We start from the raw sequence: 449231 nt of genomic DNA, 5'->3' as shown, positions 1-449231 counted from the left end.
TGATGGCTTCGCCTTGCTTTTCGTCCGGCACGCCGACGGCCGCGCATTCGACCACCCCCGGGCACAGCGAGATCACGTTCTCCAGCTCGTTGGGGAACACGTTGAAACCGCTCACGAGGATCATGTCCTTCTTGCGATCGACGATGCGGCTGTAGCCGTCTTCCTGCATCACGGCGATGTCGCCGGTACGCATGAAGCCGTCGGCCGTGAAGGCGGCGGCCGTCTCGGCGGGCTGGTTGTAGTAGCCGGTCATCACGTTCGGCCCCTTGATGCAGAGCTCGCCCGCCTGACCGATCGGCAGCGATTGGCCTTCATCGTCCTTGATCGCGATCTCAATGCTCGGCAACGGCAGGCCGATGGTGCCCGTGAACTTCGTATTCGACACCGGGTTGTTGGTGCCGATCGCGCAGGTCTCGCTCATGCCCCAGCCTTCGATCATCGGGCAGCCTGTGGCTTCGAACCACTTGCGCGCCGTGCCTTCGGACGCGGCCATGCCGCCAGCCTGCGACACGAACAGCGTGGAGAAGTCGACCGTCTTGAACTCCGGGTGCATCAGCAGCGCATTGAACAAGGTGTTCACCGCCGGCAGCATGTGGAAGGGCCGCTTCTTCAGCACCGCGACGAACTTGTTGAAGTCGCGCGGGTTCGGAATCAGCGTCATGTGCGAGCCCTGGCGGATCACCAGCAGGCACAGCGTCAGCGCGAAGATGTGATACAGCGGCAGCGCCGCGATGCTGTTGACCTTCGCCAGGTCGCCTGCCCGCGACAGCGCCGGTGTGAACCAGGCTTCGGCCTGCAGCGTGGCGGCCACGATGTTGCGATGGGTCAGCACCGCGCCCTTCGACAGCCCGGTGGTGCCGCCCGTGTACTGCAGGAAGGCGATGGAATCGAGCGTGCTCTGGTCGGGCCCGAGCGTGCGTCCGCGGCCTTCGGCAATCGCCTGCTTGAACGGCGTGACCGTGCGGCCTTCGCTCAAGGGCAGCTTGTAAGGCGGCACCATCTTGGCCAGGTGGCGCACGGCCACCGTGATCCACGTGCCGTACAGCCCGCCGAGCAGATCGCCCATCGCGGTCATCACCACGTGCTTGATCGGTGTGCGCTCGATCACCTGCTCGAGCGTGGCAGCAAAGTTTTCGAGGATGACGATGGCCGTGGCGCCGGAGTCCTTGAGCTGATGCTCTAGTTCGCGCGCCGTGTACAGCGGATTGACGTTGACGCAGGTGTAGCCCGCGCGCAGCACGGCACACATCGTGACCGCGAACTGCGGCACGTTGGGCAGCATGATCGCCACCCGTGCACCTGGCTCGAGGCCCCGCGACTGCAGCCAGGCGCCCATCGCTTTCGAGAGCGTGTCGAGTTCGCCGTACGACATCCACCGCTCCATGCAGACGGAGAACGGCCGGTCTTTGTAGCGGCCGAAAGCCTCGTCGAACATGTGAGGCAGGGAGCGGTACTGCTCCGGGTGAATCTCGTGCGGCACGCCGGCCGGATAGTTCTGTTGCGCGGATGTCTGCATGCAAGCTCCTTTGGCGCGGATTGTGGGAGCCAATGCCTCCCACCCGCCAGCGGGCTTGTCCTAGGGGCGCATGCCGGGTGTCGCGCAGGCGATAGCCGCCGTGCGCGCCCGGGTCACGCAGATGCGATCAGGCGTTGCCCGATTCGCCCGGCAGCAGCACGCCGGCCGGGATGTCGGGCTCCACTTCGAGTGCGCGGTACAGCGGCGTGAAGTCGGGTGCCGTGAGATCGAAGAGCTGCGCGAAGTTCTCGATCACGAAGTAGTTGGCCTGGTACGTGTCGATCTTGTATTGCGTGCGCATGGTGCGCAGCAGGTCGAGCGGGAGGCGGTGCGGCTCGGGGCTGCGCACCGCGTGCTGCAGCTCGCCGACCGAACTCAGGATGCCGGCGCCGTACGCGCGCAGGCCCTCGGGCTGGCGGATCAGGCCGAACTCGACCGTGTACCAGTACAGCCGCGCCAGCTTCTCGCCGGCGCCCAGCTCGTGCGCCTTCATGCCGCCTTGACCGTAGCGCTGCACATAGTCGGCGAAGGTCGGGTCGAACAGCATCGGCACGTGGCCGAACAGGTCGTGGAACACGTCGGGCTCGACGATGTAGTCGAACTCTTCGGGCTTGCGGATCCAGTCGGTCACCGGGAACTTGCGGTTCGCCAGCAGCGTGAAGAAGGGCAGTTCAGGTATCAGCCCCGGCACCGCGACGATCTCCCAGCCGGTGGCGCGGTGCAGGCGCTCGTTGAGTTCGTCGAAGCGCGGGATGCGGTCCTTCACGCCGAGCAGCGGCAGCGCCTGGATGAAGGCGTCGCAGGCCAGGCCCGGCAGCTGCGCGGCCTGGCGTTCGTACAGCCGCTTGTAGGTGTCGTGGTCGGCCGCCGTGTAGCTGGCCCAGTCCTGCGGGCAGGTGTAGTCGGCTTGCACCGAACCGCCGCGCGAGTAGTCGCCGCGCGGCGGGCGATCGGATGCGCCATAGACGGCGGGAGTGACAACGGCGGCGGGGGTATCCATGGGGCGTTCGGTTTCTCGGGTTATTTGAGCCAGCGGTCCATCACGCGCTGGAAGTCGCCGCCGGCTTGCTGCAGGTGCAGCCATTGGTCGACATACGATTTGAAAGCCACGTCGTCGCGCGGCAGCATCCAGGCCATCTCGCCGTACTGCAGCGGCTTGTCGGGGTTCACCGCGCACAGCCCGGGCTTGAGCTTCTGCTGCGTGATGGCCTCGGCCGATTCGGTGACGAACACGTCGGCGCGGTTGGCCAGGATCTCGTCGAAGATCGTGACGTTCTCGCCGTGCAGCGTGAGCTTGGCTTGCTTGAAATTGGTGCGGGCGAAGCGTTCATTGCTGCCGCCCGGGTTGAAGATCACGCGGGTCGACGGCTGGTCGATGGCCGCCACGCTCTGGTACTTGGCCACGTCGGCGCAGCGCGCGATGGGCGTCTTGCCATTGACCATGTACGGCGCGCTGAAGAAGGCACGCTTCTGGCGGTCGGTGGTCACCGACACGCCGCCCACGGCGATGTCGCATTTGCCCGCGGCCAGGTCGGGCAGCAGGTTGGCCCAGGTCGTCTTGACCCACTCGGGCTTGGCGCCGAGGCTGGCGCTGAAGCCCGCCATCAGGTCGACGTCGATGCCTTCGAACGAGGCGTCAGCCTTCTGGAAGCTGAAGGGCCGGTAGTCGCCCGGCGTGCAGATGCGCAGCACCGCCGCCTTTTGCACCGTGTCCAGGTGCGAGGCGCCCGGGCCGGCCGCGGGCGGCGCCGAGGCGCAGCCCGAGAGCACGACCGCAGCGGCGGCTGCCGCGACAAAGGAAGTGACGACAGTCGAAGAAGACGCGTGGCGCATGCCGGGCTCCAGGGCAGTGGTGAAGCGCCTTATTTTGCGGCGCTCAGCACGCCGCGGCGCATCTGGTCGAGCTCGATGCTCTCGAACAGCGCCTTGAAGTTGCCGTTGCCGAAGCCGTCGTCGCCCTTGCGCTGGATGAACTCGAAGAAGATCGGGCCCAGCTGGTTCTCACTGAAGATCTGCAGCAGCAGTGCGTCCTTCTTGCCGTCGATCAGGATCTTGCGTTTCTTCAGCTCGGCCACGCTTTCGCCGTGCTCGGGAATGCGCTTGTCGATCAGCTCGTAGTACGTGTCGATGGTGTCCAGCAGCGTCACGCCGTTGGCGCGCAGCGCGTCGACGCTCTCGTACAGATTGTCCGAGCCCATGGCGATGTGCTGGATGCCCTCGCCCTTGTACATGTCCAGGTACTCCTGGATCTGGCCGGCCTGTTCCTTGCCTTCTTCGTTGATCGGGATGCGGATCTTGCCGCAGGGGCTGGTCATCGCCTTGCTCTTCACGCCCGTGACCTGGCCTTCGATGTCGAAGTACTTCACTTCGCGGAAGTTGAAGAGCTTCTCGTAGAAGTTGGCCCACACGTCCATGCGGCCGCGGTACACGTTGTGCGTCAGGTGGTCGATGTAGGTCAGGCCGTTGCCCTTGCGCGTGAGTGCGTCCTGCGACGACACGCCCGGCAGCGCCTCGAAGTCCACGTCGTAGAAGCCGATGTTGCCGATGTCGCCCGGCTGCGCGCCGTTCTTGCCGGGCCAGCGGTCCACCAGGTAGATCAGGCTGTCGCCGATGCCCTTGATGGCGGGAATGTTCAGCTCGCCCGGGCCGGCCTTGTCGGCAAAGCCCCAGGCGCCCAGCGCGGTGGCGCGCTCGTAGGCCTGCTTGGCGTCCTGCACGCGGAAGGCGATGGCGCACACGCTCGGGCCGTGCTCACGCGCGAAACGCTGGGCGAACGAATCGGGCTCGGCGTTCAGGATGAAGTTGATCGTGCCCTGGCGGTACAACAGCACGTTCTTGTGGCGGTGCTTGGCGATGGCCACGAAGCCCATGCGCTCGAACACCTGGCCCATCGCGACCGGATCGGGTGCCGCGTATTCGATGAATTCGAAACCGTCGGTGCCCATCGGGTTCTCCCAGGGCGTGAAGGCGGGGGCGTCGGTGTGGCTCATGGGTGCTGTCTCCGAAAAGTGGGGAAAGTTGTGCTGAAAGGAAAACAAAGGCCCGGATTCGGGGCGTGCTGCACTGTAGGTCGGAAGGCTTTCAGGTTTTCTGCGTTTCTGGGCGCCTTTGATGGCCATGGCGCAGTAAAACTGCAAAAATGGCGAAATGGAAGCACTCGACAAGATTGATCGACTCATTTTGCGCATGCTGCAAGCAGACGGCCGCGCCACCTACGACCAGATCGCCGAGCAGGTCAGCCTGTCGCCCAGCGCCGTGCTGCGGCGGGTCAAGCGGCTCGAAGAGCACAAGGTCATCGACCGCTACGTGGCCCTGGTCCAGCCTGAGGCGGTCGGCCTGGGCCTTACCGCCTACCTGAACGTGCGGCTCGAAAAGCACACCGAAAGCCACAAGCGCAACCCCATGGACCTGTTCCGCGCCAGCGTACAGACCTGGCCCGAGGTGGTCGAGTGCGCCGCGCTCACCGGCGACATGGACTACCTGCTGCGCGTCGTGGTGGCCGACATGGCGCACTACAGCCGCTTCATCATGGACACCCTGCTGAAGCACCCCAGCGTCCAAGACTGCAAGACCAGCTTTGTGCTCGATCGTGTCAAAGCCACAACATCTGTGCCCGTTTAACCACAATTTGGTTGCGTAAAGACCACGGACTCTGGTATCGAGTCACGAATGCGTCCAGAAAGTGTCCTGACGGGCTTGGTAATTAAGGGAAAACCCTTACATTCGAACCATGCTTACCGCCAAGACCCTCCTCAAAGCGTCTCTCGGCCTCGGCTCTTTCCTGAAGGCGCCGATGGTTGAAGCGCAGCCGCGCGCCGTCAGCGCGCCACCGCCCGTCATGGTGCCGATCCGCTCGATCGGCCCGCGCGAACGCGAACGCATCGCGCGCCACCTGCTCGACCTGACCCCGCACGACCGCTACCTGCGCTTCGGCTACGCCGCGGCCGACGAGCAGGTCCTGCGCTATGTCGAAGGGCTGGACTTCGACCGCGACGAACTGTTCGGCATCTACAACCGCCGCCTCGACCTGATCGCGATGGCGCACGTGGCCTACGCGCCCGACGACCAGCACAGCGACTGCGCCGAGTTCGGCGTGTCCGTGTCGGCGCACGCCCGCGGCCGTGGCTACGGGGCGCGCCTGTTCGAGCGTGCCGTGGTGGCCGCGCGCAACGAAGGCGTGGGCATGCTCTTCATTCATGCGCTGAGCGAAAACGCGGCCATGCTCAAGATCGCCCGCAACGCCGGCGCCACCGTGGTGCGCAGCGGCTCGGAGTCGGAAGCGCATCTGCAGCTGCCCACCGCCACCTTCGACAGCCGCATGAGCGAGATCGCGCTGGAGCACTACGCCGCCGTCGATTTCGCACTCAAGAGCCGCGCCAAGCAGTTCTGGGCCTTCCTCGCGAGCGTGCAGGAAGTGCGCAGCGGCATGCGCGACGCGCGCAGCAAATCTGCACCATAACTGTTGGCCCCCCGGCTTTTCACTTCGCTTCGCTGCGTGTAATTCGCCACCCCCCGAGGGGGAGGCGCGGCTCGCCTTGGGGCGGCCCGGCGGCGGCCGCCTGGGCGGTGTTCTTGCCTTGGCAAACGTCAAGGTAGAGCCTGTCATGCGCAATCCGTTATCCTTGCCTTTCTTCAACTTCGCCCTCCCGCAGTGGCCGACCCTCACCCTGAACGCGCTCCCGTTGAACGGGAAGACAAGCGTGGCTTTCTCCAGAAGCTCGCCGAATTCATCCACCCCGGCCCCGATTCACGCGACGAGCTGATCGAAACCCTCGCCGATGCCGAGGACAACGAGGTGATCGGCGCCGAATCGCGCGTGATGCTCGAAGGCGTGCTGCGCATGGCCGACATGACCGCCGGTGACGTGATGGTCGCCGCCCCGCGCATGGACCTCGTGAACATCGACGCGCCCTTCGACGCGTTGCTGCACTCGGTGATCCAGACCGCGCACTCGCGCTTTCCGGTCTACGAGGGTGAAAAAGAAAACATCATCGGCATCCTGCTCGCGAAAGACCTGCTCAAGCTGCAGCGCGCGCCGGGCCTGAACATTCGCGCCTTGCTGCGTCCGGCCACCTTCGTGCCCGAGAGCAAGGGCCTGAACGACCTGCTGCGCGAGTTCCGCGGCAACCGCAACCACCTGGCCATCGTCATCGACGAGTTCGGCCGCGTGGCGGGCCTCATCACCATCGAAGACGTGCTCGAGCAGATCGTCGGCGAGATCGAAGACGAGTTCGACATCGCCGAAGACGAGGGCGACATCTTCGGCCTGGCCGACCACACCTACCGCGTCTCGGGCGACACGCCCATCGAGCGCGTGGCCGAGGCCTTCGGCATCGTCTTCAACGAAGAACAGCTGAGCGAAGACTTCGACACCATCGGCGGGCTCATCGCGCACGAGATGGGCCACGTGCCCAAGCGCGGCGAGCACCACGCCATCGGCGGCTTCGACTTCGTCGTGCTGCACACCAAGGGCGGCGCGGTGCGCTGGTTCCGGGTGTCGCCGGCGCGCGGCGGCGACGCGGCCGACTGATGCCGGCGCCCGCAGCAGCGGCCCCGGCCCGCGTCTCGCCTTCTTCTTCCCCTTCCTCCGCCGCCAGCGGTTTCTTGCGCCTGCTCGGCTTCGGCTTGGCGGGCGTCGCGCAGGCCCTGTCCATCGCATGGCCGGGCGACGGCCGCCCGCTGTGGTGGCTGCAGCTGCTGTCGCTGGCCGGGCTGGTCTGGTTGCTCGACGGCCTGCGTGCGCAGGGCGCGGGCTGGCGCCGCGCCGGCCTGCACGGCTGGGTGTTCGCGACCGCGTGGCTCACCGGCAGCTTCTGGTGGCTCTTCATCTCGATGCACACCTACGGCGGGCTGCCGGCGCCGCTGGCGGTGATCGCCGTGCTCGCGCTGGCCGCGGCGCTGGCGCTCTATTACGCCGTGGCCTGTGCCTGGTTCGTGGTGCGCGGGCCGGCGGGGCGCATCGCGGGCGCTTTCGTGTTCGCGGCGCTGTGGACGCTGGCCGAGCTCGTGCGCGGCAGCTGGTTCACCGGCTTTCCCTGGGGCGCGGGCGGCTATGCCCATGTCGATGGCCCGCTGGCCGCGCTGGCGCCGTGGGTTGGCGTGTACGGCATCGGCGCGGCGGCGGCACTGGCCGTGGCGCTGGTCGCGCGGCGCCTGCCGCTGCGTGGCGTGGTGCCGACGGCGCTGGCAGCGGTGCTGCTCGCCGCGGTCTTTGTGCTGCCCAACCTGGTCTCGCCGCTCCCCGCCGACGCGCGCGGTGCGCAGGGTAGCGCCGGCACGCTGCAGGTCGCGCTGCTGCAGGGCAACATCCCGCAGGACGAAAAATTCATTCCGGGCGGCGGCATCGAAACCGCGCTGCGCTGGTACGCCGAACAGCTGCGTGATGCCAAGGCCCAGCTCGTGGTCACGCCCGAAACGGCGCTGCCGCTGCTGCCGCGCCAGCTGCCCGCCGGCTACCTCGACGCGATCCAGGAACGCTACGGGCAGCCGGGCACGCAGCAAGCCGCCATCGTCGGCCTGCCGCTCGGCGACGGGCCGGGCACGTACCGCAATGCCGTGCTGGGTTTCCAGCCCGGCGCGACGCAGCCCTTCACCTACAGCAAGCACCACCTCGTGCCCTTCGGCGAGTTCATTCCGCCGGGCTTTCGCTGGTTCATCCGCATGATGAGCATCCCGCTCGGCGACTTCGAGCGCGGCGGGCTCGCGCAGGCGCCTTTCGTCTGGCTGGGCCAGCGCATCGCGCCCAACATCTGCTACGAAGACTTGTTCGGCGACGAGATCGGCGCGAACTTCCGCGACGAGGCCACGGCGCCGACCATCCTGCTCAACGTCAGCAACATCGCCTGGTTCGGGGATTCGATCGCCATCGACCAGCACCTGGCCATCTCGCGCATGCGCGCGCTCGAGTTCGCGCGGCCGATGGTGCGCTCGACCAACACCGGCGCGACCGTGGTGATCGACGCCGCAGGCCGCGTCACGCACCAGCTGCCGCGCCTCACGCGCGGCGTGCTCGAGGCGCCAGTCGAAGGCCGTCGCGGGCTCACGCCCTTCGCGCGCTGGGTGGCGCCGTTCGGCCTGTGGCCGCTGTGGATCGCAGCGCTCGCGATCGTCGCGCTGGGCGCGGTCTTCTTCCGGCCTGGTCGGCGCTGAGTCGCACCGGCGGATGCGCGTTCGGAGTCGTCGTCCATGAAGCACCACCACCGCCTCAAGCCTGCCGCACCACCCGCTGTTGAGGGCGCCGGCGCCCTCCGTGCCAGAGGCCCGGTGCTCGAAGTCTTCCTCGCCTTCCTCGCGCTCGGCCTGACCTCCTTCGGCGGACCGGTGGCGCACCTCGGCTACTTCCGCGCGGAGTTCGTGGAGCGCCGCAAGTGGCTCGACGACAAGAGCTATTCCGACCTCGTGGCGCTGTGCCAGTTCTTGCCCGGGCCCGCGAGCAGCCAGGTCGGCATCGCGCTGGGGCTCGGCCGCGCGGGCTGGGGCGGGGCGCTGGCGGCGTGGCTCGGGTTCACGCTGCCTTCTGCCGTGGCGCTCATCCTTTTCGCGGCCGGTGTCACGCATTGGGCGGCCTTGGCGCAATCGGGCGCGGTGCACGGATTGAAGGTCGTCGCAGTGGCCGTCGTCGCGCAGGCGGTGTGGGGCATGGCGAAGTCGCTGTGCCCCGACCGGTTGCGCGCGGGCGTGGCCATCGTCGCGGCGCTGTTGGTGCTCGCGGTGCCCTCGGCCATCGGGCAGATCGTCGCCATCGTCGCCGGGGGCGTCGTCGGCCGGTGGGCGCTGCAGCTGGGACCCCTTCCCGCGGCGCAGCACCGTGACCACGGCGTGAGCAAGTCGACGGGTGCCGCGCTGCTGGGCTTGTTCGCCGTCCTGCTCGTCGCACTGCCGATGCTGGCCGCGGCGACGGAGTGGCCGGCGCTGTCCGTCATCGCGTCCTTCTACCGGTCGGGCGCGCTGGTGTTCGGCGGCGGGCACGTCGTGCTGCCGTTGCTGCAGGCGGGCGTGGTGCCGACGGGACTGGTCTCGAACGACGTGTTCCTGGCCGGCTACGGCGCAGCCCAGGCCGTGCCGGGGCCCTTGTTCACGTTCGCGGCTTTCCTCGGCGCTGCCATGCCGGGGCCGTTCGGTGGCTGGGTGGGCGGCGTGGCGCTGCTGCTGGCCATCTTCCTGCCGGCCTTCCTGCTGGTGGCCGGTGCGCTGCCGTTCTGGGAGACGCTGCGCCAGCGCGACGGCGTCCAGCGCGCGATGGCGGGCGTGAACGCGGCGGTCGTCGGCGTGCTGCTCGCTGCGCTCTACGACCCGGTGTGGACGAGCGCGATCCACTTCAAGGCCGATTTCGGGCTGGCGCTGGCCGCATTTGGCTTGCTGGTCTACGCGCGCTTGTCGCCGGTGTGGGTCGTCGGGCTGGCGGCGTTCGCCGGCTGGCTGCTGGCCCTCTAAGGGCGGCGCATGACCGCATGCCATGCCGGCATGCAGCGGCATGGCATGCGGGCATGGTTCATGTATCTTCCTCGCCGCCTCGAGAAATCATCCTCAAACCAAGGAGTCCGTATGTACTTTTCTACCCATTTCCGTGCCTTCGCGGCCGGTGCCGCGTTGCTCGCGGCCAGCGCGCTCGCGCAGGCCCAGCAGGCACTGCCCAACGTGGTGATCCTGGCGACCGGCGGCACCATCGCCGGTGCCGGCGCATCGGCCGTCAACAGCGCAACCTACGCGGCCGCCAAGGTCGGCGTCGAGAAGCTGATCGCCGGCCTGCCCGAGCTGGCCAAGGTCGCGAACGTGCGCGGCGAGCAGGTGTTCCAGGTGGCCTCGGAAAGCCTCACCAACGACAACCTGATGACGCTGGCCAAGCGCGTCTCGGCGCTGTCCAAGCAGTCGGACGTCGATGGCATCGTCATCACCCACGGCACCGACACGCTGGAAGAAACCGCCTACTTCCTGACGCTCACCGTGCACACCAACAAGCCGATCGTGGTGGTCGGTTCGATGCGTCCGGGTACGGCCCTGTCGGCCGACGGTGCACTCAACCTGTACGACGCGGTGAACGTGGCGGGCAGCAAGGACGCGATGGGCAAGGGCGTGCTCGTGACGATGGGCGACAACATCGACACCGGCCGCGACGTGAGCAAGAACGTCAACATCAAGACCAGCGCGTTCTCCAGCCAGTGGGGCCCGCTGGGCATGATCGTCGAGGGCAAGAACTACTGGTTCCGCGCGCCTGTGAAGCGCCACACCACGAACTCGGAGTTCAACATCGACACCATCACCGCGCTGCCGCCGGTCGAGATCGCCATGGGCTACGAAGGCGTGTCGTCGGTGGCCATCGACGCGATCGCCAAGAGCGGCGCCAAGGCGCTGATCCACGGCGGCACGGGCAATGGCTCGGTGGCCGACCGCATCGTGCCGAACCTGCAGAAGGCGCGCACCGACGGCGTGATCGTCATTCGCAGCTCGCGCGTGCCCGACGGCTTCGTGATCCGCAATGCCGAGCAGCCCGACGACAAGTACGACTGGGTGGTGGCGCACGACCTGCGCCCGCAGAAGGCGCGCATCCTGGCGATGGTCGCTCTGACCAAGACCAACAACACCAAAGAGCTTCAGCGCATCTTCTGGGAATACTGATCGACGGTCAGCGCGCGGTGCGGCGTTTGCGGTGCCGCGCGTACTCCAGGCTGCTCACGCACACGAGCAGCCAGCCCAGGCCGGTCAGCAGGCCGGCCGCGACATCGCTCGCGAAGTGCACCTGCAGGAAGATCCGGCTGCAGGCGATGGTGACGATGGCCGCCACCGCGGCCATGGAGGCCGGCACATGCCAGCGCGCCGGCAGCAGCCGCAGCGCCAGATACAGCAGCATCCCGTAGCTCACGATCGCGCCCGCGCTGTGGCCGCTCGGAAAGCTGAAGCTCGTCTCCAGCGCCAGCCCGTGGTCATGCACCGGCCGGGCCCGCGCAAAGATGTGCTTGAGCGCGGGGTTCAGCACCACGATGCCGCCGAGCGCGATCACCCAGCCCAGTGCCAGCCCGCGGTGCGCGTTGCGCCACAGCAGCAGCGCGACCACCCCGCACACGGGCGCGAGCAGTTGCGCATCGCCCAGGTGCGTGAGCCAGCTGAAGCTCACGAGCGCACCCCAGGGCACGTGGGTGCCGATGGCGTCGGCGAGCGCCTGGTCGGCGCGGCCCATGGTGCGGCCGTCGCCGAGGTGCGAGGCGATCCAGGCGACCAGCACCGCCGCCGCGAGGATCAGCACGAAGCCCAGGCCCAAACCGAGCGCCAGGCGCGATTCATCGGGCTCGCCGGTGTCAGGCAAAGGATGGCGCCGCTGCAGCATCCGGCACGTGAGGCCGGCGCCGAGCACCGACACGGCCAGTGCAAGCGCGAACCAGGCCAGGGCGTGTTCGCCCAGCTGTTGTGCGAGAAGAACCAAGGGGGAAGAAGAAAGAAGAAGAGTGTCCGCAGGAGGCATGCGGCGCAACCCTAAGGGCCCGCCGCGCGGCTGGCAAGCGGAAGCCGTAACAGGTCAACGGGCATGAAGGCCTTGTCGACCGCCGAGTGGTCCCAGCGTTCGACCACGCAGACGCGCTGTGCGCCGTCGCCGGACGCTTCCGTGCGCAGCACGTTCACCGAATTCGGCGCGTCCCAGCGCACGCGCGTCGACACCGCGGTGCCGGCCTGCACCGCCCAGGCCGTCGGCGGGCAGCCCTGAAAGTGCTCGTCCAGCGGGCGCACGAAAGGCAGGTGGATGTGGCCGCCGACGATCAGGTCGGCGCCCGCTACCGTCCAGCGCGCGACCGCCGCCTCGCGCCCGTGCAGCCGGTTCTGCCGGTCTTCAGGCCGCGTCACCAGCACCGGCTGGTGCGTCACGACCACGCGCACCTGCCGGGGCGTGGCGCTCGCCAGCCGGGCCACGACGCGCTCGACCTGCGCGAGCGACACCTCGCCGTCCTCGTGCCGGTACCAGCGCGTCGTGTTGACCGTGACCACCAGCCAGTCGTCGCAGGCGAACACCGGTTCCAGGTCGGTGCCGAAGGCTTCTGTGTAGCGGCCGTAGGGCGAGAAGACGCGTGCCGCCAGCTGGAACAGCGGGATGTCGTGGTTGCCCGGAATGGCGACCACCGGCGCCGCGAGCCGGTCGGCAAAAGCGCGCGCCGCCGCGAACTGGCGGCGCGTGGCGCGCTGCGTGATGTCGCCCGACAACAGCACCGCCTGCGGTGCCAGCGCGTGCGCGAGGCGCTCGAGCGCCTGCAGCACCTCGGGCTGCTCGGTGCCGAAGTGCGGGTCGGACACTTGCAGCAGGCAGCTCATGGCCGCGCCGCCTCCAGCTCGGGCGCGCTGTCGGGCCGCACCAGCCACAGCGGGTCGGGCGCCACGCGGAACAGCAAGGGCATGTCGACCCAGTCGATCTCGCCGTCGGTGGCGATCTTCGCGCGGCGCGGCGTGCGCAGCCGGCCGGCCTTCACCGTCATCGACTCGAAGGGGAAGCTCAGCACCTCGTCGGCGTCGCCCAGCCGCCCGAGCGCGCCGCGCACCAGCAGCCCCGGCATCGCCAGCAGGCCGACCGGCTTGAGCGCCACCGCGGTCAGCTGGCCCTGCTCGGGCGCCTCGGCGTGGTCGACGCCCGCCTGCATCAGCTGCAGCGGGTTGTTGCCCACGAACAGCGTGGGCGTGCGGATGTCGCGCTCGTGGCCATGCGAGGCGATGCGCAACTGCCAGTGGCGATGGCGCCCGCGCAGCACGGTCAGCAGGCCCGAGTAGAAGGCGATCCAGCGGTGGCGGCCGAAGCGTGCCTTGTGGGTTTCGCGCTCCTCCAGCAGGTCGGCATACAGGCCCATGCTGGCGTTGACCAGGAACACGCGGTCGTTCACCAGCCCCACCTGCACGGGCCGCGGCTGTTGTGTCAGCAATACCTGCAGCGCCTGCGCCGTGTCGCGCGGGATGCCGTGGGTGCGGCTGAAATAGTTGAAGGTGCCCTGCGGCAGCACGCCGAAGGGGCAGCCGCTGCCGAGCGTGGCCTGGGCCACCGCGTTGATGGTGCCGTCGCCGCCCGCGGCCACCACCACGCCGCCCACGGCCCGGGCGCGCTCGACCGCTTCGCGCGCCAGCGCCTGCACGCGGCCGGGGCCGTCCACGAGGAACACGCGGTGCCGGCGGCCGTCGGCGGCAAAGGCCTCGTCGATGACCTGCCGGGCCTGCGCGGCGCTCTCGCTGCCGGAGCCGGCGTTGAGCACGATGAAAAAAGGAGTGTCGGGGCCGATGTGGGGCGGTGCCATGCAGTGAGAGAGGGGGAAAGCGCAGGAAAGTGCCGAAAGCGGCGGGAAACGCAAAAAAGCGCGCGGAGCCGGGCTTTGTCCCACGCCCGCGCGGGCTGTTGCGGCAGCCGGCATCCCGAGCGGCTGTGGGAGAGTTGCCCTCCCACGAACGTAAAATCGTCCGCTTTCGCGGCCTGTGCCGCGCCACCGTCCCGTCCAATGTCCGGCCCCCGACGCCGGCCAGCTTCATGTTGACCTTCCAGCAAATCATTCTCAAACTGCAGTCGTACTGGGCCGACAAGGGCTGTGCGCTCCTGCAACCGTACGACATGGAAGTGGGCGCAGGCACCTCGCACACCGCCACCTTCCTGCGCGCGCTCGGCCCCGAGCCCTGGAAGGCCGCCTACGTGCAGCCCAGCCGCCGCCCCAAGGACGGCCGCTACGGCGAGAACCCCAACCGCCTGCAGCACTACTACCAGTACCAGGTCGTGCTCAAGCCCGCGCCCAGCAACATCCTCGAGCTCTACCTCGGCAGCCTCGAGGCCCTGGGCTTCGACCTGAAGAAGAACGACATCCGCTTCGTCGAGGACGACTGGGAGAACCCCACGCTCGGCGCCTGGGGCCTGGGTTGGGAGGTGTGGCTCAACGGCATGGAGGTGACCCAGTTCACCTACTTCCAGCAGGTCGGCGGCATCGACTGCAAGCCCATCACCGGCGAGATCACCTACGGCCTGGAGCGCCTGGCCATGTACCTGCAGGGCGTGGACAACGTCTACAACCTCACCTGGACCGACGGCCTGAGCTACGGCGACGTCTACAAGCAGAACGAGGTCGAGCAGTCGACCTACAACTTCGAGCACAGCGACGCCGAGTTCCTCTTCACCGCCTTCGCCGCGCACGAAAAGCAGGCCAAGCACCTCATGACCGAGCAGCTCGCGCTGCCGGCCTACGAGCAGGTGCTCAAGGCTGCCCACAGTTTCAACCTGCTCGACGCGCGCGGTGCCATCAGCGTGACCGAGCGCGCGGCCTACATCGGCCGCATCCGCAACCTCGCGCGCAGCGTGGCGCAGAGCTACTACGACAGCCGCGAGCGCCTGGGCTTCCCGATGGCCCCGCGCGAATGGGTTGCGCAGATGCCCCCGAAGAAAGCCGCCTGAGCGATGACGACCCCCATGAACAAGAACTCCCTCCTGGTCGAACTGTTTGTCGAAGAGCTGCCGCCCAAGGCGCTGAAGAAGCTCGGCGAAGCCTTTGCCGGCGTGCTGCGCGACCAGCTCGTGGCGCAAGGCCTGGCCGAAGCCGGCTCGGTGCTCACGCCCTACGCGTCACCGCGCCGCCTGGCTGCGCACCTCACGCACGTGGCCGAGCGCGCCGCCGACAAGGCCGTGTCGCAAAAGCTCATGCCCGTGGCCGTGGGGCTCGATGCCTCGGGCCAGCCCACGCCCGCGCTGCTCAAGCGCCTGGCCGCCCTCGGCGCCGACGCCTCGGCCGTGCCGGGCCTCAAGCGCGCCATGGACGGCAAGGCCGAAGCCCTGTTCTACGAAAGCACCGCCAAGGGCGCGACGCTGGCCGAAGGCCTGCAGAAGGCGCTGGCCGAAGCCATCGCCAAGCTGCCGATCCCGAAGGTCATGAGCTACCAGCTCGAAAGCGGCTGCGAAATGCCGGGCTGGAGCAGCGTGAGCTTCGTGCGCCCCGCGCACGGCCTCGTGGCGCTGCATGCCGACACCGTGGTGCCCATCGAGGCGCTGGGCCTGAAGGCCGGCCGCGAAACGCACGGCCACCGCTTTGAAGCAGCGATCGACCCCGTGGTGCTGCGCGATGCCAACAGCTACGCGCTGCAACTGCAGGACGACGGCGCCGTCATCGCGAGTTTTGAAGCGCGCCGCGCCGAAATCGCACGCCAGCTCGCAGCGGCTGCGGTCAAGGTCGGCGGCGGCTCGGTGCCGATCCACGACGACGCGCTGCTCGACGAAGTCACGGCGCTGGTCGAACGCCCCAACGTGCTGGTCTGCAGCTTCGAGCCGGAGTTTCTCGAAGTGCCGCAGGAGTGCCTCATCCTCACGATGAAGGCCAACCAGAAGTACTTTCCGCTGCTCGACGCGTCGAGCAAACTCACGAACAAGTTCCTCGTCGTCAGCAACATCACGCCCGACGATGCGAGCGCGGTCATCCAGGGCAACGAGCGCGTCGTGCGCCCGCGCCTGGCCGACGCCAAGTTCTTCTTCGACCAGGACCGCAAGAAATCGCTGGCCTCGCGCGTCGAGTCGCTTGGCAAGGTGGTCTATCACAACAAGCTTGGCACGCAGGGCGAACGCGTGCAGCGCGTGATGCACATCGCGCGCGGCATTGCCGAAAAGCTCGGCGACGCCACGTTGGCCGCGCAAGCAACCCAGGCCGCTCAGTTGGCCAAGGCCGACCTCGTGACCGACATGGTCGGCGAGTTCCCCGAGCTGCAGGGCACCATGGGCCGCTACTACGCGCTGCACGACGGGCTCGACGCCGCGGTGGCCGATGCCATCGAAGACCACTACAAGCCGCGCTTCGCCGGCGACGAGCTGCCGCGCAACAGCGTGGGCCTCGCGGTCGCGCTGGCCGACAAGCTCGAGACGCTGGTCGGCATGTTCGGCATCGGCAACCTGCCCACCGGCGACCGCGACCCGTTCGCGCTGCGCCGCCACGCGCTGGGCGTGATCCGCATGCTGATCGAGAAAGACCTCGCGCTGGGGCTCGACGCCCTGCTGCAGGACGCCGCCGCGCAGTTCAGCGCCATCGACGGTTTCGACAGCAGCAAGGCCACGGTCGAGCTGCGCGACTTCATCCTCGACCGCCTTGCCGGCAGCCTGCGCGAGCAGGGCGCCAGCGCCCAGGAAGTCGATGCCGTGCTGGCCCCGCTGCCGCAGCGCCTGGGCGAAGTGCCCAAGCTGCTGGCGGCCGTGCGCGCCTTCGCCGCACTGCCCGCAGCCGCCGCGCTGGCCGCCGCCAACAAGCGCATCGGCAACATCCTGAAGAAGGCGCCCGAAGCCGACGCCCACGTCAGCGAGCTGCTGCTGCAGGAGCCCGCCGAGAAGGCGCTGCACGCTGCCATGGCGCAGGTCGTGCCCGCTGCCAACGCCCAGTTCGACGCGGGCGACTACACCGGCTCGCTGCAGACGCTGGCCGCGCTGCGCGAACCGGTCGATGCGTTCTTCACGGACGTGATGGTGAATGCCGAGCAGGCCGACCTGCGGCTGAACCGCCTGGGCCTGCTGATGTCACTGCACGCCGCGATGAACCGCGTCGCGCAGCTCGAGCGGCTGGCTGTCTGAGCAGGGCCATTCGATAATCAGCCATGAACCGCCAGCAGCAACTCGACCAGTTTTCGCTCGCCCTGCATCGGCGCGCGATGGCGGCGTTGCACCTGGACCCGGCGCAGCGCGAGCGCGCCCGTCAGACGTTGGCGCGTTGGCGCCAGCAGTCGGGCGAGACGCGCTCTGATGTTCTGTGGAACGAATGGGAGCAGTTGCTGGCCTCAGACCTCGAGGTGCTGACGCGCGCCGCGCTCGACGACTCCGAGCACGGCCAGCTGATGCGCAGCGTGTCGCCGCTCGGCGTGCTCGTTTCGCAGGCCGAGCGGATGACCTTGCTGCAGCAGGCGCGCGAAGAGGTCGCCGTCCCATGAAGCTGGAAGAACTGCAGCACGTGCTGCGCGCTTCGGCGGCGATTGCCGAGGAGAACTCCTTCGTGGTCGTGGGCAGCCAGGCGGTGCTGCTGCTGCTGGAGCAGCCGCCTGAAGCCTTGCTCGTGTCCCGCGAGATCGATCTCTACCCGGCGCTTCATCCGGAGCGTGCCGACCTGATCGACGGCGCCATCGGCATGCATTCGAGCTTTCACGAGACCTTCGGCTACTTCGCCGACGGTGTCGGTCCCGAAACCGCCGTGATGCCGGCCGACTGGATGACCCGCGCCAGCCTGCACTACATCGGCGACGTCACGGCCATCTGCCCGGACCTGCACGACCTCGTCGTCTCGAAGTGCGTGGCGGGCCGTGAGAAAGACGCCGACTTCGTGCGCGAACTGCTGAAGCACCAGCTGGTGTCGGCGACGACGCTGGCAGAACGCATCGCCATGCTCGATGCCTCGAAGTACCCGCTGCCCACGCTGGTCGCATGGGTGGAGCGGCGCAAGCTCGAGTCTGAAAGGCCGACCCCATGAAGCTCGTCATCCTCGACCGCAACGGCACGATCAACGTGCACCGCGAAGATTTCGTCAAGAGCGACATCGAGTGGACGCCGCTGCCCGGTGCGCTCGAGGCCGTGGCGCGGCTCAACCATGCGGGCTGGCACGTGGTGGTCGCGTCGAACCAGTCGGGCCTGGGCCGCGGGCTGTTCGACATGGCTTCGCTCAACGCCATGCACGCCAAGATGCACAAGATGCTCGCGGCCGTGGGCGGCAAGGTGGATGCGGTGTTCTATTGCCCGCACAGCCCCGACGAGGGTTGCGACTGCCGCAAGCCCAAGGACGGGCTGTTCCTTCAGATCGGCGACCGCTTCGGCATCGACCTGAAGGGCGTGCCGACCGCGGGCGACAGCCTGCGCGACCTGCAGGCCGGCGCGTCCGCCGGCTGCGAACCGCACCTGCTGCTCACGGGCATGGGCGCGGCCTGCCGCGGGGTTCACCCGCTGCCTCCCGAATATCCGGCGGACACGAGGGTGCATGACGACCTCGCCGCCTTTGTCGATTTCTTGCTTGCGCGCGAAGCGCGGGCTGCACTGCAGGTGGCTGTCTGATGGCGTTTATCCGTTCCGTTCTCCACGCCCTGTGGATGCTTGTCACCGTGGTGCCTTGGGGCATCATCATGTGCGTCTGTTCGCTCTGGAAGCGTGGCATTCCGCTGTACTGGATGGCCGAGCGATGGCTCAGCTGGGCCATCGGTGGTGCGCGCGTGCTGCTGGGCATCAAGACCCGCGTGACCGGCATGGAAAACCTGCCGACCGACCAACTCGCCGGCGCGGTGCTGCTGGTGAAGCACCAGTCCACGCTCGAGACTTTCCTCATGCCCACGCTGATGCCTCACCCGCTGGCCTTCGTTTTCAAGAAGGAGCTCATCTACGTGCCGTTCTTCGGCTGGGCGATGGCGCGGCTGGACATGATCCACATCGACCGCAGCCAGCGCGCGCAGGCGTTCAACAAGGTGGTGAACCAGGGCCGCAAGCTGCTCGCGCAGGGCATCTGGATCATCATGTTCCCAGAAGGCACGCGCATTCCGCGCGGCCAGAAGGGCACCTACAAGAGCGGCGGCACGCGCCTGGCCTGCGAAACCGGCGTGCCCGTGATCCCGATCGCGGTGACCTCGGCCAAGGTCTGGCCACGCAAGGCCTTCGTGAAGTGCCCCGGCGTGGTCGACGTGTCGATCGGGCCGGCGATCTCGAGCGTGGGTCGCAAGCCCGACGAGTTGATGCGCGAAGTCGAAGCCTGGATCGAGGCCGAGATGCGTCGTCTCGATCCTGAGGCGTACAGCGACGGCGCGGTGCAGCCGCAGCAGACGTTGCCGAGCGAGGCGGGCTGACACGCCTGCCTCAGAGCGAGCCCGACATGCAGGGGATGCTGCAATTCACGATGGACCTCTTCGAGGGGCTGGGGAGCACGCCGGCGCCTGCTGCTGCTGCTCCGCCGCGGCGGTCGCGGAAGAAGGCACCAGCGCCTGTGCCGCCTGCTGCTCCCGTGTCGGTGGTGGCTGCCACGCCTTTGTCCATCGAGCCCGTTGATTCGCGTCCTGCGGTGCCGTTGGCCGACACGTTGACGCTGGCGAATTTCGCGCATCCACAAGCGACGCGTGAAGTGGTGCTGGGGTCGGCGCGTGTGGCCTACGAGTTCAAGCGGGGGCAGCGCAAGACCATCGGTTTTCTTGTGGGCGCCGAAGGCTTGTCGGTGCGTGCGCCGCGGTGGGTCACGCTGCGCGATGTCGATGCGGCAGTGCGGGAGAAGGCCGACTGGATTCTGCGCAAGCTGGCGGAGACGCAGCAGCGCAATGCGCGTGTCGAGGCGACGCGGATCGCTTGGGAAGACGGGGCGGAGTTTCCTTTTCTTGGCGAGCTGGTGGTGATCCGGCTCGATCCGAAGCACGGTTTCGCGAGCGTTGGCGGCACGCTCGACCCCGCTGTCGAAGGCGGTGGGCCGCGCACTTTGCGGTTGGCTGTGGCGCAGAACGCGGCGCCTTCGCAGATTCGGGATGCGGCGCAGGCCTGGTTGATGCGGCAGGCAAGGAAGCTGTTCATTGAACGGCTGGATCACTTTGCGCCGCTGCTTGGGGTGTCATGGCAGAAGCTGTCGCTGTCCAATGCTGCTACGCGGTGGGGGAGTGCGAGTGCGGATGGGTCGATTCGGTTGAACTGGCGATTGATTCACTTCCGCCTGCCTGTGATCGACTACGTTGTGGCGCATGAGCTGGCGCATCTGCGGGTGATGGATCACTCGCATCGGTTTTGGGAGACCGTGGAGAGTGTTGTGCCTGACTATGGGGTGCTGCGGCAGCAGTTGAAGGATGAGGCTGTGCCTCGGTGGGGCTGATCTTTCTTGTTTGCTTCCCGAGGCCGGGAGTTCCGCCCGGCGGCGGACTTACTTTCTTTTGCTTCGCCAAAAGAAAGTAAGCAAAGAAAAGGCGACCCCACTGTCTGCGACCCTTCGCTTCGCTACGGGCAACCTGCGGTGCTCGCGTTTCGCGGGGTCTCGCAGAACTCGCTTCGCTCAAACAGCTGCGAGCCCTGATCCGCGAAACGCTGCGCTCCTCGGCGCATACAGAGGGGCTTCGATACCGAGCGGGCCTTTGCTTCGCTCGGCCTGGGAACTTCTAATAGCAGGAGGCCACCGCGAGCTCTCGCTCTCGCTCTCGCTCTCGCACCTGCACCTGCACCTGCACCTGCACTTCTGTCCGTGCTTGTGCTCATGCCCAGGCCAATGCCACTCCCAATGCCAAGCCGCCGCAGGCGCGAAGCGCCTGCGGCGGCTTGGTGGCCGAGCGAAGTGATGGCCCGTCGGTATCCCAACCCCTTCTGTATGCGCCGAGGAGCGCAGCGTTTCGCGGATCAGGGCTCGCCCTTGTTTGAGCGAAGCGAGTTTGGGCGAGACCCCGCGAAACGTGAGCACCGCAGGTTGCCCGTAGCGAAGCGAAGGGACGCAGACAGCAGGGTCGCCTTTCTTTTGTCTACGTTTCTTTGGCGAAGCAAAGAAAAGTAGGTCGGCCGCCGGGCCGAGACCCGGCCTCGGAACTCAAGAAGATCAGCGAGCGTGCGTGACGCCGCCGTCCACCACCAGCGTCGAGCCCATCACATAGTCCCCAGCCCGCGATGCCAGAAAAATAGCCGCCCCAGCCATGTCCTCAGGCGTACCAATGCGGCCAGCGGGAATGCGGCCTTTGACCTCATCGCCGTGGTCGCGCGCATCCTTGTTCATGTCCGAAGCAAACGCCCCCGGCGCAATTGCGCTGACCACGATGCGATCCTGCGCGAGGCGCAGCGCCATGCGGCGCGTCAGCTGGATCAACCCCGCCTTGCTAGCCGCATACGAATAAGTCTCCTGCGGATTCACAGAAATCCCGTCAATAGAAGCAATGTTGATCACCTTAGACAAATGATCCGTAGCAGCCTTCTTGAGCATCGGCGTCAACGCCTTCGTCAGGAAGAACGGCGTCTTCAGGTTCAGATCAACCACCTTGTCCCACCCACTCTCAGGAAACTCCTCATACGGCGCCCCCCAAGCAGCCCCAGCGTTGTTGACCAGAATATCCAGCGACCCTTCATGCTTCGCATAAGCATCGACCAACGCCTGCGCCCCCTCGAGCGTAGACACATCCGCCGGCAACGAAACGCAATGCCCAAACGCCGACAGCTCCTTCGCCGTCTGATCGCAAGCCGCAGCCTTGCGCGCCGAGATGTACACGCGAGCGCCCTGCGCCAGAAAGCCCTCCGCAATCATGCGACCGATGCCGCGCGAGCCGCCGGTGATCAAGGCGCTGCGGCCCTTCAACGAGAAGAGTTGGGTGGTGTCCATGTGCGTTTGTCTCCTGAGTGGTGGAAGAGAGGAAGTTCAATTCCCGTCAGGAGAAAGCTTAGTGCGCGATCCGCCCGCGCTGCGTCACCTAGGCGGCAGGCAGCGCCAGCCGGCGAGGGCTCTCGAAGGTGCGCAAGGCGCCGCTCAGCGGGTCGATGAAGGCCAGCGACCGGGCCAGCAGCTGCAGCGGCTTGTCGAAGTCGTCGTTCCCCGCGGGCTGCAGCGTGGGATAGAACGGGTCGTTCACGATCGGCAGGCCCAGCGCCTGGCAATGCACGCGCAGCTGGTGCTTGCGGCCGGTGACGGGTGAAAGCTCCAGCAGCGCATGGCCGTCGCGGGCCTCGCGCAGCACGATGCGGGTCTCGGAGTTCGGCTCGCCGGGCGCTTCGCGCATGCGCATGAAATGGTCGTCGTCCACCAGCCGGCTGCGGTACACGGCGGGCACCGACGACACGCCCTCGTGCCACGGCACGACCGCCTCGTAGTGCTTGTCGATGCGCCGCTCGGGGAACATCGCCTGGTAGATGCCGCGCGTCTCGGGGCGCACCGAGAACAGCACCAGCCCCGAGGTGTTGCGGTCGATGCGGTGCAGCGGCACGAGGTCGTCCAGGCCGAGCTTGCGCTTCAGGCGCACCAGCAGGCTCTGCTGCACGTACTTGCCGGTGGGCGTGACGGGCACGAAGGGCGGCTTGTCGACCACCACGAGGTCGTCGTCCTGGTGCAGCACCTGCTCTTCAAAAGGGATGGGCGTCTCGGCGTCGAGCGCGCGGTAGTAGTACACGCGCAGCGGCGATTCATAACGGCGCGTGGCGGTGACGGGCACACCGTGCTCGTCGCACACGTCGTTCGCCTCAATGCGCGAGAGCCAGGCCTCGCGCGAGATGGCGGGAAAGCGCTCGGCGAGAAAGTCGGCGATGGTGGGCCAGGGGCCGTACGGCAGCGAGACACAACTCGGGCTCACGCCGTCGCGCGTGGGCATCGGGACGACGAAGCGGGGGCGCGTCATGGTGCGGCGGCGTCCAGCACCGACAGCAGCTCGGCGAACGACGGCCGTGCCGCCACCTCCGGCTGCAGGCAGCGCGCCGCGAGCGTGGTCAAGGGCGAAGAAGAAGCCGCATCGTCACAGCGCTCGGCCAGCTCTTCGAGCAAGCAGCCGAAGGCGCGCATCTCCACGCCTTGCAGCGCCTTCGCATGCGCAGGGTCGAGCGCGCCGGTCATCCAGGCTGCGCCGAAGTCGCCGAGCCGCCCGCCGTCCTCCGCGTGCCACAGGATGTTGTGGGCGTACAGGTCGCCATGCAGCAGGCCGCGCGCGTGCAGGTGCGCCATGGCCGCCGCGATGTCGCGCGCGATGCGCAGTGCGGTGCCGGCGGACCAGTGCGCATCGTCGGCATAGACGTCGCGGGTGCACGAGGCCAGGCTCGGCGGCCCGGCCAGGGTGATGAACGACGGCGGCACCAGTGCCATCACCAGACCTTCGGTGCCGTCGGGGTGGCCGTCGATGCGGCCTTGCGCGGCGATCAGCGTCGGGTGTGCGCCGGCCGCGATGCTGGCCGCCATCTCGCTGTGCGGCCAGCCATCGCTGGTGACGGCGCCCTTGAACAGCTTCACCGCCACGGGCAGGGCGGTGTCGTCCGGTGTGGCCAGCGTGGCGCGGTGGATCACGCCCGAGGCGCCTTCACCGAGCTTCGGGCCGAGCGTGAGGTCGCGCCAGTCGACGTGCGGCACGGTGGGCGCGTCGATGGCCGCGTCTTCGGTCGGTGCGTCGAACGGGTTGCCCGCGCAGGCCAGCCAGGCCAGGCGCGGCAACGTGTGCAGCCACTCGGGCAGCGCCTCGAAGCGGTTGGCCGACAGGCGCAGCAGCTCGATCTGCCGGCAGCGGGCCACCGATGGCGGCAGCGCGCGCAGGCGGTTGCCGGCCAGCATCAGCTTCTGCATGCGGGTGCAGTCGCCGAGCGTGTCGGGCAATGCCTCGATGGCGTTGTCGGTCAGGATCAGCCAGCGCAGCGAGGGCGGCAGCGCCTCGGCCGGCACATGGGCGATGCGGTTGGCCTTGAAGCCCACGATGTCGAGCTGGCGGCACTGGCCGAGGGAGGCCGGCAGTTCGGTGAAGCGGTTGTCGGAGCAGAACAGCACGCGCAGCTTGTGCAGGCGGCCGAGGTCATCGGGCAATGTGCTGAGCGCATTGCCCGTGAGGTTCAGCGTTTCGAGGGTATCGGCGAGCGCAAAAATCTCGCGCGGGAACTCGGTGAGTCCGCACGAGAGGTCCAGTCGTCGTGCGCCAGCCAGCCGGCCGGCGCGCAGCTCAGCCAGCGTGTCCATGCGGGAAGTCTACCCAGCCGAAGCTACCTGGCGCCGAAGCGGTAGATGCCGTCGGCATCGAGCGTGCGCTTCACCTGCCCCGAGAACCACAGCAGGTGCAGGTGGGCCACGGTCTCGCCCATGGCGAAGGTGATCTGGTGCAGGTCGAGCTCGCGCTTGAACAGGATCGGCAGGCCCTCCGACGCCGTGATCGGGCGCGCGAGGCAGGCTTCGAGCAGCTCGGCCAGGCGGTCGCGGTGGTGCTCCTGCAGCTGGTCGACGCGGCGGTGGATGCCGGTGAAGGGCTTGCCGTGCGAGGGCAGGCCCAGCGTGTCGGCCGGCAGGGCCTTGAACTTGTCGATGCTGTCCAGGAACAGGCGCAGCGAATTGGCCTCGGGCTCGCCCGCGTGCACGCTCACGTTGGTCGAGATGCGCGGCAGCATCATGTCCCCGCCCAGCAGCAGCTTCGGCTCGGCGCAGTACAGCGCGATGTGCTCGGGCGCGTGGCCGTAGCCGCTGATGCAGCGCCACTCGCGCCCGCCGATGGTGACGATGTCGCCGTCCATCATGCGCACGTAGCGGTCGGGCACAGCGGGCACCATGTTCGTGTAGTAGCTGCTGCGCGCGCGGATCTTGGCGATCGACTCGGGATTGCTCAGCCCGTGCGAGACGAAGAAGTCGGCCGCCGCATCGCCGCCCGCGAGCGTGTCGCCGGCGCTGCACAGCACGCGTGCCACGTGGTAGTCGGTGGCGCTGATCCACAGCGGCACGTTCCAGCGCTTGCACAGCCAGTCGGCCAGGCCGATGTGGTCGGGGTGCATGTGGGTCACGATCACGCGCAGGATTGGCAGGCCCTGCAGCTGGGTCTCGAAGATCTGCTCCCACTGCGCGCGGGCCTCGTCGTGCGCAATGCAGCAGTCGACCACCGTCCAGCCCTCGACGCCGTCGATCGTGTCGCGCAGCAGCCAGAGGTTGATGTGGTCCAGCGCAAAGGGCAGCCGCATGCGGATCCAGCGCACGCCGGGCGCCACTTCCAGTGCTTCGCCGGCGGCGGGCAGGGTGTCGCCCAGGGGGTAGTGGAGTTCGCGTTCGAGGAGGTTCATGTATGATTGACGTTTACGTAAACGTCATGGGTTGAGGCTTCATTGTAAAGAATGCGCCACCAACCTGCTGTCGCCCCCGCAACCCTTGCCGCCCATGCCCGCGCAGACCTTCACCATCAGCCAGCTCGCCAAGGAGTTCGACCTCACGACGCGCGCCATCCGCTTCTATGAAGACATGGGCCTGCTGTCGCCGGAGCGGGCCGGCCTGCAGCGCGTGTACAGCGCGCGCGACCGGGCACGGCTCACGCTCACCCTGCGCGCCAAGCGCCTGGGCCTGACGCTGGTCGAGGCGAAAGACATCCTGGACATGTACGACAGCCCGCGCGACACCGTGCCGCAGCTGGAAAAATTTCTCGGCGTGCTCGGCTCGCACCGCGCACAGCTCGAGGCGCAGCTGGCCGAGCTGCAGGCCAACCTCGCCGAAGTGCGAGAGCACGAAAAAAAGGGCCGCGCCACGCTGGTCAAGGCGCAGAAGGCCGTCAAGGCCAGCAAGGACGCCCCCGGCGGCGAATGCACGCCCGACACAACGACTCACTGACAAAATAGCCCACCATGTCCTCAGACAACCTCGACGACCTCTTTGCCCACAACCGTGCCTGGTCCGCCCAGATGGAGCGTGACCGGCCCGGCTTCTTCACCGGCCTCGTCAAGCAGCAGACGCCGCGCTACATGTGGATCGGCTGTTCCGACAGCCGCGTGCCCGCCAACCAGATCACCGGCCTGGAGCCGGGTGAAGTGTTCGTGCACCGCAACGTCGCCAACATCGTGGTGCACTCCGACCTCAACGCGCTCTCGGCGATCCAGTTCGCGGTCGAGCACCTGAAGGTCGAGCACATCATGGTCGTGGGCCACTACGGCTGCGCCGGCGTCAAGGCTGCGCTCAGCGGCAAGCGCATCGGCCTGGCCGACAACTGGATCCGCCACATCCAGGACGTGCGCGACCGCCACAGCGTCATGCTCGACAGCCTGCCCGAAGACGTGCGCGTCGATGCGCTGTGCGAACTGAACGTGGCCGAGCAGGTGGTCAACGTGGCCGTCAGCACCGTCATGGTCGATGCCTGGGCGCGCGGCCAGAAGGTGCGCATCCACGGCTGGACCTTCGGCGTGCATGACGGCCTCTTGCAAGACCTCGGCCTGAGTGTCGAGGGCGACAAGCCGCTCGACGCCATCTACAAGGCCGCCGTGCAGCGCATTCGCTACAAGTGGAGCAAGCCGGCAGGCGCCTCGCCGTCGGCGCTGGCCGGTGCCGATGGCACCGAAAGCGTAAAGAGCGCAGAGACCCCGCCCGTCGCCTGAGCGAACTTACCGCCGCCACCACCGTCGGTACCGTCGCCATGTTCCCGCAGCGCCTCGATTCGCCGCTGGCCTACGACATCGCGAAGGCGATGATCGACGGGTTCAACCGGCACTACCGGCTGTTCCGCGCCGAATCGGCGCGCGCCAAGCACCGCTTTGAAACGGCTGACTGGCACGGCCAGCAGCGCGCGCAGCGCGAGCGCATCGAGTTCTACGACCTGCGCGTGAACGAGGCCGTGGCCCGGCTCGAAAAAGAGTTCAAGGCCGGCGACCAGCCCATGGAGGTCTGGCACCAGGTCAAGCTGCACTTCATCGGCTTGCTGGTGAACCACCACCAGCCCGAGCTGGCCGAGAGTTTCTTCAACTCGGTCACCACGAAGATCCTGCACCGCGCGTACTTCCAGAACGACTTCATCTTCGTGCGCCCGGCCATCAGCACCGAGTACATCGAGCCGCGCGGCGCACCGACCTACCGGCCGTACTACCCGTCGCAGGCCACGCTGCCCGACATCATCGAGCAGATGCTCGACGACTTCGCGCTGCAGGGCAGCTACGCCAACAAGCGGCGCGATGCCGAGCGCGTGGCGCACGTCATCCTGAACCGCTTTCACCAGGTCAAGCTGCGCGCCAACTTCCAGCTGCAGGTGCTGTCGGGGCTGTTCTACCGGAACAAGGGCGCGTACGTGGTCGGCAAGATCATGAACGGCTTCACCGAGATTCCGTTCTCGCTGCCCCTCCTGCACGACGCCCACGGCAAGTTCTACATCGATGCGGCGCTGTTCGGCGAAGACGACCTGCAGATGTTGTTCAGCTTTGCGCGCGCCTACTTCATGGTCGACATGGAAGTGCCCTCGGCCTGGGTGCAATTTTTGCGCTCGCTCATGCCGCGCAAGCCGCGCGCCGAAATCTACAACGCGCTCGGCCTGGCCAAGCAGGGCAAGACGCTGTTCTACCGCGACTTCCTTTCGCACCTGAACTACTCGAGCGACCGCTTCCGCATCGCGCCCGGCATCAAGGGCATGGTCATGCTGGTGTTCGACCTGCCGTCGTTCCCGTTCGTGTTCAAGGTCATCAAAGACTTTTATCCGCCGCAGAAGGACACCACGCGCGAGCAGATCAAGGGCAAGTACATGCTTGTGAAGCAGCACGACCGCGTGGGCCGCATGGCCGACACGCTCGAGTACAGCAATGTGGGTTTTCCGCTCGACCGCTTCGAGCCCGAGCTCATCGAAGAGATTCGCAAGTTCGCGCCCAGCCAGCTCGAGATCGGCGACCGCGACGGCAACGGGGAGATGGAGGTCGTGCTCAAGCACGTCTACATCGAGCGCCGCATGATCCCGCTGAACATCTACCTGCAGGAAGCCTTCGACACGCTGGCCCACCCCGAGAGCCCGGCCCATGCCAAGCGCGCCAAAGACCAGCTGGAGCACGCGGTCATCGAGTACGGCAACGCGATCAAGGACATGGTCGCCGCCAACATCTTCCCGGGCGACATGCTGTGGAAGAACTTCGGCGTCACGCGCGGCGGCAAGGTCGTGTTCTACGACTACGACGAAATCGAATACGTCACCGACTGCAAGTTTCGCAAGGTGCCCACGCCGCGCAACGAAGAAGAAGAGATGAGCGGCGAGGTCTGGTACTCGGTCGGCCCGAAAGACGTGTTCCCCGAAACCTTCGAGCCCTTTCTGCTCGGCAACAGCGACGTGCGCGCCGCCTTCATGGCGCACCACGCCGACCTGCTCGACGCCGCCTTCTGGCAGCACCACAAGGAACGCATCCAGGCCGGCCAGATGCTCGATGTGTTCCCTTACGAAGAGTCGCAACGCTTCCAGCACGAAGGCCACGCGACGCATTTCTGACCGCCCGTTCCCCGATTCCGTTTTCGTTTTGTTTTTGACTTCACTTTCACATTCCTGAAGGAGACCTCCATGTCCGAATCCATCGTCATCGTCGGCGCCGCACGCACCCCCATGGGCGGCTTCCAGGGCGACTTTTCGTCCCTCTCCGCGCACGACCTGGGCGGCGCCGCCATCAAGGCCGCCGTCGAGCGCGCGGGCATCGCGCCCGAGAGCGTGGGTGAAGTGCTGTTCGGCAACTGCCTCATGGCCGGCCAGGGCCAGGCTCCGGCGCGCCAGGCGGCCTACAAGGGCGGGCTGCCCGACAGCGCGGGCGCCGTCACGCTCAGCAAGATGTGCGGCTCGGCCATGAAGGCCGCGATGCTCGCGCATGACCTGCTGCTGGCCGGCACGCACGACGTCATCGTGGCGGGCGGCATGGAAAGCATGACCAATGCGCCCTACCTCATGCTCAAGGGCCGCGGCGGCTACCGCATGGGCCACGACAAGATCTATGACCACATGATGCTCGACGGCCTCGAAGACGCCTACCAGCCGGGCCGCTCCATGGGCACCTTCGGCGAAGACTGCGCCGCCAAGTACAACTTCACGCGCGAGCAGCAAGACGCCTTCGCCATCGCCAGCGTGCAGCGCGCCAAGGCCGCCACCGAATCGGGCGCCTTCAAGGACGAGATCACGCCCGTCACCGTGAAGGGCCGCGGCGGCGACACCGTCATCTCCATCGACGAAGGCCCGGGCAAGGTCAAGCTCGACAAGATCCCCACGCTCAAGCCCGCGTTCAAGAAAGAAAACGGCACCATCACCGCCGCATCGAGCTCGTCGATCAACGACGGCGCGGCCGCGTTGGTCATGATGACCGAGTCGCACGCCAAGAAGATCGGCGCCAAGCCGCTGGCGCGCATCGTCGGCCACGCCACGCACGCGCAGCAGCCCGAGTGGTTCGCCACCGCGCCGGTCGGTGCCGTGCAGAAGCTGTTCGCCAAGACCGGTTGGACCGTGAAGGACGTCGACCTGTGGGAAGTGAACGAAGCCTTCGCCGTCGTGCCCATGGCCCTCATGCACGAGCTCGACGTGTCGCACGACATCGTCAACGTGAACGGCGGCGCCTGCGCGCTGGGCCACCCCATCGGCGCCAGCGGCGCGCGCATCATGGTCACGCTGCTGCACGCGCTGAAGGCGCGCGGCAAGAAGCGCGGCGTCGCCACGCTGTGCATCGGCGGCGGCGAAGGCACCGCGGTCGCGCTCGAATTGCTATAACGCCAGGAGCCGCCGGCGCCCGGGAGAGGGCGCCGGCCGGTTTCCACCCCGGACATTTCAAACAGAACCATGCGTAGAGCAGGAGATTTCATGCGCCCATCCCTTCACCGTACCGCCGTTGCCGCCGTGCTCGCTACCGCCTTCGTGGCGGGTGGCGCCTGGGCCCAGAAGCGCGACAACGTGCTGTTCCAGGCCGCCACCGATGAGCAGCCGGCGGTGATCAAGACGCTCGAGAAGCTCGTCAACATCGAGACCGGCACCGGTGACGCCGAAGGCATGGCCGCCGCCGGCGCGTACCTCGAAGGCGAGCTGAAGAACCTCGGCTTCACCGTCACGCGCAGCAAGTCGGCCGGCCTCGTGGTCGGCGACAACATCGTCGGCAAGCTCAAGGGCCGCGGCGGCAAGAACCTGCTGCTCATGTCGCACATGGACACCGTGTACACCAAGGGCACGCTCGCCAAGGCGCCGTTCCGTGTCGAAGGCGACAAGGCCTACGGCCCCGGCATCGCCGACGACAAGGGCGGCAACGCCGTCATCCTGCACACGCTCAAGCTGCTGAAAGACTACGGCGTGCGCGACTACGGCACCCTCACCGTGCTGTTCAACACCGACGAAGAAAAAGGCTCCTTCGGCTCGCGCGACCTGATCCAGGAAGAAGCCAAGCTGGCCGACTACGTGCTCTCGTTCGAGCCCACCAGCGCTGGCGACGAAAAGATGTCGCTCGGCACCTCGGGCATCGCCTACGTGCAGGTCAACATCACCGGCAAGGCCTCGCATGCGGGCGCCGCCCCCGAGCTGGGCGTGAACGCATTGGTCGAAGCATCCGACCTCGTGCTGCGCACCATGAGCATCGACGACAAGTCGAAGAACCTGCGCTTCAACTGGACCATCGCCAAGGCCGGCAACGTGTCGAACATCATTCCGGCCAGCGCCACGCTGAACGCCGACGTGCGCTACGCACGCAACGAAGACTTCGATGCCGCCATGAAGACCCTCGAAGAAAAGGCGCAGCAGAAAAAGCTGCCCGAGGCCGACGTCAAGGTGCTCGTCACGCGCGGCCGTCCGGCCTTCAACGCGGGCGAGGGCGGCAAGAAGCTGGTCGACAAGGCCGTGGTCTTCTACAAGGAAGCCGGCGGCAGCGTGGGCGTCGAAGAGCGCACCGGCGGTGGCACCGACGCAGCCTACGCAGCGCTCTCGGGCAAGCCCGTGATCGAAAGCCTGGGCCTGCCCGGCTTCGGCTACCACAGCGACAAGGCCGAGTACGTCGACATCAGCGCCATTCCGCGCCGCCTGTACATGGCCGCGCGCTTGATCATGGACCTGGGCGCCGGCAAGTAAGCCGCGCACCCACCGACAACAAAGAACCGGAGACAACGCCATGCTGCTCAGCGCAGACCAGGAAGCCATCCGCGACGCCGTGCGCGATTTTTCGCAGGCCGAGATCTGGCCCCACGCCCCGAAGTGGGACCGCGACCACAGCTTTCCGAAGGAAGTGCACCAGGGCCTGGCCGCGCTGGGCGCCTACGGCATCTGCGTGCCCGAGGAGCATGGCGGAGCCGGCCTCGACTACCTCACGCTCGCGCTCGTGCTCGAAGAAATCGCCGCCGGCGACGGCGGCACCAGCACCGCCATCAGCGTCACCAACTGCCCTGTCAACGCCATCCTCATGCGTTACGGCAACGCGCAGCAGAAAAAGAAGTGGCTCGAGCCGCTGGCCCAGGGCCAGATGCTCGGCGCCTTCTGCCTCACCGAGCCGCAGGCCGGCAGCGATGCCTCGAGCCTGCGCACCACCGCGCGCAAGGACGGCGACGGCTACGTGATCGACGGCGTCAAGCAGTTCATCACCAGCGGCAAGAACGGCCAGGTCGCCATCGTCATCGCGGTGACCGACAAGGGCGCGGGCAAGCGCGGCATGAGCGCGTTCATCGTGCCCACCGACGCGCCGGGCTACAACGTCGCGCGCCTCGAAGACAAGCTCGGCCAGCACAGCAGCGACACCGCGCAGATCAACTTCGACAGCTGCCGCATCCCGGCCGAGAACCTCATCGGCGCCGAAGGCGAGGGCTACAAGATCGCGCTCGGCGCACTCGAAGGCGGCCGCATCGGCATCGCCGCGCAAAGCGTGGGCATGGCCCGCAGCGCGTTCGACGTGGCCGTGGCCTACGCCAAGGAACGCCAGGCCTTCGGCGGCGCCATCTTCGACCAGCAGGCCGTGGGCTTTCGTCTCGCCGACTGCGCCACGCAGATCGAAGCCGCGCGCCAGCTCATCTGGCACGCCGCCAGCCTGCGCGACGCCGGCCGGCCCTGCCTGAAAGAAGCCGCCATGGCCAAGCTCTTCGCCAGCGAGATGGCCGAGCGCGTGTGCAGCGCCGCCATCCAGACCCTGGGCGGCTACGGCTACGTGAACGACTTTCCGCTGGAGCGCATCTACCGCGACGTGCGCGTGTGCCAGATCTACGAAGGCACGTCGGACATCCAGAAGCTGCTGATTCAACGCGCGCTGGCGTGATTGCCTGATCACGTGAGCCGGCGCCGCGGCCGACCCTGGGGCTCGATCGCCGCGGCACTCGTGCTCGCGGCGCTGGCCGCCTGGAGCTTCGTCATCGAGCCGCGCTGGGTGGCCGCGCGTGTCGAGCCCTTGGGCTCGGCGCAGTGGCAACCGCCGGCCGGCCTGAAGGTCGCCGTGGCGAGCGACTGGCACCTCAGCACGCGCTCGCTGTGGCGCGTGACCAGCGCCGACCGCGCCGCGACCATCGTCGACCAGATCAACGCAGCGCAGCCCGACGTGATCCTGCTGCCCGGCGACTTTCTTGCGGGCTCCGGCGACGACGAAGACTTTTCCATCGAAGCCATGGCCGCCGTGCTCGGCCGCCTGAAGGCGCCGCAGGGCGTGTACGCGGTGCTCGGCAACCACGACTGGTGGCACGACGGCGAACGCACCGCCAAGGCCTTGTCCGCGCAGGGCATCCGCGTGCTGGAGAACGCCTCGGTGCGCCTGCCCGGGCACGACCTCTGGGTGGTCGGCATCGGCGACGACTCCACCGGCCATTCACAACCCGACAAGGCCCTGGCCGGCGTGCCACCCGGCGCCGCCACGCTGGTCATGATGCACGACCCCTTCAGCTTCGCCGGCATGCCGCGCACGCGAGGCCTCGTGGTGGCGGGGCACACGCACGGCGGGCAGATCAGCGTGCCGGGCTACGGTGCGCTCGTGGTGCCCGGGCGTGCGCCGCGGGAGTGGGCCTATGGCTGGATCGCGCACAAGGACAACAAGCGGATGTACGTGACCAGCGGGCTCGGCGTGAGCATCCTGCCGGTGCGGTTCAACATGCGGCCTGAGTGGGTGATGTTTCGGTAGGGTGGTGCCAATCGCTGGAGCTTGACGGGCCTCTTCGAGACCGCTTAAATTGCCGTCGCCTTGTGATGTGCAGGGCCGGGTTTAGCAGCCCGCTGACATCCTGCGCAGCAATCCTTGGAGGCCTATGGCCAATGCTTCAAGCGCAGTCACCGACGCCAGTTGTTCCTGTGCGTCTTCCCGTTCCACCGCCCAGTTCAAACCCTTCGAATGGGTGCAAGGCGAACGGTTACCTCCTTCACTGCAAAGCCACGCTGCTTTCCTCAACGATGCGCGCGACGTGGTGCAGGGCGCTCAGACGTTGGTGCAGTTGCTCGACTGGGACGAAGATCGGTGTGACGCCGCTTCTTCTGAGGCAGACGCCGCTCCGCTTTTCGATGCATGTCAGCGCAGTTCGCTGCAGCGGTTTCTTGCGGTCTCGCTGGGGCTTCTGCATGCGCGGATTGAAGCGCAGTGCGAAGCGTTGGACGAGTAGGAACACTTCGCAGGGGCTTGCGTCCTGCGCAACTCTGGGCATCAAACAACGGTTGCCGAACTGGCATGAACCGAGCGATCGGAACGATCGTGAGCGTAACTTTTCCCTCGTAAGATTTGGACTACACAACAAGTGAGGAGAGAGTTTGATGAGTGGAGTTAAAAGTCTTACAGCAGTCATGCTCGGCGTGGTCGTGATGCTTGCCGCATGCGGTGGAGGGGGAGGCGGGGGAGGAGGCGGCGGGGGGCTGCCTTTGCTGCCAGTGGCACCTCCGCCCTCAAGCGGGGGCAATCCACCAGCGCCGCCTCCTGGTCCACCCGTCTCCCCGCCCGCTCCGGAGGCGCCCACTGCCGCCGCGTGCACCAACGAAGCAGATTTCCATGAGGGAACCGTTCTGGAAGCGGAGTTCAATCGGAACCTTATCCTTGAGCCAGCGCTTGGTGCCGACAAGGTTTACTACAAGCTTGAGGGACGTCAGCCATTCGCTGGTGTGACTCCAATCGCCATCACGTCCAAATCAGATGGACTCATCGTTGAGCGGGTTGCGTTCAGCGATACCGAGTTCACGGACTTGATCGATGGGAACGTCGTGCACTACGGCCGCCGCTTCACCTACAGCGACTCTTCCGGCTCCCGGACCGACACCATCGTTTACGACCCGCCCCTCACGCGTCCCTTGAACATGAAGAAGGATGAGGTAGTTACTCGGAAATACCGGATGAAGGGGGTTTCCGTCTTCACGCCGAAAGGTGGTGTACCCGCTACGCCAGACCCCGAGCAGATCTACGATCTGACGACAGAATTTACCTACGGCGGAAGGCATACGCTCTCGACTTTGCTCGGCGCCTACGAGACCTGCATGCTCTACGAAAATACGAAGACCACGACGCCGGGCAAGTCTTACGACCGGCGGCTCAAGTTCGAGATTCCAGCGGAAGGCCCACTTCGCGGCCAAGCAGTAGGCAGGCAATCCCTGGGCGGCTTCTCGTGGCAGGATTACCCGGTCAAGATGACGTACACCCCAAAGTAGCAGACGGGGGGCGCAGCACGAGCGCTTGGGGGAGTTTCAAAGTCCAAGGCCCGCTTCGGGCCGCAGGCGCTCCCTCGGCAGCCCTTCACCCAATGCCATGCTGCCTTAGCACCTCAGCTTCATCGCCAGTGATCCACCCGAACACCTTCGCGCTGGAACCTTCAAGCCGCACCAGATAGACATTGGTGAAGTCGATCACTTTCTGCGAGCCGTTGACTTCGTAGATCGCTCGCCATTCCACGCGCGCGAGCCCGTGGAGTTCGTCGATCACCGAGACATCGAGGCTGCGCACGTTCATCCGTTGCACCCCAGTCTCGCGGTAGTGCTTGAAACCCCGCACGGACACCTTCCTGAGTTCGTCGTCGTTCTTGCCTGCGAAGACACCGGCGGGTGAGGCGGCAATGAAAGCCTCCGCGTACAGCGCCGCGACAGCCTCCACGTGGGCTTCGCCCGTCAGTCCCGTATTGAACTCGCGCTCATAGCGGTCGAACAGCTCTCGCGCTGCGGATTGAATCTGGTGGGTTCCGGTTTCGTTCGTCATGGTGGTGCACTCCTTCTCGACAACCGCTTGCGACCGACTGCGGTCTTGCTAGTTCTGAACCGTGATCCACACCGCCCGCGGATCGCACTGCTGCGCGCACGCAAATACATAGACCTCATTGCCCAGAAAAAGCACGTAGCTCTTTGCCGAGGAACTGTCCGGCTGCTCCGGTGCGTCGGGCAGCTTGGGAAACTCGAAGCCGTCGCTGACCTGGCACACGAATGCCATCGCCGAGCCGCAAGCGCAGGTGAAGCTCTCGTCGTCCTGCACCCAGTCGGGCGCACCGCCGACCGCGATCCGGTAGTCCTCGTCGGCGGGCGCATCGGCAAGCACGAGCTCCGCCGGCTGGAGGGTGGGCGTGCCCGTCACGCGATGCATCGCCTGCGACTTTTCCAGCGACGCGTACCAGTGGCCTTCACCTTGTTCCCAATAGGCTGGCGGGAGCGGGCGCGCATCGAACGATTCGAAGCTTGGAATCTCGTTGTGCTCGGGGCACATGAGCACCGACAGCCTGCTGCCTTCGGCAAAGGGGAGTTGGGCCGCAACGGGGAGCGTGAACTGCAGGAAGGGAATCATCTGCTGGTCGCATTGGGTGCAGCACGGCAGGCCTTGACCCTCCGGCGCCAGATACGCCCCACCCACAGAGTCTTGCGAAGGCGCGCTGTCAAAGCGCAAGTTGAAGAACTTTTTCGGCATGCTTCATCTCCCTGGTCTGTCATGACTGATTGCGTCGCGCGAAGTCCGGAGCACAGCCAGCGTCTGGGTCTGCCCGCAACAGCGAAGGCCGGATCTTGGCGCTCAAGCCTCGTGGTCGTCGATCTCGATGATGAGGCCCGCGCTGTCCGACGCGACCCAGTCGAATCGACTGTCGATGTGGTGATGTCCGGCCTCGCCCTCGAACGGAAACACAAAGCGCTCGGCCCAACGGGAAAGGTTTTGTGCAGAGCCGGCGACACATATCTCTCCTTCGTGGCTCAACTGCATTGAGACCGCACCGCCTGACCTCGATATCCTGATGCCCTTCAAGAGGGATGTGTAGGGCGTTGGGCTGCCGTGAATATCCGCCGGCAAGACAAGACTCTCGCCACTGCCAGCAAGGAACTCTTGAACTTTGGCAGCCGTCGCCCTGTGCTCGGACGCAGTGCCCGTCACCATTGGGTCCGAATCGCCACTGAAATAAATACGCATCGAGTTAGATGGAAGAGGGTCCAGTTGAAAGTCTGCAGTTGGCTGCTCCCAGTCTCACGGCTTCGACATGAAGCACGCCGAGTGCTCATGATTCCAACTGCCTCCGCGATCCAAGCAGCTATCGATCGACAGCTCACGGCCCAGCCAAAGGCCAGCGGAGATGAATGCAGCCGTCAGCAGCAACGTGCTTCCAATGCGTGATCGCGTGCTCATGATGAAAGGCTACTCCTGGCTGGCTGCGGGCAGAAAGAGCTATTGCGCGTGGACTCTAAATCCCAAGTAGAGAAAAAGCGCCACAACCGCGCCGACGATGGCCAGCCCAATCGACCACGGAATGTCCGTGTCACTGTGGCCGCGACGCGATACGCCATCCAGACTGGTCAGCATCGCGCGTCGCTGTTCCGTCGTTTTGATGAGGAACCTGACGATGCCTGCAATGCCGCAAAGAGCAACAGCGCCCCCGATGATCATCAATCCCCAAACTCCCATACTGAACGTGATGGGAAATGCCCCATCGGCGCTTGCGACAAAGGGTTCGCGTCCCCTTCGCGTGACAACGATTTGTCCGGCACGCCATGCATTGAATCCGTGCAGAAAGGTGAAGGCTCCCAAGGACAGGGTCGCGGCGAGCATGAAGAACAGCTTGAGGAATCGCAAAAGCATGCTTTGGTGTTCGGCTTGTGGAAACGAAACGCCGGACGACTGTAGCTGCACGAGCCATTGGCGCAAGAGGCCCCGGCGCCTTTAACCCCGGCCCGCGCCAAGCACCAGCGCACGAATCTGCAGCCAGCCCCGGCAGATCCACGCCAGGCGGACATGCCTCAAAGCCACCCCACACCCCACCTTCAGCCCCCGCCGCGCCAAGTGTTCCAATAGAGCCCTTCATGAGCGCCACCGACCCCACTCCCGGCCCCTGCCCCTGCGGCCGCACCGACCGTCGCGACAAGCCCATCGGCTACGCCCTGTGCTGTGGGCGCTACCTCGACGATTTCGAGAACACGCCCGCGCCCGACGCCGAATCGCTGATGCGTTCGCGTTACTCGGCCTTCGTGCTGGCCCGCGCCGACTACCTGCTCGCCACCTGGCATGCGTCGAAGCGGCCGGCTTCGGTCGAGTTCGAGCCGGGCGTCAAATGGCTGGGGCTGGACATCCGCTCGCGCTCGGTGCTCGACGCCGACCATGCCGAGGTCGAGTTCGTCGCCCGCCAGCGCAGCGCGACGGGCGTGGCGTTCCGCCTGCACGAGCGCAGCCGCTTCGTGCGCGAAGACGAGCGCTGGTATTACGTCGACGGCGATCTGCACCAGCCGCCGCCGGCCTGACGGGTTGACGGCACCGGGCTTCGGCCCGCACAATCGGCCCCGCTCCGGGGTGCACACACGTGGTGTGCTGAGATGGCAAAGCTGCCGACCCGCGAACTTGATCCGGGTCATACCGGCGTAAGAAGAGCTGCACTCCCTGACTTCGGTCCGTCACTCCCTTTTCTGGTGGCGGGCCTCCCGAGGTCCACTGAGCGATTGCGGAGCACCCTTTCCCTCAACAAGGAGTGCCTCCCGATGAATGCCCCCGATAAATTCACCTCGCTGCTGTCGCTGACGCGCGAACCCTTTCCCGCGTCGCACAAGTGCGTCATTCCGGGCAGCCGGCCCGACCTGTTCGTGCCCGTGCGCGACGTGGCGCTGACCAACGGCGAAACCGTTTCCCTGTACGACACCTCGGGCCCCTACACCGACCCGAAGGTCGAGATCGATGTGCGCCGCGGCCTGCCCGACGTGCGCAGCGCCTGGGTCATCGAGCGCGGCGACACCGAAAGTTATGAAGGCCGCACGCACCACGCGCTGGACGACGGCGCCAAGAACGAAGACCGCGACGCGCAGCGCCTGGCCGAGCTGCGCGCCGGTGCCTCGGCACTGCAGCGCACGCCGCGCCGCGCCAAGTCGGGCGCCAACGTCACCCAAATGCATTACGCGCGCCGCGGCATCGTCACGCCCGAAATGGAATACGTGGCCCTGCGCGAGAACGGCAAGCGCGAGTGGATGGCCGAGTACCTGGCCAACGAGGAGCGCGCCAAGCGCGTGGCGGGCAACCCGATGGGCGCGAGCATTCCGCGCATCATCACGCCCGAGTTCGTGCGCGACGAAGTGGCCCGTGGCCGCGCGATCATTCCCGCGAACATCAACCACCCCGAGGTCGAGCCGATGGCGATCGGGCGCAACTTCAAGGTGAAGATCAACGCCAACATCGGCAACTCGGCCGTCACCTCGAGCATCGAGGAAGAGGTCGAAAAGCTGGTGTGGGCCATTCGCTGGGGCGCCGACAACGTGATGGACCTGTCGACCGGCAAGAACATTCACACGACGCGCGACTGGATCGTGCGCAACTCGCCGGTGCCCATCGGCACGGTGCCGATCTACCAGGCGCTCGAAAAGGTGGGCGGCGTGGCCGAAGACCTCACCTGGGAAATCTACCGCGACACGCTCATCGAGCAGGCGGAGCAGGGCGTCGACTACTTCACCATCCACGCGGGCCTGCGCCTGCCGTTCATTCACCTCACGGCCGACCGCATGACGGGCATCGTGTCGCGCGGCGGCTCGATCATGGCCAAGTGGTGCATCGCACACCACAAGGAGAGCTTTCTCTACACGCACTTCGAGGACATCTGCGACATCATGAAGGCCTACGACGTGAGCTTCTCGCTCGGCGACGGCCTGCGCCCCGGCAGCGGTGCTGATGCGAACGACGAGGCGCAGTTTGCAGAGCTGCGCACGCTGGGCGAGCTCACGCAGATCGCCTGGAAGCACGACGTGCAGACCATGATCGAAGGCCCGGGCCACGTGCCGATGCACATGATCCAGGCCAACATGGACGAGCAGATCAAGCACTGCCACGAGGCGCCGTTCTACACGCTCGGTCCGCTGACCATCGACATCGCGCCGGGCTACGACCACATCTCCAGCGCCATCGGCGCCGCGATGATCGGCTGGGCCGGCACGGCGATGCTCTGCTACGTGACGCCCAAGGAGCACCTGGGCCTGCCCGACCGCGACGACGTGAAGCAGGGGATCATTGCCTACAAGATCGCCGCGCACGCGGCCGACGTGGCCAAGGGCCACCCGGGTGCGCGCTCGCGCGACGACGCGCTGAGCAAGGCACGCTTCGAGTTCCGCTGGCAAGACCAGTTCAACCTGGGCCTGGACCCCGACACGGCGCGCGAATTCCACGACGAGACGCTGCCCAAAGACTCGAGCAAGGTGGCGCACTTCTGCTCGATGTGCGGCCCCAAGTTCTGCTCGATGAAGATCACGCAGGAAGTGCGCGAGTACGCGGCCAAGAAGGGCGTGGCAGAGCGCGAGGCCATGGCCGAGGGCATGGAAGAGAAGTCGAAAGAATTCATGGCCGGCGGCGGCGAGTTCTACATCCCGATCCGCCCCGTCGCTTGAGATGGCCTGAGAGGGCCCGATAGCCTGAGTCTCCCCGTGCGGAAAGGGGGCGTTGCTACCATGGGGCCAGACCCCTGAACTCCTGCCTCGCAATGACCCCTTTCCCTTTTTCCGCCGTTCTCTTCGATTGCGACGGCGTGCTCGTCGATTCCGAGCCCATCACCAACCGCGTGCTCGCCGACATGCTCGGCGAGCTCGGCTGGCAGCTCACGGCCGAGGAATCGATGAACATCTTCACCGGCAAGGCCGTGAAGGACGAGACGGCGCTCATCGAGGCGAAGACCGGCGTGCGGATCACCGACGACTGGCTGCGCGGCTTCCGCGCCCGCCGCAACGAGGCGCTCGACCGCGACCTCGTCGCCATTCCCCATGCGCCCGCCGCCATCCGCGAGATTCACACGCGGCTCAAGGGCCGCATCGCCTGCGCCTCGGGCGCCGATCGCCACAAGGTCGAGCTGCAGCTGGCCAAGGTCGGCCTGCTCGACTGCTTCGAGGGCCGCATCTTCAGCGGCCACGAAATGCCGCGTTCCAAGCCGTATCCCGACGTGTACCTGGCCGCAGCGGAAGCGCTCGGTGTCGATCCGAAGCGCTGCGCGGTGGTCGAAGACACGGTCACCGGCGCCACGGCCGGCGTGGCCGCGGGTGCCACGGTGTTCGGCTACAGCACCGGCGAATCGGGCCACAGCGGCCCCGGCGCGTTGCGCGCCGCAGGTGCCGTGGCCGTGTTCAGCGACATGACCGAGCTGCCTGCATTGCTGGCCAGCTACGGCCTGCAGGCGGCCTGAGTTTCTGGTGCAATGACGCCCGTCGTCAGCGTGTCGCGCGCCCGCCGCGCACACGCGTTCCTCTTCACGCTTTCTCACGTTTCGCAAGGACTTCGCCCATGACCTCCGAATACCAGACCGAGCAACCCGACCGCAGCGAGATCGACGCGCTCCAGGGCCCGGCCGTGGTGGAGTTCGGCACCAACTGGTGCGGCATCTGCAAGGCCGCGCAGCCGAACATTGCCGAGGCCTTTGCCAAGTACCCGAACGTGCGCCGCATCAAGGTGGAAGACGGCAGCGGCCGCCCGCTGGGCCGCTCGTTCAATGTGCGGCTGTGGCCCACGCTGGTGTTCATGCGCGACGGGCAACAGGTCGCGAAAATCGTGCGGCCGGAAGACAGCCAGTCGATCGTCGATGCGCTGGCGTTGATCGATTCGCCGGCCTGAGTTACGGGTGGCGGGGCACGCGCCCTGAACGGGGTCGCTACAACCCCAGCTGCCGAAAATCCCGAGGCGCGTGCCCCGTCCACTGCAGGAACGCACGCGAAAAACTCTTCTCGTTGCGAAAGCCCACCGCCAGCGCCACCTGCTTGATCGGCCGCGTGGTCCGGCGCAGTTGCTCCACCGCGAGTTCGTGCCGCACCTCGTTCTTCAGCACCTGCAGCGAGGTGCCCTCTTCATGCAGCTGCCGATGCAGCGTGCGCCCCGACACGTTCAGCAGCCCAGCCAGTGCCTCCGCCGTGGTGGCCTCGCCGGCGCGCGCGCGCAGCAGCTCGCGCACGCGCTGGCCCAGCAGGCGGTCGCGGCGGTACTGCAGCACCGTGAGCGGCAGGGCGCGCTTGAGCATGGTGCGCAGCGCGCGCTCGTCGCGCAGCAGCGGCAGCGCGAGGTAGCGCTCGTCGAAGCTGATGCTGGCCTGCGGCGCGTCGAAGTGCACGTCGGGCGTGAACATCAGCGGGTAGGCGTCGTGGTGCGGCGGTGCCGCGAACGGAAAGGTGGCCTGGCGCAGCGAGATGCGTGAGTCGATGGCCCAGCACACGTAGCCGTGCATGAAGCGCAGGCTCGTCACGAGGCAGAACTCGCGGAACGCGGGGTCGAGCGGGCGGTTCTCGGTGATGCGCAGCGTGGCCACGCCGCCGGTCACTTCGAGCGCGAGCGTGATGTCTTCGGTCAGCAGGCGGTGGTGACGGCACCAGCGCTTGATGGCCACGCCCAGGTCGGGCGAGGTGAGCGAGGCGCGGCACAGCATGCCGTAGCTGCCCCAGGGCAGGCGTCGCGAGAACCAGCCCAGGGCCTCGTCGTCCAGCTCCTGCATCGCGTGGCCCGACAGCGCCTCGAACTGCGCGGCCGTTACCCGCGCGCCGGGGCGGCTCAGTTCGCGCGGCGCGATCTGTGCCGCCTGCAGGGCCTGCGCCGGGTCCTTGCCGTAGCGGGCATACCCTTGCACGATGGCTCGCACGAAGGCCATCGGCGTGACGGCGCGGGCGGGTTGCAGGAAGGCGGGAGACGACAAGGTTGAGTGCATCGGTCGTGGCGCAATTTGCAACCATTGTGGCGCCAATTGCGGCGCGACGAGGCGTAAGCTGCGACCTTTCAAGCGCCATTCCGCGCGGGCAGCCCTGCGCGCCGACCCCCTCAGAGGAGACAAGACTCATGCACGATTTCGGCCTCAACTTCGACCTGGGCGAGGACATCGACGCGCTGCGCAGCGCGATCCAGGACTTCGCCGCCAACGAAATCGCGCCCCGCGCCGCCGAGATCGACCGCGACAACCTGTTCCCGCACGACCTGTGGCAAAAGCTCGGCGAGCTGGGCCTGCACGGCATGACGGTGAAGGAAGAATTCGGCGGCACCGAGCTGGGTTACCTGGCCCACATCGTGGCCATGGAAGAAGTCTCGCGCGCCTCGGCCTCGGTGGGCCTGTCGTACGGTGCGCACTCCAACCTGTGCGTGAACCAGATCCACCGCAACGGCAGCGACGCGCAGAAGAAGAAGTACCTGCCCAAGCTGGTGAGCGGCGAGCACGTGGGCGCGCTGGCCATGAGCGAGCCCAACGCCGGCTCCGACGTGGTGAGCATGAAGCTCAAGGCCGACAAGAAAGACGGCTACTACGTGCTCAACGGCGGCAAGATGTGGATCACCAACGGCGGCGACGCCGACACGCTGGTCATCTACGCCAAGACCGAACCCGAAATGGGCGCGCGCGGCATGACCGCCTTCATCGTCGAAAAGAACTTCAAGGGCTTCTCGGCGGGCACCAAGCTCGACAAGCTCGGCATGCGCGGCTCCAACACCTACCCGCTGTTCTTCGACAACTGCGAAGTGCCCGAAGAGAACGTGCTCGGCGGCGAAGGCATGGGCGCCAAGGTGCTGATGAGCGGCCTCGACTACGAGCGCGCCGTGCTCTCGGGCGGCCCGCTGGGCATCATGGCCGCCTGCATGGACGCCGTGATTCCGTACATCCACGAGCGCCAGCAGTTCGGCCAGAGCATCGGCGAGTTCCAGCTGATGCAGGGCAAGATCGCCGACATGTACTCGACCTGGCAGGCCACCCGCGCCTACGTGTACGCCGTGGGCAAGGCCTGCGACCGCAACGACCACGCGCGCACCTTCCGCAAGGACGCGGCCGGCGCCATCCTGTACTCGGCCGAGAAGGCAACCTGGATGGCCGGCGAGGCGGTCCAGACGCTGGGCGGCGTGGGCTACACCAAGGACTTCCCGGTCGAGCGGCTGTGGCGCGACGCCAAGCTGTACGAGATCGGCGCGGGCACGAGCGAAGTGCGCCGCATGCTGATTGGCCGCGAGCTGTTCGCTGAAACGGCCTAAGCTGTTTTTCTCCCTCCCCTTCCGGGGGAGGGCAGGGGTGGGGGCAAGCGGCGTTCGATGAAGCACAGCGCCGAACAATCGCCGCTTGCCCCCATCCCAACCTTCCCCCGGAAGGGGAAGGAGCAAGTCAAGGAGACAAGGAACATGAGCATGACTGCTGCGTTGACCGAGAGCTACGGCAAGGGCGCCACCAACGTCCCCCTCATCGAACACCCCATCGGCGACTTCTTCGACGACATGGTCGACAAGCAGCCCGAGCGCGAAGCCCTCGTCAGCCGCCACGAAGGCCGGCGCTTCACCTACCGTGAGCTGCAGACCGCATCGAACCGCCTCGCGAGCGCGCTGCTGAACCTGGGGCTCGTGCCCGGCGACCGCGTGGGCATCTGGTCGCACAACAACGTGCCCTGGGTGCTGATGCAGATCGCGACCGCCAAGGTCGGCCTGATCCTCGTGAACATCAACCCCGCCTACCGCACCTCGGAGCTCGAGTACGCGCTCAACAAGGTCGGCTGCAAGGCGCTGGTGACGATGGCGCAGTTCAAGACCAGCGACTACCTGGGCATGCTGCGCGAGCTGGGCCCGGCGAAGCTGCCGCAGCTGCTGCACACCTTCTGGATCGACGCCAAGCCTGGCCAGGGCGACGAACAGCCCGGCATGCGCCGCTTCAGCGAGCTGCTGGCCAGCGGCGATGCGGCCGATGCGCGCGTGGCCGCCACGCAGAAGACGTTGAAGGCCACCGACCCGATCAACATCCAGTTCACCAGCGGCACCACGGGCTTCCCCAAGGGCGCGACGCTCACGCACCGCAACATCCTGAACAACGGCTTCTTCATCGGCGAGTGCATGAAGCTCACGCCGGACGACCGCCTGTGCATTCCGGTGCCGCTGTACCACTGCTTCGGCATGGTGCTGGGCAACCTGGCCTGCCTCACGCACGGCTCGGCCATCGTGTACCCGAACGACGGCTTCGATCCGCTCACGGTGCTCGAAACGGTACAGGCCGAGAAGTGCACGGGCCTGCACGGCGTGCCCACGATGTTCATCGCCGAGCTGGACCATCCGCGCTTCAAGGAGTTCGACTTGTCGACCTTGCGCACCGGCATCATGGCCGGCTCGCCGTGCCCGACCGAGGTGATGAAGCGCGTGGTCGACCAGATGCATCTGAACGAGATCACCATCGCCTACGGCATGACCGAGACCAGCCCCGTGAGCTGCCAGAGCAGCACCGACACGCCGCTGGACAAGCGCGTGTCGACCGTGGGCACGGTGCAACCGCACCTCGAAGTGAAGATCATCGACCCCGAGACCGGTGCGGTCATGCCCATCGGCAAGTCGGGCGAGCTGTGCACGCGCGGCTACTCGGTGATGCACGGCTACTGGGAAGACGAACCCCGAACGCGCGAAGCCATCGATGCCGAGCACTGGATGCACACCGGCGACCTCGCCACGATGGACGCCGAGGGCTACGTGAACATCGTCGGCCGCATCAAGGACCTGGTGATCCGCGGCGGCGAAAACATCTACCCGCGCGAGATCGAAGAGTTCTTGTACCGCCATCCGAAGGTGCAGGACGTGCAGGTGGTCGGCCTGCCCGACAAGAAGTACGGCGAAGAGCTGTGCGCCTGGATCATCGTCAAGCCCGGCCAGACGGCCACGGACACCGAGATCCGCGATTTCTGCAAAGGGCAGATCGCGCACTACAAGGTGCCGAAGTACATCCAGTTCGTCTCCGAGTTCCCGATGACGGTGACCGGCAAGATCCAGAAATTCAAGATCCGCGATGCCATGACCGAACAGCTCGGTCTCACGCAAGAAAAGACAGCATGAGCAAACTCGAAACCAAACTGAATGCGCGTTCGGCCGACTTCCAGGCCAATGCGGCCGCGATGCGTGCGCTGGTCGACGACCTGCAAAAGCAGTTCGCGAAAGTGGAGCAGGGCGGCGGCGAAGCCGCGCGCGCCAAGCACACGGCGCGCGGCAAGCTGCTGCCGCGCGATCGCGTGGCCGAGCTGCTCGACCCGGGCACGCCCTTCCTCGAAATCGCGCCGCTGGCCGCGCATGCGATGTACCTCGACGGCAAGGGCGCCGAGTCGGCACCGGGCGCCGGCATCATCACCGGCATCGGCCGCGTGAACGGGGTCGACTGCATGATCGTGTGCAACGACGCCACCGTGAAGGGCGGCACCTACTACCCGCTGACCGTCAAGAAGCACCTGCGCGCGCAGGAGATCGCCGAGCAGAACCGCCTGCCCTGCATCTACCTGGTCGACTCGGGCGGTGCCAACCTGCCGAACCAGGACGAGGTGTTTCCGGACCGCGATCACTTCGGCCGCATCTTCTACAACCAGGCCAACATGAGCGCCCAGGGCATTCCGCAGATCGCGGTGGTCATGGGCTCGTGCACGGCCGGCGGCGCGTACGTGCCGGCGATGAGCGACGAATCGATCATCGTGAAGAACCAGGGCACCATCTTCCTGGGCGGCCCGCCGCTCGTGAAGGCCGCCACCGGCGAGGTCGTGTCGGCCGAAGACCTGGGCGGCGGCGACGTGCACACGCGCCTGTCGGGCGTGGTCGATCACCTGGCGCAGAACGACCTGCACGCGCTGGCGCTCGCGCGCTCGGCGGTCGCCAACCTGAATGCGAAGTCGGCAGAGAAGCCGGACGGTGCCGCGGTGCGTGCGCCCGAGTTCCCGCGCGAAGAGCTGTACGGCGTGATTCCCACCGACACGCGCAAGCCCTTCGACGTGCGCGAGATCATTGCGCGCATCGTCGACGGCAGCGAGTTCCACGAGTTCAAGGCCCGCTTCGGCGCCACGCTGGTCTGCGGCTTTGCCGAGATCGAGGGCATGCCGGTCGGCATCATCGCGAACAACGGCATTTTGTTCAGCGAGTCGGCGCAGAAGGGCGCGCACTTCATCGAGCTGTGCTGCCAGCGCAAGATCCCGCTGGTGTTCTTGCAGAACATCACCGGCTTCATGGTGGGCCGCAAGTACGAGAACGAAGGCATCGCGCGCCACGGCGCCAAGATGGTGACGGCCGTGGCCACGGCCAACGTGCCCAAGTTCACGATCATCATCGGCGGCAGCTTCGGCGCCGGCAACTACGGCATGTGCGGCCGCGCGTACAGCCCGCGCTTCCTCTGGATGTGGCCCAACGCGCGCATCAGCGTGATGGGCGGCGAGCAGGCCGCGAGCGTGCTGGCCACCGTGAAGCGCGACGGCATCGAACTGAAGGGCGGCAGCTGGAGCGCCGACGAAGAAGAAGCCTTCAAGGCGCCGATCCGCCAGCAGTATGAAGACCAGGGCCACCCCTACTACGCCACCGCGCGCCTGTGGGACGACGGCATCATCGATCCGGCCGACACGCGCCGCGTGCTGGCACTGGGCCTGGCCGCATCGCGCAACGCGCCCATTCCAGAGCCGAAGTTCGGCATCTTCCGCATGTGACGAGGGCCACCGCATGAGCAGCACCTTCACCAAGCTGAACCTCGCCATCGACGGCGCGGTGGCACGCATCTGGCTCGACCAGCCCGACGCGCGCAACGCCTTCGACGACGTCGTGATCGCCGAGCTGACGCAGGCGTTCCTTGAAGCCGGCGGCGCGCCGCAGGTCAAGGCCGTCGTGCTCGGCGCGAACGGCCCGGCCTTCTGCGCGGGCGCCAACCTCAACTGGATGCGCCGCATGGCCGACTACACCCGCGACGAGAACCTCGCCGACGCGGGCAAGCTGGCCGACATGCTGCGCACCATCGCCGAGTGCCCCAAGCCCACCATCGCGCGCGTGCAGGGCGATGTGTATGCGGGCGGCATGGGGCTCGTGGCCGCGTGCGACATGGCCGTGAGCGTCGACACCGCGTGGTACTGCCTCAGCGAAGTGAAGATCGGCCTCGTGCCCGCGACCATCAGCCCGTACGTGCTGCGCGCCATGGGCCCGCGCGCGTCGCAGCGCTACTTCCTCACGGCCGAACGCTTCACCGCCGCCGAGGCGCACCGCATCGGCTTCGTGCATGAAGTGGTGGCCGCCGACGCGCTCGACGCCAAGGTCGACGAGCTGCTGAAGGCGCTCACCGGCGCCAGCCCCGCCGCCGTGCGTGCCTGCAAGCAGCTGATCGCCGACGTGGCCGGCCGCGAGATCGACGGCGCGCTCATCGCCAAGACCGTCGAAGGCATCGCCGACATCCGTTCGAGCGACGAAGGCCGCGAGGGCGTGCAGGCTTTCCTGCAGAAGCGCAAGCCGTCCTGGCTCGCCGGCTGACAGCCAAGCAAGGACCGCCATGAACGCACTCGACATGCCGCAACTGCTCGCACTGGCCGCCGCCATCGGCTGGGCCAGCGGCGTGCGTTTGTACCTCGTCGTGCTGCTGACCGGCCTGGTCGGCTACTTCGGCTGGGTGCCGCTGCCCTCGGGGCTGCAGATGCTCGCGCATCCAATCGTGCTCGCGGTCAGCGGCTTCATGGTGTTGGTCGAGTTCTTCGCCGACAAGATCCCCGGCCTCGACTCGCTGTGGGACGTGGTGCACACGGCGATCCGCATCCCCGCCGGTGCGGCGCTCGCGGCCAGTGTGTTCGGTGCTGACCATGGCGCCATGGCCGTCGTGGCGGCGCTGCTGGGCGGCGGCTTCGCGGCCACGGCGCATGCGGCCAAGGCCACCACGCGCGCGGCCATCAACACCTCGCCCGAACCGTTCTCGAACGTCGGTGCGTCGCTGGTCGAAGACTCGATGGTGCCGGCCGGGCTGTGGCTCGCGGTGGCGCATCCGTTGGTCTTTCTGGTGCTGTTCGTCTTCGTGCTCGTGCTCAGCGTGTGGCTGATCCGCAAGAGCTGGCGCTTTCTGCGCGCGCTGTTCAGCCGCGTGGCACGCATCTTCAGCGGCCGGCCCGATCCGGGCGTCACGTCCGCTTTTCAACTGAAAAAGAATCCTCCGGGAGACACTCCGAATGTTTAAGAAGATCCTGATTGCCAATCGTGGCGAGATTGCCTGCCGCGTCGCGGCCACTGCGCGCCGCATGGCCATCCGCACGGTCGCCGTGTACTCCGATGCCGACGCGCATGCCAACCACGTGCGCGCCTGCGACGAGTCGGTGTACCTCGGCGGCAGCGCCCCGAAGGACAGCTACCTGCGCTGGGAAAAGATCCTCGAAGCCGCCAAGGCCACGGGCGCCGAAGCCGTGCACCCGGGCTACGGCTTCCTGAGCGAGAACGAAGAGTTCGCACAGGCCTGCGCCGACGCCGGCCTGGCCTTCATCGGCCCGCCGCCCTCGGCGATCAAGGCCATGGGCCTGAAGGCCGAGTCGAAGCAACTGATGGAAAAGGCCGGCGTGCCGCTGGTGCCCGGCTACCACGGCAGCGACCAGGACCCGGCGCTGCTGCAGCGCGAAGCCGACCGCATCGGCTACCCGGTGCTCATCAAGGCCAGCGCCGGCGGCGGTGGCAAGGGCATGCGTGCGGTCGACAAGGCCGCCGACTTCGAGGCCGCGCTGGCCTCGTGCAAGCGCGAAGCCATCAACAGCTTCGGCGACGACGCGGTGCTGATCGAGAAGTACGTGCAGCGCCCGCGCCACATCGAGATCCAGGTGTTCGGCGACACGCAAGGCAACTACGTCTACCTGTTCGAGCGCGACTGCTCGGTGCAGCGCCGCCACCAGAAGGTGCTCGAAGAGGCGCCCGCGCCCGGCATGACCGAGGCGATGCGCAAGGAAATGGGCGATGCGGCCGTGGCCGCGGCACGCGCCGTGAACTACGTGGGTGCGGGCACCGTCGAGTTCATCGTCGAGCAGCGCGAAGGCGGCGAGATGAACTTCTTCTTCATGGAGATGAACACGCGCCTGCAGGTGGAGCATCCGGTGACGGAAGCGATCACCGGCCTCGACCTCGTCGAATGGCAGCTGCGCGTGGCCTCGGGCGAGCCGTTGCCTGCCAAGCAATCGGAACTGCAGATTCACGGCCACGCCATCGAGGCGCGCATCTGCGCCGAGAACCCCGACAACAACTTCCTGCCTGCCACCGGCACGCTGCGCGTGTACCGCAAGCCGCAAGCCACGGCGTTCCAGCGCAGCCGCGTGCGCATCGACGACGGTGTGCGCGAGGGTGGCGAGATCTCGCCCTTCTACGACTCGATGATCGCCAAGCTCATCGTGCACGGCAGCACGCGCGCCGAAGCGCTGGCCCGGCTCGACGCCGCGCTGGCCCAGGTGCAGATCGTGGGCGTGTCGACCAACGTGCAGTTCCTGCGCGGCATCCTGGCGACCGAGTCGTTCTCGAAGGCCAACCTCGACACCGCGCTCATCGAGCGCGAACGCGCCGTGCTGTTCGACCGCGAGCCGCTGGGCCTGCCGCTGGCCGCGGCCGCCGCCATCACGCGCACGTTGGTCACCGAAGCACCGGTCGGCGTGCCCGACCCCTTCGAGCGCCGCGACGGCTGGCGTGCGCACGGCGAGTACAAGCGCCGCTTCGACTTCGAGTTCCGCGGCGCCGAGCACAGCGCGCTGCTGACCTACCGCCGCGACGGCGGCCTGAACCTGGAAGTGGGCGGCGTGAATGGCCCGCTGACGGTCGGCCGCTTTCCCACGGGCGAGTTCGAGCTCGAATTCGCGGGCACGCGCCAGACCCTCGACGTGCACCTGGACGGCGCCACCGCCCACGTGTTCGCGTCGAAGGGCGCCACGCGCCTCACGGCCATCGACCGCCTCGCCCACGCGGGCGACACCCACGCCGAAGGTGGCCGCCTCACGGCGCCGATGCCCGGCAAGGTCGTGTCCTTCGCGGTCAAGGCCGGCGACAAGGTCAGCCGAGGCCAGCCGCTGGCCGTGATGGAAGCCATGAAGATGGAACACACCATCGCCGCGCCGGCCGACGGCACGGTGGAAGAACTGATGTTCTCGCCGGGCGAGCAGGTGGCGGAAGGCGACGAATTGTTGCGAATGGCTGCGGCAGCCGCTTAACCCCGATCCGGGCGCTCGCCCGTATCAGCGGTGGTAGTCATTCTTTTCAAGGAGTCCTGATGATCCGCCGCACCCTTTCCGTGTCGACACCTCGCGCCGCCGTGCGCCATCGCGCGGGCGCTGTCCTGCTGGCCCTGGCGGCCGCCCTGTCGCTGGCCGGCTGCGACCGCCAGCGCAGTGCCGAGTCGGCCGCGCCGGCCTCCGCGCCCATGCCGGCACCGCCGATGGGCTATGGCGGCGGCATGGCCATGAAAGAACAGAGGGCGCGCGCGCCGCAGGCCGAGATCGCCGCGTCGCAGTCCGATGAGGCGCGGCAGGGCAGCGGCGAGACCGCGCTGCAGCGCTTCCTGGCCGTGCGGCAGGACCTGAACGTCGAGGTGCCGGCCGAACAGCTCGCCGATGCCTGGGGCAAGGTGCGCGACCTGTGCGGCACGCTGAAGTGCGAACTGCTGTCGTCGTCGCTGCTGCGCGAGACGCCGCAGCAGCCGGGCAACGCGCTGCTTGAAATGCGCGTGGAACCTGCCGACGTCGACAAGCTGCTCGGCGGCCTGGCCGGTGTGGCGAATGTGGTCTCGCACACCACCACCAGCGAGGACAAGACCTCCGAGGTGATCGACGTCGAGGCCCGCATCAAGAACCGCACCGAGTTTCGCGACAGCCTGCGCGTGATGCTGCGCGACACCGTCACCAAGCGCACCATGGCCGACCTGCTGGCGATCCAGCGCACGCTGTCGGACACGCAAGCCGAGCTCGACGCCATCGCCACCCAGCGCAAGGTGCTCGCGCAGCAGACCAGCAAGCAGCACATCCAGATCCAGTTCACGCCCAAGCGCGCGCTGGTGCAGGGCGGCGACAGCTACAGCCCGATGGCGCACGCGCTGCGCAACGCAGGCGACGTGCTGGCCGAAAGCGTGGGCGCGCTCATCACCTTCGTGGCCGCGGCGCTGCCGTGGCTGCTGCTGGTGGTGCTGCCCGTGGGATGGCTGGTGCGGGTGCTGTGGCGTCGCCGCCGGACCGGCAAGGCCTGAGTCCGCTCAGAAGCGAAGTGGGGCGTCAGCCCACCACCACTTCACTGATCTGCATCACCGGCACGATGTCGGTGTAGTTCTTGATGTCGCCCTGGATCTCCTTCATGTGCGGGCCGAAGGCCTTCTGGAAGGACTCGACCGATTCGGCGAACACGTGGGACATGCCGACATACGTGGGCGGCGTGCCCGGTGCGCCGCCGCCCAGGCCCTTGTCGATGGTGTACGAGAGGCAGGCGTCGCCCATGCGGGCCTTGAGCATCGGCATGTGCTGGTCGCGGTAGTAGTCGTGGTCGAACCGCGCGCCGGGGGTGTGGGGGTACATCACGCTGACTTTGATCATTTGAGGTGTCTCCTGGGTGGCTGAATGCGGTCGAGCATAGGAGATGGGGCCCGACGCAACAAGCCGGTGCCTTCTAAGATGGCGGCCATGCGAATCTCCGTCTACCTCACCGACAACCGTCCCGATCCCTGGATCGATGGCCTCAAGGCCGAACTCCCCGAAGCCACCATCGAAGCCTGGGCGCCCGGCGCGCCGCAGGCCGACCACGGCGTGGTGTGGGCACCGCCCCAGCAGTTTCTCGACGAGCAGCCCGACCTGCGCGGCCTGTTCAACATCGGCGCGGGCGTCGATGCGCTGCTCAAGCTCAAGGTGCCGGCGCACACGCGCATCGTGCGGCTCGACGACGCGGGCATGTCGGTGCAGATGGCCGAGTACGTGTGCCACACGCTCATTCGCCACTTTCGCGAGTTCGACGTGTACGAGGCCGATGCGCGCGAAGGCAAGTGGAGCTACCGCAAGCCGAAGCTGCGGCGCGATTTTCCGGTTGGCATCATGGGCCTGGGCGTGCTCGGCGAGCGCGTGGCCAAGGCCGTGGCGCAGTTTGAATTTCCGGTGCTCGGCTGGAGCCGTTCGCCCAAGGCGCTCGACGGCGTGCAGGTGTTCAGCGGCGACGAGCAGTTCGACGAGTTCCTGGCCTCCACGCGCGTGCTGGTCAACCTGCTGCCGCTGACCGAGTCCACGCGCGGCATCCTCAACCGCACGACGCTGGGCAAGCTCAAGCCCGAGGGCTACCTCATCAGCATCGCGCGCGGCGGCCACCTGGTCGAAGACGACCTGATCCCGATGCTCGACGCCGGCCAGCTCGCGGGCGCGACGCTCGACGTGTTCCAGGTCGAGCCGCTGCCGGCCGACCACGCCTTCTGGCGCCACCCGAAGATCACCGTGACGCCGCACGGCTCGGCGCGCACGCTGCGCGAGGAGTCCATTGCCCAGATCGCCGGAAAGATCCGCGCGATGGAGCAGGGCCTGCCGATCGCCGGCATCGTCGATCCCGTCCGGGGCTACTGACGCCCCTGCGCCGACGACGAACCGGCTGAAACGCGGCCGGCGGGGGAAAACCCCGACGCATTTGTTTTTCACATACGAGAAAATTTCTTCATGGTTGTGAAAACTGCGTTTCGCGTGATCGAGATCGTCGAGCTCTTTGCCCGGGAGAAGCAGCCGCTGGCCCTGTCCGAGATGGCGCGGCTGCTCGAGATGCCGGTGTCCAGCTGCCTGGGCCTGATCCGCACGCTCGAAGAGCAGGGCTACATGTACGAGACCGGCCGCCGCCAGGGCTACTACCCGACGGGCCGGCTGCTGGCGATGGCACAGGTCATCGCCGCGCACGACCCGGTGCTCGACCGGGTGAAGGCCACGCTCGAAGAACTGCGCGACGCCGCGGGCGAGACCGTGGTGTTCGGCAAGTTCCGCGATGCGGAAAACGTCGTCTATCTCGACGTGCTGAGCGCGCCGCAGCGCATCCGCTACACGGCCGAGTCGGGCGAAACGCGGCCCGCGTATGCCAATTCGATGGGCCGCGCGCTGCTGTCCACGCTCACGCCCGAAGCGCGTCGCAAGCGGCTCGACGGCATGACGCTCACGCCCCTGACCGACGCCACGCTCACCACCGCCGACGCCATCGAGGCCGAGCTGCAGCGCGGCGCCGCGCGCGGCTGGTACGGCAACCTCGGCGAAAGCATTCCCGACCTGATAGGCCTGGCCTGGCCGCTGCGCATCGGCGGCGAGGCCTACGCGATCTCGGTGGCCGGCCCGCGCTACCGCATGGAATCGCGCATCGACGACATCGCCGCGATGCTGCGCGCGGCCTGCCTCGCCATCGAACCCAAGACGGAGAACCCCCGATGACTGCAACCGCCACCGCTGCTGCGCGCTACTTCGTCCGCGAGGACGAGATCACGGGCTACCACCCGGCCAACCACACCGGCACGCTGAACAAGCGCCTCATCGGCCCCGAGACCGTGGGTGCTAAGCAGCTCGAGGTGCTGGTGGGCCACATCCAGAAGGGCAAGGGCGCGCTGCCGCATGCGCACCCGGGCATCGAACAGGTCTGCTACATGCTCGAAGGCCGCGCGGTCGCCGAGGTGGGCGGCCAGCGGCAGGAGCTGCATCCTGGCGACAGCTGTTTTTTTCCGGCCGACGCGATGCACACCTTCACGGTGGTGAGCGACGAGCCGGTGCGCGTGCTGGTGATCTACAGCCCGCCGTACGAGGAATCGCCGGAGCGCGTGATCCGGCCCTGAACGACAACCCCCGGAGACACAACCATGCAGACGAAGAACGCGACAGAAACAGTCGCGGTGGAAAGCCGCCGCCGCTTCATTGCCCTCGGTGCCGCCGCGGGCCTCGCGGGCACCGCGCCCTGGGCCTTTGCGCAGGACGGCGGTTACCCGAAGCAGCCGATCAAGCTGATCGTTCCTTTCGCCGCCGGCAGCGGCACCGACGCGGTGGCGCGCATCACCGCGCAGATGCTGGGCGAGGCGCTCAAAGGCTCGGTGATCGTCGACAACCGCGCCGGCGCCAGCGGCGTGATCGCGGCCGAGCTGGTGGCCAAGGCACCGCCCGACGGCTACACGCTCTTCATGACGACCAACACCACGCACTCGGCCAACCCGAGCCTGATGAAGTCGCTGCCCTACGACCCGGTGAAAGACTTCGCGCCCGTGAGCCGCATGGGCAACCTGCCGTTCATGCTGGTGGTGAACAATGACCTGCCCGTGAAGAGCGTGGCCGAGCTGCTGGCCTGGGGTCGTGCGCATCCCGGCAAGCTGACCTACGCCAGTGGCAACAGCACCGGCATCGTGAGCGGCGCCACGCTGTCGCGCATGAGCGGCATCCCGATGCTGCACGTACCCTACAAGAGCACGCCGCCGGCCATCGCCGACCTCATCGGCGGACAGGTGTCGATGATGGTGGTCGACCTCGCCGCGGGGCTTGCCACGGTCAAGGCCGGCAAGATGCGTGCGATTGCGGTCACCACGCAGGAGCGCACCAAGCTCTTTCCCGAACTGCCGCCGCTGGCCGACACACCCGAGCTCAAGGGCTTCGACATCACCTCGTGGAACGGCGTGTTCGCCCCGGCCGGCACGCCGCGCGACGTCGTGCTGAAGCTCAACAAGGCGCTGTCGGAGATGGCGAACGGTGCGGTGTTTCGCGAGCGCGTGAGCAGGCTGGGCTTCGATGCGTTCGGCAGCACGCCGGAAGAACTCGGGGCGTTCACTGTGTCCGAGCTGGCGAAGTGGAAGAAGCTGATTCAGGCTGCGGGCATTCAACCGGAATGAGCTTCGCATCGTCGAACTTGAATTTCTCCCTCCCCTCCCGGGGGAGGGCCGGGGTGGGGGCAAGCGGCGCTCATTGCGGGCGCTCTGCCCGCCCCCATCCCAGCCTTCCCCCGGAAGGGGAAGGAGCAAAGACATGAACACCTTCGGACCTCTTCAGGGCATCCGCATCCTCGACCTCACGGCCGTGGTGATGGGCCCGTACGCCACGCAGACCCTCGGCGACCTCGGCGCCGACATCATCAAGGTCGAGCCGCCCTCCGGCGACAACCTGCGCGCCGTCGGCCCGATGCGCCATGCGGGCATGGGCGCGATGGCGATGCACCTGAACCGCAACAAGCGCTCCATCGTGCTCGACCTCAAGCAGCCCGAAGGCCGCGAGGCGTGCCTCCGGCTCGCGGCGGGTTGCGATGCGCTCATCTACAACACGCGCCCGCAGGCGATGGCGCGGCTGGGGCTCGGCTACGACGCCGTCGCCGCGGTCAATCCGAAGATCGTCTACCTCGGCGCCTTCGGCTACGGCGAAGAAGGCCCGTATGCCGGCAAGCCCGCGTACGACGACCTGATCCAGGGCGCGGCCGGCGTTGCTTCGCTCTTTGCGCAGCAAAGCGGCGGTGCGCCGCGCTACGCGCCCGTCACGCTGGCCGACCGCGCCGTGGGCCTGCAGGCCGCCATCGCGCTGCTCGCCGCCGTGCTCAGCGCGCAGCGCACCGGCCAGGGCCAGTCGGTGGAGGTGCCGATGTTCGAGGCGCTCTCGCAGTTCGTCATGGGCGACCACCTCGGCGGCCACAGCTTCGAGCCGCCGCTCGGGCCCACCGGCTACGCGCGCCTGCTCGCGGAGCACCGCAAGCCCTACGCCACGGCCGACGGTTATCTCGGCGTGCTCATCTACAACGACAAGCACTGGCAGGCCTTCTTCGACGTGATCGGCCGGCCCGAGCTGCGCGCCTCGCCGATGTTCGGCACGCACACGGCGCGCGCCGCGAACATCGGCGCGGTCTATGCGTTCGTCGCCGAGGTGATGGCCAAGCGCGGCAGCGACGAATGGATGGCGCTGCTGGAGGCGGCCGACATTCCCGTCGCACGCCTGCACACGACCGAGAGCCTGCTCGACGACCCGCACCTGCGCGCCGTCGATTTCTTCCCCGAGTTCGACCACCCGACCGAAGGCCGCATCCGCACGCTCGCGCCCGTCGGCCGCTACAGCGCCACGCCTGCGGCCATCCGCCGGCCTGCGCCGCGCATCGGTGAGCAGAGCGTCGAGCTGCTGCGCGAAGCGGGCTACGCGGACGAAGCCATCGACCGGATGCTCGCGCGCGGCGTCACGCTGCAGCCGGGCCCCATGAAAGACAACAGCGAATGAATTTCTCCCTGAACGAAGACCAGCGCTCGCTCGTCGCGGCCATCGAGCGCCTGTGCGAAGACTTCCCCATCGACTACTGGCGTGACCACGACGACCGCGCCGTGTTCCCGCACGAGTTCCACCGCGCCGTCGCCGACAGCGGCTGGCTCGGCATCGCCATGCCCGAGGCGCAGGGCGGTGCGGGGCTCGGCATCACCGAGGCGGCGCTGATGATGCGTGCCGTCAGCGCCTCGGGCGCGGGCATGTCGGGCGCGTCGTCGGTGCACATGAACATCTTCGGCCTCAACCCGGTGGTGGTGTTCGGCACCGAGGCGCAGCGCCAGCGCTTTTTGCCTCCGCTCATCGCGGGCACCGAGAAAGCCTGCTTCGCCGTGACCGAGCCCGATGCGGGGCTCGACACCACCAGCCTCAAGACGCAGGCGGTGCGCCAGCCGAACGGCAGTTACCTGCTGCACGGACGCAAGATCTGGATTTCGACCGCGCAGGTGGCCGATCGCATGCTGATCCTCACGCGCACCACGCCGCTCGATCAGGTGAAGAAGCCCACGCAGGGCCTCACGCTGTTCTACACGGCGCTGGACCGCAGCAAGGTCGAGGTGCGCGAGATCCACAAGCTGGGGCGCGCGGCGGTCGACTCCAACATGCTCTTCATCGACGGCCTCGAGGTGCCCGAAGAAGACCGCATCGGCGAGGAAGGCCGCGGCTTCGAGTACATCCTGCACGGCCTGAACCCCGAGCGCATCCTGATCGCGGCCGAAGCCATCGGCATCGGCCGCGCCGCGCTGCGCATCGCGGCGCAGTACGCACAGGAGCGCGTCGTTTTCGGCCGGCCCATCGGCCAGAACCAGGGCGTGGCGCATCCGCTCGCGCGTGCCTGGGCCAACCTGGAAGCGGCCGACCTGATGGTCTTCAAGGCCGCCACGCTGTACGACACGGGCGAGCCCTGCGGCATCGAGGCCAACGCCGCCAAGTACCTCGCGGCCGAAGCGGCGCACGACGCCTGCCAGAACGCCGTGCTCACGCTCGGTGGCATGGGGTACGCGAAGGAATACCACGTTGAGCGTTTGCTGCGCGAGAGCTACATTCCGCGCATTGCACCTGTGAGCCCGCAGATGATCCTGAACTTCATCGCCGAGAAGGCACTGGGGCTGCCGAAGTCGTACTGACCACTGCTCATGAACCCACACGCCACCGTCACCCGCCACCTCGTCGTCCACGGCCTCGTGCAGGGCGTGGGCTATCGCTGGTCGATGGTGCAGGCCGCGCAGCGGCTCGGCGTGCGCGGCTGGGTGCGCAACCGGCGCGACGGCAACGTGGAAGCGCTGGTGGCCGGCGAAGCCGATGCGGTCGAAGCGCTGGTGCACTGGGCGCGCCAGGGGCCTGCCGGTGCGCGCGTGGATGCGGTCGATGTGAACGAGGCCGACGCTACGGACGATCTGCCCGACGGTTTCGGGCAGCGCGAAACCGTCTAGCGGCGGTTTTCCTGCGGAGCCACCGGTTGGCACCATTTGCAACCCCACAGGCGCGCATTGCTACCTTCTGCGACTTGTGTACCAAGCAGCGCAAGCCCATGTGTCAGACAATCGAAGCCGGTTTTTCAGCATCCTCCCGCGACAGCGACACAAGAGACATCCCATGAAACTCCCCGCCCAGGTCAAGCTCGTCGACGTCGGTCCGCGCGACGGCCTCCAGAACGAAAAGCAACCCGTGTCCGCCGAGGTCAAGATCGGCCTCGTGCACCGCCTGCAGGACGCCGGCCTGAAGGAGATCGAGGTCACCAGCTTCGTCTCGCCCAAGTGGGTGCCGCAGATGGCCGACAACGCCGAGGTGATGCACGGCATCACGCGCAAGCCGGGCGTTCTCTACTCGGTGCTCACGCCCAACTTGAAGGGCTTCGAGGCCGCCATTGCCGCGCCGCGCGAAGAATGGCCCGACGAGATCGTGGTGTTCGGCGCCGCGAGCGAGGCCTTCAGCCAGAAGAACATCAACTGCTCGATCGCCGAGAGCATCGAGCGCTTCGCGCCCGTGGTCGAGGCGGCACGCGCGAAGGGCATCGCCGTGCGCGGCGCGATGTCGTGCACGGTGGGCTGCCCCTACGAAGGCGAGATCGATCCGTCCAAGGTCGGCTACCTCGCGCAACTGATGAAGGGCATCGGCGTGCAGCGCGTGGACGTGGCCGACACCATCGGCGTGGGCACGCCGCGCAAGGTGCAGGCGGCCATGGAGGCCACGCTGGCGCACTTCGATGTCGACGCCATCTCCGGCCACTTCCACGACACCTATGGGCAGGCGCTGGTCAACACGCTGGCGGCGCTCGAACTGGGCGTGTGGAACTTCCAGTCGTCGTCGGCCGGCCTGGGTGGCTGTCCCTATGCCAAGGGCGCGACGGGCAACGTCGCGACGGAAGACGTGGTCTACATGCTGCACGGCATGGGCATCGCGACCGGCATCGACCTGGACAAGCTGATCGACGCGGGCGTGTACATCAGCGAAGCACTGGGCCGCGAACCGAACTCGCGCGCCTCGAAGGCCATCCGCACCAAGCGCGCGGGCTGAGCCCTCTTTCGTCTCAGCGTCCGAAGGCGCGCAGCCCCAGCAGCACGACCACCGCCGCGGCCAGCAGCACGGTGGTGCACTGCCAGAAGAGCACGGGGCGGCGCTCGATCAGCGGTGGCATGCGCGCGCTGAGGAATTCCGGGCCCGGCGTGCGCAGGTCGTGCACGAACTCCGACACCGCCTGCTGCCGCTTCGCGGCCTGCGGATGCAGCGCCTTCTGCAATACGGCATCGACCCACGCGGGCAGCTCGGGCCGCAGGTGGCGCACCGGCACGTAGCGCAGGCGCCCCACATCGGCCGGCGTGCGGATGCGTGACACCTGCAGGCCGTAGGGCAGCTGGCCGCACAGCATCTGGTAGACGATCGCGGCCAGCGAGAACAGGTCGGAGCGCGCGCTGCCGCCGTGGCCGGTGAAGTATTCGGGCGCGGTGTACTGCAGCGTGCCTTCGATGGCGAGCGCGCGGGCTTCGCCGCTGCCGTCGGCCAGGCCCGCTACGTGGGTCGAGGCCAGGTCGATGATCTTCACGGTGCCGGTGCGGTCGATCATCACGTTCTCGGGCCGCAGGTCCTGGTGCAGCATCTCCTTGCCGTGCAGCGCCTGCAGCCCGCGCGCGAGCTGCGCGACGATGCCGCGCACGCTGTCCAGGTCGGGCCGGGGGTGGTCGACCATCCACTGCGCAAGCGTGTGGCCGTCGACGTACTCCATGGCCACGTACAGGTGCGCGCGCGGGCGCTCGACGGCGCTGGCCTTGAGCACGTGCGGGCTGTCGATGCGCCGCGCCACCCACTCCTCGAGCACGAAGCGGTCGAGGTAGTCGGGGTCGTCGCGCAGGTCGACCGAGGGCAGCTTCAGCACGGTGGGCTGGCCGGTGGCGTCGTCGGTGGCCAGGTAGACGTGGCTGCGCGAACTCATGTGGATTTCGCGCACGAGGCTGAAGCCCTCGAAGCGGGCGCGCGGCGCGAGCGCCGGCGGCATCGCCAGGCCTTCGCGCTGCAATTGCGCGGGCGGCGCGGCGGCGTCGGGCAGCTCGTCGATGCGCAGCAGCTGCACCGTGATGTCATCGGTGCTGCCCCGGGTGCGCGCAGCCTCCGTGAGCCAGCGCGCTGCGTCGTCGAAGTCGTCCGCGTGCAGCGCCAGCGCCTCGTGCACGGCGGCGGCGTCCAGGTGCGTGTAGGCGCCGTCGGTGGCCAGCAGGTAGACCTCGCCCACCTCCGCTTCCCAGCATCGATGGTCGATCTCGACATGCGCGCCCGCGCCCAGCGCGCGCCCGAGGTACGACTCGACCGACGACACGCGCACGCGGTGGTCCTCGGTGAGCTGTTCGAGCGCGCCGGCGTGCAGCCGGTGGATGCGCGCATCGCCCACATGCAGCAGGTGCGCGTCGCGGCCCTTGAGGATCAGCGCGCTGAAGGTGCAGACGTAGCCGCTGTCCTTGTCGAAGCGCGCGTCGCTGCGCTGGGTCTGCGCATGCAGCCAGGCGTTGGTGGCGCCGAGCACGCGCTGTGCGGCGCGCTGCACCGACCACGTGTCGGAGGTCGCGTAGTAGTCGTCGAGAAAGCCGCGCACGGCCGCCGCGCTCGCCACCTGGCTCACGCGGCTGGAGCCGATGCCGTCGGCCAGCGCCACGGCGATGCCCTTGGACGCGCGCAGCGTGCCCTCGGGCAGCATGGCGCCGTGGAAGTCCTGGTTGACCGGCGCGTGGCTCCCCGCCAGCGAGTGCTGGCCGAGCGTCACGCGCAGCTGCTTGCGCGGCGGCGCGGGCATGCGAACGATGATGTTGCTGCTGCTGCGGTTCAGCCGATCACGCGCTTGGCGGCCGTCTTGTAGTGCGTGGCGTACAGCGTGAGGCCCACGAAGGTCAGGCCGCCGACGAGGTTGCCGACCACGGTGGGCAGTTCGTTCCAGATCAGGTAGTCCATGAAGGTGAACTTGCCGCCCAGCATCAGGCCGGCGGGGAACAGGAACATGTTGACGATCGAGTGTTCGAAGCCCATGTAGAAGAAGATCATCACGGGCATCCACATGCCGATGGCCTTGCCCGACACGGTGGTCGACATCATGGCCGCGACCACGCCGGTCGAGACCATCCAGTTGCACATCACGCCGCGAATGAACAGCGTGAGCATGCCGGCGGCGCCGTGCGCGGAGTAGCCCAGCGTGCGGCCTTCGCCGATGTGGCCGAGCTTCTCGCCGATGGCGTTGGGCGCTTCGCTGAAGCCGAAGGTGAAGATGATCGCCATGAACACCGCGACCGTCAGCGCGCCGGCGAAGTTGCCGACGAACACCAGGCTCCAGTTGCGCATCACGCCGCCCCAGGTGGCGCCGGGGCGCTTGTCGAGCACGGCCAGCGGCGCCAGCGTGAACACGCCGGTGAGCAGGTCGAAGCCCATCAGGTACAGCATGATGAAACCGACCGGGAACAGCATCGCGCCCACCAGCGCATTGCCGGTGTTCACGGTGATGCTCACGGCGAAGGCCGCGGCCAGCGCGAGGATGGCACCGGCCATGTACGAGCGGATCAGCGTGTCGCGCGTGGACATCAGCAGCTTGGATTCACCGGCATCGACCATCTTGGTCACGAATTCGGCAGGAGCGAGGTAGGCCATTCGGAGTCCTTGGAGAGAGGCTGAAAAAAAGGAAGAGGGGACGGTCGTCAGGCGAGCGCGACCAGCACGCGGCCGTCTTCGACGCGCACTGCATGCGCGCGCACCGAGTGCTCGGGCGCCTCGAGGCATTCGCCGCTGCGCAGGTCGAAGTGGTTCTTGTAGAGCGGCGAGGCCACGACGATGCGGTCGCCCAGGCTGCCGACCAGCCCGCGCGAGAGCACGCTGGCGCCGGCCTTGGGGTCGACGTTGTCGATGGCGAAGAGCGAGGGCTCCTGGCCGACGCGGAAGATCGCCACGTGCACGCCGTCGACCAGCGCGCACACGCCGGTGTCGGGGAGGATGTCGCCGGCGGCGCACACGGCGGTCCAGGTCAGGGTGTCTGTGGTCATGGGGTTTCCTTCGTTGTCGGTCGCTCAGGCGGCGCTGGTTTCGCGGCGCTCTTCGGGGCGTGCGGGGCGGTTCTGGCCGCGCTCCTGCACGAAGACGATGTGCTCGTCGGGCTTCTCGCTGTTCACGAAGGAGCGGAAGCGCTGGCGCGTGGCGGGGTCGGTCACGGCGGTCTTCCATTCGCACTGGTAGGTGTCGACCACGTGCTGCATCTGCGTCTCGAGTTCGGCGCCCAGGCCCAGCGTGTCCTGCAGCAGCACGCCCTTGAGGTAGTCGAGGCCGCCTTCGAGGTTCTCGCGCCAGGTGCTGGTGCGCTGCAGGCGGTCGGCCGTGCGCACGTAGAACATCAGGAAGCGGTCGATCATGCGGATCAGGTCGGCCTTGGTGAGGTCGCTCGCCAGCAGCTCGGCGTGGCGCGGCTTCATGCCGCCGTTGCCACACACGTAGAGGTTCCAGCCCTTGTCGGTGGCGATGATGCCGACGTCCTTGCCCTGCGCCTCGGCGCATTCGCGGGTGCAGCCCGACACGCCGAACTTGATCTTGTGCGGCGCGCGCAGGCCTTTGTAGCGGTTCTCCAGTTCGACGGCCAGGCCGACGCTGTCGTCCACGCCGTAGCGGCACCAGGTGGAGCCCACGCAGCTCTTCACCGTGCGCAGCGACTTGCCGTAGGCATGGCCCGACTCGAAGCCGGCGGCGATGAGTTCTTCCCAGATGGACGGCAACTGCTCGACGCGCGCGCCGAACATGTCCACGCGCGCACCGCCGGTGATCTTGGTGTACAGGCCGTACTTCTTGGCCACCTGGCCCACGGCGATCAGCCCGTCGGGCGTGACCTCGCCGCCGGGCATGCGCGGCACCACGGAGTAGGTGCCGTCCTTCTGGATGTTGCCCAGGAAGTAGTCGTTGCTGTCCTGCAGGCCGGCCAGGTCTTTCTTGAGCACGAACTCGTTCCAGCACGAGGCGAAGATGCTCGCGGCGGTCGGCTTGCAGATGTCGCAGCCCAGGCCCTTGCCGTGCTTCGTGAGCAGGTCGGCGAAGCTGCGGATCTCGCCCACGCGGATGAGGTGGTACAGCTCCTGGCGCGAGTAGGGGAAGTGCTCGCACAGGTGGTTGTTCACGGCCATGCCGCGCTTGGCCATTTCCATCTTCATGACCTGCGTGACCAGCGGCACGCAGCCGCCGCAGGTGGCGCCGGCCTGGGTGCAGGCCTTCATCTCGGCGGGCGTGCACGCGCCCTGGCCCACGGCCTCGCAGATCTGGCCTTTGGTGACGCTGTTGCACGAGCAGATCTGCGCGCTGTCGGGCAGGGCCTCGACGCCCAGGCCCGGCTTGGCCTTGCCGTCGCTGGACGGCAGGATGAGGAACTCGGGCTCGTCGGGCAGCGCGATGCCGTTGAGCGCCAGCTGCAGCAGCGTGCCGTACTCGCTGGCGTCGCCGACCAGCACCGCGCCCAAGAGCTGCTTGCCGTCTTCGCTGACGACGATCTTCTTGTAGACCTGCTTGCGCTCGTCGATGTATTGGTAGGCGCGCGACTTCGGTGTCTTGCCGTGCGCGTCGCCGATGCTGGCGACGTCGACGCCCATCAGCTTGAGCTTGGTGCTCAGGTCGGCGCCGGTGAAGGCGGCGTCGTCCTGGCCGGCGATGTGGCGGGCGGCCACGCGGGCCATGTCGTAGCCCGGCGCGACGAGGCCGAAGGTCTGTTCGTTCCACGAGGCGCATTCGCCGATGGCGTAGACGTTGCGGTCGCTGGTGCGGCAGTGGCTGTCGATCGCCACGCCGCCGCGCGGGCCCACGGCCAGCAGGCTCTGGCGCGCCAGTTCGTCGCGCGGGCGGATGCCGGCGGAGAACACGATCATGTCGGTCTCCAGGTGCGTGCCGTCGGCGAACACCATGCGGTGCCGTGCGCTCGCGCCGTCGACGATCTCCACCGTGTTGCGGCCGGTGTGCACATGAAGGCCCAGCGCTTCGATGCTGCCGCGCAATGCACGGCCGCCGCCTTCGTCGACCTGCACGGCCATGAGGCGCGGCGCGAACTCGACCACGTGTGTTTCCAGGCCCATGTCGCGCAGCGCCTTGGCGCATTCCAGGCCCAGCAGGCCGCCGCCCACCACCACGCCGCTGCGCGACTTGGCGCCGCAGGCCTTCATGGCGTCCAGGTCCTCGATGGTGCGGTAGACAAAGCAGTTCGGCCGGTCGCGGCCCGGCACGGCCGGCACGAAGGGGTTGGAGCCGGTGGCCAGCACCAGCTTGTCGTAGGCGATCACCTCGCCGTCGGCCGTGGTGACGGTGTTGTTGCGCCGCTCGATGGCCGCCGCGCGGGCCGCCAGGCGCAGCGTGAAGCCGCTGCGCTCGAAGAAGCCGGACTCGACCAGCGACAGGTCGTCGGCCGTCTTGCCGGAGAAATATTCGGACAGGTGCACCCGGTCGTAAGCCGGGCGCGGCTCTTCGCACAGCACGGTGACCTGTGCGCCGGGAAGGCCGAGCGTGTGGAGTTGCTCGAGGAATTTGTGGCCGACCATGCCGTGGCCGATGACTGCGATCTTCATTGGGGGTCCTGCACGCAACCGGCCCTGGAAGGCGCCCCCTCAGCCGCTGTCGAACAGACAGCGTCGTTGGGGCCCCCGCGACGGAACGGATGCGAAATGGGTTGGAGCAGACGAACCGGCGGCGGGCGGCCATCGGTGCGCTTGAACCCCGCCGTCGTTAGCGGAGGCACTGCGAACCCGCCGCAGAGGCCGGTGGGTCGCAACCGTGTTCAGCAATAAGCGTGCCGCGCTCGAAAGCCCGTGTGGCGGGCCTCATCGGCCGATGGCGCACCGAAAGCGGACCGGGCGCGGCGCGGAACGCACGGGCGTCGTGCGCCGGCGCTCTCCGCATTGGTGCGCCGGGCTTGAAGGGTGAGCGGAGGCGGTGGCGTCGGTGCGCGGGGCTTTTCCGTATGCTCGGGGCCTTGCAACGCAGGGCGAACGCCCCCACGAACCTCGAAGAACTCTTGCCATGTGCGGCTCCGAACTCCATTCCCTCCCTGAAGGTGTCCAGCGCGTCTCCCGCGTGCTGCAGGACGCCGGCCACCCCCATGCGCCCCGCATGCTCGACGACGCCTGCCGCACCGCGCAGCAGGCTGCCGACGCGCTCGGCATCTCGGTCGGGCAGATCGCCAAGAGCATCATCTTCCGCCGCAAGAGCGACGAAGCGGCGGTGCTGGTCATCACCTCGGGCGACAAGCGCGTCGACGAGAAAAAGGTCGATGCCATCGTCGGCAAGACCGGCCGCGCCGACGCCGACTTCGTGAAGGCGCGCACCGGCTTCACCATCGGCGGCGTGTCGCCGGTGGGCCATGTGACGAAACCCGTGGTGCTGATCGACCGCGAGCTGTTCCGCTTCGAGGAAATCTGGGCCGCTGCGGGCCACCCGCATGCCGTGTTCCAGCTGCACCCGAACGATTTAGAGAAGCTCACCGGCGCGCCGGTGGCCGACGTGGTGTGAACTTCGACGAAGCGCACGCGCTCGCCGACCGCGCCACCGCCGTGCAGCGCATGGAGGGCGAGGTGCCGTCGCCGTGCTCGTCGGTGTGCCGCATGGACCGCCTGAGCGGCTTCTGCGAAGGGTGCCTGCGCACCATTCCCGAGATCGCCGGCTGGAGCAAGATGGAAGACGACACGCGGCGCCAGGTGTGGCGCGCGATCGAACTGCGCGCCCAGGCGGGCATCTGGCGCGTGCCCGAAACCACCCCCGGAGACACCGACGCATGAAGCACATCGACTTTTATCTCGACTTCATTTCGCCCTACGCGCACCTCGCGTTCGAGCACCTGCCCGAGGCGCTCGAAGGCCTGAGCGTGAGCGTGGCCTACAAGCCCGTGCTGCTGGGCGCGCTGCTCAAGCACCACGGCCAGCTCGGCCCGGCCGAGATTCCTTCCAAGCGCAGCTGGACCTACCGCCACGTGCTGTGGCTGGGCCAGGCGCACGGCATCCCCATCGAGATGCCGGCCTCGCATCCTTACAACCCGCTGCCGCACCTGCGCCTGGCCGTGGCCACGGGCGACGACGGCAGCATCAACCGCCTGGCGGCCGAGACCCTCTTTCGCCACGTGTGGCGCGGCGGTGAAGAAGCGGGCGACGCCACGCGGCTGGCCGCGCTCACCGCGCAGCTGCAACCGAAGCGCGATGTGAACGGCGACGAGAACAAGGCCTTGCTCAAGCGCAACACCGACGAGGCCGTGGCGCAGGGTGTGTTCGGCGTGCCGTGCTACGTGGTCGACGGTCGCCTGTTCTGGGGCTTCGACGGCCTCGCGATGCTGCGCGCCTACCTGCAGGGCGACGCCTGGTTCGACGGTCCGCAATGGACCGGCGCCGACCAGCGGCCCTCCTTGCTGCGCAGCAGCAAGGGCTGAAAAGCCCGGATGAGGACAAACCCGCGCAGGGTCTTTGTTTCTTACAAGCTGAAACGTGCAGCGCGGGTTTCACCCTAAACCGTAAGCGCCGGTTCAGTTTCGCGAAAGCCTCGGGTCAGTCGCGCCTCCAAGAATGCCTCACGGTCCCGAATGCCGGGCACCGATGAACGCATACATACACACCAGGAGACGACGATGGCAGCCACGCTAGATTCAAGGGGAATGCCGCATCCGGCCCCCCGGCCCATGTCCGCGGAGGAGAAGAAGGTCATCTTCGCCTCCTCGCTCGGCACCGTGTTCGAGTGGTACGACTTCTATCTGTACGGTTCGCTCGCCGCGATCATCGCGAAGCAGTTCTTCAGCGGCCTGGATGCGGGCGCGGCCTTCATCTTCGCGCTGCTGGCGTTTGCCGCCGGCTTCCTGGTGCGTCCGTTCGGCGCCATCGTGTTCGGCCGCCTGGGCGACATGATCGGCCGCAAGTACACCTTCCTGGTGACGATTCTGATCATGGGCCTGTCGACGTTCATCGTCGGCCTGTTGCCCAGCTACGCGACCATCGGCGTCGCGGCGCCGGTGATCCTGATCGCGCTGCGCATGCTGCAAGGCCTGGCGCTCGGCGGCGAGTACGGCGGTGCTGCCACCTATGTGGCCGAGCACTCGCCGCACGGCAAGCGCGGTGCCTACACCTCGTGGATTCAGACGACGGCCACGCTCGGCCTGTTCCTGAGCCTGATCGTCATTCTGGGCGTGCGCACCTGGCTCGGTGAGCAGGCATTCGGCGACTGGGGCTGGCGCATTCCGTTCCTGGTGTCGATCCTGCTGCTGGGCGTCTCGGTGTGGATCCGCCTGTCGCTGAGTGAATCGCCGGCCTTCCAGAAAATGAAGGCCGAGGGCAAGACCTCGAAGGCGCCGCTGTCCGAATCGTTCGGTGAGTGGAAGAACCTGAAGATCGTGATCCTGGCGCTGGTGGGCCTCACGGCCGGTCAGGCCGTGGTCTGGTACTCGGGCCAGTTCTATGCGCTGTTCTTCCTGACGCAGCAGCTCAAGGTCGATGCGACCACGGCCAACCTGATGATCGCCGCCGCACTGCTGCTGGGCACGCCCTTCTTCGTGGTGTTCGGCACGCTGTCCGACAAGATCGGCCGCAAGCCGATCATCATGGCCGGCTGCCTGCTGGCCGTGGTCACCTACTTCCCGGTCTTCAAGATGCTGACCGAAGCCGCCAACCCTGACCTGGCCCGCGCGCAAGCCACGGCCGGCGTCACCGTGACGGCCGACCCGAAGACCTGCTCGTTCCAGGGCAACCCGGTGGCCCGCGAGATCGACTTCAAGAGCTCGTGCGACATCGCCAAGCGCTACCTCGTGCAGAACTCGGTGAGCTACGAAAACGTGGCCGGCGCGCCCGGCTCTGCCGCCGTCGTGAAGATCGGCGACAAGACCGTCGAGGCACCCACCGGCGTGGTCGCGAACTCCAAGTTCGACGAAGGCAGCGTCAAGGCCATTGCCGCCTTCAAGAAGGGCGTGGCCGAAGACCTGAAGATCGCCGGCTACCCGGCCAAGGCCGACCCCGCCAAGATCAACAAGGTGCTGACCATCGTGTTGCTGTTCTGGCTGGTGCTGCTGGTGACCATGGTCTACGGTCCGATCGCCGCGATGCTGGTCGAGATGTTCCCCACGCGCATCCGCTACACCTCGATGAGCCTGCCGTACCACATCGGCAACGGCTGGTTCGGCGGCCTGCTGCCGACCACCGCCTTCGCCATCGTGGCCTCGACCGGCAACATGTACAACGGCCTGTGGTACCCGATCATCATCGCGGGCATCACGCTGGTGATCGGCACGCTGTTCATCCGCGAGACCAAGGACGTGGACATCTACGCCAACGACTGATCTGCAATGCAGCGGGAGGGGGCCGCGCGGCGGCCGCCCTCCGTTCAACAAAGAGGCTTCATGCCCACGGCATGAGGCCTTTTTCTTGAACCCTTCTTAGCCTCTTCCTCACCCTTTCAGGAGACAGTACCCATGTGGAAAATCGTTGTCGGCTTCGTCATCTTCGCCGCCATTGCCCTGTATGTGATTTCGATGGGTGGCGACAAGATCGACATGTCCGGCGAGAAGCACGGCGGCGACGCGACGCACGCGACCACGCCAGCGCCTGGCGCCTCGGCACCGGCTGCCGCGGCTTCCGCCGCGAAGTAACGAGCCCCGTCAGCGCTTGAAGCGCCCCTCGCTGATGATCGCGAGGTCCGCGAAGTCGATGCCGCTGTGGTCCTGCGGCGAGTAGCTCACCTCGAGCCCGCCGCCCAGGTCGTAGCCCTTGAGGGTTTCGAGCGCCGCGAGCACCTTGGCGCGCGTGGGCTTGGGGCCTGCGCGGCGCAAGGCCTCCACCAGCACCTTGGCCGAGGCGAAGCCTTCGAGCGCGGCCGGTGACAGCTCGCCCTGGCCCTTGGCGCGGGCGAGCGTCAGCGCCTCCTTCACCATCGGCTGGCCCATCGAGCGTTCGTTGGGGAACACCTGCGTCACGATCACGCCGCGGCTGGCGTCGCCCAGTTGCTTGATGAAGCCCGACGAGGCGTTGTTCGACAGCGTGACCACCTGCGCCGCCGAGCCCGCGGCGCGCAGCGCCTTGATGCCGTCGACCACCGCCACGCCCGAGCCGATCCACACCACCGCCTGCGCGTCGGCCTTCATGATGGCCGGCACGATGACCTTGTAGTCGGGCTTCTCGCGGTCGGCCGGCACGGTGGAGATCGGCTGGGCCTTGCCCTTGGTGAAGCCGTTCATCGCGCCCTGGAGCGCGTCGGCGCCGAACGAGTCGGTCACGTGGACCACGGCGATGCGCGTGAGGCCGATGGTCAGCAGGTGCTGCACCGCCTTCTCGGCCTCGCGCTGGTAGGTGGCGCGCACGTTGAACACGTGCTTTTGCAGCGGCTTGTGCAGCACCATCGCGCCGGTCGAAGGGCCGATGAGCGCCACCTCGTTCTTGTCCAGGTACGGAATGATGGCCTGCGAGTGCGGCGTGCCGCGGCTCATGAAGAGCGCGAGCACCTTCTTGTCTTCGATGAGTGCGCGTGCGTTCTCGCCGGCGCGCTTGACGTCGAAGGCGTCGTCCATGCGGATCACCTCGATCTTCTCGCCGTGGATGCCGCCCTGGGCATTGGCCGCGTCGATCACCAGCTGCGCGCCGCCGATGGTCTCGTTCACGCTGGCGGCCACCGAGCCGGTCATGCCGGCGGTCTGGCCGATCACGATCTGGGCGGAGGCACCCATCGCGCACAGCGCGAGCAGGGCGGCCACGCTGAGCGCGTGCCGTGAACCTGCCACTTTCTTCTTCGTCATGAAAGCCTTTCGGAGCCTTCGGGAGACTCGCTGAACAATTGTGAAAACAAATGTCGCATTTGTTTCATAAAGTGTCTTGGGGCGAATCCGGACAAACCCCTGCGCGGGCGCCGCCCATGCGCCGGCGTGGGCCGGAGCGTCACGAAGCTCTCCCTAGAATGTTTGCCCCACCCCTCAAGGCACTCATGACACAGGGCTCCATCCGGATTCGCGGCGCGCGCCAGCACAACCTCCAGAACCTCGACCTCGACATCCGCACCGGCGAGATGACCGTGGTGACCGGGCCCAGCGGCTCGGGCAAGTCGAGCCTGGTGTTCGACACCCTCTACGCCGAAGGCCAGCGCCGCTACGTGGAGACCTTTTCCGCCTATGCGCGCCAGTTCCTGGACCGCATGGACAAGCCCGCCGTCGACAAGGTGGAGGGCGTGCCGCCCGCCATTGCCATCGACCAGACCAACCCGGTGCGCTCCTCGCGCTCCACGGTCGGCACGATGACCGAGCTGAACGACCACCTGAAGCTGCTCTACGCGCGCGCGGCCCAGCTGTTCGACCGCGAGACCGCGCTGCCGGTGCGCCACGACTCGCCCGACAGCATCTATGCGCAGATCGCCGAGCGGGCGGCTGCGGCGGGCGACCCGCGCATCGTCATCACCTTTCCGGTCGAGCTGCCCGCCGGTACGTCGGCTGAAGAAGTGACGCAATGGCTGTCGGCCAGCGGCTTCACGCGCGTGCAGGCCGAGCGCGAGGTGGCCACGCCCACGGGCCCGCGCAAGGTGCTCGACGTGGTGGCCGACCGTTTCCGCATCTCGAGCGCCGAGCGGGCGCGTGTGGTCGAAGCCATCGAGGTGGCACTCAAGCGCGGCAGCGGGCGCGTCACCGTGCATGCGACTGGCGCGGAAGAGAACGCACCCACCGACGTGTGGAAGTTCTCGACCGGCCTGCATTGCCCCGAAAGCGACATCCGCTACACCGACCCGATCCCGTCGATGTTCTCGTTCAACTCGGCGGTGGGCGCCTGCGACACCTGCCGCGGCTTCGGCCGGGTGATCGGTGTCGACCTGGGGCTCGTGATCCCGAACGACAAGCTCACGCTGCGCGCCGGCGCCATCAAGACCATCCAGACGCCCGCGTGGAAAGAAGCGCAGGACGACCTCATGCGCCACGCCGAGGCGGCCGGCATTCCGCGCGACACGCCGTGGAACAAGCTCACCGAGGAGCAGAAGCACTGGGTGATCGAGGGCACGCCCAACTACAAGGACGGCAACTGGAACAAGCAGTGGTACGGCGTGCGCCGTTTCTTCGGCTACCTGGAGAGCAAGGCCTACAAGATGCACATCCGCGTGCTCTTGTCGAAGTACCGCAGCTACACGCCGTGCCCCGTCTGCAGCGGCGCGCGCCTGAAGCTCGATCCGCTGCTGTGGCGCATCGGCAGCAAGGACGACGCCGACGCGGTGCTGCCGCCTGAAAAGCGCTTCCTGCCCACCGGCGCGAAGTGGAGCCGCGCCCAGCTCGAGGCGCTGCCCGGCCTGTGCCTGCACGACCTGATGCTGTTGCCCATCGAGCGGCTGCGCAGGTTTTTCGACCGCGTGGAGCACCATGGCAACGGCAGCCCCGCGAGCGAAGGCGAGGCGCAAGCGCTGAAGCTGCTGTTCGAGGAAATCACCACGCGCCTGCGTTACCTGCACGACGTCGGCATCGGCTACCTCACGCTCGACCGCCAGAGCCGCACGCTCAGCGGCGGCGAGGTGCAGCGCATCAACCTCACCACCGCACTGGGCACCTCGCTGGTGAACACGCTCTTCGTGCTCGACGAGCCCAGCATCGGCCTGCACCCGCGCGACATGAACCGCATCACCGAGGCCATGCTGCGCCTGCGCGATGCGGGCAACACGCTGGTGGTGGTCGAGCACGACCCGGCCGTGATGCTCGCCGCCGACCGCGTGATCGACATGGGCCCCGGCCCCGGTGTGCGCGGCGGACAGATCGTGTTCGACGGCACCACCGACATGCTGCGCGACGCCGACACGCTCACCGGCCAGTACCTGGGCGGGCGCAAGAAGATCGGCATGGGCTTCAAGCGGATCGTGAGCGAGAACACGCACCGGCTCATTCTCGAAGGCGTGCGCGAGCACAACCTGAAGAACATCACGGTCGACTTTCCGCTCGCGCGGCTGGTGTGTGTCACCGGCGTGAGCGGCTCGGGCAAGTCGACGCTGATCCAGGACGTGCTGGCACCCGCGCTCATGCGCCACTTCGGCAAGGCCACCGAAACGCCGGGCGCGCACGACCGCATGCTCGGCGCCGATCACCTGGGCGACGTGGTGTTCGTCGACCAGTCGCCCATCGGCAAGACCGCGCGTTCCAACCCCGCGAGCTACGTGGGCGCGTGGGACGCCATCCGCGAAATCTTCGCCACCGCGGCGCTGTCGCGCCAGCGCGGCTACACCGCGAGCAAGTTCAGCTTCAACTCCGGCGACGGGCGTTGCCCGACCTGCGGCGGCTCGGGCTTCGAGCACGTCGAGATGCAGTTCCTGTCGGACGTGTACCTGCGCTGCCCCGACTGCGACGGCAAGCGCTACCGGCCCGAGATTCTCGAAGTGAAGATCGAGCGCAAGGGCAAGGGCTACAACGTGGCCGATATTCTGGAGCTCACCGTGGCCGAGGCCGCGGCGCTGTTCGACACCGACCGCGACGTGCTGCGCGTGCTGCAACCCATCGTCGATGTGGGCCTGGACTACGTGAAGCTCGGCCAGCCCGTGCCCACGCTGTCGGGCGGCGAGGCCCAGCGCCTGAAGCTCGCGGGCTTCCTGGCCGAAGCGGCCAAGAGCGCGACCGCGAGCCGCCAGATGGTGGCGCGCAAGGGCACGCTGTTTTTGTTCGACGAGCCGACCACCGGCCTGCACTTCGACGACATCGCGCGGCTCATGCGCGCGCTGCGCAAGCTGCTCGACGCCGGCCATTCGCTGATCATCATCGAGCACAACCTGGACGTGATCCGCGCCAGCGACTGGCTCATCGACCTCGGCCCCGAAGGCGGCGAGGGCGGCGGCGAGGTGGTGGCCGAGGGCACGCCCGAGCAGCTACGCGAAAACCGCGCCTCGCTCACCGGCGCGGCGCTGGCCGACTACGAACTGGCCATCGGCCCCGGCGCCTACAAGGTGGCCGAACGCGCCGCGCGGCGCTACATCGCCAACGCGAAGACGGCGCCGGGCAGCAACGCCATCGAGATCGTCAACGCGCGCGAGCACAACCTGAAGAACCTCAGCGTCGACATTCCGCGCGGCAAGTTCAGCGTGGTGACGGGCGTGAGCGGCTCCGGCAAGTCGACGCTCGCGTTCGACATTCTGTTCAACGAAGGCCAGCGTCGCTACCTCGAATCGCTCAACGCCTACGCGCGCAGCATCGTGCAGCCCGCGGGCCGGCCCGAGGTGGACGCGGTGTACGGCATTCCGCCGACCGTGGCCATCGAGCAGCGCCTGTCGCGCGGCGGCCGCAAGAGCACGGTGGGCACCACCACCGAGGTCTGGCACTTCCTGCGCCTGCTGTACGTGAAGCTGGGCATCCAGCACTGCGTGCACGACGGCGCGGCCGTGCAGCCGCAGACGCCCGACAGCATCGCCGCGCAGCTCATGCGCAACTTCAAGGGCCAGCACATCGGCCTGCTCGCGCCGCTGGTGAGCAACCGCAAGGGCGTGTACACCGAGCTGGCCGACTGGGCGCGCCCGCGCGGCTTCACGCACCTGCGCGTGGACGGCGACTTTCTGCCGACCACGGGCTTCCCGCGCATCGACCGCTTCAAGGAACACAGCATCGAGCTGCCCGTGGCCAGCCTCGACGTGCTGCCCTCGCAGGAGAACGAACTGCGCGCGGCGCTCACCAAGGCACTCGAGCATGGCAAGGGCGTGGTGCATGTGCTGAGCGAACTCGACGGCCTGCGCGCCGCGATGATGGCCGGCGTGTCCGCCGTGGGCATCGGCCGCGTGCAGGTGTTCTCCACGCTGCGCGCCTGCCCGGTGTGCAGCACCAGCTATGCCGAGCTCGATCCGCGCCTGTTCAGCTACAACAGCAAGCACGGCTGGTGCCCCGACTGCGTGGGCACGGGCGTCAAGCTCAGCAAGGACCAGCGCAAGGTCTTCGACGATTCGATCCGCGACGACGACAGCAAGGGCCGCGAACAGACCTTCGCCGAACCCGAGGTGGAAGACCTCGCCGACGTGGCGTGCCCGACCTGCGAAGGCACGCGCCTGAACGCCACCGCGCGCGCCGTGGGCTTCGGCACCGCGGCCGACGGCTCGGGCGGCATCGGCATCACGCAGCTCGCGCGCATGAGCGTGACCGAGGTGCGCCAGTGGTTCGAAGGGCTGGTGCTCACCGGCCGCGAAGCCGAGATTGCGCGCGACCTCGTGCCCGAGATCAAGAGCCGCCTCGAATTCCTCGAAGAAGTGGGCCTGGGCTACCTCACGCTCGACCGTGGCGCGCCCACGCTCTCGGGCGGCGAGGCGCAGCGCATCCGCTTGGCGGCGCAGCTGGGCAGCAACCTGCAGGGCGTGTGCTATGTGCTCGACGAGCCGACCATCGGCCTGCATGCGCGCGACAACCAGATTTTGCTGAACGCGCTGCACAAGCTCGGCGAAAAGGGCAACACGCTGGTGGTGGTGGAGCACGACGAAGACACCATCCGCCGCGCCGACCACATCATCGACATCGGCCCCAGCGCCGGCAAGCGCGGCGGCCGCCTCGTGGCCGAGGGCACGGTGGCCGACATCCAGAAGGCGAGCGATTCGCAGACCGGCCGCTACCTGCGCGATTCCATCAAGCACCCGCTGCAGGCGCGCCGCCTGATTCCCTCGCCCGATCCGAAGGCGGAAGACAGCGGCAACTGGCTCACCGTGCACGGCGCCGACCTGCACAACCTGCAGGACGTGACCGCCACGCTGCCGCTGCACCGCCTCGTGGTGGTCACGGGCGTCAGCGGCTCGGGCAAGTCGACGCTCGCGCGCGACGTGCTGCTGGCCAGCGTGCAGGGCATCGTCGTGCAGCGCATGACCAAGGCCGGCCGCGACGCCGATGCCGCGGGTAAGCGACCGGCGTGGGTCGGTTGCCGCGGCGTCGACGGCTACGCGGTCATCGACCGCGTGCTCGAGGTCGACCAGACGCCCATCGGCAAGACGCCGCGCAGCTGCCCCGCCACCTACATCGGCTTCTGGGACACCATCCGCAAGCTCTTTGCCGACACGCTCGAAGCCAAGGCGCGCGGCTACGGCCCGGCGCGCTTCAGCTTCAACACCGGCGAAGGCCGCTGCCCGGGCTGCGACGGCGCGGGCGTGCGCACCATCGAGATGAGCTTTTTGCCCGACGTGAAGGTGCCGTGCGAGGTCTGCCACGGCGCGCGCTTCAACCCCGAGACGCTGGCCGTGAGCTGGCGTGGCAAGAGCATCGGCGACGTGCTGAAGATGGAGGTCGACGAAGCGGTGGAATTCTTCGCCAGCATGCCCAACATCGCGCATCCGCTGCAGCTGCTGAAGGACGTGGGCCTGGGCTACCTCACGCTGGGGCAACCGTCGCCCACGCTGTCGGGCGGCGAGGCGCAGCGCATCAAGCTGGTGACCGAACTGAGCAAGGTGCGCGACGACATCACCCGCCGCGGCCAGAAACCGCCGCACACGCTGTACGTGCTCGACGAGCCGACCGTGGGCCTGCACATGGCCGACGTCGAGAAGCTGATCCATGTGCTGCACCGGCTGGTGAACGGCGGCCACAGCGTGGTGGTGATCGAGCACGACCTCGACGTGATCGCCGAAGCCGACTGGATCATCGACCTCGGCCCCGAGGGCGGAAACGCCGGCGGACGCATCGTCGCGGCGGCGCCGCCGGAGGAGGTGGTGCGATTGGGTACGCACACTGGCGTAGCTCTTAAGGCCGTGTTGGCACGTTGACGCGCGCAGGCGCACAATGGCTTGAACCCTTGGCGCAGGCGCATCCTGAATCAGCCATGGTGGAGACCGTGTGAACGGATGAAGCGCCGTGTCAGGGCTACGCAAGGAGCCGCGCCATGACCCGCTTCATCGATGTTCACAGCCTGGTTCGCCTGGTGGATGAGACCGGCGTCCCGGAATTCCTCATCACCCTGGCCGACGCGCTGCGCGACGACTTCCTGCGCTGGCGCGAGTTCGACAAGAAGGCGCGCGTGGCCAGCCATTCGCACCTGGGCGTGATCGAACTCATGCCCGTGGCCGACGACGGCGCCTACGCCTTCAAGTACGTCAACGGCCATCCGCACAACACGCAGGTCGGCCTGCCCACGGTCATGGCTTTCGGCGTGCTGGCCGAGGTCGACACGGGCTACCCCGTGCTGCTGTCCGAACTCACGCTCACCACCGCGCTGCGCACGGCCGCCACCTCGGCCATGGCCGCCAAGGCCCTGGCGCGGCCCGACGCGCGCAGCCTCGCCATCATCGGCAACGGCTCGCAGAGCGAGTTCCAGGCGCTGGCCTTCCATGCGCTGCTGGGCATCGAGCAGGTGCGCGTGTTCGACACCGACCCGCACGCCACCGACAAGCTGGTGCGCCACCTCGCGGCCTGCACGCCGATGGAGATCGTGCGCGCCGGCTCCACCGCCGAGGCGGTGCGCGGCGCCGACATCGTGACCACCATCACCGCCTACCAGGGCCACGCGACCGTGCTCACGCCCGAGATGATCGAGCCCGGCATGCACATCAATGCCGTGGGTGGCGATTCGCCCGGCAAGACCGAGCTGCACCCCGACGTGTTGCGCGGCGCGCGCGTGTTCGTCGAGTACGAGCCGCAGACCCGCATCGAGGGCGAGATCCAGCAGCTGCCGCCCGACTTCCCGGTGCACGAGCTGTGGCGCGTGCTGGTGGGCGAAGTGCCCGGGCGCGAGCGGCCGGATCAGGTGACGGTGTTCGACTCGGTCGGCTTCGCGCTGGAGGACTACACGGCGCTGCGCTGCATCCAGCAGCTGGCGCTGGAGCGCGGTGTGGGCCGGCAGATCGCGCTGGTGCCCGAGCTCGACGATCCGAAGGACCTGTTCGGCCTCACCGCCTCGGGACGGCGCCGGGCGGTGCTGCGGCGTGCGGCATGATGGCAGGCCCTGTCGTCACGCTTCTCGCTGCTTCATGCTCACCATCTACAACGACCAGCACGCACTGCACCAAGGCAAAGTCGAAATGTTCCGGGGCGAGCTGGTGCCCTGCTTCGAGGTGCCCGCCCGCGTCGACCATGTGAGGCACGAGCTGGAACGGCGTGGCCTTGGCCCGCTGCAGGCACCCGACGCGTTCGATGAAGCACTGCTGGCAAAGGTGCACGCACCGCGTTACCTCGACTTCATCGCCCATGCCTGGGACGAGTGGGTGGCGCTCGACGCCGCCAACGCCACGCGCGACGCGCTGCCCTCGTACTGGCCCACGCGCGGCATGCGCACCGACGTGCTGCCGAAGAGCTTTCCCGCGCGCCTGGGCCTCTTCTCGTTCGACGCCGGCACGCCGCTCATGGCGGGCAGCTGGACCGCCGCACGCCACGGCGCCGCCTGTGCGTGGACCGCGGCGCAACGCGTCATCGCCGGCGGCCAGCGCAGCGCCTTCGCACTCACGCGCCCACCGGGCCACCATGCGGGCGCAGATTTCTTCGGCGGCTACTGCTTCGTCAACAACGCCGCCGTCGCCGCGCAGGCGCTGCGCGATGCGGGCGTCGAACGCGTGGCCGTGCTCGATGTCGACTACCACCACGGCAACGGCACGCAGGCCATCTTCTACGAGCGCAGCGACGTGCACTTCGCCAGCCTGCACGGCGACCCGCTCACCGACTACCCGTACTACCTCGGTCATGCCGACGAGCGCGGCGCCGGCAGGGGCGAGGGCTTCAACCACAACCTGCCGCTGCCGCGCGGCACCGATTTCACGGCCTGGCGCGCGGCGCTGAAGACCGCGCTCGACGGCATCGCGAAGGTCAAGGCCGGCGCGCTCGTGGTCTCGCTCGGCGTCGACACCTTCGAGGGCGACCCGATCTCGGGCTTCAAGCTGAAGAGCGACGACTACCTGCGCATGGGCGAAGACCTTGCGCGTGCGGGCCTGCCCACCGTGTTCGTGTTCGAGGGCGGCTACGCGGTCGCCGAGGTGGGTGTGAACGCCGTCAACGTTCTCGAAGGCTTCGCGCAGAAATAAGTAAGCGAAGCTGCGGGAGCGCAGTCAGGCGCCGCTGCTGACGCGCAGGCGACTGCGCTGCCTGAATAGGCCCTGGTTTCCCCGGGAAATCAGGGGAGCCCCGATTGCCTTCGACCACCGGGCCGGGCCCAATCGGCGCTTTCCCAAGTTTCAGGAACCTGTCAGCCATGCTCCGCCGCTCTTCGCTCCTCTGTGCCGCCACGCTTGCCGCGTGCGGCCTCGTCTCCCCGCTGGCGGCCTTTGCGCAGCAGGCCTTTCCCTCCAAGCCCATCAAGCTGGTCATCGCATTCCCCGCCGGTGGCCCGACCGACATCACCATGCGCCAGCTGGCCGACAACGCCAGCAAGATCCTGGGCCAGCCCGTGATCATCGACAACAAGCCCGGCGCCGGCGGCACGCTGCCCGCGCAGGCGCTGCAGACCGCACAGCCCGACGGCTACACCGTCGCGCAGATTCCGCTGGGCGTGTTCCGCCTGGGCTACACCACCAAGATCAACTGGGACCCGCTCAAGGACATCACGTACGTGCTGAACGTCACCGGCTATGCCTTCGGCATCGTCGTGCCGGCCGACAGCCCGTTCAAGACCTGGGCCGACTTCGTCGCCTACGCCAAGGCCAACCCCGGCAAGCTCACCTACGGCTCGACCGGCAACCTGACCAGCCCGCATCTCACGACCGAGATCATTGCGCAGAAGGCCGGCATCACGCTGCAGCACGTGCCCTACAAAGGCAGCGCCGACCTGATGCTGGCCGTGGTCAGCGGCCAGCTCATGGCCGCGGCCGACAGCACCGGCTTCGCGCCGCAGGTCGAGGCCGGCAAGCTGCGTGTGCTCAACACCTGGGGCGACAAGCGCCTGGCCAAGTTCCCCGACGCGCCCACGCTGAAGGAGCTGGGCTACGACGTGGTGCAGAACTCCCCCTTCGGCATCGGCGCGCCCAAGGGCACCTCGCCCGAAGTCGTGAGGAAGCTGCACGACGCCTTCAAGCAGGCGATGGAAGAACCGAGCTACGTGGCCTCGCTCGGCCGCTACGACATGCTGCCCAACTACATGAGCTCGGCCACGTACACCAAGTTCGCGCAGGACACGGTGGTGCGCGAGAAGGTGATCATCGACAAGCTGGGGTTGGCGAAGGAGAAGTGAGGCGGGGGAACACGGCAGCGGCCACGGTCGCTGCTGAACATGGATTCCGTCCATTTCTCATTTCTATGCATGTCGTCGACGACGTGCATAGAAATTCGATTTTTCTATGCACGTTTCGGCCTGCGCCATGCAGCGCCTACCCCGATCCCCGATCGGTGTCCCAAACTCACCCCCTAAAACCCTCAGTAATTTAGGCGTTAACCCTATGTAATCCCTTTGTCTTCCAGTGAAGGAAAACTCGGACCCAGTCTCGCGGCGGCATCGCCCGGACGTCCCACTGTCGCGCCCGATGTCGGCGCAGCGACTTTCCCATCCTGGAGTGACACGAATGAAAAAATCCCTGCTTGTTCTGGCTGCCCTCGCAGCCTGCGGCGCCGCGTCGGCGCAATCGACCGTGACCCTGTTCGGCGTGGTCGATGCCGCCTACCGCAACGTAGCGAACAAGAGCGTTTCGACCAACCCCTTCGGCCCCGCCTACAGCGTGAAGGCCAGCCGCACGGAGCTGGCGAATTCGGGCCTGAGCTCGAGCCGCCTCGGCTTTCGCGGCGTGGAGGACCTGGGCGGCGGCCTGTCGGCCAGCTTCTGGCTCGAAGCCCCGATCACCAACGACGACGGCGCCACCGGCGTGTCGAGCTTCACCCGCCGTTCGACGGTGAGCCTGGCAGGCAGCTTCGGCGAACTGCGCCTGGGCCGCGACAAGACCGCGACGGTGATGAACGAAGAGCAGTTCGATCCGTTCGGCGACACCGGCATCGGCGGCTCGCTGATCATCGACGCCAACGAAGCGAGCGTGTCGGGCAGCGGCTACGGCAGCAACAGCACCTACAAGCGCGCCAGCAACATGGTGCAGTACTTCCTGCCGCGCCTGGGTGGCTTCTACGGCAATGTGGCCTATGGCCTGGCCGAGCAGACGCGCCTGTCGCCCGACACCGCCGCCAGCACCAGCACCGGCCGCCACATCGGCGGGCGCCTGGGCTACACGACGGGTCCGTTCGACATCGCCGCCAGCTACGCGCAGAACGACACCAGCTTCACGTCCGGCAGCGGTGCCGCCGCCGTGGCGCGCCCGGGCAAGATCAAGACCTTCAACCTCGGCGCGACCTACGACTTCGGCGTGGCCAAGCTGTTCGGCGAAGTTTCGCGTTCGAAGGACGAGCGCAACGCGCTGAACATCTTCTCGACCGGCCAGGACGTGGACCTCACGGGCTACCTGCTGGGCGTGACCGTGCCGGTCGGCCCGGGCGTGATCCGCGCGTCGTACTCGCAGGTCAAGTACGACTTCAACCGCGTGCCGGTCTTCGGCGTGAACAACGCCGACCCGAAGGCCAGCAAGCTCGCGCTGGGCTACGTGCACAACCTGTCCAAGCGCACCGCGCTGTACGGCACGGTCGCGCGCGTCAGCAACAAGAACGGCGCAGGCCTCACGGTGGGTGCAGGCCCCTCGTTCGCCACCACGTTCAACCGCACGGCGTTGCAGGCCAAGAGCTCGATGGGCTACGAGTTCGGCATCCGCCACACGTTCTGATGGTTTGATTGTTTGAGCGGTCGCGTGCTGCGCGACCGCACCCCTGCAAGTTTCTCCAAGGGTCGTTCAACCGGTCCATTCGGCCCGCCCTGTGCGGGCCTTTTTTTCGTCTGCGACCTTGGAAGAAGGCGCTGCTCAGCGCGCCGACAGCACCGCGTGCGCAGCCTCGGCGAACCCCGCGCCGCGCTCGCCCTGCGTCACATAGCGCGGCAGGTGCTCCAGCTGCGGCACGAAGCGCGCGACGTTCGCCACCCCGATGCTGTGCGCGAAGCTGCGGAACATCAGCTGGTCGTTGGTGGAGTCGCCCACGTAGGCCCAGCGGTCCATTTCGTCGTCGAGCGTGCGGCCCCAGAGCTCGCGCACGATCCAGCGCGCGCCTTCGAGCTTGTCGTTGTCGCCGTACCAGCCGTTGATGTGGATGCTGCTCACGGTGGCGTGCATGCCTTCGCCGCGCATCAGCGCGACCACGCGCGCGATGGTGTCGTCGTCGAGCGTCACGAACTCGCTGTGGTCGATCGCGATGTCGGTCTCGCGCCCGGGCGAGTCGGTGGCGCGGCCGGCGCCGGGAATCTCGCGCTCGATGCGCGCCAGCACGGCCTGCATGCGCGCGAAGTTGGCGGCGCGCGTGGCGGCGTCCTGCTGGTAGCGCTTCTCGACGCCGCCGTCGGCCGCAGGCCGCAGCGCCACCGCACCGTTCTCGGCCACGATGGCATCGACCGGCCAGCTGTTCACGAAAGGCAGGCTCCAGCCCACGGGCCGGCCGGTGATGGCCACCACCGCGAGGCCCGCGGCCTTCAGGTCGGCCAGCGCCTTCAGCGCGTCGGGCGTGATCGCGCCGTCGGTGGTGAGCGTGTCGTCGATGTCGGTGAACACGCCGGTCAGCGCCGCGCGCGCGTCGGCGGGCCAGCGTGCGAGCGGCAGCAGGTGGTGGGGCGAGGCGGGCAGGGGAGGCGAAGACATCGAAGACATGGGGCTGGATTCTCGGGAGGGCCCGTGATCGTACCGGCGCTTTCGTGTAGCATCCCGCCCCCGCCGCGCTTTCAGGGCCGGCGCGGCGCTCCGCTTCTTTCTCTCACCATGCCTCACATCCTCGTCGACCACCTCCGCAAGACCTACAAGGTGTCCGAGCGCGACCCCGGTCTGCGCGGGGCGCTGCGCGGTCTGCTGCAGCGCCGCCATCGCACGGTGGAGGCGCTGTCGGACGTGTCGTTCGCGCTGGAGCGCGGCGAGCTGCTGGGCTTCATCGGGCCGAACGGTGCGGGCAAGTCGACCACCATCAAGATCCTCTCGGGCATCCTGCGGCCCGACGGCGGGCGCGTGGAAGTCGACGGCCGCGACCCCTTTGCCGACCGCGAGCGGCACGTGGCGCGCATCGGCGTGGTCTTCGGCCAGCGCACGCAGCTGTGGTGGGACCTGCCCGTGGGCGACGGTTTCGACCTGCTGCGCGACATCTACCGCGTCGATCCGCAGCGCTACCGCCGCACACGCGACGAGCTGGTCGCGCTGCTGCACCTGGAGCGCGTGCTCGACCAGCCGGTGCGCCAGCTTTCGCTGGGCCAGCGCATGCGCGCCGAGATTGCGGCGGCGCTGCTGCACGAGCCCGACATCCTGTTTCTCGATGAACCGACCATCGGCCTCGATGCGCCCTCGAAGCTCGCCGTGCGCGACTTCGTGCGGCGCGCCAACCGCGAGCGCGGCACCACCGTGCTGCTGACCACGCACGACATGCACGACATCGAGGCCCTGGCCCAGCGCGTGATCGTCATCGGCCACGGCCGCGTGCTGGCCGACAGCCCCGTCGAGGCGCTGCGCGCGCAGGTGCTGGCCGAGCGCCGGCTGGTGGTCGATTTCGCACAAGACGCCACGCTGCCCGCGCACGTCGACGGCGCCACCGTGCACTCGCGCGACGGCCAGACGCTGGTGCTCGACTTCGACCCCAAGCAGACCCCCGCGCCCGCGCTCATCGCCCGCATCGCCGGCGCGCACGCCGTGGAAGACATCCGCCTCGAAGGCCTCGCGATCGAAGCCGTCATCGCGCGCTTCTACGCCATGCACGGAGCGGCCGAGGCGTGAGGCCGGCCATGGGCCCGCGCGACCTCGCCCGGCCGTATGTCGCGGCGTTCGTCTCGCGCTTCTTGCAGATGCTGCAGTACCGCACGGCGGCGCTTGCGGGCTTCGCCACGCAGTGCTGGTGGGGCGGCATCAAGGTGATGGTGTTCGCCGCGTTCTACAGCGGCAGCGCCATCGCGGGCGCGGCCTCGTCGATGTCGCTGGCCCAGGCCATCACCTACACCTGGCTCGCGCAAGGCCTGCTCGTGCTGATGCCGTGGCTCGGCGACCCCGAAGTGGCGCAGGCTGCGCGCACCGGCGCGGTGGCCTACGACCGGCTGCGCCCGGTGGACGCCTACGCGCTGTGGTTCGCGCGCACCGCAGGATGGATCGCTGCGCGCCTGCTGCCGCGCGTGGCGCTGATGGCGGCCTTCGCGGCGGTCGCGCTGCCGCTGATGGGGCTGGGCGACTGGGCCTGGCAGCTGCCTGCGAGCGCGTTGGCCGGCGCGGCGTTCCTGCTGTCGGTGGTGCTCGGCCTGTTGCTCTCGACCGCGATGGTGATGCTGCTCAACGTGGCGACCACGGCAGCGCTCAACGAGCGCGGCATCCAGGCGGTGGCGACGCCCGTGGTCATCGTGTTCTCGGGCAACCTGCTGCCGCTGGCGCTGCTGCCCGACGCCTGGCAGACCGCGCTGCTGGTGCAGCCGCTGGCCGGGCTGATCGACATTCCGGCGCGGCTGTACTTCGGGCAGCTGAGCGGCTGGCATGCGCTGGTCGGCCTGGGGCTGCAGTGCTTCTGGATCGTCGCGCTGGTCGCGTTCGGGCGGCTGACGATGGGGCGCACGATGCGCAGTCTGCAGGTGCAAGGTGGCTAGGGTGACGGGCGTGCGCAGGGGACCGCTTCAACCAGCAGAGGCAGCGCTGTCGTATGGTGGCGGCTGCGACAACCCCGCTCCTGCCATGCGCCCCGTCATTCCCGTTGAAGCCGACGCGCAAACGTCCCTCGTTACGCGGACCGTGACCTGCGCGATCGACCAGATCGCCGTCGCCGACCTGCCGCGCAGCGCGAGCTCCCCGCTCTTCGAGCGCCTTCGCCGGTCCGTGCGCGGGGTGACCCTTCGCACGCCGCCGTCGAACGAGGCCGCGCGCTGGCACACACACACGATCGGCGGCATTGAGCGACGCTTTGCGTTGCCCATTACGTTCACGCCGTATGCATCCGTGAAGCCTTGTTCGGCACGCTGCGGCTTCTGCTCGGAAAACCTGCGCAAGAACGAGGGCGGAACGTCGGCGTCCCGACTGCGTCCGGCGCCCGATTACTTCGACGGCCTCTCGCGCGCGCTGCGTGCGCTGCGCGGCGTGCCGCTGTCGTGGTCGCTCTCGGGCCTGGAAACGAGCGACGACGCCGACTGGATGCTTCGGCTGTTCCACACGCTGGCCGCGAGCGAAGGCGAGGGCCCGGTGGTCGAAGACCGCGTGCTCTATACCAACGGCGCCGGCTTCGCCGGACCGCAGGGCGACGTGCTGCGGCGCGCGCTGACACGCTTCGGCATGAGCTGGCTGGAGCTGTCCCGCCATCACCACGAGGGCGCGGTCAACCAGGCCATCATGCGATTCAGGCCCGAGGTGGCCATCGGCGACCAGACGGTGTTCGAACGCACCGCGCGCCAGCTCGCCGATGCGGTGGCGCTGCGGTTCGTGTGCATCCTCCAGCGCGGCGGTGTCGCGCAGCCGCCGGACGTGGCTGCGTACCTCGCGTGGGCACGGCAATGCGGCGCCGGCACCGTCGTCTTCCGCGAGTTCTCGCGGCTCGACGACGGCTATCGCGACAACGCCACCGCGCGCTATCTGCGCGCGCAGCGGGTCTCGATGGACGCGCTGCTGACGGCCTGCCTCGACGACCCCGACATCTCGCGCGGGTGGGCCCTCGAAAGCCTCACCGAGGGCTACTACTTCTGGAACCTGCGCCTGCGCACCGACAACGGCCTGACGGTCGTCTTCGAAAGCGCCGACTACGGGGCCATGCACGCGCGCCACGCGACCGGCGACGTCTACAAGCTCGTCTACTTTGCCGACGGCCAGCTCTGCGCCGGCTGGGAGCCGGGGCACGACGTGTTGCTCGACACGCGCACCGCACAGGCTGGCCCATGACCAGTCACAGCTGGCTGAAGCTCGACCATGAATCGCTGCACTACCGGCTGCCGGACGACCTGCGCGCGCGCGACCCGATGGGCGGGCGCGATTGCGGGTGGGTCGAGCAGATGCTGCCCTTCGTGCGCCGGTTCTCGCAGCCGGGCGACACGGTGTTCGACCCCTTCGCCGGCTTCGGCACGACGCTGCTCGCGGCGCGCCTCGAAGACCGACAGGCCCTGGGTTGCGAAGTCGATGCCGGCCGCATCGACCTCGTCCGCGAGCGGCTGGCACGCCACGGCGTCGCACACGGCACGACGCTCCTGCACGCCTCGTGCGATGCGCTCGAAGACGCCGCGCTCCCGCTCTTCGACCTGTGCCTGACGAACGTGCCCTACTTCGGTTGCCGCTGGACCGGCGCGCAGGCAGCGTCCCAGCTCTACGGCAGCCCGAGCTATGCGCAGCACCTCGATGGCCTGCGCAACGTCTTCCACCGCGTCCGCGCCGGATTGCGCGAGGGCGGCGCCTGCATCGCGATGGTGGAGAACCTCCGGATCGGCGATCGCGTGCTGCCGCTGGCCTTCGATCTCGCGCGCATCCTGGGTTCGCTCTTCGCGATGGAAGAAGAGCGCGTGCTGGTCTATCCGCACGACACGGAAGACAACGACGCCGATGCCCGCACCGACCGGCGCCACGAACACGCGCTGGTCTTTCGCAAGCAGCGCGAGCGCATCGACCTGCCAGCCACCGCCGCGCTGCTCGATGCCATGCGCGCAGAAGGCCACGCCTTCACGCTGTTCGGCAGCTTCGCGCGCTGGCAGCAGGACCCGCAAGGCCCGCCGCCCGCAGACGCCGACATCCGCGTCGACGCCGACCCGCAGCGCCTGGACACCTTGCTGCGATGGCTGCGCGCGCAGGGCTTCTCGGTGACGAGCTGGGGCGACCCGGTCACCGTGCCTCTTCACCTCGACAGCTACTGCGGCCGCTTCTACTTCCGAGCCGATCGCATCGATGCCCGCGGCGCATTGATCCGGCTGGACATCTGCTACGAGCAATGAGTGGCATGACGCAATCCGCACAGCGGTGGATCGACCGGCACCACGACCGCACTCAGTGTGCGCAGGACACTGGGTGCTTCCCGCAGCGAAATCAAGGAGGAGGGCGAAGCCCGGGGGACATTCGCGGAGGGAAGTACCCGGTGGCCTGTGCACGCGCCCTGAACAGCGGCGAAGGCAACTGAAGATGGGCGCACTTCCCCTTTTCTTCCGCCTCATGGCCGCCTCCATCAGCGGCCAGGCCAGATACCCCGCATCGGCTTTGCTGCTCACCATCGGCCAGTTCCTCGGCACCGGCATCGAGGTGGTCGCCGTCTGGGCGCTGTTCCATCGCTTCGGCGAAGTGCAAGGCTGGGGCATCGGCGAGGTCGCGCTGTTCTATGGCCTCGTGAACTGCATGTTCGCCCTCGCCGACGCGCTGGGTCGTGGCTTCGACGTGCTGGGCACCGAGTTCCTGCGCACCGGCACCTTCGACCGGTTGCTGCTGCGCCCACGCCCGCTCGCATTGCAGCTCATGGGCCACGACGTGCGCATCAGCCGCCTCGGCCGCCTGCTGCAGGGCGTGCTCGTGCTGGCCTTCGCGACCGTGCAGGCCGACATCGCGTGGACCCCAAGTGCCGTGGCCGTCGCGCTGTTCGCGATGGCCGGCGGCATCGCGCTGTTCCTCGGCATCCTGGTGTTGCAGGGCACGCTGTCGTTCTGGACCGTCGAGAGCCTGGAGATTGCCAACGTGCTCACCTACGGCGGCGTGCAGGCGGCGCAGTACCCGCTGGCGCTCTATGCGCAGTGGTTCCGCCGTGTGCTGACTTTCATCGTGCCGCTGGCCTGCGTGGCGTACTACCCGGTGCTGGCGATCCTGGGCAAACCCGACCCGCTGGGCGCGCCGGCCTGGGTGGGGTGGGTGTCGCCGCTCGCGGGCTTCGTGTTCCTCGCGGCGGCGTTCGGTGCGTGGCGCATCGGGCTGCGCCACTACACCTCGTCGGGCAGCTGACGCGCCCGACGATCGATCCGATCAATCGATCAGCCCGCGCTCTGCAGCGCCAGCCCCGCGTGCTCGCGCAGCGGATGGAAGTGGATCTTCGGAAAACGCTCCTGCGCCAGCCGCACGTCGTAGGGCGAGGTGCACAGGAAGGCCAGCGTGTCGGCCGCGTCCTTGGCCATGCGCACCGGGTACGCGTGGACGAACTCGCGCAGCTCGGCCGGGGTGTCGGCCGTGATCCAGCGCGCGCCCGTGTACTGGCAACCTTCGAGCCGCACATCGGCGTCGTACTCGGCCTTCAGGCGGTGCTGCACCACTTCGAACTGCAGCTGGCCGACCGCGCCCAGCAGCATCGGGCCGCCGACCTCGGGGCGGAAGACCTGGATCGCGCCTTCTTCGCCGAGCTGGGCCAGGCCCTGCTGCAGCTGCTTGGTGCGCAGCGGGTTCTTCAGGATCACGGTCATGAACAGCTCGGGCGCGAAGAAGGGCAGCCCGGTGAATTGCAGGTTCGCACCGTCGGTGATGGTGTCGCCCAGCTGCACGCCGCCGTGCGTGGTGAAGCCCACGATGTCGCCGGCGTAGGCCTCTTCGACCGCTTCGCGGCGCTGGCTCATGAAGGTCACGACGCTGGTGGGGCGCAGCTCCTTCGACGTGCGCTGCACCTTGAGCTTCATGCCCGGCGTGTACTTGCCCGAGGCCATGCGCACGAAGGCGATGCGGTCGCGGTGGTTGGCGTCCATGTTGGCCTGCACCTTGAAGACCACGCCTGCGAAGTCCTTGTCCTCGGGCTGGATCTCTTTCACCACCGGCTGGCGGTTGACCAGCGTGGTGCTGGTGCGCGACTGCGGTTGCGGCGCCAGGTCGACCAGCGCGTCGAGCACTTCCATCACGCCAAAGTTGTTCACGCCCGAGCCGAAGAACACGGGCGTCTGCTTGCCCGCCAGGAAGGCCTCGCGGTCCCAGGTGGGGGAGGCGCCGGTGGCGAGCTCCATGCTTTCCATGGCGTGCTCGAAGTCGGCGCCGAAGCGCTTCGTCAGCGTGTCGCGCTCGCTCAGCGGGATGGTCTCGAAGTCGTGCGGCAGCCGCTCGCTGCCCGACTCGAACACCGTCATCGCCTGCGTGCGCAGGTTCATGATGCCGCGGAAGCTCTTGCCCTGGCCCACGGGCCAGGTCATGGGCACGCAGGGCATGCCGAGTTCGCGCTCCACCTCGTCCAGGATGTCCAGCGGCTCGCGCACTTCCCGGTCCATCTTGTTGACGAAGGTGATGATGGGCGTGTCGCGCTGGCGGCAGACCTCGATCAGCCGGCGCGTCTGCGCTTCCACGCCGTTGGCCGCGTCGATCACCATCAGCGCCGAGTCGACGGCGGTGAGCACGCGGTAGGTGTCTTCCGAGAAGTCCTTGTGGCCAGGGGTGTCGAGCAGGTTGATCACGTGCTCGCGGTACACCATCTGCATCACCGACGAGGCCACCGAGATGCCGCGCTGCTTCTCGATTTCCATCCAGTCGGAGGTGGCGTGGCGCGAGGCCTTGCGGGCCTTCACCGAGCCGGCGATCTGGATCGCGCCCGAGAACAGCAGCAGTTTTTCGGTCAGCGTGGTCTTGCCGGCGTCAGGGTGGGAAATGATCGCGAAGGTGCGACGGCGGCGGGTTTCGGCAAGAAAAGACAAGGTGGGCAATCTGCAGGGGAATCCCCCGATTTTAGGAGGCCGCCCCGCCAACCCCCTCAATCCCCCGCCGATGGGCCTAAAACGCCTCCGTCACCCCGTACGCCCGCATCTGCGCCTCGACCTGCGCCGCGTCCTGGCTCAGCACCACGAGGTCGTGCGCCTTGCCCTCGCGATCTTTCACGTGCCGCGTCAGCAGGGCCTCGGGCCGGAAGCCCAGGGCCTGGAAGACGGCGATGGCGCCGCGCTGGTCGACGGTCATCTGGGCGACGATCTTTTCGTGTCCGTGCGCAAAGGCCAGCGCGCAGCCTTCCTGCGCCAGCTGCTGGCCCAGGCCGCCGCCGCGCAGCGTGGGTGAGGCCAGCACGCGCAGCTCGGCGACGTGGCCCGACCACGAGTGCGGGTCGCGGATGACGGCGGCGCAGCCCAGCACGGCGCCGTCGCGCACGGCGAGCACGCTGTCGATGTCGCCGCGCTCGATGGCGCGGACCCAGGCGGCCATCACCTTGGGCTCGGTGATGTCGCGCGGCAGAAAGAGCAGGTCGTGCGCCGGCAGCGCCTGCGCGAAGGCCAGCACGGCGGGCGCGTCGGCGCCGGTCATGAGGCGCAGGGCGATGTCGCCGTCCGCGTGGGCGACGGTGCGCGGGTAGGTGCGGGAAGAAGAGGCGGTCATGGGCATGAGGTGAGGGTTGTGTTCGTCAGATGGAGCGCACGCCCAGCCACTCGTCGAGCTTGGGCCACAGCCGCCGCACGGCGTTGGTGCCGGCCGCCAGGCTGACGTGGCCGCCCTTGAGCACCACCTCTTCCTTGTCGGTGGAGCCGATGCCGGCGATCAGCGGCTGCCCCGCCTCGTAGGGCACGATGTGGTCGTGCTGCGCCAGCGCGTGCAGCACCGGCACGGTGATGTTCTTCAGCAGCACCTTGCGCCCGCCGAGCACCAGCTCGCCCTTGTGCAGCTTGTTGTCCCACATGAGCTCTTTCACGGTCTGGCGGAAGTACTCGCCGGCCAGCGGCAGCATCTCGGCGCCCCAGCGGTCGAACATGCGGTACGACTTGACGAACTCGTCGTTGGCCATGTTGTCCCACAGCTGCACCAGCCCGGCGCCGCGCCCGGCGGGGCGCAGCATGTCGAAGGAGGCGAACAGCATCTCGGGCGGCACGTTGCCGACGGTGTCGATGAGGCGGTCGACGTCGAAGTACCGCCGATCGGACCACGCATGGAACAGCGTCATGCGGCTGAAGTCGATCGGCGTGGTGAAGAGCGCCAGGTTCTTCATCGGACCATCGGGATGCAGCGCCGCGTACAGCGTGGAAAGCACGCCGCCCATGCAGTAGCCGGCGAGGGTGACGTCTTCTTCGCCCGAGTCTTCCTGCACGCGGCGGATCGAGTCGGGAATGAAGTCGAGCACGTAGTCTTCGATGCGCAGGCGCTTCTCGTCGGGGCGCGGCGCGTTCCAGTCCATCACGTAGACGTCGTAGCCCTTGAGCAGCAGGTACTCGACCATGCTCTGGCCCGGCGCGAGGTCGAAGATGTAGGCGCGGTTGGTGGTGGCCATCACCATCAGCACCGGCACGCGGTAGATCTCGTCGACCATCGGGCGGTAGTGGTACAGGCTCAGCGTGCCGCGCCGGTGGATCTCGTCCTTGGGCGTGAGGCCGACGGCGGGCGCGGTCGAGGTGAGGAAGTCCAGCCCCTTGATGTTGCGCTGGATCGTGCGCTCGATCTCGCCGCGGATGTCGGGCAGCGCGCTCATGGGCGGCGCTTTCCGGCGGGGCGTTTTTTCGGGGCGGCAGCTTTAACAGGTGTGACCGGCGCCGCCGCGGGCGGCTGCTTGGTGCGACGTGGCCGGGGCGGTGCAGTGGCGGCATCGGCGGTCCGCGCTGCGGGGCCGGCCCCGCCTTCCAGCGCGCGGCGGATGCCCGCCAGGTGGTCGTCGATGCGGTGCAGCTGCTCGCCCAATGCCTGCAGGTCGCCGCGCGTCGGCAGGTTCAGCAGCGTCAGGTAGCGCGCCATCAGGTCGCCCAGCGCCTTCTGCGCGGTGAGCGAGGCGTTCATGCCGCCGTGCATGCCCTGTCGGAACGGGTCCGACGCCATGGTTTCGTTGGCGAATTCGTTGGTGCTTTTTTCCCACTGCGCCGTGAGCTCGCGCCACATCGCCATGGGATCGAGGGACGGAAATTGGCTCATGAAAAACACCTCCGTCTGGGTTTGTCGTTGTCTCTTTTTCTTCAGTGATCGTCGCGTCGCGCCGCCTGCGCGGTGTGCGCCACGATGGCCTCGGTGATCTGCGGCCACATCGACATCGGCAGCGCGTGCCCCATGCGCGGAATGCGCAGCAGCTTCGCGCCGGGAATGGCCTCGGCCACGTCGATGCCGCAGGCCACGGGCACCAGCGGATCGACGTCGCCGTGGATCACCAGCGTGGGCACCTGCACCGCGCGCAGCGCCGGCTTGCGGTTGCCCGACGCGAACACCGCCGCCAACTGCCGCGCCACGCCGCCCGGGTTGAGGCCGCGCAGAAAGGCGAGCTGCGCACGCCCGGCATCGCGTGCCTCGTCGAGCGGAAAAGCGTCGGGCCCGCGCAGCACGCGCCACACCTTGGCGTGGTGCGGCAGGTAGGCCTCGAAGCTGGTGGGCGTGGGCGCGAACAGCACCGCCAGCGCCTCGGGCGTGGGCGGCGGCAGGGCCGGGTCGCCGGTGCTCGACATGATGCTGGTGAGCGAACGCATCCGCTCCGGGTGGTGGATGGCCATCTCCTGCCCGATGGCGCCGCCCATCGACGCACCCACGATGTGGGCGCGCGCGATGCCCAGCGCGTCGAGCAGCCCGGCGCAGTCGTCGGCCATGTCGCGCAGCGTGTAGGGCACCTGCAGCGGCCGGCCCGCCATGGCCTGCAGCATCAGCGCCTGGATGTCGGGCACGCCGGCGTGCGGCAGGTGCGTGGAGTGGCCGATGTCGCGGTTGTCGAAGCGGATCACGTGGTGGCCGCCGGCCTGCGCCAGGCCGGCGCAGAACGCGTCGTCCCAGGCGACCATCTGGGCGCCGAGGCCCATGACCAGCAGCAGCGGCGGCGCCTCGGGGTCGCCGAAGCTGTCCCAGGCCAGGTCGATGCCGTTGGCGCGGGTGCGCCGTTCGGTGCGGGGTGGGACGGCGGTCATGTGGCCCGCGGTTTTCGTTGCGTTACTTGCGCTGCAGCAGCTTCGTGACCTCGTCCACGTTGGCCTGGATGCGCTGGCGCACCACGTCGAAGGCATCGGCCTGCGACTTGGCGGCCAGGGTGGCCAGTTCCTTGATGTCGTCGACGGCGCGCTGGAACGACTGGCGGCCCAGCTCGTCGAGCTTGGCCAGGTTTTCCTTCGGGTCCTTGCCCGGCATCGCCTTGGCGGCGGTCTGCCATTCGCCGATGGCCGTCTTGATCATCTCGGTCTGTCGCTGCACCACGGTCTGCAGGCCCTGGTAGGACTTCTCGTTGGCCTGCATCAGCGCCTGCAGGTCCTTGCGGCCGCTGTCGAGCAGCTTGCCGGCGCCGCCGGTGAGGTTCAGGTTCTGCAGGCGCTCGGCCATGCCCTTGAGGTTCTTCATCGGATCGAGCATGTCCGCGGCGGACGGCGCCGCCTGCTTTGCGCCGGCGCTGCTGGCGGTGGTTTTGTTCGCGGCGGCTTTCTTGGCAGTGGCCATGGTGCGGAATCTCCTGTGTCGGGTGATGAAAACAATCGAACGGGTGGATGCAGGCAGCGGCCGGGCGGCCGGGGCCCGCCGCCACGATACGCCGGGCCGGCGCGGCCGAGGGCGGTCGAAGCGCGGATTTGCCTGCGGAGTTTCCCGAGGTGGCCCATGCGACGCTGAAGCCGCCCGCGCTTTCCGTGATGTGGGATGCCCCGGTCGATTGGCGGGCGGAACGGCCGCGACTACAATCCGGCGCTCCGAGGAGCGTTGCAGCGCCGTCAGGCGTGAGGCTCGGACCACATCGCAACCACGCTCATCCGCTGTTCTCGCGGTGAGTTTTTCTTCCCCGTACGCAGTGGCATCTTTCAAACCAGTTTTGGAGTTCTCATGAGCGCTGTACTCAAGCCCACCCCCGTCTCGACCGCCGACCAGGCGATTGCCGACCTGTCCCTTGCCGCCTGGGGCCGCAAGGAAATCCGCATCGCCGAAACCGAGATGCCCGGCCTCATGGCCATCCGTGAAGAGTTCTCGAAGGGCCAGGCGCTCAAGGGCGCGCGCATCACGGGCTCGCTGCACATGACCATCCAGACGGCCGTGCTCATCGAGACGCTGCAAGCCCTGGGCGCCGAAGTGCGCTGGGCCTCGTGCAACATCTTCTCGACGCAGGACCACGCCGCCGCCGCCATTGCCGCCGCCGGCACGCCGGTGTTCGCCATCAAGGGCGAGTCGCTGACCGACTACTGGGACTACACCCACGCCATCTTCGACTTCGGCCCCAAGGGTTCGAAGGGCGAAGGCCCGAACATGATCCTGGACGACGGCGGCGACGCCACGTTGCTCATGCACCTGGGCCAGCGCGCCGAGAAGGATCTGGGCGTGCTCGCCAATCCGACCAGCGAAGAAGAACGCATTCTTTACGCCGCCATCAAGGCCAAGCTGGCCGTGGACGACACCTGGTACACCCGCAAGTCCGCTGAAATCATCGGCGTGACCGAAGAGACGACCACCGGCGTGCACCGCCTGAACGAGATGAGCGCCAAGGGCACGCTGCTGTTCCGCGCCATCAACGTGAACGACTCGGTCACCAAGAGCAAGTTCGACAACCTGTACGGTTGCCGCGAATCGCTGGTCGACGGCATCAAGCGCGCGACCGACGTGATGATCGCCGGCAAGGTGGCCTGCGTGGCCGGCTACGGCGACGTGGGCAAGGGCTCGGCCCAGGCCCTGCGCGCCCTGAGCGCCCAGGTGTGGGTGACTGAAATCGACCCGATCAACGCCCTGCAGGCCGCGATGGAAGGCTACAAGGTCGTGACCATGGAGTACGCCGCCGACAAGGCCGACATCTTCGTGACCACCACCGGCAACAAGGACGTCATCACGCACGACACGATGGCGAAGATGAAGGACCAGGCCATCGTCTGCAACATCGGCCACTTCGACAACGAGATCGATGTCGCGTCGATCGAGAAGTACGAGTGGGAAGAAATCAAGCCGCAGGTCGACCACATCACCTTTCCGGACGGCAAGAAGATCATCCTGCTGGCCAAGGGCCGCCTCGTGAACCTGGGCTGCGGCACGGGCCACCCGAGCTTCGTGATGTCGTCGTCGTTCGCCAACCAGACCATCGCCCAGATCGAGCTGTTCACCAAGCCCGACGCGTACCAGGTGGGCAAGGTCTACGTGCTGCCCAAGCACCTGGACGAGAAGGTCGCGCGCCTGCACCTGAAGAAGGTCGGCGCCATGCTCACCGAGCTGACCGACGCGCAAGCCGCCTACATCGGCGTGAGCAAGAACGGCCCGTACAAGCCCGACACGTACCGCTATTAAGCGTCCATGCGCGCTGATCAACTGTTGGTAGAACGCGGCATGGCCGCGTCGCGTTCGCAAGCCGTCCGGCTCATCGCCGGCGGCATGCGCTGGCGTGATGCGGGCACGAGCGACGCGTGGCGAAATGTCGTCAAGAACAAGGACGAAGTGCCCGAGTCGGCCGAGCTCGAGCTCGCCGACGCCGCCGAGGCACGCTACGTGTCGCGCGGCGGCCTCAAGCTCGAAGGTGCGCTGGCGGTCAGCGGCGTGGACCCGACGGGCAAGCTGTGCCTGGACGTGGGCCAGTCGACCGGCGGCTTCACCGACTGCCTGTTGCAGCACGGTGCCGCCAAGGTGGTGGGCATCGATGTGGGCCACGGGCAGCTGCATCCGCGCATGCGCGAAGACGAACGCGTGGTCGCCATCGAAGGCGTCAATGCGCGGGCGTTGTCGCCGGCCGATCTGCAGGTGGACGAGGGCGATGACGAAGACGCCGAAGTGGGCGAGGTCGCCGAAGTGGTCGAAGCCCCGCCCGAGCCGCGCTTCGACCTCATCGTCGGCGACCTGTCGTTCATCTCGCTCACGCTGGTGCTGCCGGCCGTGGTGCAGTTCCTGTCCGACGACGGCCAGTTGCTGATGCTGGTCAAGCCGCAGTTCGAACTGCAGCCCGGCCAGGTTGGCAAGGGCGGCATCGTGCGCGACGAAGCGATGTACGCGGTGGTCGAGAAGCGCCTGCACGACGCCTGCGCGGCGCTCGATCTGAAGGTGCTGCGCTGGTTCGAGAGCCCGATCGCCGGGGGCGACGGCAACCGCGAGTTTTTCATTCACGCCGTTCGTGCTGCCAAGGCCGGCGACGGTTCCTAAGGAGACGCAGGTGCGCCTTCCGCTGAGTTTCGAATTCTTCCCGACCAAGACGCCCGAAGGCGCGGTCAAGCTGCGCGCCGTGCGCCAGCAGCTCTATGTGCGCAAGCCGCAGTTCTGCTCGGTCACCTACGGCGCGGGCGGCTCCACGCACCAGGGCACCTTCGGTGCGGTGCAGGAGATCCTGGCCGAGGGCGTGGATGCCGCCAGCCACTTCTCGTGCATCGGCGCCACGCGCGCCACGGTGCGCGAGCAGCTGGCCGAGCTGAAGGCCATGGGCGTGAAGCGCCTCGTCGCACTGCGCGGCGACCTGCCCAGCGGCTACGGCATCGGTGGCGAGTTCCAGTACGCGAGCGACCTGGTCGCCTTCATCCGCGAAGAGACCGGCCGCGACTTCCACATCGAGGTGGCCTGCTACCCCGAGATTCATCCGCAGGCGCGCTCGCCCGAAGCCGACCTGCAGGCCTTCGCCACCAAGATGAAGGCGGGGGCCGACTCGGCCATCACGCAGTATTTCTTCAGCCCCGAGGCCTACTTCCGCTTCGTCGACGACGCGCGCAAGCTGGGGCTCGACACGCCGATCGTGCCGGGCATCATGCCCATCACGAGTTCGACGCAGCTCATGCGTTTCTCGGACGCCTGCGGCGCCGAGATTCCGCGCTGGATTCGCCTGCGGCTGCAGGGCTTCGGCGACGACACGGCCTCGATCAAGGCCTTCGGCCTGGACGTGGTGACCGACCTGTGCGCGCGCCTGCAAGAGGGTGGCGCACCCGCGATCCACTTCTACACGATGAACCAGTCGGCGGCCACGCTGGCCATCCTGGAGCGCCTGGATTGAGAGGGCTGCGCGCGGTCGCCGTCGCGGTCTCCTGCGTGCTCGCAGGTTGCACCATGCCGCCTGCCACGCAGGACAAGGATGCGGACACCGCCGTCACACCGGCGGCGTCCGGCAAGCGGCTGCAGCCGCTCGGACGCGGCCTGGCCGTGCCGCCCGGTGCCGCCCCGCGCTCGGCCGTGCCGTCGGTGCGCTACGACCTCGCGGTGTCGGGCACCGGCGAGTCGCTCGACGATGGCGTGCCCGGCGATGAGCCGCGCGAGATCTTCGAGCGCGGCGGCGCCTCGTGGTACGGGATCCAGTTTCATCAGCGCAAGACCGCCAACGGCGAGCGCTTCGACATGGGCGCCATGACAGCGGCCCACAAGACGCTGCCCTTCAACACGCGCGTGTGCGTGCGCAGCCTGGTCAACGGCAGCGAGGTGCTGGTGCGCGTCAACGACCGCGGGCCCTTCACGCCGGGCCGCATCATCGACCTGAGCCGCGCCGCGGCCGACCGCATCGGCCTCACGAGCATGGGCATCAAGCAGGTGGCGCTGTCGGTCATCGACCGCGAAGGCATGCGCTGCGGTGGCGAAGCCGTGGCGGCCGACGACCTGCAGGCTGCACCGGAGGCGCCGACCGCACGCGTTCGTGCGCCGGCACCTGCGCGCAAGCGGGCGGTCGTGCCGCCGCGCAAGCGCCGCTGAGCGGCCTGCCTTAGCCGCCGCTCTCGAGCGAGTAGGCGGCGTTGCGGTCTTGGGCCAGGCGTTCGGCCAGCTGCGGCAGCGCCTCGGCCAGCAGCGGCTTCAGCGTGTAGGGCGGGTTGATCAGGAACATCCCGCTCGCCGGCAGACCTGGGCGCTGTGTTTCGCCCGAGGCGGCGTCCTTCGTGATCTTGCTCGACTTGACGGTCAGCGTGGCGTGCAGCCACGGCTTGCCGGCCTTGGTTGCCATCGTCTTGAGGCGGCGCGGCAGGTCGTGCGCCTCGGGGCGCGGAATGATCGGGTACCAGACGGCATAGGTGCCCGTGGCGAAGCGCTTGAGCGCCTCGGCCGCGAAGTCGAGCACGCGGCCGTAGTCGGTCTTCATTTCGTAGCTCGGGTCCATCAGCACCAGCGCGCGGCGCGAAGGCGGCGGCAGGAACTTGGTGGCGCTGCCGAAGCCGTCTTCGGTCAACACGGCGATCTGCCGGCCGGCTTCGAGCTGCGCGATGTTGGCGCCGAGCGTGCGCGAATCGGTCGGGTGCAGCTCGAACAGCTTGAGCTTGTCGTGGTCGCGCAGCAGGTGCTGCACGATGAACGGCGAGCCGGGGTAGACGCGGGCGCCGCCCTTGGGGTTGAAGTCGTGGATCACGCTGAGGTAGCGCGCGATGGCTTCGGCGACCGGCTTTTCTTCAGCGGGCGCTGCCGCTTTCTTGCCAGCCGATTTCGCGGCCGGAGCGCCTGGCGCAGGCGTGGCGGCCGCTTTGGTCGCCTCGGGGAAGAAGCGCAGCACGCCGTCGGCCGCTTCGCCGCTGGTGCCGGCGTAGTCGCCGTCGAGCCGGTACAGGCCGGCGCCGGCGTGGGTGTCGACGACGGTCAGCGCGGCGTCTTTTTCAAGCAGGTGGTCGAGGGTGGCAATCAGGACCGTGTGCTTGAGCACGTCGGCGTGGTTGCCGGCATGGAACGCGTGGCGGTAACTGAACATGGAATGAGGCCTGAAAAAGTGAAAAGGGGAGCGCTAGACTCGCGCGGCGCTACATTGATTTACAAAACACAACGAGGGGCAGCAAATGCGAGGAGCCGGATGGCGATTTTGGGGCCTGTGCGTCGGCGCGGGCGTTTTGTCTATTTTGACGGGCTGCGCCTCGGTCACGCACGGGACGACCCAGAACGTGAAGTTCGAGACCCTGTCGCCCGAGGGCAAGGTCGTCGACGGCGCCCGCTGCCAGGTCTCCAACGACCGCAATGATGCCGTGGTGCGCTCCGGCCAGACCCTGCCGGTGCGGCGCTCGGGCGAGAACCTGAGCATCGAATGCACCCAGGCCGGCCTGCCGCCGGCCCGCGGCCAGGCGATTTCGCGCGTCAACGTGGGCCTGGTCGGCAACGTGATGATCGGCGGCCTGATCGGCGTGGCGATCGACACCGGCACCGGGGCGGGCTTCAACTACCCGAGCTGGATCCGGCTGATCTTCGGCGAGGTGCGCAGTTTCGACCGCACCGCGCAGACCGGCGACGAGGCGACGGTCGGCATGAAGATCGGCACGACTGAGCTGGCGGCCGCGCCGGCGCCGAAGACGGCCGCGGCGCCTGTGCCCGGGCCCGCTCCCGCGCCGGCCGCGGTGGCGCCTCCGCCTCCTCCTCCCGTGGCGGTCGCACCGGCCGCTCCAGCGCGTCCCGCGCCAGCCGCGCCGTCCGCTGCGCCCGACGCCCGGGTCTCGATGGACGACCTGCGCGGCCTGCTGCCTGCCAAGCCGTGAAGCCGATCTGGACGAACCCCGCGCCGTGGCTGTGTGCCGCGGGTGCCTTGCTGGCCGCCGGCCACGCCGCCGCGCTGGAGCCCGACGCCCTGTTCGCCAAGCTGTCGGGCAGCGTCTGGGCCGTGCGCACCTTCGACGCGCAGGAGCGCCCGCTGCGCGCCGGCAGCGCCGTGGTGATCGCACCCGGTCGCCTCGTCACCAACTGCCACGTGCTGGCCAAGGCCAGCAATTTCGTGGTCAAGCGCGACAACGTCACCTACGGCGCCACGCTCGAGTACCCGGACCCGGGGCGCGACCTGTGCCAGATCAAGGTCGCCAACTTCACGGCCCCGCCGGTGGCGATGGCGCCAGCGGGCGGTGCGCGCGTCGGCCAGCGCGTGTACGCCATCGGCAACCCGCGCGGGCTGGAAAACACGCTGAGCGAAGGCCTGTTGTCGGGCTTGCGCGGCGGCGACGGCGAGGCCCGGCTGCTGCAGACCACGGCCGCCATCGCCCCCGGGTCGAGCGGCGGCGGGCTGTTCGACAGTGAAGGTCGCCTGCTGGGCATCACCACTTTTGCCGCCCGCGACGGCGGCAACCTGAATTTCGCGATGCCGGCCGAGTTCCTGGCGGAACTGCCGGCCCGCGCCCAGGCGCAGCTGGCGGCACGGGCCAACGAACCCGAAGGCGCTGCCCGCCGCCGCGTCGGCGTGGCGCTGGCGGAGCCGCTGCGCGCCGGTGACGCGCTCGAATACGTGCGCACCGACCGGCTGACGGGCAATCGCACGCCGGTGATCTACCGGGTGGACCGGGTCCAGGGCGACGAGGTGTCGTTCAACGCCGGCAGCCGGGTCGAGAAGGCCAATGGGCAGGTGGTGACCCTCACGTCGGCGGCCGGCGGTTTGTTCGACAGCGCATCACCGCCGGGCGGCTGGGCGCCGAAGGATGACCTCCAGCCGGGGATGCGCTGGCACCTGGACTATGTGGCCACCACAGACGATCGGCTGCGGCATGAACTCAACGCCTCGGTGGGCGCCGAACACACGGCGCGCGTGGATGGTGTGGAGCTCAATGTGGTACGTATCAGCTATGACGGCTGGATCTACGTCTCTTATGGCACCGGCGCTTCACCCGTGGGCACGCCGTTCAAGGCAACCGTCTTGTATAGCCCCGACCTGAGGCGGATCGTCAACTTCGAGGCCATGTACCGACGCGGTTATGCCGCCGTGACCAGCGAGACCCTGGAACTCGTCCGCATCCAGCGTTGAGGCCTCCCGAAGCCCGGAAATTGGCCGTTTGCCCATTTCTTCATATAATCGCGGGCTTCGCAGCGTTTTTGTAGCCCCGCGGCGAAGGCATGTTTACCTGCTCATCACTGGGCGGGCAGGCGTGCAAACCCACCTAAGAGATTCCCATCAGAGGAACGCCGACCGTGGAAAAGGGCTCGCCAAACCCTCTTTTGAAGAGAAAAACTCATGACCAAAACGTTCAGCGCCAAGCCCGCTGACGTGACGCACGAGTGGTTTGTGATTGACGCGACCGACAAGGTCCTCGGACGAGTAGCCAGCGAAGTTGCTCTCCGTTTGCGCGGCAAACACAAGGCCATTTACACGCCTCACGTCGATACCGGTGACTACATCGTCATCATCAACGCCGCGCAACTGCGCGTCACCGGCGCCAAGTCGATCGACAAGGTGTACTACCGTCACTCGGGCTACCCGGGCGGTATCACGGCGACGAACTTCCGCGACATGCAGAACAAGTTCCCGGGCCGTGCCCTGGAAAAGGCTGTCAAGGGCATGCTGCCCAAGGGCCCGCTTGGTTACGCGATGATCAAGAAACTCAAGGTGTACGGTGGCGCTGAGCACCCGCATACCGCCCAACAGCCCAAAGTGCTGGAACTGTAAGGAGCCTTGAGAATGATTGGTGAATGGAACAATGGCACCGGCCGTCGCAAATCCAGCGTCGCCCGTGTGTTTCTGAAAAAAGGCACCGGCAAGATCACGGTCAACGGCAAGGACATCCAAGCGTTCTTCGGCCGTGAAACCTCGATCATGATCGCCAAGCAGCCCCTGGCGCTGACCAACAACCTCGAAGCTTTCGATGTGATGGTCAACGTGAATGGCGGCGGCGAATCGGGTCAAGCCGGCGCCACGCGCCACGGCATCACCCGTGCCCTGATCGACTACGACGCAACGCTCAAGCCCGTCCTGAGCCAAGCCGGCTTCGTGACGCGTGACGCGCGTGAAGTCGAGCGTAAGAAGGTCGGTCTGCACTCCGCCCGTCGCCGCAAGCAGTTCAGCAAGCGCTGATCCCCTGCTCGTTGCGAGACAAGAAGCCGCCCTCGGGCGGCTTTTTCGTGGCCGCGTTCCCCAGGTGCCCTTGGCGGATGCGGCGTTCGACCCCACTTTCGATGGGTGCTCGCCACAGTCGGCCTGCCGAAAATGCGGCATTGCAGTAGCATTCGTCCCATTGGCCGCCACAGCGGCCCCCCAAGGAGTTTCACCCCATGAGCGCTGTTGCCGAAAACATCCAGACCCAGATGCCCGAGCCGATCGTCTTCACGGACAGCGCGGCCGCCAAGGTCGCCGATCTGATCGCCGAAGAAGGCAATCCCGACCTGAAGCTGCGCGTGTTCGTGCAGGGTGGCGGGTGCTCGGGCTTCCAGTACGGTTTCACCTTCGACGAGATCACCAACGAAGACGACACCACCATGACCAAGAACGGTGTGTCGCTGCTGATCGACGCCATGAGCTACCAGTACCTGCTCGGCGCCGAGATCGACTACAAGGAAGACCTGCAGGGCGCCCAGTTCGTCATCAAGAACCCGAACGCCACCAGCACCTGCGGCTGCGGCTCCAGCTTCTCGGCCTGATGCCTGGATGCTGCTGACCAGCCCCCTCGAAAAAGCCGCCTCCGGGCGGCTTTTTGCTGCCTGTCGCTTTTCCATCTGAATCCGCGCCTTCACGATGAGCTCTGAAACTGCCGTCCCCGTCGACCCGTCCCGCAAGAGCCTGCTGTGGCTCGTGGCCGTCGGCTTTTTCATGCAGACGCTCGACGCCACCATCATCAACACCGCGCTGCCCGCGATGGCCGCCAGCCTGGGCGAGAGCCCGCTGCGCATGCAGTCGGTGGTGGTGGCCTACGCGCTCACGATGGCGATGCTGATCCCGGCCTCGGGCTGGATCGCCGACCGCTTCGGCACGCGGCGCATCTTCTTCTGCGCCATCGTGCTGTTCGCGGCCGGTTCGGTGCTGTGCGCGCTCTCGCAGGGGCTGGGGCAGCTCGTGGCGGCGCGGGTGGTGCAGGGCCTGGGCGGGGCGTTGCTGCTGCCTGTGGGGCGCCTGGCGCTGCTGCGCACGGTGCCGCGCGGCGAGTTCCTGCAGGCGATGAGCTTCGTGGCGATTCCGGGGCTCATCGGGCCGCTGCTGGGCCCCACGCTGGGCGGCTGGCTGGTGCAGTACGCCTCCTGGCACTGGATCTTCCTGATCAACGTGCCGGTGGGGCTGGCGGGCTGCATCGCCACACTGCGCTACATGCCCGACCTGCGCGGCGCCATCCAGAAGCGCTTCGACAGCGTGGGCTACGCGCTGCTGGCCTTCGGCATGGTGGCGATCTCGCTGGCGGTCGACGGCGTGTCGGGGCTCGGGCTGCGCCAGGGCGGGGTGATGGCCGTGCTGATCTTCGGCTTCGCCGCCGTGGTCGCCTACTGGCTGCGCGCGGCGCGCACGCCCGAACCGCTGTTCTCGCCCGCCCTGTTCGGCATTCCGACGCTGAGCATCGGCCTGCTCGGCAACCTGTTCTCGCGCCTGGGCAGCAGCTGCATGCCCTTCCTGGTGCCGCTGCTGCTGCAGGTGTCGATGGGCTACTCGCCGGTGCGCGCCGGGCTGATGATGCTGCCGGTCGCGCTGGCCGGCATGGCGATGAAGCGCTTTGCCACGCCGCTGATCACGCGCCATGGCTACCGCCGCGTGCTGGTGGCCAACACGGTGCTGGTCGGCTGCACCATGGCCAGCTTCGGCCTCACGGCGCCGGGGCAGCCGGTGGCGCTGCACCTGCTGCAGCTGCTGGTGTTCGGCGCGGTCAACTCGCTGCAGTTCACGGCCATGAACACGATCACCCTGAAGGACCTCGACGGCGGCATGGCCAGCAGCGGCAACAGCCTGCTGTCGATGGTGCAGATGCTGGCGATGAGCCTGGGTGTGGCCGCGGCCGGCGCGGTGCTGGCGGGCTACAACGGCGTGTTCGGCACCACGACGCCGGTGCAGACGCTCGATGCGTTCCAGGCCACGTTCGCGACGATGGGGCTCATCACGGTGGCTTCGGCGTTGATCTTCTGGCATTTGCCCGCGGAAGTGCGGGCGGCGCAGCCTGCGCAGCCGGAAGTTTCCGGCCAGGGCTGACGCAATTCAGGCGGGGTAGATCGCGCCGAGCACCCGCGCCCCGCGCGCGCCGGTCACGCTCGCGAGGTTGCCGGGTTCGCGCCGGACGGTGCGCCGGGCCAGCCACGCGAAGGCGGCCGCCTCGACCTGCTGGGGCGGCAGGCCGTGTTCGGACGACGCCTGCACCTGCACGCCGGGCAGCAGGGCGCGCAGGCGAGCCATGAGGTGGTCGTTGAGTGCGCCGCCGCCGCAGACGATCAGCAAGGCGCTCTCTTTTTGATAGCTGTTCAGGGCCACCGCGCAGGTGCTCGCGGTCAGCTCGGCCAGCGTGGCTTGCACGTCGGCAGGCGCCCACGCGGCCGTGCCCAGATGGCCGGCCAGCCAGTCCGGATGGAATAAATCGCGCCCCGTGCTCTTCGGCGGTGCCTTGGCGAAATACGGTTCGGCCTGCAGCCGGGCGAGCAGCTCGGGCAGCACGCGCCCGCTGGCCGCCCACTGGCCGCCCCGGTCGAAGGGCTGGCCGAGGTGGCGCTGGCACCAGTGGTCCATCAGCGCGTTGGCGGGGCCGCAATCGAAGCCCAGCAGGGGCGCAGTGCCCGCCGGCGCGTTCGTGGCGGGCAGCAGGCTCAGGTTGGAGATGCCGCCGAGGTTCAGCACCGCGACGGGCGCGTCGGGCCGGGCGAACAGCGCCTGGTGAAAGGCCGGCACCAGCGGGGCGCCCTGGCCGCCGGCCGCGAGGTCGCGGCTGCGGAAGTCGGCGACCACGTCGATGCCGCTCAGTTCGGCCAGCAGCGAGGGGTTGTTGATCTGCAGCGTGTAGCCGGTGCCGTCGAAGTCGAGCGGCCGGTGGCGCACGGTCTGGCCGTGGGCGCCGATGGCGGTGACGGCTTTCGGGGCGGTGCCGGTGCTGGCCAGCAGCTGCGCGACCACGTCGGCATACACCCGCGCCAGGCCGTTGCCGGCCAGGGCGGCGCGGTGCAGTTCGTTGTCGCCGGGGGTGTTGAGCGCCATTAGCTCGGCGCGCAGCGGGGCGGGAAAGTCGGCGCTGGCATGGCCGATCACCGCGAGGTGGCCGTCGTCGGAAAAATCGGCAATGACGCCGTCGACCCCGTCGAGCGAGGTGCCCGACATCAGGCCGATGAAGCGTTGCTGCGGCTGCTGCGGTGCGGCGGCCATGCCCTGGGGAGCGAGGCTCAGTCGGCGCTGGCCTGGATCACCGAGAAGGCGGCTGCCAGCTCGGTGCGGGCGCCCACGGCGATGCGTTCGAAGGCCGGACGCAGGGCGGTGGTGATCGGCGCGCCGCCTTCTTGCGCGATCGTGGTCGGGTCCTGGTAGGCCCCGCCGACGCGGTATTCGAAGTGCAGGTGCGGGCCCGTGGCCCAGCCGGTCGAGCCGACGGCGCCGATGGTCTGGCCCTGGCTCACGCTCTCGCCGGCTTTTACGTTGATGCGGCTCAGGTGGGCGTAGGCCGTCTGCTGGTTGTTGCGGTGGTTGATGATGACGATGTTGCCGTAGCCGCTTTGCGTGCCGGCGAAATCGACCGTGCCATCGCCGACCGTGCGCACCGCGGTGCCCGTGGGCGCCGCGTAGTCGATGCCGTTGTGCTGGCGCCAGCTGTTCAAGATCGGGTGCATGCGCATCGCGAAGCCGCTGGACACGCGCGAGAACTCGACCGGCGTGGCCAAGTAGGCCTTGCGCAGGCTGTCGCCGTTCGGACGGTAGTAGCTGCCCTTCTGGCCCGCGCCCGGGGGCTGGAACCAGACCGCCTGATGAATCTTGCCGTTGTTCTCGAACTCGGCCGAGAGCACGCGGCCGCTGCGCAGCGCCTGGCCGTCGGCTTCGAAGGTCTCGTAGACCACGGCGAAGCGGTCGCCCTTGCGCAGCGAGCGCACGTCGACGTCGCCCGCGAAGATGTCGGCCAGCTGGCTCGCCACGGCGTCGGGAATGCGCGAGTCGTCGGTGGCGGCGAACAGCGAGCTGCGGATGATGCCGCTGGCCAGGCGCGTGCCCGGCGTCAGCATGTCGCGCTCGGTGCGGGCGACAAAACCGGTGGGCGTGCGCTCGACGACAAAACGCTTGAAGCCGCCGTCAGCATCAGGAATCCAGCGGGCGCTGAGCTTCTCGAGCTGGTTTTCCTGCGTGGCTTCGGCCGTCACGGTGCGGCCCACGCGCGCGAACAGCGCCATGCGCGCTTCGGCGTTGCCGCGCACGAAGGCGGTGGCGGCGGGGTCGGAAATGCCCAGGCGCTTCATCAGCCCCTCGGCCGTGTCGCTCGAACGCGAGACGTCGGTGCGGAACAGCGTGAAGCTGAAGTTCTCGAGCGACGCCGACTGGTCGGCGAAAGACACCGGCGCGGTGGCTTCGAGCACTTGCTGGATGGGGAGGTCGGACGCGTCGGGACCGAGCGAGGCGACCGCGAGGGTGCCGGCGCTGAGCAGCATCGCAGCGATCGCCGCGGTGATCTGCTTGGGGTACGTCCGGAATGTATAGGCCACGCGAGAAGCGAGAAGCTCCTCGGCGGCAAGAATGCCGTTGATCAAACTGTGGATTCCAACTCAGGTTCTGCAGGTCCGTGCTGCAAGGCCCAGTGCGTTCAGGGCGGCAGGAGACGGTGCGGAAAAAAGCGCCGCTTAGAATCCGGCGCTTGAAAGTCGGGCTGAGTATAGCTTCGGCCACCGGAAAAACCGCCAAAAAAGCCCATGAACGCCGAATCTGTTACATCCACCAGCCTCTCGGATGGTGTAAGACAAGCCCTCGAAATATCCCTCCGTGGCGCTGACGAGCTGCTGCCGCAGGACGAGTGGGTGAAGAAGCTCCAGAAGGCGGAAGCCTCCGGCAAGCCGCTGCGCATCAAGCTGGGCCTGGACCCGACCGCACCGGATATTCATATCGGACACACGGTGGTGCTCAACAAGATGCGCCAGCTCCAGGACCTGGGGCACCGCGTGATCTTCCTGATCGGCGACTTCACCTCCCTGATCGGCGACCCCTCGGGCCGCAACAGCACCCGCCCGCCGCTCACGGCCGAGCAGATCCGCGCCAACGCCGAAACCTACTTCGCCCAGGCCAAGCTGGTGCTGGACGAGTCGAAGACCGAGATCCGCTACAACTCCGAGTGGAGCGATCCGCTGGGCGCGCGCGGCATGATCCAGCTGGCGGCCAAGTACACGGTGGCGCGCATGATGGAGCGTGACGACTTCAACAAGCGCTTCAAGGCCGGCCAGTCGATCTCGGTGCACGAGTTCCTGTACCCGCTGATGCAGGGCTACGACTCGGTGGCGCTCGAAAGCGACCTCGAGCTGGGCGGCACGGACCAGAAGTTCAACCTGCTCGTCGGCCGTCATCTCCAGCAGGAATACGGCCAGGAGCCGCAGTGCATACTCACTATGCCGCTGCTCGAAGGGCTCGACGGCGTCGAGAAGATGTCCAAGAGCAAGGGCAACTACATCGGCATCAGCGAAGACGCCAACAGCATGTTCGCCAAGGTGCTGTCGATCTCCGACACGCTGATGTGGCGCTGGTACACGCTGCTGAGCTTCCAGTCGGTGGCGCAGATCGAGGCGCTGAAGGCCGAGATCGCCGGTGGCCGCAACCCAAAGGACGCCAAGGTCGCGCTGGCCAAGGAAATCACCGCGCGCTTCCACAGCGCCGCGGCGGCCGATGCGGCGGAGCAGGACTTCATCAACCGCAGCAAGGGCGGCGTGCCCGACGAGATTCCCGAGGTGGCGCTGAGCGGTGCCCCGCTGGGCATCGGCCAGCTGCTCAAGCAGGCCAACCTGGCGGCGTCGTCGGGCGAGGGCAATCGCCTGATCGACGGCGGCGGCGTGCGGGTCGATTCGGTCGTGGTGTCCGACAAGGGCCTGAAACTGCCCGCGGGCAGTTACGTGGTGCAGGTCGGCAAGCGCAAGTTTGCGCGGGTGACCCTGAGCTGATCGACAAAAAAGGCCCCTCGGGGCCTTTTTCAATGGGGGTCAGCAGCGTGGGGTCAGCGGACCTCGATGGTCACGCGCCGGTTGCGCGGCTCGTCCACGTCGTCGGCGGTCGGCACGGCCAGGTCGCGTTCGCCGCGGCCCACGGCCTCGATGCGGGCGGCCGGGAACTGGCGCTCCACGAACAGCTGCACCACTTCCTGCGCGCGGCGGCGCGACAGCTGGTCGTTCTGCTCGCCGGCACCCTTGGTGTCGGTGTGGCCGGTCACGACGATGTCGCCGCCGCTGCGGGCCAGCGCGGCGGTCAACGCCTCGGTCATGATCTGCTGCGACGCCGCCGTCAGCGTGGCCGTGCCCACCTCGAAGAACACCGTGTAGCGCTGCGGAGGCGGCGGGCGCATGTCGAACAGGGGCTTGTTCTCGGCCTGGACCTTGGCTGCATCGGCCTGGTCGACCACCGGTGCGCCGCTCTTGCCCACGGCGGCCGTGGCGCGCTGGTAGGGCTTGGAAAGCACTTCTTCGCCGTCCTTGGCGCGCACCACCACGGCGGAGGGCGTGCCGTCAGCCTGGGGCAGCAGCACCACGCGCGTGCCCGGCGTGGAGCAGGCGGCTAGAAACAGGGCGACCGTGGTCGCAAGAAGAAGGGAGGAGCGGCGTAACAGTGTCTGCATCTTTTCAGGGTTGGCCGTCGGTCTGCACGATGAAGTCCGTGCCCCGAATGCCGATGGTGGCGGTCTGGGTTTCGACGCGCACGGCGTCGGGGTTGGTCTTGCCGATGAGGCCGGTGATCATGCGCATCGAGCCGCGCAGCAGCGACACGAGCATGCCGCCGTCGCGGGTGGTGCCGTCGAAGTGGAATTCCTTCAGGTCCATGCGCGAGGACGGGCCGACCATCAGCGTGGTGTTGTCGCGCAGCACGACGGCCGCCGACGAATCCGGGCCGGTCACGATGCGATCGACCGCGCCCAGCGCGTCGCCGGGGGCTGCGTTGCGCGTGGCGCCGGCGCCGTCGAGCAGCTGGACGCTGCCGCGCACCGACTTCACGAACCCGGCCTGCTGGGGCGTTGCTGCGGCTGCGGGCGCCGCAGCGGGTGCCTGGGCCTGGGCCTGGGCCAGGGTGGCTGCGCCGACGATGGCGAGCCCGAGGGCTGCGGTCAAAAAGTTCTTCATCATTTGCCTCTCTGTGACTGATTGCTTCGCAATGAGCGCAAATATTAAGGCGAAGGCGTTACATATGGTCACGCGGCTGATAATTCAGCCGATTCCTGCGACGTAATGCCCGCCCGCACAGGCCCTTTTTACCTGATCTTGTTCTTTCTGCATGACGTTGACCCCTAAAACGCTGCTTCGCGTCTCTGTCGCGGTGGCCCTGCTCACCATCCTCCTGAAGGGCTGGGCCGGCTACCTGACGAATTCGATGGGCCTCATTTCGGACGCCATGGAGTCGTGCGTCAACCTCGCGAGCGCCATGTTCGCGCTGGCCATGGTGACCATCGCCGAGCGCCCGGCCGACGAGGACCATCCCTACGGCCACCACAAGGCCGAGTACTTCTCGTCCGGCTTCGAGGGCCTGCTGATCGTGGCCGCGGCCATCGCCATCCTGTGGGTGTCGGTGCTGCGGCTGATGGCGCCGCAACCGCTCGAGCAGCTGGGCTGGGGCCTGGCGCTGTCGGTGATCAGCTCGGGCTTCAACGCGGCGCTGGCGTTCGTGCTGTTCCGCGCGGCGCGGGCGCACCGCTCCATTGCGCTGGAGGCCGACGGGCGCCACCTGATGACCGACGTCTGGACCTCGGTCGGCGTGCTGGTCGGCATCGTGGCCGTGCATTTCAGCGGCTGGCTCTGGCTCGACCCGCTGATCGCCATCGGCGTGGCGCTCAACATCGTGCGCGAGGGCTTCAAGCTCGTGTGGCGCTCCTCGCAGGGCCTCATGGACGAGGCACTCGATGCCGAGACGATCGCCACCGTGCGCGCCACGCTCGACGCCTTCGCCGCAAACCATGCCGAGGGCGACCGGCTGCGCTTCGACGACATGGTGACGCGCGGTGCCGGCCAGCGCCGCTTTGCCGACCTGCACATGCACGTGCCCGGCGACTGGACCCTGCAGCGCGCCGCCAACCTGCGCGACGAGCTGGAACAGTCGCTCATGGATGCCGTGCCCGGCCTGCGCGTGACCATCCAACTGCTGCCGCTCACCATGGAAGCGCGCGCCACCCGACTCGAGAACCACCATTCATGAAAGCCGTGCTCCAGCGCGTGGCGCACGCGCGCGTCGACATCGCAGGCCAGACCGTCGGCGCCATCGAGGCCGGCTTGCTGGTGCTGCTGTGCGCCGAACGCGGCGACGTCGACAGCGTGGCCGACCGCCTGCTCGCCAAGATCCTCAAGCTGCGCATCTTCTCGGACGAGGCCGGCAAGATGAACCGCAGCGTGCAGGACATCGGCGGCGGCCTGCTGGTCGTGAGCCAGTTCACGCTGGCCGCCGACGTGAGCGGCGGCAACCGCCCCAGCTTCACGCTCGCGGCGCCGCCCGACGAAGGCCGGCGGCTCTACGAATACTTCGTGACGCAGGCGCGCGGCGCGCATCCCGTGGTGGCGACCGGCGAGTTCGGTGCCGACATGCAGGTGCACCTGCTGAACGACGGGCCGGTCACGATCCCGCTGCAGATGACGGCGTAGGCCGGAGCACGGCCTCCCACGCCACCTTCGGCTCGTCGTAGCGCAGCACGCGCACCTCTTCGAGGTGCTGCAGCTGCCAGCCGTCGGCAAACAGCCGCTCGACCGCGGCGCGGTCGAAGAAGCGCTTGGGGATGCCGTCCACCGTGTAGAAGAAGTCTTCGTCCCGGGCGCTGTCCAACGGGCCGCGCGCGCCGTGGTGCAGGTCGTTGACCGAGTTGAGGCGGCACAACAGCACGCCGCCCGGCTGCAGCACGCGGTGGATGCGTCGCACCAGCGCCAGCGTCTCGTCCCACGCGAAGTAGTGCGGCGACAGGCTGGCGAGCACGGCGCCGACCGTGGCGCCCTCCGCGAGCGGCCACGCCTCGCGGAAATCGCCGCAGTGGAACTCGGCGCCCACCGGCACGCGTTGCCGCGCCTGCGCCAAGGCGTCGGACGACAGCTCGATCGCCACCACGTCCAAGCCGGCTTCGACCAGCGTGGCGGTGTCGCGACCGGCTGCGCACCCCAGCTCGAGCACCGGCCTGTCGCCAGCGCATTCGCGCAGCAGCGGCAGCCAGCGCACCAACCAGGGATCGGTGTCCTGCACTGCCGCGGCCCCTGTCAGCGCCCGTACGGGCTGCGAATGCCCAGGCCCGCGAGGATCTCGATTTCGTACGCTTCCATCTCGTCTGCGTCGGCGTCGCTCGTCTCGTGGTCCCACCCTTGCGCGTGCAGCGTGCCGTGCACCAGCAGGTGCGCGTAGTGCGCGGCGAGCGTCTTGCGGTTTTCCTTCGCCTCGCGCGCCACCACGGGCGCGCACAGCACCAAGTCGGCCATCACGACCGGGCCCTGCGCATAGTCGAAGGTGAGCACGTTGGTGGCGTAGTCCTTGCCGCGGAACTCGCGGTTCAGGCGCTGGCCTTCTTCGGCATCGACGATGCGCACGGTGATCTCGCCGTCGATGTCCAGCGCGTGGCGAATCCAGCGGTTCACGCTGTGGCGCGGGAGCGCGGCGCGGTGGCGCTCCACGCCTTTGAAGCGGCCGAACTGCAGCGACAGCGACAGGGCGGGAAGCAACGAGGCCGCCATCTCAGTGGCCTCCCGCGCGCTTGCGCTGGCCGTCGTAGGCATCGACGATCTTCGCCACCAGCGGGTGGCGCACCACGTCCGCGCTCGTGAAGTGCGTGATGGCGATGCCGGCCACGCGCTTGAGCACGCGCTCGGCGTCGATCAGGCCGCTGAGCTGGTGCTTGGGCAGGTCGATCTGACTCACGTCGCCCGTCACCACCGCCTTGGCGCCGAAGCCGATGCGCGTGAGGAACATCTTCATCTGCTCCACCGAGGTGTTCTGCGCCTCATCGAGGATCACGAAGGCGTTGTTCAGCGTGCGTCCGCGCATGAAGGCCAGCGGCGCAATCTCGAGCACGTTGCGCTCGAAGGCTTTCTGCACCTTCTCGTAGCCCATGAGGTCGTACAGCGCGTCGTACAGCGGGCGCAGGTAGGGGTCGACCTTCTGCGTCAGGTCGCCTGGCAGAAAGCCCAGGCGCTCGCCCGCTTCGACGGCCGGGCGCGTGAGCACGATGCGCTGCACCGCCGCGCGCTCCAGCGCATCGACCGCGCAGGCCACGGCCAGGTAGGTCTTGCCGGTGCCGGCCGGGCCGATGCCGAAGGTGATGTCGTGCTTGGCGATGTTGTCCAGGTACAGCGCCTGCGTGGGCGTGCGCGCGCGCAGGTCGGCGCGGCGCGTGACCAGCATGGCTGCGTCCTCGTCGCTCATCGAGCCGTCGCCGGCCAGCGTGAGCTGCACCACGGCCGGGTCGATGGCGCGCTGGGCGATCTCGTAGAGCGCTTGCAGCACCTCCATGGCCCGCTGCGCGGTGGCCTTGGGGCCGTCGACCTTGAACTGCTCGTGGCGGTGCGCGATCTTCACGCCCAGGGCGTCCTCGATGCGGCGCAGGTGCGCATCCAGCGGGCCGCACAGGTGGCCGAGGCGCGAATTGTTCAGGGGGGTAAAGGTGTGTCGCAGAATCACGCCGGACATTTCAAGGAAAAAGGGCACCCATGATAGGCAAACTGACCGGCACGCTGGCAGAGCGGAATCCCCCGCAGGTGGTGGTGGACTGCAACGGCGTCGGCTACGAGGTCGACGTGCCGATGAGCACGTTCTACAACCTGCCGAACGTCGGCGCGAAGGTGTCGCTGCTCACGCACTTCGTCGTGCGCGAGGATGCGCAGATTCTCTACGGCTTCGGCACCGCCGAGGAGCGGGCGGCCTTCCGCCAGCTCATCAAGATCACCGGCGTGGGCCCGCGCACCGCGCTGGGCCTGCTCTCGGGCATGAGCGTGGGCGAGCTGGCGCAGGCCATCACCACGCAGGAGCTGGGCCGGCTCGTGAAGATCCCGGGCATCGGCAAGAAGACCGCCGAGCGGCTGCTGCTGGAGCTCAAGGGCAAGCTGGGCGCCGACATCGGCCTGCCGGCGCATGCCGCGTCCGACGCGCAGGCCGACATCCTGCAGGCGCTGGTGGCGCTGGGCTACAGCGACAAGGAAGCCGCGCTCGCGCTGAAGGCGCTGCCGAAAGATGCGAGCGTGAGCGACGGCATCAAGATGGCACTGAAAGCCCTGGCGAAGTAACCGCGGGCCATCGAAGGCAGGCACGACATGCCGAACTGCGACTTCTACGCCACGCCCGAAGACCACGAGGGCCTGCTCACGTGGCTGCTGGCCGAAGGCAGCTGCGAGGTCCATGAACTGGGCTCCGACTTCGGCCAACCCCTGAAACGCTTCCATTCGGCCGCCGAGGTGCTGGCGCAGTTCGAGCGGCGCTATCCCAATGGCAGGAAGTGGCGCGCGGTGCACCTGCAGCTCTACGTGCGCGGGGCAGGGCCGCCTTTCGAGCCTCGCCGCGTCGCGCTCGACCCGAAGGCCTGCGATGGCGCCACCTTCCGCTACAGCGCCGACGGCTGGGGCCTGGTGCAGCTGTACCTGGGCGCGCTGTCCGAGGGCGACGCGCGGCTCGAGGACTCCCACACCAACCACAACACACTGAAGCGTGCCCAGGCCTGGTCGGGCACGGTGAGCGAGATGGGCGACGTCGGCGCCTGGGACTTCGGCAAGATCACCGCCTTCTCGTCGCGCCTGAACCGCGAGATCCGCAAGCAGGGCGTGGCAAAGATCGGCAGCCGCGCCATACTGCCGGGCGCACTCAAGCTGTGGAAGACCGGGATGGCTCTGGGCCCCTGGAAGCCCGGCGAACATGCGTTGCAAGGAGACACCCCGTGAGCGCTTCCTCTTTCGCCCCGCTGTCTTCAAGCATGACCGGCGGCCCCCTCACGCCGCTGATGCGCGCCGAGATGCCGTTCGAGCTCGTCGGCCCGCGCCTGCAGGCCGTGTGCGGCAACTTCACGCCCGTGCCCATGCCGCGCCAGCAGACCGTGTCGGGCGGCATCGAGGTGCGGCGCGCCGGCGGGGTCGACGTGGCGCTCATCGGCCAGAACCTGCAGCGTGTGCACCGCGATGCGCAGGCCATCCGGCGCGACGACCGCGAACATTTCTTCCTCGTGTTCCAGGACCACGGCGGCGCGCTCATGTGCCACGGTGCGCAGCAGATCGCGGTGCAGGCCGGCGACATCGTGCTGATCGATTCGGCGCGGCCCTCGGAGTTCGTCTACGACGGCGCCAGCTCGCAGCAGGTGTCGGTGCACCTGCCGCGCGCCGACATGCTCGCGCGCTTCGGCCCCACGCTGCAGGGCGGCGTGTGCGTGCGGCGCGGCGACGCACTGGGCTTTGCGATGCGCGCCATCCTCGCGCGCATGCTCGACAGCGGGCAGTCCGACGACGACCACCTCGTGGAAGCCTTTCTCGGCGTGTTCGGTTCGGTGCTGGTCGAGCGCGCGCGGCAGGCGCCCGCGCTGCTGTCGCGCAATGCCGGAGAGGGCGTGCTGCGCCGCGCGATGGACCACGTGGCGCTGCAGTTCCACGATCCGGCCTTCCACGCGGGCGAGCTGGCGCGGCACCTGGGCGTGTCGCCGCGGCTGCTGCAGCGGGCCTTCGAGGCGCTGGGTGTTTCGCCGAGCCGCCACATCCTCGACACGCGGCTGGCGGCGGCGCGTGCCGCGCTCGATGCCGCAGCACGCCGCGGCGGGCCCGCGCCGGCCATCGCGGAGGTTGCCTACGACTGCGGCTTCAACGACCTGTCGTTCTTCTACCGCGAGTTCCGCAAACGCTACGGCGTGCCGCCGGGACGCCTCGCGCTCGGTCCGCTGACGCATTGATCGATTGACTGACGCCTGAGTCCATTCACTGACGTCTGGCTCCAAGACGCCGGCCTCTGCTTTTCCTACATTGACCTGCGCGCCCGCCCTGCGGCGGCGCGTTCCAGCGTCAACCTACAAGGACAAAGCAATGCAAGAGACAAGAATGACGATCGGCGGTCGCGCAGTGCCAGGCACGGCTTCCTTCGAAGTGCGCAACCCCGCCAATGGCCAGGTGATCGGCACCGCGCCGAACGGTTCGCGCGACGACCTCGCCGCCGCCGTGGCCGCCGCGCAAAAAGCCTTCACGAGCTGGTCGCGCCAATCCGACGACGAACTGGCCGCGGCCTGCCGCGCCGTGAGCGAGAAGATCGGCGCGCACGCCGAGGAGTTGGCGCGCCTGCTCACGCTGGAGCAGGGCAAGCCGCTCAACGGCCTGGGTTCGCGCTGGGAGCTGGGCGGCGCCGCGGCCTGGGCCGGCGCCACCGCGGCGCTGTCGCTGCCGCCGCGTGTGCTGCAGGACAACGCGCAGGGCCACGTCCAGATCTTCCGCAAGCCCGTGGGCGTGGTCGGCTCGATCACGCCGTGGAACTTCCCCGTGCTGATTGCCGTCTGGCACGTGCTGCCGGCGCTGCGCACGGGCAACACGGTCGTCATCAAGCCCTCGCCGTACACGCCGCTGGCCACGCTGCGCTTCGTGGAGCTGCTCAACGAGGTGCTGCCCGAAGGCGTGGTCAACAGCGTGAGCTGCGACGACCGCACCTCCAACCTCGGCGCCGACATGGCGAGCGACCCGGTCATCCGCAAGATCGTGTTCACCGGCTCCTGCGCCACCGGCAAGAAGGTGATGCAGTCGGCCGCCAGCACGATGAAGCGGCTCACGCTCGAACTCGGCGGCAACGACGCCGGCATCGTGCTGCCCGACGCCGACCCCAAGGCCATCGCCGAAGGCCTGTTCTGGGGCGCGTTCCTCAACAACGGCCAGACCTGCGCGGCCATGAAGCGGCTGTACGTGCACGCCAGCATCCACGACGACGTGTGCGAGCACCTCGCGGCCTTTGCCAAGCAGGTGCCGATGGGCGACGGCATGGACGAGAAGAACGTGCTCGGCCCGGTGCAGAACCGCATGCAGTTCGACAAGGTCGCGCGGCTCGTGGCCGACGCGAAGACCAAGGGCCAGCTGCTCACCGGCGGCGAGCCCGGCGAGGGCTTGTTCTTCCCCGCGACGATCGTTGCAGGCCTGAAGAACGGCGATGCGCTGGTCGACGAAGAACAGTTCGGTCCCGCGCTGCCCATCATCCGCTACACCGATGTCGAAGACGCCATCCGTGCCGCCAACGACAGCGAGAACGGCCTCGGCGGTTCCGTGTGGTCGAAGGACATCGAACACGCCAAGCGCATCGCGTCACGCCTGGAGTGCGGCTCGGTGTGGATCAACAAGCACGGCGCCATCCAGCCCAACGCGCCCTTCGGCGGCGTGAAGGCCTCGGGGCTCGGCGTGGAGTTCGCGGAAGAAGGGCTGAAGGAGTACACCGACGCGCAGGTGATCTTCTCCTGAGGAAAGTCCAGAGCGTGGCACCCGCCACGCTCTGGTTAGTTGCGCAGCGCGGCGGTCAATGCGCCGAGCAGCGCATCGGTCTCGACCAGGCTCGGCGGATGGATCGGCGCTGGCCACGTGCTGTGGATCGCGACCACGAGCCGTTCCTTGGGGTGGATGTAGATCTGCTGGCCGAAGATGCCGAGCGCGGCGAACAGGCCGCCGTCGAGCTCTGGCAGCGCCTTCGCGCCGGTCGGGAAGGTCCACCACTGGTAGCCGTACCCCATCGGTTCGAAGCCCGCGAGCGTGCCGGGCGCGAGGTGGCTGGCCGCGTCGACGCGCGTGGCGTCGGCCATCCAGCCGTCGGGCAGCACCTGCTGGCCGCCGGCCACGCCGCCGCCGAGCACGAACAGGCCGAAGCGCCCGAAGTCGCGCAGCGTCGCGTTCACGCCGCTGCCGGTGAACTCCTGGCCATCGACCGCATCGAGCTGCCAGTAGGCGTCGGCCTCCATGCCGAAGGGCGCCCAGATCTTTTGCGAGAGGTAGTCGCTGATCGGCCGGCGGATCGCGCTGGCTAAAATCTCGCCGACGAGGCAGGTCTCGCCGGTGCTGTAGTTGAAGCGCGTGCCCGCCGGCGCCACGCGCGGGCGCTGCGCCATGAACGTCAGCACCGCGCCCGTTTCGCGCGTGAGCTGCACGCGCATCAGCTGGCGCCGGTCGGAGTCGGCGTCGAGGTAGTCCTCGTTCCAGGCCACGCCCGAGCTCATTTGCAGCACCTGCTTCACCGTGACTTCGTCATACGCCGAGCCGCGCAGCGCGGGCAGGTAGCGCACGACCGGGTCGTCGAGGCTGGCGATGTGGCCGTCTTTCACAGCCGCGCCGACCAGCGTGGAGGTCAGCGATTTCGCGACCGAGAACGACAGCCACTTCGTCGCCGCGTCGTTGCCCATGGCGTAGCGCTCGAGCACGACGTCGCCGTCCTTGAGCACCAGCAGCCCGGCCGTGTGGTTGCGCGCCATGAAGCCGTCGATGCCGAAGCGCTGCGCATCGATCGGCGTGCCTTCGGGCAGCGGATGCACGTGCGTGCCGCGCCGGATCGCGCGCGTCGCGTAGAGCCGGTCCATGTGGCGGTAGGTCGGCGCCTGCAGCGCGGGCGGCAGCGTCATCAGGTCTTCGTAGCGGCCGATGGCCGCGTCGTTCGCGGCGCTCATTTCGCAGCCGGCCGGTTCAGCCCCAGCGTCGGCGTCTCGTCGAAAAAGTTCCAGGGCTTGAGCAGCGCATGCACCCACTCGGTCGGCATGATCGGCCACTCCTCGGCGCGCGCGACGTGCGTGGTGCCGGTGGTGAGCCACACCACGTTGTCGGTGTTCACGATCTCCTGGTTGTCGGCCGTGAACTGGCCCAGGCCGGTGTCCTTGTTGGAGCGGTTCGGGTACTTGCCTTCGGGGAACAGCTCTTCGGGGTCGTAGCGCGTCACCCAGAGCTGGCGGTCCATGAAGCTCAGGCGGTGGTTGATCCACTCGTCCTTCGCGAAGTTCGCGCCCTTGGCAATCGGGTGCGTGCCGCCCGCGTACGGCACGAGCTGGTACGACACCGGGTTGCCGACCTTGTTGTTCTTCGCCGGGTTGCTCAGCAGGCGGATGGTCGAGGGGTCGAACTTCTGCGCCGCCTGCTGCTCGGTGCGCACCGTGCGCTGCACCGTCTGCATGGTGCTGGTGCGCGGGCCGCCGCGCGTGTTGGGCAGCACCACGGGGTCGACCTCGGTGAGCGTGTTCTGCTCGCCGTCCACATCGAGGTCGAGGCGGAAGTTGTAGATGTGCTGGTGCGTGGTGCCGACGATGTGGTGGTCCAGCAGCGTGCCGTAGCGCGTGTCTTCGGCGGCCGTGGGGTCCTGCATGGTGCGCGCCTTCACGCCCTTCACGGCCTCGATGCCGGTGGCGCCCGCGTGGATGCCGATGGTGCCGTTCTCGGCGAACACCCAGTCGAACAGGTAGTCGTAGTTGCCCACCGTGCTGATCCAGCGCACCACCAGCTCGCGCCGCTCGGTGCTGATGTTGGGCTTGCCCATCTCCTGGTGCTTGAACTCGGGATCGGCATAGCGCTCGAAGACCGCGATGGCGCGCGGCACCTTGGTGGGGGCGCCGGTGTAGTCGGCCAGCGTGGCGTCCAGCAGCACGGCGTTCTGCGGCGCGTCCTTGTTCGGTTCGATGGGCGAGGTGAGCGTGCCCATGCCGTACTCGCCCGAGTCGAGGTAGGCCTTGAAGTACCAGCCGGTGTCGGGGTCGCCGTAGGGCACGATCATGCCGCCCAGCGAGCCTTCGTACATCACCTTGCGCTTCGTGCCCTTGTCGTTGTACGTGACGGTGGACAGCACCAGGCCCACGCGCGAGTCGAGCCGCACGTGGAAGTCCCAGTTGCGCCAGTGCATCGTGTGGCCGGTGATCGTGTAGTTCTTGCCCTCGGGCTCGGTGATCTCCAGCGGCTTGGGCGCGGGCGTGGCCGCGCGGTCGCGCCCGTCGTAGGGCGTGGGCTTGAGCGGCACGGGCACCAGGCCGCCGTCCTCGATCTTGATGACCTTCTTCTGCTCCAGGTCGACCACCGCCACCAGGCCCTCGATGGGGTGCGCCCAGTAGTTGCCGTCGCCCACGTCCAGGTAGCTCACCACCTTCAGCAGGCGGTCTTCCTGGCGCAGCGAATCCTTGCCGCCGAAGTAGCCCACGGTGAGCGGCGTGGCGACCACCTTCTTCACGTCGGCGATGCCGCGCGTGGCGAGCGCCTTGGCGTAGTCGGCGCTGGCCTCGATGGCGGTCTGCACGGTGGCGAAGTCGTCCAGCAGCACCATGCCGTGCGCGCCCTCGATGGGCTTCCACGCGGTGAGCGTGCGCGCCGCCAGATCGACCGAGCCCTCGATGACCTTCTTGCCGTCGAGCGCCACGAAGGCCGCCTGGCGTGGCGCGCGCACGGGCTGGCCGGTGAGCGCGAAGTTCCAGACCTCGTCCTTGGGCGGGCGCTTCACGCTGATCTCGGTGAAGCGCAGGCCGGCCTTGTAGCGCCCGGAGGCCTTCAACACCTCGAGCGCGGTCTTGATCTCGGCCTCGGTGAGCGGGTTCAGCGGGTTGGGCACGCGCTCGACCACGAAGGTGGTGTCCAGGCTGGACTGGAACACCTGGTTCACGAAGTCGTGCGGCACGTAGGCCGCGCCCTTGCGCAGGGTCACGGGCACGTCGAGTTGCATCGGCTGGCCGTTGACCAGCGCCGTCTTCGAGCCGGGTTTCAGGCGCACCAGCGTGCCGTTGCGCGCCACGGTGAACACGTTGGCAAAGCTGTCCCAGCGCAGCGTGCCGCCGAAGTCTTCCACCGTTTTTTTCAGCGGCACCATGTGGGCCGCGCCGCCGTGGGCCCGGGCCGGCTCAGTGCTCAGGGTGCCGAGGGCGAGCGCCAACGCGGTGGCCAGGGCGGTGCCCAGGAGACGCCGCGCGGCCCCGCGGACCGGCGTTCGGTGGAAACTGCTGCGCATGGCTGCATCCTTCTTCGCGTGTTGTGGTGGACAACCGCGAAGTTAAGAGCGCCGCCGACGCAGGCGTTATCAAGATTTGGCAAACCATCGCGCGCGCGTGGCCGATGGCAGTTCGCCGAACAGGCGCGCGTAGTCGATGGCAAAGCGCGACAGGTGCCAAAAGCCCCAGCGCGCGGCGATGTCGCCGATGGTGTCGTCACGGCAGGCCTGCATTTCGCAGCGCACGCGGTTCAGGCGCATCACGCGCAGGTAGGTGACGGGGCTCAGGTGCAGCACGTCCTCGAAGGCGTACTGCAGCGAGCGGCGCGACACGCCCGTGGCCGCGCACAGGTCGGGCACGCTGATGGGCTCGTCGGCGTGCGCCTGCATGTACTCGCGCGCCTTCGCCACGATGTGGCGGCGCGCCGCCGAACTGGCGGGCAGCCGGGCCTCGAAGGCCTCCGAGCCCATGCACTGCAGCACCGCGTCGGCCAGCGACAGCGACAGCATGTGGCGCGCGGCCGGCTGCTCCAGCTGCGCGAGGTTGTCGCGCGCCAGCGACAGGGCGGCGCCCAGCAAGCGGGTGAAGGCGGTTTCGTCGAAACCGGGGTGCTGCACCGGCGCGGGCACCGGCATGCGCAGCGCGAAGTCGGGGCCGAACAGCGTGGCGGCCAGGTCGGCCAGCGGCTCGGTGTCGACGCACACGGCCATCAGGTCCATGCCGGCACCGGCCAGCAGCTCGAACTCGCGCTGCGGCGACAGCGCAATCAGCCGCCGCCCGTCGAGGTCATGGCCGCAGTACCAGCTGCCCGGGGCGGTCACGTCGATCACGGCCAGGCACAGGGCGCCCGGGCGGCCGTGGCCGTGCTGCAGCACCGTCTGGTTGGCGTGTTCATGGAACACCTGCACGAAATCCAGGTGCAGGTCTTCGGACAGCCCCTCGAAGCGGCCGTTCGACAGCTGCTCGTAGTGCTGCTTCCAGCTGCCCACGCCCGAGGCTTGGGCCTGGGCTTCGGCGGTGAGTTGTCGGCTGAAATGAAGAAGCTCGGTCATGGTGCGCGCTGGCGCAGTTGCCATCGCCCAGCCGATGAGCAGAAACCGTGCCTGTCAGCGCGCAGTGTGTGGGAAGCGCCGCCGGCCGACCACGTTGCTTACCCTTGGTCAGGCCGGCTCAGGCCCGCTCAAGTGTTCACTCGAGCGTCAGGCCGATGTCCTTCACCAGCGCGCCCCAGTCCCGCAGGTCGTTCCGGATGGTGGTGGCGAACTGGTCGGGCGTGTTCTGCGGCAGGTCGTTGAAGTTCAGCTCGTACATGCGGCGCACCACCGCGGGGTCGCGCAGCACCTGGTTCACGGCCTCGTTGAGCTTCTTCACGATCGCCGGCGGCGTCTTGGCCGGCGCCATCAGGCCGTACCAGGCGTAGGTGGTGAAGGGGTAGCCGCTCTCGGTCATGGTCGGCACGTCGGGCAGCATCGGGATGCGTGAGGGGCCGCTGTTGGCCAGCGCCCGGATGCGGCCGGCGCGCACGATCTCCACGGTCGAGGAGATGTCGGCGAACGCCGCATCCACCTGGCCGCCCACGAGGTCCTGCACGCAGGGGCCGCTGCCCTTGTAGGGCACATGCGTCATCACGAGGCCGGCCTGCTTCTTGAGGCTTTCCATCGCCAGGTGGCCGCCCGAGCCGTTGCCCCACGAGCAGTAGCTGAGCTTGTCGGGCCGCGCCTTGGCGTAGGCGACGAACTCCTGGATCGTCTTCACCGGCAGGTCCTTGCGCACCAGCAGCAGGTTGCCGCCGCGCCCGACCTGCGCGATCGGCACGAAGTCTTTCAGCGGGTCGTAGGGCAGCTTCTTGTAGAGGCTGGGGTTCACCACCATCGTCGCGGCGTAGGTGAACAGCAGCCGGTAGCCGTCGGGCGTGGAACGCGCGACCACCTCGCTGCCGAGGATGCCGTTGGCGCCCGGGCGGTTGTCGACCACGAAGGGCTGCTTCAGGATCTTGCCCAGGCCGTCGCCGATGATCCGCGCCATGGTGTCGGTGCCGCCGGCCGGTGCGGTGGGCACCACCAGCGTCACGGGCTTGTCGGGGTAGTTGCTGTCGGCTTGTGCATGGCTGGCAACGGCCAGAGCAGCCAGGGAACAGGCGACCAGCGTGCGCAGGCCGAAGCGAAAGTGTTGTTGTGTGGTTGTCATGGTCCGTGTCTCCGATGGAAAGGCTTCAGCGGATGCCGAAGCGCGCCTGCGTGCCTTGTTCGATCATGTCCGCGCCCACGCGGTACAGGTTGCGCGAGACGTAACTGGGCACTTCGCGCGCACGCTCGCGCAGCCATTCGGCCTTGAGCGAACGCGCCTCGGCGATCTCCAGCGCGTCGCCCTCGGCGGTGGCGAGCAGGTCGATCACATGCAGCGCGAGCTGCCACTGCTTGGCTGCGGCCAGCTTGCGTGCCTGGTCGATCACGCCGCGCTTGTCGGTGATGGCGTCGGCCACCGCGCGGCCGATGGCCTCGGGCGCCGCCGGGTGCAGCGAGGTCGGGTTGCGGTCCCACCAGCCGTTCTCCGAGCGGTAGATGTCGCGCACGATGTAGCCGGGGTCGCCGTAGGTGGGCTTCATCCAGTCGACCGCGAACAGCTCGTCGGGAAAGCGGATGCGCGCCAGGATGTCGCGCTCGTTGAGCCCTTCGTTCATGAGCCGCACCACCTCGGCGCGCAGCCAGCGCAGCGCACGGGCCGTGTGCCCGAGCACGCGCTGCACCTGGTCTTCGCCTTCGAGCGTGGCGCCGAATTCGCGCACTGCCTTGCGCGGCTTCAATGCCGCCAGCGCCTCCAGCGTGTCGGCCCAGCGCACCGTGTCGCGCATGGTGCGAAAGGGCGTGCCGATGTTGGGAATCGAATCGATCAGCGCCGCGCCGCCGTACAGCACGCGCTGCGCCGGGCTCCACAGCGCGATCGCGTCGTCGGTTTCCGAAGGCGCCCAGCGCAGCTCGATGCGACGCTCGCCGCTGCCGATCTGCAGCACGTCGTCGAAGGTCTCGGTGGGCGGGTGCGTCACCAGCCGGTGGTCGAAGAAGCCCGGGGGGCGGTTGAACTGGATCTCGGCCATGCGGTGCTGCAGGGCCAGTGTTTCGCCGTAGCGCGCCAGGCGGCGCGGCACGTGGCGGTGCGCAATGATCCGCGGCGGTGCATCGCCGCGCGCGGCGGCATGGGCCAGCCACATCGGCACGCCGGCGTTGTAGCCGATGTGGCCGTGGCTGAAGCACAGCGCATGCACCGGCGCGTCGCTGAGCTGGCGCAGCGCATCGATCATGCCCTGCGTCACCGAGCCGCCCGGGCCGGCGTCGATCACGACCAGGCCCGCGTCGGTCTCGGCCACGAACGACTGCCCCTGTCCGCGCAGGATGTGCAGGCCCGGCGCGACGGTCTCGGTGCCGGAGCCGACGATGAGGAAGGGCTTTTCTTCTTCTTCTTCTTCTGCTGCTGCTTTGGGTTTTTCAACGGTGGTGGTCATGCGGAATCCTTGGTGACGGTGAGGGGCGGCAGCAGGTAGCGGCCGTCGAGCAGTTCGGCGCGCGGCACGTAGGCGCGCAGGCAGAGGTAGAAGCTGCCTTCGGGCGCCGGCAGCCAGTTGGCGAGTGCGGCGTCGCCTTCGGGACGCGCGTGCTGGATGTGCAGCGTGAGCCCGCCGTCCGCATCGCGCCGCAGGCCCGGCGTGCGGTCGCCGATGGCGTAGCGGTCGATCGGGTTGTCGACCAGCATGTAGTCGCGCGTGTCGTACATCGTGAGCGACCAGAAGGCGTCGACCGGCGGCAGCGCGTCGGGCGCGAAGCGCAGTGTGTAGCGGCGCTGGCCGGTGAGCGGCTCGCCTGCGGCGTCGTGCCAGGCCATGGGGTAGGTGGCCTCGCGGCTTTCGAGCATGCCGATGTACTTGAGCGCGACCAGCGCGCGCGCCAGGTGGTCGTCGCCGAAGGAACCTTCCACCAGCGGCATCTGCACCCAGCCCGAGGCCGTGGTGCGGCCCGACTGCGCCTCGCGCAGCCGCGGCAGCACGGTGTCGAGCGCGGCCTGCAGCGCGGCGCGCTGGCCTTCGTCGAGCGCGCCTGCGCCGGCGCCGATTCCGAGCGCGGCATAACGCGCGAGCCGCGCCGCATCGCCGGCCGGCGGCGCGTTGTCGCGCAGCGCCGCGTTCACCTGCGCGGCGAAGTGATCGGCGGTGAGCGGTGCCTTCGGATCGCAGGCCGGATCGAAGGCGCGCGGCGCCGAGGCGCGGCCGGCCTGCCAGTCGGCCAGCGTGCGCACGAGAAAGCCGTCCTGCAGCGCGTTGACGGCGGGCACGTCCTGCGGGCCGTCGACCAGCAGGCGCCCGATGATCCACAGCCAGCGCGTGGGCGCCTCGATGCGCGCGCCCGGTGCGTCGAAGGCGGCGGGCAGCGTGCCGCGCCATCCCGGCGGCGTGACCACGAAGGAGCGCGCCGCCGTGCCCGTGAGGCGCTGCCCGAGGTGGGCAAAGGGGTTGGTGAAGAAGTCGAGCAGGCCCAGCACGTAGTAGCGGCCGGCGGTGTCGGGCACGTCGATCACGAGCGGGCCGTCGCCCAGGTCGAGCCAGGCGTTGGTGTAGAGCGTGTCGTTGTTCGGCGTGACGACGCGGCTCTTGCCCGCGCGCAGCAGCTGGCGCGCATGCGTGAACACGTTGCACCAGCGCTGCGGTCGCGGCGCCTCGCCGGCGGCATCGGTGCGCTGCGGCGAGGTGGCCGCGCGCATGCGGCACATCTCGTAGAGCGGGTAGGCGTAGACCACGGCCTCTTCGGCCACGGCTTGAAGGGTGTCGGTGTGCGGCTGCATCGTGCTCAGCCCTGCTGTGCCTGCAAGGCCGGGATGCGCCAGCTCTGCACGCCTTCGCGCGGGTAGTACATGCGCAGGATCAGGTAGAAGCGCCCGGCCGGCGCGGGCAGCCAGTTGGCGGCATCGGCGGGGCGCGCGTGGCTCACCACCAGCTCGAGGCTGCCGTCGGCGGCGCGCTTCAGGCCGGGCGTGCGGTCGCCGATGGCGTGGCGGCGGATCTCGTTGGGGTAGAGGAAGCGGTCGGTGTCGTACAGCGTGACGGACCAGAAGGCGTCCGCGGGCGGCAGGTCGCCGGCCTCGAAGCGCATCGCATAGCGGTGCAGGCCGTCCAGCGGCTCCTGCTTCGCGTCGTGGTGCGCGGCGGCGTACACCGCCTCGCTGGTGGCCAGCGCGCCCAGGCCCAGGTAGGCGGTGCGCGCGCGGCCGAGGAACTCGTTGCCGTAGCGGCCGGTGGCCGGCGTCATCGACCAGGGCTTGGGCCGGCGGTTGCGGCCCACCGCGCCGACCAGCTGCACGCCCTCGGCGAAGCCTTCGATGAGGCCTTCGCGCAGCGGTGCTTCGAGCGCGTCCCACGAGAACGCGGCGTTCGCCAGCAGCCCGCCCTGGCCGAACCACGCGACGAGGCCGCGGTCTTCCACGCGGCCCGGCGCCTCGGCCAGCGCATGACAGACGTTGGTGAAGAAGCGCGGCGCCACTTCTGCGGCCGACTCGCCGTGCTCGAAGGCGGCGGCCATGGCGTCTTCGTGCGGGCCGGCCCACTGCGCGATGGCAGCCGGGCGGCCCTGCAGCACGGTGCCGGGTGCGGGCGCGAGCAGGATCTCCGACTGCAGCGCGCGCGCTGCCGGCCAGTCGCTTTCATCACCCACGAGGATGCGGCCGATGAGCCAGACCAGGTTGGTCGGGCAGCGCACCACGCGGTGGGCGGCGAGCGATTCGGGCACGGTGCCGCCGGGGCCCACGAGCACCACGGTTTCGCCTTCGGGGTTGCAGTTGCGCGGGCCCAGGTTCTCGAAGTTCTCGGTGTAGGCGTCGTACAGCGGCAGCACGAAGTAGCGCCCCGGATGGCGCGACGCCGCCGGCACCGTGAGCAGCATCGGCCCGTCGGCCAGGTGCAGCCAGGCCATGGTGTAGAGCAGGTCGTTGGCGGGCGTGACCACGTCGCGGTCCTGGTCGGTGGACGGGCGCGGCGCGTGGTGCAGCGTGTTCATCGGCGCGCGCACGTCGGAGCCGGCCGAGGCGCCGCTGCGGCGTTCGGCGCGCGGCGCAGTCTGCATGGCGCAGGTGCGGTAGGTCTCGGTGAGCGGATAGCCGTAGACGAAGGCGGCCAGGCCGATGGAGCGGGCGAGCGCCTTGCGGGCGACGGCGATGTCGGGAGCGGAGACGGGAGCGTTCATGAGAAAGACCTCGGAGCTGGGGTTCGGAAAAGAGGGTGTGCAGAGACGGTTCAATCGAGCTTCACGCCCGTGGCCTGCGTGAGCTTCAGCGTCACGGGCAGGAAGGCCTTGTAGGCCGCGGTGGCTTCGGGCGGCAGGTTGCCCACGGGCTCGGCGCCGAGCTCCTCGATGCGCCGGCTCACCTCGGGCTGGCGCACCACCGCGCTGACCTCGCGGCCCAGGCGCTCGATGACGGCATCGGGCGTCTTGGCCGGCGCCATCAGCGAGGTCGGGCCGGTCATCGCGTAGACCTCGTCGGCGTAGCCCTGCTCGGCGAAGGTCGGCACGTCGGGCAGCGCGCGGGCGCGCCGGGTGCCGGCCACGGCCAGCGGGCGCAGCTTGCCGGCCTTGATGTACGGCTGCAGCGTGGTGATGGAGCCCACGGTCATCTGGATCACGCCGCCGATCAGGTCGATCGCCATCGGGCTCTCGCCCTTGTAGGGCACATGCATCGTCTGCAGGCCGTAGGCCTTGTCCATGTAGACCTGCACCTGGTGCGGCTGCGTGCCCGGGCCCCACGAGCCCATCGAATATTTGCCGGGCGTGGCCTTCACGGTGGCGACGAGGCTCTTGAAGTCGGTGGCCTGAACGGAGGGGTGCACCGCCAGCACGGTGCGCGTGGTGGCAATGTCCGACACCATGCGCAAGTCGGTGCGCGGGTCGTAGGGCAGCTTGCTGTAGAGCACCAGGTTTGCGGTGACGGGCCCCGGCACCGTGAGCAGCAGCGTGTAGCCGTCGGGCGGGCTCTTGGCGACGTAGTCGGTGCCGATGATCCCGCCCGCGCCGCTGCGGTTCTCGACCACCACCGGCTGGCCGAGCCGCTTCGACAGGCCTTCGGCCACGAGCCGCGCGAGGATGTCGGTCGAGCCGCCCGCCTGGTACTGCACGATGATGCGCACGGGCTTGGAGGGGAAGGGCGCCTCCGTGGCGGCCGCCGCCGCGCCTGCCGCGAGGGCCAGCGCCGCGCTCAGGCCGAGTGCGCGCGAAAGGCCGTTCTTCGATGTCGTCGTCATGCGATGTCTCCGGTGGTTGTTGTGGTGGTTCGTCAGGGCGCGCGGCCGACGACCAGCGCGTCGACCGCCACGCAGCCGCCCTCGGCCTGCGGGCGTGCGATCAGCGGGTTGATCTCGGCGCTGTCGAGCGAGTCGCCCGCGCGCTGTGCAAAGTCGGCGAGCGCGCACAGCGCGTCGGCGATCGAATCGAGGTCCGCCGGTGGCCGGCCGCGCGCGCCGTTCAGGATCGCGAAGGCGCGCAGCTCGCGCACCATCGCCAGTGCGTCGTCGCGCGTGATCGGCAATGCGCGCAGCGACACGTCGCGCAGCGTCTCGACGTGGATGCCGCCCAGGCCGAACATCAGCACCGGCCCGAACACCGGGTCGCGGTGCACGCCGGCAATGCACTCGACGCCGCCGGTCAGCATGCGTGCCACCAGCGCGCCGTCGAGCTGCGCCTCGGGCCGTGCCGTGAGCGCGTGGTCGCGCGTGCGCTCGAAGGCTGCGCGCGCCTGCGCCGCACCGCGCAGCCCGAGCGCCACGCCGCCGACGTCCGACTTGTGCGGGATGTCGGCGCTGACGATCTTCACCACCACCGCCTCGCCGAGTGCCTCGGCGGCGGCCGCAGCCTCGTCGGCGCTGCGCACTACGCGGTGCGCGACCACGGGCACGCCGGCGTCGGCGAGCAGCGCGAGGGCGTCGGGCTCGGACATCGTGCCGGGGGCGAGCGTCAACGACGGCGCGATGGATGCGGGCGCCGCAGCCACCGCCGCCGCAGGCTTCAGCCCCGCGAGCGCAGCGATTGTGCGGATGCCGTCCGACGGATCGGCGAACACCAGGCAGCGCATCGCCTCGAGCTCGGCGCGGCGCTCCGGCGAGAGCAGCGTGCTCACCGCCAGCAGCGTGTCGGGATAAGCCTCGCGCAGCGAGGTCACCAGCGAGCGCAGCACCGGCCAGAACGCGTCCGACGCACCGGCGGCGGCGAGAAAGCCCATCCACGAGGCGAAGCCGCGGTCGTCCAGCATCACGCGCGCCGTGCGCTCGATGAGCGTCATGTCGTTGGTCACCTGCCCCGTGATGTCGACCGGGTTGCGCGGCGCCGCGAAGGGCACCCAGCTGCGCAGCGTGTCCTGCGCGGCATCGCTCAGCGGCTGGGCATCGAGGCCTTGCGCCGAAGCCTCGTCGGCCATCAGCGCGCCGACGCCGCCCGAGAGCGTGAACAGGCCGATCGAGCGGTCGCGCGGGCGGCCCGCCACGGCCGCGCTGTGGGCCAGGTCGAAGAACTCCGTGAGGTTGCGCGCGCGCAGCACGCCGTACTGGCGGAACACGGCGTCGTACACCGCGTCGTCGCCCGCCAGCGCGGCGGTGTGCGAGGCCGCGGCTTCGGCACCCAGCGCGGTGCGCCCGACCTTGACCATCACCACCGGCTTGCCGTTGGCCTGTGCCAGGGCCAGCGCCGCACGCAGGCGGGGGCCGTCGCGGCAGCCTTCCATGTAGGCCATGATCACGTCGGTGTCGGGGTCCTGTGCGAGCCAGGCCAGGCAGTCGGCGACCTGCACGTCGGCCTCGTTGCCGGTGGTGGCCCACAGCGACAGGCCGACGCCGCGCGCCCGCGCCATCGCGTACGCATAGGCGCCGAACGCGCCCGACTGGCTCACCAGCCCGATGCGCCCCGGCATCACGCGGCCCACGCCGGGCGCCGGCGAGAAGGTCGCGTACACATGGCGCGCCACGTTCATGAAGCCCAGGCAGTTGGGACCGACCAGCCGCACGCCCGCGGCACGCGCCTTGTCGCCGAGCCGCGCCTGCGCTGCTGCGCCCTCGGCGCCCACTTCCGCGAAGCCCGAAGAGAACAGCACCACGCCCTTCACGCCTGCCGCGATGGCGTCGTCGAGCGCACCGTCGACCAGTGCCGACGGCACCGCGAGGATCGCCAGGTCCACCGGCTGGCCGATGGCGCGCAGGCTGGGAAAGGCTGGCAGCTCCTGGATGCGGTCGGCGTTCGGGTTGACCGGGTAGAGCGCGCCCTCGAAGCCGAAGCGGCGTTGGTAGTCGACGGGGATGCCGCCGATCTTCTGCGCGTTGGACGAGGCGCCGACCACCGCGATGGAACGCGGCGCGAACAGGGCCGACAGGGATTCGGTTTGCGAAGAGAAAAAGTCCATGGGCATTGCAGATGTCAGAAGTTGTGGCGGATGCCGGTGGCGAGCACGCGCACGTCGTTGCCGCTGTTGGCGATCACCGGGATGGTCCCGAGCGAGGCCGAGGCGCCGTGGCGGTTCAGCAGGCGCAGCCAGCGCGCGTAGACCACGGTGCGCTTGCTCAGGTAGTAGTCGTAGCCCAGCGTCCACGCCAGCTGCGAGCGTTCGCTCTCGGCCACCTTGCGCTGCGTGGCGCCGAAGATCAGGTTCGAGGCCGGCGTCACGTTGTAGGTGGCGCCCAGGTTCACGAGCTTCGCGGTCGGCACGTTCGGCAGGCTCGACGCGTTGCGCACGTAGCTGGCGTACAGCTGCAGGCCGATCGACGGCAGCTCGTACGACCCGGTCAGCGCCTGGTAGGTCGTGGTGGCGGGCGAGGCCACGGGCGCCGCGGCCGAGCCAGAGCGCGCGCGCTGGAAGGCATAGGCGATGTAGTACGGCTTGCGCGCCCAGCCGACGTTGCCGCCGTAGACGTTGCCGCTCTGGTGGCTCGGCGCGCTCGATTCGCCAGGTGCGTAAGCCAGGTCGGCAAAGAACTCCATGCTCGCTGGCGTGCGGTAGCGAACCATGTTGCTGGCGCGCGCCGCAAAGGGCGTGAGGCCCGTCTGCGCATCGGTGGCGGCCACGAGGTTGATCGGCGAGAACACCGAGTTCAGGCCGTAGGGGTCGGCCTTGAACAGCGCATAGAACATCGGCGTGTACATGCGGCCCGCGTCGATCTGCCCCCACGGTGCCGAGAAGCCGACGAAGGACTGCCGGCTGAACGACATCGCAGGGCCGGGCAGCGTGCCGTTGCCGGTGTCGGGCGCAAAGCCGCTCTCCAGCGTGAAGTGCGCGCCCATGCCGCCGCCGAGGTCTTCGGTGCCGCGAAAGCCCAGGCGCGAGGCGGTCTGGCCGCCGTCCTCGAGCCGCGTCGAGGAGGCCGGGCCCGACTTGGCGTGCGCCACGTACAGGTCGACCGTGCCGTAGACGGTGACGGTGCTTTGCGCGAACGCAAGGGTGGAGACCGCGAGCGCGAGGCCGGCGGTGGCTGTCTTCTTCATTGGGTGTTGTCTCCGGGTGCGGCGTGCCGCTTGTGTGCTTGTCGATGTCCGGGGCTTACGATAGAAATGAAGACCCGCCGAATCTGTCAACGCTTTGACAGATTCGTGAACATCAAGGCAGGGAGAACCCGCTGGCCCGATCGACTGTTTCCACCCCCAAAGACGCGCCAGACGCCGAGTCGTGCGCCGAGCTGCTCGACCGCGCGCTGCGCTGGAACGAGGTGTTCTCGCACTGGCCCGACGCGCTGCGCGCCGAACTCATGAAGTCGGCGCGCCTGGTGCGCTACCGCCGCCGCACGCAGGTCCTGGCGAGCGACCGCCGCAAGCGCGAGCTGCTGGCGGTGGTGTCAGGCTGTCTGGAAATCAGCAACATGAACCCGCAGGGGCGCAAGTACGTCAACGCGCTGCTCGGTCCGGGCCAGGTGGCGCCGCTGGTGCGCCTGCTGGCCGATGTGCCGCTGCCCTACGACTACCACGCGCACGAAGACTCGGTGATCGTCCACCTGCCCAGCGATGCCGTGATCGCGTTGCTCGACGCCGAGCCCGTGCTGTGGCGCGACGTGGCCAAGCTGGCCCTGCAGCGTCAGCGGCTGAGCGTGATGCTGCTGCAGAGCCAGATGCTGAACTCCGTGCGTGCGCGGGTGGCCGCCACGCTGATGAGCGTGATCCACTTCTACGGCATGCAGGTGAAGGCCGCCGCGAGCCTGCCCGTGCGCCTGTCGCAGCACGACCTCGCGGCGATGCTCGGTCTGTCGCGCCAGACCATCAACAAGGAGCTGGGCCGGCTGGTCGCCGAAGGCGTGATCGACATGAGCTACAAGCGCATCCGCATCGTGGACCCCGACAAGCTCACGCTCATCGCGACCGGCGCCGAGCCGCAATGAGCGGCGTTGCGTCAGCTCAGGGGTGGATCTTCTCGCCCTTGGCGAGCATCTCGACGAACTGCGCGATGCGTCGGGCGCGCGTCTCGGGCTTCTTCGCACCCTGCGTGCGGAACAGCACCGCATAGCGGTTGCGCGCATCGAGCGTGGCGAAGAAGGCCTTGGCGGTGCGGTTGGCATCGAGCGCGGCCTGCAGGTCGGGCGGCACGGTCGCCACGCTCGCGGCGTCGTAGGCCGCGTCCCAGCGGCCGTCGGCGCGGGCGCGCTCCACCTCGGCCAGGCCGCCGGGCTGCATGCGGCCCTCATCGATGAGCTTCAGTGCCTTGTCGCGGTTGATCTTCGACCAGATGCTGCGCGCGGTGCGCGGCGTGAAGCGCTGCAGAAAGAACTGCGCGTCCTGGCTCTTACGCTGGCCGTCGATCCAGCCGAAGCACAGCGCGATCTCCAGCGCTTCGGGGTGGTCGACGGAGGCGATGCCGCTGGCCTTCTTCGCGATGCGCAGCCAGACGCCGGCGTGCGTGGCGTGGTGCTTCTTGTACCAACGCAGCAGCGCGGCGGCGTCGGCGCATTCCAGCGGCGTGTCGTCGACGATGCGGTCGGTCTTGACCGCTGTCTTCTTCGCCGCCGGACTCACGGCACCCACCAGTAGCGCAGCGCGTGGAAGTAGATCGGCGCCGCGAAGATCACCGAGTCGAGCCGGTCGAGCATGCCGCCGTGGCCTTCGATCATGGAGCCCCAGTCTTTCACGCCGCGGTCGCGCTTGATGGCCGACATCACGAGCCCGCCGAAGAAGCCCAGCAGGCAGATCATGAAGGCCATGAGCGCGGCCTGCCACGGGTTGAAGGGCGTGGCCCAGTAGAGCGCGGCGCCCATGGCGGTGGCGCTGGCCACGCCGCCGATGAGGCCTTCCCAGGTCTTCGAGGGCGACAGTTCGGGCGCCACCTTGCGCTTGCCGAAGAGCTTGCCCCACACGTACTGCAGCACGTCGCTGCCCTGCACCACGATGACGAGGAAGGCGATCAGCAGCAGGTTGCGGCCCTCGAAGCCGGGAATCTGCAGCGTGAGCAGCGCGGGCACGTGGCTGATACAGAACACGCACACCATCAGGCCCCACTGGATCTTTGAGGTGCGCTCCAGGAAGCGCTGCGTGTCGCCGCCCACGGCCGCGAGGATGGGCAGCAGCAGGAAGGCGTAGACGGGGATGTAGATCGAGTACAGCCCGTACCAGTCGATCCAGATCAGGAAGTACTGGCCCGGCAGCGCGACGAAGAAGGCCAGCGCGATCGCGCCGTGGTCGCCGCGCCGCGTGTAGGCCAGGCTGATGAACTCGCGCAGCGCATAGAACGAGATCAGGTAGAACAGCACGATCACGCCGCCCTTGCCGAAGGCAAAGGCCAGGCCGATCACCGCCACCATCACCCACCACGCATTGACGCGCGAGTTGAGGTTGTCGATCACCGAGTGCGGCTGGCCGTGCGCCACACGCCACTTGAGCAACGCACCGATCGAAGAGGCGAGCACGAGCACGCCGAAGACGCCGCCAAAGAGCTTGAAGGTGGTCCAGGCGAAGGGAGACAGTTCGATCACGAGGCGGTCCCTCCGTTGGGTTCGATGCGGTCGTACTCGGGGCGCAGGTCGAGCATGGCGGTGCGGGCGCGGGCGAGAAAGGCGACCTTGTCTTCGCCTTCTTCGAGCTGGATCGGCGCGCCGAAGCGCACCGTGCAGGCCAGCGGAATCGGCACCAGCGTGCCCTTGGGCAGCACGCGCTTCAGGTTCTCGATCCACACCGGCACCAGCCGCACATTGGGGCAGGCGCGCGCCAGGTGGAAGAGGCCGCTCTTGAGCGGCAGCAGGATGTCGTCGCCCGTGTTGCGCGTGCCCTCGGGAAACATGATGAGCGAGTCGCCGCCTTCCAGCGCTTCCTTCATCTGGTCGACCGGATTGCCGCCCTGGCCCGAGCCGTCGCGGCGGATCATGAGCGCGTTGAACACGTCCTTGCCGATGAAGTTGCGCAGCTTCGAGGCTTCCCAGTAGTCCTGCCCGGCCACGGGCCGCGTGAGCGCGCGCAGGTCGGAGGGCAGCGTGGCCCACAGCAGCACGAAGTCGCCGTGGCTCGTGTGGTTGGCGAAGTACAGCGTCTGCTCGGCCTTGGGCGTGGTGCCCGACCAGATGGCGCGCACGCCGGTCAGCAGGCCGGCCGCGCCGATGATGAGCTGGCCCGCCACCACCGCGAGCCCGCGGCGCACGATGGCACCGGGCCGGGCGCTGTCGTCGCTGCTGCTGATGCTGTCGTTCTTGTTGGTGCCGTTGTCGTTGTTGTTCAAGCGAGTTCCTGTGTCATGAGGGCGAGGAGGAACAGCGCGTTCTGGCAGGCGATCACGATGGCGTGGCGCTGCATGAGTTGGCGGGTTCCCTGCACGCGGTCGGCGAGCGCGCGGGCGCTGGGGTGCGGCGGCGGGTCGCGCAGCCCGAGCACGGAGAGCGCGTTGTCCAGCGCACCCAAGGTGGCGATCTGTCCGTTGGCCAGGCCTTCGAACAGCGCCTGGTCCAGTCGCAGCCGGAAGGCGAAGTAGCGTTCGAGCACGCCCAGCACCATCACCGCGGCAAACGCCAGGATGGCGGTGTTCGACAGCGCGCGCAGCGTGAGCGCCAGCACCAGCGCCGCGATGCAGGTGAGCGCGAAGCCCCAGAGGGCGAGCGCGGCCGCTGCGCGCAACAGGCCGGCCAGGGAGGTGCAGGTGGCGCGTTCGTTGTCAGTCATGGCGCGAAGGTCCTCCAAGGGGGTCGAGTGCGGCACGCCAGGCGGCGCGCAGCACGATCTGCGGGCGTGCGCGGCGCACGGTGTCTTCGGCGCTCGCCAGGCCGTGGTCGCGGCCCAGCCAGGCGATCACGGCGGCGGCGCTGCGCGAGAAGCCCAGTGCGCAGCAGACCCAGACCGCTGAACCATCGACCGCCGCGGCGCGGCGTTGGCCTTCGATGATGGCTGCGGCGCGGCGCAGGCGCACGGGCGGCGGCACCACGAGGTCGAGCAGCGGCACGCAGCGCGCATGGGTGGGCGGCACGCCGGCCGGCAGTTGCAGTTCGGCGCACAGGCTCACGAGCCGCGGTTGGCCGGCCGCAAGCCATTCGGCGGGCGTGGGGCGCCGGCCCAGGCGCAGGCCCGGCACCACCTCGACCGAGGCGGGCAGCTTGCGCGTCCAGAGCCACACGTTGAAGGCCGCGCCCAGGCGGTAGGGCGCCAACAGCCAGCGCGCCGCCCAGCCCATGCGGCCGTGGCCGTCCATCTGGAAGCCGCGCGCGCCGAAGCCGAGGTAATTGAGCGCCACCAGCGCGAGCGCCGCCGCAGGCCACGCCAGCCACAGCGCCACGCCGCCCGTTGCCAGCCCTGCGCCCAGGCACAGCGCCGCGCCCACGGCATAGAAGCCCGCGAGCTTCAGCCGCTGCGGATCGCGCGCGAGGCGCCACGCGCGCAGCATCGACACCCGGCGCGCCATCGGCCACAGCCAGACGCAGAAGATGCCGAGCAGTGCGCCGGTCGGGATGTCGATGAAGTGGTGCTGCCAGGTCGTGAGCACCGAGGCGCAGATCGCGAAGGCCCACACATGCAGCACGAGCCGCGCCCACGGCGGCCGGATGAAGCGCCGGTACCAGTCCCACAGGATCACGGCCAGCGCGATGTGCAGCGAGGGTGCCTGGTTGTACGGCTGGTCGAAGCCGCGCAGCGCGTTGAACAGGAAAGCGGGCGCACCTTCCACCGGCGGCTGGCCGAAGCTGAAGTGCAGCGGCCAGAGGATGAAGCAGGTGCAGGCGATGAGCGTGGCGCTCACGAGCCGCAGTGCATGCCGGTCGAGCGTGTGGCGGTCGCGCGCCAGGAACAGCGACAGCGCGTAGAAGACGTTGATGGTCCAGTACGGAAAGATCGTCCAGGCCCAGAAGGGCACCTGCCGCTCCCAGTCGAAGGCCATCGACGGCACGCTGGCGCGCGTGGTGGCCCACCAGTTCGCGAAGCCGTACGTGGCGTAGAACAGCGGCCCCAGCAGCACCAGCCACGCGGCGGCGCGTTTCCACGGCCGGGGCGCCAGCCGGGCGGTCATTGCGCGACGCGCACTGCCAGCGACACCGTGAAGATCCCCCACTCATCCACGCGCTGGTCGATCTTGCGGAAGCCCGCCTCTTCGACCAGCTGGTCCATCTCGGCCTGCGTGCGCCGGCGCATCACCCAGGCTTCGCCCTGGCGGTGGCTGGTGAGGGCGCGGGCGATCATTTCGAGCTGCGGGTGCCAGGGCTGGCCGGTGTAGACCAGGTAGCCGCGGTCTTCCACCGCGTCGCCCACGCCCGCGAGCGAGCGGCGCACCATCTCGTTGTCGGGGAACAGCTCGTACAGCCCCGACACCACGGCCAGCGTGGGCCGCGGCGTCACGCTGGCAAGGCTCACGCGGTCGAAGGCGTCGGCCTGCACGAACTGGGCGACGTCTTCCAGGCCCTTCTCGGCGATCAGCGCCGTGCCGTCGCGCACGTTGATGTCGCTGTAGTCGCGCAGCAAAACCGAGCTGGCCTTGACCGGGCTGGCCAGCACCGCGTCGAGCACGTAGCGACCGTGGCCGGCCGCGATGTCCATGAGCCGCACCTCGCGGTGCATCTCGACCAGCCGTTCCATCGCGATGCGCAGCAGCTCTTCGACGTGGACCTTGCGCTGGCGGATGCCGCGCCAGCCGATGGAGTCGAGGTAGGTGCGGTCGACCGAGCGGCCCAGCGCGCCCTTGCCCTGCGGCTGGTTGCGGTAGACGTAGTCGAGCGTGCTGCCCGAGTCGAAGCCGGTGGCGTGGCCCAGCGCCACGCCGCTGGACAGCGCGCCGCCCACGCGCAGCCCGCCGCGCGTCATGGCCCAGTAGGCGCCGCGCGGCGACAGCGGCGACAGCGGCTCGGCCAGCGCACGCGATTCGTCGGCCGTGTGGCCGCTCAGGTGCGCCTCGCGCAGGTCGACCGGCACGGCCGGCTCGTCGAAGCGCTGCAGGATGAACTCGCGGATCGACGCCACCGCGGGCGCCCGGTCTTTCTCGCCCAGCGTGTCGTGGAAGAAGCCCGGCAGCACCGTCTTCGTCTTCACGGCGCTGCCCAGCCGGTCGAAGAACTGGTGCTGCGGCTTGTGGTGCACCACCCAGTCGGCGCCGGAGATGAGCAGCTGCACCGGCAGCGTGATCGCGTTGGCGTCGGCCACCACGCGGTCGGCCGCTTCGTACAGGCCCAGCAGGATGTTGACGGCAATGGGGCGCGAGATCAGCGGGTCGTTGGTGTAGCTCGCGATGCGCTCGGGGTCGTGCGTGAGGAACTTCGGCTTCACGTAGCTGTTCACGAAGAACAGCCCGCGCAGCTTGTGCATGAGCGCCAGCCCCGGCCGCGCGAACGGCACATAGAGCTTGACCTTGAAGGCCGGCGAGGCCAGCGTGAGGCCGCGCACCTTGGGCGCGTAGTCGTGCGCCCAGGTGGCGATCAGCACCGCGCCCACGCTCTGCGCCACCACGTGGATGTCGTGCTCGGGCACGCCGTGCGCGGCGGCGATGTGCTGCACGAAGGTCTGCACGTCGCGCACCGAGGTGCCGAAGCTGGGGCTGTAGCCGCGCTGGCCCGGCGAGCGGCCGTGGCCGCGCGCGTCCCAGGCGAAGAAGTCGAAGTCGGGCAGGTTCAGCTCATCGACCAGGTGCGCCATGCGCGCGCCGTGCTCATGGCCGCGGTGGAACAGCAGCACGGCACCGCGCCGCACGGCGCCCGTGGCCGGCCAGTGGCGATAGAACAGCGATTCGCCGTCGTGCGTGCGGAAGTGGTGTTCGGCGGCGACGCGGGGTGCGGAAAGGGTCATGAAGCGGGTTCTTTTCTATTTATTTGTGTGGGGGTGTTTCAGGCGACGGGCGCCTCAGCCTCGGCCAGTGCGCGGCGGATGCGGTTGACGACCGTCCAGGCCACCAATGCAGCCAGCAGCGGCATCAGCAGCGCCGTCCAGCCCGGCAGCGGCCCGCCAAGGGCCACATACAACCCGAGCGCGCCGAACACGAAGGCCCGGTCGCTCTTGCCCATCGGCCCGTCGTAGCGGCGCGAGGCGCCCACCGTCGGGCCCAGCGCGCCGGCGAATTCGCTCAGCCCGGCCAGCACGATGACCGTGCCGACCCAGAACGGCGCAAACGGCACCACGAGCACGAAGGGCAGGTAGAGCGCGGCGTCGGAGACCACGTCGGTGAGTTCGTTGAGGAAGGCGCCCAGCTTGCTTTGCTGGTGGTGTTCGCGCGCCAGCATGCCGTCGATGGCGTTGAAGGCCATGCGCAGGAACATCCAGGCGGGGATCAGGCCGAAGGCGGCCAGCGAGGGTGCGGCGAAGAACAGCCAGAGCCCGAGCACGACCGACACCGCGCAGGCCGCCAGCGTCACCTGGTTGGCCGTCACGCCCATCGCGTGCAGCCGGACCACGAGCGGTCGCAGCAGCGCCTGGAAACGCGGTTTCAGTTCGTAGATGGACACGTTCTGACTTCCCTCTCTTGTTATGTTCTACAGGCATTCTGCCAGCGTGAAAAATGGCCCCCACGCTCGGCACTTCGTGTCCTCGCTGCCCCCCGAGGGGGCGCTCGCTTGCTTGGGGCGGCCCGGCGCAGCGCGCGGACTAAACTCGTCTGTGAACACCCACCCCAAATGACCATCCAGACCGACGATTTCGCCCCCGCCCCGCAACGCGTGGTGTCCGCCGCCCCGGCCTCGCCCAACGAGGAGGCGATCGAGCGGGCCCTGCGGCCCAAGCTGCTCGACGAGTACGTCGGCCAGGCCAAGGTGCGCGAGCAGCTCGAGATCTTCATCGGTGCGGCACGCAAGCGCAAAGAGGCGCTCGACCACGTGCTGCTGTTCGGCCCGCCGGGCCTGGGCAAGACCACGCTGTCGCACATCATTGCGGCCGAACTGGGCGTCAACCTGCGCCAGACCTCGGGCCCGGTGCTCGAGAAGCCCAAGGACCTGGCGGCGCTGCTGACCAACCTCGAGCCCAACGACGTGCTCTTCATCGACGAAATCCACCGCCTGAGCCCGGTCGTCGAAGAAATTCTGTACCCCGCGCTGGAGGACTACCAGATCGACATCATGATCGGCGAGGGCCCCGCGGCGCGCAGCATCAAGCTCGACCTGCAGCCCTTCACGCTGGTGGGCGCCACCACCCGCGCCGGCATGCTGACCAACCCGCTGCGCGACCGCTTCGGCATCGTCGCGCGGCTGGAGTTCTACACGCCCGAAGAGCTCGCGCTCATCGTGACCCGCAGCGCCCGCCTGCTCAAGGTCGAGACCGACGCGGCCGGCGGCTTCGAAATCGCGCGCCGTTCGCGCGGCACGCCCCGCATCGCCAACCGCCTGCTGCGCCGCGTGCGCGACTACGCCGAGGTGAAGGGCGACGGCCGCATCACCGAAGACATCGCCCACAAGGCACTCGCCATGCTCGACGTCGATCCGCAGGGCTTCGACCTCATGGACCGCAAGCTGCTCGAGGCCGTGATCCACCGCTTCGACGGCGGCCCGGTCGGCCTGGACAACGTGGCCGCCAGCATCGGCGAAGAGCGCGACACCATCGAAGACGTGATCGAGCCCTACCTCATCCAGCAGGGTTATCTGCAACGCACACCGCGCGGGCGCATCGCCACGCTCGCGGCCTACCGCCACCTGGGCGTGACGCCGCCGTCGAGCCGCTCGGACGGACAAGACCTTTTCGGAGCCTGAAGAGAATTCCATGCACACCCATGACCTGAGCGCCTGGCAGCACGACCACCATTTCGGCGCCGGCAATGCCGCTGCCGAACGCAGCACCCGCCTCGTGATGTGGATCACCGCAGCCATGATGGTGGTCGAGATCGGCGCCGGCTGGTGGTTCAACTCCATGGCATTGCTGGCCGACGGCTGGCACATGAGCTCGCACGCGCTGGCCATCGGCCTGAGCGCCTTTGCCTATGCCGCCGCGCGGCGCTACGCCCGCGATCCGCGCTTTGCCTTCGGCACCTGGAAGATCGAAGTGCTCGGCGGCTTCGCGAGCGCGCTGCTGTTGCTCGGCGTCGCCGCGCTCATGGTGGTCGGTTCGCTGGAGCGGCTGTGGTCGCCCGTGGCCATCCACTACCCCGAAGCCATTTCGATCGCGGTGCTGGGCCTGGTGGTGAACCTGGTCTGCGCGCGGCTCCTGGGGCATTCGCACGATCACCACGGCCATGACCACGGGCACGGTCATGACCACCACGGTCACGACCACGCACATGGCCACGACCTCAACCTGCGCTCCGCCTACCTGCACGTGGTGGCCGACGCCGCCACCTCGGTGCTCGCCATTGCGGCGCTGCTGGGCGGCTGGTTCTACGGCTGGTCCTGGCTCGACCCGGCCATGGGCATCGTCGGCGCCGTGCTCGTCGCCGTCTGGGCCAAGGGCCTGCTGAAGGAAACCGGCAAGGTCCTGCTCGACCGCGAGATGGACCACCCCGTTACCGAAGAAATCCGCGAAGGCGTCGAGACGATGCTGGCCGATTCCGAAACCCGCGTGGCCGACCTGCACGTCTGGCGCGTCGGCCGCGATGCGTATGCGTGCGCGCTCACGGTGGTGACGCACTCGCCGTCGCTCACGGCCGACCAGGTGCGGGCGTGCTTCTCGATGCACGAGGAGATTCGGCACTCGACGGTGGAGATTCAGCGCTGCGCTGACTGAGTCGAGGTCTTGCTCCTTCCCCCTCTGGGGGAAGGCTGGGATGGGGGCAGGCAGAGCGCTCGATGGACACGCCGCTTGCCCCCACCCCCACCCTCCCCCTCCCCCGGAAGGGGAGGGAGAAAGACAGAAGTCAGGCCCCCGGCCGGCGGATGTGCCGCACGATCAACATCTGCGCCGTGTAGTACGTAGACAGCACCCACAGCGACGCCAGCGGCAGCGGCGACACGAACCGGTTGATCGCCAGCAGCGCATCGCTCAGCATGAAGAAGCAGGCGCCCACCGCCACCCACAGCGCGGCCGGGTCGCTTGAACGCAGCACCGCCGCGCGGCCGATGGCCTGCGCCGCCATGCAGGCGATCACCACCACATAGAACCCGACCGGGATGCGCAGTGCCACTGGCAGGCCGCCCTGCCAGAGAAAGGCGTACATGCCCACGCCGATCAGCAGCGTGGCCGCCAGTGCGCGGGGACGCGGGAACAAACCGACGCCGATGCGGAACAGCGCGATGTACGCCAGGTGCGCGAGCAGGAAGCACACGAGCCCGGGCACGAACAGGTTCGCCGGCCCCATCAGCAGCACGTCTCCCACGAGCGAGGCGACCAGGCCGGTGAGCAGCAATGCATCGAAGCGCGTCACGCCGCCGGCCTGCTGTTGCGCGCGCCGGGCTGCGAAGACGATCGCGATCGCCAAGGCCAGCGGCTTGCAGACGAGGTGCAGCCAGCCGATGCCCAGTGCCGCGCTCGCCGTGGCCAGCGCGGCCGCCTCGACCAGCAACACCTCGGTGACCGAGAGCCGACCCTGCAGCACCGCGCCGACCGCCCACAGTCCGGCTGTCAGTGCGGCCAGCCAGACGGCAGCCTGCGGCAACGGCAGGGCGTCGGAGTACCAGAGGAACATCGTCACCGCAGCCAGCAGCCCGAGGAACTGCAGGCCGGCGAACCACTGCACGCCGCGGCTCACCGCGGGCTCGTAGCGCGTCACCTGCGCGATGTCGAAGGCGGGCTTCGGGTAGCGCGCCGCCACGTCGTCCGGGCGCCAGCCGGGCGGCTTGAACCACACGCGCAGCTTGTCGGACCAGCGGCGCGCGCGCCACGAATCGCGCGCCAGCGCCCAGTACACCTCGGCGTTGGCCCACAGCGGGTCCCAGCTTTTCAGTTCGCCGCGCGTGCCGTAGACACAGCGTTCGTCCTCCTCACGGAAGGTGCCGAAGAGGCGGTCCCACACGATCAGCACGCCGCCGTAGTTGCGGTCGAGGTAGGTGTCGTTCACCGCGTGGTGCACGCGATGGTTCGAGGGCGAGCAGAACCAGCGGTCGAACCAGCCCAGCTTGCCGACCTGCTCGGTGTGCACCCAGAACTGGTAGAGCAGGTCGATGAGCGCCACCACGCCGAACACCAGCGGCGGCACACCGGCCACGGCCATCGGCAGGTAGAAGACCCAGCCCAGCAGCGCGCCGCTCGAGGTCTGGCGCAGTGCGGTCGACAGGTTGTAGTGCTGGCTCTGGTGATGCACCACGTGCGCCGCCCACAGCACGGCCGACTCGTGGCCCATGCGGTGCAGCCAGTAGTAGCAGAAGTCGTAGAACACCAGCGCCAGCAGCCAGCCGTACCAGGTGGTCCAGAACTCGCGGGCCGCGTCTTGCGGAAAGAGCGCCACTGCCGAATACACGGCGGTGTAGATGCCGATGCGCAGCAGTCCCGTGAGCACCGCGCTGATCTGGCTCAGCATGCCCAGCCCGATGCTGTTCACGGCGTCGGCCAGGCGGTAGGTGTCCTGCCCGGTGCCGCGGCGGGCGCGCGCGCGGCCGACCGCGAACTCGATCGCGATGAGCAAAAAGAACACGGGGGACGCGAGAACGATGATCTGGCCAGGGCGCATCGTCCGATTGTGGCGTTGCCCTGCGGCCACGCGTCACCGGGATGTCACGGAGTCGCCATCGTGCGGTCACGCGCGGCTGCGAACCTACCGGACCATGCAACGCGACGACGCTTTCCTTCGCGCCTGGCGCGACACCGCGATCCAGCCTCCCGAGCCGGAGGACGACGATTCGGCGCGTCCGGCGCTGCGCTATCGCACCCTCTGGATCTCCGACCTGCACCTGGGCACGCCCGGTTGCCAGGCGCGGGCACTGCTCGACTTCCTGAAGTACACCGAGTGCGAGACCCTGTTTCTGGTCGGCGACATCATCGACGGCTGGCAGCTCAAGCGCCACTGGTACTGGCCGCAGGCGCACAACGACGTGATCCAGAAGCTGTTGCGCAAGGCGCGCAAGGGCACGCGCGTGATCTTCATTCCGGGCAACCACGACGAGTTCGCCCGCAAGTACCTCAACCACAACTTCGGCGGCATCGACGTGGCCGACGAATGGATCCACGAAACCGCCGACGGTCGCAAGCTGTGGATCATCCACGGCGATTTGTTCGACGGCGTGATCCAGTGCGCCAAGTGGCTGGCCTACGTGGGCGACTCGCTTTATGAGTTCACGCTCAAGCTCAACCGCCACCTCAATTCGCTGCGCGCGCGCATGGGGCTGCCGTACTGGTCGCTCTCGAAGTACCTCAAGGGCAAGGTCAAGCGCGCCGTGAGCTACGTGGGCGACTTCGAGAACGCCGTCGCCCGCGAGGCCCGCAACCGCGGCGCGCAAGGCGTGGTCTGCGGCCACATCCACCACGCCGAGATGCGCGACATCGACGGCATCCTGTACTGCAACGACGGCGACTGGGTGGAAAGCCTTACCGCGCTGGCCGAGCATGCCGATGGGACGCTGGAGATCATCGACTGGGCGCAGCACATGCCGGTGGGGACGCAAGCGGTGCCGGCGCGCGAAGCGGTCGCGGCCTGAACGTTCGGCCCTGCACGGGCCTCGACTGAAGCAAAAAGCGCTCACCGCCGCCGTGGGGCGCGCACGTTCGTCCGATCCGACGATGCCGCGCCGGCGCGCGCGCCGCACACTTGCCAGGTGTGAACCCTGTGAGACAACACCATGGCCTGGACACTCAGCGCGGCAGAGACCGCGTTTCGCGACGAGGTTCGCGACTTTCTCGCGCGCGAGCTGACGCCTGATCTGCGCGCCGCGGGGCGCCGCTGCTCCGGCATCTTCACCGACTACGTGGATGGCAATCGCTGGCATCGCGTGCTGGCACAGCGCGGCTGGAGCGTGCCGCACTGGCCGGTGGAACACGGCGGCACCGGCTGGACGCCGATGCAGCACTACCTCTTCGCGAGCGAGCTGGCCGCGGCCGACGCGCCGCCGCGCGCGCCCATGGGCCCCGGCATGGTCGCGCCGGTGATCATCGCCTTCGGCACCGAGGCGCAGAAGCAGGCCTGGCTGCCCGGCATCCGCTCGGGCGAGGACTACTGGTGCCAGGGCTACTCCGAGCCGCAGTCGGGCTCCGACCTGGCCTCGCTGCAATGCAAGGCGGTGCGTGACGGCGACGACTACGTCATCAACGGCACCAAGATCTGGACCACCCACGCGCAGTACGCCAACCGCATGTTCTGCCTCGTGCGCACGGCCTCGGGCGGCAAGGCGCAGCAGGGCATCAGCTTCCTGTGCTTCGACATCCCCCAGGCCGGCCTCACGATCCGCCCGATCATCAGCATCTCGGGCGACCACGAGCTCAACCAGGTGTTCTTCGACGACGTGCGCGTGCCTGCCAGCGGCCTCATCGGCGAGGAGAACCAGGGCTGGACGGTGGCCAAGTACCTGCTGCAGCACGAGCGCGGCGGGGCCTGGGCGCCGATGCTGCGTGCGCGCCTGCGCCGGCTGCGCACCGCCGCCGACAGTGCCTTCGCGGCTGCAGGCGAGCCCGCCGCCGACGAGGCGCGCGAGATGGCGCTGCGCCTGGCCGAGATGGACTGCGCCATCGATGCCGTCGAAGCCACCGAGCTGCAGTCGCTGCGGGCCCAGGCGCGCGGCGAGCCGCATGGCATCCGACCCTCGATGGGCAAGGTGATGGGCTCCGAACTGCGCCAGCGCCTGACCGAACTCGGCGTGGAGATCGCCGCCCACTACGCGGCGGCCGACCTGCCGCTGGACGACAGCCTGCAAGGCGCACTCGCCGTGCCCGAGGAGGCGGTGTTCTCGATGTCCGCCTACCTGAACGACCGCGCCGCGTCGATCTACGCTGGCTCCAACGAAGTGCAGCGCAACATCATCGCGGCGCAGTTGCTGCAATCACGCTGAGGCCCCGTTCTCCATGACCACCCTCACCGAACAAGACGACACCCTCGCGATGCTGCGCGACAGCCTCGCGCGCTACCTCGACGACCAGCACGGCTTCGAGCAGCGACTGCAGGCGCTGGCCGCGGCCGACGACGCACCGCCGCCGTTCTGGCAAGGCCTGGCGCGTGACCTCGGCCTGCTCGGCGCGGCCCTGCCCGAAGCACAGGGCGGGCTGGGCCTCGGCCTGGCCGCACACCTCGCATTGATGCCCACGCTGAGCGGGGCGCTCGCAGCCGAGCCTTACCTGTCCACGCTGGTGATCGGTGCCGGCCTGCTGCAGCGCCATCCGGGCGTGATGGCCGATGCGCTGCTCGCGCGCGTCGTCGCGGGGCAGGCCGTGCTGGCCTTCGCGCACGACGAGCCGCACAGCCGCCATGCGCGCGACGACGTGCGTACGAAGCTCGTGCGCGAGGCCGACGGGCGGCTGCGGCTCGACGGTCGCAAGGCCGTGGTGCAGGCCGCGCCGTGGGCCAGCCACTTCATCGTCACCGCGCGCAGCGACAGCGGCTTGTCGTTGCTCGTCGTACCCAAGGACGCGCCCGGCGTGCAGCTGCGCGCCTACCGCACACGCGACGGCGGCCGCGCCGCCGACATCGCCTTCGACGCGGTACGCCTGAATGCCGACGCGCTGCTCGGCACCGAAGGCGGCGCGCTGCCGCAGATCGAGCAGGCGCTCGACGAGGCCACGCTCGCGGTCTGCGCCGAGGCCATCGGCATCCTGCGCCGGCTGATGCGCGACACGCTCGACTACGTGCGCCAGCGCAAGCAGTTCGGCGTGCCGATCTCCAGCTTCCAGGTGCTGCAGCACCGGCTGGCCGACATGCACATGGCGCTCGAACAGGCCGACGCGCTCACCGCCAGCGTGGGCGAGGCATTGGCCGCGGGCGCCGATGCGGCGTCGCGCGCCCGCGCCGTGTCGTCCGCCAAGGTCGCGGTCGCCAAGGCCTGCCGCGCCGTGGGGCAGGGTGCGGTGCAACTGCACGGCGGCATGGGCATGACCGAAGAACTCGCCGTCGGCCACTACGTGCGCCGCGCCACCCTCATCGAAGGCCAGTTCGGCCCGCCCGCATGGCACCTGCGCCGCGTGGCGCAGCTTCAACAACAGCAACAACTCTCAGAGCAGCAGTAAACCCATGACAGCACTGGACGACCGCACGCCGGTCATCGTCGGCGTCGGCGAAATCACCCACCGCACGAAGGAGGCCGCCGAAGGCCTCGAACCCATCGAGCTGATGGCACGCGCCATGCGCGCGGCCGAACAGGACAGCGGCGCCGCCGCGCTGCTGGCCGGCCTCGACTCGCTCGACATCGTCTGCGAGTACTCGTGGCCCTACACCGACGCGCCCGCGCTGCTCAACGCGCGCCTCGGGTGCCGCCCCACGCGCAGCGTCTACGGCGAGACCGGCGGTGAATCGCCGGTGCGCTACATCCACGAGGCCGCCCTGCGCATCGCGCGCGGCGAGAGCACCGTGGCGGCCGTGACCGGCGCCGAGGCGCGCTACACGGTCGATGCCGCCGCCAAGCTCGGCACGCCGCTGGCCTGGACGCCGCGCGACGACAGCGTGAAGCTGGTGCGCGGCACCGACATCTGCCACCCGGTGGCGATCAAGCTTGGCGCGGCCATGCCGACCACCATCTACCCCTTCTACGAGAACGCCGCGCTCGCGCACTGGGGCCAGACGCCGCGCCAGGCGCAGGACGAGTCGTCGCGCCTGTGGGCGCGCTATTCCGAGGTGGCCGCCGCCAACCCCTACGCCTGGCTGCGCAAGCCCTTCACGCCCGAAGACATCGCGCGCATCGATGCGGCCAACCGCCTCATCGCCTGGCCCTACACCAAGCACATGGTGGCGAACCCGCTGGTCAACATGGGCGCGGCCGTGTTGCTCACCAGCGTGGGCCATGCGCGCGCACTCGGCATTCCCGAAGACCGCTGGGTCTACGTGTGGGACGGCGCCGCCGCGCGCGAGCCGCGCGACTACCTGCAGCGCGACCAGTACCACCGCTCGCACGCGCAGGACCTGGTGATGGAAACCGTGCTCGCGCAGGTCGGCGGCGACGCCTCGGCCTTCGAGATGCTGGAGCTGTACAGCTGCTTCCCCATCGTGCCCAAGATGGCACGCCGCACGCTGGGCCTCGCGCCCGAGGCGCGCATGACCTCCACCGGCGGCCTGAGCTTCTTCGGCGCGCCGCTCAACGACTACATGACGCACGCCGCTGCCGGCCTGGTGCGCGCGCTGCGCGATGCGCCAAAGGGCAAGGCCGCGCTGCTCTACGGGCAGGGCGAGTACGTCACCAAGCACCATGCGCTGGTGCTCGGCTCCAGCCCGCCGCCGCAGGGTCTGCCCAAGCCCGACTACAGCGTGCAGGCCGCCGCCGACGCGCGGCGCGGGCCGGTGCCGCCGCTGATGCTGCAGTACGCGGGCGCCGCCACGCTGGAGACCTTCACCGTGGTCTACGGCCGCGATGGCCAGCCCTCGCAGGGCATCGTGATCGCGCGCACGCCGGCCGGTGAACGGCTCATGGCGCGTGTCGAGGCGACGGATGCAGCCTCGCTGAAGGTGTTGACCAACCTCGACCGCAGCCCCGTCGGTTGCGGCGGCACGGTGGCGGCGGGTACCGATGAACTCTTGAACTGGAGCGTGTCATGAGCGCAGTCACCGTCGAACGTCTGCCGGGCCATGTCGCCCTCGTCACCATCGACCGCCCCGAGGCGCGCAATGCCGTCAACGGCGACGTGGCGACGGGGCTCGAAGCTGCCGTCGATGCCACCGAGGCCGACGACGACATCCGCGCCGTGGTGCTCACCGGCGCCGGCCGCGAAGCCTTCTGCGCGGGCGCCGATCTGAAGGAAGTGTCGGCCGGCCGCGGCAGCGCGCTGCGCACCGAGCGTGGCGGCTTCGCGGGCTTCGTGTATCGCGAGCGCAGCAAGCCGTGGATCGCCGCCGTCAACGGCAAGGCGCTCGCCGGCGGCACCGAGCTCGTGCTGGCCTGCGACCTCGTCGTGGCCGTGCGGCAGGCCGCCTTCGGCCTGCCCGAAGTGCTGCGCGGGCTGATCGCCGCGGCGGGCGGGCTGTACCGGCTGCCGCGCGCCATTCCGCCGAACATCGCGCTCGAACTGATCCTCACGGCGGGCCAGCTCGATGCCGAGCGCGCGCACGGCTTCGGCCTGGTGAACCGCCTCGTGGCTGACGTCGACGCGCTGCGCGAAGCCGCGCTGGCGCTGGCCGCCGAGATCGCGCGCAACGCCCCGGTGGCGGTGCGCCAGAGCCTGCGCGTGGCGCGCGAGGCGAACAGCGGGCTCGACGAGGCCGCGCTGCGCGCCCTCACGCGCGACGCCTTCGAGCGCGTGGCCGCGAGCGAAGACTTCAAGGAAGGCCCACGCGCCTTCATCGAAAAGCGCGCGCCGCATTGGAGCGGTCGCTGAATCCCCAAAGGAAAGAGCCCCCCATGTCCGACACCGATGACATCCTCATCGACCGCAGCCGCGAAGGCATCGCGCTGCTCACGCTGAACCGCCCGGCGCGCCTCAACGCGCTGAGCCAGCCCACCGTGCGGCGCCTGTGCGCCGCGCTCGACGCGCTGGCGCAGGACGACAGCGTGCGCGTGCTGGTGCTCACCGGCGCCGGTCGCGGCTTCTGCGCCGGCTGGGACCTCACCACGCCGCTCACGCGCCGCGACGACCAGCCGCTCGCAGGCGAGCCCTCGGTGGCCGACCTGATGGCGGGGCAGGAGCTGTTCGCCGGCATGGTGCGGCGGCTGCGCGCGCTCGACAAGGTGGTGATTGCCGCCGTCAACGGCGTGGCCGTGGGCGCGGGCTTTGCGCTCACGCTGGGTGCCGACATCCGCGTGGCCGCGCGCTCGGCGTCGTTCCACGTGGGCGCGGTGCGCATCGGCCTCACGGCCGGTGAGTGCGGCATCAGCTACCACCTGCCGCGGCTGGTGGGTGCCTCGCGCGCCTTCGAGCTCATGCTCACGGGCCGACCCGTGCCGGCCGACGAGGCCGAGCGCATCGGCCTGGTCGCCGCGCTGGTCGACGACGAGGCCCTATTGCCGCGCGCGCTCGCCATGGCCGCCGACCTGCTGCGCAACAGCCCCTACGCCACGCGCCACACCAAGCAGCTCATGTGGGCCAACCTCGAAGCGCCGAGCCTCGACGCCGCGCTCGAGGTGGAGAACCGCGCCCAGGTGCTGGCGCTGAAGACCGAGGATTTCCGCGAGGCCGCTGCCGCCTTCGCGGCCAAGCGCGCGCCCGTCTTCACGGGCCGTTGAACGGGTCCGCCTCGGTTTCGTCGCTTTCGTCGCTTCGGACGATGCGACGCCGGCGCCCGCGCGCCAAGATGCCTCTACACAACAGGCCGCCGGGTGCGCGCCAGAGGAGATGGTATGGACGCCTCCCCCTAACTGAGCGATTGCGAGCGCTGGGGATGTGGGCAAGGAAGGGGGGCCTCGCAGTCAACGGCATCGAGTGCCAAAGTGGAAGTTCGATCTACCCACTTACAGACGGAGGCCCCGAAATGGATCGTACGACGTATGGCTTGGACATTGCAAAGAACGTGATGCAGCTTCATTGGGTCAATAGCGAGACGGGCGAGATCGGGCGCAGGAAGCTCGGTCGGGCCAAGCTGAGCGAGTTCTTCGCCCAGTTGCAGCCGGCACGCGTGGCGATGGAGGCGTGCGGCAGCGCGCACCACTGGGCGTGCGAGTTGGGTGCTCTGGGACATCAGGTGGAGTTGTTGCCGGCACGCCAGGTACGTGCATTTGTGCGCGGCAACAAAGACGACGCAGCCGATGCCCGAGCGATCTGGCTGGCCGCGCAGCACTCGGACATTCGCCGCGCACCGGTCAAGAGCAAGGAGCAGCAGGCGGTGATGTCGCTGCATCGAGTGCGCTCGCACTGGGTGAGCGTGCGCACGGCCACGCTCAACATGCTGCGAGGCTTGCTGTACGAATTTGGCGTGGTGCTGCCAGGCGGCAAGAAGGCCGGACTAAAGACGATCGCAGTCAAGCGCGCCGATATTGACGACAAGCTGCCGCCGTTGATGCGTGGGCTGGTCGACCTGCAGCTCGAAGCGCTCAAAGGAGTCGAGCGCAGCATCGATCAGCTCGAAACCGAGATCGCCGGGCAGCAGCGCCAGTTGGACAAGGCGCGCACGCTGCGCGAGGTGCCGGGCATCGGCGTGCTCGGTGCAACGGCGCTGGCCGCAACGCTGGGTGACGCCAGCGGCTGGCGCTCGGGACGGGAGTTCGCAGCCAGCCTGGGGCTGGTGCCTGCGCACAGCGGCACGGGCGGCAAGACCCGCATCGGGCACCTGAGCAAGCGCGGCGACCCCTACCTGCGGACATTGCTCATCCACGGTGCGCGTGCGGTGATCACGCACGCCAAGGACATGCCCACGTGGCTGGAGGAACTGCTGCGACGCCGGCCGCTGAATGTGGCGGTGGTGGCGTTGGCCAACAAGATGGCTCGCACGGCCTGGGCGCTGGTGGCGCACGGGCGGGCGTACCAATCGGAGTGGAAAAGCACTCCACCAAGTGGCTGCGGCGCGCGAGCGCAGGCGGCTTAGCAACAACCTGAGACAACAACCACAGGAGTGGAAGCCGCAAAGAGTGCGTGAGTCGAGTCGATGAAGTGATGGTGAAGCGGTCGGACCGCGGGTCGGGTAAAGCTGAATGTTGTCTCGGGCAAGCCCTCGCGCGAAGCCCGCGATGGAGATGAGCACCGACCCCGCGCATGACCATCAAGGCCAGCGGGCGGACTTCGGTCCGATCTGCACAAACAGGCCGGATATAAGACCGCAGTCATTACCGCCAGCCGGAACTTCAAGAACTCGCTTGCCACACGGGAGGCGTCCATATAAGACACACATGGCAGGACCCCTGAAAGGACTTCGGGTCGTCGAGATGGCCGGCATCGGCCCTGGCCCCTTTTGCGCGATGCTGTTCGCCGACATGGGCGCGGAGGTGCTTCGCATCACGCGCCCCGGCACGCGGCGCGACCCCCACGACATCCTGGCGCGCGGGCGCAGCACCTGGGAGATCGACCTGCGCGCCCCCGGCGCCGCTGCCCCGGTGCTCGACGCCATCGCGCACGCCGACATCCTCATCGAGGGCTTTCGCCCCGGCGTGATGGAGCGCCTGGGCCTGGGCCCGGCCGAATGCCATGCGCGTAACCCGCGCCTGGTCTACGGCCGCATGACCGGCTGGGGCCAGCACGGCCCGCTGGCGCACGCGGCCGGCCACGACATCAACTACATCGCCATCAGCGGCGCGCTGCACGCCATCGGCCGCTCGGGCGAGGCGCCCGTGCCGCCGCTGAACTACGTGGGCGACTTCGGTGGCGGCGCCATGCTGCTGGCCTTCGGTTTGCTGGCCGCGCTGCACGAGGTGAAAAGCTCGGGCCAGGGCCAGGTGGTCGACGCCGCCATGACCGACGGCGCCGCACTGCTGTCGGCCATGATGTACGGCTTCAAGTCGGCCGGCCAGTGGAGCAACCAGCGCGGCGAGAACATGCTCGACGGCGGCGCCCACTTCTACGACACCTACGCCTGCGCCGACGGCAAGTACGTGGCCATCGGTTCCATCGAGCCGCAGTTCTACGCGCTGCTGCGCGAGCGCTGCGGCCTGGTCGACGACCCCGCCTTCGACGCCCAGATGGACGCCGACCGCTGGCCGCTGCTCAAGCTGCGCCTGGCCGACGTGTTCCGCACCCGCACGCGCGACGAATGGTGCGTGCTGCTCGAAGGCAGCGACGCCTGCTTTGCCCCCGTGCTCGACTGGGACGAGGCCCCGCAGCACCCGCACAACGTGGCACGCGGCACCTTCGCCACCGTGGGTGGCGTGGTGCAGCCCGCGCCCGCGCCGCGCTTCAGCCGCACCGCGCCGGTCGTGCCGCCGGCCGTGTCGCCCGACGATGGGCAGGCGCTGCTGCAGCGCTGGGGCGCCGCTGCGCCTGTGGCCGAAGCGCGCTGACGTCTTCTGTCTTCCCTGAGCATGCGCGTTGGCGCATGCATGGCATTTCCACACCGACAGGAGCCTTGTCCATGCAATCCATGCAACCGCAGCTGCACCTCACGCAGGCCCTGCACCGCGCCGTGCAGTGCAGCCCGCGCGCTGTCGCCACCGTGTTCCAGGGGCGCACGCGCACCTACGGCGAACTCGGCGATCGCGTCGCGCGCCTCGCGGGCGCGCTGCGCCGGCTGGGCGTGCGGCCCGGTGACCGCGTGGGCGTGCTCGCGCTCAACGCCGACCGCACGCTGGAGTACTACCTGGCCGTGTGGTGGGCGGGCGGCGTGGTCAACCCGGTCAACACGCGCTGGAGCGTGGCCGAGATGGCGCACTCGCTCGACGACTGCGCCACCGGCATCCTGTTCGTCGACGACCAGTTCCTGCCCGTGGCCGCCGAGCTGCGCGCCGCCGCGCGCGCCGTCACCACCTGGGTCTACATGGGCGAGCGCCAGGCGCCCACCGGCCTGACCGACATGGTCGATTGCGAGGCGCTGATCCGCGAGAGCGCGCCCGTGCCCGACGCGCTGCGCGGCGGCGACGATCTGGCCGGCGTGTTCTACACCGGCGGCACCACCGGCCGGCCCAAGGGCGTGATGCTCAGCCAGGCGGCGCTGGTGATCAATGCGCAGGTCTCGATGCTCGGCGCGTTCTTCGACGACAGTGCGCGGCTGTTGCAGGTGGCGCCGCTCTTTCACCTGGCGGGGCTGTCGTTCTTGCTGCGCGGCGTGCTCATGGGCTGCGCGCAGATCATCCTGCCGGGCTTCTCGGTGGACGGCATGCTCGCGGCCATCGAGCGCGACCGCGCCACCAACCTCATGGCCGTGCCCGCAATGTTGCAGATGCTGGTCGACGACCCGCGCACCGCGCAGGCCGACCTGTCGAGCGTGCGCTTCGTCGGCTACGGCGCCTCGCCGATCACCGAGGCGCTGCTGGAGCGCGCCTTCGCGACCTTTCCGCAGGCCGAGTTCGCGCAGGGCTACGGCATGACCGAGCTGTCGGCCGGCGTGAGCTACCTCACGCGCCACTACCACTCGCCCGAAGGTCGCAAGCTCGGCAAGCTGGCCTCGGCCGGGCAGGCGCTCTCGGGCATCGACCTGCGCGTGTGCGACAGCGACGGTCGCGAGGTGCCGCGCGGCACCGTCGGCGAGCTCACGGTGCGCAGCCCGTGCGTGATGCAGGGCTACTGGAACCTGCCTGAGCAGACGGCCGCCGCGCTGCGCGACGGCTGGATGCACACCGGCGACGCCGCGCGCATGGACGACGACGGCTTCGTCTTCATCGTCGACCGCTACAAGGACATGATCGTGAGCGGCGGCGAGAACATCTACTGCGCCGAGGTCGAGGGCGCGCTCGCACGCCACCCCGGCGTGGCCGCCGCCGCCGTCATCGGCGTGCCCGACGAGCGTTGGGGCGAGGCCGTGCATGCGGTGGTGGTGTGCAAGCCCGGCACCGAGGCCGATGCCGAGGCGCTCATTGCCCACTGCCGCGATTTGATCGCCGGCTACAAGTGCCCGCGCAGCGTGGCGTTCGTCGACGCGCTGCCGATCTCGGGCGCCGGCAAGGTCATGAAGTACCGCCTGCGCGAGCCGCACTGGGCCGGCCGCGCGCGCAAGGTTGCCTGAAGCCAGAACGCACAACCACCAAGGAGACGACACCCATGTTCCTCACCCAGCCCCTGCACAAAGGCCGCCGCGAGAAGGCCCGCGAAACCGCCGTGGTCTGCGGGGCCCATCGCCTCGACTTCGCAACGCTCACCGACCGCGTGGCGCGCCTGGGCGCCGTGCTGCAGCAGCTCGGCATGGCGCGCGACGACCGCGTCGGCATGATGAGCCTCAACTCGCACCGCTTCGTCGAGTTCTTCTTCGGCACCTGGTGGGGCGGCGGCGTCATCAACCCGGTGAACATCCGCTGGAACCCGAAGGAGGTCGCCTACTCGCTGGACGACTGCGACACGCGCATCCTGCTGGTCGACGATCTGTTCGCGCCCATGGCCGGCGAGCTGCGCAAGCTCTCGAGTTCGCTGCGTACCGTGGTGTATTGCGGCGACGGCCCCGTGCCCGAAGGCATGGTCGGCTACGAGACACTGCTGGCCGAGGCACAGCCCATCGACGACGCACCGCACAGCGCCGACGAACTGGCCGCCATCATGTACACCGGCGGCACCACCGGCCGGCCCAAGGGCGTGATGCTCACGCACGGCAGCCTCTACATCAACGCGCTGAGCTCGGTGGCGGCGGTGCCGCGCGAGACGCGCAACGCCGCCGTCGTCATCGCCGTGCCCATGTTCCACGTGGCCGGCTGCGGGCTGTCGCTGCAGAGCATCCTGCGGCTGGTGCCGCAGCACGTGGTGCCGATGTTCGACGAGGTGGCGATCCTGCAGGCCATCCAGGCCGCGCGCGCCACCGAGATGTTCCTGGTGCCCACCATGATCAAGCGCGTGATCGAGCACCCGCGCTTTGCCGAGTTCGACCTGTCGAGCCTGCAGATGCTGCTGTACGGCGCCGCGCCCATCGACGTGGCGCTGCTCGAGCAGGCCATGGCCGCGCTGCCCGCCACGAGCTTCTCGCAGGCCTACGGCATGACCGAGCTGTCGCCCACCGTGGCCGTGCTGATGCCGCACTTCCACCTGCCCGGACCCGACCGCAACCGCCTGCTGCGTGCAGCCGGCACGCCGGTGCCCGTGGCCGAGATCCGCATCGTCGACGGCGAAGACAACGAGGTGCCTCCCGGCCAGGTCGGCGAGATCGTCGCGCGCGGCCCGATGGTCATGAAGGGCTACTGGAACAAGCCCGCCGAAACCGAGGCCGCACTGCGCGGCGGCTGGATGCACACCGGCGACGGCGGCTACATGGACGAGCATGGCCTGCTGTTCGTGGTCGACCGCATGAAGGACATGATCGTGAGCGGCGGCGAAAACGTGTACTCGGCCGAGGTCGAGAACGCCATCGCCCAGATGCCGCAGGTGCTGATGTCCGCCGTCATCGGCGTGCCCGACGACAAGTGGGGCGAGCGCGTGCATGCGGTGATCGTGTTGCGCGAAGGCCTGCCGCTCACGGCCGACGAGGTCATTGCGCATTGCCGCGACCAGATTGCCAACTACAAGTGCCCGCGCAGCGTGGAGTTTCGCGAGGCGCTGCCGCTGTCGGCCGCCGGTAAGCTGCAGAAGTTCCAGCTGAGAGAACCATTCTGGGTCGGTAAAGAGCGCCGCGTCGGCTGACCCCATCCCCTCATTTCAAGACACTGAAGGACCACCCCATGCCCATCGATTTCCGCCGCTCCTGGAGTGACGAAGAACTGGAGCTGTACCGCGACAACGTGGTGCGTTTCGTCGAAACCGAGATCGTTCCGCACGACGAAGAGGCGCGCAAGCGCGGCCACGTCGGCCACGAGGTGTGGCGCAAGGCCGGCGCCCTCGGCCTGCTGTGTTCCGACATTCCCGAGGCCTACGGCGGCGCCGGCGGCGACTTCCGCCACGAGGCCGTGTTCTATGAAGAGAAGGCGCGCCGCGCACTGAGCGGCATGGCCAGCTCGGTGCACACCATCGTCGCGCACTACTTCTTGAACCACGGCACCGAGGCGCAGAAGCTCAATTACCTGCCGCGCATGGCGCGCGGCGAGCTGGTCGGCGCCATCGCCATGACCGAGCCCGGCGCCGGCTCCGATCTGCAAGGCGTGCGCACGCGCGCCGAGAAGCAGCCCGACGGCAGCTACCGCATCCGCGGCTCCAAGACCTTCATCACCAACGGCTTTCTCGCGGGCGTGGTGCTGGTCGTGGCCAAGACCGACCCGACGCAGGGCGCCAAGGGCACCTCGATCCTCATCGTCGAGACCGAGGGCTGCGAGGGCTACCGCGTGGGCCGCGTGCTCGACAAGATCGGCATGAAGGCGCAGGACACGTCCGAGCTGTTCTTCGACGACGTGCACGTGTCGGCCGATGCGCTGCTCGGCGGCCAGGAAGGGCAGGGCTTCTTCCAGCTCATGAGCGACCTGCCGTACGAGCGCACCATCATCGGCGTGAACGCGCTGGCCACCATGGAAGGCGCCTACCAGGCCACGCTCGACTACGTGCGCGACCGCAAGGCCTTCGGCAAGCCGATCGCCGAGTTCCAGAACACCAAGTTCAAGCTGGCCGAGATCGCCACGCAGATCAAGGTCGGCCGCGCCTTCATCGACCGCTGCGTGGAAGACCTCGTGGCCGGCCGGCTCGACACCGCCACCGCTTCCATGGCCAAGCTCTGGGCCTCCGAGACGCAGGGCCGCGTGGTCGACGAATGCCTGCAGCTCTTCGGCGGCTACGGTTTCATGACCGAGTACATGGTCGCGCGCATGTACGCCGACGGGCGCGTGCAGCGCATCTACGGCGGCACCAACGAGATCATGAAAGAAGTGATCTCGCGCGCGCTTTGAATGCGATCCGCGTCATGAGCGACGTATTGCAGATCGAGCGGCGCGACGGCGTCGCCTGGCTCACGCTGAACCGCCCCGAGCGCCTGAACGCGCTCGACCCGGTGCTGGTGCGCGCGCTGCGCGAGTACTTCGAAGGCCTGAACGCGCGCAGCCCCGAGCGCGTGGTCGTGCTGCAGGGCGCGGGCCGCGCCTTCTGCGCCGGGCTCGACCTGAAGGAGCAGGCGGGCGGCGAAGACCTCGGCGTGGCCGACATGCTCGAACAGCAGAAGGGCATCCGCGACATCATGCTCGCCATGCGGCGCTGCCCGCAGCCCATCGTGTGCGTGGTGCAGGGCGCGGCCAGCGGCGGCGGCTTTGCGCTCGCGCTGGCGTCGGACGTGCGCCTGGCCACGCCCGACGCGCGCATGAACGCGGCCTTCATCCGCATCGGCCTGTCGGCCTGCGACGTCGGCGTGAGCTACTTCCTGCCGCGCATGGTCGGCAGCTCGGTCGCGGCCGAATACATGCTCACCGGCCGCTTCATGGACGCGCAGCGCGCCTACGCGCTGGGCCTCGTGAGCCGCGTCGATGCGCTGCCCGCGCTGCAGGCCGAGGCGCAGGCGCTGGCCGACGACATGCGCAACGCGACGCCCGTGGCGCTGCGCCTCACCAAGGAGGCGCTGGGCCTTGCCGTGGACGCCGGCAGCATGGAAGCGGTCGTCGCCATGGAAGACCGCAACCAGGTGCTGTGCACCCAGACCCGCGATTTCCGCGAAGGCATGACCGCCTTCCTCGAGAAGCGCGCGCCCGTCTACACGGGGCGCTGAGCTTCGTCTTCATCCCGCACGTGTTCGCGTGCATGCAAGCAAGCAAGGATTCCCATGACTCTCGACGACCTGATGTTCAAGCCCGGCCTGCTCGCCGGCCGCCGCTACCTCGTGACCGGCGGCGGCAGCGGCCTGGGCCGCGTGATGAGCGAGGCGCTGCTGCTGCTCGGCGCCGACGTGTACATCTGCGGGCGCCGCGCGCCCGTGCTCGAAGAAACTGCGGCTGAGCTGATGCACCTGCATGGCGGGCGCGTGATCCCCAAGACCTGTGACATCCGCCACGACACGCAGATCACCGAGATGCTCGACGAGATCTGGGCCGACGGCGGAGCACTCGACGGCCTCGTCAACAACGCCGCGGGCAACTTCGTGAGCCGCACCGAAGACCTGTCGCCGCGCGCCTTCGACGCCATCTCGAGCATCGTCTTTCGCGGCAGCTTCTGCATGACGCTCGAATGCGGCAAGCGCTGGCTGGCGGAGGGCAAGGCCGCGTCGGTGCTGTCGATCCTCACGACCTGGGTGTGGAACGGCTCGCCCTTCACCGTGCCCTCGGCCATGTCGAAAGCCGGGCTGCACGCGATGACGCAATCGCTCGCGGTCGAGTGGGCCGGCCGCGGCATCCGCTTCAACGCCATCGCACCGGGCCTGTTCCCCACCGAGGGCATGAGCGCGCGCCTGAACCCCGGCGGCGGCGAGCACAAGGCCGAGCGCAACCCGATGGAACGCAACGGCCGCATGCCCGAGTTGGCCAATCTCGCGGCCTACCTGCTCGGCCCGGGCTCGGAGTACGTCAACGGCCAGACCATCGCCATCGACGGCGCGCAGTTCCAGGCCACGGGCGGGAATTTTTCGCGCATGTCGGAGTGGAAGGACGATGACTGGCAGCGTGCCCGCGAGAACATCGCGGGGCGGGATGCGCAGGACAAGCGGCAGCGGCTGGCGGCTTGACTGGCTGGCTGGTCAGCGAATCACCCCCAGCTTCCGCGCAATCGCCACCGCCTCGGTACGGCGTTTGGCCCCCAGCTTCATGTTGATGTTGCGCAAGTGCGTGCGCACCGTGCTCTCCGACACGAACAGCTTCTCGCCCATCGCATTGTTCGAGTAGCCCTCGGCCAGCAGCTGCAGCACGCGGATTTCCTTGCGCGTGAGCGGCTCCTTGGTCGCATCGCCCGAGGGCGCCTCGGCGTCGATCGGTGAGGGCGGCGGGCCGAGCACCTGCAGCAGCCGTTGCAGGTAGTCGGCCAATATCGGGTCGCTGCGCAGCACAGGTGCCACGGCGCCGGCCTCCTGCTGCATCGCTGCCGCATAGCGGTGCACCAGCGTGCCCACGGACGGGCCCTCGTCGAGGATCAGCCGCACGAAACCTTCCTGGCTCGCGGTCTGCAGCACGGCGCCGATTTCTTCGATGGCGGTGGCGAGGTCGCCTGCGCGTTGCAGCGCCAGCGCGCGCAGCACGCGCAGCTTGAGCGCGCGGCGGTTGCGGTTGGCGGCGACGGCGGCGTGCAGTTCGGCGTCGAGCACGGTGAGGGCCGCGCGCGCGTCGCCGAAGGCGATGTCCCAGCGCGCCTTGGCGAGGGCGAGGTAGTCGAGGTCGTGCGCGGGCAGGCGCTGGCGGCGCTCGCGTTCCCACAGCTCGGGGTCGTCGGCGCGCTGCAGCTCGTCGCGCGAGGCGGGGCCGTTGCCCTGCAGCAGCAGCATGTGCGCACGCTCCAGCTTGGCGCCCGCGACCACGCGCGGCAGCTGGCGGTGGTGGCCCAGGTATTCGAGTTCGGTGAGCGCCTGGAACGCGGCGTCGATGTCGCCCGCGTGGAAGGCGATGCGCGAGCGCATGACGTGGCTCAGGATCATGTGGTCGGGCAGGCCGACGTCGCGCGCCAGCGGCAGGTACACGTTCAGCAGGTGCTCGGCCTGCACCAGCTGGTTGGTCTCGTACACGGCGCCCGCATACAGCACGCCGGCCCAGGCGTTGCCGTGGCTGTGGTTGTACGACACGGCATGCGTCGAATCGACCGCCATGCGCAGCCGCGCGGTGGCCTGGCGCAGCCGGCCTTCGGTGAGGTCGAACAGGCCCGCGAGCGACTCGGTGTACATGCGGTTGAAGGTGCTGTTGCCCTGCTCGCGCCGCGCGGCCTCGAGCAGGCGCTGCGCCTCGCGCTGGTCGCCGCGCACCGCGAGGATGTGGGCCATGGCGTTGAGCAGCACACCCTCGGCAAAGGCCAGCCCGGTGGGCATGCGCGCAAGGCTTTCGCGGCCGGCTTCATACGCGGCGTCGTGCTGGTCTTCCATGGCCAGCAGCAGCGGAATGAGCGTGTGGGCGTTGGCGCGCACCTCGGGAATGGGGCTGTCGAGGCAGCCCGATTGTTCGAGCAGCCGCATCGCGTCCCACGGCCCGTGCGTGAAGCAGGTGGCCCACAGCGCGATGAGCTGCAGGAACGGATGCTCGCGCAGCTGGTGCTCGGGAATCGCCGAAAACCAGCGCGCCAGCATGCGCATGCGGCCCTGTTCGAGGAACTGCTCGGCGTAGCTGTCGAGCAGCGTGAGCGCGTGCGGATGGTCGCCGCCTTCGATGGCGTGGTCGATGGCGGGCACGGGCCGGCCGTGCGATTCGTACCAGCCCGAGGCCGCGAGGTGCAGCCGCGCGAGCTCGTCGGGCCGCTCGCGCGCCAGCTGCGCGCGCAGGAAGTCGGCGAACAGGCTGTGATAGCGCCACGCGCGCACCTCGCCGCCCGCGTCGCCGCTCACGGGCGTGAGGAACAGGTTGGCGGCGGCGAGCTGTTCGAGGATGACGGCGCTGTCGCCGCGCGGGCTGAGCGCCTGGCACACCGACGCGTCGAGCTGACGCAGGATGCTGGTGCGCAACAGAAAGTCGCGAATCTCGGGCGGCTGGTGCGCGAGCACGTCTTCGGCAAGGTAGTCGGCCACGGCGCGGTCGGAGCCCGAGAAGCGTTCGATGAAGCCGGTCTCGATGCCGTGCCGCTCCAGCGCCATCGACGCCAGCCAGATGGCCGCGACCCAGCCTTCGGTCTTGCGGTGCAGCTGCGAAAGCATGTCGGCCGGCAGCGCCTGCGGCGGCTGTGCGGCGGCGTGCGGCGCATGCGCCTGGCGCAGGCCGATGAAGGCGCTGGTTTCTTCCAGCGTGAAGCGCAGGCGGTCGGTGTCGATCTCGATGAGCTGGCCGCGCGCGCGCAACCGGCCCAGGCCCAGGTCGGGCAGGCTGCGCGAGCCGATCACGATCTGGCCGCGCCGCGGCAGGTGCTCGACCAGCTCGCGCACGAGGCCGAGCACGGCGGGTTCCTGCACCACCTCGAAGTCGTCGAGAAAGAGCGTGAAGGGCGAGTCGTGCGCGGCCAGCGCGGCCACGGCGTCGAAGGGCGCGTGGCTGGCGGGCTCGTCCACGCCGATGCGTTGCACGGCTTCGGCCAGGCAGTTGAGAAAGCGCGAGACGTCGTTGTCGGCGCGGTCGAGCGTGAGCCAGGCGGTGGCGATGCCCTGCGCGTCCATGCGCTCGCGGATCTGTGCCATGGCGGTGGTCTTGCCGAAGCCGGCGGGTGCGCGCACCAGAACGAGCTTGACGGTCGCGGCCGCGATTTCTTCGCTGATGGCGGTGCGCGGCACCTGCGTGGCCACGAAGGCCGGCGGGTTGAGCTTGGTCTCGAGAATCCGGAGCGAGGAAGGGGGAACAGGGGCTGGTGCAGGCATCGCGAAGGGGGAGTGAATGCCTGGAAATTCCGTCGCTTCCGACGATTCCGGCAACCGATTCTGCTTCCTAAACTGGCCGCAGACAAACTGAATTCCCCTGCATCCGGTGGCCCTGCGCACCCGGGCAGCGCCTTGCCCATGACCCACGACGTTTTCATCTACGACCACGTGCGAGCCCCGCGCGGCAAGGGCCGCGCCGACGGTGCGCTGCACCCCATCACGCCGGTGCAGCTGGCCACGCAGGTGCTGCAGGCGCTGCGCGAACGCCATGCGCTCGACCCCACGCAGATCGAGGACGTGGGCCTGGGCGTGGTGATGCCCGTGGGCGAGCAGGGCGCCGACATCGCGCGTGTTGCGCTGCTGTCGGCGGGCTACGGCGACAGCGTGGTGGGCTTTCAGCTCAACCGCTTCTGCACCTCGGCGCTCGACACGCTCAAGATGGGCTTCGGCCTCGTCGCCTCGGGCCAGGCCGACGCGGTGATCGGCGGCGGCGTGGAGTCGATGTCGCGCGTTGCCATCGGCAGCGACGGCGGTGCGGTCTACACCGACCCCGCCGTGGGCCAGCGCTACCCCTACATTCCCAACGGCGTGGCGGCCGACCTCATGGCCATGCTCGACGGCGTGGACCGCGAGGCGGTCGATGCCTACGCCATGGAAAGCCAGCGCCGCGCCGCCGTGGCGCAGGCCGAGGGCCGCTTCGACCGCTCGCTCGTGCCCGTGCGCGACCGGCTCGGCCGCACTGTGCTCGCGAAAGACGAGGCCAACCGCCCCGGCACCACGATGGCCGACCTCGCCAAGCTCAAGCCCGCCTTCGCCGGCGCGGCCGCGCAGGGCTACGAAGCCATCCTGCTGCAGCGCTACCCGCAGCTGTCGCACATCGCGCCGATCCACACGGGCGGCAACTCGAGCGGCATCGTCGACGGCGCCTGTGCGGTGCTGTTGGGCAACCGCGACTACGGCACGCGCAACGGCCTCGTGCCGCGCGCGCGCATCGTCGGCAGCGCCTCGTGCGCCGACGAACCGCTGCTGAGCCTGGGCGGCCCGATGCCGGCCACCGAGCGCCTGCTGGCGCGCTGCGGCCTGCGCATCGGCGACATCGACCTGTTCGAGGTCAACGAGGCCTTCTCGGTGGTGCCGATGCGCTATGCGCGGCACTTCGACATCGACCCCGCGCGCATCAACGTGAACGGCGGCGCCATCGCGCTGGGCCACCCGCTGGGCGCAACCGGCGCGATCCTCACGGGCACGCTGCTCGACGAACTGGAGCGGCGCGATGCGGGCCTGGGCCTGGTCACGCTGTGCGCTGCGGCGGGGCAGTCGACCGCGCTGGTGATCGAGCGCGTCTGAGCGCGTCTTCTCTCAAGTTTTTTTCTCATGCATTCCAACATCCGATTCGAGGTCGATGCCGACGGCGTCGCGCTCCTCACCCTCGACGTGCCCGACCGGCCGATGACCGTGTTCACGCCCGGCTTCACGGCCGACCTGCGCGCGGCCGTGGCGCAGATCGCGCAGCGCGCCGACGTGCGCGGTGCGGTCATCACCTCGGGCAAGGCCAGCGGCTTCATGGCCGGGGCCGATCTCAAGGACCTCGTGGGCTTTCATGCGACAGGTGGCAGCGCGGCCGATGCCGCCGAGGCCATCGCGCCCGGCGGTCGCGTGCTGCGCGAGCTGGAGCGCTGCGGCAAGCCCGTGGCGGTGGCGATCAACGGCGTGGCGCTGGGCGGCGGTTTCGAACTCGCGCTGGCCTGCCATTACCGCGTGCTGCTCGACGAACCGCGCGCGGTGGTCGGTCTGCCCGAGGTCACGGTCGGCCTGCTGCCTGTGGGCGGCGGCACGCAGCGGCTGCCGCGCCTCGTCGGCATTGCGCGCGCGCTGCCGCTGCTGCTGTCGGGCCAGCACGTGGCACCGGCCGAGGCGCTGGCGCTGGGCATGGTCGATGCGCTCGCGCCGGCCGACCAGCTCGTGCAAGTCGCGCGCCGCTGGGTGCTCGACCACCCCGACGCCGGCCAGCAGCCATGGGACGTGAAAGGCTTCAAGGTGCCGGGCGGCGCGGGCGCACTGGCGCCGCACGCAGGCGCGAGCTTCGGCGCCACGCTGGCGCAGGTGCGGCGCGACACGCACGACAACCTGCCGGCGCCGCTGGCCATCCTGTCGGCCGTGTACGAAGGCACGCAGCTGCCGATGGACGCGGGCCTGGCGGTCGAAGCGCAGTGCTTCGGTCCCTTGCTGGCCGGACCGGTGGCACGGAACCTGATGCGCACGCTGTTCGTGAACCGGGGCGCAGCGCTGCGGCGCAAGGGTGACTTGAGCGCGGTCAACACCGCGTATGTCGAACGGCTGCGGCAGCTGTACCGCAGTGAAGGGCAAGCGCTGTTGAGCGAAGGCGTGTCGCCCGCGTTGATCGTGAATGCCGCGTGCCAAGCCGGGCTGGGCGAAAGCCCGCTGACCGCTGAAGCCACAGTGACACAAGCCGCCGCATCGCAGCCCGACGCACGCGCCGTGGGCGAACGCCTGCTGTCGCTGCTCGCGCTCGAAGCGGCACGTTGCCTCGAAGAAGGCGTGCTGAAGCAGCCGGTCGAAGCCGACCTCGGCGCGGTGCTCGCATTGGGCTACCCCGACTGGACCGGCGGCACGCTCTCGTACATCGAAACCGTCGGCCTCGCCGCGTTCGTCGCGCGCTGCGATGCACTCGCAGAGCGCCACGGCGAGCGATTCAAGCCCGCGGCTGCGTTGCGCGAGCGCGCGCAATCGAACGGGCTCTTCTATCCCGTGGAGCAGGCCGCGTGACCACAGGCCGCGCGGAAGCGTTGCAGTCGCTGGTCGCGCAGCTGCAGCTCGAACAGCTCGAGAAAAACCTGTTCCGCGGCACCAGCACCGACATCGGCGCGCCCGCCGTCTTCGGCGGCCAGGTGCTTGGGCAGGCGCTGATGGCGGCGGCGCGCACGGTCGACGGGCACGCGGCGCATTCGCTGCACGGCTACTTTTTGCGCGCCGGCGACAAGGCCGCGCCGATCGTCTACGACGTCGACCGCATCCGCGACGGCGCGAGCTTCACCACGCGGCGCGTGGTCGCCATCCAGCATGGTGAGCCGATCTTCCACATGTCGGCCTCGTTCCATCGGCGCGAGGAGGGCGTGTCGCACCAGTGCGCCATGCCTGAGGCGCCGCCGCCTGATGCGCTCACGCCGCGCGCCGGTTCGCGCGTGCGCGTCGAAGGGCCGATCGAGTTCCGCTACGTCGATCCGCGCGATCCGGTCACGGCCGGCCCGCGCCCGCCGCAGAGCCAGCTCTGGCTGCGCACCGCCGACGTGCTGCCCGACGACCCGCTGCTGCACCAGGCGATGCTGGCCTATGCCTCCGACTACAGCTTCATGGGCGTGGCGATGCAGCCGCACGGCCTGGCGTTTCAGCAACCGGGCGTGCAGGGCGTGAGCCTGGACCACGCGATGTGGTTCCACCGCGATTTCCGCTGCGACGACTGGCTGCTGTACGACGCCGATTCGCCCTCGGCCGAGCATGCGCGCGGCTTCTGCCGCGGTGCGCTGTTCGACCGCGCCGGCCGGCTCGTGGCTTCGGTCGCGCAGGAAGGCCTGATCCGAGTGCGCCGATGATCAAGCTCGTCTTCTGCCTGCGGCGGTTGCCGCACCTGGACCGCGCGCAGTTCCAGCACCACTGGCGCAACGTGCATGCACCACTCGTGGCTGAACGTGCCGAGGTGCTCGGCCTGCGGCGCTACGTGCAGTCGCACACGCTCGACGATGAGTTGGTGCAGCCGCTGGCCGTGCCGCGCGGCAGCCCGGCGCCCTTCGACGGCGTGGCCGAGCTGTGGTGGGACAGCCTCGAAGCGCGCACCGGTGCGCGGCGCGAAGAAGCCCGCCGCGCGAGCGCCGAGCTGCTCGCGGACGAGCGTCGCTTCATCGACCTGGCCGCCTCGCCGATCTTCTTCACCGACGAGTTCGCCGTGGTCGGCGACCCTGCCGCCGAGGCGGTGCGCGACTACCTGCAGGCGCGCGGCCGCCTGTAATCGTCGCTTCGGACGATGCCTGCGCGCAGGGCGCGTCCCTAAACTTTTTCCCACAGGCTGGCGCGTCGCCGGCCGCGAGGAGACCCCCTTTGTTCCAAGGCGAAAGTATCGAAGTCCTGCCGTTGCAGGACGGGCTGGTGGAGCTGCGCTTCGACCGGCGCGGCGAGGCCATCAACAAGCTCGACGCACGCACGGTCGACGAGTTCCGCCAGGCCACCGAACGCATCGCTGCCTCGCCGGATGTGCGCGGCGTGCTGGTGACGAGCGCGAAAGACGTGTTCATCGTCGGCGCCGACATCACCGAGTTCGGCGCCACCTTCCAGCAGGCCGAGGCCGACATCGCGCGCGGCGTGCGCGCCAGCAACGAGCTGTTCAACGCCTTCGAGGACCTGGCCGTGCCCAGCGTGGTCGCCATCAACGGCTTCGCGCTCGGCGGCGGGCTGGAGCTGGCGATGCTCGCGCCGCTGCGCGTGATGGCCGACACGGCCCAGGTCGGCGTGCCCGAAGTGAAACTGGGCCTGTTCCCCGGCTTCGGCGGCACGGTGCGGCTGTCGCGCCTGGCAGGCCTGGCCACGGCCATCGACTGGGTGGCGAGCGGCAAGCCGGCCAAGGCGCCGGCTGCGCTGGCCGCGGGCGTGACCGACGAGGTCGCGGCGCCCGACGCCCTGCGCGACCGCGCGCTCGCGTTGCTGCAACGTGCGGTGCGCGGCGAGATCGACTGGCAGGCCGCGCAGCAACGCAAGCGCGCGCCGCTGGCGCTGTCGGCGCAAGAGGCGGGTGCGTTGGTCGAGACTGCGCGCACGCAGGTGGCGGCGCGCAGCGGCAAGCACCAGCCCGCGGCCGTCATCGCGCTCGAAATGATGGCCGAGGCCGCAGGCCGCGACCGCGCGGGCGCGCTCGACCTCGAGTCGGCCGCCTTCGGCCGCGTCGCGAAGACGCAGGCCGCCGCCTCGCTGGTGCAGGCCTTCCTCAACGACCAGGCGCTCAAGAAGCTCTTCAAGCGCCATGCGCGCGAAGGCCGTCCGGTGAAGCAGGCGGCCGTGCTCGGCGCCGGCATCATGGGCGGCGGCATCGCCTACACCAGCGCACTGCGCGGCACGCCGGTGCGCATGAAGGACATCGCGCAGCCGCAGCTCGACCTGGGCATGGCCGAGGCCGGCAAGCAGCTTGCCAAGCAGGTGAAGAACGGCCGGCTCGCGCAGGAAAAAGCCGATGCCATCCAGGCGTCGATCGTGCCGCAGCTCGACGAGGCCGGCTTCGACACGGTGGACTGCGTGGTCGAGGCCGTGGTCGAGAACCTCGAGGTCAAGCGCAAGGTGCTGGCCGCGCTGGAAGGCAGCGTCAAGCCCGGCACCGTGATCGCCTCGAACACCTCGAGCCTGCGCATCGACGACATCGCCCAGCCGCTCGCGCGCCCTGAAGACTTTGTCGGCATGCACTTCTTCAACCCCGTGCCGGTGATGCAGCTGGTGGAAGTGATTCAGGGCGCGAAGACGAGCAACGCGGCCGTGTCCACCGCCGTGGGCTATGCCGTGGCGATGGGCAAGACGCCCATCGTGGTGAAGGACTGCCCGGGCTTTCTCGTCAACCGCATCCTCACGCCGTACATCAACGCCTTCGTGCAGCTGGTGGCCGATGGCGCCGACTTCGAGGCCGTCGACCGCGCGATGGAAGCCTTCGGCTGGCCCATGGGCCCGGCCTATCTGCAGGACGTGGTGGGCATGGACGTGGGCGCGCACGTGGGCGACGTGATTGCCGCGGGCTACCCGCAGCGCATGCCGGCCCTGGCGCGCAATGCCGTGAAGCTGATGGTGGCGAACAAGCGCTACGGCCAGAAGAGCGGCGCCGGCTTCTACCGCTACGAGAACGACCCCACGGGCCGCCCGCGCAAGTCCGCCGCGCCCGAGGCGCATGCGCTGGTCGCCACGCTGCAGCCGCAGGGCCGGCGCGACTTCGCCGATGCGGAGATCGTCGAACGCATGATGCTGCCGATGGTCGTCGAGGCTGCGCACGCGCTCGAAGACGGCGTGGTCGCCACGCCGGCCGAGCTCGACATGGCGCTGCTGCTCGGCGTGGGCTTCCCCGCCTATGCCGGCGGCGCGCTCAAGTACGCCGACTGGCTCGGGCTGGACCGCGTCGTGGCGCTGTGCGACAAACATGCGGCGCTCGGCGCGCCGTATGTGCCGACGGCGCGCATGCGCGAGATGGCAGCGCAGAAGCTGCGCTACTACCCGGTCTGAACGGCAGGCGTTTCGTTTTTCATTTTTCTCTTTCTCTCTCTCACTATCCAAGGACAACAAGAGATGCAACTCGATTCCAGCATTGCCGCCGTCGTCACGGGCGGCGCCTCGGGCCTCGGGGCCGCCACCGCACGTCGCTTGGCCAGCCACGGCGTGAAGGTCGCGCTGTTCGACCTCAACGTGGAGCAGGGCGAGGCCCTCGCCAAGGAACTGGGCGGCGTGTTCTGCAAGGTCGACGTGACCTCCGAGGAGCAGGTCGACGCGGCCTTCGCCAAGGCGCGTGCCGCGCACGGCCAGGAGCGCGTGCTGGTCAACTGCGCCGGCACCGGCAACGCGGTGAAGACCGCGAGCCGCGACAAGGCCTCGGGCGAGATCAAGCACTTTCCGCTCGCCAACTTCGACCGCATCATCCAGATCAACCTCGTGGGCACCTTCCGCTGCATCGCCAAGTCGGCGGCCGGCATGCTCACGCTCGACGCACTGGAAGACGGCGAGCGCGGCGCGATCGTCAACACGGCCTCGGTCGCGGCGCAAGACGGCCAGATGGGCCAGGCCGCCTACACGGCCTCGAAGGCCGGTATCGTCGGCATGACGCTGCCCATTGCGCGCGACCTCATGGGCGAGGGTATCCGCGTGAACACCATCCTGCCGGGCATCTTCAACACGCCGCTGCTGCAGGGGGCGCCCGACAACGTGAAGGCCGCATTGGCTGCGTCGGTGCCGTTCCCCAAGCGCCTGGGCAACCCGGCCGAGTACGCGACGCTGGCCGAGCTGATGATCACCAACGGCTACTTCAATGGCGAGAGCGTGCGGCTGGACGGCGCGATCCGGATGGCGCCGCGCTGACGCCAGGGCGCAGAAGGGCCATCGTCAGCCCTTCTGCGCACGCCCCCGCGCCTGCACCGCCTCGCGCCGCGCGCGCAGCACCTCGGGCGTGAGCGACGCGGCCCACTCGCGCGTGGCGGCCTGCTCCAGCGCCATGCCTTCGGCAAAGCTGCGCGCATGGCCGTCGTCGATCAGGCGCTTGTAGACCGGCAGCATCTCGGGCAGCGCGCTCGCGATGTCGGCGGCCAGCGCGAGCGCTTCGGGCATCAGTTGTTCGGGCGTCGTCACGCGGTTGACCAGCCCCCAGCGCTCGGCCTGCTCGGCACCGACGAAGTTGCCGCTGAAGGCCATCTCTTTTGCACGCGCAATGCCGATGAGCCGCGACAGCCGCTGCGACAGCCCCCAGCCCGGGATCACGCCGATGCGCGCGTGGGTGTCGGCAAAGCGCGCCTCGCTCGACGCGATCAGCAGGTCGCAGGCCAGCGCGACCTCGAGGCCACCCGTGAGGGCCGCGCCGTTCACGGCGCCGATCACCGGGCGCGGAAAGTTCGCGAGCGCGGTGGCGACGTCGGTGCCGGCGTCGCCGGTGATGGCGCCCGGGTCGATCTCGCGCAGGTCGAGGCCGGCGCAGAAGGCGCGGCCCGCGCCGGTGACGATGAGCACGCGCACGCTGTCGTCCTGCGCGAGCGTGTCGAGCGCACGCACCAGCGCGCGCCGCAGCGCGAGCGACAGGGCGTTCATCGCTTGCGGGCGGTTCAGCGTGAGGCAGGCGCAGCCGTCCTGCGGGCGCGTGAGCAGGAGGATGGTGTCGTCGTCGGTTGCAGGTGTGTTCATGGCGTGTCAGTGTTGGGCGCAGGCCGTGCCGCGGCATCGTCGGAACGGACGAATCCGGCGGCCTTGTCCCGCTCACGACTCGAAACCCGCGCCCGCATCGGCACCATGCGCCGCATTGTCTTCAATCCACCGTCCTTGAATCCACTGAGAGAAAGAAGGAGCGTCCCCCATGGACTTCAGCCTCACCCCGGCCCAGCTCGACCTGCAGGAACGAACGCGCCGCTTCATCGCCGAGGAAGTGATGCCGCTCGAATCCGACCCCCGGCAGGATTCGCACGGCCCCGCCGAGGCGCTGCGCGACGAACTCGTGGCGCGCGCACGCCGCGCCGGCCTGCTCACGCCACATGCGTCGAAGGAGCACGGCGGGCTGGGCCTGTCGCACATCGACAAGGCCATCGTGTTCGAGGAGGCGGGCTACTCGCCGCTCGGCCCGGTGGCGCTCAACATCCACGCGCCCGACGAAGGCAACGTGCACCTGATGGAAGTGGTGGCCACGCCGGCGCAGAAGGCACGCTGGCTGCAGCCGCTCATCGACGGCCATGTGCGCTCCTGCTTCTGCATGACCGAGCCGCCGCCCGGCGCCGGCTCCGATCCGTCGATGATGCAGACCGTGGCCGTGCGCGACGGCGACCACTACGTGATCACCGGGCGCAAGTGGTTCATCACCGGCGCCACCGGCGCGGGCTTCGCGATCATCATGGCGCGAATGGAAGACGGGTCGTCGACCATGTTCCTGGCCGACATGAACCAGCCCGAGATCGTGATCGAGCGGCAGATCGACGCGCTCGACAGCTGCTTCACCGGCGGCCACGGCGTGGTGCGCTTCGACGGCCTGCGCGTGCCCGCCGCCGACGTGCTGGGCGCCATTGGCGAGGGCTTTCGCTACGCGCAGGTGCGGCTGGCGCCCGCGCGCCTCACGCACTGCATGCGCTGGCTCGGCGCCGCACGCCGCGTGCACGAACTCGCCACCGACTACGCCCGCCGCCGCCAGGCCTTCGGCCATGCGCTGGTGGAGCACGAGGGCGTGGGTTTCATGCTGGCCGACAACGACATGGACCTGCATGTCTCGCGCCTGACGATCTGGCATTGCGCGTGGGTGCTCGACCAGGGCGGCAAGGGCCGGCACGAGTCGAGCGTGGCCAAGGTGCTGTGCTCGGAGGCCGAGTGGCGCGTGGTCGACCGCTCGGTGCAGATCCTCGGCGCGAGCGGCGTGTCGGACGAAACCGTGGCCGCGCGCATCTTCCGCGACATGCGGGCCTTCAGGATCTACGACGGCCCATCGGAAGTGCACCGCTGGAGCATGGCCAAGCGCCTCGCGAAGGCCTGAGAGCTAAGGGGCGCAAGGCGCCGCCGCCCAAAATCGTCGGTTCCGACGACGCTGTGCGGCGGCGCGGCGCCAACAATGCGCTGGACTGTCGAACCGAACCCATCACCGGAGATTTCACATGCCCGAAGCCTATATCGTCGCCGCCGCGCGCACCGCCGGAGGCCGCCGCAACGGCCGCCTCGCCGGATGGCACCCGGCCGACCTGGCCGCCCAGGTGCTCAACGCGCTCGTGGCGCGCACCGACGCCGACCCCGCGCTGATCGAAGACGTCATCATGGGCTGCGTCGGCCAGGCCGGCGAGCAGGCCTCGAACATTGCGCGCAACGCGGTGCTGGCCTCGCGCCTGCCCGAGTCGGTGCCCGCCACCTCGGTCGACCGCCAGTGCGGTTCGTCGCAGCAGGCGCTGCATTTCGCGGCGCAGGCCGTCATGTCGGGCACGATGGACATCGTGATCGCCGCCGGCGTCGAGAGCATGAGCCGCGTGCCCATGGGCCTGCCCACCACGCTGCCGCTGAAGAACAACCTGGGCTTCTACGTGAGCCCCGGCATGGAAAAGCGCTACCCCGGCATCCAGTTCAGCCAGTTCACGGGCGCCGAGATGATCGCCCGCAACTACGGCATCGAGAAAGATGCGCTCGACCGCTACGCACTCGAAAGCCACCACCGCGCCATCGCCGCCACGAAGGCCGGCCACTTCGAGCGCGAGATCGTGCCCGTGGCCGTGCGCATGGCCGACGGCACCGAGACCGGCGAGCTGCACACCACCGACGAAGGCATCCGCTACGACGCCACGCTGGAGAGCATCGCCGGCGTCAAGCTCATCGCAGAAGGCGGGCGCTGCACCGCGGCCACCGCCAGCCAGATCTGCGACGGCGCCAGCGGCCTCATGGTCGTGAACGAGCGCGGCCTGAAGACGCTGGGCGTGAAGCCGCTGGCGCGCATCCACCACATGAGCGTGCTGGGCCACGACCCGGTCATCATGCTCGAGGCCCCGCTGCCCGCCACGCAGCGCGCGCTGCAAAAGGCCGGCATGAAGATCGAGGACATCGACCTGTACGAAGTCAACGAAGCCTTCGCGCCCGTGCCCATCGCCTGGCTGAAGGCACTGGGCGCCGACCCGGCCCGCATCAACGTGAACGGCGGCGCCATTGCGCTGGGCCACCCGCTCGGCGCCTCGGGCACCAAGCTGATGACCACGCTGGTGAACGCCCTGGGTCAGCGCGGCAAGCGCTACGGCCTGCAGACGATGTGTGAAGGCGGCGGCATGGCCAACGTGACCATCGTAGAGCGGCTCTGACGAAGCCGGGCGGCCCTTGCGCCGCCACCTGGCAGCGCCCGCGGGGGCGGCGCTGACCTTTTCCGTTCCCTCACAAAAAGAGATCGACGCATGATTCATGACAACGATCGCGGAGACAAGAAGAACACCCCCCTGTTGCGCATCGACGCGGTGTCGGTGCGCTTCGGCGGCATCGTGGCGCTCGACGGCGTCTCGTTCGACGTGCGGCGGGGCCAGATCTGCGGCCTCATCGGACCGAACGGGGCGGGCAAGAGCACGCTGTTCAACTGTCTCTCGCGCCTGTACGAGTGCAGCGCCGGCCGCATCGAGTTCGACGGCCATCCGCTCACGCGCCTGCCGCGCCACCGCATGGCGGGCCTGGGCATCGGGCGCACCTTCCAGAACCTGGCGCTGTTTCGCACGATGACCGTGCGCGACAACGTGCTGGTGGGTTGCCACAGCAAGCACCACGCGGGCTTTCTGCGCAACGCCTTCCGGCTGCCCGGCGTGGCGGCCATCGAGTCGCAGGCGCGGGCACGGGCCGACCAGCTGATCCACTTTCTCGACCTCGAGGCCGTGGCCGAGCGCGAAGTGGCCGACCTGCCTTTCGGCACGCAGAAGCGCGTCGAGCTGGCACGCGCGCTGGCGGCCGAGCCGCAGTTGCTGCTGCTCGACGAGCCAGCCTGCGGCCTGAACCACGAAGAGCTCGAAAGCCTGGGCACGCTGATCCGCGACATCCGCGACCGCCTGAACGTGACGGTGCTGCTGGTCGAGCACCACATGAGCCTTGTGATGGGCGTGTCGGACCAGGTGGTGGCGCTCAACTTCGGCAAGAAGATCGCCGAGGGCACGCCGGCCGAGGTGCGCGCGCACCCCGAGGTGATCCGCGCCTACCTGGGTGAAGAGGAAGAAGAAGCGGAGGCGATGGCATGACGACGAACATTCTCGAAGTGCGCGGACTGCACGCCGCCTACGGACCGACGCGCGTGCTGCAAGGCATCGACCTCGACATTCCCACGGGCCAGGTCGTGGCGCTGCTGGGCGCCAACGGCGCCGGCAAGACCACGACGCTGCGCGCGCTGTGCCAGATGATGGTGAGCACCGAGGGCCGCATCATGCTGGCCGGCCAGCGCATCGACGGCCGCTCGACCGAGCAGATCGCCAAGGCCGGCGTGGGCCATGTGCCCGACGGGCGCGGCACCTTCCTGGGCCTCACGACCGAAGAGAACCTGCGGCTGGGCGCCTACGCCCGCGCGAGCAGGGACGGCATCGACGCCGACATGGAGCGCGTGTTCGGCTACTTCCCGCGCCTGCGAGAGCGCCGCGCCCAACAGGCCGGCACGCTGTCGGGCGGAGAGCAGCAGATGCTCGCCATCGGCCGCGCGCTCATGGGCAAGCCGCGCCTGCTGCTGCTCGACGAGCCGTCCTTCGGACTCGCGCCGCTCATCGTGAAGGACATCTTCTCGATCATGCGGCGCATCAACAAGGAAGAGCGCGTGTCGATTCTTCTGGTGGAGCAGAACGCCAAGCTCGCGCTCGACCTGGCCGACTCGGCCTACCTCCTGGAAACCGGCCGCATCGTGCTCTCGGGCACGGCCGCCGAGATCCGCCGCAACGACGCCGTGCGCAAAGCGTACCTGGGCGAATAAGGGCCTCACACCGATGAACGCATTCCTGCACCAACTGCTGGCGGGCCTGGCCACCGGCGGCATCTACGCCAGCGTTGCGCTGGCGCTGGTGATGATCTACCAGGCCACGCACCACATCAACTTCGCGCAGGGCGAGATGGCGATGTTCTCGACCTTCATCGCCTGGAGCCTCATGCAGGCCGGCCTGCCGTACTGGGCCGCCTTCGTCGCGACGGTGGCCTTGTCCTTCGTGCTCGCGGCCGTGGTGGAGTTCACCGTCATCCGGCCCATGCACGACAAGCCGGCGCTGTCGGTGGTGGTGGTGTTCATCGGCCTGCTGGTGATCTTCCACAGCCTGGCGGGCTGGCTCTTCGGCTACACCATCAAGCAGTTCCCGAGCCCGTTCCCGTCGGACGCGTGGTTCGGCAGCGCCATGATGTCGGCGCACGAGATGGGCGCCATCGGCGTCACGCTGCTGGTGGTGGTGGTGCTGTTCGCGTTCTTCCGCTTCACACCGCTGGGCCTGGCGATGCGTGCCGCGGCGCAGAACGCGGCCTCGTCGCGGCTCGTGGGCATCAACGTCGGACGCATGCTGATGCTGGGCTGGGGCCTGGCCGGTGCCATCGGCGCGGTGGCCGGGATGATGGTCGCGCCTGTGGTCTTTCTCGATCCGCACATGATGACCGGCGTGCTGCTCTACGCCTTTGCCGGCGCACTCATCGGCGGCATCGACAGCCCCGTGGGCGCGGTGCTCGGCGGCTTCATCGTCGGCGTGCTCGAGAACCTCATCGGCACCTACGTGGTGGGCACCGAACTCAAGCTGTCGGTGGCGCTGGTGTTGATCGTCGGCGTGCTCATCGTCAAGCCCTCCGGCCTCATGGGCCGCAAACTGGTCACGAGAGTCTGATCGCATGAACTCCCCTCAAGCCTCCTCCTTGCCGACCGCCATGGCACCGCTCGGTGCGTCGGCCCACGCACGCACCGCCAAGCCTTCGCGCTCCCCGCTCATGTGGGTCGGCCTGCTGATCGCGTTGGCCATCGGCATCACCTTCGTGGCGCGCGGCTACCAGCTGTTCCAGGCGACCATGGTGATCTCGTACGCGATCGCGCTCTTGGGCCTGAACATCCTCACGGGCTACAACGGGCAGATCTCGCTCGGCCACGGCGCCTTCTATGCCATTGGGGCCTACACCACCGGCATCCTCATGGAGCACGCGGGCGTGCCGTACTGGCTCACGGTGCCGGCAGCGGCCGTGGTGTGCCTGATCGTCGGCTACCTGTTCGGGCGGCCCGCCCTCAAGCTCGAAGGGCTGTACCTGGCGCTGGCCACCTTCGCGCTCGGCGTGGCGATGCCGCAGCTGCTCAAGTACAAGCACCTCGAGGCCTGGACCGGCGGCGTGCAGGGCATCGTGCTCATGAAGCCCGCCGCGCCCTTCGGCCTGCCGCTCAACGAAGACCAGTGGCTCTACCTGTTCTCGCTGTTCGTCGCGGTCGTGATGTTCTTCATTGCCCACAACCTGCTGCAAAGCGGCAGCGGCCGGGCCATGCGCGCCATCCGCGACCACGCCATGGCTTCGGAGGCGATGGGCGTGGACAACAGCCACTACAAGGCCATGACCTTCGGCGTCTCGGCCGCGTACACCGGCGTGGGCGGCGCGCTGTCGGCCATTGCGGTGCAGTTCGTGGCGCCCGATTCGTTCACGCTGTTCCTGTCGATCTCGCTGCTGGTGGGCATCGTGGTGGGCGGCGTGGGCACGCTGTACGGCGCGATCTTCGGCGCCCTCTTCATCATGTTCGTGCCCTCGCTGGCCGAGAAGGTCTCCAAGGCCGCGCCATGGGCGGTGTACGGCGTGGTGCTGATCGCCTTCATGTTCGCGATGCCCGGCGGCGTGGTCGGGTTGCTGCGCAAGCTCCAGGCACGCGTCGCCCGTGCACGATGACGCGACGCTGATCGCGAACGCACTGCAGCGGCTGGCCGGGCGCCTCGTGCCCGACGGCCACGCAGTGCAGGCCGTGCGCCGGCTCTCGGGCGGCGCCAGCCAGCAGACTTGGGCTTTCGATGTGACGACCACCGGCGCGGGCCTTACGCACACGCAGCCGCTGGTGCTGCGCCGCGCGGCCGATGCCAGCGGCGCGCGCGCCCTGGGCACCGCAGGCCTCGCTGCGGAAGCGCAGCTCATCGAAGCCGCACGCGTAGGCGGCGTGCCCGTGCCGGGCGTGCGCCATGTGCTGCAGCCGGCCGACGGGATCGGCGAAGGCTTCGTCATGGACCGCATCGAGGGCGAAACCCTGGGCCGCCGCATCGTGCGCGACGAACACCTGGCCGGCGCGCGCCGCGTGCTCGCGCGCCAGTGCGGCGCCGCCATGGCGCGCATTCACCGCCTGCCCGCACACAACCCGCCACCGCTGCGCACGGCCGCCGCACGCGCGGAGCTCGACTTCCAGATCGACCTGCACCGCAGCCACGGCACCGCGCGCCCCGTGTTCGAACTCGCGTTCCGCTGGCTGCGCGCGCACGCGCCGGCCGACGTGCCTGCGCCGGTGCTCGTGCACGGCGACTTCCGCAACGGCAACCTGATGGTCGGCGAGGAGGGCCTGCGCGCCGTGCTCGACTGGGAACTCGCGCACTTCGGCGACCCCATGGAAGACCTCGGCTGGATGTGCGTGCGCTCCTGGCGCTTCGGCCACGGCGCGTTGCCCGTGGGCGGCTTCGGCACGCGCGAGCAACTGTTCGAGGGCTACACGGCCGAAGGCGGGCAGGTCGATGCCGAGCGCGTGCGCTGGTGGGAAGTGCTGGGCACGCTCAAGTGGGGCATCGTCTGCGAAGCCATGGTGCATGCCTGGCTCAGCGGCCGCGAGCGCGACGTCGAGAAGGCCGCCATCGGCCGCCGCGCGTCGGAGGCCGAGTCGGACCTGCTGGCCCTGCTCGCGCCCGAGGAAGAGCTCGCCTGATGCAAGACCGCCCCGACATCGCCGAACTGCTCGAGGCCGTCGCCGCCTTCCTGCGCGAGCAGGTGGTGCCGGCCACCGAGGGGCCGGTCGCCTTCCATGCGCGCGTGGCCGCGAACACGCTCGACATCGTGCGGCGCGAAGTGCAGCTCGGCCCGCTCGCGCAGGCGAGTGAACGGGCGCGGCTGCACGCACTGCTGGGCCCCGGCGCACCCACCGATCTGGCAGAGGCCAACCGCCTGCTCTGTACCCGCATCGGCACCGGCGAACTCGACGCCGCTACGCCCGGCCTGATCGACCACCTGCGCCAGACCACACGCGACAAGCTCGCCATCGACCAGCCCGGCTACGCCGCCGGCACGAAGAAGAGAGAGGACTGAGCCATGGACTTCGACCTGCCCCGCGACCTCGTCGATTACCTCGCCCAACTCGACGCCTTCATCGACCGCGAGATCGCGCCGCTGCAGGCGCAGGACGACAACGAACGCTTCTTCGACCACCGCCGCGAATGGGCCCGCACCGACTTCGAGAACGGTGGCCTGCCGCGCCCCGAGTGGGAAGCGTTGCTGGCCGAGGCGCGCCGCCGCGCCGACCGCGCGGGCCATCTGCGCTTCGGGCTGCCCGCCGCCTTCGGCGGACGCGACGGCAGCAACCTCTGGATGGCCGTGATCCGCGAGCACTTTGCCGCGCGCGGCCTGGGCCTGCACAACGACTTGCAGAACGAGCATTCGATCGTCGCCAACAACCCCTTCGTGCTGGCCATTCGCGACTTCGGCTCGCCCGCGCAGTGCGACGAACTCATCCAGGGCATGCTCGACGAGCGCGTGCGCCTCACCTTCGGTCTCACCGAACCACAGCACGGCTCCGACGCCACGCACATGGAAACCCGCGCCGTGCCCGAGGCACGCCACGGCAGCGCCGGCTTTCGCATCGACGGCGAAAAGATGTGGACCACCGGCATGCACACGGCGACCCACTGCGTGCTGTTCGCACGCACCAGCGGGCGCGACGGCGATGCGCGCGGCATCAGCGCGTTGCTCGTGCCCGCGAAGGCCGAGGGCGTGAGGATCGAGGAGTACCTCTGGACCTTCAACATGCCCACCGACCACCCGCGCGTGAGCTTCACGAACGTGTGGGTGCCTGAAGACGCCGTGCTCGGCCCGCTCGACGGCGGCCTGGCCATTGCCCAGCACTTCGTGCACGAGAACCGCATCCGCCAGGCCGCGTCGAGCCTGGGCGCCGCCGACTACTGCGTGCGCGAGAGCGTGAAGTACGCACGCGAGCGCAAGCCCTTCGGCGAAGCGCTGGCGCGCAACCAGGGCATCCAGTTTCCGCTGGTCGAACTGGCCACGCAGGTCGAGATGCTGCGCCTGTTGATCCGCAAGACCGCGTGGCAGATGGACCAGATGCCCAAGCCGCAGGTCGAGAAGCAGCTGTCCGACAAGGTCTCGATGTGCAACTACTGGGCCAACCGCCTCGTGTGCGAGGCCGCCGACCGCGCGATGCAGGTGCACGGCGGCATCGGCTATTCGCGCCACAAGCCCTTCGAACACATCTACCGCCACCACCGCCGCTACCGCATCACCGAGGGCTCCGAAGAGATCCAGATGCGCAAGGTGGCGGGCCACCTCTTCGGCTACATGGGGCCGAACCGGGCCACCACGGCCTGAACCGCTTTCCGACGACGACTGACGACGCAAGCCACTCAGCAACACAGAAGGAGACACGCGACATGGTTCATCCGCTTTCCCGCCGCACGGCCCTGGTTTCCGGCCTGGTCGTGGGCCTTGCCGCGCTCTGCATCAGCCTCCCGGCCCTGGCCCAGAAGAAGTCCGAAGCCGGCGTGAGCGACGCCGAGATCGTGCTGGGCATGCCCATGCCGCTGTCGGGGCCCGTGTCGGGCTACTCGGTGGTCGGCAAGGTGGCCGAGGCCTACTTCAAGAAGCTCAACGAGCAGGGCGGCATCCACGGGCGCAAGGTGCGCCTGTTGATCTACGACGACCAGTACTCGCCGCCCAAGACCGTCGAGGTGGCGCGCCGCCTTGTCGAGGAAGACCAGGTGCTCGCCATCTTCGGCAACCTGGGCACCGCGCCCAACATGGCGATCCAGCGCTACATGAACGCCAAGAAAGTGCCGCAGCTCTTCGTGCAGTCGGGCGCCGCGCAGTTCGACGACGCCGCCAGGTACCCGTGGACCGTGCCCTTCCTTGGCAGCTACCAGGGCGAGGGCCGCGTGTTCGCGCGCCACATCATCGAGAACCGGCCCGACGCCAAGATCGCCGTGCTCATGCAGAACGACGACCTCGGCCGCGAAGTGCTCAAGGGCCTGCAGGAAGGCCTGTCGAAGCAGGGCAAGGCGAAGATCGTGGCGCAGGCCACCTTCGAGGTGACCGACCCCACCGTCGATTCGCAGGTGGTGCAGCTCAAGTCGTCGGGTGCCGACGTGCTCGTGATGGCCGCCACCGCACGCACCGCCGCGCAGGCCATCCGCAAGGTCGCCGATGTGGGCTGGACGCCCGACCGTTATCTCAACTTTGCCGCCGCCTCCGTGAAGATGGCCTTCGAGCCCGCGGGCGCCGACAAGGCCAAGGGCGTGGTCGCGCTCGCCGTCTACAAGGAGCCCATGAGCCCGCGCTGGAGCCGCGACCCCGAGGTGCTCGAGTACCTCGAGCTGCTCAAGACCCACGCCAGCGGCGTCGACCCGAGCAACGGCAGCGGCGTGTCGGGCTACATCGTCGCGCAGCTCATGGCGCACGTGCTGCGCGAGGCCGGCGCCAACCCCACGCGCGAGAGCGTGCGCGTCGCCGCCAGCACCCTCAAGAGCCCGCGCATCTCGATGCTGCTGCCCGGCGTGGCCATGGCCAATTCGGCCGCCGACCTGCACGCCTACGCCTCCATGCAGCCCGTGCGCTTCAACGGCGTGGACCTCGACCCGGTCGGGCCCGCGCTGAACATGAAGTGAAACCCCTTTTTATCTACTCACGCCCTCCGGAGCCCACCCATGAGCCAGCCTGACGACCAGGACCCCCTTCTGTACGAACGCGACGGCGACGTCGCCATCCTCAGTTTCAACATTCCCAAGCGGCTCAACCCGCTCACCGTGCCGCTGCAGCAGGCCTTGCGCCAGCGGCTCGCGCAGCTGCGCGACGAAGGCGAGGTGCGCGCCGTGGTACTCACCGGCGTCGGCAAATCGTTCTGCGTGGGCGCCGACCTCGGCAGCATGGACGCCAGCGCGCCCGGCAGCCTGGGCCAGCGCACGGCCGACGCGATGGAGGCGATGTCGAACCGCCTCATCGAAGACCTGCGCAGCATGCCCTTCCCGGTAGTGAGCGCCATCAACGGCCCCGCCGCGGGTGCCGGCGTGGGCGTGGCGCTGGCCGCCGATGTCGTGCTGGTGGCGCGCTCCGCGTACTTCTACCTGCCCTTCATGCCGCGCCTGGGCATCGTGCCCGACCTGGGCACCACCTGGTTCCTCGAACGGCTCGTGGGCCGCGCAAGAGCCATTGGCATGTCGCTGCTCGGCGAGCGCCTGTCGGGCGAGCAGGCCGCGCAATGGGGCCTCGTGTGGGCCTGCGTGGACGACGCCAAACTGCGCGCACAGGCCGTGGCCGTCGCGCAGCGGCTCGCGCGCCTGCCCGCGCACGCAGCGCACGAGATCCGCGCCGTGTACGAATCGGCCGCGAGCCAGTCGCTCGTCGGCCAGATGCGCCACGAGGCCGAGCGCCAGCGCGAGCTGATCGACCGGCCCGACTTCGCCGAAGGCGTGAAGGCTTTCATGGAGAAACGCGAGCCCGTGTTCCGTCGGCCATGAGCGGGGCTGCTGATTCCACGTCCCCCGCGGGCATCGAGTTCGACGCCGACCGCCTGCAGCGTTATTTGCGGGAGGCGCTGCCCGACGTTGAAGGCCCGATGCGCCTGGCGCGCATCGGCGGCGGGCAGTCGAACCCCACCTTCTTCGTCGACTTCGACAACCGCGCGCTGGTGCTGCGCAAGCAGCCGCCCGGCGAGCTGCTGCCCTCGGCCCACGCCGTCGACCGCGAGTACCGCGTGCTGCGAGCACTGGCCGGCACCGACGTGCCCGTGCCGCGCACCGTGCTGTACTGCGACGACCGCGCCGTGGTGGGCACGCCCTTCTACGTCATGGACAAGCTCGAAGGCCGCGTGCTGTCGAACTACGCGCTGCCCGGCATCGCGCCCGCCGAGCGCCGCGCGTACTACTTTGCGATGGCCGAGACCCTGGCGCGCCTGCACGCTGTCGACCTGGCCGCCGTCGGCCTCACCGACTACGGCCGCCCCGGCAACTTCTTCCAGCGCCAGATCGCGCGCTGGACCCGGCAGTGGGAGGCTTCACGCACCCGCGAAGACGCCAACATCGATCGCCTCATCGCCTGGCTGCCGGCCAACTTGCCACAGGGTGACCAGACCACCATTGCGCACGGCGACTTCCGTTTCGGCAACCTCATGTTCCACCCCACCGAGCCACGCGTGATCGCTGTGCTCGACTGGGAGCTGTCCACCCTGGGCCACCCGCTGGCCGACGTGGCCTACAACTGCATGGCCTGGCACACCGGCGCCGACGAGTTCGAAGGCATGCAGGGCATCGACCTCGCGGCCGAAGGCATTCCTACGCAGGCTGAGTACGTCGCCCACTACCAGCAGGCCGGCGGCTGCGCGGAGCCGGTGACGAACTTCCACCTGGCGTTCTCGCTGTTCCGCTTCGCTGTGATCCTCGAAGGCATCGCGGCGCGTGCGAAGAGCGGCAGTGCGGCGGCGGCAGATGCGGTGCAGGTGGGCGCGCAGGCCGCGGGGTTTGCGCGGCGGGCGGTGGCGTTGATCGATTAGCAAGCTGCGCCTAAGAAGCCTCCGTATCATTTCGGCTGTCCTTCGGCACAGCGAAAGAGTCCATGCTTCTCATCAGATCCGCCACGAGCGGCCTCTTCGGCTTTATCGATGTCGGAGGGGAGACGGTTGTTCCTCCGCAATACCACGACGTCGGGCCTTTTGCCACGAACGGCCTTGCGGTTGCGCGACTGGATCGCGAAAGCGAAACCGGCATCGGGTTCATCGATCGAATGGGTCGCACCGTGGTCGGCCCGTCGTTCCATCAGGCCGAAGATTTTTCCAGCCAAGGCGTCTCCAAGGTGATCCTCGACCGGGAACAGCTGTTTCAGCACGGCTTCGTGGATGCCAAGGGCCACAAGGTCTTCACAGCGGCTTTCGAATACGCCCGCTCGTTCGACGACTCGGGCCTCGCGACGATCCGCACCCCGGAAGGCACCTGCGGATGCATCGACATCCGAGGGGAGCTGGTGATTCCGACCCTCTACGACGAGATCGGCGGATTCGCCGTCAATGGCCTTGCCAAGGCCTGGCGTGCTGAATTCAAAGGATTCATCGACGTTGCCGGCAAGGAAGTGCTGCGCCCGGCATTCAAGACATTCGGTGAGTTCGATGCGTGCGGGCTGGCGACCTTCAAGGGAGGCAACCATCGCCATGGTTACATGGACGCGAGCGGTGAACCTCGAATTCCGGCCCGCTATGTGGAGGCTGCCGGCTTCGCCAAGAACGGATTGGCCAAAGTCCGCATCGGGGAGAAATGGGGCTTCATCGACACGGCCGGGAATGTGGCAATCGACCCCGTCTTCGACGACCTGTCGAGCTTCTGCTACGCAGGGTTCGCCGTCTTTCTCCACACGAACCATAAGTGGGGGTGCATCGATGCCACGGGCGAGGTGGTCATCGATCCGGTGTACGACGACATCGATCTGTCGTTCGATCCGCAGGTGCTCGAGGTCGTGCGCGATGGCGTCCGTGGCTACATCACGAAGGCCGGTACGTGGATCGGCACCTATGCCCGGTAGGCGCCGGCCAGCCAGCTAGCGGGGCAGGGCGCCCGTCAGCCGCCGATGGGCGAGCACAGCTCGACCAGCGTGCCGTCCGGGCAGCGCACGTACGAGACGACTTGTCCCCAAGGCTTGGTCACCGGCGCCGACAGCTGCGTGGCGCCGGCTGCGAGCGCACGGCTGTGCGCGGCGGGCACGTCGGGCGTCACGAGGCCCAGCTCCATGCCCAGCGGTTGCGCGGAATCCGAGGCGGCGACATGCCCGCCCGGAAAGTTGGAGTCGGCGAGCGCGTGCGCGGCAAAGGACAGCGTGGTCTCGCCGGTTTCAACCTCGCCATAAGTGCCCGACTCGTGCAGGAAGCGGGTGGGCAGGCCGAAGGCTTGTTCAAAAAACTTCAGCGATTGGGCGACGTCGGGAACGTAGACGATGGTGTAGCCGAGTTTCATGGGAGAAGAGGAGGCGGGCGCGTTACTTACTGCGCTTCCAGCCGCTCTGCAATCTCGCGCGCCCCGAGTTCCCGCACCGTGGCCAGTCGCTCCAGCTGCGCCGCACGCGGGCGTGCCTTGCCTTGCTCCCAGTGATAGATCGTCTGGCCCGACACGCCGACCAGCTGCCCATAGATCGCCGCGGACAACCCGAGCCTGGCGCGGTGCGCGGCCAGCCGGTTGGCGCTGAAGCGGCGCTTGGGGCCGCCTGCGTCGGCGTCGTCGCCCGCAGCACCGGCTGAGGCCGGCGCCTGACGCGCGGAGCCCTTGGCGACCTTGCGCAATTCTTTTTCAAGCGCGCTCACCTGACGGCGCAAGTCGGCAATCGATGCCCGGTGCGCGACGGAGGCCTTCTTGAGGGTTTCGATCTCCGCTCGCACTTCCTTGCGAGCGACACGGGAGATTTCGGCTTTGAGGATGGAGGCGATGTTTGGCATGGGGGGATTGTGCTCAATTTGGGGACACAAATGGAGGGTGCGTACTGTAGGCGGATGCCGTCGTTTGCGGGGCAACAGGTGTTGGAGCCTCAATGAGCTACGAATTTCTTCGTTGAATTCCGAATTTCCTGTGCCGATGGATGCTTGCCGCGCCGTTTGAAAAAACTGCGCTTATCGGGTTGAGTGGTCCGTGCGAGGATTCGGGGTGGCGCGATCGGCCATGAGCTGACTGTTGTGACGGTCAGCTTTCGAGCTCGCCAGTTTGGTAGTCCCAGCTTTTGACCGAATAGCAAGAAAGAGGCGATATCGTGCCAGCTATTGAGATGACGACAGCGGAGGTGCCCGGGGTGTACCGGCGCATCGCGAGCGCAATTGGTGCGGCACACTGGCAAGGTGCCGTTGCACGGCAGGAAGAGGCTATTTGGTCTAACCACTTTCTCCGCGACTACCTACATTCGGAGTACGCCATCGCATACCAGTTGGATCGGCTGCGAAAACTGGTCGCGGCGTTTGGCACGGTGCCACACGATGTCTGCAACGACCCAAGCATTTTTCCGTCTATGGGCTTCGCGGTACAGGTACTCGGAGTCATGGAAAGGAGCACCCCCAAGCAGGCCAAAGCATTCGTCAAACGGGTCCGAAACGCCTTCAGCAGTCCCGGGAACATGCACGGTCTGGCCTTGGAACTGCAGGCAGCGACCCACTTTGCCCGTCGAGGACAACGTGTGGCTTGGCACAGAACGAGCGACGGGGGCTCTTTTGATCTCCTGGTCACGCCCTGTGTTGACGTGACGGGCGCAGTATAGCCACGGACATCGCTGGTCGTGCGAGAGCGAAGTCGCAGACCTGCCGACCTACCATCCGGCCCTGTCGAGCCTCAACCCACAGCGCACGGCGTCGTCATCTTTCATCCGCAGAGCAGACATGAACAACGAGAAATGGAAAACCACCATCCTGAGCGACACAGCGCACGAGCACCTCGTCGCGGAACTGAGTTTTGATGGCCAGTTCTTGTTGCTGCTCGACCGCGAGGAAGGCCGAGATCAACTCTGTGTTGCGTTCCCCGCGAAGGACGGAAGCATGGGCTCACGCATTCCGCTGCCCGACTTCATCGCGCAACTGAATGCTGCGGCAGCCGACCTGTGCCATTAGCGCACTGAGGCGCTGCACGCCACCACCTCACGGCGCCGCCAGATACGCCTCCACCGCCTTCCCCCACAGCCCCTGCTGCCCGATCAGCCCGTGCCCGTTCATACCGGCCTCCAGCGTGAAGCTCTCGAAGCGCCCCTTGCCGCCCGCGTCGCGAAAGGCTTCGAAGTTCTTGCGGCTGTGCGACATCGCGTAGAACGGGTCGTTCTCGCCGTAGAGCCACAGCGTGGGCTTGGCGAAGGCTGCGCCGCGGCGGAAGGTGACGGGGTTGATGGCGTCGGCGGTGTTGCCGGGGCACTTGTCGCCCATCCAGCCGCCGACGAAGTTGATGGCGCCCTCGAACACGTCGGGGCGCAGGCCCGCATACGCCACGGCGAGGATGCCGCCGCGCGACTGGCCTGCGATTTCCATGCGGCGGGTGTCGACGTCGGGGTTGCGCTGCAGCCATGCGACGGCGGCGTCGAGGTCGGCCACGGCGCGGTCGAAGCCGGCCAGGGCGATGGCGGGCTCGCAGCTGTAGTGCTCGCGCTTGGCGGTAAAGCCTTCGTCGTACAGCCCGTCCGATTGGCCACGTCCGCGCCGCTGTGGATAGGCGATGAGCCAGCCGCGCTGCGTGAACCAGCGCGCGGTTCGCTCGGGCGCCCAGGTCTGCTTGAACAAGGCCGGGTCGTTGCCGATGCCGGTGGAGCCATGGTTGAACACGACCGTGGGGAACGGGCCGGCGCCGTCGGGCTTGTAGATGACCATCTCGAGCGTGACGGGGGCGCCGTTCTCGACAAAAGGCGTGGGCACGCGCACGACGCTGCGTTGCAGCGGTTGTTGTTGCTGCTGCTGTACTTGCGGCTGTTGCTGCGGCTCCGGTCGCTGCGCCCAGCCCGCGCCACAGAAGGCGAAGAGCGACGCGAACGAGGCGGCAACGAGCGCGGCGATGCGAAGGCGATTCATCTTTCTCTTCATGGGCGAGGGCTTTCGGCAGTGGGCAAAGACGCCGCCGCATTCTGCCCCGGGGCCTGCCGTTCGCCGTCGCGCGTCACCGGCACCCGCCACCGCAACGCACCGCTCGCCAGCACAACGCCGGGCACGACGAACGACAGCGCCAGCAGCGCGGGGCGCGTGACGGGCTCGTTCATCCACCATGCCGCGCCGAGCGTGGTCAGCACGGGCACGAGCGCGGACGACAGCGCGGCGCGTGCGGCACCCAGCCGCGTGATCGCGACGCCGTAGACCACCAGCCCGAGCAGACCGGCGACCACGCCTTGGCCCGCGGCCTGCATCGCGATGTCGGTCCACGGCGCGGCGAACAGTTGCGGCGGGCCGGCGAGCCAGAGCAGCGGCAACAGCAGCAGGGTCGACGCGCCGTTGACGAAGGCCGCGCCCTGCCATGCGCTCATGCCGCAGCGGCCGAAGGCCAGGGAGTAGACGGTCCACAGCAGGGCCGCGAGCAGAAAGAGCAGGTCGCCGCGCCAGTGCTGTTGCCGCAGGCCTTCGCCGAAGCTGCCCGCCGCGAACACGGCCATGCCGACGGCGATGCCGGCCAAGCCGAGCAGGCGCAGGCCCTGCACGCGCTCGCCCCGGTAGACCCACGCGCCCAGCGCGGTGAAGAGCGGCAGGCTGCCGGCCATGAAGATGCCCATGTGGCTGGCGGGCGCCCACTGCGCGCCGGCCAGCACCAGCAGGCCGAAGGGCAGGCCGCTGCCGACGACGAGCAGCACGAGCGCGCCGCGCGACGCACCCGGCGGCACGAGCCTGCCGCGCAGCCACAGCGGGCTGAGCAGCAGCGCGGGAATGCCGTAGCGCAGCAGGGCGAGGTCCATCGGCCCGAGTGCAGTGGCGGTCACACCGTGGCGCGACAGCAGCTGCCAGGCGCTGCCGATGAGGGCGGCGGCCAGCGCGGCGAGCGCGCCGATCCAGAGGGTGCGAGGCGATGTCGTCATCGGGCCAGTCTGTGGCCCGGGCGGCGCGAAAGCTATCAGATTCGTGCGGGTGCGCCGGCCGGCCCGAGCACGCGACGGGCGTCGCCGAGCGTGACGCCGACGGCGCGCCGGAACACGGCGCCCAGGTGGCTCTGGCTGCAGTAGCCCAGGTCGTGCGCGAGGCCGGCGAGGTCGCGCTCGCCGTCGGCCAGCCGCTCCATCGCCGACGCCAGCCGCAGGTGCTGGCGGTACTGGTGCAGGCTCAGGCCGGTCTGCTGGCGGAAGCGGCGCGCCAGGTGAAAGGGCGAGCGCGACACGGCCTCGGCCAGCTCGTCCAGCGAGAGATGCCGCGCGCCCGCACCGCTGCCTTCGGACAGCAGCAGTTGCCGTGCACGCGCGACGGCGCCGTGCCAGGGCGCCTGGTGCGGCGCGCTGCCCAGTTCGGCGACGAGCGCGGCGACCAGGGCGGCGGCCTGTGCGCTGTCGGTGTCCGGCAGTTGGCGCCGTGCCGCGTGCATGCGGTACAGCGCCTGCGGCGTCAGCAAGCAGATGCTCACGCCCGCCGCGCTGGCACCGTGGGCCGGGCTCACCGATGCGTGGCCGCTGACCACGAGGCTGTGCCGCACGGTCGCGGTCTCGGGCCGCAGCCGGTAGGCGGTGGCATCACCGAAGCGGATGGCGGTGAGCGCGTCGGTCAGCCAGGTGTGGTCGCCCGAGCGCACGTCGAGCCGCGTGCGACCGATGGGGAAGACGACGCGCGGCGAGGCCACGGTGTACAGGTCGCTCCATGCCGGCCCCTGCGGCGCGTGCAGGCGCACATGCGCCACCTCGAACCCGCGCCCGGCATAGAGAAGGGTGCGGTCCTGAGGCATGGAAAGAGTGAAGGGCCGATCAGCCCAGCGCGGTCCAGCTGCAGCGCAGCTCGTACTGCGCGCCGCGGTAACTGAGCGTGCCCGTCGCGCCGGCCACGCGCAGCGCCACAGCCACCTGCGGCCGTTCGAGGCCGGTGCCGCGCACGCGCATGAGCTGCTGGCGGTGGTCGACGAAGCGCTGCTGCAGGGTGAAGCGCTCGCTGCCCTCGGTGCCGGGGCTGGTGCGCGCGACGATGAGTTCGGTCAGCTGGCCGGTCGACAGGCTGAACTGGATCTCGACCGCGTAGGGCCGGCCATCGCATTGCAGGCTGCCGTTCGCAAAGGCGGGCGACAGGCCAAGGAGCAGAAAGCAGGGCAGGGCGAGAGCGAGGAGGCGGCGGTGCATGTCGCAGTGGGTGCAGGTGGCGGCTCGCCACCATACCCCAAGCAGGTGAAACACACCCGCACACACCCAGACGCACCCGCCGGCGCGTCACCCCACCTTGCGCGCGCGCCCTTCCCAGTGCGGCTCGCGCAGCTTGTACTTGAGCATCTTCCCCGCCGGCGACAGCGGAATCTCGGCGCGAAACTCCACGCTGCGGGGGCACTTGTAGCCGGCGATCAGCGTCTTGCAGTGCGCCACCAGCGCATCGGCGCCCAGGGCTTCGCCGGCGCGCAGCACGACCACGGCATGCACGCGCTCGCCCCACTGGTCGTCGGGCACGCCGACCACGGCGCACATCGAAACCTGCGGCAGTTGGGTGATGGCGTTCTCGACCTCGGCCGAGTAGATGTTCTCGCCGCCGCTCACGATCATGTCCTTGAGCCGGTCGACCACGTAGACGAAACCGTCGGCGTCCATCACGCCGCCGTCGCCGGTGTGCATCCAGCCGTCGCGCAGCACCTCGGCAGTCTGCTCGGGCTTGTTCCAGTAGCCGGCCATCACCATCGGGCCGCGCGCGGCGATCTCGCCGACGGTGCCGTTGGGAACGGGCCGGCCTTCGGTGTCGACGATGCGCACTTCGGCGATGGGCACGGGCCGCCCGGCCGAGCGGCGGCGCGCGGCCGGCTGGTCGGGGTGGTGGCACCACGTGGGCAGCACGGTGACCACGGGCGACAGCTCGGTCATGCCGTAGAGCTGGCAGAAGCCCGCGCGCGGCAGCTTGTCGATGGCCTGCAGCAGCAGCGCATCGTCGATGGGCGCGGCGCCGTACAGCACCAGCTGCAGCGGCGTGGTGTCGAACTCGGCAAAGCGCGGATGCTCGATGAGGCGCTTGAGCATGGTGGGCACCATGAAGGTCTCGCTGGCGCGCTCGTTCTGGATCGCCTCCAGCACCTTCACTTCGTCGAAGGCCGGAATGATGACCTGCGTGCACAGCCGCATCATCAGCTGCAGCGTGAGGCCGGCGCCGCCAACATGAAACATGGGCGCCATGTTCAGGCCCACGGCCTCGGCGGGGCGCGTGGCCGCCATGTTGGCCGAGAGCTGGCCGCTGTAGAGGTTGCCGTGCGTGAGCATCACGCCCTTGGGCAGGCCGGTGGTGCCGCCGGTGTACATCACGGCGGCCAGGTCGGCGCCGCCGCGCCGCGCGTCGGGCACGGGCTGCGCCTGCGCCATGAGCGCTTCGGCATCGGCCATGCCCTCGGGCGCGGGGCCGTCGCCGAAGTGCACCAGTGTCTTCAGCGAGCGCGAGAGTTCGCGCTGCTGCTGCGCCACGGCGCCGAAGTGCGCATCAGACAGAAGGATGCGCGTGTCGCAGTCGTCCAGCGAATACGCGACCTCGCGCGCGCTCCAGCGAATGTTGACGGGGTTGATCACGCCGCCCGCCCACCAGGTGGCGTAGAGGTACTCCACGTAGCGGTCGGAGTTCAGCGCCAGCAGGCCCACGCGGTCGCCGGGTTGCAGGCCGAGCGACTGCAGCACGGCCGCGAGCCGCGCCACGCGGTCGACGAACTGGGCAAAGGTGCTGCGGCGCTCGCCGCACACGAGGGCGGTGGCGCCGGGGCGTTCCTGCAGGGCTTTGTGCAGGGGCTGGGTGAGGTCCATGGACTGCGGTCTCCGTCGGTCGATTCGTTGTTGTGCGCCGAGTATGGAAGGGCCGCGCCGCGCCGGCATCGTCGGAAGCGACGGGATCGAAAGCGCTGTGGCGGCCAAAGTCGTCGGAAGCGACGGTGACCGTCGCCGGGCTGCGCGCGACCATCGCCGAAGAACGACAGATTCGACCGAACGACCGACCGGAGACGCGCCATGACTTCTTTCTTCACCGACCCCACCCGCCGCCGCCTGCTCGGCGGCGCCGCGCTGGCCGCCGCAGGCGCCACGCTGCCCTTGCCGGCGCGCGCCCAGGGCCTGTTCGGCAAGCAGCCGATCACGCTGCTGGTGCCCTACCCCGCGGGCGGCGCCACCGACGTGCAGGCGCGTGCGCTGGCCCTGGCGGCCTCGCGCGAGCTGAAGCAACAGATCGTGATCCTCAACCAGCCCGGCGTGGCCGCCACGCTGGCGCCGACCACCATGGCGCGCAAGGCCGCGCCCGACGGCTACACGCTGTCGCTCATGCTGAGCTCGCTCTACCGCCTGCCGCACCTGCAGAAGGTGAGCTACGACCCGGCCACCGACTTCACCTACGTGGCCAACGTGACGGCCGCCACGCTGGGCATCACGGTGCGCCAGGACGCGCCGTGGAAAGACCTGAACGCGCTGCTGGCCGCGGCCAAGGCCAAGCCGGGCGAGGTGTCGTACGGCACCACGGGGCGCGGCGGCACCTCGCATGTGTCGATGGAGCGGCTGGCGGCGCTGGCCGGCGTGAAGTTCAACTTCATTCCCTTCAAGGGCGCGGCCGAGCTGTACAACGCGCTCATGGGCGGCCATGTGGACGCGGTCTCCGAGGCCGGCTTCGGCGCCGCCGTGGCGGGCGGGCGCGTGCGCCTGCTGGCCACCTTCAACGAGGCGCGCTCGCCCACGCGGCTGAACGTACCGACCGTGAAGGAGCTGGGCTACGACGTGGTGGCCAACGGCTCGTGGGGCATCGCCGGCCCGCGCGGCATGGACCCGAAGGTGGTGCAGGCGCTGCAGGAGGCCTTCCGCAAGGCGGTCGACGACCCCGAGTTCATTCGCACGCTCGACCTGAACGACTACGTCAAGTTCTACATGGACAGCCCCGCCTACACAGCCTGGGCGCACAAGACCTATGCCGACGAGAAGCGCTTCGTGAGCGACCTGCGCATCAAGCTCGACGACTGAAGTCGACGAAACCTTACATGCCAACGAGACCTCCCTTCTTTCCTGCCATGACTTCTTCTTCCTCTCTTCACTGCTTTCTCCACCCGAAGGCCATCGCCTTCGTCGGCGCCACCGAGCGCTCGGTGTGGTCCAACGCGGCGCTCGCCAGCCTGCGCACGCTCGGCTACGCGGGCAAGCTCTACCCGGTCAACCGGCGCGGCGGCAGCTTCCACGGCATCGCGGCGGCCACCTCGGTCGAGGCCATCGGCGAGCCGGTCGACACCGCATTGCTCATGGTGCCGGCTGATGCGCTCGACGACGCGCTGGCCGACCTGCAGCGCGCGGGCATCGGCAACGCGGTGCTGCTGAGCTCGGGCTTCGCCGAAGCCGGCGAGGAAGGCCGCGAGCGCCAGCACCAGCTCACGGCCAAGGCGCGATCGCGCGGCCTGCGCATCCTCGGGCCCAACTGCCTGGGCTTCGTCAACTACGTCGACCGCTCGGCCGTGTGGACCGCCTCGCTGCGCGAGCCGCTGCCGGCGGGCACGCTGGGCATCGTGTCGCAAAGCGGCGCGCTCGCGGGGCAGCTGTCGTTCATGGCGCAGGTGCACGGCATCGGCCTGAGCCGCATGGTGTCGACCGGCAACGAGTCGGACATCGACATCGCCGAGGTCATCGACTACCTGGTGGACGACGAGCACACGCGTTCCATTGCCGTGTTCGCCGAGACCGTGCGCGACCCGCAGCGCTTTGCCGCCGCGGCCGAACGCGCGCTGGCCGTGGCCAAGCCCATCGTGGTGCTGAAGATGGGCAGCAGCGAGATCACGGCGCAGGCCGCGCAGGCCCACACCGGCTCGCTGGTGGGCGACGACCGCGTGTTCGACGCCATGTGCCAGCGCCTGGGCCTGATGCGCGTGCGCTCCATCGAAGACCTGGTGTTCACCGCCGCCTTCGCCAGCATGACCGGACCCTTCGCGGCTGGCGGGCTCGCGGCCGTGTCGATGTCGGGCGGCATGTGCGAGATCTTTGCCGAGCGCGCCGAAGAAGAAGGCCTGGTGCTCACGCCGCTCGCGCCCACCACCGAGGCCGCGCTGCGCGAGGTGCTGCCGGGCTACGGCACGCCGCAGAACCCGCTGGACGTGACCGGCGCCGCCATGCTGCAGCCCGAGCTGTTCGGCAACGCGCTCGAAGCACTGGTGCGCGACCCCGCGCTGGGCGCCGCCATCGTCGTGGCCGACGTGCCCAACGCACCGGCCAACGACACGCCGCTCAACCGCGCCGTGCTCGCGCAGGTGGCACGCGGGCTGTCGGCTAGCCCGGTGCCCGCGATCGTCTGCAGCCACTACGTGATGCAGGTGAGCGAGCGATCGCGCGAGCTCATCGCCGAGACCGGCATCCGCCACATCGCCTGCGGCATCCACCACGCGATGAGCGCGGCGGGTGCGGTGCACCGCTGGTCTGAAACGCTGCGTCGGCGTCAACAAGCAAAGAGCACTGCCGCTGCGGTGCTGGCCGCGCCACCCACGCAGCCCTTGCGCTCGGAGCGCGAAACGCTCGAGTGGCTCTCGCAGCGCGGCGTGCCGGTCGTGCCCGTGCGGCTGTCGCGCAGTGCCGACGAGGCCGCGCGCTTCGCCGACGAGCTGGGCGGCCCGGTGGTGCTGAAGATCGCCTCGGCGCAGATCGCGCACAAGACCGAGGTCGGCGGCGTGGCGCTCAACCTGCAGAGCGCCGACGCGGTGCGCGCGGCCTGGCTGGCGATGGATGCGCGCGTGCGCGCGGCGCGGCCCGAGGCCGAGATCGACGGCATCCTCGTCGCGCCGATGCGCCAAGGCGGGCTCGAGCTGTTCGTCGGCACCGTGCGCGATCCGCAGTGGGGCCCGGCGCTCGCCGTGGGGCTCGGTGGTATCTGGGTCGAGGCACTGCGCGACACCAGCCTGCGCCTGCTGCCCGTGACGCCCGCCGAGGTGAAGGACATGCTGGCCGAGCTGCGCGGTGCGCGCCTGCTCGACGGCTGGCGCGGCGCGCCCGCAGCCGACCGCGACGCCATCGCCGAAGCCGTGGCTGCCATCGGCAACGCTGCGCTCGCACTCGGGCACGAGCTGGTCTCGCTCGAAGTCAACCCGCTGCGGGTGGACGGCCGCACGGTCGAGGCGCTCGATGCGCTGGCCGTGTGGGGCGCCGCCGGCTGAGCAGAACTTCATCTTCAAAAGAATCAACAGGAGACATCTTCATGCTGCAACGACGTCGATTCGCGCAATGGGGCGCGAGCGGGCTGCTGGCCCCCGCGCTCGAGGCCCTGCCGAAGGCGCAAGCGGCCGACGCCTACCCGAGCCAGCCGATCAAGATCATCGTGTCGTCGGCCGCCGGCGGGCTGGTCGATGGCATCGCACGCACCATCGGCGAACGCATCGCCAAGCCGCTGGGCCAGCCGGTGCTCATCGATCCGAAGCCCGGTGCCAACGGCGCCATTGCCGCGTCCTTCGTGGCCAAGGCGCCGGCCGACGGCCACACGCTGCTGTTCGCGGTCAACTCCTTCGTGCTTGCGCCGCTGCTGATGGCCAAGCCCGGCTACGACGTGTTCAAGGACTTCGCGCCCGTGTCGCTGTCGAACTACGGCCTGCTCGTGTTCGCGGTGGGCGAGGGCGTGCCGGCCAAGAGCATGCGCGAGTTCGTCGCCATGGCCAAGGCGCAGCCCGGCAAGCTGAGCTTCGGCTCGGCGGGGCAGGGCTCGTCGGGCCACCTCTACGGCGAGAAGCTGATGCGCGACGAAGGTCTGCAGATGACGCACGTGCCCTACAAGGGCGGCGCGCCGCTGATGATCGACATCCTCGGCGGCCAGGTGCAGGGCGGCTTCGTCACCATGGGCGAAGCGCTGCCGCACGCGAAGTCGGGCCGCGCGAAATTGCTCGGCGTGTTCGGCACGCGCCGCATGCCGCTCGCGCCGCAGATCCCCACCTTCACCGAGCAGGGCTTCAAGGGCTACGAGCACGGCGGCTTCTGGGGCTTCTTCGCGCCCACGGGCACGCCGCAGCCGGCCATCGACAAGCTGGCCGGCGCGGTGCGAAAGGCCGTGGCGCAGCCTGATCTTCAGGAACGCATGATCGGGCTGGGGCTCGAGCCTTCGGGCGAAGGGCCGGGTGAGTTGATGGCGGCAGTGCGGCGGGAGAACCTGCTGTGGTCGCGGCTGATCAAGGACATGAACCTGAAGCCCGAATAGACCTCAGGCCCGCGCCACCACGCCGGCGGTCACCAACGCATCCACCGCCGCCCGCTCAAACCCGAACTCCCCCAGCACCTCGTCCGTGTGCTCCCCCAGCGCCGGCGCGAGCCGCTGCACGCCGCCCGGCGTGGCCGACAGCGTGAACGGCACGCCGGGAAAACGCAGCGTGCCTTCGGTGGGGTGCTCGGCGTCGTGCCACAGGCCGCTGGCTTTCAGCTGCGGATCGTTGGGCAGCTGCTGCAGCGTCTGGATCGGCATCGCCGGAATGTCGGCCTGGCGGAACGCTGCGACCCACTCGGCTGTCATGCGCGCGCCGGTGGCGCGCTCCAGCTCGCCGAACACCACCGTGTGGTTGCGCACGCGCGCGGCCAGCGTGGCAAAGCGTTCGTCCTCGCGCAGTTCGGGCCGGTCCACCACCTCGAAGAAGCGCAGCCACTGCGCGTCGGTGTAGGGCACCAGCGCGATGTAGCCGTCGGCCGTGCGAAAGGGCTTGCGCACGCCGGAGCGGATCGAGCCGTAGACCATGTCGTCGATGGGCGGCTGGAAGGTGTGGCCCCACAGGTGCTCCACCATGTTGAAGGCGGTCATGGTCTCGAACATCGGAACGTCGACCGCCTGCCCCTGGCCGCTGCGTTCGCGGTGGAACAGCGCGGTGACGATGGCATAGGCCGCGTACAGCGCCGTGGTCTTGTCGGCCACGAGCGCGGGCATGTAGCGCGGCTCGCCGGTGTAGATCGACTGCAGCTGCGCCAGGCCCGACGCGGCCTGGATGATGTCGTCGAAGGCCGGCAGGCCCGCATACGGTCCCTCGTCCGAGAAGCCCTTGACGTGCGCGCTCACGAGGCGCGGGTTGAGTGCATGCAGCCGCGCCGCATCGATGCCGATGCGCGCCGCTGCGTCGGTGCGCACCGAATGCACGAGCACGTCGCTGCCGCGCACCAGCGTGTCGAGTACCTCGCGCGCGGCGGGTTGCTTCAGGTCGAGCACGAGGCTGCGCTTGTTCCGGTTGCACGACAGGTACAGCGACGACATGCCCTTGTGGCGCGCTGGCCCGACCGAGCGGGCCAGGTCGCCTTGCGGCGCCTCGACCTTGATGACGTCGGCGCCCATGTCGGCCAGCATCTGGCTGGCCAGCGGGCCGAGCACCACCGACGAGAGGTCGAGCACCTTGACGCCTTCGAGGGCGCCGCGAAAAAGCGGAGGGGGCGTCATCGGTCAGTCCTCCAGGCGGATGCCGGTCTTGTCGATCACGCGCTTCCAGGTGTCGGCGTCCTGGCGCAGCACCACGGAAAATTCGGCGGCCGTGCTGCCCACGGGTTCGATGTTCATGTCGCGCATCTTCTTTTGCACCTCGGGCTTGGCGACGATGGCGGCGACGGCCTTCGACATCTTGTCCACGCGCGGCTGCGGCGTGCCGGCCGGCAGGAAGAGCGCAATCCACGCATAGGGCTCGAAGCCCGCGTAGCCCGCCTGCTGGAAGGTCGGCACCTGCGGCAGTGTGGCCGAGCGCTGCGTGCCCAGTGCCGCCAGCGCGCGCAGCTTGCCGCTTTGCAGGTAGGGCAGGGCGGTGCCGGTGTCGAGAACGGCCACGCGGATGTGGCCGCCGAGCAGGTCGGTCACCATGGGGGCGGCGCCCTTGTAGGGCACGTGCGGCATGTCGACGCCGGCTTCTTTCTTGAACAGCTCGCCGTAGATGTGCGAGGTGGTCGCCACGCCGGTCGAGCCGTAGGAGTACTTGCCGGGCTCGGCCTTGAGCAGGGTGACGAGTTCGGCCAGCGTTTTTGCGGGCACGTCGGGTGTCACGACCAGGGCCGAGGTCGAGATGCCGATCTGCGAGACGGCCGCGAAGTCTTTCACCGCGTCGTACGAGAGCTTGCGCTGCAGCGCGGGCATCTGCACGTGCGTGGTGATGGTGAAGAGGGCGGTGTGGCCGTCTTTCGGGGCGCGCGCGACGGCGGCGGCGCCGATGGTGCCGCTGGCGCCCACGCGGTTGTCGACGACGACGGGCTTGCCCCAGGCGGTGCCGAGTTCCTGCGCGACCAGCCGCGCGATGTTGTCGGTGATGCCGCCGGCAGGGAAGGGCACGACGAGCGTGACGGGTTGCGAGGGGTAGTCGGCCGGTGGCTGTTGCGCGGCGGCGGGCAGGGCGAACAAGGTCGCGAGTGCGAGGCTGAGGGTGGAAGAAAGACGTGTCATGGCGTGCGGTCTCAATCGAGCTTGATGTTCTTGGCCTGAATCACCTGCTTCCACCGCGCATGGTCCGCGCGCATGGTGGCGGTGAGCTGCGCGGGCGTGCTGCCGACCGGGATCACACCGAGGCCTTCGATGCGCGCGGCCTGCTCGGGGCTTTGCACCACCTGTGCCACTTCGGTCGAGAGGCGCTGCGCGATGGGCTGCGGCGTGCCCGCGGGCAGGTAGATGCCGAACCAGCCGACCGACTCCATGCCGGCGAAGCCCTGTTCCTTGAAGGTGGGCACGCCGGCCGCGAGCGGGGCGCGCGCGGTGCCGACCACGGCGATCGACTTCACCTTGCCGGCCGCGACGTGCGGGCCCACGCCCTTGGCCGAGACGAACACCGCATCGACGGTGCCGCCGAGCAGGTCGGTGATGGCCGGCGCTTCGCCCTTGTAGGGCACGTGCAGAAGCTGGATGCCCGCGGCGTCCTGCAGCACTTCGGCGTAGAGGTGGGCGCTCGATCCGTTGCCGTAGGAGCCGTACGAATACTTGCCGGGCGCGGCGCGCGCGAGCTTGACGAAGCCGTCGAGCGTGTCGACGCCGAGCTTGTTGCTCACGGTGAAGACGATGGGCAGCCGCCCCGCCTCCGAAACGGGCACGAAGTCCTTGAACGGATCGAAGCCCGCGTTGGGGTACAGCAGCGGGTTCTGGATGATCGAGGTCAGCGAGAACAGCACGGTGTAGCCGTCGGCCGGTGCGCGCTGCACGGCGGTGATGCCGATCTGCCCGTTGCCGCCGGGGCGGTTGTCGACGATGACGCTCTGGCCGAGCCGCTTGCCCAGGCCTTCGGCAACGATGCGCGCGAACACGTCGGTGCCGCCGCCGGCCGCGTAGGGGACGATCATGCGGATGGGCTTGTCGGGCCAGGTGGTCGCTTGTTGTTGCGCGAAGGCGCTGCCGGTGGCCAGGGCGGCTGCCAGCGCGAGGGCGTGGTGGCGGGTGAGTCTGCTGCGGTGCATGTCTGTCTTGTCTCCGATGGTTTTTCTGTCTTGGCGCGATGTCAGAGCGGCAGGCTCACGACGGCGAGGCCGGGGCCGACCGACACGCCGTGGCGGTTCTCGCTCCACAGGCGCAGGTCGAGGCGGTGGCGGTGTGCGGCATCGGCGCTGTCGTCGATCCACTTGCGTTCGACCTGGCCGCGCACCGTGACGGTGTCGCCCGCCGTGTTGAACGACTTCATGCGAAAGCCGCGGATGGCATGCAGCACGCCGGCCGTGCCGATGTACTCGCGAATCGCACGCTCCCACATGCCCTGCAGCAGCATGACGTTGGCGTACATCTCGGGGGCGCCGGTCGATTGCGCGTGCTCGGTGTTGTGGTGAATCGCGTTGAAGTCGCGGTTGGCGCCGGCGGCCATCACGAGGCGGTAGACGGTGAGGGGGAAGGGCACGGGGGTCAGCGTGTCACCCTCGTTGACGTCTTCCCAACGGCGTTGTTCTTGCCAGTTCATCTTGTTGCTCTGCGTTGGTTGCGGTCTTTGTTCAGGGCGTGTGCACAGGCCACCGGGTACTTCCCTCCGCGAATGTCCCCCGGCCTGCGGCCTCCTCCTTGATTTCGCTGCGGGAAGCACCCAGTGCCCTGCGCACGGGAGGCAGCGCTGGTGTGCGGCTGATCAACGACCGCCGCTGACAACGCTCACGTCGATGGGGTGCCTTGCGCAGCGAAATTAAGGAGGAGCCCGAAGGGCGGGGGACATTCGCGGAGCAAGGTGCCCCGTCGGCGTGAGTGCGCCAGAGCACAAGACAGCGGGGCATCAGTGCGGCACGTAGTGGTACATGCCGAAGCGGCAGCGGGCGACGACTTCTTCGCGCTGGTTCACGATGTCGTACTCCCACGTCGTGAACGCGCCGCGCCCCACCTTCGTGGCCTTGGGTTCGCAGCGCACGAGCCGGTTGCCGCGCCGGCCCAGGCGGTCGCCCAGGCGCGCGGGTTGCAGGTAGTCGACTTCGTAGTCGGTCGCCATGTAGGCGGTGGTGGACGGCATGCCTTCGGGGCGCGTGCCCTTGAGCGGGCTGCGCTCGGGTTCGGCATTGCGTGCATCGCTGGTGAACACGGGCGGCTGGCCCGGGGCCCACATCGCCGGCAGGGTGAGGCTGGCGAGGCTGGTCGATGGTGCGACCGCGTCGGGCCCCTGGTGCAGCGGGCAGTCGAACTCCAGCACCTCGACATAGCGGCGCACGGCGCCGGCCTCGATCACGTCGGCGCCCCAGCGGATCACGCCGTTCGCAAAGTCTTCGCCCACGCGCGCCACCATCGGCGCCCAGGCGCTTTCCCAATCGTCCATCTGCGAGTGCCTTCTTAGATGCCGATGAATTCGGCCACGTCGGCGAGCGGCGCGCGCTCGGTCTCGAGGGCGTCGATGGGCTTGTGGCGGTTGGCGTAGCCGATGGCCATGCCGGTGAACAGCATGCGTTCCGGCGGCAGGTCGATGAAGCGGCCGATGGTCTGCGGGTAGATGGCCCAGCATTCCTGCGGGCAGCTGTCCAGGCCCTCGGCGCGCAGCAGCAGCATCACGTTCTGCAACATCATTCCGAGGTCGGACCACTGCGGCGGGCCCATGCGGCGGTCGACGGTGCAGAAGAGCGCGAGTGGCGCACCGAAGAACTGGAAGTTGCGCGCAAACCATTTCAGGCGCGCAGCCTTGTCCTCGCGTGGAATGCCCAGGCGCGCGTACATCGCCTCGCCGACGGCGAAGCGGCGGTCGCGGTAGGGCGCGACCAGCTCGCGCGGGTAGATGTCGTACTCGCTGCCTTCGCCGCCGGGCGTTTCCTGCACGCGGGTTCGCATGAGGGCATTGAGGTCGTCGAGCCGTTCACCGCCCACCACGTGCAGGTGCCACGGTTGCAGGTTGCCGCCCGAGGGCGCGCGCAGTGCGGCCTGCAGCACGCGGCGGATGGCGTCGGGCGGCACGGGGCGGTCGAGAAATTCGCGCACCGAGCGGCGGCTCGCGACGGCGTCGTAGACAGTCATGCTCATGGTGAGGTGGTGCTCCGGGGAAGAGAGGTCGTCAGGGTCACGCCCAGCTCGCGTGCGACTTCAGCGCTGTGCTGGCCGGGTGTCGCGGCGTGCGACAGATCGGCGTAGGCATAGCCCGAGAAGCGCACCGGCGGGCGCACCTCAAGATACGCGCCTTCGGTCGGATGCGTGCGCTGTCGGAAAAGGCCGGCGGCCTGCAGTTGCGGGTCGTCGGGCAGGTCGGCGATGTCGTTCACGCGCATCGCGGGCACGTTGGCCTTCTTCAGAATGTCGAGCCATTCGGCGGTGGTGCGCTCGGGCAGGATCGCGGCGGCGGCCTCGTACATGCGGCTCATGTGCTTGCGGCGCAGGGCCTTGTCGGCCAGCTCGGGCGCCTCGAGCACTTCGGGGTGACCGGTAGCCTCGAAGAAGCGCAGCCAGCGGTCGTCCAGGTAGGGCGCAATGGCGATGTAGCCGTCGCGTGTGCGCATGGGCTGGCGCATGGGGTCGATCTGGCGCGGGTACAGCGCGGGGCCGGTGGGCGGCACGAAGGTCTTGTCGCACAGGTGCTCCACGAGGTTGAAGCTGGCGAGCGACTCGAACATCGGCACCTCCACCTGCTGGCCTTCGCCGGTGCGCAGCCGGTGCACCACGGCGGCGAGCACGGCATACGCCGCATGCAGGCCCGAGACCTTGTCGGCCATGGTCATCGGCACGTAGCGCGGCTGCGGGTTGCCGTCGACCTTGGGCGGCAGCGAGGCGATGCCCGAGGCGGCCTGGATGATGTCGTCGTAGGCCTGCAGCGCGGCATACGGCCCGCGCTGGTCGAAGCCGGTGCAGTGCACGTAGACGATGTCGGGGCGGATGCCGCGCACTTCCTCGTACGACAGGCCGGCGCGCGTGATGGCGTCGCTGCGCACGTTGTGGATGAAGATGTCGCTGGTCTCGATGAGGCGGTGCATCGCGGCGCGGCCGTCCTCGCTTTTCAGGTCCCAGACGACCGAGCGCTTGCCGCGGTTCAGGCGCAAGTGCACGGGGCTCATCAGCGGCGTGACGGGCGGCGTGCCGATGATGCGGATGCTGTCGCCCTCGGGCGGCTCGACCTTGACCACCTCGGCGCCGAGGTCCGCAAGGATCTGCGTGCAGTAGGGGCCGAAGATCACCGTGGTGAGGTCGACGATGCGCAGGCCTTCGAGCATGCGGGGAGCGGGGGCAGTGGTCTTGGTCATGGGTTGGGAGGTCATGCGGCGACAAGGCCCTGCATTTCGGCGGCGAGGTGGCGCACGCGCTCGGGTCCGCCGAGCAGCTGGCGGTTGAAGCCGATGCGCTTGAACCAGTAGTGCAGGCCCAGCAGGTCGGTGATGCCCATGCCGCCGTGCACCTCGGTGGCGGTGCGGGCGACGAAGGTGCCGGTTTCGCTCAGGTGCGACTTGGCGTGCGCGGCGAGCAGCGCGGCTTCGTCGGGCAGTGCGTCGAAGGCGTGGGCCGCGTACCAGACGAGCGCGCGGCCGGGTTCCAGCCCGGCGGCCATCTCGGCGCACAGGTGCTTCACGGCCTGGAAGGAACCGATCACGCGGCCGAACTGGCGGCGCTCCTTGGCGTAGGCCACGGCCTGGCCGATCATGGCTTCGCCCGCGCCAAGCGTGTCGGCGGCGAGCAGTGCCCAGCCTGCGCTGCGCAGGCGCGCGAGCGTGACGGGGCTGGCGTTGGGCAGTCGCTCGGCCTTCACCTGTGCGAAGTGCAGTTCGCCGAGCGGGCGCGTGGCGTCGATGCTGCGCAGCGCGCCGCGCGTGAGGCCTTGTGCATCGGCGCGCACGAGGTGCAAGCCGCCCGCGCGGTCGGCGACGATGAACACATCGGCCGCGCCCGCGTCGAGCACGAAGAGCGCGCTGCCGTCGAGCGTGCCGTCGGCGTGGGCCGTCACGCCCGCACCATCGCGCGCGCCGGCCACGGCCTCGGCGATGGCCACGCCGGCGATGCATTCGCCGGCGGCCAGGCGCGGCAGCCATTCATCTTGCTGTGCAGCGCTGCCGGCTTCGCGCAGCGCCAGCGGTGCGAGCACGGCGGTGCCGAGAAACGGCGTGGGCGCGACATGGCGACCCAGTTCTTCGGCGGCCAGCGCGGCGTCGAGCAGCGAGAGGCCGAGCCCGCCGAAGGCCTCGGGCACAAGCAAAGCCGGCACGCCGACCTCGCACAGCGTGCGCCAGACCTCGCGGTCCAGCGGCAGGTCGTCGGCCGCGACGCGGCGCACGCGATCGAGCGGGCAGGCGCGTTCGAGGGCGCGGCGCAGGCTGTCCTGCAGCAGCTTCTGGTCGGCGGAGAGGGCGAATTCCATGGAGCAGTTCCTTCCAGTCGATCAGGCAAGACGCGGTTCGCGCGGCATGTCGAGCCCGCGTTCCGCGATGATGTTTTTCTGGATCTGCGCCGTGCCGCCGCCGATGATCAAACCCAGGTCGAACATGTAGCGCTCCTGCCAGAGCGCCTGCGCGCGCAGGTGGGCGCTGCCGGGCATCAGCAGGCCGAGTTCGCCCAGCGCGTCGATGGCGAGCGCGGCCAGCTGGTGGCGCAGCTCGCAGCCCTGCAGCTTCACGACCAGCGCGGCCAGGCCCGGGTCTTCGCCGTTGGCCGCGGCCGTGAGCAGCCGCAGGCCGTGGCACTTCTGCGCCAGCACCTGGCCCTGCAGCCGCATCAGGCGGTCGCGCAGCACGGGCTGGTCGATGAGGCGCGAGCCGTCGACGGTTTCGGTCTGCATCAGCGTGGCGAGTTCCTGGTAGCGCTGGGTCGTGAGGTTGGGGTTGCCGAGCGAGCCGCGCTCGTGTTTGAGCGTGGCGTTGGCCACCTTCCAGCCCTCGCCGCGCTGGCCCACGCTCTGGTGCTGCGGCACGCGCACGTCGGTGAAGAAGACCTCGTTGAACTCGGCGTGGCCCGTCATGGTCTTCAGCGGGCGCACCTCGATGCCGGGCGTCTTCATCGAGAACAGCAGGTAGCTGATGCCCGCATGCTTTGCGGCGCCGGGCTCGGTGCGCACGAGGCAGAAGATCATGTCGGCCACGTGCGCGGTCGAGGTCCAGATCTTCTGGCCGTTGATGACGAAGTCGCCACCGTCTTCCGTGGCGCGCGTCTGCAGCGAGGCCAGGTCGGAGCCCGCGCCGGGCTCGGAGTAGCCCTGGCACCAGACCACCTCGCCGCGCAGCGTGGGGCCGATCCATTCGCGCCGCTGCGCCTCGGTGCCCAGCTCGAGCAGGGTGGGCACCAGCATCGAGATGCCCTGGTTGCCCAGCGGCGGCGCGGCGCCGGCGCGCGCGAACTCTTCGGTGATGAGGTGCGATTCCATCACGTCGGGCGCGGCGCCGTGGCCGCCGTAGTCACGCGGCACGGTGCGGCCCGCGTAGCCGTGGTCCAGCAGCAGGCGCTGCCACGCGAGCGCGTCGGCGTCGGGGCGTTCGGCCGTGCGCGCAAAGGCCGAGCGGTGGCCGTGCGTGGCGAGGAACGCGCGCAACGCGTCGCGAAAGGCTTCGTAGCGGGGATTGAGCGTGAGGTCCATGCGGTGCTTGCCTTCGGTACCCGCCGCGTTGCGCGGCGGTGCGTGTTGTCTCCGTGTCGAGGCTCATGCTAGGGGCAACCCTCAGGCGCTCTCAATCGTCCGTTCCGACGATGTGACGCGCAGAAGGCGCTGCCTACCATCCAGCCCGAACGCCGCACGAGGTCCGACAGAGGCCGATACGGGGCCGGTGAGAGGCCCGCGGCCGGCAGCTTCTTTTTCACAAGAACGACGGAGACAACACCATGACACGTTCCCTCTTTTCCGCCCGCCCCGGCGCGCGCCGCCGCCTGCTCGGCGCCGGCCTCGCGGCCACGCTCGGCTTGACTGTCGCCTTCACGGCGCAGGCCCAGAAGCGCTACGACCCGGGCGCGAGCGACACCGAAATCAAGATCGGCCACATCGTTCCGTACTCGGGCCCGGTCTCGGCCTACGGCACCATCGGCAAGGCAGCCGCGGGCTACTTCGCCAAGCTCAATGCCGAAGGCGGCATCAACGGCCGCAAGGTCACGTTCATCTCGCTGGACGACGCCTACAACCCGTCGAAGACGGTGGAGCAGGCGCGCAAGCTGGTCGAGCAAGACGAGGTGCTGGTGCTCTTCGGCCCGCTGGGCACGGCGCACAACCTGGCGATCCAGCGCTACATGAACGCCAAGAAGGTGCCGCAGCTGTTCGTGGCCACGGGCGCCACGCGCTTCGGCGACCCGAAGGCCTTCCCCTGGACCATGGGCTGGCAGCCCACGTACCAGACCGAAGGCAAGATCTACGCGCAGCACATCCTGAGCACGAAGCCCAACGCGAAGATCGCCGTGCTCATGCAGAACGACGACTTCGGCAAGGACTTTCTGAAGGGCTTTCTCGAAGCGCTCGGCGACAAGGCCAAGACGATGATCGTCGCGCAGTCGACCTACGAGGTGACCGACCCGACCATCGACAGCCAGATGGTCAACCTGAAGGCCTCGGGCGCCGACACCTTCTTCAGCATCACCACGCCCAAGTTCGCGGCGCAGGCGATCCGCAAGGCGGCCGACATCGGCTGGAAGCCCACGCAGTATTTGTCGAGCGTGTCGGTGTCGGTGTCGGCGGTGATCAAGCCGGCGGGCCCCGAGAACGCGGTGGGCGTGATCTCGGCCACCTACCTGCGCGACCCGGCCGACGACATGTGGAAGGGCTCCAAGGAGTACGAGGACTACAAGACCTGGTTCAGCAAGTACTACCCCTCGGGCGACCTGAGCGATTCGCTCAACGTGCTGGGCTACTCGTCGGCGCAGACGCTGGAGCAGGTGCTGCGCAAGGCGGGCGACGACCTCACGCGCGCCAACATCATGAAGGTGGCGGCCAACCTGCAGTACAGCCCGCCGATGCTCTACCCGGGCATCGACGTGAAAACTTCGCCGACGGACTTCTACCCGATCGAGCGCATGCAGCTGGTGCGGTTCAACGGCACGCGCTACGAGCCCTTCGGCAAGGTGCTGGGCGACTGACTGCCTCGTTCTTGATGTCTTCTCCCTTTTCGTTTTTCCACTGAAGCTTCCATGACCTCCATCGTTCGACTGGCCGCCGCCCTGGGTGGCGCGGCCCTCCTGTTCACCGCCGGCGCGGCCCTTGCGCAGAAGAAGTATGACACCGGCGCATCCGACACCGAGATCAAGCTCGGCATGGCCATGCCCTACAGCGGCCCCGTGTCGTCGTACGGCATCGTCGGCAAGGTCAACGAGGCGTACTTCAAGATGGTGAACGACAAGGGCGGCATCAATGGCCGCAAGGTCACGCTCATCAGCTACGACGACCAGTACACGCCGCCGCGCACCACCGAGGTGGTGCGCAAGCTGGTCGAGCAGGACGAAGTGCTCGCCGTGTACGGCAACCTGGGCTCGGCCTCCAATGCCGCGATCCAGCGCTACATGAACGCCAAGAAGGTGCCGCACCTGTTCCTGGGCGTGGGCGCCGACCGCTTCAACGACCCCAAGACCTACCCCTGGACCACGCCCTACATGCCCAGCTACGAGGGCGAGGGCAGCCTCTACGCGAAGAACATCCTGAAGACGATGCCGAACGCGAAGATCGCCGTGCTCTACCAGAACGACGACTTCGGCAAGGACCTGCTCAAGGGCCTGAAGAAGGGCCTGGGCGACAAGGCCTCGATGGTGGTGGCCGAGGCCTCGTTCGAAGTGGCCGACCCGACGGTCGATTCGCAGATCATCAAGCTGCAGTCGTCGGGTGCCGACGTGTTCGTCAACTTCGCCACCGCGCGCTTTGCGGCGCAGGCCATCCGCAAAGCGTGGGACATCAACTGGAAGCCCAGGCAGCAGTACCTCACCTACGTGTCGGCCTACGTGAAGATGACGCTGGAGCCCGCGGGCCTGGAGAAGTCGAAGGGCATCATGGCCATGGCCTTCTTCAAGGACGCCGCGCAGCCGCGCTGGGCCAACGACCCGGCCACGCAGGAGTTCCTGGCCTTCATGAAGAAGTACGCACCGAACGAAGACGTGAACAACGCCGCCGGCGTGTACGGCTACGGCGTGGCGCAAGCCATGGAGACCGTGCTCAAGGCCTCGGGCGACAACCTCACGCGCGAGAACGTGCTCAAGCAGGCCACCACGCTGAAGAACATGCGCACCGGCATGCTGCTGCCGGGCATTGCGCTGAACACCTCGGCCACCGACTACTTCCCGTTCAACACGCTGCAGCTGGTGCAGTTCAACGGCAAGGAGTTCGAGCCCATGGGTGATTCGATCGCCGTGAAGTAGCCTTGTGAAGCACGAAAAAAATCCAAAGGAGACACACACCATGTTCGGACTGATGCAGGACCGCCCGCTGCTGATCTCGTCGCTGATCGACCACGCGGCCACCTTCCACCCCCACGTCGAGATCGTCGGTCGCACCGTCGAAGGCCCGGTGCATCGCACCAACTACCGCGAGGTGCAGCTGCGTTCCAAGCAGGTGGCCAACGCGATGAAGGTGCTGGGCGTGGCGCCCGGCGACCGCGTGGGCACGCTGGCGTGGAACACGCACCGGCACCTGGCGCTGTACTACGGCGTGTCGGGTTCGGGCGCGGTGCTGCACACGGTGAACCCGCGGCTCTTTCCGGAGCAGATCGACTACATCGTCAACCACGCCGAAGACAAGGTGCTGTTCTTCGACACCAGCTTCGCGCCGCTGGTCGAGAAGCTCGCGCCCAAGCTCACGAGCGTGCGCGCCTTCGTCGCCATGACCGACCGCGCGCACATGCCGGCCATCGACGTGCCCAACCTGCTGTGCTACGACGAGCTCATCGGCGCGCAGAGCGAGGACTACACCTGGCCCGAGTTCGACGAGCGCACCGCCTCGTCGCTGTGCTACACGTCGGGCACCACGGGCAACCCCAAGGGCGTGCTGTATTCGCACCGCTCCACCGTGCTGCATTCGCTGATGGAATGCGCGCCCGACACCTTCGGCGTGTGCTCGCAGATGACGCTGATGCTCGCCGTGCCCATGTTTCACGCCAACGCCTGGGGCATGCCGTACTCGGCGGCGATGGTGGGCGCCAAGCTCGTCATGCCCGGCCCGCACATGGACGGCCAGAGCCTGTACGAACTCATGCGCGACGAGAAGGTGAGCTTCTCGCAGGCGGTGCCCACCGTGTGGCTGATGCTGTTCCAGTACTTCGATGCCCACCCCGAGATCGACACCCGCGCCATCGGCCTGAAGCGCATCGGCGTGGGCGGCGCCGCCACGCCGCGCGCCATGATCGAGCGCTTCGAGCGCGACTTCAACGCCGACTTCGTGCAAGGCTGGGGCATGACCGAGACCAGCCCCATCGGCGTGATCGGCAACCTGCTGCCCAAGCACCTCGTGCTCCCGAAAGAAGAGCAGACCACCGTCAAGATGCGCCAGGGCCGCGGCGTGTGGGGCGTGGAGCTCAAGATCGTCGACGAGAACGGCCAGCGCCTGCCGCACGACGGCGTGGCCTTCGGCCACCTGCATGTGCGCGGCCCGTGGATTGCGAGCGGTTACTTCCGCAGCGAAGGCGGCGACGTGCTCGACGCCGAGGGCTTCTTCCCGACCGGCGACGTGGCCAATATCGACGCCGACGGTTATGTGCAGCTGGTCGACCGCGCCAAGGACGTCATCAAGTCGGGCGGCGAGTGGATCTCGTCGATCGACCTGGAGAACGCCGCCAGCGCGCACCCTGCCGTGGCCGAGGCCGCGGTGATCGGCATCGCGCATCCGAAGTGGCAGGAGCGGCCGCTGCTCATCGTGGTGAAGCGCGCGGGCGCGGAGGTCACGGGCGAGGAACTGCTCACTTTTCTTTCGCAGCGCGTGGCCAAGTGGTGGCTGCCCGACGACGTGGCTTTCGTCGACAGCCTGCCGCATACAGCCACCGGCAAGCTCCTGAAGACCAAGCTGCGCGAGCAGTTCAAGGGCTACGTCGCGGCCAAGTCAACTTGATGACAGTTGTTCGTTCTTTCTGTGCATAACTCTGTGGGTTGCCTGAGGAGGCTGACCAGCAGAACGAGCATTGACGCGGGTTCGCACCACGTTGCCTGTTGATTGAGCAGGCCGGGATTTCGCCCGGCACTATTTACCCACCGCGTTCCTTTTTCCAAGGCCCCTGCGAGTCGTCGACTTGCAGGGGCCTTTGTGCTTTGTAGGTACTTCCGGGGGCTTTGTTCACAGTTTCGCCCTGCGCCTATGTCCTGCGTAGGCCATTTCGGACTCGTCCGATGGCCGTATCCGGACCGTCTTCCTAAGGTCATCAGTCAACAAACCGTTCGAGTTGGCGTGGCGCGTGCGCGGGCGCGTGCCGTTCCGGTCCCGTTTTTTATTCCGCAAGCACTAGGAAATCTCATGGCAACCAAGAAGATGAAGTCGAAGACAAAGGTCGTGGTCAACAGCAACGGCAAGAACATCGATCACACGATCGACGCCGCAGCGATCGGCAAGGCGCCGCTCAAGATCAAGGTTCAGAAGGGCGCGAAGTACCTGCTCAAGGGCGACGACGGCTTCGCCCCCGAGGTGCCGACTCGGCGATGCTGCTCGACTGGCTGCGCGGCGCAAAGGTGCTGTAACGGCGGCGAAAAGCCGCATTTTTAGGAGGAGTCCTATGTACGCCGGGGCGCGCTTTCCTAGGACAGCTCGCCGCCATCAAGAATGTGAAGAGGCTCCGGGGAAGTGCCGCTTTCGAGTCGGCCGCAGCTAGGAGTCCGCGCGGCAGAAGTTTTTCTGCGCCGCTGTGACCCCACGTTGAGTTGTGCGCGCCTCGCAAGCACTCGCGCGGCGCGTTGGCTGTTCTCGAACGACCACAAGGGCGCCTACTCGGCCTGCCGCAGGCGAGCGGCGCGCGGATTCACCCCCGGCCACGGGCCTCATCTGGCCATCAATGCGCTCATGCGCCGCAGGTTCAGCGCCAGACACACGAGCTTGAACTCGGCCTGGACCTTCTTCAATCCCCGCAGGCTGAACTGCCTGAAGCCCAGCACGCTCTTGATCCACCCGTTGGGCGCCTCCACGATCCACTTCCTCTTGCGGTAGGCCGCCTGGCCTTGGGGCGTCTTCAGCCTGGCATCCATCGCTGCGGTGCGCGGGTATTGTTCGGCGTCGATGTCCAGCGCCTGCTTGCCCTCTCGGCCCAGCGCCACGATCAGCTCGCTCGGGCTGTCCTTGAGCTGCTCGAACACGGCCTGCGAGCGGAAGCCCGCATCCGCCAGCACCTGTAGTGCATCCTCGCCCAGGTTGGCCTTCACCGCGGCCAACAGCACCGGCAGGCGGTCGCTGTCGGCCGCGTTGTTGCCAAGCTCTGCGGCCACCACGATCTGTGCCGCTTCATCCACCGCCGTGTGAGCGTTGTAGCCGTAGCCGTAGTCGTAGCCCCCGCCTGAGCGCTTCATGATCCGACTGTCCGTGTCGGTGAAGCTCTCCTGGGCGCTGTCCTTGGGAACCCCGAAGTCGCGCTTGTAGCGCCCGCCCTTGGGCTTGCCGTCCTTGTCGCGGGGTTTGCGTTCGTCGTCGGCGCTGCGCCCGCGGGCCGCATCGGCCTCGCGCTGGCGCTGCTCCAGGCGCAGCTTGGCCTCGGTGATCGCCTTGAGCCGGTCCTCGCGGCGCTTGATCTCCCCGGGAACGTCCAGGTCGGGTTCGTTCTTCTCCAGATCGTCGGCGGCACGCGCTCGGTTGAGCAGGCCGTCGATCTGCGCCTTGAGCTCGCCCTCGGCCTTGACCATGCGGTCATAGCTCATGGCCTTGTGGCGGCTCGCATTCGCCTTGAGCTTGGTGCCGTCCACCGCCACCGTGCCCAGCTTGACCAGGCCGCACTCGCGCGCCAGGCGCACCACCTGCACGAACAGCGCCGCCAGCTCCTGCAGGTGCAGCGCCCGGAAGTCCGAGAGCGTGCGGTGCGCCGGGTAGTTCTCTGCCGCCAGCACCCGCAGGGCCACATCTTCGTGCAGCTTGGCCGCCAGCTTGCGCGAGCTGAAGGTGCCGGTGGCGTAACCGTAGATCAGCACCTTGACCATCATGGCCGGGTGGAACGGCTGGTTGCGCGGCCCGCCCTTGGCATACCGGGCGTGGAAGGCGCTCAGATCCAGGCTGTCCACGCTGTCGCTGATGAAGTACGCCAGATGCCCTTCGGGCAGCCAGTCTTGAAGGGCGTCGGGAAGCAGTCTTTGCTGCTGCGGTTCATAGGGCAGGTAGCTCACGGGCATGCGCCAAATCTATCAAGCCTTCGCGCACTCGTCACGCCTTCTGCCGCGCACGCTCCTAGGCTCCAGTCTTGACCAGAATCGTGATTGCGGTCTCGGGATGCTGTTTGCAAGCGCGACACCAGTCCAGGTAAAACAGCACGTCCATATACCGTTCGCCGCGCTCGACCTTGGATACATGGGACTGATCTACTTTGAGCCGCACTCCGAGCTCTGCCTGCGTCAAGCCAGCAGAACGCCGAAGGGAGCGAAGATGCTTTCTAAGCACCTCGTATCGGCGATGGTGAATAGATGGTGGCACTCTCCGATGCTCGAAGGCAATTCGAGAAAGGCCATTTCGACCTTTTTTAGTTATCATGGATGGCAGGGAGAAATGCTGGTTTGGCCTTTCTCGGGACTCCTCTTCCATGAGATCCAAATGACGCGTCGACAGATCGCTTCGCCTCTGCCAACGGCTCGGCCTCTGCGGTTGCCGGTTTCGGTGACGCGTGTCCGTCCGCGGCAGCCCGCACCTGTCGTGCGCAGCCTGTCCGCGGCGCGTATCGGCGCACAGGTGAGGGCGCTTCGCATGGCGGCCGATGTGACTGCCGGTGCGCTCGCGCAGGCTTCGGGGATTTCTTCCTCGATGCTCTCGCGCATCGAGCGCGGTCTGGTTTCGCCTTCGGTGGAGACCCTGGAGCGCCTCGCGCAGGGCCTGCACGTGCCGACGTCGCGCTTCTTTGGCGATCAGGCGCGTCGCACGGACTTCTGCCATGTGCGCTCTGGACGTGGCGTCCTTGTCGACCGCATCGGCGTCGTGGCGGACTACCGCTACGAACTACTCGGTCACCTGCTGTCAGGCAACCTGTTCGTCGAACCCTATCTGGTCACACTGCTGCCCGGCGCTAATCCGTACGTGACTTTCCAGCATCCGGGCCTGAAGTTCCTGTATTTCCTGTCTGGGGAGGTCAGTTACCGCTACGGTGGCAAGGTGGTCGTGGTGAGGGCCGGGGACTCACTGCTGTTCGATGCCACGGCGCTGCACGGGATCGAGGCGATCCAGGTCCAGCCGGTCGCGTATCTCTCGGTGGTGTTCACGCTGCGCGAGTGAGGTTGGACACAGGGCTTGGCCCCGACCAATGCTCGCTTGCGTTGTTGGAGGCGCTGGCGTCGTGCTGCCGTGCGGGTCGAATTCGGCACGCCGAACGCGAAATCCTTGTGCGGTGTTGAGGGCAGGAGACGTGCTCTCAAAAGCGTTGATGTTGGGCAGCGCGAAGCTGCCGGAACTCCCAGGGTGATTTCATCGTCAATGCCGAGTGCGGGTGCATCTCGTTGAAGTGCTCAAAGGCCGCGCCCATCTGCGCCATCACCGTGAGCGTCCAGTCCGATCATATTGAAAGCAGGCTCGGAGCATAGGAGCCTCGAGTCCACTTCAATTCTGAACTGACCCAGCTTGTTCATCGTGGACAAGTACCCATTGATCAGTTGCAGAGTCGACGAGATGCAGTGGCCGAAGCGGCGCTAGGCGCAACACCGGATGCGTGGGCCATCACCAACGTGAACGATCCGCTCGACGCAGGCAACATCTACATCGCCCGCGTAGCCGGAAAGAACGTCTACCTCTCCGCTGGCACCACCCTCAAGTCGCCGAACGACGACGTGTTCCGCATTGGCCTCGCTGAATCCGCAACCTGCCCCGTGAGCAAGTCCAGCGGCGGCGATACCAGCGGCAGTTGGGGAACGCTGGACTTTGATGCCACGACGTATTCGACTGTGGTTGCCCGCAGTGATGCAACAGTTTCCGGCTTCACGGCCAATCTAAGCTCGCCAAGTGCATCGATCTCGAATCTAAGGGCCTTTACCGGCCCAAGTGCTGAACACTACTTCGGAACCCAAGACAGTACGCTCTCGGTTGTGGTGGGTGCACGCGCCGGCCCTGTTGCCGGCTATATGCAGATTGGTCTGACTCGCTGACTAGGATGGGTATCGCGCCGGGTTGCTTCGGATGGCCTGTTTCGTTGTGTCCGTATGCATGTGCGCGGCACGAGAAAGAGGGTGCATGGAACTCGGCTTCATTCATTCTTTAGAGAATTTCGAGCATCCATGCCGCTTCTGATCACCGAGGTCGCAAACCGCGGCCCGAGCCTTCAAGGGCGCTGTCTCGGAAGCGCTGTTTTCCCAGCCTGCCACGAGGCCGCGCGCGGATGAACCGGTTCCTCGCTGCACAACACAACCGCAGGCGCCCGTGGTGCGCCCCGCCCGCCGCATCGGCGTGCTTGGCCATTCGCTGCGCGAGCGCGAGTACGCGCGGCGCGTGTTGCGCGCGCTGGGGGTCGCGCCACTGGTGTTCACCCATGTCGACGAACTGGTCGCGATTGGCGACGACGTGGCCCGCATGAACCTGCTGTTTCTGGGCGACGTGCCCGAGACCGACCGAGACGGGGTTCCTTCATTTCCGTCGGCCGTGCTGTCGTTGATGGGCGCGAAGGTGCTGCTGGTGGCGCAGGTGGAATCTGGTCCGGCGCCGACGCGGCACCTGCGCGGGCGGCCGCCCGAGGTGGCCCCGGCCTTCGACGACTTCTACCGCACCATCCTGCAGTCGCTCAACAGCCGCGGCCTGGGTTGCGCCATGCCGATGCCGCTCGTGTGGGGCGCCTACAGCTTCGATCCGGTGGTGCGCAGCGTGACCATTGCAGGCCGCACGAAGCGCGTCGACCCGGTGACCTTCGACCTGGCGCTGGAGTTTTTCTTCAATGCCGAGCGCAGGCTGTCGATCCCGAGGCTGCGGCAGATGATGAACCCCGCGCGCGGCGCGCGCCGTTTCTAGGGCAGCGAACTGATCGGCACGCTGACGGACGTGTCGGACGAACTGGAACTGCGCGGTGCCCACGGCTGGCAGCTGGCGCATTGCGAGCCGGAGGCGTTCCGGCTCGACCGGGTGCCCGTTCTTTGAGCAGGGGTCGGGCAAGAAAAAAGCCCTAAGTCGTTGATAACTTAGGGCTTTTTTGACTTCTTCGCCGAAGCGGGGAAGTGGTGTTGGTGGCTCTTCACGGATTCGAACCGCGGACCTGTGGATTATGATTCCATCGCTCTAACCGACTGAGCTAAAGAGCCGTTCAGTACAAAACTGCACCGAAGCCCAAAATTATAGCCCAGGCTTTGGGCCGAGTTCAACACCCGGCGTTTTCAGGTCGATTTTTCTGCGTCCGAATGCATCGGATCGCACCCTCGACTTAACCCCGATCGCGCCGCTGGCCCGTACAAGCTCGGGTGACAATCCTTCGATGTCTGCGCTGCCCCGCGCCCCTTCCTCTGCTGCCTCCGCCGCCCTTGCGCGCGACGCCATGCCCGACGATAAGTTGATGCTGGCCTACGCCCATGGCGACGCCGCTGCCTTCGACGTGCTCTATGCGCGCCACGAAGGCGGCCTGTTCCGCTTCGTCAAGCGCCTGCTGGGCGCGCGGCTGGTGGCGCAAGCCGACGAGGTGTTCCAGGACACCTGGGTGCGGATCATCTCGGCGCGCGACAGCTTTTCGCCGCAGGGCGCCACGTGGCGTACCTGGGCCTTCACCATCGCGCACAACCTCGCGATGGACCGCCTGCGCGTGAGCGGGCGCGAGGTGACGCTCGACGCCCATGCAACCGACGACGACGGCGACGCGGTGCCCGCGCTCGATCGCGGCGTGCACGGTGCCACCGACCTGTCGGCGCATCCGTCGGCCGAAGAACTGGCGTTCTGGCGCGCCGCCGGTCGCCGGCTGCTGGTTTGCCTCGACGAACTGCCGGCCGAGCAGCGCGCGGCTTTTCTCTTGCACCATGAAGACGGCCTGACCGTCGACGCGCTCGCGGCCAGGCTGGAGATCGGCTTCGAGACCGTGCGCAGCCGCCTGCGCTACGGACTGCAGAAGCTGCGCGGCTGCATGGAGCGCTACCTGTCGGTTCTGGAGCAGCGGGCATGAGCACCGACATGGACGACGACCTGCGCGACCCGCGGCTGCGTCGCGCGCTGGACCACGCGCCCGACCGCGACGCGATGCCTGCGGCCCACACGCGCGAGGCGATCCTCAAGATGGCGCACAACCTCGCCGCGGCTTCCGCACCGGCGACCGGCCATGTGGCTGAGGCCGCGCCGTGGTGGCGACGCCTGTTCGGTGGCGGCAGCCCCCGTTCGCGCATGCCGTGGAACGCGGCCTTCGCGACCGTGCTCGTGGCGACCTTCGTCACGGTGCTGTGGCACCGCGAGCCGGTACCCGAGGCAGGGCTCGATGGCGAAGCGCAAGTGGCTGGGGCGCCCGAGCCCGCGTCGGCACCGCCTGCGCAGTCCACCGAAGCGCCGGCACCGGTGCAAGCTGCGCCTCCTGCTGCTGAGCCGGCCGCAACGGCCGACATGAAACCGCCCGCCGTTCAGCGCAGCGAAGCGTCGCGCGATGCGAAAGAGACCTCGAAGCAGCGCGAGACGCGGGAAGCGCGTGACGCATCGCGCCGGCGCGATGCCCCTGCTGCGGCGTCGATCCAGAAGGACGAAGAACGGATGCTGGAGAAGGCGGCGCCAGTGCCCGTGCCCACGCCTGCGCCCGCCGCACCCGCCATCGCGTCGGCGCCCATGCCGGCGCCTCCCATGGCCGATGTCGGCCAGAGTCCCGCACCTTATGCTGCTGCATCGCCAGCTCCGGCCGTGGCGCCTGCTGCGCCTGCAGCGCCGATGCCGCGCGAGTCGGCGGACACGGCCCCATCGTTCGCCGCACAAGGCGGCGTCAGCGCGAATGTCGCGGGCATGCAGCGGCGGGCGGCGCCCGCGTCCGCACCGGCTGCAGCCAAGGCCGCCGCACCACGCGTGGCCACCGAGGCCACCACAGCCGGCGTCTTCTCGGCACTGGACCGCTGGACTACCCTCGACATCACGCGCGCAGGCACCACCGCGCGCCAGGCGCGCGGCGACACCGAAGGCCTCGCGGCACTGGTGAACACCGTGGCACGCGCGGCCACCGTGGCGGGCGGGGAATTGAGTACGCCGGTCGAGGCGCGCATCGAACTGCGGCGCGACGGCGCGTTGCTGGCCGTGCTCGAGATCGTGGGCGATCAGGTGCGGTGGACACCACAGCCGAGTGGCCCCGCCTTCATCGGCACGCCGCCGGCGCAGGCGATCGACGCGCTGCGCACGGCGCTGCCGCGGACCCGCTGACGGCGACCGCAACGGTCGCCGGGTCCGCTATTTAGCGGATCAGCGCATCAGGCGTTCTTGAAGTCCGGGGCCCGTTTGTTCAGGAAAGCGTCCATGCCTTCCTTCTGGTCCTGCGTGGCGAACAGCGCGTGGAACAGGCGGCGTTCGAACATCACGCCGTCGCTCAGGCCGCTCTCGAAGGCGCGGTTGACCGATTCCTTGGCCGCCATCACGGCGATCTGCGAGTAGCCCGCGATGATCAGCGCGGCACCCAGCGCTTCGTCGGCCAGCTTCTCGAAGGGCACCACGCGGCTCACGAGGCCCGCGCGCTCGGCTTCGGTGGCGTCCATCATGCGGGCGGTGAGCGCCATGTCCATGGCCTTGCTCTTGCCCACCGCGCGCGGCAGGCGCTGCGTGCCGCCGGCACCGGGGATCACGCCAATCTTGATCTCGGGTTGGCCGAACTTGGCGTTGTCGGCCGCGATGATGAAGTCGCACATCATCGCCAGCTCGCAGCCGCCGCCCAGTGCGAAACCGCTCACGGCTGCGATCACCGGCTTGCGGATCGAGCGGATGGTTTCCCAGTTGCGCGTGATGTAGTCGCCCTTGTAGGTGTCGATGAAGCTGTACTTGGCCATGGCCGCGATGTCGGCGCCGGCCGCGAAGGCGCGCTCGCTGCCCGTGAGGATGATGCAGCCGATGGCGTCGTCGGCGTCGAAGGCCTTGAGCGCCTGGCCCAGCTCGGTCATCAGCGCGTCGTTGAGCGCATTGAGGGCCTTGGGGCGGTTGAGGGTGACGATGCCGACCTTGCCTGCTTCGGTCCGCACTTCGATGTTTTCGTAGCTCATGGTGTCTCTGTCTCCGGGGGAGGTGGGGGAAAAAACGCGTTCCACTATACCGAGCATGGCCTCGGGCCCGCTGACGCGCGGGTGTTTCATTTGAGAATTGTTCTCATCTAGAATGGCCGCCATGGACTTCCCGATGCAAGAACATGCCGTGTTGCTGCGGGCTTACGCCCGGGCGCAGGAGCGTTGCTCGCGCCTGCTGATCGAGCAGGCCGCTCGGGTCGAGCGGCTCGAGGCGCAGATCGTGCGGTTGCGCGGCGCACTGGTGGCGCGCGACTCGGCGATTGCCATCGTGCGCGAAGAGCTGGCGGCGCGCGCGGCCGTGGGCACCGCCTTGCCCCAGCGCCTGCATGCGCTGCTGGCGCCGGGCGGCCGGCGCCACCATGCGCTGCCACCGGGGCCCGAGGTGCCGGCCGATCTGCGTGCCAAGTCGGTGCTGTGCGTCGGCCGTTCGGAAGCGACGCCCGAGGCGCCTTCGCTGGCGCGCCAACTGGTCGAGATTGCCGGCGGTCATTACCTGCACCACGACGGCGGCGACGAGGCCGACGACCCCGCAGCGCTCGAAGCCGGCCTGCGCGCTGCCGACCTTGTGATCTGCCAGACCGGTTGCGTGAGCCACGGCGCCTACTGGCGCGTGCAGGACCACTGCCGCCGCACCGGCAAGCCCTGCGTGCTGGTGGGCGAGCCGCAGCCGATGCTGTTCGTGCGGCCGCCGCTGGCGGCGGCCGTCGATCACGCGGGCTGAACGGAAGAAACTACGGCTTGGCTGCGAGCCAGGCCGAGACCTTGGCCGCATCGTGCGAGAACAGCCGCCACGTGGTCGAGCCCGTCGGCAGCGTGAGCGCCAGACGCAGCAGTCGGCGGTCGCGCGAGACGAGGGCGGTGCACTTCGCGGCATTGCCGAGATACAGCGCCAGGTCGTCGAGCTTCGTGAGGCGCCAGGCCTGCGCAGGCTGCGATGCGCCCTTGCCGCGACCACCGACGGCCGGCAGTTCGATGCCGAGCCATTCGTCGTTGGCCGAGAAGCCGGCCTTCTCGGCGGCGCCGCCGCGCAGCACCACCTTGATCTGCACACTGCCGCCGGTTTCGGCCACGCGCAGGCCGAGCGCTTGCGCCGGCTGCGAGGGGTCGTCGAGCGTGGCCACGCCGTGTGCGCGCAGCAAATCGGCCAGAGGGAGTTCGTCGGTCGAATGCACCCAGCGTGCGAGTTCCGGCGCGTACGAGCGTCCGCCCACGGCTTCGAGCGCGACGGCAATGTCGGCCTCGCTGATCGGGCCGCCGTTGCTGTGCGTCCAGAGGTGGCGCATCACGTCGTCGAGCGTGCCCTTGCCTTCGTGGCGCAGCGTGAGGTCGAAGCACAGCGCCACCAGCGCGCCCTTGGTGTAGTAGCTGACGGTGCTGTTGGGCGTCTGCTCGTCCTGGCGGTAGTACTTGACCCAGGCGTCGAAGCTCGCGTCGGCCACCGGCTGCACGAGCCGGCCGGGCGTCTGCAGCACCTGGTTGATGGTCTTGTTGAGCAGCCGCAGGTAGGCGGCGTCGTCGATGCGGCCCGCGCGGCGCAGCAGCAGGTCGTCGTAGTAGCTCGTGAAGCCCTCGAAGAACCACAGCAGCTGCGTGTAGTTTTCCTGGCTGTAGTCGTAGCGCGCGAACTCCGCCGGGCGCATGCGCTTGACGTTCCAGGTGTGGAAGTACTCGTGGCTGATGAGGCCCATCAGCGTGGTGTAGCCCTCGGGCTGCTTCTTCTTTTCGCCGCGCTGCGGCAGGTCGCGGCGGTTGCAGATGAGCGCGGTGGAGTGGCGGTGCTCGAGCCCGCCGTAGCCGTCGTCCACGGCATTGAGCATGAACACGTAGCGGTCGATCGGCAGCTTGGGCCCGCCGCGCTTGCCGGCCTTGTCGCCGTGCCAGAAGCGGATCTCGGCCTCGCAGATGGCCTGCGTGTCGGCGATGAGGCGCTCGCCGTCGAACGAGGCCGTGGCGCCCGCGATCACGAAGCGGTGCGGCACGCCGCAGGCTTCGAACTCGGCGCTCCAGAAGGCGCCCATCTCGACCGGGCTGTCGGCGAGTTCGTCGTAGCCGGCGGCGCGGTAGCTGCCGAAGCCGTGCTTGTCGGCCTTCGTCGGCACGAGCGCGGTGGCGCATGACCAGCGCGCGGCGTCTGTCGGCAGCGTGGGCGGCACGATCTCCAGCGCATGCGGCGCCTCGGTCTGGCCCTCGACGCGCAGGCAGACGCTGGTGCCGTTGAAGAAGCCGCGCGTGGCGTCGAGCCAGGCGGTGCGCACCGAGTTGTCGTAGGCGCACACCTGGTAGTGCAGCACCAGCGGCTGGCCCGGCACGCAATCGATCTGCCAGCTGCACTTGTCGAGCTGCGTCAGCACCGGCTTGCGGCGGCCCTGCGTGGCGCGCAGGCCCTGCAGGTTCTTGGCGAACTCGCGCACGAGGTAGCTGCCCGGAATCCACACCGGCAGCGCCACGCGCTGCTGCGCGGCGGGCGCGGCGATGGTCAGCGTGACGGCGAACAGGCGGGCATGAAGGTCCGCGCACTCGACGCGGCAATGCACAGCGGGCGCGGCGGTTGCAGCAGCGGCCGCGCGCCGGGAAGCGGAGGTCGTCGAGGTCGTCGCCATTGGATCAGTTGGCGGCGGCGAGTTGCTTCTCGACCTGTTCGGCGGGGATCGCGCCCGGGACGCGGCTGCCGTCGGTGAAGATCAGCGTGGGCGTGCCCGTGATGTTGTACTTGCGGCCGAACTCCACGTTGCGTTCCAGCGCCGTCACGTTGCAGCTGGTGGCTGCGGCCGTGGGCTTGACGTTGTTCTCCATCCAGTCGCCCCAGGCCTTGCCCGGGTCCTTGCTGCACCAGATGTCGCGCGACTTGGCGGTCGAGTCGGCGCCGAGCACGGGGTACAGGAACATGTAGACGGTCACGTTGTCGACCTTCTTCATGTCCTTCTCGAAGCGCTTGCAGTAGCCGCAGTTCGGGTCTTCGAAGACCGCGACCTTGCGCTTGCCGTTGCCGCGCACGATCTTGATCGCGTCTTTCAGCGGCAGCTTGTCGAAGGCGACGGCGGTGAGCTTCTCGACACGTTCCTCGGTGAGGTTGCGGCGGGTCTTGGCGTCGATCAGGTTGCCCTGCAGCAGGTAGTTGCCTTGCTCGTCGGTGTAGAGCAGCTGGCTGCCGCCAACGCGCACTTCGTACAGGCCCGGCACGGGCGTCTTGGTGACTTCCTCGATGGGCGGGAGCTGCGGGATGTGCGTCGGCAGGTTCTTGCGGATCTCGGCCTCGCCGGCGCCGGCGGTGGAGAGCGTGAGCAGCGCGCAGGCGGCGACGAGAAGGTGGCGGACGAAGGTCATCGGAAAGGTTTCGGGGAAAAGGTGGAGGGCTGGCGGGTGGCGTCAGGCGATCAGGCTTTGAGGCCCATGGCCTGGGCGGTGATCCAGTGCTTCACGAAGCGCGTGCGGTCGAAACCGCGCATGCCCCAGTTGCGCAACGCAGGGAGTGGACCCAGGTTGTGCGAGAAAAGTTGCTGCAATCCGTCGGTGGCCAGGCTCATCTGCAGCACGTCGGCGCGGCGGGCGCGTTCGTAGCGGCGCAGCAGGCGGGCGTCGCCCACACTGCGCCAGTAATCGCGGGTGCGGATCACCTCGGCCAGCGCGGCGGCATCGGACAGGCCGAGGTTCAGGCCCTGGCCCGCCAGCGGATGCACCGTGTGGGCGGCGTCGCCCGCGAGCACCCACGATTGGGTGGGCTGGCCGGGCATCGTGCCGGACCAGCGGTCGGCGATGGCGCGCGACAGCGGCCACACGGCGCGTTCGCTCGTGAGCCGCAGCGAGCCCAGCTCACTGTGGCTGGCTTCGCTCACGGCGGCGCTGAATTCTTCGGCGCTTTGCGCGACCAGCTCGGGCACACGCAACTGGTCGACCGACCACACCAGCGCCAGCGTCTTGCCGTGCACGCCGCCCAGCGGCAGCAGGGCGAACACCTCGCCGCGGTCGTTGAACCACTGGCGCGCGATGCCGTCGTGCGTGTGCGCGGCCTCGAGCCGTGCGGCAATGGCGTGCTGCGGGTAGCGCGTGACCTCGTAGCTCACGCCCAGCGCCGCGCGCGAGGCGCTGGCCTTGCCTTCGCACACCACGGTGAGCGGCGCGGCCACGGGCTCGGTCACCACGTCGATCAGGGGCTGGAAGCGCACCGCGTCGGCCAGTTGCTGTTCGAGCGCGGGCACATCGACGATCCAGGCCAGCGCCTCGACCTTCTGGCGCGCGGCGCTGAACTGCACGCGGCCACCATCGTCGCCGTGCACCTGCATCTCGTGCACCGGCGTGGCATGGGCCGTGTCGGGCCAGCCGCGCAGCGATTCGAGCAGCGTGCGGGACGCCACGTTGAGCGCGTACGCCCGGATGTCTTCCTTGGCCGGCGGGGCGGGCGGCACCACGAGTGCGACACGCACGCGTTCGCGCGCCAGCAGCAGCGCCAGCGTGCGGCCGACGATGCCGGCGCCGCGGATACAAACTTCGGGGGAAAGGGCCATCAGATGATTGTAGGAGTTGCCTCGCGCACGGGCGCCGATACCCGTTCATGCAGGAGAATGGCCAGCGATTTCAAAGGAACCCCCACCGTGTCGCAGCCGTCCGCTTTCGATCTCCAGGCCACCATCTCGCGCCTGTTCGTGTACCCCGTCAAGTCGTGCGCGGGCGTCGAGCTCGACGAGATGCTGCTCACCGAAACCGGCCTCGAGTTCGACCGGGCCTGGATGGTGGTCGATGCGCAGGGCGAGTTCGTCACCCAGCGGCAACTGCCGCGCATGGCGCTCATCCAGCCGCAGATGAAGTACACCGAGGTCGTGCTGCGCGCGCCCGGCATGCTGGCGCTGCACCTGGCCTTCGACCGCGTCGAGCAGCCGGTGCGCGTGCGCGTGTGGAAGGACGACGTGGCGGCCTACGACATGGGCGACATCGCCGCCCAATGGTTCAGCGACTTTCTTTCGGAGCCCGGCAAGCCGCAGACGCTGCGCCTGGTGCGCTTCGACCCCGAGCACCAGCGCCTGTCGAGCCTGAAGTGGACCGACGGCGTCGAAGCGCTGAACCAGTTTGCCGACGGCTTCCCGCTGCTGGTGGCCAGCGAAGGCTCGCTCGCCGAACTCAACGAGCGCCTTGCGGCGGCCGGTCACGGCCCGGTCGGCATCGAGCGCTTCCGCCCGAACATCGTGCTGGCCGGCATCGAGTCGCACGACGAAGACCGGGTCGACGCGCTGCACGTCACCACCGGCGAGGGCGAGGCCGAGGCCGAGCTGCGCCCGGTCAAGCCCTGCACGCGCTGCCCCATTCCCGACATCGACCCGGCCACCGCGCTCAGCAGCCCCGAGGTCGGCGACATGCTGCGCACCTACCGCGCCGACGCGCGCGTGGACGGCGGCATCACCTTCGGCATGAACTGCATCGTGGTGCAGGGCGTGGAGCACCTGCTGAAGGTGGGGCAGGTGGTGGGCGCGAACTACCGCTTCGAGTAACGGTCGATCAGAACGCCACGCCGGCGACCAGGATGATGTTCGCGTAAGGCGTGCATTCGCCCGTGCGCACCACGGCCTTGGCGCGCGCGCTCACGCGCTTCAGCTCTTCGTGCGAGATGACCTGCGGCACCACGCCCAGCTGGCCTTCGCACCACGCGGGCAGCGTGCCGGCAGGCAAGGGCTCCAGTGCCTCGCGCGCGATCAGTGCGCTTTCCACCTGCATCTCGGACAGCACCGCCTTCAGCACATCGCTGATCCCCGGCACACCGCGCGCCACGGCCAGGTCGATGCGGCGCGGGCCGTCGGGAATGGGCAGGCCGGCGTCGCCGATCACCAGCATGTCGCCGTGGCCCATGGAGGCGATCACGTGGGAGAGTTCGGCGTGCAGCAGGGGAGAGCGTTTCACAGCGTGATCCAGTCGGGGGGCAGGGGGCTGCGCAGCACGGCGTCGCGCAGCGGAATGGAGGGTTGGGCGCCGGGCTGTTGGATGCACAGCGCGGCGGCGCGGACGCCCAGGCGCACGGCCTCGTCGAACGATTGGCCTTCGCCCAGTGCCACGGCGAGCGCACCCAGAAAGGTGTCGCCAGCGGCGGTGGTGTCGACCGCCTGCACCTTCGGCGCGGGATGGTGGCGCGCGCCGTCGGCGTCGACTGCCACCGCGCCGCGCGAGCCCAGCGTCACGACCACGCGGGCGATGCCGCGCGCGCGCAGCGCCTGGCCGGCCTGCGCGGCTTCTTCGGGGCTGTCGGCGTTCTGGCCCGACAGCGTCTGCGCTTCAATTTCGTTGACCACGAGCGTGTCGATGCGGGGCCAGAGCGCCTCGGCGATGGTTTGCACCGGCGAGGGGTTGAGCATCACCGCGCAGCCCGCGTCGTGCGCGGCGGCGATGGCGCGCGCCACCTGGTCCATCGGGGTTTCGAACTGCGCGACAAGGAAAGCCGCGCCCTGCAGTTGCGTGCGCAACGCGGCGTCGTCGAGGGCGACGCGCGCGTTGGCGCCGGGGATCATCACGATGCGGTTCTGCCCACTGTCTTCCACCAAGATCAGCGCCGTGCCGGTGGGCTCGGCGGTGTCGGTGCGCAGCGCCGAGGTGTCGATGCCGTCGCGCGCGAGCGCATCGCGCAGCGCCTGGCCGTGGGCGTCGTCGCCCACGCAGCCGATCATGTGCACCTGCGCACCTTCGCGCGCGCAGCTCACGGCCTGATTGGCGCCCTTGCCGCCGGGGATGGCGTCGATCGAGCGGCCCAGCAGGGTTTCGCCCGCGGCCGGCGCGTGCGGCACGCGCAGAACGATGTCCATGTTCAGGCTGCCGAGCACCACGATGCGCGGCGGCGTGGAGGAAGAGAGAGGCTGAAGGCTCACGAGGTGCGGGACTTGGAAGATGTGGTGGTGGCGGTAGTGGCCGATGCGGTGGGCGTCACGCCCGCTTCGCGAAAGCCCGCGTGGCGCGCGGTCGAGGCGCGCACGCGCAGCTCGGGTTGCAGCACGACCTTGCGTGCGTCGCGGCGCTTGCCGCCCATGCGCTCCAGCAGCATGTCGACCGCCAGCGCGCCGATGCGCTCCTTGGGCTGGGCCACGGTGGTGAGCGGCGGGCTGGTGTAGGCCGACAGTTCGATGTCGTCGAAGCCCACGATCGACAGTTCGTCGGGCACGCGCACGCCGCTTTCGTGTGCGGCACGCAGCGCGCCGATGGCCATCAGGTCGTTGCACACGAACACGGCCGAGGGCTTCTGCTCGGTGCGCAGGATGGCGTGCATCGCCTCGTAGCCGCCCTGGCTGGTGAAGCCGCCGCGCCACAGCAGCGCGTCGGCGTTGGGTGCCGAGCCGGTCTCCGCCAGCGCCATGCGCCAGCCTTCGATGCGCTGCTCGCTCGACGTCACGCCCACCGGCCCGCCGATGCAGGCGATGCGCTTGTGGCCCAGCGACAGCAGGTGCCGCACGGCGAGCAGGCCGCCCTGCATGTGGGCGGTTTCCACCAGGTCGCAGGCCGGGTCGGCGATCTCGCGGTCGACCAGCACGGTGGGAATGCGCAGGCCGCGCAACTGCGTGGCGAGCGAGTCGTCTTCGTCGGCGCCGGTCGACACCACGATGAGCCCGTCGATGCGGCGCTCGGCCAGCACCTGCAGGTACACGCTCTGGCGCCGGGGCTCGTCGTCGGTGTTGCACAGCACCAGCGTGTAGCCGGCGCCGAAGCAGCGGTCTTCCACGATGCGCACGATCTCGGCGAAATAGGGGTTCGAGCTGTTGGGAATGAGCATGCCCAGCGTCGAGGTGGTGTTGCTCTTGAGGCTGCGCGCCATCGCGTTGGGCACGTAGCCCAGCTCGCGAATCGCCAGCTCCACGCGCTCGCGCACCTTGGCGCTCACGTGGCGTGTGTCGTTGACGACGTGCGACACGGTGGTGACGGAAACGCCCGCCTGGAGTGCAACGTCCTTGATGGTGGCCATGGTTGTCCTTGTTCCTGTGGAAGCTCAGGCCAGCCGACGATCGGCCCGGCGCTGGCGCAGGGTGTCGATGATGACGGCCACCACGATCACCGCGCCCGTGATGATGCGCTTGCTCGGCTCGCTCGCGCCGACCTGTGCCAGGCCGGCCTCGAGCACGGCGATGATCAGCACGCCGAAGAAGGTGTTGACCACTGAGCCGCGCCCGCCCATGAGGCTGGTGCCGCCGATGACCACGGCCGCGATCACCTGCAGCTCGATGCCGACGCCCGCGTTCGGGTCGGCCGCTTCGAGGCGGGCCGACTGCATCAGGCCCGCGAGCCCCGCCAGCAGGCCGGTGACAGCGAACACGATGATGCGGATGGGGCGCGGGTCGATGCCCGCCAGGCGCATGGCTTCTTCGTTGGTGCCGATGCCCACGACATGGCGGCCGAACACGGAGCGCGTGAGCACCAGCTGCCCCACGGCCACCAGCACCACCGCAAGCACGAAGGCGGCCGAGATGCCACCGATCCATGGCGCGGCCAGGCCCGAGATGGCGTCGCCCACGTACTGCGTGCGCGAATCGGTGACCAGGTAGGCGCCGCCGCGCACGGCTTCGAGCATGCCCAGCGAGACGATGAAGCTCGGCAGCCGCCACGCGACCGACACCGCGCCCGTCACCGTGCCGCAGACCAGCCCCGTGGCCAGCCCGAGCATGGCGGCCAGCGGCACCGAGAGCTTCCATTCGAGGATGGCGGCGGCCGTGACGGCCGCACTGAGTGCGAGCACCGAGCCGACCGACAGGTCGATGCCCGCGATGATCAGCACGAAGGTCATGCCCACGGCCATCACGGCCAGCGCCGGGATTTCGTTGGCGATGGAGATGAAGGTGTCGCGCGTGAGGAAGTATTCGCTCATCGAGCCGAACAGCGCAATCATGCCCAGCAGCACGACCGTGAGGCCCAGGTAGGTGCCGAGCTGGCCCTTGAGTGCGGACGGCGGCTTGCGGGTGGCAGCGGAAGAAGAAGGAGAGGCGGCGTTCATGGTCGTCAAGCGTCGGCGGAAGTCGGGGCAGGGGCGGTGGAATCCGCCGGGGAGCCGGGCACGCGGCCCGTGGCATCGCTGAAGGCGGCGGCGAGCAGCGACTGTTCGGTCCACTCGCCGCGCTCGAACACCGCGACCAGCCGGCCGGCGCTCATCACGCCGATGCGGTCGCACATGGCCATCAGTTCGCGCAGGTCGCTCGACACCATCAGGAGCGCCTTGCCGGCGTCGGTCATGCGGTCGAGCTCGGTGTACAGGTCGGCGCGCGCGCCCACGTCCACGCCGCGCGTGGGTTCGTCCAGCAGCAGCACCTTGCATTCGCGGTGCAGCCAGCGCGCGAACACCACCTTCTGCTGGTTGCCGCCGCTGAGTGTCGACACGGGCTGTTCGATGCTGCGCGAGCGGATGCGCAGCAGCTCCACCAGCCGGCGCGCAATCTGGCGCTCCTTGGCGCGGCGCAGCCAGCCCGCATGCGAGATCGCGCCGAGGTCGCTCAGCGTGGCGTTGACGCGGATCGGCTGCGACAGCAGCAGGCCTTGCGACTTGCGGTCTTCGGTGACGAGGCCGATGCCCGCGCGAATCGCCTGCATCGGCGAGCGCCAGCCCTTGCGCGCATGCTGCACGGGCTGCGCGGCCGGCGTGCCGTCGTGCAGCACGACCTCGCCGCGGTCGGCGCGGTCGGCGCCGAACAGCAGCCGCACGAGCTCGGTGCGGCCCGAGCCGACCAGGCCGGCCAGGCCCATGATTTCACCGGCGCGCAGTTCGAGGTCGACATCGCGCACCACCTGCGCCCGGCCGATGCCGCGCGCGCTCAGCAGCACCGGGCCCGCCACGCGGCGCGCGCGGCCTTCGTGCTCGTGCACCGCGCGGCCGACCATGCGCTGCACGAGTTCGGATTCGCGCACGCCGGCCATGGCGCGCACGTCGACCAGCTTGCCGTCGCGCAGCACCGCCACGCGGTCGGCGATGCGTTGCAGTTCTTCGAGGCGGTGCGACACGTAGACGATCGCCACGCCGCGCAGCTTCAGCAGTTCGATCTGCTCGAACAGGTGCGCGGTTTCGCGCGGCGTGAGCATGGCGGTGGGCTCGTCGAGCACCAGCACGCGCGTGTCGTCCTGCAGGTTGCGCGCAATTTCCACCATCTGCTGCTGGCCGATGCCCAGCCGCGCCACCGGCGTGGCCGGGTCGATGCCGTCCAGGCCGATCTTCGCGAGCTGGCGCTCGGCCAGCTCGTGCAGCGTGGCGCGGCGGATCCAGCCGCTCTTGTGCGGCAGGCGGTCGAGCAGCAGGTTCTCGGCCACCGACAGCGTGGTGACGAGGCCGAGTTCCTGCATGACCATGCGCACGCCCAGGCGCTCGGCGTCGCGGCGCGAGGCCGGCGCGAAAGGCTGCCCGTTCAGCAACATGCCGCCGCGCGTGGGCTGCACCAGCCCGCAGACGATCTTCGACAGCGTGCTCTTGCCCGCGCCGTTCTCGCCCGTGAGCGCCAGCACTTCGCCGGCTCGCAGCTCGAGAGAAACGTCGTCGAGCACCGGCGCCGCGTAGTCCTTGCCCACAGTGCTCAACGAGAGCACCGCGGTGGGTAAGGGTGGATTCATGGCGGCGTCGGGTGCGGCAGTCAAAACGGAGTCTTCTTCTTGTTGAGGGGGAACGGGGGGCTTATTTGGACGACTTCGTGACCAGCACCACGTCGGTCTTCACTTCGGCCGGCATTTCCGATTGCTTCTTCTTGTCGGCGATGGCCTTCAGCGCGGTCTCGATGCCGAACACGGCCTGCTTGGCGGCGAACTGGTCGGCGGTGGCGAGTACGCGGCCGTCCTTCAGCATCGGCTTGATGGCGCCGATGTTGTCGTAGCCCACCACCAGCACCTTGCCGGTCTTGCCGGCGGCCTTGACGGCGGCCACGGCGCCCAGCGCCATGCTGTCGTTGCCGGCCAGCAGGGCCTTCAGGTCGGGGTGCTCGCGCATCATGCCGGCGGCCACGGTGTTGCCCTTGTCGATTTCCCACTGGCCCGACTGCACGCCGACCACGGTCATGCCGCCGGCCTTCATGGCGTCCTGGTAGCCCAGCGTGCGCTGCTGCGCATTGAAGGTGGTCGACACGCCTTCGATGATGCCGACCTTGTCGCCCGACTTCAGCTCCTTGGCGAGCGCGTCGCCCACCAGCTTGGCGCCGGCGCGGTTGTCGGGGCCGACGAAGGGCACCTGGATGCCCTTTTCCTTCAGGGCGGCGCCGTCGAGCTGGTTGTCGATGTTCACGACCAGGATGCCCTTGTCGATGGCCGCCTTGATCACCGGCACCAGCGCCTTCGAATCGGCCGGTGCAATGACCAGCGCATTGATCTTCTGCGCCACCATCTGCTCGACCATCTTGATCTGGGCGGCGGTGTCGGTTTCGTCCTTGATGCCGTTGGCCACCAGCGTGTACTGCGCGGCGTTGGCCTTCTGGTGCGCCTTGGCGCCGTCTTCCATGGTGCGGAAGAACTCGTTGGCCAGCGACTTCATGACCAGCGCGACCTTCGGCTTGTCCTGCGCGAAGGCGGGCGTTCCGGCGATGGCGCCCAGCAAGGTCAATGCGGCAGCGCTTTGCAGGGTACGGCGGGTGAACTTCATGGTGGATGTCTCCTGAAATGAGGGGTCAGAGCGGAACGCCGGTCTGGGCCGGGGGCCCCGATATTAATCGAGGGAAACGTTTGCGCAAACGTTTGCGAGTCGGGTCTAACCCTGAGCTTTTCGGGTCGAAAAGCCGCTGCCGGAGGGCTTTCGTGCGCCTCTGAGCGTCTGGGAAAAGGTGCGTGGCAGTGGCCGGAAGTGGGCTCAACCCGGGGGAGAACCCGGTCAGCCTAAAATCGGGGGTTACCCAAGAGGACCTCCCATGAGTTTGCAATGCGGCATCGTCGGCCTGCCCAACGTCGGTAAATCCACCCTTTTCAATGCGTTGACCAAGGCCGGCATCGCAGCGGAAAACTATCCGTTCTGCACCATCGAGCCCAACGTGGGCGTGGTGGAAGTGCCCGATCCGCGGCTCGACCAGCTCAGCGAGATCGTCAAGCCCGAGCGCGTGGTGCCCGCCATCGTCGAGTTCGTCGACATCGCCGGCCTGGTGGCCGGTGCCAGCACCGGTGAAGGCCTGGGCAACAAGTTCCTGGCGCACATCCGCGAGACCGACGCCACCGTCAACGTGGTGCGCTGCTTCGACGACGAGAACGTGATCCACGTGGCTGGCAAGGTCGACCCGATCTCCGACATCGAAGTGATCCAGACCGAACTCTGCCTGGCCGACCTGGCCACGGTCGAGAAGGCGCTGCACCGCCACACCAAGGTGGCCCGTTCGGGCGACAAGGACGCGCAGAAGCTCGTCGGCCTGCTCGAACGCTGCCAGGCTGCGCTGAACGAGAACACGCCGGTGCGCGCGCTCGAGTTCACGAAGGAAGAAGTGCCGCTGGTGAAGAGCTTCACGCTCATCACCGCCAAGCCCGCGATGTTCGTGGGCAACGTGGCTGAAGACGGTTTCGAGAACAACCCCTACCTCGACCGCCTGCGCGAATACGCCGCCAAGCAGGGCGCGCCCGTGGTCGCCATCTGCGCCAAGATCGAAGCCGACCTGTCCGAGATGGACGACGAAGACAAGAAGATGTTCCTCGCCGAAATCGGCCAGGAAGAGCCAGGCCTGAACCGCCTGATCCGTGCGGCCTACAAGCTGCTGGGCCTGCAGACGTACTTCACCGCCGGCGTGAAGGAAGTGCGCGCCTGGACCATCCACATCGGCGACACCGGCCCGCAAGCCGCCGGCGTGATCCACGGCGACTTCGAAAAGGGCTACATCCGCGCCCAGACCATTGCGTTCGACGACTACATCGCCTTCAAGGGCGAGCAGGGCGCGAAGGATGCGGGGAAGATGCGTTCGGAAGGCAAGGAATACGTCGTGAAGGATGGCGACGTGATGAACTTCCTGTTCAGCTCCTGATTTCGCTCGCCCCCAGGCTGCGCGGCACTTCGTGTCCGCTGCGCCAACCCCCTGCCGGGGGCAACACCTGAGGCCCGGCGAAGCCGGTTCCTCGGTGTTTCACGAAAAGCGCCATGACTCGCGACCAACTCAGCCAAGCGAAAGACAGGGACTTACCGGCTTCGCTGATTGCGATGCGGCGCGCCGCGCAGATGGCACGCGAGCTTGCCGTGCGCACCAACACCGGCATCGTTGTGCAGCGCGATCAGAAGCTTTTCCGCATCGATGCGGAAAAGCTTCGCAAGGCCGGCGTTAAGTAAGCCCAGGCTACTTCGCGACCTGCTGCTTGCCCCACACCACGGTGTCATCCACCGCATAGGCGGCGCACGTCACCTTGCGTTCGGTGCAACCTTTCAGATGCGCGGTCAGCGCGGCCGAGTTGGTTGCGGTGCCGAACTTCTGATCGCTTGTGATCAGGAAGATGCGAGGCCGCGCCTGCAGCAGGAACTGGCGGTACGCATTGCGCACCGGCGTCGGGTCGGCGCCGATGGGAGGTAGGCCCTGCAGGTCCGCCAACTCGGCGTGGCCGGAAGGCGCAGGCTCCCCGTTGGGGCCGAACACCACGCCGGTGCTCTTCAGCAGATCGCGCCATGTCGCCAGCTCCGTGGTCACGCGCTGCGGCAGCTCCATCACCCATTGCGCCGGATAGGCAAAGCCGAGGTTCGCACCGCCGGGCGCCACGCTGTCGGTCACGCCGACGAGCCGGCCCTCGGTGTCGAACAACCCGCCGCCGCTGGAGCCCGAGGACACGGGCGCCGACGTCTGCACGATCGGCAGTTGCCCGGGCGCGCGCGGACGCAGCGCGGAGATCAGGCCTTCGCTCAGCGTGCGTTCGAGGCCGTGTGGGCTGCCGACGGCGAACACGCGCTGGCCGACACGCAGCTCACCGGCGGGCACGATCTGCACGGCGGGCAATTGCAGCGGCGTTTCGCTCGTGAGCACGCACAGGTCGCGCGACGGGTCGGGGTCACGCACGATGCGGGCGATGCGCAGCGTGGTCGGGCCCTGCGTCACGGTGACGGAGACGGCGCCATCGACCACGTGGCAGGCCGTGGCCAGCGCGCCCGAGGTCACGGCCACCGCGCTGCCGATGGCGGTCTGGTTGTTGCCTCGCTCGCCCTTGACGGTCCAGACAGCGGGCGAGACCTTGCGGAACACCTCCTCGGGCGTCAATGCCCAGGCATGGCAGGCCGCAAGGCCGAGCCAGAGTCCGATGAGCGAGGTGCGGCGGCGCCGCGTGAAGAGGTGGGGCATTCGGTCAGTGTAGGAAGCAGGTCCACGGTTTTCCGTAGGCGGTGACGCTGTCGCAGCGGGCGCCTGAAAGCTGCGTGCGTTGTGGTTAGACTGCGCGCCCGCTGCATCCTCTGCCGGAAGGCTTCCATTCGCCATGCTCACTGTCCATCACCTGAACAACTCGCGCTCGCAACGCGTGCTCTGGCTGCTCGAAGAACTCGAGCTGCCGTACGAGATCGTCCACTACCAGCGCGACCCCAAGACCATGTTGGCGCCCGCTTCGCTGAAGGCCGTGCATCCGCTGGGCAAGTCGCCCGTGGTGACGACCGACGACGGCGCGACATTGGCGGAATCGGGCGCGATCATCGAGTCGCTCATCGAACGCTACGGCCAGGGCCGGCTTGCTCCCGCGGCGGGTTCGCCCGAAGCGCTGCGCTACCGCTACTGGCTGCACTTCGCCGAAGGCACGGCGATGTCGCCGCTGCTGCTCAAGCTGGTGTTCGACCGGATCGAGACGAGCAAGATGCCCTTCTTCGCGAAGCCGATCGCCAAGGCCATCGCAAGCAAGGCGAAGTCGGCCTTCATTCATCCGAACATCACGGGCCATCTGAATTTCATGGAGGCCGAACTCGGCCGGAGCGAGTGGTTCGCGGGCCATGAGTTCACGGGCGCCGATATCCAGATGAGTTTCGTGGTCGAAGCCTCGCAGGCGCGCGGCGGCCTCGATGCGAGGCGGCCCAAGCTCATGGCCTACCTGGAGCGCATCCATGCGCGACCGGCCTACCAGCGCGCGCTGCAGCGCGGCGGTCCCTACGAACTACTGAGCTGAGTTGTGTCGAACGCGCGCTTCATGACGGGAAGGCGTATAGAAGCGCGTACGTCATCGTCACGTAGCGCAGGAACTTGCCGATCGCCATGTAGCCCACGCAGGGCCAGAACGGCAGCTTGAGCCAACCGGCGACCGCGCACAGCGGGTCGCCCACGATCGGCAGCCAGCTCAGCAGGCAGGCCTTCGGGCCCAGCCGCTCGAGCCAGCCGAGCACGCGCAGGTGGTGTTTCGAGTGCGAGTATTTGTCGGCGACCTTGTGCGCGCCGTAGCCCATCCACCAGTCGACCGCACCGCCCAGCGTGTTGCCGATGGTCGCCACGGCGATGGCCTGCCAGAACATCTCGGGATTGAGTTTCAGCAGGCCGAACAAGATCGGTTCGGAGCCCACCGGCAGCAACGTGGCGGACACGAAGGCTGCGATGAACAGCGTCGAAAGTCCGTACTGGGGGAGCGCGAGGAGCGCCAGGAGTGCGTCGAGCCAAGCTTGCATAAGGTCGGCGAAGTATAGGCAGCGCTCACGTCGCGGCGGCGTGGGAGAAGGCCCCGCGAACTACTGGTGTTTACGCCTGTGTCTCAGGCGCAAAAAGGCGTAAATCGTTTCAGTCGCTGAAATGCCACGTGGCTACAATCGTGCCTCATTTTTCAGCAGCCGACCCGCACAGCACCCCTTCCCATGACCTTGCAGATCGGCACCCACACGCTGGAAAACCGGTTGTTCGTCGCGCCCATGGCCGGCGTGACGGACCGGCCCTTCCGCATGCTGTGCCGCGAACTCGGCGCGGGCTATGCGGTCAGCGAGATGGTCACCTCGCGCAAGGAACTCTGGAACACGCTGAAGACCTCGCGGCGCGCCAACCACGACGGCGAGCCGGGCCCCATTGCGGTGCAGATTGCCGGCACCGACGCGGCCATGATGGCCGAGGCCGCGGTCTACAACATCGAGCGCGGCGCGCAGATCATCGACATCAACATGGGCTGCCCGGCCAAGAAGGTCTGCAACAAGTGGGCCGGCTCGGCGCTGATGCGCGACGAGCCGCTGGCGCTCGAGATTGTGCAGGCCGTGGTCGATGCGGCGCAACCGTACAACGTGCCGGTCACGCTCAAGATGCGCACCGGCTGGAGCGAAGACAACCGCAATGCGGTGAAGCTCGCACGCGACTTCGAATCGGCCGGCGTGCAGATGCTCACCGTGCACGGACGCACGCGCGAGCAGGGCTACAAGGGCCATGCCGAGTACGACACCATCGCCGCCGTGAAGGCTGCGGTGCGCGTGCCGGTGGTGGCCAACGGCGACATCCGCTCGCCCGAGAAGGCGCGCGACGTGCTCGCGGCCACGGGCGCCGATGCCGTGATGATCGGCCGCGCCGCGCAGGGCCGGCCGTGGATCTTCCGCGAGATCACGCATTTCCTGGACACCGGCACCCACCTTGCGCCGCCGCTGGTGGCCGAGGTGCGCCGGCTGCTGCTCGATCACCTGGTGGAGCACTACGCGCTGTACGGCGAGTTCAGCGGCGTGCGCACGGCGCGCAAGCACATCGGCTGGTATGTGCGTGCGCTGCCCGATGGCGAGGCGTTCCGCGCACGGATGAACGCCATCGAAGACTGCGCCGGACAGCTGCGCGCGGTGGACGACTATTTCCAGGGGCTTGCGGACCGCATGGACCGCATGCCCGCTCCGACGGCAGACGAGGAGCCGTCGGGGGAAGAGGAGACGGCCTGCGCCGTCGATTGAGAGAAGAAGAGAAAAAGAGAAGAAGCAAGCAATGAGCAAGAAACACATCGAGGACTGCGTTCGCAGCAGTCTGGACAGCTACTTTCGCGATCTGCGGGGCACCGAACCCGACGGCATGTACGAGATGCTCGTGCGCGTGGTCGAGAAACCCCTGCTCGACGTCGTCATGACGCGCGCCGAAGGCAACCAGTCCCGGGCCGCCCAATGGCTGGGCCTGAACCGCAACACGCTCCGCAAGAAATTGGTCGAGCACAAACTTTTGAAATAACTCCACGGCACATCCATGGCTCAGACCGCACTCCTTTCCGTTTCCGACAAGACCGGCATCCTCGAATTCGCGCAAGCCCTGCATGGCTTGGGCGTCAAGCTGCTGTCCACCGGCGGCACCGCCAAGCTCCTGGCCGACGCCGGCCTGCCGGTGACCGAAGTCGCCGACCACACCGGCTTTCCCGAAATGCTCGACGGCCGTGTGAAGACGCTGCACCCGAAGATCCACGGCGGCCTGCTGGCACGCCGCGACCTGCCCGCGCACGTGGCGGCCATCAAGGAACACGGCATCGACACCATCGACCTGCTGGTGGTCAACCTGTACCCGTTCGAAGCCACCGTGGCCAAGCCCGGCTGCACGCTCGAAGACGCGATCGAGAACATCGACATCGGCGGCCCGGCCATGGTGCGCAGCGCGGCCAAGAACTGGAAGGACGTGGGCGTGCTCACCGACGCGTCGCAGTACGCTGTGGCACTGGCCGAGCTCAAGGCCGACGGCAAGCTCAGCGACAAGACCAAGTTCGCGTTCTCGGTGGCTGCGTTCAACCGCATCGCCGACTACGACGGCGCCATCAGCGACTACCTCTCGGCCATCGACTTCGACGCCAGCATCGGCCAGCCCGCGCCCACGCGCTCGCTGTTCCCGGCGCAGAGCAACGGCCGCTTCGTGAAGGTGCAAGACCTGCGCTACGGCGAGAACCCGCACCAGCAGGCCGCGTTCTATCGCGACCTGTACCCGGCGCCCGGTTCGCTCGTGTCGGCCAGGCAGCTGCAGGGCAAGGAGCTCAGCTACAACAACATCGCCGACGCCGATGCGGCGTGGGAATGCGTGAAGAGCTTCGACGAGCCCGCCTGCGTGATCGTCAAGCACGCCAACCCCTGCGGTGTGGCCGTGGGCACCGACGCGCTCGAGGCCTACAGCAAGGCCTTCAAGACCGACCCGACCTCGGCCTTCGGCGGCATCATCGCCTTCAACCGAACGGTGGACCTGGCCACCGCGCAGGCCGTCAACAAGCAGTTCGTTGAAGTGCTGATGGCGCCGGGCTACACGCCCGAGGCGCTGGAAGTGTTCCAGGCGACCAAGGCCAAGCTCAACGTGCGCGTGCTCGAGATCGCACTGCCCAAGGGCGGCACCACCGACTGGGACAACGGCCGCAACGCGATGGACGTCAAGCGCGTCGGCTCGGGCCTGCTGATCCAGACCGCCGACAACCACGAGCTGGCACTGGCCGATCTCAAGGTGGTCAGCAAGAAGCAGCCCACGCCGCAGCAGCTGCAAGACCTGCTGTTCGCCTGGAAGGTCGCGAAGTACGTCAAGAGCAACGCGATCGTGTTCTGCGCCGACGGCATGACGATGGGCGTGGGCGCGGGCCAGATGAGCCGCCTCGACTCCGCGCGCATCGCCAGCATCAAGGCCGAGCACGCGGGCCTGTCGCTCAAGGACACGGCCGTGGCCAGCGACGCTTTCTTCCCGTTCCGCGACGGCCTCGACGTGGTGGTGGATGCGGGCGCAGGCTGCGTCATTCAGCCGGGCGGCTCGATGCGCGACCAGGAAGTGATCGACGCAGCCGACGAGCGCGGCGTGGTGATGGTGTTCTCGGGCGTGCGCCACTTCCGGCACTGAGCTTGCGGCCCTGCGGGGCCTGCCCGAACAAGGCCAGGGTCACTCACGCGGCCTTGGCCTTTTTTGTTGCCGCCGTCGTTACTCGTGCGTGCCGAAGCGGTACTTGAGCTGGAAGCTGATCGCGCCGTACAACCGGTTCCTGATCGTCGGCACGTAGGCGATGTTCAGGCCCCAGTTCTTGCCCTCGATGGCGGCCGTCGGAATGATGGCGGGAAACCAGTTGCCGTTGCGGTAGTCGGGGTAGCCGTCGAAGCCGCCCACCACCGCGCCGAACTTCACGCCGTAGAACTCAAAGGGCAGGATGTACAGGCCGACGTAGTGCGACTGCCGCCGGTTGCTGTTGTGGAAGGTGCCGGCCGTGACGCGGTAGGTGTCGTTCAGCGGGTACTCGAAGCCCAGGCCCGGGTTGGCGTTTTCCAGGCCCTTGCCGCTGTCGAAGTGGGCCGAGTAGAAGCCGGGGTTGATCCAGATGTTCTTCGGCTCGAAGGACTGCGCCAGCGCGAGGCCCGGCAGAAGAAGGGCACTCAGCAGCGGCAGCATGCGCAAGGGGGTCATGGGCGGGGCGTCCTGAAATTTGGTCTGTCTCGCGGCTTCGATGGTGGCCGTGATGACTGCTTCCCTTGGGTCTGCGTGCGTGGGATGGGGACCTGCGAACGCCGGCGCAATATACACGCGGCGATCACAAAAACGATGACATCCTCAGGCGGGTCGCGCCAGGTACTTGCGGAACAGCTCGGCCAGCCGCAGCGCCGCCAGCGACAGCGGCTTGCCGCGCGGCGAGACGATGCCCAGCTCCAGCGGCGGCACTGGCATCGCGAGCGGCACGCGCTCCACCATGTCGGCATAGGGCGGCATCGTGAGCATGCCGGCCGGCCCGACCATCAGCGCGTCGCTGCGGGTCAGCAGGCCCCAGCTCACGCCGAACGACGCCACCTCGATGCGGTGCTCCGGCAGCGGCAAGCCCTGCTCGGCGTACTGCTCCAGCAGAAAGGTGTGCTGGCTGCCCGGCGCCAGGTGCATGAGCCATTCGGCGCCCGCCACCTCTTCCCAGCGGGTGGCGCGGTTCAGCGGATGGCCGCGGCGGCAGAGCACCGCCATCTCGATCATGTCGAGCCGCTCGAACGCGAAGTCGGCATCGAGCGCCGCAGCCACCGGGCCGGCCACCGCGAAATCGATCATGCCCTCGCGCAGCAGCGGCAGCACCTGGGGAATCAGGCCGTCGAAGAGCTTGAGCTGCGCATGCGGCATCGCCTTGCGAAAGGCGCGCACGACCTCGGGCAGCACGCCCAGGAACACCATCGGCGTCACCGCGATGGCCACGCGGCCGTGCTGGCTGCCTTGCAGGATGCGGATGTCCTGGCGCGCGAGTTCGAGCTGCTGGTGCGCCAGCCGCGCGCGCACGGTGAGCTGGCGGCCGCATTCGGTGAACTCGATGCCGCGCGAACTGCGCAGCACCAGCTGCGCATCGACCTCGGCTTCGAGCTCGCGGATCGCCTTGGTCACGGCCGCCTGGCTCAGGTGCAGGCTGCGCGCGGCGGCGCGGATGCTGCCGGTGTCGGCCAGCCGCAGCCAGGCCTTGAGCTGGTGGTCCTTCATGCGGCGCATTCTGCCGGGCGCCGCCACCGGGTGATCCCCAGACAAACACAGGTTGTCATCGCGACAAGCGATTGTCTTTTCCGGCGGGCAGTCGATTCCTAGACTTTGCGCACCGGTCGTCTCATCGTGAGCGGCGGGCTTCTCACAGGAGATACCTTCGTGCCTGCACTGCTGTCATTCGCGTGGACCCGCCGCACCCTCGTTGCCGGGCTTGCCGCCGTCGCCTTCGGCGCCTCGGCCCAGTACCCCGAGCGCCCGCTGAAGTTCATCGTGCCGTACGCCGCCGGCTCGGGCGTGGACGTGGCGGTGCGGCCGGTGGCCGACGCGATGGGCCGCGAACTGGGCCAGGCCATGGCGGTGGACAACCGCCCCAGCGCCGGCGGCATCGTCGGCACGCAAGCGCTGGCGACCTCGGCGCCCGACGGCTACACGGTCGGCTACGGCAATCTCGTCACGCTGAGCATCAACCCGGCGTTCTTCTCGAAGCTGCCGTACGCGCCCGAGAAAGACCTGGTGCCGGTCGGCCTGATCTCGAGCAACGCCTACGTGCTGATCGTGCGCAAGGACCTGCCGGTGCGCACGCTGCAGGAGCTGGTCGCCTACGGCCGCGAGCACCCGGGCAAGCTCTCGGTCGGCTCGCCCGGCATCGGTAGCGCGGGTCACCTCACCGGCGAACTGTTGAAAGCCGAGACCGGGCTGACGATGGTGCAGGTGCCTTACAAGACCGGCACGCAGGCGGTCGGCGACATGGTCAACGGCCAGCTCGACGTGACCATCGAGAACATCTCGGCGGTGCTGCCGTTCATCCAGCAAGGTCGGGTCAAGGCGATTGCCGTGACCAGCGCCAAGCGCGCCGGCGTGCTGCCCGAGGTGGCGACGGTGGCCGAAAGCGGCGTGCCCGGTTTCGAGGTGGTGGCCTGGGGCGCGCTCATGGCGCCGGCCGGCACGCCGCGCAAGACGGTCGACCGGCTCAACACCGCGCTGCGCGCCGCACTGGCCGACCCGGCCGTGGTCCTGGCCAACGCCGCGCTGTCGATCGAGGCGCTGCCTTCGAGCCCCGAGGAACTCAGCGCGCTGATGAAGCGCGAGAAGCCGCGCTGGGCCGACGCCGTGCGACGCGCGGGCGTCAAGGGCGACTGACGCGCGGCCTCGCCACCGATTTCATTTTTCTCTAGGAGACAACGCATGCAACTCTGGCAACTGGAAGCCGTCGACCTGGCGCAGCGCATCAAGGCGCGCGAGGTCTCGTGCGTCGACGCGGTGCGCAGCAGCCTGGCGCGGCTCGACGCGGTGAACCCGCAGCTGAACGCCGTGGTCGACGGCTGCGCGGATGAGGCCCTCGGCGCGGCGGCGCAGGCCGATGCCGTGCTCGCGAAGGGCGAGGCGACCGGACCGCTGCACGGCGTGCCGGTCACCATCAAGGTCAACGTCGACCAGCGCGGCCACGCCACCACCAACGGCGTGGAGGCTTACCGCAGCGTCGTGGCGAAGGACGACAGCCCCGTGGTGGCGAACCTGCAGCGCGCCGGCGCGATCGTGGTCGGCCGCACCAACACGCCCGCGTTCTCGATGCGCTGGTTCACCGACAACGCAGCGCACGGGCGCACGCTGAATCCGTACAACGCCGACGTCACGCCGGGTGGTTCCAGCGGTGGCGCGGCGGCGGCGGTTGCTGTCGGCATCGGCGCCATCGCGCATGGCAACGACCAGGGCGGATCGATCCGCTACCCGGCCTACGCCTGCGGCGTGTACGGCCTGCGGCCGAGCTTCGGGCGCGTGCCGGCCTTCAACCCTTCGGGTGCGGGCGAGCGGCCGATGGTGGTCCAGCTCACGTCGGTGCAGGGGCCGCTGGCGCGCAGCGTGCGCGACCTGCGGCTGGCCTTCGCCGCGATGGCGCAGCGCGATGTGCGCGACCCGTGGTGGGCGCCCGCGCCGTTGGAACCGGCAACGTCGAGCGGCCCGATCAGCGTGGCGCTGTGCACCGAGTTGCCCGGCTACGCTTGCGACCCCGAGGTGGCCGACGCATTGCAGCGCGCCGCGCGCCGTCTGGAGAGCGCCGGCTACCGCGTCGAGCCCGCGCAGCCGCCGCGTCTGCGCGAGGCGTCCGACCTCTGGCTGTCATTGACGATGGCCGACAGCCGGCTGCTGGTGGAAGAGGCGCTCCTGCGCGATGGCGACGACACCATCCGCCAGGCCTACCGCGCCATGGATGCGCACGCGCCGCAGTTCGATACGGTGAGCTACATGCGTGCCCTGGCTGCGCGCACGGGCCTGATGCGTGAATGGGCGCTGTTCCTGCAGCGCCATCCGCTGCTGCTGATGCCCGTGTCATGGCGCCATCCGTTCCCGGTCGACGCCGACCAGCGCGGCAGCGCCGCGATGCGGGAGATCCTGGATGCGCAGAGCCCGCTGCTGTCCACCGCGATCCTGGGATTGCCGGGGCTGTCGGTGCCCATGGGCTTGCGTGGGGGGCTGCCCACGGGCGTGCAACTCGTGAGCGACCGCTTCCGGGAAGACCTGTGCCTGGCCGCGGCCGAGGTGCTCGAAGCCGAGGCCGGGCCGGTGGCCGTGGTCGACCCCGCCTGAGCGGGGAGGGCGCGCGTCAGCGCTTGCTGAAGATCTCGCGTGCCGCCGCAATGGTGGCCGCGATGTCGTCCTCGCTGTGCGCGGCGCTCACGAAGCCGGCTTCGTAGAGTGCCGGCGCGATGTACACGCCGCGGTCGAGCAGGCCGTGGAACAGCGCATTGAACTGCGCGTTGTCGGTGGTCATCACCGTCGCGTAGTTCTGCGGCAGCTCGTTCATGAGGAAGAAGCCGAACATGCCGCCTTCGCTGTCGGCGTTGAAGGGCCGGCCCTCGGCGGCCGCGGCGGCCTTGAGGCCGTCGACCAGCGTGCGGGTCTTCTTGGCCAGCGCTTCGTAGAAGCCGGGCTTCGAGATTTCCTTCAGCGTGGCCAGGCCGCAGGCGGTGGCCACCGGGTTGCCCGACAGCGTGCCGGCCTGGTAGACCGGGCCCAGCGGCGCGAGCTGTTCCATGATGGCGCGCGGGCCGCCGAAGGCCGCCAGCGGCATGCCGCCGCCGATCACCTTGCCGAGCACCGTGAGGTCGGGCGTGACGCCCAGCACGCCTTGCGCGCCGTGCAGGCCGACGCGGAAGCCCGTCATCACCTCGTCGAAGATCAGCAGCGCGCCGTGCTGCGTGCACAGCTCGCGGCAGCGCTTCGCGAATTCGGGCGTGGCGCGCACGAAGTTCATGTTGCCGGCGATCGCTTCGATCATCAGGCAGGCGATGTCCTGGCCGTGCAGCGCGAAGGCTTCGTCGAGCTGCTGCAGGTTGTTGTACTCGAGCACCAGCGTGTGCTGCACCACCTCGGGCGGCACGCCGGCGGAGGTCGGGTTGCCGAAGGTGGCGAGGCCGGAACCGGCCTTCACGAGCAGCGCATCGGCATGGCCGTGGTAGCAGCCTTCGAACTTGACGATGGTCTTGCGGCCGGTGGCGCCGCGCGCCAGGCGCAGCGCGCTCATGGCGGCTTCGGTGCCCGAGCTCACGAGGCGCACCATTTCCATCGACGGCACCAGGGCCAGGATGGCTTCGGCCAGTTCGATCTCGCGCTCGGTCGGCGCGCCGTACGAGAAGCCTTCGAGCACGGCCTTCTGCACCGCCTCGACCACGGCCGGGTGGCCATGGCCCAGGATCATCGGACCCCAGGAGCCGATGTAGTCGATGTAGCGCTTGTCGTTGGCGTCCCAGAAATAGGCGCCTTGCGCGCGCTGGATGAAACGGGGCGTGCCGCCGACGGCCTTGAAGGCGCGCACGGGCGAGTTCACGCCGCCGGGGATCACGGCGCGGGCGCGCTCGAAAAGAATGTCGTTCTGGTCAGTCATCAGTGTCGGGTGTCGTGCGGGGGTAAAGCGAAATCGGGAGGGGTGTCGGGTTCGTCGTCATCGTCTTCGTCGTCCTCGGGCTCGGCCCAGAACAGGCGGTCGGGCAGCACGTGGCCCATGCCGGGGCGGAAGCCCGCGTCGAGGCAGCGGTCCATGTAAGCGAGCGCTTCGCTCGTAGCGGCGACGAGGTCGGTGCCGCTGGCCAGCAGGGCCGCGAGCGCGGCCGAAAGCGTGTCGCCGGCCCCGGCAAAGACGGCTTCGAGCCGTTCGTACTTCTCGCTGGCCAGCACCGACTGCGGCGAGGCCAGCACGTTGTCGATGAACTGGTCGGGCAGCACCATGCCGGTGACCAGGGTGTAGGGCACGCCGAACTCGCCGGCGGCCTTGGCGATGTCGCGCGCGCCGGGCGGGCGCTCGCCGCTCCAGTCGGGCAGCAGCCAGCGCCACAGGGTGCTGTGGTTTCCAACCAACACCGTGGTCTGGGGCAGCACGAGATCGCGAAAAGCGTCGTGATAGGCCTCGATCAGGTTCTCGTCCCACCACGACAGGTTGGGCATGTAGGCCACCACGGGCACGTCGGGATAGTCGGCGGCGGTCTCGGCGATGGTGCTCAGCGCCTCGGGGGTGCCGGCAAAGCCGACCTTGATCAGCTGGACCTCGACGTCTTCGAGGATGGCGCGCGCCTGCTCGGCCACGGCCTCTTCCTCGAAGGCGAAGTGGTCGAAGATCTCGGCCGTGTCGCGGGCGTAGGCGCCGGTCACCACCGGCAGGATGTGAGCGCCCACCGATCCCATGGCCAGTGCGTCGGCGCCCAGGCCGCCCGCGCCGCTCGGGTCGCTGGCATTGAACACCAGCACGCAGGGGGGATTCAGGTCGCGTTCGCTCAGCGCCTCATCGTCCTCCTGCGAGGGGTCGTTAAGATTGCCCGGTGTGCGGGCGTTCTCGTCTGGATGTAAGTAGATGGTCATACGCCTGGCGAAATCCCCTGGATGGTGGCATAGGCGCGACGTTTACGGTCTGCCAGTGAGATACGCATAGATACACTCGTTGCATTTAATGAACAAGGACTTTAAGCTCCGATGAACACGAAAACTTGGATGTGCCTGATTTGTGGGTGGATCTATGACGAAGCGGTTGGTGTACCGGAAGACGGCATCGCGGCAGGCACGGCCTGGGCCGAGGTGCCGATGAACTGGACCTGTCCTGAGTGCGGTGCGCGCAAGGAAGACTTCGAAATGGTTGAGATCTGACAAGCATGGCATAGGGCTACGCGATCTGCGTCGATGTTCGGCGCGGCGGGCATCCAAGTCTCTGATGAGCAGGAGCGTTTGCAATGAGCCCGAATGGATCTGGTTACAAGGTGCTGGTCATCGACGACAGCAACACCATCCGGCGCAGTGCCGAGATTTTTTTGAAGCAGGGTGGGCACGAGGTTCTTCTCGCGGAAGACGGCTTCGACGCGCTCTCCAAGGTTAACGACCACAAGCCTCACCTGATTTTCTGCGACATCCTGATGCCTCGTCTCGACGGCTATCAGACCTGCGCCATCATCAAGCGCAACGCGCATTTCTCCAATGTCCCGGTCGTCATGCTGTCTTCGAAAGACGGCGTATTCGACAAGGCCCGCGGCCGCATGGTCGGGTCCCAGGACTATCTCACCAAGCCGTTCACCAAAGACCAGCTGCTGCAGGCCGTGCAGCAGTTTGGCATTGTTCAACAGGAAGTGCAGTAATGCCGATTCGAAAAATCCTCGTCGTTGACGACTCCAAGACGGAACTGATGTTCCTGACCGACCTCCTCCAGAAGAACGGTTTCTCCGTGAAGACGGCCGAAAACGCCGACGACGCGATGCGCCGCCTCGAGGAAGACCACCCCGACCTGATCCTCATGGACGTGGTCATGCCCGGCCAGAACGGCTTCCAGCTCACGCGCGCCATCGCCCGTGACCCGAAGTACGCCGCCATCCCGATCATCCTGTGCACCAGCAAGAACCAGGAAACCGATCGTGTCTGGGGCATGCGCCAGGGCGCGCGCGACTACATCGTGAAGCCCGTCAACGCGGCCGACCTGATGTCCAAGATCAGCGCGCTCGCCTGACCGGGAACCTGCGCAATCCATGGCGAATCGCGACGCGCTCCGCGCCTTCCAGTCCCGTCTTGCGAGCCGCCTCCAGGCTGCGCGCACCACCGGCGTGGCCGCGAGCTGGCTGGCGGTCGAGGCGGGCGAGGGCAAGTACCTCTTTCCGCTCGCGCACGCCGGCGAAATCTTTCCCTGGACGCCGCCCCAGCCCGTGCCCTACACGGAGCCCTGGTTTCTCGGCGTCGCCAACCTGCGCGGCGGCCTGTACGGCGTCGTGCAGCTGTCGGCGTTTGCGTCCGGTGCGCCGGGCGCGCCCGCGGCCTCCGAAGCGGCACGCATGCAATCGCGGCTCGTGGCATTCAACGAGCTGCTCGAAGTCAACTGCGCATTGCTGGTCGATCGACTGGCGGGGTTGCGGGGTGTCGAGGCCTTCACGGCCGCCGAGGCCCCGGGCGCAGAAGCACCTGCCTGGCACGGGCATCTGTACACCGACGCAGCAGGAGAGCGCTGGCAGGAAGTCAACCTGCAGGCGCTTTCGCAGCAACCCCAGTTTTTGAGTATTGGTGCGTAGTGCTTCGGCACATGGCACTGGCAACCACCTGAAGGACCGACCGTGAGCTCGATCGCCGACAAGTTCAAGAAATTACTCCCCGCGAACAACGGGAACGACAAGGCCCGCGTCGACGGCTCCGGTTCGATATCGCTCGACGATGTCGACACGGTTCAGGTTCCGGACGAAAAAACGATCCGCCTCGCCAAAAAAGGCGACGGCGTTTCGGCGTCTGCCGCCGTGACCGACACCGGCTTCGGCGGTATCGATGCGCTGGGCGACCCCGCGTCCATCGAGGCCGCCAACGCAGCCACGCTCGAAGCGGCCCCGCTGGCTGCCACCATGGGCGGCAGCATGGGCGCCAACCCCGCCAAGCAGCAGCGCGTGCTGGCCATCTTGCTGGCCATCGTGGTGCTGGCGCTGTTGCTGGTGGCCGGCTCCGCCATTCTTCGCGCGGAACGCCTCGCACAGCAGGTGGCGGCCACTGGTCAGTCGCTGATGCAGTCGCAGCGCCTGGCCAAGTCGATCTCGCAGGCCCTCGTCGGCAGCGCCTCGGCGTTCGTCGAAGTGAAGGACAGCGCCGACGACCTCACGCGCCGCGTGCAGGGCCTGACCAACGGCGACGACGCCTTGCGCCTGGAAGCCGTCGGCAACCAGTACGACGAGGAGATGAACAAGATCAACCCCTTGGTCACCCGCGCCGACACCAGCGCCAAGGCCGTGTTGGCCCAGCGTCAAATCCTGACGCAGGTGGGTGCCGCCTTGCGCGACATCAACCAGCAGTCGTCCACGCTGCTCGAAATGACGGAAACCGTCGCGTCGCTGAAGATGCAGCAGAACGCCACGCTGCCCGAAATTTCGGCCGCCGGCCAGCTCGTGATGCTGACGCAGCGCATCGGCAAGTCGACCAACGAGTTCTTCACGGTCGAGGGTGTGAACCCCGACGCCGTGTTCCTGCTGGGCAAGGACCTGAACACCTTCCAGGAAACCACCCGCGGCCTGCTTGACGGCAATGCGCAGCAGCGCTTCCCCGGCTCGAAAGACCCGCAAACGCGTCAGCAGCTCGAAGCCATCCTGAAGACCTACGAGCAGATGCGCACGCAGGCGTCCGCCATTCTGGGCAACCTGCAGGGTCTGGTCGCAGCGCGCGAAGCGCAGGCTTCCATCCTGACCGACAGCGAGCCGCTGCGTAAGTCGCTCGGCGACCTGCAGGACAAGCTCTCTGCCCGTACCGGCCTGGGCGCCGGAACGATCGTGCTGCTGTTCGTGCTGTCGCTGGCCGCCCTGGCTCTGGCCGGCGCCATCGGTTTCGTGCAGGTGCGCGAAGGCCGCGAACGTGCCGCAACCGCCGAACGCGAACGTCTGGCAGCCGAGCAAACTTCGGAAGAAGCCGGCCGCGTCAACAACGCCAACCAGGCCGCCATTCTTCGGCTGATGAACGAACTGCAGACAGTGGCCGAAGGCGACCTGACGCAGGAAGCGACCGTGACCGAGGACATCACCGGCGCCATCGCCGACTCGGTGAACTACACGGTGGAAGAACTGCGCTTGCTGGTGGGCAACGTGCAGAACACGGCAACCCGCGTGGCGCAGACGACGTCGCAGGTGGAAAACACCTCGACCGAACTGCTCGCCGCCTCGACCGAACAGCTGCGCGAAATTCGCGAAACCGGCCAGTCGGTGCTGACCATGGCCGAGCGAATCAACGGCGTGTCCACGCAAGCGCAAGAGTCCGCCACGGTGGCGCGCCAGTCGCTGCAAGCTGCATCGTCGGGTCTGCAGGCCGTGCAGAACGCCATCGGCGGTATGAACTCCATCCGCGACCAGATCCAGGAAACCTCCAAGCGGATCAAGCGCCTGGGCGAATCGTCGCAAGAGATTGGCGAAATCACCGAGCTGATCTCGGACATTACCGAACAGACGAACGTGCTGGCCCTGAACGCCGCCATCCAGGCCGCATCGGCCGGTGAAGCCGGTCGAGGCTTCTCGGTGGTGGCGGAAGAAGTGCAGCGACTGGCTGAACGCTCCGCGGACGCCACGCGCCAGATTTCGGCGCTGGTGAAGGCGATTCAGACCGACACCCAGGATGCGGTGGGCGCCATGGAGCGTTCCACGCAGGGTGTGGTCGAGGGGGCGAAGCTGTCCGACAACGCAGGTACCGCGCTGACCGAGATTGACCGCGTGTCGCGCCGCCTTGCTGACCTCATCGAGCAGATTTCGCAGTCCGCCTCCCGCGAGGCCGATTCGGCCAACGTGGTGGCCGCCAACATCCAGCACATTTTTGCGGTGACGGAACAGACCGGAGAAGGCACGCGGACCACGGCCCAGCAGGTGCGCGAGCTCTCGCAGATGGCTGAAGAACTGCGTCGCTCGGTCGCTCGGTTCAAGATTGCCTGACAACAGATAGATAAGAACGGCGAGCAACCACGTGTCGATTCAAACCCCTGCCACGGCCCCCCTCGCCGGCAACATGCCGGCCACCGAAGACCTCGGGCCGTTGGCCTGGGTGCTGGGAGAAATCCAGAAATCCCTCGACGGTGTCGGCAAGTCGCTGCGGCGTTTCGTGCGCGACGTGGGCAGTGCCACGGAGCCTGAGAGCGGCCCGCTGCAGATGGCCCGCCAGCAACTGCACCAGGCCGTCGGCGCGCTGCAGATGGTCGGCCACAGCTCGCCCGCCTTGGTGCTCGGCACCATCGAATTCGCGGTGCAGGGCTTCATCGCCGAACCGCAGCGCTGCACCGAGAGTGCCGTGCACAAGATCGAGCGTGCCGGTTTTGCCGTCACCGATTTCCTCAGCGCACTGCTGGCCGGCAAGGCCGTGTCGTCGGTGGCGCTGTTCCCGCAGTACCGTGATGTGCTGGAGCTCGTCGGCAATGAGCGCGTCCACCCGGCGGACCTCTGGAGCACCGCGTGGCGCTGGGTCGAGGTCAAGCCAGCGCTCACGCAGGCGGCACTGGCCTACGACCCGGCCGTGCGCTCGCGGCTTGATCGCGAGGTGCTGCAGCTGGTCAAGAGCAGCGATCCGCAGGCCGCGCGCCGGCTGCATGCGTTGTGCCTGGGGCTCGGTCGCGGCGCGCTGCTGCCGCGCGTCGCCAGCTTCTGGACACTGGCTGCGGGCTTCTTCGAAGCCCTCGCGCTGGGCCTGATTCCTTTCGACACCTACGTCAAGCGCGCCGCCTCGCGCGTGCTGCTGCAGTACGCTACGCTGGCGCGCGGCGACAGCGTGGTGTCCGACCGCCTCGGCCAGGACCTGCTGTTCTTCTGCGCCCAGGCCGGGCCTGGCGCACCAGATGACGACGCCGCCACGCTGCGCACCGTGCGCAGCGCCTGGGGCGTGGCGCAAGAGCCGCGCGTCGACTACACCGTGGTGCAGTTCGGTCGCTTCGATCCGCTGGTGCTCTCGCAGGCACGCAAGCGCATCGAAACCGCCAAGGAAATGTGGTCGGCGCTCTCGGGTGGCGACATCACACGCACGCGCCAGGTGGCCGACACCTTCGCGCAACTCGGCGAATCGCTGCACAAGCTGCACCCGCCGAGCCAGCCGATGGTGGAGGCGCTGACCCATGCCGTGGACGCCTCGGTGCGTTCCGGCCAGCCGCCCGACACCGAACTGGCGATGGAAGTCGCCACCTCGGTGCTGTACCTCGAAGCCGCGCTCGAAGACCTCGACCCCAGCGATCCGCAACTCACGGCCCGCACGCTGCAGCTGGCCGGCCGCATCGAGCGCGTGCGCGACGGTGGCCGTTCCGAGCCGCTCGAGCCGTGGATGGAGGACCTGTACCGCCGCGTCAGCGACCGCCAGACCATGGGCACCGTGGTCGACGAGCTGCGCAGCCACCTGAGCGAACTCGAGAAGTCGCTCGACCAGTATTTCCGCCGCCCGGCCGAAAAGCCGTTGCTGCGCACCGTGCCCACCCAGCTCATGCAGATGCGCGGTGTGTTCTCGGTGCTGGGGCTCGAGCAGGCCGCACTCACCGTGCAGCGCATGCGCGACGACGTCGACCAGATGCTGCAGGCCAATCGCTCGCCCGTCGAGGAAATGGCCACCTTCGACGCGCTCGGCAACAACCTGGGCGCGCTCGGTTTCCTCATCGACATGCTGGGTTACCAGCCCGCACTGGCCAAGCGCCTGTTCGTGTTCGACGCCGAAGCCGGCGAACTCAAGCCCTTGATGGGCCGCCACGCCACCGATGCCGCGGCCCCGGCCGAAGGCGCTGCCGCACCGGTCGCCGAGCCCGTGCTCAGCATCGAGGAAGTCGACGCGCAGATCGCCTCCAAGCTCGCCGCGTTGGCCACGCCCAACCGCAAGACCAAGCCGTCGCCGCTGGAGGAATTCAGCCGTAAGGCCGAGAGCTGGACCACCAAGATCTCCGGTCCGTCGGCGCTGCCCGACACCGAAGTCACCGAGCTCGAAGAAGACGACCTGCAGAACATCTTCCTGGACGAAGCCCGCGAAGTGGTGGGCAACGGCCTGGCCGCCATCACCGCGCTCGGCAGCCGTCCCGGCGACACCGAAGAACTCACCATCCTGCGCCGCGCGTTCCACACGCTCAAGGGCAGCTCGCGCATGGTTGGCCTCACCGACTTCGGCGATGCCGCCTGGTCGCTCGAACAGGTGGTCAACACCTGGCTGGCCGACCAGCGCGACGCCACGCCCGAGCTGCTGTCGAGTACCGAGCGCATGCTGCGCGATTTCAGCCAGTGGGTCGAAGCCATTGCCGCCGGCGATGCAGGCACCTGGCATTCGGCGCCGTTCAGCCGCGTGGCCAACGCCCTGCTGGCAGGCGAGCCCGTGCCCGCACCGGTGCGCGTGGCCGACACCGAAGCGCTGGCAGTGGCCGCGCGCCACATCGCCGCCGAATCGGCATCGCTCGCGCTGCCGGAACTGCCTGACCTGCCCGATCTGTCGCTGACGCCGCAAGACGTCGCGGCCCCTGACGCCACGTTGGACTTCTCCGACTGGCAGCAGGCGCAAGACGCGCAAGACGCACAACACGCATCCACCAAGCCTGTCACACCCGAGCCCGACGACGATTTCGCCTCCACCGATTTCATCGACTTCGAGACCAAACAAAGCACAGCGCCCGCACCGCTCGAAGCGCTGCCCAGCGGCGACGAGTTCGATTTCCTCGCACCGCCGAAGACGCACGCACCCGCCGAGCCTGTCGTGTCGTACGTCGAGCCCGAGCCCGCTGCAGAGATCGAAGCGACGATGCCGACCGCGTCGGGCCTGCCCGATCTCGAGTGGACGCCCGAGCCGCTGCCGCTGGCTGCCGCAGAGCCTGTCGCCGAGGTGGTGGCCGCTGTCGAGGTCATCGAAGTCGCCGAAGAACTGCCGGCACTCGAAGCGCTGCCTGAACTGCAGCCGGAGCCGGAACCCGTGGCAGCGACAGTCGACGTCGCACCCGAGGCCGAGGCCCCTGTCGTCATCGAAGAACTGACGGCTGCCGCCGTGGCCGAACCGGAACCCGTGTCGGAACCCGAGCCCGCGTTGGGCGAAGCAGTTACCGAACCCGAGTCTTCCACCGCACCAAGCGCCGAAGACCAGGTCAAGGTGATCGGCCCGCTGCGCATCGGCATCGCGCTCTACAACGTCTACCTCAACGAAGCCGACGAATGGTCCCGCCAGCTGGCGACCGATGTCGGCGAATGGGCGCTCGAAACCCACGAGCGCCTGCCCGATTCGACCATCGCACTGGCCCACTCGCTGGCCGGCAGCTCGGCCACCGTCGGCTTCCACAGCCTCTCGGGCATGGCCCGTCTGCTCGAATCCGCGCTGCAGCACTTGCAGATGCAAGGCAGTGGTACGCGCGAGCAGGGCATCGTGCTGGTCGCCGCAGCCGACGAACTGCGTCGCCTGCTGCACCAGTTCGCCGTCGGCTTCCTGCGTGATCCGTCCGAAGCCACGCTGCAGGCGCTGCGCGAAATTGCTGCCGCGCCGATGCCGCCTGAAATCGCCGCGGCCCGTTTCGAGACGCTGCTGCCGAAGCAGATCGTCGCCAACGACGCCTTTGCCGACGTGGTACTGGACGACAACGAAGACGCCATCGACCTGGCCGATGCGGTCGACGTCGACCTGTTCCCGATCTTCGAGGAAGAGGCGGCCGAACTGATGCCGCAGCTGGGCGAGGCGCTGCGCCAGTGGTCGCACCACCCCGACGACAGCGCGCCGCGCGCCTCGGTGCTGCGCACGCTGCACACGCTCAAGGGCAGTGCACGGCTGGCCGGCGCCATGCGCCTGGGCGAGCGCGCACACCGCATGGAGTCCGAGATCGAACTCCTGGGCTCCCAGGGGGCCGAGCGGGCCGACATCGAAAAGCTGCTGGCCCGCCTCGACACGCTGCAACACACCTTCGACGCCCTGCGCGCGGCCGACGACGCCGCCCAGGTCGAAGTGGCCCAACTGATCGCGACCGCCAGCCCGACCGCACCCGCCATGCAGCGCGTGCAATCGGCGCCGGAGATTCGCGTGTCGGCGAACGATGACCAGGCCGAAGCCGGCGAGGCCGCGGATACGGCTCCCGCTGCAGCCCCGTCGTCCTTGCTGCCGCGTCCCGCACCCGCCCTGCTCGCGCCGCTGCGTGCGGCATCGGGCCAGGCCGTGCGCATCCGCACCCAGCTGCTCGACCGCCTGGTCGCGCAGACCGGCGAGGTCATCATCACGCGCTCGCGCCTCGAAGCCGAACTCGGCCAGCTGCGCGGCTCGCTCGCCGACCTCACGGGCAACCTCGACCGCCTGCGCCAACAGCTGCGCGACATCGAAGTGCAGGCTGAAAGCCAGATGCAGTCGCGCCTGGCGCAAGCCAAGGACTCGCAGCAGAGCTTCGACCCGCTCGAGTTCGACCGCTTCACCCGCGTGCAGGAACTCACGCGCATGATGGCCGAGTCGGTGAACGACGTGGCCACCGTGCAGCGCACCTTGCAGAAGACCGTGCAAGCCACGGAAGACGACCTGAGCGTGCAGGCACGCCAGACGCGCGAACTGCAGCGCGGTCTGTTGCGCACGCGCATGGTGGAGTTCGAAGGCATCTCCGACCGCCTGTACCGGGTGGTGCGCCAGGCCTCGAAGGACACCGGCAAGCAGGTGCGCCTGGACATCGTCGGCGGCTCCATCGAAATGGACCGCGGCGTGCTCGACCGGATGACGCCCGCCTTCGAACACCTGCTGCGCAACTGCGTGGCGCACGGCATCGAAGACGCGGCAGCGCGCGAAGCGTCCGGCAAGGACGCCAGCGGCCTCATCGTCATCGACCTGCACCACGAAGGCAACGACGTGTCGGTGAGCTTCCGCGACGACGGCGCAGGCCTCGACCAGAAGCGCATCGCCGAACGCGCCCGCGCGCTCGGCCTGCTCGGCCACGACCAGGACCTGTCGCCCGAAGAAGCCACCGAGCTGATCTTCAAGCCCGGCTTCTCGACGGCCGGACAGGTGTCCGAACTGGCCGGCCGCGGCATCGGCATGGACGTGGTGCGCGCGCAGATCGCCGCGCTCGGCGGCCGCATCGAAACGCACAGCACGCCGGGCCAGGGCACCACCTTCAAGCTGGTGCTGCCGCTGACCACCGCCGTGACGCACGTGGTGATGCTGCGTGCCGGCGAGGTGTCGATCGGCGTGCCGTCGAACCTCGTGGAACTCGTGCAGCGCGTGAGCGGTGCCGACCTCGAGGCCGCCTACCTGAACCACAGCTTCGCCTTCGGCAGCGAGCAGGTGCCGTTCTACTGGTCCGGCGCGCTGCTGCAGCATTCCATCCGCAGCGAGCACGCCGCCACCAAAAACAACACGCTGGTCATCGTGCGAAGCGCGGCACAGCGCGTCGCCCTGCACGTGGACGAAGTGCTGGGCAACCAGGAAGTCGTGGTCAAGAACCTCGGCCCGCAGCTCGCACGGCTGCCCGGCCTGGCCGGCATCTCGGTGCTGGCGTCGGGCGCGGTGGCACTCATCTACAACCCGGTGGCGCTGGCGGCAGTGCACGGCGACCAGGCGCGTGCGCGCCAGACCGCCGCGCTGGCCGCGCCGACGCATGCAACGTCGGCAGACGCCGGTGCACCGCAAACCCCGGCGGCCTTCGCGCCGGTGGTGCCGCAGATTCCGCTCGTGCTGGTGGTGGACGACTCCATCACCGTGCGCCGCGTCACGCAGCGTCTGCTGCAGCGCGAAGGCTATCGCGTGTCGCTCGCGGCCGACGGCCTGCAGGCGCTCGAACGGCTGCAACAGGAGCGCCCGGCCGTGGTGCTGTCGGACATCGAGATGCCGCGCATGGACGGCTTCGACCTGGCCCGCAACATCCGCGCCGACACGGCGCTGGCCGAGCTGCCGATCATCATGATCACCTCGCGCATCGCCGAAAAGCACCGCGAGTACGCACGCGAGCTGGGCGTGAACCACTACCTCGGCAAGCCGTACTCGGAAGAGGAACTGCTGCGCCTGGTGCGTGCGTACACGAGCGAGCCGGCCGCGCTGGCCGTGGCCTGATCAGCCTCGGCAGCGTCGGCGATCGACGCGCAAAAGAGAAGGGCCCTTCGGGGCCCTTTCTCTTTGGCTACGGCTTCTGCATGGCCTTGCTCCGCGCCGTCGCATAGCGCTGCATCGTCTTTTCGCGCGCCTCGGCGTGGTCCACCACCGGCGTCGGGTAGTTGTCGCCCAACTTGACACCCGCCGCCTCCAGCTCGACCGGCGACGCCGTCCATGGCGCATGAATCGCCACGTTCGACAGCCCTGCGAGCTGCGGCAGGTAGCGGCGGATGAACTTGCCTTCGGGGTCGAAGCGTTCGCTCTGCGTCACCGGGTTGAAGATGCGGAAGTAGGGCTGGGCGTCGCAGCCGGTCGAGCTGGCCCATTGCCAGCCGCCGTTGTTCGAGGCCAGCTCGAAGTCGTTGAGGTGCTCTGCAAAGTAGCGTTCGCCGCGCCGCCAGTCCAGCCCCAGGTCCTTGCACAGGAAGCTCGCCACCACCATGCGCAGCCGGTTGTGCATGTAGCCGCTCTGCCGGATCTGCAGCATCGCCGCATCGACCAGCGGGTAGCCGGTGCGGCCTTCGCACCAGGCGTCGAACAGCTGGTCGGCGTGCTTGCCGTGGAGCCACTGGATCTTGTCGTACTCGGGGCGAAAGCTCTTCGATTCGCCGTTGGCGTGCACGTGCGGAAAGTGCGCCAGGATCTGGAAGTAGAAGTCGCGCCAGACCAACTCGCTGAGCCAGGTCGCGGCCCCGGTGTTGCCCTGCAGCGCCAGCTGGTGCGCCACGCTGGCCAGCTGGCGGATCGACACCGTGCCGAAGCGCAGGTGCACGCCCATGTAGCTCGGACCGCGCACGGCCGGGAAGTTGCGGGCCTCGTCGTAGCGGTCGATGCGCTCGAAGAAATCTTCGAACAGCGCGCCCGCGCCGCGCGTGCCGGTGGGAATCTCCAGCGTCTGGAGGTTGGTGCTTTCAAAGCCGATCTCGCCCAGCGTGGGCACCGGCGCATTCAGGGCCGGGGGCGGCGGCGCGAGCGCGTCGGCGTGGCTGCGCACGGGGTACGACTTCAGGAAGAACGAATCCACCTTCGCCAGCCAGGCCCGCTTGTACGGCGTGAACACGGTATAGGGCAGGCCGGCCTTGGTCATGACCTCGTCGCGGTCGAAGACCGTGCTGTCCTTGAAGGTGTGGAAGCTGATGCCCGTATTGGCCAGCGCGCCGAGCACGCGGGCGTCGCGCGCCAGGGCGTCGGGTTCGTCGTCGCGGTTGGCGAACACGGCCTGCACGTCGAGTGTGTGGGCCAGCGCCGGAATCTCTTCGGCGGCCACCGCGTGTCGCACGATCAGCCCGCTGCCCAGCCCGCGCAGCTCGGCTTCGAGCTCCACCAGCGATTCGCGGATGAATTCGACCCGCCGGTCCGCGCGGGGCAGGGCGTCCAGGATGGCCCGGTCGAACACGAAAACGCACACCACCTGCCGACAGGCCCGCAGCGCCCGGTACAGCGCTGCGTTGTCGTCCACCCGGAGGTCCCGGCGGAACCACATGAGCCCTTTGGGATAGGTCTTATCGACGGCCAGTAAAATCGGGGGCATATGGCTGCCGATTCTGCCCCGATGAACCTGACGCATCACTTTCTGATCGCGATGCCGGGGATGGAAGACAAAACTTTCAACCGCAGCGTCGTTTACCTCTGCGAACACAGCGAGCGCGGCGCGCTCGGGCTGGTCATCAACAAACCCAGCGACATCAACCTCAAGGTGCTGTTCGAAAAAATCGAGCTTCACCTGACCCGCCCCGAGCTGGGCGACGCCCCCGTTTTCCAGGGTGGCCCGGTGCAGACCGAGCGCGGCTTCGTGCTGCACGAGCCGGTGTTCACCCAGGCCGAGAAGCCCGAGGAATCGGTCTACGCCTCGACCATGACCATCCCCGGCGGGCTCGAAATGACCACCTCGAAAGACGTGCTGGAGGCCCTGGCCACCGGCGCCGGCCCGCGCAAGGTGCTGGTCTCGCTGGGCTATTCGGCCTGGGGCGAGGGTCAGCTGGAGTCCGAACTGGCCGAGAACAGCTGGCTCACCGTGCTGGCCGACCCCGCTGTGATCTTCGATACGCCGGTGGAAAAGCGCTACGACAAGGCGCTGATGCTCTTGGGGCTCGAAGCGTGGACGCTGTCTCCCGAAGCGGGCCACGCATGAGCGACGTCATGTCCGACGCGCCCGCATCCGCTCCTGCTTCCGTTCCCGTTCCCGCGCATTTCCAGAGTTTCCTGGGCTTCGACTTCGGCGCCAAGCGCACCGGCGTGGCCAGCGGCAACCGGCTGCTGCGCACGGCGACCCCGCAGACCACCATCAAGGCCGAGGGCGCCGACGCCCGCTTTGCGCAGGTCGAGGCCCGCATCAAGGAATGGCAGCCCGACGCGCTCGTGGTCGGCGTGCCCTACCACCCCGACGGCGCCCCGCACGAGAACACCCGCCGCGCCCAGAAGTTCGCGCGCCAGCTGCGCGGCCGTTTCAATCTCCAGGTGTACGAAGTCGACGAGCGCTACAGCACCACCGAGGCGCTGTCGTCCGGCGCCCGCGATGCTGACGCCGCGTCGGCCTGCATCATCCTGGAGCAATTTTTGAGGAGTCTCCCGTGAGTTCAATCCCCGATGCCGAAGCGCTCTACACGACGCTGCTCTCTGGCGTGAAGGCGCTGATGCGCCCCGAGACGAAACTGGTGGGCATCACCTCCGGCGGCGCCTGGCTGGTCGAGCGCCTGCAGAAGGACCTCGGCCTGGCCGGCGCTCCCGGTGTCATCTCGTCGGCGATGCACCGCGACGACTTCGCGCGCCGCGGCCTCTCGGCCAGCGCGCAGACCGCGCTGCCCTTCGACGTGAACGGCGCCGACGTGCTGCTGCTCGATGACGTGCTCTACACGGGCCGCACGATCCGCGCGGTGCTCAACGAGCTGTTCGACTTCGGCCGCCCCGCCTGCGTGCGCCTCGCCGTGCTGGTCGATCGCGGCGGGCGCGAACTGCCCGTGGCCGCCGACTTCGCTGCCACCACGCTCACGCTGCCCGACACGCAACTGCTCGCCCTCGCGCGCGCCGACGACGGCGCCTTCAGCCTCAAGGTAGAGGACAACACGTAATGCTCTACAAGCGAAACCCGCAGCTCAACAAGAACGGTGAGCTGATCCACCTGCTGTCGATCGAGGGCCTGCCCAAGGACATCGTCACACACATCCTCGACACGGCCGCCAACTTCACGAGCGTGAGCGACCGCGAGGTGAAGAAGGTGCCGCTGCTGCGTGGCAAGAGCGTGTTCAACCTGTTCTTCGAGAACAGCACGCGCACGCGCACCACCTTCGAGATCGCGGCCAAGCGCCTGTCGGCCGACGTTATCAACCTGGACATCGCGCGCTCTTCGGCCACCAAGGGCGAGTCGCTGCTGGACACCATCGCCAACCTGAGCGCCATGGCCGCCGACCTGTTCGTGGTGCGCCACAGCGAGTCGGGCGCACCGTACCTGATCGCACAGCACGTCGCACCGCACGTGCACGTGGTGAATGCCGGCGACGGCCGCCACGCGCACCCGACGCAGGGGCTGCTCGACATGTACACGATCCGCCACTACAAGAAAGATTTTTCCAACCTCACGGTTGCGATCGTCGGCGACGTGCTGCACTCGCGCGTGGCGCGCTCGGACATTCATGCACTCACCACGCTCGGCTGCGCCGAAGTGCGCGTGGTCGGCCCGAAGACGCTGGTGCCCGCCGACATGGCCGGCATGGGCGTGCGCGTGTGCCACACGCTCGAAGAAGGCATCAAGGACTGCGACGTCGTCATCATGCTGCGCCTGCAGAACGAACGCATGAGCGGCGCGCTGCTGCCGTCGTCGCAAGAGTTCTTCAAGACCTTCGGCCTCACACAAGAGAAGCTGCAACTGGCCAAGCCCGACGCCATCGTGATGCACCCGGGCCCGATCAACCGCGGCGTCGAGATCGACTCCGCCGTGGTCGACGGCAAGCAGAGCGTGATCCTTCCGCAAGTCACTTTCGGCATCGCCGTGCGCATGGCCGTCATGAGCATCGTCGCCGGTAACGAAGCATGAACATCCTCATCACCAACGGCCGCGTCATCGACCCCGCCTCGGGCACCGACAAACAGACCGACATCGCCATCGCCGACGGCAAGATCGCAGGCATCGGACAGGCACCAGCGGGCTTCAAGCCCGAGCGCACCCTCGACGCCACGGGCTGCCTCGTCACCCCCGGCCTCGTCGACCTCGCCGCGCGGCTGCGCGAGCCGGGCTATGAGCACGAAGGCATGCTCGAAAGCGAAATGGCCGCGGCCATCGCGGGCGGCGTGACCAGCCTCGTGTGCCCGCCCGACACCGACCCCGTGCTCGACGAGCCCGGCCTGGTCGAGATGCTCAAGTTCCGCGCCGAAAAACTGCAGTGCGCGCGCCTGTTCCCGCTCGGTGCGCTCACGCGCAACCTGGCCGGCGGCGTGCTCACCGAAATGGCCGAGCTCACCGAAGCCGGCTGCATCGGCTTCAGCCAGGCCGACGTGCCGTTGGCCGACACGCAGGTGCTGCAGCGCGCGCTGTCGTACGCCAGCACCTTCGGCTACACCGTGTGGCTGCGCCCCCAAGACCGCGACCTCGGCAAGGGCGTCGCGGCCAGCGGCGCGCTCGCCACGCGCCTGGGTCTGGGCGGCGTGCCGGTGGCGGCCGAGACGATCGCCATCTTCACCATCATCGAACTGATGAAGAGCACCGGCGCGCGCGTGCACCTGTGCCGCGTGTCGAGTGCCCGCGGCGTGGCGCTGGTGCGCGACGCCAAGGCGCAGGGCCTGCCGCTCACCTGCGACGTCAGCATCAACTCGCTGCACCTGGCCGACACCGACATCGGCTTCTTCGACAGCCGCGCACGCCTGAACCCGCCGCTGCGCCAGCAGGGCGATCGCGACGCGCTCTCGGCCGCACTGGCCGACGGCACCATCGACGCGCTGGTGTCCGACCACACGCCGGTCGAGGCCGACGCCAAGACCCTGCCTTTTGCCGAAGCCGAACCCGGCGCCACCGGCCTCGAACTGCTGCTGCCGCTCGCGCTGCAATGGGGCGAGCGCAGCGGCGCGGGCGTGGCGCGCGCCATCGAGGTCATCACCTCGGCGCCGGCACGGCTGCTGAACGCGGTCGACGCAGCCAGCGGCATCGGGCGCATCGTGCAGGGCGGCGTGGCCGACCTGTGCATTGCCGATCCGTCGCTCGAATGGCAGGTGGTGCCCGAGGCGCTGCGCAGCCAGGGCAAGCACACGCCGTTTTCCAGCTACCCGATGCAGGGGCGCGTGCGCCACACGCTGGTGGCTGGCCGCGTCGTGCACGGCTGAGCGACAGCCGACGCTCACCGTCACAAGCACGCAGAAAAAGAAGAAGAGGGTCCGCGTCCAGATGCTGCACTCGTTGAAGGCCGGCTGGCGATTGCTGCATGCGGCGTCGCATGCGCTGTCCGGCTGGTGGACGATCCGTTTCGCCTTTCCGAACCTGTCGCCCGACGAGCGCAGCGCGCGCGTGCAGGCCTGGTCGGCGCGCATGCTGCAGATCATGGGCGTCACGCTGCGCGTGCAGGGCGAGCCGCCCGCGCACGGGCCGGCGCTGCTCATCTGCAACCACCTCTCGTGGCTCGACATCACCGCCATCCACGCGGCGCGCCATGTGCGCTTCGTGTCGAAGTCGGACGTCAAGCAGTGGCCGGTGATCGGCACGCTTTCCACCGGCGCGGGCACGCTCTACATCGAGCGTGAACGGCGCCGCGACGCCATGCGCGTCGTGCACCACATGACCGAGGCGCTGCGCGGCGGCGACCTCATCGGCGTGTTCCCCGAAGGCACCACGAGCGACGGGCGCGGGCTGCTGCCGTTCCACGCCAACCTGCTGCAGGCCGCGATTTCCTCGGGCGCGCCCGTGATCCCGGCCGCGCTGCGCTTTGCCGATGCCGCCACCGGCGAGACCAGCCAGGCGCCGCGTTACATCGACGACGACAGCCTGTTGACCTCGGTGTGGAACACGTTGCGCGCGCCGCCGCTGCTGGCCATCGTGCGCTTCGGCGAGTCGCAGCCGTCGTACAGCCGCGAACGCCGCAGCTGGGCGCATTCGCTGCATGAAGACGTGCAGCAGCTGCGCCGCAATACCCACTGAGCGGCACTGACCGGATCGATCCGCAAAAAAAGCGCCCCGGGAGGGGCGCTGTAACGACGCAAGAATGCGCCGTGAGGAGGAAACGGGATCGTTCGTCTCGAGGCCGGAGCCGGACTGGTCAGAGAATGCCGAACACCTTCAGCCCGATGATCACGATCAGCGGCACGCCGCAGAGCCAAAGGATGATGCTTTTCATGACCGGTCTCCGTGAGGTAGGTAGGCCTCTACAGTGGCCGCGCCGCCGGCCCGCGCGTGCGGGATAAGTCAAACCAAGCGCGTGAGCGCCTGCCTACAAATCAAGCCGGCGCGTCGGTCGCCACGAAGCCCAGGCGCCGCGAGATTTCCAGCGCGCAGGCCTTCAGCGGCACGGCTACGCGGCCGTTCCAGTCGCTGTCGAAGGTGGCCTCGGGGCCCATGGCCGTGATGCCCAGCACCAGGTTGTTGGTCGAGTCGAACACCGGCGCGCAGAAGGCGTCGATGCCCGGAATCGGCTGGCCCAGCGTGCGCGACATGCCGTGCAGCCGCGTCTCGACCAGCAGCGCCTCGATCTGCGAGGTCGACAGCTCTTCGGCACCGCGGCCGCCGGCCGGCCCGCGCAGACGCGCGAGGTCGTCCACCATCATCTTTTCCACCACCTTCGGCGGCAGGTAGGCCGCAAACAGACGTCCCGTGGCCGTGTAGGCCAGCGACATCACGGTGCCGGTGCGCAGGTTCACGTGCAGCGGGTGGATCGGTTCTTCCAGCCGCACCACGGTCGGCCCGAAGTTGCCCCAGACCGCGACCGCAATGCTCTGTTCGGTTTCGGACGCCAGCGCCTCGATGAGCGGCGACGCTTCCTTGATCGGATCGAGCCGCTGCAGCTTGGCCAGGCCCAACTGCAGGGCCAGCGGGCCCAGCTCGTAGCGGCCGGCGCCGTCCTGCACCACGAACCCGACCTTCAGAAAACTGACGAGGTAGGGGTGCGCCTTGCCGACCGGAATGCCGGCGGCCTTGCCGAGATCGCGCAGCGCCATGGGCGCCACGTGCCGCCCGAGCGCGACCAGCAATTGCGTTCCGATTTCGACGGATTGAATGCCACGTCTTGGCTTTTCCATGGGGCGCCCGGCGTGGGGGTTGAGGGAGGGAGAGAGTATAGCCATCAGGGTTTTTACTGATATTGTCGTGTTCAATCGACGATGACTGATCATCTGATAGTAACTAAACGACTTGACCATATCAACATCGCTCCATAAACTCCGTCGCACTTAAGTCGTACACAACACGAGAGCGAACAGAGAGATGGAACAGAACACGTGGGAATGCGATGTCCTCGTCGTCGGCAGCGGCGCATCGGGCATGGCCACCGCCGTCACGGCGGCGTCGCAGGGTTTGAAGGTGCTGGTGGTCGAGAAAGAGCCGCGCTTCGGCGGCACCACCGCGCGCTCGGGCGGCTGGCTGTGGATTCCGGGCACGCGCCTGGCCACCGAGCAGGGCATCCATGAGCCGCCTGGCGCCGCGCTCGCCTACATGCAGCACGAGACCACGACGCACTTCGACGCCGCGCGCGTCGGCGCCTTCCTCGACATGGGCCCCAAGGCCATCGACTTCTTCACGCGCAACACCTGCGTGCAGTTCGACATGCCGGCCGTCTTTCCCGACTACCACGCCGAAGCGCCCGGCGGCCAGCCCGGCGGGCGTTCGATGGTCACGCGCCCGTTCGACGGCCGCGAACTCGGCGCGCGCATCAAGCACCTGGCACCGCCGCTGCCCGAACTCACGGTGTTCGGAATGATGTTGGGCTCGGGCCCCGAGATCAAACACTTCATGCGGGCCTTCAAGTCGCCGATCTCGTTCTGGTACGTGACCAAGCGACTGAGCCGGCACTTCCTGGACGTGGTGCGCCACGGCCGCGGCATGACGCTGACCAACGGCAACGCGCTGGCCGGCCGCCTGGCCAAGGCCGCGATGGACCTGGACATTCCCGTGTGGCTCTCGTCGCCGGTGAAGAAGCTCGTGGTCGAGTACGACGGCGTTTCGGGCGCCGTGGTGCAGCACGAAGGCCAGTCGGTGCGCATCACCGCCAGGCGCGGCGTGGTGCTGGCCTGCGGCGGTTTTCCGTACGACGTGGAGCGCCGCAAGCAACTGTTCCCGCACGCACCGACCGGCAAGGAGCACTACTCGCCATCGCCCTCCACGAACACCGGCGACGGCCTGCGCCTGGCGGAAGCGGTGGGTGGCCGTGTCGACGGCACCATCCCCCACGCCGCGGCTTGGGTGCCGGCGTCGGTGACGACGCGGCCCGACGGCAGCAAGGGCGTGATGCCGCACTTCATCGACCGCGCCAAGCCCGGCGTGATCGCGGTCACGCCCAAGGGCAAGCGCTTCGCGAACGAAGGCAACTCGTACCACGACTTCGTGCAGGCGATGGTCAAGGCCTGCGAAAGCGACGGCGAGCCCGAGGTCTCGGCCTGGCTGCTGTGCGACCACAAGGCGCTGCGCGACTACGGCTTGGGCTGCGTCGCGCCCGCACCGCTGCCCATCGGCCGCCACCTGAAGACCGGCTACCTGAAGCGCGGCGCGAGCATCGGCGAGCTGGCGAAAGAAATCGGCATCGCCCCCGCCGCGCTCGAAGCCACCGTGCAAGCCTTCAACGAAGGCGCACGCACCGGCGACGACCCCGCGTTCGGCAAGGGCAGCAAGGCCTACAACCGCTACCAGGGCGATGCCAACGTCACGCCGAACCCCTGCGTCGCACCGCTCGAGCACGGCCCGTACTACGCGATCAAGCTCGTCGTCGGCGACATCGGCACCTTCGCCGGCCTCGTCACCGACGAGAAGACGCGCGTGCTCGACGCCGACCGCCAGCCGATCAAGGGCCTGTACGCCGTCGGCAACGACGCGGCCAGCGTGATGGGCGGCAACTACCCCGGCGCGGGCATCACGCTCGGCCCGGCGCTCACCTTCGGCTACGTCGCGGGCCTGCAGGTCGCGCAGGCCGAAGTGGCCGTGCCCTTGCACGTCGAACAGCGCGAAGCCGTGGCCGTGCCGCGCGGCGCCTGACCCCGTCTCGATTCAACGCACGCACGCATTCATTCATTCATTCATTCATTCAAGGAGCCGACCATGCCCTTTCCTCCTCACGTCGCACCACGCCTGCTCGAAGGTCGCCTCGCGCTGATCACCGGCGCCGGCCAGGGCAACGGCCGTGCGCTCGCACTCGGCCTTGCCCAGGCGGGCGCGCGCGTCGTCGTCACCGACATGAACGAAGCCACCGTGGCCGAGACCGCGCAGCTGGTGCGCAACGAAGGCGGCGAGGCCTGGTCGTTCGTGCTCGACGTCACTGCGCCCGAGGCCTGCCATGCACTGGCCGCGCGCGTGGCGCAAGAGGTCGGCAACGTCGACCTGCTGGTGAACAACGCCGGCATCATCATCCGCGAGACCACCAGCAGCCCGAACGCCGCGGCCAACTGGAAGAAGACCATCGACGTGAACGTGCACGGCACCTTCAACACCACGCTGGCCTTCATCCCCGTGCTCAAGCAGACGAAGGGCTCGATCATCAACATCGCCTCCATCGCCGCCTATGCAGGGCAGGCCGCGAGCCTGGGCTACGCGCCCTCGAAGGGCGCCATCAAGATGCTCACGCAGTCGCTGGCGCAGGAACTCGCGCCGGCCGGCGTGCGCGTCAACGCACTCGCACCCGGCGTGATCGAAACGCCCATGACCGCCGCCACGCGCGAGAACCCGCAGCGCCTCGAGTCGTTCATGACGCGCATCCCGCTGGGCCGCGTCGGCCAGACCGAAGACCTCGTGGGCCCGGTGATCTTCCTGGCGAGCGACATGTCGCGCTACGTCACCGGCATCACGCTGCCGGTGGATGGCGGCTTCCTCGCGGTCTGAACCTCTGCCTTTCCTTTTCGATTTCCCGTTCCCCGTCCGTCAATCCTTAGGAGACAAAGAATGAAAACGATCCGTCTGTACAAGACCCTGCTCGCGACCGCCGCCTTCGCTGCGTTCAGTGCCGGTGCTTACGCGCAAGAAATCAAGCTCGGCTACAACGGCGACCTCTCGGCCTCGCCTTCGGCACAGAGCGGCCAGGCCGCGGTGCTGGGCATGGAGGCGGCCATTGCCGACCTGAACGCCGCCGGCGGCGCGCTCGGACGGAAGTTCACGCTGGTCACGCGCGACGACGTCTCGGCGCCGCCGAAGTCGATCCAGAACATGAGCGACCTGGTCGACAACGAAAAGGTGGTGGCGGTGTTCGGCCCCACCAACTCGGGCAACGCCATGGCCTGGAAGCACATCGCCAACCAGAAGAAGATCCCCGTGCTGGGCAACGTGGGTTCGGGCACCGACATCACCAAGCCGATGAGCCCCGGCGCCGACAACTACATGTTCCGCGTCTCGATGGTCGACCGCGAACAGGTCGCCGCGCTCATGGCCTACGTGAAGCGCAACACGGCCGGCTCCAAGGTCGTGGGCCTCATGGCCGAGACCACCGGCTACGGTCAAGGCGGCCTGAAGGACATGGAAGAAATCGCCAAGCTGCAGGACATCAAGATCGCGGCCACCGAGCGCTTCGGCGTCGGCGACACCGACATGACCTCGCAGCTCAGCAAGATGAAGGCCGCCAATGTCGACACCGTCGTGGTGTGGGCGCAGGGCACGCCCATCGCGCAGCTGGTGCGCAGCATGGAGAAGATCAACTACTTCCCGCTGACGCTCACCTCGTGGGCGGCCGACAACATCACCTTCTACGACGCGGCCGGCAAGGCGCTGGCCGAGAAGCCGATCTTCATGCGCACCGTGAGCGAAACGCGCACGCCCGCGCAGCAGAAGCTGTTCGACCGCATCGGCAGCAAGCTGAAGGCGCCGGGCTCGTTCTCGTTCGCGCTGCACGGCTATGACTCGGTGCTGCTGCTGGCCCAGGCCATGAAGCAGGCCAACAGCACCGATGGCGCCGCCGTGCGTGTCGCGCTCGAAGACCTGAAGACGCCGGTGCAGGGCGTGCTCAAGACCTACGAGAAGCCCTTCAGCAAGACCAACCACGAAGCCCTGACGGCGAAAGACCTGGTCTGGATCCGCTGGAAGGACGGCAAGCTGCTGCCCTACAGCGACGCGCTGATCGGTGCGCTCAAGCCGGCCGACTTCAAGCAATAAACGTCTGAGACAAAAGGAACGGGGCACCGCCTCGTTCCGCAACGGAGATACACACCATGGTTGAAGCGCTCCTGCAGGCGCTCATCAGCGGGCTCGCCGTCGGCGGTGCCTATGCGCTGGTGGCGCTGGGATTCAGCATCACGTTCACGACGACCAAGACGCTGAACTTCTCGCACGGCGAGTTCGTCTCGGCCGGCGCGTTCATCGGCATGAGCGCACTGTTCCTCGTGCTGGGCAAGCCGCTCAGTTCCACCACCTTCGGCGACGCCGTGCCCGGCGCGGGCGCGCAGCTCTTTGCGCTGCTCGCCGCGCTCGGCGTGATGGGCTTCCTGGGCTGGCTGCTCTATGTGCTGGGCGTGCGGCCCTTCGCGGGCCGCCCCGGCATGGCCTGGGTCATGAGCACGCTGGGCTTCGGCGTCATCCTGCAGAGCGTGGGGTTGGCCATCTGGGGCCCGAAGCCCGTGGTGGTGCCCGCGCCCGTGGGCGACACCGTGATCCGCATGCTCGGCGTGGGCGTGCGCCCGCAGGAACTGCTCACGCTGGGCGTGGCCGTGGTCGTGATGATCGGCTTCGACCGCGTGATGAACCGCACCATGATCGGCAAGGCCATGCGCGCCGTGGCGCAGAACGGCAACGTCGCCAGCCTCATGGGCATCAACACCAACGCCATGATGATCGGCGCCTTCGTCGTCAGCTCGGCGCTGGCGGGGCTGTCGGGCTTTCTGCTTGCGCCCATCGCGCAGGCCTCGCTCTTCATGGGGCTGACCGTGGGGCTCAAGGGTTTTTCGGGCGCCATGATCGGCGGGCTGAGCAACCCGCGCGGCTGCGTCATCGGCGGCTTTCTGCTCGGCGTGCTCGAGTCGATGGTGAACCTCTGGCAGGCGCAGTGGCGCGAGGTCGCGGTGTTCGCGCTCGTCATTCTGGTGCTGGCCTTCCGGCCCACGGGCCTGTTCGGCCGCTCGACGGTGGAGAAGGTATGAAGCGCCTGATGCATCCCGCCGCCGTGGTGCTCGTGGCGGCCGTGCTGTGCGGGCTCGTCTCGCTGTCCGGCAACGACTACTACCTGCGCATCGCCTTCATGATGTGCGTCTACTACCTGTGCGCCGCCGGCATGAACGTGCTGGTCGGCTACGCGGGGCAGAAATCGCTGGGCCAGGCCGGCCTGTTCGCGGCCGGTGCCTACGCGGTCGCGCTCATCACCTCGCGCACCGAGCTGAGCCCGTGGCTCGCGCTGGTGATCGCGGCCGTGGTCTCGGGCGTGTGCGGCGTGCTCATTGCACTGCCCTCGTTGCGCGTGAAGGGCCCGTACCTTGCGATGGTCACGCTGGCCTTCGGCATCGTGGTCGAGAAGCTCGTGGGCGAATGGACCGACGTGTTCGGCGGCGCGCAGGGCATCTACGGCATCCGCCCGCTGACCTGGAACGGCCAGCCGCTGAGCAGCGTGCAATGGGTGATCCTGGGCATCGTGCTCAGCGCCGCGCTGCACCTGCTGCTGCGCAACCTGCTGCAGGGCCGCTTCGGCCGTGCGCTGCTGTCGCTGCAGGCGGACGAGATCGCCTCGTCGTCGGTGGGCGTGCGCGTGTACCGCGCCAAGGTCATGGCCTTCGTGGTCGCGGCCGTCACCTGCGGCATCGCGGGCGCGCTCGTGGCGCAGCAGAACCAGTACATCAACTCCGACTTCATCACCTTCCACCTGTCGATCTTCATCCTGCTGCTGGTGCTGTTCGGCGGCGCGGGCTCGATGTACGGCCCCATCGTGGGCGCGGTGCTGCTCACTGCGACCGACGCGCTGCTCGCGCGCTGGCCTTCGGCGCAGCACTTCCTGTACGGCTTTTTGCTGCTGTTCGCGCTGTACGTCATGCCGGGCGGCGTGGTGGGCCTGTTCAACAAGTGGTTCCTGAAGTCGCGCCATCGCGGCGAAGGGCCGGGCGGCAACGGCGTGCCGGGCCAGATCGGTCCCGGCGGCGAAGGCGAGCTGCTGGTGGTGCAGGGCGTGACCAAGTCGTACGGCGGCGTGAAGCCCGCGCAGGACGTGTCGTTCCGCCTGCAGCGCGGCCACATCCACGCGCTCATCGGCCCGAACGGTGCCGGCAAGAGCACCATGATCAACATGCTCACCGGCGTGGTCGAACCCGACGCGGGCGTGATCCGCTTCCTGGGCCGCAACATCGTGGGCCAGCCGGCGCACACCATCTGCTGCCTGGGCATGGGCCGCACCTTCCAGAACCTGCGTTTGTTCGCCGATCTCTCGGTGCTCGACAACGTGATGCTCGGGCGGCACAGCCGCATGAGCAACGGCTTCCTGTCGTCGCTCGTGGCCTGGCCCACGGCCGGCAAGCAGGAGCGCGCCACGCGCGACCGCGCGCTGCAGCTGCTCGACCTCGTGGGCCTGGGCCACCTGGCGCACTGGCCCGCCGGCAGCCTGCCCTACGGCCTGCAGCGCCGCGTGGAACTGGCGCGCGCGCTGGCCACCGAGCCGCAGCTGCTGCTGCTCGACGAGCCCGCCGCCGGCCTCAATCCGCAGGAGACCGCCGAGCTCGGCGAACTGCTGGTGCGCATCGGCAAATGCGGCGTGTCGATCCTGATGGTGGAGCACCACATGGACCTCGTGATGTCGATCTCCGACCACGTGATCGTGCTCGACTACGGCGTGAAGATCGCCGAAGGCAAGCCCGCCGAGGTGCAGTCGAATCCGCGCGTGGTCGAGGCCTACCTGGGCGTCGACGACGAAGAAGACATGGCCGCCGTGCCCGCCTGAGCCAGAGGACCGAAACCATCATGTTGAAAATCGAATCGGTGAAGGTCTCGTACGGCGCCATCGAGGCCGTCAAGGGCGTGAGCCTGGAAGTGCGCGCGGGCGAGGTCGTCACCATCATCGGCGCCAACGGCGCCGGCAAGAGCACGCTGCTCAAGAGCATCGTCGGGCTGGAGCCCGTGGCCGAAGGCCGCGTGTTCATCGACGGCAAGGACTGCACGCAGGTGCCCGCGCACCAGCGCGTGGGCCTGGGCGTGGCGCTGTCGCCCGAAGGGCGCGGCGTGTTCCCCGACCAGAGCGTGCGCGAGAACCTGATGCTCGGCGCGTATTCGCGCCGCAACGACAAGGCCTTCGTGGAGCGCGCCATCGAGCGTGAGTTCGCGCGCTTTCCGCGTCTGAAGGAGCGCGAGCATCAACTGTCCGGCACGCTGTCGGGCGGCGAGCAGCAGATGCTCGCGATTGCCCGCGCGCTCATGAGCGAGCCGCGCCTGCTGCTGCTCGACGAGCCCTCGCTGGGCCTGGCGCCGCTCATCATCAAGGACATCTTCGACGCCATCCGCCAGCTGCGCAGCTCGGGTCTCACGATCCTGCTGGTGGAACAGATGGCCAAGCAGGCGCTCGGCGTGGCCGACCGCGCCTACGTGCTCGAAACCGGCTGCATCACGCTCGAAGGCTCCGGCCGCGAGCTGCTCGACAACCCCAAGGTGAAGTCCGCGTACCTCGGCACGCATTGACTCTTACTGCTCACATCAAAGGAACCCCAATGACCACCAAGAAATTCGCCAGCCAGGCCGACCTCGAAGAAAAGAAGGTCTCCTTCACCCGCCTCTCGGAGAACGCCTACGCCTACACCGCCGAGGGCGACCCCAACACCGGCGTCTTCATCGGCGACGAGGCCGTGATGGTGGTCGACACCCAGGCCACGCCCGCGATGGCGCAGGACGTGATCCGCCGCATCCGCGAAGTCACGCCGCTGCCCATCAAGTACGTGCTGCTGAGCCACTACCACGCGGTGCGCGTGCTGGGCGCGTCGGCGTACTTCAAGGAAGGCGCCGAGCAGATCCTGGCCAGCCGCGACACCTACGACCTGATCGTCGAGCGCGGCGAGCAGGACAAGGCCAGCGAGATCGGCCGCTTTCCACGCCTGTTCCGCAATGTCGAGTCGGTGCCGGCCGGTCTCACCTGGCCCACCATGACCTTCGACGGCACGATGAGCGTGTGGCTCGGCAAGAAGCTCGAAGTGAAGATCGCGCAGGTCGGCCGCGGCCACACCAAGGGCGACACCATCGCCTACCTCGAAGACCAGAAGATCTGCTTCGCCGGCGACCTCGTCGAGTACCAGAGCACCGCCTATGCGGGCGACTGTTACTTCCGCGACTGGCCCACCACGCTCGACCGCCTGGCCGGCTTCGGCTTCGAGAAGCTGGTGCCCGGCCGCGGTGCCGCACTGGAAAACGCGGCGGATGTGCGCAAGGCCATCGCCTCCACGCGCGCCTTCATCTCCGACGTCTACACGCTGGTGAACAACGGCGTGGCCGAGGGCAAGTCGCTCAACGTCATCTACAAGGAAACCGTGGCCGCACTGCGCCCGACCTACGGCCACTGGGTCATCTTCGACCACTGCATGCCCTTCGACGTGACCCGTGCTTACGACGAGGCCACCGGCCACGTGCACCCGCGCATCTGGACCGCAGAGCGCGACATCGAAATGTGGAACGCCCTCGAAAGCTGAGGTGAGCCAACCCGCGCCCTCGCACGGCGCCACGCCCGTGTCCGTGCAGGGCTGGATGCTGCTCGCGATGCTGGTGTGGGGCGTGAACGTGTCGGTCGTGAAGGCGCTCACCACGTCTTTCGAGACGCTGCCGCTCTCGGCACTGCGCATGGGTGTGGCGTGCTGCGCGCTCAGCGCCATCGTGCTGTGGCGGCGCGGCGGCATCCCCAAGCTCACGGCGCGGCAGCTCGCGATCATGGCGGGCTGCGCGTTCCTCATGGTCTACGGCAACCAGATCCTGTTCGCGCAGGGGCTGCTGCGTTCCACCGCCACCAACGGCGCGCTCATCATGGCCCTGAGCCCGCTGGTGTCGGCGCTGATGGCCGCGCTGGTCTTCGGCGAGCGCTTCACGCCGCGCCGCATGGCGGGCGTGGCGCTGGGCTTCGCGGGCGTGGCCGCGGTGGTGCTGAGCCACCCCGGCGCGGGGCTGTCGAGCGCCGGCATCGGCGACCTGATGCTCGCGCTGTCGGTGGTGAGCTTCGCGATCGGCGGCGTGGGCGTGCAGCGGCTGGCGCGGCAGATCGATCCGCTGTCGATCAGCTGGGTCATCTACCTCATCGGCACGCTCATGCTCGTAGTGCACACCGTGCTCGGGCCGTCGCGGCTGGGCACAGCGCAACTCTTTCCCGGCATGTGGCCGTGGGCGCTGGTGCTGTTCTCGGGCATCGCGGCCACCGCCGCGGGCAACCTCATCTGGAACCGTGCGATCTCCGTCATCGGCGTGGCGCGCACGGCCGTCTTTCTCTACTGGGTGCCGGTGTTCGGCGTGCTGTTCGCGGCGCTGCTGCTGGGCGAAGTGCTCACGTGGTGGCACCTGTTCGGCTTTGCCGCGGTGATGACCGGCACCTGGCTCGGCACGCGGCCCGTGGCTGCACCGGCCTCCTAATTTCTTGCACACATGCCTGATTCATCTCTTCCCCTGCTGTTCCAGCCTTTGCAGCTGCGCGAACTCACGCTCGCCAACCGCGTCGTCATCTCGCCCATGTGCCAGCACGCCGCCGAGCGCGGCCATGCCACGCCGTGGCACCTGGTGCACCTGGGCAAGTTCGCGCTCGGCGGCGCGGGCCTGATCCTCACCGAGAGCACCGCCGTCGATCCGCGCGGGCGCATCGGCACCGCCGACCTCGGCCTGTGGAACGACAGCCAGATCGCGCCGCTGAAGGCCGTGGTCGATTTCGTTCACGCGCAGGGCAGCGCCATCGGCGTGCAGCTCGCGCACGCGGGCCGCAAGGCTGGCAGCGAGCCGCTGTGGGAGGGCGGTGCCGCCATCGACCCGGCGCGCATGGCGGCCGACGACGAGCCGTGGGAGCGCCTGGGCCCCAGCGCGCTCGCGGCCGGCCCCGGCTGGTCGGCGCCGCGCGCGCTCGATGCGGCGGACATGGCCGAGGTCGTGCAGCGTTTTGTCGATGCCACCGTGCGCGCCGACAAGGCGGGCTTCGACGTGGTCGAGCTGCACTTTGGCCATGGCTACCTGGTGGCGAGCTTCCTGTCGCCCAACGCCAACCACCGCGACGACGCGCTCGGCGGCAGCCGCGAGAACCGCATGTCGCTCGCCTTGGAAATCGCGCAGCGCGTGCGTGCCGCATGGCCCGCCGGCAAGCCGCTGTTCTGCCGCCTCTCGGCCGTGGACGGCACGCTCGACGGCTGGAACCTCGACGACTCGGTGGTGCTCGCGCGCGAGCTGAAGCGTTGCGGCGTGGACGTGATCGACTGTTCGTCGGGCGGCCTCACCGAAGAGACACGCGCACTGCCCGTGCCGCGCGGCCTGGGCTTCCAGGTGCCGTTCTCGGAACGCATCCGGCGCGATGCCGGCGTGGTCACGCAGGCCGTCGGAATGATCGTCGACGCGCAGCAGGCCGAGGCCGTGCTCGCCGCGGGTCAGGCCGACCTCGTCGCACTCGGCCGCGAAGCCCTGTTCGACCCCTACTGGCCGCACCACGCAGCCGCCACGCTCGGCGCCGACCCGCAGTACCAATGCTGGCCCGTGCGCCACGGCGTGTGGCTCGCCAAGCGCGCACCCGGCCTGGCGCGTGCACGCGCCGAAGCAGAGATGCCATCCAACAAGGAGACCGACCGATGACCGAACCGACCACCACGACCCTGCGCATGGGCCTGATCCGCAAGCAGCCCGGCTGGACCGACGAGGCCTTCAGCCGCCACTGGCGCGAACGCCACGGCCCGCTCGTCGCGCGCCTGCCCACGCTGCGCGGCTACCGCCAGAACCGCGTGACCGATCGCCTGCAGCGCGGCATCGACTTCGCGCGCGGCCCGTGGGACTTCGATGGCTTCTCGCAGCTGCAGTTCGATGCGGCGGCGCAGGCCGATGCGGCCTTCAACATCGGCGAGCTCGCTGCAGAGATTCGTGCCGACGAGCAGCACTTTCTGGGCGGGCTGCACATCGTGACCGTCGAGCAGACCGAGGTCATCGCGCCGCCGTCGCCCGCATCGTCGGCGGGGCCGGTGATGCTCAAGCGCATCTCGACCCTGCGCCGCCCGGCCGCGCAGTCAGAGGCCGACTTCCGCCGCGAATGGAAGGTGCACGCCGGCCATGTGCGCCGCATGCCCGGCGTGGCCGGCTACCGACAGAACGTGGTGGTCGCGCGCGAGTTCGAGAAGGGCACTCCCTGCGGCTACGCCGAGCTGCCGATCGACGGCATCGTGGAGCTGTGGTTCGAGAACACCGACACGCTGAACGCCGCGTTTGCCTCGCCCGAAGGCCAGCGCACGATGGCGCACGCCAAGACCTTCCTGGCCGAGATCACTGCCTTTGTGGTGGAGGAATATCGGGTGGTGTGAAGGCCGTCGCGAGCCCGTAGTGCACCGACGTGCTCAGCGCCGGAATCACCGGGTGTTGCGAAGCGGGGTGCGATGCCCGCGCGGGCAGCGTGCCGATGGGCGCGATCTCGTGGGGTTGCTGCGAGGCTTCCGGCGCATCGCCGCGCCCCGATGGCTCGGGCAAGAACAGCCCGCGCCGCAGTGACCAGATGCAGGCGCCGAGGCGCAGCAGTCTTTCGACATTGGCGTCATGCGCCGGATCGTCCGGCGCCTCTTGCGCGATCAGTTCGCCCAAGTGAGTGAGTGCGTCGGCGGGCGTCATGCCGCGCCCGATCCGAGCCACTTCCACCATGGCCGCCAAGGCCTCGGTCTTGTTCATCGCTTGCCCCCTGCTGTGTTGTGTCTGCCGTGTCTGGCTGTGGGGACAGCATGCCGTTACGCCGTGCATCCAAAAGTAGTCCGTCGCGCCGTCGGGCCGTCGAGGGAAGGCGCGTCACCGCGCGAGGCGGCACGCACACCGAAGCGACACGCACCGTCAACGCAGCGAAGCGCGACGCGCAGTGTGATCATCATTGACAATTCGACGCCACGCATCCTGCCGGCACGCACCTCGAGGAGTTGGGTTTGACGAACGACATTGGGACATCGCCGCGCCAGGCCGACCCTGCATCGACCCTTCCAAAAGCGGCGGGCGTCGCGGCGGCTTCCCGGGCGGAGCGCTTGTTGTTCCTGCACGAAAACCTGCGCCAGGTCGGCAATGGCATCGAAATCGCCGGCCTCCGCAGAGCCCATCTCTTCCAGGGCCAACTCGGCATCACCCCGTGGATCCTGACCAGCAACTTCGCTCCCCAGCTGCGCAAGACTGAAGCGGTCCTGAAGGACTCTGGGATGCTGCCGCCGCAGACGAAGGTGCTCAATGTCTACGACTGGCTGGTCGACATGAGTGGCGAAGGCTTGCTCACCCCGCTTGCTTCATTGCCTTCGGCGCCCGGCTCGCCGCTGGCAAGGGGCAAGCCGAATGCGGCCAAGCCTTCGCTGCAAAAGATCAGCCACCCGGCCGCGTGGGATTCAACGCAGACCGGTTGCGAAGAATTCGAGCTGGCGAACGGCCAGGTCGTGATGCGCAAGACATTCGCATCGGGCCTGGGCGGCGCGGATCTGCAGGCCATCGAGTTGCGCGATGCGCAGGGCGCCGCGATCACTTACGCGACCGAGAGCGATTTTGTCTGCGCGATGATGAGTGCCAATCTGGAGCCAGACGTCACCTGGCACTTTCTCGTCGACAAGAACAAGATGTACCGCAAGCTGCGGCAGAGTGCGGTGAGCCAGCGGCTTCACTGCACGGTCAGTGCTTTCTTGCACAGCGCCCATCGGCTGCCCAACGGACAACTGAAGAGCAGCTATCGGCACCTGTTCGAAGATCCAGACGCTTGCGACGGCCTCATCGTTGCCACTGAAGAGCAGCATCAGGACCTGCTCGAAGCCGGTGTGCCGGCGGCGAAACTGAAAGTGATTCCGCACGCGTTGGCCCGTGTGCCGGAGACCGTCGAAACCGCGTCATCCCCGGAGAAACGGGTGATCTATCTGGCGCGCTACACACCGGAGAAGCAGCATGAGCTGCTGTTCCAGGCGTTCGAACGGGTCCTGAAAAAGATCCCCGACGCGCAGTTGCACACCCACGGCGTCGGCCCCTTGCAGGCGGCGCTCCAGGCGCGCGTCAACGCCACCGGCCTGGCAGGAAGCATCCACATCCACGGCTATGCAAGCGATGTCGCGACGCTCTTCAGGGAATCGAGCCTGGGCGTGATGGCGTCCAGAGAGGAGGGCTTCTCGCAGTTCGGATTGGAGTGCCTGGCCCACGCGCGTCCGCTGGTGGCGTTCTCGGTGAAGTACGGTCCGAAGGATCTGCTGGAGGGCCGGCATGCCGGCATCCTGGTTCCCCCCGGAGAGATCGGCGCGATGGCCGATGCGATCGTCACGTTGCTGGAAGACCCCCAGAAAGCGTATGACCTTCGCTTCGGCGCATTGGCGTCCGCAGAGCGCTTCACGGCGGACAAGATCGCGCAGCGATGGTCCACATGGTGGGCGGAGGTTCGAGAGATCGCACGCCATCGCGAGCCCTCACTCTCGCAAGATGAATTGACATCTTCTTGAGCTCGTATTGATTTTGGCGTTCAGCTATTGGCTGAGTCCATCATTAGTACCGAGCAATAGGTTCAGGTGAATTGCGTTGCAGTACTTTTGTATATGCAAATGGCTGCCGAACGCCGAAGCGAGCTTGCGCTCCCGAAAATAATTTCTGCAAGGTGCGTCGTCGGTTTTCAATTGAGGAGTTGATTTCCGACGCCTACTGGTTTCCGTAGAAATAAGCTTGGCCGAGTGACAGCAGGCTGGCAAGGAAATAGACTGATTCGACCGGTGAATTGTCACCAGATGACCGTCATGAGTCGAATATCCATTTCACTGTTATTCCTCGCAATTCTGCTGTGTTGTCACGGCTGTGCTGCGGTGATGCAGGACGTTTTGTTTGCGCAAGCAGGCATGACCGACAGCGCCGCAGGGGAACCGGATGAGATGACATCATCGGTCGCCCAAGGCAGCAACGGCTCCGGACAACAACACGACAGCGCGTCCGGACAGACGGAGCTCGACGACTTCCCCCTTGTTGTGGGGCGACTCGATGTCCTTTCAACGGCCGCACAGGCGGCCGCGCGCCATGACACCGGCAGTTTCCTGAATCTTCCGTTCCGATGGCCTGAGTGCCCGATGCGGCCCCCGTGCCCGACGGCCCTCCTCGTGTAGACCCAAGTTGACGGCGACGCTGGACCGAGTCCGGCAGTCACTTCTGAAGGCGGCCTCGCGTCTGACCGGCGCAGTGCTCGAGCCGGCCGACGAAGGCCTTCATCTCCCCCAATTATTTCCGCGGCAAGTCCTGCCTCTTTCGATTGCCAAGTGCGCTCGAAGTCGCAACGCCGCTGTGAGGAAGACCCATGAACCAGTCCAAAGACGTCCTGTTCGCACGCTTGAAAGACTTCAAGACAGACCCCGAAGCGCTGCGCGCGCATTTTCTCGATCATGTCCAGAAAATGCCGTCGACCCCCTACAGAGACAACAGGGTGGATTACGTCGGTTGGGCGGTCACCAGCCGCGATGGAACGCTGGACGATGGCATTCGCCGCATTGCACCTGGCGGATCCAACACGCGGGGTGTGAATCCCACCGACGCCTGCAGTGGCAGCCTGGCCCAGGTCATCGACGACTTGGGCCGCACAGGCTTGAAGCCTTACCGGGCTCGGATCATGCAACTGGAGAGCGAGGGTGCAGAGATGCCGCTGCACACAGACGCCAAAGTGGAAACATGGCGGCTGCACATCCCCCTCATTACCAATCCCAACTGCTTCTTCGAATGGCAGCGTGACGATGGAAGCATCGAGAGCGTTCATCTGCCGGCGGACGGTTCCGCCTGGATGGTGCGGGTCGACGTGAATCATCGTGCAGTCAATCGCAGCAACGCGCCCTCCCATCGGGTGCATCTGCTGATGGGGCTGAGCGTGAACCCGCCTTTCGAGAAACTCGCCGAGCCTTGGCTGCCCGTCGCACGCGAGCGGAGCCCCTTGCACCAGGAAGAGCAGGCTGCCGACCTGAGCCTCTTTGCGCATTCGATGGCGAACTGAGCGTGCACGCGCTACAGGGCGGGAGCGAACGGCATCGGAGGCCAGGGCTTGCACTTCGCATCGCGGTGTTGCTGTGTCTGGCTTGTGCAGGATCGGCGGCACAGGCGCAGCAGCCTCCCTCGGGACCGTGCCGGCCGGGCACCAGCCAGGCATTCCCGATGCTGGAACGAATCCATGTCCGCGATGAGTTCCGCATCGTGTATGCCTTGGCAGGTCCTCACGCACTGAAGGACCAGCGCGACCTGAACGGCAACGGCATCCCCGACAAGGTGGAGGACGTCGCAACGCAGTTGGTGGCAGGCCGCCACCTGTTCAGCGACCTGATGGGCTTCGTGGCGCCACTGAAGCAACCGCGCTACGCGCAAGCGACGTCTATCGACGTGTTCATGCTGAAGATGGAAAGAGGCAACGGCCTGGCCTACGACGAGGTCAGGAACTACCGTCTCGGATTCGACGGCGCCACCGGCCAATGCGCATTGCGCATCGATCTGCTCAACAGCCACGCCAACCAGAACGTGACGCCGGTCCACGAACTCTTTCACCTGTACCAGTACGGGTACACCATGTTCAAGCCACGCTGGTTTCTCGAAGGCACGGCGCGATGGGCCGAGTACGCACTGCGGCTCGGCAGCGGCCCGCAGAAACCGTTGCCGCTGTCGTCGGTGTCTTTGCAGGAGCAGGTCTTCGGCACGACATACGCGGCAAGCAATTTCTGGAATCGCCTTGCCCTGCTGCTGGACCCGGTGGGCCGCATGAGACTGCCGGCTGCGGTGGCACACCTGGCTTACGTCGACGGCGGTCGGGTGGTCCATGACGATGAGCTGCACGGCGCTGCCTTCGTGAAGGCGGTATTCGAATCGCTGGCGTCGCTCGACCGCGACATCGGAGCGCGACAAGGCTGGCCTGCCTACCAATGGAAAGAGGCTGACCAGCGCTCCGCTCAATTTGACGCGGACATCTTCGGACGGATGCAGAGCGTGGTCCGCCTCGAGGCCCGCCGCGCGGGTCTGGCGAACTCGCCCGAACTCGAGGCATTTCTGGCGTTGACCCCCTCATTGCAAAAAGATCCGATACATGAGCCTGAGTGAATTGTTGGCCAAGGCACGCCCTGCGGGCTCCGAACTGTGGGATGAGTGCCGCGCGGCATCGTCGGGCCCCGCCGGAAAACCCGGCGTGCTCTTCATGTCTGCCTGCACCGGCCAGGAGCGCGCGCACGTCGTCGTGGCGCGTGGCAAGGACTTCGGTGCCACGTGGCAGCGTGGCGCGCAACTGCTGAGCGCATGGCAACGCAAGCAGGCCGCCCTGCAGATCCTCTGGGTGCGCATCGACGTGGTCCACACGGTGCATGCAATGAACTGGGCGACCTTGACCCAGGGCCTGACAGTCACCAAGCGCAATTACTTCCGCTTCGGCATTGCCTTCGACGAAGAATTCACAGTGGCCATGCTCGAGCCCGAGATCGCCGCGAATGCGGTGCTCTACGACAGCAACTTCGACAAAGCAACGCCGAACCAGGCCAACCTCAGGCGCTATGGACAACGCCGCTTTGGCCGTGAATTGACGTGGCCGTCCGAGCCGACGGACCGGGTGTGGTTGTTCGAGACGCGCGCCGTCTTCACCGACGGCAAGGCGCTGCACCGCGTGGAGCACCAGGGCCGCAACCGGGGCCATCGGGTCTTGCCAGGCTGGAACCCGGCGTACGTTCAAGAAGTGATTGCCACGGGCACAAACTATCTCGCGCGGCAGGTCACCCCTTCGGGCAAGTACCAGTACGGCTGGTTCCCGTGCTTCGACCGCCCCATTCCCACCTACAACACCTTGCGGCATGCCAGCTCCACCTATGCGTTGCTGGAAGGCTGGGAGCTCACGGGCGATTCGCGGCACAAGGTGGCGATCGACAAGGCGCTCGCTCACCTGATCGGCAACTTCATCCACCACGCGACGTTGCCGTCGGGTGCGCAGGCCGCGTTCCTCGTGGACGAAGGCGACGAGATCAAGCTCGGCGGCAATGCCGTCTGCCTGCTGGCGCTGTCGACATACACCGAGCTGACCGGCGACTCGCAATACCTTCCATTGCTCGAGGCGCTGGCGCTTGGCATCGTCCATATGCAGGACGCTTCGACGGGGCGTTTCGTGCACGTGCTCCACCACCCCGACTTGGCCGTGAAGCAGGAGAGCCGCATCATCTATTACGACGGCGAGGCCGCCTTCGGTCTGATGCGTCTTTACGGCCTGACCCGCGACGCGCGATGGCTACGCAGTGCCGAACTGGCCTTCAACTACTTCATCGAGGCCGAGCATTGGCGAGCTCACGACCATTGGCTGGGCTACTGCGTCAACGAAATCACGCTGTACAAGCCCGAGGCGCGGTACTACCGCTTTGGTCTGGACAACGTGCGTGACCACCTGGACTTCGTGCTCGAACGCATCACCACCTTCCCCACCTTGCTGGAACTGATGATGGCGGCCGAAAAGATGATCGTGCGCCTGCAATCCACGCCCGAGTTGTCGCATCTGCTGGAAGGCTTCGACCTCGACAAGTTCCGCCTGGCTTTGGAACAACGGGCCAGGTACCTGATGACGGGGCATTTCTTCCCTGAGCTGGCGATGTTCTTCAAGAACCCGGGGCGGGTCGTGGGGAGCTTTTTTATCCGGCACCACAGCTTCCGGGTCCGGATCGATGACGTGGAGCACTACCTTTCCGGCTACGTTGCGTATCGGAAGTACTTGCAGCGTGTTCGGTCGGTGGTGCCTTCGACAGGAATCGAACCTGTATCTGAGTCTTAGGAGGACCCCGTTCTATCCATTGAACTACGAAGACGGTGCGCGCTGTTGCTGCTGCTGCGCGGCCCGCACTTTACCAGTTTGGGGTGTCTGCACCCTCAGTCGTACTTCACCGTATAGATCAGGTCCACCCCGCTCGTCTGCCCCGCCTGCCCCCGCAGCGTGAGGCGTTTGGTCAGGTCGTAGAAGATGAAGAGGGTGCCGAAGGTGCCGCCCAGGCTGCGTTCGTAGGTGATGTAGAAGTCTTTCGACAGCCGCTTGCCCAGCGTGACGGCCGACTCGCGCAGGTCGCCGCCGTTGCCGGGGCCCTTGAAGCCGAGTTCGTCCAGGCCGAAGCGGCTGGCCAGGCTGCCGCCGGTGGTGGTGCCGCCGATCTTGCCGAGCAGCGACAGGGCGGCCTGTTGCAAGAGAGCCGATTCGCCGCCGCTGGTGGCCGAGGCGCGGCCCAGGATGACCCATGACAGCGTTTCGGCGTCGGACAGCGCGGGCTCGGCGTAGAGCTTCACGCGGGGCGACTGCGCGGAGCCGGTGATCTGCACGCCGGCGCGCTGCGAGATGTTCGGGCGGATGGCCAGGATGTCGAGCGCGGGGTTGTCGAACGGGCCGTTGAAGCGCGCGATGCCGGTCTCGACATCGAGCTGCTGGCCGTAGGCGCGGTACTGGCCCTTCACGGTCTTCACTTCGCCGGTGATGCGCGGCGGGGCGTCCAGGCGGGTGCTGCGGATTTCGAGTTCGCCTTCGAGCCGCGTGGTGATGCCGCGGCCCTGCACGGCGAAGTCGTCGCCGAGGTCGAAGGTGACGACGATGTCGGGCGGCTTGGCGGTCTGGGGCTTGTTGGCGGCCTTGGCCGCCTGGGCGTCGGCTTTGGCGGCTTCGCGCTGCGCGGCCTCGGCGGCGGCCTTGTCCTTGGCGGCCGAGCGCACGACGACGTCGCTGCCCAGGCTGGGCGCGGTTTCGTCGGGCAGGATGATGACGGCGCGGTCGGTCTTGAGCTTGCCGCGCACGTTGAACTGGCCGTTGTCCAGCCGCGCCTGCAGGTTGCCCGACAGCGACACCTGGCGGTCGGTGCGCACCAGCACACGCAGGGCGCGCAGTTCGGCCTGCAGGGCCATGCGGATGCCGGTGCTGGTCGCGCTGTTGTTGCTGCCCCAGCTGAGGTCGCCGCGCGCGGTGAGTGAGCCGCCGTCGGTGCGCGCTTCGCTGGCGGCGGTGCTGCGGTTACCGCTCTGGCCGCCGATGCGCGCGGTGCTGCCGGCGCCGCCCTTGAGCGTGAACTCGGCAATTTCGAGGCGGTCGCCGGTGAGCGAGGCGCGCAGGCGGCCGTCGCGCAGGTCGAGGCCTTCGACCGGGGCGCGCAGCGCGAGCTGGTCGGCGCCGAGGGTGCCGTTCCAGCGCGGTGCGGTGCGGTTGCCCGACAGGGTGGCGTTGGCGTCGAGCGTGCCGGCGATGCGCCAGCCGGGCGGCGCGAGCATCGACCACACACCCAGGTTGGGCAGCGCGGCGCGCAGGGTGCCGTTGAGCGGCGCATCGGGTGCCCACTGCCAGCCACCGCTGCGCTGCTGCATGCGGGTGCCGAGTTCGGCGTCGAGGCGGCCGGCGCGTTCGCTGTCCCAGGCCAGGGTGGCGCGCACGGCGTCGCCTTGCGCGTCGAGCTGCAGTTCGGCGCGGCGCAGGCCGGCCGGGGTGGCGGTGAGATCGACGCCGTTGACGTCGTTCTTGCCGCTGGCCGAACTCATGGTGCGTTCGCTCGCGGTGCCGGTTCCCGTGCTGGTGATGCGGGTGACGAGTGCGGCCTCGCCGGCCTGCACGCGGATGTCGCCGCTCTGGCGCGCAAGGCGGGCCTTGGCGCGCAGGGTGTCGCCGGCGTCGATGTCCCAGTCGCCGTTGAACAAGAGGTCGCCGCTGATGCCGAGTTCGCTCAGCGTGGCGTTGGCACCGAACGCGCCGGCCCAGGCCATCGGCAGGCCCTGCATCTGGCCCTTGGACTGCAGGCGGAACACGCGGTTCGGTGCGGCGCCGCTCTGGTTGAAGCGCAGCGGCTGCCAGTCGATGCGCACGGTGCCGGGCAGCGGGCCGCGCAGAGTGGCCTCGGCGGCGGAGGCTTCGACGTCGAGGCGGTTGTCGGCGGCGCGCACGGTGGCCGTGACTTCACGACCCAGCTCCAGCACCCAGGGGCCTTGGCCGGGGCGCGCGGTGGCGGTGTCCTGTGCCTGCAGGCGCAGGCTGGCGAGGGTGGCGCGCCACTGGTTGGCGCTGGCGAGGCCGCCGCTGGCGCGGGTGTCGAGCGCGAGCTTCTGCGTGCCGGTGGTGGCTTCGCCTTTGAGCGTCAGCGTGGCCTGGGCAATGCTGCCGGCAAGGTCGGCCTGCAGCTCGCGCAGTTGCACGTTGGTGGCCGTGCCGCCAGGCTGTGCGGCGGGCAGGTTCAGGTCGAGACGCGGCACGGCGAGCGCGGCCTTGAGGCTGGGCTCGGCGCTGCCGCGTGCGGTGGGGGTGCCAGGGTTCTCGATGCGGCGTTGCACGGTCTGCCAGCCGCCTTGCCAGCTGGCGTCGAGGCGGGCGCTGCCCTTGGCGCTGGCGCTTGCGAACACGCCCGACAGGCCCGGCAGGCTTTGCACCCAGCGCTGCATCGCCTCGGCGTCGTCGATGCGCGCCTTGAGGTCGCCGCCGCCAGTGGCGGGCGCGATGCGGCCGTCGAGTTGCGCGCTGCCGCCCGGCAGCGAGAGGTCGAGCTTGCCGCTGGCGGCCTGGTCGGCCACGCGCACCTGCAGCTTGCCGTCGATGCGGGCGCGCATGGCTTCGACGCGCAGGGTGCGCAGGTCGAGCACCTGGTCTTTCCACTGGCCCTGCGCCAATGCGCGGTCGAGGCCGAAGCCGGGCAGCGCCTTGCTGCCGGCGCCGCCGTTGCCTTCGGCGCGGAGGGCCACGTCGAAGACGAGGGTGTCGGAGTCTTCGGCCTGCCGTGCACTGATCTGCCCGCCGACGGGCGCGCCCGACAGCTCGCTGTACAGCGCGCCGGGCCGCACGCCGCGCACGGTGGCACGCACCTGCCAGGGCGAGGGCGCGGGGCTCCAGCTGCCTTCGGCGTCGATGCGGCCGCCGCCGGCGCGCACGGTGGCTTCGGGCACGGTCCAGGTCGTGCCGTCGAAGCCGACCTGCGCCTCGACCTGCTCGACCGGCAGCTTCTGTTGGTCCCACGGGCCGGCGACGGCGTTGCGGATGTCGGCCGAGGCCTTCCATGCGGCGGGGCCGGTGGCGGCGTCGGGCGCGAGTTCGACGCTGCCGGTGAGCCGGGTCTGCGGCGCGCCGGGCCAGAGGCTGGCGGCGTCGACGTTGCGCAGGTCGGCCTTGGCATCGACCACGGGCTGCGGCAGCCAGGGCGCGATCTGCGCGCGCAACCTGGCTTCCATCGGCGCTTCGGCGTTGGGCTCGGTGGGTTGCAGGTCGGCGGCGACCTGCAGGCGCGCCTCGGGGCCAGCCAGCGTGCCCTTCACCGAGGCCTTGGCCTGCACCTCGAGGTGGCGATCTTCGGCGAGCGGGGCTTTCACGCGGCCGTCGAGCGTGGCGTCGAGCGCCATCGGCGCCGGGCCCTGCAGCCGCACGCGGGCGCTGTAGTGGCCGTCGGCGATGTCGACGCCCTCGATGTCCAGCGCGTGCTGCGCGCCGAGGTAGCTGTAGCGGCCGGCGAGGCCGGTGGCCTTCAGCGGGGGTGGGCCGGCCCAGCGCAGCTCGTCGATGCGGAAGGGTACCTCGGCCACCTCGACGGGCAGTGCGACTTGCGTCAGCGGCTCGGTCGGCGTGTCGCTGGGCGGGCCGCGGCGTTCGATCGACAGGCTCGCCGCGTGGATGTCGCCGAGCTGCACCTTGCGCTGGAACAGCGGTGCGAGCTGCCAGCCGAGCGTGGCGTCGTTCACCTCGACGGCGAGGGTTTCGCTTTGCCACTTGAGCCAGCCGATGCGTCCGCCGGTGCGCAGCGAGCCGGTCACGTCGCGGCTTTCGAGCGTCTGGCCCGCAGGCAGGCGCTGTGCGGCCTGCGCGAGCGCGAAGGCCAACGACTTGTTCGAGCCGAGCCACCACCAGGTGCCTGCGGCGAGCAGCAGCACGACCAGCAACAGGCCCACCAGGGTCCAGCCCAGCGCGCGCAGCACGCGGCGGGTGCGCGAGCGGGGACGGGGCGTGGCTGTGGCGGGCGTGGTCGGCATGGAGCGGGTCAGAAGGTGAAGCCGAGACGGAAGTGCAGGCGGAATTTCTTCGAGTCGACGCCGTAGGCCAGGTCGGCCTGCACGGGGCCGATGGGGCTGCGCCAGCGCGCGCCGACGCCCACGCCGACCTTGGGCTTGAGCTCGCCGGGCTTGTCGGCCACGGCGCCGGCATCGACGAACACCACGCTCTCCCATTCGGTGAGCTTGTCCTTGTAGACGAAGGGGCGCTGCCATTCGAGGCTGGCCACGCCGAGGTAGCGGCCCGACACGGTCTTGCCGTCGGCGCGCACGGTGCCGATCTGCTTGTAGCTGTAGCCGCGCACGGTGGTGTCGCCGCCGGTGAGGAACATCAGCGTGGACGGGATCTGCGCGCTCTCCTTGGCGGCGACGGCGCCGGCCTCCAGGCGCATCTGCAGCCGGCTGCGGCGCGCACGGGCGTTCTTGTCGTCGGCCGCGCCCAGTGGCAGCACGCCGAGAAAGCGCGCGTAGGTGCGGGTGAAGGGCAGTTGCTGGCCGGTGAGCGTGTAGCCCGCGGCCATTTCGAGCGCCAGGCCGTAGCCGCGCGAGGGCGCCGAGTTGTCGTCGAAGTAGCGCCCGGTCCAGCCCCAGTTGGCGGTGACCGCCGAGGCTGAGGGCGGCGCGTCGGTGCCGCGGTTGTGGGCGTAGTCGTATTGCAGGAACAGGCTGCGGTCGATGTGGTCGCTCGACTTGCTTTGCCCGCCGCGCAGGCGGCCGCTGTCGACCACGTAGCTGCCCGACTGCTCGCTCTTGAGTTCGCCGCCGGCGAACCAGCGCCAGCCGCGGTCGTTGGGCACGGCGTTCCACTCGGTGCCCAGCGACTGGATGTCGTTGTCCAGCGAGAGCCGCGACACCGCGCGCCAGCCGAGCAGCGGCATGCGGTTGTGGGTGTGGTCGATCGACAGGCGCGGGCCGTTGTCGGTGGTGAAGCCGACACCCATCACGACCTTCTGCAGCGGCGCCTCGCGCAGCTGGGCGGTCACGGGCGCGGCCAGCGGCGTGTTGTTGTCGGTGTCGAGCGTGAGGAACACCGAGTCGTAGTAGCCGCTGCTGGCCAGGCGCTGCTGCGCGTCGAGCAGCTTCTGCTGGTCGTAGTCGGTGCCGGTGGGCAGGCGCGCGATGCGGCGCGCGGCGTCGGCGTCGTAGCGCTCCACGCCGCGCAGCACCAGCGGGCCGAACTTGTAGGCCGGGCCCGACTGGTAGGTCACGCCGAGGCGGGCTTCGTGGCGGTCGGCATCGACCTCGGCGCGGCTGACTTCCACGCTGCCGGTGGGAAAGCGCCTGGCCGTGAGGCTGCGCAGCGCGGTGGTCTTGGCGTCGTCCCACGCCCCCTGGGTGAAAGGCTCGCCGGCACGCAGCGCCCAGCCGGTGCGGATGGCGTCGCGCTGTGCTTCGGCGGTGGGGTCGTCGGCGATCTGGCCGGCGTAGCGGATCTGCACGGTCGACACCCGGGTCCGCTCGCCGGGCGCGACGGTGATGACGACCTCGCGCGGGGCCTCGGTGCTGTCGGGCGTTTCCTTGAGTTCGAGCGTGAGCGTGGGCGTGAAGTAGCCCAGCGTGCCCAGCAGCTCGCGCGCATTGGCTTCGGCCGCGACCATGAGGCGCGAGACCTCGGTCACGCCCAGGTCGTCGAGCTCGCGGTAGCGCTGGATCTCGAGGTGGCGCGTGAGGTAGTCGCGCTCGGTCTCGGGGCCGCGCACGTCGACGGTGAAGGCGCGGCGCCGGCCGTCGGCCTTGGCCTTGTCGTCGTCCTTGTTGCTGTCGGCATCGGCGCTGCGCACCACGCCGACGGTGGGCGCGCCCGTGTCTGCCGCCTCTTTTTTAGGCAGCAGGCTGCAGCCTTGCAAGAGCAGGACGCCGGAAAAAAGCAAAGCCGGCCACAACGCCGGCGAAAGAACGGATGCCACCCTGACCATGGGGGCATTCTGACAGCACACGTGTGAGGCGTGCCCCCCACTTGTGCGGGGGCGTGGGTTACTTGGACAGCATGCGCATCGCCTCTTCGAGGCCGCGCAAGGTGAGCGGGTACATGCGGTTGGACATGAGCTGCTGCATCACCGCGATGCTCTGGCGGTACTGCCACACGCCCTGGGGCTCGGGGTTGATCCAGGCGAACTTGGGGAAGGTGTGCGTGAGGCGCTGGATCCACTCGGCGCCGGCCTCTTCGTTGTTGTATTCGACGCTGCCGCCAGGTTGCAAAATTTCGTAAGGACTCATCGTGGCGTCGCCCACGAAGATCAACTTGTAGTCTTTGTTGTACTTGCGCAGGATGTCCCAGGTCGCGAACTTCTCGGAGAAGCGGCGCTTGTTGTTCTTCCACATGAAGTCGTAGACGCAGTTGTGGAAGTAGTAGAACTCCAGATGCTTGAACTCGGTCTTCACGGCCGAGAACAGCTCTTCGACGCGCTGGATGTGCTCGTCCATCGTGCCGCCCACGTCCATCAGCAGCAGCACCTTGACGTTGTTGTGGCGCTCGGGCCGCATCTTGATGTCGAGGTAGCCCGCGTTGGCGGCGGTCGAGTGGATGGTGTTGTCCAGGTCCAGCTCTTCCACGTTGCCTTCGCGCGCGAACTTGCGCAGGCGCCGCAGCGCGACCTTGATGTTGCGCGTGCCCAGTTCCTGCGTGTCGTCGTAGTCCTTGTAGGCGCGCTGGTCCCACACCTTCACGGCGCTCTTGTTCTTGCCCGCGCCGCCGATGCGGATGCCCTGCGGGTTGTAGCCGCCGTTGCCGAAGGGCGAGGTGCCGCCGGTGCCGATCCACTTGCTGCCGCCTTCGTGGCGCTCTTTCTGCTCTTCGAAGCGCTTCTTGAGCGTTTCCATGAGCTCGTCCCAGCCCATCTTCTCGATCTTGGCTTTCTCTTCGGCGGTGAACTCGCGCTCCAGCGTCTTCTTGAGCCAGTCGAGCGGCACTTCCTTGGTGAAGTCGGTGAGCATCTCGACGCCCTTGAAGTAGGCGGCGAAGGCACGGTCGAACTTGTCGTAGTGCTTCTCGTCCTTCACGAGCGCGGTGCGCGAGAGGTAGTAGAAGTCGTCGATGCCGTAGGCGCCGTCGGAGTTCGGGCCCACCACGTCGGCCTTGAGCGCCTCGAGCAGCGTGAGGTATTCCTTGACCGACACCGGCAGCTTGGCCGAACGCAGCGTGTAGAAGAAGTCGATGAGCATGGGGTGCGCTCCTTGTGTGTCGTCGCCGGCGTCAGTCGCGCGGCCGGTCGAGCAGGTACTGCAGCTGGGCCTTCACCTCGGGCCATTCGCCCGCGCGCAGGCTGTACATGACGGTGTCGCGGATGGTGCCGTCGCGGCGCATCACGTGGCCGCGGATCACGCCGTCTTTCTTCGCGCCCAGGCGCTCGATGGCGCGCTGCGAGGCGAAGTTGAAGTTGTCGGTGCGCCAGCCCACCACGTTGCAGCCGAGCGTGTCGAACGCGTGCGTGAGCATCAGCAGCTTGCAGGTGGTGTTGACGTGGGTCCGGTGGCAGCGCGCGGCGTACCAGGTGTAGCCGATCTCGACGCGCTTCACGCCCGGCAGGATGTCGTGAAAGCTCGTGCTGCCCAGCACCGTGCCGGTGGCCTCGTCGGTCACGGCGAAGGCGAAGCGGTCGGCGGTTTTGAGTGCCGTCTCGATGTAGGCGCGCGTGTCCTGCAGCTCGGGCACGGAGGTGACGCGCAGCTTCCACAGCTCGCCGTCGGCGGCCGCGGCGCGCAGGCCGTCTTCGTGGGGGAGTGCAAGCGGCACCAGCGCGATGCCGCGGGCCTTCAGGGTGACAGGTTCGACGAACGCCATATCAGGAGACTCTCTCGTGAGCAGTGGGGCAGGGGCTCGGCTTGTTGCTGCGGCTTCTCAGCCGCGCGGGTTGCCGTACTTGCGCGTGTACCAGGCGCGTGCCAGCTGCACGCCGGCACCGCCGCCCAGGCCGATCAGCAGGATGCCGAAGATTTCCTTGTTGCCGTAGCCGCCGGCGCCGAAGGCGTCGAGGCCTAGCAGCAGGCCGATGCCGCGGCCGAGCAGGGCGCCCGCCACGAACAACACCGCCTGGGCAACGCCCAGCTTCATCAACTGGCCGGTGGAATGCGGCGGTGGCTGTTGCTGGCTCATGGGCTCAGCGGTTGTTGCGTTGCATGAAGACGAGCTTCTCGAACAAGGTCACGTCTTGCTCGTTCTTGAGCAGCGCGCCCACCAGCGGCGGCACGGCGACCTTGTCGTCCTTGCTCTGCAGGGCTTCGAGCGGAATGTCTTCGGCCACGAGCAGCTTGAGCCAGTCGAGCAGCTCGGAGGTCGAGGGCTTCTTCTTCAGGCCGGGCAGGTTGCGCACGTCGTAGAAGGTCTTCATTGCCGACGTGAGCAGCTCCTGCTTCAGGTTCGGGAAGTGCACGGCGATGATGTGCTTCATCGTCTCGGCATCGGGGAACTTGATGTAGTGGAAGAAGCAGCGGCGCAGGAAGGCGTCGGGCAGTTCCTTCTCGTTGTTCGAGGTGATGAACACCAGCGGACGGTGCTTGGCACGAATGAGTTCGCGCGTCTCGTAGCAATAGAACTCCATGCGGTCGATTTCGCGCAGCAGGTCGTTCGGGAATTCGATGTCGGCCTTGTCGATCTCGTCGATCAGCAGCGCGACCGGCTGGTCGGCCGTGAAGGCCTGCCAGAGCACGCCCTTGATGATGTAGTTCTGGATGTCCTTCACGCGCTGGCCGCCGTCCACGTCGGCCAGTTGCGAGTCGCGCAGGCGGCTCACGGCGTCGTATTCATACAGGCCCTGTTGCGCCTTGGTGGTCGACTTGATGTGCCACTGCAGCAGCGGCATGTCGAGCGCTTGCGCCACTTCCTCGGCCAGCATGGTCTTGCCGGTGCCGGGCTCGCCCTTGACGAGCAGAGGGCGCTGGAGTGTGATGGCCGCATTGACCGCCAGCATCAGGTCCTGAGTGGCGACGTAGTTGTCTGAGCCCTTGAATTTCATGAGTGGAGCGGAGGCAGGGTGGAGAAAAGAACACACTCGAACTGCATTGCGCAGCCTCTTGTGCAGCTCGCGCGAGGTTCCCGTGGGACCCTTGCATATAATCGAATGTTGATTCGAAAAACTGTATCTCCACGAGATTGTGCGCGCAAAATGAACAAGTTGTTGACCACGATGTTTGCCCTTGCTGTCGCTTGCGTGACGCTCTCGGCACAAGCCCAGCAAGTCACTGGCAAGCCCCAGGACGGCGCCAAGAAGGTCCAGATGTGTGTGGGTTGCCACGGCATCATCGGCTACCAGGCGAGCTTCCCCGAGATCCACAAGGTCCCGATGATCGCGGGCCAGAGCGCCACGTACATCTCGGCCGCGCTCACCGCGTACAAGGGCGGTGACCGCAAGCACCCGACGATGCGCGCCATCGCCGACAGCCTCACCGAACAGGACATCGCCGACCTCTCGGCCTACTACAGCCAGCTCGGTGTGAAGGAAGGCGATGCGCCCCCTGCCGCACCGGCCAAGGCCGCGTCCGAAAACGTCCAGGCGCTCATCGCGCGCGACAAGGACAACAGCTGCACCAAGTGCCACGGCGCCAACTTCAACACGCCGAACGACGGCACCGTGCCCAAGCTGGCCGGCCAGCACGCCGACTACCTGTTCGTGGCGCTGAAGTCGTACCGCGTGAAGAACAACCCCCACCTCGGCCGTTCGAACGCCGTGATGGCCGCGCAGGTCGAACCCAAGAAGTTCACCAACGCCGAACTGAAGACCCTGGCCACCTACATCAGCACGCTGCCTGGCGAACTGAAGATCGTGCCGGAGTCGCGCCTGCATCACGCGCCTCAGTAAGCAAGACGGGCACTGAGACCCGCTGCCCCAAAGAAAAAGCCCGCGGATGCGGGCTTTTTTTCGTCCGGATTTTCCCGGGGGTCAGACGTCGAAGAAGGCCGTCTCGTCCGCGCCCTGCATGCGGATGTCGAAGCGATACGTCACCGCGCCGCCTTGCTCCACGCGCTCGGCGATCAGCGTGTGGCGGCGCTCGGCCGGCACGCTCTGCAGCACGGCGTCCTTCGCGTTGGCTTCGGCTTCGTCGCTGAAGTACACGCGCGTGAAGGCATGCAGCAGCAGGCCGCGCATCAGCACGATCACGTTGATGTGCGGTGCTTCGCCGGGCGTTTCGGCGCCGGGCTTGACGGTGTGGAACACGAAGCGGTGCTGCGCGTCGGTGCCCGTGCCGACACGGCCGAAGGCGCGAAAGCCCAGGGCGCGCGCCTCGTCGGGCGTCTGCGGGTAGCGGCCTTCGCCGTCGGGCTGGCTGATCTCGATCAGCGCGTCATGGATCGGGTTGCCGTCACCGTCGATCACGCGGCCTTCGAGGCGGATGCGCTGGCCGCTGGCGGTGTCCAGCGCCAGCACGGCGTCGAAGGGCTGGTTGAAGTTGTAGCCGTACTGCGTGGCGGTGAGGCCGTAGGCGAAGTAGGGGCCGACGGTCTGGGAGGGGGTCTGGCCGAAGTCGGCTGCCTGGGCGGTCATCAATGGCATGAGGAATCCTTTCAGCGGTTCTCGAACGGCGTTTCGTCGGCGCCGCGCAGCACCATGTCGAACTGGTAGCCCAGGGCGTAGCCTTCCTCGGTGATGTCGAGGCTGAAGTCGGCAATGAGGCGGTTGCGGTAACGCTCGGGCGTGCCGGTGACCATCGGGTCGTACTGCAGCAGCGGGTCGCCGGGGAAGTACATCTGCGTCACGAGGCGGCTGGCAAAGCTCTGGCCGAACAGCGACAGGTGGATGTGCTGCGGGCGCCAGGCGTTGGGGTGGTTGCCCCAGGGATAGGCGCCGGGCTTGATGGTGAGGAAGCGGTAGCGGCCTTCGCTGTCGGTCAGGCAGCGGCCCGCGCCCAGGAAGTTGGGGTCCAGCGGGGCGTCGTGCTGGTCGACCTTGTGCACGTAGCGGCCCGAGGCATTCGCCTGCCAGAGCTCGACCAGCGTGTTGGCGACCGGGCGGCGACGCTCGTCGAGCACCTGGCCCGTGAGGATCATGCGTTCGCCCAGCGGCTCGCCGTTGACGCGCGCGTTGCGCGTGAGGTCGTGGTCGAAGGCGCCGATGCTGTCGTGGCCGTACACGGGCTGCTGCAGCTCGCCGAGCGAGGCCTTCAGTGGAATCAGCGGCTTCTGCGGGCCGCGCTTGCCGGTCGACTTGTAGCCGGGGTAGATGTAGCTGGGATGGGCGTCCCAGTCGCGCGGGGTGAGGACGGGCTGGGCACCGGGGGTCTTGGTCATGTACGTTGTCTCCTGTCGTGGGACGAATCCGAAGCCCGCACTGTAGAAGTCGCAATCAATGATGTAAATTGAAGATTGTTCCAGTTTCAATAACCAGAAGGCATTGAAAAAGTCTCCCGCCGAGCTTCGCCAGGATTTCGTGCGCAACGTGCAGTTGAGGCACCTGCGCGCCTTTGTCGCGGTCGCGCAGGAGCGCCACCTGGCGCGCGCGGCCGAGCGGCTGGCACTGAGCCAGCCGGCGGTGTCGAAGACGCTGTCGGAGCTCGAGGCCGTGGTCGGCACCCGGCTGGTCGAACGCAGCCAGGCCGGCCGCCGCGGCGTGCAGGGCCTCACGCCGGCCGGCGAGCAGCTGCTGGCCCATGCCCTGCGCGTGCTCGAGGCGATGGACACCAGCGCGCAGGCCGTGGCGCCCGCGGCGGGCGGGCGCATCGAGCGCCTGCGCATCGGCGCCTTGCCGAGCGTGGCGCCCGCGCTGCTGCCGGTGGCGCTGGCGCGGCTGCGCGAGGGCTGGCCGGCGGTGCAGGTATTGGTGAAGAGCGCGGCCAACGCCGTGCTGCTCGACGAGCTGCGCGCCGGCGAGCTCGACCTCGTGGTCGGCCGCATGAGCGATCCGCGCCTCATGGGCGGTCTGAGCTTCGAGCTGCTGCACACCGAGCCGCTGGTGTTCGCCGTGCGCGCCGGCCATCCGCTCGCGCGCAAGCCGGCGCCCGTGCAGGCGGTGCTCGACTATCCGTTGGTCGTGTACGGCGAGGGCACGGCCCCGCGCCACAACACCGAGAGCTTTTTGTCGGCGCGCGGCCTGGCGCTGCCGCCCAATGCCTTGCAGACGCTCGACGTGGCGGTGGCGCGTGCGCTGGTGGCGGTGTCGGACGCGGTGTGGATCACGCCGCTGGGCGCCGCGCGCAGCGAGCTGGCCGACGGCCGCCTGGTGCGCCTGCCGATCGACACCACTGGCACCGAGGAGCCGGTCGGCCTGCTGCAGCGCAGCGAGGCCGAGCCGTCACCGTTGCGTGCCGCGATGGCGGGGCTGCTGCGCGAAGCCGCGAAAGCGCAGGGCGCGTTGCCGTCGCGAAAAGGAACAACCCCGCGCGCGATCAGCTGACGGTTCGTCAGTCCTTCGTGGCGCGGCGCTGCACGCAGGCCACGTAGCCATCGCCATCCGGCGGGCGCCCGGCGCGCTGGCTCTCCCACATCATCTGGCCCAGGCAATCCATCGCCTCGTGGTGCGCATGCAGCAGCGAGCCGCGGCGCGCGGCCAGCAGTTCGACGGCCTGGCGGATGCCGCGCGGCTGGTCGATGGAACATTGCTCGCTGATCGACAGGTGCATCGACAGATGCAGGAACGGGTTCTCGCGGCCGTTCGATCCGTCATACACCCGCGCCACCGCCGCGTCGGCGTCGATCAGGTCCTCGTGGTACTCGGGGTGCTCGTCGATCCAGCCGGCCGCGATGGTCTCCAGCGGCTCCATCGGCAGGCCCTGCCGGTGCTTGGCGTACACGTCGCAGAAGAAGCGGCGCACGTCTTCCTGGGAGGGATTGAACATATCTAGATAGAGGAGAGAAGAAAGGGAGAAAAAACGGGCGGCGCGGTCTGCGCGGCGGGCCTGTGGAAAGTGCGAGAGACGTGTCCGGCGTTCCGGGTGCGTGGCGTTACATCGTTACGTAACGAATCGCGAAATGAGGTCTTTGTGGGCTGTTTCGGCGTTCGGCGTGCGAAGCGGTTTTCAGAAAAATTCTCATACAAATCAATCACTTGAAGTGCGGATGGCGTGGCATTGGCACGGCGGAAAAAAAGCGGCACGCAAGTTGCCCCTGTAGATGCATCTTTTGTCACAGAGGCTGCCATGACCGCTCCACAAGCATCGACCGTTTCGACCGAAGGGCTCTCCGCCGCTGGCGCTGCGCCCGTGCTTCTCGCCCAAGCCACCGTCACGCCGTTGGGCGCGCCGGGCATCAGCGCCGGCGCCTCCGCCGCGCCTGCGGCTGTGGCGTCTTCCAGCGTGGGCACATTGTCCAATGCTACGCCCGGCGTTGCAGTGATGCGCGAGGGTGTCCGCATTCCGGTGGACGGCAATCAGACCCTGATGGCCGGCGACCGCGTGATCGTGCCGGACGGCGGCCAGGCCAACGTGCTGTTCCCCGGATCGGCCTCCAACAAGGCGCCGCTGGCCGGCGTCTTCACCAGCGGCACCGATGCAACCATCGGCTCGACCAAGCTGCCCGGTGGCCTCGAACAAGTGAACGTGGACGTCGCCTCGGGCGACCTGCAAGTGACCCCGCCGGACAGCGACGCCGACGCGGCCGCTCTGGCAGTGACCAAGAAGACCGCAGCCGGCAGCGGCATCGGCCTCGGTGAATTCGCGCTGGGCGCCCTGGGCGCCGCGGCGCTGGGTGCTGCGCTCAGCGGCGGTGGCAGCGACGGTGGCACCACCGGCTTCCCGCTGTTCGTGGGCGGCCCGGGCGGTGAGTCCGATGCGGACGCTGATTCGGATTCCGACTCGGACTCTGACTCTGACTCTGACTCTGACTCTGACTCTGACTCTGACTCTGACTCTGACTCTGACTCTGACTCTGACTCTGACTCTGACTCGGACTCGGACTCGGACTCGGACTCGGACTCGGACTCGGATTCGGATTCGGATTCGGATTCGGATTCGGACAGCGACTCGGATTCCGATTCGGACTCGGACAGCGATTCGGATTCGGACTCCGATTCCGACAGTGACTCCGACAGCGACAGCGACTCGGATAGTGACTCGGACAGCGACTCTGATTCCGACTCGGACAGTGACTCCGACTCCGACAGCGACAGCGACTCTGATTCGGACTCCGATTCGGACTCGGACAGTGACTCCGATTCGGACTCGGACAGCGACTCCGACAGCGATTCGGACGCCGACGCCGACGCAGACGCAGACGGCGACAGCCTCCTCGACCCCACTGACGGCATCCTGGGTGGCGCTGTCGGAGGCCTGGATGGCGCGCTCGGCCTCGGCGGTTCGCTCACCCCGGTGTCCGAGACGGTCGACAACCTGACCGACGTCGTCGACGACGTGCTCGCTCCGCTGCTCGGCGAAGAGTTCCAGGCCAACAACCCGAACCAGCTCGACCCGATCGACGACACCGTCGGCAGCATCACCGACCCGCTCGGCGGCGTGCTGAGCCCGGTGCTCGATCCGCTGCTCGGTGCCGGCGCCGCCGGTGCCATCACGGACGGCCTGCTCAACCAGGTCGACTACGTGACCGACGCGCTCAACAACGGGCTCGAGAACCTCGTCGGCGACAACGGCATCGTCAGCGGCCTCACCGACGCCCTCGGCCTCGGCGGCGTCACCGACGAACTGCTGGGCGACGACGGCGCGCTCGGCGGCCTGCTCGAGAACGTGCTCGGCGAAGGCAGCCTCGTGGAAGGCGTGCTGGCCGAAGACGGTCTGGTCGGTGGCCTGCTGGCACCGGACGGCCTGGTCGGCGGCCTGCTGGGTGAAGACACCGCCGTCGGCGGCCTGCTCGACACCGTGCTCGGCGACGACGGCCTGGTCGGCGGTCTGCTCGGCGACGGCGCTGTCGGCAACCTGACCGGCGGCCTGCTCGGCGCGGAAGGCCTGCTGGGCGGCTTGCTCGGCGACGAAGGTGCGGTCGGCGGCCTGCTGGGTGACGACGGCCTCGTGGGCGGCCTGCTCGGCGGCGACGGCGCACTGGCCGGCCTGGCCGGTTCGGAAGGCCTCACCGGCGAACTGCTCGGCCAGGGCGGCCTTGTCGACAACCTGCTCGGCCAGGACGGCGCGATCTCCGGCCTGCTCGCAGACAGCCCGCTGGGTGGTCTGCTCGGCGGCGACGACGGTCTGCTGGGCGGCGTGCTCGGCGGTGTCATCGGCGAAGGCGGCCCCATCGGCGGCCTGCTCGGCAACGACGGCCTGGTCGGCGGCTTGCTGAGCGACGACGGCCTGCTGGGCGGTGTGCTCGGCAGCGACGGCCCGCTGGGCGGCCTGCTGGGTGACGACGGTCTGGTCGGTGGCCTGCTCGGCGATGCCGGCCCCATCGGCGGCCTGCTCGGCGGCGACGGCGTGCTGGGCGGCGTGCTCGGCGACAACGGCCTGGTCGGCGGTCTGCTCGGCGGCACCGGCCCCATCGGTGGCCTGCTCGGTGACGACGGCCTGCTCGGCGGCCTGCTGGGCGACAACGGCCCGCTGGGTGGCCTGCTCGGCGGCGACGGCGCCGGCGGCCTGCTCGGACCGGATGGCGTGGTCGGCGGCCTGCTTGGTGAAGACGGCCCGGTGGGCGGCCTGCTCGGCAACGAAGGCCTCCTCGGCGGTCTGCTGGGTGGTGTGGTCGGCGGCATCGGCGGTGGCGGCACCCCCGGCACCGGCGCGGCACTGCTCGACCCGGCCGACGGCGTGGTCGCCGGCCTGGCGGCTGGCCTCAACAACGGCGTGCTCGGCGACCTCGGCCTGGGCGACCTGCTGGCCCCGGTCTCGCCGCTGACCGACAGCGTGACCGACACCGTCGACGGCCTGCTGGCCCCGGTGCTCGGCGAGAGCTTCACGCCGAACAACCCGAACGTGCTCGACCCGGCCGACAGCCTCGTCGATGACGTCACGGACGGCGTGGCCGACCTGGCCAGCCCGGTGGTCGACCAGCTGCTCGGCGCCGGCGCGACGAGTGGCCTGCTGAACGGGGTGGACACGCAAGTCGACTTCGTGACCGACGGCGTGGCCAACCTGATCGGTGGCGATGGCCTGCTGGGTGGTGTCCTCGGCGGTGACGGCGGCCTGTTGGGCGGCGTCCTCGGCGGCGACGGCGGTCTGCTCGGCGGCGTGTTGGGTGACGACGGCCTTCTGGGCGGTGTCCTCGGCGGCGACGGCGGCTTGCTCGGCGGCGTGTTGGGTGACGACGGCCTGCTGGGCGGCGTCCTCGGCGGCGACGGTGGCCTGCTCGGCGGCGTGTTGGGTGACGACGGCCTCCTGGGTGGCGTCCTCGGCGGCGACGGTGGTTTGCTCGGCGGCGTGTTGGGTGACGACGGCCTCCTGGGTGGCGTCCTCGGCGGCGACGGTGGTTTGCTCGGCGGCGTGTTGGGCGACGACGGCCTGCTGGGCGGCGTCCTCGGTGGCGACGGCGGTCTGCTCGGCGGTGTGCTGGGTGACGACGGCCTTCTGGGCGGTGTCCTCGGCGGCGACGGTGGATTGCTCGGCGGCGTGCTCGGCGACGACGGCCTGCTGGGTGGTGTCCTCGGTGGCGTGACCGGCGGTGACGCTGGCGGCCTGCTCGACGGCATCCTCGGCGACGACGGCCTGCTGGGTGGTGTCCTCGGTGGCGTGACCGGCGGTGACGCTGGCGGCCTGCTCGACGGCATCCTCGGCGACGACGGCCTGCTGGGTGGCGTCCTCGGTGGCGTGACCGGTGGCGACGCTGGCGGCCTGCTCGATGGCGTGCTCGGCGACGACGGCCTGCTGGGTGGTGTCCTCGGTGGTGTGACCGGCGGCGACGCGGGCGGCCTGCTCGACGGCGTGCTGGGTGACGACGGCCTGCTCGGTGGTGTCCTCGGCGGTGACGGCGGCCTCCTGGGCGGCGTCCTCGGCGGCAGCGAAGGCGGTCTGCTCGGCGGCGTCCTCGGTGACGACGGTCTGGTCGGCAGCCTGCTCGGTGCGGACGGTCTCGTGGGCGGCCTGCTCGGCGGCCTCACGGGTGGTGCCGAACCGGTGGCCGGCATCCTGGAACCGGTGACGAGCCTGCTCGACGGCTCGGCCGGCTCGGTGGTCTCGACGGTGGTCGACACCGTGACGACCGCGGTCGAACCGGTGACCGACATCCTGGCCGGCACGCCGGCGGCTCCGGTGGGCACGGTGGTGACCGGTCTGCTGGACACCGTCGAACACACGGTGGCCCCGGTGCTCGACAACGTGCTCGCCCCGATCTCCAGCCTGGTCGACCAGAGCCCGACCGGCGGTGTCCTGGCCCCCGTGACCAACATCCTGCACGGCCTGCTGGGCTGATCCAAGGGATACGAAGAAGGAGGAAGGGAAACCTCGATAGCAAGCAGACAGGGACAGGCCGCCAGCGGCCTGTCCCGCGAAAGGACCGTCATGAACAAGAATTTCCGGATACTGGCCCTCGTGGCAATGAGCGCAAGCCTCGTTGGGTGCGTTGTGCCCCCCAAAGGTGGTCGCGACGACGCGACCTACTACTACTCCAACAAGAGCGTGCGCGAAGTGCCCAAGCCGGAGCCGGCGCCCCCGCCGCCGCCGCAGAACACACCGGCCAAGATCGTCTACTTCGACTTCGACAAATACGACGTCAGGGCGGGCGACCGCAGCATCGTCGAGGCGCACGCGGGCTACATGCGCAACCGGCCGGCGAGCCGCGTGGTCATCGAAGGCAACACCGACCTGCGCGGCGGCCGCGAGTACAACCTTGCGCTCGGCCAGCGCCGTGCTGAGGCCGTGCAACGCATGCTCACGCAGATGGGTGTGCCGGGCGAACGCATCGAAGCCGTCAGCTGGGGCATTGAAAAGCCCGCATCGCTTGCCACCACCGAGGAGGGCCATCAGCTCAATCGCCGCGCCGAATTCAGCTACCGCTGAACCGGGTCCACGCGATGATTCCGAGGGCAGTGCCCGGTTCGCGATCACGTCGTCCAAGCGAGAGCAGATGACGGACGCGACCGGTCGCCGCTCGCATTCGACCGGAGCCGAATGATGTCCTTCTCAGACCAGCTCCACGCCTGCCACGAGCGCCTGGTGTCCGTGTGCGCGGCACTGCCCGCACCGTACCCGGCCTTCACGCTCTTCTTCTCGGTGAGCGACGGCGCCCAGCGTGCACACGTGGTGCATGCACGGGCCGACGATTTCGAAACCGCCTGGCGCGAAGGCGCCGACCTCGTCGAGCGATGGGTGCGCGAGCGCGGCATCGTCTCACCCTGGTTGCGCATCGACTGGGTCGAAGGCGCCAGTCCCATGGACTGGACGCAGTTCAAGACCCAGCTCACCGCGGTCAAGCGCAACTACTTCCGGCTTGGCCTGGCCTTCGACCAGGACTTCGGCTTCGCCTTCACCGAGCAGGAGCTCAACGCCAACGCCATGCTGTGCGGCGATTCGACCATCGCGCATTCGGTGGTGAACCTGCGCAACTTCGACGTCTATGCGCAGGCCCGCTTCGAGCGCACGCTGCCGCTGGAAGAATCGTCGGAGCGCACGGTGTACCTGCTGGCCACGGTCGGCGTGTTCTGCCAGCCCGACGGCGTGGTGCACAAGCTCGTGGGCACGGGGCTCGACGCGGGCCGGCGCCAACTGCCGGCGCTCAACCCGCAGTCGGTGCTCGAGCTGGTGCGCAGCGGCTCGTCGTACCTGGCGCGCCAGATGCAGAGCGACGGCCTGTTCGTGTACGGCTACTTTCCGTGCTTCGACCGCCGCATCCCGACCTACGACGCGATGCGCCACGCGGGCACCGTGCACGCCATGCTCGAGGCCTGGGAGCTCACGCGCGACGACACGCTGCGCGCGGCCATCGACCGCGCCATCGACCACCTCACCGACGCGCTGATCCGCGACTACACGCTGCCCGACGGCCGCGAAGTGGCGTACCTCGTCGACACCGGCGGCGAGATCCGCCTGGGAGGCAACGCGGCCTGCGTGCGCATGCTCGTGCGCTACTGCGAGCTGATGGAAACGCGCCACTGGCTGCCGCTGCTCGAGAAGCTCGCGCTGGGCATCGTGGCGCTGCAAGACCCGGCCAGCGGGCGCTTCGACCACGTGCTGCACGCGGCCGACCTGACGCTCAAGCAGGCCTCGCGCGTCATCTTCTACGACGGCGAGGCGGCCTTCGGGCTCATGCGCCTGTACGGCCTCACGCGCGATCCGCGCTGGCTGGCCTCGGTCGAGAAAGCCTTCGACCATTTCATTGCGAGCCAGCACTGGCAGTCGCACGACCACTGGCTCAGCGGCTGCGTGAACGAGCTCACGCAGTGGAGCCCGCAGGAGCGCTACTTCCGCTTCGGGCTGCAGAACGTGGCGGGCTACCTGGACTTCGTGCTCGACCGCAAGACCACCTTTCCCACGCTGCTCAGCCTCATGCTGGCTGCGCAGCAGATGCTGCAGCGGCTGGAGAGCATGCCTGCGATGCGGCACCTGCTCGACGAGCTGGACACCGAGAAGTTCTACCGCGCGCTCGACTACCGCGCGCACTACCTGCTCAACGGCTTCTTCTGGCCCGAGATGGCGATGTACTTCCGCCGGCCGTCCACGGTCGTCGGCGCCTTCTTCGTGCGGCACCACTCGTTCCGCGTGCGCATCGACGACGTCGAGCAGTACGTGACGGGCTTCGCGGCCTACCACCGCTATCTGCTGGACCGGCGCAGCCAGCCGGGCGGCCCCGGCCCCGGAAGCGGTGGTGGGGGCGGTGGCGGCGTGCGCGACGACGGCGCCGTCTGGACCGCGAGCGAGATGGCGCGCGTCACCGGCGGCGAATGGGTCGTCAAGCCCGAAGACGGCTGGCGCGCCACCGGCGTGACCCAGCGCACCTTCATGCGCAAGGGCCGCGTCGTGTTCGAACACCAGGCCCGGCCCTCGAAGACGCCGCTGGCCGCCGTCACGCTCAAGGGCGTGCTGCAGCCGGCCGCGGCCGTGCTGTGCACCGACCCCAAGCCGCACCTGGACAAGCGCGTGCCCGTGCTGAAGGTGGCCAACGTGCTGCAGGCCGTGCTCGAGCTGGGCGACCACGCGCGCACCGAGTTCACCGGCCGCGTGTGCGGCGTGCTCGGCAGCGGCGCGGGCAGCAGCACCGTGGCCGCCATGCTGGCCGGTGCGCTCACCGTGTGGGGCGAGGTGGCGCAGCCCGAAGGCAGCATCAGCCTGCCGTCGGGCATTGCGTGGAACCTCACCTGCATGCCGCGCCATGCCGCCTACTGGGTGCTCGAGATGGGCACCTCGCACATGCCCGCATCGGCGCAGCTCATGCGGCCGTCGCTCATCGTGGTGACGGGCATCTCGGCCGCGTCGCAGAAGCATCGCGGCCCCTCGGAAGCCGCCGCGCGGCTCGACTGCCGCATGTTCCAGGCCATGGCCGCGGGCGACCGCGTGGTGCTCAACCGCGACATGCCCGAGTTCGCCACCTTCGCCGAGGCGGCCATGGCGCACCAACTGCAGATCGTGACCTACGGCGAGCACAAGGACGCCGACGTGCGCCTGCTCGCCTTCGACCACGGCGAGGTGCAGGCCGAGGTGGCGGGCGAGCCCTTTCAGCTGCGCCTGAATGCGCCGGGCCGCCACATGGGCGCGAGCGCCGTGGCCGCGCTGGCCGCACTGCAGGCGCTGCGCTTGCCGCTGGCCGCCGCGGTCGAACCCTTTGCGCACTTCGAGCCGCCGGGCGGACGCGGTGCGCTGCACACCATTCACATCGGCGGCGGGAGCTTCAAGCTGATCGATGAAACCTACGACGCCAACCCGAGTTCGATGCGGGCGGCGCTTGAGTTGCTGTCACAAGCCCCCTGCGAGCCTGCGCGCCGGGTGGCCATTCTGGGCGACATGCAGGAGCTGGGGCCCGCGGCGCAACGCCATCACCTCGACTTGGAGGCCGAGTTGCTGGCGTCGCAACCTGACCGCGTGCTCCTGTGCGGACCCTTGATGCGGGCGCTTCACACGCGCATCCGCACCAAGGTCCGCTCCCATTGGTTTGTCGATGTGTCCGACCTCTCCACCGCACTTGGCGGGCTGCTGCAACCAGGCGACTGGGTGCTGGCCAAAAGCTCCGCCGGTGTCGGTCTTTCCCGGCTCGCCCGGGTCCTGAAAGCACTGCCATGAGATGGAACGCGTTGGTCCACATTCCCTATGACTCCGAACCCGAGGTGCCGCCGCGGCGCTGGTGGCTGGGCTGGCTCCAGCTGCTGTGCGCCTGGGTGCTGCTGATGCTGCTGTGCGCCAACATCGCACTGGCGTTTGCCGACAACCTGCCGTCTACATCCAGCCGCAGCGCTACCCATTCGTCTACCCAGAAAACAATGAATTGCACGCTCAGGGAAAACACCGCGCCGCAAGGAACGCACGGCGCGCAAGCGACCGGTCCGGCGCAGGTTCGCGCACACCGATGCTGAGAGGCGTCAGAGGCGAATTTCTGCCTTGTAACGATCGGGTAACAGTTGATAATGGGGTCGGCGTCGTTGCCCGACGGATCGGTCTTTTCCCATGATCAAGTTCCTCTTGCCCAGCCAGCTGGTTGCCGACAGGCCGGACGTTCCCGGCGCCAGTCCGTATGCCGGTGCGCTGAACGATGCGTTTCGCGCGGCCTACCCCCTCGTCAAGAGCGCGGCGTGGCTGTCGCTGCCCATCAGCCTGTTCGGGCTGCTGCCTTCCATCTTCCTGCTCCAGGTGTATGACCGCGTGCTCTCGCGCAGCGGCGTCTCCACGCTCGCTGCGCTGGTGTGCGGCATCCTGTTTTTCCTGTGCATCGAGTTCTGGCTGCGCACGCGGCGTTCGCGCCTGCTGCGCAACGCGGGCGCCACCGTCGACCACGGCGTGTCGGGCGCGCTGCTGCACTCCATGCTCGGGCGCCCGCTGCGCGCGCTCGAGGCGCGGCCGGCGTCGTCCTGGCAGCTGTTCTTTCGCGATGTGGGCTCGGTGCGCGGCACCGTCACCGGCGGGCTCGCGCAGTCGATCTTCGATTTGCCGATGGCGATCTTTGCGCTGATCGTGATCGGCATCGTCGCGCTGCCGGTGCTGCCTGTGGTGGTGGCCTTCTTGGCCATCATGTCGTTCTTGGCCTGGTGGTGGGCCGACGAAGTGCGCGCCGGCCGCGTCGAAGAAGTGCTGCGCGGGCGCGGCCTGGACCGTATCACCTCCGAGATCTGCCATGCGCGCGAGACGCTCAAGGCGCAGTCGAACGACGGCCCGACCATCGAGGTCTGGCAGCAGACCTACAACGCCTGGCTCAGTGAGAGCTTCGGCAAGAACGGCCAGATCGAAACCGCGCGCGACGGCACCACCGTGCTGCTCACCGTGTTCTCGGTGATCGTCGTCACCGTCGGCGCCATCGCCGTCATGCAGCAGTGGATGACGGTGGGCGGCCTCGTCGCCTCCAACATGCTCGCGCTGAAGGCGCTGCAGCCGGTGGCCGGACTCGTATCGAACTGGCGCGCACTGGCCACCGCCAAGGAAGCCGCCAAGCGCCTGGAAACCGTGCTCGGCGAGCCGGTCGAGAAGGCGCCCACCGGCATGGCGCTGCCGCAGCCGCTGGGCCGCGTCACGCTGAAGGACGTGAGCTTCAGCTTCACCGAAGACGCGCCGCAGCCCGTGCTCGAAAACGTCGACCTCGACATCGGCCCTGGCGGCCTGCATGTGATCGTCGGGCGCAACGGCGCGGGCAAGTCGACGCTCGTGAAGCTGCTGTCTGGCCTGTACACGCCCACGCACGGCGTGGTGAGCATCGGCGAGTACGACCTCTCGCAGTTCGGCCGCGAAGAGCTGTCGCGCTGGATCAGCTACCTCTCGCAAGAGGTCTACTGGTTCGGCGGCCCGCTGGTCGACACCATGCGCCGCGGCGCGCCGGGCCAGAGCGACGAGCAGATCGTCGCGGCCTGCAAGCTCTCGGGTGCGCACGACTTCATCTCGCGCCTGCCCGACGGCTACCGCACCGTGGTGGGCGAGGGCGGTACCGGCTTCTCGGTGGGCGAGCGGCGCAAGCTCGCGCTCGCCATGAGCTTCCTGCGCAAGCCCTCGGTGTTGGTGCTCGACGAGCCCAGCAACGACCTCGACTTTCAGAGCGAGCGCAACCTGCTCGCGACCATGCTCGCGGTCGCCAAGGTGCGCACCGTGGTTGTGGTCACGCACTCGCTGCGCATCGTGTCGGCGGCCACCACCGTCTATCACGTCACCGGCCAGGGCAACGTGGAAATCGGCTCGGCCGCCGTCATGGTGCCCAAGCTCTTTGGCGTGAAGAAGCCGCTGGTGGCGCTGGGCGACAGCGAGGACGGCAGCAGCAATGCCGGCGTCCCCACCGCGTCGCGCTCGATGGCGTGAGCGACTTGCGTGCTTGATCGATCGACCGACTGACAGACAGAGACAGGGGTACGGGATTTTGAAACCAGACTTGCCGCAGGTGCTTCAGGGCGAGAGCGAGAAACAGGCGGCGCAGACCACGCCGCAAGGCCGGCGGCGCCAGTGGATCATCGGCGGCGCGGTCGCGGTGCTGGCGGCGGTGGGGCTCGGCTTTCCGATGGAAACCGTGGTCGTCGCGCCGGGCCGCGTGATCCCCTCCGACCGCGTCAAGTCGATCCAGCACTTGGAAGGCGGCATCGTCAGCAACGTGCTCGTGAAAGACGGCGACAAGGTCAAGCAGGGCCAATCGCTCGTCGAGATCGACCTGGGCGGCAGCGGCCTGAACTTCGAAGAGCTCACCGCGCGTTATGCCGCCACGCAGGCCACCCGCGTGCGCCTCATCGCCGAGAGCCGCGGCCAGCCGCTCAAGCGCGATTCGTTCGATGCAGAGATCGACGAAGCCGTGCTCGAAGGCGAGGTCGGTGCCTACCAGGCGCGCGCGCTCGAACAGCGCGGCGTCATGGCCGGCGCCGTGTCCGCCCTGGAACAGGCGCGCAGCAAGCAGCTCGAGCAGCAGGCCAAGGCCAAGGGCCTGGCCGACCGGCTCGCGCTGATGCAGAAAGAGCAAGAAATTTCCGAACAGCTGCTCAGCGAAAAACTCGTCGGCCAGGTCGAGGTGCTCGAGAAGCGCCGCCAGGCCGAAGGCGTGCGCAGCGAACTTGCCGTCGCGCGCCAGGGCATCATCTCGGCGCAGGCCGCCATCACCGAAGCGCAGGCCAAGATGGCCGAGGCCGAAGGCCGCTACCGCCGCCGCGCATCGGACGAACTCGCCACCGTCGAACGCCAGTTCGCCAGCCTGAGCGAAGACCTCGCGCGCGCCCGCACCCAGCGCTCGCGCACCGTCGTCAAGGCGCCGGCCGACGGCATCGTGAAGGGCCTGCGCAGCTCCAGCGCCGGTTGGGTCGTGAAGCCCGGCGAAGCCATCCTGGAAGTGGTGCCCGACGAGGACGAGATCATGGTCGAGGCGCGCCTCAACCCGAACGACCGCGGCTTTGTCGAAGTGGACCAGCTGGCGCGCGTGAAGATCACCGCCTACGACTACCTGCGCTACGGCGCCGTCGACGGCAAGGTCAAGCTCGTGGCGGCCGACGCCGACCGCGACGCCGCCATTGCCAACGGCACGCCGTACTACCGGCTGCTCATCAGCATGTCGCAGTCGCACGTGGGGCGGCCAGAAAACCGCGTCACCGCCGGTATGGAGGCCGAAGTCGATCTGCGCGTGGGAACCGATCCGTTCATCTGGTACATCCTGCGGCCTGTGCTCAAACTGCGGCGCGAAGCCTTCCGCGAACCATGAGCAAGCCCGTGTTGCCGGGCCGGCGCGCGCGCATCGCCTCGGGTGTGCTCTGCGCGACCTTGTGCGTCAGCATGGCGCTGCCGCCCACCGCCTACGCCCAAGCCTCCGAGCCGGACGGACCGCCCGCCTCGCTCGCGCTGTCGCGCCGCCTGTCGCCACCGTCCCTCGGCGCTGCGAGCTACGCACAGCGCGTGAAGCAGGCGCTCATTGCGCTGTCGCAGGAATACCCCGAAGTGCTGACTGCGCAGGCCGCGGCCAACACCAGCAGCTTCGGCGTCGACGCGGCCCGCATGGCGCGCTACCCGCGCTTCAAGGTCGGCACCTCGTCGGGCACCTACAGCAGCGGCGCCAAGGATGCGAAGAGCGAGAACTACACCGTGCTCACCGCCGAAGCGCGCGTGAGCCTCATCGATGGCGGTGCCATGAGCGCCGCACAGCGCGCCGCCGAACTCGGCAACCAGGCCGACGACGAAGCCGTGGTCACCACCTCGCAGAAAGTGGTGCTCGATGCACTCACTGCCTACCTGCAGGTGCAGCGCTTCGACCTGAAAAAGCAGATCGCGCACCGCGCCACCGAAGTCGTGGCCGACCTGTCGAAGGCCGAAGCACGCCGCGTGGCGCTCGGCGTGAGCGGCGACAACGACCTCAACATGGCCGCCTCGCGCCGTGCTCTCGTCGCCGCGCGCGAGTCCGACTTCGAGGCCCAGCGCGACGAGGCCCTGGCCAAGTTTCGCAACTACTTCAAGTTTTCACCCGCCCCCGAATCGCTGCCCGTGCTAGCTGCGCCGTCGCATTGGCGCATCGGTTCGCAGGAAGAAGCGCTGCGCCGCGCCGAAGCGCGCAGCACCGAACTGGCCGAAGCCCAAGGCCGCGTGGCGCGTGCGCGTGCGCTGGTCGACCAGACGGAAGCCGGCCTGTACCCCACGCTCGACGCCGTCGTCGTGAAGAGCAAAGACCCGCGCGGCGTGTCGCCGCAAGACCCGACACGCGCCGCGTTTGAATTGAACTGGAACTTCGGCAACGGCTTCGACCGCCAGCTCAAACTCAAGGGCGCGCTGGCCGAAGTTGCGAACCAGGAAGCCAAGATGGAGGGCGTGAAGCTCAACCTGATGGAGCTCACTGCGTCGTCGTGGTCCCGCACCGTGGCCGGCCGCGAACGCGAGCGCCAGTTGATGGAAGCCGTCAGCACCTCGGGCCAGGCCTTCCGCGGCCGCCGCCGCCTCATGGAGTTCGGCCGCGAGACCCTGCCCCAGGTGCTCGATGCGCAGCTCGACTACTACACCCTGTTGTTCGACTACATCGACGGCGTGTTCGACCTGCGCATTTCGGAGCTGCGCCTGGCGCGCACCACCGGCGAACTGCGCATCGACCCCATCGGCGTCAACAACTGGATCGACCGCATCTTCGGCCCCCCCAGCCGCAACGTCTTGACCGAAGACGGCCTGCTGGGCGCGCTGTGCATCTCGAGCAACACGGCCTGCGCGAGCGAACCGCTGGTTGACCGCGCGCCGGGCGCGGCGATGGCGAACCCGCCGCTGCGCAGGTCGACGCGCCTCGGAATCAACTGACCCACGAGGCAAGCGAGAGCGAAGCCCTTTCGTGAAACACCGAGGAACCGGCTTCGCCGGGCCTCAGGTGTTGCCTCTGTTGGGGAAAGAAGAAGCGGACACGAAGTGCCGCGCAGCTCGAGGGCGAGCCAATCAGGTCTCTTCGGGAATGCCGGGTTCGCCGTCGAGGATCTGGTACTTGCGCATCTTTTCCCACAGCACCTTGCGGCTGATGCCGAGATGCTGCGCCGTGTCCTGGCGCTTCCAGTCGTTGATCTCGAGCGCCGCGATGATGCGGTTGCGCTCGCCGCTGTTCCAGCCCTTGCGATCACCGTTTGCATCGAGTGCCACACCGTTGCCGTTGCGGTCGGTGGCCAGCGCAGCCGGCGCCGGCGTGCCACGCGTGAGCGCGATCGCACGCTGGATCAGGTTCTGGTCCCAGGCGTGCAACTGCCGCGCGATCACGCCCACGCGCTCCGCGAGGTTACGCAGCTGCCGCACGTTGCCGGGGAAGTAGGTTTCGGCCACCGCATCGCTGAGCCAGTGCGGCGTCTCGCCCAAGGCTTCGAGCTCGTCGCCCAACACGTTCGTCAGCAGCGCCTTGAAGATCGCGATCTTGTCGATCTCGCCGCGCTCTTCGAGGCTCGGCACATGCAGCTCGATGACCGCGAGCCGGTAGAACAGATCGGCACGAAACTCACCGCTCGCCACCATCTCGCGCAGGTTGCGGTTCGTCGCCGCCACGAGGCGGAAGTCGACGCGAATCGGCGACGTCGCCCCCAGCCGCGTGACCGCACTGTCTTCGAGCACGCGCAGCAACTTCACCTGCTGATAGCGCGGTAAGTCACCGATCTCGTCGAGGAACAACGTACCGCCCGTCGCCTGCTCGAAGTACCCGCGGTGCGCATGCACGGCGCCGGTGAACGAACCTTTTGTGTGGCCGAAGAACAGCGACTCGAACAGCCCATCGGGAATCGCGCCGCAGTTCACTGCCACGAACGCGCCCTTGCCGTACTGCTGGTGGCCGATGTGAAGCTGCTGCGCGATACGTTCCTTGCCGACCCCGGTCTCGCCGCGCACCAGCACCGGATGGTTGCAGTCGGCAAAGGCGCCCACTTCGGCGAGCAGCCCCTTCATCGCATCGGAATGCGCCACCAGCATGTCGGGCGCCTGCGGCGCGACATCGCGCGCACGCAGCTGGCGCACCAGCTTGGCCACCATCGTGCGCAGCTCGGCGCAGGTGAAGTCGTAGGGCAGAACGTGCAGGTACTCGGGCGGATACGTGCGCGCATCGCGCTCGCGCGATGCGGCAGCGACCCAGATCACGGGCATGCCTTGCAGCAACTCGGTCGCGTGCGGCAAGCCGCCACCGTCGATGACAGTGACGCTGATGATCGCGACGGATGGGCGCAACGCGACACCACGGTCCTGCGAAGGCGGCGGCAGGCCATCGGCCCGGATGACTTCCACGTCGAAGCTCGCCATGCACCGCGCAATGCGGTCGAGGATGTCGGCTTTGCCTTCCCAGACAAAGAGGTCGAGTTCGTCGAAGTTGGAGGGGGAACTCATGCTAGTAGGGGGCGCGAAACAGTGAAGGAGCGAGCTCGCGATGAAAGATCGTCACGACAGGCCCAATACGTCAATAGACTAAAACGGCACCTCGATTGCATGAAAGTCGGCCGGAGACTTCCGTCTTTGACAAATCGATGCCCAGCAAATCCAGGATCTTGTTAAGTACGGGGTCCAGAAGTGGCCCCAGTGCGGTTTTGATAATGCCTTTTAAACCGTCGAGAAGATTGTCGATAAGGTCGAGTGCCCCATTCAGCAGAAGGCCAAGAATCCCACCGCCGCTGCTTGCATACGGATCGATTTGAATTCCGTCAAGAGTGTCACCTAGTCCACCGACAAGGGATTGCGAACTGATGGCCTTGTACGAAGGATCAACCGTTCCATCGAATGGGGGTGCGTCGATCTCGGGAAGATTTTCTGGTGCAGGAGCGATGTAAACGAGCGGGTTGCTCGTGCTAGTCCCCCCGATTGCCGAATTGATCTTCAGACCGAATCCGGAGATGACGTGCTTCACTCCGTTGGTTTGTCCGGCGACAAAATTCCCGCTTGCATTTCTCCATTTTGGTTGCGAACAGAGGAGTGGTCCGAGGAGGATGGGGATCAAGCAGAGATCGTAACGAGCTTCTTGGAAGCCGATCTCGATGATGGGAACCGGTTCAGCAGTAATGACGGGAGCGGAAGAAGAAAAGACGGTGTCGGACACTTTCCCAAGGTTGATCCGTGCAATATTTGTGCTTGCTTGCACGCTGAGCGTCTTACTGGTGTCTGTGGCGCAGGTATGGCTCGACACGAATGCCTCACCATTGCCGGAACTGATGCTGATATCAATCGGAGAGGAAAGCGCACTCGTGTAGATCACCTTGGAAATGGGGCAGAAGTCGCCGGCGCAGACGATGCCACCAACCAGGGAGGTCACGATATTTCCGAGATTGAGACTGACCACCGAATCCAGAAATCCGATGAGCGGAGAGACCGCAGCCGTCGCAGTTGAGCCGAGCTGACTGATGGCATTGCCCAAGTTGCTCAGATTCACAGATATCAAGGTTCGAATCTGAGAGGTCCGCACATAAATTCGGTGAGGATCATCGATGCCGGTACCGGACCCCGTACCAGGGGTGATGAGATTCGGATTTCCTACTGCAGAGACCTGCGGTGGCTCGACAATCTTGATTTTCACACTGGCAGTGATCCCCGCCAGAGAGGGGACATTCAGAGTGACTGCGGCAGCGTTCTGACCACTTGCCAACTGGACAATGCCGCTGACTAACTGGAAGAGTTGTAGATCGGTCTTTAGGCCGCCGGCATCTGTTCCGGTCGCGATATTGAGCAGGTCTGCGACCTTGAGCAGAGGGTGGGCACCGGGAATTTGTGCTTGTGCTTGGAGTTTTTCCAGCGCCGTGATTACGAAGTCCGCAGTTTGCCCACTTCTCTCGAGTGCGACGATCATCGCTCCCAACAGGGTTCCAACGTCGGCTTGTGTGTTGAGGACTTCGTCGTACCCGCCGGCAGTGATGCTCAGGGCAATCTTGAGTTGATCCAAAAAGTCCAGCAACCTGATATCGGTGTTGACAAGGCCGTTCCATCCAACGGCTGAGATATTTAGGCTGCCGCCCAAGAGGCCGCCGAAGATCGCGTTGAGCAGCACAGATTTCTCGTCATCAACGGCAACGAGCGTGTTCCGGATGGTGAGCGAGGCCAGTGGTTGGCTCTGGACGGCAAGCGCCTCCACGGTGATGAGGCGTTCGGAATTTCCGGGAAGCATCGGGAGCAAAAGCGCCGGTGTTCGAGTCAACGTGACGAGGACGGCATTGAGCTTCTGTCCAACGTCGGGGCTGCCGAAATGCCGAGGTCCTGGGCGACCGGTGCTCCAGTTTCCACACGTCACTTCGGATACCAATACTGCTGAAAGCCGTGTCGGGATGTTCTGATTTCCGTTGATGGCTGCGGCATTCTGAGCGGCGCCGCAGTCGTTTGGTTTCAGTGCTTCAGCGCCGGCGATGGCGGCGAGGTCTGCTGTTTTTTGAAGCTCACGCTTCATGAAAAACAGATAGCCGAGTTCAACGCCCACGAGAATGATGACGAACAGGCTGAGGGCGATGGCCGCGTTGATGACCACCGACCCAGTTTGCCGTCGGGCTGCGCCTTGATTGAATGGCTGCATTGCTGTACCCCTAAGAAGAGGACCTATCTGGTTGCTCTGGCTTTGCCGAAGAGGCGATCAGGCATCCAGCTTCCGGTAAGTGGGAGCGGCGGCACGAGCGGATTGGCGCGATAGGGATAAGAAATCTTCACTTCGACCTCTCCGGGTGGAAGATCGACGACAGGCGGGGTGTCGACCATCGCTGTTCGAAGCCATGTCTCTTTGGACGCCGGTGTGCTGCCTGCAGCGACGGGAGTGATCATGGAAAGGGCCAAAGACCGATAGATGGCTGTTCTGATATTCGCCTGCAAATCGGCAGAGGTTATGTTCTTGCCAACCAATTGCGCCGCTCTTGCCCCATCCTCCGCCGCACGAGAGACCACCTGCTGGACGTAGAGCACGCCGCAGAACGTCACGAGGCCATAGATGCTAAAAAACAGGACGCTGAAGACGAGCGCAAACTCGATCGCAGCGACGCCTCGCTGCATATGGATGGGCATTTGCTTCGATTTCTGCAGGACGAATTTCATAGCGGCCTTCCGTCGAGCAACATGCTGGCTTTGCCTGCGATCTGACTGGGCATTGCAAAGCTGGGGAATGCGGGAAACAAAGTGTCGATACCGGTGACTGACACAGTCACGACCATCTGGCAGCGGTTGCTCCAGGTGGGACCACAAGCAGGCAATGCTGGTGGGCAATCGTCTCCTCCAGCGACGCAGATGGTTGCAGCTACAGCTCGATTCGCTTTCAACGCTGGAGGCAACCAGTTGCTGCGCTGCGTCGCAACGGTGCTGGCTTCCGTCTTCCGGTTGTCGAGATTGGTTTGATATCGCAACCCGGCCCGAGCGCCATCTTCTGCAGCGTTTTGCAAGCTCATTCGCATCGTCAGAAGGAGGCCATAGCAGAACACGGCGTAGAGCATCGCGAAGACGATCAGAAACACGAACGCGAACTCGATCGCGTACACGCCGTTCTGGGCATGTCGGGACTGAGTGAGTTTGCGTTTTTTCATCGTGATGCTCTGCGTGGCGAGAGAACGGGTGGGGTCTATTGAGCCTTTGAGGTCGCGCCGCTCGCGCCACCCGCGCCACTCGTCACTGTCGAGCCGAGGCGCTCGGGGATCGGGTGCTCGAAGCTCTTGATGTAGCGGTCATAGCTGCGGCTGGCGACATTGCCTGCGATGGTGCGAGGTGTGGGGGATGCAATTTCCCCGCCGCGCTGCCATGCAAGCAGGCTTTGTGTCGCCTCACCGATCTGCATGGATGACGGATCGAATTCTTCTGGCTCGGCCACCTGAGGCTGTGGCGAGGGCTGATCTTGTGTGGACTGCATGCCAACAGGTGAAGCGCTAGAAGCCTTCGGCGCGTTCGAGGTAGCGGCTGTCGTCGCCTTCGAGTCCGCCGCGCTTCCTTGTGCAAAGGCAGACATGCTCACGAAGAAGAGAGCTGCGGCGGTCATCGCCCTGATGGAACGGGAGGCGTCGCGGTCAGCAGATGGGAAGTTCATGGCGTACCTCGTGAGGTCGAGTTCAGTGAAAGAGGCGTCTCGGTGGTTGTGGTGGCTGCCGTATTCAAGCGGCTAGCGCCTTCATGAGGGGTGTTCGCGCCGGACCAGCGCGCTCGTTTGAGAGCCAAGGGTGCGGCTGCGGTTTCAGTGCGGGCAGCTGCCGATATTGCGACTGGCATTGAGGCTGAACCAAGGAGAGCCGCAGGCTCGACAGATCCACCCGGTGTGCGGATCTGCAGCGCCGCTTCGCGCACGGCACGCCGCGTTGCTTCAGACATGCGGTTCGCATCCATTAGGGCGCGTGCCTGATCTTGCTGGTTGGTCGCTTCGAAATAGAGCGCAAGGTTGGCCTGCGCCTGCGTGCTGTCGGGGCGCAATTGCAGGGCTTGCATGAGTGGAAGGCGTGCGTCTTCGAGCTGGCCGGCGCGCAGGTTCGCATAGCCCAGGTCGCTCAACAGAAGCGCATCGGTCGGGGTGCGACGTTGCGCTTGCGTGAGCAACTGGACTGCCTCTGCATAGTTTCCGCGCGAGCCCGCGAGAAGTCCCAGGCCGCGGTAGCCGGCGCTTTCCAGTGACGTTCCAAGCAAGCGCTTGTAGGCGGTTTCCGCAGGGATGGCCTGACCTGTTTGGCGCAGGGCATCAGCGCGCACACGTGTGGATTCTGGCGATATCCCCCAGCGTTGCTCGAGCGCGTCGATGTGTGCGAGCGATGCAAACCACAGGTCTTCCTTCTGCATCTGATCGACGAGCTTCAGGTACGTGGCTTGCGTATCGACGGTCGCGCCGGCCTTGGTGTCGGAAGCGACTTCGGCCGCAGCGCGTTGTTGAGCGTCCGTGCTGGCGGCATATTGGTCCTTCAGCCCCGCGCAACCTGAGGAGGCAAGAGCCATGACGGCTATCGCAACAGAGAGCGGCAGCGTGTGGCGCAGACGTCGCGGGGAGACGGGGCGGTCGAGATTTTTCATTTGGCAGCGTCTCCCAATGAACGATAGATCGCGAGGAAGGCCGGCCCCCCCGTGACGATCATCAGCGCCGGCAAAAGCGTGGTCACCATGACCGCGGTCATCTTGACCGTGATCTTCCCAATGCGCTCTTTCATCTCCGAGCGCCGGTGTTCGCGGAGCCGATCGCTGAAGATTCGCAGGGGTTCCTGCACGGCACCGCCGTGCTTGTCCACCTGCACCAGCAGGGATACGAGTCCGCGAAGGTTCTCGTTCTTGTGCAGGGTCGCAAGACGATGCAGAGAGTGTTCACGGCTGCGGCCCCGGCTGTATTGGTTATTGGCCAGGTTCAGCTCATAGCCGAGGACGCGCAGCACATGCGAGAAATCGCTGGCCATGATTTGAAGGCTCTGGTCGAGGCTCAGGCCGACACCTTGGAGGAGTCGAAGCAGGTCAATGAACAGGGGCAATTCCTGGTTCACGCGCTCGCGCCGCATGGCCGCAAAACGCCCGAGCACCCATTTGGGTGTCATGAAGCCGAGGACGAAGGCCACAGCGAGACCAATGATGACCGTGCGCTGTGTATGCCCTACGCTCCAGAGCACGTGCACGAGGACGGGAAAGACGAATGCGAGCACAACCCGTGTCACCAGAAAGATCAACTGGGCTCGTTTGGAAGAAAGGCCGCATTGATCGATGAGATTCCGGTCTTCGTCAGCCACGAGTGCCCGGCCGAAGCGCGAGTCGAGCCAGTGAAACGGGAGGTCGATCTCAGGCTTGGGCGCACTGAACAACTCGTCTGTCTCGGCGGAAGTTATTGAAGGGCCAGGCGTCTTTCCTGCTTGGTCGATCGCTCTCCCGATGACGTGCCCGCTGCGTGCGCGTCGAAGCTCGGCCGCAATCAGCGCGCCAGCTCCCGCCATCAGCCCCAAGGCCAGCAATGCAAGACTCAAGATCGCTAGCTGGTCGAATGTGAATGTCATGACAGCCTCGCCAAACGGTACAGCAACGCTGCTCCAAACAATTGGAAGCCTGCTGCGAGGAGGATCGTGTTGCGGCCCGTGTCGTCGTTCCACATGTCCATGAAATAGCTGGGATTGGTCAGAATGAAGAAGGTCGCCACGCCCACCGGGAGCAGGCCGAGAATCCAGGCGGAAAGCCGGGTTTCCGACGACATGGCGGAGAGCTCGTCCTCCGCTTGTTCACGGTCTCGCATGAAGTTCGCCACGCGCTCGAGCAGAAGGTCGGAGCGGCCTCCGTAGCGCACACCCAAGCCGAGGATGGACGCCAGCAGGTACATCTCCTCGATGCGGACGTTGCTCGCCGTCTGATGCAGGGCGCGGTCGAGGTCCATGCCCGCCCGTACCAGTGACGCAGAGCGTTCCAGATGACCTCGCAGCGGGGCCTCGGTGGTGGCGATGGCCAGTTGAAAAGCCGCTTGTGTGGAGTTGCCGATGGTGATCAACCGAACCATCGCGTCGATGTAGGCAGGCATCTGGCCGATCAGCTTCCGGCGAGATTTTTGCAGCAGCAGCCAGACTGCAAAGATTGCCAAAAGCACCAGCATGCCGAGTGCGCTCAGCCCCGCGATCCAGCCGCCGAAGAGGCCTGCCGCGCTGGCAAGAAGAGCGATGGCTGCCAAGCCCAAGGCGACCATCCGGGGGGAGATCACACCCACCAACCATCCTGGCAAGGCTTTCTCGATCAGTCCCGAGGGCGTTGCAGCAGTTGCGGCGTTGGCCTCCGCCTCCAGCCAGGGGTCAGTCATGACACCCGTTGTGAGTCCTGCAACGGCTGAGTCCCGCAATGGCGCGGCGACCGGCGTGGCGGCCGCGGCGCTGGCCTGGATCTGTTGGTTCAGATGGCGCTCTGCTGCTTGCCGTACCTGCCGCCTTTTCGCCCATTGCCACAGCAGCAGCCCCGCGGCTGCGAAGAGCAGCGCGATGCAGGCGAGGATCAGCAGGCCTTCACGCACGCTGGTCCCCTTGCTGTGCTCGCGCAAGCGACTGCCGGAACCGTGCGATTTTTGGAGAGTGCGGTGCAATGCCCAGCGAAACCCAACGATCGCGCTCCTCGCCATCGGGCGACGCAATCGGCTCGTAGCGGTAGAGCTCCTGCATCGCCACAACGTTGTCATTGACGCCGGTGACTTCGCTCAGGGAGATGATGCGCCGCTGGCCGTTCGACAGTCGACCAATCTGGACGATGAAATCTATGGCATTGGCGATTTGTCGCCGCAAGCTGACCTCACTGCCCTGATAGCCAGCGAAGCCCGCCAGCATCTCGAGGCGGTACAGGCACTCGCGCGGCGAGCTGGCGTGGATCGTGCCCATCGAGCCTTCGTGGCCCGTGTTCATCGCCTGCATCATCTCGATCACTTCGGCGCCGCGCACCTCACCCACGATGATCCGGTCGGGACGCATGCGCAGGCTGTTGCGCAGCAGATCGCGGATGGACACCACGCCTGCACCGTCGAAACCACCCGGACGGCTTTCCAGGCGCACGACATGGCTCGTTCCAAGCGAGAGCTCGGCAGTGTCTTCGATGGTGATGACGCGCTCTCTAGCCGGTATGAAACTCGCGAGCGCATTGAGCAGCGAGGTCTTGCCGGAGCTGGTACCACCGCTCACGAGGATGTTGCAACGGGCACGGACGGCAATTTCCAGGAGTTGCGCCATGCCGGCATCGAAGGTGCCGAGCTTCACGAGGTCGGCCGGCGTGAGCGGTTCTTTCCTGAATTTCCGGATCGACACTGACAGGCCGTCGATCGCCAGAGGCTCGATGATCACATTGATGCGACCACCGTCCGGAAGGCGCGCATCGACCATCGGGTTGGATTCGTCCAGCCGACGGCCGAGCGGGGCAAGGATGCGACGCACGATGCGCATCACATGCTCCGAGTCGGCAAAGCGAACGGTTTCGCGCTCCAGCATGCCGTGGCGCGACACGTACACGTTCTGGTAGCCGTTGATCAGGATGTCTTCAACGGCCGGGTCGTTGAGCAGGTCTTCCAGCGGCCCGAAGCCCGCGAGTTCCTTGGTCAGTGCGTCGGAGATGAGCTGCATCTCGCGGTCGTTGATCGGCACACGGCGCAGGCGCACGAAGCTGTCGACCTCGAGTTCGACGAACTGTTGGATGGAGGCCCGCGACCAGCGACCGAACTCCGCCCCGAGTTCTTCGATGCGACTCAGGAGATGGTCGTGCGTCCAACTCTTGATGTCCTGGAACTGTTGGGAGTTGATGAACGTCTGGTCGTCGTCGGCAAATTCGAGGTCGGTGGACATGAGAGATTCAACCTTCACTAGAGCTCTTCCGGAGCCCGACGAGCTGCGATATCCGCGTTGCCCAACCAGACTCCCTCGTCGGGGTGTGGCCTGGATCGGGCATGTATTCCTGTTTCAGGCCGCGGGCCAAGCCGGCGACGGCCTGCGAGTACGCGTCATTGCGTGCCGTGCGAACCAGCATTTCGCCGCGGCTGGCAGCGGCCATCAGTTGGGTGCCACGAGCGGGCAGCACATGGTGCAGTGGAAGTTCGAGCCGGTCGGCAATGTCTTTGGCGGGCAATCCAACCTGGTTGTCGAACTTGTTGACCACGAGCGACAGCCGTTCGGTCTCCACACCTTTCGCGCGCAACTCTTTCAACATGTTTGCCGTGGAGACGATGGCGCCGATGCTTTGATCGCACACGACCAAGCTTCGCTGGGCGGCCTTCACCGTCTGGGCAACGAAGTCGATGGTTGAAAATCCGCCCAGGTCGGCCACCTGGAAGTCAAAGAAATCGCAGAGCCGCTTGATCAATGCCACAGAGTCCGCGTGCGAGATTTCGCGCACCTGCGCAAGGCTGGTCGGCAGAGGGAGTACCGCCACACCACTCGCGTGATGAGCCAATGCGGTCTGCAGCAGCGTCTGGTCGAGGCGACGCAGGTTGCGAACGCCATCGACAAAACTGAAGCTGCTCTGGGTATCGAGATAGAGCAAGCCGTCGCGAGACGGCAGGCCGAGATCGAGCAGTGCAACTCCCTGGCGCGAGTTGCGAGGGGCAGCCTGCTTGGCTGCTTGGGACAGCTGGTCGTTCAGCAGCAGCGAGAGGCTGGTGGCGAGGGTCGTCACGCCGATGCCGGCGCGCGCGCCAAGCAGTGCGAGCGTGTATCCGCGGGTGCCGTCCTGTGGGCCACTGCTACGGCGATCAAGCAACTTGCGAAGCGTGGTGACCGCATCCGTCGGCGGAGCGCTCATGTCGATGAAATCGTCCACGCCAGCGCGAAGCGCGGCAAGCATCGACGCAGGTTCGGCGGATACGCCGGCGGCCAACACCGGCAGGGCGGGCCAGTCGCGCTTCAGCCGCTGATGGAGTTCGCTCGCTGTGCCGGCGTGGTCGCCGGAAAAATCGATGAAGATTGCCGATGGCCCCAGCAGCGCAATTCGCTCATCAAGCGAATTGGCGTCGGGGGACAGCATCACCACCGTTCCCTGCCGCCCGAGCGCATCGGTCAGCCACGTGATGTGCTTGCCGTGCGGCGAGGCGAAAAGATAGGTCTCGGCCCCGATCTCGGGAAGGCTGTCGCGAGGGGCATTCATGGTGTCGTTCACCGGAGGCGTATCAGCGCGAGAAGCCAGGGATAGCCGTTCCCGACGCCGGTCCCAGCAGGTGAGCGCGCCAGACAGGGCCGTCGCGTTGCTCCGCGCCACCGGGCAGGTAGGGGCCAAGGTCGGCGCCACGCGCGATGGGTTTCACGAGGTGCGGCGTGACCAGAATGACCAGTTCCTTTTCGCTCATCTGGTATTTGGTCTGCTTGAAGAACGTGCCCAGGACGGGGATGTCGCCGAGCAGCGGGACTTTGTCTGCATTCGAGGTGGTCGTGCGGCTGACCAGGCCGCCGATGATGAAACTCTCGCCGTCGCCGAGCTCGACGGTCGTGTCGGCGCGGCGCGTGCTGATGGCGGGAACAGCGACACCGCCGATGCTGAGTGAGTTGGTGTAGTCGAGGTCGCTTGCCTCGGGCGCGACCTTGAGCACGATGCGGTCGTTGGACAGCACGGTGGGGGTGAGCGTCAATCCGATGCCGAAGGGCTTGTATTCGATGCTCGTGGTGCCCAGGCCTTGAGGCGCCGGCACCGGCAATTCGCCGCCCGCGAGGAAACTCGCGCTTTGGCCCGACAGCGCCACGAGTGTGGGTTCTGCGAGGACGCGAGCCATGCCGTTGCCTTCGAGAAAGCCGACGTTGAGGCCGATGCCCGCTTTCCCGAAGTTGAACAGGAGGCTGAAAGCCTGGGCGAGTGGGTTGTTGTATTCCCCGCTGAGCCCGCCCGTGGGTGCAAACGACACCGACTTCAGAGACGCGGGCGTGAACACGCCGAAGCTGAAGCCGTTGGAGTTGGCCCGGGTGCTGAAGATGTTGAGACCAGCCTGCTTGAGCACGCTGCGGTTGAACTCGACGATCTTGACCTCGACCTGCACGGTGTTGCTTCGTACGTTCACGACGGAACGATCAATCAGGGCCGATTTTTCTCCACCGCTCGCCAAGGCAACATCGCGCGCCTCTTGATGGGCATCCATGCTGCTGAGCGAACCGGTGACGGTGGATGCACGACGCCGCACTTCGAGCGCGTACACCGTAGCGGTCGACTGGCCCTTTTCCCAGACCATCAGCGTGGTCCGTCCTGCGGCCTTGCCGGTGACGATCAGGCGCGCGGCTGGCAGGTTCGGCGTCTGGCGGGTGAGCGCCACGCCGGCTACCGCTTCATCGGCAATGGCCATGCGTTCGATGCCCTTGGGAATGAGCAGTTCTTTCTGCGTGCCGGCATCGACGCGGAACGGGATCGGCGAGCCTGGGGCGACCGCTTGCGCCTGGGCCGCAGAGGACGCGACAAGCCCGGCGCCCGGCGCCAGCAGGCACAGCGCCACGAGGGTGGGGCGCAGGGCACGGACTGGAGCCTTGGGTTTCGCGCGAGGAGGGTGCGTCATGGTGTTCTTTTCGTGCGGGGCATGCATGGACGTGGCGCCGATCAATCAATAACGGATGGTTTCGCTGCGGTCGCCGCGAATGACCTCGACCTGGAGCCCGCCGCGGTTGCCGCCGCTGCCGGTGGCTGCTGCGGTGGACCGTGCCGCGGCGGTGGACTGGTGCAAGGCGCCGGGCTTGCCGCCGGTCACGAAATCGGCGGCGGTCAGGCCGGCCTGGGCGCGGTCCAAGCCTTCGAGCGGCGCGCGTGGCGCTTCACCGCGCTTCGGTGGAGCGGGCAGCAGGGCCGTGGGCAGTTCGGCGAACAGCTTGGGATCTGGCTCCGACAGGTCGGTGGGATTGCGTAGCGCTAGCAGCAGGCGGCCACTGTTCTCCGCGAGCGTCAGGCGGTTGACGTCGTCCACCGGCACTGCGAGCACGGCTGTGCGTGCGGCTTCGGCGCGTTGTTGCTGCGCCTGCGGGTTGCCGTTCTTGTCGGTCTTGGAAGGCAGGCCGTCGACCGATGCGCTGCCGAAGGCCAGCACGCGCTTGCGCGACAGCAGCAGGCGCGCTTGGCTGCGGTCGATATCCTTGCCGTCGAACTTCAGCATCAGGAATACGTCGACGAAGTCGCCGGGCTGGACCTTGTTGCCCACGCCCATGACCTCGTCGGCCTTGACTGCTACGGCGCGCTCGCCTTCGGCAATGCGCAAGGCCAAGCCGGAGACCAGTTGGCCTTCAAGCAGGGGCGAGCCTTCGCCGAGGTCGATCACCGGGACGCGGCCGGCGAGCGGCGCGGTCTCCTTGAAGGCCCCTGTCGGATTGATCGTCAGTTGTTCTACGCGCAGCGCATCGGCCGGGATCGCCTGGCCGGCCGGTAGCGGCTTTGCCGCGACCACCACGGGGAAGGTCTGGGCCTGTGACACCTTGGCAGGCGTTGCACCGGAGGTTGCGGTTGCAGGCGGCGGAGGCGGCGCCTTGCGGCTGAGAACCCATGCATAGCCCCCGAGCGCGAGGGCCAGAAGCACGAGGATGGCAGCGACGATTTTGGTGAGGTTGATCATGGGCGGCGAACTGAAGGAAGGGAGCAAGCGTTCATGATGAAAGAGATGAAGGGCCTGCGAGTCGGGTCAGAGCTAGTTGTGGCTAGCTCTGTCGCCCCCAAACCATCCACGCCGCGGTGGCCAACGCGAGATAGGCCGCATAGGGAATGATGCGAAGCCGGCGAATGGACGCACCGGATTCGGGTGTTTGCGAGGGGCCGGTCAGCATCAAGGCGAGCCGCGGGAAAAAAGGCCAGCGCTTGAGGGCCAACCAGAGGACGCTGTGGGCGCCGGCCATCAGGCTGGCGCCGATCCAGATCGGCAGCAGAGCCGACAGGCCGACCCACAGTCCCAGGGCGCCAGCGAATTTCACGTCGCCTGCTCCCATAAGGCCAAACGCATAAAAAAGAAGCAAGAAGCCGAATCCGGCACCGCCGCCGAGGAGAGCAGAGGTCCAGTCAGTCTCGAACGGCTGCATCCCGAAGGCGAGTGCTCCGAGAGCCGCGGCGGCCCCCGCAAGCACAAGCCAGTTGGGGGCGCGACGTTGCCTGCAGTCATAGACGATGATGAAAAGCAACCACACCAAAAAAACCGATGCCACTGCTTGAGTCAAAGCCTTTAGGCGGCAGTGATGGCGGTCTTGATGCCGTCCCAGATGGATTTGACTTTTGCACCGATACCGGTAGGAGTGGTGATCGCCGTGATCATGACAACCGAAATCAGCCCCGCAATAATTCCATATTCAATTGCGGTAGCACCCTCTTCATCGCGCAGAAACCGAGTAATAGAGCTAAGCATGGTGATCTCCTGAAAGGAAGTGTTAACAAAGGCTGGCACGGTGGATGTTATACAGCGTAACTCCGTGTATCAAGGGCAAAAACACATGGGATCGAGTCCCGGATGTGCTACCCGGAGGGGTAAAGCAGGATGGCGGCCAGCCCCGATCCTCCCCCGCAACGGGGCAGAAAAGGTCACTTATTCACAGTCTGGAAAGGACGGTTTCCCTCTGTAAACCGCATGCACACTGGCATGGACGAGGGGAACACGTTACGGGCGCGGGAACGTCCGGAAGTTGAGCGTTACGGGAACACACCCGTTACGTGTTACGTAGCACGGTACCCTGGAGTGCAATTTGTAACACTCAACGAGATGGCCTCGTTTGGGTAATAAGTCACGCTTTCGGGGTGGAGACCCCTCCGGTGAAGTGGGCTCAGCCCAGGATTTCTTCGTGGAAGAGCTTCCACTCGCCGCCCTGGCGCAGCCAGTACTGGCGGCGGGTGCGGCCGTTCTTCTCGCCCTCGAACACCTCGCCGAAGGTGGCGACCATGGTGTCCTCGGTGTCGCGCCAGTGCAGGTACGACGTATCCTTGATTTGCACTCGTTTACCTTGTGCGTAGGTCAATTCGTCGCGGAGTACCGAATTGGCATCGACGGGCTTCCGGCTGGCGCGCTGGAAATCCGGCAAATAGAATTTCTTCAATTGCGCTTCATTGCCGCTGGCTCGTGCATCTTTCCAGGCGGTAATTGATTCGGCGAATTTCTTTTCTTCTTTTTCGGCCTGCGGCTGCGAAATCCATTGCAGGCTGCGCGCGGTGACGACGGGGGTGGCGCCGATCTGCACCTTGCGCAGCAGCTGCTTCAAGTCGGGGTTGGCCATGACGACGCAGCCGTCGCTGGCGAGCGGCGCCCGCGCAAACTGCTGGGGCGGGGTGCCGTGCAGCCAGATGCCGCTGCCGGTCTTGCCGCGCCGCACGTCGTACGGGTTGGGGTAGTTGATGGGCAGGGCGCCGGCGCCGTAGAAGTCTTTCAGCGAGCGCGGGTCGAGGCTGCTGGTGATGTAGTACACGCCCAGCGGGGTGCGCGCGTCACCTTCGACGGTCTTGTCGGTGCCCGACTTGCCGACCGAGATGTAGTAGTCGGCGACGAGCTTCATGCCCTTGTCGGAGTTCTCGAACAGGTACAGCCGCGAGCGCGAGGCGTCGACGGCAATGGCGAAGCGGCTGCGGGTCGAGAGGGTGAGGAACTGCGAGGGCACGGTGCCGGCGGGCGGGCGTTCGCGCAGGGCCTGCAGGCGGCGGCGCGATTCCTCGTGCAACTCGACCATGGCCGGGTTGCCGCGCAGTCGCGCGATGCCGGCGGTGTCGGGCATGGCGTTCGAGGGCGGCACCTGCGCCGCGAGCAGGTCGCCGTACACCAACTGCGCGAGCTGGAAGTTCGGATGGTCGCGCACGAGGGTCTGGGCCTTGGCCAGCGCCTCGCGGCTCTTGCCACGGCCGAACAGTTCGTAGACGGCGATCAGGCGGGCCTCGGCGCCGCTGGCTTCCTGGAGTGGCGCGGCTGTTCTTGCGGACTTGCGGGCCGGGCGTGCGGCGCCTTGGCTGTCCGCCGCGGCCGCCCGTTTGCCCTTGGCTTGCAGCTGCGTCTTGCTGGCGCCGCTGCCGGCTTTGCTGGCCCGGGCTTCCTTGACGGACGCGCGACTGCCGCCGGCCTTGGCTGTCTTGCTGCTGCCGCTGCTGTGGTTGTTGGCTGCGAGCGCGGCGCCGGGCGTGGCCAGCAGGAGCGCAGAGGCGGCCATCAAGGCCGCGAGCAGTTTCCCGCTCCGCAGCGGGAACGGGAGGGTCTGAAGCCGGCCTTGCCGGACGATGTCTGCCACTACCCGCCGACGCTTTCCTTGCGAATGTGCCACTGGTTGCCAGAGCGTTGGAGCTCGAGCGTCTTACGGCTCGCGATGTTGAGGTTGTCGGCGCGGTAGACCTGGCGGAACTTGGCGGTGGCGGTCTGTCCGTCGACCTTGATCGCGAGGTTCTCGAGGTTCACGCTGATGCTGGACTTGCCGACGATGCGCGCCCGGCGGTCTTCTTCCCAGGCCTTGCGGCTTTGTCCGCCGGCGGGCGAGAAGTCGCTGCCGTAGGCGGCGAGGTAGCGGTCCATGTCCTGGCTGGCCCAGGCCGAGGCCCAGCCGCGCACGACGGATTCGATCTCTGCGGTGGAAGCCGGCACAGCGGCAGGTGCCGGTGCGGGGGCAGGGGTCGGCTCAGGCGTCTTGGCTACCGGTGCGGGCGCTGCAGCCACCTTGACGGGCGGTGCGACAGGCGCGGCGGCGGGGGCCGGCGCCGGTGCAGGCGGGGGCGCCTTGGCAACGGGCGCGGGTGTGGGCACGGGAGCCGGCGCCTTGGCGACCGGTGCGGGCGCAGGCGCCGGCGTGGGGGCCTTCGCAGCTGGAGCGGGTGCAGGCGTCGTCGTGGCCGATGCCACGAGGGTCGAGCCGCCCTTCGAGCCGGCCGTCGGCGTGGTCGTGAAGAGCGAGCGGATCACGGCCAGCTTGGGCTGCACGGCGGTGTTGTTCTGGTCGAGCTGCAGCGCCTTGCTGTAGGCCTGGCTCGCCAGCCGCGCGTACACGTCGCCGAGGTTTTCCTGGGCGGTGGCGTAGCTGGGGTTGGTGCGAATGGCGCTTTCGAGGGCGTTGCGGGCCTTGTCGAACTGGTTCTGGCTCGCGTAGATGACGGCGAGGTTGTTGAACGGTTCGGGCAGCTCGGGCGCGTCTTGCGTGAGCTGCGTGAAGGCGGCGATGGCCTCGGCGCGCTTGCCGGTGTCGAGCTGGATCACGCCCTTCAGGAAGCGCATCTGCGGATCGCGCGGCTTGTCCTTGAGGAAGGCCTCGGCCTTGGTCATGGCTTCGTCGAGCTTGCCGGCCTGCATCAGGCGGTCGACGTCCTCGTGTTCGGTTGCGGCCAGCGCGGGGAGCGCGGTGCCGCAGGCCGCAACGGCCAGGAGCAGGGCGCGCACGGTGGGGGAGAAGCTGAAGCGGGCGCGAGGCCTGGGGCTCTTGGGCATTGCGGACAAGACCTCGTGGTAGGGGAAAGGGAATGCGGCAGGCATTGTAAATGGGGCTCGTCACCTCTGGATACCAAGCTGACAGGGCATTCGATGGCCCTATTCACAGTTATGCCGAACTTGCGCAGTGCAGCATCATCCTGTAACGTCATGTAAGCAAAGTACACGTATTTACCCTGATTTTTCTATCCCTCTGGAGTCCGTCTTGAAGATCACCAAACGCCGCCTGCTCGAAGGCGGCGCCGCAGCCATTGCCAGTGCGCTGTTCACTCCGGCCTCGTGGGCCCAGCGCGCCGCGGGCGGCGATGCCGCCTGGCCGACCAAGCCCGTGCGCATCCTCGTGGGCTTTCCGGCCGGTGCCTCGCCCGACCTGGCGGCGCGCGCCATTGCGGAGCCGCTCTCGAAGATCCTGCGCCAGCCGGTGACGGTGGAGAACAAGCCCGGCGCCAGCGGCAACCTCGTGGCCGCCGAAGTGGCCAAGGCCACGGACGACCACACGATCGGCGCGCTGATCAACGGCAACCTCACGATCGCCAAGCTGCTGAACCCGTCGCTGGACTTCGACCCCGAAAAAGACTTCGCGCCGATCGGCCTGATCGGCACCGCGCCGCTGGTGCTGGTGGTGTCGGGCAACGCCACGGGCAAGTCTGCGGCCGACCTGTTGCTGTGGGTGCGCAACCTGGGCAGCGGCGGCAAGTACGGCACGCCGGGCGTGGGCACCGTGGGCCACCTGGGCATGGAACTGCTCAAGAGCCGCGCGGCCATCACCGCGCAGCACAAGCCCTACACCGGCAACCCGCAGGTGATCGCCGGCATCCTCGCGGGCGAGATCCAGCTGGCGCTGCTGCCGCCGGGCCTAGCGATGCCGCACGTGAAGTCGGGCAAGCTCAAGGCCATCGGCGTGACCTCGCCCGAGCGCAGCCCGCTGGTCAACGACCTGCCGACGATCCGCGACGCCGACGTGCGCGGCGCCGACCTCGAGATCTGGACCGCGCTGGCCGCGCCCGCCAGCATGAAGCCGGCGGCCGTGGCCAAGCTGAACGCCGCGCTGGTCGAGGTGATCAGTTCGCCTGAGGTGAGCGAGGCCCTGCTGAAGACCGGCTGGCAGGCGCAGCCCGGTTCGCCCGACACGCTGGCCAAGCGCATGCGCGCCGACACCACGCGACTGGGCGGCGTGATCATCATGAAGGGCATCCGTTCGGAGGCCTGAGCCAGCGCCCGAGCGAGGGCGCTGCTGTTGCTACAGCAGCGCCGACACCTGCCGGGCCGCATCGATCAGCGCCGGCAGCATCGTCTCCTGCATCACCTTCGCGCTTGTGCGGTTCGCCTGCCCGCTGATGTTCAGCGCGGCCACCATGCGGCCCTGTCGGTTCACGATGGGCGCGGCCACGGAGATCAGTCCTTCTTCCAACTCCTGGTTCACCAGGCACCACTGCTGCTTGCGCGCCTGGGCCACCTTGGCCATGAGCGCCTCGATGTCGGTCACGGTGTGCTTGGTCAGCAACTCGAGGTTCGACGCCTCGAGGCGCGCGCGCACCTCGTCGTCGCTCAAGTCGGCCAGCAGCAGCCGGCCCAGCGACGTGCAGTACGCCGGCAGCCGCGAGCCCACGCCCAGGCTGATGCGCATGATCTTCTGCGTCGGCACGCGCAGCACATAGACGATGTCGGTCGCGTCGAGCACGGCGGCCGAGCACGACTCCTGCACCTGCTGCACCAGCGCTTCCATCACGGGCTCGGCGCGGTTCCAGATCGGCATCGACGACAGGTAGGCAAAGCCCAGGTCGAGGATGCGCGGCGTGAGCGTGAAGAGCTTGCCGTCGGTCACTACATAGCCCAGCGTCTGCAGCGTGAGAAGAATGCGCCGCGCCCCCGCACGCGTGAGGCCGCTGCCGGCGGCCACCTCGCTCAGGGTCTGGTGCGGCGCATTCGCGCTGAACGAGCGGATCACCTGCAGGCCGCGCGCAAAAGACTGCACGTAGCTGTCGCCGGGGGCGGGCGTGTCGGTGGTGGACGTAGCAGAAACGGGGCGGGTTGCCATGGCGAGCGATCCTCTCTAAAATTCATTATACGAACAAAAGTTCTTTAGACGAACAAATTGCAGTTCGCGAGGATTCGTGAATTCGGCAGGCTGTTCGGACCGTTCGGTTTCTTTCTTCACTCCCGGAGACAGGCTTCATGATCAACAAGATCGCGCGCTCGGTCGCCGATGCCCTGGCAGGCATCCAAGACGGCGCCACGGTGCTCATCGGCGGTTTCGGCACCGCCGGCATTCCAGGCGAACTCATCGACGGTCTCGTCGAGCAGGGCGCCAAGGACCTCACGGTCGTCAACAACAACGCAGGCAACGGAGAGACGGGCCTCGCGGCGCTGCTCAAGGCCGGCCGCGTGCGCAAGATCATCTGCAGCTTTCCGCGCCAGGCCGACAGCCAGGTGTTCGACGGCCTGTACCGCAGCGGCAAGCTCGAGCTCGAACTCGTGCCCCAGGGCAACCTCGCCGAGCGCATCCGCGCGGCGGGTGCCGGCATCGGCGCCTTCTTCTGCCCCACGGGCTACGGCACGCAGCTCGCAGGCAACCGCGAGACGCGCGAGATCGACGGCAAGCAATACGTGCTCGAGTACCCCATCCACGGCGACGTGGCGCTCATCAAGGCCGAGCGCGGCGACCGCTGGGGCAACCTGGTCTACCGAAAGGCCGCGCGCAACTTCGGCCCGGTGATGGCCATGGCGTCGAAGAAGACCATCGCCACCGTGCACGACATCGCCGAGCTCGGCACCCTCGACCCCGAGACCATCGTGACCCCGGGCATCTTCGTGCACCAGGTGGTGCGCATCGAACGCGTGGCGACCCAAGCCGGCGGCTTCAAGAAGGCAGCATGACCATGGCATACACACGTCGCACCAAGGACCAGCTCGCCGCGCGAGTGGCACAAGACATCTTCGACGGCGCCGTCGTCAACCTCGGCATCGGCCAGCCCACGCTCGTGGCCAACCACCTGCCGAAGGGCCGTGAGGTCATCCTGCAAAGCGAGAACGGCATCCTCGGCATGGGCCCCGCGCCCGAGGCCGGCGAAGAAGACTACGACCTCATCAACGCCGGCAAGCAGCCCGTCACGCTGCTGCCGGGCGGCTCGTTCTTCCACCACGCCGACAGCTTCGCGATGATGCGCGGCGGCCACCTCGACATCTGCGTGCTTGGCGCGTTCCAGGTGTCGGCGACGGGCGACCTCGCCAACTGGCACACCGGCGAGAAAGACGCCATTCCCGCGGTCGGCGGTGCGATGGACCTGGCCATCGGCGCCAAGCAGACGTGGGTCATGATGGATCTGCTCACCAAGCAGGGCGCGAGCAAGCTGGTGCAGGCATGCACCTATCCGCTCACCGGCATCGGCTGCGTCAAGCGCGTGTACTCCGACCTCGCCACGCTCGAATGCACGCCGCAGGGCCTGAAGCTCGTCGACACCGTCGAAGGCCTGAGCCGCGAAGAACTCGAGAAGCTCGTCGGCCTGCCGATCGCCGCCTGATCCGTTCAACCTATTCAAAGAGACAACTCACATGACCACCCAAGCCTTCATTTGCGACGCCGTTCGCACCCCCTTCGGCCGTTACGGCGGTTCGCTCAGCAGCGTGCGCACCGACGACCTCGGCGCCGTGCCCCTGCGCGCGCTCATCGAGCGCAACAAGAACGTCGACTGGCAAGCCGTGAGCGACGTGCTCTACGGCTGCGCCAACCAGGCCGGCGAAGACAACCGCAACGTCGCACGCATGTCGGCACTGCTGGCGGGCCTGCCGATCGAAGTGGGCGGCGGCACCATCAACCGCCTGTGCGGTTCGGGCCTCGATGCGCTGGGCACTGCTGCCCGCGCCATCCGCGCCGGTGAGGCCGGTCTGATGATCGCCGGCGGCGTTGAAAGCATGAGCCGCGCGCCCTTCGTCATGCCGAAGGCCGAGAGCGCCTTCAGCCGCAACAACGCGGTGTACGACACCACCATCGGCTGGCGCTTCGTCAACAAGCTCATGAAGGCGCAGTACGGCGTCGACTCGATGCCCGAGACGGCCGAGAACGTGGCCACCGACTACAAGATCGAGCGCGAAGCGCAAGACCTGATGGCGCTCAACTCGCAGCTGCGCGCCGTGGCTTCGCAGAAGTCCGGCTTCTTCGACGCCGAGATCGTGCCCGTGAGCGTGCCCCAGAAAAAGGGCGACGCCCTCATCGTCAACAAGGACGAGCATCCGCGCGACACCACGCTGGAGGCGCTGGCCAAGCTCAAGCCCATCGTGCGTCCCGACGGCACCGTCACCGCGGGCAATGCCAGCGGCGTGAACGACGGCGCCTGCGCGCTGCTGCTAGCCGACGAAGCCAGCGCCGCCAGGCACGGCCTCACGCCGCGCGCCCGCGTGGTCGGCATGGCCACCGCCGGCGTCGCGCCGCGCATCATGGGCATCGGCCCGGCGCCCGCCACGCAGAAGGTGCTGGCGCTCACCGGCCTCACGCTCGACCAGATCGACGTCATCGAACTCAACGAAGCCTTCGCCGCACAAGGCCTTGCCGTGCTGCGCCTCTTGGGCCTGAAGGACGACGACGCGCGCGTGAACATCAACGGCGGCGCCATCGCACTGGGCCACCCGCTCGGCGCCAGCGGCGCACGCCTGGCCACCACCGCGGTGAACCAGCTGCACAAGGGCGGCGGCCGCTACGCGCTGTGCACGATGTGCATCGGCGTGGGGCAGGGCATTGCCGTGATCCTGGAACGCGTCTGATGGCTCTCGCCCGACGCGAGCTGCTGCTGGGTCTGCTGGCGGCGGCAGGTTTGTCTGCGCACGCGCAGCAGGCCGACGGCAAGCCGATCCGCATCGTCGTGCCGTTCGCGGCCGGCGGCGGCAACGACGTGTTCGCGCGCCAGATGGCCAAGGGCCTGGGCGAGGTGCGCAAGTCGGGCGTCATCGTCGACAACAAGCCCGGCGCGGGCGGCAACCTCGGCACCGAGCAGGTGGTGCGCAGCACGCCCGACGGCAGCACGCTGCTGCTGGGCCACACGGGCACCGTGTCGATCAACCCGGCGCTGTACAAGGGCCTGAAGTTCGACGCGCGCAAAGACCTGCTGCCCGTGGCCATGTTCGCGTCGTCCGCGCTCGTGCTCGTGGTGCCCGCCGCCTCCAAGGTGCGCACCGTGGCCGACCTCGTCAACGAGGCGAAGTCGCGCCCGGGCCTGCTCGACTACGCGTCGAGTGGCAGCGGCACCGGCGGTCACCTCACGGGTGAACTCTTCGCGCAGCGCACCGGCACGAAGATCAATCACATCCCCTACAAGGGCACCAACCCCGCGCTCACCGACCTGGCGGGCGGCCAGGTGCAGATGATGTTCAGCGTCATCCCGCCCGCGCTTGCGCTGGTCAAGGGCGGACGGCTGCGCGCCATTGCCGTCACGGGCGCCAAGCGCCTGCCGTCGCTGCCCGACGTGCCCACCGTGGCCGAGTCGGGCCTGCGCGAACTCGCGGGTTTCGAGAGCACGCTCACTTACGGCATCCTCGCGCCGCGCGGCACGCCCGATGCGTTCGTGAAGACGCTGTCGGCGCAGATGCTGCAGGTGGCGGGCGGTACCGAGTTCCAGTCGCGGCTCGACGTGGAAGGCGCCGTGCCGCTGCTCGGCGGGCCGGCCGACTACGCCGCGCTCATCGCGAAGGAAAGCACGCTGTGGGCCGGCATCGTCAAGGCCTCGGGCGCGTCGGTCGACTGACCGAGCGGCTCGGCACAGCGCCAACCCAATCAACGATTTTTAAACCGGAGACTTCCTTCATGTCCTTCTTCCGTTCGTCGCTCTCGCGTCGCGCCATTGCCGCGGCCGCACTGGCCCTGACCGCCGGCGGCCTGCTGCCGCTGACCGCCTCGGCACAACAGCAGCCTGCGGCCTTCCCGACCAAGCCCGTGCGGATCATCACGCCGTTCCCGGTCGGTGGTGGTCCGGACGGCGTGGCCCGCCTCGTGGCCGACAAGCTCTCGCGCGCCTGGGGCCAGCCCGTGGTGGTCGAGAACCGCCCGGGCGGCAACGGCTTCATCGCCATCGACGCCTTCAAGCGCGGCGCCAAGGACGGCCACGACATCGTCGTGCTCGACAACGTGCACCTGGCCGCGTACCCGGCGCTGTTCAAGAAGCTGCCCTACGACGCCTCGAAGGACTTCGACGCGCTGCTGCCGCTGTTCAAGACGTATTTCTTCTTCACCGTCGCGACCAACAGCAAGTACAAGACCGTGGGCGACCTCATCGCCGACGCCAAGGCCAACCCCGGCAAGCTCGACTACGGCTCGTGGTCGGTCGGCAACCCGGTGCACCTGGGCTCGGAGCTTTTCGAGTCGGCCACCGGCACGCAGATGGAGCACATCATCTACAAGGAAACCACGCAGCTGTACACCTCGGTCGCCACCGGCGAGCTGGCCTTTGCGTTGGGCAGCAGCGCCACCGCCGGCCCGCTGCAGCGCGCCAACAAGCTGCGCTTCCTGGCCGTGGCCGCGCCCCAGCGCAACGCTGCGTTCCCCGACGTGCCGACCGTGGGCGAATCGGGCGGCCCGAAGGGCTTCGAGGTCATCGGCTGGAACGCCATCGCCGTGCCGAAGGGCCTGCCCGCTTCGGTGACGGAGAAGATCAAGCGCGACATCGAGAAGGGCCTGGCCGAACCCGACGTGCTGGAGAAGTTCAAGAGCTTCGGCTACGAGCCGTTCCCGACCACGCGTCCGCAGTTCGACCAGTTCGTGGCGACGGAGACGAAGCGCTTCACAGACGTGATCCGCAAGGCGAACGTGTCGCTGGACTGAGTGACCGCGCTCAGCGCGGCACCTGCAACGAACAAGGCACCCGCGAGGGTGCCTTTTTTTTGGGGGTGCGCCGGCGCCGCGTCAGGCCCGAAAGATTGTGCTGTCCCAAAGTCACATGTTACGCACGGATACACGCCTGGGTAGACCGTCTACCGCACGCCCCGACAGAGGCGACACGGCCCCGCCTCCGGTAGGTCGCTCCCATTTCAGGGTACCCCCTTGCAGGGATACGCGTAACCGGCACGCGTTCTTACATTTTTGACTTGCAAATCCGAAATCGTCGCCGTGTGGAGGAGCAAGCCATTGCCGCTGCACACGGATTCCAACCTGCTCAGTCAGTGAACGAAGAGGGAGTTGAAGTCATGAACAAGTTCTTCCGAACCCTGTGGAGTCCCACCGCCGGCACCTGGGTGGCCGCGCCGGAAATCGCGCGCGGCCACGCGCGATCGTGCAGCGGGGGCGGCGTGCGCGCGGTGGCGGCTGCGGCGGCAGCGGCGGCGCTGTGGGTCTGCGTCGTACCGGTGCTCGCGGCGGGCGGCGCGGGCGGCCAGCCGGTCGGCGACCTGTCGCTGCACGGGGGCACTGGCGGCAGCGACGGCACGGGCGGCAGCGGTGGGCTCAACGACACCACGGTCAATGCATTCGGCGGCGCGGGCGGATCGTCGACGCCGGGCGGCGTCACGGCGGGGGCCAACGCCAGCATCGGTGGCTTCGCCGGTGCCACGCCGGGCACCGGCGGCGCGGCCGGCACCACCAGCGCGCCCGCGGGTCCCGGTGCGTTCCAGGGCGACGCCGGTGGCGCGGGCCAGTCGCAGACCGGTGACGCGGCCAACGGCAACGGCTATGGCGGCGGTGGCGGCGGTGGCTTCCAGGGGATGTCGATCGCCAACAACGTGGCCAACTCGTCCGACAGCTACACGGGCGGCATCGGTGGCGCAGGCGGCAACGGGTACTGGGCGGCCGGCGGCGGCGGTGCCGGCGGCTACGGCTCGATCCTCAACGGTCCGCTCGGCAGCTACACGGCCACGGGGTCTTCCACGGGCGGCGCAGGCGGCAAGGGCGGCGACGCCTTCTCGCAGGGCGGCGGCGGCGGCAGCGGGGGCGGCGGGTTCTACCTGAACGCGACCAACCCGGGGCTCAGCTTCAACAACACCGGCCCCCTCACGGGCGGGGCGGGCGGCGCCGGCGGGGCCGAATTGCTGCCCGCCCGTTCCAACGCCTCGGGCGGTGGCGGCGGCGCAGGGGGCATCGGCGCGACGCTCGCGGGCGTCGCCGTCACCGTCGGCAACAGCGGCGCGATCACGGGCGGCGCCGGGGGCGCTGGCGGTGCAGCCGGCGGCGGTGCGGGCGGTACCGGTTCACCGGGCGCTGGCGGCGACGGCGGGGCGGGCCTCGCATCGATCGGCGCGGGCGCAAGCATCACCAACACCGGCACCATCGCCGGTGGGGCGGGCGGCGTCGGCGGGGCCAACAGCAGCGGTGGCCCGAGCGGTGCCAACGGCGTGGGCGGCGCGGGCGTGACGGGCGCCAACCTCACGCTGACCAATGGCGGAACGATCTCGGGTGGCCTGGGCGGCGACGGCGTCACGCGCGCCGCGGCGGTCGCGTTCACGGGCGGCGCCAACAGCCTCACGCTGAACACCGGCTCGTCGATGACGGGCGCGATTTCGATCGGCGCGGGCGCGACCGCCAGCGTCGTCGCGGGCGCCGGTGGCCTCAGCGTCAGCAACGCATTGCTGCTGGGCGGCACCGGAACCATCAACACCAACGGGAACGACTTGGCGTGGACCGGCGCGATCTCCGGCGCCAGCGATCTCGTGAAGATCGGCGCGGGCGTGCTGACGCTGAGCGGCGCCGACACGCATGCGGGCGCGACCAACGTGGCGGCGGGCACCCTGCGTGCCGGCGCGGCCAACGTGCTCAGCAGCGTGAGCCCCTTCACCGTGGCCGCCGGCGCGACGCTCGACCTGGCCGGCAACAGCCAGACCCTCGCGTCGATGGCCCACAGCGGCACCGTCTCGCTGGTGGGCGCGGTGCCGGGCACCACGCTCACCGTCAACGGTCCCTGGGCAGGCAACGGCGGCACGCTGCGACTGGGTACCGCGCTGGGCACCAGTGCGAGCGCGAGCGACCGGCTCATCCTGAGCGGCGTCACCGCCGTCGCCAGCGGCACGACGAATGTGCAGATCACCAACCTGGGTGGCCTGGGCGCACTCACCACCGGCAACGGCATCGAGGTGATCAGCGCCCTCAACGGCGCGACCACCACCGCGCAGACGACCAAGAGCGCGTTCCTGCTGGCCGGCACGCACGTCGATGCGGGCGCCTATGAGTACCGGCTGCATGCGGCCGACGCCACCGGCGCGGGCGAGAACTGGTACCTGCGCTCGACCACCGCGCCCGTCACCCCCGTCACGCCGGTGACGCCCGGCACGCCGCCTGCCAGCGGTGGCGGCACCAGCACCGGCAGCGCAGGCAGCGTGCCCGTGTTCGTCGTGCCCACCTACCGCGCCGAAGTGCCGCTCTACGCCGCGCTGCCCGAGCAGCTGCGCCAGTCCAGCCTCGCGATGCTCGGCAACCTGCACCAGCGCATGGGCGACAACCTGGTCACGCCCGCGCAGGGCCACCGCCAGGCCTGGGGCCGCATCATCAGCACGGAACGCACCATCGCGCAGGGCGGCACCGTGAACCCCACGAGCAAGGGGCGCCTCACGGGCTTCCAGGCCGGCACCGACCTGTGGGCCAACCCCGACTGGCGCACGGGCGTGTACGTCGGCCAGCTCGACGGCGACATGCGCGTGAACGGCTTTGCCAGCGGCCTGGCGAACCGCGGCGTGGGCAGCAACAACCAGAAGAGCGAGTACCTGGGCGCCTATGCCACCTGGAAGCACGCCAGCGGCGTGTACGTCGACGGCGTGCTGCAGGCCGGCCGCCACCGCTACACGGCCTCGCCCGCACTGGGCTTCTCCCGGGGCGGCAAGGGCAACAGCCTGCTGGCGTCCATCGAGGTGGGGAAGCCGATTCCCATTGCGCCCAACTGGACCGTCGAGCCGCAGGTGCAGCTGGTGCACCAGCGGGTGAGCTTGGGTGACACGGGCATCTCCGGCGCCCTCGTGCAGCAGAAGAGCGACAACGGCTGGCGGGCACGCGCCGGCGTGCGCGTGAAGGGCGAGTTCGTCACCAGCGCCGGGCTGCTGCAGCCCTATGCGCGGGTGAACTTCTACCGCAGCAGCAGCGGCACCGACGTCACCCGCTTTGTCGGCCCGGCCGGTGTCACGGACATCGCGACGCGCACCGGCGGCAGCAGCACCGAGCTGGCGGCAGGGGCCACGCTGCAGGTGGCCGAGAACACGAGCGTGTATGTGGAGCTGGGCAAGCTGTGGGCGGGCTCCGGCGGCGACGCGCGCGTCAAGAGCGGGGTCAATGCGAGCGTCGGCGTGAAGATGCGCTGGTGATCCCGTGCGCCGGGCGGCGGCTACGCGTGCCGCCGCACGACAGCGTGGAGCGTGCGCACGTGCGTCTCGCTCGACGGCTGCGCAGGCGACGGCCGTCCCCACCCCTGCGGCAGCTCATGCAGCACGGCGTTCGCATCGAGCGAGCGGATCGCCACCGAGGTGTCGGCCGGAATCCGTCCCTGCGCCACCATCGCCTCGTAGCGCAACGCGCACACGCGCAGGAACGAGGCGAAGTTGCCGACCTCGCCGCGCGCCGCCACCAGCTCGTCGTACAGCCGCTCGATGAGCTGCACCACGGCCATGCCGTCGCGCTGCGCGATCTCTTCGAGCACCTGCCAGAACAGGTTCTCGAGCCGGATGCTGGTGACCACGCCGTGCAGCCGCACCGAGCGCGTGCGCGCGTCGTAGCTTTGCGGATCGGCGCTGATGAAGACTTCGCACATGGGCCATCTCCTTTGCGAGAGTGGGTGATGTCGGGGCGACGCGGCACTGTAGCGCCGCCCACGCACTTTCGTCAGCTCAGTGTTCGATGCGGGTGCCGAGCACCACCAGGAACTGCGACAGCCACGCCGGGTGCGCCGGCCAGGCCGGTGCGGTGACAAGGTTGCGGTCGGTCACGGCCTGGTCGACCGGAATGCCCATGTACTCGGCGCCGGCCAGTTCCACCTCGACCTGGCAGGCCGGGTAGGCCGACACCTTGCGGCCCTTGATGAGGTCCGTGGCCGCGAGCAGCTGCGCGCCGTGGCAGACGGCGGCCACCGGCTTGTCGGTCGCGAGAAAGTGGCGCGCGATCTCGACCACGCGGGGGTGCATGCGCAGGTACTCGGGCGCACGGCCGCCGGGGATCACGAGCGCGTCGTAGGCCTCGGGACGCACCTCGTCGAAGGTCGCGTTCAGCGTGAAGCGGTGGCCCGGCTTCTCGCTGTAGGTCTGCGCGCCCTCGAAATCGTGGATGGCGGTGTGCACCCAGTCGCCGGCCTTCTTGTCGGGCGCCACCGCATGCACGGTGTGGCCGACCGCCAGCAGGGTCTGGAACGGCACCATGGTTTCGTAGTCTTCGGCGTAGTCGCCGCAGAGCATCAGGATCTTGCGAGCCATCGGGTTTGTCTCCTTCGGATGAGGTGTAGCGAAACCGGCCGGCGCAGGGTGCGCGCCGGCCGTCGCCGCATTATTCGAAGGGGGAGGGCGCAGCGGGTAGCAGCGGGCTGTGATGCCGCTGCGGCCCCTGCTTGCCGCTTGCCGCTTGCCGCTTGCTACTTGACCGAGCCCGCGGTTAGGCCTTGCACCATGTAGCGCTGCATCCACGCAAACAAGATGGCGACCGGGACCACGGCGCAGATGGCCGCGGCCATCACCAGCTCCCACTGCACCACGTACTGGCCCGCGACCATGTTGGTGACGAGCACCGTCAGCGTCTGCTTTTCGGTCGAGCGGATCAGGGTGTAGACCACCGCGAACTCGTTCCAGGCATTGACGAACGTGACGAGTGCCGTGACCGCCATGGCCGGCAACGCCAGCGGCAGGAACACCTTGCAGACCGTGCGCACCGGGCCCGATCCCTCGAGCCAGGCCGACTCTTCCAGGTCGCGCGGAATGGTCTCGAAGTACGAGGTCATCATCCAGACGGCAAAGGCAATGCCGAAGGCGCCATAAGCGATCACCACGGACAGGCGCGAGTCGGTCATGTTGCCGCCGTCGAACCAGGGCAGGCTGGCCGCCATCTTGAAGAGGCCCACCACCAGCAGCACGGGCGAGATCATCTGCGTGATGAGCAAGAACTGCCGGTAGCCGCCCTGGCCGCGAAATTTCAGGCGCGCCAGCGCGTAGGCGGAAGGCACGCTGACAGCAATCGTCAGCACCGTCGCGGAGAGCGACACCAGCAGGCTGTTCAGCAGCGCGCGCCCGAAGCCGGTCTGGGTCCACATGGCGGAGAAGTTGCTCCACTGCCACTGCTGCGGCAACCACCGCGCCGGATAGACGTAGATCTCCGAGGCCGGCTTGAGCGCCGTGAAGAACATCACCGCGAGCGGAAAGATGACCACGACCACCAGCGGCAGGAGCAGCAGCCAGCACCAGAGGCTGCGCACGAGTTTGTCGGGGCGGATCATGTGGCGGCCTTCGCGGACTGTCGTTTTTGCAGGCGCAGGTAGAACACGGTGAAGGCCAGCAGCAAGGCCAGCATCACGAGCGAGATGGCGGCCGCCTCACCGGGCCGACCCATGCGGAAGCCCAGCTGGTAGAGCCAGGTGACGAGGATGTGCGTGGCGTTGTCCGGCCCGCCCTGCGTCATGATCCAGATGATGGGAAACGAGTTGAAGACGTAGATCACGTTCAGCACGATGGCCATGTGAATGAAGGGCTTGAGCAGCGGCAGCGTGAGCCGGCGGAACTGCTGCCAGCGCGACGCGCCCTCGATGTCGGCCGCCTCGTAGATGTCCTGCGACACCGACGACAGGCCGCCCAAAAAGATGGTGACGGTGAAGGGGATGGACACCAGGATGCCCACGCCCACTTCGACCCAGAACGCGAGCTGCCCGTCGGCCAGCCAGTTGATCGGCTCCTGGATGACCCCGACCATCGCGAGGCTCGCGTTGACCATGCCGTACTGGCCGTTGAAGGACCAGGTCCAGACGATGGCGGTCATCGTCAGCGACACCGCCCAGGGCAACATCACGATGGTGCGCGCCACGCCCCGGCCATAGAAGTCCTGCTGCAGGATGAGCGCGATCGGCACGGCGCACAGCACGGCACCGCCGACCACGCACACCGTCCATTGCACCGTGCGCCACACGACATGGGCGAACACCGGATCGGTGAACACGGTGCGAAAGTTGTCCAGGCCATTGAAGGCCCGCAGCAGGCCGAAGCGCGAGATGTCGTGCACCGACTGGAACACCAGCGTGGACAGCGGGTAGGCCAAGATGAAGATCGTCAGCAACAGGCTCGGCGCAATCAGCCCCCAAGCCAGGGTCGGACCTCGAACAGGATTCTGCATAGGGCAATTCGATCGGAATGGGCGTGGTGCGACACGCGGAAAGCTGGCGCAGCCCCAGGGCTGCGCCCGGGGCTTGCTGGCTTACTTCTTGTTGAGCTTGGTGTTGGCTTCGGCCGCGGCCTTGTCCAGCGCCGCCTTCGGTTCCGCCTTGCCCTGGTAGATGGCCTGCAGCGCATTGGTGACGGCCTGTGCCGAGTCTTCCCAGCCGGCGACCAGCGGGGCGAAGCGCGCGTTGGGCAGCAGGGTCACGAACTCGGACAGCACCGGGTCGTCCTTGAACACGGGGTCGTTGGCCACCTCGCGCGTCACCGGCATGAAGCCTTCGCCCTGATCGAACTTCAGCCGTGCGTTCTTGGAGAACATGAAGCTCAGGAATTTCTGGGCGGTTTCCTTGTTCTTCGAGGTCTTGAACATCATGATCGAGTCGGTCACGCCGAAGGTGATGTCCTTGCCGCCGTTGGGCACGCCGGTGATGCCGTATTTCAGTTGCGGCGCGTCCTTGGCGATTTCCTTGGCCAGCGGCGGCAGCGAAATGACCATGCCCAACCTGCCCTGCTTGAACAGGTTGTGCAGGTCATAGCGCGTGTTGCCTGCCACGCCGGGCTCGGTCAGGCCCTGGTCGATCATGCTTTTGTAGAGCGTGGCGGCTTTCACCCCGGTCGGCGAATTGAAGGCGGCCTTGTTGCCCGCATCCAGCACATCGCCCCCCATGCTCCACAGCGCATAGTAGAAATAAGTGTCGGTATCCAGGTCCTTGCCCTGAATGCCGTAGCCGTAGGCGCCCGTGGCCTTGATCTTTTTCGAGGCGGCAATCACGTCGTCCCAGGTCTTGGGGCCATTGGGAAAGCCTGCCTTGCTCAGCATGTCCTTGTTATAGAACATGGCGCGCACGCTGGCCGCAATGGGCAGCGCATAAGGCTTGCCTTTGATATTTCCGGCATTCAGGAAGGCCGGAATAAAGCGCTCCTTGAAGGCCGCATTGGCGTAATTGTCGACCGGTTCCACCAGGTCGTCGTTCACGAAATCGCCCACCCAGCGGGTCGCGACATGGGCCAGGTCGGGCGGGTTGTTGCTGGCGATTTCCGCCTGCAGTTTCTGCTGCATGTTCTCCCAGCTTCCCACCTCGACCTTGACCTTGTCTCCGGGGTTGGCCTTCTCATATTCCCGAGCTAAAGCCTCCAGCCAGGGGCGCGTGTTGTCGCTGTAGCTGGACATGGCGATGCGGATATTTCCCGCGTGGGCCGTGAGGGAGGAAAGGCCCAGAAGAATTGCACTGGCCAATAGAGTTGTATTTCGTTTTTTCATATTTAATTCCTCGTAAGATTATTGAAAATGAATTAAATCCACGTCTGCTTCTGCTGCGATCAATGCTTGCGCGTTTTTATCTTACGAGCCGGCCGAAGCGTGCCATAGATAGAGCTAACCCTCGATTTCTAAAAACTAGAACCCTGCGTGCGAAATATTGAAGGCCCAATGCCGATGGCGTCCTGTACGCTCCAAAATTCGAGCTCGAATTGCGCGCGGTAATTCATTGCCGCCCGGTCGGGCGAGGTATTGGCAATTCACAGGGCGCATTGCGTGGACAAATTAATTTCGACCCCGTCTTCGGTTCATTCCCACGCGTCGCCCCGGCGCGTGACGCTGGTCACGGGCGCCGCGGGCGGTATCGGCCAGGCCCTGTGCCGCCGCGTGCTGCAGGCGGGCGACCGGCTGATCGCGCTGGACCACGATGAGGGCGCACTGGCAGGTCTGGCGGCCGTGCTGGCCGAGCAGGGCGTGAGCGCCGACGATCTGGCGCGGCTGCATCCCTTGGTGGCGGACGTCACCGACTACGCAGGCTTGTGCGAGAAGGTGGCCGCAGTCGTCGCCACGGTCGGGCCGGTGGATGTGCTGGTGTCGAACGTGGGCGCCGCGCGCGGGCCGACGGTGCGCAAGACCACGCCGCAGGACTGGCAGGCCGACATCCAGCTCAACCTCAATGGCGCGTTCCATTGCGTGGAGGCGGTGCGCGAGGCCATGGTCGAGCGCCGCAGCGGGCAGCTGGTGCTCATCGGCTCGGTCAACGCGCTCACGACGCTCGGCCACCCGGCCTACAGCGCGGCCAAGGCGGCGCTCGTCAGCTACACCCGCTCGCTCGCCATGGAGCTGGGCGGCTATGGCATCCGCGCCAACATCGTGCTGCCGGGCACCGTCAAGACACCCGCCTGGCAGGCGCGCGCCGACAAAAACCCGCAGGTGTTCGAGCAGCTGAAGAAGTGGTACCCGCTGGGCGACTTCGCGACACCCGACGACGTCGCCGATGCCGTGCTTTTTCTGGCGTCGCCCGCCGCGCGCGTCATCACAGGCGTGGCGTTGCCGGTGGATGCGGGGCTCATGTCGGGCGTCCTTCCCATGGCCCGTGAGATCACGGTCGAAGACTACTGAGCCAGCGACCTCTTTCCACAACTACAAGGAGACCCCATGGCTCAGGTTCAACTCAAGCAACTGCGCAAGGATTTCGCGGGCGTGCCCGTCGTGCACGGCATCGACCTGGACATTGCCCACGGCGAGTTCGTCGTGCTCGTCGGCCCCTCGGGCTGCGGCAAATCGACGCTGCTGCGCATGATCGCGGGGCTGGAGCCCATCAGCGGCGGCGAGCTGCGCATCGGCGGCGCACGGGCCAACGACCTGTCGCCGCAAAAGCGCAACATCTCGATGGTGTTCCAGAGCTACGCGCTCTACCCGCATCTGTCGGTCTACGAGAACATCGCCTTTGGCCCGCGCACGCGCGGCGAGGCCGAAAGCGACTTCCGCCCGCGCATCGAAAAAGCCGCGGGCCTGCTCAACCTCACGCCGTACCTGGACCGCCTGCCGCGCGCGCTCTCGGGCGGACAGCGCCAACGCGTCGCCATGGGCCGCGCCGTGGTGCGCGAGCCCGCACTGTTCCTCTTCGACGAGCCGCTGTCGAACCTCGATGCGCAGCTGCGCGTGCAGATGCGCGCCGAGATCAAGGCCCTGCACCAGCGCCTGGGCAACACCATGGTCTACGTCACGCACGACCAGGTGGAAGCCATGACCATGGCCGACCGCATCGTCGTGATGCGCGCGGGTCGGGTGGAACAGGTCGGTGCGCCGCTGGAACTCTACGACCGCCCGGTCAACCGCTTCGTGGCGGGCTTCATCGGTTCGCCTGCGATGAACTTCACGCAGGGGCGGGTGCATCGCGAACACGGCCGCACCTGGCTCGCGCTGGCCGACGGGCAGACCTGGCATCTGCCCACTTCCGGGTGCACGCCGCTGTTGGCCGATGGACAGCACATCCTGCTGGGGCTGCGGCCCGAGCATCTGCAGTTGGCCCCGGAGGGATTGGCGCTGCGTGTGATCCTCACGGAGTCGACGGGCGACAAGACGCAGATCTACGGCACCGTGGCCGGCAGCGAGACGCCCTGGTGCGTCTCCGTGCACGACCGCGTGGCGCTCAAGGCGGGCGATGTGGTGCACCTGCAGGTCCGCGATGCCGCATCGACCCATTGCTTCGATGCGCAGACAGAGCGCCATGTGGGCGTCGCTGCCCCCGCGCCGGCCGGGCACAGGCCGTCCGTGTCCAGCGTGGACTCGCGTGCCCGCGGCAGCGAGGGCCAGCGCCATGCCGCGTCGATCGCGTATTCGTACGGCTAGGCGATGAGCAGCAACCGCATGCCTGAAGTCGAAACGGGCAACCACATCGGCGGGCGCTGGTCGACCACCGTCGACACGATGCCGGTGGTCAACCCGGCCAATGGCGACACCATCGCCACCGTGCCCCGATCGGGCCGCGAGACGGCGGACGCGGCCGTCGCCGCTGCCAAGGCCGCAGCCGTCGGTTGGGCCTCCACGCCGGTGTTCGAACGCGCTGCGATGTGCGTGGCGATCGCGGCCGAGATCGATGCCGCGCGCGAGGCCATCGCGCACACACTGTCGTGCGAGCAGGGCAAGGTCCTGGCCGAGGCGCAAGGCGAAGTCGCCAAGGCCGCCGACGGCTTCCGGCTCGCTGCCGAACTCGTCAAGCAGATGGGCGGGAAGACGCTGCCGGCGGAAGACCCGCGCAAGCTCGTCCTCACCCTGCGGCAGCCGCGCGGCGTGTATGGCGTCATCACGCCCTGGAACTTCCCGGTCAACATCCCCGTGGAATACCTCGCCCCCGGCATCGCCACCGGAAACACCATCGTCTGGGTGCCTGCGCCGTCCACTGCGCTTGTGGCCTGCGCGCTGATGGCAGCAATCCAAAGGGCCGGCCTGCCTGCCGGCGTCGTCAATCTGGTGATTGGCGAAGGCGCGACCGTGGGCGATGCAGTGGTCGTGCACCCGGACGTCGCCGCCATCGCCTTCACCGGCAGCACCGCAACGGGCCAGCGCATCGCCGAACGCGGCGCCGGAAAGCCGATGCTGCTCGAGCTCGGAGGCAATGGGCCGTTGATCGTTTGTGAAGATGCGGACCTCGATGCAGCCGCCGCTGCAGCAGCCGGCGGCGCGTTCTTCAATGCAGGGCAAGTCTGTGCGGCCACAGGCGTTGTGCTGGCCCATGCCAGCGTGGTCGACCGCCTCTGCGACAAGCTGGTTGCCAAGGCCGCCGAGCAGGTGCTGGGCGATCCCTTGCATCCCGCCACGACCATGGGCCCGCTCAACAACGCCAAGGTGGCGGCCAAGGTGCGCGCGCATGTGGACGATGCCGTGGAACAGGGCGCGCGCGTGCTGTGCGGCGGCCGGGCGCGGCCGGACCTGGGCAGCGACCTCTTCTTCGAGCCGACCGTGGTGCGCGACGTCACCCCGGCCATGCGGCTGTGCCGGGAGGAAACCTTCGGCCCCGTCGTGCCGGTCATTGCCTTCGAGGACGAAGCGCAGGCCCTGACCCTGGCCTTGCAGAACGACTACGGACTCTCGGTGGGCGTGTTCACGCAAGATATCGGCCGCGGCATCGCCATGGCCAAGGCGATCCCCGCCGGCATCGTCAACATCAACGCGGGCACCACCTGGTGGGAACTCCACCTGCCCTTCGGCGGCGGCTCCGGCAAGAAAAGCGGCATCGGCCGGCTCGGCGGCATGCACACACTGGAGGCGATGACCGAGATCAAGATGATCACGGTCACGCTGCCGGGTTGAGCCTCTCGACGCTGAAGGTCCTGCGCGCCGGAACTATTCCGACTTTCCCCTGGCGCGCCCCGGCTTCACGGGCCGCTGCCACCCTTGCATGTACGCGATCAGCGACTGCGACAGGTGGTTGGCCGCGAGCGACAGGCGCCGGGAATAGCTCGCCACCAGCGTGGCGCGCGCCGAGCGCAGCGACGCATCGGTGAGCGGAATGGCCACCACCTTGCCGGCTTCGATCAGCGGCGCGACCACGTCGCTCGGCTGGAAGGTGATGAGGTCCGACTCCGCGACCAGCCGGCTCGCAAAGGACAGCGAATTCGTCTCGACCGCAATGTTCAGCTTGAACTTGCCTTTGGAGCTGACGCGGTCGACCAGCTGGCGCAGGCCGAAGGAGCGATCGGGCAACGCCAGGGGCGCGTCGGCGACTTCCGCGAGCGAGCAGCTGCGCTGTTGTGCGAGCGGGTGCTGCGTCGAAGCGATCACGCACAGGGGCTGTTCGATCTTCTGCAGCTCGATGAGGTCGGGGCGCGGCGAGGCGCCGAACAGAATGCCGAGGTCGTACTTGTGCTCCGCCACCGACTCGCCCACCGCATGTGAGCCCATGAGATCGAGCGAGAAGGTGATGCCCGGGTGCGTGCGGATGAAGTTCGGCATGAAGCTCGTGAGCAGGCCGTGCAGGATGCCTTCCACGCACCCCACGCGCACATGCCCCTTGGCCAGCGTCTCGTACTCGTGGATCTGGCCCTTCAGGTCGGCCAGCTGCGTCTTGTTGTCCTGTGCATAGCGCAGCAGCAGTTCGCCGGCCGCAGTCAGCGCCATGCCGCGTGCGTGGCGCTCGAAGACGGGCACGCCCAGTTCGTCTTCGAGCAGCGCGATCTGCCGGCTCACGGCGCTCTGGGCGACGAAGAGCTTTTCCGCCGCCACGCGCACCGAGCCAAAGGCCGCGACCTCGTAGAAGTACCGAAGGGTTGTGGATTCGATCATGCGTGCACTCTACGGGATGGCAGGGACGGGGCGCGGCGCCGCTCAGTTCGCGGCGCGCGCCTGCCGTGTCAGCATGCGCCCCGCGCGCGCGCGCACCCGCGCCTCGCTCGCACCGCGGTACGCGAGCACGCCGTTCACGAACACGCGTTCGATCCCTTCGCTCACGCCCAGCGGCTGGTCGTAGGTCGCGGTGTCGGTGATGGTCTCGGGATCGAAAACCACCACGTCGGCCATCGCGCCGACACGCAGCAGGCCGCGATCGGCGATGCGCAGGTTGCGCGCCGTCATGCCCGTCATCTTGTGCACCGCCTGCTCCAACGTGAAGAGCTTGCGCTGGCGCCAGTAGCGCGCGAACACGCGGGGGAACGCACCCCACAGCCGCGGGTGCGGATGGCGGTCGTGCGGAAGGCCGTCGCTGCCGATCATGGTGCGCGGATGTGCGATGACTCTTTCGACGTCTTCTTCCTGCATCAGGAAATAGCAGGCACCGCCGGGCTTCAGGCGCAGGCTGGCTTCCTTCTCGGTGGTGCCCCACTCGCGCGCGATGTCGGCGATGAGGCGGCCGGTCATCTCGGGGTGGGGCTCGGACCAGGTCAGCAGCACGTCGATCACGCCATCGACCATGTCCTCGCGCAGCACGGTGGAGCCGGCCACGTAGGGGTAGACGTCCATCGCGATTTCCTGGCGCTGCGACAGCGCGTCGATCAACGGCAGCGTCTCTTTGGTGCGGCCCCAGTTGGCCGGGCTTGCGCATTTATGGTGCGAGATGATCAAGGGCACGCCGGCCTCGAACGCCGAGTCACCGGCCTCGTGCATCGCCTCGATGATCTGCTGCATCTCGCTGCGCAGGTGGGTGGCGTACACGCCGCCGTGGCGTGCCACGACGCGTGCGAGCGCGGTGACTTCCTCGGCCGGCGCGGCAAATGCTTCTTCGTAGAACAGACCCGACGACAGGCCGTGCGCGCCCGCGGCCATGCAGTCGTCGAGCAGCGCGGCCATGTGCGCGAGTTCGTCTCCGTTCGCGGGTCGGTCGAGTGCCTGCATTGCCGCGAAGCGCAACGTGGTGTGGCCCACGAGCGCGGCCACGTTGAGCGCAGGCTGCGTCGCATCGACGGCCGCGCGGTACTCGGCCATGGTCGCGTGCTTGAACGAGTCGGCGCCCAGCAGCGTGAGCGGCGGCTTCGACTGCGGCGTGCGGTACGGCGCCAGCGAGATGCCGCAGTTGCCCGTAACCACGGTGGTGATGCCCTGCGACACCTTGGGCAGGCACAGCGGATCGCGCAGCACGATGGCATCGTCGTGCGTGTGCGCGTCGATGAAGCCGGGCGCAATCACCTTGCCGCGGCAGTCGACCACGTCGACGTCTGCGATGTTCAGGCCCTCGGGCAGCCGCGTGCGCAGGCCTTCGCCGAGTGCCACGATGCGGTCGCCCTGCAGCAGCACGTCGCCGGGCCACGAAGGGCCGCCAGAGCCGTCGACCACGAGGCCGCCTTCGAGCAGCGTCGCACCGTTCTTCTGTGTGTTCATGGATGGATGCGTCGCCTTGCTTAGAAGTGAATCACGACTGCATCGCTCACGCGGTAGTCGTTCTCGACCACAGGCATCCAGTGCCACTTGTCGAAGGTGGTGCAGGGGTGCGAAATGCCCAGGCCCACACGGTCGCCGACGACCGGGGCTTGCGCTTCGTCGTTCGCGTCCCAGCGCAGGTAGGCGTGCTGGTCGTTCAACGCGGTGACCTTCCAGCTGGCGGGCACCGCATGCGACTGCAAGGCACCGCGCGCCGCGTGCGCAATGGGGATCGGCATCGACATGTCGAAAGAGATGTCGCGCTTGCCGACTGACAGGATCGCCAGGCCCGGCTCGGGCCGCGACTGTACGTTGGCCCAGACCTCCATCGCCGGCGTCAGCCCTTCGCCGCACTCGCACCCCATGCGCTCATCTGCCACGTTCACCATGCGCTTGTAGAAGCCATGGTCGTGCGTCACGTAGCAACCCGAACGCAGCAGGCCGCGCACCGGCGAGCCCAGCGCAGGCTTGAGCCGCCCGGCCACGAGGTCGAAGATCGCCGAGCCACCCGCCGAGACCAGCACCTCGTCGGTCTCGAAGAGTTGCTGCGTGTCGCAGTGGCGCGCGACGGCTTCGATCCGGTCCATCAGTGCCTTGGCAAAGGCCGTGTCCTGCTCGGTGGACCCGGTGGCATTCAGGCCTTCGTAGCTCTCGATGCCCACCAGCTTCGCGGCGCTGCTGGCACGCACCGCGCTGGCCACGGCGATCGCTTCGTCGTGCGTGCGGCAACCGGTGCGCCCGCCGTCGATGCCGATCTCGAGCATCACCTCGAAGGGCACGCTCGCGGGGTTGCGCCTGGACCAGTCTTCGATGAGCGCCAGCTGCGCAATCGAATCGATCAGGAACACGACGCGCAGGCCGGCATGCGCGCGCAGCAGCATCTGGATGCCGGCCAGGTCTTCGTCGCTCACGACCTGGTTGGCGATGAGCGTGCGACGCACGCCCGCGGCCACGCCCACGGCGAGCTGGGTGACGGTCGCGAAGGTCAGGCCCCATGCTCCCGCATCCAACTGGCGCTGGAAGAGCTGCGGCGACATCGTCGTCTTGCCGTGCGGCGCCAGATCGATGCCCCATTCGCGCACGCGCGCCTGCATCCATTGGAGGTTGTGTTCGAGCGCTTCGCGCTTGAGCACGGCCAGCGGCAGCGGAAGGTCACCGGCCAGCACGTTCCAGCCGGCGGCGCCGACTTCACTGCGCCGGCGCGGCGGCTGGGTGCGCGGATAGCCCTTGAAGTTGCTGCCCAGCAGCGGATCGTTGAAGTTGTCGGTCATGGTCATGCGGCGATGTTGGAGAGCAGATCTTTTCGGAGGCAGGCGCGGTAGTGGCCCGCCGAGATTTCTTCGAGGGCGGGCACGGTCTGGGCGCAAGCCTCGAAGGCGTGCGGACAGCGCGTGCGGAACACGCAGCCCGAGGGCGGCGAGATCGGACTGGGGATGTCGCCCTTCAGGGCAATGCGCTCGGTGGCCATCTCGGGATCGGGCTTCGGGCTCGCGGCCAGCAGCGCCTGAGTGTAGGGGTGCGAGGGGCGTGCGAACAGTTCGTCGGTGGTGGCGACTTCCATCACCTTGCCCAGGTACAGCACCACCACGCGGTCGCACAGGTACTCGACCACGTCTAGGTCGTGCGAGATGAAGAGCATCGTCAGGCCCAGCCGCTCGCGCAGGTCGGCCAGCAGGTTGATGACCTGCGACTGGATCGAAACGTCCAGTGCCGACAGCGGCTCGTCCGCCACGATGAACTCGGGCTCGACCGCGAGCGCGCGTGCCACGCCGATGCGCTGGCGCTGACCACCCGAGAACTCGTGCGGGAAGCGGCTCGCGTGCTCGGGGCGCAGGCCCACGGTCTCCAGCAGCTCGGCGATGCGCTTGTCGCGCGCGGCTGCGCCCTTGTGCAGCCCGTGCGTGGACAGCGCCTCGCCGAGGATGGCGCTGATGCGCATCTTCGGGTTCAGGCTGGCGTACGGGTCCTGGAAGATGATCTGCAGCTTGCTGCGCAGCTTGCGCATGCGCTCGCCCGAGAGCGTGCCAATGTCATCGCCGCGGTACAGCACCTGGCCCTCGGTGCGCTCGACCAGGCGCAGCACGGTGCGCCCGATGGTGCTCTTGCCCGAGCCCGATTCGCCGACCAGGCCCAGCGTCTCGCCGGGATGGATCGCAAACGAGACGTCATCGACTGCACGCACGGGGCGATCGCTGCTGCCGAAGTACTTCTTGAGGCCGCGGACTTCAATGAGGGGGACGGCGGTAGTCATCGTGGGCGTGTGGTTTTAGCTCCCTCCCCTTCCGGGGGAGGGTTGGGGTGGGGGCACGACGGCACGGGATGAAGCACTGCGCCGAACGAACGCCGCTTGCCCCCATCCCAGCCTTCCCCCGGAAGGGGAAGGAGCAACACGCCAGGTGGTGCGCTTCTCATGCGACCCTCGCGAGTTGGGCATCGGGCTGCACGCGCACGCAGCGCGCCTGGCGGTCCTGGCGGATGTCGATCAACGGCGGCATCGCACTGCAGCATTCAGGCAGCGCCTGGTCGCAGCGCGGCTCGAAGGCGCAACCGGGTGGCGGCGCCAGCGGACTCGACACCTGCCCGCGAATGGCGAACAAGCGCTTGGGCTTGGGTTGCCCAGGAACCCGCGCCTTGCCCGGCAGACAGGCCAACAGGCCCTGCGTGTACGGGTGCTCGGGCTGCGCAAAGAGAGGCCGCACGGGCGCTTGCTCGACCACGCGACCCGAGTACAGCACCACCACATCATCGGCATGGTGCGCCACCACGCCCAGGTTGTGCGTGATGAACAGGATGCTCATGCCCGTCTCGGCCTGCAGCCGGCGCATCAGCTCCAGGATCTGCGCCTGGATGGTCACGTCCAGGGCGGTGGTGGGCTCGTCGGCGATCAGCAGCGTCGGGTCGCAGGCCATGGCCAGCGCGATCATCACGCGCTGGCGCATGCCGCCCGAGAGCTGGTGCGGGTACTCGTGGATGCGTTGGGCGGCAGCCGGAATCTCGACCAGCTCCAGCATGCGCAGCGCATGGGCCAATGCCGCCTTGCGGTCTAGCCCCTTGTGCAGGCGCACGCTCTCGGCAATCTGCTCGCCGATGGTGAAGACCGGGTTCAGGCTCGTCATCGGCTCCTGGAAGATCATCGACAGCTGGTTGCCGCGCAGCGAGCGCATCTCGCGCTCACCGATCTGCAGCAGGTCGAGTGTCTTGCCTTCGCGGGTGACGAACGAGGCCGATCCGCTGACCTGTGCATTGGCGGTCTTGGGCAGCAGTCGCATCAGCGTGAGGCTGGTGACCGACTTGCCCGAACCCGATTCGCCGACCAACGCGGTGGTCTTGCCGGGCTGAATGGAGAAGCTCACATCGGCGACCGAACGAATCAGACCGTCCTCGGTGGGAAAGCTGGTGCTCAGGTTCGTGACCGTGAGCCGTGGGGTATTCGTGGCGTTGTTCATCACGAGGTCTTCTTGAGCTTCGGATCGAGCAGGTCGCGCACACCGTCGCCCAGCAGTTGCAGCGACAGGGCCGTGAAGATGATTGCCAGGCCCGGGAACAGCACGACCCAGAAGGCCTGGTGCGCGTACTGCTGGCTGCCGGCGACCATGGTGCCCCAGGTGGGGATCTCAGGCGGCACGCCGACGCCCAGGAACGACAGGCCCGCTTCAGCCAGGATGGCGTACGCAAAGATGAACGACACCTGCACGAGGATCGGCGACATCAGGTTCGGCAGGATATGGCGCCACAGGATGCGCGAGGTGCGCACACCCAGGGCCCGCACGGCTTCGACGAAGAGCAGCTCGCGCACCACCAGGGTCGAGGCCCGCACCACCCGCGCGACACGCGGCGTGTAGACCAGCACCAGCGCGAGCACGGTGTTCATCAGCGAGGGGCCGAGGATGGCCACCAGCGCGATGGCCAGCAGGATGTCGGGGAAGGACATCATGGCGTCGACCACGCGCATGAGCGGCGTGTCGAGGCGGCGGAAGAAACCGGCCATCAGGCCCAGTACGGTGCCGGCGATGACCGAGCCCAAGGCGGTGAGCGCTGCGATGGCCAACGAGTAGCGCGCGCCGTGCACGATGCGCGCGTACATGTCGCGCCCGAGTTCGTCGGTTCCGAGCAGGTGTTCGGCGCTGGGCGCCTTCAGGCGCTGCAGCACTGCCGTGTCGTTCGGGTCGGCGGACGCAAACAGCGGCGCACCCACAGCAAGCACGGCAATCACCAGCAGCACCAGGGCGGAGACCATCACGATGCGGCGGTGCATCAGCTGGCGGAGCATTCGAGGCATGCGCATCGTTCAGACCTTCACGCGCGGATCGACGACGGCATACAGCAGGTCGATCGAGAAATTGATGAGCACATAGATCGCGGCAATCACGAGCAGCGCGCCCTGGATGACGGGGTAGTCGCGCCGCAGCACGGCGTTGACCACCAAATTGCCCACGCCCGGCAGGCCGAACACCGTTTCGGTGATGACGGCACCGCCGATCATCAGAGCGACGGTCAGGCCGATCACCGTGACGATGGGCACCAGGGCGTTGCGCAGTGCGTGCTTGAGCACCACGGTGCTCTCGCTCAGGCCCTTGGAGCGTGCGGTGCGCACGTAGTCTTCACCGAGCACGTCGAGCATCGAGGCGCGCGTGAAGCGGATGATGAGCGCGGAGTTCAGCAGGCCCAGCACGGTGGCCGGCAGCACCAGCGCATGCAGCCGCTCGGAAAAGGGGGCATCGGGCGCGCCGTAGCCCGACACCGGGAACCACCCGAAGGACACCGCGAAGATCTGGATCAGCACGATGCCCATCCAGAAGCTGGGGATGCTGGCACCCAGCATCGCGATGCCAGTGAAGAACTGGTCGACCACGCGGCCACGGAACACGGCCGAGACGATGCCGCAGGGCACGCCGATGAGCGCGGCGATGGCCACCGCCAGAAGCGCCAGCAAGGTGGTCGGCTCGGCGCGCTCCCACAGCGCCTGCGTGACCGGGCGCTGCAAAAAGATCGAGGTGCCCAGGTTGCCCTGCAGCACTTCGCGCAGCCAGTAGCCGAACTGCACGGGCAGGGGTTTATCGAGCCCGTAGTCCTTTTGCACGCGGGCGATGTCGGCGGCGGTGGCCTGGTCGCCCAGCAGCACGGAGATCGGGTCGCCCGAGGCCGCGCGGGTGAGCACGAAGACCAGCACGGCGACCAGGGCCAGCACGGTGAGCATGCCGGCGAAGCGCGAAGCAATGAAACGGAACAAACGCGCCTCCTACTTGATCTTCACATTCCAGAAGAACGGCCAGTTCGTGGGTTGGTAGTTGTCCAGCGCCGGGCTCTTGGCCGAGAGGGCGTTGAACTTGCCGACGCTGATGTACGGCACCTCGTCGTACACCACCTGCTGCACCTTGCCCCACAACGCACCGCGCTTGGCCGGGTCGCTCTCGGTGTTGAAGGCGCTGAGCGAGGCCTTCTTGGCGGGCGAGTCCCACCAACCTGGTGCACCGTCGCCCAGTTGCGGCGGCGACAGCATCGGCTCGGGGAACAGCCCCGAATGGGTGATGAAGATTTCCCACAGCCGCGGGTCGTTGCGGCGCTGGGTGAGCGTGGCCCAGTCGACGACGTTGAGATCGACCTTGAAGCCGGCGCGCTTGAGCTGCTCGGCCATCAGGAGCGACATGTTGTAGTGAAAGTCGTACTGGCGGCTGGTCAGCACACGGATCGGCTCGCCCTTGTAGCCGGCCTTGGCCGCAGCATCCTTCGCCTTGGTGGCGTTGCGCTGGTTGTACTGGTCGGCACCGGCCGCCGAGTAGAACGGCGAACTCTTGGGGAAGTGGTTGGCTTCGGCGATGAAGAAGCGCGTGTCGCCGAAGCCTGCTGCGAGCATCTCGCCCTGGCCCATCGCGGTCTGCAGGGCCTGGCGCACGGCCTGGTTGGCGAGTGCGCCCTCCTTGGTGTTGAAGACCACCAGCGGAAAGCCGAACGCGGGCGTGATGATCGGCAGCGTCTTGCCACTGGCTTTTTCCAGCCGCGGCAGGGCTTCCACCGGCAGCAGGTCGGCAAAGTCGTACTGGCCCGCGAGTGCGCCTTCGACGCGCGTGCTGGCGTTGGGCACCGGCACGAAGCGCAGCTCTTCGATGACCGCTTCGCGCTTGCCGCCATAGCCGCTCGCAGGCTCCTTGCGTGCGCTGTACTTGTCGAAGCGCGTGAGCAGCACGAACTGGTCGGGGCGGCGCTCCTTGAACTTGTAGGGGCCGGTGCCGACGAAGTCCTTCAGCGGCGAGGCCATCGATTCCTTGGCCATCATCGCAGCGGTGCCATTGCTGGGCAGTGCCAGTTGCGAGAGCAGCGGCGCATACGGCGCCTTCAGCACGATCTCCACGCCGAGCGGGCCCTTGGCCTTGAGGCTCTCGATTTCCTTGCCCACGGCCTTGCCGCGCGGCGACTGGTCCATCCAGCGCTGCAGGCTGGCGACCACATCGTCGGCCGTGAGCTCGCGCCCGTTGTGCAGCGCCACGCCCTTGCGCAGCGTGATCGCATAGGTCTTGCCGTCCGCGGAGATCTTGGGCATGCCCTCGGCGAGCATCGGCACCACGTTCCACTTGGCGTCGAAGGTGTAGAGCGTCTCGTACACGTGCTGCATGATGGTTCCGACCAGGTCGGCCGTGGAGGCCATCGGGTCGAGCGTCTGCGGCTCGGCCACCATCGCCAGTGTGGCGAAGTTGCGCGGGCCTTGTGTCTGGGCCTGTGCACTCGGGTGGGGCAGCGCGGCACACAGCATCGCGAGCAAAGAAGCGCCCAGCAGGCTGCGCTTCGACAGACGGGGCAGGCGCTGGACAACAGGACCGGCGTGAGACATGGGGTGTTCCTTCATGGGCGATCGGTGGGCAATGAATTCACTTTTTCAGGCCCGAACTTTGAAGCACAACCCATGCCAAAACATCACCATTTACCCTGAGCAACGATCTAAATATTCGAACCCTCCCTTCGAAATTCAATGCCGTTCTCGCATCGATCCGCTGCTAGATTCCGGTCGAATCTTTTCCCACCGAAAGATGGCGTCCGATCGAATTTGCGAGGATGAAAATGAGCACCAAGAAAGTTCTTGTGGTAGGTTTTCTGTTCGGCTGTGCGTTGCTGACGCATGCGGCGATCACCGGGGTGAACCCCCTCGACACGATCAGGAAGGCCGCCACCAGCATGGCCTCCGCGGCCGCTGAACTGGTGGCCGATCCGCTGCCGCTGCAGGGCCCCGGACTGGGCAACCTGACCTACGCGCAGGCCGAGCTGTTCAAGCCCATCTCGATGATCAAGGAAGAGGTGGACACCGGCGTCGGCGCAGGCACCGGCGCCGATGTGCCGAAGATCCCCGGTGGCAGCGTGACGCATCCCACCGCCGGGTACACCAAGTACCACTACGGCCAGAACGTGGGCCTCATGATCAACGGCTACTTCCTGACGACGTTCACGCCCGACGGCGGGTTGGGCCCGGGGGGCTTCTTGCTCTACAACGTGTCCGATCCGCGCAACCTCCAGCTCGTGAAGCGCATCTACGAGCCGGACGGCCGCACCAAGGAACTGAGGGAGCCGCATTCCATCGGCATCGCCACCATCGGCGGCAAGCAGTACGTTGCCGTTCCCAGCGTTTTCGGCATCGAGTTCTGGGACTTCACCGACATCAACAACATCCAGCAGGTCAAGAAGCTGGTGCTGCCCAACGTCAACAAGGGCGACTACAACAACGTGAGCTGGCAGCTCTGGTGGCAGGCGCCCTACCTGTACGTGGCGGCGGCGGAGCAGGGCGTGTTCGTCATCGACGCGGCAGACCCCGCGAACGCACAGCTCGCGAACCGCGGCGCCGGCAAGCCCAACCCGATACCGACCGGCGAGCTCGGCGGCTTTCGCGTGGGGCCGATCTTCACCATGGGCAACCACATGGTGCTGACGTCCATGACCAACACCAGCGGCTTCGCCAGCCTGGACATTTCAGACCCGCTGAATCCCAAGGTGCTCGACGCCGTCGCTGGCTCTACGGCCAGCTACTACTCCACCTGCTTCGACGGCAAGAAGGTCTACGCCTCTGCGCAGGAGAGCGGCGGCAAGATGTACGGCTACGACCTCAGCGACCGATCGCGCTTCGTGGCAGAAGACAACCGGCTGGTGATCAACCAGCAGCTGTACTGCAGCACGCAGGACAACTTCGTTTTCCAGGGCGCGCAGAACTACATCCACAAGGTCGATGTGAGCAACCCGCTCAACCATGTCGAGGTCGGGCGCGGCGGACTGTTCGCGCCGACGCACCCCGATTTCTCGAGCTCCGACCACGGCCAGGTGTCGCCGTTCGGCAACTTGATCTACGTCGGCAACGACCACGGCTCGGGCAGCGGTTTCATCGTGCATGCGGTGGACCCCGACCTCACCAAACCCGAAGTGAAGCAGGTCTCGCCCGTGAACGGTGCGAAGCAGCAGGCGCTCACGTCGCGCATCGGCCTGGGCATGACCGACAGCATCCTGCCGGAGAGCGTGAACGCCAACACCTTCATCGTGCGCGCGGTGGGCGGCAACACGCTGGCGGGCACCTACAGCGTGCAATTGGGCATCGTCAACTTCCACCCCGCGCAGCCGCTGCAGCCGGGCACCGCCTACGAGGTGTTCCTGCCCGCCAACGGCCTGAAGGACTATGCGGGCAACGCCATTGCCGCTGACTACCGCTCCACCTTCAACACCGGCAATGCCAACGACATCAACCTGATGCACCACTGGGCACTGACGGGCAACCTCGGTGACCAGATCAGCGCCAACAACGGCACCGCCGCCACCGGCGACGCCTTCGAGAGCATCGGCCTGAACTTCGCGAACCGCACCACGGGTGTGCAGCTGAAGAACGACAGCGTGTCCACCACGCTGGGCGGCACGGCCTCGCTGAGCTTCTACATGAAGACCACGCAGGCGGGCGGTGCCAGTTCGTGGACCGCGCCCGGCATCTTCGGGCGCGACCAGTCGCCGGGCGTCGACGACGTGTTCTGGGGCTGGCTCGACAGCACCGGCAACATCAAGCTGTCGGTGGGCGACCACGCGGGCACGCGCTCGCAAAGCGCCGTGAACGACGGCAACTGGCACCACGTGGTGCTCACGCGCGACGCGGCCTCGGGCGCGCAGGCGGTGTACGTGGATGGCGTGAAGACCACGTCGACCGGGCCCACCGGCACCAAGGGCCTGACGACCAAGTTCCAGCTGCTGGGGCAGATCCAGGGCAACGCCGCACTCTTCAAGGGCACGCTGGCCGAGGTGCGCGTGTACGCCCGCGTGCTCGGCGACAGCGACGTGGCCGCGCTGCGGGCGCAGGCCGTGATCGGCGATCCCGGCATCGTGGGCGCACCGAAGATCGTCAACGGCCAGCTGAGCTTCAACCCGGCCACGCTGGGCGCCACCGGCGCGCAGTTCCGCTGGAACTTCGGCGATGGCACGCAGAGCGCGTACGCCTCGCAACCCGGTGTCACGCACACCTACAGCAGCCCCGGCCACTACACCGTGACGCTGACGGTGAAGGCCGCGAACGGCCAGGAGACCTTCTACACCTACAACCTCACGGTGATCGCACCCGTCACGGCGGCGGCGCCCACGCACACGACCAACATCGCGGGCGATGCGAACTCGGTGTATTCGGTGAATCCCGACAGCGGCACGGTGGCCGCCATCAATGCCGAGACCTTCGCCAAGCGCTGGGAAGTGCGCGTGGGCGACGAGCCGAAGACGCTGGCGGTGGGCCCCGACGGCCGCATCTGGGTCACGGTGCAGGGCGAGGACAAGCTGGTGGCGCTCAACGCAGCCGACGGCACGCTGTCGACGACGGTGCCGCTCGCCTACGGCAGCGGCCCTTACGGTGTCGTCTTCACGCCCAATGGCACCAAGGGCCTGCTGACGCTGGAAAGCAAGTCGGCGCTGGTCAGCTTCGACCCGACGACCGGCGCCGCCACAGGCACGCTCGCCCTGGAAGGCAGCGTGCGCGGCATCGCGGTCGATGCGAGTTCGCAGTCGGCCTACGTGACGCGCTTCAAGTCGAAGATGACGGGCGGTCAGCTGCACAAGGTGAACCTGCAGAGCTTCAGCAGCGCCACGCCGATCGCGCTGGCGGTCGACACGACCACGGTGGACACCGAGGCCGCATCGCGCGGCGTGCCCAACTACCTGAGCCAGGTGGTGATCTCGCCCGACGGCGCGCGTGCGCTGCTGCCTTCGAAGAAGGACAACATCGTGCGCGGCACCTTCCGCGACGGCCTGCCGCTGGAGCATGACAAGACCGTGCGCTCCATCCTGTCGCAGGTGAACCTGCAGACGGCCGCGGAAGTGTTCAGCGAACAGCTCGACTTCAACGACCGCGCCCCCGCGCGCGCCGCGCTGTACTCGCCGGCCGGCGACTACATCTTCGTGGCGCAGATGGAAGGCAACCGCGTGGCCATCGTCGATGCCTACAACCGCTCGGTGCGCGGCGAGATCAACGCCAGCAGCGCGCCGCACGGCCTGTACCTCGATGCGGTGCGCAAGCGCCTGTACGTGAACAACTTCCTGGCGCGCTCGGTGTCGGTGCACGACGTGGCGCAGGTGCTGTCGTCGGAGTCGGCCGCCCCGGCCTTCCTGCAGAACGTCACCACGGTGGCGCAGGAGCCGATGGCCGCCGCGGCCTTGCGCGGCAAGCAGGTGTTCTACAACGCGTCCGACCGGCGCATGAGCATGAACAACTACATGTCGTGCGCGAGCTGCCACGCCGATGGCAGCGACGACGGCATGGTGTGGGACTTCACGCAGCGCGGCGAGGGCCTGCGCCGCACCATCAGCCTGCAGGGGCGGCGCGGCACGGGCCACGGCAAGCTGCACTGGACGGCCAACTTCGACGAGGTGCAGGACTTCGAGCACGACATCCGCAATGAATTCGGCGGCACTGGCTTCCTGACCAACGCCGACTTCTCGGCCACGGGCGACCCGCTCGGCGTGCCGAAGGCGGGCCGCAATGCACAGCTCGACGATCTCGCGGCCTACCTGAACTCGCTGAACAAGTACATGCGCAGCCCGGCCCGCGCGGCGGACGGCAACCTCAGCGTGGACGCGGTGCGCGGCCAGACCGTGTTCAACACGGCGCAGTGCGCAACGTGCCACACGGCCGGCAGCCTGCGCGACGGGCTGAGGCACGACGTGGGCACGGTCCAGCTCTCGTCGGGCAAGGGCAGCAACCAGCCGCTGGCCGGCGTGGGCTTCGACACCCCGACGCTCTACGGCACCTGGAGCAACCCGAGCTTCTTCCACAACGGCCAGAAGGCCACGCTGCAGGACGTGCTCACGGGCGGCCACGGCAATGCCTCGGGCCTGCCGGCGGCCGATGTGCTGGCACTCGGCGAGTTCGTGAAGTCGCTCGACACGGCGCCGGCGGTCGACACGCGCATCCGCTCGGAGGTCAGCAACCTGTGCATCAACGTGTCGGGCGGCTCGACGGCCAGCGGTGCGACGGTGGTGCAGTGGGCCTGCGGCAACGGCAACAACGAGACCTTCACCGTCAACAGCAGCGGTGGCTACACCCAGTTCGTCGCGAAGCACAGCGGCCTGTGCCTGGCGCAGGGCAATACCAACGCCGGCGGCGGCCCGCTGGTGCAGCTGGCGTGCACGGCGGGCGCGGCCACGCAGTGGAGCGTGGTCGGGGCGACGCTGCGCAACCGGGTGTCTTCCGGCGCGTGCCTCGATGTGCCGGGCTCGACCACCACGCAAGGAACGGCGCTGTCCACCTACACCTGCCATGGCGGGGCCAATCAGCGCTGGAGCCAGATTCCCTGAGCGCTTCTGCGCCTTCTCTCTTTTTCTCTCGCTCTCCAAAAAGGAAATCACGTGTCGGAACTCCAACTCTCCCTCCCAGGCGGCTATCGGTTCATTCCGGGCGTCCAGCAGTACTCGGCTGGCGTGGCCGCCGAACCTGGGTTTCGCATCGAGCGCGTGCGGTTCCTGGAGCCCCTGCCCCTGAAGCAGGGCTTTCAGCGCATCAAGGAAATCCTGGAGGAGGCCTCACGTCCGCTGGCCGCCTTCTGCGCGTGCGAACTGCGGTCCCCGGCACCGTTCACCGAACAGGGCTTCGTCGAGTTCAACAACCTCTACGTGGGAACGTTGAAGGACTGGGGGATCTTCATCGGCGACCTGAACCCGGTGGCGCGAAGCAACGTGTGCCCCGCGGTGTCGCCGCCGTCGGAGCCCTCGTTCCATGCGTTCAGCTACACCGTGCCCGACGCCGAGGCGGCGGCTTCGTTCGTGGTGGCCGGCAGTGCCGAAGCGCCGGAAGGCAAGGGGCACTACCGCGACCATGCCGTGCGGCTGGGCGACACCTCGCCGCCCGCCATTTTGAAGAAGGCGCAGTGGGTGCTCGATGAAATGGAGCGCCGCCTGGCATCGCTGGGCTTCACCTGGGCCAGCACCACGGGCTCGCAGCTGTACACGGTGCACGACATCCACCCCTTCATCGCGGACGAGATCGTCAAGCGCGGTGCCGCGCGGCACGGGCTGACCTGGCACTACAACCGGCCGCCGGTGGTCGATCTCGAGTACGAGATGGACTGCCGCAGCGTGCAGTTCGAACGCGTCGCGATCTGATCGCGCGCGGGTCGCCAACCCTCTCACCGAGACACCCATGCCCAAAGCTCTGCCGCATCGCCTGGTCGCCACCTGCATCGTCCTGACCTCGTTCCTGGCGGCAGGCCTCGCCGCTGCGCAGAACATCCAGGAGCGCACCTTCAAGTTCGCCTTCGTCAACCAGAAGGAGCATCCGCAGGGCATGGGGGCGCAGCGCTTCTCGGAGATCGTCGAGAAGAAGAGCGGCGGCAAGATGAAGGTGAAGCTCTTTCCTTCGGGCGTGCTCGGGGGCGATGCCTCGGTCATTGCCTCGCTGCAGGGCGGCACGGTGGAAATGACGATGGCGATCCCGGGCCTGCTCTCGGGCATGGCCCGGGAGTTCTCGCTGTTCGACCTGCCGTTCCTGTTCAACAACGAGAAGGAAGCCGACTTCGTGCTCGATGGCCCGGTCGGCCGCAAGCTGCTGGACAAGCTGCCCGAGAAGGGGTTGATCGGCCTCACGTACTTCGAGCACGGCTTTCGCAACGTCACCAACAGCCGGCGACCCATCGCGCGCATGGAAGACCTGCAGGGCCTGAAGCTGCGCGTGATGCAGATCCCCGTGATGATCGATGCCTTCAGCGCGCTGGGTGCCAACCCGTCGCCGCTGCCGCTGCCCGAGGTCTACACCGCGCTGGAGCAGAAGGCCGTCGACGGCCAGGAAAATCCGTACTCGCTGGTGGAAGCCTCGAAGTACTACGAGATCCAGAAGTACGGCTCCAACACGCGGCACGCGTTCAACCCCGTCGTGCTGCTGTTCAGCAAGAAGCGGTGGGAGCAGTTGTCGGAAGACGAACGCAAGATCCTGCTCGATGCGGCCCGGGAGACGCAGCCCTTCCAGCGCGCCGCCAACCGCGACGTCAACGCCAAGGCCGCCGAGTTCCTGAAGAGCAAGGGCATGGTGCTGACCGAGTTCCCCGCCGCCGAGCGCGAACGCCTGCGCGAGAAGCTCGTGCCGGTCACGGACAAGCACGTCAAGCAGATCGATCCGGCGCTGACGAAAGAACTGTTCTCCGAGCTTGGCAAGGCACGCAGCAGTGCCGCCAGATAGCCAACAACAAACAACCAAGGAATGACGAATGAAGCTGTTGCGTTACGGGCCTGTCGGCCAGGAGAAGCCGGCGATGCTCGACGCGGACGGGCGCTTGCGCGACCTCTCTGCGCACGTGAACGACATCGCACACGAGGTGCTGCTGCCCGCCGGCCTGGCGCGCATCGCCGCACTCGACCCGCAGAGCCTCCCGCTGGTGGAAGGCACTCCGCGCATCGGCGCCTGCGTGGCCGGCTCGGGCAAGTTCATCTGCATCGGGCTCAACTACTCGGACCACGCGGCCGAGACGGGCGCCACGGTACCGCCCGAGCCCATCGTCTTCCTGAAGGCGACCTCGGCGATCGGTGGACCGAACGACGTGCTTGAAATTCCGCGCGGCTCCACCAAGACCGATTGGGAGGTGGAGCTGGGCGTGGTGATTGGAAAGACCGCGAAGTACGTCAGCGAAGCGGACGCGATGGACCACGTCGCGGGCTATTGCCTGATCAACGACGTGTCGGAGCGTGCCTTTCAAACCGAACGCCAGGGCCAGTGGACCAAGGGCAAGTCGGCCGACACCTTCGGCCCGATCGGGCCCTGGCTCGTGACGCCCGATGAAGTGCCGGACCCGCAGCAGCTGGACATGTGGCTGGAGGTCAACGGCGTGCGACGCCAGAGCGGCTCCACGGCCACCATGGTCTACGGCGTGCGTTACCTGATTGCCTATCTCTCGCAGTTCATGAGCCTGCGCCCGGGGGACATCATTTCCACGGGAACCCCACCGGGCGTGGGCATGGGGTTCAAGCCGCCGGTCTACCTGAAGGGTGGCGATGTCGTCACGCTGGGCATCGAAGGGTTGGGCACTCAGCGACAGGTCGCCGCACAGTTCGATTGAAGGGGCGGTGGCAGAGGGCGGCAGCGGGCCGTGATGCGCCTGCTGCTGCCGCTGTGTCAGATCAGCGTGGCGCTCACGCCGCGCTGCACCACAGGCGCGATGCCGGCGTAGAAGAACGCCAGGCTGTCTTCCGGCCCGTTGACGGCGCGCCCGCGCACCTTGGCCATGGCGCAGACACCGACCTGTGCGCTGTCAGGGCCGATCACGAGCACGAAGGGGTTGTCGTCGTCGCCGCGCAGGTAGCGTCCGCCGAACTCGCGGCGTGCAGTTTCGAAAACATAGGCCGACGCCAGGAAGTGCAGGTCGTCGGGCAAGGGCGCCTGCTGCTGGAAGTAGTCTTCGAGCACCTGGTCGACCAGGACCAGCGAGGCTTCGGAATAGTCGAGCGCCGCGCCGTCGATGGGCGTGCCGGGCTGCGAGAAGGCGCCGATGAAGTCTTCGGCCTGAGAGGCCATGCCGGCTTCGAGCGTCGACGGCATTTCTATTTCCGGTTCCTTTTTCTTCTTCAGGAAATCGAACAGTCCCATGGTGCGTCTTGGCCTTTCTCTTGTGGATGGAGGAGGCCGCAGGCTAGCGCAGAACGCGCACGTCGCGAAGACGGGGAGTGCTTGTGATCAGGCCTACACCGCAGCCGACAGCTGCCGCAGCATCACCGACTGCCGTGCTTCTTCAGCGTCGCGCAGGCTCTTCGCGGCGCGCGCCGCGACGTAAGTGACGTACAGGGTCTCGACGGCCCGTGCCCACTCGTGCGCCTTCTGCGACACGCCTTCCGCCTTGACCGGCGACCCGGTGGCCATCGGCGTCGACAGGTCGTCGACCGGATGGGACGGTACCTCGACGCCGGCCTTCCCGAGGATCACGGCTTTCTGAAGGATGGTGAGCATGGACGGACCTCTCTTTTTTCTTGTTCCAGAGTAACGGCGTCCTTCGCGGATCGCTATTCGCCAGATGACGTATCCGCCCCTGAATTCAAGGTGAACTTTTGGCCGCATAGGGTTTGCCCGGGCAGCCGAAAGCAGGGCCTGCACAAAGCGCCATCGGCCTTGCGCAATGTCCCTTCGTTCGTTCTGGATGCAAATAATATTTGTTTGCATTCTCAATACAATTGATGCTGATCAGTTGGTACGCAACAACAACAACGCATCCGAGAGCGGCCCTGTTTTTCCTGCCGTTTTCCGTGGAGTTTTTGCATGTTGTTCTCGCGTTGCGGCCGTCGGCCGCGTCCGTCCTTGCTGGCGCTGGCCGCCGCATCTCTTTTTTCTCCCGCCCTGTTCGCCCAGACGCCCGCTGACCAACAACTGCGCGAGGTCGTCGTCAGCGCGACCGGCTTCGAGCAGGAGCTGAAGGACGCGCCCGCTTCCATTTCGGTCATCACGCGCCAGGAGCTGGAAACGCGCCAGTTCCGCGACTTGGCCGAGGCGCTGCAGAACGTCGAAGGCATCGACGTCGGTGGCTCCACCGGCAAGACGGGGGGCCTGGACATCTCGATCCGCGGCATGCCCAGCGACTACACGCTGATCCTCATCGACGGCCGCCGCCAGAACGTGGCCGGCGACGTCACGCCCAACGGCTTCGGCGCCGCGCACACCAGCTTCATGCCGCCGCTGGCGGCCATCGAGCGCATCGAGGTCATCCGCGGCCCGATGTCGACGCTGTACGGCTCCGACGCCATGGGCGGCGTGGTCAACATCATCACGCGCAAGGTGGCGCGCGAATGGGGCGGCCAGGTCACGATGGAAACCGGCATTCCGCAGGACAGCGACTGGGGTTCGCAGACGCGCTCCAGCGTGTACCTGAGCGGCCCCGTGGCCACCGACCTGCTGGGCCTGACCCTGCGCGGCAACATCTACCGCCGCGAAGCCGCCGACTGGGTGCTGGCACCCGGCCAGGCACAGCCCGCGACGGCCCGCAACCCCGCGCCCGCCGAGAGCCGCCAGCACAGCGTGGGCGGCCGCCTGATGCTCACGCCCAACCGCCAGCACGACATCTGGCTCGACGTCGAATCGGGTCGCAGCTGGTACGACAACGAAGACGGCCGGCTCGGCACGCGCGACGCGGCCGCGCCCAACCGCACCGGCAACAACCCGCCGGGCTACCAGGACGCGCTGCGCTTCAACCGCGACCAGGTCGCCATCGGCCACACCGGGCGCCTGGGCTTCGGCACGGTGGAAAGCAGCCTGATGCACACCACCACCGAAACCGTCGGCCGCACGATTCCCGGCGGCGCCATTCCGCGCAATGCCGCGGCCCGCCGCACCGTGTACTGGCTGAGCGAAGCCGACCGTGGCCGCGAACGCGAACTCAAGACCACCAACCTCGTGCTCGACAGCAAGCTCGTCGCGCCGGTGGGCGACGCCCACGTGCTGACCGTCGGCGGCCAGTGGTGGGACGCCAAGCTGGTCGACGGCCTGCTGCCCACCTCGCAGAGCCAGACCATGTGGGCGCTGTTCGCTGAAGACGAATGGCGCCTCGCACCCGGCCTCACCGCCACGCTGGGCGGACGCTACGACCACCACAGCGCCTTCGGCGGCCACGTGAGCCCGCGCGGCTACCTGGTCTGGGACGCCACGCCGCAGTGGACCTTCAAGGGCGGCGTCAGCAAGGGCTTCCGCGCGCCGCGCCTGAACCAGCTGATCGACGGCATCAGCGGCGTGAGCGGCCAGGGCGCCACGCTCAACATCGGCAACCCGAACCTCAAGCCCGAGACCAGCACCAGCACCGAGCTGGCGGCGCTGTTCAACAACCAGAAGGGGCTGACCGCCTCGGCGACCCTGTTCCACAACAAGGTGAAGGACAAGATCGCCAGCGGCGGCGACTGCAGCGTGGCGCGCATCTCCAGCTGCGTGGTTGACCCGACCGCCAACTACGCGGTCAACGTCGACCAGGCCAAGACCTGGGGCATGGAACTGAGCAGCCGCGTGCAGCTGACCAAGGCCTGGGGCCTGAAGGCGGGCTACACCTGGACCGACAGCGAAGTGATCGAAGGCGGCGTGAAGAACGGCAAGCTGGCCGACACCGCGCGCCACCTGCTGCATGCGCAGGTCGATTGGAACCCCGACGCCAAGTGGCGCTTCTGGCTGCGCGGCGAATACCGCGGCAAGAGCCCGCGCTTCACCGGCGACCCTGCGCGGCTGACGGGCAACAACCTGGCGATCTACCGCGCGGTGGGTGACATCAAGGCGTACCACCTGTTCCACCTCGGCGGCTCTTATCAGGTGTCGAAGAACGTGCGCCTGAACGCCAACATCAACAACCTGTTCAACAAGGACTTCCGCAAGTTCCAGCAGGTCAACCTGAGCGGCACCTCGGCCTGGGTCAACGAGTACTTCCAGGGGGGCGCGTCGGTGGCGGGCACCACGCCGGCCGGACGCACGATCTGGCTGTCGGCGAACGTGACGTTCTGAGATTGACGATGGCCGTGGCGGGCGGCGCGGGCCTCAGGGGTCCGTGCGCGCCTGCCACACCAGCGTGGCTGCGCTCAGGTCTTCGAGCGCGCTGCCCACGGCCTTGAACACCGTGCGCTCGGCATCGCCGGTGCGCCCGGGCCGCGCGCCGCGGCACAGCTCGGCGAGCGTGCCCTGCACCGCGTCGGCGCGCAACGTGCCGGCCGCGATCGCGTCGAGCAGATCGCCGGCCTTCTGCAGTGCCTCGGGCGTGTCGATGAAGGTGCGTGTGTTGACGAAGCATTGCGCGTCGGCTTCGCGCATCGCGGGCGTGAAGCTGCCGATCAGGTCGAGGTGCGCGCCCGGTGCGAGCCATTCGCCGCGCACCAGCGGCGTGGTCGCCAGCGTCGCGCAGCTCACGATGTCGGCGCGGCGCACGGCCGCTTCGAGGTCGGTGCCGACTGCCTGCGCGTTCCAGCCTTCGGCACGCCATTGCTCGGCCAGCGCTTCGGCGCCTTCGGGCCGGTGGTTCCACACCCGCACCTCGTCGATGGCGCGCACGCTCGCGTGGGCCGCGGGCAGCATGCGCGCGATGCGGCCGGTGCCCAGCACCAGCAGCTTGCGCGCATCGGCGCGGGCCAGGAACGAAGCACCCAACGCCGACGCGGCCGCCGTGCGCCGCGCCGTGATCTCGTTGCCATCCATCATCGCCAGCGGCACGCCGGTGCGCGCGTCGTACAGCACGTAGGTCGCGTGCAGCCCGGGCAGGCCGCGCGCGCCGTTGCCCGGAAAGATGTTGATCGTCTTGATGCCCAGAAAGCCCGCGTCGCTCCACGCCGGCATGATCAGCACCGTGCCGCGCGTGGCCGCATCGCCGCCGGTCTCGATGCTGTGCACGTGGCGCGGCGGCACCTGCGCCTCGGCCGCAAAGGCGGCGCGCAGCGCGGGCACGAGCCGCTCGAAGCTCAGGGGTGCGCCGGTGGCGGCTTCGTCGAAATGTTTCATGGGCGGGAAGGCAGCGCCGGAGCGCTGTCGAAGAAGGTGGTGAGGGCTTGCCGGTACGTCGCGGCGAAGCGCGGCGCCGCCATCGGTTCGAGGTGGCCGGCGCCCGGCACCTCGATCAGCTGCTTGGGTTCTTTCGCATCGGCCAGCAGGCGCTGCGAGTGGCTGTGCGGAATCACCATGTCGGCCGTGCCGTGGATCAGCAGCAGTGGAATCGGTGCGATGGCCGCGACGAACTTCGAGGCGCCGTAGTCGTCGCGCACCAGCAGGCCGGCGCCCGGCAGCTTGTCGTTGGCGATGGAGCGGTACGAATAGAAGGTCGACTCGATCGCCACCGCCTTCACGCCGGCCCGGTTGCCCGACCCCACGGCCGCGATCGCGTTCGTGCCGCCCAGGCTCTGCCCGAAGACGAACAGCCGTGACGCATCGACATCCGCGCGAGCGCGCACGTGGTCGAGCGCGGCGTTCGAATCTTCGAACACGCCCCGGGGTTCGGGCGCGCCGTCCGACTCGCCATAGCCGCGGTAGTCGAACACGAAGACGTTGTAGTCCTGCGCGGGCAGCCACGCCACGAAGCGCCAGTGGCTGCTCATGTTCTGCGCGTTGCCGTGGAAATGCACCACGGTGCCCTTGGCCGCCTTCGGGTCCGGCCGGCCCGCGGCGGGAATGAACCAGCCGCTCAGGCGCGTGCCGTCGGCGCTGGTGAAGCGCACGTTCTCGTAGCGCAAGCCCAGCGCGTCGGGCGTTTCGTAGCGCACGCGGTCGGGGTAATAGAACATCGACTGCACGCAGCCGCCGAGCAGGAAGAGCGGCAGGGCGGCGAGCGGCAGCTGCCACCAGCGGCGCGCAGGCGAGGTCGTGGTCATGCCTGCCGGCTTTCGGCGAGCATGTTGCAGAAGAGCGCGCCTTGCTCGATGGCGTCGTCCAGCGCCACGTGCGTGTGCGGCAGCCCGGCATCGAACCAGCGGCGCGGCATCGCGCGCTTGGTGCTGTCGCGGTAGCCGATCTTCAGCAGCGCCATCGCGAAGCTCTTCATGTCGAGCGCCGAATGACTGAACGGGCTCTCGCCCGCAAAGCGCATCAGGTACCAGTAGACGAACAGGAAGTCGAAGCCCGCCGGGTACGCCACGAACACCGGTCGCGCCTTCAGGCCCTTGAGCCACGCCACGTAGTTCTTCATGGCATGCGTCGGGTCTTGCAGGTCGGTGCGGCACGCGGCCCAGGCCTCGGGCTGGGTCTGCCACCAGGCAGCGGTCTTCGGATCGGCCTCGGCGCCGGGCAGCGTGTGCAGGTTGGCGCTGAAGGTGGACACCAGCTGCTTGTCGGCCGTGTAGGCGGCCGAGCCGAAGCTGAGCATCGAGTGCGGGCCGGGAATGGGGCCGTCGGTTTCGACGTCGGTGCTGATGTAGATCTCGGTCATGGGGTTAAGAATCGGATGAACTTGGTGGCCCTGTGCTTAGAGGAGGGGCGCGGCTGGGGATGCACGGCGCGCCGCGACGCTGCATGCAATCCAGGAGAGCACAGCCCCCATCGCCAGGCAAATCGAAACGATCAGTGAAATTTGCTTTGAGCGTTCGATCTGCGTTGCATAGCGCTCGTAGGAAATGATGGGGCCTTGTGGCCCTGTGACCGCGACGATCTGTCCACGCCAAGTACTGAGAGTGAAAGTGTCGCCGGCACTGCGGATGTTGGAGATGTCCTGCTCGGTGACATGCAGTGGCTCGGCGAACTGCATATAGATCTCTGGTCGAAGCCGCTGTATCAGTGGATTTTTCTCTTGGTCGTTGGCCATTCCGATGCCGTATCCGCCGTCGAAGTTGGTGCTCCCCGCGTAGCGGCCGTCACGACTTCGGGTTTCGGTGAGCTTGCCCAAATAGGAAATCGTGGAGGTCTGATGACTGAGATCACGAGCTTCGGGGGATCGGATATCTGCACGGTACTTGAATGCGCCGCCAGCGAGTGCCAGGAGAATGAAGGCGACGATATGCCTGTTCTTCACGGTCCAAGTAAGAAACGCCCTGATCTTGGTCATGTAGTTTCCTGAGCGTTCATGGTCTGGCTCCATTCGAGTTTGAATTTCGCCAGATATTTTCGCAATCGATCTGCATCGTTGACCACGCTGCGCCGCTCGCGTGTGGCCTGGAACAGGCGTCGCCCTGCGTCCGAAAGGCTGCGGGACTGGCGACACACGCGCACCACCGCTTCGAGCTGCAGGCGATCGAACAGGTCGAGCGCGGCGAACTTCTCTTCGCCGCGCAGGGCTTCCAGGTCGACCTCATCGTCCACCGCCACCGACGCGCCCGTGCCTTCGTGCTTCCACAGCCAGCGCAGCCGCGCGATCTCCGCCTCGACCAGCGCGACCGCGATGCGCCCGCCGTCAGCCAGCGTCGCGAGCCGCGTCACGCTCGCCGACAGGTCGCGGAAGTTGCCGCGCCAGAGCGCCTCGCTGCTTTGCGCAAAGCGCAGGTAGGCCGTGCGTGCCTCGGCGTTGAAGCGCACCACGCGGTGGTTCTCGGCCGCGTGCAGGGCCAGCAGGTGGTCGAGGTTGGGCTCGATGTCTTCGGGCCGTTGCGCGAGGCCGGGCAGGTCGTAGGTCCACAGGTTGATGCGCGCGAACAGGTCTTCGCGAAAGCGCCCCTGCGCCACGTCGCGGCGCAGGTCGCGGTGGGTGCCGGCGATGAGCTGGAAGTCACTCTCCACTTCCTTGTCGGCGCCCACGGGGAAGAAACGCTTTTCCTCGATGGCCTTGAGCAGCATCGCCTGTTCGTCGAGGCCCAACTCGCCGATCTCGTCGAGAAACAGCGCGCCCTGGTGCGCGGTGCGCAGCAGCCCCGCGCGGTCGCTCGCCGCGCCGGTGAACGAACCCTTCTTGTGCCCGAACAGCGTGGACGCCGCGCCGTCGCCGCGCAGCGTGGCGCAGTTCACCTCGACGAACGGCCCCGTCACCTGGTGGCGCGCCTGCTTCAGCTCGAACATGCGGCGCGCCAGGAACGACTTGCCCGCGCCCGTCGGCCCCACCAGCAGGATCGGCGCGCGCGAGCGCACGGCCACGCGCTCGATCTCGTCGATGAGCGCGTTGAAGCGCGCATTGCGCGTTGCGATGCCGCTCTTCAAAAAGGCGACCGCGTCGCGCTGGTCGGCGTCGAAGCGGCGTGCAATCGGGTCGTAGCGCGACAGGTCGAGGTCGATCAGCGCGACCTTGCCCGCATCACCCTGGCGCTGCTTGCGCGGCGGCGAGGTCTGCGCCAGCACGCCCGGCACCACGCGCGATTCGGACAGCAGGAACATGCAGATCTGCGCCACGTGCGTGCCCGTGGTGATGTGCGTCCAGTACTGCTCGCGCTCGGGCTGGAAGGGGTAGGCGCGCGCCCAGTCGTACAGGCGCGTGTAGACCTCGCCGAAGTCCCACGGGTCTTCGAGGTCGAAGGGCACGAGGTTGACCGTGGTCTCGGGCGACACGGCGGCGATGTCGGCCTTCACCACCTCGGCCAGCGCCGTGTGCTTGCGCGTGTGCAGCAGCTCGAGGCGCGCGACCACCATGTCGTCGTGCTGCGCGAGCGAGACCGTGGGGCGCCACTTGTTCCAGCGGCCCGCGCCCTGGCCGGCATCGAGCTGGGTGCCGAGGAATCCGATGACGACGATGGGTTTCATGGATAAAAGACTAGCTCAATTTCTAGGAAGTTCCTGAATGCTAGCAAGAGATGGGCGCCGTGTCACACAGAGCGAAGAAGAGGTTTCCCTTGCAGATCAATGACTTGCGTCGCCGTCGCCCGGTTTTCTGCCGCGCCGTGAGCAAGTTGGCACGCTCGCTGCAATAGAGAACGGGTCCGGATGCAGTTCATCCGCTCCCAGGTGCCGCATCACAGCGGCCCGGTGCCGCAGGCCAGACCTGTTCTTGGGTCCGCGGTATGCCGCTGTTGAACTGCGTTGGTCACTGGACTTGTTCCAGTCTGCTCATGGCGGAGCACTGCGCTAACCACGCGGCGTGGCGGGTTCGATTCCCGCAAACAACCTTCGGCGGTGTTCGCACCGCCGCTTTGATGGGGGCGAAAGCCCCACCGCCCCGGCACACCGGAGCGAGGCGCAGGGCAGGGCCCGGCCGAGCGACACCGTGCCAGTGCAGGCGGCTTGCGCATCGCGCGTTCTGCAAGGAACCGCATGCAGCCATCGACGCAGAAGGAGGCGATGGCGCAGCCACCGCACCGACCCGTCGAGCGCTGCGTTGCTGACCTCGCAAGCCACGGTGCCCGCCGCCTGCCCTTCGTGGGCCCCTATGCCTGATATTGAAACGTAGACGAACAACAAACGACAACCGCAACGAAGAAGAAGAGAGAGGAAGAAAAAATGCTGGGATTCACCCCATTCACCGTGAAGAAGAACGAACGCGTGCTGCTGCTGCGCAATGGCGACTTCGATGGCCTGTATGCCGCTGGCAAGTACCGCGTGTTCACGGGTTTCGACACCGTGCAGCTCGAGCGCTTCTCGCTGGTCGAACCGGCCTTCGAGCACGAGCTGGCCGACTACTTCCTGGCGCGCGAGCCGCAGCTGGTGCAGCGCGAGTTCGTGCAGGTGTCGCTGGGCGAGACCGAGGTCGGCCTGCGCCATGAAGACGGCGTGCTGGTGCAGATCCTGCCGCCCGCCACCCGCAAGCTCTACTGGCGCGGCCTGCGCGAGCAGCGCGTCGACGTGATCGACGTGGCCGCCGATGCACGCCTGCCGGCCGAGCTGCTGGCCAAGCTGCAGAGCGTGGCGCTGCGTCCGCGTGCGGTGCAGGGGCTCGAAGGCGTGCTGCTGGTGCAGGTGCCCGAGTTCCACGCCGGCGTGCTGACCCTCGAAGGCCAGATGCAGGCGCTGCTGCCGCCGGGCAACCACGGCTTCTGGCGCTTCAACCGGCAGGTGGCCGTGACCAGCGTGGACCTGCGTTCGCAGATCGCCGAAGTGAGCGGCCAGGAAATACTCACCCGCGACAAGGTGGGGCTGCGGCTGAACCTGTCGGCGGTGTGGCGATTTGCCGATGTGCGCCAAGCCCTGGCGCAGATGCCCAAGCCGGCCGAGCATGTGTACCGCGAGCTGCAGTTCGGTCTGCGCGCGGCGGTGGGCGAGCAGACGCTCGACGCCCTGCTGGAGAACAAGTCCGCCATCGACCAGACCGTGCTGGCGCAGGTGCGTGAGCGGCTCGAGGGTTCGGGCCTGGTGCTGGAGAGCGTGGGCGTGAAAGACATCATCCTGCCGGGCGAGATGAAGACCATCCTCGCGCAGGTGGTGGAGGCCGAGAAGTCGGCCCAGGCCAACGTGATCCGCCGCCGCGAAGAAACCGCGGCCACGCGCTCGCTGTTGAACACCGCGAAGGTGATGGAGGGCAACCCCGTCGCCTTGCGCATGAAGGAACTCGAGACGCTGGAACGCGTGGCCGAGCGCATCGACAAGATCTCGGTGATCGGCGGCCTGGACCAGGTGCTCAACGGACTCGTGACGCTGCGGCCGAACGGTTCCTGAGCGATAGAGAAAAGAAAGAGACACGGGCATGCAGGCACAGAAGGGAGCGCCACTGCCAAAAATGTTTGAAATTGCCGGCAGCCTGGGTAAGACCAGGTACGGCGGGCAAGTCGGTTGACGAGCAAGGTTGAGGATGCAGGTGCTGGCTCCGATGACGGGTCTGTCACTGGCGCGCGTTTCCAATCGTCGACTGGGCCATCGGACTCAAACACCATGGTCGCCGTATTGATGCGGGTTCGAATCCCGCCGTGTCCACCAACAGGTTGTGAAGAATAGACAGACAAAGAGAGAGAAAAGAAAAATGACGAACTACAAAGTACATGAAGTCGCCAACGGCGTCCCCGTGAAGATGTGGACCAACGGCGTGCCCGTGGAAGACGAGGCGCAGAAGCAGCTCGAGAACGCTGCGCGCCTGCCCATCGTGTTCAAGCACATCGCGGCCATGCCCGACGTGCACTACGGCATCGGTGCGACCGTGGGCTCGGTGATCCCGACCTTCAAGGCCATCATCCCCGCCGCCGTCGGCGTGGACATCGGCTGCGGAATGATGGCCTGCAAGACGACGCTCAACGCGCGCGACCTGCCCGACAACCTGGGCCCGCTGCGTTCGGCGATCGAGAAGGCCGTGCCGCACGGAAGCAATCCCAAGCGCATGGGCCGCGACAAGGGGTCGTGGGAAACGCCGCCCGACGAAACCGACGCCGCCTGGGCGAAGCTGGTGGATGAGTTCGACCTGATCTGCGAGGACTACCCGCGCATCAAGAACACGAACAACCACAAGCACCTGGGAACGCTGGGTACCGGCAACCACTTCATCGAGGTGTGCCTCGATGAAGCGGGCGCCGTGTGGTTCATGCTGCACTCGGGTTCGCGTGGCGTGGGCAATGCCATCGGTACGCACTTCATCGAACTCGCGAAGAAGGATGCCGAACTGCACCAGCGCAACCTGCCCGATCAGGACCTGGCGTACTTCGAGGAAGGCGCCCAGTACTTCGGCGACTACGTGCGCGCGGTGGGCTGGGCCCAGAAGTTCGCACGGGCGAACCGCGAAGTGATGATGCAGCGCGTGGTCGCGGCCGCGCGCAAGGTCATCACCAAGCCTTTCGAGGCGCACGTGGAAGCGGTGAACTGCCACCACAACTACGTGAGCCGCGAGACGCACTTCGGGCAAGACGTGCTCGTGACCCGCAAGGGCGCGGTGAGCGCCAAGCTCGGCGAGCTGGGGATCATCCCCGGCAGCATGGGCGCCAAGAGCTACATCGTGCGCGGCAAGGGCAACCCAGAGAGTTTCATGAGCTGCAGCCACGGCGCGGGCCGAAAGATGAGCCGAACGAAGGCCAAGAAGCTCTTCACCGTCGCCGACCAGATCGCCGCGACCGAAGGCGTCGAATGCCGCAAGGACGCCGACGTGATCGACGAGATCCCGATGGCCTACAAGGACATCGACGCGGTGATGGATGCGCAGAAGGACCTGGTGGAGGTGGTTTACACGCTCAAGCAGGTGGTCTGCGTGAAGGGCTGACCATGGGTATCGAGTACCGCGTCAAGGTCGCATTGCCGTCGCGCGAAGTCGCGCAAGGCATCTGCAGGAAGGCGGGCATCGGTGGTCATCTGAACGTCGAGGGCGAGCGTGCGGATTTCTATCCGGCGCCGCCGTCGACGCCTTCGGAATGGGCGCAAGCCGTGGTCAGCATCGACGCCGATGGCTTTGTGGTCTGCCTGCTTGCGAACACCAACTTTGCGCGACAGGTGTTGGGCAGCATCGTTCAACTCGCTGCGGGCGAAGGTATCGTGACAGTGGAAGAGCTATAGGAGGGGATCGGAAGACCGACCTGCCTTCGTAGCGACGTATGACGGAGGTTCAGAGAAAAATGAAAAGCAACAAGCAACGGCGTGCCGAGATCAAGGCACATCGCCTCGAACGCGCCGCGCGCGCCGTGGCACTGCAGCAGCGCCAGGCCGATGCACGCCTGCTGCGCGCCGAAGGCATGGTCGCTGCCGACACGGCCCTGCTGGCCGCGCACAACAACACCTACGGCCCGCTGCCCACCTTCTACGTCGACAAGGCGTTCACCTGCCGCGATTGCGGCGCGCAGGAGGTGTGGACGGCCAAGCAGCAGAAGTGGTGGTACGAGGTGGCGCTCGGCAGCATCCACAGCACGGCGGTGCGCTGTCGCGCATGCCGGCTCGGAACGCCGCGAACAAGAACAACGACAAACGACTGAACAAGAAAGAAAGACGTGTCCCGATGACGGAAGCACAAGAAGAACAACGAGCACTCGATGCCGTCGAACTCGACGGCTCCCAAGGCGAAGGCGGCGGCCAGATCCTGCGCACCGGCCTCGCGCTGTCGATGGTCACGGGCCGGCCGCTCACCATCGCGAAGATCCGCGCGGGCCGCGCCAAGCCGGGCCTGATGCGCCAGCACCTGGCGTGCGTGCATGCGGCCGCGGAGATCAGTGGCGCGCAGGTCGACGGCGCCGAGCTGGGCTCGCAGTCGCTGCGCTTCGTGCCGGGACTGGTGCGCGCGGGCGATTACCGCTTTGCGATCGCCGGCGCGGGCAGCTGCATGCTGGTGCTGCAGACCGTGCTGCCGCCGCTGCTGCTGCAACCCGCGGGCCAGGTGAGCCGGCTGCGGCTGAGCGGTGGCACGCACAACCCGATGGCGCCGCCGTTCCACTTTCTGGAGCGCGCGTTCGCGCCGCTGGTGCGTCGCCTCGGCGGCGACCTGCAGCTGGTGCTGCGCCGCTGCGGCTTCTATCCGGCCGGCGGCGGCGAGGTGGACGCGACGATCGTGCCGGCGGCGGAAGGCGCGCGGCTGCAGGCCTTCGACCTGCTGTCGCGTGGTGAGCTGCGCGCGGGCCATGCCGAGTGCCTGGCGCCCGGCCTGCCGCGCCATGTGGCGGCGCGCGAACTCGAGACGGTGGGGGCGGCGATGGGCTGGTCGGCGCAGGCCGAGCAGCTGCGCACGGTGCCGACGCGCCAGAACGAGGGCCCGGGCAATGCGCTGCTGGTGACGCTGGCCTACGCGCACCTCACCGAGGTGTTCACGGCCTTCGGCGAGAAGACGCTGAGCGCGGAGCAGGTGGCGCACGGCCTCGTGAAAGAGGTGCGCGCGTTCCAGAAGCACGAGGACGCGGCCGTGGGGCCGCACCTGGCCGATCAGCTCGCGCTGCTGCTGGCGCTCGCGGTGTTCCGGCAACCGGGGCAGTCGGGCGCGTTCACCTGCAGCGAAGTGACGCCGCACACGCGCACGAACTGCGAGGTGATCGAGCGCTTCCTGCCGGTGCGCTTCACGATCACCGAAGAAGCTGCAGGCCCACGCGCGGCGCTGGTGCAGGTGGCATCGTGATTACAGGCCGGCCTGACGCGTGACGCTCACGGCAGTCCGCTTCACGTCGGCGGCGTCCGAGTAGATGTTGCCGCTGCGTGCGGTGGCAACGGCTTCGGCGCGCACGGCCTGACGGTCGACGGTGGAGGTCACGGCGACGGTGCCTTCGGCAGCGGCGTCCGAGTATTCGTTGCCGTTGCGCGCAGAGGCGACGGCTTCGGTGCGCACGTCGGCACGGCTGGCGGCCGAGGTGATGGCGTGCACGCCTTCATACGTTTCGGCGTGGGCCGCACCGACGGTGCCCAGCAGGGCGAAAGCGGCGGCGGAAATGGCGAGGAGTTGCTTGCTGTTCATGATGCTTTTTCCCTTTGAGTCTGTGGGCGGCGGACAGTCGTCGTTGCCACAGGCTGCAGTGTGAAACCGCATCGCGGAAGGCGCTGTGCGTTTGCGCACCGAATCCGGCAGGTGATGACGCTCAGGGCGTTTTTGCAGCGCGCGAATACATCACGGCCAACGGCTCGGAGCGTCCGCGCACGTCCAGCGTGTCGACCGGCCCCAGCGCGTCTTCGGCGCCGGCCTGTTGCGCCGCGAACTGCGAGACCACGAGCCGCGCCGAGGCGGTCTTGGAATGGTCCTGCAGGCGGCTCGCGGTGTTGACCACTTCGCCGATGGCGGTGAAGGTGGTGGTCTCGAGGTAGCCGACCTCGCCCACGGCCGCGCGCCCGGCGTGCAGGCCCATGCCGAAGTCCAGCTGCTGGCCGAACTGGGCCTGGAAGTCGACGTTCCATGCCTCCATGCGCTCGCCGATGAGTTGGGTGGCGCGCAGTGCCTGCCGGCAGGCGGTGGGCAGGTCGCATTCGAGGCCGAAGATGGCCATCACGCTGTCGCCGATGAACTGGTTGGGCACGCCGCCGCTCTCGCGCACGGCGGCACCCACGATGGCGAAGTAGCGGTCGAGCACGTAGGCGAGGTCGAAGGGCCATTGCCGTTCCGAGAGGCCCGACCAGCGCCGCAGGTCGACAAACAAGATGGCCACGTCGCGCTCGTGCCCGAAGCGTCCGACCGGCGCGGGCCGGCCTTCGCGCGGCAGCGGTGCGAACAGCGGCGTCACCTCGATGCTGCCGCGCGGGCGCAGCTGGCAGGCCAGCCGCACGTCGTGCGGCGCGCGCACGCGTTCGAGCGTGCGCTGCTCGTCGCGGCCCGGTGTGCCGATGTGTTCGGGCGCGCCGCTCACACGCACGCGGCAGGTGGAGCAGCGCGCGCGCCCGCCGCAGATCGACACGTGGGCGATGCCGTGCGAGCGGCTGGCTTCGAGCACGCTCCACCCGGGCGGTACGTGCACGGTGCGGTCGGGGTAGCGCAGCGCGACGGTGGCACCGCTGGCGCGTCGGGCAAGCCTGCTGCGCGCTGCGTAGGCCGCGAGCAGGGCCAGCAGCGCCAAGGCGTAATAGAGCTTGAGGTTGGTCTCGGCGGCATTGAGCGCGCGGCCCTGTTCGGGCGTCGGCAAGGTGACGGGCGGCACGCCGGTCCACTGGAACTCGCGGCCCATCGAGACGAAGCCCATCGCGGCGGTCACCGGCAGCAGCACGGCGATGGCGAGCAGCGGCGCGAACAGGCGCCGGTAGAGCGGACGCACGCGCAGCGCGAAGTGCAGGCCGAGGCAGCCGTGGGCCCAGGCGGCGAGCATCATGCCCAGCTGCGCGCCCGCGCCGGCCAGGTCCCACAGGCCCCAGACCACGCGCACATACGAGCCCTCGATGCCGTAGGCCAGGTAGGCGCCGCGCATGGCGGTGAGGTGGGTGGCCAGCAGCAGCGGCAGCGCAAAGCCGAGCAGCACGCGCAGGGCTTCGAGCGGCGGCATGCGCAGGGTGCGGCGCTCCCACAGCGCGGCCACGGCGAGCGCGAGGTGGGTGACGGCGGCACCGTACAGCAGCAGCGTGCCGGGCAGGCTGTGCCAGAACTTCTGCACGCCGCGCAGCACGGTCTCGGCCGCGGTGAAGGAGACGATGCCCAGCGAATGGTTCAGCAGGTGCGCCGTGATGTAGGCCATCAGCACCAGCCCGCTCGCCCAGCGAAGGTTGCGCCGTGTCGGCGTCCTCAGTGAAAAAGCGGGAGGTGGGGAACGTCTGTCCATGAACGGGTTCGAAGCGGCACCCGAGCATAATGCGCGCGCCTCAATGACCACCGGCATGGCCCTACCCGAACCCACCCCCCGCTCCAGCCTCGCGCTGCGCCGCATCGCGCTGCTCGAAGGCCTGTCCGACGACCGCTTCGACCATCTGGCGCGCCAGTGCCTGTGGCACAGCGTGGCAGCCGGCAAGCCGCTGATGCTGCGCGCCGACCTGCAGGGCGAGGTGTTCCTGCTGGTGTCGGGCCGGGTGCGGGTGACGACCTACGCAGCCAACGGCCGGCAGGTGACCTTCCGCGATTCGGAAGCCGGCGCGCATTTCGGCGACATCGCCGCTTTGGACGGCGGGCCGCGTTCGGCCGACGTGGTCACGCTCGAACCCTGCGTGGTCGCCAGCCTGGACCGCGCGGCCTTCCTGGCGTTGCTGCGTGAAGAGCCGCTGGTGGCCGAGCGCGTGATGCAGCGGCTGGCCGCGTTGGTGCGGCAGCTGTCGGAACGGGTGATCGACCTGAGCACGCTCGGCGTGCAGAACCGCCTGCATGCCGAGCTGCTGCGCCTGGCGCGCGAGGCGGGCATCGACGGCAACGAGGCCCGGCTCGAGCCCGCGCCCAAGCACGCGGCGCTGGCCAGCCAGATCAGCACCAACCGCGAGCAGGTGACCCGCGAGCTCAACACGCTGGTGCGCAGCGGCGTGCTGCGCAAGGACGCCAAGGCGCTGGTGGTGGCCGATGCCGAGCGCCTCGCGCAGATGGTGTCGCAGGTGCGCGGCGACTAGATCAGTTCCAGCGGCCGTTGGGTCCGGCGACGCTCAGGCGGCCGGCGCCCATCAGCGCCACGCTCAGCGCGCCGAACAGGTACAGGCCCTGCAGTTCCAGCGCCCAGCCGCCCTGCTTGGTCAGCGCGAACAGGTCGGCCATGTGCACGAGGCCGAAGGCCACGAGCATGTTGATGACGACCACGGCAGCCGCGGCGCGCGTCCAGACGCCCGCGATCATCAGCAGCGGCGCGACGATCTCGCCCACGAACACGAGGTAGGCCAGCCCGCCCGGCAGGCCGGCCTTGGCCAGCATGCCGCTGATGAAGCCGACGCCGGCCGAGAGCTTGAAGATGCCGTGCAGCAGCATCAGCACGCCGACCGACACGCGCAGCACCAGCTTGCCGGCGTCGTCGCGGGCAGCGGGCGTGGCAAGGAACGACGACGAGGAAGAAGACGCCGAAGCGGCGGAGGCGATGGGGGCAGCCCGGGTGTTCATGGCGAATCCTTGAAAGGAAAGAAAGGAAGGCCGCCACGGACTGCGGCGGTTGCCATGCCAGTGTGGCGACCCGGTCGCCGCCGGTCGGTGCGTTTACGCACACTTTTTGGCGGTTGGGTTCGCCGCCGCCCGGCGTCAGTCGCCCTTGTAGCCCGAGGCCTTGATCACCGGCAGCCAGCGTGCGGCCAGCGCGTCGGTGTAGCGCACGACCTCTTCGCTCGACGCGCCGGGCAGCAGGTCGTAGCCCACGCGGCCGAGCTTTTCGCGCACATCGGGCATCGCCAGCACCTTGCGCACGGCCCGGTTCCACTGCGCCAGCGTGGCGGGGGCCGTGTTCGCGTGGGCGTAGAGCACGTAGCGCGACGAGGCCACCAGCGTCGGGTAGCCCGACTCGGCGAAGGTCGGCACGTCGGGCAGGCCGTCGGCGCGCTTGTCGCCGGCCACGGCCAGCACGCGCAGCTTGCCCGCGCGGTGGTACTCGGTGAGCGTGGTGGTGGCGTCCATGCCCGAGGCCACCTGGCCGCCGATCAGCTCGGTGACCATGGCCGCGCCGCCGCGGTAGGGCACCAGGGTGGCGCCGCTGCGCGACAGGGCCACGAAGTCCATCGCCAGGAAGTGCAGCAGCGAGCCCACGGTGGTGATGCCGATCGAGCCCTGGTCGGGGTTCGCCTTGGCGGCCTGGACGAACTGGGCCAGCGTCTTCACCGGCGAGGCGGCGCTCACGGCCAGCCCGAACTGGATGCCGCTCACGTCGCTCACGGGCTTGAAGTCGGTGGCCGGATTGAAGCGCATGTTGGCGTAGATGGCGGGGCCGATGAACATCGGGTCGACCGGCGCCAGCAGCATGGTGGTGCCGTCGGCGGGCGCGTTCTTCAGCACCTCGGCGGCCAGGCGCGTGCCGGCGCCGGGGCGGTTGTCGACCATGACGGGGCGGCCGAGTTCGTCCTTGAGCTTTTCTGACAGCAGCCGGCCCATGAAGTCGGCCGGGCCGCCGGGGGGAAAGGGCACGATGAGGCGGTTGACGGCCGGCTGCGCGTTCGCGCCGTACGGCAGCAGGCCGCCCAGGCCCGTGGCCGCTGCCGCGCAGATGAGGCCGCGCCGTGAGAGCGCCGGGCCGGTGTGGAAAGAGAAGGGGTTCATCGAAAGTCTCCGGGTGGTTGGAATAAGTAGGGGAACCGAAAGAAAGCTCAGGCCTGCGCGACCAGCGGCGTGAAGCGGGCCGCGTCTTCGAGCACCTGGCCGGCCTCCAGCAGCAGGTCTTCGCGGAAGCGCCAGGCGAGCAACTGCACGCCGATGGGGGCACCGCCGGCCATGCCGGTGGGCACCGCGAGGCCGGGCATGCCCAGCGCGGCGGTCGCGAGCAGCGGGCTCTGGGCGTCGATGAGGGCGCGGGCGCGTTCGAGGCTCGCGATGTCTTCGTCCTGCGGGCAGGGGCGCTGCCACGACACGGGCATCAGCACGAGCGGATGGGTCTGCATGAACACCGACCAGCTGCGCAGCAACGCCTGGCGCCGCGCGAGTGCGTCGAGAAAACCGTCGCGGTCGGTCTCGGCCATGCCTTCGAGCATGTAGCGCTGGCTGCGCCGCATGATGTCGTCGCCGTGCTGCTCGACGCCCGCAATGATGTTGCGGCGGCTGTCGTCCACGGTCAGCGTGCGCCACAGGGCCGCGGCCTCGTGGAAGAAGGGCAGCTCCGCTTCGTCGACCTCGTAGCCCGCCTGCTGCAGCCAGCGCGCGGCATCGTCCAGGGCCTGCGTGACGGCCGGGTCGACCGGAATGCCCGGCGTGCGCTTGAACAGCGCCACGCGGATCGGGCCGGCGGGGCGCGGCAGGTCGTGCGGCATCGGGACCCAGTTCGGGTCGCGCGCGTCGGGGCGTGCCATGGCTTCGTAGCCCAGGCGCAGGTCGGCGATGCTGCGCGCCAGCGGCCCCTGCACCGACATGAGCTGCGGCGTGATGCCGCGCTCGCTCGTCGCGCTCGGGTTGAAGGCCGGCACGCGGCCGGCAGTTGGGCGCAGACCGGCCACGCCGCAGGCGTACGCGGGGTAGCGGATCGAGCCGCCGATGTCGTTGCCGTGCGCCAGCGCGCCCATGCCGCTGGCCACCGCCGATGCCGCACCGCCGCTGGAGCCGCCGGGCGTGACGGCCGCGTCCCACGGGTTCAGCGTGCGGCCGTGCACGCCGTTGTCGGTGAACCAGCGCGACGAGTAGGTCGCGGTGTTGCTGCGCCCCACGATGACGGCGCCCGCGCTGCGCCAGTGCGCGACCACCGGCGCGTCTTCGCGGGCGATGTGGTCCTTCAGCGGGATCACGCCGTTGGTGGTGGCGTGGCCGGCCTGGTCCACGTTGACCTTGATGCTGACCGGCACGCCGTGCAGCGGGCCGAGCACTTCACCGCGCAAGGTGCGTTGGTCGGCGGCGTCGGCGCTGGCCAGGGCCTCGTCGGCGAGCACCTCGGCCAGGGCATTGAGGCGCGGGTTGAGTTCGGCGATGCGCGCGAGCACGCTGGTCGTCACTTCGCGGCAGGACACCTCACGGCGGCGCACGGCGTCGGCGATGTGGGCGGCGCTGCGCTGCCAGAGGGCGGGGGATGAGGTCATGGTCTGTTGCAGGGAAAGTTCAGGCAAAGGAAATCCCGCACCCCGGCGCAACCGGGGTGAAGGCAAGAGAGAGCAGGGGAAAAAGGCGGCGGCGGGTCAGCCCACGCCGCGCAGGCCTCAGCCGGTCGGTTTCTTCATGAGCAGGCTGCCGCGGTCGACGCGGGATTCGGCCTCCAGGGCCAGGGCTTCGGCGTGTTCCATGTGCACGCGCATGACCTCGCGCGCACGCGCGGGGTCGCGGGCGCGCAGCGCGTCGAGCAGGTCGGTGTGGCTGTGCACCATTTCCTCGTCGAACTGGTCGAACTCCGTGAGCGCGTTGCGCACGATGATCACGCGGCGGATCACGTCGTTGAGCAGGCGGCAGACCAGCGCCAGAAAGGGGCTGCTGCAGGCTTCGGTGAGGCGGTCGTGAAAGAGCAGGTCGGCCTCGCGGCGCTCGTTCCAGTCGTCGCTGCCGCCGTGCGCCGGGTGGCTGTGGCCGATCAGCGCCTCGAGCGCGGCCAGATCGGCCTCGCTCAGGCGCGTGGCCACGTTGGCGGCCAGCTCAGGCTCGACCACGCGCCGCAGCGCGTACAGCATCGTGATGTCGACCGGCTGGAAGTACAGGAAGTTCGACACCGCCTGCAGGCACTGGTCGTACGAGGCCTGCGTGAGCGTCGCGCCGCCATTGGGGCCGGTGCTGATCGCGACCAGCCCCTGCACCTGCAGCGCGGCCAGCGCCTCGCGCACCGTGCCGCGCGACACGCCGAGCTGCTCGATCAGCTCTTTCTCCTGCGGCAGCTTGTTGCCGACCTGCTGCTGGGTCTGGACGACCCAGCGCTTGATGTTGTCGACCACCTGGTCGGAACGCTTCACGCGCTTGTCGCGCGTGAGCGAGGGCTTGGGTTGGGATGGGGGCATCTGCGTTTCGGGTATTTATTATCATAAATGTCATAAATATGGAAAACGCTGTCAAGCGGGTTGTCCCGCGCGGCCCATTCCGGGCGGGCCGTCGGCAGGAAATGGGGCTTCCTGCTACGCTCCCGGACGGCCCGCCTGCCCCTGGCGGGCTTTTTTCTGCGCTCGCACTTTCCCCATGGTTTTTCCCGTCATCACCGACCCGTCGTTCTACGCGGTCGCCGTTCCCGCCGTGCTGCTGCTCGGCATCAGCAAGAGCGGCTTCGGCGCCGGATTCGGATCGCTGGCCGTGCCGATGATGGCGCTGGCCGTCACCGTGCCGCAGGCGGCGGCCATCCTGATGCCGCTGCTGCTGCTCATGGACCTGCTCGGTCTGGCCGCGTTCCGGCGCGACTTCGACCGTTCGCTGCTCAAGTTCCTGATTCCGTTCGGGCTGGTCGGTACGGTGATCGGCACGCTGCTGTTTCGCGTGCTGTCGGCCCACACGGTGGCGGGCATCGTGGGCGTGTTCACGCTGGTGTTTCTCGCGCAGCGCCTGGCGTTCCCGCCCAAGCCCAACGACCCGCTGCCGTCGCGCGCGGTGGGCGCGGTGCTCACCGCCGTGTCGGGCTTCACCAGCTTCATCGCGCATGCGGGCGGGCCGCCGATCAATGCCTACGTGATCCCGCTGCGGCTCAAGCCCGTGGTGTTCACGGCGACGATGGCCTACTTCTTCTTCGTGGTGAATCTCAGCAAGTGGGTTCCCTACGCGTGGCTCGGTCTGCTCGACTTTCGCACGATGGCCACCTCGCTCGTGCTGATGCCGATCGCACCGCTGGGCGTGTGGATCGGCATCCGCATTGCACGCCGCATCGATGCGACGTGGTTCTATCGCTTCGTGTATCTGGGCATGCTTTTGACAGGCCTCAAGCTCGTCTACGACGGCTTTCTGGCCTGAGAAAGCATCAAAGTTCCACGATCGACTTGAAGCCGCCGAAGATCATGCGTTTGCCGTCGAACGGCAGGTTCTTCATGTCCATCATGGCCTCCAGGCGCGGGTCGGCCATGACCTTGGCGTTGATCGCGTCACGTTGCTTGCGCGACTTGTAGGTGATCCACGAGAAGGCCACGGTCTCGTCGGCCTTGAGCTTCACGCTTTGCGGGAACGACGTGAGCTTGCCGGGCTTCACGTCGTCGGCGATGCACTCCACGTACTCGAGCGCGCCGTACTCCATCCAGACCTTGCCGGCCTTGCGTGCCAGCTTGCGGTAGGCCTCGACGTTCTTGGTGGGAATGGCAACGATGAATCCGTCTACATAGCGAGCCATGAGTGATCTCCTGAACAAGGGGTAGAAACGTTGAAAAAGAAAAAGCGGGGGCTGCATGGCGCCGTCGTCACGACGACGCCGTCTTGCCCGCCGCGCCCGAGGCCGACGCTGCTTCGTTGTTGTTGTTGTTGTGGGTGTGTCCCGGCGAGGCCGGGCGAAGCAACAGGACCCCGATCAGACCCGCCGCCGCCGCGAACACGGCGCCGACAAGGAATGCCAGGTTGTAGCCACCGTTGAGCGCCAGCGGCATCGCCGCGCCCGCGGTCGCCATGGCGGTGGTGCGTGCCGCCGCGGCGCTGGCCAGCACGGCCAGGCCCAGGGCGCCGCCCATCATGAAGGCGGTGTTGACCACGCCCGAGGCCAGGCCCGAGTCGGACGGGTCGACCTCGCTCATGGCCGCCAGCAGCACCGGGTTGAAGGCCATGCCCGCGCCCAGGCCGAGCAGCACCATGCCGGGCAGCACGTCGAGCACGAAGCTGCCGTTGACCGGTGCGCGCGCAAACAGCGCCAGGCCGATGGCCGCGAGCCAGAGCCCGGCCGCCAGCGGCTTGCGGATGCCGAAGCGCATCACGATCTTGGCCGACAGGCCGAGCGAGAACACCGCCATGATCACGTTGGCCGGCAGGAAGGCCAGCCCGATCTGCATCGGCGTGTACTGCAGCACCAGCTGCATGTACAGCGCCGAGATGAAGAACCACGCGAACATGGCCGCGGCCCACAGCACGCCCACCACGTTGGCCACCGACACGCTGCGCAGCTTGAACAGGCCCAGCGGCATCAGCGGATGCTTCACGCGCGACTCGATGGCGATGAAAGCCGCCAGCAGCACCACGGCCGCGCCGAGCAAACTGATTGTTTGCGTGGAGCCCCAGCCCGCCTCGTTGCCGTTGACCACGCCGTACACCGCGAGCATCAGCGACGCGGTGACGGTGATGGCACCGGCCACGTCGAGCTTTTCTCCATGCGCATGGCCGCGCGCGTTCGGCAGCAGCGCCACGCACAGCGCATACACCGCCACGCCGATCGGCAGGTTGACCAGGAAGATCCAGTGCCAGCTCAGCGTGCTCGTGAGCAGGCCGCCCAGCAGCACGCCGATGCTGCCGCCGCCTGCGCACACGAAGCCGTACACGCCCATTGCCTTGGCGCGGTCGGCCGGCTCGGTGAACAGGTTCATGATCAGCGAGAGCGCCACGGCCGACACCACCGCGCCGCCCAGGCCCTGCACCGCGCGCGCCGCCACCAGCAGGCCCTGCGAGGTCGAGACCCCGCAAGCGAGCGAAGCTAGCGTGAACAGCACCAGGCCCGCGAGGAACACGCGGCGGTGGCCGTACAGGTCGCCCAGCCGACCGCCCAGCAGCAGGAAGCCGCCGAAGGTCAGCATGTAGGCGTTCACCACCCAGACCAATGACGTCTCGGAAAAACCGAGGTCGGTGCGGATCGAAGGCAGCGCCACGTTCACGATCGTGGTGTCCAGCACGATCATCAGCACGCCCAGGCACAGCACCATCAGGGCGAGCCAGCGCTTTCGGTTGTCGAGGGGTTCGGTCATGGAAGGTGCTTCCTGCGAAGAAATGAAAGTAGGAGAGGGGGCGGCTCCGCTCAGACCAGCGCCTTGCCGCCGTTGATGAGCCACGGCGTGCCGAAGCGGTCGGTCACCATGCCGAAGCCTTCGACCCAGAAGGTCTTCTCGAAGGGCATGCCGACCTTGCCGCCGTCGGCGAAGGCGTCGAAGACGCGCCGCGCCTCGGCCACGGTGTCGAGCGTGAGCGCCACGCCGAAGCCCTTCATGCCTTCATAGGACTGGCCGGGCATGCTGTCGGAGGCCATGAGCAGGCCCTCGCCGTAGGCCAGCGACGCATGCATGATCCGCTTCTTGGCGTCGGCCGGCATCTGCTCGGTGCCGGGCGCTTCGCCGACGGTCATCATCATCTGCATCGTGCCGCGCAGCGTCTTCTCGTAGAAGCGCATGGCCTCGGCGGCGTTGCCGTCGAACGTGAGGTAAGCGTTGATGGGGGACATGAGAGTTCCTTGGATGTGAGAGGGTGAGTCAACAAAAAAAGCAGGCTCGCGCGTCACGCAACGGCCGGGTCTGCCACCAGCAGCCAGCCCACGCCGAAGCGGTCGCTGAGCATGCCGAAGCTGGTCGTGAAGAAGGTCGGCGTCAGCGGCTGGATCACCTGGCCGCCGTCGGCCAGCGCGTCGAACCACTTGCGGACGTCGGCGTCGTTGCTGGCTGACAGCGACAGCATGATTCCCTTGAACTCCGCGTGGCCCGAGCAGCTGCCGTCGGACAGCATGAGTTCGGTTTGGCCGACGCGCAAGACCGAATGCATCACTTTGTCAGGGCTGGGCATGCCGCCGGCGCAACCGGCTTCGGAGTTGCCCTCGGGGCCGCCGCCGGCCGGCGCCTCGCTGTAGCGCATGAGCTGCACGACTTCGGCGCCGAGCGCCTTTTTGTAGAAGGCAATCGCTTCGTCGCAACGACCTTCGAAGGACAGGTAAGACTGGACTTTCATGGCGTTTCCTTTTGGATGGGTTACGGGCACAACGGGTCTGGGCGAAAACAATGGAATTACTTTGTGTACACCGTCCACAAAGAATAGCAGAGATAATGGACAGTGTCCACATGGAGTCGCGATGAAGCTCAACAACGTTCCCGAAAGCCTGCCGCCCGCGCGCAGCACCTACCGCCACGGCGACTTGCGCCGCGCGCTGCTGGATGCCGGCATCGAACTGGCGCGGGACGGCGGCCCCAGTGCCGTGGTGTTGCGCGAGGCCACGCGCCGCGTGGGCGTGGTGCCGAATGCGGCCTACCGCCACTTCGCGAGCCGGCACGACCTGCTGCTGGCGGTGCGCGCCGCGGCGCTGTCGGAGGCGGCCAAGGCGATGGAAAGTGAGCTCGCCGTGTTGCCCTGCGATCAGCCGCCCGCCGACTTCGCACGCGCCCAGGTGCGCGCCATCGGCACCGCTTATCTGCGTTTTGCGCAGGCGCAGCCGGGGCTGTTTCGCACGGCCTTCGTGGTGTCGGAAGACGCGCAGGGCGACGTCGGTCCCGACGGCGCGGGCGCCAGCGGCATGAACCCGTTCGAGTTGCTGGGCGCGGCCGTCGACCGGCTGGTGGACGCGGGCTTGCTCGACCCGGCGCGGCGTCCGGGCGCCGAATACCTCGCGTGGTCGGCGGTGCACGGGCTGGCACTGCTCATCATCGACGGCCCGCTGCGCGGGGTGGACGCGACGGCCACGCATGCGCTCGGACAGCGCCTGATCGACATGGTGGAACGCGGCCTGTAACCGCAGCGGCGCCGCGCTCAGTTCTCAGAGATAGATCTTCTGCAGCAGCTTGATCAGCGTCTCGCGCTCGCGCGCGCTGAGGCGGCTGCTGGCTTCGGTTTCGAGCTGCACCACGGCCTGCTCGGCTTCGCAAATGAGCGTCTCGCCGGTCGGCGTGAGGTGCAGGCCGACGGCGCGGCCGTCGTGCGGATGCGGCCGGCGTTCGATGAGGCCGCGGCTGTCCAGCGCGGCCACCAGGCTCACGAGGTTGGGCGGCAGGATGTCCAGCGTGTTGCACAGCTGCCGCGAGGTGGCGCCCGGGTTGTGCGCCAGCAGTGAGAGCACCGAGAAGTCGATCTGCTTGAGGCCGTAGGGCGCCATGCGATCGGCGAACACGGTGCTCACGATCAGCCAGGCGCGGCGGGCGTTGTAGCCGACCAGTCCTTCGAGCACGCGGGCGTCGAGCCGATCCGACCGGGGGGACGGCGCGGCGGCAGTGTCGGTCCTGGCGGACGTTTTTTTCGCGGGAGAAGGAGGCATGCGGCGAGCGTAACCGCGCGTTGCTTTCTCGAACAACTAGCGCGAAGCCTCTTGTGCGGAATGCGCCAGTGCGACACCCTCACAAGCCCGCTTGACGATGCCCAGCCGCATCTCGAATTCGGGCAACACCCAGCGCCGGAAGGCCGCCGCGGCGCGCACGCGATCCGCATCGGCGGTGTCATCGGGTGCGGCGACTTCGATACGGGCCCAGGCCCACGCCATCAGCGTAAGCATCACCACGCGCAGGAAGTCGTCGGCCACCTCGCAGGGCAGCACGGGGTTGGCGTGCGCCGCCATCGCCACCGTGGTGCCGAGGTAACGCAGTTGCGCCAGCCGGCGCTGCACGTCGGCATCGGCCTCGCGCGAGGCGTCGAGCGTGTCGCGCAACTCGAGCAGCACGGCCGACAGGGCCGCGCCGCCGTCGGGCAGCACCTTGCGCACCAGCAGGTCGATGGCCTGGATCTCGTTGGTGCCCTCGTAGATCATGGTCACGCGCGCGTCGCGCACCACCTGCTCGACGCCCCACTCGCGCACGTAGCCGTGGCCGCCGAACACCTGCAGGCATTCGCTCGCGCCGTGGAAGGCCTGGTGCGTACAGGCGGCCTTGAGCACCGGCGTGACGAGCGAGCACCAGCGCTGCGCGCGCTCGCGCGCCTTGGCGTCGGCGTCGTGCGTGGCGATGTCGAGCATCAGCGCGCTGCGGTAGGCGAGGGTGCGCGAGCCGTCGATCCAGGCGCGCTGGGTGTCGAGGATGCGGCGCACGGCCGGATGCTCGGCGATCAGGTCGGCCGCCTCGCTGCCGCGGCTCGCGGGCACGGCGCCGGGTGCGCGCATCTGGCGGCGCTCGGCCGCATAGGCGTCGGCCTTCTGCCACGCGGCATCGAGCAGGCCGATGCCCTGCAGCGCCACGTGCAGGCGTGCCGCGTTCATCATCACGAACATCGCGGCCAGCCCGCGCCCGGGCTCGCCGACCAGCCAGCCGGTGGCGTCGTCGAAACGCATCGTGCAGGTCGGGCTACCGTGCAGGCCCATCTTTTCCTCGATGCGCTCGCAGTGCACCGCGTTGCGCGCACCGTCAGGCAGCAGCTTCGGCACGAGTGCGAGCGACAGGCCCTTGGGTCCGGCCGGTGCGTCGGGCAAACGGCACAGTACGAGGTGCACGATGTTCGGCGTGAGATCGTGCTCGCCGCCTGAAATGAAAATCTTGCTGCCGTTCACGCGCACGCTGCCGTCGGCCTGCGCCGTGGCGCGCGTGCGCACCTGGCCGAGGTCGCTGCCGGCATGCGCTTCGGTGAGGCACATGGTCGCGAGCCATTCGCCGGTCGCGATCTTCTGCAGATAGCGGCTTTTCAGTTCCTCGCTGCCGTGGTGCTTGAGGCAGGCGTACGCGCCGTGCAGCAGCCCCGGCGCCATCGTGAAGCCGTGGTTCGCGGCGCTGAGCCATTCGTAGAGGATGGCTTCGAGCACCGCCGGCAGGCCCTGGCCGCCGTCTTCGGTCGCGGCCGATAGCGCGGGCCAGCCACCGTCCACGAAGGCCTGGTAGGCCGCACGAAAGCCCGGGGGCGTGACGACTTCGCCGTTGTCGAAGCGGCAGCCGACTTCATCGCCCTCGCGATTGATCGGTGCGACGACCTCGCCGACGAAACGGCCGGTTTCCTCGAGCACCTGCGACTGCAGCGCCTCGTCGACCTCCGAGAAGGGCGCGAGTGCGCGCAGGCGCGTAGGCGCATCGAGCACCGCGTTCAAGAGAAAGCGGACGTCTTCGGGGCGGGGCTGGTAGTGCATCGGGTTCAGGACTCGGCGGTGAAACCGATCTTCTTGACCAGCGGACCCCAGCGCTCGTACTCGGACTGCAGCGACTTCTTCATCTCCTCGGGCGAGGAGCCGTGCGCGATCAGGCCGACCGACAGCAGACCATCGGCCACGGCCTTGTCCTTCAGCGCGGCCTGGATCGCGGTGCTTGCGACAGCGATGGTCGCGGCCGGCGCCTTGGCCGGTGCGAAGAAACCGAACCACTCGTCGGCGACGATTTCCGGGAAGCCCTGCTCGGTGAAGGTGGGCACGTCGGGCAGGTAGGCCGGGCGCTGCGCACCCGAGGTGGCGAGCACGCGCAGCTTGCCGGCCTTGGCGAACGGCAGGCAGTCGCCGGCGGGCGTCAGGCACGAGGCGATCTGGCCGCCCACCACGTCGTTGATGCCGGGCAGCGAGCCGCGGTAGGGCACGTGGCGCAGGTCGGCGCCGGTGCTCAGGCCCAGCAGCGCGCCCAGGAAGTGCGGCGTGGAGCCCGCGCCCGGCGAGCCGTAGCTGGCCTGGCCGGGGTTGGCCTTGGCCCAGGCGATGTAGTCCTTCAGCGTCTTCACGCTGGCCGGCACCATCGGGCCGACGGCCAGACCGTGCGTCATCACGGCGCCGATGGAGATGGGCGCGAAGTCGGGAATGGCGTAGCTGAGCTTGGTGTAGATGTGCGGGTAGATCGACAGCGCCGAGGCCTGCGCGAGACACAGCACCGAGCCGTCGGCCGGCGAGGTCTTCAGCGTGTCGAGCGCGATGCGCCCGCCCGCGCCGGGCTTGTTCTCGACCACCGGGTTGGTGGCGGTGAAGGGCGTGTTGCCCAGCTTGTCCGCCACGCGGCGGGCCACGCTGTCGCCCGCGCTGCCAGCGGGAAAGCCGTAATAGATCTTCACCTGCTGCTGCACCGCCTGGGCGAGTGCGGCAAGGGGATGCAATGCGGCGAGCGCGGCGGTGCCGCCGAGCGCCGTCATGAGTTGGCGTCGAGTGGTCATGGTGTTGTCTCCTGGTTGTCTGCGGGGGGCTGGGATCAGCGCGGCGCCATTCGGAGGGCGCCGTCGAGGCGAATCACTTCGCCGTTGAGATGGCCGTTGGTGACGACGTGGCAGGCCAGCTCGGCAAATTCCGAAGGCTTGCCCAGGCGCGGCGGGAACGGAATCGACGCGGCCAGCGAGTGCTGCACGGCTTCGGGCAGCTCCAGCAGCAGCGGCGTGGCAAAGAGACCGGGCGCCACGGTGCACACGCGGATGGCGTGCTGCGCGAGGTCGCGCGCCATCGGCAGCGTCATGCCGACGAGGCCGCCCTTCGATGCGCTGTAGGCCTGCTGGCCCACCTGGCCGTCGAAGGCCGCGACCGAGGCGGTGAAGAGCATCACGCCCTTCTCGCCGTTGTCGAGCGCATCGAGCTTCGCGCAGCGTGCGGCAAAGAGGCGCGCCATGTTGTAGCCGCCGATCAGGTTGATGTTGACGACGCGCACGAAGTCTTCGAGCGGGGCCGGGTTGCCGTCCTTGCCGACGATGCGCTTGGCACTGCCGATGCCGGCCACGTTCATCAGGATGCGCGCGGGGCCGTGTGCGGCAGCTGCCTTGTCGAGTGCGGCGTTCACGCTGTCGGTGTCGGTGATGTCGCAGACGCAGGCGACGCCGCCGATGTCGGCCGCCACCTTTTCGGCCAATGCGGCGTTGCGGTCGAGCACGGCGACCTTGGCGCCCAGGCGCGCGAGTTCGCGCGCGGTGGCCTCGCCGAGGCCCGAGGCGCCGCCGGTGACGAGTGCGGCTTGTCCTTCGATTTTCATGGGATGTGTCTCCTGAACGGGGTTAGCGGGGCTTGAGCGTGAAAGGCAGCGTGTCGGCGTGCAGCGCCTCGGCCAGCGCGGCGCGGTGCTTGAGCACGGCGCGCTGGTTGATGGAGCCCTTGTCGGTCACTTCGCCCTTGTCGATCGACGGCGGCTCGGCCATCAGGTGCAGCCGCGCGATGCGGTTGGCGCTGCCGGTGCCCATGGCGGCCAGGTCGTTGGCCACCTGCTGGAAGTGCGCCTGCACGGGCGCGCTTTCGAGCACCTGCTGCATCGTCGCGTCGGCGTTCAGGCCGGCGAGTTGCCGCACCTTCTGCGTCGGGAAGATCAGCGCGCCGACTTCCTTCAGGTTGATGCCGGTGAGCACCGCGTCCTGCACGTAGGGCGAGCCGGCCGCGATGATCTTCGCGCGCAGCGGGCCCACGCTCACGAAGGTGCCGGTGGCGAGCTTGAAGTCTTCGGCGATGCGGCCGTCGAAGCGCAGGCCGCGGTGGATGTCGTCGTCGGCGATCCACTTCACCGCATCGCCGGTCGAGAAGAAGCCTTCCTCGTCGAAGGCCTCGGCCGTGGCCACGGGCGCGCGCCAGTAGCCGGGCGTGATGTTGGGGCCGCGGTAGCGCACCTCGGTCTTGCCGTCGACCTCGATCAGCTTGAGCTCGATGCCGGCCGCGGGCAGGCCCACGTCGCCCGACTTCACGTCGGGGCCGGTCACGTACAGCGCGAAGGGGCCCGACTCGGTCATGCCCAGGCCGGTGCCCATGACGATGCGCTCGCCGACTTCCGCTTCCTGCGTGCGGTGCAGGCTGTCCCACACGGGCTGCGCGAGCGCGGCGCCCGAGTAGAAGAACATCTTCACGCGCGACAGCAGGTTGCGGCGCAGCACGGCGTCGCTTTCCATCGCGTTCGCGATCGCCTCGAAGCCGGTGGGCACGTTGAAGTAGATGGTGGGCGCGATCTCGCGCAGGTTGCGCAGCGTCTCGGCCATGCCGGCGGGCGTGGGCTTGCCGTCGTCGATGTACAGCGTGCCGCCGTTGTCCAGCACGATGCCCACGTTGTGGTTGCCGCCGAAGGTGTGGTTCCAGGGCAGCCAGTCGACCAGCACCGGCGGCTCGTCGCCCAAAGCGGGAATCGACTGGCGCAGCTGCTGCTGGTTGGCGCACCACATGCGGTGCGTGTTGATCACCGCCTTGGGCATCTTGGTCGAGCCCGAGGTGAAGAGAAACTTGGTGATGGTGTCGGGGCCGGTGGCCTGCATTGCCGCGTCGATGGCGGGCGTGGCCGGCGTGGCGGCGAGCACGTCGAAACGCGTGGTGGCGCGGCCCGCGAGCGTGCCTTCGGCGAGCACGACCTCGGTGTCGGCGGGCACGGTGGCTTCGATGGCACGGGCGAAGCGCGCGGCGTCAGACGCGAACACCAGGCCGGGTGTGAGCGTGTCGAACACGTGGCGCAGCTTGTCGAAGTCCTGGCTCACGATCGAATAGGGCGGCGACACCGGGCAGTAGGGCACGCCGGAGTAGAGGCAGCCCAGCGCGAGCAGCGCGTGCTCGATGCCGTTCTCGCTGAGGATCGCGACCGGGCGCTCGGCGTTCAGGCCGCGGTCGAGCAGGGCTTGTCCGATACCGCGCGCTTCTTCCAGCGCCTGCGCATAGCTCACGCGCAGCCAGTCGCCGGTGCGGCCGTCGGCCAGGCGTTCGCGGCGCGCGATGAAGGTGCGCTCGGGCGCCACCTGCGCCCAGTGCGCGAGCCGGTCGGTCATGCGTTCGCGGTAGGCCTGCAGCGGCGTCTCGGCCGTGAGGTAGCGCGTGCCCGGCGCGCCGTCGCGCAGCAGCGCGCGCGTCACGCCGAAGGCCAGCGGGCGGTAGCGGACGGCGGTCATCCCTTGCTCACCTTCGCGCCGCGGCCTTCGAGGAAATCGCGCACGCGTTCCTTGGCTTCGGGCGCGGCCTGGACGATGCCCGACATCAGCGCCTCGGTGAAGAAGCCGTGGTCGGCCGATTGCTCGGCGATGCGCGGCAGCGCGTGCATCAGCGCGTAGTTGGTGAGCGGCGCATTGGTGGCGATGCGCTTCGCAAGCTCGAAGGCCTTGTCGAAGGCGGTGCCTTCGTCGACCAGGTACTGCGCGAAGTTGGCGCGCTCGCCGTCTTCGGCGTTGTAGACGCGGCCGGTCATCATCATGTCGGTCATGCGCGCCACGCCGATCAGCTTGGGGATGCGCACCGAGCCGCCGCCGCCCACGAAGATGCCGCGCGAGCCTTCGGGCAGGGCGTAGAAGGTGGAGCGGTCGGCCACGCGGATGTGGCAGGCGGTGGCCAGCTCGAGCCCGCCGCCGACCACCGCGCCGTGCAGCGCGGCCACCACCGGCACCGGGCCGTGCTGGATCAGGTCGAGCGCGCTGTGCCACAGGCGCGAGTGCTGCATGCCCTGGCCGGCGTCGCGCTCCTTGAGTTCGCTCAGGTCCAGGCCGGCGCAGAAATGCGGGCCCTCGCCGTCGAGCACGGCCGCGCGCACGGTGGCGGGCAGCGTCTCGAAGGTGTTGCGCAGCGCGAGGATCAGGCCGTCGGACAGCGCGTTGCGTTTGGCGCCGCGCGTGAGACGAACGATGGCGACGTCGTCGCGGATGTCGAGGTGGAGGTCTGGATGGGTCATGAGGGTGTCCGGGGTTGCGTTGGATTATGGTTATGAGAAATAATCAATTCAAGGCATTGGAGCCTCCCGAATCCTAGGGATTTACCCGAACCGGAGACAACGACATGGACCCACGGAACCTGATTGCGATCGACATCCACACCCACGCCGAAGTGAGCTGCTGGAACCCTTTCGACAACTACGGCGAGGAATACGACCGCGCCGCCGACAAGTACTTCGGCTCGAGCGGGCGCCCCACCATCGCCGAGAGCGTGGCGTACTACCGTGAAAGAAAAATCGGGCTGGTGATGTTCATGGTCGACGCGGAGTCGAACATGGGCCGCCGGCGCATCCCGAACGAAGAGATCGCCGAGGCCGCGGCGCAGAACAGCGACATCATGATTGCCTTCGGCAGCATCGATCCGCACAAGGGAAAGATGGGCGCGCGCGAGGCGCGCCGGCTCATCGAGGAACACGGCGTGAAGGGCTTCAAGTTCCACCCGACGGTGCAGGGCTTTCATCCCTACGACCGCATGGCCTGGCCGATCTACGAGGTGATTGCCGAGTACAAGCTGCCGGCCATCTTCCACACCGGGCACAGCGGCATCGGCTCGGGCATGCGCTGCGGCGGCGGCCTGCGGCTCGAATACAGCAATCCGATGCACCTGGACGACGTGGCCATCGACTTCCCCGACATGCAGATCGTCATGGCCCACCCCAGCTTTCCCTGGCAGGACGAGGCGCTGAGCGTGGCCACGCACAAGCCCAACGTGTGGATCGACCTGTCGGGCTGGAGCCCCAAGTACTTTCCGAAGCAGCTGGTGCAGTACGCCAACACGCTGCTGAAGGACCGCATCCTGTTCGGCAGCGACTACCCGCTGATCACGCCCGACCGCTGGATGCGCGACTTCGAGGCGGCCGGCTTCAAGCCCGAGGTGATGCCCGGCATCCTCAAGGACAACGCAGTGCGGCTGTTGAAGCTCGAGACCCCGGCGGCCTGACGTTCAGAAGGACCGGGGCGCCGCGTCGTTCCACTGCGGCTCCCACAGCGGTGCGCCGCGTTCGAACGCGACGGCCAGCTCTTTCTTGCGGCGTTGCGCCACCGCGGTGATCAACGCATTGCAGACCGACAACGCCGCCGTGTACGAATCGAACGGCGACGCGCTGGAGGTGCGCACCAGCAGCAAATGATCGGCCGAAGCCGCGGCGGGCGCCGTGGGGCTGTCGGTGACCATGACGACCTTCGCGCCCCGTGCGCGAAAGTACGCGGCCGTGCGCGCGATGGCGAGCGAATGGCGGCGGAAGGTGGGCGTGAGCAGCAGGTCGTGTTCGTCGATGCGCAGCAGTTGGTCTTCGAGCGGCAGCGGGCCCGCGCCGCCCAGCAGCCGCACATCGGGCAGGCACAGGTTCAGGTGCAGCGCCAGGTGGCTGGCCAGCGGCACGCCGTGCCGCTGGCCGAGCACATGCACGCGCACCCTGCGCTGCGTGAGCAGCTTCACCGCGGCCTCGAACGCGACCACGTCGAGCGCCGCGAAGGTGGCGGCGAGGTTGTGCTGGTCGTGCAGCAGCGCGTTGTCGAGGCAGCTGCGCACCGAGGTGTCGTCGCCGATGACCGCGTCGGCGCGCGTGGCGGGCGAAGCGAGCAGGGCGGTGACTTCGGCACGCGCTTCCATCTGCGCCTGCGCGTAGCTCGTGTAGCCCAGCTTGGCGAGCAGCCGCACCACGGTCGAGGCGCTGGTGCCCACCTTTCTTGCAAGGCTCGTTGCAGATTCGAGCAGCCCCTGCGGGTGGTGCGCCTGCAGCTCCTCGATGAGGCGTCGCTCGCTCTTGGTGAGCTTCTTGCCGTAGCCCGAGATGCGCTGGTTCAGGCTGGGGGCGGCGGGGGTGTCTGCGTGCGGCATCGGAGAAACCTCATGTTTGCAACGAGTATTGCAAAAATAGAGTCTCCTTGCAAAAATGAATGCACAAATCCGGGCCGAACCTCTGCCCGCCCGCCGTCCCCTGCAGAAAGACCTTGCCATGCGTTCCACCACCCCCGCTGTGCCCGCCCTCCGTCGGCGCGAGATCCTCGGCGCCGGCCTGACGGCGGCGCTGCTGCCCCTGTCCGCGCGCGCCCAGGCCTTTCCGGCCCGCCCGGTCACGCTGGTGGTGCCGTTCCCGGCCGGCGGCTCGGTCGACCTGATCGCCCGGCTGTACGCCGAGCCGCTGTCGAAGGCGCTGGGCACGCCGGTGGTCATCGACAACCGCGCCGGCGCCGGCGGCTCCATCGCCAGCGCGCAGGTGGCGCGTGCCAAGCCCGACGGCTACACGCTCGTGGTGTCGTCGCAGAGCTCGCACCTGGCCAACCCGCTCACGCAGGCCAACCCGGGCTACGACCCGATCAAGGATTTCCTGTCGATCAGCCAGCTTGCGCGCTCCATCAACGTGCTGCTGGTGAACCCGGCCGTGCCCGCCAAGACCTTCAAGGAGTTCGTGGCGCTGGTGAAGTCGCGCCCGGGCGAGCTCAACTTCTGCAGCGCCGGGCCGGGCAGCATGGGCCAGCTCAACGTCGAGCTGATGAAGTCGCAGCTGCAGCTCAACGCCACGCACGTGCCCTACCGCGGCGGCGGCCCGCTGGTGACCGCGCTGATCTCGAACGAAGTGCAGTTCGGCCTGGACAACCTCGCGCCCTTCCTGCCGCACATCCAGGCCGGCAAGTTGCGCGCACTGGCCGTGGCCTCGCCCACGCGTGTCGCGGCGCTGCCCGACGTGCCGACCTTCACCGAACTGGGCTACCCGGTGCTGAACACCACGTCGTGGATCGGCCTGGCCGCGCCCGCGAAGACGCCGCCTGAAGTCATCGCCGCACTGCACAAGGCCGTGCGCTCGGTGGCCGAGCAGCCGGCGATGGTCGAGGGGCTGGTGGCGCGTGGTTCGCTCGCGCCCGAGGCGCAGTCGCCCGCGCAGTTCACGGCCATGATGTCGGAGCGGCTCGCGCTGTACGGCGAGATGGTCAAGCGCGCCGGCATCCGCGGCGAGTGAGCGGGCGGCTGGTTTCATGACGCAGACACTGCAGGCTTTCGCACCGGACACCGCACCTTTGGAGGTGCTGCCACGCGACCTCTCGGCCTACCGGCAAGGCAACACCGGCATCGACTACGTGCACCGCTTCGCGTCGGGCAAGCCCGGCCCGCACGTGCTCATCAACGCACTCACGCATGGCAACGAGATCTGCGGCATGGTCGCGGCCACGCACCTGCTCGACAGCGGCGTGCGCCCGAAGATCGGCACGCTTACCGTGAGCTTCGCGAACGTCGAGGCCTACGAGGCCTTCGACATCGAACGGCCCTACGAAAACCGCCAGCTGGTGCACAACCTGAACCGCATCTGGACGCCCGCGCTGCTCGACGGCACCGAGCACAGCCCCGAACTGCGCCGTGCGCGCGAACTGCGGCCGGTGCTCGACGCGGCCGACTACGTGCTGGACATCCATTCCACGCGCGCGCCCGTGCAGCCTTTCTGGGTCTACCCGGAGTTCGAGCGCAATGCAGGTCTGGCGCAGGCTGTGGGCGGTCCGCCGGTGCACCTCGTGATGCCTGTCGGCGCCGCGCCCGGCACGGGCGTCACGGCGTACGGCCGCCACGGCGAGCCGGGCATCGATGGCGGTGCGGTGGTGGTCGAATGCGGCCAGCACTTCGCGCAGTCGGCCGCCGACCTGGCCACCGACGTGTCGCTGCGCTTTCTGGCGCACCTCGGGCTCATCGATCCGGTGCCGCGCGTGGCGGTGTCCGCACGCCGCTTCCGGCTGCTCGAGGTCCACATGGTGACCTCGGACGACTTCGCCTTCGTGCGGCCCGTGCTCGGTTTCGAGACCTTCGACAAGGACGCACTGATCGCGGTGCAGGCCGGGCGCGAGATCCGCTCGCCCTGCGACGGCTGCACGATCTTCATGCCGACCCGCGCGCCGGTGATCGGCCGCGAGGGCGTGTACCTGACCGTGCCGGTCTGAACTCGGGCCTCAGGGCGCCTTCGCGTCGCCCGGTTGTTCGTCTTCGCCGAGCCGGTCCCAGTCCTGCCCTGAGCGCAGCTTGCGTTCTTCGCGCTCGCGCGCCATCTGTTCCTCGAACTGCTGGCGGCCCGCCTTGTTGGCGGCAATCAGCTTGGCGCGGTCCTTGTAGTGCGGGTAGATCTCGTCGCTGAGCTTGAGGTTTCGCTGGCGGAAACGCATCGACGCCTCGCGCGCCTCGGCCGCCGGCCAGCCCAGCGCCTCCAGCGTCGAACGGCCGCTGCGCAGCGACGACTCGAACACCTCGCGCTCGATGTCCTGCACGCCGCGGTCGCGCAGCTGGAACAGGTGGGTCACGTTGCGCGCGCGGGCCACGATGCGCGCCTGCGGGAAGTTCTCGCGCACCAGGTCGACGATGTCCAGTGACTGCTCGATGTCGTCCACCGCCACCACGATGGCGCGTGCCGTGCCCGCGCCCGCGGTGCGCAGCAGGTCGAGCCGCGTGGCGTCGCCGTAGAACACGCGAAAGCCGAACTGGCGCAGGCCTTCGACGGTGTCGGCGTCGTGGTCGAGCACCGTCACCTGCAGGCCCTGCGACATCAGCAGGCGACCGACGATCTGGCCGTAGCGGCCGAAGCCGCAGATCAGCACCTTGGCGTCCTGCTGCTCCGAAATTTCGTCGAGCTGCGGCCCGCCCGTGCGGCTGTAGCGCGGCAGCACGAACTTGTCGAGCAGCACCAGCAGCAGCGGCGACAGCAGCATCGACAGCGCCACCGCGCCGATCAGCAGCGAGGTGGTCTGCGGCGGCAGCACGTCGGGCCCGGCGGCCTGGAACACCACGAAGGCGAACTCGCCGCCCTGCGCCAGCAGCAGCGTGAACACCGGCCGCTCCTGGTAGGCCAGGCCCATGGCCTTGGCCAGCGCGTAGATCACGACCAGCTTGATCGCCAGGAAGCTCAGCACCAGCATCGCCATGACCCAGGGGTTGGCCACCAGCACGCCGAAGTTGATCGACATGCCCACCGCGATGAAGAACAGCCCCAGCAGCAGGCCCTTGAAGGGCTCGATGTCGGTCTCGAGTTCGCGCCGGTATTCGCTCTCGGCCAGCAGCACGCCGGCCAGGAAGGCGCCCAGCGCCATCGACAGGCCGACGAACTGCATGAGCGCCGCGATGGCCACCACCAGCAGCAGCGCGGCGGCGGTGAAGATCTCGGGCGTGTCGCTGCGCGCGATCCAGCGCAGGATCGGGCGCAGCAGCAGCCGGCCGCCGAGGATGATGCCGGCGATCACGCCGACGATCTTCAGCGCTTCGAGCGCGCGGTCCAGCCCGCTGATGGACTGCTCGGCCGCCGTGGCACTGGCCAGCAGCGGCAGCAGCGCAAGGATCGGGATGGCGGCCACGTCCTGGAACAGCAGGATCGAGAAGCCGGCCTGGCCGCTGGGCGTCTTCAGCAGGTTGCGTTCGCCGAACACCTGCAGCGCGATGGCGGTGGACGACAGCGCCAGCCCGAGCGCGGCCACCAGCGCCACGCGCCACGGCGCGCCCACGGCCCAGCCGACGGCGAACAGCACCGCCGCGCAGCTGAGCACTTGCGCCGAACCCCAGCCGAAGATCGGCCGGCGCAGGCTCCACAGGCGCTTGGGTTCGAGTTCCAGGCCCACCAGGAACAGCATCAGCACCACGCCGAACTCGGCGAAATGCAGCACGTCTTCGACACTGGACACGAGGCCCAGGCCCCAGGGGCCGATGGCGATGCCGGCCACGAGGTAGCCGATGATCGAGCCGAGCCCGAGGAACTTCGACAGCGGCACCACCAGCACGGCGGCGCCCAAATAGATCAGGCTGCTGGTCAGCCAGGCGGGTGCGTGTTCCATGCTCAGGCCGCCTTGTTGCTGGTGCTGTGGGTGCTGCCGTTGGCGACGGCCAGGCCGTGCGTCATCGCGCTGTGGAAGGCGCCGGCCACCAGCTTGTTCACGTCGTCCGATTCGGCAGGGCGGTCGGTCGCGGGCACCGGGCAGGCGATGCAGGCGTCGAGCTCGTCCATCTCGGGCCAGACCGGGTAGCTCTCCAGGCGCTGCACGAACACCTCGACATGCGCGGCCACCTCGGCCTCGCTGGCGCGGCGCGCGCCGTGCAGCAGCAGCGGCGGCAAAAAGCGCATGCCGCACAGCGCGGCGGTCTGCTCGTAGGGCGGCAGGAAGGCGTCGAAGAAATAGCGGTTGTAGCTTTGCGGGTGGTAGCTCGGCTCGGGGCCGCCGGTGGTGGCGACCAGCCAGCAGTCCTTGCCCTGCAGGGCCGTGCCGCCGGGGCCGTAGGCCCAGCCGTAGCCGAGCACGTCGTCGACCCAGAGCTTTTGCAGCGGCGGCATCGAGTACCACTGGATCGGATGCAGCAGCACCACCAGGTCCGCACGGGCGAGGCGCTCGCGTTCGACTTCGACGTCGATGGCGAAATCGGGGTAGGTGCCGTAGAGGTCGTTCGCGTCGACGCCGGGCACGCGCTGTGACGCGGCGAACAAGCGGCGGTTCACGCGCGAGTCGCGCCAGTGCGGGTGGGCGGCCAGCACATAGATGCTGCCGGCCGCTTTCGCGGCGCCAGCGGGGTTCTCCGAGGATGTTGTTGTCGTCATGTGGCGAACATAACGCAGACGGCCCGCCGTCGCCGACACGAAACCCGGGGCGACTACCATCGCCCCCTGTCCCAGTTCTGGAGGAGATCCTCATGCCGGTGGTTCTGGTCGCCAATCCCAAGGGTGGCGTGGGCAAGTCGACGATTGCAACGAACATCGCGGGCTATTTCGCGAGCCGCGGCCATGCCGTGATGCTCGGCGACGTGGACCGCCAGCAGTCCTCGCGGCTGTGGCTCGGCCTGCGCCCGCCGCAGGCCCGCCCCATCGCCACCTGGGAGGCCACCGGCGACAGCACCGTGGTGCGCCCGCCGCGCGGCACCACGCACGCGGTGCTCGACACGCCGGCCGGCCTGCACGGCTGGCGCTTCAAGGAGGTGCTGGCGCTGGCCGACCGCGTGATCGTGCCGCTGCAGCCGAGCATCTTCGACATCTACGCCACGCGCGATTTCCTCGACCGCCTGATGGAAAGCCGTCGCGCCGAGAAGACCCGCATCGGCCTCGTCGGCATGCGCGTGAACGCCCGCACGCTGGCGGCCGACCGGCTGCACGAGTTCATCGCCGGCCTCGGCGTGCCCGTGCTGGGCGAGTTGCGCGACACGCAGAACTACGTGCAGCTGGCGGCGCGCGGGCTCACGCTGTTCGACATCGCGCCGGGCCGCGTGCAGCGCGACCTGGAACAGTGGCAGCCGATCTGCGAATGGCTCGACGCCTGAACGGACTCCCGGATTTCCCTGATTCCCGGTTGTCGCAAGCCCGACAGCCACCCTTGAGCCCTTGGCACCAGAATGCCCCGCATGACCAAAAAGACATTCCAGACCCTTCAGGATCTCGCCGCCTGCGTCGGCCAGGAAGTCGCCGTGAGCGACTGGATTTCCGTGACGCAGCAGCAGGTGAACCAGTTCGCCGAGGCGACCGGCGACCACCAATGGATCCACGTCGATGTGGAGCGGGCCAAGTCCGGCCCCTTCGGCGCGCCGATTGCGCACGGGTTTCTCACGCTGTCGCTGCTGCCGAAATTCTTCGAGACGGCCATCGACGTGGTCGAGTCGCGCATGGGCGTGAACTACGGCCTGAACCGCGTGCGCTTCATGTCGCCGGTGCCCGTGGGCCAGCGCCTGCGCGCACGCATGAAGCTGCTGAGCGCCGAGCCGATTCCCAACGACGGCCTGCAGATGACTTGGGAAACCACCATCGAACTCGAAGGCGCCGCCAAGCCGGCGTGCGTCGCCGAGTCGGTGGTGCGCCGTTTTCCCTGAGCGGTTTTTTCTTCTTCTCTGCGTCTCTTTACATCCGGCGGTCGGTGACCTCGCCGTAAGTGGCGGCGCCCTGTCGGGTGATGCCGACGGCGCTCGCGCGCACCGTGGCGCGGTCGACGTTGCCCGAGGTCGGGCGCGCCACGCCGGTGCCGCCGTTGCTGATCTGCAGCGGCTGCATGGCTTGCGCCTGCACCTGGGCGCGCGTCAGCGACGACTGGAAGGGCGCGGGCGGCAGCGGGTTCTGCTCGCCCTGGAAGGCATGGGCGCCGCCGCCGAAGGCGAGGGCGGCGATCGTGATCAGGCGCAGGGTGGTGGTGTGCATGGCGGGACTCCTTGGCGGTCAGCGTTGAGGGGACGGATGCCGGTGCGAATCACCGGCATGTCTTGCCATACGCTGCCCAGCGCCGATCGGATGTGCCCCTGCCGTGCGAAGGGCCGAAGGCCCGTCAGCCGAAGCCGTTTTGCCGCCAGGCCTCGAACACCGTGACCGCCACCGCGTTCGACAAATTCAGGCTGCGCTGGCCGGCGCGCATCGGCAATCGCAGGCGCTGCGGTTCTGCAAAGCCGTCGCGGATCGGCGGCGGCAGGCCGGCGGTTTCCGAGCCGAACACCAGCCAGTCGCCGGGCTGAAAGCGCACGTCATGCACGGCGCGGGTGCCGCGCGTGGTCAGCGCGAACATGCGGTCGGGCGGCGGTTGCTGCGTGGCCAGCAGCGCGGCCCAGTCGGCGTGGCGTTTGACTTCGGCGTACTCGTGGTAGTCGAGCCCGGCGCGGCGCAGCAGGCGGTCGTCCATCGAAAAGCCGAGCGGCTCCACCAGGTGCAGCGTGCAGCCGGTGTTGGCCGCGAGCCGGATCACGTTGCCGGTGTTCGGCGGAATTTCAGGGTGGACCAGGACGATATGGAACATGCTCCGATTGTCGCGGGCGCCGCCGGCGGGTTCAGCGCGGCGGGTCGGTCCGTGCCAGCACCACGCCGGTGATGTGCGCCGCGCCCGCCAGTCGCAAGGTGGCGGCTGCGGCGAAGAGAGAGGCGCCGCTGGTCATCACATCGTCCACCAGCACCACGCGCCGTCCCTGCAGGCCATCGGCACGCAGCGGCTCCACAGCGAAGGCCCCGCGCAGGTTGCGCAGCCGGTCGGCGCGCGGGAGGCCGCTCTGCGCGGGCGTGTCGCGCGTGCGCAGCAGCAGCGTGGCGTCGGTCTTGGCCGGTGCCAGCCGGCGCGCGAGTTCGTGCGCCTGGTTGAAACCGCGCTCGCCCAGTCGGCCGGGCGCCAGCGGCATCGGCAGCACGAGGTCGCACTGCTCCAGCGCCGGCTCCACCCATGGCGCGCTGCGCAGCAGGGTGGCCAGCGGACCGGCCCAGCCCGCCTCACCGCGGAATTTGAACTGGGCGATGCAATCGGGCCACGGCCACGCATAGGTGCAGGCCGCGAGGCAGGCGTCGAGCGGCGGCGGGTGCTTGATGCATTCGCCGCAGCGGGCCACGCCCTCGGGCATCGGCAGGGCGCAGCCGCCGCAACGGGCGGTCGGCGGTGCAAAACGCGCCACGCAGGCGTCGCACACGCGCTGCGCGGGCCAGGCGCGGCAGACCTCGCACTGGCTGGGCAGCCGCGCAAGCAATGAGGTGAAAGGCCTCAGGGCCCGGCGGTTGTGCATGCCTCAATATACTCACGGCCCCATGGCCACCGACCCCGCAAGAAGACCGCCGACCATTGACCCCACGGCGGCCGACCGCTGGCGCCGGCTCGCGCCCGCCGAGGGCTCGCCCTGGCTGCACGAGGAAATCGGCCGCCGGATGGAAGACCGGCTGCAATGGATCAAGGCGCAGCCTCGCACCTGGGCAGACTGGTCGCCGCTGCGCGGCGGCCTCGAAGCCCACGCGCTGCTGGCCCGCCGCTACCGCGACGCCGAAGCCTTCGTCATCGAACCCGAGCCCGCACTGGCCGAACGAACCGGCGAGGCGCTGACCGCGCCCTGGTGGAGCGCGCGCCGCTGGCAGGGCGGCAAGGCCCGCTTCGACGCCACGCCCGAAGACGGCGTCGACCTGCTCTGGGCCAACATGTCGCTGCACATGGCGGCCGACCCCGAGGCGCTCATTGCGCAGTGGCACCGGCTGGTCGCGACCAACGGCTTCCTGATGTTCTCCTGCCTGGGCCCGGACACCGTGCGCGAGCTGCGGGCGTTGCATGCCCGCCTCGGCTGGCCCGCCGCCGGCCATGAATACACCGACATGCACGACTGGGGCGACATGCTCGTGCACGCCGGGTTCGCCGAGCCCGTGATGGACATGGAGCGCATCGTGCTCACCTGGGCCACGCCCGAGGCCGCCCTGGCCGAGCTGCGCACCCTGGGACGCAATCTGCATCCGGCGCGCTTCCCCGCACTGCGCGGCAAGGCCTGGCACCGGTCGCTCAAGCAGGCCCTGCCCGAGCTGGCGCCCGCCGCGGAAGGCGAGGGCCGCATCGCGCTGACCTTCGAGGTCATCTACGGCCACGCCTTCAAGCCGACGCCGCGCGTCGCGCTGTCGGCCGAGAGCGCGGTGTCGCTGCGCGAGATGCGATCGATGCTTCAGCGCGGCCGCCCTGGCGCCTGAGCGACCCGGCAGCCCTCATTCGGTGCGCGGGGCCCGCGCTCTACCCGCTACAATCCGCCGTTGCGTGAAACTCGCGGGTATTGTCCCGTGATCGAGGGGTGTCGGATCCTGTTTGTACGAGGGGTTTGGCCACCATCGACGCACCGATTTGCTGAACTCGCCCGTGTCGAATTCCGTGTTTCGTTTTGCCACCGTCTCAGGCCAGAACATCCACTGGTTCCTGAAACGAAATTGCTCGGTGACGCCGAGCCAGCTGGCCTGGCTCTATGCCTCGCTGTGCGTGGTATCTCTGGGAACGGGCATGGTGTTCTGGCTGCACGGTGCGCCGCTGGTATTGCCATTCGCCTGGCTCGAACTGGCCGCGGTGGGCTTTGCGTTCATGATGTACGCGCGGCATGCCACCGATGGCGAACGGATCGCGCTGCAAGGCGGACGCCTCGTCGTGGAGCTCGAGAACGGTGGGCACTACGAGCGCACAGAATTTCTTCCGCACCAGGTGCGGATCGAACCGCAGACCGGCGATCGTTCACTGATCGAGGTCTCGGGGCAGGGTCGATCGGTCAGGGTGGGGCGCTATGTACGCCCGGAGTTGCGAGCCGCATTGGCGCGCGAGATTCGCATGGCGTTGCGTGGCGCCTGAGGGGGCTCGCGCGGTGCTGCACGGTTGGGTTTTCGAAAAATTGAAGAAACGTGAACACGATGAAGAGCATTTGGCGCAATAAGTACAGGCCGGCGAATCTGTTGCTGGCGGCCGGCGCGGCGTTCAGCAACGCGGCGCACGCAGTCAACGATCTGCCCGGCGGCCCTTCGGTGCGCCAGCTGAATCTTCCGGTCGGCGTGACCAAGATCGCGCAGGAGCAGCATCTGCTCCACACGATCATGATGATCATCTGCACGGTCATCTTCATCGCCGTGTTCGCGGTGATGTTCTATTCGATCTGGAAGCACCGCAAGTCGGTCGGCCACAAAGCCGCCAACTTCCATGAATCGGTGGTGGTCGAGGTCATCTGGACCATCGTTCCCTTCCTCATCGTGATCGTGATGGCGCTGCCCGCCACCAAGGTGCTGGTGGCCCAGAAGGACACCACCAACGCCGACCTCACGATCAAGACCACCGGCTACCAGTGGAAGTGGGGCTACGACTACCTGAACGGCGAAGGCGAGGGCCTGGCCTTCATCTCCACGCTCGACAGCTCGCAGCGCGCCATGTCCGACGCAGGCGCCAAGGGCGCGATGCCCGACGACTACCTGTTCAAGGTCGACAACCCGATGGTCGTGCCGGTGCAGAAGAAGGTCCGCATCATCACCACCGCGAACGACGTGATCCACGCCTTCGCCGTGCCGCAGCTGGGCCTCAAGCAGGACGCCATTCCCGGCTTCGTGCGCGACACCTGGTTCCGCGCCGAGACCGTGGGCGACTACTACGGCCAGTGCCAGGAACTGTGCGGCAAGGAACACGCCTACATGCCGATCCACGTGAAGGTGGTCTCCTCGGCCGACTACACGGCCTGGGTCGCTACCAAGCGCAAGGAAGCCGCCGCCAAGCTCGACGACCCGACCAAGGTCTGGACGCTGCCCGACATGCTGGCACGCGGCGAGAAGGTCTACGCCTCCAACTGCGCAGCCTGCCACCAGGCCAACGGCAAGGGCGCAGGCCCGATCAAGCCGCTCGACGGCGCAGCCAAGGTGACCGATTCCGACCACAAGGTCCAGCTGCTGGTGCTGCTCAACGGCCAGAACAACGGTGCCATGCCTGCCTGGAAACAGCTGAGCGACACCGATCTCGCAGCCGTGGCCACGTACACCAAAAACAGCTGGTCGAACAAGACGGGCCAGTTGGTGCAACCGGCTGAAGTGCTGGCCCTGCGCGGCAAGTGATCCGACGGCGCCCCGCGAAGAAGAAATTGCAAGGAACAACGACATGAGCGCAGTCCTCGACCCCCACGGTCACGCCCCAGGCGGCCACGCACACGACGAGCATCACGACCACCACGCGCCCACCGGCTGGCGCCGTTGGGTGTTCGCGACCAACCACAAGGACATCGGCACGCTCTACCTGCTGTTCAGCTTCACGATGCTGATGATCGGCGGCGTGTTGGCTCTGCTGATCCGCGCCGAGCTGTTCCAGCCCGGCCTGCAACTGGTGAACCCCGAGCTGTTCAACCAGTTCACCACCATGCACGGCCTGATCATGGTGTTCGGCGCGATCATGCCGGCCTTCGTGGGCTTCGCGAACTGGATGATCCCGCTGCAGATCGGCGCATCCGACATGGCGTTCGCGCGCATGAACAATTTCAGCTTCTGGCTGCTGATTCCGGCGGCCATCATGCTGGCGGGTTCGTTCTTCATGCCCGGCGGCGCACCTGCGGCCGGCTGGACGCTGTACGCACCGCTCACGCTGCAGATGGGCCCCTCGATGGACGCCGGCATCTTCGCGATGCACATCATGGGCGCCTCGTCGATCATGGGCTCGATCAACATCATCGTCACCATCCTGAACATGCGCGCCCCCGGCATGACGCTGATGAAGATGCCGATGTTCTGCTGGACCTGGCTCATCACCGCCTACCTGCTGATCGCCGTGATGCCCGTGCTCGCCGGCGCCATCACGATGACGCTGACCGACCGCCACTTCGGCACCAGCTTCTTCAACCCCGCCGGCGGCGGCGACCCGGTGATGTACCAGCACATCTTCTGGTTCTTCGGCCACCCCGAGGTCTACATCATGATCTTGCCGGCCTTCGGCATCATCAGCCAGGTGGTTCCGGCCTTCGCCCGCAAGAAGCTCTTCGGCTACGCCTCGATGGTGTACGCCACTTCGTCGATCGCCATCCTGTCGTTCATCGTGTGGGCCCACCACATGTTCACGACCGGCATGCCGCTCACGGGCCAGCTGTTCTTCATGTACGCGACCATGCTGATCGCCGTGCCCACGGCCGTGAAGATCTTCAACTGGATCGCGACGATGTGGCAGGGCTCGATGACCTTCGAGACGCCCATGCTGTTCGCGGTCGGCTTCATCTTCGTGTTCACGATGGGCGGCTTCACCGGCCTGATCCTCGCGGTCGCTCCGATCGACACGCAGCTGCAGGACACGTACTACGTGGTGGCCCACTTCCACTACGTGCTGGTGGCTGGCTCGCTGTTCGCCATGTTCTCGGGCTTCTACTACTGGGTGCCCAAGTGGACCGGCGTGATGTACAACGAAACGCGCGGCAAGGTGCACTTCTGGTGGTCGCTGATCTCGTTCAACGTGACCTTCTTCCCGATGCACTTCCTGGGCCTGGCCGGCATGCCGCGACGCTATGCCGACTACCCGATGCAGTTCGCCGACTTCAACGCGCTCGCGTCGGTCGGTGCCTTCTTCTTCGGCTTCGCGCAGGTGTACTTCTTCCTCTTCATCGTGCTGCCCACCATGCGCGGCAAGGGCGAGAAGGCTTCGCAGAAGCCCTGGGAAGCGGCTGAAGGCCTCGAGTGGGAAGTGCCGTCGCCGGCCCCGTTCCACACCTTCGAGAACCCGCCCAAGCTCGACGCGACCGCCAGCAAGGTGATCGGCTGATCACCCGCGCAAGCCAAACACGCACAGCCACTGCACGACGATGACGACACCGGAACAAAGAAAGAACAACCGACGCATGGGGCTCACGCTGGCCTCCATCGCGGTGATCTTCTTCATCGGCTTCATCGCCCGCATGGTCTGGTTCAGCGGTCGCTGACCGCGCCGCATATCGCACCCGAACGGAAGCAACAGCATGAGCCTCGGCCAACGCATCCGCCGCGCCAACGTCCGCATGGTCGGCAAGCTGGCCGTCGTGACCTGCGGCATGTTCGCCTTCGGCTATGCGCTGGTGCCGATGTACCGCGCCATCTGCGAGATGACCGGCATCAACATCCTCGCGCTCTCTGAGCTCCAGGTGCCGGGCGGCGCCAGCGGCGCCAAGAACGTGCGCATCCCGGACAACACGCAGGTCGACATGACCCGCACGATCAAGGTCGAGTTCGACTCCAACGTGCGCGGTGGCCTCTGGGACTTCAAGCCGGCCGAGCGCTTCATCGAAGTGCACCCGGGCCAGCTGAACACGGTGATGTACGAGTTCCAGAACACGCAGAACCGCCGCATGGCCGCGCAGGCCATCCCGAGCTACGCGCCGCAGCAGGCCGCGGCGCATTTCAACAAGCTCGAGTGCTTCTGCTTCAACCAGTACACGCTCGATGCGGGCGAGAAGAAGCAGTGGCCGGTCGCCTTCGTGATCGACCCCAAGATCTCGAAGGACGTCAAGACCATCACGCTGTCGTACACCTTCTTCGAGGTGGGCGGCAAGACGCCTCCGGCCCCGGTGGCCGCCGTTTCGCATGCTGTCGCCGATGAGCCGCGCTCGTGAGTTCGCCGCCACCCAACGCCCCGCGCCGCAAGCCCACGCTGTGGGACACGATGAAGGCGGTGGGCTGGTCGTTCTTCGGGGTGCGTCGCAACAGCGCCTACAAGGAAGACCTGGGCAAGCTCAATCCGCTGCACGTCATCGTGGTGGCGTTTGCCGCAGTGATCGTCTTCGTGGTCGGGCTGGTACTGCTGGTGCGGCATGTGGTCGCGACCGCCTGAGCGCCGCCTGCTGAGCCGAAGATAAAAACCACGATCTCCAGAATCATTGAATCGAGAGAAGAAAGAAAGCCAGGAGCTGATATGAGTTCAACCACCCACGGCACCACGCCCTACTACTTCGTGCCCGGACCCTCGGCCTACCCGGTCGTGTCCGCGATCGGCTTGTTCTTCGTGATCCTCGGCGCGGGGCAATGGATCAACAGCCACCAGTGGGGCGCCTGGTCGCTGCTGCTGGGCATGGTGATCTGGCTCGGCACGCTCTTCGTGTGGTTCCGTGCCGCCGTCGGCGAGAGCGAAAGCGGCCAGTACGGCCACAAGATCGACCTCTCGTACCGCTGGAGCATGAGCTGGTTCATCTTCTCGGAAGTGATGTTCTTCGGCGCCTTCTTCACGGCGCTGTGGTGGGCCCGCACCCACGCGCTGCCGACGCTCGGTAGCCTGGACAACGCGATCCTCTGGCCCGACTTCAAGGCCGTGTGGCCCAGCGTCGCGGCCGGTGTCACCGGTTCGCCGGCCGGCATCATCGAGCCCTTCCAGACCGTCGGTCCGTTCTGGCTGCCGACCATCAACACCGCGCTGCTGCTGAGCTCGGGCGTGACGCTGACCATCGCCCACCACGCGCTGCGCGCCGACCACCGCGCACAGTGCATCCGCTTCATGTGGCTCACCGTGCTGCTGGGCGTGATCTTCCTGACCGTGCAGGGCTACGAGTACTTCCACCTGTACACCGAGCTGAACCTCAAGCTCACGTCGGGCACCTACGGTTCGACCTTCTTCATGCTGACCGGCTTCCACGGCCTGCACGTGTTCATCGGCATGCTGATGCTGCTGTTCATCACGCTGCGCCTGCAGAAGGGCCACTTCACCGCCGAGCGTCACTTCGGCTTCGAAGGCGCTGCCTGGTACTGGCACTTCGTGGACGTGGTCTGGCTGGGCCTCTACGTGCTGGTCTATTGGCTTTGAGCGAAGACCCTCACGGCATTCCAGAAAAAAGGCGCCGTAAGGCGCCTTTTTCATGGTTCTCGTGGAACGAGCACCATCTGCTACTTCCCGAGCGGGAGCCCGGTGGGCTGGATGTAGCCGAGTTTCCAGGCCAGCAGCATGCACAGGAACAAAAAGACCGACAGGCCGATCCGAAAGGTGAGCGCGCGGGCCATGCCCCCGCGTTTGTTTTGCCCGTCGCGACCGTCCTTCAGCATGAAGTAGAGCGCGAAGGCGAGGCTCGCGAAGATGCCCAGAAAGATCAGGGCGACGAAGTATTTCATGACCCGCATTATCGGCCGCACGCCCCGTCCGCTCCAGTGACCCCCGAGCCTCCCGAGCCCCTTGTCTCCTCTGCCACGCCGCGCCGCCGCGCAGGCCGGGGCCGTTTCCTGGTCGTTACGCTGGCGGCCGTGCTGGCGCTGGCGGCCACAGTGTCGCTGGGCCGCTGGCAGCTCTCGCGCGCCGCGCAGAAAGAAGCGCTGCAGGCCCGCATCGACGCGCAGAAGCAGAAAGCCCCGCTGTCGCAGGCCGAGTTCCTGGCGCTGGGCGAAGCGGCCGGCGAGCTGCATCGGCCGGTGCAGCTGCTCGGCCTGTGGCTCACGGCGCAGACGGTCTACCTGGACAACCGCCAGATGCACGGCACGCCGGGCTTCTACGTGCTGACGCCGTTCGCGCTCGAAGGCAGCGAGCAGACCGTGATGGTCCAGCGCGGCTGGGTGCAGCGCAATTTCGTCGACCGCATGCAGCTCGGTGTGGTCGAGACGCCGCCCGGCATCGTCGAGCTCACGGCGCTGATCGAGCCGCCGCCGAGCCACCTGTTCGAACTCGGTTCAAAAGCCGCACCGGCGCCCGTTGCATCGGCCCCTGCGCCGGCCCCGGCCGCTTCCGGCCCCACCGCTCCGGCACCGGGCATTCAGGGGTCTTCCCCCATCCGGCAAAATCTCGACCTGGAGGCATTCCGTGCCGAGACCCAGCTGCCGCTGCGCACCGACGTGTCGCTGCAGCAGAGCGGGCCGGCGTCCGAGGGCCTGCAGCGCGACTGGCCGGCCCCGGCGTTGGGCCTCGAGAGGCACTACGGTTACGCATTCCAGTGGTTCGGCCTGTCGGCCCTCGTTGTCATCCTCTATGTCTGGTTCCAATTCATCTCCCCCTTCCGGCGCGCGCGGCGCCGCGCACGCGATGGCCGCGGCCTCTGACGAACCGCTGGGCCTGACGGTGCACTCGATGCCGTCGCCAGGCCAGGCGCTCGACGAGGCCGAAAACCGCCGCACGGTCCACGGGCGCTGGAAGATGATCGCCGTGCTGCTGATGTGCGCGGCACCCGTCATCGCCTCGTACTTCACCTACTACGTGATCCGACCCGAGGGCCGCAGCGTGTACGGCGAGCTGATCGATCCGCAGCACGAGATGCCCCGCCTCACGGCAACCGACCGCAACGGTGCGCCGGTCGAACTGGCCACGCTCAAGGGCCAGTGGCTGCTGGTGGCCGTGGCCGATGCGGCCTGCGACGCGCTGTGCGAGCAGCAGCTGTACCTGCAGCGCCAGCTGCGCGAGAGCCTGGGCCGCGAAAAAGACCGCCTCGACCGCGTCTGGCTCGTGAGCGACGCGGCGCCTGTGCCCGAGCGCCTGACCAACGGCCTGCACGGCGCGACCGTGCTGCGCGTGCCGGCCGAGCAACTCGCCCGCTGGCTCGCGCCCGTGAAGGGCCACACGCTGCCCGAGCACCTCTACGTGGTCGATCCGATGGGCAACTGGATGATGCGTTTCCCGGCCCGCATGGACGCCGCCGGCGCGAGCCGCGCCAAGCGCGACATCGACCGCCTGCTGCGCGCCTCGTCCTCGTGGGACGAAGCGGGCCGCTGAGCCCCGCACGAACAATCGCCCGATGGACACGAGCTCCCTTTACGACCTCACGCCGATCGCCTGGATGATGGCCGCCGGCGTGCTGCTCGCGCTCGGCCCGCTGCTCTGGGTGTGGCGCCGCAACGCCGGCTCCGGCCCGGCGCGGCGGCTGCACGCGCTGACCGTGCTCACGCTGTTCCTTACCTTCGACCTCACGCTGTTCGGCGCCTTCACGCGGCTCACCGATTCGGGCCTGGGTTGCCCCGACTGGCCCGGCTGCTACGGCAACGCCAGCCCGGCCGGCGCGCGCCACGAGATCGCCATGGCGCAGGCGGCCCAGCCGACCGGCCCGGTGACGCACAGCAAGGCCTGGATCGAGATGGTCCACCGCTACCTCGCGACCGGCGTCGGGGTGCTGATCCTCACACTCGCGGGCGCGACCTGGATCGTGCGCCGCCGCCAGCGGCGCCAGCCTGCGCCGCCGGTCGACAGCGCGCACCATCACGTCGTGCTCAGCGCCTGGTGGCCCGCGGCCACGCTGGTCTGGGTCTGCCTGCAGGGCGCCTTCGGTGCCATGACCGTCACCTGGAAGCTGTTCCCCGCCATCGTCACGATGCACCTGATGGGCGCCATCGTGCTGCTCGCGCTGCTGTGCATCCAGGCCGTGCGCTACCGCCAGGTGGCGGCGCAGCGCCTGCCCACGGCCGTGTCGCCGGCCCTGCGCAACGGGCTGATCGCCACGGCGGTGCTGCTGGTGTTGCAGATCGCGCTCGGCGGCTGGGTCAGCACCAACTACGCGGTGTTGGCCTGCACGCAGTTCCCGACCTGCCAGGACAGCTGGTGGCCGGCGATGAATTTCGTGCAGGGCTTCGAGATCTGGCGCCACCTCGGCGTGACCGGCGACGGCCAGCCGCTCGACTTTTCCGCACTCACCGCCATCCACTACGCGCACCGCCTCATGGCGTACGCCGTGTTCGTCGCGCTCGGCCTGCTGGCCTGGCGCCTGCGCCGCCTCGAGGCGCTGCGCGCGCAGGCGCACTGGCTGGCCGGACTGGCGCTGCTGCAGCTGGCCACGGGCCTGGGCAACGTGCTGCTCGGCTGGCCGCTGGCCGCCGCCGTGCTCCACACCGGTGGCGCCGCGGCGCTGGCCGTGGTCCTGACCTGGGCGCTGTGCGAGAGCCGCCGCGAAAGCGCCGCCGCTGCACCGATTCCGCGCGCCGTCGACAATGCGCGCGGCACCCCCCAACCGAAGAAAGCCACCGCGTGAGCACCCCGATCCCCGTTCAGCACACCAGCACCGCCAACGTGCTGCGCCAGTTCTACGCGCTCACCAAGCCGCGCGTGGTGCAGCTGATCGTGTTCTGCGCGCTCATCGGCATGGTGCTGGCCGTGCCCGGCCTGCCGTCGTGGGCCGACGTGCAACGCGGCGTGCTGGCTTGCATCGGCATCTGGCTCGTGGCCGGTGCGGCAGCGGCGTTCAACTGCCTGGTCGAGAAGGGTATCGACGCCAAGATGAAGCGCACCGCCTGGCGCCCCACGGCGCGCGGGCAGCTCAGCGACATGCAGGCGCTGGTGTTCTCGGCCCTGCTGTGCGCGGCCGGCTCGGCGCTGCTGTGGTTCACGGTCAACCCGCTGACCATGTGGCTCACCTTCGCCACCTTCGTCGGCTACGCGGTGATCTACACCGTCATCCTGAAGCCGCTGACGCCGCAGAACATCGTGATCGGCGGCGCCTCGGGCGCCATGCCGCCGGTGCTGGGCTGGTCGGCCATGACGGGTGATGTCGGTCCCGAGGCGCTGATCCTGTTCCTGATCATCTTCCTGTGGACCCCGCCGCACTTCTGGGCGCTGGCGCTGTACCGCGTCGAGGACTACCGCAAGGCCGGCCTGCCGATGTTGCCCGTGACGCACGGCAACGAGTTCACGCGGCTGCAGGTGCTGCTGTACACCTTCATTTTGTTCGCCGCCTGCCTGATGCCTTTCATCTACGGCATGAGCGGCTGGCTCTACCTCGCGGTGGCCATCGGCGTGAGCATCGGCTTCACCGGCTATGCCTTCGCGCTGTGGCGCAACTACTCCGACGCGTTGGCGCGCAAGACCTTCCGGTTTTCGCTCATCCATCTGAGCGTGCTGTTCGCGGCGCTGCTCGTCGACCATTACCTCCGCTGACCGGACCGTCTGCCCATGAACAAGCGCAATGCCCTGAAATCGATCGCCGCCACCGCCGGCTGGGTGGCCGCCTCGGCCACTTTGGGCTTGGGCCTGTCGGCCTGCAGCGAGCAGCAACCGAAGCAGAGCTTCCAGGCGGTCGACATCACCGGCGCCGACTACGCCAAGGATTTTTCGCTCACCGACGCCGACGGCAAGGTGCGCACGCTGGCCGACTTCAAGGGCAAGGCGGTCGTGCTGTTCTTCGGCTACGTGCAGTGCCCCGACGTCTGCCCGACCACGATGACCGAAATGGCGCAGGTCAAGCAGCAGCTCGGCGCCGACGGCAGCAAGCTGCAGGTGCTGTTCGTCACCGTCGATCCGGCGCGCGACACGCCCGAGGTGCTCAAGGCCTACATGGGCGCGTTCGACCCGAGCTTCGTGGCCCTCATCCCCACGCCCGAGCAACTCGTCGCCCTCGCGAAAGACTTCAAGGTCTATTACAAGAAGGTCGACGGCAAGACGCCGACCAGCTACGCGATGGACCACTCGGCCGCGAGCTACATCTACGACCCGCAAGGCCGGCTGCGGCTCTACGCGCGCTATGGCGCGGGCGTGCCGGCGATGGTGTCGGACCTGAAGACGCTGCTCGCTTCCTGAGCCGGGCGCCCAGGGCATGAATACCGCATCGGTCGACCATCTGAAGTCGCGCAAGGGCGCGTTCCGCATCGCGCTCATTCCGCCCGAGGTGCTGGGCGCGCTGAACGGCGGGCTGCTCGAGACCGTCAACCTCAACGAATTTCTCGCGCTCGAACTGCCTCTGCTCGCGCGCAGCGTGGCGGGCCATGTCGGCCTCGACGCGGCGCACGAACGGCTGGACGACACGCTCGCCATGTTGGCCGCGTTCAAGCCCATGCAGCGCCACAGCCACATCGCGCGGGCGCTGTACGACATGACGGCTGCGCATGCCGAGCGCGATGCCGTGGCGCACCGGCTGGCCACGCACGCGAGCGACGTCGCGCGCTGCTGGGCCGTGCAGTGGATCACGCTGTCGGACCTGCCGCTCGCCGAGCAGCTCGTCGCCGTGCGCCGTTTCGCCGCCGACCCGCACTTCGGCGTGCGCGAGTTCGCATGGATGGCCGTGCGCGACAGCGTCATCGGCTCGCTCGACGAGGCGCTGGCGCTGCTGCAGCCCTGGGTGACCGATGCCGACCCGAACGTGCGCCGCTTCGCCAGCGAACTCACGCGCCCGCGCGGCGTGTGGTGTGCGCAGATCGAGGCGCTGAAGGCCGAGCCTTGGCTGGCGCTGCCGCTCTTGGAGCCGCTGCGCGCCGACGGCCACCGCTACGTGCAGAACTCGGTGGCCAACTGGCTCAACGATGCCAGCAAGACGCAGCCCGAATGGGTCGAGACGCTGTGCACGCGCTGGGTGGCCGAGTCGCCGGTTGCCGAGACCCACTACATCGCGAAGCGGGCGCTGCGCACGTTGACCAAATCGACACCCTGACCTGACGCCCCCTGAACGAAAAAAAGCCCGGCACTGCCGGGCTTTTTCGTGGAGGAGGGCGGTCGGTGCACTTACGCGTACTCGGCCAGCGCCTTCTTCATCTTCTTCATCGCCGCCACTTCGATCTGGCGGATGCGCTCGGCGCTCACGCCGTACACCGCGGCCAGGTCGTGCAGCGTCATGCCGCCCGAGCCGTCGTCGTTCACCTTGAGCCAGCGCTCTTCGACGATGCGGCGGCTGCGGTCGTCCAGCGCCTCGAGGGCGGTAGCGATGCCGTCGCTCGACAGGCGGTCGCGCTGCTGCGATTCGAGCAATGCGGTCGGTTCCTGCGTAGCGTCGGCCAGGTAGGCGATCGGGCCGAAGCCTTCGTCGCCGTCATCGGACGGACCCGGATCGAGCAGCACGTCGCCGCCCGACAGGCGGGTTTCCATCTCGAGCACTTCCTCGGGCTTCACGTTCAGGCGCGTGGCCATCTGCGAGACCTCGTCGGGGCTCAGCGTTTCCCGGTGCGTGCCGTTGTCGGCCGCGGCCGAGTCGGCCTTGAAACTCTGCTTCATCGAACGCAGATTGAAGAACAGCTTGCGCTGGGCCTTGGTCGTCGCGACCTTGACCATGCGCCAGTTCTTCAGGATGTACTCGTGGATCTCGGCCTTGATCCAGTGCATGGCGTAGCTCACCAGCCGCACGCCCTGGTCGGGGTCGAAACGCTTCACGGCCTTCATGAGACCGACGTTGCCTTCCTGGATCAGGTCGCCGTGCGGCAGCCCGTAGCCCAGGTACTGGCGGGAAATGGAGACGACCAGGCGCAGGTGCGACAGGATCAGCGCACCGGCAGCTTCGAGGTCGTTCTGGTCGCGCAACTTGCGTGCGAAGCCCTGCTCTTCTTCGAGCGTGAGCAGCGGCAGGCGGTTGGCGGCCGAAATGTAGGCATCCAGGTTGCCCAGCGGGGGGACCATCGACCATGGGTTGGCGACGGCCAGCTGGTTGGCAGAGACTCCAGACAGCGTTGTCATCAGGGGAAACTCCTTTGTGGCGGTCATATTAGCACTCGGTTAGAGGGAGTGCTAAGCCAAGGGTTCCCTTGCATTTCTATCGTTGCGATAGCTTTTGTCGCGATTTGCTGGATATTTGTATGCCATTTGGCGTTTTTCAAGTCCGTGCCGCTTGTCCGAGCAGCCAGTCCTGGAACGCCAGGATGCGCGAGTCCTGGGCGCTGCCTTCCGGGTAGACCAGGTGGTAGGCGTAGCCCGCCGCCATGGGCACGCCGATGTCGAACAGCCGCACCAGGCGGCCCTGGGCGAGGTCGGCGGTGATCATGTCCAGGTCGGCCAGGCCGGCCATGCCGCTCTCGGTCACGGCGCGCACCACGTCGCTCGAATCGGCGAACCCGATGCAGCGGCTGTCGTCGAAGCCCTCGATGCCGGCCGCGGCCATCCACATTGGCCAGTTCGGCCAGACCATGCCGGCGGTCTTCCAGTCGACGTAGCACAGCGTGTGCTGGAACAGGTCGCGCGGCGTCGCCAGCGGGGGGCCGCTGGCGAGCAGCCTGGGGCTGCAGACCGGCACGATCACGGTGTCGAACAGCCGCTGCGAGCGCGTGCCCGCGTCGTGCCCGTTGCCGAAGCGGATCGCCACGTCGATGTCGTCGGCGTCGAAGTCCCGCAGGGCGTCGGAAATGTCGAAACCCAGTTCCAGCCCCGGGTTCGCGGCGCGGAACTGCGGCAGCCGGGGCAGCAGCCAGTTGGTCGCGAAGCGGGCGCTGGTCGACACGCGCAGCGTCGCCGCCCCGCGCGCCATCCGTCGGGCGCGGCCGGCGGCGCGGCGCAGGGTGTCGAGCGCGTCGGCGGTGGCCTCGAACCACACGGCGCCGGCGGGCGTCAGGCGGATGCTGCGGCTGGTGCGCGTGAACAGCACCACGCCCAGCTGGTCTTCAATTTCCTTGATCTGGTGGCTCACGGCTGCTGGTGTCAGCCCGACTTCTTCGGCGGCCCGCGTGAAGTTCAGGTGCCGCCCGGCAGCCTCGAAGGTGCGCAGGGCGCGGGTGCCGGAGATCAGTTGGGGTTGCATCGATCTTCAAATAGTTTTTGATGATTTCTCAAAAACTATTCGTTTCTCAGAGGGAAGTCAACGCGGGATAGTTCAGGAACTTGATGATCCATCCGCAAGGGTCCCCTCCAGGAGCAACGAAACGATGTCCGCCAGCGCCCCTTCTTCTCCCACTTTCGTCGTGCAACGCAACGGCCAGCCCGCACCCGCCGAGGCCCTGGCGTCGCTCGCCTTCGCCGGCCACGCCCATTTCACGGCCATGCAGGTGCGCGGCGGCCGGGTGCGGGGCTTCGACCTCCATCTGGCGCGGCTGCGCTTCGCCTCGCAGACCCTGTTCGGCCAGGCGCTGCCCGACGACACGGTGCGCGCCCACCTGCAAGCCGCGCTCGCGGCCGGCCCGGCGGACCTGTCGCTGACGGCCACCGTCTACTCCCCGGCCGGCGAGTTCACCGTGGCCGACGCGGTGCCCGAGGTGCTGATTCGCACCGGCCTGCCTTCCAACGGCCCCGCAGGCCCGCTGACCCTGGCCGCGATCACGCACGAGCGCTTCCTTCCGGCCGTGAAGCACGTCGGCGAAGGCGCCAAGACGCAGCTGCTGCGCCAGGCCGCCGCGCAGGGCTTCGACGACGTGGCCTTTCTCGACCGGCAGGGCCGGCTCGGCGAGGCGTCGATCTGGAACCTGGCTTTCTGGGACGGCAAGGCGGTGGTGTGGCCCGAGGCCGAGATCCTTGTCGGCTCCACGATGGGCATCCTGCGCCGGCAGCTCGATCGCCTCGGCGTTCCGCAGCGCAGCCAGGTGCTGCGGAGGGCCGACCTGCCCACGCTGGCCGGCGCCGTGGTCATGAACTCGTGGACGCCGGGCGTGGCGGTGCACCGCATCGGCGACGTGGCGTTGCCGGCAGCGCCGGCTTTCGTGGAACTGCTGCACCGGGCCTATGAGGCCGAGGCGCTCGTGTCGCCTTGAATGGACCCTTGTGCGCGACGCGCGAGCCACATCAGAGAACTAAGGGGCGCGATCCCCCTCTCAGGCGCCGCCGTCTACCACCGGATGCCGAGCTTCAGGAACAGCTTCGACAGCACGAACAGCGGACCGACCCAGAGGTACTGGATGTCCTCGAAGAACGAAGGCTTCTTGCCTTCCACCTTGTGGCCGACGAACTGGAAGATCCACGCCACCACGAAGATCGCCGCCGACACCGGCAGCACCGCGGTGCCCATCGCATGCACCGCCACCAGTGCCAGCACCGTGAGCGCCAGCATCGTGACGAGGAAGGCCGGCGAGCGCAGCAGCGCGTAGTACACGAGGCTGGCTGCCACGAAGGCGTAGGCCACCCATGGGTGGATCGCAAACAGCAGCCCGACGATGCTCAGCATGATCGCGGGAATGGCCACGAAGTGGATCAGCTCGTTGGTCGGATGGCGGTGGCTCTCCTCGTAGTGGGCGAGCAGGCGGTCGACCTTGCGCTCGCTGGTGGTGAGCGGGGCGGCGGCGGTGTGGGTCATGGCAGGTCTCCGGGGCGCCGTGCGTTGCGGCAGGACTTCCATGGTGCCCACGGTGCGGCACCATGGCAAGTAGCGCTGTCCCGGCGCCATGACTAAGGGCACTGTCGCCTGGGGCTTGCGCCGCTAAGATCAAATCCGTGGCCTCTTTCGACTCCCCCTCCGCACCCCCGCTGCCCCTCACCGACACCGGTGCGCCCGCAGGCGTGTCCGGCGCGATCCTGGTGGTGGACGATCACGACCTGCTGCGCCTGGGCGTGAGCGCACTGGTGCAGGCCCAGGCCGCCACCTCGGGCGCGCGCATCTCGGTGTTCGAGGCCGGCAACATCGCCGACGCGCTCGCGCTCTATGCGGCCAACGAGGCGGCCATCGGCCTTGTGCTGCTCGACCTCGCGCTGCCCGACACGCACGGGCTCAGCGGCCTGGCCGAGTTCCGGCTGCGCTTTCCGACGGCGCGCGTCGTGGTGCTCTCGGGCACCGCCAACAGCACGCTGGCGCAGGGCGCGCTCGCGCTCGGTGCCAGCGCCTTCCTGCCGAAGTCTGCCGACCTGAAGGAGATGGTGGGCTTCATCCGCGCCTGTGGCCTGTTCGAGGCCGACGGCACGCAGCAGCAGCCGCTGCCGCCCGCGGTGCTGCCCAAGTCGTTGTCGGGGTATGCGGAGTTCGCGCACGCCAGTGCCTGGCAGGAGCTCACGCCGCGCCAGACGCAGGTGCTGCAGTGGGTGCTCGAAGGCAAGGCGAACAAGGAGATCGCGCAACTGGCCAACCTGAGCGAGGGCACGGTGAAGAACCATGTCTCGACCATCCTCCTGCTGTTCGGCATGCGCTCGCGCGCCCAGCTGATCAGCATGCTGCGTTGAGCGGCGCCACGCTGGCGGGCCGCGGCGATGCCGCAGCCGGCCAGCTGCTGAGCCAGCGCGTGCTGCGCGAGCACGTCGGTTCGGTCTACGACACCTACGGCATTTCCACGCTGACCCACCTGGGCTTCGTGATCGTGTTCGGCTGCATCATCTACTCGCAGCTCAGCGACGCGCGCCTGCTGTTCTGGATGGCGGCGCTGGCGGCGGTCGACATCTACATCTTCTTCACGCCGCGCTGGACGCCCGCCCGCCCGCCCTCGGAGAGCCCGTACTGGGCGCGCAAGATCTCGCGCATGGTCACGCTGGTGAGCATGATCACGGCGGTGGTGCCCTGGTTCATCGTGCCGCACGAGAACATGCCCATGACCTCGCTGCTGATGGCCGTGATTGTCGGCAGCTGCGCGCGCGCCGCGCAGTCGCTGTGGCCGCTCAAGCCCGCGCTCTTCGGCTACACGTTGCCCATGTCGCTGGGCATGATCATCGCGCTGGCCTGGCAGGGCGATGGCCTGCACCTGTTTTTGGCCGCGGCCGGCTCGGCCTACCTGATGCTCACGCTGCACGCCGGTGTGCGCCAGCACCGGCTGCTCACCGACTCGCTCATGCTGCGTTTCGAGAACGAGGCGCTGGCCGCGCGCCTGGGCGAGCAGATCGCCGCCACCGAACGCGCCAGCGAAGAAAAGACCCGCTTCCTCGGCGCCGCCAGCCACGACCTGCGCCAGCCGCTGCACGCCATCGCGCTGTTCGGCGCCGCGCTCGAGAACGAACTGCGCGGCCGTCCCGAGAGCCGCAACGCCGAGCGCCTGATGCGCGCCGTGAATGCGCTGGGCGCGTCGCTCGACACCATGCTCGATGTCTCCCGGCTCGATGCGGGCGTCATCACGCCGTCGCCGCAGTCGGTCGAACTCGATGCGCTCTTCTTGCCGCTCAACCACACCTTCTCGGCGCAGGCGGAGCAGAAGGAGTTGCAGCTGCGCGTGCGCGCCAGCGGCCTGTGGGTGCGCAGCGATCCGCAGCTACTGCACCGCATGCTGTCGAACCTGATGGACAACGCGCTGAAGTACACCGTGCAGGGCGGCGTGACCGTCACGGCGCGCGACCGCGGTGACACGGTGTGGATCGAGGTGCGCGACACCGGCATCGGCATTGCGCCCGAGCAGTCGCATCGCATCTTCGAAGAGTTCTATCAAATCGATAACCCGGGCCGCGACCGCGCGCGCGGCCTGGGCATCGGCCTGTCGATCGTGCGCCGCCTGTCGCGGCTGCTGGGCCATCCGGTGCAGATGCACTCGCGCCCGGGCCGGGGCACGCACTTCCGCGTCGTGCTGCCGACCGTGCCGCCGCAGGTCAGTGCGCTCGTGGGGCCGTTCCCGGCCGGCAGCGTCGAACTGGCTGCGCGCCGCCGCGCCGCCATGCTGCCCGGTCGCGTGCTGCTGATGGACGACGAACTCGAAATCCGCGAGGCCATGACCGGCCTGCTGCGCTCGCACGCGATCGACGCGCACGCCGTCGCCGACGAGGCCGCTGCAGCCGATGCGCTGCACCAGGCCCGCGCCGAAGGCCGGCCCTTCGGCCTGCTGATGTGCGACTACCGCCTGGCCGACGGCGTCGACGGCCTCGACGCCGGCCTGCGCCTGAGTCGGCACCTGGGCACCGAACTGCCGCTTCTGCTGATCACCGGCGAGACCTCGCCCGACCGCCTGCAGCGCGTGCGCGAGTCGGGCGTACCGGTGCTGTTCAAGCCCGTGGCGCCCGATGCACTGCTGCAGGCCATGGCCGAGCTGGCGCCGGCACCGTAGCGTTTCGCACACTGCCTGCGGCTGAAAGTGAATACGTTGTAGTTCATTGCGTGCCGATCCCATCGGTTGGGTGCACATGCAATGACTTTTGGCACTGCCGGGCTTTCGCCTCCCGTCGTAATTTCGGGTCTCAGGGAAGCGAAATCAGGGGGTATTGCAGGCGTCGCCCACCGGTGCTTTTGCACACGAAACGCGACGCCGCACAGGCCACACGCAGGGGGAATACAAGGGAGAAATAAGAAAGACAGGGAGCTGACGGCCCCCGGCGAAAGCCGGGGGCCGTTTTTTTGTCCGAAGCGAAAGGCGGGAGGCGGAAGCCTCAGCCGAGCAATGCCTGCGCGAACTCGCGGGCGTTGAAGGTCTCGAGGTCTTCGAGCTTTTCGCCGACGCCGATGAAGTACACCGGAATGGGCCGCTCGCGCGCGATGGCGCACAGCACGCCGCCCTTGGCGGTGCCGTCGAGCTTGGTGACGATGAGGCCCGTGAGGCCCAGCGTTTCGTCGAAGGACCTGACCTGCGCGAGCGCGTTCTGGCCGGTGTTGCCGTCGATCACCAGCAGCACTTCGTGCGGCGCGGTGGCGTCGGCCTTGGTGACGACGCGCTTGATCTTCTTCAGCTCGTCCATCAGGTGCAGCTGCGTCGGCAGGCGGCCGGCCGTGTCGACCAGCACCACGTCCTTGCCGCGCGCCTTGCCGGCGTTCACGGCATCGAAGCTCACGGCCGAGGGGTCGCCGCCTTCGTTGCTGACGATCTCGACGGTGTTGCGGTCGGCCCAGACCAAGAGCTGCTCGCGCGCCGCAGCGCGGAAGGTGTCGGCCGCGGCCAGCAGCACCGAGGCGCCTTCGGTGGCCAGGTGCTTGGTGAGCTTGCCGATGGAGGTGGTCTTGCCCGCGCCGTTGACGCCGGCCACCATGATCACGGTGGGCGTGTACTCGCCGATGACCAGCGGCTTCTCGAGCGGCTTGAGCAGGTCGGTGACGGCGTCGGCCAGCAACAGCTTGACCTGCGCGGCGTCGGTGGCCATCTGGCGCTTGACGCGCACCTTCAGGTCGTCGAGCAGGTACTCGGTGGCCTTGACGCCGGTGTCGGCCATCAAGAGCGCCGACTCGAGTTCTTCATACAGCGCGTCGTCGATCTGCGCATTGACGAACACGGCCTGGATGCCGGTGCCGGTCTTGCGCAGGCCGGTCTTGAGCTTGTCGAACCAGCTCTTGCGCTCGGTGGCGATGGCGGGTGGTTCAACGACGGCGATGGGGGCGGGAGGCGGTGCGGGCACGGGCGCCGGAGGGGGCGGAGGTGCGATGACGGGCGCGGGTGCAGGTGCAGGAACGGGTACTGGCGCAGGGATCGGCGCTGGTGCGGCGACCGGAACCGGCGCTGGCGTCGGTGCAGGCACAGGGGAGGGGGCTGGCGCCACCACAGGTGTGACTTCTGCAGCCGGAACAACCACAGGCGCGGCAGGCGCCGGCTCGGGAGCCGGGGCAGGCACGGGTGCGGGTGCAGGCGGCGCAGGAACAGGCGCAGGCGCTTCCGCCGTCGGCTTCGACCCGAACCAGCTCGACGGCGAGAACACCGAACGTGCCGGTGCGGGTTCCGCGGCCGGGGAGGGCGCGGGTTCGGTGATCGGCGGCGGGGCCGGTGTCACCGGGGCATCGGCAGGTGGTTTTTTCTTGAAGAAACTGAACATCAGGAGCTTTTTACAATCCGACCCATTCTATGAAACACCTCTCGCCACGCCGCGCTGCGTCTGGTGCGGTGCTGGCCCTGGCGCTTTCTGCGCTGTGGACCGTGCCCGCGCTGGCCCAGTCCACTCCCGCCCCCGCCGCGTCGGCCTCCGCCGCCGCGGCCCCGGGCCCCCAGCAATTCACCCTCGCCAACGGCATGACCGTGATCGTGCAGCCCGACCGGCGCTCGCCGACCGCGGTGCAGATGGTGTGGGTGCGGGTCGGCTCCATGGACGAGGTCGACGGCACCACGGGCGTGGCGCACGTGCTGGAGCACATGCTGTTCAAGGGCACGAAGACCGTGCCGCCCGGCGAGTTCTCGCGCCGCGTGGCGGCACTCGGCGGCCAGGAAAACGCCTTCACCATGCGCGACGCCACGGGCTACTACCAGCAGATCCCGGTCGGCAGCCTCGAGCAGGTGATGAAGCTCGAATCGGACCGCTTCGCCAACAACCAGTGGCCCGACGACGAGTTCAAGCGCGAGATCGAAGTGGTCAAGGAAGAGCGCCGCCTGCGCACCGACGACCAGCCGCGCGCCCTGCTCGGCGAGCAGCAGAACGCGGCCGTCTTCACCTCGTCGCCGTACCGCCGCCCGGTGGTGGGTTGGATGAGCGACCTCGAGTCGATGACGCCCGCCGATGCGCGCGCCTTCTTCCAGCGCTGGTACGTGCCCGCCAACGCCGTGCTCGTGGTGGCCGGCGATGTCGACGTGGCGCGCGTGCGCGCGCTGGCCGAGAAGTACTACGGCAGCATCCCCGCGCGCGCCGTGCCGGAGCGCAAGCCGCGCACCGAGCCCACGCAGCGCGGCATCCGCCGCCTCGAGTTCAAGGCCCCGGCCGAGCAGGCGTATGTGTCGCTCGCGTTCCGCGTGCCGCAGCTCACCAACATCGACGACGCCAACAGCGACGCGTGGGCGCTGGTGGTGCTCTCGGCCGTGCTCGACGGCTACGCCGGTGCGCGGCTCGACCGCGCGCTCACGCAAGGCCCCGGCCGTGTCGCCGATTCGGCCGGCGCGTACGCGGGCTTCGTCGGTCGTGGTCCGCAGCTCTTCATGCTCGACGGCGTGCCGGCGGCCGGCAAGACCGCCGAGACGGTCGAGGCTGCACTGCGCGCCCAGGTGGCGCGCGTGGCGAAAGAGGGCGTCGGCGAGGCCGAGCTGGCCCGCGTCAAGACGCAGTGGGTGGCGAGCGAAACCTACAAGCGCGACTCGGTGATGGCGCAGGCGCGCGAACTCGGCAGCAACTGGATCCAGGGCCTGCCGCTGGACGCCAGCGAGCGCATCGTCGCCCGGCTGCAGGCCGTGACGGCGGCGCAGGTGCAGGCCGTGGCCGCCAAGTATTTCGGCGATGACCAGCTCACGGTCGCCACGCTGCGGCCCCTGCCGCCCGAACCCAAGCGCGGCCGCGGCTTCGCAGCCCCCGCTGGCGAGATGCGCTGAAAGGCACCGGATTCCCTCCATGAAGAACCTCCACAAATTTGCAAGCACCGCCCTCCTGGCGGGCATCACCGCGCTGTTCGTCATGGGCAGTGCGCAGGCCGCGCTGCCCATCGAGCACTGGACGCTGGCCAACGGCGCCAAGGTGTACCTGGTGTCGACCAACGCATTGCCGATCGTCGACGTGCAGATCGACTTCGACGCCGGCAGCCGGCGCGACCCGGCCGCGCAGGCCGGGTTGGCCAGCACCAGTGCCGCGATGGTCGAGAAGGGCGTGCGCGCCGGCCGCAACGGCGAGCCCGCGCTCGACCAGAACGCGCTGGGCGAGGCCTGGGCCGATCTGGGCGCCAGCTTCGACGTGAGCGCCGGCACCGACCGCACCAGCTACACGCTGCGCACGCTGTCCGACCCGGCGCTGCTGACCAAGTCCGTGGCCCTGGCCGCGCGCGAGATCGGCGAGCCCTCGTTCCCCGACGACATCTGGCCGCGCGAGCGCGAGCGCATCAACGCGGCCATCAAGGAAGCCAACACCAAGCCCGCAACCGTGGTCGGCCGCGCCTTCGCGCAGGCCGTGTACGGCACGCATCCCTACGGCCAGGAAGTGACCGAAGAGACGCTCGCACGCATCGACACCGCCGCCATGCGCCAGCGCTACGAGCAGCTGATCCTGCCGTGCCGCGCCAAGCTCAGCATCGTGGGCGCGGTCACGCGCGCCGAGGCCGAGGCACTCGCGACCACGCTGCTGTCGCGCCTGCCCAGCCCTGCGGCCTGCGCACCGCTGCCGGCCATCGCGCCCGTGGTGGCACTCACGGCGCCGAAGGACGAGCGCATTGCGTTCGACTCGGCGCAGGCCCACGTCTTCATCGGCCAGCCCGGCTACCCGCGCCAGGACCCGGACCACTTCGCGCTCACGCTCGGCAACTACGTGCTCGGCGGCGGCGGCTTTGTCTCGCGGCTGACCGAAGAGGTGCGCGAGAAGCGCGGCCTGGCCTACAGCGTGTACAGCGGCTTCGCGCCGGGGCTCGACGCGGGCGCCTTCCGCATCGGCTTCCAGACCCGGCCCGACCAGGCCGACGCGGCGACCAAGGTCTCGCGCGAGGTGCTTGCCAAGTTCGTGGCCGAAGGCCCGACCGAGAAGGAGCTGAAGGCCGCGAAGGACAACCTGATCGGCGGCTTTCCGCTGCTGCTGGACAGCAACCGCAAGCTGATCGGCAACGTCGCCAACATCGCCTGGTACGGCCTGCCGCTGGACTACCTCGACACCTGGACCGCGCGCATGAACGCGGTCACGGCCGCCGACATCAAGGCCGCGTTCGGTCGCAAGCTGCAGCCGCAGCGCATGGTGACGGTGGTGGTGGGCGGCAAGCAGGCCGCTCCTTAAGAAAAGCCGATCAGCCCAGCGCGTGCGGCCCGCTGCGCGCGGCGGCGCGCACCGCGGCGCCGAGCTGTTCCAGCAGACGGGGCGCCGCGCGCGCCTGCTGCCAGTACAGCGGCACCGGCAGCGTCTCGCCGGGCACCAGCTCCACCAGCGTGCCGTCGCGCAAGGCGTCGGCCACCATGCTGGTCGGGTGCATGCCCCAGCCCATGCCGCGGCAGGCTGCCTCGACGAAAGCGGCGGGGGAGGGCACCCAGTGGCGCGGCGTTTCCACGTTGCGATGGCAGATGCGACGCACCCAGCGTGCCTGCAGCCGGTCTTTGCGGTCGAACACCAGGTTCGGCGCGGCGGCCAGCGTGCGCGCCCCCACGCCTTTGGCGAAATACCGTTCCACAAAATCGGGGCTCGCGGCGGCCACGTAGTGCACCGTGCCCAGCGCTTCGCTGTTGCAGCCCGTGACCGGCTGGGCCAGCGCGGTCACGGCCGCGAGCACGGCGCCACTGCGCAGCCGTTCGGCCGTGTGGTCCTGGTCGTCGGCCGTGAGGTCGAGCAAGGCGTCGGGTGCCTGCGCGGCAAAGGCCGCGGCCCCCGCCATGAACCAGGTCGCGAGGCTGTCGGCGTTGACGGCCACCCGCACCGTGACCCGCTCGTGCGCCTCGCCGCTGCCCATGCCGAGCGCGGGCAGGGCTTCGCGCAGCTCGTGCTCCAGCATGCCCACGCGCTCGACGTGCCGGCACAGCTGCAGGCCGGCTTCGGTCGCCACGCAGGGCTGGCCGCGCACCAGCAGCGCGCCGCCGGTGCGCTCTTCGAGCAGCTTCACGCGCTGCGACACCGCCGAGGGTGTGACGTGCAGCGCGCGGGCGGCGCGCTCGAAACTGCCTTCGCGCACCACGGCGGCGAGGGCGTGCAGGGCGGCGTAGTCGAGCATGGTGGCGAATGAAGTAAAACTGAATTGAAGTTAGAAAGTTTAGTTTGATTTAAGACGATGCGGGCCGCAAGCTCGGACCATGACCGCCGTCCTCACCTCCACCGCTTTCCTCAACGGGCTCTTCATGAGCCTGGTGCTCATCGTCGCCATCGGCGCCCAGAACGCGTACGTGCTGCGCCAGGGCTTGCGCCGCGAGCACGTGAGCGCGGTGGTGCTGTTCTGCGCCGCCTGCGACGCGGTGCTGGTCGCGGCGGGCGTGGCCGGCATGGCGCAGGCGCTGAAGGGGCGGCCGATGCTGGCGACGCTGCTCGCGGGCTTCGGCGCGGCCTTTCTCTGCGGCTACGGGCTGCGTGCGCTGTGGCGCTCGCGCCAGCCGGTCGCGCTGCAGACGGTGTCGCAGGGCGCTTCGCGCTCGCGCGCCGCGGTGGTCGCGCAGGCCGCTGGCTTCACGCTGCTGAACCCGCACGTCTACCTGGACACCGTGTTGCTCGTGGGCAGCGCCGGGGCGCAGTACCCGGGTGCGCTCAAGCTCTGGTTCGTGGCCGGGTCGACGCTGGCCAGCGTGCTGTGGTTCACGGCGCTGGGCTTCGGCGCGCGGCTGCTGGCACCGGTGTTCGCACGGCCGCGCGCCTGGCAGATGCTCGATGCGCTCATCGGCGGCACCATGCTCGTGCTGGCGGCCTTGCTGGCCCGTCGCGCGTTCATGGGCTACTGAGTGAAGTGGGGCCAGCTGCGGCGTTAAGCTCGCCGCATGCCCCAGAAGCCCACAAAAAAGAACGCCGCCGCGCCTGCCTCGCGCGCCCCCGCCGCCAAGCGCCCGTCGCGGCCCAACGAGGTCCGCATCATCGGCGGCGAGTGGAAACGCACCCGCCTCGCCGTGGCCGACAAGCCCGGCCTGCGTCCCACGCCCGACCGTGTGCGCGAAACGCTGTTCAACTGGCTCGCGAGCCTGGCCGGCGTGGGCGGCGGTGGGCTGCCGGGCTGGCACTGCATCGACGCCTTCGCGGGCACCGGCGCGCTCGGCCTCGAAGCCGCCTCGCGCGGCGCGGCCAACGTGCTGCTCTGCGAGCAAGACGGCGCGCTGGTCGCCCAGCTGGAGGCCGCCAAGACCAAGCTCTCGGCCAAGGCCGTGCGCGTGGAACGCGGCAACGGTGTCACCGCGCTCGAACGTGCCGCGGCGGGCAGCCTGCAGGCGGTGTTTCTCGATCCGCCCTTCGAGACCGTCGCGCTGTACGAGCCGGCCCTGCGCGCCGCAGCGCGCGCGCTGCATGCCGACGGCGCGATCTACCTGGAGGCGCCGCGCCGCTGGGCCGCCGAAGAACTCGCCGCGCTCGGCCTCGTGGAATTCCGCTACCTGAAGGCCGGCGCCGTGCATGCCCATCTGCTGCGGCGCGCCGTGTCCGTGCCTGCATAATCCGCCGGACAAGCCGCACCGGCAGCATGAGGAAGAACCAACCATGGCCAGCAACGTGATCGCGGTTTATCCCGGCACTTTCGACCCCATCACCCTCGGTCACGAGGACGTGGTGCGGCGTGCAACCCAACTCTTCTCCAAGGTAATCGTCGCCGTCGCGGCGGGCCATCACAAGAAGGCGCTGTTCACGCTCTCCGAGCGCATGGACATGGCCCGCGAGGCGGTGAAGCCCTACAGCGACCAGGTGACGGTCGAGAGCTTCTCGGGCCTGCTGCGCGACTTCGTCGTCGCGCGCGGCGGCAAGGCCATGGTGCGCGGCCTGCGCGCCGTGACCGACTTCGACTACGAGTTCCAGCTCGCCGGCATGAACCGCTCGCTGATGCCCGACGTCGAGACCGTGTTCCTCACCCCAAGCGACAAGTACCAGTTCATCTCCAGCACCTTCGTGCGCGAGATCGCCATGCTCGGCGGCGAGGTCAACAAGTTCGTCTCGCCGAACGTCGAGCAGCAGCTCACGGCCAAAGTCCGCAGCCTCGGCAGGGAATGAACCCGCTCCCAGGCTTCGCGCGGAGGTGAGCAACACCCCCTTGCCCCGCCTGCATCCGCTGGGCGATGCGGCGCTGGTGTGCGACCTGCCCGCGCCTGCCACGCTGGCGCAGCAGCAGCGCATCTGGGCGCTGGCCGCCGAGGTGCTGGCCTGGCCCGGCGTCGGCGAAGCCCTGCCGGGCATGAACAACCTCACGCTGACCTTCGACCCGACCGCCGTGGCGTTCGAGGAACTCGCGGCCCGCGTGCTCGAGGTCTGGCCCACGCTCGCGGCCCATGCCGCCGAAGGGCGGCGCATCGAGATTCCCGTGGCCTACGGCGGCGAGCACGGCCCCGACCTCGCCGACGTGGCGGCCCACACCGGGCTCTCGGCGGCCGAGGTGGTGCGCCGCCACAGCGGCGGCGACTACGTGGTCTACCTGCTCGGTTTTCTGCCGGGTTTCGCCTTCATGGGCGGGCTGTCGCCCGAGCTCGCGACGCCGCGCCGCGCCGAGCCGCGCACCGCCGTGCCCGCACGCTCGGTCGGCATCGGCGGCGAGCAGACCGGCATCTACCCGCTGGTGTCGCCGGGCGGCTGGCAGCTCATCGGCCGCACGCCGCTCGAGCTGTTCGACCCGTCGGCCGAGTCGCCCACCTTGCTGCGTCCGGGCGACCGCGTGCGCTTCGTCGTCGAAAGCCTGCAGACATGATCCTCGTGCGCAAACCCGGCGTGCATGCCTCGGTGCAGGACCTCGGGCGGCCCGGCCTGCGCCAGCTCGGCATCTGCCCGGGCGGCGCGCTCGACATGCTCGCGCTCACGCTGGCGAATCGGCTGGCCGGCAACGCCGACGCGGCGGCCGGCATCGAATTCACCATGGGCGGCTGCGAGCTGCAGTTCGAGACCGACACCCGCATCGCGCTCACCGGCGACGACTTCGGCGCCACGCTCGACGGCGTGCCGCTGTGGCCCTGCTGGAGCGTGCCCGTGCGTGCCGGCCAGACGCTGCGGCTCGCCGGCGCCAACGCGCCCGGCACGCCGAAGGCCGGCCTGCGCAGCTGGCTCGCGGTGGCGGGCGGCATCGACGTGGCGCCCATGCTCGGCTCGCGCAGCACCGACCTCAAGGCCGGCTTCGGCGGCCACGAAGGCCGCGCGCTGCGCAAGGGCGACCGGCTCGCGCTGGGCGCTTCGCGTCTCGATGCCGACCAAGGCGCGCGCCGGCCTTTCGGTTTGCGCGCGCCCGACTGGGGCACGGCCGAGCCCGACGGCGCGCTCGCGTTGCGCGTGCTGCCCGGCCCCGAGTTCGACCTGTTCACACCCGACGCGCAGGCGCTGCTGTGGCACGAGCGCTGGCGCATCACGCCGCAGAGCAACCGCATGGGCAGCCGGCTCGCCGGTGCCGAACTGCAGCGCAAGGCGGGCGGCGACATGCTCTCGTCGGGCGTGATTCCCGGCACCATCCAGGTGCCGCCTTCGGGCCAGCCAATCATCCTCATGGGCGACGCGCAGACCACCGGCGGCTACCCGCGCATCGGCGTGGTGATCCGCGCCGACCTCTGGAAGCTCGCGCAGGCGCCGCTCGGCGGCCGGCTGCGGCTGGTGCGCACCGACCTGACGCATGCGCTTGCGGCCTGGGCCGGGCAGCAGCGCTACCTGGCGCAGGTGGCGCAAGGGCTCGCCGCTGCGGGCTGGCCCGGCGCGGCCTAGACTGTCGGTTCGCGCAGTTGCTCCCGCACCTGCCCCACGAGACGGAGAACCTCCCATGCAGATCGACCTCAACGCCGACCTCGGCGAAGGCGCCGGCAGCGACGAAGCGCTGCTCGGCCTCGTGAGTTCCGCCAACATCGCCTGCGGCTGGCACGCGGGCGACGCCAAGACCATGCAGCAGTGCGTGCGCTGGGCCATGGCGCACGGCGTGGCGATCGGCGCGCACCCGAGCTTTCCCGACCGCGAGAACTTCGGCCGCAGCACCATGCATCTGCCGCCCGAGGAGATCGTCGCGAACGTGCTTTACCAGGTCGGCGCGCTGGCCGCGATCGTCAAGGCCGAGGGCGGCCGGCTTGCGCACGTGAAGCCGCACGGTCAGCTCTACAACCAGGCGGTGAAAGAGCCCGAGCTGGCCGAGGCGCTGTGCGAAGCGGTGCGCCGTTTCGATCCCTCGCTCAAGTTCTTCGGCCTCGCGGGCAGCAACATGATCGACGCGGCCCGCCGTGCCGGCCTGCAGCCCGTCGAAGAAGTGTTTGCCGACCGCGGCTACATGCCCGACGGCAGCCTCGTGCCGCGCAGCCAACCCGGTGCGCTCATCGAGAGCGAAGAGCAGTCGCTGGCGCAGACCCTGTCGCTGGTGCGCGACCACCGCGTGGTCGCCATCGACGGCAGCAACGTGGCGGTCAACGCCCAGAGCGTGTGCCTGCACGGCGACGGCGCGCATGCGCTGGCTTTCGCGCGGCGCATCCGCGAGCGGTTGCAGCAGGAAGGCATCACTGTCCGCGCAATGGCCTGAATGCGATGCCGGCGAAGCGCGCTTCTCCCTCGGTTTTGCTGACGGGCTTCGAGCCCTTCGAGCAGGAGCTGCTCAATCCGTCATGGGAAGCCGTGCGCTCGCTCGACGGCTGGACGTGCGGCCGCGCCACCGTGCATGCGCGCCTCGTGCCCTGCGTCTTCGGCGAGGCGCTCGATGCGCTCGACCGCGCGATGGACGAGCTCCAGCCGACGTTGGTGATCTGCATCGGCCAGGCCGGGGGCCGCGCCGAGTTCACGCCGGAGCGCATCGCCATCAACGTCGACGATGCCCGCGTGCCCGACAACCTCGGCCGCCAGCCGATCGACGTTCCGGTGGTGTCCGGCGCGCCCGCCGCCTACTTCTCAAGCTTGCCCGTGAAGGCCATCGTGCGCGAACTGCGCGCGGGCGGCGTGCCGGCCTCGGTGTCGAACAGCGCGGGCACCTTCGTGTGCAACCACCTCTTCTACGGGCTGATGCACCGCATCGCGACGCACGCGGCGGCGAAGGGCGTGCGCGGCGGCTTCATCCACATTCCCTATCTGCCGGCACAGGCGGCGCGCTTTCCGGGTGCGCCGAGCATGGCGCTAGAGACGCTGGTCGACGCGTTGCGCATCACCGTGAAGACCGCGCTCGCGGTGAAGCAGGACGTCGCGGAAACGGGTGGCCAGTTGCACTGACCGGGGCTCTCAAGCGTTCGGGAAGTGCTTGCCCAGCCAGGCGTTGAGCGCCGTGTTGACGAACGCAGGCTTCTCCATCGTCAGCATGTGGCCGCACTGCGGCACCCACACCACCTCGGCGCGCGGCAGCAGCGCCGCCATCTCGCGGGTGCATTCGGGCGGCGCAAGGCGGTCGTCGTCACCGCACATCAGCAGCACCGGCGCGCGCAGCAAGGCCAGGTGCGTGCGCGCGTCGGGGCGGCGCATCACGGCGTGGTTCTGTCGGATGAGCTGGGCCGCGCCGGCGCCGAGCACGATGTCCAGGTAGCGCTGCACCAGCGCCGGGTTGGCGGCCTGCGCGGCATGGAAGGCGAAGGCGACGTTGGGCTCGATGATCTCGCGCACCTCGCCGCGCTCGAACCATTCGATGGCGCCTTCGCGCAGCGTGAATATGTCGGGCGTTTCGGGCCGTGCGCTGGTGCCCAGCAGCATCAACCCGGCGATGCGCTCGGGCGCCTGGCGCGCCGCTTCCATCGCGACCATGCCGCCCATCGACGCGCCGCACAGCACCAGCGGGCCGTCGTGTTCGCGCAGCACGGCGCTGGCCATGCCTTCGATGGTGTCGTGGCGCGTCTGGACGTCGCTCACGCGGGCGCCGAAGGCGGCGGGCAGGGCGGGCAACTGGGCCTCCCAGAGGCGTTCGTCGCAGGCAAGGCCGGGCAGCAGGACAAGATGAGGCATGGGCTGATTCTGCGCGATCGGACGGCGTGTACGAGGTGGCCGTCGTGCAACAGCGGGTTGGCACGAAGCCGGCATGTCATGCACTCGGGGGACAATGCATGCAATGTCCACCAGCATCCCCGACTCCGCCCCCACCGACCTCATCCTGATCCGCCACGGCGAAACCGCCTGGAACCGCGAACTGCGCTTCCAGGGCCATGCGGACGTCCCGCTCAACGACATCGGCCACGAGCAGGCGCGCCGCCTCGGCCTGCGTCTGGCGGGCGAGACGGCACAGCACCTCATCAGCAGCGACCTCATGCGCGCCCAGCAGACCGCGGCGCCCGCGGCGCAGCAGCTCGCGCTGGAGGTGGTCACTTCGGCGGCGCTGCGCGAGCAGCACTTCGGCGTGGTCGAGGGCATGCGGGCCGACGAGATCCAGAGCCAGCATCCGCGCGCCTGGGAAGAGTGGCTGGAGTTCCGCGAAGACCACGCCATGCCGCAGGGCGAGAGCGCGCGCGAGTTCCATGCGCGCGTGATCGGCGCGCTCGGCACCGTCGCCGCCGCGCACCGCGGCCAGCGCCTGATCGTCGTCACCCACGGCGGCGTGCTCGACATGGTGTGGCGCACCGCGCGCGGCCTGAGCCTCAGCGGCCCGCGCCAGAGCGAGATTCCGAATGCGGGCTTCAACCGCATCCGCATCGCCGACCCGGCCGCGCCGGACGCCATCGAGATCGTCGAGTGGGCCGACACGCGCCACCTGGTCGATATGCCGCCGCAGCCGACCTACGACCAGCGGCGGCACCTGAAGAACGACTGATCCTTGTCAGGCCGGGCAGCTGCCCGGCTTCGGCGTGCGCAGCAGCGGCACGCCGGCGCCCACGCCCGTGGGCTGGCCGCCGTCCACCGCGAGACGGCCGTTCACCAGCACCGTGACCACGCCCTCGGACAGCAGCGTGGGCTGCGTGTAGGTGGCCTTGGCGGCGAAGCGCTTCGGATCGAACACCACCACGTCGGCGTGATAGCCGGGGCGCAGGTGGCCGCGCTGCACCAGCCCCAGCGTGTCGGCCGTGAGCGAGGTGCTGCTTCGGATGAACTGCGCCAGCGAGATCGCGCGCTCCTTCACCACGTACTGGTCGTACTTGCGCGCGAAGGTGCCGTAGGCGCGCGGATGGCCCAGCGACGAGTCGGACGAGGTCATGACCCAGGGCCGCTTCATGAAGGCGCGCACGTCGTCGTCGCTCATGTTGAACGAGGCGATCATCAGGTCGCCGTCGCGCAGCACGGCGATGGCGGCGTCGACCGGGTCGGCATTCGAGGCCTTGGCCACGTCGGCCAGCGTCTTGCCCACGTACGTCGTGCTGCCGGCCGAGAACAGGATGGCCTCGGGCCCGCCGCGCAGGCGCAGGTTCTCGCGCACGTCCTTGCGCAGGCGCTCCTGCTGCGCCGCGTCGTCGAAGCGCTGCAGCGTCGCGGCGCGGCCGCCTTCGTTGGCCCAGGGCGGCAGCAACGCGGCCGAGAAGCGCGTGCTCGACGCGGTCCAGGGGTAGTGGTCGGCCGTGATGTCCAGGCCCGCGGCGCGCTCCTTCTCGATGCGCCGGATGATGTCGCCGCTCTGGCCCTGCACAGCCACGCCCAGCGCCTTGATGTGCGCCACGTGCACCGGCAGCTTGGCTTCGTGGCCGATGCGGATCACCTCGTCGATCGAGCCCTTGAGGCCGACGTTGTACATGGCCTCGTCGCGGATGTGGCTGTCGTACAGGCCGCCGTGCGCGGCCGCCACCTTCGCAAGTTCGATGACCTCCTCGGTCTTCGAGAAATTCTGCGGCGGGTAGAACAGGCCGGTGGACAACCCGAGTGCGCCGTCGCACATCGCGCGGCTCAGGTGCTGCTTCATCGCGTCCATCTGCGCGGGCGTGGGCGCGCGGTTGGCCTCGCCGAGCTGGCTGATGCGCAGCGGCCCGAAGCCCGCGTACATCGCGACGTTGGTGCCGACCGGCACGGCGCGCAGCTTCTGCGTCTGCGCCGCGATGTCGTAGCCGCCGAAGCCGTCGTTGCCGATCACGGCCGTGGTCACGCCCTGCGTGAGGAACGGCGTGTTCAGGCGCTTGCGCGCGTCGTTCGAGAGCAGGTCGGCGTCGGCGTGCGTGTGGGCGTCGATGAAGCCGGGCGCCACCACGAGGCCGGTGGCGTCGATGGTGCGGCGCGCGCGGAACTGCGCCGGCATGGCGCGGCCCGCGAACACGATGCGGTCGCCCGCGATGCCGACGTCGCCGACCACGGGCGTGTCGCTGTCGCCCGTGTAGATGGTGCCGCCGCGCAGCAGCAGGTCGAGCTCGACCGGTGCTTCAGCGGCTGTGGCGGTAGTGTGGAACGGCGAGGCGAGGGCCGCGAGAACGGCCAGCGTGACGAGAGAGCGCTGCATGGGCGAACAGGAGGAGAGGGGAGGAGCGGCCAGTTTAGGAGTCGCTCCCGCGCGGCCGTTAATTCCTTTTGTGCCACGCCCCATGACCGGAAGGCATGGGTGGCGAAGCGCTCACGCCCTGGTGAGCTGCCCCAGACCCAACCGCGCGTAGACCGCGTCTGTCTGCCGCCGCAGCCGCAGCGATTCGGGCTGGCCGTTGAGCTGCTGCTGCAGCAGGCCCTGCGCGCCTGCGAGTGCGGACTCGGTGCCGGTGCGCACCAGCGCGTCGAGATACAGCTGCTCGAACAGGTCGCGCTGCGCATGGCTGCCGCCGATTTCGATCATGCGCGGCAGCGCAATGCCCAGGCCCTCGACCGCGCCTGCCACATCGCCGCGCGCATGGGCCACGAGGCCGCGCGCGGCCGGCACGCACACGCGCTGCCACGCGGCGCGCGTGGACGCCGGCGCGACGGGCGCGAAGGCCTCGATGTTGTGCAGCAGCACCTGCGCCTCGGGCCGGCCGGCGCGCGCCAGACCGTAGAGGTACTGCAGGTCGAGAAAGGGCAGCACGTGGTCGGCCTGGCGCTGCCGCAGGTGGTCGGCCACGTCGTCCCAGCGCGCACCGACGTCGATGCCCGCGAGCTCGAGCCGCGCGAGCAGCGACACGGCGCCGATCTGGTCCTGCGAGTAGTCCTTCACCACGCCCCAGGCGTGTTCGTCGTACACCGCGAGCGCTTCGGTGTCGCGGCCCAGGTCGATGAGGAACAGCGCCACGTGCCACCAGTTGTGCGTGACCATGAAGGAGTTGAGCCCGGTCCAGGTGTCGCTCACGCTGTGCATGAACGCCAGCCCTTCGGTCAGCCGGCCTTCGGTGAGCATCACGTGCGCCAGCGCATGGTGCGCCCAGGGCTCCTTGCGGCACAGGCCGATCGCGCGGCGCGCGCTGGCCTCGGCCTCGCGCAGCAGGTGGCATTGCTCGTAGCCGAAGGCCGCCATGCCGTGCACGTAGGGCACCTCGGCCGCGGCCGGCAGCGCCGCGAGTGCGAGCCGCAGCATGCCGGGGCAGTCGCCGGTGTTGAAGCAGTGGTACTGGCCCAGCTTCACCGACACCAGGTCGCGCGGATGCTCGCGCGCCTGCTCGGCATGCAGCGTGATGGCGCGCGCGATGTCGCCGTCGGCCCAGGCTTCGACCGCGGCGATGTAGCGCTGCTCGCGCGGTGTGGCGCGCGCAGCGCCGGCGCGGGCCTTGTCGAGGAAGGGCCGCGCATTGGCGGCGGCTTCGCGCGATTCGGCGAACAGGTGCAGCGTCGCGCAGTAGGCCTGCACGATCGGGCTGGCATCGCGTTCGGCCAGTGCCAGCAGGTTCACGGCGCGCGCGTCGGTCGAAATGAAGCCCATCACGAAGTCGTCGACCAGCGCAATGCTGGCGGCGTCGTCGAGCGTGAGCGGATTGCCGAGGCTGTCGGCGGCGAGCGGGGTTCCGTGGGAGGGCATGGCGGCATGGTGCCACGCCCCCTCGGCGTCTTTCAAGTCCCTGTGAGACGCCCTAGACACCTGCTTGCTGGTGGCGGTACTCCTGCGTCTTGCCTCCATAGCCGTAGGCCGCGCCGCGCGCATCGATCACGTGGATGTACGAGACCTCGTGCAGGTTGGGCCGCAGCGCCGCCATGGCCGCGTACACCTCGCGCAGGTAGCGCGCCTTCTCGGCCTTGGTGTTGGTCTCGTCGGTCACGCTGATATCCAGGTGGAAGGCCGACTTGCCGAGATCGGCCAGCGACTGCCCGCCGATGAACCAGCTGTCGGCGGCGATGTACTGCACCGTGACGGCGATGACCGGCAGCGCCTTGCTGAGCACGCTCTGCGTGAGCTCGGCGACCGTGTCGACGGTCTTGCGGGTGAGGGCGGCGTCAGGTTGGCCGGAGAGGTGGACGACGATGTGGGGCATTGGGAACTCCTTTGGGGGGTGAAGAACGGGTGGTCGATGGGGTGATTGTGGGCAGCGCCTCGTCATCGGAAAAGCGGGAAGATATGATGAAATCAATCGGATAAGCGAATGGATAGGTGAACACCATGCAAGGCTTCGACCTCGAACAGTTGCGCACCCTGGTGGCGGTGGCCGACGCCGGTAGCCTCACGGCTGCGGCGCCGCGTGTGTACCTGTCGCAGTCCTCGGTGAGCGAGCAGATCCGCAAGCTCGAAGAACGCGCCGGCCAGTCGCTGCTGACCCGCAGCAAGGCCGGCGTCGTGCCCACCGAGGCGGGCATGCGGCTGCTGGGCCATGCGCGGCGCCTCCTCGCGCTGAGCGACGAGGCCTTTCGCGACCTGCGCGGCGAAACCCTGCAAGGCGAGTTGCGGCTGGCCGTGACCGACTACTTCCGCCCCGGCGACCTCACCCGCCTGCTGGGCCGGCTCGGCGAGCGCTATCCGCAGGTGCGGCTGCACGTGACCATCCTGAAGAGCGACGCACTGCGCGCCGCGTATGCGCACGGCGATTTCGACGTGGGGCTGGCGATGAATATCGCGGGTGCCAATGCCGCAGCGAGCGGCAGCGGTGCCGTGCTGCGGCGCGAATCGCTGGCGTGGCTCGGTGCGGCCGGCCTGCGCGTGGTGCGCGGTGAGCCGGTGCGGCTGCTGGCGCTGCCCGACACCTGCTCACTGCACCAGTTCACCGTGGCCCTGCTGCGCCGCCGCCGCGTGCCCTACGTGCTGGCGCACGTGGCGTCAGGCGTGGCGGGCCTGCAGTCGGCTCTGGCGGCAGGCTTGGGCGTGGCCTGCCTCAACGAATCGGCGATCGGCGAGGGCATCGCGCGGCTCGCGCCGCCGCATGGGCTGCCGGCGCTGCCCCGCGTGGCGTTTCAGTGGTTGCCCGCACGGCGGGGCGAGACCGCGTTCGTGACACGGGCGCGGGAGATGCTGTCGTCGCAGCTGGCCTGAAGAGCTTCAGGCCAGGCACGTTCAGACCAGCGGCCAGGGCCGCTGCACTTCCCGGATCTGCTCGAACGCGCGCGCCACGCGCAGCACGCCGAGGTCGTCGAAGCGTTGTCCCGCAATCTGCAGCCCGATCGGCAGACCGCCGGCCGAGTATCCGCAGTTCACCGATGCGGCCGGCTGCTCCGACATGTTGAACGGCACGGTGAAGCCGATGTGTTCCAGCGGCCGCAGCGGGTCGTTGGTGGGCGAGGGCGCCTCGGCCGCCGCCGGCATGTTGGGCGACACCGGCGAGATCACGTAGTCGAAGCGGGCGCAGGCGTTCACCGTGGTGACGCGCGTCGCGTGGAACTGGCTGAAGCTGCGGAACACATGCTCGCCGCTGAACTCGGCAGCGCTTTCGGCCCATTCGCGGATGTAGGGCAGCACCTTGGCGCGCTGGTCGGCGCGCAGGGCCTTCATGTCCACGAGCGAGCGCATGCGCCACAGGTGGTCCATGCCGTCGAGCAGGGCCTGCGACATGAAGGGCTGCATCGGCTCGACGATGGCGCCGGCCTTTTCGAACAGGCGCGCGGCCAGCTCGACCGCGGCCTGGATCTCGGGTTCGACCGCGAGGCCGCAGCCGGCGTCGAGCAGCAGGCCGATGCGCAGGCCGCGCAAGTGGTCGGGCGCGACGTCGAACGCGGCCCAGTCGATGTCCTGCGCGGGCAGGCTCATGCTGTCGCGCGCGTCGGGCCGGGCCAGCGCCTGCATCATGAGCGCGGCGTCGCCGACGGTGCGCGTCATGGGGCCGGCAGCGCGGCCCATGTAGGGCGGATCGATCGGGATGCGCCCCAGGCTGGGCTTGAGCGTGAAGATGCCGCACCAGCTGGCGGGCAGCCGCAGCGAGCCGCCGATGTCGGTGCCCAGGTGCAGCGGGCCGTAGCCCGCGGCCGCGGCGGCACCGGCGCCGGCGCTCGAACCGCCCGGCGTGCGGCTCAGGTCCCAGGGGTTGCGCGCGAGCGTGTGAAAGCTCGACAGCCCCGACGACAGCATGCCGTAGTCGGGCATGGTGGTCTTGCTGACGATGACGGCACCGGCCTCCTTCAGGCGCGCGGCCGGCGGGGCGTCGGCGGCGGCGGGCATGAGGTCGACGGCGGCGGTGCCCGCGGGCAGCGGGTCACCGCGCGTGGCGATGTTTTCCTTGATGGTGGTCGGCACGCCGTCGAGCGGGCCGCGCGCATCGCCGCGCTGCCAGCGCTGCTCCGAGGCGCGCGCCTGCTCCAGCGCAGCCTCGGGCCGGAACAGCCACGTGGCCTGCAGCCGGGGCTCGCAGTGCTCGATGCGCGCGATGACGGCGCGCGTCACCTCGACCGGCGACAGGCGCTTCTCGCGGTAGGCCGCGGACAGCTCCTGCGCCGACAGGTCGCTCAACGAAGGCAGGGAAGGGTCGGACACTGCGGGGCTCATCCCCACGACAGCGCGGACAGGTCGTTCACGAAGATCGGGTTCTCTTTCCAGAGGCCCTTGACGTTCTTCTTGGCCACGGTCGGGAACTGCGGCTGGTAGAGGAAGCCGTTGGCCGCGTCGGTGGCCAGCAGCTTCTGCGCCTCGCCCAGCAGCTTGTTGCGCTCGGCCGCGTTGCCGGTGGACTTGATCTTGTCGAACAGCGTGTCGAAGGCCTTCGACTGGTAGCCCCAGTAGTAGTCGGACTTGGCGTAGTTGCCGAGGTCGAAGGGCTCGACGTGCGAAATGATCGACAGGTCGTAGTCCTTGTTGCCGTAGGTGCCGCTGAGCCACTGCGCCCACTCGACGTTCTGGATCTTCACGTTGATGCCGATCTTGGCGAGCTGGGCCACGATGACTTCGCCGCCCTGGCGCGCATACGGCGGCGGGGGCAGGGTCATGCGCAGTTCGAGCGGGGTCTTCACGCCGGCCTCGGCGAGCAGCTTCTTGGCCTTCTCGACGTCGAAGGGGTTGATGCCCGTGGTGTCGACATAGCCCGCGGCGCCCGGCACGTAGTGGCTGCCAATCGGCACGCCCAGGCCGTCGGCCGCGCCCTCGATGAAGGCCTTGCGGTCGATGGCCGCGAGGATGGCGCGGCGCACGCGCACGTCGTCGAGCGGCTTTTTCTTGTTGTTGATCGAGAGGATGGTCTTGGCGCGCGACCCGGCCAGGATGGTCTGGAACTGCGGGTTGTTGCGGAACTGCGGCACGGCGCGCGTGCCGATGCGCGTGAACACGTCGACGTCGCCCGAGAGCACGGCGGCGGCCTGCGCGGCGGTGTCCGAGATGAAGCGGAAGGTGACCTTGTTGATCTTGGCGACGGCGGGGGCGCGGAAGCCTTCCCACTTGCTCAGCGTGATCGACGAGCCCTTGGCCCAGCTGTCCAGCTTGTAGGGGCCGGTGCCGATCGGCTTGGTGGCGTTGGTGTCGACGCTCTTGGGCTCGACGATGGCGGCCGTGGCCTGGCCCAGCACGAAGGGCAGGTCGGGGTCGATCTCCTTGTTGATGACCACGACCGTGTGCTCGTCGACCACCTGCGTGGCGAGGTTGGCGAAGGTGCGCTTGTCCTTGTTGGTGCTCTTCTCGCCGCCGGCGCGGTCGAACGCGAACTTGACGGTGGACGCGTTGAAGGGCTCGCCGTTCTGGAACTTGACGCCCTTGCGCAGTTTGAAGGTGTAGGTCTTCAGGTCGGGCGAGATTTCCCAGCTCTCGGCCAGGAGCGGCGTGACGCTGCCATCGACGTTGATCTTGGTCAGAGTTTCCAGGATGTTGTATTGCACGACCTCGGCAATGGCGGCGGCGGCGCCGGTGGTCGGGTCCAGGCCCGGCGGCTCCAGGGCCATGCCGATCACGATGGCGTCCTTCCGGCCCTGCGCCATGCCGGCCAGCGGAGTGGCCAGGGCGACAGTGGCGCCGGCGGTGGTAAGGAGGGTGCGACGGTTCAACATACGGGGTGATCTCCGGAAAACGGTCAGTGTCGAATGACTGCTTCGGCGCGCACCGTGCCCCAGAGGGAAGCGCAGCGCCACGAAAGAAAGACACACAGCACGAAAGATGCCACGTGCAGCGGATCATTCTCTCGCAGCAGGCCCTCCGGTGCGCGCCGGCGCGGGCGGTATTTCCTCGGGACGTTCCCGGATGGGCGAGCGATCTTGCGCGAAGCCAAGCGCTTGCGCCACCAGATGCTCATGACCGATGTGTCCGAGGCCACGCCCCGGTGGCTTCAGGCGGCGCGCAGCGTGCCGCCGGGCGGCGTGTGCAGCACCGCCGACAGCAAGGTGCGGGTGTATGGGTGTTGCGCGTGGGCAAAAAGTTCGGCGGGCTCGCCACGTTCCACGATCTGGCCCTTGAACACCACGCACACGTCGTCGCACAGGTGGTTGACCACCGCGAGGTCGTGGCTGATGAGCAGGTAGCTGATGCCGAACTGCTGCTGCAGGTCCTGCATGAGGTTGAGCACCTGGGCCTGCACGGACACGTCGAGCGCGCTCACGGGCTCGTCGGCGACGATGAGCTTGGGGCGCGTGATGAGCGCGCGTGCAATCGCGATGCGCTGGCGCTGACCGCCGGAGAACTCGTGCGGGTACTTGTCGAGGTCGGTGGTGCGCAGGCCGACGGCGGCGAGCGCTTCGGCGGCGCGTTCGCGCTGCTCGGCACGGCGCGTTTCGGCCAGCGCTTCGAGCGGCTCGGCGACGATGCGCGCGACGGTCTGGCGCGGATCGAGCGAGCCGTACGGGTCTTGAAAGACCATCTGGAAGTCGCGCCGCGCGGTGCGCAGGTCGGCCTTCGAGAGCGTGTGCAGGTTGCGGCCTTCGAGCGCGACGCTGCCCGAGGTCGGCGTGTCCAGCGCCATCACGAGGCGCGCGATGGTCGACTTGCCCGAGCCCGATTCACCGACGATGCCCAGGCTCTTGCCGGCCTGCACCTCGAAGCTCACGCCGTTGAGCGCCTTCACGGTGGGCGGTGGGCCGAAGAGCTTTTCGCGCGGCAGGGCGTAGTGCCGCACGAGGTCTGTCACCTGCAGCAGCGGGGGTGATGAATTCATGGTGCGACGGCTTGCTCGGCCGCAATTTCTTCGAGGCGGATGCAGCGCACCGCGTGGTCCGGTGGCAGCACCGTGGCGGACGGCCGCGTGGCGTGGCAGGCATCCACTGTGTAAGCGCAGCGGCCCGCGAACGGGCAGCCTGGTGGCAGGTCGACCAGCTCGGGCACGCTGCCGCGGATGGTCGCCAGGCGCAGGCCGCGCGGCGCGCCGATGGCAGGGCGCGCGGCGAACAGGCCCTGGGTGTAGGGGTGGGCGCGCTTGGCGAACACGGCATCGGTCGGGCCGCTCTCGACCACGCTGCCGCCGTACATCACGAGCATCTTCGAGACCGTCTGCGAGATCACGCCGAGGTCGTGCGAGATCAAGATCAGCGCCATGCCGCGCTCGGCCACGAGGCCCTGGATGAGCTCGAGGATCTGCTTCTGGATCGTCACGTCGAGTGCGGTGGTGGGCTCGTCGGCAATCAGCAGGTCGGGCCCGCAGGCCAGCGCCATCGCGATGCCGATGCGCTGGCGTTGCCCGCCCGAGAACTGGTGCGGGTAGGCATCGAGGCGCGTGGCGGCATCGGGAATGCCGACACGCTCGAGCAGCGCGAGCACTTCCTTGCGCGCCTCGGCCTTCGACAGGCCGCGGTGCAGCCGCAGCGGCTCGCCGACCTGGCGCACGATGGTGTGCACCGGGTTCAGCGCCGTCATCGGTTCTTGAAAAATCATGCCGATGCGGTTGCCGCGGATCTGGCACATGTCCTTTTCGTCGTGCCCGACCAGCTCGGTGCCGTCGAAGCGGATGCTGCCCGTGACCTTGGCAGTCGAAGGCAACAGGCCCATGAGCGACATCACGGTGATCGACTTGCCGCAGCCCGATTCACCGACGATGCCCAGCGTTTCGCCGCGCTCCAGCGAAAAGGAAATGCCGCGCACGGCTTCGGCCGGGCCGCGTTGCGTCTGCAGGCCGATGTGGAGGTCGTTGACTTCGAGAAGCGCCATGACGTGCTTGCTTACCTCGCGCGCGCCAGGCGCGGATCGAGCAGGTCGCGCAGGCCGTCGCCCATCAGGTTCAGGCCGAGCACCGCAAGGGCGATGGCCATACCGGGGAAAACGGCCAGCAGGGGCTGCTGGAACATGAGGGTCTGAGCCTCGCTGAGCATGCGGCCCCACGAAGGCTGTGGCGGTTGCGTGCCGAGGCCGAGGTAGGAGAGGGCGGCTTCGGCCAGGATCGCGATGGCGAAGCGGATCGTGATCTGCACGATCAGCACGGCCGAAATGTTCGGCAGCACGTGCTGCATCGTGATGGCGAACGATCCCTTGCCGCAGGCGCGCGCGGCGGCGACGTACTCGCGCGACCAGATGGCGTTGGCCGACGCGCGTGTGATGCGTGCAAACGTCGGGATGTTGTAGATGCCGATGGCGACGATCGCGTTGACGATGCCTGCACCGAACACGGCGGTCATCATGATCGCCGAGAGGATGGCGGGGAAGGCGAGCGTGAAGTCCGACAGGCGCATCACCGCTTCTTCGATCCAGCCGCGCCTCGCAGCAGCGAGCAGGCCCAGCGCCGTGCCAACGACGAGGCCGATGCCCACGGCGATCACGCCCACGAGGATGGACGCACGCGCACCGACCAGCAGCAGCGAGGCCACATCGCGGCCGAAGGCATCGGTGCCGAGCCAGTGCGTGGCCGAGGGGCCCTGCATCTTGTTCGGCATGTCCATCGCATAGGGCGACCAGGGCGTCCAGACCAGGGAGAGCACGGCAGCGATCAACAGCAGCAGGCTCAGCACGCCGCCGATCACGAAGCTGCGGTGGTGCAGGGCGCGGCGCCAGAAGCCCGGCACCTTGAGCGCGGCAGCGCTGGGAATGGTGGTCGTGCTCATACGTCGCTCGCCTTGATGCGCGGGTCGATCACGGCATAGAGCACATCGACCACGAAGTTCACGATGACGACCATCGCCGCGAGCAGCATCACGCAGTTGCGCACCACGATCAGGTCGCGGTTGCTGATGGCCTGGAAGATGAGGCGGCCCAACCCGGGCAGGTAGAACACGTTTTCCACCACGATGGTGCCGGCCAGAAGCTCGGAGAACTGCATGCCCATGACGGTGATGACGGGGATCATCGCGTTGCGCAGCACGTGGGTCCACAGCACCATGCGCTGGGACACGCCCTTGGCGCGCGCGGTGCGAACGAAGTCTTCGCGCATCACCTCGAGCACGGCCGAGCGTGTGATGCGCGCGAGGATGGCGGCCTGAACCACGGCCAGCGACAAGGCCGGGAGCAGCAGCGATTTCAATCCCGCGAAGATGCCTTCGCCCCAGCCCTCGAAGCCGCCGGCGGAGAACCACTGCAGCTGCACTGAGAACACGAGGATCAGCAGGATCGCGAACCAGAAGTTGGGAATGGCGATGCCGACTTGCGCCATGCCCATGAGGCCGACGTCACCGAGCTTGTTGTGGCGCGCGGCGGCTGTCACACCGACGAGCAATGCGATGACGACGGTCAGGCTCATCGCCATCACGGCCAGTGGCACGGTGAGAGCCAGGCGCTCGAGGATCAGGTCGATGACGGGCGAGCTGTAGGCATAGCTGTCGCCGAGGTTGCCGGTGAGCATGCCGGCGATCCAGTGCCAGTAGCGCGTCCACGCGGGCTGATCGAGGCCGAGCTTGGTGGCCAGGGCGGCGACAGCGTCGGGCGAGGCGTCGGGACCCATGAGCATCTGCGCGGCATTGCCGGGCAGGATCTCGAGGACGAGGAAAACGATGACCGAGGCGCCGATCAGGGTGCCGATCAGCGTGGCGATGCGCTTGAATAGAAACAGACTCATGGGGCGGGCCGCAGCATAACTGACTGGTGCAACAACCGTGCCTCGGCTGTGAACTTTGTCGCTCCTCGCCGGACCGCCCTGACGCTGGCGGGGGCTCCGCAAGGCCTGCGGCGGGGCATTCGCCCGCTCCGTCGATAATCGGGGCATGGCCCTCATGATCACCGACGAATGCATCAACTGCGATGTCTGCGAGCCCGAGTGCCCGAACGATGCGATCTACATGGGCGCTGAGTTCTACGAGATCGATCCGCACAAGTGCACCGAATGTGTGGGCCACTTCGACGAGCCGCAGTGCGTGCAGATCTGCCCGGTGGCCTGCATCCCGGTGAACCCGGACCATGTGGAGACCCGCGAGACGCTGTTGCAGAAGTACGTGCGTCTCACGGCAGACAAGGCGGCACCGCCTGCGTCGGATGCCGCCTCGCCGTCGTCAGCCGTCTGAGCCGGACGGTTTCTTCTTCTTTTTCTTCTTGCCTGCTTCCTTCGGGGCCTCGTCGCCGGTCGAAGGGCTGTTGAAGCGCGCGCTCGTCGGGCGGGGCTCGGTCGTGTGCTTGCGCTGGCGGGCCTGGGCGGCCTTTTCGGCGGGTGTCAGCGGCTGCGCGTTCGTGGTGAAGCGCCCCGCATCGAAGGTCGTGGGACCGCGTTGCCCGACTGCCTCCCGCTCCAGCGACTGGCGGCTGCGGGCCAGCCGGCCGGCGCTGCGTTCGTTGCGGCGCGCGGCGTCTTCCGACGCCTTGCGGTCCGCATCGCTACGCCGGTCGTCCACCTTCACGGTCTGCCCACCTTCGCACGGCTGGTCGGAGTAGCTATTGCCGCATCGCCAGGTCTGGGCTGAAGCGCCCATGGAAGCGGCGGACAGCGCGATCGCAAAGACAGCCATCACCCGGGTTGCTGCCGTCTTTGTTGCGGCTTCTTCCGTCTTCTTGTTCTTCGTCGTCGTTCTTCTTCTCATTTTTTAGTTCTCTCCCTCCCTGCACTCCTGTGGCCGGCTACGTGGCGGCAGGCGTCGTGCCTCCGTCGCCGGGCTCCCGCCTCGGCGGCTTGGGCCGCGGCGGTTTGCTCGTGTGAATCATCAGCGTGGCTTTTTCCATCTCGCCGGCCACCAAGGCGGGGGCGGCATGCAAGGTGCGCACGATGGCGTCTTCAATGGCTTCACGTTGTTCCTTGAGCGGCTTCTTGAGCACCCAGTTGACGACCTCCGACTTCACGCCGGGATGGCCGATGCCCAGCCGCAGGCGCCAGTAGTCGCCGGTGCCGAGCTGCGCGTGGATGTCGCGCAGGCCGTTGTGCCCTGCGTGGCTGCCGCCGAACTTGAGCTTGGCCTGGCCGGGCACCACGTCGAGTTCGTCGTGCACCACAAGGATTTCGTCGGGGGCGATCTTGAAGAAGCGCGCCAGCGCGGCCACCGACTTGCCCGACAGGTTCATGAAGGTCTGCGGTTCCAGCAGCCAGATGCTCTGGCCGCCGATGTTCGCGCGCGCCGCGAGGCCGTGGTAGCCGCGCTCGGGCACGAGGTTGAGCTTCCAGTCGCGCGCCAGGGCGTCGATCCACCAGAAGCCGGCGTTGTGGCGCGTGGCTTCGTACTCAGGGCCCGGGTTTCCGAGGCCGACAAACAGCTTGATCATGGTGGGAATTATCTCGCCGCCCCACAAAGCAAAAGGCCCGCACGAGGCGGGCCTTCTGTTCGCGGACGGAAAGAAAGAGGATTACTTCTTCTTGGCCGTCTTGGCGGCGGGCTTGCCAGCGGCAGCAGCAGCGCCTTCGGCAGCAGCGCCTTCGGCAGCGGGTGCCGGCTCTTCCGAGACCAGCGGCGGCACGGCCGACACAATGACGGGGTTGGTCTTGCCGTGGCTCACGAACTTCACGCCCTTGGGCAGCTTGATATCGTTGACGTGCAGCGTGGCGTTCTTCTTCAGACCCGACAGATCGATCTCGAGGAATTCAGGCAGATCGCTCGGCAGGCAGTTGATTTCCAGTTCGGTCATCACGTGGTTCACGAGGTTGTGATCCAGCTTGACGGCGTCGGACTCTTCTTCACCCTTGAAGTGAAGCGGCACCTTCATGTTCATGCGGGTCTTGGCATCGACGCGTTGGAAGTCGATGTGTTGCACCAGCTGGCGGAACGGGTGGTATTGCACGTCGCGCAGCAGCACCTTGGTGACGGCGCCGGCGAGGTCCATTTCGAGGATCGACGAGTGGAAGGCTTCCTTCTTCAGGGCGTGCCACAGCGCGTTGTGATCGACTTCGATCAGTTGCGGCTGGGTGTCACCACCGTAGACGATGCCCGGGGTCTTGCCCGTGATGCGGAGACGGCGGCTCGCACCCGTGCCCTGCTTTGCGCGCTCATAAGCGACGAATTTCATAACTAGCTCCTGTGAGAGTCCACCGCGACCAGTGAGACTCCGATTCAAAAAGGCCTCCGAAGGAGGCCCGCTTTTTCGCTCTCAGGTCAGAACAGGTTGTCCTGGTCCGAGAACAAACTCATCACCGACTCGCCCTTGGCAATGCGCTGGATCGTTTCGGCGATCAGCGGTGCCACGGAGAGCTGGCGGATCTTTCCGCACGCGACGGCCGCGTCGGAAAGAGGAATGGTGTTGGTCACGACCACTTCGTCGAGGGCTGCGCCCTTGGAGAGGCGTTCGATGGCCGGGCCCGAGAAGATCGGGTGCGTGCAGTAGGCGTACACGCTCTTGGCGCCGCGCTCTTTCAGCACTTCGGCTGCTTTGACCAGCGTGCCGGCCGTGTCGATCATGTCGTCCATGATCACGCAGTTGCGGCCGTCGATCTCGCCGATCACGTTCATGACTTCGCTGACATTGGCCTTCGGGCGGCGCTTGTCGATGATGGCGAGGTCGCAGTTCAGTTGCTTGGCCAGCGCACGGGCGCGAACCACGCCGCCGACGTCGGGCGAGACCACGATCAGGTCTTCGTAGTTCTTCTGGCGCAGGTCGCCCAGCAGCACGGGCGAGGCGTAGATGTTGTCGACCGGAATGTCGAAGAAGCCCTGGATCTGGTCGGCGTGCAGGTCCATCGTGAGCACGCGCTCGACGCCGACGGTTTCCAGCAGGTTGGCGACCACCTTGGCCGAGATCGGCACGCGGCTCGAGCGCGGGCGGCGGTCCTGGCGGGCGTAGCCGAAGTAGGGGATGACGGCGCTGATCCGCTCGGCCGAAGCGCGCTTGAGCGCGTCGACCATGATCAGCAGTTCCATCAGGTTTTCGTTGGTCGGTGCGCAGGTCGACTGCACCACGAACACGTCGCGGGCACGGACGTTCTGGTTGATCTCGACGGTGACTTCACCGTCGGAGAAGCGACCGACGCGTGCGGCGCCCAGCGAAGTGCCGAGGTTTTGCGCGATTTCTGCAGCAAGGCCGGGATTGGCGTTGCCGGTGAAAACCAAGAAGTCAGGTTGATTGGCCTGCATGAGCGCGTCCGGGCAGTGCAAAGGGCTTGCGGGAAAGCCGCCAAAGGTTTCGAGTCGTGGCGGCCTGTGTGGGCTGCCGATTATTGCAGCCGGTGGACTGCAAAAGAAGCACTGCGGCCATCAGGCCGCAGTTTGAGAGATTTGGCAGGGGAGAAAGGATTCGAACCTTTGCATGCTGGAATCAAAATCCAGTGCCTTAACCAGCTTGGCGACTCCCCTACACGGGTTGATGGTTTGCACCACCCACCGATATATGTCGCATCGAACCGCAGAGCGTTCCGATTATCTCTTCAGGCTGCCCATCCCCAGAGTGGATGAACCGCCAGATTGTCGCATTGTCGAACCTGCCATCCCCGGGGGGCTTCGAGCAGTTCCGCTTCCTGCGGCGATTGCTGAATTTTCGCGAACACCGAACTTCCGGAGCCGGTCATCCGGGCCTTGAATCCTTGCAGTCCGAGCCATTCGATGGCGTCGGTGACTGCGGGGCAAAGCCGTTGGGCAACCGGCTGCAGGTCGTTGTGACCGAAGTCGTAAACCCCGTTGCCGAGGTTTGTGGCTTCTAGCTGTTCGCTATCTGCAGCAAAGCCTGAGATTATAGCAACAGGAGTTGCCCGTTCCAGATCATCCGCAGAAAAAATTAGTCGGGTATCGAGTCCCTCGGGTGGCTTGGCCACCACGAAGCGCGCTGGCGGCAAGTTTACCGGTGTGATTTCTTCGCCGATGCCCTCGACCCAGGCGTTGCGTCCACCGAGGAAAAAAGGGACGTCGGCACCGAGCTTCAACCCGATCTGCGCCAGGCGCGACAGCGGCAGGTTCAGGTTCCAGAGGCGGTTGAGTGCGAGCAGGCAGGTGGCTGCGTCCGACGAGCCTCCGCCCATGCCCGCCTGTGCCGGCACGTGCTTGGCGATGCCGATGTGCGCGCCCTGGCCGGGTGCGGCGTGCGCTTGCAGCGCGCGGGCGGCGCGCAGCACGAGGTCGTCGGCCGGCAGCGGCGTGGTGAGGTCTTCGCGGCTCAGTTGGCCATCGTTGCGCAGCTCGACGTGCAGCGTGTCGCACCAGTCGATCAGCATGAAGACCGACTGCAGCAGGTGGTAGCCATCGTCGCGCCGCCCGGTGATGTGCAGGAACAAATTCAGCTTGGCCGGCGCAGGCAGGTCGTAGATCGCCTTCATGAGCGTTCGAACACGATGCGCAGGTCGGCCCGGGGCGCGGGGGATTCGCGCGTGGCCTGCAGCCTGCCGTTCGACAGTTGGCCCAGGTCGGCGCGCCAGCCGGGCACGGGGTCGGCGCGGCCGTCGAGCCAGCCGAACAGTGCGCCGACCGGAATGGCGGCGCCCGTGGCGGCTTCGATCAGTGCATCGACGGAGTCGTAGCGGCGGGTGTCGCTGCCGTTCTTCAGCAGCGCTTCACCTGGCGCCCAGTGCAGTTGCGCGAGCGTGCTGCCGATGGGCGTGGTCAGCGTCAGGTCGCCGGTTTCGGCTGTGCCCCGCAGCTCGAACAGGGCGGCAAAAGTCTGGACGGGTTCGCTGTCGATGCGCAGCGACATGCGGCCGCTCCAGCTGGCCGAACGCCCGGGAGCGGCAGTGGAGCCGCCCGAGAGCTGGGCGCAGCCCGTCAGCCACAGCAGCAATGCACCGCCGCCTGCGCCGAGCGCCGCGCGGCGGGTGAAGGCCTCGTCGCCCCGCGCGGGAGCCGTGTGCGTGATCGATGCCATTCAGGGTTTGACGCGCAGGCGCTTGAGGGTTTCCTGCAGCGTCTCGTTCTCGGCGTCCGTCAGCAGCGCTTCTTTCCAGATCGCGACGGCACGGTCCTTCTGGCCGGCTGCCCACAGCACTTCACCGAAATGCGCGCCGATCTCGGGGTCTGGCCGCGTCTTGTAGGCCGCTTCGAGGATGCGGATCGCCTCCGCCGTGTTGCCGAGCCGGAACTCGACCCAGCCCAGGCTGTCGGCGATGAACGGGTCTTCGGGCGCGAGCTGCACTGCCTTCTGGATCAGCGTGCGGGCCTCGTCGAGCCGGATCTTGCGCTCGGCAAACGAGTAGCCCAGCGCGTTGTACGCGTTCTGGCTCTCGGGCTTGAGCGTCATCAGACGGCGCAGCAGCCGCTCCATGTCGTCGAGGCGGTTGAGCTTCTCGGCCATCATGGCCTGGTCGTAGACGAGGTCGCCGTCGTCCGGCGCAGCGGCCGAGGCCTGGGCCAGCAGGTCGTAGGCAGCCTGGTATTGCTTGGCTTCGCGCAGCAGTTGGGCTTCGGCGAGCAGTTTCTGTTTGCGCTCGTCCGCCGTGCGCTCGGGCAATGCGCGCAGCAGCTCGCGGGCTTGCGGCAGCTTGCCTTGCTTGGCGAGCAGGCTGGCGCGACGGCCCTGGATGGCGCTCTGATTGTCGGTGCTGTCGATGCGCGAGACCCAACGGTCGGCCGCCTGGAAATCCTTGCGTCGTTCGGCCAGCTGCGAGAGCACGAGATACGCCTGTGTCAGCCCGCGCTTGCGGTCGGCGACGTCACCGGCGTCCTGGCTCTGGCCCGGCGCGGTCATCAGGTCGACGTAACGCTTGAGCGAGGTCTCGGCCGCCGCTTCCTGGCGGGCCTGCATCTGCAGGCTGCCAAGCAGCAGCCACGGCTCTGCCAGTTCGGGGCGCGAGGTGGTCAGGGTCTGGAGCTGTGCGGTGGCGTCGCTGAAGCGGCGGTTCTCGACCAGCGTGCGTGCATAGGCGATGCGCAGGTCGGGTGAGGCCTTGAGGTTGTTGGCGAGGTAGCGCGTGACGATCGGCTCGGCCAGCGGTTGGCCCGGGTCGATGAGCTCGAGCGCCAGCGCCGAGGGCGCCTCGGACGCCGGATCGATCGCCTGCCCCTTGCGCGCCGCGTCCAGTGCCCCCGAGGGGTCGCCGGCGTTCAGGCGCAGCCGGCCCACGGTGGCCCAGGCGAGGCCGCCGGTGGTCGGGCTCTTGAGTTCATCGACCAGCGCCTGCTCGACCACCGAGGCGGCCAGCTTCTTGTCGGCGGCGCGGCCGTAGGTGCGCGCGATCACCGCCATCAGCAGGGGGCGTTCGATCTGCGAGGTGGCCGCCACCTCGGCGCGCAGCGGATCGACGGTTTCGCTGATGCGGTTCAGCGCGATCAGGATCTGCAGCTCGATGCGCCGGGCATCGCGCGAATTGGGCAGCGCTTCCTGCCAGGCGCGCGCCGCGGAGATGGCCGCGTCGCCCGAGCGCGACTGCAGCGCGATTTCGACCGCGCGTTGGAACAGCTTGCCGTCGCGCAGGCGCCGGGCGGCGTCGAGCACCAGCGAATAGCCGGAGCCGGGGTCGCCGGAACGGGCGGTGATCTCGCCCATGAGGATTTCGTAGAACAGGTCGGCCGTCAGCGCCGACGGCTGTGCGGCCTCGGCGGCCGGCTTGGCGGCCGTGGTGGCCCGGGGTCGCACCGGCGGCTTCGGCGGCGCTGTGCGCTCGATGGCGGGAGCGGGGTTGCCGGCGGCGGTGGGTTCAAGAGACTGGGCCTGCGTTGCATAGGCAAGCAGCACGAGAGACGCGGCCGCCGCAAGGCGGTGACGGCGGGGCGATGGGTTCATCTGACCATAATAATCCAGCCATTTGAACGAGCGCCGCATGGGGCTTCGTCGCTGCCGGAGTTTTACTTTTCATGCCTGAACTACCCGAAGTCGAAGTCACCCGGCGCGGCTTTGCCGACCGCATCGCCGGCGCGCGCATCGAGTCCGTGCGCATCGGCAAGCCGCTGCGCTGGGCGCTGATGGTGCTGCCGCAGGCGCTGGTCGGGCGCCGCGTGCGCGAGGTGCGCCGCCGCGGCAAGTACCTGCTGATCGACCTGGACCGGGGCCTGTTGCTGCTGCACCTGGGCATGTCGGGCAGCCTGCGTTTCGACATCCACCTGCCGGAGCCCGGCGTGCACGACCACTTCGACCTCGTCACCGAACTCGGGACCCTGCGTCTCAACGACCCGCGCCGCTTCGGCGCCGTGGTCTATGTGGACGACGAAGAGGCGCCCTGGGCCCTCAAGCTGCTCGGCGGGCTGGGCATGGAGCCGCTGGGCGATGCCTTTGACCTCGACGCCTTCCACGCGGGGCTGAAGAAACGCCGCACAGCCATCAAGCAGGTGCTGCTCGCGGGCGACGTGGTGGTGGGTGTCGGCAACATCTACGCGTCGGAGGCGCTGTTCATGGCCGGCATCCGCCCGACCTTGTCGGCGGCGCGCATCAGCCGGCCGCGCGCGGCAAAGCTGCATGCGGCGGTGCGCGATATCCTGGCGCGGGCGGTGGAGAAGGGCGGCAGCACCCTGCGCGACTTCTCGAACGTGGACGGGCAGAACGGTTACTTCCAGCTCGAAGCGACCGTCTACGGCCGCGCGGGCGAGCCGTGCCGGGTGTGCGGCACGCCGATCCGGCAGATGAAACAGGGGCAGCGCTCTACCTATTACTGTCCCCATTGCCAGAAATCGTAGGGAAGGTCGACCCGGTGGCGCCCGCTTCGGGGCAAACTCCTGTCGGTACCCCATTCGCCATGTCGCGATGTTATATTTGTAAATTCTTACTTACATCTTCCCCTTGAGCCGCTCTTTCAACCAACAGCTCGATCAGCACGGCGCCTGGCGGAGCAACTTCGCACGCCGCCTTCAGTGGCTGTCCCGTTGGCTGACCGACAACGAGCTGCTCGACCAGGCCGTGGCCGAACGGCTGCGCGCACTCGAAGACCAGATCCGCACCAGCAAGGTCATGGTGGCCTTCGTGGCCGAGTTCTCGCGCGGCAAGTCGGAGCTGATCAACGCGATCTTCTTCGCCGGCTACGGGCGGCGGATCATGCCGGCCAGCGCCGGGCGCACCACGATGTGCCCGACCGAGCTCGGCTACGACGCCGCCTTGGCGCCCAAGCTGCGCCTGCTGCCGATCGAAACCCGCCTGGAGCCGCACTCGCTCACCCATTGGCGCGAGCGGCCCACGCGATGGACCGAACTGCCCATCGACGTGGAGGACGCCGAGCAGCTGGCCCAGGCCATGGGCAAGGTGGCCGAAGTCCGCTGGGTGAGCAAGGACGAAGCCCGCGCGCTCGGTTTCTGGAATCCCGAGACGCCCGACGACAACCCGGTGCAGGACGCCGAAGGCCGCGTCGAAATTCCGCGCTGGCGCCATGCGGTGCTGAACATGCCGCACCCGCTGCTGGAGCAGGGGCTCGTGATCCTCGACACGCCCGGTCTGAACGCGATCGGCGCCGAGCCCGAACTCACCGTGAGCCTGATTCCGCAGGCGCATGCCGTCGTCTTCATCCTGGGCGCTGAAACCGGCGTGACCCGCTCCGACCTGTCGATCTGGCGCGAGCACCTGATCACCGGCGACGAGAGCCACGACACGCGCTTCGTGGTGCTCAACAAGATCGACACGCTGTGGGACACGCTGAGCACCCCGGCGCAGATCGCGCAGCAGATCGAGCGCCAGCGCGAAGGCGCAGCCCGGCTGCTCGAAGTGCCGCTGGCGCAGGTGCTGCCGGTGTCGGCGCAGAAGGGCCTGCAAGCCAAGATCGGTCATGACGCGGCGCTGCTCGAAGCCAGCCGGCTGCCGGCGCTCGAAGCGCTGCTCGGCGAAGGCGTGCTCGGCAAGCGCGAGACCATGCTGCGGCTCGCCGTCGATGCCGGCATGACCGCGCTGCGCACCGAGGCCGAGCGTCTGCTGAAGGTGCGCCAGCGCGACCTGTCGGAGCAGGCGCTGGAACTGCAGGGGCTGCGCGGCAAGAACGTGTCGGTCATCCGCCACATGCGCGCGCGCATCGACCAGGAACACGCCGAATTCGAAGGAAGCAACACCCGCATCCTGGCGCTGCGCTCGGTGCAGGGCAAGCTGCTGCGCGAGGTGTACGCGGTGCTCGGGCGCACGGCGCTCAAGGCTGACATGGTGAAGCTGGCCGCGGCGCTCAAGCGCCCCGGCGTCAAATTCAACGTGCGCAAGGTGTACGGCGAAACCTTCGATGCGCTGCGTAACAACCTGCGCGAAGTGCAGGCGACGACGGCCGAGATCCAGTCGATGCTGCACGCCACCTTCCGCCAGCTCAACGCCGAGCAGGGCTTCACGCTGCAAGCGCCGGCCGAGCCCGACCTGAGCGGCTTCGAGCAGGAGCTGGGCCAGATCGAGCGCAGCCACATCCACTACCTGGGCGTGGGCAACCTGATCAAGCTCGCGCAGGCCGACTTCTGCGACAAGCTGGTGCGTGCGCTGGCCAGCCGGCTGCGGCTCGTCAACGAAGCCGCCATGACCGAGGTCGAGCGCTGGAGCAAGGGTGCGAGCGCGCAGATCGATGCGCAGCTCAAGGAACGCCGCCGCAATTTCAGCAAGCGCATCGAGGCGATCGAACGCATCCAGAACGCCGCGGGCAGCCTTGACGACCGGTTGGCCGAGATCGCCGCGCAAGAGAGCCACCTGGCTGCGCTGCAGGAGCGGCTGCACGAGTTCACCTCGCTGATCGCGCAGCACGGCAGCCAGCCGCCTGTTGCGACCGCTGCCATCGCGGACGAGCAACTGCGTGCGGCCTGAGCGCGCCGCCGCGCGGGCGGCCGTCTCCCCATCCCCGTCGCTGCCCCCCGATTTCGCCGCACAGATCGTGCGCTGGCAGCGCAGCCACGGGCGCAGCGAACTGCCGTGGCAGAACACGCGCGATCCGTACCGCGTCTGGCTTTCGGAGGTGATGCTCCAGCAGACCCAGGTCACGACTGTGCTCGGTTACTTCGCGCGCTTTCTCGAGCGCTTTCCCGACGTGGCCGCGCTGGCCGCCGGCACCGAGGACGAGGTGTTCGGCCTGTGGAGCGGGCTGGGCTACTACAGCCGCGCGCGCAACATGCACCGCTGCGCGCAGGAGGTGGTCGCGCGCTTCGGTGGCGCCTTTCCGCACACCGCCGCCGAGCTCGTGACCTTGCCAGGCATCGGGCGCTCCACCGCTGCGGCGATTGCGGCTTTCTGTTTCGGCGAGCGCGTGGCCATCCTCGACGGCAACGTGAAGCGCGTGCTGACGCGCGTGCTCGGTTTCGACGGCGACATGTCGTCGTCAGCGCAGGAGCGCGCGCTGTGGGACCTCGCCACGCAGCTGCTGCCGCCGGACGGCCAGCGCGAGGCGGTGGCGCACTACACGCAGGGCCTGATGGACCTGGGCGCCACGGTCTGCCTGCCGCGCAAGCCCAGCTGCATGATCTGCCCGGTGAACGCGAGTTGCGTCGGCCTGCGCCAGGGCACGCCTGAGCGTTATCCGGTGAAGACGCGCAAGCTCAAGCGCAGCGCCCAGTCGCTGTGGGTGCTGCTGGCGCGCGACGCCCAAGGGCGCGTGTGGCTGGAGAAGCGACCGGCCAAGGGCATCTGGGCGGGGCTGCATTGCCTGCCCGTGTTCGACAGCCACGACGATCTGCTCGCGGCCCTGCCGGCAGGCGCGGCGCATGACGCGCAGGAGCTACCACCCTTCGTGCACGTGCTGACCCACAAGGACCTGCACCTGCATCCCGTGCTGCTCCAAGACGTCCAGCCGCAAGGCGAGGGCGCGCGCTGGGTCGAGGCGCAGGAGTGGAGCCGGCTGGGGCTGCCCGCCCCGATGCGCAAGTTGCTGGAAGCCGCCGAGGCCTGAAAGGCACCCGGCGGTAGGCCGGCTTCGCCGCCGTCAGGCGTCGAGTTCGCGGTGGCGCTTGAGCGCGCCCCAGCGGGCACCGAAGGCGCGCGCCAGCTGCTCGACCAGGAACACCGACCGGTGCTGCCCGCCCGTGCAGCCGATGGCCACCGTCACGTAGCTGCGGTGGTCGCGCGCCAGTGCATCGAGCCAGTGCGTCAGGAACTGCTCGATGTCGTCGAACATGCGTGCCACGTCGTCGTGCTCGCGCAGCCATTCGATCACTGGCTCGTCGCGACCCGTCAGCGCGCGCAGCGCCGGCACATAGTGCGGGTTGGGCAGCATGCGCACGTCGAACACGTAATCGGCATCGAGCGGCACGCCGCGCTTGAAGGCAAACGACTCGAACACCAGCGTTAGCGCGTTCTGCGGCGCGGAGATCAGCCCCTTGATGTAGCTCTGAAGCTGCGCGGGGCGGATGAGGCTGGTGTCGATCACGTCGGCGCCGTCGCGCAGGTCGGCCAGCAGCTCGCGTTCGAGTTCGATGGCCTGCACCAGCACGCGGTGCTGCTCGGGCACGTCGGTGCGGCTTTCCTGGCGCGAGAGCGGATGGCGGCGGCGGGTTTCCGAATAGCGGCGCAGCAGTGCATCGGTGGTTGCGTCGAGGAACAGCGAGCGCAGCGAGACGCCATCGGCGCGCAGTGCTTCGAGTTGCTGCGGCACGATCGGCAGCGACACGCCGCTGCGCACGTCCATCGCAATTGCCACGCGCGTGGCTTGCTGCTCGTGTTGCAGCGCGATGAAAGCGGTGAGCAGCTCGGGCGGCAGGTTGTCGACGCAGTAGTAGCCGGCGTCTTCCAGCGCGTGCAGCGCCACCGACTTGCCGGAGCCCGACATGCCGGTGATGAGGACGAGGTCGAGATTCATGGCCGTCATGGGGCGGTCGCCGGCGTCTTGTGGCCGAGCATTTCGCGCGCGTGGGCCAGCGAGGTGGCCGACACCTTTTCACCGCCGAGCATGCGGGCGATTTCGCGGGCGCGGTCGTTGGCCGCCAGGCGCGACACACCGCTTTCGGTGCGCGGGCCGTCCGCGCCGGTCGCCGTCGTCTGGCGCTTGGCGACCACGAGGTGGTGGTCGGCGCAGGCCGCCACTTGCGGAAGATGGGTCACGGCGAGCACCTGGCGATCGCGGCCGAGTTGCTTCATGAGGCGACCCACGGTCTCGGCGACGGCACCGCCGACGCCTGCATCGACCTCGTCGAAGATCAGTGTCTGCGCGGCGCCCAGTTCGCTGGTCGTCACGGCTATGGCCAGCGCGATGCGCGAGAGCTCACCGCCCGAAGCCACCTTGCCGATGGCGCGCGGCGTGCTGCCGGCGTGGCCTGCCACCAGGAACGAAATTTCTTCGAGGCCGGCGCGGCCGGGCTGTGCCAGCGGCTGCAGTTCGACGTCGAAACGCCCGCCCTGCATGCCCAGGTCCTGCATCGCCTGCGTGACGGCTTGGGCCAGGCGCGGCGCGGCTTGCTTGCGGATCTTGCCGAGGGCCTTGGCTTCCTTCATGTAGGCCTGCTGCGTGTTCTGCTCGGCGCGTTCCAGGCCTTCGAGGTCGCTTTGCGCGTCGAGCGCCTGCAGCTCTGCCTGCCAGCCGGCCAGCAGCGCGGGCAGCTCGGCGGGCGTACGTTTGTAGCGGCGCGCGAGCGACATCCACAGGCCCATGCGTTCGTCGAGTTCGGCGAGGGTCTTCGGATCGGTGTCGGCGTCGCGCAGGTAGCCGTGCAGCGAGTGGGCCGCGTCCGAGGCCTGCGCCACGCAGGAAGCCAGCACCTCGCCCAATGTGCGGAATTCGGGCTCGATGTGCTCGCAGTTCTGCAGCAGCGTCGCGGCGCGGGTGAGGGCGGCGAGGGCGCCGTTGTCGTCGTCTTCGAGCGCCTGGCTCGCGCCCTGGGCCGCGTCGATGAGCGCCTGCGCGTTCGAGATGCGCGAATGGTGGGCCGAGAGTTCGTCCCACTCGTCGGCGCCTGGCGCCAGCTTCGCGACTTCGGAGATCTGCCACTGCAGCCGCTCGCGCTCGCGCTGCAGCGAGTCTTGCGCCGAGCGTGCGTGCTCGAGCGCCGAAAGCGCCTGCCGCCAGCTGTGCCAGGCCGCGTCGAGCGCGTCGGTGCGCGCGCCCGCGTAGGCGTCGAGCAGGCCGCGCACGGCCTCGGGGCGGGTCAGGCTCTGCCAAGCGTGCTGGCCGTGGATGTCGAGCAGGCGGTCGCCGAGTTCGCGCAACTGCGTGGCGGTGGCGGGACTGCCGTTGATCCAGCCGCGGCTGCGTCCCTGCAGGTCGACCGTGCGGCGCAGCAGCAGGCCGTCGCCGACCTCGAAACCGCCTTCGTCGAGCCAGTCGGCCAGGGCCGGGTCGGCATCGAACTCGGCGCTCACGTCGAGCCGCTCGGCGCCTTCGCGCACGGCACCGGCGTCGGCGCGGTTGCCCAGCGCCAGCTGCAGCGCGTCGATCAGGATGGACTTGCCGGCGCCGGTTTCCCCGGTCAGCACCGTGAAGCCGGCCGACAGATCGAGTTCAAGGGACCGCACGATCACGAAGTCGCGCAGTGCGATGCGTCGCAAAGCCATCTCAGTTCGTCCTCAAGCGGGGGGCATGGTCCTTCATTCAGGAGCCCCCTTCGTTCCAATGGAGTTTTTTCCGCAGCGTGTCGAAGTAGCTCCAGCCGCGCGGATGCAGGAAGCGCACCCGGAAGTCGGAGCGGCGCACCACCACGCGGTCGCCGATGGCGAGCGAGGCGAGCGACTGCATGTCGAAATTGGCGCTGGCGTCGCGCCCGCTCACCAGCTCGATCACGATCTCGTCGGCATCGGGTAGCAGCACGGGGCGGTTCGACAGCGTGTGCGGCGCGATCGGCACCATCACCCAGCCCGGCACCGCCGGATGCAGCAGCGGCCCGCCGGCCGACAGCGCGTAGGCCGTCGAGCCCGTGGGCGACGCGATGATCAGCCCGTCGGCGCGCTGGTTGGCCACGAAATGCCGGCCCACCGACACGCGCATCTCGACCATCCCCGAGGTGGCGCCGCGGTTGACCACCACGTCGTTCATCGCGAGCGCGTCGAACACCACGGCCTCGTCGCGGATCACCTGCGCGTGCATCAGGCTGCGGTGGTCTTCTTCGTATTCGCCGGCCAGCATCGGGATCAGTGTGGCCTGGTAGTTGTCGAGCGGGATGTCGGTGATGAAGCCGAGCCGGCCGCGGTTGATGCCGATCAGCGGGATGCCGTAGCACGCGAGCTGCCGGCCGATGCCGAGCATGGTGCCGTCACCGCCGACCACGAGCCCGAGGTCGCAGCGCTGGCCGATTTCTTCGACCGACAGCGCCTGGTAGCGCGGGTGCGGTGGCGCGTCGGTGTCCTCGCAGGACGAGCGTTCCACGAACACCGTGCAACCCTGCGATTCGAGGAAGGCGCCAATGCCCTCCATCACGCCGTCGCGCGCATCGGCTTGCGCCCGGGCGCCGGAAGCCTGGTATTTGCCGATCAGGGCGACGTGACGAAAGCGAGAGGTCATAGCTAACAAATTACAACACTAAAATCTTGCAATGCTGGACGACCGTGCCAAGTTGCTGTTGAAGACGCTGGTCGAGCGTTACATCGCCGATGGGCAACCCGTCGGATCACGCACGCTCTCGCGTTCGGCGGGGCTGGATCTCTCACCCGCGACCATCCGCAACGTCATGTCCGACCTCGAGGCGCTGGGGCTCATTGCAAGCCCTCATACCTCGGCCGGACGCGTGCCGACCACGCGCGGCTACCGGCTCTTCGTCGACACCATGCTGACCGCGCAGCGCGAGCAGATGAGCACGCCGAGCCTGGCGGCCGACCAGCCGCAGAAGGTGATCGCCAACGCCGCCCACCTGCTGTCGAACCTGTCTCAGTTCGTCGGCGTCGTGATGGCGCCGCGGCGCGCCTCGGTGTTCAAGCAGATCGAATTCTTGCGCCTCTCGGAGCGGCGGCTGCTGGTGATCATCGTGTCGCCCGACGGTGACGTGCAGAACCGCGTGATCTTTCCGGAGTCCGACTACTCGCAGTCGCAGCTGGTCGAGGCCTCGAACTACATCAATGCGCACTTCGCGGGCCTGACGATCGAGCAGGTGCGCGACCGGCTCCAGTCCGAGGTCGAAAAGCTGCGCGGTGAAATCGCCGCGCTGATGCAGGCCGCGGTGCAGGTCAGCTCCGAGGTGCTCACCGATGCCAAGGCGGACGACGTCGTGATTTCCGGCGAGCGCAACCTGCTGTCGGTGACCGATTTCTCCAGCGACATGGGACAGCTGCGGCGCGCCTTCGATCTTTTCGAGGAGAAGGCGCAGCTGATGCGGCTGCTCGACGTGTCGAGCAAGGCCGAGGGCGTGCGCATCTTCATCGGCGGCGAAAGCCAGGTCGTGCCCTTTGAGGAGCTGTCGATCGTCAGCGCCAATTACGAGGTCGACGGCCAGGTGGTCGGCACGCTGGGCGTGATCGGCCCGACCCGCATGCCGTACGACCGCATGATCCAGATCGTCGACATCACGTCGCGGCTGGTGAGCAACGCGCTGAGCTACCGCAAGTAGGTGGCCGCGCGCCGCGCATAGAATCGGGCCCGCGTGGGCCGTTAGCTCAGTTGGTTAGAGCAGCGG

General features: G+C 68.1%; 417 protein-coding genes, 4 tRNA genes, 1 pseudogene and 2 riboswitches (2 of these 424 cut by a window edge). Of the genes and pseudogenes, 229 read left to right on the top strand and 193 right to left on the bottom strand.

Annotated features, from left to right (window positions below; genetic code table 11):
* From IG196_RS27470 to hppD, 4 genes are all read right to left on the bottom strand, one after another.
* A protein-coding gene (locus IG196_RS27470; protein WP_192193840.1) for an AMP-binding protein crosses the window boundary here: on the bottom strand, positions 1 to 1516 show its 5' portion. The gene continues 176 nt to the left of window position 1, outside the view; 1516 of the gene's 1692 nt are visible here — the first part of the coding sequence; it begins with the start codon at positions 1514 to 1516; its stop codon lies off the left edge, out of view.
* Positions 1517 to 1643: 127 nt separating this feature from the next.
* Positions 1644 to 2516 (bottom strand): phenylalanine 4-monooxygenase, encoded by an 873-nt coding sequence (phhA, locus tag IG196_RS27465; RefSeq protein WP_192193839.1) that lies wholly within the window; start codon positions 2514 to 2516, stop codon positions 1644 to 1646.
* A gap of 20 nt (positions 2517 to 2536) precedes the next feature.
* Positions 2537 to 3349 (bottom strand): transporter substrate-binding domain-containing protein, encoded by an 813-nt coding sequence (locus IG196_RS27460; RefSeq protein WP_192193838.1) that lies wholly within the window; start codon positions 3347 to 3349, stop codon positions 2537 to 2539.
* Positions 3350 to 3378: 29 nt separating this feature from the next.
* Positions 3379 to 4506, bottom strand: a complete 1128-nt coding sequence (gene hppD, locus IG196_RS27455; RefSeq protein ID WP_192193837.1) for a 4-hydroxyphenylpyruvate dioxygenase — start codon at positions 4504 to 4506, stop codon at positions 3379 to 3381.
* Between the two features lie 157 nt (positions 4507 to 4663).
* On the opposite strand from hppD, the gene IG196_RS27450 reads away from it, so the two are divergent.
* From IG196_RS27450 to IG196_RS27425, 6 genes are all read left to right on the top strand, one after another.
* Positions 4664 to 5137 (top strand): Lrp/AsnC family transcriptional regulator, encoded by a 474-nt coding sequence (locus IG196_RS27450; RefSeq protein ID WP_099793261.1) that lies wholly within the window; start codon positions 4664 to 4666, stop codon positions 5135 to 5137.
* 109 nt (positions 5138 to 5246) lie between these two features.
* Positions 5247 to 5975, top strand: coding sequence for a GNAT family N-acetyltransferase (locus tag IG196_RS27445; protein WP_101490537.1), 729 nt, complete (start codon positions 5247 to 5249; stop codon positions 5973 to 5975).
* 192 nt (positions 5976 to 6167) lie between these two features.
* Entirely contained in the window at positions 6168 to 7046 is an 879-nt protein-coding gene (locus IG196_RS27440) for an HlyC/CorC family transporter (protein ID WP_099793257.1), read from the top strand.
* A complete protein-coding gene (gene lnt, locus IG196_RS27435; RefSeq protein ID WP_192193836.1) occupies positions 7046 to 8665 on the top strand; it encodes an apolipoprotein N-acyltransferase in 1620 nt (539 codons plus the stop codon). Before IG196_RS27440 ends, lnt begins: the two co-directional genes overlap by 1 nt.
* Positions 8666 to 8701: 36 nt before the next feature.
* Positions 8702 to 9949 (top strand): chromate efflux transporter, encoded by a 1248-nt coding sequence (chrA, locus tag IG196_RS27430; protein ID WP_192193835.1) that lies wholly within the window; start codon positions 8702 to 8704, stop codon positions 9947 to 9949.
* Between the two features lie 111 nt (positions 9950 to 10060).
* Positions 10061 to 11131, top strand: a complete 1071-nt coding sequence (locus IG196_RS27425) for an asparaginase (protein ID WP_062481776.1) — start codon at positions 10061 to 10063, stop codon at positions 11129 to 11131.
* Between the two features lie 7 nt (positions 11132 to 11138).
* Here the strand turns inward: IG196_RS27425 and IG196_RS27420 are convergent, their stop codons facing one another.
* Genes IG196_RS27420 through IG196_RS27410 form a run of 3 tightly spaced genes read right to left on the bottom strand, consistent with a single transcriptional unit; the run spans position 11139 to position 13776 of the window.
* On the bottom strand, positions 11139 to 11933 hold the full coding sequence (locus IG196_RS27420; RefSeq protein WP_225616822.1) for a phosphatase PAP2 family protein: 795 nt from the start codon (positions 11931 to 11933) through the stop codon (positions 11139 to 11141).
* 50 nt (positions 11934 to 11983) lie between these two features.
* Positions 11984 to 12811 (bottom strand): metallophosphoesterase family protein, encoded by an 828-nt coding sequence (locus IG196_RS27415; protein ID WP_192193833.1) that lies wholly within the window; start codon positions 12809 to 12811, stop codon positions 11984 to 11986.
* Positions 12808 to 13776 (bottom strand): diacylglycerol/lipid kinase family protein, encoded by a 969-nt coding sequence (locus tag IG196_RS27410; RefSeq protein WP_192193832.1) that lies wholly within the window; start codon positions 13774 to 13776, stop codon positions 12808 to 12810. Before IG196_RS27410 ends, IG196_RS27415 begins: the two co-directional genes overlap by 4 nt.
* A gap of 227 nt (positions 13777 to 14003) precedes the next feature.
* Here IG196_RS27410 and glyQ point away from each other — a divergent pair, with 227 nt between their 5' ends.
* Genes glyQ through IG196_RS27375 form a run of 7 tightly spaced genes read left to right on the top strand, consistent with a single transcriptional unit; the run spans position 14004 to position 20301 of the window.
* Complete coding sequence (gene glyQ, locus IG196_RS27405; protein ID WP_062481784.1) at positions 14004 to 14912, top strand: glycine--tRNA ligase subunit alpha; 909 nt, start codon at positions 14004 to 14006, stop codon at positions 14910 to 14912.
* Between the two features lie 15 nt (positions 14913 to 14927).
* On the top strand, positions 14928 to 17060 hold the full coding sequence (gene glyS / locus IG196_RS27400; RefSeq protein ID WP_192193831.1) for a glycine--tRNA ligase subunit beta: 2133 nt from the start codon (positions 14928 to 14930) through the stop codon (positions 17058 to 17060).
* A gap of 23 nt (positions 17061 to 17083) precedes the next feature.
* Positions 17084 to 17413: a hypothetical protein gene (locus IG196_RS27395; protein WP_192193830.1), complete on the top strand. Its 330-nt coding sequence runs from the start codon at positions 17084 to 17086 to the stop codon at positions 17411 to 17413.
* Complete coding sequence (locus IG196_RS27390; protein WP_192193829.1) at positions 17410 to 17946, top strand: DUF6036 family nucleotidyltransferase; 537 nt, start codon at positions 17410 to 17412, stop codon at positions 17944 to 17946. Before IG196_RS27395 ends, IG196_RS27390 begins: the two co-directional genes overlap by 4 nt.
* Positions 17943 to 18521 carry a D-glycero-beta-D-manno-heptose 1,7-bisphosphate 7-phosphatase gene (gene gmhB / locus IG196_RS27385; RefSeq protein ID WP_192193828.1) on the top strand — a complete coding sequence of 193 codons (579 nt, stop codon included), beginning with the start codon at positions 17943 to 17945 and terminating at the stop codon, positions 18519 to 18521. Before IG196_RS27390 ends, gmhB begins: the two co-directional genes overlap by 4 nt.
* Entirely contained in the window at positions 18521 to 19300 is a 780-nt protein-coding gene (locus IG196_RS27380; RefSeq protein ID WP_192193827.1) for a lysophospholipid acyltransferase family protein, read from the top strand. The genes gmhB and IG196_RS27380 overlap by 1 nt, the downstream gene beginning before the upstream one ends.
* A 26-nt stretch (positions 19301 to 19326) precedes the next feature.
* The gene (locus IG196_RS27375) at positions 19327 to 20301 is read left to right on the top strand and encodes a M48 family metallopeptidase (RefSeq protein ID WP_225616821.1); all 975 of its coding nucleotides are present in this window, start codon (positions 19327 to 19329) and stop codon (positions 20299 to 20301) included.
* Between the two features lie 708 nt (positions 20302 to 21009).
* Here IG196_RS27375 and IG196_RS27370 read toward each other — a convergent pair.
* The 4 genes from IG196_RS27370 to IG196_RS27355 form a co-directional block, all read right to left on the bottom strand.
* Positions 21010 to 21780 carry an SDR family oxidoreductase gene (locus tag IG196_RS27370; protein ID WP_099793237.1) on the bottom strand — a complete coding sequence of 257 codons (771 nt, stop codon included), beginning with the start codon at positions 21778 to 21780 and terminating at the stop codon, positions 21010 to 21012.
* Between the two features lie 88 nt (positions 21781 to 21868).
* A complete protein-coding gene (locus IG196_RS27365) occupies positions 21869 to 22786 on the bottom strand; it encodes a pseudouridine synthase (protein ID WP_192193826.1) in 918 nt (305 codons plus the stop codon).
* Positions 22783 to 24099, bottom strand: coding sequence for a leucine-rich repeat-containing protein kinase family protein (locus IG196_RS27360; RefSeq protein WP_192193825.1), 1317 nt, complete (start codon positions 24097 to 24099; stop codon positions 22783 to 22785). The genes IG196_RS27365 and IG196_RS27360 overlap by 4 nt, the downstream gene beginning before the upstream one ends.
* A gap of 23 nt (positions 24100 to 24122) precedes the next feature.
* Complete coding sequence (locus tag IG196_RS27355) at positions 24123 to 25181, bottom strand: MBL fold metallo-hydrolase (RefSeq protein ID WP_192193824.1); 1059 nt, start codon at positions 25179 to 25181, stop codon at positions 24123 to 24125.
* A 94-nt stretch (positions 25182 to 25275) separates the two neighbouring features.
* On the opposite strand from IG196_RS27355, the gene IG196_RS27350 reads away from it, so the two are divergent.
* From IG196_RS27350 to IG196_RS27310, 9 genes are all read left to right on the top strand, one after another.
* Complete coding sequence (locus IG196_RS27350; protein WP_192193823.1) at positions 25276 to 25719, top strand: MerR family transcriptional regulator; 444 nt, start codon at positions 25276 to 25278, stop codon at positions 25717 to 25719.
* Positions 25720 to 25733: 14 nt separating this feature from the next.
* A complete protein-coding gene (gene can, locus IG196_RS27345) occupies positions 25734 to 26477 on the top strand; it encodes a carbonate dehydratase (protein WP_192193822.1) in 744 nt (247 codons plus the stop codon).
* Between the two features lie 38 nt (positions 26478 to 26515).
* A complete protein-coding gene (gene aceK, locus IG196_RS27340) occupies positions 26516 to 28336 on the top strand; it encodes a bifunctional isocitrate dehydrogenase kinase/phosphatase (protein ID WP_192193821.1) in 1821 nt (606 codons plus the stop codon).
* 69 nt (positions 28337 to 28405) lie between these two features.
* On the top strand, positions 28406 to 29590 hold the full coding sequence (locus IG196_RS27335; RefSeq protein WP_099793223.1) for an acetyl-CoA C-acyltransferase: 1185 nt from the start codon (positions 28406 to 28408) through the stop codon (positions 29588 to 29590).
* Between the two features lie 90 nt (positions 29591 to 29680).
* Positions 29681 to 30928, top strand: coding sequence for a glutamate carboxypeptidase (locus IG196_RS27330; RefSeq protein WP_192193820.1), 1248 nt, complete (start codon positions 29681 to 29683; stop codon positions 30926 to 30928).
* Between the two features lie 40 nt (positions 30929 to 30968).
* Positions 30969 to 32099, top strand: coding sequence for an acyl-CoA dehydrogenase family protein (locus IG196_RS27325; protein WP_192193819.1), 1131 nt, complete (start codon positions 30969 to 30971; stop codon positions 32097 to 32099).
* The gene (locus IG196_RS27320; RefSeq protein ID WP_225616820.1) at positions 32100 to 32948 is read left to right on the top strand and encodes a metallophosphoesterase; all 849 of its coding nucleotides are present in this window, start codon (positions 32100 to 32102) and stop codon (positions 32946 to 32948) included.
* 124 nt (positions 32949 to 33072) lie between these two features.
* A complete protein-coding gene (locus tag IG196_RS27315) occupies positions 33073 to 33420 on the top strand; it encodes a hypothetical protein (protein ID WP_192193818.1) in 348 nt (115 codons plus the stop codon).
* Between the two features lie 148 nt (positions 33421 to 33568).
* Positions 33569 to 34450 carry a hypothetical protein gene (locus IG196_RS27310; RefSeq protein WP_192193817.1) on the top strand — a complete coding sequence of 294 codons (882 nt, stop codon included), beginning with the start codon at positions 33569 to 33571 and terminating at the stop codon, positions 34448 to 34450.
* 85 nt (positions 34451 to 34535) lie between these two features.
* Here IG196_RS27310 and IG196_RS27305 read toward each other — a convergent pair whose 3' ends face one another.
* The 4 genes from IG196_RS27305 to IG196_RS27290 all read right to left on the bottom strand — a co-directional run bounded on the left by IG196_RS27305 (position 34536) and on the right by IG196_RS27290 (position 36908).
* Positions 34536 to 34991 (bottom strand): nuclear transport factor 2 family protein, encoded by a 456-nt coding sequence (locus IG196_RS27305; protein WP_192193816.1) that lies wholly within the window; start codon positions 34989 to 34991, stop codon positions 34536 to 34538.
* Positions 34992 to 35039: 48 nt separating this feature from the next.
* A complete protein-coding gene (locus IG196_RS27300; RefSeq protein ID WP_192193815.1) occupies positions 35040 to 35687 on the bottom strand; it encodes a hypothetical protein in 648 nt (215 codons plus the stop codon).
* Between the two features lie 102 nt (positions 35688 to 35789).
* Positions 35790 to 36179 carry a hypothetical protein gene (locus IG196_RS27295; protein WP_192193814.1) on the bottom strand — a complete coding sequence of 130 codons (390 nt, stop codon included), beginning with the start codon at positions 36177 to 36179 and terminating at the stop codon, positions 35790 to 35792.
* Between the two features lie 252 nt (positions 36180 to 36431).
* Positions 36432 to 36908: a hypothetical protein gene (locus tag IG196_RS27290; RefSeq protein WP_192193813.1), complete on the bottom strand. Its 477-nt coding sequence runs from the start codon at positions 36906 to 36908 to the stop codon at positions 36432 to 36434.
* Between the two features lie 155 nt (positions 36909 to 37063).
* Here IG196_RS27290 and IG196_RS27285 point away from each other — a divergent pair, with 155 nt between their 5' ends.
* The 4 genes from IG196_RS27285 (at position 37064) to IG196_RS27270 (ending at position 40826) form a co-directional block, all read left to right on the top strand.
* Positions 37064 to 37498 carry a YchJ family protein gene (locus IG196_RS27285; protein WP_192193812.1) on the top strand — a complete coding sequence of 145 codons (435 nt, stop codon included), beginning with the start codon at positions 37064 to 37066 and terminating at the stop codon, positions 37496 to 37498.
* Positions 37499 to 37533: 35 nt separating this feature from the next.
* Positions 37534 to 37639: riboswitch (TPP riboswitch) on the top strand.
* Between the two features lie 93 nt (positions 37640 to 37732).
* The gene (gene thiC, locus IG196_RS27280) at positions 37733 to 39616 is read left to right on the top strand and encodes a phosphomethylpyrimidine synthase ThiC (protein ID WP_192193811.1); all 1884 of its coding nucleotides are present in this window, start codon (positions 37733 to 37735) and stop codon (positions 39614 to 39616) included.
* 92 nt (positions 39617 to 39708) lie between these two features.
* Positions 39709 to 40401 carry an HAD family hydrolase gene (locus IG196_RS27275; RefSeq protein ID WP_192193810.1) on the top strand — a complete coding sequence of 231 codons (693 nt, stop codon included), beginning with the start codon at positions 39709 to 39711 and terminating at the stop codon, positions 40399 to 40401.
* Positions 40402 to 40499: 98 nt separating this feature from the next.
* Positions 40500 to 40826 carry a thioredoxin family protein gene (locus tag IG196_RS27270; protein WP_192193809.1) on the top strand — a complete coding sequence of 109 codons (327 nt, stop codon included), beginning with the start codon at positions 40500 to 40502 and terminating at the stop codon, positions 40824 to 40826.
* A gap of 37 nt (positions 40827 to 40863) precedes the next feature.
* On the opposite strand, the gene IG196_RS27265 is transcribed toward IG196_RS27270, so the two are convergent.
* Positions 40864 to 41892: an AraC family transcriptional regulator gene (locus IG196_RS27265; protein ID WP_192193808.1), complete on the bottom strand. Its 1029-nt coding sequence runs from the start codon at positions 41890 to 41892 to the stop codon at positions 40864 to 40866.
* A gap of 140 nt (positions 41893 to 42032) precedes the next feature.
* On the opposite strand from IG196_RS27265, the gene IG196_RS27260 reads away from it, so the two are divergent.
* The 7 genes from IG196_RS27260 (at position 42033) to IG196_RS27230 (ending at position 51174) form a co-directional block, all read left to right on the top strand.
* Positions 42033 to 43205 carry an isovaleryl-CoA dehydrogenase gene (locus IG196_RS27260; RefSeq protein WP_192193807.1) on the top strand — a complete coding sequence of 391 codons (1173 nt, stop codon included), beginning with the start codon at positions 42033 to 42035 and terminating at the stop codon, positions 43203 to 43205.
* A 144-nt stretch (positions 43206 to 43349) separates the two neighbouring features.
* On the top strand, positions 43350 to 45032 hold the full coding sequence (locus IG196_RS27255) for an AMP-binding protein (protein WP_192193806.1): 1683 nt from the start codon (positions 43350 to 43352) through the stop codon (positions 45030 to 45032).
* Positions 45029 to 46651, top strand: a complete 1623-nt coding sequence (locus tag IG196_RS27250) for a carboxyl transferase domain-containing protein (protein ID WP_099793203.1) — start codon at positions 45029 to 45031, stop codon at positions 46649 to 46651. Before IG196_RS27255 ends, IG196_RS27250 begins: the two co-directional genes overlap by 4 nt.
* Positions 46652 to 46664: 13 nt before the next feature.
* Complete coding sequence (locus tag IG196_RS27245) at positions 46665 to 47459, top strand: enoyl-CoA hydratase/isomerase family protein (RefSeq protein ID WP_192193805.1); 795 nt, start codon at positions 46665 to 46667, stop codon at positions 47457 to 47459.
* A 19-nt stretch (positions 47460 to 47478) separates the two neighbouring features.
* Positions 47479 to 48150 (top strand): DUF4126 domain-containing protein, encoded by a 672-nt coding sequence (locus IG196_RS27240; RefSeq protein ID WP_192193804.1) that lies wholly within the window; start codon positions 47479 to 47481, stop codon positions 48148 to 48150.
* Positions 48143 to 50146: an acetyl/propionyl/methylcrotonyl-CoA carboxylase subunit alpha gene (locus IG196_RS27235; RefSeq protein ID WP_192193803.1), complete on the top strand. Its 2004-nt coding sequence runs from the start codon at positions 48143 to 48145 to the stop codon at positions 50144 to 50146. The genes IG196_RS27240 and IG196_RS27235 overlap by 8 nt, the downstream gene beginning before the upstream one ends.
* A gap of 59 nt (positions 50147 to 50205) precedes the next feature.
* Positions 50206 to 51174 carry a DUF4349 domain-containing protein gene (locus tag IG196_RS27230; protein ID WP_192193802.1) on the top strand — a complete coding sequence of 323 codons (969 nt, stop codon included), beginning with the start codon at positions 50206 to 50208 and terminating at the stop codon, positions 51172 to 51174.
* 25 nt (positions 51175 to 51199) lie between these two features.
* On the opposite strand, the gene IG196_RS27225 is transcribed toward IG196_RS27230, so the two are convergent.
* On the bottom strand, positions 51200 to 51514 hold the full coding sequence (locus IG196_RS27225) for an EthD family reductase (protein ID WP_192193801.1): 315 nt from the start codon (positions 51512 to 51514) through the stop codon (positions 51200 to 51202).
* An 87-nt stretch (positions 51515 to 51601) separates the two neighbouring features.
* Here IG196_RS27225 and IG196_RS27220 point away from each other — a divergent pair, with 87 nt between their 5' ends.
* From IG196_RS27220 to IG196_RS27185, 8 genes are all read left to right on the top strand, one after another.
* Positions 51602 to 52522: a 2-hydroxyacid dehydrogenase gene (locus IG196_RS27220; RefSeq protein ID WP_192193800.1), complete on the top strand. Its 921-nt coding sequence runs from the start codon at positions 51602 to 51604 to the stop codon at positions 52520 to 52522.
* A 90-nt stretch (positions 52523 to 52612) separates the two neighbouring features.
* On the top strand, positions 52613 to 53362 hold the full coding sequence (locus IG196_RS27215; protein WP_192193799.1) for an IclR family transcriptional regulator: 750 nt from the start codon (positions 52613 to 52615) through the stop codon (positions 53360 to 53362).
* Positions 53359 to 53757, top strand: a complete 399-nt coding sequence (locus IG196_RS27210) for a cupin domain-containing protein (RefSeq protein ID WP_192193798.1) — start codon at positions 53359 to 53361, stop codon at positions 53755 to 53757. The genes IG196_RS27215 and IG196_RS27210 overlap by 4 nt, the downstream gene beginning before the upstream one ends.
* A gap of 24 nt (positions 53758 to 53781) precedes the next feature.
* Complete coding sequence (locus IG196_RS27205) at positions 53782 to 54795, top strand: Bug family tripartite tricarboxylate transporter substrate binding protein (RefSeq protein ID WP_192193797.1); 1014 nt, start codon at positions 53782 to 53784, stop codon at positions 54793 to 54795.
* Positions 54796 to 54928: 133 nt separating this feature from the next.
* A complete protein-coding gene (locus tag IG196_RS27200; RefSeq protein WP_192193796.1) occupies positions 54929 to 56155 on the top strand; it encodes a CaiB/BaiF CoA transferase family protein in 1227 nt (408 codons plus the stop codon).
* Positions 56152 to 57321, top strand: a complete 1170-nt coding sequence (locus tag IG196_RS27195) for an acyl-CoA dehydrogenase family protein (protein WP_192193795.1) — start codon at positions 56152 to 56154, stop codon at positions 57319 to 57321. Before IG196_RS27200 ends, IG196_RS27195 begins: the two co-directional genes overlap by 4 nt.
* Before the next feature lie 9 nt (positions 57322 to 57330).
* Positions 57331 to 57627: an acylphosphatase gene (locus tag IG196_RS27190; protein WP_192193794.1), complete on the top strand. Its 297-nt coding sequence runs from the start codon at positions 57331 to 57333 to the stop codon at positions 57625 to 57627.
* Between the two features lie 163 nt (positions 57628 to 57790).
* Positions 57791 to 58711 (top strand): hydroxymethylglutaryl-CoA lyase, encoded by a 921-nt coding sequence (locus IG196_RS27185; RefSeq protein ID WP_192193793.1) that lies wholly within the window; start codon positions 57791 to 57793, stop codon positions 58709 to 58711.
* A 13-nt stretch (positions 58712 to 58724) separates the two neighbouring features.
* Here the strand turns inward: IG196_RS27185 and IG196_RS27180 are convergent, their stop codons facing one another.
* The 4 genes from IG196_RS27180 to nirB are packed head-to-tail and all read right to left on the bottom strand — an operon-like array spanning position 58725 to position 64251.
* Positions 58725 to 60476 carry a bifunctional protein-serine/threonine kinase/phosphatase gene (locus IG196_RS27180; RefSeq protein WP_192193792.1) on the bottom strand — a complete coding sequence of 584 codons (1752 nt, stop codon included), beginning with the start codon at positions 60474 to 60476 and terminating at the stop codon, positions 58725 to 58727.
* Between the two features lie 29 nt (positions 60477 to 60505).
* Positions 60506 to 61318, bottom strand: a complete 813-nt coding sequence (locus IG196_RS27175; protein WP_192193791.1) for a formate/nitrite transporter family protein — start codon at positions 61316 to 61318, stop codon at positions 60506 to 60508.
* A 47-nt stretch (positions 61319 to 61365) separates the two neighbouring features.
* Positions 61366 to 61707 (bottom strand): nitrite reductase small subunit NirD, encoded by a 342-nt coding sequence (gene nirD, locus IG196_RS27170; RefSeq protein WP_192193790.1) that lies wholly within the window; start codon positions 61705 to 61707, stop codon positions 61366 to 61368.
* 24 nt (positions 61708 to 61731) lie between these two features.
* Positions 61732 to 64251 carry a nitrite reductase large subunit NirB gene (gene nirB / locus IG196_RS27165; RefSeq protein ID WP_192193789.1) on the bottom strand — a complete coding sequence of 840 codons (2520 nt, stop codon included), beginning with the start codon at positions 64249 to 64251 and terminating at the stop codon, positions 61732 to 61734.
* A gap of 451 nt (positions 64252 to 64702) precedes the next feature.
* On the opposite strand from nirB, the gene IG196_RS27160 reads away from it, so the two are divergent.
* From IG196_RS27160 to IG196_RS27140, 5 genes are all read left to right on the top strand, one after another.
* The gene (locus IG196_RS27160; protein WP_056577405.1) at positions 64703 to 65191 is read left to right on the top strand and encodes a YbaK/EbsC family protein; all 489 of its coding nucleotides are present in this window, start codon (positions 64703 to 64705) and stop codon (positions 65189 to 65191) included.
* On the top strand, positions 65188 to 65457 hold the full coding sequence (locus IG196_RS27155; RefSeq protein ID WP_225616819.1) for a DUF1289 domain-containing protein: 270 nt from the start codon (positions 65188 to 65190) through the stop codon (positions 65455 to 65457). The genes IG196_RS27160 and IG196_RS27155 overlap by 4 nt, the downstream gene beginning before the upstream one ends.
* The gene (locus tag IG196_RS27150; protein WP_101490498.1) at positions 65454 to 66098 is read left to right on the top strand and encodes a 2-hydroxychromene-2-carboxylate isomerase; all 645 of its coding nucleotides are present in this window, start codon (positions 65454 to 65456) and stop codon (positions 66096 to 66098) included. The genes IG196_RS27155 and IG196_RS27150 overlap by 4 nt, the downstream gene beginning before the upstream one ends.
* A gap of 195 nt (positions 66099 to 66293) precedes the next feature.
* Complete coding sequence (locus IG196_RS27145; protein ID WP_101490497.1) at positions 66294 to 67988, top strand: MFS transporter; 1695 nt, start codon at positions 66294 to 66296, stop codon at positions 67986 to 67988.
* 132 nt (positions 67989 to 68120) lie between these two features.
* Entirely contained in the window at positions 68121 to 68297 is a 177-nt protein-coding gene (locus tag IG196_RS27140; RefSeq protein ID WP_180838938.1) for a hypothetical protein, read from the top strand.
* A gap of 9 nt (positions 68298 to 68306) precedes the next feature.
* Here the strand turns inward: IG196_RS27140 and IG196_RS27135 are convergent, their stop codons facing one another.
* The gene (locus IG196_RS27135; RefSeq protein WP_192193788.1) at positions 68307 to 69437 is read right to left on the bottom strand and encodes an ABC transporter substrate-binding protein; all 1131 of its coding nucleotides are present in this window, start codon (positions 69435 to 69437) and stop codon (positions 68307 to 68309) included.
* A 185-nt stretch (positions 69438 to 69622) separates the two neighbouring features.
* On the opposite strand from IG196_RS27135, the gene uvrA reads away from it, so the two are divergent.
* From uvrA to IG196_RS27110, 5 genes are all read left to right on the top strand, one after another.
* A complete protein-coding gene (uvrA, locus tag IG196_RS27130; protein WP_192197168.1) occupies positions 69623 to 75373 on the top strand; it encodes an excinuclease ABC subunit UvrA in 5751 nt (1916 codons plus the stop codon).
* A 116-nt stretch (positions 75374 to 75489) separates the two neighbouring features.
* On the top strand, positions 75490 to 76539 hold the full coding sequence (locus tag IG196_RS27125; RefSeq protein WP_192193787.1) for an ornithine cyclodeaminase: 1050 nt from the start codon (positions 75490 to 75492) through the stop codon (positions 76537 to 76539).
* Between the two features lie 34 nt (positions 76540 to 76573).
* Complete coding sequence (locus tag IG196_RS27120) at positions 76574 to 77617, top strand: histone deacetylase family protein (protein ID WP_192193786.1); 1044 nt, start codon at positions 76574 to 76576, stop codon at positions 77615 to 77617.
* 167 nt (positions 77618 to 77784) lie between these two features.
* Positions 77785 to 78759, top strand: a complete 975-nt coding sequence (locus tag IG196_RS27115; protein ID WP_192193785.1) for a Bug family tripartite tricarboxylate transporter substrate binding protein — start codon at positions 77785 to 77787, stop codon at positions 78757 to 78759.
* A 328-nt stretch (positions 78760 to 79087) separates the two neighbouring features.
* Positions 79088 to 80284, top strand: coding sequence for a porin (locus IG196_RS27110; protein WP_192193784.1), 1197 nt, complete (start codon positions 79088 to 79090; stop codon positions 80282 to 80284).
* A gap of 135 nt (positions 80285 to 80419) precedes the next feature.
* Here the strand turns inward: IG196_RS27110 and IG196_RS27105 are convergent, their stop codons facing one another.
* A complete protein-coding gene (locus tag IG196_RS27105) occupies positions 80420 to 81244 on the bottom strand; it encodes an HAD-IIB family hydrolase (RefSeq protein WP_101491265.1) in 825 nt (274 codons plus the stop codon).
* 264 nt (positions 81245 to 81508) lie between these two features.
* Between IG196_RS27105 and IG196_RS27100 the strand changes: the two are divergent.
* The 5 genes and pseudogenes from IG196_RS27100 to IG196_RS27080 form a co-directional block, all read left to right on the top strand.
* A pseudogene (locus IG196_RS27100) lies at positions 81509 to 82357 on the top strand (ATP-binding cassette domain-containing protein); the annotation flags it as partial.
* A gap of 8 nt (positions 82358 to 82365) precedes the next feature.
* Complete coding sequence (locus IG196_RS27095; RefSeq protein WP_192193782.1) at positions 82366 to 83208, top strand: ABC transporter permease; 843 nt, start codon at positions 82366 to 82368, stop codon at positions 83206 to 83208.
* 85 nt (positions 83209 to 83293) lie between these two features.
* Complete coding sequence (locus IG196_RS27090; protein WP_225616818.1) at positions 83294 to 84484, top strand: hypothetical protein; 1191 nt, start codon at positions 83294 to 83296, stop codon at positions 84482 to 84484.
* Positions 84481 to 85521, top strand: coding sequence for a DNA methyltransferase (locus tag IG196_RS27085; protein WP_192193781.1), 1041 nt, complete (start codon positions 84481 to 84483; stop codon positions 85519 to 85521). The genes IG196_RS27090 and IG196_RS27085 overlap by 4 nt, the downstream gene beginning before the upstream one ends.
* A gap of 184 nt (positions 85522 to 85705) precedes the next feature.
* Entirely contained in the window at positions 85706 to 86509 is an 804-nt protein-coding gene (locus tag IG196_RS27080) for an ABC transporter permease (RefSeq protein WP_192193780.1), read from the top strand.
* A gap of 29 nt (positions 86510 to 86538) precedes the next feature.
* Here the strand turns inward: IG196_RS27080 and IG196_RS27075 are convergent, their stop codons facing one another.
* The 6 genes from IG196_RS27075 to phaP all read right to left on the bottom strand — a co-directional run bounded on the left by IG196_RS27075 (position 86539) and on the right by phaP (position 91843).
* Positions 86539 to 88167 (bottom strand): peptide chain release factor 3, encoded by a 1629-nt coding sequence (locus tag IG196_RS27075; RefSeq protein ID WP_153281938.1) that lies wholly within the window; start codon positions 88165 to 88167, stop codon positions 86539 to 86541.
* Positions 88168 to 88243: 76 nt separating this feature from the next.
* The gene (locus IG196_RS27070; RefSeq protein ID WP_192193779.1) at positions 88244 to 88843 is read right to left on the bottom strand and encodes a GNAT family N-acetyltransferase; all 600 of its coding nucleotides are present in this window, start codon (positions 88841 to 88843) and stop codon (positions 88244 to 88246) included.
* 19 nt (positions 88844 to 88862) lie between these two features.
* Positions 88863 to 89918 carry an alpha/beta fold hydrolase gene (locus IG196_RS27065; RefSeq protein WP_192193778.1) on the bottom strand — a complete coding sequence of 352 codons (1056 nt, stop codon included), beginning with the start codon at positions 89916 to 89918 and terminating at the stop codon, positions 88863 to 88865.
* Positions 89915 to 90352, bottom strand: coding sequence for a hypothetical protein (locus IG196_RS27060; protein ID WP_192193777.1), 438 nt, complete (start codon positions 90350 to 90352; stop codon positions 89915 to 89917). The genes IG196_RS27065 and IG196_RS27060 overlap by 4 nt, the downstream gene beginning before the upstream one ends.
* Positions 90353 to 90393: 41 nt before the next feature.
* Positions 90394 to 91323: an alpha/beta fold hydrolase gene (locus IG196_RS27055; RefSeq protein WP_192193776.1), complete on the bottom strand. Its 930-nt coding sequence runs from the start codon at positions 91321 to 91323 to the stop codon at positions 90394 to 90396.
* Positions 91324 to 91345: 22 nt separating this feature from the next.
* Positions 91346 to 91843: a TIGR01841 family phasin gene (phaP, locus tag IG196_RS27050; protein WP_192193775.1), complete on the bottom strand. Its 498-nt coding sequence runs from the start codon at positions 91841 to 91843 to the stop codon at positions 91346 to 91348.
* Between the two features lie 241 nt (positions 91844 to 92084).
* Positions 92085 to 92153, top strand: a riboswitch (S-adenosyl-L-homocysteine riboswitch).
* 65 nt (positions 92154 to 92218) lie between these two features.
* Between phaP and ahcY the strand changes: the two genes are divergently transcribed.
* Genes ahcY through IG196_RS27030 form a run of 4 tightly spaced genes read left to right on the top strand, consistent with a single transcriptional unit; the run spans position 92219 to position 96022 of the window.
* Positions 92219 to 93658 carry an adenosylhomocysteinase gene (gene ahcY / locus IG196_RS27045; protein WP_192193774.1) on the top strand — a complete coding sequence of 480 codons (1440 nt, stop codon included), beginning with the start codon at positions 92219 to 92221 and terminating at the stop codon, positions 93656 to 93658.
* A gap of 6 nt (positions 93659 to 93664) precedes the next feature.
* Positions 93665 to 94501, top strand: coding sequence for a TlyA family RNA methyltransferase (locus IG196_RS27040; protein WP_192193773.1), 837 nt, complete (start codon positions 93665 to 93667; stop codon positions 94499 to 94501).
* 10 nt (positions 94502 to 94511) lie between these two features.
* Positions 94512 to 95336, top strand: coding sequence for a methylenetetrahydrofolate reductase [NAD(P)H] (gene metF / locus IG196_RS27035; protein WP_192193772.1), 825 nt, complete (start codon positions 94512 to 94514; stop codon positions 95334 to 95336).
* Between the two features lie 53 nt (positions 95337 to 95389).
* Positions 95390 to 96022: a septal ring lytic transglycosylase RlpA family protein gene (locus IG196_RS27030; protein ID WP_192193771.1), complete on the top strand. Its 633-nt coding sequence runs from the start codon at positions 95390 to 95392 to the stop codon at positions 96020 to 96022.
* A 10-nt stretch (positions 96023 to 96032) separates the two neighbouring features.
* Here IG196_RS27030 and IG196_RS27025 read toward each other — a convergent pair whose 3' ends face one another.
* On the bottom strand, positions 96033 to 97001 hold the full coding sequence (locus IG196_RS27025; protein WP_192193770.1) for a 23S rRNA (adenine(2030)-N(6))-methyltransferase RlmJ: 969 nt from the start codon (positions 96999 to 97001) through the stop codon (positions 96033 to 96035).
* 187 nt (positions 97002 to 97188) lie between these two features.
* Here IG196_RS27025 and IG196_RS27020 point away from each other — a divergent pair, with 187 nt between their 5' ends.
* From IG196_RS27020 to mdtD, 6 genes are all read left to right on the top strand, one after another.
* Positions 97189 to 97773 (top strand): hypothetical protein, encoded by a 585-nt coding sequence (locus IG196_RS27020; protein WP_192193769.1) that lies wholly within the window; start codon positions 97189 to 97191, stop codon positions 97771 to 97773.
* A complete protein-coding gene (locus IG196_RS27015) occupies positions 97770 to 99020 on the top strand; it encodes a S1C family serine protease (RefSeq protein WP_192193768.1) in 1251 nt (416 codons plus the stop codon). Before IG196_RS27020 ends, IG196_RS27015 begins: the two co-directional genes overlap by 4 nt.
* Positions 99021 to 99227: 207 nt before the next feature.
* Positions 99228 to 99659 (top strand): 50S ribosomal protein L13, encoded by a 432-nt coding sequence (gene rplM / locus IG196_RS27010; protein WP_056577471.1) that lies wholly within the window; start codon positions 99228 to 99230, stop codon positions 99657 to 99659.
* 12 nt (positions 99660 to 99671) lie between these two features.
* Positions 99672 to 100064 (top strand): 30S ribosomal protein S9, encoded by a 393-nt coding sequence (gene rpsI / locus IG196_RS27005; protein ID WP_056577474.1) that lies wholly within the window; start codon positions 99672 to 99674, stop codon positions 100062 to 100064.
* 197 nt (positions 100065 to 100261) lie between these two features.
* Positions 100262 to 100627, top strand: coding sequence for an iron-sulfur cluster insertion protein ErpA (gene erpA, locus IG196_RS27000; protein ID WP_056577477.1), 366 nt, complete (start codon positions 100262 to 100264; stop codon positions 100625 to 100627).
* Between the two features lie 94 nt (positions 100628 to 100721).
* Positions 100722 to 102155, top strand: a complete 1434-nt coding sequence (mdtD, locus tag IG196_RS26995; protein ID WP_192193767.1) for a multidrug transporter subunit MdtD — start codon at positions 100722 to 100724, stop codon at positions 102153 to 102155.
* A gap of 6 nt (positions 102156 to 102161) precedes the next feature.
* Here the strand turns inward: mdtD and IG196_RS26990 are convergent, their stop codons facing one another.
* Positions 102162 to 103310 (bottom strand): anhydro-N-acetylmuramic acid kinase, encoded by a 1149-nt coding sequence (locus IG196_RS26990; protein ID WP_192193766.1) that lies wholly within the window; start codon positions 103308 to 103310, stop codon positions 102162 to 102164.
* A 17-nt stretch (positions 103311 to 103327) separates the two neighbouring features.
* Positions 103328 to 104674: a M23 family metallopeptidase gene (locus tag IG196_RS26985; protein ID WP_192193765.1), complete on the bottom strand. Its 1347-nt coding sequence runs from the start codon at positions 104672 to 104674 to the stop codon at positions 103328 to 103330.
* 159 nt (positions 104675 to 104833) lie between these two features.
* On the opposite strand from IG196_RS26985, the gene tyrS reads away from it, so the two are divergent.
* Entirely contained in the window at positions 104834 to 106066 is a 1233-nt protein-coding gene (tyrS, locus tag IG196_RS26980) for a tyrosine--tRNA ligase (RefSeq protein ID WP_192193764.1), read from the top strand.
* Positions 106067 to 106119: 53 nt separating this feature from the next.
* Here tyrS and IG196_RS26975 read toward each other — a convergent pair whose 3' ends face one another.
* Both IG196_RS26975 and IG196_RS26970 read right to left on the bottom strand, forming a co-directional pair.
* Positions 106120 to 106734, bottom strand: coding sequence for an OmpA family protein (locus tag IG196_RS26975; protein WP_192193763.1), 615 nt, complete (start codon positions 106732 to 106734; stop codon positions 106120 to 106122).
* Positions 106735 to 106738: 4 nt separating this feature from the next.
* The gene (locus IG196_RS26970; protein ID WP_225616817.1) at positions 106739 to 107233 is read right to left on the bottom strand and encodes a FecR domain-containing protein; all 495 of its coding nucleotides are present in this window, start codon (positions 107231 to 107233) and stop codon (positions 106739 to 106741) included.
* Positions 107234 to 107384: 151 nt separating this feature from the next.
* Here IG196_RS26970 and IG196_RS26965 point away from each other — a divergent pair, with 151 nt between their 5' ends.
* Both IG196_RS26965 and dtd read left to right on the top strand, forming a co-directional pair.
* Entirely contained in the window at positions 107385 to 108299 is a 915-nt protein-coding gene (locus IG196_RS26965) for a cation diffusion facilitator family transporter (protein WP_192193761.1), read from the top strand.
* Positions 108296 to 108739: a D-aminoacyl-tRNA deacylase gene (gene dtd, locus IG196_RS26960; protein WP_192193760.1), complete on the top strand. Its 444-nt coding sequence runs from the start codon at positions 108296 to 108298 to the stop codon at positions 108737 to 108739. The genes IG196_RS26965 and dtd overlap by 4 nt, the downstream gene beginning before the upstream one ends.
* Here the strand turns inward: dtd and IG196_RS26955 are convergent.
* The 3 genes from IG196_RS26955 to IG196_RS26945 are packed head-to-tail and all read right to left on the bottom strand — an operon-like array spanning position 108711 to position 110759.
* Positions 108711 to 109325, bottom strand: coding sequence for a class I SAM-dependent methyltransferase (locus IG196_RS26955; RefSeq protein WP_225616816.1), 615 nt, complete (start codon positions 109323 to 109325; stop codon positions 108711 to 108713). The two genes, dtd and IG196_RS26955, sit on opposite strands and share 29 nt — an antisense overlap.
* 14 nt (positions 109326 to 109339) lie before the next feature.
* A complete protein-coding gene (gene ybeY, locus IG196_RS26950) occupies positions 109340 to 109807 on the bottom strand; it encodes an rRNA maturation RNase YbeY (RefSeq protein ID WP_095947949.1) in 468 nt (155 codons plus the stop codon).
* Between the two features lies 1 nt (position 109808).
* Positions 109809 to 110759: a PhoH family protein gene (locus IG196_RS26945; RefSeq protein ID WP_192193758.1), complete on the bottom strand. Its 951-nt coding sequence runs from the start codon at positions 110757 to 110759 to the stop codon at positions 109809 to 109811.
* A gap of 20 nt (positions 110760 to 110779) precedes the next feature.
* Here IG196_RS26945 and ruvA point away from each other — a divergent pair, with 20 nt between their 5' ends.
* From ruvA to IG196_RS26925, 4 genes are all read left to right on the top strand, one after another.
* Entirely contained in the window at positions 110780 to 111352 is a 573-nt protein-coding gene (ruvA, locus tag IG196_RS26940; RefSeq protein ID WP_056577514.1) for a Holliday junction branch migration protein RuvA, read from the top strand.
* A gap of 27 nt (positions 111353 to 111379) precedes the next feature.
* Positions 111380 to 112000, top strand: a complete 621-nt coding sequence (locus IG196_RS26935; protein WP_192193757.1) for a hypothetical protein — start codon at positions 111380 to 111382, stop codon at positions 111998 to 112000.
* On the top strand, positions 111997 to 112992 hold the full coding sequence (locus tag IG196_RS26930) for a helix-turn-helix domain-containing protein (RefSeq protein ID WP_192193756.1): 996 nt from the start codon (positions 111997 to 111999) through the stop codon (positions 112990 to 112992). The genes IG196_RS26935 and IG196_RS26930 overlap by 4 nt, the downstream gene beginning before the upstream one ends.
* A 130-nt stretch (positions 112993 to 113122) precedes the next feature.
* A complete protein-coding gene (locus tag IG196_RS26925) occupies positions 113123 to 114529 on the top strand; it encodes an aldehyde dehydrogenase family protein (RefSeq protein ID WP_225616815.1) in 1407 nt (468 codons plus the stop codon).
* A 35-nt stretch (positions 114530 to 114564) separates the two neighbouring features.
* On the opposite strand, the gene IG196_RS26920 is transcribed toward IG196_RS26925, so the two are convergent.
* From IG196_RS26920 to IG196_RS26875, 10 genes are all read right to left on the bottom strand, one after another.
* On the bottom strand, positions 114565 to 115719 hold the full coding sequence (locus IG196_RS26920) for a serine hydrolase domain-containing protein (protein WP_192193755.1): 1155 nt from the start codon (positions 115717 to 115719) through the stop codon (positions 114565 to 114567).
* On the bottom strand, positions 115716 to 118025 hold the full coding sequence (tynA, locus tag IG196_RS26915; RefSeq protein ID WP_192193754.1) for a primary-amine oxidase: 2310 nt from the start codon (positions 118023 to 118025) through the stop codon (positions 115716 to 115718). The genes IG196_RS26920 and tynA overlap by 4 nt, the downstream gene beginning before the upstream one ends.
* A gap of 69 nt (positions 118026 to 118094) precedes the next feature.
* Positions 118095 to 119057 carry a helix-turn-helix domain-containing protein gene (locus IG196_RS26910; RefSeq protein WP_192193753.1) on the bottom strand — a complete coding sequence of 321 codons (963 nt, stop codon included), beginning with the start codon at positions 119055 to 119057 and terminating at the stop codon, positions 118095 to 118097.
* 136 nt (positions 119058 to 119193) lie between these two features.
* A complete protein-coding gene (locus tag IG196_RS26905) occupies positions 119194 to 120192 on the bottom strand; it encodes a Bug family tripartite tricarboxylate transporter substrate binding protein (protein WP_192193752.1) in 999 nt (332 codons plus the stop codon).
* Positions 120193 to 120217: 25 nt separating this feature from the next.
* Positions 120218 to 121504, bottom strand: a complete 1287-nt coding sequence (locus tag IG196_RS26900; protein ID WP_192193751.1) for an alkyl sulfatase dimerization domain-containing protein — start codon at positions 121502 to 121504, stop codon at positions 120218 to 120220.
* Complete coding sequence (locus IG196_RS26895; protein ID WP_192193750.1) at positions 121501 to 122835, bottom strand: DUF1254 domain-containing protein; 1335 nt, start codon at positions 122833 to 122835, stop codon at positions 121501 to 121503. The genes IG196_RS26900 and IG196_RS26895 overlap by 4 nt, the downstream gene beginning before the upstream one ends.
* A gap of 5 nt (positions 122836 to 122840) precedes the next feature.
* Positions 122841 to 124229, bottom strand: a complete 1389-nt coding sequence (locus tag IG196_RS26890) for a DUF1254 domain-containing protein (RefSeq protein WP_192193749.1) — start codon at positions 124227 to 124229, stop codon at positions 122841 to 122843.
* A gap of 50 nt (positions 124230 to 124279) precedes the next feature.
* A complete protein-coding gene (locus tag IG196_RS26885; protein WP_192193748.1) occupies positions 124280 to 125281 on the bottom strand; it encodes a Bug family tripartite tricarboxylate transporter substrate binding protein in 1002 nt (333 codons plus the stop codon).
* A 32-nt stretch (positions 125282 to 125313) separates the two neighbouring features.
* The gene (locus tag IG196_RS26880) at positions 125314 to 127425 is read right to left on the bottom strand and encodes an acetate--CoA ligase family protein (RefSeq protein WP_192193747.1); all 2112 of its coding nucleotides are present in this window, start codon (positions 127423 to 127425) and stop codon (positions 125314 to 125316) included.
* 14 nt (positions 127426 to 127439) lie between these two features.
* A complete protein-coding gene (locus IG196_RS26875; RefSeq protein ID WP_192193746.1) occupies positions 127440 to 128501 on the bottom strand; it encodes a porin in 1062 nt (353 codons plus the stop codon).
* 221 nt (positions 128502 to 128722) lie between these two features.
* Between IG196_RS26875 and IG196_RS26870 the strand changes: the two genes are divergently transcribed.
* Positions 128723 to 129385, top strand: a complete 663-nt coding sequence (locus IG196_RS26870) for a Crp/Fnr family transcriptional regulator (RefSeq protein WP_225616814.1) — start codon at positions 128723 to 128725, stop codon at positions 129383 to 129385.
* Positions 129386 to 129401: 16 nt separating this feature from the next.
* On the opposite strand, the gene IG196_RS26865 is transcribed toward IG196_RS26870, so the two are convergent.
* The 7 genes from IG196_RS26865 to IG196_RS26835 form a co-directional block, all read right to left on the bottom strand.
* Entirely contained in the window at positions 129402 to 130025 is a 624-nt protein-coding gene (locus tag IG196_RS26865; protein ID WP_192193745.1) for a YdeI/OmpD-associated family protein, read from the bottom strand.
* Positions 130013 to 130969, bottom strand: coding sequence for a phosphatidate cytidylyltransferase (locus IG196_RS26860; RefSeq protein ID WP_099793091.1), 957 nt, complete (start codon positions 130967 to 130969; stop codon positions 130013 to 130015). Before IG196_RS26860 ends, IG196_RS26865 begins: the two co-directional genes overlap by 13 nt.
* Complete coding sequence (locus IG196_RS26855; protein ID WP_192197164.1) at positions 130966 to 131631, bottom strand: lysophospholipid acyltransferase family protein; 666 nt, start codon at positions 131629 to 131631, stop codon at positions 130966 to 130968. The genes IG196_RS26860 and IG196_RS26855 overlap by 4 nt, the downstream gene beginning before the upstream one ends.
* Before the next feature lie 71 nt (positions 131632 to 131702).
* Positions 131703 to 132143, bottom strand: coding sequence for a hypothetical protein (locus tag IG196_RS26850; protein ID WP_101490440.1), 441 nt, complete (start codon positions 132141 to 132143; stop codon positions 131703 to 131705).
* On the bottom strand, positions 132136 to 133476 hold the full coding sequence (locus tag IG196_RS26845) for a phosphatase PAP2/dual specificity phosphatase family protein (RefSeq protein WP_192193744.1): 1341 nt from the start codon (positions 133474 to 133476) through the stop codon (positions 132136 to 132138). Before IG196_RS26845 ends, IG196_RS26850 begins: the two co-directional genes overlap by 8 nt.
* Positions 133473 to 135239: a bifunctional alpha/beta hydrolase/class I SAM-dependent methyltransferase gene (locus tag IG196_RS26840; RefSeq protein WP_192193743.1), complete on the bottom strand. Its 1767-nt coding sequence runs from the start codon at positions 135237 to 135239 to the stop codon at positions 133473 to 133475. The genes IG196_RS26845 and IG196_RS26840 overlap by 4 nt, the downstream gene beginning before the upstream one ends.
* Before the next feature lie 38 nt (positions 135240 to 135277).
* Positions 135278 to 135892 carry a CDP-alcohol phosphatidyltransferase family protein gene (locus tag IG196_RS26835; RefSeq protein WP_192193742.1) on the bottom strand — a complete coding sequence of 205 codons (615 nt, stop codon included), beginning with the start codon at positions 135890 to 135892 and terminating at the stop codon, positions 135278 to 135280.
* 168 nt (positions 135893 to 136060) lie between these two features.
* Between IG196_RS26835 and ruvB the strand changes: the two genes are divergently transcribed.
* A complete protein-coding gene (gene ruvB, locus IG196_RS26830) occupies positions 136061 to 137125 on the top strand; it encodes a Holliday junction branch migration DNA helicase RuvB (protein ID WP_099793082.1) in 1065 nt (354 codons plus the stop codon).
* A 10-nt stretch (positions 137126 to 137135) separates the two neighbouring features.
* Positions 137136 to 138092, top strand: coding sequence for a CDF family Co(II)/Ni(II) efflux transporter DmeF (gene dmeF / locus IG196_RS26825; protein ID WP_192193741.1), 957 nt, complete (start codon positions 137136 to 137138; stop codon positions 138090 to 138092).
* A 130-nt stretch (positions 138093 to 138222) separates the two neighbouring features.
* Here the strand turns inward: dmeF and IG196_RS26820 are convergent, their stop codons facing one another.
* Positions 138223 to 139971 (bottom strand): lysoplasmalogenase family protein, encoded by a 1749-nt coding sequence (locus IG196_RS26820; protein ID WP_192193740.1) that lies wholly within the window; start codon positions 139969 to 139971, stop codon positions 138223 to 138225.
* A gap of 94 nt (positions 139972 to 140065) precedes the next feature.
* On the opposite strand from IG196_RS26820, the gene IG196_RS26815 reads away from it, so the two are divergent.
* From IG196_RS26815 to IG196_RS26755, 13 genes are all read left to right on the top strand, one after another.
* Positions 140066 to 140935 (top strand): UDP-2,3-diacylglucosamine diphosphatase, encoded by an 870-nt coding sequence (locus IG196_RS26815; protein ID WP_192193739.1) that lies wholly within the window; start codon positions 140066 to 140068, stop codon positions 140933 to 140935.
* Positions 140936 to 141076: 141 nt separating this feature from the next.
* Entirely contained in the window at positions 141077 to 142279 is a 1203-nt protein-coding gene (locus tag IG196_RS26810; protein ID WP_192193738.1) for an acyl-CoA dehydrogenase family protein, read from the top strand.
* Positions 142280 to 142292: 13 nt separating this feature from the next.
* On the top strand, positions 142293 to 143447 hold the full coding sequence (locus tag IG196_RS26805) for an acyl-CoA dehydrogenase family protein (protein ID WP_192193737.1): 1155 nt from the start codon (positions 142293 to 142295) through the stop codon (positions 143445 to 143447).
* Between the two features lie 4 nt (positions 143448 to 143451).
* Positions 143452 to 144966 carry an acetyl-CoA acetyltransferase gene (locus tag IG196_RS26800; protein WP_192193736.1) on the top strand — a complete coding sequence of 505 codons (1515 nt, stop codon included), beginning with the start codon at positions 143452 to 143454 and terminating at the stop codon, positions 144964 to 144966.
* Positions 144963 to 145742 (top strand): enoyl-CoA hydratase-related protein, encoded by a 780-nt coding sequence (locus tag IG196_RS26795; RefSeq protein ID WP_192193735.1) that lies wholly within the window; start codon positions 144963 to 144965, stop codon positions 145740 to 145742. The genes IG196_RS26800 and IG196_RS26795 overlap by 4 nt, the downstream gene beginning before the upstream one ends.
* 23 nt (positions 145743 to 145765) lie before the next feature.
* Entirely contained in the window at positions 145766 to 146587 is an 822-nt protein-coding gene (locus IG196_RS26790; RefSeq protein ID WP_192193734.1) for an enoyl-CoA hydratase/isomerase family protein, read from the top strand.
* Positions 146588 to 146832: 245 nt separating this feature from the next.
* The gene (locus IG196_RS26785) at positions 146833 to 147882 is read left to right on the top strand and encodes an IS110 family transposase (protein ID WP_192193733.1); all 1050 of its coding nucleotides are present in this window, start codon (positions 146833 to 146835) and stop codon (positions 147880 to 147882) included.
* 301 nt (positions 147883 to 148183) lie between these two features.
* Positions 148184 to 149287 carry a CaiB/BaiF CoA transferase family protein gene (locus IG196_RS26780; protein ID WP_192193732.1) on the top strand — a complete coding sequence of 368 codons (1104 nt, stop codon included), beginning with the start codon at positions 148184 to 148186 and terminating at the stop codon, positions 149285 to 149287.
* Between the two features lie 71 nt (positions 149288 to 149358).
* Positions 149359 to 150945, top strand: coding sequence for an acyl-CoA synthetase (locus tag IG196_RS26775; RefSeq protein WP_225616813.1), 1587 nt, complete (start codon positions 149359 to 149361; stop codon positions 150943 to 150945).
* Positions 150942 to 152540 (top strand): long-chain-fatty-acid--CoA ligase, encoded by a 1599-nt coding sequence (locus IG196_RS26770; RefSeq protein ID WP_263864241.1) that lies wholly within the window; start codon positions 150942 to 150944, stop codon positions 152538 to 152540. Before IG196_RS26775 ends, IG196_RS26770 begins: the two co-directional genes overlap by 4 nt.
* A gap of 38 nt (positions 152541 to 152578) precedes the next feature.
* Complete coding sequence (locus IG196_RS26765) at positions 152579 to 153730, top strand: acyl-CoA dehydrogenase family protein (RefSeq protein ID WP_192193730.1); 1152 nt, start codon at positions 152579 to 152581, stop codon at positions 153728 to 153730.
* 14 nt (positions 153731 to 153744) lie between these two features.
* Positions 153745 to 154536 (top strand): enoyl-CoA hydratase/isomerase family protein, encoded by a 792-nt coding sequence (locus IG196_RS26760; protein WP_101490423.1) that lies wholly within the window; start codon positions 153745 to 153747, stop codon positions 154534 to 154536.
* Between the two features lie 54 nt (positions 154537 to 154590).
* On the top strand, positions 154591 to 155484 hold the full coding sequence (locus IG196_RS26755; RefSeq protein ID WP_192193729.1) for an SDR family oxidoreductase: 894 nt from the start codon (positions 154591 to 154593) through the stop codon (positions 155482 to 155484).
* Positions 155485 to 155496: 12 nt separating this feature from the next.
* On the opposite strand, the gene IG196_RS26750 is transcribed toward IG196_RS26755, so the two are convergent.
* The gene (locus IG196_RS26750; protein ID WP_192193728.1) at positions 155497 to 158235 is read right to left on the bottom strand and encodes a LuxR C-terminal-related transcriptional regulator; all 2739 of its coding nucleotides are present in this window, start codon (positions 158233 to 158235) and stop codon (positions 155497 to 155499) included.
* Between the two features lie 138 nt (positions 158236 to 158373).
* Between IG196_RS26750 and IG196_RS26745 the strand changes: the two genes are divergently transcribed.
* The 6 genes from IG196_RS26745 (at position 158374) to IG196_RS26720 (ending at position 165345) form a co-directional block, all read left to right on the top strand.
* Positions 158374 to 159582: an acetyl-CoA C-acetyltransferase gene (locus tag IG196_RS26745; protein WP_192193727.1), complete on the top strand. Its 1209-nt coding sequence runs from the start codon at positions 158374 to 158376 to the stop codon at positions 159580 to 159582.
* A 27-nt stretch (positions 159583 to 159609) separates the two neighbouring features.
* The gene (locus IG196_RS26740; RefSeq protein WP_192193726.1) at positions 159610 to 161022 is read left to right on the top strand and encodes an enoyl-CoA hydratase-related protein; all 1413 of its coding nucleotides are present in this window, start codon (positions 159610 to 159612) and stop codon (positions 161020 to 161022) included.
* A complete protein-coding gene (locus IG196_RS26735) occupies positions 161019 to 161846 on the top strand; it encodes an acyl-CoA thioesterase (protein WP_192193725.1) in 828 nt (275 codons plus the stop codon). Before IG196_RS26740 ends, IG196_RS26735 begins: the two co-directional genes overlap by 4 nt.
* Positions 161843 to 162259: an EthD domain-containing protein gene (locus tag IG196_RS26730; protein WP_192193724.1), complete on the top strand. Its 417-nt coding sequence runs from the start codon at positions 161843 to 161845 to the stop codon at positions 162257 to 162259. The genes IG196_RS26735 and IG196_RS26730 overlap by 4 nt, the downstream gene beginning before the upstream one ends.
* 89 nt (positions 162260 to 162348) lie before the next feature.
* Positions 162349 to 164499 (top strand): fatty acid oxidation complex subunit alpha FadB, encoded by a 2151-nt coding sequence (gene fadB, locus IG196_RS26725; protein WP_192193723.1) that lies wholly within the window; start codon positions 162349 to 162351, stop codon positions 164497 to 164499.
* A gap of 63 nt (positions 164500 to 164562) precedes the next feature.
* Positions 164563 to 165345: an SDR family NAD(P)-dependent oxidoreductase gene (locus IG196_RS26720; RefSeq protein WP_192193722.1), complete on the top strand. Its 783-nt coding sequence runs from the start codon at positions 164563 to 164565 to the stop codon at positions 165343 to 165345.
* Between the two features lie 24 nt (positions 165346 to 165369).
* On the opposite strand, the gene IG196_RS26715 is transcribed toward IG196_RS26720, so the two are convergent.
* A complete protein-coding gene (locus IG196_RS26715) occupies positions 165370 to 166158 on the bottom strand; it encodes an enoyl-CoA hydratase (protein ID WP_192193721.1) in 789 nt (262 codons plus the stop codon).
* A 169-nt stretch (positions 166159 to 166327) separates the two neighbouring features.
* Between IG196_RS26715 and IG196_RS26710 the strand changes: the two genes are divergently transcribed.
* From IG196_RS26710 to IG196_RS26650, 13 genes are all read left to right on the top strand, one after another.
* Positions 166328 to 167485, top strand: coding sequence for an acyl-CoA dehydrogenase family protein (locus IG196_RS26710; RefSeq protein WP_101490415.1), 1158 nt, complete (start codon positions 166328 to 166330; stop codon positions 167483 to 167485).
* A gap of 118 nt (positions 167486 to 167603) precedes the next feature.
* Complete coding sequence (locus IG196_RS26705) at positions 167604 to 168782, top strand: acetyl-CoA C-acetyltransferase (protein ID WP_192193720.1); 1179 nt, start codon at positions 167604 to 167606, stop codon at positions 168780 to 168782.
* A gap of 90 nt (positions 168783 to 168872) precedes the next feature.
* Positions 168873 to 169694 carry an ABC transporter ATP-binding protein gene (locus IG196_RS26700; RefSeq protein WP_192193719.1) on the top strand — a complete coding sequence of 274 codons (822 nt, stop codon included), beginning with the start codon at positions 168873 to 168875 and terminating at the stop codon, positions 169692 to 169694.
* Positions 169691 to 170410 carry an ABC transporter ATP-binding protein gene (locus tag IG196_RS26695; RefSeq protein WP_062478149.1) on the top strand — a complete coding sequence of 240 codons (720 nt, stop codon included), beginning with the start codon at positions 169691 to 169693 and terminating at the stop codon, positions 170408 to 170410. Before IG196_RS26700 ends, IG196_RS26695 begins: the two co-directional genes overlap by 4 nt.
* Before the next feature lie 13 nt (positions 170411 to 170423).
* Complete coding sequence (locus tag IG196_RS26690; RefSeq protein WP_192193718.1) at positions 170424 to 171296, top strand: branched-chain amino acid ABC transporter permease; 873 nt, start codon at positions 170424 to 170426, stop codon at positions 171294 to 171296.
* 100 nt (positions 171297 to 171396) lie between these two features.
* Positions 171397 to 172329, top strand: a complete 933-nt coding sequence (locus tag IG196_RS26685; protein WP_225617103.1) for a branched-chain amino acid ABC transporter permease — start codon at positions 171397 to 171399, stop codon at positions 172327 to 172329.
* Positions 172319 to 173341 carry a phosphotransferase family protein gene (locus IG196_RS26680; protein ID WP_225616812.1) on the top strand — a complete coding sequence of 341 codons (1023 nt, stop codon included), beginning with the start codon at positions 172319 to 172321 and terminating at the stop codon, positions 173339 to 173341. The genes IG196_RS26685 and IG196_RS26680 overlap by 11 nt, the downstream gene beginning before the upstream one ends.
* Complete coding sequence (locus tag IG196_RS26675) at positions 173341 to 173718, top strand: DUF6285 domain-containing protein (RefSeq protein WP_192193717.1); 378 nt, start codon at positions 173341 to 173343, stop codon at positions 173716 to 173718. The genes IG196_RS26680 and IG196_RS26675 overlap by 1 nt, the downstream gene beginning before the upstream one ends.
* Positions 173719 to 173721: 3 nt before the next feature.
* Positions 173722 to 175008, top strand: a complete 1287-nt coding sequence (locus IG196_RS26670) for an acyl-CoA dehydrogenase family protein (protein ID WP_192193716.1) — start codon at positions 173722 to 173724, stop codon at positions 175006 to 175008.
* Positions 175009 to 175070: 62 nt separating this feature from the next.
* Positions 175071 to 176300 carry an ABC transporter substrate-binding protein gene (locus IG196_RS26665; protein ID WP_192193715.1) on the top strand — a complete coding sequence of 410 codons (1230 nt, stop codon included), beginning with the start codon at positions 175071 to 175073 and terminating at the stop codon, positions 176298 to 176300.
* Between the two features lie 39 nt (positions 176301 to 176339).
* Complete coding sequence (locus IG196_RS26660) at positions 176340 to 177149, top strand: enoyl-CoA hydratase-related protein (protein WP_192193714.1); 810 nt, start codon at positions 176340 to 176342, stop codon at positions 177147 to 177149.
* Complete coding sequence (locus IG196_RS26655) at positions 177146 to 178180, top strand: phosphotransferase (RefSeq protein ID WP_192193713.1); 1035 nt, start codon at positions 177146 to 177148, stop codon at positions 178178 to 178180. Before IG196_RS26660 ends, IG196_RS26655 begins: the two co-directional genes overlap by 4 nt.
* Before the next feature lie 62 nt (positions 178181 to 178242).
* Positions 178243 to 179199: a WG repeat-containing protein gene (locus IG196_RS26650; RefSeq protein ID WP_192193712.1), complete on the top strand. Its 957-nt coding sequence runs from the start codon at positions 178243 to 178245 to the stop codon at positions 179197 to 179199.
* 35 nt (positions 179200 to 179234) lie between these two features.
* Here IG196_RS26650 and IG196_RS26645 read toward each other — a convergent pair whose 3' ends face one another.
* The gene (locus IG196_RS26645; protein WP_153282001.1) at positions 179235 to 179627 is read right to left on the bottom strand and encodes a VOC family protein; all 393 of its coding nucleotides are present in this window, start codon (positions 179625 to 179627) and stop codon (positions 179235 to 179237) included.
* A gap of 26 nt (positions 179628 to 179653) precedes the next feature.
* Positions 179654 to 180103, bottom strand: a complete 450-nt coding sequence (locus IG196_RS26640; protein ID WP_192193711.1) for a helix-turn-helix domain-containing protein — start codon at positions 180101 to 180103, stop codon at positions 179654 to 179656.
* A 924-nt stretch (positions 180104 to 181027) separates the two neighbouring features.
* On the opposite strand from IG196_RS26640, the gene IG196_RS26635 reads away from it, so the two are divergent.
* Complete coding sequence (locus tag IG196_RS26635) at positions 181028 to 181255, top strand: hypothetical protein (RefSeq protein WP_192193710.1); 228 nt, start codon at positions 181028 to 181030, stop codon at positions 181253 to 181255.
* A gap of 27 nt (positions 181256 to 181282) precedes the next feature.
* Here the strand turns inward: IG196_RS26635 and IG196_RS26630 are convergent, their stop codons facing one another.
* The 5 genes from IG196_RS26630 to IG196_RS26610 form a co-directional block, all read right to left on the bottom strand.
* Positions 181283 to 182197 carry an alpha/beta hydrolase family protein gene (locus IG196_RS26630; RefSeq protein ID WP_192193709.1) on the bottom strand — a complete coding sequence of 305 codons (915 nt, stop codon included), beginning with the start codon at positions 182195 to 182197 and terminating at the stop codon, positions 181283 to 181285.
* A gap of 8 nt (positions 182198 to 182205) precedes the next feature.
* Positions 182206 to 183186, bottom strand: coding sequence for a DMT family transporter (locus IG196_RS26625; RefSeq protein ID WP_192193708.1), 981 nt, complete (start codon positions 183184 to 183186; stop codon positions 182206 to 182208).
* A gap of 35 nt (positions 183187 to 183221) precedes the next feature.
* The gene (locus IG196_RS26620; protein ID WP_192193707.1) at positions 183222 to 184037 is read right to left on the bottom strand and encodes a helix-turn-helix domain-containing protein; all 816 of its coding nucleotides are present in this window, start codon (positions 184035 to 184037) and stop codon (positions 183222 to 183224) included.
* 19 nt (positions 184038 to 184056) lie between these two features.
* Positions 184057 to 184422 carry a hypothetical protein gene (locus IG196_RS26615; protein WP_192193706.1) on the bottom strand — a complete coding sequence of 122 codons (366 nt, stop codon included), beginning with the start codon at positions 184420 to 184422 and terminating at the stop codon, positions 184057 to 184059.
* 87 nt (positions 184423 to 184509) lie between these two features.
* Positions 184510 to 186063, bottom strand: a complete 1554-nt coding sequence (locus IG196_RS26610; RefSeq protein ID WP_192193705.1) for an acyl-CoA synthetase — start codon at positions 186061 to 186063, stop codon at positions 184510 to 184512.
* A gap of 201 nt (positions 186064 to 186264) precedes the next feature.
* Between IG196_RS26610 and IG196_RS26605 the strand changes: the two genes are divergently transcribed.
* The 3 genes from IG196_RS26605 to IG196_RS26595 are packed head-to-tail and all read left to right on the top strand — an operon-like array spanning position 186265 to position 190450.
* On the top strand, positions 186265 to 187257 hold the full coding sequence (locus tag IG196_RS26605) for a tripartite tricarboxylate transporter substrate binding protein (protein ID WP_192193704.1): 993 nt from the start codon (positions 186265 to 186267) through the stop codon (positions 187255 to 187257).
* A gap of 47 nt (positions 187258 to 187304) precedes the next feature.
* Positions 187305 to 189422 carry an acetate--CoA ligase family protein gene (locus tag IG196_RS26600; RefSeq protein WP_192193703.1) on the top strand — a complete coding sequence of 706 codons (2118 nt, stop codon included), beginning with the start codon at positions 187305 to 187307 and terminating at the stop codon, positions 189420 to 189422.
* Positions 189423 to 189463: 41 nt separating this feature from the next.
* The gene (locus IG196_RS26595) at positions 189464 to 190450 is read left to right on the top strand and encodes a Bug family tripartite tricarboxylate transporter substrate binding protein (protein ID WP_192193702.1); all 987 of its coding nucleotides are present in this window, start codon (positions 189464 to 189466) and stop codon (positions 190448 to 190450) included.
* A 3-nt stretch (positions 190451 to 190453) separates the two neighbouring features.
* On the opposite strand, the gene IG196_RS26590 is transcribed toward IG196_RS26595, so the two are convergent.
* The 9 genes from IG196_RS26590 to IG196_RS26550 form a co-directional block, all read right to left on the bottom strand.
* On the bottom strand, positions 190454 to 191665 hold the full coding sequence (locus tag IG196_RS26590; RefSeq protein ID WP_192193701.1) for a CaiB/BaiF CoA transferase family protein: 1212 nt from the start codon (positions 191663 to 191665) through the stop codon (positions 190454 to 190456).
* Between the two features lie 3 nt (positions 191666 to 191668).
* On the bottom strand, positions 191669 to 192649 hold the full coding sequence (locus tag IG196_RS26585) for a Bug family tripartite tricarboxylate transporter substrate binding protein (protein ID WP_192193700.1): 981 nt from the start codon (positions 192647 to 192649) through the stop codon (positions 191669 to 191671).
* 11 nt (positions 192650 to 192660) lie between these two features.
* Positions 192661 to 193647: a Bug family tripartite tricarboxylate transporter substrate binding protein gene (locus IG196_RS26580; RefSeq protein WP_192193699.1), complete on the bottom strand. Its 987-nt coding sequence runs from the start codon at positions 193645 to 193647 to the stop codon at positions 192661 to 192663.
* A 41-nt stretch (positions 193648 to 193688) separates the two neighbouring features.
* Entirely contained in the window at positions 193689 to 194138 is a 450-nt protein-coding gene (locus IG196_RS26575; RefSeq protein WP_192193698.1) for an acyl dehydratase, read from the bottom strand.
* 303 nt (positions 194139 to 194441) lie between these two features.
* Positions 194442 to 194972, bottom strand: coding sequence for a MaoC family dehydratase N-terminal domain-containing protein (locus IG196_RS26570; protein WP_192193697.1), 531 nt, complete (start codon positions 194970 to 194972; stop codon positions 194442 to 194444).
* Positions 194973 to 194986: 14 nt separating this feature from the next.
* The gene (locus IG196_RS26565; protein WP_192197160.1) at positions 194987 to 195658 is read right to left on the bottom strand and encodes a nitroreductase; all 672 of its coding nucleotides are present in this window, start codon (positions 195656 to 195658) and stop codon (positions 194987 to 194989) included.
* Positions 195659 to 195660: 2 nt separating this feature from the next.
* Positions 195661 to 196872: a CaiB/BaiF CoA transferase family protein gene (locus IG196_RS26560; RefSeq protein ID WP_192193696.1), complete on the bottom strand. Its 1212-nt coding sequence runs from the start codon at positions 196870 to 196872 to the stop codon at positions 195661 to 195663.
* 11 nt (positions 196873 to 196883) lie between these two features.
* The gene (locus IG196_RS26555; protein ID WP_192193695.1) at positions 196884 to 197978 is read right to left on the bottom strand and encodes an acyl-CoA dehydrogenase family protein; all 1095 of its coding nucleotides are present in this window, start codon (positions 197976 to 197978) and stop codon (positions 196884 to 196886) included.
* A 21-nt stretch (positions 197979 to 197999) separates the two neighbouring features.
* Positions 198000 to 199187, bottom strand: coding sequence for an acyl-CoA dehydrogenase family protein (locus IG196_RS26550; protein WP_192193694.1), 1188 nt, complete (start codon positions 199185 to 199187; stop codon positions 198000 to 198002).
* A gap of 242 nt (positions 199188 to 199429) precedes the next feature.
* Between IG196_RS26550 and IG196_RS26545 the strand changes: the two genes are divergently transcribed.
* The 4 genes from IG196_RS26545 to IG196_RS26530 all read left to right on the top strand — a co-directional run bounded on the left by IG196_RS26545 (position 199430) and on the right by IG196_RS26530 (position 204260).
* On the top strand, positions 199430 to 200668 hold the full coding sequence (locus tag IG196_RS26545) for an ABC transporter substrate-binding protein (protein WP_192193693.1): 1239 nt from the start codon (positions 199430 to 199432) through the stop codon (positions 200666 to 200668).
* Positions 200669 to 200719: 51 nt separating this feature from the next.
* Complete coding sequence (locus tag IG196_RS26540) at positions 200720 to 201934, top strand: ABC transporter substrate-binding protein (protein ID WP_192193692.1); 1215 nt, start codon at positions 200720 to 200722, stop codon at positions 201932 to 201934.
* Between the two features lie 40 nt (positions 201935 to 201974).
* Complete coding sequence (locus IG196_RS26535; RefSeq protein WP_192193691.1) at positions 201975 to 203615, top strand: 3-(methylthio)propionyl-CoA ligase; 1641 nt, start codon at positions 201975 to 201977, stop codon at positions 203613 to 203615.
* Between the two features lie 399 nt (positions 203616 to 204014).
* Positions 204015 to 204260, top strand: coding sequence for a hypothetical protein (locus IG196_RS26530; protein ID WP_192193690.1), 246 nt, complete (start codon positions 204015 to 204017; stop codon positions 204258 to 204260).
* Positions 204261 to 204532: 272 nt separating this feature from the next.
* Here IG196_RS26530 and IG196_RS26525 read toward each other — a convergent pair whose 3' ends face one another.
* Together IG196_RS26525 and IG196_RS26520 are read right to left on the bottom strand one after the other, a co-directional pair.
* Positions 204533 to 205864, bottom strand: coding sequence for an IS1182 family transposase (locus IG196_RS26525; RefSeq protein ID WP_192193689.1), 1332 nt, complete (start codon positions 205862 to 205864; stop codon positions 204533 to 204535).
* 55 nt (positions 205865 to 205919) lie between these two features.
* Positions 205920 to 206162 carry a helix-turn-helix domain-containing protein gene (locus IG196_RS26520; RefSeq protein ID WP_192197159.1) on the bottom strand — a complete coding sequence of 81 codons (243 nt, stop codon included), beginning with the start codon at positions 206160 to 206162 and terminating at the stop codon, positions 205920 to 205922.
* Between the two features lie 216 nt (positions 206163 to 206378).
* On the opposite strand from IG196_RS26520, the gene IG196_RS26515 reads away from it, so the two are divergent.
* The 3 genes from IG196_RS26515 (at position 206379) to IG196_RS26505 (ending at position 208667) form a co-directional block, all read left to right on the top strand.
* On the top strand, positions 206379 to 206951 hold the full coding sequence (locus tag IG196_RS26515) for a helix-turn-helix domain-containing protein (RefSeq protein ID WP_192193688.1): 573 nt from the start codon (positions 206379 to 206381) through the stop codon (positions 206949 to 206951).
* Positions 206952 to 207346: 395 nt separating this feature from the next.
* Positions 207347 to 207814, top strand: a complete 468-nt coding sequence (locus tag IG196_RS26510; protein ID WP_192193687.1) for a hypothetical protein — start codon at positions 207347 to 207349, stop codon at positions 207812 to 207814.
* A gap of 274 nt (positions 207815 to 208088) precedes the next feature.
* Positions 208089 to 208667, top strand: coding sequence for a hypothetical protein (locus tag IG196_RS26505; protein WP_192193686.1), 579 nt, complete (start codon positions 208089 to 208091; stop codon positions 208665 to 208667).
* 210 nt (positions 208668 to 208877) lie between these two features.
* On the opposite strand, the gene IG196_RS26500 is transcribed toward IG196_RS26505, so the two are convergent.
* Positions 208878 to 208954, bottom strand: a tRNA-Met gene (locus IG196_RS26500).
* A gap of 170 nt (positions 208955 to 209124) precedes the next feature.
* On the opposite strand from IG196_RS26500, the gene IG196_RS26495 reads away from it, so the two are divergent.
* Both IG196_RS26495 and IG196_RS32165 read left to right on the top strand, forming a co-directional pair.
* Positions 209125 to 209799: a sigma-70 family RNA polymerase sigma factor gene (locus IG196_RS26495; protein ID WP_192193685.1), complete on the top strand. Its 675-nt coding sequence runs from the start codon at positions 209125 to 209127 to the stop codon at positions 209797 to 209799.
* Positions 209796 to 211022, top strand: coding sequence for a hypothetical protein (locus tag IG196_RS32165; RefSeq protein WP_225616810.1), 1227 nt, complete (start codon positions 209796 to 209798; stop codon positions 211020 to 211022). The genes IG196_RS26495 and IG196_RS32165 overlap by 4 nt, the downstream gene beginning before the upstream one ends.
* A gap of 47 nt (positions 211023 to 211069) precedes the next feature.
* Here the strand turns inward: IG196_RS32165 and IG196_RS26485 are convergent, their stop codons facing one another.
* Entirely contained in the window at positions 211070 to 211849 is a 780-nt protein-coding gene (locus IG196_RS26485; RefSeq protein WP_101490368.1) for an enoyl-CoA hydratase, read from the bottom strand.
* Between the two features lie 133 nt (positions 211850 to 211982).
* Here IG196_RS26485 and IG196_RS26480 point away from each other — a divergent pair, with 133 nt between their 5' ends.
* Positions 211983 to 212591: a DUF2325 domain-containing protein gene (locus IG196_RS26480; protein ID WP_192193684.1), complete on the top strand. Its 609-nt coding sequence runs from the start codon at positions 211983 to 211985 to the stop codon at positions 212589 to 212591.
* A gap of 10 nt (positions 212592 to 212601) precedes the next feature.
* On the opposite strand, the gene IG196_RS26475 is transcribed toward IG196_RS26480, so the two are convergent.
* The 3 genes from IG196_RS26475 to IG196_RS26465 are packed head-to-tail and all read right to left on the bottom strand — an operon-like array spanning position 212602 to position 216372.
* Entirely contained in the window at positions 212602 to 214470 is a 1869-nt protein-coding gene (locus IG196_RS26475; protein WP_192193683.1) for a M61 family metallopeptidase, read from the bottom strand.
* 4 nt (positions 214471 to 214474) lie between these two features.
* The gene (locus IG196_RS26470) at positions 214475 to 215194 is read right to left on the bottom strand and encodes a DsbC family protein (RefSeq protein WP_192193682.1); all 720 of its coding nucleotides are present in this window, start codon (positions 215192 to 215194) and stop codon (positions 214475 to 214477) included.
* A 50-nt stretch (positions 215195 to 215244) separates the two neighbouring features.
* Positions 215245 to 216372: an FAD-dependent monooxygenase gene (locus IG196_RS26465; RefSeq protein ID WP_192193681.1), complete on the bottom strand. Its 1128-nt coding sequence runs from the start codon at positions 216370 to 216372 to the stop codon at positions 215245 to 215247.
* Between the two features lie 87 nt (positions 216373 to 216459).
* Between IG196_RS26465 and IG196_RS26460 the strand changes: the two genes are divergently transcribed.
* A complete protein-coding gene (locus IG196_RS26460) occupies positions 216460 to 217350 on the top strand; it encodes an MOSC domain-containing protein (protein WP_192193680.1) in 891 nt (296 codons plus the stop codon).
* 7 nt (positions 217351 to 217357) lie between these two features.
* Here IG196_RS26460 and rbsD read toward each other — a convergent pair whose 3' ends face one another.
* The 6 genes from rbsD to IG196_RS26430 all read right to left on the bottom strand — a co-directional run bounded on the left by rbsD (position 217358) and on the right by IG196_RS26430 (position 223433).
* Positions 217358 to 217756, bottom strand: coding sequence for a D-ribose pyranase (gene rbsD / locus IG196_RS26455; RefSeq protein ID WP_070062770.1), 399 nt, complete (start codon positions 217754 to 217756; stop codon positions 217358 to 217360).
* Positions 217753 to 218712 carry a ribokinase gene (gene rbsK, locus IG196_RS26450; protein WP_192193679.1) on the bottom strand — a complete coding sequence of 320 codons (960 nt, stop codon included), beginning with the start codon at positions 218710 to 218712 and terminating at the stop codon, positions 217753 to 217755. The genes rbsD and rbsK overlap by 4 nt, the downstream gene beginning before the upstream one ends.
* On the bottom strand, positions 218709 to 219797 hold the full coding sequence (locus IG196_RS26445) for a LacI family DNA-binding transcriptional regulator (RefSeq protein ID WP_192193678.1): 1089 nt from the start codon (positions 219795 to 219797) through the stop codon (positions 218709 to 218711). Before IG196_RS26445 ends, rbsK begins: the two co-directional genes overlap by 4 nt.
* A 24-nt stretch (positions 219798 to 219821) precedes the next feature.
* On the bottom strand, positions 219822 to 220820 hold the full coding sequence (locus IG196_RS26440; RefSeq protein WP_099792949.1) for an ABC transporter permease: 999 nt from the start codon (positions 220818 to 220820) through the stop codon (positions 219822 to 219824).
* A 5-nt stretch (positions 220821 to 220825) separates the two neighbouring features.
* The gene (locus tag IG196_RS26435; RefSeq protein WP_192193677.1) at positions 220826 to 222418 is read right to left on the bottom strand and encodes a sugar ABC transporter ATP-binding protein; all 1593 of its coding nucleotides are present in this window, start codon (positions 222416 to 222418) and stop codon (positions 220826 to 220828) included.
* A gap of 61 nt (positions 222419 to 222479) precedes the next feature.
* The gene (locus IG196_RS26430) at positions 222480 to 223433 is read right to left on the bottom strand and encodes a sugar ABC transporter substrate-binding protein (protein ID WP_101490361.1); all 954 of its coding nucleotides are present in this window, start codon (positions 223431 to 223433) and stop codon (positions 222480 to 222482) included.
* A gap of 262 nt (positions 223434 to 223695) precedes the next feature.
* On the opposite strand from IG196_RS26430, the gene ychF reads away from it, so the two are divergent.
* Together ychF and IG196_RS26420 are read left to right on the top strand one after the other, a co-directional pair.
* Positions 223696 to 224787, top strand: coding sequence for a redox-regulated ATPase YchF (gene ychF / locus IG196_RS26425; protein ID WP_101490360.1), 1092 nt, complete (start codon positions 223696 to 223698; stop codon positions 224785 to 224787).
* Positions 224788 to 224900: 113 nt separating this feature from the next.
* A complete protein-coding gene (locus tag IG196_RS26420; protein ID WP_192193676.1) occupies positions 224901 to 225086 on the top strand; it encodes a hypothetical protein in 186 nt (61 codons plus the stop codon).
* Between the two features lie 7 nt (positions 225087 to 225093).
* Here the strand turns inward: IG196_RS26420 and IG196_RS26415 are convergent, their stop codons facing one another.
* Complete coding sequence (locus IG196_RS26415; protein ID WP_192193675.1) at positions 225094 to 226080, bottom strand: trypsin-like peptidase domain-containing protein; 987 nt, start codon at positions 226078 to 226080, stop codon at positions 225094 to 225096.
* A 133-nt stretch (positions 226081 to 226213) separates the two neighbouring features.
* Between IG196_RS26415 and IG196_RS26410 the strand changes: the two genes are divergently transcribed.
* A complete protein-coding gene (locus IG196_RS26410; protein WP_192193674.1) occupies positions 226214 to 226888 on the top strand; it encodes a glutathione S-transferase in 675 nt (224 codons plus the stop codon).
* A gap of 19 nt (positions 226889 to 226907) precedes the next feature.
* Here IG196_RS26410 and IG196_RS26405 read toward each other — a convergent pair whose 3' ends face one another.
* Positions 226908 to 227378 (bottom strand): YqaA family protein, encoded by a 471-nt coding sequence (locus tag IG196_RS26405; RefSeq protein WP_192193673.1) that lies wholly within the window; start codon positions 227376 to 227378, stop codon positions 226908 to 226910.
* Positions 227379 to 227561: 183 nt separating this feature from the next.
* On the opposite strand from IG196_RS26405, the gene dusB reads away from it, so the two are divergent.
* The 3 genes from dusB to purH are packed head-to-tail and all read left to right on the top strand — an operon-like array spanning position 227562 to position 230511.
* Positions 227562 to 228620 (top strand): tRNA dihydrouridine synthase DusB, encoded by a 1059-nt coding sequence (gene dusB, locus IG196_RS26400; protein ID WP_192193672.1) that lies wholly within the window; start codon positions 227562 to 227564, stop codon positions 228618 to 228620.
* A gap of 31 nt (positions 228621 to 228651) precedes the next feature.
* The gene (locus IG196_RS26395; protein ID WP_056577757.1) at positions 228652 to 228888 is read left to right on the top strand and encodes a Fis family transcriptional regulator; all 237 of its coding nucleotides are present in this window, start codon (positions 228652 to 228654) and stop codon (positions 228886 to 228888) included.
* Positions 228889 to 228903: 15 nt separating this feature from the next.
* Positions 228904 to 230511 (top strand): bifunctional phosphoribosylaminoimidazolecarboxamide formyltransferase/IMP cyclohydrolase, encoded by a 1608-nt coding sequence (gene purH / locus IG196_RS26390; protein WP_192193671.1) that lies wholly within the window; start codon positions 228904 to 228906, stop codon positions 230509 to 230511.
* Between the two features lie 78 nt (positions 230512 to 230589).
* Here the strand turns inward: purH and IG196_RS26385 are convergent, their stop codons facing one another.
* Entirely contained in the window at positions 230590 to 231066 is a 477-nt protein-coding gene (locus IG196_RS26385) for a hypothetical protein (RefSeq protein WP_101490354.1), read from the bottom strand.
* Between the two features lie 144 nt (positions 231067 to 231210).
* Positions 231211 to 232107, bottom strand: a complete 897-nt coding sequence (locus IG196_RS26380) for a LysR substrate-binding domain-containing protein (RefSeq protein WP_099792929.1) — start codon at positions 232105 to 232107, stop codon at positions 231211 to 231213.
* 159 nt (positions 232108 to 232266) lie between these two features.
* On the opposite strand from IG196_RS26380, the gene IG196_RS26375 reads away from it, so the two are divergent.
* Positions 232267 to 233247 carry a Bug family tripartite tricarboxylate transporter substrate binding protein gene (locus tag IG196_RS26375; RefSeq protein ID WP_225616809.1) on the top strand — a complete coding sequence of 327 codons (981 nt, stop codon included), beginning with the start codon at positions 232267 to 232269 and terminating at the stop codon, positions 233245 to 233247.
* A gap of 45 nt (positions 233248 to 233292) precedes the next feature.
* Positions 233293 to 234693: an amidase family protein gene (locus tag IG196_RS26370; protein WP_192193670.1), complete on the top strand. Its 1401-nt coding sequence runs from the start codon at positions 233293 to 233295 to the stop codon at positions 234691 to 234693.
* A 16-nt stretch (positions 234694 to 234709) separates the two neighbouring features.
* On the opposite strand, the gene hemL is transcribed toward IG196_RS26370, so the two are convergent.
* The gene (hemL, locus tag IG196_RS26365; protein WP_192193669.1) at positions 234710 to 235990 is read right to left on the bottom strand and encodes a glutamate-1-semialdehyde 2,1-aminomutase; all 1281 of its coding nucleotides are present in this window, start codon (positions 235988 to 235990) and stop codon (positions 234710 to 234712) included.
* The gene (gene thiD, locus IG196_RS26360; protein ID WP_192193668.1) at positions 235990 to 236958 is read right to left on the bottom strand and encodes a bifunctional hydroxymethylpyrimidine kinase/phosphomethylpyrimidine kinase; all 969 of its coding nucleotides are present in this window, start codon (positions 236956 to 236958) and stop codon (positions 235990 to 235992) included. Before thiD ends, hemL begins: the two co-directional genes overlap by 1 nt.
* Positions 236959 to 237069: 111 nt before the next feature.
* On the opposite strand from thiD, the gene IG196_RS26355 reads away from it, so the two are divergent.
* From IG196_RS26355 to IG196_RS26330, 6 genes are all read left to right on the top strand, one after another.
* Complete coding sequence (locus IG196_RS26355; protein ID WP_099792923.1) at positions 237070 to 237240, top strand: rubredoxin; 171 nt, start codon at positions 237070 to 237072, stop codon at positions 237238 to 237240.
* An 83-nt stretch (positions 237241 to 237323) separates the two neighbouring features.
* A complete protein-coding gene (locus tag IG196_RS26350) occupies positions 237324 to 237722 on the top strand; it encodes a response regulator (RefSeq protein ID WP_099792921.1) in 399 nt (132 codons plus the stop codon).
* A complete protein-coding gene (locus IG196_RS26345) occupies positions 237722 to 238087 on the top strand; it encodes a response regulator (RefSeq protein WP_099792919.1) in 366 nt (121 codons plus the stop codon). The genes IG196_RS26350 and IG196_RS26345 overlap by 1 nt, the downstream gene beginning before the upstream one ends.
* 19 nt (positions 238088 to 238106) lie before the next feature.
* Positions 238107 to 238640, top strand: a complete 534-nt coding sequence (locus tag IG196_RS26340; protein ID WP_101490349.1) for a chemotaxis protein CheW — start codon at positions 238107 to 238109, stop codon at positions 238638 to 238640.
* A gap of 42 nt (positions 238641 to 238682) precedes the next feature.
* Positions 238683 to 241016 (top strand): methyl-accepting chemotaxis protein, encoded by a 2334-nt coding sequence (locus IG196_RS26335; RefSeq protein ID WP_192193667.1) that lies wholly within the window; start codon positions 238683 to 238685, stop codon positions 241014 to 241016.
* 31 nt (positions 241017 to 241047) lie between these two features.
* Positions 241048 to 247092 (top strand): Hpt domain-containing protein, encoded by a 6045-nt coding sequence (locus IG196_RS26330; RefSeq protein ID WP_192193666.1) that lies wholly within the window; start codon positions 241048 to 241050, stop codon positions 247090 to 247092.
* 67 nt (positions 247093 to 247159) lie between these two features.
* Here the strand turns inward: IG196_RS26330 and IG196_RS26325 are convergent, their stop codons facing one another.
* A complete protein-coding gene (locus IG196_RS26325) occupies positions 247160 to 248662 on the bottom strand; it encodes a cryptochrome/photolyase family protein (RefSeq protein ID WP_192193665.1) in 1503 nt (500 codons plus the stop codon).
* Here IG196_RS26325 and IG196_RS26320 point away from each other — a divergent pair, their 5' ends adjacent.
* The 6 genes from IG196_RS26320 (at position 248663) to IG196_RS26295 (ending at position 253249) form a co-directional block, all read left to right on the top strand.
* Positions 248663 to 249262 (top strand): YqgE/AlgH family protein, encoded by a 600-nt coding sequence (locus IG196_RS26320; RefSeq protein WP_101490345.1) that lies wholly within the window; start codon positions 248663 to 248665, stop codon positions 249260 to 249262.
* A gap of 8 nt (positions 249263 to 249270) precedes the next feature.
* A complete protein-coding gene (ruvX, locus tag IG196_RS26315) occupies positions 249271 to 249705 on the top strand; it encodes a Holliday junction resolvase RuvX (RefSeq protein ID WP_192197156.1) in 435 nt (144 codons plus the stop codon).
* Positions 249702 to 250199: a bifunctional pyr operon transcriptional regulator/uracil phosphoribosyltransferase PyrR gene (gene pyrR / locus IG196_RS26310; protein WP_192193664.1), complete on the top strand. Its 498-nt coding sequence runs from the start codon at positions 249702 to 249704 to the stop codon at positions 250197 to 250199. Before ruvX ends, pyrR begins: the two co-directional genes overlap by 4 nt.
* A complete protein-coding gene (locus tag IG196_RS26305; protein WP_056577783.1) occupies positions 250199 to 251161 on the top strand; it encodes an aspartate carbamoyltransferase catalytic subunit in 963 nt (320 codons plus the stop codon). The genes pyrR and IG196_RS26305 overlap by 1 nt, the downstream gene beginning before the upstream one ends.
* Positions 251158 to 252441: a dihydroorotase gene (locus IG196_RS26300; protein ID WP_192193663.1), complete on the top strand. Its 1284-nt coding sequence runs from the start codon at positions 251158 to 251160 to the stop codon at positions 252439 to 252441. The genes IG196_RS26305 and IG196_RS26300 overlap by 4 nt, the downstream gene beginning before the upstream one ends.
* A 61-nt stretch (positions 252442 to 252502) precedes the next feature.
* Positions 252503 to 253249: a lysophospholipid acyltransferase family protein gene (locus IG196_RS26295; protein WP_192193662.1), complete on the top strand. Its 747-nt coding sequence runs from the start codon at positions 252503 to 252505 to the stop codon at positions 253247 to 253249.
* Between the two features lie 296 nt (positions 253250 to 253545).
* Here the strand turns inward: IG196_RS26295 and IG196_RS26290 are convergent, their stop codons facing one another.
* On the bottom strand, positions 253546 to 254343 hold the full coding sequence (locus IG196_RS26290) for an IclR family transcriptional regulator (RefSeq protein WP_192193661.1): 798 nt from the start codon (positions 254341 to 254343) through the stop codon (positions 253546 to 253548).
* Between the two features lie 184 nt (positions 254344 to 254527).
* Here IG196_RS26290 and IG196_RS26285 point away from each other — a divergent pair, with 184 nt between their 5' ends.
* From IG196_RS26285 to IG196_RS26240, 10 genes are all read left to right on the top strand, one after another.
* Positions 254528 to 256288: an FAD-dependent oxidoreductase gene (locus IG196_RS26285; RefSeq protein ID WP_192193660.1), complete on the top strand. Its 1761-nt coding sequence runs from the start codon at positions 254528 to 254530 to the stop codon at positions 256286 to 256288.
* A 63-nt stretch (positions 256289 to 256351) separates the two neighbouring features.
* Positions 256352 to 257128, top strand: coding sequence for an SDR family NAD(P)-dependent oxidoreductase (locus tag IG196_RS26280; protein WP_192193659.1), 777 nt, complete (start codon positions 256352 to 256354; stop codon positions 257126 to 257128).
* 60 nt (positions 257129 to 257188) lie between these two features.
* Complete coding sequence (locus IG196_RS26275) at positions 257189 to 258388, top strand: ABC transporter substrate-binding protein (RefSeq protein ID WP_192193658.1); 1200 nt, start codon at positions 257189 to 257191, stop codon at positions 258386 to 258388.
* A gap of 56 nt (positions 258389 to 258444) precedes the next feature.
* Positions 258445 to 259368, top strand: a complete 924-nt coding sequence (locus IG196_RS26270; RefSeq protein WP_192193657.1) for a branched-chain amino acid ABC transporter permease — start codon at positions 258445 to 258447, stop codon at positions 259366 to 259368.
* Entirely contained in the window at positions 259365 to 261146 is a 1782-nt protein-coding gene (locus tag IG196_RS26265; RefSeq protein WP_192193656.1) for an ABC transporter permease subunit, read from the top strand. Before IG196_RS26270 ends, IG196_RS26265 begins: the two co-directional genes overlap by 4 nt.
* Positions 261147 to 261166: 20 nt before the next feature.
* Positions 261167 to 261877: an ABC transporter ATP-binding protein gene (locus tag IG196_RS26260; RefSeq protein WP_192193655.1), complete on the top strand. Its 711-nt coding sequence runs from the start codon at positions 261167 to 261169 to the stop codon at positions 261875 to 261877.
* A 29-nt stretch (positions 261878 to 261906) separates the two neighbouring features.
* Positions 261907 to 262875: an MBL fold metallo-hydrolase gene (locus tag IG196_RS26255; RefSeq protein ID WP_095746773.1), complete on the top strand. Its 969-nt coding sequence runs from the start codon at positions 261907 to 261909 to the stop codon at positions 262873 to 262875.
* Position 262876: 1 nt separating this feature from the next.
* Positions 262877 to 263800: a DMT family transporter gene (locus tag IG196_RS26250; RefSeq protein WP_225616808.1), complete on the top strand. Its 924-nt coding sequence runs from the start codon at positions 262877 to 262879 to the stop codon at positions 263798 to 263800.
* Positions 263801 to 263812: 12 nt separating this feature from the next.
* Positions 263813 to 264994, top strand: coding sequence for an NADH:flavin oxidoreductase/NADH oxidase (locus tag IG196_RS26245; RefSeq protein ID WP_192193654.1), 1182 nt, complete (start codon positions 263813 to 263815; stop codon positions 264992 to 264994).
* Entirely contained in the window at positions 264991 to 265710 is a 720-nt protein-coding gene (locus IG196_RS26240) for an EthD family reductase (protein ID WP_192193653.1), read from the top strand. The genes IG196_RS26245 and IG196_RS26240 overlap by 4 nt, the downstream gene beginning before the upstream one ends.
* Here IG196_RS26240 and IG196_RS32160 read toward each other — a convergent pair.
* Positions 265673 to 266068 carry a hypothetical protein gene (locus IG196_RS32160; RefSeq protein WP_225616807.1) on the bottom strand — a complete coding sequence of 132 codons (396 nt, stop codon included), beginning with the start codon at positions 266066 to 266068 and terminating at the stop codon, positions 265673 to 265675. The two genes, IG196_RS26240 and IG196_RS32160, sit on opposite strands and share 38 nt — an antisense overlap.
* Before the next feature lie 245 nt (positions 266069 to 266313).
* On the opposite strand from IG196_RS32160, the gene IG196_RS26230 reads away from it, so the two are divergent.
* The 4 genes from IG196_RS26230 (at position 266314) to IG196_RS26215 (ending at position 270451) form a co-directional block, all read left to right on the top strand.
* Positions 266314 to 267843: a glycosyltransferase gene (locus IG196_RS26230; protein WP_192193652.1), complete on the top strand. Its 1530-nt coding sequence runs from the start codon at positions 266314 to 266316 to the stop codon at positions 267841 to 267843.
* Between the two features lie 279 nt (positions 267844 to 268122).
* Positions 268123 to 268491 (top strand): hypothetical protein, encoded by a 369-nt coding sequence (locus tag IG196_RS26225; protein WP_192193651.1) that lies wholly within the window; start codon positions 268123 to 268125, stop codon positions 268489 to 268491.
* A gap of 188 nt (positions 268492 to 268679) precedes the next feature.
* A complete protein-coding gene (locus tag IG196_RS26220) occupies positions 268680 to 269363 on the top strand; it encodes an aspartyl/asparaginyl beta-hydroxylase domain-containing protein (protein ID WP_192193650.1) in 684 nt (227 codons plus the stop codon).
* Positions 269364 to 269521: 158 nt separating this feature from the next.
* Positions 269522 to 270451, top strand: a complete 930-nt coding sequence (locus IG196_RS26215) for a hypothetical protein (RefSeq protein ID WP_192193649.1) — start codon at positions 269522 to 269524, stop codon at positions 270449 to 270451.
* A 1165-nt stretch (positions 270452 to 271616) separates the two neighbouring features.
* Here IG196_RS26215 and IG196_RS26210 read toward each other — a convergent pair.
* The 8 genes from IG196_RS26210 to IG196_RS26175 all read right to left on the bottom strand — a co-directional run bounded on the left by IG196_RS26210 (position 271617) and on the right by IG196_RS26175 (position 281316).
* A complete protein-coding gene (locus IG196_RS26210; protein WP_192193648.1) occupies positions 271617 to 272057 on the bottom strand; it encodes a hypothetical protein in 441 nt (146 codons plus the stop codon).
* A 52-nt stretch (positions 272058 to 272109) separates the two neighbouring features.
* Positions 272110 to 272184: transfer RNA gene (locus IG196_RS26205), tRNA-Arg, on the bottom strand.
* Positions 272185 to 272245: 61 nt separating this feature from the next.
* Positions 272246 to 276346, bottom strand: coding sequence for a translocation/assembly module TamB domain-containing protein (locus IG196_RS26200; protein ID WP_192193647.1), 4101 nt, complete (start codon positions 276344 to 276346; stop codon positions 272246 to 272248).
* An 8-nt stretch (positions 276347 to 276354) separates the two neighbouring features.
* The gene (locus IG196_RS26195) at positions 276355 to 278280 is read right to left on the bottom strand and encodes an autotransporter assembly complex protein TamA (protein ID WP_192193646.1); all 1926 of its coding nucleotides are present in this window, start codon (positions 278278 to 278280) and stop codon (positions 276355 to 276357) included.
* 58 nt (positions 278281 to 278338) lie between these two features.
* Positions 278339 to 279526, bottom strand: coding sequence for a vWA domain-containing protein (locus tag IG196_RS26190; RefSeq protein ID WP_099792873.1), 1188 nt, complete (start codon positions 279524 to 279526; stop codon positions 278339 to 278341).
* A 31-nt stretch (positions 279527 to 279557) separates the two neighbouring features.
* Positions 279558 to 280145: a GNAT family N-acetyltransferase gene (locus IG196_RS26185; RefSeq protein ID WP_192193645.1), complete on the bottom strand. Its 588-nt coding sequence runs from the start codon at positions 280143 to 280145 to the stop codon at positions 279558 to 279560.
* 57 nt (positions 280146 to 280202) lie between these two features.
* Complete coding sequence (locus IG196_RS26180) at positions 280203 to 280457, bottom strand: hypothetical protein (RefSeq protein ID WP_192193644.1); 255 nt, start codon at positions 280455 to 280457, stop codon at positions 280203 to 280205.
* Positions 280458 to 280461: 4 nt separating this feature from the next.
* The gene (locus tag IG196_RS26175) at positions 280462 to 281316 is read right to left on the bottom strand and encodes an AAA family ATPase (protein ID WP_099792867.1); all 855 of its coding nucleotides are present in this window, start codon (positions 281314 to 281316) and stop codon (positions 280462 to 280464) included.
* 150 nt (positions 281317 to 281466) lie between these two features.
* On the opposite strand from IG196_RS26175, the gene IG196_RS26170 reads away from it, so the two are divergent.
* Positions 281467 to 282159: a c-type cytochrome gene (locus IG196_RS26170; RefSeq protein ID WP_101490329.1), complete on the top strand. Its 693-nt coding sequence runs from the start codon at positions 281467 to 281469 to the stop codon at positions 282157 to 282159.
* 81 nt (positions 282160 to 282240) lie between these two features.
* On the opposite strand, the gene pcaG is transcribed toward IG196_RS26170, so the two are convergent.
* A complete protein-coding gene (gene pcaG / locus IG196_RS26165; RefSeq protein WP_192193643.1) occupies positions 282241 to 282852 on the bottom strand; it encodes a protocatechuate 3,4-dioxygenase subunit alpha in 612 nt (203 codons plus the stop codon).
* Between the two features lie 11 nt (positions 282853 to 282863).
* Complete coding sequence (gene pcaH, locus IG196_RS26160) at positions 282864 to 283586, bottom strand: protocatechuate 3,4-dioxygenase subunit beta (RefSeq protein ID WP_101488643.1); 723 nt, start codon at positions 283584 to 283586, stop codon at positions 282864 to 282866.
* Positions 283587 to 283689: 103 nt separating this feature from the next.
* Between pcaH and IG196_RS26155 the strand changes: the two genes are divergently transcribed.
* Positions 283690 to 284688 (top strand): LysR substrate-binding domain-containing protein, encoded by a 999-nt coding sequence (locus IG196_RS26155; RefSeq protein WP_225616806.1) that lies wholly within the window; start codon positions 283690 to 283692, stop codon positions 284686 to 284688.
* Between the two features lie 7 nt (positions 284689 to 284695).
* Here the strand turns inward: IG196_RS26155 and IG196_RS26150 are convergent, their stop codons facing one another.
* Positions 284696 to 285130 (bottom strand): DUF1841 family protein, encoded by a 435-nt coding sequence (locus tag IG196_RS26150; RefSeq protein WP_062482964.1) that lies wholly within the window; start codon positions 285128 to 285130, stop codon positions 284696 to 284698.
* A gap of 300 nt (positions 285131 to 285430) precedes the next feature.
* Between IG196_RS26150 and IG196_RS26145 the strand changes: the two genes are divergently transcribed.
* From IG196_RS26145 to IG196_RS26115, 7 genes are all read left to right on the top strand, one after another.
* Positions 285431 to 289576, top strand: coding sequence for a hypothetical protein (locus tag IG196_RS26145; protein ID WP_225616805.1), 4146 nt, complete (start codon positions 285431 to 285433; stop codon positions 289574 to 289576).
* Positions 289577 to 289729: 153 nt separating this feature from the next.
* Positions 289730 to 290164, top strand: coding sequence for an OmpA family protein (locus tag IG196_RS26140; RefSeq protein ID WP_225616804.1), 435 nt, complete (start codon positions 289730 to 289732; stop codon positions 290162 to 290164).
* A gap of 111 nt (positions 290165 to 290275) precedes the next feature.
* The gene (locus IG196_RS26135; protein ID WP_192193641.1) at positions 290276 to 293377 is read left to right on the top strand and encodes a glutamate ligase domain-containing protein; all 3102 of its coding nucleotides are present in this window, start codon (positions 290276 to 290278) and stop codon (positions 293375 to 293377) included.
* Positions 293374 to 293667, top strand: a complete 294-nt coding sequence (locus tag IG196_RS26130) for a hypothetical protein (RefSeq protein WP_192197215.1) — start codon at positions 293374 to 293376, stop codon at positions 293665 to 293667. Before IG196_RS26135 ends, IG196_RS26130 begins: the two co-directional genes overlap by 4 nt.
* Positions 293668 to 293758: 91 nt before the next feature.
* Positions 293759 to 295588 (top strand): peptidase domain-containing ABC transporter, encoded by a 1830-nt coding sequence (locus IG196_RS26125; protein ID WP_192193640.1) that lies wholly within the window; start codon positions 293759 to 293761, stop codon positions 295586 to 295588.
* Between the two features lie 79 nt (positions 295589 to 295667).
* Positions 295668 to 296963, top strand: coding sequence for an HlyD family type I secretion periplasmic adaptor subunit (locus IG196_RS26120; protein ID WP_225617102.1), 1296 nt, complete (start codon positions 295668 to 295670; stop codon positions 296961 to 296963).
* The gene (locus tag IG196_RS26115) at positions 296960 to 298531 is read left to right on the top strand and encodes a TolC family protein (RefSeq protein WP_192193639.1); all 1572 of its coding nucleotides are present in this window, start codon (positions 296960 to 296962) and stop codon (positions 298529 to 298531) included. The genes IG196_RS26120 and IG196_RS26115 overlap by 4 nt, the downstream gene beginning before the upstream one ends.
* A gap of 132 nt (positions 298532 to 298663) precedes the next feature.
* Here the strand turns inward: IG196_RS26115 and IG196_RS26110 are convergent, their stop codons facing one another.
* From IG196_RS26110 to IG196_RS26035, 16 genes are all read right to left on the bottom strand, one after another.
* Complete coding sequence (locus tag IG196_RS26110) at positions 298664 to 300079, bottom strand: sigma 54-interacting transcriptional regulator (protein ID WP_192193638.1); 1416 nt, start codon at positions 300077 to 300079, stop codon at positions 298664 to 298666.
* Between the two features lie 70 nt (positions 300080 to 300149).
* Positions 300150 to 302240 (bottom strand): TadG family pilus assembly protein, encoded by a 2091-nt coding sequence (locus IG196_RS26105; protein WP_192193637.1) that lies wholly within the window; start codon positions 302238 to 302240, stop codon positions 300150 to 300152.
* A gap of 23 nt (positions 302241 to 302263) precedes the next feature.
* Positions 302264 to 302749, bottom strand: a complete 486-nt coding sequence (locus IG196_RS26100) for a TadE/TadG family type IV pilus assembly protein (RefSeq protein WP_192193636.1) — start codon at positions 302747 to 302749, stop codon at positions 302264 to 302266.
* A complete protein-coding gene (locus tag IG196_RS26095) occupies positions 302746 to 303231 on the bottom strand; it encodes a TadE/TadG family type IV pilus assembly protein (RefSeq protein ID WP_192193635.1) in 486 nt (161 codons plus the stop codon). The genes IG196_RS26100 and IG196_RS26095 overlap by 4 nt, the downstream gene beginning before the upstream one ends.
* A 35-nt stretch (positions 303232 to 303266) precedes the next feature.
* A complete protein-coding gene (locus IG196_RS26090) occupies positions 303267 to 303725 on the bottom strand; it encodes a DUF3613 domain-containing protein (RefSeq protein WP_225616802.1) in 459 nt (152 codons plus the stop codon).
* Entirely contained in the window at positions 303722 to 304690 is a 969-nt protein-coding gene (locus tag IG196_RS26085; protein WP_192193634.1) for a tetratricopeptide repeat protein, read from the bottom strand. Before IG196_RS26085 ends, IG196_RS26090 begins: the two co-directional genes overlap by 4 nt.
* Entirely contained in the window at positions 304687 to 305649 is a 963-nt protein-coding gene (locus IG196_RS26080) for a type II secretion system F family protein (RefSeq protein WP_192193633.1), read from the bottom strand. The genes IG196_RS26085 and IG196_RS26080 overlap by 4 nt, the downstream gene beginning before the upstream one ends.
* Positions 305646 to 306641: a type II secretion system F family protein gene (locus IG196_RS26075; RefSeq protein WP_192193632.1), complete on the bottom strand. Its 996-nt coding sequence runs from the start codon at positions 306639 to 306641 to the stop codon at positions 305646 to 305648. Before IG196_RS26075 ends, IG196_RS26080 begins: the two co-directional genes overlap by 4 nt.
* Positions 306634 to 307950, bottom strand: coding sequence for a CpaF family protein (locus IG196_RS26070; RefSeq protein ID WP_192193631.1), 1317 nt, complete (start codon positions 307948 to 307950; stop codon positions 306634 to 306636). The genes IG196_RS26075 and IG196_RS26070 overlap by 8 nt, the downstream gene beginning before the upstream one ends.
* A gap of 7 nt (positions 307951 to 307957) precedes the next feature.
* The gene (locus IG196_RS26065) at positions 307958 to 309256 is read right to left on the bottom strand and encodes an AAA family ATPase (RefSeq protein ID WP_225616801.1); all 1299 of its coding nucleotides are present in this window, start codon (positions 309254 to 309256) and stop codon (positions 307958 to 307960) included.
* Positions 309257 to 309266: 10 nt separating this feature from the next.
* Positions 309267 to 310586, bottom strand: a complete 1320-nt coding sequence (locus IG196_RS26060) for a type II and III secretion system protein family protein (protein ID WP_412556397.1) — start codon at positions 310584 to 310586, stop codon at positions 309267 to 309269.
* Between the two features lie 90 nt (positions 310587 to 310676).
* A complete protein-coding gene (gene cpaB, locus IG196_RS26055; RefSeq protein ID WP_192193630.1) occupies positions 310677 to 311672 on the bottom strand; it encodes a Flp pilus assembly protein CpaB in 996 nt (331 codons plus the stop codon).
* Positions 311673 to 311754: 82 nt separating this feature from the next.
* Positions 311755 to 312252 (bottom strand): prepilin peptidase, encoded by a 498-nt coding sequence (locus IG196_RS26050; protein ID WP_192193629.1) that lies wholly within the window; start codon positions 312250 to 312252, stop codon positions 311755 to 311757.
* Between the two features lie 17 nt (positions 312253 to 312269).
* Positions 312270 to 312449, bottom strand: coding sequence for a Flp family type IVb pilin (locus IG196_RS26045; RefSeq protein ID WP_192197149.1), 180 nt, complete (start codon positions 312447 to 312449; stop codon positions 312270 to 312272).
* A 412-nt stretch (positions 312450 to 312861) separates the two neighbouring features.
* Complete coding sequence (locus tag IG196_RS26040; protein WP_225616800.1) at positions 312862 to 314226, bottom strand: L,D-transpeptidase family protein; 1365 nt, start codon at positions 314224 to 314226, stop codon at positions 312862 to 312864.
* 77 nt (positions 314227 to 314303) lie between these two features.
* Positions 314304 to 315485 (bottom strand): nuclear transport factor 2 family protein, encoded by a 1182-nt coding sequence (locus tag IG196_RS26035; protein ID WP_192193627.1) that lies wholly within the window; start codon positions 315483 to 315485, stop codon positions 314304 to 314306.
* Between the two features lie 205 nt (positions 315486 to 315690).
* On the opposite strand from IG196_RS26035, the gene IG196_RS26030 reads away from it, so the two are divergent.
* Complete coding sequence (locus tag IG196_RS26030; protein WP_192193626.1) at positions 315691 to 316695, top strand: Bug family tripartite tricarboxylate transporter substrate binding protein; 1005 nt, start codon at positions 315691 to 315693, stop codon at positions 316693 to 316695.
* Positions 316696 to 316725: 30 nt separating this feature from the next.
* Here IG196_RS26030 and IG196_RS26025 read toward each other — a convergent pair whose 3' ends face one another.
* Positions 316726 to 317523: an IclR family transcriptional regulator C-terminal domain-containing protein gene (locus IG196_RS26025; protein ID WP_192193625.1), complete on the bottom strand. Its 798-nt coding sequence runs from the start codon at positions 317521 to 317523 to the stop codon at positions 316726 to 316728.
* Between the two features lie 137 nt (positions 317524 to 317660).
* On the opposite strand from IG196_RS26025, the gene IG196_RS26020 reads away from it, so the two are divergent.
* From IG196_RS26020 to IG196_RS25995, 6 genes are all read left to right on the top strand, one after another.
* Complete coding sequence (locus tag IG196_RS26020; RefSeq protein WP_119552256.1) at positions 317661 to 318362, top strand: 3-oxoacid CoA-transferase subunit A; 702 nt, start codon at positions 317661 to 317663, stop codon at positions 318360 to 318362.
* A complete protein-coding gene (locus IG196_RS26015) occupies positions 318359 to 319006 on the top strand; it encodes a 3-oxoacid CoA-transferase subunit B (RefSeq protein ID WP_318646641.1) in 648 nt (215 codons plus the stop codon). The genes IG196_RS26020 and IG196_RS26015 overlap by 4 nt, the downstream gene beginning before the upstream one ends.
* A gap of 31 nt (positions 319007 to 319037) precedes the next feature.
* Positions 319038 to 320243, top strand: coding sequence for a 3-oxoadipyl-CoA thiolase (gene pcaF / locus IG196_RS26010; RefSeq protein ID WP_192193623.1), 1206 nt, complete (start codon positions 319038 to 319040; stop codon positions 320241 to 320243).
* Positions 320243 to 321220 (top strand): Bug family tripartite tricarboxylate transporter substrate binding protein, encoded by a 978-nt coding sequence (locus tag IG196_RS26005; protein ID WP_192193622.1) that lies wholly within the window; start codon positions 320243 to 320245, stop codon positions 321218 to 321220. Before pcaF ends, IG196_RS26005 begins: the two co-directional genes overlap by 1 nt.
* Positions 321221 to 321279: 59 nt before the next feature.
* Positions 321280 to 322293: a Bug family tripartite tricarboxylate transporter substrate binding protein gene (locus IG196_RS26000; protein WP_192193621.1), complete on the top strand. Its 1014-nt coding sequence runs from the start codon at positions 321280 to 321282 to the stop codon at positions 322291 to 322293.
* A gap of 362 nt (positions 322294 to 322655) precedes the next feature.
* On the top strand, positions 322656 to 325748 hold the full coding sequence (locus IG196_RS25995) for an autotransporter outer membrane beta-barrel domain-containing protein (protein ID WP_192193620.1): 3093 nt from the start codon (positions 322656 to 322658) through the stop codon (positions 325746 to 325748).
* 20 nt (positions 325749 to 325768) lie between these two features.
* Here IG196_RS25995 and IG196_RS25990 read toward each other — a convergent pair whose 3' ends face one another.
* From IG196_RS25990 to IG196_RS25970, 5 genes are all read right to left on the bottom strand, one after another.
* Positions 325769 to 326191: a ribbon-helix-helix domain-containing protein gene (locus tag IG196_RS25990; protein ID WP_225616799.1), complete on the bottom strand. Its 423-nt coding sequence runs from the start codon at positions 326189 to 326191 to the stop codon at positions 325769 to 325771.
* 76 nt (positions 326192 to 326267) lie between these two features.
* The gene (locus IG196_RS25985; RefSeq protein ID WP_192193619.1) at positions 326268 to 326846 is read right to left on the bottom strand and encodes a DJ-1/PfpI family protein; all 579 of its coding nucleotides are present in this window, start codon (positions 326844 to 326846) and stop codon (positions 326268 to 326270) included.
* A gap of 155 nt (positions 326847 to 327001) precedes the next feature.
* Positions 327002 to 327856, bottom strand: coding sequence for a carbohydrate ABC transporter permease (locus IG196_RS25980; RefSeq protein ID WP_192193618.1), 855 nt, complete (start codon positions 327854 to 327856; stop codon positions 327002 to 327004).
* Positions 327853 to 328743, bottom strand: a complete 891-nt coding sequence (locus tag IG196_RS25975) for a carbohydrate ABC transporter permease (RefSeq protein WP_192193617.1) — start codon at positions 328741 to 328743, stop codon at positions 327853 to 327855. Before IG196_RS25975 ends, IG196_RS25980 begins: the two co-directional genes overlap by 4 nt.
* Before the next feature lie 81 nt (positions 328744 to 328824).
* Entirely contained in the window at positions 328825 to 330048 is a 1224-nt protein-coding gene (locus IG196_RS25970) for an ABC transporter substrate-binding protein (protein WP_225616798.1), read from the bottom strand.
* A 330-nt stretch (positions 330049 to 330378) separates the two neighbouring features.
* Between IG196_RS25970 and IG196_RS25965 the strand changes: the two genes are divergently transcribed.
* Genes IG196_RS25965 through IG196_RS25955 form a run of 3 tightly spaced genes read left to right on the top strand, consistent with a single transcriptional unit; the run spans position 330379 to position 333861 of the window.
* Positions 330379 to 331167, top strand: coding sequence for an SDR family oxidoreductase (locus tag IG196_RS25965; protein ID WP_412556356.1), 789 nt, complete (start codon positions 330379 to 330381; stop codon positions 331165 to 331167).
* Between the two features lie 36 nt (positions 331168 to 331203).
* Entirely contained in the window at positions 331204 to 332400 is a 1197-nt protein-coding gene (locus tag IG196_RS25960) for an ABC transporter ATP-binding protein (protein WP_192193616.1), read from the top strand.
* Between the two features lie 18 nt (positions 332401 to 332418).
* Complete coding sequence (locus IG196_RS25955; protein WP_225616797.1) at positions 332419 to 333861, top strand: aldehyde dehydrogenase family protein; 1443 nt, start codon at positions 332419 to 332421, stop codon at positions 333859 to 333861.
* 33 nt (positions 333862 to 333894) lie between these two features.
* On the opposite strand, the gene IG196_RS25950 is transcribed toward IG196_RS25955, so the two are convergent.
* From IG196_RS25950 to IG196_RS25915, 8 genes are all read right to left on the bottom strand, one after another.
* Entirely contained in the window at positions 333895 to 334833 is a 939-nt protein-coding gene (locus IG196_RS25950) for a LysR family transcriptional regulator (protein WP_192193615.1), read from the bottom strand.
* A gap of 42 nt (positions 334834 to 334875) precedes the next feature.
* A complete protein-coding gene (locus tag IG196_RS25945) occupies positions 334876 to 336360 on the bottom strand; it encodes an N-acyl-D-amino-acid deacylase family protein (RefSeq protein ID WP_192193614.1) in 1485 nt (494 codons plus the stop codon).
* Positions 336361 to 336380: 20 nt separating this feature from the next.
* The gene (locus IG196_RS25940; protein ID WP_192193613.1) at positions 336381 to 337676 is read right to left on the bottom strand and encodes an amino acid deaminase; all 1296 of its coding nucleotides are present in this window, start codon (positions 337674 to 337676) and stop codon (positions 336381 to 336383) included.
* Positions 337673 to 338650 carry an ABC transporter ATP-binding protein gene (locus tag IG196_RS25935; protein WP_192193612.1) on the bottom strand — a complete coding sequence of 326 codons (978 nt, stop codon included), beginning with the start codon at positions 338648 to 338650 and terminating at the stop codon, positions 337673 to 337675. Before IG196_RS25935 ends, IG196_RS25940 begins: the two co-directional genes overlap by 4 nt.
* A gap of 157 nt (positions 338651 to 338807) precedes the next feature.
* Complete coding sequence (locus IG196_RS25930; protein WP_192193611.1) at positions 338808 to 339845, bottom strand: ABC transporter ATP-binding protein; 1038 nt, start codon at positions 339843 to 339845, stop codon at positions 338808 to 338810.
* A complete protein-coding gene (locus IG196_RS25925; protein ID WP_101488680.1) occupies positions 339845 to 340684 on the bottom strand; it encodes an ABC transporter permease in 840 nt (279 codons plus the stop codon). The genes IG196_RS25930 and IG196_RS25925 overlap by 1 nt, the downstream gene beginning before the upstream one ends.
* Positions 340685 to 340687: 3 nt before the next feature.
* Positions 340688 to 341629 carry an ABC transporter permease gene (locus tag IG196_RS25920; protein ID WP_192193610.1) on the bottom strand — a complete coding sequence of 314 codons (942 nt, stop codon included), beginning with the start codon at positions 341627 to 341629 and terminating at the stop codon, positions 340688 to 340690.
* 9 nt (positions 341630 to 341638) lie between these two features.
* A complete protein-coding gene (locus IG196_RS25915; protein WP_192193609.1) occupies positions 341639 to 343225 on the bottom strand; it encodes an ABC transporter substrate-binding protein in 1587 nt (528 codons plus the stop codon).
* A gap of 227 nt (positions 343226 to 343452) precedes the next feature.
* On the opposite strand from IG196_RS25915, the gene IG196_RS25910 reads away from it, so the two are divergent.
* From IG196_RS25910 to IG196_RS25895, 4 genes are read left to right on the top strand one after another with little or no spacing between them, the layout of a single operon-like run.
* Positions 343453 to 348189, top strand: a complete 4737-nt coding sequence (locus tag IG196_RS25910; RefSeq protein ID WP_192193608.1) for an RICIN domain-containing protein — start codon at positions 343453 to 343455, stop codon at positions 348187 to 348189.
* A gap of 51 nt (positions 348190 to 348240) precedes the next feature.
* On the top strand, positions 348241 to 348993 hold the full coding sequence (locus tag IG196_RS25905) for a hypothetical protein (RefSeq protein ID WP_192193607.1): 753 nt from the start codon (positions 348241 to 348243) through the stop codon (positions 348991 to 348993).
* 37 nt (positions 348994 to 349030) lie between these two features.
* A complete protein-coding gene (locus IG196_RS25900; protein WP_192193606.1) occupies positions 349031 to 350062 on the top strand; it encodes a TRAP transporter substrate-binding protein in 1032 nt (343 codons plus the stop codon).
* Positions 350063 to 350090: 28 nt separating this feature from the next.
* The gene (locus tag IG196_RS25895; protein ID WP_192193605.1) at positions 350091 to 350936 is read left to right on the top strand and encodes a fumarylacetoacetate hydrolase family protein; all 846 of its coding nucleotides are present in this window, start codon (positions 350091 to 350093) and stop codon (positions 350934 to 350936) included.
* Between the two features lie 56 nt (positions 350937 to 350992).
* Here the strand turns inward: IG196_RS25895 and IG196_RS25890 are convergent, their stop codons facing one another.
* Complete coding sequence (locus IG196_RS25890; RefSeq protein ID WP_192193604.1) at positions 350993 to 351463, bottom strand: hypothetical protein; 471 nt, start codon at positions 351461 to 351463, stop codon at positions 350993 to 350995.
* A gap of 93 nt (positions 351464 to 351556) precedes the next feature.
* The gene (locus IG196_RS25885; protein WP_192193603.1) at positions 351557 to 351820 is read right to left on the bottom strand and encodes a hypothetical protein; all 264 of its coding nucleotides are present in this window, start codon (positions 351818 to 351820) and stop codon (positions 351557 to 351559) included.
* Between the two features lie 306 nt (positions 351821 to 352126).
* Here IG196_RS25885 and IG196_RS25880 point away from each other — a divergent pair, with 306 nt between their 5' ends.
* Positions 352127 to 354340, top strand: a complete 2214-nt coding sequence (locus IG196_RS25880) for a TonB-dependent receptor domain-containing protein (protein WP_192193602.1) — start codon at positions 352127 to 352129, stop codon at positions 354338 to 354340.
* Between the two features lie 33 nt (positions 354341 to 354373).
* Here IG196_RS25880 and IG196_RS25875 read toward each other — a convergent pair whose 3' ends face one another.
* The 5 genes from IG196_RS25875 to rtcR are packed head-to-tail and all read right to left on the bottom strand — an operon-like array spanning position 354374 to position 358972.
* Positions 354374 to 355324, bottom strand: coding sequence for an ornithine cyclodeaminase family protein (locus IG196_RS25875; RefSeq protein ID WP_192193601.1), 951 nt, complete (start codon positions 355322 to 355324; stop codon positions 354374 to 354376).
* Positions 355321 to 356187, bottom strand: coding sequence for an alpha/beta hydrolase (locus IG196_RS25870; RefSeq protein ID WP_192193600.1), 867 nt, complete (start codon positions 356185 to 356187; stop codon positions 355321 to 355323). Before IG196_RS25870 ends, IG196_RS25875 begins: the two co-directional genes overlap by 4 nt.
* On the bottom strand, positions 356184 to 356741 hold the full coding sequence (locus tag IG196_RS25865; protein ID WP_095746720.1) for an exonuclease: 558 nt from the start codon (positions 356739 to 356741) through the stop codon (positions 356184 to 356186). Before IG196_RS25865 ends, IG196_RS25870 begins: the two co-directional genes overlap by 4 nt.
* 36 nt (positions 356742 to 356777) lie before the next feature.
* A complete protein-coding gene (locus IG196_RS25860; RefSeq protein ID WP_192193599.1) occupies positions 356778 to 357353 on the bottom strand; it encodes a hypothetical protein in 576 nt (191 codons plus the stop codon).
* Positions 357350 to 358972, bottom strand: a complete 1623-nt coding sequence (gene rtcR, locus IG196_RS25855) for an RNA repair transcriptional activator RtcR (RefSeq protein ID WP_192193598.1) — start codon at positions 358970 to 358972, stop codon at positions 357350 to 357352. The genes IG196_RS25860 and rtcR overlap by 4 nt, the downstream gene beginning before the upstream one ends.
* A gap of 507 nt (positions 358973 to 359479) precedes the next feature.
* Between rtcR and IG196_RS32250 the strand changes: the two genes are divergently transcribed.
* The 6 genes from IG196_RS32250 to rtcA all read left to right on the top strand — a co-directional run bounded on the left by IG196_RS32250 (position 359480) and on the right by rtcA (position 364169).
* Complete coding sequence (locus IG196_RS32250; RefSeq protein ID WP_263864224.1) at positions 359480 to 359602, top strand: hypothetical protein; 123 nt, start codon at positions 359480 to 359482, stop codon at positions 359600 to 359602.
* Positions 359603 to 359665: 63 nt separating this feature from the next.
* On the top strand, positions 359666 to 360817 hold the full coding sequence (locus IG196_RS25850) for a slipin family protein (protein ID WP_192193597.1): 1152 nt from the start codon (positions 359666 to 359668) through the stop codon (positions 360815 to 360817).
* A 301-nt stretch (positions 360818 to 361118) separates the two neighbouring features.
* Positions 361119 to 362339 carry an RtcB family protein gene (locus IG196_RS25845; RefSeq protein WP_101488696.1) on the top strand — a complete coding sequence of 407 codons (1221 nt, stop codon included), beginning with the start codon at positions 361119 to 361121 and terminating at the stop codon, positions 362337 to 362339.
* A gap of 2 nt (positions 362340 to 362341) precedes the next feature.
* A complete protein-coding gene (locus IG196_RS25840; protein WP_192193596.1) occupies positions 362342 to 362629 on the top strand; it encodes a hypothetical protein in 288 nt (95 codons plus the stop codon).
* 59 nt (positions 362630 to 362688) lie between these two features.
* The gene (locus IG196_RS25835; protein ID WP_062479873.1) at positions 362689 to 363042 is read left to right on the top strand and encodes a zinc-ribbon domain-containing protein; all 354 of its coding nucleotides are present in this window, start codon (positions 362689 to 362691) and stop codon (positions 363040 to 363042) included.
* Positions 363043 to 363065: 23 nt separating this feature from the next.
* The gene (rtcA, locus tag IG196_RS25830) at positions 363066 to 364169 is read left to right on the top strand and encodes an RNA 3'-terminal phosphate cyclase (protein WP_192193595.1); all 1104 of its coding nucleotides are present in this window, start codon (positions 363066 to 363068) and stop codon (positions 364167 to 364169) included.
* On the opposite strand, the gene IG196_RS25825 is transcribed toward rtcA, so the two are convergent.
* Both IG196_RS25825 and IG196_RS25820 read right to left on the bottom strand, forming a co-directional pair.
* Entirely contained in the window at positions 364170 to 364502 is a 333-nt protein-coding gene (locus tag IG196_RS25825) for an alpha/beta hydrolase (protein WP_192193594.1), read from the bottom strand.
* 121 nt (positions 364503 to 364623) lie between these two features.
* Positions 364624 to 366282, bottom strand: coding sequence for an adenylate/guanylate cyclase domain-containing protein (locus tag IG196_RS25820; RefSeq protein WP_192193593.1), 1659 nt, complete (start codon positions 366280 to 366282; stop codon positions 364624 to 364626).
* A 55-nt stretch (positions 366283 to 366337) separates the two neighbouring features.
* On the opposite strand from IG196_RS25820, the gene IG196_RS25815 reads away from it, so the two are divergent.
* A complete protein-coding gene (locus tag IG196_RS25815; RefSeq protein WP_225616796.1) occupies positions 366338 to 367051 on the top strand; it encodes a Crp/Fnr family transcriptional regulator in 714 nt (237 codons plus the stop codon).
* 1 nt (position 367052) lies between these two features.
* Here IG196_RS25815 and IG196_RS25810 read toward each other — a convergent pair whose 3' ends face one another.
* From IG196_RS25810 to IG196_RS25795, 4 genes are all read right to left on the bottom strand, one after another.
* Entirely contained in the window at positions 367053 to 367529 is a 477-nt protein-coding gene (locus tag IG196_RS25810) for a DoxX family protein (protein ID WP_192193591.1), read from the bottom strand.
* A 135-nt stretch (positions 367530 to 367664) separates the two neighbouring features.
* A complete protein-coding gene (locus tag IG196_RS25805; protein ID WP_192193590.1) occupies positions 367665 to 368669 on the bottom strand; it encodes a Bug family tripartite tricarboxylate transporter substrate binding protein in 1005 nt (334 codons plus the stop codon).
* Positions 368670 to 368716: 47 nt separating this feature from the next.
* Positions 368717 to 370129 (bottom strand): amidase family protein, encoded by a 1413-nt coding sequence (locus tag IG196_RS25800; RefSeq protein WP_192193589.1) that lies wholly within the window; start codon positions 370127 to 370129, stop codon positions 368717 to 368719.
* Positions 370130 to 370246: 117 nt separating this feature from the next.
* A complete protein-coding gene (locus IG196_RS25795) occupies positions 370247 to 371029 on the bottom strand; it encodes a FadR/GntR family transcriptional regulator (protein WP_192193588.1) in 783 nt (260 codons plus the stop codon).
* Between the two features lie 175 nt (positions 371030 to 371204).
* Here IG196_RS25795 and IG196_RS25790 point away from each other — a divergent pair, with 175 nt between their 5' ends.
* Positions 371205 to 371963, top strand: a complete 759-nt coding sequence (locus tag IG196_RS25790; protein WP_192193587.1) for a sulfite exporter TauE/SafE family protein — start codon at positions 371205 to 371207, stop codon at positions 371961 to 371963.
* 7 nt (positions 371964 to 371970) lie between these two features.
* Here the strand turns inward: IG196_RS25790 and IG196_RS25785 are convergent, their stop codons facing one another.
* From IG196_RS25785 to IG196_RS25770, 4 genes are all read right to left on the bottom strand, one after another.
* Positions 371971 to 372333 carry a DUF1428 domain-containing protein gene (locus tag IG196_RS25785; RefSeq protein ID WP_192193586.1) on the bottom strand — a complete coding sequence of 121 codons (363 nt, stop codon included), beginning with the start codon at positions 372331 to 372333 and terminating at the stop codon, positions 371971 to 371973.
* A gap of 67 nt (positions 372334 to 372400) precedes the next feature.
* Entirely contained in the window at positions 372401 to 373882 is a 1482-nt protein-coding gene (locus tag IG196_RS25780) for a DHA2 family efflux MFS transporter permease subunit (RefSeq protein ID WP_192193585.1), read from the bottom strand.
* Between the two features lie 50 nt (positions 373883 to 373932).
* Complete coding sequence (locus IG196_RS25775) at positions 373933 to 374352, bottom strand: VOC family protein (protein ID WP_192193584.1); 420 nt, start codon at positions 374350 to 374352, stop codon at positions 373933 to 373935.
* 53 nt (positions 374353 to 374405) lie between these two features.
* The gene (locus IG196_RS25770; RefSeq protein WP_192193583.1) at positions 374406 to 374849 is read right to left on the bottom strand and encodes a VOC family protein; all 444 of its coding nucleotides are present in this window, start codon (positions 374847 to 374849) and stop codon (positions 374406 to 374408) included.
* A 121-nt stretch (positions 374850 to 374970) separates the two neighbouring features.
* On the opposite strand from IG196_RS25770, the gene IG196_RS25765 reads away from it, so the two are divergent.
* Complete coding sequence (locus IG196_RS25765) at positions 374971 to 375624, top strand: TetR/AcrR family transcriptional regulator (RefSeq protein WP_070061950.1); 654 nt, start codon at positions 374971 to 374973, stop codon at positions 375622 to 375624.
* A 24-nt stretch (positions 375625 to 375648) separates the two neighbouring features.
* On the opposite strand, the gene IG196_RS25760 is transcribed toward IG196_RS25765, so the two are convergent.
* The 6 genes from IG196_RS25760 to IG196_RS25735 are packed head-to-tail and all read right to left on the bottom strand — an operon-like array spanning position 375649 to position 382372.
* Positions 375649 to 376143: a MarR family winged helix-turn-helix transcriptional regulator gene (locus IG196_RS25760; protein ID WP_192193582.1), complete on the bottom strand. Its 495-nt coding sequence runs from the start codon at positions 376141 to 376143 to the stop codon at positions 375649 to 375651.
* A gap of 36 nt (positions 376144 to 376179) precedes the next feature.
* Positions 376180 to 377928, bottom strand: coding sequence for an acyl-CoA dehydrogenase family protein (locus IG196_RS25755; protein ID WP_192193581.1), 1749 nt, complete (start codon positions 377926 to 377928; stop codon positions 376180 to 376182).
* 5 nt (positions 377929 to 377933) lie between these two features.
* Positions 377934 to 378926, bottom strand: coding sequence for a Bug family tripartite tricarboxylate transporter substrate binding protein (locus IG196_RS25750; protein WP_192193580.1), 993 nt, complete (start codon positions 378924 to 378926; stop codon positions 377934 to 377936).
* A gap of 35 nt (positions 378927 to 378961) precedes the next feature.
* A complete protein-coding gene (locus IG196_RS25745) occupies positions 378962 to 379726 on the bottom strand; it encodes an SDR family NAD(P)-dependent oxidoreductase (protein WP_192193579.1) in 765 nt (254 codons plus the stop codon).
* A 22-nt stretch (positions 379727 to 379748) separates the two neighbouring features.
* Positions 379749 to 381602, bottom strand: coding sequence for a feruloyl-CoA synthase (locus tag IG196_RS25740; protein WP_192193578.1), 1854 nt, complete (start codon positions 381600 to 381602; stop codon positions 379749 to 379751).
* Positions 381599 to 382372, bottom strand: coding sequence for a crotonase/enoyl-CoA hydratase family protein (locus IG196_RS25735; protein WP_099792730.1), 774 nt, complete (start codon positions 382370 to 382372; stop codon positions 381599 to 381601). The genes IG196_RS25740 and IG196_RS25735 overlap by 4 nt, the downstream gene beginning before the upstream one ends.
* A 104-nt stretch (positions 382373 to 382476) precedes the next feature.
* Between IG196_RS25735 and IG196_RS25730 the strand changes: the two genes are divergently transcribed.
* Positions 382477 to 383352, top strand: coding sequence for an amidohydrolase family protein (locus tag IG196_RS25730; protein WP_192193577.1), 876 nt, complete (start codon positions 382477 to 382479; stop codon positions 383350 to 383352).
* Between the two features lie 3 nt (positions 383353 to 383355).
* On the opposite strand, the gene IG196_RS25725 is transcribed toward IG196_RS25730, so the two are convergent.
* Positions 383356 to 384252: a MurR/RpiR family transcriptional regulator gene (locus IG196_RS25725; protein ID WP_192193576.1), complete on the bottom strand. Its 897-nt coding sequence runs from the start codon at positions 384250 to 384252 to the stop codon at positions 383356 to 383358.
* 118 nt (positions 384253 to 384370) lie between these two features.
* Here IG196_RS25725 and IG196_RS25720 point away from each other — a divergent pair, with 118 nt between their 5' ends.
* Both IG196_RS25720 and IG196_RS25715 read left to right on the top strand, forming a co-directional pair.
* Positions 384371 to 385372 carry a Bug family tripartite tricarboxylate transporter substrate binding protein gene (locus IG196_RS25720; RefSeq protein ID WP_192193575.1) on the top strand — a complete coding sequence of 334 codons (1002 nt, stop codon included), beginning with the start codon at positions 384371 to 384373 and terminating at the stop codon, positions 385370 to 385372.
* 16 nt (positions 385373 to 385388) lie between these two features.
* Positions 385389 to 386339 (top strand): succinylglutamate desuccinylase/aspartoacylase family protein, encoded by a 951-nt coding sequence (locus IG196_RS25715; RefSeq protein WP_192193574.1) that lies wholly within the window; start codon positions 385389 to 385391, stop codon positions 386337 to 386339.
* Positions 386340 to 386348: 9 nt separating this feature from the next.
* On the opposite strand, the gene kefC is transcribed toward IG196_RS25715, so the two are convergent.
* Both kefC and IG196_RS25705 read right to left on the bottom strand, forming a co-directional pair.
* A complete protein-coding gene (gene kefC / locus IG196_RS25710) occupies positions 386349 to 388211 on the bottom strand; it encodes a glutathione-regulated potassium-efflux system protein KefC (protein ID WP_192193573.1) in 1863 nt (620 codons plus the stop codon).
* Between the two features lie 2 nt (positions 388212 to 388213).
* Positions 388214 to 388966 (bottom strand): NAD(P)H-dependent oxidoreductase, encoded by a 753-nt coding sequence (locus tag IG196_RS25705; protein ID WP_192193572.1) that lies wholly within the window; start codon positions 388964 to 388966, stop codon positions 388214 to 388216.
* Positions 388967 to 389058: 92 nt separating this feature from the next.
* Between IG196_RS25705 and IG196_RS25700 the strand changes: the two genes are divergently transcribed.
* Together IG196_RS25700 and IG196_RS25695 are read left to right on the top strand one after the other, a co-directional pair.
* Entirely contained in the window at positions 389059 to 389679 is a 621-nt protein-coding gene (locus IG196_RS25700; protein ID WP_062479488.1) for a ParA family protein, read from the top strand.
* A gap of 72 nt (positions 389680 to 389751) precedes the next feature.
* On the top strand, positions 389752 to 390222 hold the full coding sequence (locus tag IG196_RS25695) for a MaoC family dehydratase (RefSeq protein ID WP_099792714.1): 471 nt from the start codon (positions 389752 to 389754) through the stop codon (positions 390220 to 390222).
* 28 nt (positions 390223 to 390250) lie between these two features.
* Here IG196_RS25695 and IG196_RS25690 read toward each other — a convergent pair whose 3' ends face one another.
* From IG196_RS25690 to IG196_RS25680, 3 genes are all read right to left on the bottom strand, one after another.
* Positions 390251 to 390544, bottom strand: a complete 294-nt coding sequence (locus tag IG196_RS25690; protein WP_192193571.1) for a DUF4148 domain-containing protein — start codon at positions 390542 to 390544, stop codon at positions 390251 to 390253.
* 124 nt (positions 390545 to 390668) lie between these two features.
* Complete coding sequence (gene trmL / locus IG196_RS25685) at positions 390669 to 391130, bottom strand: tRNA (uridine(34)/cytosine(34)/5-carboxymethylaminomethyluridine(34)-2'-O)-methyltransferase TrmL (protein WP_192193570.1); 462 nt, start codon at positions 391128 to 391130, stop codon at positions 390669 to 390671.
* Positions 391131 to 391161: 31 nt separating this feature from the next.
* The gene (locus tag IG196_RS25680) at positions 391162 to 391878 is read right to left on the bottom strand and encodes a ComF family protein (protein WP_192193569.1); all 717 of its coding nucleotides are present in this window, start codon (positions 391876 to 391878) and stop codon (positions 391162 to 391164) included.
* Between the two features lie 22 nt (positions 391879 to 391900).
* Between IG196_RS25680 and IG196_RS25675 the strand changes: the two genes are divergently transcribed.
* From IG196_RS25675 to IG196_RS25645, 8 genes are all read left to right on the top strand, one after another.
* Entirely contained in the window at positions 391901 to 392815 is a 915-nt protein-coding gene (locus tag IG196_RS25675; protein ID WP_099792705.1) for a class I SAM-dependent methyltransferase, read from the top strand.
* 163 nt (positions 392816 to 392978) lie between these two features.
* Positions 392979 to 393455: a DUF2244 domain-containing protein gene (locus IG196_RS25670; RefSeq protein WP_099792703.1), complete on the top strand. Its 477-nt coding sequence runs from the start codon at positions 392979 to 392981 to the stop codon at positions 393453 to 393455.
* Positions 393456 to 393514: 59 nt separating this feature from the next.
* A complete protein-coding gene (gene coxB, locus IG196_RS25665; protein ID WP_101490187.1) occupies positions 393515 to 394693 on the top strand; it encodes a cytochrome c oxidase subunit II in 1179 nt (392 codons plus the stop codon).
* Positions 394694 to 394736: 43 nt separating this feature from the next.
* Positions 394737 to 396374, top strand: a complete 1638-nt coding sequence (ctaD, locus tag IG196_RS25660; RefSeq protein WP_192193568.1) for a cytochrome c oxidase subunit I — start codon at positions 394737 to 394739, stop codon at positions 396372 to 396374.
* 40 nt (positions 396375 to 396414) lie between these two features.
* Positions 396415 to 396531 carry a cytochrome oxidase small assembly protein gene (locus tag IG196_RS32155; RefSeq protein ID WP_216846572.1) on the top strand — a complete coding sequence of 39 codons (117 nt, stop codon included), beginning with the start codon at positions 396415 to 396417 and terminating at the stop codon, positions 396529 to 396531.
* A gap of 36 nt (positions 396532 to 396567) precedes the next feature.
* Complete coding sequence (locus IG196_RS25655) at positions 396568 to 397197, top strand: cytochrome c oxidase assembly protein (protein WP_192193567.1); 630 nt, start codon at positions 396568 to 396570, stop codon at positions 397195 to 397197.
* 50 nt (positions 397198 to 397247) lie between these two features.
* Positions 397248 to 397415, top strand: a complete 168-nt coding sequence (locus tag IG196_RS25650; protein ID WP_099797201.1) for a DUF2970 domain-containing protein — start codon at positions 397248 to 397250, stop codon at positions 397413 to 397415.
* Between the two features lie 81 nt (positions 397416 to 397496).
* Entirely contained in the window at positions 397497 to 398378 is an 882-nt protein-coding gene (locus IG196_RS25645; RefSeq protein ID WP_101488728.1) for a cytochrome c oxidase subunit 3, read from the top strand.
* An 80-nt stretch (positions 398379 to 398458) separates the two neighbouring features.
* Here IG196_RS25645 and IG196_RS25640 read toward each other — a convergent pair whose 3' ends face one another.
* Complete coding sequence (locus IG196_RS25640; RefSeq protein ID WP_062481367.1) at positions 398459 to 398689, bottom strand: twin transmembrane helix small protein; 231 nt, start codon at positions 398687 to 398689, stop codon at positions 398459 to 398461.
* 27 nt (positions 398690 to 398716) lie between these two features.
* On the opposite strand from IG196_RS25640, the gene IG196_RS25635 reads away from it, so the two are divergent.
* Genes IG196_RS25635 through IG196_RS25610 form a run of 6 tightly spaced genes read left to right on the top strand, consistent with a single transcriptional unit; the run spans position 398717 to position 403896 of the window.
* Positions 398717 to 399595, top strand: coding sequence for an SURF1 family protein (locus IG196_RS25635; RefSeq protein ID WP_192193566.1), 879 nt, complete (start codon positions 398717 to 398719; stop codon positions 399593 to 399595).
* Positions 399579 to 400262, top strand: coding sequence for a hypothetical protein (locus tag IG196_RS25630; protein ID WP_192193565.1), 684 nt, complete (start codon positions 399579 to 399581; stop codon positions 400260 to 400262). The genes IG196_RS25635 and IG196_RS25630 overlap by 17 nt, the downstream gene beginning before the upstream one ends.
* 22 nt (positions 400263 to 400284) lie before the next feature.
* Positions 400285 to 401508 carry a COX15/CtaA family protein gene (locus IG196_RS25625; protein WP_192193564.1) on the top strand — a complete coding sequence of 408 codons (1224 nt, stop codon included), beginning with the start codon at positions 400285 to 400287 and terminating at the stop codon, positions 401506 to 401508.
* The gene (gene cyoE, locus IG196_RS25620) at positions 401505 to 402410 is read left to right on the top strand and encodes a heme o synthase (protein WP_099792684.1); all 906 of its coding nucleotides are present in this window, start codon (positions 401505 to 401507) and stop codon (positions 402408 to 402410) included. The genes IG196_RS25625 and cyoE overlap by 4 nt, the downstream gene beginning before the upstream one ends.
* A 15-nt stretch (positions 402411 to 402425) precedes the next feature.
* Positions 402426 to 403049 carry an SCO family protein gene (locus IG196_RS25615; protein WP_099792682.1) on the top strand — a complete coding sequence of 208 codons (624 nt, stop codon included), beginning with the start codon at positions 402426 to 402428 and terminating at the stop codon, positions 403047 to 403049.
* 16 nt (positions 403050 to 403065) lie between these two features.
* Positions 403066 to 403896, top strand: a complete 831-nt coding sequence (locus IG196_RS25610) for a DNA alkylation repair protein (protein ID WP_192193563.1) — start codon at positions 403066 to 403068, stop codon at positions 403894 to 403896.
* 71 nt (positions 403897 to 403967) lie between these two features.
* Here the strand turns inward: IG196_RS25610 and rpoH are convergent, their stop codons facing one another.
* Entirely contained in the window at positions 403968 to 404909 is a 942-nt protein-coding gene (gene rpoH / locus IG196_RS25605; protein WP_099792678.1) for an RNA polymerase sigma factor RpoH, read from the bottom strand.
* A 136-nt stretch (positions 404910 to 405045) separates the two neighbouring features.
* Complete coding sequence (locus tag IG196_RS25600) at positions 405046 to 405963, bottom strand: LysR substrate-binding domain-containing protein (RefSeq protein ID WP_192193562.1); 918 nt, start codon at positions 405961 to 405963, stop codon at positions 405046 to 405048.
* A gap of 124 nt (positions 405964 to 406087) precedes the next feature.
* Here IG196_RS25600 and IG196_RS25595 point away from each other — a divergent pair, with 124 nt between their 5' ends.
* Entirely contained in the window at positions 406088 to 406906 is an 819-nt protein-coding gene (locus IG196_RS25595; RefSeq protein ID WP_192193561.1) for an aminotransferase class IV family protein, read from the top strand.
* 74 nt (positions 406907 to 406980) lie between these two features.
* On the opposite strand, the gene IG196_RS25590 is transcribed toward IG196_RS25595, so the two are convergent.
* A complete protein-coding gene (locus IG196_RS25590) occupies positions 406981 to 407445 on the bottom strand; it encodes a DUF962 domain-containing protein (protein ID WP_192193560.1) in 465 nt (154 codons plus the stop codon).
* Between the two features lie 137 nt (positions 407446 to 407582).
* On the opposite strand from IG196_RS25590, the gene IG196_RS25585 reads away from it, so the two are divergent.
* Together IG196_RS25585 and IG196_RS25580 are read left to right on the top strand one after the other, a co-directional pair.
* Positions 407583 to 408302, top strand: coding sequence for a response regulator transcription factor (locus IG196_RS25585; RefSeq protein WP_192193559.1), 720 nt, complete (start codon positions 407583 to 407585; stop codon positions 408300 to 408302).
* Positions 408299 to 410098: a hybrid sensor histidine kinase/response regulator gene (locus IG196_RS25580; protein WP_225616794.1), complete on the top strand. Its 1800-nt coding sequence runs from the start codon at positions 408299 to 408301 to the stop codon at positions 410096 to 410098. Before IG196_RS25585 ends, IG196_RS25580 begins: the two co-directional genes overlap by 4 nt.
* Before the next feature lie 319 nt (positions 410099 to 410417).
* Here the strand turns inward: IG196_RS25580 and ftsY are convergent, their stop codons facing one another.
* On the bottom strand, positions 410418 to 411785 hold the full coding sequence (ftsY, locus tag IG196_RS25575) for a signal recognition particle-docking protein FtsY (RefSeq protein ID WP_192193558.1): 1368 nt from the start codon (positions 411783 to 411785) through the stop codon (positions 410418 to 410420).
* Between the two features lie 29 nt (positions 411786 to 411814).
* On the opposite strand from ftsY, the gene IG196_RS25570 reads away from it, so the two are divergent.
* Together IG196_RS25570 and IG196_RS25565 are read left to right on the top strand one after the other, a co-directional pair.
* Positions 411815 to 413260: a M16 family metallopeptidase gene (locus tag IG196_RS25570; RefSeq protein WP_192193557.1), complete on the top strand. Its 1446-nt coding sequence runs from the start codon at positions 411815 to 411817 to the stop codon at positions 413258 to 413260.
* Between the two features lie 19 nt (positions 413261 to 413279).
* Complete coding sequence (locus tag IG196_RS25565; protein ID WP_192193556.1) at positions 413280 to 414638, top strand: M16 family metallopeptidase; 1359 nt, start codon at positions 413280 to 413282, stop codon at positions 414636 to 414638.
* Positions 414639 to 414648: 10 nt separating this feature from the next.
* Here IG196_RS25565 and IG196_RS25560 read toward each other — a convergent pair whose 3' ends face one another.
* A complete protein-coding gene (locus IG196_RS25560) occupies positions 414649 to 415560 on the bottom strand; it encodes a LysR family transcriptional regulator ArgP (RefSeq protein WP_192193555.1) in 912 nt (303 codons plus the stop codon).
* Positions 415561 to 415639: 79 nt separating this feature from the next.
* Here IG196_RS25560 and IG196_RS25555 point away from each other — a divergent pair, with 79 nt between their 5' ends.
* From IG196_RS25555 to pcp, 7 genes are read left to right on the top strand one after another with little or no spacing between them, the layout of a single operon-like run.
* Positions 415640 to 416275, top strand: coding sequence for a LysE/ArgO family amino acid transporter (locus tag IG196_RS25555; protein WP_101488743.1), 636 nt, complete (start codon positions 415640 to 415642; stop codon positions 416273 to 416275).
* A gap of 36 nt (positions 416276 to 416311) precedes the next feature.
* Positions 416312 to 416974, top strand: a complete 663-nt coding sequence (locus tag IG196_RS25550) for an RsmD family RNA methyltransferase (RefSeq protein ID WP_192193554.1) — start codon at positions 416312 to 416314, stop codon at positions 416972 to 416974.
* Between the two features lie 43 nt (positions 416975 to 417017).
* Positions 417018 to 417521, top strand: a complete 504-nt coding sequence (coaD, locus tag IG196_RS25545; RefSeq protein ID WP_062481439.1) for a pantetheine-phosphate adenylyltransferase — start codon at positions 417018 to 417020, stop codon at positions 417519 to 417521.
* Between the two features lie 40 nt (positions 417522 to 417561).
* A complete protein-coding gene (pxpB, locus tag IG196_RS25540; RefSeq protein ID WP_192197144.1) occupies positions 417562 to 418209 on the top strand; it encodes a 5-oxoprolinase subunit PxpB in 648 nt (215 codons plus the stop codon).
* Positions 418206 to 419204, top strand: coding sequence for a biotin-dependent carboxyltransferase family protein (locus IG196_RS25535; protein WP_192193553.1), 999 nt, complete (start codon positions 418206 to 418208; stop codon positions 419202 to 419204). The genes pxpB and IG196_RS25535 overlap by 4 nt, the downstream gene beginning before the upstream one ends.
* Positions 419205 to 419259: 55 nt before the next feature.
* Positions 419260 to 420000, top strand: a complete 741-nt coding sequence (gene pxpA, locus IG196_RS25530) for a 5-oxoprolinase subunit PxpA (RefSeq protein WP_192193552.1) — start codon at positions 419260 to 419262, stop codon at positions 419998 to 420000.
* Positions 420001 to 420005: 5 nt separating this feature from the next.
* On the top strand, positions 420006 to 420677 hold the full coding sequence (gene pcp, locus IG196_RS25525; RefSeq protein ID WP_192193551.1) for a pyroglutamyl-peptidase I: 672 nt from the start codon (positions 420006 to 420008) through the stop codon (positions 420675 to 420677).
* A 9-nt stretch (positions 420678 to 420686) separates the two neighbouring features.
* Here the strand turns inward: pcp and IG196_RS25520 are convergent, their stop codons facing one another.
* On the bottom strand, positions 420687 to 421397 hold the full coding sequence (locus tag IG196_RS25520) for an alpha/beta fold hydrolase (RefSeq protein ID WP_192193550.1): 711 nt from the start codon (positions 421395 to 421397) through the stop codon (positions 420687 to 420689).
* A gap of 103 nt (positions 421398 to 421500) precedes the next feature.
* On the opposite strand from IG196_RS25520, the gene IG196_RS25515 reads away from it, so the two are divergent.
* On the top strand, positions 421501 to 422196 hold the full coding sequence (locus IG196_RS25515; protein WP_192193549.1) for a histidine phosphatase family protein: 696 nt from the start codon (positions 421501 to 421503) through the stop codon (positions 422194 to 422196).
* Positions 422197 to 422202: 6 nt separating this feature from the next.
* Here IG196_RS25515 and IG196_RS25510 read toward each other — a convergent pair whose 3' ends face one another.
* The 3 genes from IG196_RS25510 to IG196_RS25500 all read right to left on the bottom strand — a co-directional run bounded on the left by IG196_RS25510 (position 422203) and on the right by IG196_RS25500 (position 425725).
* Positions 422203 to 423801 (bottom strand): N-acyl-D-amino-acid deacylase family protein, encoded by a 1599-nt coding sequence (locus IG196_RS25510; protein WP_192193548.1) that lies wholly within the window; start codon positions 423799 to 423801, stop codon positions 422203 to 422205.
* A gap of 111 nt (positions 423802 to 423912) precedes the next feature.
* Complete coding sequence (locus IG196_RS25505; protein WP_192193547.1) at positions 423913 to 425274, bottom strand: tetratricopeptide repeat protein; 1362 nt, start codon at positions 425272 to 425274, stop codon at positions 423913 to 423915.
* A 52-nt stretch (positions 425275 to 425326) separates the two neighbouring features.
* A complete protein-coding gene (locus IG196_RS25500) occupies positions 425327 to 425725 on the bottom strand; it encodes a tautomerase family protein (RefSeq protein WP_192193546.1) in 399 nt (132 codons plus the stop codon).
* A 125-nt stretch (positions 425726 to 425850) separates the two neighbouring features.
* On the opposite strand from IG196_RS25500, the gene IG196_RS25495 reads away from it, so the two are divergent.
* A complete protein-coding gene (locus IG196_RS25495; protein WP_192193545.1) occupies positions 425851 to 426714 on the top strand; it encodes a LysR family transcriptional regulator in 864 nt (287 codons plus the stop codon).
* A gap of 21 nt (positions 426715 to 426735) precedes the next feature.
* On the opposite strand, the gene IG196_RS25490 is transcribed toward IG196_RS25495, so the two are convergent.
* From IG196_RS25490 to IG196_RS25460, 7 genes are read right to left on the bottom strand one after another with little or no spacing between them, the layout of a single operon-like run.
* Positions 426736 to 428157, bottom strand: coding sequence for an amidase (locus IG196_RS25490; protein ID WP_192193544.1), 1422 nt, complete (start codon positions 428155 to 428157; stop codon positions 426736 to 426738).
* Entirely contained in the window at positions 428154 to 429641 is a 1488-nt protein-coding gene (locus IG196_RS25485; protein WP_192193543.1) for an ABC transporter substrate-binding protein, read from the bottom strand. The genes IG196_RS25490 and IG196_RS25485 overlap by 4 nt, the downstream gene beginning before the upstream one ends.
* 23 nt (positions 429642 to 429664) lie before the next feature.
* The gene (locus IG196_RS25480) at positions 429665 to 429883 is read right to left on the bottom strand and encodes a hypothetical protein (RefSeq protein WP_143713533.1); all 219 of its coding nucleotides are present in this window, start codon (positions 429881 to 429883) and stop codon (positions 429665 to 429667) included.
* 33 nt (positions 429884 to 429916) lie between these two features.
* A complete protein-coding gene (locus IG196_RS25475) occupies positions 429917 to 430738 on the bottom strand; it encodes an ATP-binding cassette domain-containing protein (protein WP_192193542.1) in 822 nt (273 codons plus the stop codon).
* Positions 430735 to 431724 carry an ABC transporter ATP-binding protein gene (locus IG196_RS25470; RefSeq protein WP_192193541.1) on the bottom strand — a complete coding sequence of 330 codons (990 nt, stop codon included), beginning with the start codon at positions 431722 to 431724 and terminating at the stop codon, positions 430735 to 430737. The genes IG196_RS25475 and IG196_RS25470 overlap by 4 nt, the downstream gene beginning before the upstream one ends.
* 11 nt (positions 431725 to 431735) lie before the next feature.
* Positions 431736 to 432611 (bottom strand): ABC transporter permease, encoded by an 876-nt coding sequence (locus tag IG196_RS25465; protein ID WP_192193540.1) that lies wholly within the window; start codon positions 432609 to 432611, stop codon positions 431736 to 431738.
* A complete protein-coding gene (locus IG196_RS25460; RefSeq protein ID WP_192193539.1) occupies positions 432608 to 433558 on the bottom strand; it encodes an ABC transporter permease in 951 nt (316 codons plus the stop codon). Before IG196_RS25460 ends, IG196_RS25465 begins: the two co-directional genes overlap by 4 nt.
* Before the next feature lie 145 nt (positions 433559 to 433703).
* Here IG196_RS25460 and IG196_RS25455 point away from each other — a divergent pair, with 145 nt between their 5' ends.
* A complete protein-coding gene (locus tag IG196_RS25455) occupies positions 433704 to 434000 on the top strand; it encodes a YfhL family 4Fe-4S dicluster ferredoxin (protein ID WP_192193538.1) in 297 nt (98 codons plus the stop codon).
* Here IG196_RS25455 and IG196_RS25450 read toward each other — a convergent pair.
* The 8 genes from IG196_RS25450 to IG196_RS25415 form a co-directional block, all read right to left on the bottom strand.
* Complete coding sequence (locus IG196_RS25450) at positions 433989 to 434510, bottom strand: hypothetical protein (RefSeq protein WP_192193537.1); 522 nt, start codon at positions 434508 to 434510, stop codon at positions 433989 to 433991. The two genes, IG196_RS25455 and IG196_RS25450, sit on opposite strands and share 12 nt — an antisense overlap.
* A gap of 37 nt (positions 434511 to 434547) precedes the next feature.
* A complete protein-coding gene (pth, locus tag IG196_RS25445; RefSeq protein ID WP_095949172.1) occupies positions 434548 to 435183 on the bottom strand; it encodes an aminoacyl-tRNA hydrolase in 636 nt (211 codons plus the stop codon).
* Between the two features lie 81 nt (positions 435184 to 435264).
* Entirely contained in the window at positions 435265 to 435921 is a 657-nt protein-coding gene (locus tag IG196_RS25440) for a 50S ribosomal protein L25/general stress protein Ctc (protein ID WP_101488767.1), read from the bottom strand.
* Positions 435922 to 436007: 86 nt separating this feature from the next.
* Positions 436008 to 436982: a ribose-phosphate pyrophosphokinase gene (locus IG196_RS25435; protein ID WP_056573402.1), complete on the bottom strand. Its 975-nt coding sequence runs from the start codon at positions 436980 to 436982 to the stop codon at positions 436008 to 436010.
* Positions 436983 to 437124: 142 nt separating this feature from the next.
* A tRNA-Gln gene (locus IG196_RS25430) sits at positions 437125 to 437201 on the bottom strand.
* Between the two features lie 71 nt (positions 437202 to 437272).
* Positions 437273 to 438154 (bottom strand): 4-(cytidine 5'-diphospho)-2-C-methyl-D-erythritol kinase, encoded by an 882-nt coding sequence (gene ispE, locus IG196_RS25425; RefSeq protein WP_101488768.1) that lies wholly within the window; start codon positions 438152 to 438154, stop codon positions 437273 to 437275.
* Positions 438151 to 438696, bottom strand: a complete 546-nt coding sequence (locus IG196_RS25420; RefSeq protein WP_192193536.1) for a lipoprotein insertase outer membrane protein LolB — start codon at positions 438694 to 438696, stop codon at positions 438151 to 438153. The genes ispE and IG196_RS25420 overlap by 4 nt, the downstream gene beginning before the upstream one ends.
* On the bottom strand, positions 438697 to 440550 hold the full coding sequence (locus tag IG196_RS25415) for a tetratricopeptide repeat protein (protein WP_192193535.1): 1854 nt from the start codon (positions 440548 to 440550) through the stop codon (positions 438697 to 438699). It abuts the gene before it with no gap.
* A 71-nt stretch (positions 440551 to 440621) separates the two neighbouring features.
* Here IG196_RS25415 and mutM point away from each other — a divergent pair, with 71 nt between their 5' ends.
* The 3 genes from mutM to mutY all read left to right on the top strand — a co-directional run bounded on the left by mutM (position 440622) and on the right by mutY (position 444589).
* Positions 440622 to 441437 (top strand): bifunctional DNA-formamidopyrimidine glycosylase/DNA-(apurinic or apyrimidinic site) lyase, encoded by an 816-nt coding sequence (mutM, locus tag IG196_RS25410; protein ID WP_192193534.1) that lies wholly within the window; start codon positions 440622 to 440624, stop codon positions 441435 to 441437.
* Positions 441438 to 441540: 103 nt separating this feature from the next.
* Entirely contained in the window at positions 441541 to 443514 is a 1974-nt protein-coding gene (locus tag IG196_RS25405) for a dynamin family protein (protein ID WP_192193533.1), read from the top strand.
* Positions 443515 to 443554: 40 nt separating this feature from the next.
* Complete coding sequence (gene mutY / locus IG196_RS25400; RefSeq protein WP_192197143.1) at positions 443555 to 444589, top strand: A/G-specific adenine glycosylase; 1035 nt, start codon at positions 443555 to 443557, stop codon at positions 444587 to 444589.
* Positions 444590 to 444622: 33 nt separating this feature from the next.
* Here mutY and rapZ read toward each other — a convergent pair whose 3' ends face one another.
* From rapZ to IG196_RS25385, 3 genes are read right to left on the bottom strand one after another with little or no spacing between them, the layout of a single operon-like run.
* Positions 444623 to 445495, bottom strand: coding sequence for an RNase adapter RapZ (rapZ, locus tag IG196_RS25395; RefSeq protein ID WP_062476353.1), 873 nt, complete (start codon positions 445493 to 445495; stop codon positions 444623 to 444625).
* A gap of 5 nt (positions 445496 to 445500) precedes the next feature.
* Positions 445501 to 447183, bottom strand: coding sequence for a DNA repair protein RecN (recN, locus tag IG196_RS25390; RefSeq protein WP_192193532.1), 1683 nt, complete (start codon positions 447181 to 447183; stop codon positions 445501 to 445503).
* A 37-nt stretch (positions 447184 to 447220) separates the two neighbouring features.
* Positions 447221 to 448126 carry an NAD kinase gene (locus tag IG196_RS25385; RefSeq protein ID WP_056573377.1) on the bottom strand — a complete coding sequence of 302 codons (906 nt, stop codon included), beginning with the start codon at positions 448124 to 448126 and terminating at the stop codon, positions 447221 to 447223.
* A 31-nt stretch (positions 448127 to 448157) separates the two neighbouring features.
* Between IG196_RS25385 and hrcA the strand changes: the two genes are divergently transcribed.
* Both hrcA and IG196_RS25375 read left to right on the top strand, forming a co-directional pair.
* Positions 448158 to 449165 carry a heat-inducible transcriptional repressor HrcA gene (gene hrcA / locus IG196_RS25380; protein ID WP_192193531.1) on the top strand — a complete coding sequence of 336 codons (1008 nt, stop codon included), beginning with the start codon at positions 448158 to 448160 and terminating at the stop codon, positions 449163 to 449165.
* A gap of 35 nt (positions 449166 to 449200) precedes the next feature.
* Positions 449201 to 449231: transfer RNA gene (locus IG196_RS25375), tRNA-Ile, on the top strand; it runs 46 nt beyond the window's last position.

This window comes from Variovorax sp. 38R (assembly GCF_014843395.1).
GTDB classification, from domain to species: Bacteria; Pseudomonadota; Gammaproteobacteria; order Burkholderiales; family Burkholderiaceae_C; genus Variovorax; species Variovorax paradoxus_H.
The sequence above is the reverse complement of the archived record's forward strand: the minus strand, read 5'-3'. Positions and strand labels throughout refer to the sequence as shown.

Excerpts from the sequence above, each read along its gene's own strand:
- IG196_RS25975 (WP_192193617.1), bottom strand. The coding sequence starts at position 328,743 with ATGCAGAATCCTGTTCGAGGTCCGACCCTGGCTTGGGGGCTGATTGCG.
- IG196_RS25970 (WP_225616798.1), bottom strand. The coding sequence starts at position 330,048 with ATGAAAAAACGAAATACAACTCTATTGGCCAGTGCAATTCTTCTGGGC.
- IG196_RS26445 (WP_192193678.1), bottom strand. The coding sequence starts at position 219,797 with ATGGCCACCATCAAGGACGTTGCACTCCAGGCGGGCGTTTCCGTCACC.
- IG196_RS27355 (WP_192193824.1), bottom strand. The coding sequence starts at position 25,181 with ATGAACCTCCTCGAACGCGAACTCCACTACCCCCTGGGCGACACCCTG.
- IG196_RS26885 (WP_192193748.1), bottom strand. The coding sequence starts at position 125,281 with ATGACGACGACATCGAAGAACGGCCTTTCGCGCGCACTCGGCCTGAGC.
- IG196_RS25980 (WP_192193618.1), bottom strand. The coding sequence starts at position 327,856 with ATGATCCGCCCCGACAAACTCGTGCGCAGCCTCTGGTGCTGGCTGCTG.
- IG196_RS26125 (WP_192193640.1), top strand. The coding sequence starts at position 293,759 with ATGATCAAGTTCCTCTTGCCCAGCCAGCTGGTTGCCGACAGGCCGGAC.
- IG196_RS26535 (WP_192193691.1), top strand. The coding sequence starts at position 201,975 with ATGTTCGGACTGATGCAGGACCGCCCGCTGCTGATCTCGTCGCTGATC.
- IG196_RS26635 (WP_192193710.1), top strand. The coding sequence starts at position 181,028 with ATGAACAACGAGAAATGGAAAACCACCATCCTGAGCGACACAGCGCAC.
- IG196_RS25930 (WP_192193611.1), bottom strand. The coding sequence starts at position 339,845 with ATGAACAACGCCACGAATACCCCACGGCTCACGGTCACGAACCTGAGC.
- IG196_RS26690 (WP_192193718.1), top strand. The coding sequence starts at position 170,424 with ATGAACGCATTCCTGCACCAACTGCTGGCGGGCCTGGCCACCGGCGGC.
- IG196_RS27180 (WP_192193792.1), bottom strand. The coding sequence starts at position 60,476 with ATGCCCGCGCCGCCGCGCAAGCAGCTGCGCGTGACGCTCGGCCAGCAC.
- pth (WP_095949172.1), bottom strand. The coding sequence starts at position 435,183 with ATGATCAAGCTGTTTGTCGGCCTCGGAAACCCGGGCCCTGAGTACGAA.
- IG196_RS26305 (WP_056577783.1), top strand. The coding sequence starts at position 250,199 with ATGCTCTACAAGCGAAACCCGCAGCTCAACAAGAACGGTGAGCTGATC.
- IG196_RS26570 (WP_192193697.1), bottom strand. The coding sequence starts at position 194,972 with ATGGACGATTGGGAAAGCGCCTGGGCGCCGATGGTGGCGCGCGTGGGC.
- IG196_RS27375 (WP_225616821.1), top strand. The coding sequence starts at position 19,327 with ATGCAGGGGATGCTGCAATTCACGATGGACCTCTTCGAGGGGCTGGGG.
- IG196_RS26805 (WP_192193737.1), top strand. The coding sequence starts at position 142,293 with ATGACCACCCTCACCGAACAAGACGACACCCTCGCGATGCTGCGCGAC.
- IG196_RS25825 (WP_192193594.1), bottom strand. The coding sequence starts at position 364,502 with ATGAACAGCAAGCAACTCCTCGCCATTTCCGCCGCCGCTTTCGCCCTG.
- IG196_RS26945 (WP_192193758.1), bottom strand. The coding sequence starts at position 110,759 with ATGTCCGGCGTGATTCTGCGACACACCTTTACCCCCCTGAACAATTCG.
- IG196_RS27115 (WP_192193785.1), top strand. The coding sequence starts at position 77,785 with ATGCTCCGCCGCTCTTCGCTCCTCTGTGCCGCCACGCTTGCCGCGTGC.
- IG196_RS27160 (WP_056577405.1), top strand. The coding sequence starts at position 64,703 with ATGTGCGGCTCCGAACTCCATTCCCTCCCTGAAGGTGTCCAGCGCGTC.
- IG196_RS25385 (WP_056573377.1), bottom strand. The coding sequence starts at position 448,126 with ATGACCTCTCGCTTTCGTCACGTCGCCCTGATCGGCAAATACCAGGCT.
- IG196_RS25865 (WP_095746720.1), bottom strand. The coding sequence starts at position 356,741 with ATGACCGAGATCTACATCAGCACCGACGTCGAAACCGACGGCCCCATT.
- IG196_RS26990 (WP_192193766.1), bottom strand. The coding sequence starts at position 103,310 with ATGGCCGCCGCACCGCAGCAGCCGCAGCAACGCTTCATCGGCCTGATG.
- IG196_RS25815 (WP_225616796.1), top strand. The coding sequence starts at position 366,338 with ATGGCCCTACCCGAACCCACCCCCCGCTCCAGCCTCGCGCTGCGCCGC.
- IG196_RS25595 (WP_192193561.1), top strand. The coding sequence starts at position 406,088 with ATGTCCGCCAGCGCCCCTTCTTCTCCCACTTTCGTCGTGCAACGCAAC.
- IG196_RS27415 (WP_192193833.1), bottom strand. The coding sequence starts at position 12,811 with ATGAGCTGCCTGCTGCAAGTGTCCGACCCGCACTTCGGCACCGAGCAG.
- IG196_RS26590 (WP_192193701.1), bottom strand. The coding sequence starts at position 191,665 with ATGACGCCCCCTCCGCTTTTTCGCGGCGCCCTCGAAGGCGTCAAGGTG.
- ctaD (WP_192193568.1), top strand. The coding sequence starts at position 394,737 with ATGAGCGCAGTCCTCGACCCCCACGGTCACGCCCCAGGCGGCCACGCA.
- IG196_RS26970 (WP_225616817.1), bottom strand. The coding sequence starts at position 107,233 with ATGAAGAACTTTTTGACCGCAGCCCTCGGGCTCGCCATCGTCGGCGCA.
- IG196_RS25795 (WP_192193588.1), bottom strand. The coding sequence starts at position 371,029 with ATGCCCCCATCCCAACCCAAGCCCTCGCTCACGCGCGACAAGCGCGTG.
- IG196_RS26650 (WP_192193712.1), top strand. The coding sequence starts at position 178,243 with ATGCTTCTCATCAGATCCGCCACGAGCGGCCTCTTCGGCTTTATCGAT.
- IG196_RS26925 (WP_225616815.1), top strand. The coding sequence starts at position 113,123 with ATGCAAGAGACAAGAATGACGATCGGCGGTCGCGCAGTGCCAGGCACG.
- IG196_RS26530 (WP_192193690.1), top strand. The coding sequence starts at position 204,015 with ATGGCAACCAAGAAGATGAAGTCGAAGACAAAGGTCGTGGTCAACAGC.
- IG196_RS26710 (WP_101490415.1), top strand. The coding sequence starts at position 166,328 with ATGGACTTCAGCCTCACCCCGGCCCAGCTCGACCTGCAGGAACGAACG.
- IG196_RS26740 (WP_192193726.1), top strand. The coding sequence starts at position 159,610 with ATGCATTCCAACATCCGATTCGAGGTCGATGCCGACGGCGTCGCGCTC.
- IG196_RS26730 (WP_192193724.1), top strand. The coding sequence starts at position 161,843 with ATGATCAAGCTCGTCTTCTGCCTGCGGCGGTTGCCGCACCTGGACCGC.
- IG196_RS26620 (WP_192193707.1), bottom strand. The coding sequence starts at position 184,037 with ATGCCTCAGGACCGCACCCTTCTCTATGCCGGGCGCGGGTTCGAGGTG.
- IG196_RS27235 (WP_192193803.1), top strand. The coding sequence starts at position 48,143 with ATGTTTAAGAAGATCCTGATTGCCAATCGTGGCGAGATTGCCTGCCGC.
- IG196_RS27275 (WP_192193810.1), top strand. The coding sequence starts at position 39,709 with ATGACCCCTTTCCCTTTTTCCGCCGTTCTCTTCGATTGCGACGGCGTG.
- IG196_RS26785 (WP_192193733.1), top strand. The coding sequence starts at position 146,833 with ATGGATCGTACGACGTATGGCTTGGACATTGCAAAGAACGTGATGCAG.
- IG196_RS25565 (WP_192193556.1), top strand. The coding sequence starts at position 413,280 with ATGAAGAACCTCCACAAATTTGCAAGCACCGCCCTCCTGGCGGGCATC.
- thiC (WP_192193811.1), top strand. The coding sequence starts at position 37,733 with ATGAATGCCCCCGATAAATTCACCTCGCTGCTGTCGCTGACGCGCGAA.
- IG196_RS26320 (WP_101490345.1), top strand. The coding sequence starts at position 248,663 with ATGGCTGCCGATTCTGCCCCGATGAACCTGACGCATCACTTTCTGATC.
- IG196_RS26695 (WP_062478149.1), top strand. The coding sequence starts at position 169,691 with ATGACGACGAACATTCTCGAAGTGCGCGGACTGCACGCCGCCTACGGA.
- dtd (WP_192193760.1), top strand. The coding sequence starts at position 108,296 with ATGAAAGCCGTGCTCCAGCGCGTGGCGCACGCGCGCGTCGACATCGCA.
- IG196_RS25765 (WP_070061950.1), top strand. The coding sequence starts at position 374,971 with ATGAAGCTCAACAACGTTCCCGAAAGCCTGCCGCCCGCGCGCAGCACC.
- IG196_RS26340 (WP_101490349.1), top strand. The coding sequence starts at position 238,107 with ATGGCGAATCGCGACGCGCTCCGCGCCTTCCAGTCCCGTCTTGCGAGC.
- IG196_RS26750 (WP_192193728.1), bottom strand. The coding sequence starts at position 158,235 with ATGCCTGCACCAGCCCCTGTTCCCCCTTCCTCGCTCCGGATTCTCGAG.
- IG196_RS26660 (WP_192193714.1), top strand. The coding sequence starts at position 176,340 with ATGAGCCAGCCTGACGACCAGGACCCCCTTCTGTACGAACGCGACGGC.
- IG196_RS25610 (WP_192193563.1), top strand. The coding sequence starts at position 403,066 with ATGAATACCGCATCGGTCGACCATCTGAAGTCGCGCAAGGGCGCGTTC.
- IG196_RS27205 (WP_192193797.1), top strand. The coding sequence starts at position 53,782 with ATGCAGACGAAGAACGCGACAGAAACAGTCGCGGTGGAAAGCCGCCGC.
- tyrS (WP_192193764.1), top strand. The coding sequence starts at position 104,834 with ATGAACGCCGAATCTGTTACATCCACCAGCCTCTCGGATGGTGTAAGA.
- IG196_RS26275 (WP_192193658.1), top strand. The coding sequence starts at position 257,189 with ATGAAAACGATCCGTCTGTACAAGACCCTGCTCGCGACCGCCGCCTTC.
- IG196_RS26180 (WP_192193644.1), bottom strand. The coding sequence starts at position 280,457 with ATGAGCCAGCAACAGCCACCGCCGCATTCCACCGGCCAGTTGATGAAG.
- IG196_RS26380 (WP_099792929.1), bottom strand. The coding sequence starts at position 232,107 with ATGAAGGACCACCAGCTCAAGGCCTGGCTGCGGCTGGCCGACACCGGC.
- trmL (WP_192193570.1), bottom strand. The coding sequence starts at position 391,130 with ATGTTCCATATCGTCCTGGTCCACCCTGAAATTCCGCCGAACACCGGC.
- IG196_RS27125 (WP_192193787.1), top strand. The coding sequence starts at position 75,490 with ATGACCCGCTTCATCGATGTTCACAGCCTGGTTCGCCTGGTGGATGAG.
- IG196_RS25835 (WP_062479873.1), top strand. The coding sequence starts at position 362,689 with ATGAAAAGCAACAAGCAACGGCGTGCCGAGATCAAGGCACATCGCCTC.
- IG196_RS26260 (WP_192193655.1), top strand. The coding sequence starts at position 261,167 with ATGTTGAAAATCGAATCGGTGAAGGTCTCGTACGGCGCCATCGAGGCC.
- IG196_RS26175 (WP_099792867.1), bottom strand. The coding sequence starts at position 281,316 with ATGAAATTCAAGGGCTCAGACAACTACGTCGCCACTCAGGACCTGATG.
- IG196_RS26395 (WP_056577757.1), top strand. The coding sequence starts at position 228,652 with ATGAGCAAGAAACACATCGAGGACTGCGTTCGCAGCAGTCTGGACAGC.
- IG196_RS27240 (WP_192193804.1), top strand. The coding sequence starts at position 47,479 with ATGAACGCACTCGACATGCCGCAACTGCTCGCACTGGCCGCCGCCATC.
- IG196_RS32165 (WP_225616810.1), top strand. The coding sequence starts at position 209,796 with ATGAGCACCGACATGGACGACGACCTGCGCGACCCGCGGCTGCGTCGC.
- IG196_RS25465 (WP_192193540.1), bottom strand. The coding sequence starts at position 432,611 with ATGAGCACGACCACCATTCCCAGCGCTGCCGCGCTCAAGGTGCCGGGC.
- IG196_RS25460 (WP_192193539.1), bottom strand. The coding sequence starts at position 433,558 with ATGAGTCTGTTTCTATTCAAGCGCATCGCCACGCTGATCGGCACCCTG.
- IG196_RS25810 (WP_192193591.1), bottom strand. The coding sequence starts at position 367,529 with ATGAACACCCGGGCTGCCCCCATCGCCTCCGCCGCTTCGGCGTCTTCT.
- mutM (WP_192193534.1), top strand. The coding sequence starts at position 440,622 with ATGCCTGAACTACCCGAAGTCGAAGTCACCCGGCGCGGCTTTGCCGAC.
- IG196_RS26105 (WP_192193637.1), bottom strand. The coding sequence starts at position 302,240 with ATGCAGCCATTCAATCAAGGCGCAGCCCGACGGCAAACTGGGTCGGTG.
- IG196_RS26355 (WP_099792923.1), top strand. The coding sequence starts at position 237,070 with ATGAACACGAAAACTTGGATGTGCCTGATTTGTGGGTGGATCTATGAC.
- IG196_RS27380 (WP_192193827.1), top strand. The coding sequence starts at position 18,521 with ATGGCGTTTATCCGTTCCGTTCTCCACGCCCTGTGGATGCTTGTCACC.
- IG196_RS25880 (WP_192193602.1), top strand. The coding sequence starts at position 352,127 with ATGTTGTTCTCGCGTTGCGGCCGTCGGCCGCGTCCGTCCTTGCTGGCG.
- ftsY (WP_192193558.1), bottom strand. The coding sequence starts at position 411,785 with ATGTTCAGTTTCTTCAAGAAAAAACCACCTGCCGATGCCCCGGTGACA.
- IG196_RS25820 (WP_192193593.1), bottom strand. The coding sequence starts at position 366,282 with ATGGACAGACGTTCCCCACCTCCCGCTTTTTCACTGAGGACGCCGACA.
- IG196_RS26015 (WP_318646641.1), top strand. The coding sequence starts at position 318,359 with ATGACCATGGCATACACACGTCGCACCAAGGACCAGCTCGCCGCGCGA.
- IG196_RS26370 (WP_192193670.1), top strand. The coding sequence starts at position 233,293 with ATGCAACTCTGGCAACTGGAAGCCGTCGACCTGGCGCAGCGCATCAAG.
- IG196_RS26095 (WP_192193635.1), bottom strand. The coding sequence starts at position 303,231 with ATGAAAAAACGCAAACTCACTCAGTCCCGACATGCCCAGAACGGCGTG.
- purH (WP_192193671.1), top strand. The coding sequence starts at position 228,904 with ATGGCTCAGACCGCACTCCTTTCCGTTTCCGACAAGACCGGCATCCTC.
- IG196_RS26265 (WP_192193656.1), top strand. The coding sequence starts at position 259,365 with ATGAAGCGCCTGATGCATCCCGCCGCCGTGGTGCTCGTGGCGGCCGTG.
- IG196_RS27105 (WP_101491265.1), bottom strand. The coding sequence starts at position 81,244 with ATGTCTTCGCCTCCCCTGCCCGCCTCGCCCCACCACCTGCTGCCGCTC.
- IG196_RS27195 (WP_192193795.1), top strand. The coding sequence starts at position 56,152 with ATGAATTTCTCCCTGAACGAAGACCAGCGCTCGCTCGTCGCGGCCATC.
- tynA (WP_192193754.1), bottom strand. The coding sequence starts at position 118,025 with ATGCGCAGCAGTTTCCACCGAACGCCGGTCCGCGGGGCCGCGCGGCGT.
- IG196_RS25840 (WP_192193596.1), top strand. The coding sequence starts at position 362,342 with ATGGGTATCGAGTACCGCGTCAAGGTCGCATTGCCGTCGCGCGAAGTC.
- IG196_RS25955 (WP_225616797.1), top strand. The coding sequence starts at position 332,419 with ATGCCTGAAGTCGAAACGGGCAACCACATCGGCGGGCGCTGGTCGACC.
- IG196_RS26895 (WP_192193750.1), bottom strand. The coding sequence starts at position 122,835 with ATGCAGCCGCACACCGACACCCTTCAAGCCGTGGCCGAAGAGGCCGTG.
- IG196_RS26630 (WP_192193709.1), bottom strand. The coding sequence starts at position 182,197 with ATGAATCGCCTTCGCATCGCCGCGCTCGTTGCCGCCTCGTTCGCGTCG.
- IG196_RS26300 (WP_192193663.1), top strand. The coding sequence starts at position 251,158 with ATGAACATCCTCATCACCAACGGCCGCGTCATCGACCCCGCCTCGGGC.
- IG196_RS26255 (WP_095746773.1), top strand. The coding sequence starts at position 261,907 with ATGACCACCAAGAAATTCGCCAGCCAGGCCGACCTCGAAGAAAAGAAG.
- IG196_RS26790 (WP_192193734.1), top strand. The coding sequence starts at position 145,766 with ATGTCCGACACCGATGACATCCTCATCGACCGCAGCCGCGAAGGCATC.
- IG196_RS26715 (WP_192193721.1), bottom strand. The coding sequence starts at position 166,158 with ATGAACACACCTGCAACCGACGACGACACCATCCTCCTGCTCACGCGC.
- IG196_RS27085 (WP_192193781.1), top strand. The coding sequence starts at position 84,481 with ATGACCAGTCACAGCTGGCTGAAGCTCGACCATGAATCGCTGCACTAC.
- IG196_RS25750 (WP_192193580.1), bottom strand. The coding sequence starts at position 378,926 with ATGACCACTCGACGCCAACTCATGACGGCGCTCGGCGGCACCGCCGCG.
- IG196_RS26410 (WP_192193674.1), top strand. The coding sequence starts at position 226,214 with ATGCTCACTGTCCATCACCTGAACAACTCGCGCTCGCAACGCGTGCTC.
- aceK (WP_192193821.1), top strand. The coding sequence starts at position 26,516 with ATGTTCCCGCAGCGCCTCGATTCGCCGCTGGCCTACGACATCGCGAAG.
- IG196_RS27360 (WP_192193825.1), bottom strand. The coding sequence starts at position 24,099 with ATGGACACGCTGGCTGAGCTGCGCGCCGGCCGGCTGGCTGGCGCACGA.
- IG196_RS25645 (WP_101488728.1), top strand. The coding sequence starts at position 397,497 with ATGAGTTCAACCACCCACGGCACCACGCCCTACTACTTCGTGCCCGGA.
- gmhB (WP_192193828.1), top strand. The coding sequence starts at position 17,943 with ATGAAGCTCGTCATCCTCGACCGCAACGGCACGATCAACGTGCACCGC.
- IG196_RS26020 (WP_119552256.1), top strand. The coding sequence starts at position 317,661 with ATGATCAACAAGATCGCGCGCTCGGTCGCCGATGCCCTGGCAGGCATC.
- kefC (WP_192193573.1), bottom strand. The coding sequence starts at position 388,211 with ATGGAACACGCACCCGCCTGGCTGACCAGCAGCCTGATCTATTTGGGC.
- IG196_RS27285 (WP_192193812.1), top strand. The coding sequence starts at position 37,064 with ATGAGCGCCACCGACCCCACTCCCGGCCCCTGCCCCTGCGGCCGCACC.
- IG196_RS25630 (WP_192193565.1), top strand. The coding sequence starts at position 399,579 with ATGGCCGCGGCCTCTGACGAACCGCTGGGCCTGACGGTGCACTCGATG.
- ispE (WP_101488768.1), bottom strand. The coding sequence starts at position 438,154 with ATGAAGGCGATCTACGACCTGCCTGCGCCGGCCAAGCTGAATTTGTTC.
- IG196_RS26195 (WP_192193646.1), bottom strand. The coding sequence starts at position 278,280 with ATGGTCAGGGTGGCATCCGTTCTTTCGCCGGCGTTGTGGCCGGCTTTG.
- IG196_RS26385 (WP_101490354.1), bottom strand. The coding sequence starts at position 231,066 with ATGACCCCCTTGCGCATGCTGCCGCTGCTGAGTGCCCTTCTTCTGCCG.
- IG196_RS26135 (WP_192193641.1), top strand. The coding sequence starts at position 290,276 with ATGATGTCCTTCTCAGACCAGCTCCACGCCTGCCACGAGCGCCTGGTG.
- IG196_RS27425 (WP_062481776.1), top strand. The coding sequence starts at position 10,061 with ATGTACTTTTCTACCCATTTCCGTGCCTTCGCGGCCGGTGCCGCGTTG.
- IG196_RS26190 (WP_099792873.1), bottom strand. The coding sequence starts at position 279,526 with ATGCTCATCGACTTCTTCTACACGCTGCGTTCGGCCAAGCTGCCGGTG.
- glyS (WP_192193831.1), top strand. The coding sequence starts at position 14,928 with ATGAACAAGAACTCCCTCCTGGTCGAACTGTTTGTCGAAGAGCTGCCG.
- IG196_RS25475 (WP_192193542.1), bottom strand. The coding sequence starts at position 430,738 with ATGAATTCATCACCCCCGCTGCTGCAGGTGACAGACCTCGTGCGGCAC.
- IG196_RS25885 (WP_192193603.1), bottom strand. The coding sequence starts at position 351,820 with ATGCTCACCATCCTTCAGAAAGCCGTGATCCTCGGGAAGGCCGGCGTC.
- IG196_RS25745 (WP_192193579.1), bottom strand. The coding sequence starts at position 379,726 with ATGAAAATCGAAGGACAAGCCGCACTCGTCACCGGCGGCGCCTCGGGC.
- IG196_RS26475 (WP_192193683.1), bottom strand. The coding sequence starts at position 214,470 with ATGGCGACGACCTCGACGACCTCCGCTTCCCGGCGCGCGGCCGCTGCT.
- nirD (WP_192193790.1), bottom strand. The coding sequence starts at position 61,707 with ATGACCACAGACACCCTGACCTGGACCGCCGTGTGCGCCGCCGGCGAC.
- IG196_RS25715 (WP_192193574.1), top strand. The coding sequence starts at position 385,389 with ATGACGCAGACACTGCAGGCTTTCGCACCGGACACCGCACCTTTGGAG.
- hppD (WP_192193837.1), bottom strand. The coding sequence starts at position 4,506 with ATGAGCCACACCGACGCCCCCGCCTTCACGCCCTGGGAGAACCCGATG.
- IG196_RS27325 (WP_192193819.1), top strand. The coding sequence starts at position 30,969 with ATGCTGCTCAGCGCAGACCAGGAAGCCATCCGCGACGCCGTGCGCGAT.
- IG196_RS26815 (WP_192193739.1), top strand. The coding sequence starts at position 140,066 with ATGCAACGCGACGACGCTTTCCTTCGCGCCTGGCGCGACACCGCGATC.
- IG196_RS26415 (WP_192193675.1), bottom strand. The coding sequence starts at position 226,080 with ATGCCCCACCTCTTCACGCGGCGCCGCCGCACCTCGCTCATCGGACTC.
- IG196_RS25780 (WP_192193585.1), bottom strand. The coding sequence starts at position 373,882 with ATGACCGAACCCCTCGACAACCGAAAGCGCTGGCTCGCCCTGATGGTG.
- IG196_RS25890 (WP_192193604.1), bottom strand. The coding sequence starts at position 351,463 with ATGGGACTGTTCGATTTCCTGAAGAAGAAAAAGGAACCGGAAATAGAA.
- IG196_RS27070 (WP_192193779.1), bottom strand. The coding sequence starts at position 88,843 with ATGCCCATGACCGCCTCTTCTTCCCGCACCTACCCGCGCACCGTCGCC.
- hrcA (WP_192193531.1), top strand. The coding sequence starts at position 448,158 with ATGCTGGACGACCGTGCCAAGTTGCTGTTGAAGACGCTGGTCGAGCGT.
- nirB (WP_192193789.1), bottom strand. The coding sequence starts at position 64,251 with ATGAAGATCGCAGTCATCGGCCACGGCATGGTCGGCCACAAATTCCTC.
- IG196_RS25520 (WP_192193550.1), bottom strand. The coding sequence starts at position 421,397 with ATGCCTCATCTTGTCCTGCTGCCCGGCCTTGCCTGCGACGAACGCCTC.
- IG196_RS27300 (WP_192193815.1), bottom strand. The coding sequence starts at position 35,687 with ATGCCGAAAAAGTTCTTCAACTTGCGCTTTGACAGCGCGCCTTCGCAA.
- IG196_RS32160 (WP_225616807.1), bottom strand. The coding sequence starts at position 266,068 with ATGAACAAGACCGAGGCCTTGGCGGCCATGGTGGAAGTGGCTCGGATC.
- IG196_RS26610 (WP_192193705.1), bottom strand. The coding sequence starts at position 186,063 with ATGGACCTCACCCAGCCCCTGCACAAAGCCCTGCAGGAACGCCCCGGC.
- IG196_RS25550 (WP_192193554.1), top strand. The coding sequence starts at position 416,312 with ATGCCCCAGAAGCCCACAAAAAAGAACGCCGCCGCGCCTGCCTCGCGC.
- IG196_RS25910 (WP_192193608.1), top strand. The coding sequence starts at position 343,453 with ATGAGCACCAAGAAAGTTCTTGTGGTAGGTTTTCTGTTCGGCTGTGCG.
- IG196_RS27395 (WP_192193830.1), top strand. The coding sequence starts at position 17,084 with ATGAACCGCCAGCAGCAACTCGACCAGTTTTCGCTCGCCCTGCATCGG.
- IG196_RS27215 (WP_192193799.1), top strand. The coding sequence starts at position 52,613 with ATGGTTGTGAAAACTGCGTTTCGCGTGATCGAGATCGTCGAGCTCTTT.
- dusB (WP_192193672.1), top strand. The coding sequence starts at position 227,562 with ATGACCTTGCAGATCGGCACCCACACGCTGGAAAACCGGTTGTTCGTC.
- IG196_RS26850 (WP_101490440.1), bottom strand. The coding sequence starts at position 132,143 with ATGACTGACAACGAACGCGCCACCTGCACCTCCCTGGCCGGCCTGTTG.
- IG196_RS25940 (WP_192193613.1), bottom strand. The coding sequence starts at position 337,676 with ATGACCATGACCGACAACTTCAACGATCCGCTGCTGGGCAGCAACTTC.
- IG196_RS27200 (WP_192193796.1), top strand. The coding sequence starts at position 54,929 with ATGAACACCTTCGGACCTCTTCAGGGCATCCGCATCCTCGACCTCACG.
- IG196_RS26040 (WP_225616800.1), bottom strand. The coding sequence starts at position 314,226 with ATGGCCGCCTCTGCGCTCCTGCTGGCCACGCCCGGCGCCGCGCTCGCA.
- IG196_RS25485 (WP_192193543.1), bottom strand. The coding sequence starts at position 429,641 with ATGTTGAACCGTCGCACCCTCCTTACCACCGCCGGCGCCACTGTCGCC.
- IG196_RS26795 (WP_192193735.1), top strand. The coding sequence starts at position 144,963 with ATGAGCGCAGTCACCGTCGAACGTCTGCCGGGCCATGTCGCCCTCGTC.
- IG196_RS26280 (WP_192193659.1), top strand. The coding sequence starts at position 256,352 with ATGCCCTTTCCTCCTCACGTCGCACCACGCCTGCTCGAAGGTCGCCTC.
- IG196_RS26645 (WP_153282001.1), bottom strand. The coding sequence starts at position 179,627 with ATGAAACTCGGCTACACCATCGTCTACGTTCCCGACGTCGCCCAATCG.
- IG196_RS25860 (WP_192193599.1), bottom strand. The coding sequence starts at position 357,353 with ATGACCAAGATCAGGGCGTTTCTTACTTGGACCGTGAAGAACAGGCAT.
- coxB (WP_101490187.1), top strand. The coding sequence starts at position 393,515 with ATGAAGAGCATTTGGCGCAATAAGTACAGGCCGGCGAATCTGTTGCTG.
- IG196_RS25600 (WP_192193562.1), bottom strand. The coding sequence starts at position 405,963 with ATGCAACCCCAACTGATCTCCGGCACCCGCGCCCTGCGCACCTTCGAG.
- coaD (WP_062481439.1), top strand. The coding sequence starts at position 417,018 with ATGGCCAGCAACGTGATCGCGGTTTATCCCGGCACTTTCGACCCCATC.
- IG196_RS26655 (WP_192193713.1), top strand. The coding sequence starts at position 177,146 with ATGAGCGGGGCTGCTGATTCCACGTCCCCCGCGGGCATCGAGTTCGAC.
- IG196_RS26555 (WP_192193695.1), bottom strand. The coding sequence starts at position 197,978 with ATGGAATTCGCCCTCTCCGCCGACCAGAAGCTGCTGCAGGACAGCCTG.
- IG196_RS25505 (WP_192193547.1), bottom strand. The coding sequence starts at position 425,274 with ATGCCCTCCCACGGAACCCCGCTCGCCGCCGACAGCCTCGGCAATCCG.
- IG196_RS27220 (WP_192193800.1), top strand. The coding sequence starts at position 51,602 with ATGCGAATCTCCGTCTACCTCACCGACAACCGTCCCGATCCCTGGATC.
- IG196_RS26550 (WP_192193694.1), bottom strand. The coding sequence starts at position 199,187 with ATGGACCTCACGCTCAATCCCCGCTACGAAGCCTTTCGCGACGCGTTG.
- IG196_RS27150 (WP_101490498.1), top strand. The coding sequence starts at position 65,454 with ATGAAGCACATCGACTTTTATCTCGACTTCATTTCGCCCTACGCGCAC.
- IG196_RS26640 (WP_192193711.1), bottom strand. The coding sequence starts at position 180,103 with ATGCCAAACATCGCCTCCATCCTCAAAGCCGAAATCTCCCGTGTCGCT.
- IG196_RS27260 (WP_192193807.1), top strand. The coding sequence starts at position 42,033 with ATGCACGATTTCGGCCTCAACTTCGACCTGGGCGAGGACATCGACGCG.
- IG196_RS27225 (WP_192193801.1), bottom strand. The coding sequence starts at position 51,514 with ATGATCAAAGTCAGCGTGATGTACCCCCACACCCCCGGCGCGCGGTTC.
- IG196_RS27370 (WP_099793237.1), bottom strand. The coding sequence starts at position 21,780 with ATGGACACCACCCAACTCTTCTCGTTGAAGGGCCGCAGCGCCTTGATC.
- IG196_RS25590 (WP_192193560.1), bottom strand. The coding sequence starts at position 407,445 with ATGACCCACACCGCCGCCGCCCCGCTCACCACCAGCGAGCGCAAGGTC.
- rtcR (WP_192193598.1), bottom strand. The coding sequence starts at position 358,972 with ATGAAACCCATCGTCGTCATCGGATTCCTCGGCACCCAGCTCGATGCC.
- IG196_RS25995 (WP_192193620.1), top strand. The coding sequence starts at position 322,656 with ATGAACAAGTTCTTCCGAACCCTGTGGAGTCCCACCGCCGGCACCTGG.
- IG196_RS25640 (WP_062481367.1), bottom strand. The coding sequence starts at position 398,689 with ATGCGGGTCATGAAATACTTCGTCGCCCTGATCTTTCTGGGCATCTTC.
- pcaF (WP_192193623.1), top strand. The coding sequence starts at position 319,038 with ATGACCACCCAAGCCTTCATTTGCGACGCCGTTCGCACCCCCTTCGGC.
- IG196_RS25450 (WP_192193537.1), bottom strand. The coding sequence starts at position 434,510 with ATGAGAAGAAGAACGACGACGAAGAACAAGAAGACGGAAGAAGCCGCA.
- IG196_RS26905 (WP_192193752.1), bottom strand. The coding sequence starts at position 120,192 with ATGACAACCACACAACAACACTTTCGCTTCGGCCTGCGCACGCTGGTC.
- IG196_RS25845 (WP_101488696.1), top strand. The coding sequence starts at position 361,119 with ATGACGAACTACAAAGTACATGAAGTCGCCAACGGCGTCCCCGTGAAG.
- IG196_RS25625 (WP_192193564.1), top strand. The coding sequence starts at position 400,285 with ATGGACACGAGCTCCCTTTACGACCTCACGCCGATCGCCTGGATGATG.
- IG196_RS26810 (WP_192193738.1), top strand. The coding sequence starts at position 141,077 with ATGGCCTGGACACTCAGCGCGGCAGAGACCGCGTTTCGCGACGAGGTT.
- IG196_RS26560 (WP_192193696.1), bottom strand. The coding sequence starts at position 196,872 with ATGACCAAGACCACTGCCCCCGCTCCCCGCATGCTCGAAGGCCTGCGC.
- IG196_RS25690 (WP_192193571.1), bottom strand. The coding sequence starts at position 390,544 with ATGCACACCACCACCCTGCGCCTGATCACGATCGCCGCCCTCGCCTTC.
- IG196_RS26285 (WP_192193660.1), top strand. The coding sequence starts at position 254,528 with ATGGAACAGAACACGTGGGAATGCGATGTCCTCGTCGTCGGCAGCGGC.
- IG196_RS26470 (WP_192193682.1), bottom strand. The coding sequence starts at position 215,194 with ATGACCTTCGTCCGCCACCTTCTCGTCGCCGCCTGCGCGCTGCTCACG.
- IG196_RS25495 (WP_192193545.1), top strand. The coding sequence starts at position 425,851 with ATGCAAGGCTTCGACCTCGAACAGTTGCGCACCCTGGTGGCGGTGGCC.
- IG196_RS26070 (WP_192193631.1), bottom strand. The coding sequence starts at position 307,950 with ATGTCCACCGACCTCGAATTTGCCGACGACGACCAGACGTTCATCAAC.
- IG196_RS26465 (WP_192193681.1), bottom strand. The coding sequence starts at position 216,372 with ATGGCCCTTTCCCCCGAAGTTTGTATCCGCGGCGCCGGCATCGTCGGC.
- IG196_RS26035 (WP_192193627.1), bottom strand. The coding sequence starts at position 315,485 with ATGCCCAAGAGCCCCAGGCCTCGCGCCCGCTTCAGCTTCTCCCCCACC.
- ruvX (WP_192197156.1), top strand. The coding sequence starts at position 249,271 with ATGTCCGACGCGCCCGCATCCGCTCCTGCTTCCGTTCCCGTTCCCGCG.
- IG196_RS26845 (WP_192193744.1), bottom strand. The coding sequence starts at position 133,476 with ATGACCGCCCGGCTGGCGCCCCGGCCGTGGAAACGCGCCGCCGCGTGG.
- IG196_RS32155 (WP_216846572.1), top strand. The coding sequence starts at position 396,415 with ATGACGACACCGGAACAAAGAAAGAACAACCGACGCATGGGGCTCACG.
- IG196_RS26755 (WP_192193729.1), top strand. The coding sequence starts at position 154,591 with ATGACTCTCGACGACCTGATGTTCAAGCCCGGCCTGCTCGCCGGCCGC.
- IG196_RS27365 (WP_192193826.1), bottom strand. The coding sequence starts at position 22,786 with ATGACGCGCCCCCGCTTCGTCGTCCCGATGCCCACGCGCGACGGCGTG.
- IG196_RS26405 (WP_192193673.1), bottom strand. The coding sequence starts at position 227,378 with ATGCAAGCTTGGCTCGACGCACTCCTGGCGCTCCTCGCGCTCCCCCAG.
- IG196_RS26495 (WP_192193685.1), top strand. The coding sequence starts at position 209,125 with ATGTCTGCGCTGCCCCGCGCCCCTTCCTCTGCTGCCTCCGCCGCCCTT.
- chrA (WP_192193835.1), top strand. The coding sequence starts at position 8,702 with ATGAAGCACCACCACCGCCTCAAGCCTGCCGCACCACCCGCTGTTGAG.
- pxpA (WP_192193552.1), top strand. The coding sequence starts at position 419,260 with ATGCAGATCGACCTCAACGCCGACCTCGGCGAAGGCGCCGGCAGCGAC.
- IG196_RS27445 (WP_101490537.1), top strand. The coding sequence starts at position 5,247 with ATGCTTACCGCCAAGACCCTCCTCAAAGCGTCTCTCGGCCTCGGCTCT.
- lnt (WP_192193836.1), top strand. The coding sequence starts at position 7,046 with ATGCCGGCGCCCGCAGCAGCGGCCCCGGCCCGCGTCTCGCCTTCTTCT.
- rtcA (WP_192193595.1), top strand. The coding sequence starts at position 363,066 with ATGACGGAAGCACAAGAAGAACAACGAGCACTCGATGCCGTCGAACTC.
- IG196_RS26525 (WP_192193689.1), bottom strand. The coding sequence starts at position 205,864 with ATGCCCGTGAGCTACCTGCCCTATGAACCGCAGCAGCAAAGACTGCTT.
- IG196_RS26935 (WP_192193757.1), top strand. The coding sequence starts at position 111,380 with ATGCCGAACTGCGACTTCTACGCCACGCCCGAAGACCACGAGGGCCTG.
- IG196_RS26920 (WP_192193755.1), bottom strand. The coding sequence starts at position 115,719 with ATGAGCGCCGCGAACGACGCGGCCATCGGCCGCTACGAAGACCTGATG.
- IG196_RS26420 (WP_192193676.1), top strand. The coding sequence starts at position 224,901 with ATGACTCGCGACCAACTCAGCCAAGCGAAAGACAGGGACTTACCGGCT.
- IG196_RS27055 (WP_192193776.1), bottom strand. The coding sequence starts at position 91,323 with ATGACCGCCGTCCCACCCCGCACCGAACGGCGCACCCGCGCCAACGGC.
- IG196_RS25720 (WP_192193575.1), top strand. The coding sequence starts at position 384,371 with ATGCGTTCCACCACCCCCGCTGTGCCCGCCCTCCGTCGGCGCGAGATC.
- IG196_RS27210 (WP_192193798.1), top strand. The coding sequence starts at position 53,359 with ATGACTGCAACCGCCACCGCTGCTGCGCGCTACTTCGTCCGCGAGGAC.
- IG196_RS26745 (WP_192193727.1), top strand. The coding sequence starts at position 158,374 with ATGACCCACGACGTTTTCATCTACGACCACGTGCGAGCCCCGCGCGGC.
- IG196_RS26800 (WP_192193736.1), top strand. The coding sequence starts at position 143,452 with ATGACAGCACTGGACGACCGCACGCCGGTCATCGTCGGCGTCGGCGAA.
- IG196_RS25735 (WP_099792730.1), bottom strand. The coding sequence starts at position 382,372 with ATGACCCATCCAGACCTCCACCTCGACATCCGCGACGACGTCGCCATC.
- IG196_RS26585 (WP_192193700.1), bottom strand. The coding sequence starts at position 192,649 with ATGACACGTCTTTCTTCCACCCTCAGCCTCGCACTCGCGACCTTGTTC.
- IG196_RS26600 (WP_192193703.1), top strand. The coding sequence starts at position 187,305 with ATGACTTCTTCTTCCTCTCTTCACTGCTTTCTCCACCCGAAGGCCATC.
- IG196_RS27335 (WP_099793223.1), top strand. The coding sequence starts at position 28,406 with ATGTCCGAATCCATCGTCATCGTCGGCGCCGCACGCACCCCCATGGGC.
- IG196_RS27250 (WP_099793203.1), top strand. The coding sequence starts at position 45,029 with ATGAGCAAACTCGAAACCAAACTGAATGCGCGTTCGGCCGACTTCCAG.
- IG196_RS25985 (WP_192193619.1), bottom strand. The coding sequence starts at position 326,846 with ATGGCTCGCAAGATCCTGATGCTCTGCGGCGACTACGCCGAAGACTAC.
- IG196_RS27110 (WP_192193784.1), top strand. The coding sequence starts at position 79,088 with ATGAAAAAATCCCTGCTTGTTCTGGCTGCCCTCGCAGCCTGCGGCGCC.
- IG196_RS26025 (WP_192193625.1), bottom strand. The coding sequence starts at position 317,523 with ATGGCAACCCGCCCCGTTTCTGCTACGTCCACCACCGACACGCCCGCC.
- IG196_RS27330 (WP_192193820.1), top strand. The coding sequence starts at position 29,681 with ATGCGCCCATCCCTTCACCGTACCGCCGTTGCCGCCGTGCTCGCTACC.
- IG196_RS25420 (WP_192193536.1), bottom strand. The coding sequence starts at position 438,696 with ATGGCATCGATCACGCACACGGCTCCCGCGCGGGGCGACGAGGCCTTC.
- IG196_RS26670 (WP_192193716.1), top strand. The coding sequence starts at position 173,722 with ATGGACTTCGACCTGCCCCGCGACCTCGTCGATTACCTCGCCCAACTC.
- IG196_RS25900 (WP_192193606.1), top strand. The coding sequence starts at position 349,031 with ATGCCCAAAGCTCTGCCGCATCGCCTGGTCGCCACCTGCATCGTCCTG.
- dmeF (WP_192193741.1), top strand. The coding sequence starts at position 137,136 with ATGCACACCCATGACCTGAGCGCCTGGCAGCACGACCACCATTTCGGC.
- IG196_RS26720 (WP_192193722.1), top strand. The coding sequence starts at position 164,563 with ATGCAACTCGATTCCAGCATTGCCGCCGTCGTCACGGGCGGCGCCTCG.
- IG196_RS26130 (WP_192197215.1), top strand. The coding sequence starts at position 293,374 with ATGAGATGGAACGCGTTGGTCCACATTCCCTATGACTCCGAACCCGAG.
- IG196_RS27305 (WP_192193816.1), bottom strand. The coding sequence starts at position 34,991 with ATGACGAACGAAACCGGAACCCACCAGATTCAATCCGCAGCGCGAGAG.
- IG196_RS26435 (WP_192193677.1), bottom strand. The coding sequence starts at position 222,418 with ATGAATCCACCCTTACCCACCGCGGTGCTCTCGTTGAGCACTGTGGGC.
- IG196_RS26665 (WP_192193715.1), top strand. The coding sequence starts at position 175,071 with ATGGTTCATCCGCTTTCCCGCCGCACGGCCCTGGTTTCCGGCCTGGTC.
- IG196_RS26685 (WP_225617103.1), top strand. The coding sequence starts at position 171,397 with ATGTGGGTCGGCCTGCTGATCGCGTTGGCCATCGGCATCACCTTCGTG.
- IG196_RS25875 (WP_192193601.1), bottom strand. The coding sequence starts at position 355,324 with ATGAAACATTTCGACGAAGCCGCCACCGGCGCACCCCTGAGCTTCGAG.
- IG196_RS25925 (WP_101488680.1), bottom strand. The coding sequence starts at position 340,684 with ATGCGCATGCCTCGAATGCTCCGCCAGCTGATGCACCGCCGCATCGTG.
- thiD (WP_192193668.1), bottom strand. The coding sequence starts at position 236,958 with ATGACCATCTACTTACATCCAGACGAGAACGCCCGCACACCGGGCAAT.
- IG196_RS27145 (WP_101490497.1), top strand. The coding sequence starts at position 66,294 with ATGGCAGCCACGCTAGATTCAAGGGGAATGCCGCATCCGGCCCCCCGG.
- pcaH (WP_101488643.1), bottom strand. The coding sequence starts at position 283,586 with ATGACCAAGACCCCCGGTGCCCAGCCCGTCCTCACCCCGCGCGACTGG.
- IG196_RS25850 (WP_192193597.1), top strand. The coding sequence starts at position 359,666 with ATGCTGGGATTCACCCCATTCACCGTGAAGAAGAACGAACGCGTGCTG.
- IG196_RS27140 (WP_180838938.1), top strand. The coding sequence starts at position 68,121 with ATGTGGAAAATCGTTGTCGGCTTCGTCATCTTCGCCGCCATTGCCCTG.
- IG196_RS27030 (WP_192193771.1), top strand. The coding sequence starts at position 95,390 with ATGCCGCCTGCCACGCAGGACAAGGATGCGGACACCGCCGTCACACCG.
- rapZ (WP_062476353.1), bottom strand. The coding sequence starts at position 445,495 with ATGAATCTCGACCTCGTCCTCATCACCGGCATGTCGGGCTCCGGCAAG.
- phhA (WP_192193839.1), bottom strand. The coding sequence starts at position 2,516 with ATGGATACCCCCGCCGCCGTTGTCACTCCCGCCGTCTATGGCGCATCC.
- IG196_RS26485 (WP_101490368.1), bottom strand. The coding sequence starts at position 211,849 with ATGAGCTACGAAAACATCGAAGTGCGGACCGAAGCAGGCAAGGTCGGC.
- IG196_RS27270 (WP_192193809.1), top strand. The coding sequence starts at position 40,500 with ATGACCTCCGAATACCAGACCGAGCAACCCGACCGCAGCGAGATCGAC.
- IG196_RS26325 (WP_192193665.1), bottom strand. The coding sequence starts at position 248,662 with ATGCCCCCGATTTTACTGGCCGTCGATAAGACCTATCCCAAAGGGCTC.
- IG196_RS26615 (WP_192193706.1), bottom strand. The coding sequence starts at position 184,422 with ATGCACCGCCGCCTCCTCGCTCTCGCCCTGCCCTGCTTTCTGCTCCTT.
- IG196_RS25510 (WP_192193548.1), bottom strand. The coding sequence starts at position 423,801 with ATGCAGCGCTCTCTCGTCACGCTGGCCGTTCTCGCGGCCCTCGCCTCG.
- IG196_RS26890 (WP_192193749.1), bottom strand. The coding sequence starts at position 124,229 with ATGAACGCTCCCGTCTCCGCTCCCGACATCGCCGTCGCCCGCAAGGCG.
- IG196_RS26100 (WP_192193636.1), bottom strand. The coding sequence starts at position 302,749 with ATGAAATTCGTCCTGCAGAAATCGAAGCAAATGCCCATCCATATGCAG.
- IG196_RS25895 (WP_192193605.1), top strand. The coding sequence starts at position 350,091 with ATGAAGCTGTTGCGTTACGGGCCTGTCGGCCAGGAGAAGCCGGCGATG.
- IG196_RS26345 (WP_099792919.1), top strand. The coding sequence starts at position 237,722 with ATGCCGATTCGAAAAATCCTCGTCGTTGACGACTCCAAGACGGAACTG.
- IG196_RS25570 (WP_192193557.1), top strand. The coding sequence starts at position 411,815 with ATGAAACACCTCTCGCCACGCCGCGCTGCGTCTGGTGCGGTGCTGGCC.
- IG196_RS26110 (WP_192193638.1), bottom strand. The coding sequence starts at position 300,079 with ATGAGTTCCCCCTCCAACTTCGACGAACTCGACCTCTTTGTCTGGGAA.
- IG196_RS26270 (WP_192193657.1), top strand. The coding sequence starts at position 258,445 with ATGGTTGAAGCGCTCCTGCAGGCGCTCATCAGCGGGCTCGCCGTCGGC.
- IG196_RS26675 (WP_192193717.1), top strand. The coding sequence starts at position 173,341 with ATGCAAGACCGCCCCGACATCGCCGAACTGCTCGAGGCCGTCGCCGCC.
- IG196_RS27350 (WP_192193823.1), top strand. The coding sequence starts at position 25,276 with ATGCCCGCGCAGACCTTCACCATCAGCCAGCTCGCCAAGGAGTTCGAC.
- IG196_RS26150 (WP_062482964.1), bottom strand. The coding sequence starts at position 285,130 with ATGTTCAATCCCTCCCAGGAAGACGTGCGCCGCTTCTTCTGCGACGTG.
- IG196_RS26045 (WP_192197149.1), bottom strand. The coding sequence starts at position 312,449 with ATGCTTAGCTCTATTACTCGGTTTCTGCGCGATGAAGAGGGTGCTACC.
- IG196_RS25680 (WP_192193569.1), bottom strand. The coding sequence starts at position 391,878 with ATGCACAACCGCCGGGCCCTGAGGCCTTTCACCTCATTGCTTGCGCGG.
- IG196_RS25560 (WP_192193555.1), bottom strand. The coding sequence starts at position 415,560 with ATGCTCGACTACGCCGCCCTGCACGCCCTCGCCGCCGTGGTGCGCGAA.
- IG196_RS26565 (WP_192197160.1), bottom strand. The coding sequence starts at position 195,658 with ATGACTGTCTACGACGCCGTCGCGAGCCGCCGCTCGGTGCGCGAATTT.
- IG196_RS25615 (WP_099792682.1), top strand. The coding sequence starts at position 402,426 with ATGAACAAGCGCAATGCCCTGAAATCGATCGCCGCCACCGCCGGCTGG.
- IG196_RS26975 (WP_192193763.1), bottom strand. The coding sequence starts at position 106,734 with ATGCAGACACTGTTACGCCGCTCCTCCCTTCTTCTTGCGACCACGGTC.
- IG196_RS27390 (WP_192193829.1), top strand. The coding sequence starts at position 17,410 with ATGAAGCTGGAAGAACTGCAGCACGTGCTGCGCGCTTCGGCGGCGATT.
- IG196_RS26880 (WP_192193747.1), bottom strand. The coding sequence starts at position 127,425 with ATGGACTTTTTCTCTTCGCAAACCGAATCCCTGTCGGCCCTGTTCGCG.
- IG196_RS25805 (WP_192193590.1), bottom strand. The coding sequence starts at position 368,669 with ATGAACCCCTTCTCTTTCCACACCGGCCCGGCGCTCTCACGGCGCGGC.
- IG196_RS27255 (WP_192193806.1), top strand. The coding sequence starts at position 43,350 with ATGAGCATGACTGCTGCGTTGACCGAGAGCTACGGCAAGGGCGCCACC.
- IG196_RS26775 (WP_225616813.1), top strand. The coding sequence starts at position 149,359 with ATGCAATCCATGCAACCGCAGCTGCACCTCACGCAGGCCCTGCACCGC.
- IG196_RS25415 (WP_192193535.1), bottom strand. The coding sequence starts at position 440,550 with ATGAACCCATCGCCCCGCCGTCACCGCCTTGCGGCGGCCGCGTCTCTC.
- IG196_RS32250 (WP_263864224.1), top strand. The coding sequence starts at position 359,480 with ATGCAGCCATCGACGCAGAAGGAGGCGATGGCGCAGCCACCGCACCGA.
- IG196_RS25655 (WP_192193567.1), top strand. The coding sequence starts at position 396,568 with ATGAGCCTCGGCCAACGCATCCGCCGCGCCAACGTCCGCATGGTCGGC.
- IG196_RS27315 (WP_192193818.1), top strand. The coding sequence starts at position 33,073 with ATGGCCAATGCTTCAAGCGCAGTCACCGACGCCAGTTGTTCCTGTGCG.
- IG196_RS26240 (WP_192193653.1), top strand. The coding sequence starts at position 264,991 with ATGACCGAACCGACCACCACGACCCTGCGCATGGGCCTGATCCGCAAG.
- IG196_RS26090 (WP_225616802.1), bottom strand. The coding sequence starts at position 303,725 with ATGAACTTCCCATCTGCTGACCGCGACGCCTCCCGTTCCATCAGGGCG.
- IG196_RS25500 (WP_192193546.1), bottom strand. The coding sequence starts at position 425,725 with ATGCCCCACATCGTCGTCCACCTCTCCGGCCAACCTGACGCCGCCCTC.
- IG196_RS25770 (WP_192193583.1), bottom strand. The coding sequence starts at position 374,849 with ATGAAAGTCCAGTCTTACCTGTCCTTCGAAGGTCGTTGCGACGAAGCG.
- can (WP_192193822.1), top strand. The coding sequence starts at position 25,734 with ATGTCCTCAGACAACCTCGACGACCTCTTTGCCCACAACCGTGCCTGG.
- IG196_RS25435 (WP_056573402.1), bottom strand. The coding sequence starts at position 436,982 with ATGCAGGCCAATCAACCTGACTTCTTGGTTTTCACCGGCAACGCCAAT.
- IG196_RS27090 (WP_225616818.1), top strand. The coding sequence starts at position 83,294 with ATGCGCCCCGTCATTCCCGTTGAAGCCGACGCGCAAACGTCCCTCGTT.
- IG196_RS26350 (WP_099792921.1), top strand. The coding sequence starts at position 237,324 with ATGAGCCCGAATGGATCTGGTTACAAGGTGCTGGTCATCGACGACAGC.
- IG196_RS25915 (WP_192193609.1), bottom strand. The coding sequence starts at position 343,225 with ATGTCTCACGCCGGTCCTGTTGTCCAGCGCCTGCCCCGTCTGTCGAAG.
- cpaB (WP_192193630.1), bottom strand. The coding sequence starts at position 311,672 with ATGATCAACCTCACCAAAATCGTCGCTGCCATCCTCGTGCTTCTGGCC.
- IG196_RS26295 (WP_192193662.1), top strand. The coding sequence starts at position 252,503 with ATGCTGCACTCGTTGAAGGCCGGCTGGCGATTGCTGCATGCGGCGTCG.
- IG196_RS26440 (WP_099792949.1), bottom strand. The coding sequence starts at position 220,820 with ATGAACGCCGCCTCTCCTTCTTCTTCCGCTGCCACCCGCAAGCCGCCG.
- IG196_RS25870 (WP_192193600.1), bottom strand. The coding sequence starts at position 356,187 with ATGACCACGACCTCGCCTGCGCGCCGCTGGTGGCAGCTGCCGCTCGCC.
- mdtD (WP_192193767.1), top strand. The coding sequence starts at position 100,722 with ATGAGCTCTGAAACTGCCGTCCCCGTCGACCCGTCCCGCAAGAGCCTG.
- IG196_RS25740 (WP_192193578.1), bottom strand. The coding sequence starts at position 381,602 with ATGACCGCCGTCCGCTACCGCCCGCTGGCCTTCGGCGTGACGCGCGCG.
- IG196_RS25515 (WP_192193549.1), top strand. The coding sequence starts at position 421,501 with ATGTCCACCAGCATCCCCGACTCCGCCCCCACCGACCTCATCCTGATC.
- IG196_RS26545 (WP_192193693.1), top strand. The coding sequence starts at position 199,430 with ATGACACGTTCCCTCTTTTCCGCCCGCCCCGGCGCGCGCCGCCGCCTG.
- erpA (WP_056577477.1), top strand. The coding sequence starts at position 100,262 with ATGAGCGCTGTTGCCGAAAACATCCAGACCCAGATGCCCGAGCCGATC.
- IG196_RS26580 (WP_192193699.1), bottom strand. The coding sequence starts at position 193,647 with ATGCACCGCAGCAGACTCACCCGCCACCACGCCCTCGCGCTGGCAGCC.
- IG196_RS27065 (WP_192193778.1), bottom strand. The coding sequence starts at position 89,918 with ATGAGCGCGCTGCCCGACATCCGCGGCGAGATCGAGCGCACGATCCAG.
- recN (WP_192193532.1), bottom strand. The coding sequence starts at position 447,183 with ATGGCTTTGCGACGCATCGCACTGCGCGACTTCGTGATCGTGCGGTCC.
- ruvB (WP_099793082.1), top strand. The coding sequence starts at position 136,061 with ATGACCATCCAGACCGACGATTTCGCCCCCGCCCCGCAACGCGTGGTG.
- uvrA (WP_192197168.1), top strand. The coding sequence starts at position 69,623 with ATGACACAGGGCTCCATCCGGATTCGCGGCGCGCGCCAGCACAACCTC.
- IG196_RS26705 (WP_192193720.1), top strand. The coding sequence starts at position 167,604 with ATGCCCGAAGCCTATATCGTCGCCGCCGCGCGCACCGCCGGAGGCCGC.
- IG196_RS26115 (WP_192193639.1), top strand. The coding sequence starts at position 296,960 with ATGAGCAAGCCCGTGTTGCCGGGCCGGCGCGCGCGCATCGCCTCGGGT.
- IG196_RS27450 (WP_099793261.1), top strand. The coding sequence starts at position 4,664 with ATGGAAGCACTCGACAAGATTGATCGACTCATTTTGCGCATGCTGCAA.
- rplM (WP_056577471.1), top strand. The coding sequence starts at position 99,228 with ATGACCAAAACGTTCAGCGCCAAGCCCGCTGACGTGACGCACGAGTGG.
- IG196_RS25790 (WP_192193587.1), top strand. The coding sequence starts at position 371,205 with ATGGTTTTTCCCGTCATCACCGACCCGTCGTTCTACGCGGTCGCCGTT.
- IG196_RS25945 (WP_192193614.1), bottom strand. The coding sequence starts at position 336,360 with ATGAACACACAGAAGAACGGTGCGACGCTGCTCGAAGGCGGCCTCGTG.
- IG196_RS26200 (WP_192193647.1), bottom strand. The coding sequence starts at position 276,346 with ATGCCGACCACGCCCGCCACAGCCACGCCCCGTCCCCGCTCGCGCACC.
- IG196_RS25990 (WP_225616799.1), bottom strand. The coding sequence starts at position 326,191 with ATGTGCGAAGTCTTCATCAGCGCCGATCCGCAAAGCTACGACGCGCGC.
- IG196_RS26700 (WP_192193719.1), top strand. The coding sequence starts at position 168,873 with ATGATTCATGACAACGATCGCGGAGACAAGAAGAACACCCCCCTGTTG.
- IG196_RS26185 (WP_192193645.1), bottom strand. The coding sequence starts at position 280,145 with ATGGCGTTCGTCGAACCTGTCACCCTGAAGGCCCGCGGCATCGCGCTG.
- IG196_RS26170 (WP_101490329.1), top strand. The coding sequence starts at position 281,467 with ATGAACAAGTTGTTGACCACGATGTTTGCCCTTGCTGTCGCTTGCGTG.
- IG196_RS25555 (WP_101488743.1), top strand. The coding sequence starts at position 415,640 with ATGACCGCCGTCCTCACCTCCACCGCTTTCCTCAACGGGCTCTTCATG.
- IG196_RS27245 (WP_192193805.1), top strand. The coding sequence starts at position 46,665 with ATGAGCAGCACCTTCACCAAGCTGAACCTCGCCATCGACGGCGCGGTG.
- IG196_RS26540 (WP_192193692.1), top strand. The coding sequence starts at position 200,720 with ATGACCTCCATCGTTCGACTGGCCGCCGCCCTGGGTGGCGCGGCCCTC.
- IG196_RS25935 (WP_192193612.1), bottom strand. The coding sequence starts at position 338,650 with ATGACTACCGCCGTCCCCCTCATTGAAGTCCGCGGCCTCAAGAAGTAC.
- IG196_RS25960 (WP_192193616.1), top strand. The coding sequence starts at position 331,204 with ATGGCTCAGGTTCAACTCAAGCAACTGCGCAAGGATTTCGCGGGCGTG.
- IG196_RS27175 (WP_192193791.1), bottom strand. The coding sequence starts at position 61,318 with ATGGCCTACCTCGCTCCTGCCGAATTCGTGACCAAGATGGTCGATGCC.
- IG196_RS27080 (WP_192193780.1), top strand. The coding sequence starts at position 85,706 with ATGGGCGCACTTCCCCTTTTCTTCCGCCTCATGGCCGCCTCCATCAGC.
- IG196_RS27410 (WP_192193832.1), bottom strand. The coding sequence starts at position 13,776 with ATGGCACCGCCCCACATCGGCCCCGACACTCCTTTTTTCATCGTGCTC.
- IG196_RS25440 (WP_101488767.1), bottom strand. The coding sequence starts at position 435,921 with ATGAAATTCGTCGCTTATGAGCGCGCAAAGCAGGGCACGGGTGCGAGC.
- IG196_RS25775 (WP_192193584.1), bottom strand. The coding sequence starts at position 374,352 with ATGTCCCCCATCAACGCTTACCTCACGTTCGACGGCAACGCCGCCGAG.
- IG196_RS26900 (WP_192193751.1), bottom strand. The coding sequence starts at position 121,504 with ATGACCACCACCGTTGAAAAACCCAAAGCAGCAGCAGAAGAAGAAGAA.
- IG196_RS26780 (WP_192193732.1), top strand. The coding sequence starts at position 148,184 with ATGGCAGGACCCCTGAAAGGACTTCGGGTCGTCGAGATGGCCGGCATC.
- ahcY (WP_192193774.1), top strand. The coding sequence starts at position 92,219 with ATGAGCGCTGTACTCAAGCCCACCCCCGTCTCGACCGCCGACCAGGCG.
- IG196_RS26875 (WP_192193746.1), bottom strand. The coding sequence starts at position 128,501 with ATGAAGAAGACAGCCACCGCCGGCCTCGCGCTCGCGGTCTCCACCCTT.
- IG196_RS26480 (WP_192193684.1), top strand. The coding sequence starts at position 211,983 with ATGCAAGAACATGCCGTGTTGCTGCGGGCTTACGCCCGGGCGCAGGAG.
- IG196_RS26215 (WP_192193649.1), top strand. The coding sequence starts at position 269,522 with ATGCTGGAACGAATCCATGTCCGCGATGAGTTCCGCATCGTGTATGCC.
- IG196_RS26765 (WP_192193730.1), top strand. The coding sequence starts at position 152,579 with ATGCCCATCGATTTCCGCCGCTCCTGGAGTGACGAAGAACTGGAGCTG.
- IG196_RS25535 (WP_192193553.1), top strand. The coding sequence starts at position 418,206 with ATGATCCTCGTGCGCAAACCCGGCGTGCATGCCTCGGTGCAGGACCTC.
- IG196_RS25470 (WP_192193541.1), bottom strand. The coding sequence starts at position 431,724 with ATGGCGCTTCTCGAAGTCAACGACCTCCACATCGGCCTGCAGACGCAA.
- IG196_RS27135 (WP_192193788.1), bottom strand. The coding sequence starts at position 69,437 with ATGACGAAGAAGAAAGTGGCAGGTTCACGGCACGCGCTCAGCGTGGCC.
- IG196_RS25800 (WP_192193589.1), bottom strand. The coding sequence starts at position 370,129 with ATGACCTCATCCCCCGCCCTCTGGCAGCGCAGCGCCGCCCACATCGCC.
- IG196_RS25725 (WP_192193576.1), bottom strand. The coding sequence starts at position 384,252 with ATGCCGCACGCAGACACCCCCGCCGCCCCCAGCCTGAACCAGCGCATC.
- IG196_RS26820 (WP_192193740.1), bottom strand. The coding sequence starts at position 139,971 with ATGCGCCCTGGCCAGATCATCGTTCTCGCGTCCCCCGTGTTCTTTTTG.
- IG196_RS27120 (WP_192193786.1), top strand. The coding sequence starts at position 76,574 with ATGCTCACCATCTACAACGACCAGCACGCACTGCACCAAGGCAAAGTC.
- IG196_RS27025 (WP_192193770.1), bottom strand. The coding sequence starts at position 97,001 with ATGTTCAGTTACCGCCACGCGTTCCATGCCGGCAACCACGCCGACGTG.
- ybeY (WP_095947949.1), bottom strand. The coding sequence starts at position 109,807 with ATGGCGGCCTCGTTGCTTCCCGCCCTGTCGCTGTCGCTGCAGTTCGGC.
- ychF (WP_101490360.1), top strand. The coding sequence starts at position 223,696 with ATGAGTTTGCAATGCGGCATCGTCGGCCTGCCCAACGTCGGTAAATCC.
- IG196_RS27230 (WP_192193802.1), top strand. The coding sequence starts at position 50,206 with ATGATCCGCCGCACCCTTTCCGTGTCGACACCTCGCGCCGCCGTGCGC.
- IG196_RS25490 (WP_192193544.1), bottom strand. The coding sequence starts at position 428,157 with ATGAGCCCCGCAGTGTCCGACCCTTCCCTGCCTTCGTTGAGCGACCTG.
- IG196_RS26575 (WP_192193698.1), bottom strand. The coding sequence starts at position 194,138 with ATGAACTGGCAAGAACAACGCCGTTGGGAAGACGTCAACGAGGGTGAC.
- IG196_RS27460 (WP_192193838.1), bottom strand. The coding sequence starts at position 3,349 with ATGCGCCACGCGTCTTCTTCGACTGTCGTCACTTCCTTTGTCGCGGCA.
- IG196_RS26430 (WP_101490361.1), bottom strand. The coding sequence starts at position 223,433 with ATGAAGTTCACCCGCCGTACCCTGCAAAGCGCTGCCGCATTGACCTTG.
- IG196_RS27060 (WP_192193777.1), bottom strand. The coding sequence starts at position 90,352 with ATGAGCCAATTTCCGTCCCTCGATCCCATGGCGATGTGGCGCGAGCTC.
- pcaG (WP_192193643.1), bottom strand. The coding sequence starts at position 282,852 with ATGCCATTGATGACCGCCCAGGCAGCCGACTTCGGCCAGACCCCCTCC.
- IG196_RS26000 (WP_192193621.1), top strand. The coding sequence starts at position 321,280 with ATGTCCTTCTTCCGTTCGTCGCTCTCGCGTCGCGCCATTGCCGCGGCC.
- IG196_RS25950 (WP_192193615.1), bottom strand. The coding sequence starts at position 334,833 with ATGATCGAATCCACAACCCTTCGGTACTTCTACGAGGTCGCGGCCTTT.
- IG196_RS25755 (WP_192193581.1), bottom strand. The coding sequence starts at position 377,928 with ATGCACTACCAGCCCCGCCCCGAAGACGTCCGCTTTCTCTTGAACGCG.
- IG196_RS26965 (WP_192193761.1), top strand. The coding sequence starts at position 107,385 with ATGACGTTGACCCCTAAAACGCTGCTTCGCGTCTCTGTCGCGGTGGCC.
- IG196_RS26290 (WP_192193661.1), bottom strand. The coding sequence starts at position 254,343 with ATGGAAAAGCCAAGACGTGGCATTCAATCCGTCGAAATCGGAACGCAA.
- IG196_RS26225 (WP_192193651.1), top strand. The coding sequence starts at position 268,123 with ATGACCGTCATGAGTCGAATATCCATTTCACTGTTATTCCTCGCAATT.
- IG196_RS26605 (WP_192193704.1), top strand. The coding sequence starts at position 186,265 with ATGACTTCTTTCTTCACCGACCCCACCCGCCGCCGCCTGCTCGGCGGC.
- IG196_RS25705 (WP_192193572.1), bottom strand. The coding sequence starts at position 388,966 with ATGACGACAACAACATCCTCGGAGAACCCCGCTGGCGCCGCGAAAGCG.
- IG196_RS27310 (WP_192193817.1), top strand. The coding sequence starts at position 33,569 with ATGAGTGGAGTTAAAAGTCTTACAGCAGTCATGCTCGGCGTGGTCGTG.
- IG196_RS26080 (WP_192193633.1), bottom strand. The coding sequence starts at position 305,649 with ATGACATTCACATTCGACCAGCTAGCGATCTTGAGTCTTGCATTGCTG.
- IG196_RS25675 (WP_099792705.1), top strand. The coding sequence starts at position 391,901 with ATGGCCACCGACCCCGCAAGAAGACCGCCGACCATTGACCCCACGGCG.
- IG196_RS27190 (WP_192193794.1), top strand. The coding sequence starts at position 57,331 with ATGAACCCACACGCCACCGTCACCCGCCACCTCGTCGTCCACGGCCTC.
- IG196_RS25455 (WP_192193538.1), top strand. The coding sequence starts at position 433,704 with ATGGCCCTCATGATCACCGACGAATGCATCAACTGCGATGTCTGCGAG.
- hemL (WP_192193669.1), bottom strand. The coding sequence starts at position 235,990 with ATGACTGACCAGAACGACATTCTTTTCGAGCGCGCCCGCGCCGTGATC.
- pcp (WP_192193551.1), top strand. The coding sequence starts at position 420,006 with ATGCCGGCGAAGCGCGCTTCTCCCTCGGTTTTGCTGACGGGCTTCGAG.
- ruvA (WP_056577514.1), top strand. The coding sequence starts at position 110,780 with ATGATAGGCAAACTGACCGGCACGCTGGCAGAGCGGAATCCCCCGCAG.
- glyQ (WP_062481784.1), top strand. The coding sequence starts at position 14,004 with ATGTTGACCTTCCAGCAAATCATTCTCAAACTGCAGTCGTACTGGGCC.
- IG196_RS26840 (WP_192193743.1), bottom strand. The coding sequence starts at position 135,239 with ATGACCCTTTCCGCACCCCGCGTCGCCGCCGAACACCACTTCCGCACG.
- IG196_RS25480 (WP_143713533.1), bottom strand. The coding sequence starts at position 429,883 with ATGAGCATCTGGTGGCGCAAGCGCTTGGCTTCGCGCAAGATCGCTCGC.
- IG196_RS26005 (WP_192193622.1), top strand. The coding sequence starts at position 320,243 with ATGGCTCTCGCCCGACGCGAGCTGCTGCTGGGTCTGCTGGCGGCGGCA.
- rpsI (WP_056577474.1), top strand. The coding sequence starts at position 99,672 with ATGATTGGTGAATGGAACAATGGCACCGGCCGTCGCAAATCCAGCGTC.
- IG196_RS25730 (WP_192193577.1), top strand. The coding sequence starts at position 382,477 with ATGGACCCACGGAACCTGATTGCGATCGACATCCACACCCACGCCGAA.
- phaP (WP_192193775.1), bottom strand. The coding sequence starts at position 91,843 with ATGGCCACTGCCAAGAAAGCCGCCGCGAACAAAACCACCGCCAGCAGC.
- IG196_RS27040 (WP_192193773.1), top strand. The coding sequence starts at position 93,665 with ATGCGCGCTGATCAACTGTTGGTAGAACGCGGCATGGCCGCGTCGCGT.
- IG196_RS25650 (WP_099797201.1), top strand. The coding sequence starts at position 397,248 with ATGAAGGCGGTGGGCTGGTCGTTCTTCGGGGTGCGTCGCAACAGCGCC.
- IG196_RS26245 (WP_192193654.1), top strand. The coding sequence starts at position 263,813 with ATGCCTGATTCATCTCTTCCCCTGCTGTTCCAGCCTTTGCAGCTGCGC.
- IG196_RS26085 (WP_192193634.1), bottom strand. The coding sequence starts at position 304,690 with ATGAAAAATCTCGACCGCCCCGTCTCCCCGCGACGTCTGCGCCACACG.
- IG196_RS26595 (WP_192193702.1), top strand. The coding sequence starts at position 189,464 with ATGCTGCAACGACGTCGATTCGCGCAATGGGGCGCGAGCGGGCTGCTG.
- IG196_RS26910 (WP_192193753.1), bottom strand. The coding sequence starts at position 119,057 with ATGACCGAGCTTCTTCATTTCAGCCGACAACTCACCGCCGAAGCCCAG.
- IG196_RS25695 (WP_099792714.1), top strand. The coding sequence starts at position 389,752 with ATGCCCCGCATGACCAAAAAGACATTCCAGACCCTTCAGGATCTCGCC.
- IG196_RS25760 (WP_192193582.1), bottom strand. The coding sequence starts at position 376,143 with ATGCCTCCTTCTCCCGCGAAAAAAACGTCCGCCAGGACCGACACTGCC.
- IG196_RS25785 (WP_192193586.1), bottom strand. The coding sequence starts at position 372,333 with ATGGCTCGCTATGTAGACGGATTCATCGTTGCCATTCCCACCAAGAAC.
- IG196_RS27185 (WP_192193793.1), top strand. The coding sequence starts at position 57,791 with ATGAAACTCCCCGCCCAGGTCAAGCTCGTCGACGTCGGTCCGCGCGAC.
- IG196_RS26220 (WP_192193650.1), top strand. The coding sequence starts at position 268,680 with ATGAACCAGTCCAAAGACGTCCTGTTCGCACGCTTGAAAGACTTCAAG.
- IG196_RS26760 (WP_101490423.1), top strand. The coding sequence starts at position 153,745 with ATGAGCGACGTATTGCAGATCGAGCGGCGCGACGGCGTCGCCTGGCTC.
- IG196_RS26625 (WP_192193708.1), bottom strand. The coding sequence starts at position 183,186 with ATGACGACATCGCCTCGCACCCTCTGGATCGGCGCGCTCGCCGCGCTG.
- IG196_RS27095 (WP_192193782.1), top strand. The coding sequence starts at position 82,366 with ATGGGCCCGCGCGACCTCGCCCGGCCGTATGTCGCGGCGTTCGTCTCG.
- IG196_RS25700 (WP_062479488.1), top strand. The coding sequence starts at position 389,059 with ATGCCGGTGGTTCTGGTCGCCAATCCCAAGGGTGGCGTGGGCAAGTCG.
- IG196_RS27295 (WP_192193814.1), bottom strand. The coding sequence starts at position 36,179 with ATGCGTATTTATTTCAGTGGCGATTCGGACCCAATGGTGACGGGCACT.
- IG196_RS26145 (WP_225616805.1), top strand. The coding sequence starts at position 285,431 with ATGACCGCTCCACAAGCATCGACCGTTTCGACCGAAGGGCTCTCCGCC.
- rpoH (WP_099792678.1), bottom strand. The coding sequence starts at position 404,909 with ATGACAACGCTGTCTGGAGTCTCTGCCAACCAGCTGGCCGTCGCCAAC.